This is a genomic window from Collimonas sp. OK412 (genome assembly GCF_900112135.1).
GTDB classification, from domain to species: Bacteria; Pseudomonadota; Gammaproteobacteria; order Burkholderiales; family Burkholderiaceae_D; genus Collimonas; species Collimonas rhizosphaerae.
In genome coordinates, this window is the sequence record NZ_FOLC01000001.1 from 171,633 (window position 1) to 557,355 (window position 385,723).

The following is a 385,723-nucleotide window of genomic DNA, read 5'->3' on the forward strand; positions in this document are numbered from 1 at the left end:
CGCGCTACCCTGGTGCAGCAGCAATATGCGATCGCCAATCCGGGCGGATTTGCCGGTTATGGCGAATTTTGCTGGGGCATCACCGCCAGCGACGGCCCCGGACCAGCGATACTCGAGGTCAACGGCGCCAAGCGCGAGTTCTATGACTATGTGGCGCGCGGCGTGCCGCACGGTCCGGACGACGGCACGATTGCCCCGTGGGTGGTGGTGGCTTCGCTGCCGTTTGCGCCGGAAATCGTGTTGCCGACCATCGATTATTTCGTGCACCAGGTCGGCCTGAAAACCGGTAATCCCTATGGCTTCAAGGCTACCTTCAATCCCAGCTATCCGTGTAATTGCGCCAATCCCTACGGCTGGATATCGCCCTGGCATTTCGGCATCGACCAAGGGCCGATCATCCTGATGATAGAGAACTACCGCAGCGACATGCTGTGGCGCCTGATGCGCAATAACCCCTATATCGTGAACGGTTTGCGGCGCGCCGGATTCAGCGGCGGCTGGTTAGCTGCGCAGTAAGGCCAGCGCCCGCTGGCAGACGCTGGCTACGGTAAAGCCGTATTCGTGCATCACCAGTTCACCCGCCGCCGAGGCGCCGAAGCGGTCCACGGCGAGCACGTCGCCGCGCGCGCCGACATAACGATGCCAGCCCTGCGCCACGCCGGCTTCCACCGCCAGCCTGGCGCCGATCGCGGGCGGCAGCACCGTGTCGCGGTATGCCTGGGGCTGTTCATCGAACAGCTCCCAGCTCGGCATCGAAACGATCCGCACCTGGATGTCCTGCGCCGCCATATGCTGGGCCGCTGCCACGATCAGCGCTACTTCCGAGCCGCTGGCGATCAGGATCAGGTCGGGCTTGCCGCCGGCAGCGTCGGCCAGGATGTAGGCGCCGCGCTGCAGTTCTTCCGCCCCGGCAAATCGTGTGCGATCCAGGGTAGGGAGATTCTGCCGTGTCAGCACCAGCGCCACCGGCCGTTGATGCGACTGCACCGCTACCCGCCAGGCCGCTGCCGTTTCGTTGGCGTCGGCGGGACGCAGCACCACCAGGTTGGGCAGCGCGCGCAAGCTGGCCAGCTGTTCCACCGGCTGGTGGGTGGCGCCGTCTTCGCCCAGGGCGATGCTGTCATGGGTAAAAACATACACCACCTGCAGGCCCATCAGGGCGGCAAGGCGGATCGAGGGCCGCATGTAGTCGGAAAACACCAGGAAGGTGGCGCCGAACGGCAGCGTGCCGCCATGCGCCGCCATGCCGTTGATGATCGCGCCCATGGCATGTTCGCGCACGCCGAAGTGCAGGTTGCGGCCGCTGTAACTCCAGCCGCCGCCGTCGGAGCCCTGGCGGTCGCCGGCAATGATGTCGCCGGGCTCGAAATCTCCCAGTCCTTTCAAGGCGGTGTAAGTCGACGGATCAAGGTCTGCCGAGCCGCCGATCAGCGCCGGCAGATGCGCGGCGATGGCATTCATGACCTTGCCTGACGCGGCCCGCGTCGCCATGCCTTTGGCGTCTGCCGGAAACGTTGGGATGCCGGCGTCCCAGCCTGGCGGCAGGCCAGCCTGGCCGCCCTGCATGAGCTGCTGCAGTTCCAGCGCAAGCTGCGGGAACTGTTGCCGGTAGGCGGACAATTTCTGGTCCCAGGCTGCTTCGGTTTCCTGCCCTGAGCGGCCGCCTTCAAGAAAGTGCGCGGCGGCCGCTTCGGGAATATAGAAAGAAGGCTGTTCAGGCCAGCCCAGCTTCTGTTTGGTCAGGCGCAGTTCTTCAACGCCGAGCGGCGAGCCGTGGGCTTCGAAGCTGTCTTGCTTGTTGGGCGAGCCGTAGCCGAGATGGGTGCGCACCAGTATCAGCGAGGGCCTGCCGGTCTCTCCGCGGGCGGCGTCCAGCGCCCGCGCTATGGCCGCCAGGTTATTGCCGTCCTCCACCGTTTGCGTATGCCAGCCATAGGCATCGAAGCGCTGTGCGCGATCTTCGCTGAAGGTAATGTCGGTGCCGGCGGACAGCGTCACCCGGTTGTCGTCGTACAGGTAAATCAGTTTGCCCAGCTGCAGGTGGCCGGCCAGCGAAGCGGCTTCCGAGGCAATCCCTTCCATCAGGTCGCCGTCGCTCACGATGCCGTAGGTGAAATGATTGACGATGTCGAGGTCGCCGCGGTTATAGCGTGCGGCCAGGTTGGCTTCCGCCATTGCTATGCCGACGCCGTTGGCAAAACCCTGTCCCAGCGGGCCGGTGGTAACCTCGACGCCCGGCGTCAGGCCGCGCTCAGGATGGCCTGGCGTACGGCTTCCCCATTGGCGGAACTGCTTGATTTGCTCTAGCGGCAGGTCGTAGCCGCTGAGATGCAGCAAGCTGTACAGCAAGGCCGAGCCATGGCCTGCCGACAGGATGAAACGGTCGCGGTCGAACCAGTGCGGGTGGGCGGGGTGGTGCTTGAGGAACTGCGTCCACAAGACATAGGCCATCGGCGCTGCGCCCAGCGGCAATCCTGGATGGCCGCTGTTGGCTTGCTGTACGGCGTCTACCGACAGGAAGCGCAAGGTGTTGATGCATAAATCGTCGAGTGCGGAAGCGGGAAGCGTTGAGCTCATTCGGCAACTCCTTCAGGGGGAATGTTGCAAGGGAATGGTGCAAAGGAATACTGCGCGCGCATAAAGAAAGGTAACACCCTTTGCGGCGTTCTTCACCGGTTTAATGTAACTGACAATAGCAGAGGAATTGGGCAGGGTGGTGCTGGTATGTTTCCCGACCGCCAGCCCCGGTAGTCCGATATTTACACCCACGTCCTCCAGTGAAACTGTTTGTCAGGCAGTCCCCTCTTCAAAGCGCGCAGCGTACTTATCGCTAAGCTTAAACCGCCAGGCTTCGGAGGCCGGGCAGGGAAGATGGAACTACTGTAACCAGGAGTTGGGCATTTATCTGTTCGCTGACTAACATAGGGAAATTATATTTCTTGCATCATCGCGGAACACGCTCACTGAATGCAATGCGGCAAACGAATTTCAAGGTTTCTTCGGCAGTTTGCGCGGTGTTTTTTTTATCTCCCCGGTTTTCCCGGTTGTCTCGTCCAGATGCTCGGTATCCTTGTCCGCGTGCTCGATGACGGCGATGAATCCGGTTCCCTGCGCGTAAAGGACCTGCCTGAGCTCGAAGACGAATTCATCCTCGACCATGCGGTTCAGGTCTTGCTCCAGGGCCGCCAGGCTCACGCCGACGACGAACCGGTATTTTTTCACGATGGCCTCGGTCGGGCCTGGGGTCTTAGCACGCATGGGATTCTTCCTTTGCCTGAGGCATGGTTGCGCAGCATTCGCAAGCGGCCTCATAGCGGCACAGCATGAAGGCGCGTGTCATTTTCCTGGCGTGGCGGTTGACGCTCAGCGTCAGGGAACGGTGCTTGTGGCAGCTGTCTATGGGACCGATGTCGACCTCGGCGACACCGTGATACAGCTTGGGCCAGTCGGCGCTGGTCACGCAGGTGATTTCAAGTTCGTCTTCATCGTCGCAGCCGCAGTCGTCGTCCGCATGGTCGACCGTCACTTCCAGCAGGTGGCTGTCGCGCAGGTCGGCATGCGTGCAAGGGCATCCTTCGATTTCCGGGCATTCCACCGCACAAGGCTCTTCCGTCTCGAACAGGATTCCCAGCTTGGTGATCTTCAGCACCGGATCGGCCGGCAGGAAAGGGAACAGCTTGCGCGTCAGCTGCACTTGCATGCTGCGTTCTCCTTCGCGGTTTTCGCGCGCGTTGCGGAATTGTTCCCAGGCGTCAGGGTAGTCCTTGCGCAGGTCGATCAGGATCCAGCCGTTGCCCGGCAGTTTCCGGCTGGCGCTGGCGCGCGCCGCCGCTCTCAAGGCATCGCCGCCTTCGCGCGTGGTGTAGTTCATGTGCATCACGACGTCGGTCAGGCTATCCATGTCGAAGTAATTATTCTCCGGCGGCATCTCGATGCGCCAGCAGCTGACTGCGCCGAGGTACTCGAAGGGGAGATGGCGTTCATCGCGAAAATTCAGCTCGAACAGGCCGGAATCGTTGCGTCCGCTGGATGTCGCGATGGCCTCGCGCGCGCCGTAGTGCCTGGTCACGCGCGGGTCGTTGTGGCACGGTTCGTAGTGCTCGTGCGGCTGATGCTGGCAACCGCAGGCGTTGCGCGGCTGGCCGTGGCAGCAGGCGGTGGCCGGGCACGGCAGGCAGGGGTCGGTCCTGGTGTGGCTGCTGAGCAAGGTCAGCCGGCAATGCACTCCCGTATAGGGGCCGGTGACGCAAGGAATGGTCAGGCTGACGTTCTTGATGCGGCGCAGGTACTGGCCTGGATAATCCATGTCGAACATCCACTCGGGAATGTCGATCTCGCAGCTTCCGGTGAGTTTCAGGCGCAGGAACTGCAGCGGAAAATGCAGGGACAGGGAGATGTGCTTGGTGAGCTCGTATTCGCGCCGGTTGCAATCGACATATTCGGCTTCCATGCGTTGCAGCCCAAGCTGCAGCCGGTCGCCTGCGAGCAAGCCTTCATGCAGGTTGTCCCAATGCTCGTTGCCGAGGAAGTTGCGCTGCGTGCAGCCTAGTTCGAAATTGAACGCTCGCTGCGCTTCGACGGCGAGGTGGCGCGCCAGTTCATAGGTTTTCCAATAGATGGCGGCGGTCTCCTTCTGCAGGTAGAGATAAAGTTCGTGGCTGGTGAACTTGTCGCGCAGCGCATCCAGCATTTCACGCGACTGCTCAAGCTGGTTCTGCTGGATATTCAGTTCTTCCAGCGCCATGCTGCGGCGCCGTTCGGCGCCCAGGATCTGGATTTCCATCTGTTCGATCTCGATGTCGAATATCTCGACCTGGTGCACCCAGTCGTCGAGACGGCGCTGCCAGCTGGCCTGGGTCAGGTCCAGGCTACCGTTGACGCTGGCGATCTCCGCGAATTCATTGGTAATGCGGGCGATGGCCTGGAACATTTCGCCGAGCTTGGTGCCCAGCGGCAGCCAGGTTTCTTCACAGGGGAACCCGACAAACAGGTCCGGTATCAGGCGCATGGCCTCGCCGGTAGCTTCGATCGGGATCGCCGAAGAACGCAGGTCGATGGAGGTATTGGTGTTGCTCTGGTAATTCAGTTCGCCGTTGTTGAGGCCGGTGTCGATCAGGTGTTTGTAATACAGCCGGTTGGACTGGTTGACTTCCTTGGTTTTTCCCAGCGCCTTGATTTGCCAGTCGGCGTCGCGCCACTGGTCTTGCCGCACCTTGATCGTCATGTCCGCCAGCTGCTGCTCATGCCTGGCCCGCATCGAAGCCAGGTATTCGGCGTCGCCGCGGTCGAAGGCTGACAGCAGGGCGCCGCCCAGTTCACGCACCTTGGCAGCTGCTTCCTGGGCCTTCTGCGCCAGGAAGACAAAACGATAGGGACTGTGCGGACGGCACCAGTCGCCATCGTCGCAGCAGGGTTCTGCTCCCGCATCGCAGACGTCGCGCTGCGCGGCCGGACCGCAGTCGCAGGAATCTTGGCCCCAGTACGGCGGCCGGCAGTCGGCCGTGGCGTTGCGCAGGCGGGCGCCGCTCAGGCAGCGGTGCACCAGCGACAGCTGGTCGCCGACATGGCAATAAAGTTCCAGCAGGCGCGGATTGAGCGGCGGAATCTGGGGTTTGAAGGTGGCGACGCTTTGCGGCGCCGGCAGTTCGTGGCTGACGGCGCTGCGCGGACATGGTCCGAGGATGCCGGCGGCGGTATCCAGGATCAGCCTTGCCTGTTGCGCGGCTTCCCTGGAATTTTGCCGCAGCAAGGCGCGCGACCACTCCACCAGTGTTTCGACGTAGTGCAGCAGGACGGCGCGGTTGCGCGCGGTTGCCGCGGAAATCGACGTGCTGTCGCAGCACATTGCAGATGGCAAGCGAGGGACAGCCGGCGTCGTCGTGCGGTCGGCAGGCGGCAGTTCCGATAAGGTTCCCGGAAAAATCGTTCCCGGGATGTTGCTGTCCGGCGGCTGGTTGGGGCGGGTATCCGTTGCACAATGGACCCAGCTGTTGTCGCTGCGCAGAGGATCTGCGACCAGCTGGTACCATTTCAGCGCCGGCTCGAAACGGCAATGGCAGCGCAGCACGCCGGCTACCGATACCGCCGGGCTGAACAGCGACTCAGGGAACAGGCGACCGCCCGGTTCCGCATACGCAAAATAGGGATAGGCCGGCAAGCCTGCCGGATAAGGGCTTGCGCTGGCCGGCGGATCGCTGACCAGCGGCAGGGCTACGCAGGCGTCTGCCGCCAGGTCGTAGCGGAAGCCGGGAGCATCCGTGCCGTCGTGGCCGGTTGGCGCAATGCCGCCGTTCACCGCCAGCGTCAAGGAATCGCCGATCCTGCCGACCAGCGCCAGGTCGGGACTGGCGCCTGGGTTCAGTTCAAGCACCTGATCCGAACGGCGCGGCTGCATGAATTGGCCGTTATGCACCCGGCACCACGCCAGGCGAGCTGCCGCCGCCGATTTCCAGTCCAGCAGCTTCGGCAGCTGGCTGGCGTCATGCCAGTAAATCGATGCCTGCTGGGTGGCGTCATAAAATTCATCCTGGTCGGGCGCATCGAACATCTGCGAGCCGACCAGCCAGAAATAGTACTCGTCGACCAGCGGCGGATGCTCGCAGCCGCATTCCTGGCAGCAGCCGGGTTCTTGCCTGAAATCGCTGGGCCGGAATGCGCTGCCGGCAGGCGCGACATTGCCGGCCGCGATGCGGATGAAACGCGCGCCAAGGCGGATTGCCGCCTGGATCCAGAATGGCAGCTTGCCGTTGTCCTGCACCGTGTTGTCCTGCGCCGGAAGACCTGCCGCGGCATTGGCGCCGGCGGCGGACAGCTGCGGTTTGCCGCCGGGTACCGTGGCGGCGCCGCCCGGCTGGCCGGAATCCGGCGCCAGCCACGCCGGCCGCGCATCCGTCTCCGGCCTGCCGAGCAGGCCCAGGCCTTCGCGCGGCGGGTTGAGCAGACGCAGGGTCGAAGCGTCCCGTTTCTGCAGCAGCGTTACCGCCGGATGCACCGGCGGCAGCGTTTCCGGCCAATACTCCAGTCCTCCCGGCGCCGCGATTGTCAGGGTGGAACGGCGCAGCTCGTCCTCAAGGAAGGTGAAGGCTTCGATCTTCCTGGCCTTTTGCAATTCGTCCCAGTCGATCCAGTTTTCCTTGTAGAGCGTGCGGCATTTGCATTTTTCCCAGACCTGGAACGAACTGAATTCGTGTTTCCACAGCTGGACAAAAGCAGCATTGACGCTCCACCCCGGTTCCAGCCCCAGCCTTGCTCGCTGGATGAAATTCTGGACTGCAGAGACGGCTTCTTCGATGCGGCTGGCGCGCTGGCACAATCCGGCTTCCACATCCAGCAACAGCAATGCGTTGAGATCCTTGGCCGATGCAGCGGCGCCGCCCCATGGCAGCGGCACCCGGTTCATGCCGCACAGATAGGCCAGCAGGGCGGCACGCGCGGATTCGCGCAGGCAGTCGTCAAGCTGCTTGACGTCAGCGTAGCGGCGCGGTTCGCCGTTTTCCAGGCAGCCGTCGCACAGGAAGGCGGACAGGTTGGCGTCGCCAGTCTCGGTTTCGGCGGCGACCAGGCTGCCGGGATCGTCGGCGGCCCACAAGTCGGGTCTGGCGCTGCGGATATCCTGCGGCGTGAAATGTCGCACCAGGCGCTGCACCCAGCGGTCGCCGTGCCAGGCGCGCACGGTCCAGCGGTCGTCTTCCAGGTCGGCAGTGGTGACGGCATAGACTGGCGTCGCCTGCGCCTGGAAATAGCTGAGCACGAGTCCGGCGTGGCGCAGATCTATCGCCAGGTGCCGCAGCAGTTGCGCCGGATTGTCCGGCTGTTTCTCCAGCGCTTCTTCAAACACCAGCCACACCGGCCGCTCCTTGGTCCGTTCGCAGTCGTGACGCATGCGGGTGTAATCGAACATTCTTTCCCACCAGTCGAACAATGCCTGCTCGCGCTTGGCTGACGGCGCCACGCGCAGGTCCTGGGCCGGCGACGGCGCATGGAAGGGATCGTTCAGCGGCAGGAAGTTGAAATCGAAATTGACTGCGTGGCGGGCGAACGGCGCCGGATTGCGATAGTAGCTGACGCCGGCGAACAGGTCGGCATGGTCCAGGATATAACCCAGCTCGGATTGGCGGTAAGGCGCTGCCGGATGGCCCGACAAGCCAAAACGATGCGCCAGCAGCAGGGCCTTGAAAGCGCGCTGGTAGGTGCGGCGGATGTCGCGCAGGGTGCTGGTGTACTGCAGTTTCAGCAATTGTGCGGCGGCGCCGTTTTCGGCCAGCGGCAAATCCTGGCCGAGGCTGTCGTCCTTGGCGTCGCGGAACAGGCGCCGCAGCGGCAGGGCCTGCGGCTGGCCGCCGGTGTCGGGTCCGGCGTATTTGACCTGGAAGCCGGTATGCTGCCGATGCAAGTCGTCGACGCCGGGGAAATCCGGCGCCGGCTGCATGAATTCCACCGAGATGCCATAGGCGCCGCGCTTCAGCTGCAGCGAAGATTCGGCCAGGCCGTGCTCGTCCGGCCAGCAATGGCACAGCACGATCCAGGTTTTCTGGCCGCGGCTGAGCGTTACCCGCCAGTGGCAGCGTTCTGCGCGTTCCTGATCCGGCTCTTCCCCATCGGGAGTCGGGGCGCCTGCCGTGAAGCGGTAGCGGCCGTCGTCGTCGACCAGCAGTACGCCGGACCACTTGACCTGGAATTCTTCCGCGCCGCCCAGGTCCTTGCCGTGCCGGTCCTGGATGGCGAAGCCGTTGCGCACTTCGATCAGCCTGAGCTGCTGCGGCGTCAGCGCCAGGTCCATCGCCGGCAGCATGGTCGGCAACGGCGCGTTGTGGTGGTCTCGTTCATGGCCGAAGGCTTGCATCGGCCCGCGCACTTCGCGCCAGGCCAGGGCGCCGCCGCCGCGCCGGAACTCGCCAAGCAGGCCGGTGCCGGCCAGGCCGAGCAGGGCCGCAAAGCCGCCGCCGCTGGGCAAAGGCTTCATGCTCAGTTCAGGCATGGCGCCGGAATCGTCTTCCCAGGTGGTCTTTGCTCGGTTTTCATCGGCAAACAGGTTTCTCAGCACCAGCCAGGCGGCCGGGCTGCCGTTTTCCCATTCATCGTCGGCGGCGGCTGCGACATGCTGCACAAGATGGGCGGCGATCATATGAGAGCGCTTGTAGGCCAGGGCGAAGTGCCGGCGGAACCAGGTCCAGCGCTGTTCTTCGTCGGGTTCTTCGACCAGGTGCGCCTCGGCGGCGGCGAAGTCCGGGAAAAAGCAGGCAAAAGGCGCCAGGTCGACGCGCGGCATGTGATACAGGTCTTGCACTGCCGACTGCTCTGCCGGGACCAGGTCACGCAGGTGTTCGAACTTCTCTATCACCGCCTGGTCGCGCAGCGGCAGCTCGGTCCACAGTTCGCTGGCCGCGGCGTCATAGCGGAACGGGCCGTCGGGCGGGATGTTCCACATCGCAGGCGACGCCGCGGCAAGGCTGACCCGGTATTGCCGGTCCGCCGGAGCGATTGCGATGCCGGCGTGCTCCAGCGTCGCCGGGAAGAAATGTTGTCCAAGCGAAGCCAGGTAATCGGTGTCGCCCGGGGCTACCGCATAGCCGAATTCATCCCTGATCGCGGCCTCGATCCGGCGCCAGCTCCATTTGTGGATTTCGTCGTCGCTGACTTCCGCCGCCAGCAGTTCGCGCCGCAATACCCATAGCGCATGGGCATGGTCGTCTTCCGGCATGTCGAGCGGAGTATCGAGCGCTTCATTCTGGTCTTGCAGGGGAAACGGATCGTCGCCGTCCAGGTGGTTGTCGGCGCTGAACAGATACATGATCTCGCCGACGCCAAAACGGGAGGCATAGATTTTCGCCAGGATCTCGGCGAAGCGCAGGGTGTTGCACGGCCTGGCGTGCCAGGTGTCGGTCGCCAGCGCCGGGTCGAAGCCGGCCAGGGCCGACAGCTGGTCCAGGTTGCGAGCCAGCAGCTTGATGAAATGCGGCGCGCGTTCATGGCACGCGTGGTGGGATTTTGCGAATTGCTGGACGCTGGCCAGCAGCAGCCCGATCGCCCAATCCCACTTGCTGGCGGCAGGGCCGACCCACAGGGCCAGCAGATGGCTGCGCTCGGCGCCGTGGGTGCCGGCGATATGGCTGCCGTCGTCCAGCTTCAGGCGGAACTGGTCCCTGAGCATCTGGAATGCGACCAGCTGGCGTATGAATCCGGGGTTGACCGAAGGACCGGTAAACAGCTGCAAGACTTCGCAGATATCGCACAGCTGCGCAAAAGTGTAGCGCGCGCCGCACACCTCTTGCAGCTTGCGCCACAGGCGCAGGAACACCGCCAGCTTGCGCAGGGCTTCGGTCTGGTCCGCCGGATGGGCAAAGCGGATCCGGTAGTGTTCCAGGCAACACGGTTCGCAGTCGGGCAGCAGGCCCTTGTCGCCGGTGTCGGCGCTGCCGCCGGCATTGGTCCTGCCGGGGACTGTGCGCTGTTGCTGCAGCGCCTGGAAGTCAAAGCACCTGGCCTTTTGCAAGTCGACCAGTTCGCAATAGCTCAGGCCGGTGCGCTTGAGGAACTCGGGTAGCAACAGCACGCTGTAGCGCCAGTCGACGCCGCCCGGGCTGGGGCTGTCGAAACCGTACAGTTCGTAGAGCACCAGCTGTCCCGGGGTCGGGACGTCGGCGATGTCCTTGGTGAACAGCAGCTCGTATTCTTCGGGGTTGAGCTGCAGGTACTCGATGGCGATGTCTATGCGTACCGGATAGCGCCAGAGATGGCTCTGGAAAAGCGGCGCCGGCAGGCTGGCGTCCAGCGCGAACTCGGTGATTTCGCGGCGAAACGTCCGCATCGTTTCAAAGCGGCAGCTGCCGAAGTGGTCCAGGTAGCTGCGGCAGATGGCCAGCGGTTCGGAATAGGGCAGCGACGGCGCCGAAAAATCCAGCTTGAGCTTGTCGTAGGCTCCCGGCTGTTCGACCGGGACTGCCGGCGCTGAATGCTGCGGCAGCGCTTCCAGCAATTTGCCGGGAGGGTGGCAGTCATCGGCCACATCCGGCGTGCAGAGCTTGTGGCCGCTCAGCTGAAGTTCGGCGGTATCGTAGACTACGCCGGCGGGAGCGGCCGGCAAGGTGGCGGCAAGATATTCCAGGTTCTCGTTAACGATATCGACCAGCGGGATCTGGGTTTCCGCATTGGCTGCGGTAACCGCAAGGTCGCCCAACGGACCGCGCCTGGCGCCGACTGCATCGGCCAGCGTCTGCTTGGGATTTTCCGGTACCGGCTGCCTGCAGGTCGAGCTTTCCGCCAGCGCCAGCAGCTCATGCAGGTATTGCCCCGGCCCCAGCGGCGACAGATGGCAGGGCGGGACGCAATTGACGAGCGAGCCGGGATTGACCGGCTTGAACGGTCCCGGGGACGGCGTCGGCGACGGTCCGCTGGCGCCGGCCTTGGCGTAGATGGCAGGCGCTTGCGCGAACGCCACCGTGCCGCGCAGGGCGTCGCTGAAATCGGCCAGGCTGAGCGGCTGTATGTCTTGCGCGCTGGTGAAGCCGCGCGCGTACAAGGCTTCCGCTACCGAAAAAGCCAGGCTTGGCGCCGGCGGCGTGACGTTCGACGCCACGCTCGCCAGCTGGCACAGATCGTTGATCGCGTTCACCCGCTGACTGAGCCAGGACTGGGCGGCAGGATCGCCGGGGCAGACCGACTGCACGGCAGCCTCGACCTGGCTTGCGTTCAGCGGGCCGGCGCCGAAGGTGAACAAGGGTACGCCGTAAGCCGCCACGAACTGCGCGACCAGGTCGTCGGTCGGCAAGTCCAGCAGCGGCGGCGCACCCGGCGCCGGAACCGGCATCGGCCCCACGCCGGACGACATGTCGAAGAATTTCTGCACGTAACGGATAAATGCCGCCACCCGCGCCTCGGGCGTGCCGGGCGCGGTGAATGGCGGCAGCAGGGCCAGGTTGGGCGGCGTTCCGAACAGGTTCTTCCATTGCGTTTCATCCAGCGCCGCGAGCGCGGCCACCGAAGCGACCGGGAGCGCCAGGATGGCGTTGACGAGCGCAGTGAAATCGCGCGTCAGCGCGCATAGCACCAAGTGCAGGTAGGGCAGCGGTTTGGCGATCAGTTCCGGGGCCCAGAACTTGACCGCATCGTCGCTCGCCTGGTAGTCGCGCCAGCTGGCCGCGTTCGGAAACGCCAGCCAGTCGTTGACCAGCGGCAGCACGGCTGCATCCAGCTTGCATTGCGGCGCCACGCTGTCGGAAGCCGGAGTCAATGCGCTCAGGCGGCGCACGGCTTGCGCCGGATTGACGGCCGGCAGCGGCGCCAGGGCGCCGTCGTCGACCGCGGCGGTCAGGATCGGCAGCAGGCGTTCCTGGTTATCGCGCACCGCCATCAGGAACCGCTGGCTGGCAGTCATCTGCACCGGCAGCTGGGCGCCGAGGACATAAAAATACTCGGCCGGCACCAGGAACGGCGGCGCCAGCGGGCCACCGCCGCCACCGCTGTCGACCAGCACCACCGACGCGGAACTGATGGTGGTCTGCAGCCCGACGGTGCCCGGATTGACCGGGAATTGCAGCAGCGCCGTTGCCGCGTTCTTGCTCAGGTTTTCACAAGCCAGCGCCATGCTCAGCGCATAGATGAAGCGCGCCAGCCGGTCGACCTTGGCATTGTGTATCGCGTAGTAGCTGTTGAGGTTGCCCTCGAATTGCTGGCGGTTCTGTTCCAGCTGGTTGCCCAGGCTGGCGTCGTTGACCTCCGAGGAATACAAGGCGCCGATGTCGTCCCAGTATGCCGGGACGTTGTTGGACGGCGGCGCCGGCAGCGGATCTTGCGGCCCCCATACGATTTCATAGGCAATATGGCGGGCTTGCGCCGGGCTGAGCGCGGCCAGCGCCGGCACCGGGCCCTGGTCCAGCGCCAGCACTGCGCTGACAGCAGCCTTCAAGGCCGCGTAGTTCGGCAGGCTGCCATCGTCGTTGAGGTCGAGCGACGCCAGGCCGGGCGCAACCGGGCGCGGCAGCTTGAGGTAGAGCGCCACGATGTTTGCCGGCGCCAGCGGGAAATCGACGCTGGGCGGGACCGGTCCGGGCACGGTGACGACGTCGTAATAGAAATTTTTGTCGGACACCGTGGCGCCGCCGCGGCTGATCTCGAGGCGCAGGTCCGGCGACACGTATTCCTTGTAGCCGGGCGGCAGCGAGGTCACTTCGATGACCGCTGTCGCCACCGCTTCCTGAGTGGGCAGGAACGGCAGGGGCGGCATGGTGAAATGCTGGACGATGCGCGCGGCAGGATCGGGCAGCCATGGCGTGGCGGGCGTCGGCGGCGCCAGGTAGCTGGCGCTGCCGACCTTGGTGCCGACCTTGGGATCGCCGGTGGAGAGATCGTAGGCGGTGACGGTCAGTCCGCTGAGGTAAGCAGTGAAGTCGGTTCCGGCAACAGGCTTGTCGGGATGCAGGCGGATGATGATCAAGGTCGACATGAAAGACTCCTTTGGAAATGCCTGGCATCAAGCTGTGTCTCGAAAAAAATACTTGCGGTCCCGTACGTCGGATCAGCGTTTGCGGTAATACATCCGGTTCATGCGCTCATGGCTTCGGATTGACGTGGACGATGCCGCGGCTATCGAGCCAGGGCACGCAGTAGTCGCATCCCGGATTCGGGAAACTGGAAGCGCTGCCCGGGCCGTGCAGATCGAAGATCTCCCCAAGTTCAAGTTCGCCCTGGGTTTCCGCATGCATGTAAGCCGAGCGCCAATCAGGGTGCGGCACCAGGCCAGACCTGAAGGGCGGACTGCCGACGATCTCGCCAGGCCGCAGCACTACCGATCCTTCTTCCGTCGCTTGCAGGAATGCTTCATATACGCGCGGATTGTTGACGTTGACAATAGTCACGCCTTCCCGCGTCACGGTTGAAAACGTGACGGGCAAGCGCGGCGCGCTCAGCGTGGCTTGGATCTTGGGTGAGGCGACCTCATAAAATTCGAGTCCTATTTCGCGTGCACGATTGGCGTCTTGCAGCACCACGGCGCCCTCCAGCACTGTCCCTTCCAGCGCTGCGCCTTCCAGGGGCGCTACCGGTCCGCAGATGCCGAAAGAGGCTATCGTGGCGACTTGGCCCATGCCTTCGGCGTCATCGCTGCTCTTGACCAGGAATGGCGTGGAAGCGACGGCGGCCACGCGAGCATATGGCGCAGCCCGAGCCAGCACTGTTGTCACCACGGTTCCAGCGCCGCTCAGAACCACCCCCGCTGCACCCACGGTGACCAGGCCTGGCACGCCCAGCCGGTCGCCGGAAGCGAATGGGTCTGGCCGGTTGACCCAGTCCTTGAAATTTTGCCAGGCGCCCGGATCATGGGCAGCACGATCGGTCTCGGCAAAGGCGCTGGCTTCTTCGTAAGTGTCGAAACCATGGGTAGTGCCGTCTGCAGCGACGAAAGAAAACCGTTTTTCAGCCGCAGGCGGAGCGACGGGTGCAGCGTCGGCGACAGACCCCGCGCTGTCGCCGGCCGGATGTTCTTCCGGAAGGCATGCCTGCACGTTTTCTTCGCGTGCGGTAGAGGCTTCGGGATCGACGCAGGATTGTGTTTCCGGGTCGCATTCGAGGCCGGTCGGATCCGTGTAGGCAATTGGATTGTTGCGGGCATACGCATACAAATTGGTGCCGTCAGTTATTCCTTGCGGATCGGGACTCAGCCAGCGCGCCAGCCAGGAGGCGCAGTAACGTGCACCGTGGTAATACAGGCCGTTTTCCTCGTCGCGCTCCTTGCCGGTGTAGCGATAACGCTTAGGCGTCTCGCTGCGGCTGCGCAGCGCCTGGTAAGTGGTGCTGCCGTAGGGGCTGTATTCTTCGTACGAAATGATTCTGGCGTGCGGGTCCAGCTCGATGCTCGACGAGCCGAGATGGTTGTTGAACTGGTAGCGAATCAGTTGCAGAGGAGAATCGTCGTCGCCTTTGCTGCGCGTTTCCACCATGGCTATCCGCTGCTTGTCGTCCATGATGTGCAGCGTCTCGCGTTCCAGGCTGACGGCAGCCGCCTCGCCATGCCCGGCGTATTCGCGGTATATTTCACAGCCGTCCAGGTACAGGCGTTCTTTCCATGGCGCCGGCGCTGCGCCTGCTTCGGCCGTGCCGCAGAGTTCGGTCACCTTGCGTATGCGCTGGCCGCTGGCGTCATACACATACCAGGTGCGGCCGGCCGCGCCGTCGCGGACTACCTGTTGCGCCGACATTTGCAGCTGGTCGCGATAGTCCCATTGCATCAGTGGCAGATGCGGCATCGCCGTGATGTTGCCGTGGCGGCCGGCTATGTCGCCATAGCTGTAGCGCTGCGTGCTGTCGCCAAGTTGCGTGCTGCTCAGACGATTATTCAGTTTTCCAGGCTCCAGCGGGCTGGATTCCTGGTATGCATAGCTGCGATGCCATCCGGCCTGCGCCGGCTCGGCGCCGCGGTGCCGCATGTCCAGCAGGTTGCCGGCGGCATCGTAGTCGTATTGTTCTACATACCTGGCCATGGCGTTGCCGTCGCCGGGCTGCAGCAGGGCTGCTTGCGGCGAAGCGTCGCTGGAGTATGGCGTTGCAGGGCCGCCGATCTGACCGAGGTGTTCGCGGCCACGGCCTTCGATCAGCCGGTACAGCGCATCGTAGGTATAGTCGTTGCTCGGATCGACGCGCCGGTTACGGAAATAGACAGTCTGTTGGGCATCGTCCTGGATGTGCGTGATATTGCCTGCGGCATCGTAGCTGTAGTGCAAGCTTTGAATCCGGCAACCGGGCCAGCCGATTGGCGGCGTTGCCGGACAGTCGCCGGGAAAGGCGGCTGCCTGCCGCCGGCTGTGCAGATGGACCAGGCGGAAGGTCTGTGCATCGTATTCATAGCGCGTGCTGACGCCGTTGCCATAGGTGATGCTGCTGCGCTGGCCCTTGGCGTCATAATCGATATGCGTGATAAACGGTGTCGTTGCGGCAGATCCGCGCAGCCGTGCCGCTACCTCTTGCAGCTGACTCCTGCGGTTGTAGCGGGGATAGATGATGCTGCGGTCTGCCTTGCCAATTTCTATCGGGCGGTTGAGCGCATCGTAGCGATTGTAACTGTCGTAGGCGGCAGGTTCCAGCCCGGCCTGGGCGGACCAGTCCAGGATCGTTTTATAGTCGCAGGCGATCTGGCGCCTGCTACGCAGCAAATTGCCTTTGAAATCGTATTCTTCACTTGATACCAGTCCGGCCTGGTCGAACACCTGTATCGCTTTACCGCGCAGATTGGCGGTCACTGCATCTGCACGTGTCTCGCCGTAGATAGTGCGCCCGACCATCAATTCCTTCCCCTGGTCCTGGCGCAGGAACGCTGCGTCGGGGCGCCGTAAAGCGTCGTAGCTGGCGCGGAATTGTTGTCCGCGGCTATCCCAGGCACGAATCGATTTCCCGCTCACGTCATTGAGCATCCAGCGCTCGCCGGCATCCATGCTGGCCTGGTGCAGGCGCTTGCCGAGCTGGTCATAATCGCAGCGCATGACAAGGCGCTGCCTGGCGTCAAACACCTCGCGCTGATTGCCTTCGATGTCAAAGCGCACTCGGCTCAGGTAGAACTCTTCTTTTATCGGGGGCGCGCCGGGATTGCCCTCGCGCGCAAAGCGATTGTGGGCGATGTTCAGGAACATGCGGCCCAGCGAGTCGAAACAGGCAATGCCTGGCGTGCCGGCGTGCAATGCCGACTTGCGCGCTGCCTGCTGGCGCCACTCGCCTTGCTTGCCGTCGCAGCTAGATTGATACCAGCTAGGCAGGTAGCTGGCATCAGGCAAGCGGCGGAAAAAGTCGCCGACATCCGGATCGGCCTTCGGGTCCGCCACCAGCACGGTGTCGCTGGCATCCCAGTTTTCCTGTCGCCACGGGTCGTAGACTATTTTTTGCCAGCTATGGTCGGGATTGACAGTCGCCAGCGCGCGGCCGACCGCATCGTAGATCAAGATGGGGCTGACGCCTGCTTGATTGCCGAACCTGAACACATGGCTGTCGTCGAAAAAGGCTTCATATTGCCGGACTGCTTTGCCCTTGTTGTTGAATATGGTCCAGCCGCTGGCAAGCCAGCGCGTATCGAGCGGCGTTTCGATACCGGCTACGGGGCCTGGGTCTGCCTGTGTTTTTTTCTGGATCTCGCGGCCGAAACCGTCGGAATAGCTGAAACCGACCTGGATCCGGGTGGCCTGGCCCGCGGTCAGGTCGCTTACGTGGGTTTCGCGCGCCAGCGTTGCGGAAAAGGCTGGCTGCTCTTGCCGATGCCTGTCGGAAGCGTTGTTTTCGCTTTGATAAAAACGATCGGCGTCGTAGACGATACGCACCGATGCCTGGCCGAGCAGGGCGTACGCCGGGGCGCCGCCTGGGTCAGCATAGAACTGGGCAATTTCCGATCGGGTCAGGTCGCTGCGGAACTGATGCAGAGAATCGCCCAGGTTCTGCGTAACCTTGCCCATCAGCGCCGAACCGGCCACCAGTCCGAGCGCATCGAATGCAACCGCCGAGCGATTGCCGTTCGGGTCGGTCAACAGGCGGGGCTGCAGCGTCCGGTAGTCGTTTTCGGCGTGAACGGTATTGCCGAGTGCGTCTATCGTCCGTATGGATAGCATGTCGTAAATGTCGAAATCGACGACACCGCTTTGCCCGAAGGGATCTTCATAGCGGCGCGGCAGCAGGAAGTGTCTGAGCGCCTGCGCCAGTTCAAGCGCGGCATCGGCCTCAAGGCCGGGATGAAAATAGACGCGATTCCCGCATACCCACCAGCGGCCGTCGCCATCCAGGTCTACGTAACCGCCACCATCCTCTTGCCGGCTGCTTAATACCTGTGCCGGTTCAGGCAGCAACACTGTCGCTGCCTGAGGAGTGTCGTGGCGCACATAGGTTTTTTGCAGCAAAGTCGAACTGAATGCTAGCGCATAGCTGTTTCCCGGCAAAGCCAGCGATTCAAGCTTGCCTAGAGGAAGCAATCGGTCGAGGCGGTTGCTGCGGTAAAAATTGCGGTTTTGCTTTAGCAGGCGTCGATACGGATGGCGTTCAATCGCGCCTTCCGCCCACGTATCCTCGAACGGCAAATCATGCTTGCCATCGCCGGCGCGCCGCACCTGCAGCGCCAGTTCATCGAAGCTTAACAGATTGGTTATCGCGGTGATGCGGCGTTCCGGATGGAAACCAAGCAGCTGATAGTGCCGCGTTTCAGCAATCAGCGGAGTGCGATAGGCGGTTTTTTCCTGCAATGCATTGGTGTAGCTGTTCTCGCTCAGGGTCAGCAGGATCTGCGTTTGCTGCTCGTGATCGGCACTGCTCAGCATGGGGGACGGATCCGCGAACCTGCGGCCATAGGTGATCGCCACGGATTGCAGTACATTGCCGAAATCGTCCACCGCCAGCGTGACGCCATGCGACACGCGCGGATCGGCGCGCTTGCAGCCATCGACATGATATAGCTTGCGCTCGTAGTTAAAGCTGAGCGCCTCACGCGCATGCGTGAAAAACACGGCGTGCCGGTTGCCGTGCCGTCGCTGTATGGTGCGGATAGTGTAGTTGTTTTCAATCACGGTATAAGGACGGTCCGACTCATCCTTGCCGTCCAGGGCATATATTTCCTGGCGCAAGGTAGCTCCCTTGAGCGAGCGGCAGGCTTCGCGCGCTTCGCCAGGCGTTAGATTTTCGGGGAGGATAGTATCGGTCAGCTGCATTGCATGGATTTGCGCGGCGGACAGCCTCGCTTCGCCTTTTTTTCCTGTACCTTCGCAGTAGTATTCATGCGCCAGGTGCCGGGCAACGGCAGCCCCGTTCGCATAGACGCCGGTATGGGTCCAGGTCTTGGTCAGGACCGGCGGCACATGCGAGCTTTGGTCCAGGTTGAGCGCTTGCGGGAAATGTCCGCTGGCCGATAGCGTTGCGAATTCCTCGGTGTCAAGCCGGTCGACCCGGCCGAAGCCGCGAAACTCTCTCTCGACGCCGTCGTAAAAACCGTGGTGATAGCTGTAACGGCTCACGAAGCGATTGCGGCTCACATAGTCGTAGGTTTCCACCCGGCTCACTACGTGGACCGGGAATGGAAGCTTGCTGATCCAGGGATGGCAGTGAGCTTTGTCGTCCAGGTAGAACTCCGTCGAAGAGGCGTATTCGATGCGGGTTTCGGCGCCTAGATGGTTGGTAGCGCTTGCCAGCAGATGCGGCTTCTGGCCGCACATCAGGTCTATATAGCGCAACTGGCGCCGGTTCTCGCGTAGCAACGGCGAGGACCAGAGCAGGCAGGCCGTGCCGCGCCCAAGGAAGTCTGTGACCGCGACCGACGCCAGGTTGTCGATGGCGGGAAAGCACGGCAGATGGCGTGCATCGCTCCAGCTGTTGCCGGCCTGGTTCAGGAAAATCCGCACGCCGTCCTTGGCCAGATAGATGATATCCGAGGTGCCGGAACCGTCGGTGTCGGCCAGGCGGATGCGGCTTTGCTCGAACAGATCCGGCATGTCGAAGCGTGGTGCGTTGTCCATGGTGATCTTGGCGCCGAAGCGGCCGTAGCCGAGATTGGGCCAGTAACAGACCTGGCTATTGCGGATGCGCAGGATGTCGGACAAGCCGTCGCCGGACATGTCGGCCAGGTAGATGGTTTGCGCAGGATCGGAAAATACGACGCGCGGCCCCAATTCTTCATCTAGCGGCAAACGCACCCGTATTCCCGGACCAAAACCATCCTTGAGCAGGGATGGGTGCCAGGTCATGGCGTCGTTTTCGGTGACCAGTACGTCGGCGACGCCATCGCCGGTCAGGTCGACGAAACGCAGGTTAGGATCGCTCCAATCCCTGAGCGGGAGCGAGAGAAAGGCCCGAAAGCCAATCCAGCCGGAATCGGCTGAGCGTTCATGAAAGCCAGCAGTCGGCGATCCCAGGTCGACCAGGTCGAGATTGCCGTCACCGGCAACATCCATCAGCATTTGCGCGCCGCCACCGAGCGCGCCGAGCGACGGTTGCGACTTGAGCATTTCGACGGCGCCGAAGCGGCCCTTGCCGTTGTTCGGTTGGTAGAACCAGGCGTCATCCTGTTCGCTTAGAACGCCTGGGATTCCCTCCGCATCGAGATCCAGCCAGTGATAGTCGTTGCCGTCGACGCCCTGCGGCAAGTTGGCCAGGCTGTCCGCAGTCACTGTTTCAAGCTGGAAGCCGTCAAAACCGCCATCTTCAAGCGGACTTACCGTATATGAAAACTCCAAGGGCGGCCATGAGCGTGTCAGGTATCGCAGGTCTTCCTCAAGCTTGTGCCCCGCTTGCCTGATGCTGGCTATGAAAGTGCCGCTGCCGGCTTCGCGGTATGCGAATGTGGTCGAGCGCACCAGGCAAGCGTCGACGCCCAGTTCGTCGCGGAAATGATGAAACATCAGCACTCGCCGGCAGAGGCGGCAGGTGCGTATCTCGAAACCTGAGCGATAACTGGAGAACGGGTCCTTGCGTACCGGCCAGGTGCAGACGGCGCCCGGGCTTGCGTGCGCCAGGATGCGCTGCTCCTGGTCGGCGGCATCCTCGCGGTAATGGCCTTGGTCGTAATCGAATACAACCTCAAACAGCCATGGCATCGAATCGAGCTCATGCCAGGCGGGCAGGCAAGCACTACGGAAGCCGGGATTTTCGGGGGCCAGCAGCAGAGGCAGCCGGTTGCCGTAGCGGATCCGCTTGGGATAGCGGTTCGCCGACCTTATGCGGTTGCGTTCATTGGACAGGTTGCAGGCTATGCCGTCGTCGTTTTCGGCAGCATAGTCGTAGATGATGGCGTTGCCTTTATCGTCATAGCTCTGACAGGCGAGCCAGCTGAATACATGTTTCGGGTCGGCCGGATCGGAGATGCGCGAGGCGCTATCGATGCCGTAGACAGTGAACGTGTTGTTCCTGGAGATGCTGCGCCAGTGCGTATCGCCATCGGTCAGCCTAGTCCAGCGTTCGATGCGGGCAAAGCCGCCTTCGATGCGCGGGCGATAGCGTTTGATGCGGTAACCGTCGTACTGGTGTTCATCGTGGATCCAGCGGCCCGCAGCGTCAGGTACCAGTATCGGCACCAGGTCTTCTGCCGAAGACAGAACGAAAATATCGCTTTCCTCGCAGTCCAGGTAACGTGGAATGCCTTTGTCGGTACGGCGCGTGATCGCCATCAGGGATAAGCCCCAGCCGATGCCGAAAACGCCATTGCCGCCGCCCGAATCGTACGTCAGGGTGAGTTGCGGAGTAAAACCGGAACGGCCGGGACTGACGGCAATTGCCACCGCCAGGGAGCCGGTCCCGGTAACCGGATTGGCGGCGAATTTCTCGTCGATGCCGCGGATCGCGCCACCGCCCTTGGGCAGGTTCAGCTGCGGCGCCGTTGGACCGAGCTGGGCCTGTGCCGGATCCGTAGCGTCCACGTCAGATGCAGTGCCAGCTGCCATTGGCTCTCCATTGAATCATGTCCAATCACAGTCCTGACACGTCGCCGACGTTGGTCAAGATGTTTTGTTCGATCCGGTCACGATGCGGTTGTGGTGACCTCCGTAAAAATATAGGTCGAGTATTGCCCTTTTGCAAGATAAGAAAAAAAGATAATTTGTACTTGGAAATCCGGGGAAGGCTGATGTCGGCGCGGTACATGCCGGCCGCTATTTCTACCGTTTTTTTTTGCACTGGCGCGGCCCGAAACCAGTCAAGCGCACTCGCCGGAAGGGGGTGAGATTTTCCGGCATTCCCGACGCGCGGCCGCCGGTCCAAGCCGGTGGCATGGTATGTTCACGATCTGTGCCCGGACTGCCGTTTTTATCGACAAGAGAGAATCCATGTTCGCCTTCGATCCCAATCATTATCCTTACGCTTCCCGCCGCAGCGCGGTCTACGCCAGGCGCGGCATGGTCGCCACCTCGCAGCCGCTGGCGGCGCAGGCCGGGCTGGCGGTGCTGCAGGCCGGCGGCAACGCGATCGATGCGGCAGTCGCTGCCGCCGCAGCGCTGACCGTGGTCGAGCCGACCGCCAACGGCATCGGCGGCGACGCCTTTGCGCTGATCTGGCACCAGGGCCAGCTGCACGGCCTGAACGCTAGCGGCGCGGCGCCGCAGGCGGCTACGCTAGCCAAGCTGCACGCCGCCGGCCACCGGAGCATGCCGAAATACGGCGGCTTGCCGGTCACCGTGCCCGGCGCGCCGGGCGCATGGGCCAGCATGGCCGAGCGCTTCGGCAAGCTGCCGCTGCAGCATTCCATGGCGGGCGCCATCGCGCTGGCGCAAGACGGTTATCCGGTATCGCCGATGGTGGCGTTCGCCTGGCAGCAGGCTTACAAATTATTCCGGGAAGAGCTGAAGGATGGCCATTTCCAATCCTGGTTCGATACCTTCAGCATCGATGGCCGCGCGCCGCATGCCGGCGAAACATGGCGTGCGCCGGACCATGCCGGTACGCTGCGCGCGATTGCCGCCGACAACTGCGCCAGTTTCTATCGCGGCGCCCTGGCGGAACGGACCGCCGCCTGCGTGCAAGCCGCCGGCGGCTACCTCGACAGCGCCGACCTGGCGGCGTACCGGCCGCAATGGGTGACGCCGATCAGCAGCAGCTACCGCGGCTACCAGGTCTGGGAAATCCCGCCCAACGGCCACGGCCTGGTGGCTTTGCTGGCCTTGAATATCCTGAAAGGTTTTGATTTCAGCGAACGCGATACCTTGCTGACCTATCACCGCCAGATCGAAGCCATCAAGCTGGCCTATGCCGACGGCCTGGCGCACATCGCCGACAGCGGCTACATGCGGGTGGCGGTCGAGGATTTGCTGTCGGATGCTTATGCCGACGAGCGGCGCAAGCTGATAGGGGCGCGCGCGGTGCTGCCGCAGGCGGGCCAGCCGGCGCGCGGCGGCACGGTGTACCTGAGCACCGCCGACGATGAAGGCAACATGGTGTCCTTCATCCAGAGCAATTACATGGGTTTCGGTTCCGGGCTGGTGGTGCCGGGGACCGGCATCGCCCTGCATAACCGCGGCAACAATTTCACGCTCGACGCCGCCCATCCGAATTGCCTGGCGCCGGGCAAGCGGCCTTACCACACCATCATTCCCGGATTCCTGAGCAAAGACGGCCGGGCGGTCGGCCCGTTCGGCGTTATGGGCGCGTTCATGCAGCCGCAGGGACATGTGCAGATGGTCATGAATACGGTGGATTTCGCGCTCAATCCACAATCCTCGCTGGACGCTCCGCGCTGGGAATGGGAGAGCGGCAACAACGTCAGCATCGAGCATACCAATCCCGAACACCTGTTCCGCGGCTTGCGCGGCCTCGGGCACGAAGCATCGTGGTCGGCCAACCAGCTCGGTTTCGGCCGCGGCCAGATCATCTGGCGCGACCGCCACGGCGTCCTGTGCGGCGGCACCGAGCCGCGCACCGATGGTTGCGTGGCGGCCTGGTGAACCTCGGGGTTACAGCTGGACGTTGGTGGTGGCGTTGAACTTGGTGTTCAGGCTGGTTTCCAGGTTGCCGATGGCCCCTTCCAGGACGGTGAAGATTTGCGCGCGGTTGGCGGCGTTGCTCAAGTCCAGCGTCGCGCCGGCAGCGACTCCGGCCGTGGCCAGCGCGCTGTTGAACGCAGCCTGCGCCTGCGCCGCCGAAATATAGGCCGACTGGCCGGCGCTGTTCACATACGCCAGGGTCTGGAACACATTGGAGAACACGGTTCCCAGCGCCGGGATGGCGAAGGCGACGTGGTTGGCCGGCGTCGCGAAGGCGGTGGCGCTGGTGGTCGGGATCGGGTTGTCATACAGCTGGTCCAGGTAATAGCGCACCTGATACGGATACTGCTTGTAGGTGTCGGTCGCGCCCCATACCGAACTGTAGGCGTTGACGCTGGCCACCGTCGCCGCCGTGGCGGTTGCCGCCAGCTTGCTGTAGCTGGTCATCAGCGTGCCGTAGAAACCTTGGTTGTAGGCGACGTTCAGCAGCACGTCCAGGAAATTGTCCGGCAGCTTGGTGAAATTGACCAGCGCATTGTCGTAATCCGGCTGCCATGGCGTGGTCCAGCCGCCGGTGCCTTTGCCGGTAACGATCAGGGCGACAAAATCGTTGTAGTGGAAATACGCGGTCAGCATCGGCCCGTAGTACTTGTTGTTGAACGACGGCGGCGTCGGCTTGCTGTACTGCTGGGCCGCGTTGGCCATGGTGTAACCGATGTTTTTCTGGAGCGCGACGTAGTTGATCAGCGAATGGCCGGCGGGCGCGTAGGAACCGGACACCATGTCGGCAGCGTAATTGTTGATCTGGTACGGACCGCCCTGGCCGGTGCCCATCACGGCCTGCTGGTCGGGGGACGGATCGATCAGGTTGCCGCTGCTGACGTACAGGCCGGTCGCTATGTTTTCCTGCAGCAGCTGGCCCAGGATCGAGCCGTACAGGTAGTCTTTCTGGAACTGCATGCCGGGATAATATTGCTTCAGCAGATGGCCATACATGACGCCGGCGATGATGTTCGACATGATCAGGTCATTGTAGTTGCCGCCGTCCAGCAGCAGCTGGTCCTGCGCCGAGCCGGCGCCCAGCAGCAGGTGGAAATTGATGGTTCCGGTGGTGGCGCCTGGAGGAGGCGGCGTGACAGGCGGCGGCGTCACCGGCGGCACCGAGTCGCCGCAGGCGCCGGCCGAAGTCCAGGGTTTTCCGCTGCCGGCCGGGCCGCTGTCGGTGGACGGGTTATTCCCCTGTGTCCACCAGTTGGCGGTGTAATTGACGTTGCCGTAGCTGGCGCTGTTGCCGCCGGTGTAGATGGCGCTGGCGACCCACGCGGCGGCGCAGGCCGGGGCGCTGGCCTTGGCTGAAACCTGCTGCAGGCTTGCGCTGGCAACGCCGGGCGAACCGCCGTCGCTGCAGGCGGCCAGCATGGCGCCGGCCAGGCTCAGCAGCAAGGTGTTGGATAGCGTTGTTCTCATGTCTCTCTCCTCGATCAATGGATGATGCAAGAGGAGCGAGCCAAAGTTCAGCGTCCGCGCACTCCCTAAGCTGTGGCTGAGGATGCGGCTGCGAAAAATGAGCGTCAAGTGGTTTAAAAATTCTCGTTGCGGCACCATACCACTTCAAGATCTGTGCGATTCCAGCCGGGCAAGCGCTTTGGTTTCACATCGCTGGCAAAATCTCCTTGCATCCATATATTTCCATGAGGAAACAATATTCGGGAAAAATGGGCCGGAGCCAAACGGCGGCATTCGCGGCCTGTCCGGCCCGGGCGCAGTACAGACGGGGACATACCACTTGCGCTGACGGCATCATGTGGTCTTAGCCGGCATGACGGTTCTTTCATCTTTTTTGCCGGCCCGGCCGCGGGCAGGCAAAGCAATGATCGACGCCGGAATGTGGCAATATCGCGGATATTTATCCGTGACGTGATCAATTACTGAAAGCCACAGCCATGCGACCATTACCTTTCCTGCGCAAGGTGTCTTGCGCGGTGTTCATGCTTGTGTGCGGGACCGTTAGCGGGACCGCAAGCGGGAGCACTTCCGCACAAAGCACTTACCAGGCCTCGGGCGACTGCGCCGGTCTCCCGCGCCTCGACCTCAAGGTCGCCAAGGGCATGTGCATGGGGCTGGTTGCCGAACACCTTGGTTTCGTGCGCGGCGTGGCTGCCATCGGCCAGGATATCTATGTGCTGGACATGGGCGGCTGGGCCAGCAACCGCGGCCGCCTGCTGCGCCTGAACCTGAAGCAGGGCGGCAAGCCGGAAGTGTTGCTGAGCAAGCTCAACATGCCCAACGCGATCATCGCGACGCCGGACAAACGGCTGCTGGTCAGCATGCTCGGCCGCATCGTGCGCATCGATCCCGCGGCCAAGGATATTGCCGCCAGCATGCAAGATGTCGTGACCAACCTGCCTGGCACCGGCCGCCATCCGCTGACAGCGATGGTGCTGGGCGCCGACGGTTCGCTGTATATCAATGTCGGCTCGGCTACCGACAATTGCGAGATCAAGCCAGACCAGCCCGGCAAGGCGGCTTTCCCTTGTCCCGAGATAGGCGAGACGCCGCCGCGCGCCAGCGTGCTGCACGCCAGGCTGCCTGCGACCGGGGCGGCGCTCGACGCCCGCACCATACCGGTCCATGCGCGCGGCTTGCGCAACAGCGTGGCGCTGGCGCTCAGCCCGGACGGCACGCTGATCGCCGCCACCAATTCGCGCGACAACATCACCGTCGCCGATGCCAGCTTGCCTGACGCCGAACTGCCGCACGACACCTTGAGCTGGCTGGCCGCAGGCGCCGATTACGGTTGGCCGTATTGCTTCGACCAGCTCAGGGCCAGCCCCGAATATCCGAAGTTCGACTGCAGCAAGAAGACCGCCCCCAGCCGCCTGTTGCCGCCGCATGCGGCGCCGCTCGGCATGCTGGTCTACAGCGGCAAGACCATGCCGGCGCTGGCCGGCCGCCTGGTCATCGGCTATCACGGCTATCGCGCCGCCGGCCACAGGCTGGTCAGCCTGGCTCTGGATTCATCATATAAGCCGGTGGGTGAGCCGAAGGAGCTGGTGTCGGGCTGGAATTTCCTGGCCGGTAAACATCCGATGGGCGCGCCGGTGGGACTGGCGACGCTGGATGACGGCAGCGTGGTGATTACGGAAGACAGGAACGGCACGCTGGTGCGGCTGGCTGCCGATACACGCTAGCCTGTGCAGGCGGCGGCGTGGTTCTGATCCGGCTGAGGCCGCCGGCTTAATTTGTCGTGCTGGGTTTACCGATATGTGAGGAGATTCTAGCCATCCCATGCTATCTGCATGGTGACAAAGCTATTGACGAATCTACTCACATATCGATACAGCCGCATGTGAGGCTGGAACAGAGCTTAACGGAACAATATGACAGGCGTTTGACATTGGATGCGGTTCCTCGCATGCCGGGCGCCGAGACCCGGGAACTGCCCTGAGAATGATGTTGCCACAGTGCAAAGTCATGATAATATTTCAATGAGCGAGCCGGCCGTTTTTCAATAACGTATCCGATTCTCGTGAATCTTATCGACAGGGTGGACTGACAGGCGCCGCTATCAGAGCGCTACGTCCGCAAAACAAGGGGAGCGGATGGAAAACATATATCCGGCAGGTCCGGCGAGCGTGCCGGGCGATCTTGCCAAACCAACCAAGGCATACAAGAATCGGGCATGGCTAGCGGTCGGCTGCCTTGCGTTGTTCATTGCGCTGTATTTTTTCCTCGCCGGCTGGTTCGGGCTTACCGCCTACCGGCTTATCGGAAATGCGGTGACGAATGGCAGGAATGCGTTCTGGAGTTTCGTCGCCGGGGCATGCGCTGCGTTCCTCGCCATCTTCATGCTCAAGGCGCTTTTCTTTACCAGGCAGATCGTCAAGACTGACGATCCCGAAGTCACGCCTGAACAGCAGCCTCGCCTGTTCGAGTTCCTCTACCGGCTTGCCGACGAAGCAGGCGCGCCGCGTCCGCACCGGGTGTTCTTGTCGGCGCGGGTGAACGCCGCTGTCTTCTACGACTTGTCCATCCTCAACCTGATCTTTCCCTCGAAGAAAAACCTCGAAATCGGGCTGGCGCTGGTGAATGTGCTGTCGCTGGGCGAACTCAAGGCGGTATGCGCCCACGAATTCGGCCACTTTGCCCAGCGCTCGATGGCGGTGGGGCGATGGGTATACACGGCACAGCAGATCGCCGCGCACATCGTTGCCAGGCGCGACGCCCTCGACAGTTTCCTGGCAGGTTTGTCGCGCGTCGATTTCCGCATTGCGTGGATCGGCTGGGTGCTGGGAGTGATCGTGTGGTCGATCCGCTCGGTGATCGACGTCGGATTTCGCGGCGTGGTCCTGGCGCAGCGCGCGCTCGCGCGTGAAATGGAAATGCAAGCCGACCTGGTGGCGGTTTCACTGACCGGCAGCGACACCCTGATACATGCCCTGCATCGCCTGGGAGCGGCCGACGACGCCTGGGACCGGGCCGTCCGGTTCGCGCATTCCGAGGCGGCCGGCAAGCGCGTCGTCAAGGATGTGTTTGCGATCCAGTCGAACATCATCGAACAGTTCGCCCGAGTGCTGGACGATCCGTTTTATGGAAAATATCCACCGCTGCCGGCCGATAACGCGCCGGCGCATCGCGTGTTCAAGGCCGACTTCGCGCTGCCTCCAAGCATGTGGGCGACCCATCCGCTGAACTACGAGCGGGAAGAAAATGCCAAGCGCAATTATGTGCCGGCCGCGTCCGATGACCGCAGTGCGTGGACCATCTTCGAGGATGCGCAATCCTTGCGCGAACAAGCCTCGGCGCGTATGGCAGGTGCGCAAGAGGATGAGCCCGCGCCGATCGAGGCATCCCTGGCCAGGTTGGGCGAGCAGTATTCCCGCGAATATTTCAACCGCGCTTACCGCGGCGTCTACCTAGGCCGCTCGGTGACGCGCGAGGCCAGGCACGCGAGCGATCTGTTCGATTTGCAGCGTGAGGCCGATGCGAGCGAGCTGCAATCGCTCTATCCTGAATCGCTGGGGCAAGACCTGGAGCAGTTGCGCAACCTTGAAAAGGAAGTGCTGCTGCTGGAATCTTTGCAAAGCAAGGCGTTCGTGCCGGCCGACGGCGTGATTCGTTACCGCGGACGGCAACTGCGCCGCAGCGAGCTGCCGCAAGCCATAGAAGAATCGCGGCGGGAAGCGACCCAGGCGCGGGACAAGATCTGCGCCCATGACCGCCTGTGCCGCACCCTGCACCTTGCCGCAGCCCGCAAACTCGGGCACGGCTGGGAGGAGTACCTCACAGGATTGATCACCTTGCTGCACTACGCAGACCACACCGATGCCTGCCTGCGCGACGCCCAGGCGGCATTGCGGCAAGTCATCTCGGTCGAGACCTCAGGCGGCGTCCGCCAGGTGGGCAACGATGGCGCCGACCGCATCGTGCGGGTGGCGAGCGAACTGTACCAGCTCGTCGCGCGAGTATATGAAGATGCGGCTGCCGTCGTGTTCGACGCCTCGTTCGCGCCGCGCCTTGGCGCAGAATCGTTTGCAGGCGCGCTTGGCGAACTCGGGCTGAGGCCGCCGCATCGGGAGAATATCAATGACTGGCTGCGGGTCGTAGACGGCTGGCTGAACCAGACGCTGGGGGCGTTGGTTGCCTTGTCCTCGTGCACGCTGGAGAGGCTGCTGCAGAGCGAAGCGGCGGTTGCCGGATGGGCGCGGACAAATGCCGAGCCTGAGGAAGCGCCGGCGCCTGCCCAGGCGCCCAAGGATTGCGCCACGCTGATTCCCGGCAATGAACGGGCGCGGACAATCAAGGCCGGATGGTGGCAGCGTTTTCAATCGGCGCAGGGGTGGGGGCATGGGCTGGCGCGCTTTGCCGTTGCCGGAGGGATCATCGGCGCCGTGCTGCTGACGGGCTCATCGCTGACCTTGCCCGACATTGCGATCTACAACGGGCTCGGGCGTTCCGTGCGAGTCAGCATCGGCGGCCACTCTGTCAGCGTTCCTGCTTTTGCATCGAGCAAGATAGAGGCTTCCCATGCCCGCAGCTACCATGTTGAAGCACACGATGAGCAGGGCCGCCTGGTCGAGAGTTTCGAGGGCGATATTAACGATGGCCAGGCTGGCACGTTCTACAATATTGCGGCGGCCAGCCCGCTGATCCAGTGGACTGCGGCGTACGGCGCCTTTCAAGCGCCGCCGCCAGAGAGCATAGGGGTCACGCGCTGGGGACATTCGACGGCAGACGTATTGTTCGAAGAGCCGCCGAGTTCGATCAAGAGCACGGGCGGCGGCATGCGCACCGTGCTGAGCGGCGCCGGCGACATGGCGCCGGCGCAAACCCTGAGCTGGGTGCCGCGCGCAGATATTCCAAAAACAATCGCAACCCGCGCGCGCTGGAGCAGTCCTCACGATCCCTATCTCATGCATTGGCTGAGCCTTGCAGCAGAGCAGCCTGGTTTTGACGGCATCTTGCGGCAGCGCATGGCGGATGATCCTCACGATATCGTTGCCTTGCGCACGCTGCAGGACAGTATCGCACCGGCCGCGCGTGCAAGCTTCTGCGCGCAGCAGGCCTCGCTCTCCGCCGCTGCGCCTGACAACCCGGACCTGCGTTACATCGCCCTGCGGTGCATGCCGGATTCCGACGCCAAGAACGCTGGATTCGACGAAGGCCATCGGCGCTGGCCCGGCCATGGCTGGTTCGCCTACGCAGTGGGCTATACCGCCGAGGAGAAAGGCAACTGGGCGGACGCCAGCAAGGCAAAGATGCTGGCGGCAAAAAACGAGCCGGCGCTGAGAGACGTCATCAGCGTTGATATTGCACGCCTGAGGCGCATGCAATCGGGCAATCCGCGGGCCGATATAGCCGACCTGGCGCGCAGTTCGACGAGCGTGCGCACCATGCTGGCGCTGGAAACCGGCGAGGGCATCAGCGGCAATGTGATGGCTGCGTATCACGAACTGGCGCTTGGGCACATGGAAAGCGCGGTATCGAAAGCCAAGGGCAGCGAACATGAAGCACGCGTGCTGCGTCTTGCTGCCGCCAGCAGCGGCGCGCCTCGAGCGTTGGTGGCGCAGGCGCTTGCCTTGCCTCTGCTCGATTCGGATACCGATGAGGCCAGCATATTCACGGCGATGGCGCTGGCAATCCGTGCAGGGAAAGATGTCAGCCAATATCACGGAGCGCTCAGCCGCCTGGAGCAGAGCCGCAAGAATGCCGGCCTTGAGGAGCGCATGCTGCGTTTTGCGGATGCGCTGCGCGACGCCAATGTCGCACAAGCCCAAGGGCAGCTGGACGGCTTGCCGATGGAACTGCGCGCGACGGCTTATGCCATGGGCGTCACGGTCCTCGGAGAGCGCGCCCCCGCTGACTGGAAGCTGGGAGCGCGCTGCATGCTGTTTGCCTCCGAGCGTCCTTATTTCGGATGAAGGCAATACGCTAGCCGAAGATTTGCCGGAGCCGGCAAAATGAACTTGCCGGCTCCGGCTCCCGCTCCCGCTCCCGCTCCCGCTCCCGCTACGGCTGCCTGGCTTTTAACCCTGCCTGGCGCGGATTTCCTCTATATACGCCTCGCCGTTGTTTAGCGCGGCTGGCGTCGTATGCACCGAGTAGTAGCCGAGGACAAGATCGTGCCGGTGCGGCGCCGCCGAGCCGACGACGAATTCGGTATCGGTCAGGGCCTCGAACTCCACCGCTTGATCCGACGTTTCGAATGCTGCGAAATCGCCATGCCGCAGTTCGTCGGGAACCGCTACGGCGCCCGCTGCGACAGCGCTCCACAGGACCGTGTGGCCGGCCGGCGGCTGGTAGCGCCAGCGTTCGCCGGCTTTCAGGCGCACCGCCAGGTAGTTGATCGGCGACGGCGCGGGAATCGCGCTCGATGCGGCGCCATGGCTGCCGAGCAGCACGCGCGCAGGGCCATGCGCCGGCACGTCTTCGGCTGCCTGGTAGATGCTTATGGTGGGCCCCAGTTCAAGCTCCGGCGGCAACGCTATCCACAGCTGGAAGCCGCGCGTCCGGCCCGGCTTGTCGAGCCCGCCGCCGTGCCACATGCCGCGCCCGGCCTGCATCCATTCGACGCCGCCGGCGGCCAGCACGCCGCTGGAGCCGTTCGGGTCTATATAACTGACGGCGCCTTCCGCGATGTAAGTCAGGGTGGCGATGCCGGAATGGGGATGCAAGCCGAGCTTGAAAGGCTGGCCTTCGTAGTCGAACAAGTCGAGGAACACGAATGGCTTGATGAGCTGGCCCAGGTCGGATGGGCTGACCAGGCGCGTGATGGGGCCGTGCGCCCGTCCCCGGGTACGTTTTGCAATCTGGCGCACGGCGACAGGTGCGATTTCGGGGTAAGTAGCAGAGAGAGACATTTTCTATCCTCGCAATTGTGGGTTATGTGCTTGCGCGCGCAGTCTTCAGGGCGGCAGTCCACCACAGCAGGTCGTCGATCATTTTGCCGGCGGGTTCCGCCAGTCCGGCCAGTCCGGCGTTGACATCGCCGCCCTGGAAATGCGCCCACAGGGTGGCGGCAGGGATGTGCACCGAAGTGCGGACCGGAGCCAGCTGCAGTTCAACCGCGGTCTCGCGCAGCTGCTGGACGCTGCGTATGCCGGCAGTGCCGCCGTAGCTCACGAAAGCCGCGGCCTTGCGGTTCCACTCCGGATAAACCCAGTCGATGGCGTTCTTGAGCACGGCTGAAGTGCCGTAGTTGTATTCAGGCGTGACGAACACGAAACCGTCCGAATGCGCAATGGCGGCGGTCCATTTCTGGACCACTGCGTCAGGGTACGGCGCGCGGCCCGGCATGGCCGGCGGCACCGGCTGGTCGAAGAAAGGCATCGGGAAGTCGCGCAGGTCCAGCAGCCGCGCTTCGACGCCGTCGCGCTGCCTGAGCTGATCTGCGATCCAGTGTGCAGGCTTTTCGGAAAAGCGGCCTTCGCGGGTGCTGCCGATGATGACGGAAATGATGGTCATGTGATGCTCCTTGCTGATAGTTGGGAAAAACGGCCTGCTTGCGCCACCAGGCGCTGGAGCGGGGCTGTTCCTAGTCCATTGCCTCATGCTTGGTAAAGAAGCTAGACTTGGTATAAAACTGTTACCTGGACTATTGTAGGTACTGGTGATACGCTTCACAAGAAGGCACATGACTGATACCGGAGCACATGCAAGTGACTGTCAAACTACCCGATCACAAGAGCGAAGATTGCCGCGCCATCAGTTCCGTACTGGCGCGCGTAGGCGATAAATGGAGCGTGCTGATCATCGTCCTGCTCGGCGACGGGCCAAAACGTTTCAATGAAATCAAGCGTGCCGTGGGCGGCATTTCGCAAAGAATGCTCACGCTTACGCTACGCGGACTGGAGCGGGACGGACTGGTGACGCGGACGCAGTTCCCGACAATCCCGCCGCGCGTCGACTATGAACTGACCGACCTCGGGCGTTCCTTATGGAGCGCTGTCGAACCGCTTGGCGTGTGGGCGCGAGGACATGTGGGGCACATCACCAAGGCGCGTGCCGGGTTTGATGAAAAGGCCGATTTGCAAGAATAGCGTGAGGCAGGCCGGGCCGCCTGCCGCAGGCCCATGCTCGCAAATATATGCCCGTACAAACGCAAAAGCGCAAACAAGGACTGCGGCCGCCAGCGCCGCAGTGAACCAGCCCAGCCAGTCTATGCCAGGAGATCAGCCGGTTTGCCGGAGGAACTGCAGGATAAGTGCGGCAATCTCGTCCGGCGCATCCTCCAGGCAATAATGGCCGACGCCGGCCAGTAGATGGATTGGCGCCGTCGGGAACAGCTCGCTGAATAACGGCAGGAAATGCTCCGCATGGAGCGTGCGGTCCGACGTTCCCCAGATGGCGAGCGCCGGCTTGGCGCGGATGGCAAGTTCGGCAGCTGCGCCTGGCGTCTCGAAGCGGTGCATGCCGGTGGCGAAACCCTTGGCCCAGCCGATTACGCCGAGGCAGTCGGCCGAATTGGCGAAGCGCGATCCGTAGGCGGAGAGCCAGGTGTCGGTGATCAGGGCGTGGTCCTCGAAGCCGTTCAGCTTCAGCGTGCTCAAGATGTTGAAGCCGAGCTGCCCCAACACCGGTTCCAGGCTGCCATCCTGCTCGGCTTTTGCGATCCACTGGAACCACGGCGAGGCGCCGGCATTCGCGGTCAGCCGCTCGAAAAGATCCGCCTGGCCGAACGGGACCGGGCCATTGGCCGAGACCACGCGCAGGATGCGTCCCGGATGCCTGGCAGCCAGGCCCATGCCGACCGGGCCGCCGAAATCATGCATTACGAGGGTGATATTGCGCAGGTCGAGCGCGAGGACCAAGCGTTCCAGGTTGTCGATGTGATCCTGCAGCCAGTAGCTGCGGTGCTGCGGCGTCGCGCTCTTGCCGAAACCCATGTGGTCGGGGACGATCACCCGGTGGGCGCTGCTCAGCACTGGAACCAGGTGGCGGAACAGGTAACCCCAGGTCGGTTCGCCGTGAAGGCAAAGCACCACGTCAGCCTCGCGCGGGCCCTCGTCGACATAGTGCATCTGGAAACCGGGGGCATCGGTGAAGTGTGGTGCGAACGGGAAGCTGCCGTTGAAAGTGTCGTCGGGATGGGTCATGGGGAATTTCTTTCAAAGTCGTTGGCGAGAGGAGTTCAACAGGCTGTCTCAAATGAGGCGTGCTGCGGCATCGGAATCTCCGCACACATTGGTTTCATATTGAAACCAGTTGATTTATATCAGACATGGTTTTATTATGCAACCATAAAATTCGCACATGTTTATGCGTCACTGTCTAGGAAGAGAGAGATACACAATGGTCAAGCGAACCAGCCACAAAGAGGCTAGCTGCCCGGTCGCAAGGCCGCTGGACGCGATCGGCGACTGGTGGTCGCTGCTCATCGTCCGCGATGCTTTCGACGGCTTGCGGCGCTTTGGCGAATTCCAGAAAAACCTGGGCCTGGCAAAGAACATCTTGTCTGCCCGGCTGCGTAACCTGGTGGAGCACGGCATCCTGGAAACCGTGCCGGCGTCAGACGGCAGCGCTTACCAGGAGTACGTGCTGACCGAGAAGGGGCGAGGACTTTTTCCGCTGCTGGTGGCCTTGCGGCAATGGGGCGAAGATTATTTCTTCGATCCTGACGAAGCCCATGTGAGCCTGGTCGATGTCAAGCGCGGGCAGCCGGTCCGCAGGCTGGAACTGCGGTCTCACGATGGACGCCTGCTGGGGCCGGAAGATACGGTGGTGAAGTTTTCATGATCGGGGACATGGGCAGGCAGGTCATGGACTGTCCGCCGAAATAAAAATGCCGTGTACATCAGGATGTACACGGCATTCTAAGCGGCTCGCGGATACTCACGCTAACTCATTGATTTTATTGGTCGGGGCGAGAGGATTCGAACCTCCGACCCCATGCACCCCATGCATGTACGCTACCAGGCTGCGCTACGCCCCGACAAGCCTGATATTATATCAGGGCTAGTTGCTTTGTTACTCACCGAGAACAGAGAAATTTTATAAAATTTTCCCACCGATTGTCAGGCGGATTGCGCAGCTCCTTGCCGAAACTTGCGTTTCCGGCGGGCGCTGTGCTGGTCCGGGCGGCGATCCTCACCAAAAAATCCTATGCCGATAAAAATCAGCCAGCAGTTTGACGCCGCCGCCATTGAAGTGGTGCGCGCGGATAGTCCTCAGCAAATCGAATTGAAAATCCGCAAGGATTCGCACGCGGATTTCACCCAATGGTTCTATTTCCGCCTGCAGGGCGCGCGCGATGAAGACTGCACCATCCGCTTCCTCAACGCCGGCGCCACGACCTATCCCAAGGGCTGGGAAAATTACCAGGCGGTGGCCAGCTACGACCGTGAAAACTGGTTCCGCGTGCCGACCAGCTTCGACGGCCAGGTCATGACCATCAGCCATACGCCGGACTACGACAGCGTCTATTACGCCTACTTTGAACCGTACTCCTGGGAGCGCCACCTGGCGCTGCTGGGGCAGGCCGAGCAGTCGCCGCTGGCGCGCGTGCTGGATATCGGCAGCACGGTCGACGGCCGCGACATGAATGTGCTGGTGATCGGCAATCCTGACGCTGCCAAGAAAGTCTGGGTCATCGCTCGCCAGCATCCGGGCGAGACCATGGCGGAATGGTTTGTCGAAGGCATGGTCGACGCCTTGCTGGACAGCGCCAATCCGCTGGCGACCAAGGTATTGCAGCATGCGGTGTTCTACATCGTGCCGAACATGAACCCGGACGGCTCGGTGCGCGGCAACCTGCGCACCAACGCTGCCGGCGCCAACCTGAACCGCGAGTGGATGACGCCGTCGCTGGAGCGCAGCCCTGAGGTCTATGCGGTCAAGAACAAGATCCATGAAACCGGCTGCGACCTGTTCCTCGACGTGCACGGCGACGAGGCGTTGCCGTACGTGTTTGTGGCGGGATCGGAAATGCTGGAAGACTTCAGTCCGCAGCAGGGCGCGGAGCAGCAGAAATTCATCGATGATTTCCTGCGCGCCAGCCCGGATTTCCAGGCTGAATACGGTTATGCGGCGAGCAAGTACAGCAGCGACGTGCTGACCCTGGCGTCCAAATATATCGGCCACACCTTCAAGTGCGTGTCGCTGACCCTGGAGCTGCCGTTCAAGGACAACGTCAACCTGCCGGATGCGCAGGTCGGCTGGGATGGCGCGCGCAGCGCCCGCCTGGGCGAGGTGGTGCTGCAGCCGATCTTGCGGGCGTTTGAATAACTCGCAATCTTGTTTTCCGTTGTAAAGAAGCCGGGCATGTCAGACATGCCCGGCTTTTTTCATGCAACGGCCGGCTGTCAGGCCGGTTCAGCTATCCGCGCAAAGCGCCCGCTATTGAAGTCGGCGATCGCCTGGGCGATTTCTTCCTGGCTGTTCATGACGAACGGGCCATGGCCGACGATCGCTTCATCGATCGGCTCGCCGCTCAGCACCAGCACCACGGCGTCGTTGTTGGCTTCGATATCGACGCTGTTGCCATCGTTGTCGAGCAACACCATTTGCGCTTCACGCGCCACGGTTTCGCCGTTGACCAGCACGGTTCCGCGCAGCACCACCAGGGCCGAATGCCAGCCGGCGGGCAGCGACAGCCTGGTGCTGCCGCCCTGGTTCAGGCGCATGTCCCACACGTTCATCGGCGTGAAGGTATGGGCCGGACCTGCCTGGCCGTCGAACTCGCCGGCGATCACGCGCACGCTGCCGGCGCCGCCGGGCAGGGCCACGGCCGGGATGTCGCGGTCGGCGATGGCTTGGTAGCCGGGCGCCGTCATCTTGTCCTTGGCCGGCAGGTTCACCCACAGCTGCACCATTTCCAGCGTGCCGCCGGAGCGGGTGAAGGCTTCCGAGTGGAACTCCTGGTGCAGGATGCCGCTGCCGGCGGTCATCCATTGCACGTCGCCGGGACCGATCACGCCGCCGCGGCCGGTCGAGTCGCGGTGCTCCACTTCGCCCTTGTAGACGATCGTCACGGTTTCGAAGCCGCGATGCGGATGCGAACCGACGCCGCGTGGGCGAGTGGCCGGGCGGAACTCGGCAGGGCCGGCGTAATCGAGCAGCAGGAACGGGCTCAGCTGCTTGCCGTGGCTGGTGTAAGAGAACATCGAGCGAGCAGGAAAACCGTCGCCGACCCAATGTTGGCGAGGTGCGCTGTAGACGCCGAGGACTTTTTTCATGAACGACTCCTTGTGTAGGCAACAAAATTTGTTGCTGGTAGTAGATTAATACAGGGACAATGCGAGCGGTAGTATGTAAAATCGGTCATCAGCGTCCTATTTGGTGAACGATGAGGTATTTATGCAAGGCTTGCCATGCAGGATTTGAACGATCTCTATTATTACGTCCAGGTGGTCGACCACGGCGGTTTTGCACCGGCAGGGCGGGCCCTGGGCATGCCGAAATCCAAGCTGAGCCGGCGCCTGCTGCTGCTCGAGGAGCGGCTGGGCGTGCGGCTGGTCCAGCGCACCACCCGGCAGTTTTCCGTGACTGAAGTCGGGCAGTCTTATTACGAACATTGCAAGGCGATGCTGGTGGAAGCCGACGCCGCGCAGGACGCCATCGAGCTGACCCGCGGCGAGCCGCGCGGCGTCGTTCGGCTGACTTGCCCGGTGGCGTTGCTGCATGCGCATGTGGATGTGATGCTGGCCGATTTCATGACAGCCAATCCGCGCGTGACGGTATTGCTGGAAGCGACCAACCGCCGGGTCGATGTCGTTGCTGAAGCGGTGGATATCGCGATCCGGGTGCGGCCGCCGCCGATTCCCGACAGCGACCTGGTGCTGCGGGTGCTGGCTGACCGCAGCCAGTGCCTGGTCGCCAGCCCGCTATTGCTGAAGAGCCGGCAGCTGCCGATGTCGCCTGCCGACCTGAGCAGCTGGCCGAGCCTGGGCCTGGGGACGGCGCAGCAAAACCATGTCTGGACCCTGTACGGGCCGGACGGCGCCCAGGCCGCGATCCATCACACGCCGCGTTTTGTCACCGGCGACATGGTGGCCTTGCTGCGGGCGGCGGTGGCCGGCGTCGGCATCGTGCAGCTGCCGACCATGATGATCCGCGAACAGGTGGCGCAAGGCACGCTGCTGCATGTGCTGGACGACTGGCGGCCGCGGCCTGAGATCATCCATGTGGTGTTCCCGTCGCGGCGCGGCCTGCTGCCGCTGGTGCGGACTTTGATCGATTACCTGGTGCAGCGTTTCCAGGCTTTGAAAGAAGACTAAGCCGGCCTGGACGAGCGTTGCGGATTGCTTCCGGTTTAGTGGAAGTGCGCCGAGCCGCCGGGCGGCGTGTCGTCAGGCATTTCCGGATGCACCAGGTCGCCTTCGCGGTCCGGGTAGAGCGGAGTGCCGCAATCATCGCAAAATTCCATCGCAAACAGTTCTGCATGGCGCTGGATGTCATCGATGCCGCATTCGCGCAGCAGGCTCAGGATCTGTTCCAGCGGCGTTTCCGGCTCGGCGCTGGCGGCGTCGCTGTCGCTGGCGCGGCTGACGATTTCTTCGTTGGCTTCTTCCGGGCCGTACAGCGGCCACACTACACCGTAGATCACTTCGTTGGTCTGGCCCAGCGAGAAGCCGATGCGGTACTCGTCAACCCGGCCGCTTTCCGGCTGTTCGCTGAAACGGCCGATGCTGGCGTGCAGGTCTTTGGAGGCGATGTCGAGCGTATGCGACAGGTAGTAGCTGGCGGCGCGCAGGGAAGCGGGGCGGATCTGCAGGTCGGCTTCGCGGCAGGCGGCGAAATACGCTTCCGGCAGCAACAGCTGGATGCCGCAGCCCGGCAGCAGGCGCGTCATGTTGGGCGTGACCTGGTTGCGCCATTGTTCCAGCGCCTGCTCCTTGTCGGCGGCGATGTGGCCGACCTGGCCATGCATCATTTGCCAGCGGAACAGCGGCATGCCGCTGGGCGCCACCAGTGCTGCCAGCAGGTAGCGGGTGTCTGCCAGGAACGGCGCGGTCTGCGGCTGGTCGGCGGGACTGCGCACCGGCGCCGCGGTCAGCGCCGCGTGCGACAGCTGCTGCAGCAGGGCGAAGGTTTCGCTGTGGCTGCGCGGCAGCTGGTCGATCGCATACAGCGTCGGCACGATGGCGGTCATGACTTCCGGCGCCAGGATATGGGCGTGCAGATGGGCGCCGAGGGTCAGCATGACGTCGCTTGGAATCGGTCCTGAACCGATCGAAAAGCGGGTCCATGCCAGCAGCGGGATGCCGACCAGCAGGCAGTCGTACTGCTGGCCCTGGTAGTCGATGGTGCTCGATTCGCTGCAGGCTTCGACCACGTCCATCAAGGCATCGTAGGCGTCGGGCTGGGCCGGGAACAGCTGTTCCAGCGCACCGTCGATGGGTTCCTGGTGGCGCGCCTTGAAATGCTTGTTGAGCAAGGCTTCAATCTCGCGTTCCCATGCGCGCTCCTCAAGACGGCTGGAGGCTTGTATCAATGCTTGCGCCAGCTCGGCCAGGCGATGGCTGTCGGCGGAAGATTTACGGGAAGGTTTTTTTGACGGACGGCGCATAGTGGATAGAGTAAGGGCTGACAACACAAAGTCAATGTCTTACTGCGCGACCGTAGCGGATGCTCGCATCCAATGCCCGGCAACCGAGATGCTCACATATCCTCGCTGGATATGCTCCGCTGTTCTGCGCTGCCTTCTGGCCTACGACCGCTTGCTGTGAGTTTTTCTGGGACTCAAAGGCAGGAAGACTGCTAGCTTCTATTGTAGTGGATTTAACGCCATGTGGAATAACTACCTTGGATAACCGTGCATCCGTCCAGAAATGAAAAAACGCCGGTCTGGCCGGCGTTTTGAGGTACTTCCGACTGCCTGTCCGCCGCCGGTACAGATGGCGGCGGGCAGGGCGGTTGTTATGCTGCCAGCAACTGGCGCAGCACGAACGGCAGGATGCCGCCGTGTTTGTAGTAGTCGACTTCGATCGGCGTATCGATACGCAGCAGGACCTTGACTTCCTTGGTTTCGCCATCGGCGCGATGGATCACCAGGGTAGCGTCTTGCTGCGGCTTGATTTCGCCGTCGATGCCCTTCAGGTCGAACGTCTCGTTGCCGGTGATGCCGAGGGTCTGGACGCTGTCCGTGCCGAGGAACTGCAAAGGCAAGACGCCCATGCCGACCAGGTTGGAGCGGTGGATACGCTCGAACGAACGCGCAAACACGGCCTTCACGCCCAGCAGCTGGGTACCCTTGGCTGCCCAGTCGCGCGAGGAGCCTGTGCCGTACTCTTCGCCGGCAAACACCATGGTCGGCACGCCGTCGCTGACGTACTGCATGGCGGCGTCATAGATCGAGGTCTGTTCGCCGCTTGGCTGTTGCAGCGTGATGCCGCCTTCAACCCGGGAACCGTCCGGTGTCGCAGGAATCATCAGGTTCTTGATGCGGACGTTGGCGAAGGTGCCGCGCATCATGATTTCGTGGTTGCCGCGGCGCGAGCCGTAGGAGTTGAAGTCAGCCTTCAGCACGCCGTTGGCGATCAGCCACTTGCCGGCCGGGCTCGATTCCTTGATGGAACCGGCTGGCGAGATGTGGTCGGTGGTGATTGAATCGCCGAACACGCCCAGTGCGCGGGCGCCGGTGATGCCGGTCGCTGCTGCCTTCGGCACCATGGTGAAATCCTGGAAGAACGGTGGTTCAGCGATGTAGGTCGATTTCGGCCAGTTGTAGACTTCGCCGCCGGCGACGCCCTTGATGGCTTCCCACAGCTTGCCTGGTGCGCCCTTGACGTCAGCGTAGTTGGCCTTGAAGGTCTTGGCGTTCATCGCGAACTTCATCAGCTTGGCGACTTCTTGCGAGGTCGGCCAGATGTCGCCCAGGTAAATGTCCCGAACTTTTCCATCCTTGCCCTTGCCCTTGCCGACAGGCTCGGTCATCAGGTCGCGCGTCATGTTGCCGGCGATCGCGTAAGCGACGACCAGCGGTGGCGAGGCCAGGAAATTGGAACGGATGTTCGGATGGATCCGTGCTTCGAAGTTGCGGTTGCCCGACAACACGGCCGATGCCACCACGTCGTTCTTGACGATGGCTTCGTTCATGGCCGGCGTCAGGTCGCCGGCGTTGCCGATACAGGTGGTGCAGCCGTAGGCAGTAACGCCGAAGCCGAGTTTTTCCAGGTACGGCAGCAGGCCGGCTGCTTCCAGGTATTCGGTGACGACGCGCGAGCCAGGGGCCAGCGAAGTCTTGATGTGGGCAGGAACCTTGAGGCCGGCCTCGACTGCTTTCTTGGCCAGCAAACCAGCCGCCAGCATGACGCTAGGGTTGGACGTGTTGGTGCAGGAAGTGATGGCGGCAATCAGCACATCGCCGTTTTGCAGCTTGACGCCGTCGGCGTTGGTGTAGGTCGCATCCAGGTCTTCCACTTTCTTGTTGAAGCCGTTTTCTGCGATAGGCTTGCTGAACAGTTCTGCGAAGTTGGCTTTGACGTTGCCGATTTCGATACGGTCTTGCGGACGCTTAGGGCCTGCCAGCGAAGGCGCGACGGTAGCCAGGTCGAGTTCGACCACGGTGGTGTAGTCGATATCGCCGGCCTTTGGAATGCCGTACAGGTTTTGGGCCTTGAAATAGCCAGCAAACGCGTCGATTTCGGCTTTGCTGCGGCCGGTGCCTTCGAAGTATTCGATGGTCGCGTCGTCGACCGGGAAGAAGCCCATGGTGGCGCCGTATTCAGGCGCCATGTTGGCGATCGTGGCGCGGTCGGTCAGGCTCAGCGAGGCAGTGCCTTCGCCGAAGAATTCGACAAACTTGCCGACAACCTTGGCTTTGCGCAGCAGTTCGGTGATGGTCAGCACCAGGTCGGTGGCGGTGACGCCTTCGCGCAGCTGGCCGGTGAGGTTGACGCCGACGACGTCAGGTGTCAGGAAGTAGACCGGCTGGCCCAGCATGCCGGCTTCCGCCTCGATGCCGCCGACGCCCCAGCCGACTACGCCGATGCCGTTGATCATGGTGGTGTGCGAGTCAGTGCCGACCAGGGTGTCCGGGTAATACACCGAATCCTTCTGGTGGACGCCGCGCGCCAGGTATTCCAGGTTGACCTGGTGGACGATGCCGAAGCCGGGAGGCACGACGCCGAAGGTGTCGAATGCCTGCATGCCCCATTTCATGAACTGGTAGCGCTCGTTGTTGCGCTGGAATTCCAGTTTCATGTTGAGGTCGAGCGCTTTCTTTTCACGGAAATGGTCGATCTGCACCGAGTGGTCAACCACCAGGTCGACCGGCACCAGCGGCTCGATGTTCTTGGCGTTCTTGCCGAGCGAGGCGGCAACGTTGCGCATCGCGGCCAGGTCGGCCAGCAGCGGCACGCCGGTAAAGTCTTGCAGCACCACGCGCGCCACCACGAACGGGATTTCGTCGGTGCGGGCAGCAGTCGCGCCCCAGCTAGCCAGCTGCTTGACGTGTTCTTCGGTAACCTTCTTGCCGTCGCAGTTGCGCAGTACGGATTCCAGCACGATACGGATCGACACCGGCAGGCGCGAGATGTTGACGCCGAGTTTTTTCTCCAGCGCAGGCAAGGAATAGAACTTGCCTTTCTTGGAGGCGGAAATCTTGAATTCCTTGAGTGTGTTCAACGTGTTGCGGGACATGATTTCTCCTGGGTTTTCAGTTTAATTACAAGCTATGTGCCGGATCAACAGGTGCGGCAGCCGGCATGGATTCTTGCGCTGCCGATTTGCATTCGTTCGCCAGTTGATGTCCTGTTTTTGAATCAAGCAAAATGCCCTTGGCCGGGATGCCGATCCAGAGCAGGCCGTATTTGCGGTTTTCAAAGCGGTTGGCGCCGGTGGTGGTCGGCACGCGCGACAGGCGGTGCAGGGTTTTGCCCCAGCGTAGTGCGATGTGCTTGTCGTCTTCAGCGTTGGTGAAAATTGTCAGGCTGTTGCCGAGCTCGCATTTGTAATCGACCGAAACTGCAGTCTTGACGTCCGGCGTGCCTTCATCTTCGCCGTCGTCGGCTTCTGCCGGCGCTGCTTTTGCCGCCGGCTTCTTGGCGGATTTCTTGACGGTTTTCTTGGCGCTGGTCTGGGCTTGCACCTGCGGTGCTGCAACTGCCAGGCTGGCGCACAGCAAAACTAAAATAGACAGACTCTTTTTCATTTCCATTGCTCCATGATGCATCCCGCTGTCTTGGCAACGCGGGGCGCGGTTATAACAAAGTTATTGCATTTTCAGGTAGTGCGACGCCGTTGTTTTTTGCCCGCTGCAGAACACCCCAGTAATAACGGTAACTGGCGCGGTCGTGCAGCGTGCCCTCGTGTTGTATCGGTCCCCAGTCCGCCTGCCGGGCGGCAAGCAGGATCTGTGCCGCGGCGGCTATTTCCGACTGCGGCGGGGTGAATGCGTTCAAGATCGGCCTGATCTGCTGCGGATGGATGCTCCACATGCGGGTATAGCCGAATTCGCCGGCGGCGCGGCCGGCATCGGCAGCGGCGCTGGCGCTGTCCTTGATGTCTGTGGTGACGTTATGTGAAGGCACCTTGCCGTGCGCATGGCAGGCCGCGGCGATTTCCAGCTTGGCGCGGGTGACCAGCGGATGGCTGAACTGCGCCGGCGAGCGCATCGCTGCGCTGGGAATGGCGCCGTAATGCGCCGAAACGAAATCCATGATGCCGAACGACAGCGACTGCACCTGGGGCAGGGCGGCGATGGCGAACACGTCGGCCAGGGCGCCGTGGGTTTCAATCAAGACATGGACCGGCAACGCCTGCCGTCCGGCCTGGCTGCTGTGGTGCTCTATCAGGGCGATGGCGGCGCTGACTTCGGCCAGGCTCTCGGCCTTGGGCAGCATCAGGTAAGCCAGCCGGCGCGCTGCGCCCTTGCAGATGATCTCTACGTCTTGTTCGAAAAAAGCGCTGCCGCTGTCGTGCACGCGCGCGCCGATGCGCTCAAAGCGGTTGTCGGCGCCGGCGATGACGGCAGCGACCAGTTGTGCGTGTGCTGCTTCGTTGCCGGCGCTGGCGCCGTCTTCGCAGTCGAGTGTGATGTCGAATACCGGACCCAGCTCCTGCTGCAGGGCGACCGACTTACGCATGAGCTTTTCAGCGCCGGCGTAATGATCGCAGACCGGTAGCGAGACCGGCTGCTGCTTGCCTAGGAATAAGACCTGGGTAGGATGCATTGCGACTTTTTGTTGGGTGTGGCGGTAAAGAATTCTAAATTCTGTATTCAAGCGCTGCATGGCAATGGCAGTGTTGCCATGCAGGTGCTGCGGGTGTGCGTGCCTGAGGGGATTAGCCGACCAGGTGTTTCACGCCGTCACGCTCTTCTTGCAGTTCTTTCAGCGTGATGTTGATGCGCTCTTGCGAGAAGGCGTCGATTTCCAGGCCCTGGACGATTTTGTATTCGCCGTTTTCGGTGGTGACTGGGAAACCGAACATGGTGCCTTCAGGAATTCCGTAGGAACCGTCCGACGGCACGCCCATGGTAGTCCACTTGCCGTTGGTGCCGAGCACCCAGTCGCGGACGTGGTCGATCGCAGCGTTGGCGGCCGATGCTGCCGACGACAGGCCGCGCGCTTCGATGATCGCCGCGCCGCGCTTGCCGACGGTCGGCAGGAACACGTCCTTGTTCCAGACCTGGTCGTTGATCAGGTCCTTGACCGATGCGCCGTCGGCTGTCGCGTAGCGGTAGTCGGCGTACATGGTTGGCGAGTGGTTGCCCCAGACGAACAGCTTTTCGATGCTGGCGACCGGCTTGCCGATCTTGGCCGCAACTTGCGACAGGGCGCGGTTGTGGTCCAGGCGCAGCATCGCGGTGAAGTTCTTGGCCGGCAGGTTAGGCGCCGATTTCATGGCGATGTAGGCATTGGTGTTGGCCGGATTGCCGACCACCAGCACCTTGACGTTGCGCGAAGCAACGGCGTCCAGCGCCTTGCCTTGCACCGTGAAGATCTGGGCGTTGGCTTCCAGCAGGTCCTTGCGTTCCATGCCTGGGCCGCGCGGGCGGGCGCCGACCAGCAGGGCGACGTCGACATCCTTGAATGCGGTCAGCGGATCGCTGTGGGCAGTGATGCCGGCAAGCAGCGGGAAAGCGCAATCGTCGACTTCCATGATCACGCCCTTCAGCGCTTTTTGTGCTTTTTCGTCAGGGATTTCCAGCAGTTGCAGGATGACCGGCTGGTCTTTGCCAAGCAGGTCGCCGTTGGCGATGCGGAACAGCAGGGAATAACCGATTTGACCAGCGGCGCCGGTAACGGCAACGCGCAGAGGGGACTTAGCCATGTTGAATCTCCAGAGAGAGTTAAAAATATTTGCGGGACAGAGCCGCCCGGGTAGGGTTTAGGAGCCACCGCAGCGTGGCGAATCACACTACTCGTGCAGCTCTGTCCTCAACCGTTCAAATAGAAGGGTTAAATAACAAAAATCCTTGCAAACGGAAAGCGGAGACTTAGCAACGCAGCCTCTAATGATACCGGCGAAAGCCGCGTGCGTCAGTTTGTTTCGCTTTGAGCAGGGAGCCGGAATTTGCGGCTTGCATCTCTTGCATGAAACGCGATTTGAGCGCGGCGATAGCCGTCAGTCAGTGCTTATGCCCGCGAGTTTAGGCCTGGCAACATGGTATGTCAATCAATATCTTATGTCTTATATAAGACATATCATTGCGTATTTTTTGCTGGACGACAATGGGTGTTTTATGGTGAAATCTGAGCTTATGAGTTCCATCCCGCCCAATGTGAGCAGTGACCCCGCCAGCCAGAGCGCTGCTGTTCCCGCATCTCCCTCAGCATCGTCCCCGACCTTCAGTCCCCTCTACCAGCAGATCAAGGCGCTGATCATGCAGCGCCTGCAATCCGGCGAGTGGAAGCCGGGCGAACTGATCCCTAGCGAAGTAGAGCTCGGCAACCGTTTCAAGGTCAGCCAGGGCACGGTGCGCAAGGCGATCGACGAGCTGGCCGCGGAAAACCTGCTGGTGCGGCGCCAGGGCAAGGGCACGTTTGTCGCCACGCATCACGAAGCGCGCTCGCAGTTCCGTTTCCTGCGCCTGATGCCGGACAGCGACCAGCCGCAAGTTACCGATAAAAAAGTCATCGAGCTGAAGCGCCTGCGCGCACCGGCGGAAATCGCGCGCCTGCTCGGCATGAAGTCGGGCGACTCGGTGGTGTATGTCAAGCGCGTCATGGCGTTCGACGGCGTGCCGACCATACTCGAAGAGCTGTGGCTGCCGGGCGCGCTGTTCAAGGCCCTGACGCTGGAGCGCCTGGTGGAATACAAGGGGCCGATGTACGGCCTGTTTGAAACCGAATTCGGCACGCGCATGATCCGCGCCACCGAGCAGATCCGCGCCGCCAGCGCCGACGCCGACGCGGCGCAGTTGCTGGCGGTGGAAAAGTCATCGCCTTTGTTGTGCGTGGAGCGTGTGTCTTTCACTTATGGCGACAAGCCGGTGGAAGTGCGGCGCGGCTTGTATGTAACCAATCGTCATCACTACCAGAACGAGCTGAGCTGAGCAGCGGTGGCGCGCCGGCTCCCTGTCGATACCGACGACTGGTGGCAAAATGGCAAAGCATCAGGATGAGCGCCGGTGATTATTCGCAATATTGAATAATAACTATTGGTGTGCTGCACAAAAATCGGCGAAAATTGCGGGATTGCGCTTTTGTCGCAAATTTTTAAACTGAGGAGAACCCTGTCATGTCTGAAGCCGCGAAACCCAATCGGCCACAGTTTCGTAATATAAACATTACTCAAATTGTCGGTTACCGCTTGCCGCTGGCAGGCATTATTTCGATTTTGCATCGCATTAGTGGCTTGTTGATGTTTTTGCTCTTGCCTTTTATCTTGTTCATGCTGGATAAAAGCCTGGTATCTGAAAGTTCTTTCGAATACTTCAAAGGCTTTACGTCGAACTGGTTCGTAAAGCTTGTCATCCTGGCCCTGTCCTGGGCTTACCTGCATCACTTCTGCGCTGGCATCCGCCATCTCGTCATGGATAACCACATCGGCCTGGACAAGGACAGCGCACGCAAGTCGGCTGCCGGTGTCCTGATCGTCAGCGTGCCGCTGGCGCTGATCGTTGCATTGAAACTGTTTGGAGCATTCTGATGGCTGATAACAATATTGGCGGCAAGCGCCTGGTAGTAGGCGCGCATTACGGTTTGCGCGACTGGCTGGCTCAGCGCGTCACCGCCATCGTCATGGCGGTTTATACCGTCATCCTGCTGATTTCTTTCCTGACCGCCAGCAACTTCAGCTATGAAGGCTGGGCGGGCCTGTTTTCGCACCAGTGGTTCAAGCTCGCTACCTTCGTGACGCTGATGGCGCTGTTTTTCCATGCATGGATCGGCGTGCGTGATGTCTGGATGGATTACGTCAAGCCGGTCGCCGTGCGCCTGGTCTTGCAAGTTGCCACAATCCTGTGGTTGGTCGGTTGTGCCGGATGGGCGGCGCAGATTTTGTGGAGAGTGTAATCGTGGCAGCTATTAAATCCACAATTCCTACACGCCGCTTTGATGCGGTAATCGTTGGGGCCGGTGGTTCCGGTATGCGTGCTTCGCTGCAGTTGGCGGAAGCTGGTTTGAATGTTGCAGTCTTGTCGAAAGTATTTCCTACCCGTTCGCACACGGTTGCGGCGCAGGGCGGCATCGGCGCCTCGCTCGGCAACATGTCCGAGGACAGCTGGTACTGGCACATGTTTGACACCGTCAAGGGCTCCGATTACCTGGGCGACCAGGATGCGATCGAGTTCATGTGCCGTGAAGCGCCAAAGGCCGTGTATGAGCTGGAGCATTTCGGCATGCCGTTCGATCGCAACGCCGACGGCACCATTTACCAGCGTCCGTTCGGCGGCCACTCGGCCAACTTCGGCGAAAAACCGGTAGCGCGCGCCTGCGCCGCTGCCGACCGCACCGGCCATGCGTTGCTGCACACGCTGTACCAGCGCAATGTGCGCGCCAAGACCCACTTCTTCGTTGAGTGGATGGCGATCGACCTGGTGCGCGATGCGGAAGGCGACGTCATCGGCGTCGTGGCGCTTGAAATGGAAACCGGCGATGTCATGATCCTGGAAGCCAAGACCACTGTCATGGCTACCGGCGGTGCAGGGCGCATCTGGGCCGCTTCCACCAATGCCTTCATCAATACCGGCGACGGCATGGGCATGGCTGCACGGGCCGGCCTGCCACTGGAAGACATGGAGTTCTGGCAGTTCCACCCGACCGGCGTGGCCGGCGCGGGTGTGCTGATCACTGAAGGCGTGCGCGGCGAAGGCGGTATCCTGATCAACGCCAACGGCGAGCGTTTCATGGAGCGTTATGCGCCAACCCTGAAAGACCTGGCGCCGCGCGACTTCGTGTCGCGTTCGATGGACCAGGAAATCAAGGAAGGCCGCGGCTGCGGTCCGCACAAGGATCACGTGATGCTGGACCTGCGCCACATCGGCGCCGAAACCATCATGAAGCGCCTGCCGTCGATCCTGGAGATCGGCCACAAGTTCGCCAACGTCGATGCCTTGAAAGAACCGATCCCGGTCGTGCCTACCATCCACTATCAAATGGGCGGTATCCCGACCAATGTGTATGGCCAGGTAGTGGTGCCGAAGAACGGCATCCCGAACGCGGTAGTCAACGGCTTGTACGCCATCGGCGAGTGCGCCTGCGTCTCGGTGCACGGCGCCAACCGCCTGGGCACCAACTCGCTGCTGGACCTGGTGGTGTTCGGCCGCGCGGCGGGCAATCACATTGTCGACAGCAAGCTCAAGGAACGCAGCAACAAGCCGTTGCCGGCGGATGCAGCCGACGTCGCCCTGGCGCGCCTGGCCAAGCTGGAAACCAGCACCGGTTCCGAGCGCGTGCAAGACGTGGCCGGCGATATCCGCAAGACCATGCAGCACTATTGCGGCGTGTTCCGTACGGATGAACTGCTGCAGCAGGGCTACAAGGAAATCATGGTGCTCGACGAGCGGCGCAAGCATGTTTCGTTCAAGGACAAGTCCAAGGTCTTCAACACCGCGCGTGTCGAAGCGCTGGAACTGGACAACCTGATCGAAACCGCCAAGGCCACCATTACTTCCGCTGCAGCCCGCAAGGAATCGCGCGGCGCTCACGCGCATCGCGATTATGAAAAGCGTGATGACGAAAACTGGATGAAGCATACCTTGTGGTATTCCGAAGGTAATCGTCTCGACTACAAGCCAGTGATCACCAAACCGCTGACAGTTGATACGTTCAAGCCAAAGCCACGCACATTCTGATTTGTCGCGGCAGGGCGGTGCGCCACCTCGCGGTGGCCCGCAACTCTGCCGCACAATTAATAAAAAGGTATAGCCATGTCATCACGTACTTTGAAATTTAAAATCTACCGTTACGATCCTGATAAGGACGCCAAGCCTTACATGCAGGACCTGACGGTAGAGCTGCTGCCAACCGACAAGATGCTGCTGGATGCTTTGCAGCGCATCAAGGCCGACGTCGACGATTCGCTGGCGCTGCGCCGCTCCTGCCGCGAAGGCGTGTGCGGTTCCGACGCCATGAACATCAACGGCAAGAACGGCCTGGCCTGCACCACCAACCTGAACGAACTGACCGAGCCCATCATCCTCAAGCCGCTGCCGGGCCTGCCGGTGATCCGCGACCTGATCGTCGACATGACGCAGTTCTTCAAGCAATACGAATCGATCAAGCCGTTCCTGATCAACGACAACATCCCGCCGGAAAAAGAGCGCCTGCAATCACCGGAACAGCGCGAAGAGCTGGATGGCCTGTACGAGTGCATCCTGTGCGCATGCTGTTCGACTTCCTGCCCGTCGTTCTGGTGGAACCCGGACAAGTTCGTCGGCCCGGCCGGCTTGCTGCAAGCTTACCGCTTCATCGCCGACAGCCGCGACGAAGCCACCGGCGCGCGCCTGGACAACCTGGAAGATCCGTATCGCCTGTTCCGCTGCCGTTCGATCATGAACTGCGTGGATGTCTGTCCGAAGGGCTTGAACCCTAACGCAGCGATCGGCAAGATCAAGGAACTGATGGTCCGCCGAGCAGTGTAGAAGAGAGTAAGCAGGGCGGCGAGACTTCCGAGTCTTCCCGCCCTTGTCGTTGCGGCAGTTTTAGAACTGTCCGTCGAAAGCGCCGAATGGCGATATCAAATAGAATAAGTGGGTTCCATGTCTATCATCCATCAAGCCGATCCTGCCAACCGAGCCCGCCTGCGCTGGCGTGCGCGACGCGGCCTGCTTGAAAACGACCTGATACTCACGCGTTTCCTGGATGCAAACGAAGCCAGCATGACGGACGACGATGTCGACGCTTTTTCGCGTTTGATGGAGCTGTCCGACAATGAACTAATGGATTTGCTGCTGGTCCGTAAAGAACCGGACGGCTTGCTGGATTTGCCGCAAGTGCATGCCCTGTTAGCCAGAATACGCACTGCTTAAGCCTGTATCTTCGCTGGCGGCGACGGCCGCGGAAGAGGTTGTCCAGCTTGCAGGCGCGTCTTTTGTTTTTTTGATTTAGAGTCACCTTTTGATTGAGGGAAGAGCCATGACCACCGCTGATACAAAAGCCACGCTATCGTTTTCCGATGGCAGTCCATCCGTAGAATTTCCTATTTACAAGGGCACCGTCGGCCCCGAAGTCATCGATATCCGCAAGCTGTACGGCGCTACCGGCAAATTCACCTACGACCCGGGTTTCATGTCGACCGCGGCGTGCAATTCATCGATCACCTACATCGACGGCGACAAGGGCGAGCTGCTGTACCGCGGTTACCCGATCGAGCAGCTGGCGGTCAATTGCGACTTCCTGGAAACCTGCTACCTGCTGCTGAACGGCGAATTGCCGACTGCAGCTGAAAAGGCGAAATTCGACGCCACCGTGACCCAGCACACCATGGTGCACGAGCAGATGCAATTCTTCTTCCGCGGTTTCCGCCGCGATGCGCATCCGATGGCCGTGCTGGTCGGCACCGTCGGCGCCTTGTCGTCGTTCTACCATGACTCGCTGGACATCACCGATCCGCGCCACCGCGAAGTGTCGGCCATCCGCCTGATCGCCAAGCTGCCGACCCTGGTCGCCATGGCCTACAAGTACAACGTCGGCCAGCCTTTCGTCTACCCGCGCAACGAACTGTCGTACAGTGCCAACTTCATGCACATGATGTTCTCGACTCCGTGCGAAGAATACAAGGTCAACGACGTGCTGGTGCGCGCGCTGGACCGTATCCTGACCTTGCACGCCGACCACGAGCAGAATGCATCGACCTCGACCGTGCGCCTGGCCGGTTCCAGCGGCGCCAATCCGTTCGCCTGTATCGCTGCCGGCATCGCTTGCCTGTGGGGTCCTGCCCACGGCGGCGCCAATGAAGCAGCGCTCAACATGCTGAAGGAAATCGGGTCGGTCGACAAGATTCCTGAATTCATCGCCAAGGTGAAAGACAAGAATTCCGGCGTCAAGCTGATGGGTTTCGGTCACCGCGTCTACAAGAATTTCGACCCGCGCGCCAAGCTGATGCGTGAAACCTGCTACGAAGTGCTGAACGAACTTGGCCTGCATGACGACCCGCTGTTCAAGCTGGCGATGGCTTTGGAAAAAGTCGCGCTGGAAGACGAATACTTCGTTTCCCGCAAGCTGTATCCGAACGTCGACTTCTACTCCGGCATCGTGCAGTCGGCGCTGGGCATCCCGACCTCGCTGTTCACCGGTATCTTCGCCATGGCGCGCACCGTAGGCTGGATCGCGCAATGGAATGAAATGATTTCCGATCCGGAACAGAAAATCGGCCGTCCGCGCCAGCTGTTCGTCGGTTCGCAGACCCGTGACGTGCCGCCAATCGAAAAACGCGGCTAAGCCGGGCGTGAACGGGCAATAGCAACACAAAAACAGCGAATCCCCGGATTCGCTGTTTGCGTTTGTGCAGGTTATGCTATGCTCTTGTTCTGTGCCGTGTCATGCGGCCGGAAGCAGTGAGAAATGGTGGTAGAAACGGTGGTAGAAACGGGTAGTAAAAGGTAGCAAAAAACACGTGGTAAACGTGTTTTGAAGGGCAGGCAGCACCCGAATTTAGAAAAAAGCAGTTGGCAGCAAAGAACACAGCAATAGAGCCCTTCCCCACAACTTGATGTGCAATCCGCTAACCGGTCAGGCCGTGTCGCGGAAGGTTATGTTAACCCGCTAATCTCGCGAAACGCGAAGAAAGGTGAGCAAGATGATGCAACAATACCGCTCTAATTCTTATCTCTTCGGAGGTAATGCACCGTACATTGAAGAGCTGTACGAGTCATACCTCGACAATCCCGGTTCAGTTGCCGACAACTGGCGTGCTTATTTCGACGCCATGCAGCACGTGCCAGCCGTCGACGGCACCGACAAACCTGACGTAGGCCACGCTTCCGTCATCGCCTCGTTTGCCGAGCGCGCCAAACACGGTCCTATCCGCACCATCTCCGCTTCAGCCGACGCTGAAATGGGCCGCAAGCGTGTTGCTGCAACCCAATTGATCGCCGCCTACCGCTACCTCGGTTCACGCTGGGCCAACCTGGATCCGCTGCAACGCCAGGAACGCTCCGTGCTGCCTGAACTGGAGCCAAGTTTCTACGGTTTCACCGATGCTGACATGGACATCGTGTTCAACATCAGCAACACCTACTTCGGCACTGAAACCGCTACGCTGCGCGACCTGCTCAATTCGCTGCGCGACACGTACTGCCGTTCGATCGGTACCGAATACATGTACATCAGCGATCCGACTGAAAAGCGCTGGATGCAAGAGCGCCTGGAGTCGACCCGTTCGGCGCCGGTATTCACCGCCGAGAAGAAAAAGCACATCCTCGATCGCCTGACCGCGGCCGAAGGCCTGGAGCGCTACCTGCACACCCGTTATGTCGGCCAGAAGCGTTTCTCGCTGGAGGGCGGCGAAAGCTTCATCGTGTCGCTGGATGAAACCATCCAGCGCGCCGGCGAAAAGGGTATCCAGGAAATCGTGATCGGCATGGCCCACCGCGGCCGCCTGAACGTGCTGGTCAACACCCTGGGCAAGATGCCGCAGGAACTGTTCGCCGAATTCGAAGGCAAGCACGCCGACGACCTGCCGGCCGGCGACGTCAAGTATCACCAAGGTTTCTCGTCCGACATCACCAGCCCAGGCGGCCCGGTGCATCTGTCGCTGGCGTTCAACCCGTCGCATCTGGAAATCGTCAACCCGGTGGTTGAAGGTTCGGTCAAGGCCCGCATGGAACGCCGCGGCGATGCCGACGGTTCGCAAGTGCTGCCGATCCTGGTGCACGGCGACGCCGCATTTGCCGGCCAGGGCGTCGTGATGGAAACCCTGAACCTGGCGCAGACACGCGGCTACGGCACGGGCGGCACGGTGCATATCGTGATCAACAACCAGATCGGCTTCACGACTTCCGATCCGCGCGATTCGCGTTCTACGCTGTACTGCTCGGACGTGGTCAAGATGATCGAAGCGCCGGTGCTGCACGTCAACGGCGACGATCCTGAAGCGGTGGTGTACGCGACCCAGATCGCGCTCGACTACCGTATCGAGTTCAAGAAAGATATCGTGGTCGATATCATCTGCTTCCGCAAACTGGGCCACAACGAGCAAGATACGCCGGCGCTGACCCAGCCGCTGATGTACAAGAAGATCGGCCAGCATCCAGGCACCCGCAAGCTGTATGCGGACAAGCTGGTGGCGCAAGGCACGATTGGCGCCGACGACGGCGACGCCATGGTCAAGGCATTCCGCGATGCAATGGACGCCGGCAAGCACACCATCGATCCGGTCATCACCAACTTCAAGAGCAAATACGCGGTCGACTGGCTGCCGTTCCTGAACCGCAAGTGGACCGACGCCGCCGACACTTCGGTGCCGGTGACCGAACTGAAGCGCCTGGCTGCGCGCATCACTACCGTGCCGGAAAACTTCAAGGTCCACGCGCTGGTCGAAAAAGTACTGAACGACCGCGCCGCCATGGGCCGCGGCGAACTCAACCTCGACTGGGGCATGGGCGAGCACCTGGCCTACGCATCGCTGGTGTCGTCGGGTTATGCGATCCGCCTGACCGGCCAGGACGCCGGCCGCGGCACGTTTGTCCACCGCCACGCCGTGCTGCATGACCAGAACCGCGAACGCTGGGATGCCGGCAGCTATATTCCGCTGCAAAACATCTCCGACCAGCAGGCGCCGTTCAAGGTGATCGACTCGGTCCTGTCGGAAGAAGCGGTGCTCGGTTTCGAATACGGTTATTCCACCGCGGAGCCAAACACGCTGACGATCTGGGAAGCGCAGTTCGGCGACTTCGCCAACGGCGCGCAAGTCGTGATCGACCAGTTCATCAGCTCCGGCGAAGTGAAGTGGGGCCGTGCTTCGGGCCTGGTCATGATGCTGCCGCACGGTTACGAAGGCCAGGGTCCGGAACACTCGTCGGCACGCCTGGAACGTTACCTGCAGCTGTGCGCTGACAACAACATGCAAGTGGTGCAGCCGACTACCGCCGCGCAGATTTTCCACCTGCTGCGCCGCCAGATGATCCGCCTGTTCCGCAAGCCGCTGGTGATCATGACGCCGAAGTCGCTGTTGCGTAACAAGGATGCCGGTTCGCCGTTGTCCGACTTCACCAAGGGCAGTTTCCAGACCGTGATCGGCGAAGTCGACGACAAGATCGATCCTAAAAAGGTCAAGCGCGTCATCGCCTGTTCCGGCAAGGTGTATTACGACCTGGTCAACGCACGCAAGGAACGCGGCCAGACCGACGTCGCAATCATCCGCCTGGAACAGCTGTATCCATTCCCGCACAAGGCGTTTGCCGCCGAGTTGAAGCAGTTCCCGAACTTCAACGAGCTGGTATGGACCCAGGACGAGCCGCAGAACCAAGGCGCATGGCTGCAGATCCAACACAATATTTTTGAAAACCTGGACGAAGGCCAGAAACTTGCCTATGCAGGCCGTCCAGCCAGCGCATCGCCAGCGGTCGGTTACTACGACAAGCACTATGCGCAGCAAAAAGCGTTGCTGGACACAGCATTTTCCAAGCTCAAAGGCTTTGTTCTTACAAAATAATCGATGACTGGGCACGCCATGCATGGCGTGCCCGACGCACACCCCAATATCGGAGAATTAAATGGCTCTTCTAGAAGTAAAAGTTCCGCAGCTGTCGGAATCGGTCGCTGAAGCGACTTTGTTGACATGGCATAAAAAAATCGGCGACGCTGTCAAGCGCGACGAAAACCTGATCGATATCGAGACCGACAAGGTTGTACTGGAACTGCCGGCTCCAGCCGACGGCGTGATCGTCCAGCTGATCAAGGGCGACGGCAGCACCGTGGTTGCGGATGAAATCATCGCCGTGATCGACACCGACGCTTCGGCCAAGGTCAGCCCGATGGAAGTGGCAGCCGTGCCTGTGCCGCAAAGCGGCAACGCGCCGACGCCAGTCGCAGCGCCTGAACTGCAATCGAAATCGGCAGCCGGCATCGCCATGCCTGCGGCAGCCAAGCTGCTGGCTGAAAACAACCTGTCGGCGGCGCAAGTCGACGGCAGCGGCAAGGACGGCCGTGTCACCAAGGGCGACGCCCTGGGCGCCATCGCCAACAAGCCGGCAGCACCAGCACCGCTGGCAGCCGCTCCAGCCAAGCCGGCCCTGCAGCAAGTCGCCGCGCCAACCAAGGCCAACCTGGACGATCGTCCAGAAGAGCGCGTGCCGATGAGCCGCCTGCGCGCACGTATCGCCGAGCGCCTGGTGCAATCGCAATCGACCAACGCCATCCTGACGACATTCAATGAAGTCAACATGCAGCCGGTCATGGACCTGCGCACCAAGTACAAGGACAAGTTCGAAAAGGAACACGGCGTCAAGCTGGGTTTCATGTCGTTCTTCGTCAAGGCTGCGGTTGCGGCGCTGAAGAAATACCCGATCGTCAATGCATCGGTGGACGGCAACGACATCGTCTACCACGGCTATTTCGATATCGGCATCGCAGTCGGTTCGCCGCGCGGCCTGGTGGTGCCGGTGTTGCGTGACGCCGACCAGATGTCGATCGCCGACATCGAAAAGAAAATCGGCGAATTCGGCGCCAAGGCCAAGGACGGCAAGCTGACGCTGGACGACCTGACCGGCGGCACTTTCTCGATCTCGAACGGCGGCACTTTCGGTTCGATGCTGTCGACGCCGATCATCAACCCGCCGCAATCGGCAATCCTGGGCGTGCATGCGACCAAGGACCGCGCGGTGGTTGAAAACGGCCAGATCGTGATCCGTCCGATGAACTACCTGGCAATGTCTTATGATCACCGTATCATCGATGGTCGTGAAGCTGTGCTGGCCCTGGTCGCGATGAAGGAAGCGCTGGAAGATCCAGCCCGCCTGTTGCTGGACCTGTAAGCGTCAAGTCTCGCCAGGCGAGAGCGCCCTGACTCTTGTTTCCCGAGGGGAAAATGGAGCAGGGCGCATCGTTTAGGCGGCTTAGTAAATGATGAGCGCCTTGCCACTGTGATTTTTACCCGAGCCGCAAACCGGCTGCCTGAGTTGACGGCATATGGGGCATGAGTTGGCAAGGCAATAATTCGAAGGATGGAAATGAGCAAACAATTTGATGTCGTTGTGATCGGTGGCGGTCCCGGCGGCTATATCGCAGCAATCCGCGCCGCGCAGCTGGGCTTCAATACTGCCTGTATCGATGAATGGAAAAACGCCAAGAACGGCCCTGCGCCGGGCGGCACCTGCACCAACGTAGGCTGCATTCCATCCAAGGCATTGCTGCAATCGTCCGAACACTACGAACACGCCGGCCATGCGTTCGCCGACCATGGTATTGAAGTCAAGGGCCTGGGACTGAACCTGGGGCAGATGCTGGCGCGCAAGGATAGCGTCGTCAAGCAGAACAACGAAGGCATCTTGTACCTGTTCAAGAAGAACAAGGTCACCTTTTTCCATGGCCGCGGCTCTTTCGTCAAGGGCGATGCCAGCGCTTACGAAATCAAGGTCGCCGGCGCTGCCGAAGAAACCATTACCGCCAAGCACATCATCCTGGCTACCGGCTCCAATCCGCGCGCCTTGCCAGGCACGCCGTTTGACGAAAAACTGATCCTGTCCAATACCGGTGCACTGGCAATTGACGCGGTTCCGGCTAAACTGGGTGTTATCGGCGCCGGTGTGATCGGCCTCGAAATGGGTAGCGTCTGGCGTCGTCTCGGCTCGGATGTCAGCGTGCTGGAAGCATTGCCGACTTTCCTCGGCGCGGTCGACGAGCAGATCGCCAAGGAAGCCGGCAAGCTGTTCACCAAGCAAGGCTTGAAGGTCAGCCTGGGCGTCAAGATCGGCGCCATCACGGCCGGCAAGAATGATGTCACAGTGGAATATGTCGACGCCACCGGCGCAGCGCAAAAAGCGGTGTACGACAAGCTGATCGTATCGATCGGCCGTATCCCTAACACCATCGGCCTGAACGCCGAAGGCGTTGGCCTGCAGCTAGACGAACGCGGTTTCATCGCCGTCGACGGCGATTGCAAGACCAACCTGCCGAACGTCTGGGCGGTGGGCGATGTGGTGCGCGGCCCGATGCTGGCGCACAAGGCCGAGGAAGAAGGCGTGGCGGTTGCCGAGCGTATTGCCGGACAGCACGGTCATGTGAACTTCAATACAATTCCTTGGGTGATCTACACTTCGCCGGAAATTGCATGGGTCGGCAAGACAGAACAACAACTGAAGGCAGATGGAGTAGCATACAAGGCGGGTACTTTCCCGTTCCTGGCCAATGGCCGGGCACGCGCCTTGGGTGATACCTCGGGCATGGTCAAGTTCCTGGCGGACGCCAAGACTGACGAAATCCTGGGCGTCCACATTGTTGGTCCAATGGCATCGGAATTGATTTCAGAAGCCGTGGTGGCGATGGAATTCCGCGCATCTGCGGAAGACATCGCCCGTATCTGCCACGCGCACCCGTCCTTGTCGGAAGCGACCAAGGAAGCGGCGCTGGCGGTCGACAAACGGTCCCTGAATTTCTAAGGGAGAAGTGCATGCGTTATCTGATACTGTCGTTAGGCGTTGCATTGTCCGGCTGCGCGACTACAGCGTCGGATAACGGCCGCGTGCAGATTGAGGCCACATCCGACAGCCAGCAGCTGGCTGGCGCGCGCTGCGTGGTGAAAACCGACAGCAGCCGCTGGAATGTGGTCACACCTGGCAATGTCCTGATTGTCGAAGCCGACGGCGACCTGCATGTGGTCTGCAACAAGCCCGGCTACCGTACTTCTGAAGTGGTGTATCGCGCTCCGCCCGGGCTGAATTCGCCGAGCATCGGCATCGGCGCCACCGGCGGCAGCGGCGGCATAGGTGCGGTCGGCCTTGGCTTGGGGGCAAACCTGCCGCTCAGTTTCGGCGGCAAGGAAAAAGCCTACCCTAGCCGGGTACTGGTAGAGATGGGGCGGTCATAGTTGCTGGATGTACTGCCTGGTTTGATGTGGGTGAGCGAAAGCTCGCCCATTTTTATTTTTAGCGGCTTGAAAAAACATGGTTGGTTTTTTGCCAATCCGTGAAGCCGGCAAACCGGTTTTGGTTTTTCGTCAAGAATTGAAAACACAATGAACGTCTTAGAGTTTTACGAACAGGCACTGACGCAACGAGGTTTCCAGGCGGACGATGCGCAACGGCGCGCGGTCGATCGCCTGCAGCAGGCTTACGATGAATGGGTCGAGTACAAGGCGCAGCGTTCCAATTCCTTCAAGCGCCTGATCCTGCGGCCGGATGTGCCGCGCGGCGTGTACATGTGGGGCGGGGTGGGGCGCGGCAAGTCGTTCCTGATGGACAGCTTTTATTCGGTGGTGCCGGTGGTGCGCAAGACGCGCCTGCATTTCCATGAATTCATGCGCGCCGTGCACCGCCAGCTGGACGAGCTCAAGGGCGTCGCCGATCCGCTCGATGAAGTGGCGAAACGGGTCGCCAGGAAATACCGGTTGATCTGTTTTGACGAATTCCACGTGTCCGACATCGCCGACGCAATGATTCTCTACAACCTGCTGAAAGCCTTGTTCGACAACGGCGTGTCATTCGTGATGACCTCGAACTACGAGCCGAGCACGCTGTATCCCGACGGCTTGCACCGCGATCGCATGCTGCCCACCATCAAGCTGTTGCAAGACAACCTGGACGTGATGAATATCGATGCAGGCATCGATTACCGCAAGCGCGCCCTGGAACAGGTCGAGAGCTACCATGCGCCGCTCAACGCCGATACCGACCGCGCCTTGCGCCATGCGTTTGCCGGCGTTGCCGATACTGCCGACGAAGATCCGATAGTCGATATCGAAGCGCGTAAAATCAAGGCCCTGCGTCGGGCCGGCGGCGTCATCTGGTTCGATTTCAGCACCTTGTGCGGCGGCCCGCGTTCGCAAAACGATTACCTCGAAATTGCCAGCCGCTTCCATACGGTGATATTGTCCGGTATTCCGCAGATGTCGGCGGCGATGTCGTCCGAGGCGCGCCGGTTTACCTGGCTGATCGATGTGTTCTATGATCACAAGATCAAGTTGATCATGTCGGCCGCGGTAGAGCCGGACCAGCTGTACACGCAAGGCATGCTGGCCAACGAGTTCCACCGCACCGTGTCGCGTATCATGGAGATGCAATCGCGCGAGTACATGGATAGCGAGCGGCGTTCCGAGGCCGACTCTATTGTATAAGTCGTGTAAGTAAGGCTGTAAATAAGGCTGTAAATAAGGCTGTAAATACGGCTGTAAAGAAAATAACGTATAGAAATGGATAGGTTTACGTGGAATTTGCCTCTTTGATCCTGGCCCCTTTGTCATCGCCGCTGACGCCCGCGCGTCGCCGGCGCCCGCTCTTGCCGGGCATGGCTGCGCTGCTGCTGGCGCTGTGCGCCGGCCCTGCTGCCCTGGCCGCCGACATCGAACTCAAGCCGGTAGACCAGCCGGCCGCCGAGCTGAGTGCGCGCTACCCGCTGGAAACGCTGACTTCGGTGGAGACCGCGAACCGGGCGCTGGCCGATGTCGCCGACGCCAAGGCTGAAGTCGAGGCGCGCGACCTGGAACAGCGCCGGGCCTGCTATCAGAAATTCTTCGTCAACCACTGCCTCGACATCGCCAAGGAACAGCGGCGCCTGGCGATGAAGACCATCCGTCCGATCGACATTACCGCCAACGCTTTCTTGCGCAAGGACCGGGCCGACGAGCGCGACAAGGCGCTGGAAGTGCACGATGCCGGGCAACCGGCCGAAGCAGCGCAGAAAGCCCAGGATCAGCAGGCGAAAGAGGTGAGCAACGCGGAAAAGGTCAAGCAAGGCGCGGCAAAGGATAAGGAAGTCGCCGCCAATACCCGCAAGCACATGGGTGAGGCCGACAAGCGGGTGGCCGAGCATAACGCCAAACTGCAAAAAGCGCGGCAGGATGAGGCCGCGAAGGCATCGGAGCGGGCAGCGAATGCCGCCGCTTTCGAGAAAAAGGCAAAGGACTCGGCAGCACGCCAGAAGGAAGTTGCCGACAACAAGGCCGCCAAGGCCAAGGACCTGGCCGCGAAGAAGGCTGCCGCCGCACCAGCGGCGCCGGCAGCAGCAACGCCGCCGCCGGCTTCCGCTCCGTAGCCCGGGCCAGCCGTGCGGCTTACACCGCGCGGCGCATTTTCTTGACGGTGTAGTTCTGCGCTTCCTTGGGCAGCGCCACCAGCTTGACGATCGCAAAAGTGCAATTGTCGGCAGCGTGGCCTTCGGCGCGCTTGCGGGTCTTGGTGATCAGCATTTCAGCCGCATCGCGCGGCTTGTTCATGGCGATGGCCGCACCCAGTTCATCTTCCGTAAAGTAATGCCATAGCCCGTCCGAGCACAGCAGGAAAGCATCGCCAGCCTTGAGGCCGGTGTAGCGGCTGATGCTGACCGTGGGCGTATCGGTGCTCGACCCCAGCGCGTTGAGCAGGATGTTGGAGAGGTTGTGCGATTTCGCCTCGCTGCGCGACAGCTTGCCTTCGCTCACCAGTTTCTCGACGTAGGAATGATCGATGGTGTGCTCGGCGAAATTGGGGCCCTCGAAGCGGTACAGGCGTGAATCGCCGACATGGCCCCAGGTAGCCGTGCCGTCCGGCGACAGCACCAGGATCACCATGGTGGTGTGCGGATCCTTGTCGTTGGAGAAGCCGCTCAGCTTGATGACGGTGTGCGTCTCCAGCGCGATGTTCTGCAGCATGGTTTCGACATTGTCGATCAGCGGCGAGAAACCTTCGAAGATCTGCTTGGCGGTGCAGATCACCTGCTCGGCAGCCAGCGCGCCGCCGCTGCGGCCGCCCATGCCGTCGGCGAGTACTGCCATCATGTAACCCGGTGCTTTTGGGGCAGTGAATAATGCGGTCCGGTCCTGTTGTTCCTGGCGGTCACCGATGTGTTGGCCGGTGCCGGCTTCGATCTTGTATTGGCTCATTCGTCTGGGTAGATTAAACTGCATCCTGTTCTAGGTAATTCTGGATCCGGCGTCAAATCGCCATTCATTCACAGTAATACAGTATGAAGTTGATGGGAAATATTATACGCAGGAATGATTTTCAACGTGTTTCCATATGTTAACATTTTCCAACGCTAGAATATGACCATGATCGATCGAGAAGAAATCCTGCGCCGCATTATAGAACTTGAAGTCGAACATCGCGACCTGGATGCGGCCATTCATACCATGACAAATCAGGTCTTGCACGAAGAATTGCAATTGCGCCGCCTGAAAAAGCGCAAATTGCAACTGAAAGACCAGATCACGCTGTTAAGAATGCAATTAATTCCCGACATCCCTGCCTGATAGCCCACCCCGTGGCTGGTAGGATAACCATCCAGCCTCAGCTTTAAGTAAGTTACCTTGACCGAAGATACATCCCCCCTTGCCGCCGAAAGCGTCGCCGCTGTAGCCGCCGCCGCGCCAGCCGGCACGCACGACGCCGACATCGATCGCCTGTTCGCCAGCACCGGCCCGCTTGGACAGGCGGTCGGCGGCTTCCGGCCGCGCCAGGCGCAGACCGAAATGGCGAAAGCCATCGCCGACGCCATCGCCCAGCAGCGCACGCTGATCGCCGAGGCCGGCACCGGCACCGGCAAGACCTTCGCCTACCTGGTGCCGGCCTTGCTGTGGGGCGGCAAGGTGATTGTCTCGACCGGCACCAAGAACTTGCAGGACCAGCTGTTCTTGCGCGACATCCCGACCGTGCGCAGGGCGCTCAGCGCGCCTGTCTCGGTGGCGCTGCTGAAAGGGCGCGCCAACTACGTCTGCCATTTCCACCTGGAGCGCACGCTGCAGAACGGCCGCATGACGTCGCGCGAGGATGTCGGCTACCTGCGCGAAATTTCCCGTTTCATGAAAACCACTTCGTCCGGCGACAAGGCGGAGTTGTCCAATGTGCCGGAAACCGCGCCGATCTGGAACCTGGTGACCTCGACCCGCGATACCTGCATGGGCGCCGAGTGCCAGTATTACCAGGATTGCTTCGTGATGAAGGCGCGCAAGGAAGCGCAGCAGGCTGACGTGGTGGTGGTCAACCACCACCTGTTCTTTGCCGACGTCGCCCTGAAGGATACCGGCGTCGCCGAGCTGCTGCCGTCGGCCAACACCATCATCTTCGATGAAGCGCACCAGCTGCCCGAGGTCGCCACTTTATTTTTCGGCAATACCGTCTCCACTTCGCAGATCCTGGAACTGTGCCGCGACGTGCTGGCGGAAGGCTTGTCGCATGCGCGCGACGGCGCCGACTGGGGGCAAGTGGTGCTGCCGGTGGAAAAGGCCGCGCGCGACCTGCGCCTGGCTTTTCCGCAGGACGTGGTGCGGCTGGCGGTCAACCAGATTGCTGCCTCGAGCATATTTTTCCCGGCGCTGGAAACCATGCGGGCACAGCTGCACGGCATGATCGCCGTCCTGGAAAAACAGGCGGAGCGGGCCGAAACCATCGAGCAGTGCCGCACCCGCGCGGTCGAGCTGGGCTACAAGCTGGACGGCTGGAACAGCGCGCCTGCCGCGGCTGGCGGCAAGCCGCAGAAGAAAGCCAAGGCCGCCGACGCAGAGGACGACGAAGGCAGCGTGCTGTGGGTGGAAGCCTTTTCTTCTTCCCTGCAGCTGCACCAGACGCCCTTGTCGATAGCGCCGATTTTCAACAAGCAGCGCGAAGGCGTGGCGCGTTCCTGGATCTTCACTTCGGCCACGCTGGCGGTGAAGAACGATTTCCAGCACTACGCCTCGCAAATGGGCCTGTGGGACGAGCCGGCGCAGTCCTGGCCCAGTCCCTTCGACTATGGCGAACAAGGCTTGCTATACGTGCCGCAGAACCTGCCGCAGCCCAATTCGCCGGACTATACCGACGCCGTCATCGACGCTGCGCTGCCGGTGATCGAAGCCTCCGGCGGCCGCGCATTCCTGCTGTGCACCACAATACGCGCAGTGAACCGTGCGGCCGAGCGGCTGCGGGCCGAATTCGAAGCGCGCCACCTGGATTTTCCCTTGATGGTGCAGGGCGAGGCCGGGCGCACCGAGCTGCTGGACCGCTTCCGCGCCGCCGGCAACGCCGTGCTGGTCGGCAGCCAGAGCTTCTGGGAGGGCGTCGACGTGCGCGGCGAGGCGCTGTCGCTGGTGATCATCGACAAGCTGCCGTTCTCGCCGCCGGACGATCCGGTGCTGGCGGCGCGCATAGACGCGCTGGAATCGAAGGGCATGAACGGTTTCATGCATCACCAGTTGCCGGCGGCCATCATTAACCTGAAGCAGGGCGCCGGCCGCCTGATCCGCGACGAAACCGACCGCGGCGTCCTGATGATCTGCGATCCGCGCCTGATTTCCAAGGGCTACGGCCGCCGCATCTGGCAGAGCCTGCCGCCGTTCAGGCGGACCCGGGAACTGAGCGCGGTGCAGGCATTCTGGAGCGGCGAGAAGGTCGGCAGCTAACTGTCCGCGCTTGTGAGAGGATGTGGTCTGCCGCATCGCCGCCGCGCTGTCGTTTTGGCCTGGTGCGATCGGTTGCGATCGGCTAAGCTGCGCTGACGGTTTGTCATCAGCATGTAATAATCCGGCTCTATTGTCGCAGTTCGTCACAGTGTCTAATCCCGGCCGGCCAGGCCGGTTTTTCTCGAACGCTCGTTTGGATAAAGGTAAGCAATGTTTGCAGCAGTGGATTTGGGGTCGAACAGTTTCCGTTTGCATATAGGCAAATACAATGGTGATGCGATCCGCGTCATCAAGAGTGCGCGCGACCCGATCCGACTGGCTGCCGGCCTTGACGCCAAAGGTTACCTGACCGAACAGGCGATGCAGGTTGCGCTGGATTCGCTGTCGCGCTTCCGTAGCATCCTGGCCGACTACCAGCTGGAAGCGGTGCGGGTGGTGGCCACCAACACCTTGCGCGTGGCCAAGAATGCGGCGGAATTCCTGCCAATCGCCGAACAGGTCATCGGCTATCCGATTGAAATCATTTCGGGCGAAGAGGAAGGCCGGCTGATCTATATGGGCGTCGCCAGCATGCTGCGCCTGCCGAATGAAAAAAGGCTGGTGCTGGATATCGGCGGCGGCTCCACCGAGCTGATCCTGGGACGCGGCCAGCAGATCGAACGGGTCGAATCGTTCGGCATCGGCACGGTCAACCAGAGCCTGGCGTTTTTCGCCGACGGCCAGATCACGGCCGAGGCTTACGACGCGGCGGTGCTGTCCGCCCGCAGCCATTTCGAAGACGCGGCGCCGCCGTACCGGCCGCAAAACTGGAGCCATGCGTATGGCTCTTCCGGCACGATCCGGGCGATTGCCGAGACTATCGAGAAAAACGGCCTGGGCGACCATCGCCTGTCGTACACCAGCCTGGAGGCCCTGCGCGGGTGTTTCGTCGAGTTCGGCCACGTCAGCCGGATCGACCTGCTGGGCATGAAGCCGGAGCGCGCCGCGGTCATGGTCGGCGGCCTGGCGGTGCTGATCGGCCTGATGCAGGAACTTGGCATCGAAGCGATCCAGCCGATCGAGGCAGGCCTGCGCATGGGTGTGATGTGGGACCTGCAGTTGCGCGGCACGCGGCTGGACCGACGCGACCAGTCGGTGCACGATTTTTCCCAGCGTTTCCATGTAGACCAGCTGCGCGCCAGCCGGGTCGCCGAAACCGCAACCTCGCTGTTTGAAATGCTCAAGCCCAGCAGCGACGGCCTCAGCCAGTACCTGCACTGGAGCGCCTTGCTGCATGAAGTCGGGCTGGTGGTGTCGCAGAGCGGTTATCACAAGCATGCTGCCTACCTGATCGAGAACGCTGACCTGTCCGGTTTCACTACCCGCGAACAGCGCGCCATGAGCATGCTGATCCTTGGCCAGAAGGGCAACCTGCGCAAGATCAGCGATGCGCTGCTGGATCCGGATTTTTCCAAGGCGGTGCTGGCTTTGCGCCTGGCGGTGATGTTCCTGCATTCGCGGATCGAGATCGACCTCGACGAATTGCGCCTGAAGATGAAGAGCAAGATCGAACTCGACATCAAGCGCGACTGGATTGAAGACCATCCCACCGCGACTTACTGGATGACCAAGGAACAGGACTGGTGGCGCGAGATCGGCGTCGATTTTGCCATCCGCCGGACCTGATTGCCTGCAGCAGCCGGCGCGGCATCAAGCCGGCCGGTTTTTTGATTTGCTCCCTGATTTGCCATGTTTGCCGCTGAAGTGCGGCTGGGCTGCTTCAGTAAGTCAGTCCGCTGGATTTGTTGAACAGCGCCATGTCGACATAGCTGGAGAGGTGGTTGCTGTCGGCGACGTCGCCCACCATGTAACCGCCAATGTCGAAACCGCCGCCGGGAATGGCGTATTCGGCCTGGCCGGCGGCGCGTTTGCCGGCCGGCAGCAGGCGCAGCCATGATTTTGCCGCGGTAAACCCTTCCAGCGTCAATGCCGATACCGGCTCGTCGCGATACTTCCGCATCATGTTCAAATGTTCCAGCTGTATCGACGAGCTGCCGATGTTGGGGTTCGGGACGACTTGCGAGAACACCGTCCACTCCACGGCCTTGCCGCCCGCCAGCTGGCGCAGCGTGGTCAGGTTGGTGAGGGACGAACCGGCGACGAAGGTTTGCGGCGCCAGCTTGCGGAATTCTTTCAGGAATACCCCGGCATTCACGGTATCGGCGATCATGATCACGAACCCCGGTTTGGCGCTGGCCAGCTGCGCCGTTTCGCTGCGCATCCTGGCGAGATCGTTGCCGAGGTGGACCGTACCGCTGAGCCTGATGCCGCTTTCCTTCATCTGTTCGGCCAGGCGCCGGTAAGCGTCGGCGGTGGCGGCCGATTCCTGGTACACCACGCCGACGTCCTTGATGCCGAGCTTGTCGAAATGGGAAAATATATGGCGGATTTCCTGCTGGTAGCTGGGCCGCCAGAACAGGATTTTGGCATCTTTCCGGTAATCGGCGCCGGCCAGCGGCGCGTACAGCGTCAGGCCGCTGCGCTTGAATTCGGCGGAATCCAGCACGGCCCGGGTGACATCGTCGCCGACGCCGCCGAACAGGTAAGAGACGTGGGCCTGGGTGATCAGTTCGGCGACCGCTTTCACCGCCTGGTCGGCCTGGCCGCGGTCGTCGCGCACCAGGTACTGGATGCGGCGGCCGTTGATCCCGCCTTTGGCGTTGAGCACGTCGAAATAGGTCTTGATGCCCGCTACATAATCGCGTCCGAGGTCGGCGTTGGGGCCGGACAGGTCGATGGCCTGGCCGACCACGATGGCGTCGGCCGCCGCATTCGCCAGCAGCGGCAGGCACAGCGCAAGGCCGGCCAGATACTTGCACAAAAAGCGTTTCAAGTTTAAGTTCATCGGAAAGTCGAAATATGGCGGAGGAGGAGTCGCGATTCTGGTTGTAAATTGTGACGGCTTGATGAATTTGTTGTGTTTGTTGAAGCTGTTCTTGCCGACGATGGAATAATTGTATATATTATTTATACGATTTAATTTTGGAGAGTTGAATGGTTACCAGTAAAATTGTGAAACGTGTCGTCAAAAAGCCGGTTGCAGCGCCAAAAACCGTTGCCAAGGCCAAGCCTGTTGCGCGTCCAGCTGCCAAGCCGGCGGCAAAACCTGCTGCCAAGCCAGTAGTGAAGGCCGCCGCAAAGCCTTTGCCTAAGGCCTTGCTGGCTACCAAGCCGGTTGCAGCCAAGCCTGCGCCAAGCATCAAGTCGCTGCCGGATTTGAAGGGCAAGGTAAAGAAAGCCAAGCTGGTGCGCGACAGCTTCACCATGCCGGCCGATGAATACCAGGTGCTGGGCGACGTCAAGAAAACATTCTTGAAAGCCGGCCTCGAAGTGAAGAAGAGCGAGCTGCTGCGGGTCGGCGTTGCCTTGATCCGCGAACTGGGCCTGGCCAACCTGAAACTGGCCGTGGCCAGCCTGCCGCCGGTGAAGGCGGGCCGTCCGAAGAAGGAAAAATAAGACAGCCCGGCCGTACCGCGCGGTGCGCTGAACGGGGTCCGGATTTGTGCGATGGCGAAAGCCGGCGTGCAAATCCGGATCCCGTTTGCCTATGGGCGGCATGTGCGCGGCCTATCGAAAAACGGCGGCATCCAGATCGTTTCGATTGCATTTTCGACACTGTTGCTATGTCATAAAACCGAAATAAACCTGTCATTTTCTTGAAGTAATCCGTGGTTAGGCTTGTCATCGTCACAATCAGAAAGGACGATGAATGCAACTACTAACGAATCCTGGCGAAGCAAGTACGAGTGTTTCCAAGTTGACGGTTAGTCTTGCCAGTACGCCGGAAGAAGTACGCGAAGTGCAGCGTCTGCGCTATAAGGTTTTTATCGAGACGATGGGCTTGTCCGCGCTGGCCAATGCGGATGGCCTGGACAGCGATGAATTCGACTCTTATTGCGATCACCTGATCGTGCGCGACACCAACACCTTGCGCGTGGTTGGCACCTATCGCGTCATGAGCCCGCATGCGGCAAGAAGCATGGGGCGTTATTACTCGGAACAGGAATTCGACCTCGGCCGCCTCGACAACCTGCGCAGCAGCATTGCCGAAGCCGGGCGCGCCTGCATCGATCCCGAATACCGCAGCGGCAGCGTCATCATGCTGCTGTGGGCCGGCCTGGCGGCCTTCATGCGGCGCGAACGCTGCGACTACCTGATGGGCTGCGCCAGCGTCAGCCTGGCCGACGGCGGGCACAACGCCGCGGCCTTGTACCACAGCCTGGAGCCGGGCAATTTCGCTCCGGCCGAATACCGGGTCACGCCGCATGTGCCGTTTCCGGTCCATGAGCGTGAAGCCGGCCATGTGGCGCAGATGCCGCCGCTGCTGAAAGGCTATCTGCGCAGCGGCGCCTGGGTCTGCGGCGACCCGGCCTGGGATCCCGATTTCCACTCCGCCGATTTTTTCCTGCTGCTGCCCTTGTCCAAGCTGGACCAGCGCTATGCGCGCCACTATCTTAAAGAAACGAGGGCGACATGAAACCAGGCGAACAGTTTCTGGAAGCTGCGTTGTTTGGCGCAAATTCCGGCGCCGGCGTTAGCGCCGGCGCCGGCGCCAAGCGAGATCCGATCCGCTTTCGCACCATCTGGATTTCCGATGTCCACCTGGGAACCACCGGCTGCCAGGCTGCTCGCCTGCTGGAGTTTTTACGCGCGACCGAGTCGGACACCCTGTACCTGGTCGGCGACATCATCGACGGCTGGCAGCTGAAGCGCCGCTGGTACTGGGACCAGGTCCACAACAACGTAGTGCAAACGGTGCTGAAAAAAGCGCGCAAGGGAACCGAGGTGATTTTTGTGCCCGGCAACCATGACGAGGCTGTGCGCCAATTCATCGATCTGGACTTCGGCGGTATCCGGATTCGCGATGAATTGGTGCATACCACCGCGCAGGGGAAACGCATGCTGGTGCTGCACGGCGACCGTTTCGACGGCGTGATCGCCTGCGCCAAATGGCTGGCGTACGTGGGCGACAGCCTGTACACCGTGATCCTGAAATTCAACCAATGGTTCAACGGCTGGCGCGCACGCGCCGGCCTGCCTTACTGGTCGCTCTCGCAATACCTGAAGCTGAAGGTGAAAAACGCCGTGAACTACATTTCTTCATTTGAAGATGCCTTGGCGGCGGAAGCGCAGAAGAAGGGCCTGGACGGCGTCATTTGCGGCCATATCCACAAGCCGGAAATCCGCGACATCAACGGCATCACCTATTGCAACGACGGCGACTGGGTGGAAAGCCTGTCGGCGCTGGTGGAAGAAGCCAGCGGCGAATTGCGCCTGGTGACCTGGCAGGAAATCATGCAGCAAAAGAATCCAGTGTCCGGCAAGAAGGTTAAAGAATTATGCGAATTGCCATCGTAACGGACGCCGGGCAATCGCAGATCAACGGGGTAGTCAATACTTTGCGCGCCACCAGCGCATGCTTGCGCCATAACGGCCACGAAGTGCTGCTGCTGAGTCCCGACGATTTCCCGACTTTCGCCTGTCCCACCTATCCGGAAATCCGCCTGGCGCACAAGCCTTATGCCAGGATCGCGGCCAGCCTGAAGGCGTTTGGGCCCGACTGCATCCATATCTCGACCGAAGGGCCGATGGGCCTGGCCGCCAGGCGTTTCTGCCTGCGCCAGGGAATAGGCTTTACGACCGCCTACCATACCCGTTTCCCCGAGTACCTGAGCGCGCGTTCGATCCTGCCCAAGGCGCTGACCTACCGCTGGCTGCGCTGGTTCCACGGTCCTTCGAAAGCGGTGATGGTGCCGACGCCGCATGTGCTCAAGGAGCTGGAGCAGCGCGGCTTCCGCCATCTGGTGTTGTGGGGCCGAGGGGTGGATACCGAGCGTTTCAAGCCGGTCGACGAGGACCACGCTTGCATCGTCCGCCCTTTGTACCTGTACGTCGGCAGGGTGGCGGTGGAAAAGAACATCGAGTCGTTCCTGCAGGTTGACCTGCCGGGCAGCAAATGGGTGATCGGCGACGGCCCGCTGCGCGAAGAGCTGCAGCAGCGCTATCCGGATGTGCAGTTCCTGGGCGCCAAGCCGCACCACGAACTCACCTCGTATTACAACTGCGCCGACGTGATGGTGTTTCCCAGCCATACCGATACCTTCGGGCTGGTCATGGTCGAAGCCATGGCATGCGGGGTGCCGGTCGCCGCTTATCCGGTCGCCGGTCCGCTCGATGTGGTGGCGCACGGGCGCTCCGGGATACTGGACGAGGACTTGACCTCGGCTTGCCAGCGGGCTCTGGCGCTGGACCGGCGCGAGGTGCGGGAACATGCGCTGGAATATTCCTGGGAGTACGCCACGCAGCAGTTCCAGCAGCATCTGTTTCAGATCCATGGGGTGAAAGCGCGCCCCAATAATCTGCTGGCCGGCAGGTCACGGCCCGCTTCCGGCCTTTGACAAGCCAAGCCGTTCAGGCAAGCAAGACTACTGGCTGGCGCGTGGCGACAAGCATCGCCTCAAAATAAAATGCCCCGTTTGGAAGAACGGGGCATTTTTATTTAGTGCGAGCCTGCCTGTTACCAGAATTTCCACCAAGGCGCTTTTACTACCTTGGTGCTGTCGGTGCCGGTACCGCCGACATACTTGCTGTTCGGGTAGGTTTTCTTCAGCACGCGCTCAGCGTCGTCATGCAATTGCGTCAGGCCCAGGGCTTCGTAAGACTGCACCATGATATGCAGCGCTTCTTCCACCGCCGGCGCATCGCGATATTGCTGGATGGCGCTTTGCGCGCGGTCGGCAGCCGCCACATACGCGCCGCGGCGGTAGTAGTAGCTGGCGACGTGGACGTCATACTGCGCCAGCGCATTCACCAGGTATTTCATGCGCGCCAGCGAATCGGGGGCGTAGGTGCTCTCGGGGAAGCGGACCACCACCTGCTTGAAGGCGTCGAATGCATCGCGCGCCGCTTTCGGATCGCGCTCGGTGGCGTCCTCGCTCGACAGGAAGTCAAAAATGCTGATCTTGTCGTTGAAGTTGACCAGGCCGCGCAGGTAGTACATGTAGTCTACGTTAGGGTGGTTCGGATGCAGCTTGATGAAGCGGTCAATTGCCGCCAGCGCCTCAGGCTGTTCGCCTTGCCGGTAGTGGGCATAGGCGATATCCATCTGCGCCTGTTGCGCGTAGGTGCCGAACGGATAACGCGATTCCAGCTTTTCAAAGTACTTAATTGCCTTATCGTAGCCGCCGCTGTTCATTTCATCCTTGGCCTCCGAGTATAATCGGGGGGCGGACCAGTTTGCGGTTTCATCGACTTTGTCTGGCAATAAGCCACACGCAGATAAGGATAGAGCGAATGCGACAGCAGCTAGTTTTAAGAGTCTTTTTTGCATAGTGGTTTGCAAGATTGCGCGTATTTACGTGTATTAACAACGATTGATTATAGCTGATGGGACTTCAAGTGATGTCATTTACCAAGCCAAATTTGGCTGAAAGTCTGCCTGACGCTGATTTAGAGGCCGATATCGACTATGTCGACGACGGCGACGCGGCTACTGCCAGCGCGCCGATAGTACTGCAATTGACACCGGATGTGTGCGGCACGCGCCTGGATAAAGTAGTTTCAACCCTGGTGCCGCAATATTCGCGCAGCCGCATCCAGCAATGGATCGAAGCCGGGCACGTTACCGTCGACGGCAAGCCGGGCACCACCAAGATGACCACCTACGGCGATGAAACCGTGGTGGTGCTGCCGCAGCCGGCGCCCGACGAAAAGGCGTTCACGCCGGAAGACATGGCGCTGGATGTGGTTTACGAAGATGCGGCAATCATTGTCATCAACAAGCCGGCCGGCCTGGTGGTGCATCCCGCCGCCGGCAACTGGTCAGGAACCTTGCTCAACGGCCTGCTGTTCCGCTGGCCGGCATTGGCAGGAGTGCCGCGCGCCGGCATCGTGCATCGCCTGGACAAGGACACCAGCGGCCTGATGGTGGTCGCCAAGACGCTGGAAGCGCAGACCGACCTGGTGCGCCAGCTGCAGGCCCGTACCGTCAAGCGCCAGTACCTGGCGCTGGTGTGGGGCACGCCGCAGCTGAACGGAACCGTGGACAGTCCCATGGCGCGCCATCCGCGCGACCGCATCAAGATGGCGGTATCCGACAGCCTGATCGCCAAGCCCGCCATCACCCACTACCAGCGGCTGGCGACCGGCCTGCTGGAGCGGCGTCCGGTCAGTCTCATGGGTTGTCGCCTGGAAACTGGGCGTACCCACCAGATCCGCGTCCACATGCAGTCGCTCGGGTTTTCGCTGGTGGGCGACGCCTTGTACGGCAAACAACACCTGATGCCGGCTTTCCCGCGCCAGGCCCTGCAGGCGTCGCGCCTGGGCCTGATCCATCCGAGCACGGGCAAGGCTTGCGAGTGGCATGCGCCGCTGCCGGAGGATTTCGCTGCGCTGCTGGTGCGCGCCGGCATGAGCGTGCCGGAATGACGATCGCGGTTTTGTGGACTAGACGGAAAGAAGGAGCCTTCGGCGCATGCAATTGATCATTCCGGACTGGCCTGGATTGCCGCCGAATATTGGCGCTTTTGCCACCTTGCGCGGCGGCGGCGCCAGCCAGGGGCCGTATGACGACGGCAACGGCGGCGGCGGCCTGAACCTTGGAAGCCATGTCGGCGACCTGCTGCCCGCGGTCGAATCCAACCGTGCGCAACTGGATGTCTTGCTGCCGGCGTCGCCGCTGTGGCTGGCGCAAGTCCACGGCCATCATGTGGTCGACGCCGGCGCTGCCGTCGCCGGCGTCGAAGCGGATGCCGCCATTGCCACCCGGGCCGGCGTAGTGTGCGCAATACAGACCGCCGATTGCCTGCCGGTCTTGTTTGCCGATATGAACGGCGCCGTGGTCGGCGCCGCGCATGCCGGCTGGCGCGGACTGCAGGGCGGAGTGCTGCAAAATACCGTGGCGCGCATGCGCGCCGCCGGCGCCGGGCCGATTGCCGCCTGGCTGGGCGCGGCCATCGGCCCCGAACGGTTCGAGGTCGGCGCCGATGTGCTGGCGGCATTCGCCGACGCGGCGCAGGCTGGCCAGGCAAGGCAGCAGGCCGAAGCCTGTTTTGCGCCGATCGCACAGCGGCCGGGCAAATACCTGGCCGACATTTATCAGCTGGCGCGGCTTGCGCTGCGCGAGGCAGATGTGCAGAATGTTTACGGTGGCGGATTGTGCACGGTCAGCGACAGGAATTTTTATTCCTATCGCCGCGACCATGTGACCGGCCGCATGGCTTCGCTGATCTGGCTGAAATGACCGGCGCCGCTTATGGTTTGGCTGATTCAGGTTTTTCTTGCGAAGCAGGTGTCTCGGCGGTTGCGGCGGCGGCAGCTTTTTGCTGTGCCGCCAGCCTGTTAGAATTTTCAGTGCGCTGACGATTTCTCTTGCGTTTCGGCGTGCCCATCAGGTATAAAACAATTGTCAAAGGAAAAACACCGTACAGTAAAAAAGTCATCACGCCGGCAACTGGAGTAGCCTCTGTAATTGCCATCATGAAGACAACGTAAATCCATGCGATGGCGACGATATGCATTTTGGTTCCTGCTCTAGAGTCAATCCGATAAAAGATACACGAAAATAAGCCAAAACAACGGTCACCGCATGAATACGCCTAATTTTTCCGTCTTCGATCCTGCCGCATTGTCGCAACTCTCGCAGCAATTCAGTCAAGCCTTCAATCCCCAGTTTCTCCAGCAGCTCGGTCATATAGCCGACCCCGGCATGTTCCTCGGCTTCAATCCAGCCGCGCAAAACCAGAACGGCGCGGCGGGTTTTGGCGAGCTCGGCATTTCGCTCGATCCGGCGGTGCTGGAAAAGCTGCAGGCGGAATACACGGAGCAGCTGTCCGCGCTGTGGAAGGACATGCTGGCAGCGCGCATACCGGCCATCGCCGACCGCCGTTTCAGCGCCGCGGCCTGGCATGACAATCCGCTGCATGCGTTCAATGCGGCGGCCTACCTGCTCAATGCCCACTTCCTGAACGCGATGGTCGAAGCGCTGGATGCGCCGCCCAAGCTCAAGCGCAAGATCGGCTTTACCGTGCAGCAGATGATCGACGCCATGGCGCCTTCCAATTTCCTGGCGACCAATCCGGCGGCGCAGCAGAAAATTGTCGAAACCCATGGTGAAAGCCTGACCAAGGGCATCGCCCAGATGATCGCGGACATGCACAAGGGCCGGGTGTCGCAGACCGACGAATCGGCATTCGAGGTCGGCAAGGACGTGGCCACCACCGAAGGCGCCGTGGTATTTGAAAACGACCTGTTCCAGCTGATCCAGTACACGCCGCTGACCGCCAAGGTGTACCAGCGGCCGCTGCTGATTGTGCCGCCTTGCATCAACAAATTCTATATCCTCGACCTGCAGCCGCAGAACTCGCTGGTGCGCTATGCGGTGGAGCAGGGGCACAGCGTGTTCCTGGTTTCCTGGCGCAACGCCGATGAATCGCTGGCGCATGCGACCTGGGACCAGTACATCGTCGATGGTGCAATCCGGGCGATCCAGGCAGTGCAGGAGATCAGCGGCCAGGACAAGATCAACACGCTCGGTTTCTGCGTCGGCGGCACGATCCTGTCGACGGCCCTGGCAAAGCTGGCAGCGGAAAAAAACAATCCGGTCGCCAGCCTGACCTTGCTCACCGCTTTCCTGGATTTCAGCGACACCGGCATCCTCGACGTATACATCGACGACCTGCAGATCCGCATGCGGGAACAGGCCATCGGCCAGGGCGGCCTGATGCCGGGGCGTGAATTCGGTTCTGCGTTTTCCAGCTTGCGTCCCAACGACCTGCTGTGGAATTATGTCGAATCGAACTATCTGAAAGGCGAGCAGCCGACGCCTTTCGATCTGCTGTACTGGAACGCCGACAGCACCAATTTGCCGGGGCCGATGTTTTGCTACTACCTGCGCCACATGTACCTGGACAATTCGCTGAAGGAGGCCGGCACGCTGACGGTAGGCGGACAAAAGATCGACCTCGGCAAGATCGATGCGCCGGCTTTCATCTATGCCTCGCGCGACGATCATATCGTGCCCTGGACCTCAGCCTATGCCTCGGTTTCCCTGCTCAATCCCGGGAAACCGAAACAGAACCGCTTCGTGCTCGGCGCTTCCGGCCACATCGCCGGCGTGATCAATCCGCCGGCAAAGAAGAAGCGAAGTTATTGGACCGGCAACGCCGCCGGCAAGGCAGGCGCCGTGGATGCCGAAACCTGGATGGCGGCGGCGGTTGAACATCCTGGCAGCTGGTGGACCGAATGGACCGGATTTTTATCCGAACATGCAGGAAAACAAGTGGCCGCGCCGCGCAAATTGGGAAATACTCAGTACAGCGTCATCGAACCTGCGCCGGGCCGGTATGTCAAAGTCAGGGCAGAATAAAACACAGCGGGAAGACTGTCGGGGAAGTTGTAGTCACGAAGCAGATGGATTTTTTGAATCGTTTTTTTGAAGGAGACAAGAGATGGCAAAGCGAATCGTTTATGTGACAGGGGGAATGGGCGGCATCGGTACCCCAATTTGTACTCGTCTTTGCACAGATGGTTTTACCGTGGTAGCCGGCTGCGGGCCGAATTCCACGCGCAAGGATAAATGGCTGGCCGACATGCGCGCCAAGGGTTTCGATATCCATGCTTCGGAAGGCAACGTCTCCAACTGGGAATCGACCAAGGCAGCGTTCGACAAGGTCAAGGCGGAAGTCGGCGAAGTCGATATCCTGATCAACAACGCCGGCATTACCCGCGACGGCCAGTTCCGCAAGATGTCCAAGGCAGACTGGGATGCGGTCATCGACACCAACCTGAATTCGCTGTTCAACGTCACCAAGCAGGTCATCGACGGCATGGCGGACCGCGGCTGGGGACGGATTGTCAATATTTCGTCGGTCAACGGCCAGAAGGGCCAGTTCGGCCAGACCAACTACTCGACCGCAAAAGCCGGCATCCACGGCTTTACCATGGCGCTGGCGCAGGAAGTGGCGACCAAGGGCGTTACCGTCAATACCGTGTCGCCGGGTTATGTCGGCACCGACATGGTGCGGTCGATCCGCCCGGACGTGCTGGAAAAAATCGTTGCCGGGATCCCGGTAAAACGCCTGGGCGAACCGGAAGAAATCGCTTCCATCATCTCCTGGATCGTGTCGGAAGAGGGCGGCTACGCCACCGGTTCCGACTTCTCGCTGAACGGCGGCCTGCATATGGGCTGATGCGGTTTCCCGCATGGATTGCGAATCCATGCGGGATATTGCACATGCTTGTTTGTACTGCAATGCAATAAAACTCCCTGCACTGTCTTTGCACATGCATATAATGGAGATGTACTGTAGCAAAACGTCGATTGCTAAAGTAACAAATATAAAATGCGTTATGGGCGCAGCAACCTGGGACTGAAATGACTACACCAAAAAAAATGTCTGAACGTTTGATCAAGAAGTATCCGAATCGTCGCCTCTACGATACGCAAACCAGTTCATACATTACCCTGACGGACGTCAAGCAGCTGGTGCTGGACAACGAAGAGTTCGTTGTGCTGGACGCCAAGACCGAGGACGACCTGACGCGCAGCATCCTGCTGCAGATCATCCTGGAAGAAGAGTCGAACGGCACGCCCATGTTTTCCAGCGCGGCGCTGTCGCAGATCATCCGCTACTACGGCCACGCCATGCAAGGCATGATGGGTTCTTACCTGGAAAAGAACATCCAGGCGTTCATCGATATCCAGAACAAGCTCACCGAGAATTCCAAGGGTTTTTACGAAGGCAAGCCTTTCAGCCCGGAAATGTGGGCGCAGTTCATGAATGTCCAGGGGCCGATGATGCAGGGCATGATGAGCAACTACATCGAACAGAGCAAAGGCCTGTTCATCCAGATGCAGGAGCAGATGCAAAACCAGACCAAGAACATGTTCGGCACTTTCCCGTTTGCGCCGCCGCCGCCGGACAAGACAAAAAAATAATCATTGAGCAAGCCTCGCGGCAGGTTTTTACGAACCTTGCAGGGTAACCATGGCGGTGGAAGGGGTACAATAGCGACTTTGCTTTGAGCCCATCTCCCGCCATGTCCAACGTCATCTCCGCCGCGCCAGCAGCATCGGCCGCCGCACTCCCAGCACTAGCCGCCGCCCCTAAAGTCGGTTTTGTATCCCTTGGTTGTCCCAAGGCGCTGGTCGATTCCGAACAGATCCTGACCCAGCTGCGCGCGGAAGGTTATGAAACTGCCAAGTCGTACCAAGGCGCCGACCTCGTAATCGTCAATACCTGCGGTTTTATTGATGCCGCAGTGCAAGAGTCGCTGGACGCCATCGGCGAAGCGCTGAGCGAAAACGGCAAGGTCATCGTGACCGGCTGCCTGGGCGCCAAGAAGGATGCCGACGGCGACGACATCATCCAGAAGATCCACCCGAAGGTGCTGGAAGTGACCGGCCCGCATGCGGTCGGCGAAGTCATGTTTGCCGTGCACAAGCACCTGCCCAAGCCGCACGCGCCGTTCTTCGACCTGTTGCCGCCGCAGGGCGTCAAGCTGACGCCCAAGCATTTCGCTTACCTGAAAATATCGGAAGGCTGTAACCATCGTTGCAGTTTTTGCATCATCCCGTCGATGCGCGGCGACCTGGTGTCGCGCCCGATCGCCGACGTCATGCTGGAAGCCGAGAACCTGTTCAAGGCCGGCGTCAAGGAACTGCTGGTGATTTCGCAAGATACCAGCGCCTACGGCGTCGACGTCAAGTTCCGCATGGGTTTCTGGAACGGCAAGCCGGTCAAGACCCACATGACGCAGCTGGTCACGGCGCTGGGCGAACTGGCGGCCCAGTACGGCGCCTGGGTGCGCCTGCACTACGTTTATCCTTACCCGCACGTCGACCAGATCATCCCGCTGATGGCCGAAGGCAAGGTGCTGCCGTACCTGGACGTGCCGCTGCAGCATGCCCATCCCGATGTGCTGAAGCGCATGAAACGCCCGGCCAGCGGCGAAAAGAATATCGAGCGGATCCAGGCCTGGCGCGCGATGTGCCCGGACCTGACCATCCGCTCCACGTTTATCGCCGGTTTTCCCGGCGAAACCGACGCCGAGTTCGAATACCTGCTGGATTTCCTGAAAGAGGCGGAAATCGACCGCCTCGGCTGCTTCGCCTATTCGCCGGTGGAAGGCGCCACCGCCAACGCCCTGGACAATCCGGTGCAGGAAGAACTGCGCGAAGAGCGCCGCGGCCGCGTGATGCAGCTGCAGGAGGAAATTTCCAAGAAACGCCTGCAAGCCAAGGTCGGCAAGACCATGCGCGTGCTGATCGATTCGGTCGACCGCAACGGCGGCGTCGGCCGCTCCAGCGCCGATGCGCCGGAAATCGACGGCGTGGTGTACGTCAAGCCGCCGTATGAACCGCACAAGAAGCTGGTGGTCGGCGAGTTTGTCGACGTCACCATCACCGCCTCCGATGCGCACGATTTGTGGGCCGCTGCATGACGGCAGGGAAGGTTGCTGTTGCGCTGACCTTGCTGGCTGGTTTTGCCGCCGCCCCGGTGCTGGCGGATAATCGAAATACTGCTGGCGCGCCGGCAACCGCGGTTGCGGCGCAAGACCGGTTCGCCACGCCGCTGACCTTGCGCGGCACGCTGGGCGATGCGCAGATCGAAATGCATTTGCAGCAGAAGCCGGATCCGAGCGAAGGCATCCAGGGCAGTTATGTGATTGCCGGCCAATCCGCTAAAATCCTGCTGGCAGGCGAATCGGACAATGCCGATATCCTCATGGAAGAATCCGTCAACGGCAAGGATGTTTCCGGCGAGTGGGCTGGCAAACTTGTCGGCAATACTTTCAGCGGCACCTGGTCCACTACCGACGATGCAGTGACCAAGCCTTTCGCCTTGACTGTCCAGTCTCCCAGAGCCGTCAAATAAAACCATCATTGAACATGGCAAAGAAGAATCCTCAAACCGCATTGATGCACAGCGACTACACCGCGCCGGCAGGTTTTGACGCTTTTCCGGTAGCGATCCACCACGCCTCCACCGTGCTGTTCAAGAATGTCGCGGCAATGCGCGCGCGCGAGTGGCAGGAAAAGAACAGTTATACCTACGGCCTGCACGGCACGCCGACTTCCTTCACGCTGGAAGCGCGCCTGGCGGAAATCGAGGGCGGCCAGCATTGCCTGCTGGCGCCTAGCGGGCTGGCGGCGATCACCATGGTCGACCTGGCCTTGCTGAAGAGCGGCGACGACGTGCTGTTGCCGGACAATGTGTACAACCCGAATCGCGAGCTGGGCAACTGGCTGTCCAAGGATTTCGGCATTACCGCTCGCTATTACGATCCGATGGCCGGCGCCGGCATCGCCGGCCTGATCCAGCCGAACACCCGCCTGGTCTGGACCGAGGCGCCGGGTTCGGTATCGATGGAAGTGCCGGACCTGCCCGCCATCTGCGCCGCGGCGCACGCCAAGGGCGTGCTGGTGGCGATAGACAATACCTGGTCGGCCGGCCTGGCGTTGCGCGCTTTCGACCTGGGCGTTGACATCGTGATGCAGGCGCTGACCAAATACCAGTCGGGCGGATCGGATGTGCTGATGGGCGCCGTGGTCACCCGGGATCCGGCCTTGAACCAGAAGCTGCAGCTCGCGCACATGCGGCTCGGTTTCGGCGTCGGCATGGATGACGCTTACCTCGTCTTGCGCAGCCTGCCGACCATGAAACTGCGCTTCGACGCGCACGACGCCGGCGCGCGCACGGTTGCCGCCTGGCTGCAGCAGCAGGCGCAGATCAGCCGGGTATTGCATCCGGCTTTTGCGGACTGCCCGGGACATGAAAACTGGAAGCGCGATTTCACCGGCGCGGGCGGCCTGTTTTCAGTGCTGTTCGATGCCCGCTATAGCGAAGAGCAGACCGACCGTTTCGTCGACAGCCTGAAACTGTTCAAGATCGGCTACAGCTGGGGCGGCGCCAACAGCCTGTGCGTTCCTTACCGGATCCAGGGCATGCGCAAGAACTGGCAGGACCAGGGCACGCTGGTGCGCTTCAATATCGGCCTGGAAGATCCGCAGGACCTGATTGCCGATATCGAGCAAGCTTTCAACCTGATGTAATGCAATGCGTGGCCAGGCCACGACGGCTTCAGCGAGCAAAAAAATGCCGATCCAGACAGATCGGCTTTTTTTTTCGCCTGCAGCTTGGGCCTGTAGTTCAGGTCAGCTGCTGACGCATATAAACGGCAGCGCCCTGATTTCCTTGCACTTGATAGCTGGCCAGGTTTTCCCTGGCGGGAGATGGCGGGGATTCTACAGCGGCATAACCTAGCGTTTCCCAGAATACCTGCGACCGTTGCACCGACACCAGCGCGCTCCAGCGCAAACCGTCTGCGCGCGCGTGTTCCAGTGCAGCCGTTGCCAAGGCATTGGCAGCCCGCCGGCCGCGCGCATCCGGTGCAACGGCCAGGTCATGCAGGTACAGGCAGTCGGGCGCCGCAGGAATCGTGAAGGGATGATCCAGCGCGGTGACGGCGTCCTTGCTTGAAGGGTAGCTGAACAGATAGGCGCCGGCGCCTTGCCCTGGTCCTGACCATATCCAGCAAGTCGCCGGGGCCAGGGCGAGGCGGGCGCGGAATACGGCTTCCGACTCGAGCATCGGTTCCGGATAGCATTCTGCCTGGATCCGCATGACGGCAGGAATGTCGCGGTCAGACATCGCCCGCACCGCGCCATGGCTTGCCGCCGGCCGTTTTTTGCTAGATGGAATCAAGCAGGCATTGCCTTGTTGTCATTCAAATCCACCAGGCCCTTGATCAGGCGATAACCCTTCCACAGCCAGGCAATGCCCCACACGGCGAAAGCCAGCGGGATGCCAAGCACGGTCAGGAACAGGGCGCCGCCGACCACCATCCACAGCAGGTACCACCAGAACGAGCGGATTTGCCAGTTATGGTGGCTGTACACAAAGGTGTCGGCCGCATCCGAGCGTTTGACGTAGTTGATGATCAGGGGGATCCAGGACAGCGCTCCCAGGGAAAACAGCAGGCTGGCGGCATGAAACAGGTAGAGCCACCAGGCGAGATTTTTCTCGGAATGCAGCTTGCTATCGAAGACTAGTTCTTGGGCCATGACTGTCCTTTACGTTAAGAGAGGCGCTGGATTCTTCAGGAATTACGCCAATATAGGCAAGATGCCATCCAAACCGACAAAATTCAAGGCCACGCTCGCTTGCGCGCGCACCACAGGCTTGGCGCGGAAGGCTACCGACAGGCCGGCGATCTTCATCATGGCCAGGTCGTTGGCGCCGTCGCCCATGACAATCGCCTGGCTTGGCGCGATGCCCAGTTCGGCGCAAACGCGTTCGACCGTCGATTTTTTCTCCTCGGCGTTGACGATGCCGCCCAGCACTTTCCCGGTCAGCTTGCCGTCGACGATTTCCAGCACGTTGGAATGGCTGTAATCGAGTCCGAGAGCGGCTTTCATGTGATCGGTGAAGAACGTGAAGCCGCCCGACACCAGCAAGGTCTTGAGGCCGGCCGCCTTGACTGCCGCCAGCATGGTTTCCGCGCCTGGCGACAACTGCAGCCGTTCGTCCAGCACCCGTTGCAGCGCCGACGCATCCAGGCCTTTGAGCAAGGCCACGCGCCGGGTCAGGCTTTCATTGAATTCCAGCTCGCCGCGCATCGCCGCTTCGGTAATCGCCGAGACTTGCGGCTTCAAGCCTTGCATGTCGGCGATTTCATCGATGCATTCGATCGTGATCAGGGTCGAATCCATGTCCATCGCCAGCAACTTGAAATCATCCAGTTTCGGCGCCGCCGGCAGCCAGGCGCAGTCGATCCGGGCGCCGTAGCAGGCGGCGTCGATCAGCGTCTTCAGGCTGTCGGAATAGTCGACGCCATCGCAACGCCAGGCATGGCGGCCGGCGCTGCTGATATCGGCCGCGGCAACGCCGGCCAGGTTGGCGATACGGTCGATGGCGCTGCTGGTGCTACGTTCTGCGCTCAGGCTTTGCAAGATGAGATTCATGTGTCTGGTTTGGTTTCTGGAAATTCAAATAATCGGATAACGGCGCAAGATCATCCCGCCAGGGCTTTGATGGTGGCCTTGACCTGGGTCAGGCGCGCCGCCAGGTCCGGCATGCTGACGGTGATGCGCAATTTGTCCTGGCCGTTGAGCTTGATATGGCGGTTCTTCTGGATCAGGTCGATGATGCGCATGGCGTCGATCGGCGGATTCGGCACGAACTGCAGCAGCGCGGAGTCGGTATGCGCATCGATCTTGACGATGCCTATCGATTTCGCGGCGATCCGCAAGCGATGGGTTTCGACCAAGGCTTTGGCCGGATCCGGCAGCTTGCCGAAGCGGTCGATCAATTCTTCCTGCAGGTCGTCGATCTTGTCCTGGCCGTCGCAATTGGCCAGCCGCTTGTAGATCGACAGCCGCTCGTGGACGTCGCCGCAATAATCGTTGGGCAGCAGGGCCGGCACGTGCAGGTTGATTTCGGTGGTGCTCGAAAGCGGCGCCGCCAAATCCGGCTCCTTGCCGTTCTTCAATGAGCGTACGGCTTCGTTGAGCATGTCGGAATACAGCTGGAAACCGATCTCGTGCATTTCGCCTGACTGGTTATCGCCCAGCACCTCGCCGGCGCCGCGGATTTCCAGGTCGTGCATGGCCAGGTAGAAACCGCTGCCGAGTTCTTCCATCTGCTGGATCGCATCCAGCCGGCGCTGCGCCAGCTTGGTCAAGCCCTGGACGTCGTGCACCAGCAGGTAGGCGTATGCCTGGTGGTGCGACCGGCCGACGCGGCCGCGCAACTGGTGCAATTGCGCCAGGCCGAACTTGTCGGCGCGGTGCATGATGATGGTGTTGGCGGTGGGGACGTCGATGCCGGTTTCGATAATGGTGGTGCACAGCAGGATGTTGAAACGCTGGGCCACGAAATCGCGCATGACTTTTTCCAGGTCGCGCTCATGCATCTGGCCGTGGGCGATGGCGATGCGCGCTTCCGGCAGCAGCGCTTCCAGCATCGCCTTGCGGTTCTGGATGGTTTCGACTTCATTGTGCAGGAAGTAGACCTGGCCGCCGCGCTTCAATTCGCGCAGGCAGGCTTCGCGGATCGTCGATTCGCCCTCGCTGCGGACGAAGGTCTTGATCGCCAGGCGCTTTTGCGGCGCGGTGGCGATGATCGAGAATTCGCGCAAGCCTTCCAGCGCCATGCCCAAGGTACGGGGGATCGGCGTTGCGGTCAGCGTCAAGACGTCGACTTCGGCGCGCAGCGCCTTGAGCGTTTCTTTCTGGCGAACGCCGAAGCGGTGTTCCTCGTCGATGATGACCAGCCCCAGGCGCGAAAACTTGATATCGTCGGACAGCAGTTTATGGGTGCCGATCACGATATCCAGGGTGCCGTCGGCCATGCCCTTGATCGCCTGCGTGACTTCCTTGCCGCTGCGGAAACGCGACAGCTCCGCAATCTTTACCGGCCAGTCGGCGAAACGGTCGGCGAAGGTTTGCGCGTGCTGTTCCGCCAGCAAGGTGGTCGGCGCCAGGATCGCGACCTGCTTGCCGCCGAGCACGGCGACAAAGGCGGCGCGCAGCGCGACCTCGGTCTTGCCGAAGCCGACGTCGCCGCAGATCAGGCGATCCATCGGCTTGCCGCTGGTCATGTCCTTGATCACGGCATTGATGGCGGCAGCCTGGTCGGCGGTTTCTTCAAAGCCGAAACTTTCAGAAAAAGCCTCGTAGTCGTGCGCTGAATATTCGAACGCATGGCCTTGGCGCAAGGCGCGCCGCGCATACAGGTTCAACAGTTCGGCGGCGGTGTCGCGTACTTGCTGCGCAGCCTTGCGCTTGGCTTTTTCCCACTGGCCGGAGCCGAGCGCATGCAGCGGCGCATCTTCCGGCGAGGCGCCGGAGTAGCGCGAAATCACATGCAGCTGGGATACCGGCACGTAAAGCTTGGTGTCCTTGGCGTATTCCAGGTGCAGGAATTCGGTTTCGCCTTCGCCCAGGTCCATGCTGAGCAAGCCCATGTAGCGGCCGATGCCATGGTTGATGTGCACCACCGGATCGCCGATCTTGAGTTCGGACAGGTCGCGCACCATGGATTCGACCTGGGTGACGCCTTCCTGTTTTTTCTTGCCGATGCGGCGGCCGGAGCCAGCATACAGTTCGGTTTCGGTGATGAATGTGAATTGCGGCAGTTCAAAGCCGGCATGCAAGGGCGCCACGCCCAGCATCAGTTTTTTTTCCGACGTGGTGAAGTCGGCGTAACCGTCGCACAGCGCCAGCGGCAGGTCGTATTCGTTGAAATACTGTTGCAAGGTTTCGCGGCGGCCATTCGATTCGGCGCAGATCATCACGCGCCGCTCGCTTTGCAGCAGGTAGGCGCGCAGGTTGGTCAGCGGGTCGTCGATGCGGCGGTTGACGGCGATATTCGGGATGGGCGCCGACAGTTCGGAAGCGGCGTCGCTGTGCTGGATCACCCAGCGGCCGTAAGGCTTGGCCTGGCTGAAGAAATTTTCGTCGGTCAGGAACAGCGCTTCCGGCGCCAGCAAAGGGCGCTCGCGGTCCGACTTCAGGAATCTGTAGCGTGACTGGGTGTCGCTCCAGAAACGCTGGATGGCGCCGTCGATATCGCCGACCAGGGCAAACATGGCGGTGTCAGGCAGGTACTCGAACAACGTCGCGGTGTCTTCGAAAAACAGCGGCAGGTAATACTCGATGCCGGCCGAGGCGATGCCGTTGCCGATATCCTTGTAGATCGCGGAGCGCGACGGGTCGCCTTCGAACACTTCGCGCCAGCGGCTGCGGAAAGCCGAGCGCGCCGCTTCGTCCATCGGGAATTCGCGGCCCGGCAGCAGCCTGACTTCTCTCACCGGATACATCGAACGCTGGGTGTCGGCGTCGAATGTGCGTATGGTTTCGATGGCGTCGCCGAACAGGTCGAGCCGGTACGGCAGCACGGATCCCATCGGGAAAATGTCGATCAGGCCGCCGCGCACCGAATATTCGCCGGGCGACATGACCTGGTTGACATTGCTGTAGCCGGCCAGGGTCAGCTGCGATTTCAGGCGCGCTTCATCCAGCGTCTCGCCTTGCTTGAAAAAGAAGGTGTAGCCTGCCAGGAAGGACGGTGGCGCCATCTTGACCAGGGCGGTGGTAGCGGGAACCAGCAGCACGTCGCATTGGCCGCTCTGCACCTCGTACAAGGTCGCCAGCCGCTCCGACACCAGGTCCTGGTGCGGCGAGAAGGCGTCGTAGGGCAGGGTTTCCCAGTCCGGCAGCAAGTGGCAGCGCAAGCCGTTGGGTTCGTCGCCGCCGGCCTGGAACCAGGGGATTTCGGTGCGCAGCCGCTGGCCGTCGGTGGCGTCGGCCACGATCACCACCAGCATCCTTTGCTGCGCCTTGAGCGCCAGCGCGGCTTGCGCCAATGCATAGGCATCAGCCGAGCCGTGCAGGGCCGGCAAGACAAAACGGGATGCCGGCCTGGGCAGCAATTTTTCTAGATCAAAGGACATTGGGGCCTATTGTGCAAGCCTGCAAGCGTGTCGATAGTGGTCAAAAAAAGCCACAATACGCCTGATTTGACAGTTAAAATTCAGAGCCGCATTATAAACCACTGCCCTTAAACCGGATTCCCCCGAGATTGTGCATGAATTCATCCCGCTATTTTGCCCTGATTCCTGCCGCCGGCATCGGTGCCCGCATAGGCACGGATATCCCTAAGCAATATATGCCGCTGGCCGGCCAGCCGATGCTGATGCATGTGCTGGACACGTTTGCCGCTGCCGGCGCAATCAGCCATGTGTTTGTCGTAGTCAGCGCCGATGACGGTTATATCGCCGGCCTGATGGCGGCGGCGCCGCATCTGCAAGGACGGGTAACGCTGTTGTTCCACGGCGGCGCCACGCGCCGGGACTCGGTGTTGAACGGCCTGCAAGCGATCCGCGAAGAGGTTGGCGACGACGACTGGGTGCTGGTGCATGACGCCGCCCGGCCGGGCCTGACCTGCGCCCTGATCGAGCGCCTGGTTGAAACCCTGCGCGACGACCTGGTTGGCGGTTTGCTGGCGTTGCCGGTGGTCGATACCCTGAAACGCGGCGACCTGAACGCACGCGTGGCCCAAACCGTGGAGCGCGCCGAACTGTGGGCGGCGCAGACGCCGCAAATGTTCCGCTACGGCATGCTGCTGCGCGCCTTGACCCTGGCCGAAGCGGTTACCGACGAAGCCAGCGCGGTCGAGCAACTGGGCCTGCAGCCGCGCCTGGTCGAGGGCAGCCCGCGCAATTTCAAGGTGACCTTGCCGCACGACGTGGCGTTGGCAGAGATGTTTCTAAAGGAAGAATTTTGAAGTTACTGAATTTGAAGGGGTACGCATGAGCCAGCAGTTCCGCATCGGCCAGGGCTACGATTGCCACGCCTTGCAGGCTGGCCGGCCATTGATTATCGGCGGCGTGACGATTCCGCATAAAACCGGCCTGCTGGGACATTCGGATGCCGACGTGCTGCTGCATGCGATCATCGATGCCTTGTTTGGCGCCGCGGCCCTGGGCGATATCGGCCGCCATTTTTCGGATACGGATGCGCAGTTTGCCGGCGCCGACTCCCGCAAGCTGCTGCGCGAAGCGGTGCGGCTGATTGGCGAAGCCGGCTATGTCGTCGGCAATATCGACTCGACCATCATCGCCCAGGCGCCGAAAATGGCGCCGCATATTCCGCAGATGGTGGCGCATATCGCCGCCGATTGCGGGATTGCGCCCAACCAGGTCAATGTAAAGGCCAAGACCAATGAAAAGCTGGGTTACCTGGGCCGGGAAGAGGGGATTGCAGCGGAAGCGGTAGCGTTGCTGCTTGCGCGCTAGCCTGGGGGAACAAAACCTAGGTTTTCAACTAAACCCTAGGTTTTCAGCTGCAGCTCGATCTGGGTAGCCAGGCCGCCGCCTTCGCGGTTGCTCACGCGCAGCTTGCCGCCGTGCTGCTTGACGATGCGGCTGACGATCGCCAGCCCGAGGCCGGAACCGTTGGCTTGCCCGCGCGCCACGTCGAGCCGGGTGAACGGCCGCAGCAGGCGGTCTATCTCGCTATCCGGCACGCCGGCGCCGTGGTCGGAAATGTTCAGGAGGACCTTGTCGCCGCGGATCTGGCAGCTGATGTCGACCTCTGCGCAATCGTCGCCTTCTTTCTTGCCGTAGCGGCGCGAGTTTTCTATCAGGTTGTTGAATACGCGCCGGAGTTCGGTTTCGTTGCCGGAAACGTGGACATTTGGCGAGACGATGGTCTGGATCCGGATGTCGGCATGGCGCGTGGCGGTTTGCACCACATTGTCGATCAGCGCGCTGAGGTCGATTTTTTCGAAGCTGCTGGTATCGGTCGGTTTTGCGTAGTGCAGGAACTGGCCGATGATGCCATCCATCTGCGCCAGGTCGGATTGCATGCCGGTGCGTGCATCGTCGGACAGGTTCGCCATTTCCACTTCCAGCAGCATGCGCGCCAGCGGCGTGCGCAAATCGTGGGAAATGCCGGCCAGGATGATCGCCCGGTCCGATTCGATGCGCTGCAGGTCGCTCACCATCTGGTTGAAGCTGCGGTTGGCTTCTTCGATTTCAGTCGGGCCGGTTTCGGGCAGCGGCTCAGGCTGCAGCCCTTTGGCCACCGCGCGGGTGGCGGCGGTGAGGCGCGACAGCGGCTGGTTGATCAGGGTCGAAATGAACATCGCGCCCAGCAGCGACAGCACCAGTGCGACGCTGCCCCACTGCAGCCACTGCACGCCCGAGCTGCGCTCGACCCGCTCGCTGTCGAGCATCAGCCAGTATTCGTCGCCGTCGATCTTGAAACTGATCCAGAAGCCGTCGATGTCATTGACCTTGGAAGAAAACCTGGTCTGGTTGCCGAGCCTGGCGCGGACTTCCCGTTCCAGGTCGGGCATCAGGGCGTTGTCGGGCGGCGGCTCGATTCGGTCGGTGTCTTCCAGCGGATAAATCCGGATGCCTTCATTGCTGGCCAGGTCGAACAGCAGTTCGCTGCGCAGGTCCGGCGCCGAATGGGTGAGGGCGGCGCGGGTAATGGTGACGATGGAGATGATCTGCGCGGCGATCTGCTGCGCGCGCGGGCCGCGCTCGACGATCTTGAAGCTGGCGACCCAGGTCACCATGCTGACCGTGATCAGGAAGGCGATCATGAAAAAGGTCCGCCACATCAGACCGCTTTTCAGCCAGGCCAGCCGGTGCGGAGTTACCATGTGGCCGGACGTTGGCGAGGGAAGGACGATGCCGCGCAGGCAGGCATCAGCGCGGTTGGCCTTCTGGGATGAAGACATAGCCGAGCCCCCATACGGTCTGGATGTAGAGCGGGCTGGCGGGATCCGGTTCGATCAGCTTGCGCAGGCGCGAAATCTGGACATCCAGGCTGCGGTCGAACACTTCGTATTCGCGGCCGCGCGCCAGTTCCATCAGCTTTTCGCGCGACAGCGGCTGCCGCGCGTGCCGCGCAAACACCTTGAGCACCGAGAATTCGCCGGTGGTGAGCGGGATCGATTCGCCGTTCTTTTTCAGCGTACGTGTGCCGAGGTCAAGGATGAATTCGCCAAACTCGAAAGACTGCGGCGTTTCCGACGGCGCGCCCGGCAGCTCGTCGGGCCCTTTGCGGCGCAGCACCGCGCCGATGCGCGCTACCAGTTCGCGCGGGTTGAATGGTTTGGGCAGGTAATCGTCGGCGCCCATTTCCAGTCCGACGATGCGATCGACGTCTTCGCCTTTCGCGGTCAGCATGATGATCGGCGTCTGGTCGCCGGCGCCGCGCAGGCGGCGGCAGATCGCCAGGCCGTCTTCGCCCGGCAGCATCAGGTCCAGCACCAGCAGGTCGTAACGCTCGCGTATCCACAGCTTGTTCATGGCCTGCGCGTTCTCCGCGGTGACTACCTGGAAGCCTTGTTCCGTCAGGTATCGTCGCAGCAGGTCGCGCAACCGGATGTCGTCGTCGACCACCAGGATTTTATGTTGATGGGCGCTGCTTGTTTGGTTTGAGGTGTTGATCGTATTCATGGTCATATGGTAACGTCAGAGTGCGCATCAAAAATACAGTTAAGACCCATGGATTACAAAGTGTTACACACTTTACTAAAAACGTCTTATGCCGATTAATAGGGAAGCTTACACTTAATTCGTGATGATTAAGTCTTAACCGTAGTCCTGAATTCACAGAAGAAGTCCATATGACGACGATGTTCCGGAAAATCAGTGTTTGTTTATTGTTGCTGTCGGCAATGATGAGCGCCTCTGCACGTTCCGACCGTATGCCTGACGACCGCGGCGGCGACCGTCGCGCGCCGCCTCCTTCACAGTATGAACCGCGGCGCGGCCAGGCGCCAGATGAACAATGGCAGAATCGCGGACGCGGCTCGGATCCCAATGAGGGACGAGGTAGGATGTCGCCGGACGAGCGGCGCGCTTTGCGCCAGCAGATCGACAGGGCCGGCCGGGATATTTATCCGCAGCGGCGCTGATATCGACAGACAGGAAATGCCAGCTTGGTGGCGCAGAGAACCGGTGATGAAGATCGCCGGTTTTTTTATTGGGCGCTGCTTTTATAAAATGGAAGGCAGGGGATGGGAATGTCCGGCGCTGTTTTGCGGGCAAATGAAAAACGGGGACGTAAACCAGAAAGGGGTTGCAAGATTTCTCTTGCAACCCCTCGTAATACTGGTGCGGCTGGCAGGAATCGAACCCACGACCCCTTGGTTCGTAGCCAAGTACTCTATCCAGCTGAGCTACAGCCGCGAAAAACAAAATTATATATTAGCTTTGTTAATTTTGGAAGAGGGAAATATCGTAAAACCTGATATTTCTTCTCGCTTACAGAGGTAAAACACTTTTTCTGCTTGCTCTCAACCAAGTCCGTTACTATGCCACAGACATTGTGCAATGGGAAGCTTTATTTGTGTTTTAGCTCAGGCTTTTTTGATCCTCTTTACTCCTTGTGCCAGAGGGCGCAGCCGATTTCATCGAATGATATAATCAAACAATAATCATTATCATTTATATTGCGAAAGGTTGATTACATGAGTGTGAAATTGCTTACGGCGGCCGCGCTTGTTTCTGTTGGGTTTGCCGGCGCCGCAATGGCAGCCGAGTATCCGATCGGCAAGCAGCAGATCATGAATGGCCTGGAGATCGCTGCTGTTTACCTGCAGCCGATCAAGATGGAGCCGGAAGGCATGATGCGCAAGGCGGAACTGTCCGACATCCACGTCGAAGCCGATATCCGCGCCGTCAAAGATAATCCGAACGGTTTTGCCGAAGGCGACTGGATGCCGAACCTGGTGATCTCCTACGAATTCACCAAGGCCGGTTCGAACCAGGTGATCAAGGGCGACATGATGCCGATGGTGGCTAGCGACGGTCCGCACTACGGCGATAACGTCAAGCTGGCAGGGCCTGGAAAATACACATTGAAAATGATCATTTCGCCGCCGTCGGCTAATGCCAGCGCGCATTTCGGCCGCCATGTGGACAAGGAAACCGGCGTCGGCGCCTGGTTCAAGCCGTTCACCGTGGTCAACGAATTCACCTTCGCCGGCGTCGGTAAAAAGGGCGGATATTAATGCAGGAGAAATGCGCACCCATGAAATTCTTGTCGCAGGCCGCGGCCAACATGGCGGGCAAAACGCGCGGCTTATTGGGCGTCGGCCTGCTGCTGGCGGCAACGGTTTCGATGGCTGCCGATCTGCCGACCTTCAAGCTGGAAATGAAGGACGGCGTCCTGAATCCGGCGCGGATCGCGGTTCCTGCCGGCCAGAAGATAAAAATCGAGATCCACAACACCGGGCAGTCGGCGGTGGAGTTTGAAAGCGTCCAGCTGCGCAAGGAAAAAGTGCTGGCGCCGGGCGCGCAGTCGTTCGTGGTGATTGCCCCGCTGCAGCCGGGCGAATACAAGTTCTTCGACGACTTCCATGTGCAAGCGCAGGGTGCGATTGTCGCTAAATAAGAGGCCGCCGGCGGCGGTTGCAATAAATAGTTTGATGGAGTAACAAGCGATGGGTCAGGTTTTGTTCATAGTCTGGCGCGAGAGCGTCGAGGCTTTGCTGGTAGTCGGTATCTTGCACGCGTGGCTGAAGAACGGCGGGGATGCTGCGCGCCGCGGCTTGCCGTATCTATGGAGCGGCGTCGGCGTCGGCGTCCTCGGCGCGATCGGCCTGGGCGCGGCGCTGCTGGGTTTCAGCGAACTGCTGTCGGGCGACGCCCAGGATTACTTCCAGATCGTGATGGTGATCCTGGCCGCGATACTGATCGTGCAGATGGTGTTCTGGATGCGCAAGCACGGCCGCACGCTCAAGCGCGAAATGGAAACCTCGCTCAGCGCCAACCTGCAAAGCGCCAACTGGTGGGGCGTATTCGCGCTGGCGGCATTGGCGATCGCGCGCGAGGGCAGCGAAACCGTGATATTTCTTTACGGGCTGGGCCTGGCGGACAAGGGCGATTCGGCCGGCGCGATGGTGCTGGCGGCGGCGCTCGGTTTTGCGCTGGCGTTCCTGACTTTCTATCTGCTGCAGCTGGGCGGCAAGATTTTCTCCTGGCGCCGTTTCTTCCAGGTCACTGAAATCATCTTGCTGTTCCTCGCCGCAGGTCTGCTGCTGACGGGCATCGAACGCCTGATGTCGCTGGATATCATCCCGACGCTGGTCGACCCGGTCTGGGACAGTTCGCGCCTGCTCGACGACACCACTGCATTCGGCAACCTGGTCTCCACGCTGACCGGCTATCGCGCGCAGCCCGCGCTGATGAGCTTGCTGGTGTATGTGGCATATTGGGTGTGCGTATTGTTATTCCTTAAACGAGCCAGGCCGCAGCCGATCCCAGCTAAATAAACCAATGAATACTTGTGCCATTCCTCAAACGCAAACACGCCTCTCCCGCACCGCTGACTGGATGCGGGACCATGCGAAACTGATTCGCTGGGTGCAGTGGGGGATTGTGCTGGTGTACGGTTTCCTGATCCTGGTGCCGATCTTCCTGCCGCTGCCGGACGAGACAGCGCACATCTGGTCGAACCTGACCCTGATCGCGCAATTCGCTTTCTGGGGCATCTGGTGGCCGTTCGTGCTGATCAGCATGGTGCTGATGGGACGGGTCTGGTGCGGGGTGCTGTGCCCGGAAGGTGCGCTGACCGAGTTCGCCAGCCGCCATGGGCTCGGCAAAGCCATCCCGCACTGGATGCGCTGGGGCGGCTGGCCGTTCGTGGCGTTTGCGCTGACCACCATCTACGGCCAGATGGTGAGCGTGTATCAATATCCTAAAGCGGTGCTGCTGGTGCTGGGCGGTTCCACCGCCGGCGCCATCGTGGTGGGCTACCTGTATGGCCGCGACAAGCGCGTCTGGTGCAAATACCTGTGTCCGGTGAACGGCGTGTTCGGCCTGCTGGCCAAGCTGGCGCCGTTTCACTACAAAGTCAATGAAACCGCCTGGCGCGCTTCCTACGGTACCCACAGCCACACGCAAGGGCGTACCGTGATTCCGGTCAATTGCGCGCCGCTGGTGCCGTTGCGGGCCATGAAGGGCGCTTCCGACTGCCATATGTGCGGCCGTTGCAGCGGCCATCGCGACGCCATCGAACTGAGCTGGCGCGCGCCGACCGAGGAAATCGTCGCGCATGGCGAACAGCATAACAACCTGTGGGAAAGCGCCCTGGCCTTGTACGGCCTGATGGGGATCGCCATCGGCGCCTTCCACTGGTCAGCCAGCCCCTGGTTTGTGCAGGTCAAGCAAGCCATCGCGACCTGGCTGATCGACCGCGACATCATGTGGCCTTTCGATACCCATGCGCCGTGGTGGGTGTTCACCAATTATCCGGCGCAGAACGATGTCTTCAGCTGGCTCGACGGCAGCCTGGTGATTGCCTATATCCTCACCACCGGCCTGGTGCTTGGCACTGCGCTCACATTGTTGTTCGCGCTGAGCAGCCGTGCGCTCGGCAACTGGGACCGCAAGCGTTTCAACCACCTGGTGCAGTCCACCATCCCGCTGGCCGGCTGCGGCGTATTCGTCGGCTTGTCGGCCACCACCGTCAGCCTGCTGCGCGGCGAACACTTGCCGGTATTCTGGGCCAACGACTTGCGCGCCATCCTCCTGATCGCGACCACCTTGTGGAGCGTCTGGCTGGCCTGGCGCGTCACCGGCCGTTATACGGCTTCGCCGGTGCGCCGCCTGGCGAGCATGGCGCCGGTGATCGCCGGCCTGGGGCTGGTCAACTTTGCCTGGCTGCTGATGTTCTGGTTGTGGTGAATTCCCATCATTTGCCGGAATTTTGTCACGTACTGGTCGATGGGCAGGTGGTTAGTGCGTAAAATGCGGGTTGTTGTCCCGTCTATATTTGTCTTGCCGTTCCCCTCCACAGAGGAACGGCGACGGCGGCGGGGAAGCTTTCTTCAACTCTACGCGACTCTGCGTTTCTTATCATGGTCCGCCCACGCTTTTTACCCGACAACTTCACGTTGTTGCTGGTTACCACGGTTCTTGTCGCCAGTCTTTTCCCGGCCAAGGGCCAGGTCGCGGTCTCTTTCAACCTGATTACCACGCTGGCCATCGGCCTGCTGTTTTTCCTGCACGGCGCCAAGCTGTCGCGCGAAGCGGTGGTGCAAGGGGCGCTGCACTGGCGCTTGCACCTGACGGTGCTGCTGGCCACCTTTGCCCTGTTTCCGCTGCTCGGGCTGGTGTTCAAGCCGCTGCTGCTACCGCTGGTGACGCCCGACCTGTATCTCGGGATCCTGTTCCTGTGCACCTTGCCGTCCACCGTGCAATCCTCGATCGCCTTTACTTCGGTGGCGCGCGGCAATGTGCCGGCCGCCGTGTGCAGCGCATCCGCGTCCAACCTGCTTGGCATTTTCCTGACCCCGGTGCTGGTCGGCCTGCTGGTGGTGACGCACAGCCAGGGCAAGGGTTCTTTCGACTCCATCCTGAATATCGTGATGCAGCTGCTGTTGCCATTTGTCGCCGGCCAGATTGCCCGCCACTGGATCTGCAAGTGGCTGGACAAGCACAAGATCATCCTGAAGATGGTGGATCAGGGGTCGATCCTGCTGGTGGTCTACACCGCGTTCAGCGAGGCCGTGGTGCAGGGCCTGTGGCATGAACTGCCGCCGCTGTCGCTGGTCGGCCTGATGCTGGTGGTGATGCTGCTGCTGTTCGTGATGCTGACCATCGCCACGCTGGCCAGCCGGCGCCTCGGCTTCAACAAGGAAGATGAAATCACGATCGTGTTCTGCGGCTCGAAGAAAAGCCTGGCGAGCGGCGTGCCGATGGCGAAAGTCTTGTTTGCCGGGCACACCGTCGGCATGATCGTCTTGCCCTTGATGCTGTTCCACCAGGTCCAGCTGATGGTGTGCGCCGTGCTGGCGAAACGCTATGCCGCGCGTCCGATCGAAATCGTCGCCGGCGGCCCGGCGCCGGTCTGGTCTGACGTCAGCCCCGAGGACTGAGGCTGCTTTTATTCAGGGAGCCGGATTAGGCTGGCGCACGTGGATTGCTTCAATCTCGCGCAAGATATCGTCATCCAGCGTGAGGTTGACGCTGTCGAGATTGCTTTGTAATTGTCCTAGCGTGGTGGCGCCGACGATATTGCTGGTCAGGAAACCGCGGCTGTTGACGAAAGCCAGCGCCATCTGCGCCGGATCCAGTCCGTGTTTTTTGGCCAGCGCAACGTAGTCGCCGACCACCCGGTTGACTTGCGGATTGGTATAGCGGCTGAAACGTTCAAACAAAGTCAAGCGGCCGCCGGCGGGCCGCGCGCCGTCCAGGTATTTTCCCGAAAGTACGCCAAAAGCCAGCGGCGAATACGCCAGCAGCCCGACCTGTTCACGGAATGCAAACTCCGAATGGCCGATTTCAAACGTGCGGTTGAGCAGGCTGTACGGATTCTGGATGCTGGCCACGCGCGGCAAATCGAATTTCTCCGAAGCCCGCAGAAACTCCGAAATACCCCATGGCGTTTCGTTCGAAATCCCGATTTGGCGCACCTTGCCGGCCTTGATGAAGTCCGCCAGGATGGCCAGCGTTTCTTCGATCGGCACTGTATCTTCGTCTGGAATATGGCTGTAGTTCAGGGTGCCGAAACAATTCACGCTGCGATCCGGCCAATGCAGCTGATACAGGTCGACGTAGTCCGTCTGCAAGCGTTCCAGGCTGCCGTGCAAGGCTTCCGTCAATCCCTTGCGGTCGAAATTGTTGACGCCGCCGCGCACATGGCGCGGGTTGTGCGGCTTGCGCGCCGGGCCGGTAGCCTTGGTGGCGATCATGACTTCGCTGCGCTTGCCGGATTTTTTCAGCCAGCTGCCAATATAACGTTCGGTCGAACCCTGGGTCTCGGCACGCGGCGGCACCGGATACATTTCAGCAGTGTCGATCAGGTTGACCCCATGCGCCAGCGCCAGGTCGATCTGCGCATGCGCTTCTGCTTCCGTATTTTGTTCGCCCCAGGTCATGGTGCCGAGCGTAATCAGGCTGACCTTGAGCTTGCTGTGTCCGAGTTCACGATATTGCATTGTCGCTTCCTTTGCGGCGGGCGCTAAAAATTGGTGATGACGATTTGACGACCTGGACCGCCGGTGTGCGGCAGCCGCCGATCCCCGCCTGGGTGCAGGGGGGAATTGCCGCTTGCTGCCGAGGGCTAAGAGTATAGCCGGATCGCCGTTTCGCTGCAGGCCGCGGCCGCCCGCAGTCAAGTAGCTGTTGGGGTTGCCGGCGACGGCGGCTGGTTTGACGGATGCGGGGCCGCGGCCGGACTGGCAAGTTTGTCGAGGCCGAACAGGGTCGGGAACAGGCGTATCCACAGCAGCACCACGACCATCGTGCCGATGCCGCCCAGCAGCACCGCCGGCACCGGTCCCAGCCACGCTGCGGTGACGCCGGATTCGAATTCGCCCAGCTGGTTGGACGTGCCGATGAATACCGAGTTGACGGCGCTGACGCGGCCGCGCATATGGTCCGGCGTTTCCAGCTGGACGAAAGAAGAACGCACCACCACGCTGATCATGTCGGAAGCGCCGAGCACAACCAGCGTCGCCAGCGACAAGACAAATGAACGGGACAGGGCAAACACGATAGTCGCCAGGCCAAACACGGCAACCGCAATGAACATGCTGCGGCCGACGCGCCGGCTCAGCGGCCGCCGCGCCAGGAAGATCGCCGTCGACAACGCTCCCACCGCCGGCGCCGAGCGCAGCAGGCCAAGGCCGAGCGGGCCGGTGGCGAGGATGTCATGCGCATAGATCGGCAGCAAGGCGGTGGCGCCGCCCAGCAGCACGGCGAACAGGTCGAGCGATATGGCGCCGAGAATCGCTGGCCGGCTCTTGATGAATGCAATCCCCGCCAGCAATGAGCTGAGGGTGGCCGGTTCGCGCCGCGGCAACACGCTTTCGATGCGGATCAGCGACACCAGCAGGCTGGCGCCGATGAACAGCACGCTGCTGGTGGTATACACCGCGCTTGGCCCCAGCACATAAATGAAGCCGCCCAATGCCGGGCCGATGATCACCGCCGTTTGCGTGGCCGATGCCGCCCAGGCGACGGCGCGCGGCAGCAGGCGCGCAGGCACCAGGCCGGGCACCAGCGCTTGCAGTGTCGGCGATTCAAAGGCATGGGTCGCGCCGATCACAAACACGATGGCGAAGATGGCCTCCTTGTCGAGCCAGCCGTAGATGCTGCCGATGGCCAGCGCCGCCGCGGCCACGCCCTTGATGAACAGGCAGATGCGGGCGATCTTGCGGCGGTCGTAACGGTCGGCGACATGGCCGACCAGCAACGCCAGGAACAAGGCGGGCAGGAATTGCACCAGGCCCACCATGCCGAGGTCAAAAGCGCTATGCGTGAGTTGATACACTTGCCAGCCGACGGCGACGATCTGCATCTGGTTGGCGATGGTGGAGGCAACGCGCGCGCCCCAGAACAGCGTAAACGGGCGATGGCTCAGGACGGATTCGGATGCTGGACTGGCAGGGACGGGGGCGGTCATGTGGCGTAGGAAAATCGGGGCAAGGCCATAGAATATGCTTTTCCCATAAAAAAAGCCGCTATCTGCAGCGGCTTTTTTCATGCGTGTGGCTTATTCGGGATGGAACTGGTGGGCGAAAGTAAATTCGTCGGTACGCGGCGTGTATTTGAGGCCCTTGCGCAGCGCCCATGTCGCGTACTGGTGATATAGCGGGATCAGTGCGTAATCGTTGAGCGCCACCACGGCGCCCTGGCGCGCGAAATCCTCACGCTGTTTCTGGTCGACCGAACCCAATGACGATTGCACCAGCTGGTCCAGTTTCGGATTGGTGTATTTGCCCCAGTTCCATGAACCCCAGCCGGTATCGGGATTGGTGGTGCCGAGCAGGGTGCGCAAACCGAAATCGCCGGCCAGCGTGCCCCAGCCCAGCAAGGCGGCGCTGTACTCGCCCGCACGCGCCTTGCCGAAGTAGACTGCCAGCGGCAGCGTCTCGACCTTGGCCTGGATCCCGACCCGGTTCAGGAATTGGGCAACGGTCTGCACCACGCGCTCATCGTTGATGTAGCGGTTGTTCGGGCCATGCAGCGTAATCCCGAAGCCGTTGGGATAGCCGGCCGCCGCCAGCAGTTTCTTGGCGCCTTCAGGATCGTATTTTTCCACTTTCAACGTATCGGCATAACCCAGGATGCCGGGTGCGATGATGTTCGATGCCGGCACAGCCAGTCCTTCCAGGGTGCGGTCAACCAAAGCCTGGCGGTTGATGGCCTTGGAAATCGCCTGGCGCACGCGCACGTCTTTCAGCGGATTTTTGTCCAGCGCTTTGCCGGCCTTGTCGGTAACGTCCGGCGATTTGTCGCGCGACTGGTCCAGGGTCCAGAAGATGGTGCGCCAGGAAATCTTTTGCGCCAGCTTGAACTGCGGGTTGGTTTTCAGTTTGGCGAGGTCGGCCGGCGGTACGTTTTCGATGGCGTCGACTTCACCTGCCAGCAAGGCGGCCAGGCGGGCGCCGTCAGAGGTCAGGATGCGGAAGGTGACCTTGTCCCAGGCCGCTTTCTCGCCCCAGTAAGCATCGTTGCGCACCAGCTCGATACGGTCGCCGCGCTTGAAGCTGGCGAACTTGAAGGGGCCGGTGCCGACCAGCGCCTTGCCGCTGTTGAAATCATCGGTGGTGGCGTTTTGCGCGGCTTTCTTGGAAACGATGAAGATGGTGCTGACGTCCAGCGCCAGCGGCCCGTAAGGCGTGGCGGTTTTGAGGCGGACGGTATAGGGATCGACGGCCTGTTTGCTGACGATCTGTTTGGTGTAGCTGGTGAACGGGCCAGGGCTGTTGGCCAGCGTCGCGGGGCGGTCCAGCGAAAATACAACATCTTCCGCGGTCAGTTCGGAGCCGTCGCTGAATTTGACGCCGTGGCGCAGCTTGAATTCCCAGGTGAGCGGATCAATTGCCGTCCAGGAAGTAGCCAGGCCCGGAATCAGGCGGCCGTTCGGGTCGACATTGACCAGCGCATCGAACAGGTGCGACGACAGCGAGATGTTCGGCGCAATATTGTTGAAGTGGGGGTCAAGGGTCGAGACATCGGCAAACAGGCCGATTTTCAGGTCCGCAGCGTGGCTTGGCGCGGCGCTGAGCGCTACCGAAGCCAACGCGCCAAGGCCGGCAAAAGCCAGGCTCAGTATTTTCTTTCTTGAAAGCTGGAACATGCGATCTCCCAATCGTGATGAATAAGGCAAAAGCTGATTCTATGGGCGCTCGCATAATTATCAAAACACAATAATTGCTTCCTGTTATGTGTTTTGGTTATATAGGGTAATATGGGCCTCCCGAATCGCTGGCCGGGAACGGCAGATTGCGCAATCAAAAACGCAACTCTTTCCCTCGACGCAACTTTTATTTACGCCCCCGGTGTTTTAAATAAAATTATCGGTTATAATGCGACATCGTTTAAGATTCGAGCTAGTAGTGCAGTATTAGTCTGTCATTTCTTTCTTGCTTCAAACGATCTAACGGGCGACAGCCCAACTTAACTGAAATAGGAAATGTAATGGCAACTGGTATCGTAAAGTGGTTCAATGATTCGAAGGGTTTTGGTTTTATTACTCCTGACGAAGGTGGTGAAGATCTGTTCGCGCACTTCTCCGCAATCAATTCTTCCGGCTTCAAGTCGCTGCAAGAGAACCAACGTGTTTCTTTCGAAGTTACTGCCGGCCCAAAGGGCAAGCAAGCTTCGAACATCCAAGCTATCTAATATTAGATACGGCTTACTCAGTTGAAATAAACTGAGCATCGCAAAAATCCCTGGCTTGCCGGGGATTTTTTTCGTCTGTAGCAAACGCAGCGGCGACTATATAAAAGCGGAAAGAGGCGCCTTGTCAGGAAGCTGTAAGGGTGGCCTGAAATGCTGGGGTCGTCTGTATACCAGATGGCGGATATTGCAGTATGCTGGATCACCTTTTACTTAAGACAGCGCATTGGCATCCATGCCGATGCCCATCAATATAAAAACACGGAGGAGACGACATGAATACAATAATCAAAACATGTGTGGCAGCGGCATTGGTCAGCTGGTCGCTGGCGGCAGGAGCGGCAGAGCCGATCAAGATCGGCGTCACGGGACCATTTACCGGCGGCTCCGCGCCGATGGGCGTATCGATGCGCGACGGCGTCAAGCTGGCGGTGGCGGACATCAACGCCAAGGGCGGCGTGCTGGGACGCCAGCTGCAGCTGGTCGAGCGCGACGATGAAGCCAAGAATGAACGCGGAGTCCAGGTCGCGCAGGAACTGATCAACAAGGAAAAAGTGGTCGGCACGGTCGGCTTCATCAACACCGGCGTCGCCCTGGCGTCGCAGCGCTTCTACCAGGAAGCCAAGATCCCGGTCATGAATAACGTCGCCACCGGCAGCATCATCACCAAGCAGTTCGTGGCGCCGGACCAGAAGGATAACTACATATTCCGCACCTCGGCCAACGACACCATCCAGTCGGCGATGATCGTCGACGAAGCCGTAGTGCGTCAAAAACACACCAAGGTGGCAATCCTGGCGGACTCCACCAATTACGGCCAGCTCGGCCGTGAAGACCTGGAACGCGCTTTGGCCGCCAAGGGCATCAAACCGGTCGCCGTTGAAAAATACAACCTGAAAGATGTGGACATGACGGCGCAGCTGCTGAAGGCCAAGCAGGGCGGCGCCGAGGTGGTGCTGACTTACGGCATCGGCCCGGAGCTGGCGCAGATCGCCAACGGCATGGAAAAGCTCAACTGGAAAGTGCCCCTCATCGGCAGCTGGACCTTGTCGATGGGGAATTTCATCGACAACGCCGGCAAGAACGGCGACGGCGCGCGCATGCCGCAAACCTTCATCCAGGATGGCAGCACAGCCAAGCGCAAGGCCTTCATCGAAGCCTATCAGAAAGCCTACAAGATCGACCGCATGCCGTCCCCTGTGTCAGCTGCGCAAGGCTATGACTCGCTCTACCTGCTGGCGGCAGCAATCAAGCAGGCTGGCAGCACCGACGGCGTCAAGGTGCGTGAAGCATTGGAAAACCTGAACGGCACGGTGGAAGGCGTGGTCACCAGCTACACCAAGCCGTATAGCCACGACGACCATGAAGCGATCAAGCCAAATATGGTGGTGATCGGCGAAGTCAAGAACGGCCGGGTGGTATTGGCCAAGTGATAGGAAGCCGGAGCGCAGCACTGCCGCGTTCCGGCGATACATCCGTTTAAGCGACATCGGTCCAGCCTGAGCAGGTATACAGGCTGGATTTGTTTCGTCAAACGGCAGCGTTACTTTGCCATTTGTCTCTTGGGTCCATATCATGGAAATTCTGCTGCAACTCGTCTTCAGCGGCATCGCGCTAGGCATGATCTACGCGGTGATCGCTTTCGGTTATCAACTTACGTTCGCCACCTCCGGCACCCTCAACTTCGGCCAGGGTGAAGCGCTCATGCTGGGCGCGCTGGTGGGCCTCAGCCTGGTCGGCAATATCCATGGCGGCCCTTACCTGAACTATTGGTTGATGATCCCGGTGGTGATCGTGTTCGGCGCGCTGCAAGGCGTGGTGGTCGAATGGATAGGGGTGCGCCCGGCGCTCAAGATCAAATCGGAATTCGGCTGGATCATGTCGACCATCGCGCTGGCGATCATCTTCAAGAACGTCGCTGAAAACATATGGGGCAAGGACGACCTGACTTTTCCTTCGCCCTTGTCGTCGACGCCGTTCCAGGTATTCGGCGCCAACGTCCAGCCGATGCAGGTGGTGGTGGTGCTGGGCGCGCTGGCGATGATGCTGGCGGTCGAGTTCTTCAACCGCAAATCGATTTACGGCAAGGCAGTGGTGGCGACTTCCAACGACCGCGATGCGGCCGGCCTGATGGGCATCAACACCAGCATGGTGATCACATTTTCCTACGCGTTGTCGTCGGCCACGGCAGCGTTTGCCGGTGTGCTGGTGGCGCCGCTGACCTTGACCGGCGCCACGATGGGCGCGGCGCTCGGCCTGAAAGCTTTTGCGGTGGCGATCATCGGCGGCCTGACTTCGGGCATGGGAGCGGTCGTCGGCGGCCTGATCCTGGGCATCGCCGAGACGCTGACCGGGTTCTATATCTCCACCGGCTACAAGGAGGTGCCGGGGCTGCTGTTGCTGCTGCTGGTGCTGGCTGTCAAGCCGGCCGGCCTGTTCGGCAAGACCGCCATCAAGAAGGTGTGAATATGAATAAAAAAATATTTGCACTGGCTATCGCCGGCATCCTGGTGCTGCTGGCGTTTCCCCAGGTTTTTCCGAATCCGTATTACATCCACCTGGCTGAAACCATCCTGATCTACGCCATCCTGCTGTTCGGGCTGGATATCGTGGTCGGCTACACCGGCCAGGTTTCGCTGGGACATGCCGGCCTGTTCGGCATCGGTTCCTACACGACCGGCGTGCTGGTGTTCAAGCTCGGCTGGCCGTTCCTGGTTGCGGCCCCGGCCAGCCTGGCGGTGACCGCCATCTTCGGCGCCGTCCTGGCGCTGCCCGCGCTGCGGGTGACCGGGCCTTACCTGGCCATGGTCACGCTGGCGTTCGGCACCATCATCCAGATCCTGATCAATGAGATGAGCTTCCTGACGGAAGGGCCGATGGGGATCAAGCTGAACAAGCCGAGCTTCTTCGGCCATCGCCTCGACGAGGTGGAGTATTTTTACCTGGTGGCGGCGCTGATGGTGTTGTCGCTGATCGTCGTGCACCGGATCCTCAAGTCGCACCTGGGGCGCGCCTTCCAGGCGCTGCGCGATAGCCCGATCGCTTCCGATTGCATGGGGGTTTCGGTGTATCGCTACAAGGTGTACGCGTTTGTGATCAGCGCCGCGCTGGCTGGCCTGGCGGGCAGCCTGTATGCGTATTCGGAGGAATACATTTCGCCGAATACCTATAACTTCGAACTGACTATCCTGTTCCTGCTGGCGGTCATCATGGGCGGGCGCAAGAGCCGCACCGGCTCGTTGATCGGGGCCTTGATCGTGGTCATGCTGCCGAGCCTGCTGGCGGATATTGAACTGTTCCGCCAGATCGCCACGGCTGCTGCCGTGATCGCAGTGCTGGCGACCGCTTTCCTGCTCTGGAAAAAACGCATGACCTTGCGCGAAGTGGCGGTGCCGGTGGTGGCGACGGTCGGCATGGCGGTGTTTTCCTATAAGCTGGAAAGCATCACCGACTGGCGTTTGACGGTGTTTGGACTGATGACGCTGTTTGTCGTGTATTACCTGCAGGACGGCATCGTCGGTTTTGCCCGCAGCCTGCTGGGCCAGAGGATACCTGCCCGCAGCGAACCGGCCAGCGTGGCCGCCAGTCCTGAGCAGGCGTGGGCTTCGGCCGGCGGTAGCGTTGCCGCCGGCGCCACCTTGCTGAGCGGCCAGAAGATATTGATGCAGTTCGGCGGCCTCAAGGCGCTCAACGACGTCAACCTGGATATCGTCAAAGGCAGCGTGCATGGCTTGATCGGGCCGAACGGTTCGGGCAAGAGCACCATGATGAATGTGCTGACCGGCATCTACAAGCCGACTGCCGGCAAGGTTGAATTCAACGGCAAGACCATTTCCGGTTCGACGCCGGCGGCCATAGCGCTGGGCGGCGTCGCCCGCACTTTCCAGAACGTGCAGCTGTTCGGTGAAATGACCGCCACTGAAAACGTGCTGGTCGGCCTGCACCACACCTTCCGCAGCAATGTGCTGGACGTGATCTTCCATACCCCGCGGTACCGGCGCGAGGAACTGGCGGCGCGCCAGCGTGCCGCCGGCATCTTGCAGTTCGTCGGGCTGAGCGGGCTGGCGGCCGAAGAGGCGCGCAACCTGCCTTACGGCAAGCAGCGCCTGCTGGAGATCGGCCGCGCGCTCGGGCTGAATCCGGAACTGCTGCTGCTGGACGAACCGGCGGCGGGATTGACCGCGCCCGACATCAAGGAACTGATCGCGATCATCCACAAGATCCGGCAGCACGGCATCACGATCATCCTGATCGAACATCACATGGATGTCGTCATGTCGATTTCCGATACCGTGACGGTGCTGGACTTCGGCCAGAAAATCGCCGAAGGCAAGCCGGCCTCGGTGCAAAGCGATCCCAAGGTGATTGAAGCCTATCTCGGCGGCACCGCCGGCGAAGCCGCTGACGATGCCGGCAGCGCGCCGTCCACTTCCAACGCAGCGGGGTCATAAGATGCTCACGATTTCCAATTTGCATGCAGCGTATGGCAAGGTTGAAGTACTGCACGGCATTTCACTGGAGGTGCCGAAAGGCAAGGTGGTAACGCTGATCGGCTCCAACGGCGCCGGCAAGACCACCACCATGCGCGCCATCTCAGGCATGATCAAGGCCAAGTCCGGCAACGTCACCCTGGCCGGGGTCGACGTTACCGGCCTGCCGTCGCACAAGATAGCGCGTGCCGGCCTGGCGCATTCGCCGGAAGGGCGCCGCGTGTTCGCCACCATGAGCGTGGTCGACAACCTGCTGCTGGGCGCATTCCCGCGGTTCACCCGCTTGCGTCCACGCGGCGACATCAAGCACGACCTGGAACAGGCGCTGGAACTGTTTCCACGCCTGAAAGAACGCCAGGGCCAGCTGGCCGGCACCTTGTCCGGCGGCGAGCAGCAGATGCTGGCGATGGCGCGCGCGGTCATGCTCAATCCGGAAGTGATCCTGCTGGACGAGCCCTCGATGGGCCTGGCGCCGATCCTGGTGGAAGAAGTGTTCCGCATCATTTCCCGACTCAAGGAGCAGGGCGTGACGATGCTGCTGGTCGAGCAGTTTGCCGCCGCGGCGCTGAATGTCGCCGATTACGGTTATGTGCTGGAGAATGGGCGGATTTCAGTGCACGGGCCGGCGCAGAAGCTGAAAAACGATCCTGCGGTCAAGGCGGCGTACCTGGGTGGCGGGCAGCACTGATCTATCCTTATTTGTTGGTTTTTGGAAAGTATTTGTTGCAATAAACTGCTTAACAACGATTAATTTTCATCAAATAGGCACAAAAGACGGACCTGTGACCAGGGTTTAGTTTTCTACAGTGTTCCGAACGTGAGAATCTGGCAATACCGTGATGCAGCTCATGCATAAAGCGGTCAACCATGTTTTCCACTTCGGAGCACTCAAATGAAACAAGACCACACAATCAGTACCTCCAGCCGTCTCGCAGGAGGGAAATTCATCCCGTCGTCCGTGCCGACAGCCGCACTGCCTGAGGAGCGCCTTCCATTCACCGTCAGGATCGTCAGCGACGAGCAGGCTTTGCAGAAGGCCGTGGGGATTCGCCATGCAGCATACAGCCGGCACCTGCCTGAGCTGGCGCAAAACCTGCTCCGGTTCGAGCAGGCCGATCTTGCGCAGGATACCATCGTGCTGCTGGCTGAGTCGAAGCTTGACGGCTCGTCTTTGGGCACCATGCGTATTCAGACCAATCGTTTCCGGCCCCTGGGGCTGGAGCAGTCGGTGACTTTGCCGGACTGGCTGCAAGGCCGCAGCCTGGCTGAGGCGACACGGCTAGGTGTAACCTCCAGCCAGATCGGCAAGATCGTCAAGACCTTGCTGTTCAAGGCTTATTTTTTATATTGCGTCGAGAATGCTATCGACTGGATGGTGATTACTGCACGCTCCCCATTGGACCGTCAATATGACGCCTTGTTGTTCCGGGATGTCTTCGCGGGGGCTGAATTCATCCCGATGCTCCATGTCGGCAATTTGCCGCACCGAGTCATGGCGTTCGAGGTCGCCACTGCCCGCGAACGTTGGGCTGCCGCCTGCCATCCTCTGTTTGGGCTGGTGTTCGAGATGCAGCATCCTGACCTGATTCTCGAGCCGCCTCCCAATGTGCTGGCGAATCAATTCACTTCCCGCGACAGCTTGGCGAAAGAGCGGACGGCCTTGCCGAAATAGGCGTTTAATCTGGTGTTGATGCAACTTGATATTGAGAGGGTATTATTGTTTGTTTAAAAGGAATATTGTGTCTTTTTTACAGTACAGTAGAACCCTCTCACTCTACGGATACGATGTCTATGTGGCTATTCCATGCCGATACGTCGAAAAGCTTTAATCAAAACCTGAAGCCTCAAGACTGGGCGGTGTTTTATTTTTCGGTCGTATTGGTGCCTGTGCTGGTTATCGTGTTTACGATCATCGCCTTCGCTACGCTCAACAGCCGCTTCGGTCATAGCGATCCGAGCCCGTCGCCATTCCATGTATTGAGCGATCCCGGACAGCGCTTGCAGCCGGCGCAGGCGTTCCAGGCGCTGGCGGCAACGCCGTTGCTGACCTACAGCAATACACAATTGCAAGAGACGCCGTTCTGGTTTTCATTTTTGGTGCCGGCAGCTGCGGATCCGGGGCTGACCGAGGTTGAGCTGCCTTCGCGCCATGCCCAGCAGGTGAGCTGCTGGGCGGGAGCCGGCGAACGTTTGCTGGGGACTGCCAGCCGCGACCGGGTAGACGGCCAGATGAAAGCCGAAAAAACCGGTTTCGTCTTGTCGCTGGCGCCCGCCGCGCTGCCGCTCAACGTGCTGTGCAAGGGCGTGTTTTCCGGTCCGGCGCGCATCACGGTGCGGCAATGGACGCATCCCGATTTCGTGCAGTCGCAGAAGGAATTTTATCGCGGCATAGGCCTGATGGAAGGCGGGCTGCTGACGTTGACCCTGTTCGTGCTGGTGGCGGCGCTGATCAACCGCGAGTGGATGTATGTATTGTTCGCGGTCTGGCTGCTGGGCAATTTGCGCCTTGGCGCCAATGCCATGGGCTGGGATGTGCACTGGCTGATATGGACTATCCCGAACCAATGGCTGCCCTGGGTCCGCAAGCTCACGTTCGCTACCTACTACATCATCACATTCACCTTGTTCGGCCGCCTGTTCCAGAATGAACTGAAGCAGATCGGCTATGTTTTCCTGCAAAACGTGTTGCGCTGGATGGGACTGGCCCTGCTGGTCGCCGCCATGCTGCTGTCGTACCAGCGCTTTCTTCCGGTCTTGTGGTTATGGACCGTGGTCGGCATCGTTATCCTGGTGTTCCTGCTGGCGCGCATCGTCTGGAAGGCGCGTACCCGGGCGGTGCTCTGGTATTGCGCGTCGATGTTCGTGGTGCTGTTTACGCGGGTCGATGAAGTCGTGGCCGCCGCGTTCGGCATCAAGACGCTGGATGAAGTACCGAATAATGTGATCGTAGCTTTGCTGTCGAGCCTGATGGCGTCGTTTGCCTTCGCCGAACAGATGCGCGCCGGCAAGCGCGAACTGGCGATGGTCCAGGCCGAATTGCGGACCACTTATGAAGTTACGCCGGTCGGTTTGTTTACCCTGGCCGCCGACGGCAGTTTTGTGCGCACCAATCCCGCCCTCGAAAAAATCCTGGGCCACGATCCCGCCGCCGAATCGGTAAAAAAATTCGACGATTATTTTGAAGCCGGCGCGCGCGAAAAATTGCTGCGTATCGGTTCCGGCAGCGGCGGCAACGAGGCGGAGTTGCGCGGCGTCGCTGACGCCAGCGGCCGCAGCAGTTTCTACCTGGTGACAGCCACTTTCGCCAACGGCCGCATCGAAGGATCGCTGCAGGACATTACCGACCGCTCCCAGGCGGTCGAGCGTCTGCGGTTTTTTGCCGAGCACGATCCGCTGACCGGCGTCCTCAACCGGCGCGGCATCGAAATCATGCTGGAGCAGGCGATCGAGCGCCAGGCCGGCGACAGGCCGCTGGCCTTGGCTTATCTTGACCTTGACCGCTTCAAGCTGATCAACGACCTGTTCGGCCACCAGTCCGGCGACGAGGTTCTGAAACAGCTATGTTTCCGGGTGCAGCAGCTGCTGGACGGCGACTGCCATATCGGCCGCATCGGCGGCGACGAATTCATCATCCTGTTCCGGGACGTCGAGATCGGCGCGGCAACCGCCATCTGCAGCAAGATCATCCAGAAAATCAGCTACCAGTCGTATAACATCGGCGCTCGCGCATTCCAGGTAAAGGGGTCGATAGGACTGATTGAAGTCGATGCCGGCATGCGCGTGCAAGACGCCATCTCTGCCGCCGACCGCGCCTGCCGCGAAGCCAAGCGGGCCCACAACGAACATATCGTGGTGTACCAGAAAAATGCGCCGGTGTTCCGCGAGCGGCTGGAAGAACTGAGCCTGATCGAAAGGCTGGGCGGCGAATTCCTGCCGGTCGGCCTGTTTGTCGAGATGCAGCCGATCATGTCGCTGCGCGAACCGGAAGCCTCGCTCAATTTTGAGGTGTTGCTGCGGCTGCGCGACGCCGACAACAAGGTAGTGCCGGCCACCAAGGTGATCGCGGCGGCGGAAGAAAACGGCAACATCGCCGTGATCGACCGCTGGGTCATGAGCACGGTGCTGGAGTGGCTGGCGCAGCACCAGGCGCAACTGCCGCTGACAAAATTCGTTTGCGTGAATTTGAGCGGAGCCTCGCTCAACGACGAAAAATTCATCCAGGATATTTTTGTGATACTCGGCAGGCATCCGCAAGTGGTGCCGATGTTATGCATCGAAATCACGGAAAGCGTGGCGCTGCATGACCTGGAGCATACCAGCCGTATCATCCAGCGCTTGCAGGCGTTGGGCGCCAAGATCGCGCTGGACGATTTCGGCGCCGGCTATACCTCGTTTACCTATCTGAAGAGCTTGTCGGCCGATGCCTTGAAAATAGACGGCGCCTTCATCCAAAGCATGAACCAGCATCCGGCCAACGAAGCGATCGTTGAAGCCATCGTTGAGCTGGCGCGCAACCTGGGCATGAAGAGCATCGCCGAATGGGTGGAGGACTGCGCCATGATCGAAGCGCTGGCGAAGCTGGGCGTCGACTATGTGCAAGGTTACGTAGTGGCCAAGCCGCAGTCGCCGCAAGCGATACTGGAAGCCAGTTCCGCCGCCAGCTTCATCACCGATCCGGCCCTGGCGCGTTTCGTGGCGAGCCGGCGGGTCGATGGCCGGCCGTGGGTTGAAGCAGGAGATGGCTTTCCGCCCTCGGGTTTGCATTAAGCGGCAAGACGCCGATGTTATGATTACAATTTTCATGAAGTATCTATGAACGCTGCAATCTCCGGTTTTTCCCTCGGCCTTTCGCTTATCCTCGCCATCGGCGCACAAAATGCCTTTGTCCTCAAACAGGGACTCAAGCGCGAACATGTTTTCCTGGTCTGCCTGACTTGCGCGGCGTCCGACGCCGTCCTGATACTGCTGGGCGTGATGGGCCTGGGCATCATCATCGAGCAGGCGCCATGGCTGATGCCCATCATGCGCTACGGCGGCGCGGCTTTCCTTTTGGTGTATGGCGCCAGGAGCTTCATCGCCGCCTGGCGCTCGTCGGACGTGCTGCTGCAGGCCGCGCATGTGAAAGGAGCGCTGCTGCCGACTTTGCTGACCTGCGCTGCGCTGACCTGGCTCAATCCGCACGTTTACCTGGATACGGTGCTGCTGATCGGTTCGATCTCGACCCAGTTTCCCGAGCAAAAAGGCTTGTTCGCCGCAGGCGCGATGCTGTCGTCGTTTGTCTTCTTTTTCTCACTGGGGTATGCCGCCGCCTGGCTCCGGCCGATCTTCGCCAGGCCGATGTCGTGGCGCGTGCTGGAAGTCATCGTCGGCATCACGATGTGGGCCATCGCCTACAAGCTGCTGAGCGAATAGGCTTGCCGGCCGGCCGCGCAGGTAAAATAGCGGCTGGCGCCGGGATTGCGCCATTTATTCATTACCGGACAAAGAACATCATGAGCGCGACACTGAAACACATCGTATTCTGGAAATTGAAAGAGCATGCCGAAGGCGCCGACAAGGCCAGCAACGCCTTGCAGCTGAAAGCCTTGCTGGACAGCTGCGCCGGCATCGTGCCAGGCATGCTCAGGTTCGAAGCTGCAATCGCCCAGCCCGGGCTGGAGGCGACTTACGACGTGGTGCTCAATTCCGAGTTCGCCTCGGCGGCGGCGCTGGAGGCTTACCAGAACCATCCGACCCATGTGGCGATCAAGCCTTTTGTCGGCGCAGTGCGGGAATCGCGCCAATGCATGGATTACCTGAGCTGACCGGCGGCCATGTTTCCTTCCCATGTTTTTCCTATCGATAATCCCTTCCTGACCTACCTCGGCGTCGAGTTCGTGGCGATGGGCGAGGGCGCGGCCGAATTGGCCTTGACCTTGCAGCCGCATCACATGAACAGCTGGCAAGTGACCCACGGCGGCGTGTCGATGACCATGCTGGACGTGGTCATGGCCCTGGCCGGCCGTTCGCTCTATCCGCAGGCGGAAGCGGCGGTCACGGTGGAAATGAAAACCAGCTTCCTGCAACCTGCCGGGCAAACCGGCGCGCGTATTGTCGCCAAGGGCCGCGCTTTCCATCGTTCCACCACCATGTGTTTTTGCGACGCCGAGCTGTGGCACGGCGAGCAGCTGGTGGCGAAGGCGATGGGTACATTCAAATATCTCAGGCACCATCGCGCTGCACTGAAAATCAAGGCGGGCTGAGGCAGGCATGAACAATAAAGACATGAAAATTCATCTGACGGTGGACGTCTGGGCGGCGCAGAAAACCGACGCCCGCGCAGTGCGTTTCGACGTCTTCGTGATTGAACAGAAGATCCCGGTCGAACTGGAGTGGGACGACATGGACGAGCACTGCCTGCATGCCGTCGCCTATGACGCGGCCGGCCATGCCATCGGCACCGGCCGCCTGCTGCCGGACGGCCACATCGGCCGCATGGCGGTGCGTGCAGCCGGGCGCGGCAAGGGGGTAGGCGCCGCCATCCTGAAAGCTTTGATGGCCCAGGCGCGGCAGCGCGGCGACGCCGAGGTGGTGTTGAATGCCCAGACCCAGGCCGAAGCGTTTTACGGACGCTACGGGTTCAGCCGCGACGGCGAGGAATATGACGAAGCCGGGATTGCGCACATCTGCATGCGCCACGTATTTAGCTGAACAGTCACCAGCTCGGCGCGTCGCTGCCTAACGGCACGGACGGCCGGCTCCAGTGCGCCGGCGTCAGCGACAGCTTTCCTGCATGGCTCACGGCGGTCAGGCGGCCAAAGCCGGAAGCGCTGTGCTCCAGCAGATCCTGGATCTGCTCGAATTCGATATCAGCCGTCGCCAGCCCATTCTCGATCCGTCCAAGCTGGCGCAGCCAATGGCCGGTCTGCGCCAGCGATATCCGCACATGCCAGCTGCCGCCCTCGGTGACGCGGCGCGCCAGCGCCGTGATGGCGCCGGCTGCCATCAGATAACCGGCGGCATGGTCCAGCACCTGCATCGGCAGCGGTTTCGGTTTGTCGCTGTGCGCGGCCTGCGCTTCGGCGTGGTTGAAGCCGCTGGCGGTCTGCACCAGCGAATCGAAACCGCGGCGTTCGGCCCACGGTCCGGCATGGCCATACGCCGACAGCGATACATAGACGATGCCCGGATGTTTTTTTGCCGCCGCTTCGGGGCCAAACCCCAAGGCGTCGAGGCCGCCCGGACGGTAGCCTTGCACGAAAATATCGGTGTCGTGCAGCAGGCGGCTCAGGATGCGATGATCGTCGGCCTGGCGCAAGTCGAGCTGGCATGAGCGTTTGCCGCGTCCGGTGTCGATCACCAGCGGCCCGATCGCCGGCAGTTGCGGCGCCGTCACCAGCATGACGTCGGCGCCATGCGCGGCCAGCGTGCGGCCGCAGACCGGTCCGGCGATGATGCGGGTCAGGTCGAGCACGCGCACGCCGTCCAGCGGCCGCTGCGCGACCGGCGCCGGCAGCGCGCGCGGCGGCGCATCGCCGATCTTTTCTATGGTCAGCAGCGGCAGTGCCTGCACCGCCTGTCCTTGCGGATGGCGGTCCCATTCCTCGAACGAACGCATGGCGGTGACTACCAGGCCGGTAGCGGCCGCGGCTTCCTCGAAATCCTCCGCGCTCCAGCTTTGCAGTGCCTGCTGCACGCTCTCGACCGTATGCTGGCATTGCAGCAGCCTGAGCACGCCGTCGCGGTGATGCGGGAAATTGGTGTGCAGGCGCAGCCATTTGCCGTCGCCGCAGCGATAGGTGCCGGCGATCTTGTCCCAGATTTCGTCGCTGCGGACATCGTTGACCCGGAAATAGCGTTCGCTCCGGAACTCGGCCGCGGCGTGGCGCATGTCGACACTGACCTGTTGCTGCTGCTGGCTGCGCAAGTACCACAGCTGCGCAGCCGACAAGGCCGCCGCCGCAATGCTGGCCTGGGCCGCGGTGCCGACTGCGAACGACGATGGCAGCACCGGGTCGCTGCCGCTCAGCGACAGCTGCGACAGCGCACCCTGCGGCTGGCCGAGGGTGCGCCACAGCTGCTGTACGACATCAGATGGGGCCAGCGCCGCTGGCGATGAGTTCGGACTGGATGGCGACAACATGTTCTGCTCCTGTATTAGCGACGCGCGGCCCCGCCGGACATGTCAGCGCGAACAGCGGGATTCAGACGGCGATGAAGTATGCGTGTGTATTTGCGAAGAAGGGCAAAACGGCGGCGCCACTCTTTCATGCAGCATGGCGCTGCCGTTGGCCTTGATCCTGACCAGGGTCGAAGCGCGCGTGCCGTAGTCCGGAGACTGGATAAATACCGCCGACAACACGCGCTCCAGTTCGATGCCGACGCCGGTGGACGGCAAGCGGCAGTCGCCGGCGCGGGTGGTGTCGCTCAGCATGTCGAAGAAACAGGCGTCGGGCGCTCCCTGGCACAGCAGGCTGGCGAACTGCGCCTTGGTGCGGACCACCTTGGGCCAGCAGCCGTCCAGCGAAGCGTTCGACAGGCCGTAGATGCCGGCCGACAGAGGCTGGCCGTTGCGGACGTCTTCTTGGTGCTTGTTCGAAAACCAGATCAGTTCCTTGCCATCGCCGACCAGCAGGTTGAAGCCGTTGTATTTTTCCGCATCGCCGGAAATTCCGGCAATGTACTCAGCCGCCGTCTTTTGGCCGCCGAGGAAATCCGACACCAGCGTGCCGCGGGTGGGCGCATCGGTGCGCCGTTCCGCCGGCGCGCGTACATTGGTGATGGCGGCAAAACGGCCGCTGCGGGTGATGCCGATCCAGGTGCCGCCGTCCTGCAGGTCGCGGCCGGCGTAGATGCCGGGCCGGTCTTCCCACCAGCCGGCGGGCGCGGTCGGGCGCGCATAGAATTCATCGCGGTTGGCGGCGGCTATCAGAGGGGAGCCAGGAATCACTTGCCACGCAAAAACGATCAAGCACATGATGAAATATTCACAAAAAATTCAGTATGACGGGGACCATCGATCAAGGCGGCGAGGCCATGCTCGGCAACCGCCTGATCGATAATTTTCGTAAAATCCGGCGGCACCGAAGAATACACCTCCATCCAGGTGTGATGTTCATCCTTGATTTCGGGACTACGTTTGAGGGCGGTGGCGATCTGGTATTGCAGCGACAGCCCGGCTTGCATTTTCGCTGCCGCCTGGTCGAACTGCTGAGCGTTGCCGGCGGCCACGCGGTAATAGATGTAGAGATCGGAGCTCATCTTGCGCTTACGCCGGCAGTTCAGCGTCAGTGACGTCGACGATGGAGTAGGGCAGCGCCTGGAACTGCAGTTGCGCGCCGCTGGCCGAGCCCAGGTGGACCGTGCCGTTTTCCAAGGCTGCCAGCTTGATCTCCAGCAGGCAGCGGCTGCTGCCGGCGCTGTCGGCTTCGGCGTTGACGACCATGCCGCAGGGCTGGTCCGGATCGGCGCTGGAAAAGACTTCGGCGCCGGCGGCGATGCCGGTCGCGGCGACGCTGGCCAGCACCGCGCGGCGCTTGAGCTTGCCCAGGTACTGGCTGCGCGCGACAATTTCCTGTCCCGGATAGCAGCCTTTCTTGAAATTGACGCCGCCGATCACTTCAAAATTGATCATTTGCGGCACAAACTGTTCTTGCGTCGGCAACGTGATTTGCGCCACGCCGGCCAGGATATCGCCCAGGCGCCAGGCTGACGCGGCAACCGGCTGCAAGCTCTTGCTCAGCTGCGGCCAGGCGGCGATTGCGTGCGCGGGACTGGCGATCCATTGATAACGTGGGGCGGAACCTGCATCGGCGACCCGGATCAACGTGCCGTGCTGGTTGTCGATCTTGGCATAGGGTTCAGCCGGCAGAGCAGGGAACCAGGGCGCCAGCGCGGCGCCGGCGGCATTGCCGGCCAGGCCGAGGATGACTTGCGCATCGGACACGTCGGCCAGCTTGGCCTTGGCGCGCATGACAAACATCTGCAGGCGCTTCTGGATCGCCGCCTGCAAGCTGCGCGGCAACTGCAGCAGGATGCTGTCGCCGTTCTTCCACATCAGGAAGGTTGCCAGCAAGCGTCCTTTCGGCGAGCAATAGCCGGCCAGCCGGGCTTGTCCGGCAGCAAGGTTCTGGACATCGTTGGTCAGCTGTGTGTGCAGGAAACCGGCGGCGTCTTCGCCGGTGAGCGCGATCAGGCCCAGGTCGGCCAGCGGCGCCACGAAGGATGCGCCGGCAGTTGCCGTCGCAGGAAGCGCATCGAATGCTTGCTGCTGTGAAAAATCCAGCCAGGTACTTGTTATTTCATTCATAAATTGTAGGCATTCCCTAAACAGCGATTATCATATTGGGTTGATTATAGAGTTGTCGCAAAAAAAGCGTTGGAGTCGGCCAATTTTGCGAGATGCATGAAAACCATTCGGAGCGGACCGGTCTTGTTTAAAAAACTATTGTTGAGCGTGATCTTGCTGGGCGGAGCGGTCGCCGGCGGCGTGGCTTACTGGGCGCAGCAAGCGATTTTCGAAGCCGGTCCGGTGCGGCCGTTCACCATCAAGCCGGGCAGCACCCTGGCAAGTTCGGCGCAGCAGATTGACGAAGCCGGGGTGGGCGTCAATCCCCAACTGCTGGAATTGCTGGCAAGGGCGACCGGCAAGGGCGGCAAGCTGAAAGCCGGCAGTTACGAGCTGAAGCCTGGCACTACGCCGCTGCGCCTGATAACGCAGCTGGTGCGCGGCGAGTTTGCGCAGGAATCGCTGACCGTGATCGAAGGCTGGACATTTCGCCAGATGCGCCAGGCGGTAGCAGCGCAGCCAGCGCTGAAACACGACACAGCGGCGCTGTCCGATGCCGAACTGCTGGCAAAAATCACGCCCGACTTCAGCACGCCGGAAGGATTGTTCTTTCCTGACACTTATCTGTTTGCCAAAGGATCGAGCGACCTGCAGGTATACAAGCAGGCGCACGGCCTGCTGATCAAGCGCCTTAACCAGAGCTGGGAGGGGCGCGACGCTGCGCTGCCTTACAAGACGCCGTATGAAGCCCTGATCATGGCTTCGATCGTGGAAAAGGAGACCGGCAGGCGCGCAGACCGCAGCACGATTGCCGGCGTATTCATCAACCGCCTCAAGATCGGCATGCTGCTGCAGACCGATCCGACCGTGATCTACGGCATGGGCGAGCTATACCAGGGCGCCATCCGCAAGCGCGACCTGACCACCGATACGCCTTACAACACATACACTCGCGCCGGCTTGCCGCCGACGCCGATCGCCTTGCCCGGCGCGGAGTCGATCAGCGCGGCGATGCATCCGGCGCAGACCGACGCCCTGTATTTTGTCGCCAGGGGCGACGGCAGCAGCCATTTCTCGAACAACCTGGGCGAACATAACCAGGCGGTCAATCAATATCAGCGATAATCGGGATATTCGGCAATCCAACAGACAAGGCAATGGCAAAATTCATCACATTTGAAGGCATAGACGGCGCCGGCAAGTCGACCCACATCGGTTTTGTCGCCGACCTGCTGCGCGCGCAGGGCTTGCAGGTGGTTACCACCCGCGAGCCGGGCGGCACGGCGCTGGGCGAGGCGTTGCGCGAAGTATTGCTGCATCAGAAAATGCACCTGGAAACCGAAGCGATGCTGATGTTCGCCGCCCGCCGCGAGCACCTGGCGCAAGTGATAGAGCCGGCGCTGGCGCGCGGCGACTGGGTGATTTCAGACCGGTTTACCGACGCCTCTTTCGCCTACCAGGGCGGCGGCCGGCAATTGCCGCTGGCCAAGCTGGAAGCCCTGGAGCAATGGGTGCACCCGCATTTGCAGCCGGACCTGACCTTGCTGTTCGATGTGCCGCTGGAAGTGGCGCGGGCGCGCCTGGATGCGAGCCGCACGCTGGACAAGTTCGAGCAGGAAAAGGCCGCTTTCTTCGCCGCCACGCGCGCCGAATACCTGCGCCGCGCTGCGCAGTTTCCCGAGCGTTTCCGCATCATCGATGCGACCCGGACGATTGCTGAAGTCCAGCAGGAACTGACGCAAATCATTTCAAGCCTGTCAGGCAAGCAAAGCGGAAAGCAATGAGCAATTCCTTGTTCCCGTGGCAGGACGGCGTCTGGCAGCAGCTGCAGCAAATGCGTGCACGCCTGCCGCACGCGATCCTGTTCCATGGCGCCGAAGGCATAGGCAAGACCGCGTTCGCCGAGCAGTTCGCGCAGTCGCTGCTGTGCGAGCAGCCGCAGGCCGACGGCCATGCATGCGGCGTTTGCGGCTCCTGCGGCTGGTTCATGCAGTACAACCACCCCGATTACCGGCGCGTGCGGCCGGAAATCCTGGACGGCGAGGATGCGGCCGAGGGCGATGGCGCAGATGGCGAGGCCGGCGACGGCAAAAAGACCGCCAAGTCAGCCAAGGCGCCATCCAAGGAAATCAAGATCGACCAGATCCGCGCCTTGTCCGGCTTCATGAATATCTCCACCCACAGGCAGGGACAGCGGGTGGTCCTGCTGTATCCGGCGGAAGCGCTGAATACCGCTGCCGCCAACGCCTTGTTGAAGACGCTGGAAGAGCCGCCGCCGAATACGGTGTTCCTGCTCAGTTCGAACAGCCTGGACCGGCTGCTGCCGACCATCTTGTCGCGCTGTCGCAAATTCGCCATGCCGCTGCCGTCGCGCGAACAGGCCATGGCCTGGCTGCGGCAGCAGGAGGTCAAGGATGCCGATGTCTGGCTGGCCGAGCAGGGCGGCGCGCCGCTGACGGCTTATGCGCAGTCGCAAAGCGAAGGACGCGAGCTGATCGACGAGTTTTTGCAGCATTTGACCAGGCCCGGCATAGACGGCGCCCTGAAATGCGCCGAGCATTTGCAGAAAACCCCGGTCGCCGAGCTGGTGGCCTGGCAGCAGCGCTGGCTGTACGATCTGTTTTCCTTTAAATTAAGCGGCACAATCCGGTATTATCCTCGTTATGAAAAGGCGCTTGCAGGATTGGCCGCCAAAGTCGAAACCGGCGCCTTGCTGCGGGCGCTGAAAAGCAGCAACGAGCGCCGCGCAATCGCAGAACACCCGTTGTCGGCGCGTCTCTTCATTGAAGACATGCTGCTGGACTACGCCGCAATGTTTGCTTGAATTTTGCTTATAGGACGAAGATGGCTGAAAACACCACAATCCCGGCTGAACCGGTCAAACTAACCCGGCCATCGGTCTTGTCGCTGGTGATCAAGGAAAAATCGGCCTTGTATGCGGCATACATGCCGTTCCTGACCAACGGCGGCATCTTTGTGCCGACCAACAAGAGCTATCACCTGGGCGACGAGATCTACCTGATCCTGAGCCTGATGGACGACGGCACCAAATATCCGATCGCCGCCAAGGTGGCCTGGATCACGCCCAAGAACGCCAATAACAACAAGGCGCAAGGGGTAGGCGTGCATTTCCCGGACGACGACAGCGGCCAGCGCCTGCGCAAGCGGATCGAAGAAGTGCTCGGTTCGGCGCTCGGTTCTGCGCGTCCCACTCATACCTATTAAGGCTGGTCAAGCCAGCAGCATCTCGATGAACCAAACGAACTACAGTTTCAGGATCGCCGGCCAGCAGGATTTGCCGGCGATCGTTGCCATCTACAACAGCACCGTCGCCTCGCGCGAAGTCACCGCCGATACCGAACCGGTCACGGTCGCCTCGCGCCAAGCCTGGTTCGACCATCACAACGCCGAACGCCGGCCGCTGTGGGTGGTGGAACAGCAGGGCGCGGACGGCCAGCCGGCCATCCTGGGCTGGCTGTCGTATTCCGATTTCTATGGCCGCCCGGCTTATGCCGGCACCGCCGAGCTGTCGATCTATATCCATGAAGACGCGCGCGGCAAGGGCATGGGCCGCTATCTGCTGGGGCTGGCGATCGAGCGTGCCCCGAGCCTGGGCGTGCACACCTTGCTTGGTTTCGTTTTTGGCCACAACCAGCCTAGCCTGAAACTGTTCGATGCCTTCGGTTTCGAGCGCTGGGCCAATATGCCGCGCGTCGCCACGCTGGACGGCATCGAGCGCGACCTGGTGATCCTGGGCAAGCGCGTCGCCTGATCCGTTTTAGCTGCGGGTCCGACGTCAATTCCTGCCGGTGCTAAAGTACCGGCTTTCTCCTATCTTGTTTCGAGTTGCTCATGTCACGCACCCTGGTCCTGGCCTCCAATAACGCCGGTAAATTGAAAGAATTCAGCGCTTTGCTGGTGCAGATCGATTTCGAGGTCCGTCCGCAAGGCGAATTCGATGTTCCGGAAGCGGAAGAGCCGTACCTGACCTTTATCGAAAACGCCCTTGCCAAGGCACGCCACGCCTCCCGCCTGACCGGCTTGCCGGCGCTGGCCGACGACTCCGGCGTCTGCGTCAACGCCTTGGGCGGCGCGCCCGGTGTATTGTCGGCGCGTTACGCCGGCGAGCCGAAATCGGACGCGGAAAACAATCGCAAGCTGGTTGCCGACCTGGCGCCGCATGCCGACAAATCGGCCTATTATTATTGCGTGCTGGTGTTCGTGCGCCATGCCGACGATCCGCAGCCGGTGATCGCCGACGGCCGCTGGAACGGTGTCATCATCGATCAGCCGCGCGGCGCCGGCGGTTTCGGCTACGACCCGTATTTCCTGCTGCCGGAGCAGGGCAAGACCGCGGCTGAATTCAGCGCCGCCGAAAAAAACGCCGTCTCGCACCGCGGCCAGGCATTACGCGCGCTGGTAGAAAAATTACGATGATCCCGATCAAACCCATAGGCATGCCTGGACAGGCCAAGAGCCAGGCCGGCGACAAGCCGTCGGCAGCGGCCCAGGCGGCGCTGGCGTATCTGCAGCCGGGCGCGCTCAGCCTGAGCGCCTTGCCGCCGCTGTCCCTGTACATTCACTTCCCGTGGTGCGTGAAAAAATGCCCGTATTGCGATTTCAATTCGCATGAAGCCAAAGGCGGGTTTCCTGAAGAGGAATACCTGGCAGCCTTGCGCGCCGACCTGGAAGCGGCGCTGCCGCTGATCTGGGGCCGCAAGATCTACACGATCTTTATCGGCGGCGGTACGCCCAGCCTGATGTCGGCAGCCGGGTTGGACCGCCTGATGTCGGATGTGCGCTCCCTGCTGCCGCTGGACGGCGCAGCGGAAATCACGATGGAAGCCAATCCTGGCACCTTCGAGGTGGAAAAATTCAAGTCCTACCGCAACAGCGGCATCAACCGCCTGTCTATCGGGATCCAGAGCTTCAACGGCCGCCATTTGCAGGCCCTGGGCCGGATCCACGACGACGGCGAAGCGCGCCGCGCAGTCGAGATTGCCCATGCGACTTTCGATAATTTCAATCTCGACCTGATGTATGCCTTGCCGTCGCAAACGCTGGCAGAGGCACAGCAGGATGTGGCTACCGCCATCGGCTTTGCGCCGCCGCACCTGTCGCTCTACCACCTGACGCTGGAACCGAACACCTATTTCGCCAAGTATCCGCCGGCAGTGCCCGACGACGACGCCAGCGCCGAAATGCAAGACATGATCAGCGCCCACACCAGCGCCGCCGGTTATGGACATTACGAAGTGTCGGCCTACGCCCAGGCTGGCCGCCAAGCACGCCACAACCTGAACTACTGGCAGTTCGGCGACTATCTCGGCATCGGCGCCGGCGCCCACTCCAAATTGTCGTTCCCGCACCGCGTGATCCGCCAGATGCGCTACAAGCAGCCCAAGGCTTACCTGGAACACAGCCGGCTCGGCAATGTGGTGCAGGAAGAAACCGAAATCGGCCGCGACGACCTGGGTTTTGAGTTCATGCTCAATGCACTGCGCCTGAACAACGGTTTCGAGGTGAACCTGTTCAGCGAGCGCACCGGGCTGGCGCTCAACTCGATAGAGAAAACCCTGAACCAGGCCGAGGCCAAGGGCTTGCTGTACCGCGATCACAAGATCATCCGGCCGACCGAACTGGGGCGGCGCTTCCTGAATGATTTGCAGCAGGTGTTCCTGCTGGATTGAGCGGTTTTCCTCGTAAAGTCAGGCGAATTCCAGGAAAAAGCGTGTCCGGTATCGTTAATTTTCTGCAAAATGGGTATAATTACGACCTTCCCAGGAAGTGTGGCCGAGTGGTTGAAGGCACTAGTCTTGAAAACTAGCGACGGTTTATCCCGTTCGTGAGTTCGAATCTCACCGCTTCCGCCAGATCCAAGCAAAACGGCCCTTTGAGGGCCGTTTTGCTTTTCCGGCAAGTCCTTTGTCAAGTAATCGTTTCCGCATATTGAAGCACGCCAGGATATTTTTATTGTATTTATATTGCAACTGTTGTCTACTAATTTGGGTCCGACCTGATAAGTTATTTCAGTGAGAATCAAACATTGCCCGGTATGCTTCTGACCGAAATCGGCTGTGGATTCAACAGGTGGATGCAACGGGATGATGTACCGCGGTCATCACGCCACATACAAATTTTTTTTGTGCGCGAGCTAATTGCCATCGCGTTGGTTTTACTTTCTCACCTATTTGACGGTAGACCAGTCTGGTAATCTCTTCCTCGGTGTGACCAAGCAATTTACTTGCATCTGTGAGGCTCTCAATTTCGCTTGCTGCTTTCGGGCGGATATCCCGAATGAAATTCTCTGATGCGACCGGCTAGGTAGTCGTTGCCATCACTTATAGCCCGTTCCGCTGCCACCACCCTGGCATTGTCGAAGCGTGTGCGAAGCATCCATTTTTTGAGCGGTTCCTCCTCAGGCGTGCATATCAAATGCTGGGTGCGACATTGCACCTCACGGGCGACGATCCGGTCAAGCAGATCACCCAATTCAATCCGCTTGTCAGTTCCCTCAAGAATGATGTGCAACTTTTTCTTGATCTTCCCCTGTTTGACTTCGAGAAAGCCGCTTTGGATGTGCGGCATCAACATCCTGAGCGTATCCTTTTCTCGCGCGTAAGTACTGCGCGTTTTGACAGGTGCTCTAAAGAAATATTGAGAGTAGCCTCAAATCGCTGACTCAAATACGCAACAGCGTTTGCCGTATTAAAAAATCACATTCCGATTGATGTCAGCACAACAGTTTCCACCCTCAATCCTATTAAGAATGAAGGAGAAATAGCAATGACTCAACTTACTCTGTGGGGCAGCATCGAAAAAGACGGAACGATAGTCAGTGGATCCGGCGGCTTCAGCGTGAAGCGCGAGAGCACCGGCAATTATTCGATTTTGTTCAAAAACCAATTCACTGACAATCCGGCCATGACAGGCGCCCAGTGGGGATACGGAAGTGGGGAAAACACTTTGGATAATGTGATATTTCCTTCTTTGTCTGGTGGCGGTGCTACCGTTCAAACAGGTGATAGCGGGGGGCATTATACCGATAGAAATTTTAGTTTCATTGCCATCGGCGACATCACTTAGCCACAATATTTTATGAATGCGTAACGATCGGAAAGACTCAAGACCTTTCGACTGTGTTCTCCGCATCGTGCTTGACGTGATCGTCGAAAGTCTGTTTCGGCGATCACATCGCCAGGGGGTTAACTCATGGAGGCGGTTACTATCAGTGACCGCGGCAGTGGTCATATCTATTCTGTCAAAATGAAGAGGTAAATATGCAGTCGATTGATATGGTTTCTGGCGTTAAATTCGATGACATGCTCCCAAACGGTCTTCCTCCCACGAATTGGATGAACGCTCCCCGCCCAAATTATGAGGTCAACGAAGATCTGAAATACGCATATGCAGAAACTCCTGATCTTCATTACAACTCTTCGTACGAATTTGAGGTTCAAGCGCTGCAGGGATCCATTCCGATAGTAGATTATTACGGGGAGGGATACATCAAGACGGATGGAAATCAGATAACTGGCTTCAAGGGAGCCTACAACGTCAATTGGCAATATCAATGCGTATCGAATGGTCCGGATCGTGGCAAGAAAATTCCAAATCGAATCCCTGTCAACGCCTATAACGAAGAAAAGACGGCTGCATATATCCGCAATAATTCATGCGATGCCGTGACAATCATGAATGCGCCGATAACTGATAATGCGGCAATCGATATGACGCGCATCGTAAATAACATTGGTAAGATAATTGCGTACGACTATTCAAAAAATGATCCGCAGGCCGAACTACTTGCCAAGCATGCGACGAAAAGAAAATTCATTTTCGACCCGACATATGCGTTGACAAGCCCATTCAACAAAATTGTTATTTCGAGCCATGGATCGACCTCATATTTTGCGTTCAGGCCGGTGCAGGTTGTACGTTCTGAATTCGTCAGAAATGTTGTTAGCTTAAAATTCCGGGCCGCAGCCGCAGTGCTGCAATCGATGTATGCCGATTTCGGAGGAGTTGCGAGGCCCTTCATCAAAAGCTTTTTGGATGAACTCGGTCCAGCGGAAATTTTTCCGGTTGTTCATTCTGTGGGGGTGAATTGGGCGAGTAACCGGGCGCAATTCGTAGCTGACCACGTCTCGAATTCTGACTTACGCAAACTTCTAATGGCCTGCTGGAATGGTAATACTGTTAGGCTTTCTTGCTGGAACAGCGACCTCAAATCTACAGTCTACCTAAATGGCACAGGTAAGCTGTGGTCTGGCGGTCCCAGCTATCACGTCACGACAGACGAGGGTGACCGACAAGGCGCCCACTTCGATTTGTCTCCTACGGCGGAAGGGGCAGGAATCCGATTTTCTCTCTTAGTGGGTAAAGATAAGTTGTACCTGAACGGTAAGGGCGAACTCTGGTCTGGTGGTCCGAGCTACTGGGCGAGTACTGATCTCGCCTCCCGCTCAGGAGCAAGTTTTACGTTTAATGTGGTTTCGGAGACGGGCGCGGGTCTTGCCTTCACTTTGGCTACCGAGTTTGGGCTCAACTATCTGAATGGGATGGGCCAAGCATGGTCTGGAGGCCCCTCATATTACGTCTCTACAGACTTGAAGAGCCGCCGAGGTATTACCCAGCTCGTTTGGAATGTCGCGTGACGGTGGGCAACCCTGGTTTAATTTCTTCTCAACTCACATTTGCTTGGATAATTCAATACGAGTTGCCGACAATTCGGACATCTGTCGGACTCGGAACGTAGGAAAGACAAAAGGGTTACAAGTCGAAAACTTGTAACCCTTTGATTTTATTGGCCGGGGCGAGAGGATTCGAACGTCCTAACCCTTGCATCTCATTAAATGTGTCATTGCAAGACCTGTCATTGCAAGACCTGATAATCATCTAGCCACTTATGAACCCCTCCGGCAGGACCAAGGCCACGGGAGGAAGTGCTTCGATCGCATTCTAGTCCTGCGTATTTCTCGTTGAACATCTCGGTCCTTAATCCACTACGCAGCTGCGCACCGCGCACCATCGACATTCGCACTGCATCAAGGCGACAGCGATATGTTCGTTCGTCGCTGTCGCCAAGCGTAATGCCACTCCGTAAATCCGCCGGCTATCCGAGCGCAAGGACTTGCGTTGCCTTGTTCCAATAGTCCAATCGCGATTGCAAACCTATATCGCCGCCGTTGATGCGTCGGCAGATCTTGATGAAATCATCCCTGGCATTGCCGTTCGGCTTGAGATCGGCAAGCTCATTCAGTCCTGCCGTGGCCCAATACCAGGCTGCTGAACGCGCTGCGCCTGCCGGTTCTTGCAATAATTCCGGTTGCGCCAGCAGGTCCAGTTTTAATGCCTTGCCACAGCGTTCATAGTTGTCGCGTCCGGTCAGTTGAATCAAGCCGCGGCCGCGATATTTCCAGCCGTCGCCGCTGGCTTCGTCGCCATTTCCAAGTCGATTGGCGTAAACGTTGCTAGCCAGTTTTTCCGGATTGCTGGCATATTGGAGCGCGACGCTGTCGGTCGGAAAGCGGTGCGGCCATACCTGGCGCAGCCGTATAGACGAGTAGTTGAGATTCTCCGACAGGACTTTCAACTGTGCCGATTCGTGCAGGATTTGCGCAAGGAATGCCGCCTGGCGATATGTGTTGCCGATTGACCATTCTGTGAGTGCGGCGTTGATGGGATCGAGCCAAAGAGTGACTCGGGAATTGTCAGCTGCGGTGTCCAGCAAGCTGGCAAGCTGTTCTTGGGAGATGGCAGGCATAGTGTCCTCTGAAAGAAAAACAAGCAAATCCGTGCACAGATTCACTTGCTTGAAGTCGCATTAAAATTTACGGACCGACAGCGACAGCTGGCTTGGTGCCATTGGATCTAGGCTGGATGGACGATTGCAGAATGTCCAGTACCCGTGCCAGGCCTTCCGGCATGCCGTTATCTTCAGCCAAGACTTCCACGTGGTATTTGGCGGAATTGTCGGATGAGCGGGTGTTTTCCTTGTGGGTTGCAACCGAACCTTCGACGTGCACCGTGGCGCTGAACATGCCCCAGCCGAACTTCATGTCGGCCGACATTTTGGCCGATGCATCGGTGGATTCCTTGGAGGCGAAAGAAGACTTCACTTCCATGTCAAAGGTGATATCCACCTTGGTGATTGACAGCGCCGGCACCTTGACGATTGCCAGCAAAGGCACATCCAGAGAAACGCTTTCTTCAATCGTTTTGGTGGCGTCATTGGGATCGGCGATCGGCCGGGTGAACGCAAAGTGCGCCGTGCGCGTCGCGCCTACGCCATTTGGATCATTCGCAGCCGGCGGCAGAAAGCCGATGTACTTAATAAAATTGGCAGTAGCGTTCGCCAACTTGATTTGGGCATCGCAAGCGGCAGTCAATGGGCTGCCAATCAGGTCGCCCATCGGCAAGCCCTTGAACTGAGACGCCATATCGATAAGATCAGACATTGTTTACTCCTTTAGAAATGACCCAGACGGGTCTGAAAAAAGCCATGCTGAAAAACCGCAGCCTGGCGCCGAGTCGCGCATGACGCGCTCAGGACAATCTTAGGATTGGCAAACAATGAGTTCGTGACATTTCCTGTCGTATCGGCTGGGTGGCGCGCGAAGTGAGCAGGGGAATGGAGAAGGGGATTGGAGTTGTAGAAAAGTTGAGCCGGATTTTTTAAGCAAAAAAAATGACGAAATCTACCGTCATTAAATTGACATCCTACCGACTCCAGGATCGTTGTAATGCAACAGGCGGTCGCTACATTTATTCAATCTTGCGGATCCAGAATTTGCGCCACATTTTCTGCGACGAACGCCACCAGGAAGTGTCCGGAATCAGGCTGGAAAATTTTGACTGCTGATCCTCCGTTAGCAGAAAGATCCAATTTCGACGACTGCGTTTCGGCCGCATCGCGTTACCCGGACCTAGCGCCAGATTGGTCCCATCTTTGGCGACCTGAATTTCCAGATGCTTCAGTACGTGGGGATGGCGTATTTTCTGCCACCAGTTCGGCGTCTGGAGCATGAGCACCACTTGAGATTCCTTGTCGAATTTCCTGGTCGTCAGGTAACAGGGCAGGCTGAAAATAAAATCCTGCAAGCTATAGCCGTGATTCCTGTGGAATTTATCGTAGGGGATGGTTAGCAGTTCGTATGTCGCCTGATGCGGCAGGCGATACGAAAATACTTGCGTTGCATCTGCGCCTTTCTGTTCAGAGATAGCAGGCAAGTCGCGGTTGACTTGTTCAAATACGCGGGACAGCTCAGCACAAAACACATCCAGCGTTAAGGTGATGGCCGTCATGCTCAGTCCAGATGCAGCGGCTTGCGCGCAAAGCCAAGGTGGTACACGGCGTATTGCAGCACCACCTGATGCTCGCCGATGTTATACAAGCCGAAGCATTTTTCCACATTGAGGATAAAGCCGCGCGGCGTGCCGCTTAAACAGCGGTTAACCAGGTCCATGGCTTCCTGGACTTCGGCCTCGGTGCGGATGTTTTGCGGGTTGTCGTTGCCAACCACGATGCGTTTGATAAAACGCATTTCAGTTAAACGAAAGCGATCCATACTCACGTTGTACTCCTTTTTTGATTACTCCTGCACCAGTCCGGTTGGACCCTGTTCTTTCACCACATCGTTGAGCAGGCGCGCCAGCCCATCCGATTTTTCCGTGGCCTGCAGTTTCAATTTGATGTGCGCTATATTCCTGTCCCGGGAGCCGTTATTTGCGCTGGCAGGGCTGACCATGAGCCCGGCCTTTCTGCCCGCCGGCGCCGCCATGCCGGTCTGACTCATGATGGATTCGTTGTGGCCGCTGCGATCCTGCTCTTCAAACGCGCCCAGTTCCATGTCCAGATCAATCTCTGCCTCGCCGATGATGAGCGAACTGTGCGGCACCAGCGACAGCAAAGGCAGGCGGTAATGCAACATGTCACCGGGCTTGGCGGTGCTGTGTACCGCCGGTAACTTGAGCTCGATGGTGGTGGGTTGCTTATCATCAGTAAAGAAAGACGCAATGTTTGCTACCTGTGCTTTTTCCACCATGTGCTGTGCATTCATGATGGATCCGGCAATCGCAAGCACCATATCTTCCAGGCTGGTTAAATTGGCCATGACTACTCCAGTTTGTTGTAGGGTTTGTGAATCGGCCGCGACTCTGTTCTGCCGGGTTCAGACGCAAGCATACGAATCTGTGCAATCCCTCTTCTAACCATTTCTGACCATTTTCCTGAGGCCGCAGAAGCAGCAGATTTGGTCAGGAATGGCGTTGTTTTCCCCCTTTAATCTGTGATTCATGACGTTTTCTCTGCCGTGCAAACGAGCGGCGTCATTGATTTTTCCATCAACTTAAAAGGGGTATCTCCATGAAGTCAACGTCAGGAAATCGCACCGTCAGGGTGCTGCAGCAATGCATGTTTGCGATGTTTTTTTTGCTTGCAAGCCAGTCTTCATTTGCGGCGGGAAAAACTTCCGGCCTCATCCACCTTCCGATTGAGGGGCGTCCTCCGATTCCAACGGCAATCAACTGGTCGGCGGAGCTGCTCAATGCCGCCAATGCCGCACTGGCCGCAAAAAATCCGCCGGCTGCAGCAATGCCCAGCGCGACAGCCTGGGTTGGAACCAACTTTTCCAGGCACCACATCATTCCGCAACAGTATTTGCAGGCGCTGGTTGGCCTCAGCCAGGCAGCGGATAGCGACATAGCGGATACAGACGCAAACAAGCTGGCCCTGCAAGGCGCACTTAGAAAAATCCGCTACCCGAGTGCGGCCCCTTTACTGACGGGCATGGTATGGGCGCCGGTCAATCTGTTTGAAGGTCCCGTCGGATTTCTGCGCAGCGATGAGCCGGGCAATGATTTTGAACTCAACAAGCCGCGCAGTTTCGACGAAAAGCGCTGGAATGCGTTGCGGAACGTGGTGGATGTCATGACAGTCCTGGAATTCAGCAACCAAGGCACCGAATTCACTGTGTCAGCGCAGACTCTGAATGCAAGGGGAGGACTGGCTAAACTGACGGCTGCGGTGGTGGATCTGGCTAAATATACACAGGCAAACCCAGTCCCTATTCATCGCTTTGCCAATGCCGACTGGGTCGATGGCCGCAGCCTGTCTGCCATCAACCTGCAAGATCTGGTGGGATTTTCCAGCAGTCTGATAGTCACCGATTCGCTGGTGGCCAGCAAGAAGAACGCCTATCGCCTGAAGCTCAAGAACGAGCGTTGATTTCTGCGAACGGCGGCACACAAAAGCGACGCCCCGCTTTTGTGTGCATTCCGATCTTCTTTTACTTTCTGTATTCCTGCGCGGATTCTATTTATGCAAAAAGATATGTTGCGGCTTGCGCGGCTGCTGCTTTGCCTCGGCCTGATTTTCATTATGCTCTACGCCACGTTCAGCGCCGTTCCTTCGCGTCGGATCAGGATCGCCGCTGGTCCGGAGGACGGCAGTTTTTATGCGATGGCGCTTCAGTATAAAAAAATACTGGAGAAAAAATCCTATCGGGTTGACATTGTCTCTTTTCAAAACACAGATGAAATTTCCGCCGAGGTGGCGGACAGCACAAAACATATTGATATCGGTTTCGTAGCAAACGATCTGCAGGGTAAAAGCCAGGCCAGCCTGATATCTCTTGGAGAGATTCAACTGCAACCCATTTTCATTTTCGTAAACCGGAAAGTGGAAACGGAAAGAAGCATTCTGTCGCTCGCCGACCTGCGCGGTTTAAGCCTGGTTCTTCCTCCCGAAAAGAGCGTCACCAGCCAGACTTTGCTGAGCATGTTCGCGGCATACGGCATAGACCAACGCAATACGCTTATCCGCTTTCTTCCTTTGAATATCGGGGTCGCCCGGCTTGCCCGCGAAGAATTTGACGGCGGCCTGTTTATCCTGGGCGCCGAGAGCGAGTTGATGGCAGAACTGGGAAAGAACAAGAAATTTGTTCTGGTGGAGCTGACGCAGCAATCGGCCATCGTAAAGAAATTTCCCTTTTTGCAGAAAGTAACTCTGCCGAACGGCATCTTTGATCTGAAAGAGAAAATTCCAAGTGGCGATGTCAAGCTGTTGGCGGCGAATATCTCAGTAGTTGCTCAAAAAAAATTACCGCCGGCCACAACTTATGCATTGCTGGAGGCGATGCGAGAAGTGCATCGCAACAGTAACTACGTCAGCAATGCAGACGAATTCCCTAAATATCGCGGCACTGCGATCCAGACCAATGATCTGGTCAGCGACTTCTACCGCAACGGCACACCCTGGATTTTTTCCACCTTCCCGATAGCAATTGCCAGCATCCTCGATGCCTACCTGGCGCCGCTTCTGGGGCTTTGGTTCGTGCTCAGCATATACAGGGTTTTTATTCAGTTTGAAAAAATTCGCAGTCTGACTTTGTTTTTTCTAGCCCATCTGCTGATTTTCTGGACGCGATGGCATATCAGGAATGGCCGGCCTTTATCCGCACGCGTTCGATTTTTTCTGGAAAAAATCGAATCCGCAATAAAGAGGGAGGAGCGGGGCCTGCCTGTGTTGCTGGCGGAAATAAGACATATCAAACAGCTTTAGCACGCAGCGAATCATTGTCGCTTTCCACGTCAATCCACACAGGAGACCATGCCATGTCCATAGATGCGAACGATATCAGCAGAACGATGCAAGAAACTTATGATCATTATTTCCTAAGCGATGGATATCGTCGACGCTATCCCGAACCTAATGTCGCAACCATGACGTATTTGCTGGAAAAAGGATTGGCCGAAGTCGACCAGATCCTTGATTTCGGTTGTGGAAATGGCCGATATTCGTTGGCCTTGCTGGAAAAGTCGCAGGCCCATTTAACCGCCTACGATATTTCTGCTGCTTCTTTGACTGAGTTCGAATCCCGGCTGCGAACCACGTCTCACCGCGAGCGCGTTACTTTTGTGTATGGCGATCTGGATGGCTTGAACAGATACGCCTGCTACGATGCAATTCTCATGTTGTTTGGCGTCTTGTCGCACGTGGTCGAACGCAATTTGCGGCTTGAGACTTTGCATAAAATGCGCAGTCTGATTCGGGCCGATGGAAAATTGATTTTATCTGTTCCTTCAATCTTCCGGCGCAGACCTTGGGAATTGTTCAAATACGGGCTGGCTCGAACTCTGGGCCATGCCCGGCCGCCGCATGATGAAGCGGGCAATATCTGCTTCACGAGGCGCATCCAGGGGCGCAACCTGACGTTCTTCTATCATCTCTACTCATTGCGTACCTTATGCGAAGAGTTGGCTGAGGCTGGATTTGCGATCAGCGAGTGGCAGCCGGAAAGTGTGTTTCCTGAGTGGCTGGTAACGCAATCCAGTTTGATGCGTTGTATCGACCGGCGCCTGTGCTCCTGGATTCCGGCTGAACTTGGCTATGGCATGCGAGTGCTGGCCAATCCTGTATGAAACCGGGCAGGAGAATCCGGCGCTCGGGATGGCAAATAGGCTGCGCTTGTTTACTTGTACTCGTTCTCATGTTCGTTGCCGCTGCGCATGCCGAAAGTCGCATGGATTTAATCAAAAAACGCGGTGTGCTGATCGTGGGAGTCAAGACGGATTACCCGCCTTTTGGGATGTTATCGCCGGATGCAACGCTCCAGGGTTTTGAGCATGACTTGGCAGAAGATCTGGCGCGGGGCCTAGGCGTCGCCCTGCGCAAAGTGGCGGTGACTGGGGCTAACCGCTTGCAGGTACTGGATGAAGGCGGAATAGATCTGACGATCGCGACTTTAGGCGATACCTACGCACGGAGGCAGATTGCCGATTTGATAGAGCCCAACTACTACTCTTCCGGCGTAACGTTAATGACGCGGCCGGACAGCAAGCTAGACACCTGGGCCGACGTGCGGGGGCAAAAGGTATGCGCCACCCAAGGCAGTTACTTCAACCGCGCAATGGCTACCCGCTATCTGCTGGATTTGCAGATATTTGCAAATGGCCGCGACGCCAAACTGGCAGTGCGCGACGGCCGTTGCGCCGGCTGGCTGTTTGATAACACAGCGATCGCGGGCGATTTATTGTCAGATGAGTGGAAATACTATAAAACCAAACTGCGCCCGCAGCTTCTGACGCCATGGGCCATAGCTATTGCGCGCTCTGAAAAAGGCGGTGCATTGGAGCGCTTCATCGGCGATACCGTCGCGCAATGGCATCGGCGCGGCTTTTTGCTTGAACTGGAAAAGAAATGGCGCCTGCCGCCTTCCATTTTTTTGACCGAGATGCATACCTTGTGGAATGAGAAAGATGAAAAGGGCGCATTCGTTTGCGGGCGTTTGCCGGACGGCCAATGGCCGGTAGTTTGCCGTAACCCTATCTTCATCACATCAACTGAAACCACAGGCTTGCGTCAATTCGGATTGCTGGTCAAAGAAAAAACCGGCGTCAATCTCACCTTCATTTACGACGACTATGAGCGTGATCAATTTATCCGTGCTTTATTCACCACGTTGGCGCTCACGGCTTCTTGCGTATTCGGCAGCCTGGTTAGCGGCATGATCTTCGCGCTGGCCATAGAGCAGAGGATTCCGCTGCTCAGTCAATTTTTAAAAGGTTTTACTTTAATTGGCAGAATGACCCCGCCTCTGTTGCAGATTTACGTGCTGGCATTTGGAATAGGCAGCGTACTGGCAGCCAACTGGGGGATACAGCTGAACTCCTTCCTGATTGTCGTGCTGTGCCTGTGCTGGTACACCGGATCAGGTATTTTGCACATTCTGGAAAATGCCAGCGACAAAGAACGTTTGCGAGATCCCGGCTTTCGGCTGAACTTAGGTACTTTACGAGCAATCGCGAGTCGCTGTTCGACATCGATATTGGCGTCCCTGGTGAATGTGAGCAAAGCCACCATGATGGCCAGTGCTGTTGCAGTGCCTGAACTGTTGTCGGTGTCCACTTCAATTATCGCTGAGCACGGAACGGTGGCAACGATGATGAATACATTGATGCTGTTATTCCTGGTTCTGGTGTTCGTGGTGCTGCGTCTGTTGCAACGGGTAGAGCGGAGGTGGTGCCATGGGATGGATTGAAATCACGAGAAATCTGCTTGAGTGGACTCCCTTTTTGGCAATTGGCTTTATGTGGAATATCCTGATTTCCGTGCTCGCATTGGGTATTGGCGCGGCCTGCGGCGGCCTGCTGGTTCTGTTACGGCTGTCCCGCCATCGGAAGCTGGCTCTTGCAGGAGCCAGCTTGACCGAATTCATGCGTAATGTGCCGACATTTGTATTCCAGATTTATCTGATGTTCATGCTGCCGGAATCATTGATGTTGCCATTTTCTACTATCAACCTGTCTTTTCCTTCCTGGCTGAAAGCGGCGTTGGCGCTGGCATTGGCCGTGGCGGGTTTTGTTTCAGATAATTTGCTCAGTGCGATACAGGCATGGCGCAACGAAAGATTTCAGAACGCACTGCTTTTTATCCCTAATTTGTGTAATTTCTTTGTGATTATTATCATGGCATCCTCCACCGCCTCGGTGATAGGCGTGTCGGAATTGGTCAGCCGCTGCAACACAGTCATCAACGCCAGCGGAACGACACAGATCATGTTATGGGTTTACCTGTATGCGATGATCTGGTTCTTTTTGTTTTGTTATATGGTGACGGCGGCCATCAATAAATTCAGTTCCGGCATGTTGCGCCGTATAAGTACTTAACTGGAATTTTCGCTAAAAGTAGAAAAGGCGGGCATCGGATCGGACGATCCGATTGCCCGCCTGCGATGGATCTCATGCGATGCGTCAGGAGGATGAAGCAGCGGGATTCAGGGCGCCCCGAAAAGGCGCCGGCATTAACTGAGTCCTGGCAGATAGTGCGTCAGCTTATCGTAGCCGTTGTCTTTCAGTGCCCTGACGGCATCAGCCCCTTTCTTTCCCCATGTCAGGACATCTCCATTGGCGTCAACATATACCCAGTGCAACAGGCCGTATCGATAGTTGCCTTGGTTGTCTCTTTTCCCCAGGCCGTAAATCGCGTTTTTATACGGTAGCGGCTTATCGAGATTCAAGGCGTTGGTGGTTGCTGTCGTCGCATGAAAATCATAGTTCAAGAAGCCCAGGTCTTTGCACAGCAGGCTGACGGCCGCTGCGGTCATCGCAATTCCCACCTGTTCATCCATTGCATGGTTGCCACGCATCTTATCCGTGACTTCTTTGAGGCTTTTATAGGCAAACACTGCCCCGAAAACCTTTGAAAAGTCCAGTAGTTCTGCTGACCGGTCTGCATGATTTCTGCAGAAATTCTCGATCAGAGGGAACAACGTGCCATAGGTGTCAGCCGCGAGATTGCCTCCCGGCTTGTGGTTCAGGTTGGCGGCCTGAACGGCTGCGACAAAACCGCACACTCCCCAGTTATTCTGATTCAGTTCTTCGCTTTTCATAATCATTCCTTTTCATGTGGGCGTATATGGCGTTGAGCCATATACTTAAACGGACCACCGCTTAATCAATAGAAGGCGGCCACACGGAATCTTTTTCGCTTTCGTGCCCAGCGTGTCGGCATGAAAACCTCAAAGATCATGAAAAGAGTAATCTCGGCATTTGCCTGGAAAATGATGATTCCTGACATGGGCAAAGCGCTGACTGGAATGCGCAAAGGAGAGAGTGACAGTAGTGGGGCAGCTCGCTGGCAGGGCGAATGATTCACAGAATTGGATGCAAATATGCCCGTTGATCGGGCAAACGAGATACGGGATTTTCAGGCCATCATGGCGATGAATTTACATTCAGGGCGGACCTGCCTGTGTTACGGATGCATTAGCAACAGCGTTTCCCATCCGTGGATCATCATGTTTCTAAAAAAATATGGAAAATGTCATGAATTGTCATGATAACAGTATTTCCATGAACCAACATATGGCTATGAATCTACTTTGTTGGGGCAAAAAATGATGACGTTGCTTCTCCTGAACGATGACACTCGGGATAAAAATGAGATCTGCGATTTTTTCAGCAGCGCCGGTTATCAGATCAATTGGAGCGAAACATCGGCTACCTTTCTGGCCGGACAAAGCCTGAGGGAACAAAATAAATCCATCACCATCCTTCAAATAGATCACACGCATCCATTTCCCCCCGACATAGCCAACCTGACCCAGGGCCTCATGGTGCCTTGGCGCCTGTCCTTGCATCAGCGGACCTTGACTGCGCCAAACAACAACAAGATCAAACTTACCAGCCTTGAATTTACATTGATCAAAACCTTCGCCCTGCTGGAAAAAGGCGAGGTGGCGTCCAGGAAGAAGATTATTGACGAATTTGGCGAGCACTATTTGAGCTACGATCAAAACCGGCTAGACACCATGATCATGCGCTTACGCAAGAAAATCAGACATGGACTGGGACTGACACTGCCCTTAAATACGGTGAGGGTGCGCGGATTCAGCTTTGACGATCTACTCATCCTCGATCACTAAGATGCCGCAATCCGTGACATCTTCATAGCTTGCCTTTTATTTTCCGAACACAACACACTAAATCATCCGGCGCAATGGAACGCTCATTCTAAACAAGCGGTCTGTTGCTTTTTTCAGCTTCGGAAATTCCTGACATCAGGCAGTCACATTTCCTCGTGAGAATGCGGGTTTATCCAGATGCAGCCGCCTGTGGCGCCCATGCACTCTGGCCTGAATCTGACAATCATCCAATCACGGGATAACCATGAAACTTCGTTCCTTGGCGCTGGCATGCGCAACGCTAGCCTATCTGAGCGGCTGCAGCGGTGGCGGCGGAAATGCGCTCGGCGCTGGTGGCGCCACGGTAAACGGCGTTGCGGCGAGCGGTAAAGCGCTGGCTGGCGTCAATGTAACCATCACCGACAGCAGCGGCCAGAACGTACAGACGGCGCTAACCGACGCCAGCGGCAAGTTCACGCTGACGCTGAAAGGCAGCGCGCCTTTTATCCTGACCGCGCCGTTTAACGACGCCGATGGCAGCGCCGCCACATTGTCTGCTGTCATCAATCCGAGCTCGACCCAGGTGGGGACCGTGCAAGCCAACCTGAATCCTCTGACCTCGCTGGTGACCCAGCGTGTGCTCGGCCTGATCCCGAACGGCAGCCCGAGCGCAGCGCAAATCAGCGCTGCTAAAATCAGCTCAGCCAGCGTAGCGCAGGCAGTCAGTGACGTCTCCTTGCCGCTGCAGCCTTTGTTTACTGCGCTTGGTGTGCCTGCCAGCGAGACCGGCGATCCGATAGGCAGCACCGCCTACCAGGCGATTGCAAGCGATCCGCTCGATAATCTGTTCGAGCTGGCGCACTTTACCGTACATACCGGCCAGGTCGCGGTCGGCGCCGACGCCAATCGCGCAGTCCTGACGATCCCGGCCAGCGGCAGCGTCAGCGGCGCATTGCCGGCGAGCGCGATCCAGTCGCTGGTGGCGCTGAACAACGGCCCGACCACCACCCCGATCCAGAACGTCATCGTGATCGTCGGCGAAAACCAGACCTTCGATGCGGTATTCGGCGCTTATCAGCCGCCGCAAGGGCAGACCGTAAAGAATTTGCTGTCGCAAGGGATCATCAACGCCGACGGCACTCCCGGTCCGAACTTCAGCCTGGCGCTGCAAAACCAGGGGGCTAGCCAGACTGCCTATACGCTTAACCCGGCCCGCGTCGGCGCTTACGCTACCCTGCCGCAACCGACCGCAATCGGCGAACTCAGCCCGCCGACCTTCCAGAATCCGGGCGGCGTGCCGGATACCCGTTTCCCGGCAAACCTGCCGAACGGCCCGTTCCAGCTGACCAAATATGTGGCTTACGGCACCGCCAACAGCGCGCTGACCGGCGATCCGGTGCATCGCTTCTTCCAGATGTGGCAGCAAACCGGCGGCGACAATGCCAAGCTGGATATGTTTACCTGGGTCGCCGCCACCGTCGGCCAGGGCGGCGACACCACCGGCATCACACCGAGCAATCCGGGGCAGGGCGGCGAGCTGATGAGCTTCCTTAACATGAACACCGGCGATGCGCCTTTCTTCAAATCGCTGGCGCAGCAATATGCGTTGAGCGACAACTATCACCAGAGCATCATGGGCGGCACCGGCGCCAACTTCTTCAGCATCGCTACCGGCGACCTGCCGTATTTCAACAGCGGCGGCGCGGTTGGCGTGCCGCCGGCGAACCAGATCGAGAATCCGAATCCGCTGGCGCAAACTCCCAATTTCTATTCACAGGACGGCTACCAGGGCGGCTCCTACGTCAACTGTTCCGATGCGGGCCAGCCTGGCGTCGGCGCCATCCTGAATTTCCTTGTTGGCAAGAAGGTCAAGAGCAATTGCGAGGCCGGCAAATATTACCTGGTCAATAATTACAATCCGGGCTACGACATGAACGGCAATGTGCAGCCTATCGGTCCCAACAATTACAACTACCCGCCGCAAACCGTGCCGACCATCGCTGAAGGCCTGTCCAAGAAAAACGTCGGCTGGAAGTGGTATACGGGCGCTCGCGAAACAGCCGACGTCACCGCCGACGCCGCGGCCCTTGGTTTCCCGGTGTCGGTGACGCAAGGCGCCCAATACAACGCCATCGGCGATCCGCTGGTCGCGTCCAGCAACATCATGAACAGCAGCCTGAAATCGAACCTGGCAGGCCTCACCACCTTCTACAGCGACATCGCCAAGGGCAGCTTGCCGGCGGTTTCGTTCGTGGTGCCAAAGAACCTCGACAGCGGCCACCCCGGCTATTCAGCACCGGCGCGCTACGAGGCATTCCTGCAAGACCTGATCGCCAAGGTCAAGGCGAACCCGACGCTGTGGGCGCATACCGCGATCCTGGTCACTACCGATGAAGGCGGCGGCCACTTCGACACCGGCTACATCCAGAACGTCGACTTCTTCGGCGACGGCCCGCGCATCCCGTTCCTGGTAGTGTCGCCTTACGCCCGCACCGGCTTCATCGACCACACCTACTACGATCACTCATCGGTGCTGAAATTCATCGAGCGCAACTGGCGCCTGGCGCCGCTGTCGCCCCGCAGCCGCGACAACCTGCCCAACCCGGTCAGCCTCGCCGCCGACCAGTACCGCCCGGTCAACACCACCGCCATCGGTGACCTGATGGCAATGTTCAACTTCTGACCTGAAAAAATTAGGGTCAGGAAAAAATTAGGGTCAGAGTTGAATTAAAGAAAAATTAGGGTCAGAGTTGAATATTTCCTCAAATAAAAATTCGACTCTGACCCTAATTTAAATGCGGTTTTATGGAAATGGGTTGAGAATCTTGGGCAACAATCGCGGCTGGCTTGTTTGCATGCGTTGGCATGGCGCTGCTGTGCTGTTTGCGGCTGCGTTGCTGGCTGGCTGTCACGATGCGGAAACGCCGGCCCGGGCGGCGCATGCGGCTGGTGCGGCGCCGGCTGCGCCTAAACCGGCGCTGAAAATGTGGGTGCGTTATCCTGAGCCGCCGGCTGCGCTGAGTATTGCGGCGAGTTTGGGGAAGCAGATATTCTTCGATTCCTCGCTGTCGGCTTCCGGCGCCATGTCTTGCGCCACCTGCCACAGTCCGGACCATGCTTACGGGCCGCCCAACGGACTGGCCGTACAGCTGGGCGGCGCCGACATGCAACGGCACGGGACGCGCGCCGTGCCGTCCTTGCGTTACCTAGGTTTCACTCCCAAGTTTACACGCCACTACTACGTCCCCGGTCCGGACGATACCGAGGATGAAGGTCCTACCGGCGGCTTCACCCATGATGGCGCGGTCGACTCCTTGCATGAGCAAGCGCTGATTCCGCTACTTAACCCAAACGAGATGGCCAATCCGGATCCGCAGGCGGTGGTCGCCAAGCTGCAAAAGACCGCTTATGCCGAACAGTTCCGGCAAGCCTATGGCGCCGACATCTTCCAGCGGCCGGCGGCAGCACTGGAACAGGCGACGCTGGCGCTGGAAGCATTCCAGACTGAAGACGTGAGCTTCCATCCCTATACCAGCAAATTCGATGCGGCGATGGCAGGCAACGCCGAGTTTGCGCCGGCCGAATTGCGCGGCTACGGTCTGTTCAACAATCCAAGCAAGGGCAATTGCGCCAAGTGCCACATCGACACGCCCGGGCCGGGAGGACGGCCGGCGCAATTCACCGACTTTGGTTTCCAGGCGCTGGGCGTGCCGCGTAACCTTGAGATCGCGGCGAACCGCAATCCGAAATATGTCGACCTTGGCATCTGCGGCCCCGAGCGTAAGGATATGGCGCGGGAGGCGGAATTCTGCGGCATGTTCAAATCGCCCACCTTGCGTAACGTGGCGACGCGGGCAGTCTTCTTCCACAACGGCCGTTTTCATACGCTGGAAGACATGATGCATTTTTATGTCACGCGCGACACCGATCCCGCCAGGTGGTATCCGAAGATAAAAGGCAAACTCGCCAAGTTCGACGACCTGCCGCCGCGTTACCGCGCCAACATCGATAACCTGGACGCTCCGCTGAACCGCAAGATGGGCGAAGCACCAGCCCTGGACGAGGAAGAAATCGGCGACCTGATCGCCTTCCTGAAAACCCTCAACGACGGCTACTCGGCCAAATCCGGCGCCGCCCGCACCGAATGAAGCAATTCAGGGATGTGCCGCCGGCGCCATCCAGCCCGCCATGTTTCAGCAGCCGTACGCCTTGCGTCCGCCAATCCATTGATAGCGGCCGCCGCGCGGTCCGACATGGCAAGCCGCGCCGCGGGAGGCGCCGTGCCGGAAACGCCAGGGCGGCACCGGATTCGGGGCTGACCACAATCCGGTCCTTTTATTGCGCGCGATTGCCTCAAGAGCCTTGAGTTCGCGGTTGCTTCGTGCGGAGGTCCAAGCCATGCCGCGTTCCACCTGGGCCCGGCCGGCATCAATACCATTGCAGCGCACGGCCGCAACGCTGCGGCCGAAACGATCGGTGGCTCGCGTGTTGTACTGGACATCCGTGCCGGCGCAGAGCTGATGCAGCGATTGCCGGGCCTGCGGGCCGAACGCCTGCCTGATTTCCGGCGCGTCGATATCGGCCAGGCGCAGCTTGATCCGGTTGCGGCCAACCTGCAGCGTCATGCTGTCGCCGTCGGCCACGCTGACAACCTGGTGCGCGTACGCGGCCAGCGGCGCGAGCAGCAGAAAAGTGGCGAGCAGTATTCTCATTTACACTGAGGCATGGGGAAGAGGAAACGACTGATCCGCCAGCTTACAGAGGAAGAACAATGAAGAATATAAGAGGTATCGTATTCGATCTCTACGGCACGCTATACGACGTGCATTCGGTCGCTGCGGCCTGCGATGCCTATCATCCGGGCCGGGGGCGCGAAATCAGCACGGCCTGGCGGCAGAAGCAGCTTGAGTACACCTGGCTGCGCAGCCTGATGGGCGACTATGCCGATTTCGAGCAGGTTACTCGCGACGCCCTGGAGTTCACATCCGGGCAGCTGCGGCTGCCGCTCGGCGAGGCCGCGCTCTCAGCGCTCTGCGCGGAATATCTCAGTATCGCGCCGTACCCGGAAGTGCCCGCAGCGCTGGCAAGGCTGCAGGCAATAGGATTGCCGCTGGCGATCCTGTCCAACGGTTCTGCCAATTCAATACGCAGCGTGGTAGAGGCGTCCGGGCTGGAGCAGCGCTTCGCGCATCTGATCAGCGCCGACAGCGTGCGTGTCTTCAAGCCGCACGACAAGGTCTACCAGCTGGCGGAGCAGCAGATGCATTGCGATCGTTCGGAACTGCTGTTCGTGTCATCAAATGCGTGGGATGCGTCGGGCGCGCGGCATTTCGGCTATCCGGTCTGCTGGATCAACCGGGCCGGCAACGCGTTTGACGAGTTGGGGCAGTCACCCGATCATATTCTGCAGGGGTTGGACCAGCTGGCGGACCGGTTTGAAACACGACGGCCAGCGGCCTGACTGGATTCAGCTCAACAATCTTTCGCGTTTTTGCTCTTCATCGAAAAACAGCCGCGACGGCTTGATCAGGTCGCTGCGGCTGATGATGCCGACCAGGCGCCGGCTTTGCAGGTCGCTGACCACCGGCAGCCGTTCCAGGTGGTGGGTCGCCATGCGCGCGGCGACGACCCGGCAGGTTTCGGACGGCAGCGCGACCAAGGCGGCAGATTGCTCCAGGCAGGCCGGATTGAACAAGGTCGTCAGGGGATTGCTGCCGTCGGCTTGCGGGCTGAAGCTGCTGCGTTCGACCATGCCCATCAAGCCTTGGTTCATGTCGACCACCGGATAGCAGCGGTGCACCTGTTGCGTACCAAAATAGCGCTCCAGCGTTTCCGCGATGGTGAGGCTGGCGGGAATCGCCGCCACTGCATGGGTCATCACTTCATCCACATGCTGGCGCTCGAGCGGATCGACGCCGTATTCGCGATAGATGTGATAACCGCGCCGGGCAATCTTTTCCGTCATGATCGAGCGCCGCATGGTCAGCACCGTAAAGCCGTAGGCGACGCCGGTGGTGAGCAGCAGCGGCAGCAAGGCATTGGTGTCGTGGGTCAGGCCGAAGGCAAACACGGCAGCGGTCAGCGGTGCGCCCAGGACTCCGGCCAGCACCGCAGCCATGCACACCAGCGGCCACAAATGGGCGTCGCCGCCCGGCAGCCATGGCGCCAGCACCGTGCCCAGGCCGGCGCCGATGATCAGCAGCGGCGCCAGCACGCCGCCGGAGGTGCCGGAGCCGAGCGCAATCACCCAGATCACGGCTTTCACCAGCAGCAGGCTCAGCGCCAGCTGCAAGGCCAGGTTGCCGTTGAGCAGATCGCCGATCACGTCGTAGCCGACGCCCAGCGCCCGCGGCTCGAAATAGCCCCCTATGCCGACCGCGACGCCGCCCAGCGCCGGCCACCACATCCAGTGGATCGGCAATTTGCCGAACAGGTCCTCGACCCGGTACAAGGCAGTCGACATCAGCGCCGACAATGCGCCGCCCAGGATGCCGGCAACGACGCAGGAGAACAGGGCGCTGAGGCCGATTTCCGGTGTCTGCAAGGGAAACAGCGGACCGGCGTCCAGCAGCAGCGGCCGGGTGAATCCGGCTACGGCGCAGGCAACGATGACCGGCAGCAGGCTGCGCGGGCGCAGTTCGAACAGCAGCAGCTCCACCGCCAGCAGCACCGCGGCCACCGGCGTGCCGAACACCGCCGTCATGCCGGCTGTCGCGCCGGCCACCAGCAGGGTCTTGCGTTCGGCTGCGGTCAGGCGGAAATGCTGTGCGATCAACGAGCCGATGGCGCCGCCGGTCATGATGATCGGACCTTCGGCGCCAAACGGGCCGCCGCTGCCGATCACGATGCCGGACGACAGCGGCTTGAGGACGGCGACCTTGGCCGACATCTTGCTTTTGCCGAACAGGATCGCTTCAATCGCTTCCGGAATGCCGTGGCCGCGGATCTTGTCGGAACCGAAGCGCGCGATCAGGCCGACGATCAAGCCGCCCAGCACAGGCAGCACGATCACCCAGGCTCCGAGATGGTGGCCGGCGGGTGAACGGGTAGCGAAAGACAGTGTTTGATAGAAGAACAGGTTGGTGAACAGCCTGATCAGGTTCAGCAAGGCGTATGCCGCCAGCGTGCCGAAGCCGCCGATGACCACCGCGATCAGGGAAATCCTGAGCAGCCGCGTGTCCGCTGCGAAATCGCGCTTGTGTGAGTGCTGTGTCGACGACATGGTGGGTTTCTCAGCTATTGATGGTCGGGATGCGGAAGATGTCGGCCAGGGTATTCAATTCGGCATGGTGCAGTTCGGCCAGCTTGGCGAGGCAGCGTTCGCCGGCCGGCAGCAGGTGGATGTTCACCTGGCGGCGGTCGACTTCGCTGTTGCGGCGCTGCACCAGCTTGAGTTTTTCGCAGCGCGATATCAGCGCCACCACACTGTGGTGCTGCGACTGCAAGCGCTCGGCCAGCTCGCCGACGCTGGCCCAGTCGCGGCCGGGGGTGCCTTTTACGTGCAACAGCAGCAGGTATTGCTGCGGAGTGACGCCTTCGCTCTGCGCCGCTTCTTCGCTGAAGCGCAGGAATTTACGGAGCTGGTAACGGAATGTCGACAGCGCTTCAAAGTCTTGCTTGGAGAGGGAGGATGGCGGCATCTGGCAATTGCCGCTTTGGACGGCAGGTTTCTTGAGAGCGGCTAATATATCACAATACGATATATATTTGCTCAAGGCCGGCCCCGGTCCGGAGAACAAGGAAATAGTAATAGAATGCAACTTCCATCAACCCAGGAAAAAGCGGATGAATCCAGGTCACGGCAAGGCAGCGGAGTTGTCGGTAGAGCTTTTCGAGCAGCAAAAGGACTGGACCGCATGGCTGAAAAAGAACCACGGCAAGTCGGCCGGGGTCTGGCTGCGGCTGGCGAAGAAAGGTGCGGAGCAGAGTTCGGTTTCCTACCAGGAGGCGCTGGAGTCGGCGCTGTGCTACGGCTGGATAGATGGCCAGAAAAAGGCCGACGATGAACACTATTGGCTGCAGAAATTCACGCCGCGCTCAGCCAGGAGCATCTGGTCCAAGATCAACCGCGACAAGGCTCTGCTGCTGGTCGAGAGCGGCCGGATGGCGCCGGCCGGGCTGAAGGAAATCGAGCGCGCCCGAGCCGACGGCCGCTGGGAAGCGGCTTATGACTCGGCCAGCAAGTCCACCGTGCCGGCCGATTTCCAGGCAGCGCTGGATGCCAGTCCGCGCGCGCTGGCGTTTTTTTCCACGCTCGACAGCGGCAATCGCTATGCGCTGCTGTTCCGGATACAGACGGCAAAGAAACCAGAGACGCGTACCAAGCGGATCCAGGATTTCACCCTGATGCTCGAAAGGCACGAGAAATTCCATCCTTGACGCCGGGCATGAAATGGACATCCTTGACCTTCAGGTCGCGATCACTTGATCGACAAAATCCTATACCGGTGTACCCTGTGGTTTGTTTCCGGATAAATGCCTTTTTCGGGAATAAATTTTTCGCATCTGCAGTCTTGTGTTTCATGAACCCTGGAAACGCGTGAATGACAGTCCCGACAAAAAAACAGCGATTCCAAGCGAACGTGCTGCCGCACTTGAATTCCGCATTCAACCTGGCATGCTGGCTCACGCGCAGCCGCCAGGATGCGGAGGATGTGGTGCAGGAAGCCTATCTGCGCGCCTTCAAGTTCTACGACGGTTTCCATGGCGACGACAGCCGCGCCTGGCTGCTGACGATCGTGCGCAATACTTTCTACACCTGGTACCAGGATCAGCAGAAGCAGCGGCAGGAGACGGTATTTGACGAGGATGTGCATGATTTCAGCGCGGCCGGCATGGCCGACGGCAACCCGGAGCTGCTGCTGATGCAGAAAGACAGCGAGCGGCAGCTGCAGCAGGCGCTGCACGCCTTGCCCGTGGAGTTTCGCGAGGTGATGGTGATGCGCGAGCTGGAGGAACTGTCCTATAAGCAGATCGCCGCGATTGTCGGCATCCCCATCGGTACCGTAATGTCGCGCCTTGGGCGCGGCCGTAAATTGCTGGCGGCAATCCTTGCGCCAGCCAGGCAGGAGGCATGATGGATCATCAGGAAACACTGGAGCTGTTGCCGGCTTTTGCAGACCAGGAGCTCGGCATAGTGGAGATGCAGGAAGTACAGCGCCATCTTGAAAACTGCCCCGATTGCCAGCGCGAATATGCGGCGCAGCGCATCGTCAGTGCACGCTTCAAGAAGGACGCGGTTTATTTCGAGGCGCCGCTGCATCTGGCGCACCGCATCAACAGCGCTTTGCCGGCAGAAGCCGTGCGCGCAAGATCCTGGGGTTTCAACTGGATGAACCTGGGCGCGGCCATGGCAGCCGGGCTGGCGTTGGCCTGGAGCGCCGGTTTGTATCTCAACCTGCCGTCAGACCAGGACCGGCTGACTGGCGAAGTGGTGGCCAGCCATGTGCGTTCGCTGCAGGTCGACCACCTGTCGGACGTGGTTTCAAGCGACCAGCACACGGTAAAACCCTGGTTCAACGGCAAGCTCGATTTCTCCCCGCCGGTGGTGGACCTGGCGCAGCAGGGTTTTCCGCTGGTCGGCGGCCGCCTCGATTATCTCGACGGCCGGCCGGTGGCAGCGCTGGTCTATCGCCGCGCGCGGCATCCGATCAATTTGTATATCTGGCCGAGCAACGACCGCGACCAGCCGCCGCAGTTGCAAAATCATCAAGGCTACCACCTGGTGCGCTGGACCTGGGACGGCATGAATTACTGGACGGTATCCGACCTGGCCGCCAATGACCTGCAAAACTTCGTAGGGCTGGTGCGTTCCACGGTACGGCAATAAGCTGCCATTCAGGCCAGGAAAAAAATATCGATTTCGCAACATGTTTTCCTGTCAGGGCTTTTCTTTTACGTTGGTCGACAAAGTCATAACATTTTCTTGTTTGACAGATGCCTGTCCGTGGACAACAGTGAATAGGTCCGGAATCGCAATCGCGCCTGCTTGATCAGGGCGTCGCCGCGAACTTGCAGTAATATGCAAATAACTGCCACTATTGACAGTTCAAGACGGATCACCAAAAGCGTAGTATCAAAGGAATGAAACGGGCCGCATGCCCGGTGCGCCGCAGTCGCGGCGGAACCGGGCATCCGCTATTTTTCCTGCACGATCGGCACTGCTTTTCCCGCGCGGCGGGAAGTCGATGTTTTTGCCAGGCAGGGGAATCTTTATCTTTCGACATTGGGCTAAGGAGATTGCAATGGTCAGGCTGACTGAAGCTACCGTCATTTTTAAAGGACTTGCCTACGAATTCGACAGCACCGGCGAGGCTGAGGAATTCAAGAAGCGCCTGGAAGCCGGCGGCGATCCGAAACGCTATGCGGACGCATTCAAATGTATTGATATCTACGCAAGCCCGGCCAAGCGCGAGGTGGAAGAGGCCTGATGTAACCGCCTTTGCTGCTGCCGGCAACCGGTGACCGCAGCAATCTGTGCTAGGATTTCCCTCCGATAAATTCAACGCGCCGGCTGCGTGCCGCGTCGCTGAACCATCAACAGGAGAACCTATGCAGCTCATCGGCATGCTTGACTCACCCTTCGTCCGCCGCGTCTCGATTTCCTTGCAACTGCTTGGCATCCCATTCGAACACCATTCCGTCTCGGTGTTCAGCACCTTCGAACAATTCCGCCAGATCAATCCGGTCGTCAAAGCGCCGTCGCTGGTATGCGACGACGGCGAGGTGTTGATGGATTCCAGCCTTATCCTGGATTACGCGGAAGCATTGGCGGCGCCGCGCAAGAGCCTGATGCCGGCCGCCATCGGCGAGCGCCAGCATGCGCTGCGGGTGATCGGGCTGGCGTTGGCGGCATGCGAAAAAACCGTGCAGATTGTGTACGAGCGCAATTTGCGGCCGGTGGAAAAGCAGCACGAGCCATGGGTCGTCCGCGTCCAGGGCCAGTTGTTCGCGGCTTACCAGGCACTGGAGCAGGAACTGCGCAACAAGCCGCTGGAAGCCGGCAGCAAGACGATCAACCAGGCCGGGGTGAGCACTGCGGTGGCTTGGCAGTTTACGCAAATGATGCTGCCAGAAATCGTCATCGCGGCCGATTATCCGACGCTGCAGGCATACTCTGAACAGGCCGAACACCTGGCCGAGTTCATCGCCGCGCCACCGTTATAAAATCCAGGAAGCTGCTACCCGCCCGAGCCGGGCGGTTCTTATTGCGCGCGTTTGGCGCCATGGCTGGCGCCCGTATCGTCGCACCAGGACGGGCGGACATCGGGATCGTCGCATTTCAGGTTTGGATAGGCGCAGCCGGACAGCAGCGAAATCAAGACCAGTATTCCTAGTGCTGTTTTCATGGGACCCGCCTGTGGCCTGGATTTAATTCATCATGCGGCACTGCCGCTGTTCACATTTGTAAAGCTGCTGCTGTCCATCCTGGCAGCTGACCTGGTAGGTCTCGACGGCGCCGGTCTTTGCGATCAGCGTTGCACCGGGCTGAGCCGGCAGGCAAGCCGTCTTGCGCGCCATGCGCTCCACGGTGTCAGACAGTTCGCCGCCTTTGCGGGCCGATGGCTGCTGCGGCACATCGATCACTTGCTCCGACGGGCTCAGCGATTCCGACAGCGATACCGGCGCCGGACTGCGTTGCGGCGGCGTGTAGCTGCGCACGTTGGGCTGCAATGCGCTGCAGCCGGCAAGAAGGATAGCGGCGAGAAATAGAAATGAATTTTTCATGCGTCTCCCATTTAGGAATGCAGCAGGGTGCTGCTGGAATCAAGTGTGTCAAATGTATCATCTTTCGGTTGTGCATAGCTTGCTTAAGTGTTGCCCGGGATAGCAAAAAAGAAACCGCAAGCCACGAAAGCGCTTGTGGTTTCGGCCAGGCCTGCCAGCCGGTAGTCAGGCTTTGCCTGGACTCGTGATATAGCGCCCGACCAGCAAGGCGGCGACGCCGTAAGCCAGGCCGATCGCGCCGAAGGCCAGCGGAATCCGTATTTCCCAGCTCGGCGCTGCGTGCAGGATGCTGCCGATGATGGCGACCCCGACCAGCGCGCCGATCTGGCGGTTGGCGTTCAAGGCCGCGGCGGCGCTGTTGGCGTGGCTGCGTCCGGCAATCTGCATGACGGTGGTGGTCATGGCGGGTACGGCAATGCCGACGCCCCAGTTGGCGATGGCGACCGCCGGCGCGAACAGCAGGTAAGAGGTGTGCGGCCGCATGCCGGTCAGCAGCGCGGCCAGCAAAGCCGCCAGCAGCAAGCCGCCCAGCATGGGCAGGCGTGCGCCCCAACGCACGGTAATGCGTCCCGACAGCAGGTTCCCGATAGAAAATACGGCCATCACCGGCAACAGCTGCAAACCGGTGTGCAAGGCGTCGGCGCCACGCGCCTGCTGCAAGAACAGGCTCAGCAGGAACAACTGGCCGAATGCGCCGAAGTTGACCAGGAAGCCGATTGCATTGGCGGCGGCAAAGCGCGGCGTGGCGAATAATGCGCGCGGCAGCAGCGGCTCTGCACCACGCCGTTCACGCCGCACCAGCAAGGCAAGGGCGATCACCACGAGCGCCGCGGTGGCCAGGATAGGCGCCGAGGTCCAGCCGAACACCGGCCCTTCGATCAAGGTAAAACACAGGCTGGCCAGTCCCGCGATGCCAAGCGCGTGGCTGGCGGCAGGCAGCGGCCGCCAGTGCCTGGGAGCGGCAGGAATCACCTTCTGCGCCAGCACCAGGCCCAGCAAGCCGACCGGGACATTGATCAGGAACACGCTGCGCCAGCCGAAACTGTCGACCAGCACGCCGCCCACCAGCGGACCCATGGCCGCCGCCACCGCGACAATCGCCGACCAGGTGCCCAGCATGTGTGCGCGGACGCGGTCGTCTTCGTAAGTGTGGGTCAGCAGGCTCAGGGAGCTGGGCATGAACAAGGCCGAGCCGACGCCCTGCAGCATGCGGGCGGCGATCAGGGTATTGCCGTCGGGCGCCGCGCCGCACAGCAGCGAACCGAGCATGAACACCACCAGCCCGCTCAGGTAGATAGTCTTGGCGCCGTAGCGGTCCGCCAGCGCGCCGCCGACCAGCAGCAGGGCGGCAAAGGTCAGCGTATAGCCGTCCACCACCCACACCAGGCCGCTCAGCGGCACCGAAAGGTTGTGCGCGATATCGGACAAGGCGACATTGACGGCGGTAACGTCCAGCATCGCCATCACGAAACCGATCGCCAGCGTCAGCAGCGGCAGCAAACCGCTGGGTGCCGTGTGGGCAGCGCCGGCGGCGGGGATGGGACATTGAGCTGACATGGTCTGTTTCTCCTGTGATGTGGCGGCATTGGTCGGCAAGGCTCTATGGTAGTCCGCCCAGTTGATGTAATAAATCCGTATAATTTCATTGGTCTGATGCAAAAATGCATCATCAGGGAGAGCTTTATGGATTGGGACAACGCCCGGATTTTCCTCGGCATATACCGCGCCGGCACGCTGCGCGGCGCCGCGGCGCTGCTGCAGGTGGACCAGGCCACCGCCGGCCGCCGCCTGAACACCATGGAGCAGGTCTTGGGCGCGCGCCTGTTCTTGCGCACCCCGACCGGCTACGTGCCGACCCCGGCCGGCGAGCTGGCGTTTGCCGCGGCGGAGCGGATGGAGCATGCCGCCGACCAGTTGCAGCGGCAGATGCAGGGCATTGACGATCGTCTATCCGGCGTGGTGCGGCTGGCAGCGACCGATACCATGGGCAAGCATTTCCTGATGGTCGCCATGCAGCGGCTGCATGCGGTGCATCCGGATATCCGGGTGGTGCTGAGCACCTCCACCCAGGTGTCGAACCTGACCCGGCGCGAAGCGGACCTGGCGGTGCGCACCATACGTCCCAGCAGCCCGGACCTGATCTCGCGCCACCTGACGCGCCGCGAGGTCGGCCTGTATGCAGCAAAAAGCTACCTGAAACTGCGTGGCGAGCCGCAACCCGATACGGCGCTGGCCGGCCATGACCTGGTGATCTACCAGCGCAGCATTTCACCCTCCCAGGGGGTGGCCTTGTGCGGCGAAGCTATCGGCAACGCCAAGGTGGCGATGGAAGTCAATTCCGGCCTGATGATGATCGAAGCGGTGCGCGCCGGACTCGGCATCGGCGAACTGCCGACCCACATGGCCGACGGCGATCCGCTGCTGGCGCGGATCTGGCCGCAGCGCGCCGAAGCCTACGACATCTGGCTGGTGCTGCACGGCGACCTGAACCGTACGGCGCGGGTGCGGGCGGTGGCGGATGCGATTGTCGAAGTCTGCGGCGAAATGTGACGCCGCCGCAAAAATCGAATGACTAGAATTTCAATGCCTTGAGATAACCGGTCAATTCCAGGTAGCCGCGTCCGACGCGCCGGCCGTTGCGGTTGACGGTCACCGCGCCTTCCCAATACACCGATCCGGTCGACAGCCGCGAATCGAGTTCCTGGTCATCCTGCAAAGGCGCCAGCGACCATTCCGCGGTGCCGGCATGCAGCACCTGCTGCACCGGATAACTGGCGTCGGTGCGCGGCGAACGCCAGCTGCGCTGCGGCTGGAAGCTGACCTGCCCGGGCGCGAACTGGGTAACCTTGCCATCGGCGTCGCGCAGTGCGGCGTGCGCCCACAGCTTGCTGCCGTCGCGGCTGCGGATCTGGAACGCCATCAAGGCTGAACCGTCATCCAGGTTGGCGCCCAGCCAGTCCCAGCCGACAGCGTCGGCGTCCAGCACGCTGGTCGACCATTCGTGATCGAGCCAGGCGCTGCCGCTGACCTCTTGCGCACGGCCGGCGCGCACCAGTTTGCCGCTGACCTGCAGCTGCGGCTCGCTATAGTAATAGCTGGCTTGCGCGGCTTGCGGTCCCTTGCGTGAATAGCCGTGGTCGCCTTGCAGCATGGGCGGCTGGCTTGGCTTGAGGCTGAGCTGCAGGGTGAATTCATCGGCGGCGATGCTGGCCTGGTAGCTGCCGTCGGCGTTGCGCAGCAAGCGCCAGTCATCCACGGCGACATCGGTGTTGCCTTCCTTGGCGTAGGCCAGGCCGAAACCGGCGCGCGCGCTTTTTTGCGCATGCAGGAGCTTGCCCAGGTTGGGATCCGACAGCGCCGCATGAGCGATGATCAGCTGGCTAGGCGCAAAGGCGCTCGGATTGGCGCGGTCGTGCTCGGTGGCGGAACGGAAGAAGGTCACCTGGAAGCCGATCGGCTTGCCGTCCGGCGTGGCCAGCCAGCCGGTGGCGTACCACCATTCGGTGCGGAAATCGGGGTGGGCGCCGCTGTCCTGCGGCAGCGCCAGCTGCCGTTCCGGCGTCACTTGCGCGAAGCGCGGCGGCGCAGCGAATTGCGGCGGCGCCGCCAGCAACAGGACGCTCAATATCCAAAACCGGCAACAGCGAAAAAACATCACCAATCCTCCCGTACCGAATGCAGCACATCGGCAGACACGGCGCGCAAGCCCGCCAGCAACGCCGTGGCGCCGGCCGACAGCAGCAGCAACAGCGCCACCGCCGCCAGTTCTTGCCATGGCATGTGCAGCTCCATGGTCCAGTGAAACGATTGCGGATTGACGATGAATACCAGGATCAGGCTGATGGCCCAGCCCAGCAGGAAACCGACCAGCATCCCCAGCGCGGTCAGCAAACCGCCTTCCAGCGCCAGCATGGACAGGACCTGGCGCCGCGTGACGCCGACATGGCGCAGCATGCCGAACTCGCGCGCCCGCGCCAGGGTCTGGGCGGAAAAGGTGGCCGCCACGCCAAACAGGCCGATCACGATGGCGACGATTTCCAGCAGATAAGTGACGGCAAAGCTGCGGTCGAAAATCTTCAGCGTCTGCGCGCGGATTTCGCCCGGCTGGGAAATCTCCAGCGCGGCGCCGAACGGCAATTTGCGCAGCGCGCTGATCACCGTACCGGGATCGGCATCGCGCTGCAGCCTGAGCGCGGCGTCGGTGACTTCGGTGTCGCCGCTCAATCGCTGGTAATCCGCCAGGCGCAGCTGGATTGCTCCCGATTGCCGCGCATAGTCGCGCCAGACGCCGGCCACCGTAAAGCGGTAAGGATGGTTCGCCAGCGGCAGCGTGACCTGCTGTCCCAAGCGATAGCCATACAGGTCGACCATGGCTTCCGAGACCCAGATCGGCAAGCTGCCGGCGGCAATCGCGCCGGCCGGCAGCAGCGGGCCGACGATGGGCAGCGCGCGGGCCGGATCGGCGGCGTCGATGCGGCGTGCGATCAGTATCACCGGCGGCCGCGCCGGATCCAGCGTGAGCGTCGAGGTGCGCAGGAAATCGGCGCGCGCCACGCCTGGAACGGCCGCCAGCAAGCGCTGTTCGGCAGGCTGCATGGCGCCGGTTTCGCCGCTGACGGCGGAACGCGCATACAGGTCCGCCGACAGTAATTGCTGCATCCAGTCGTCAACCGATATGCGGAAACTGGCGACCATGATCGCCATCGCCACGATCAGGCTGAAGCTGGACAGCACGCCGCCGAGCGCAATCGAGGCTTGCCCCGGCACGTTGGCCAGGCGCGCCAGCACCAGGGTCGTGAGCACGCCATGGCGGCGCCCCAGGCTGAATCTTTGCAACGCAGAGAATGCCAGCGCCGCCACCCGCGGCATCAGCGTGATGCCGCCGACCAGCAGCAGCGCCACCGCGATGTAACCAAACACAGGCAAGCCGAACAGCGGCGGCAGCTGCGTCAGCAGCGCTCCCAGCAGCAGGCAGGCCAGCGCCGGCCAGGGTGTCGCCAGCGGCGCCAGCGCGGTTTCTTCGCTGCCGGACTTGAGCGCCGCCGCCGGATGCGCCCGCGACGCCTCCAGCGCCGGCGCCAGGCTGCCGAGCAAAGCGATGCCGCTGCCGAGCGCAAAAAAAACCAACGCCGCCGGCAGGTCGAACTGCACGCTAGCCTGCACGCCGCGGAAATAGCCGCCGCCGAGGTCGCCGCCAAAAAAATGCAAGGCGGCGGCCGCCAGCGCGTATCCCAGCGCCAATCCAAGCAGCGCCCCGAGACAGCCCAGCAAAGCGCCTTCCAGCAATACCTGGCGCAGCAACTGGGCGCGCCGCCATCCGAGCACACGCAGCAAGGCAAACTGCGAACGGCGCCGGATCACCGACAGCGCCTGGGTCGAGAACACCAGGAACGCGCCGGTGAACAACGCCACCAGGGCCAGTACATTCAGGTTGATACGGTAGGCGCGCGACATGTTGTTGTTGCTGCTCTCTTGGTCCTGGCCTGCCGATACCTGCAGATGCAACGGCAATTCGGCCTGCAGCGCGCGCCTGAACGCTTCGCGGTTGACGTCCGGCTGCAGCTTGAGGTCTATGCGCGAGAGCTGGCCGATGCGTCCGAAGCGCCATTGGGCGGCGCCGATATCCATCACCGCGATCCGCTGCCCGGCGCGGGCGCCCGCCAGGCCGCCGGCCACCCGCAGGCTGACGCTGGCGGTGCCGTTGCGCAGCGCCAGCATCTGGCCCGGCCGCACCTGCAGCCATTGCTGGGCTGCCGGCGACAGGAAGATGGCGTCGTCGGCCAGGGTGTCGAACGGACTGCCGGAGTCGGCCATGCCGATCAGGTCGGGCGTGATGCGGGCGGCGCGGAAGGTGTCGATGCCAAGCACTTTCAGTGCGCCGGTCTTGCCCGGCAGCGTGACGTTGAGCTCCAGCACCGGGCTGGCTATCGCCACGCCTTGCCGTTTTGCCAGTTGGGGATAGACGGCTTCGTCGAAGGTCCCCTGCACACCGCGCAGCTGCAGGTCGGACTGGCCGGACAAGCTCCTGGCGGCGGCCGAGAATTCGTTGAAGGCGGCGCCGTTGATCAGGTCTACCGCATAGCCGAGCGCGACGCCGAGCGCGATGGCGGCAATCGCCACCAGCGCGCGCACCGGGTGGGCGCGCAATTCGCCCAGCAGCAGCCAGCGCGCCAAGGTGCGCAGCGGATTGCCGGCGCCGGCGGCAGCTGTAGCGGCGGCAGGCGTCATTGCTTCAGCGGCTGCAAACCGTCTGCGCTCATGACCAGGATCCGGTCGGCGCTGGCGGCTGCGGCGGCGGAATGGGTCACCATGATGGCGGAGGCGCCGTTGGCCTTGATTTCCTGGCGCAGCAGGGCCAGCACTTCATGCGCGGTATCCGGGTCGAGGTTGCCGGTCGGTTCGTCGGCCAGGATCAGCTTGGGGCGATGCACCAAGGCGCGCGCAATCGCCACCCTTTGCATTTCGCCGCCCGACAGCTGGCGCGGGAAGTCATTGCCGCGGCCCGCCAGGCCGACCGCCGCCAGCAGTTCCAGCGCGCGTTCCTGCGGCGCGCCGTTGAGCAGCAAGGGCAGGGCGACGTTCTGCTGCAAGGTCAGGTGCGGCAATACATGGAAGGCCTGGAAAATGAAACCGAGTTTCTGCCGGCGCAGCAAGGTGGCGGCGTCGTCGTCCAGGCTCGACATGCTGACACCGTCGATCAGTATCATGCCGCTGTTGGCGCTGTCGAGGCCGGCAATCAGGTTGAGCAAGGTCGATTTGCCGACGCCGGAGTCGCCCATGATGGCGACGTATTCGCCGGCCGCCAGCGCAAAGTCGAGATGCGCCAGCACCACCCGGCCATGGCCATAAGACTTGCGCAGTCCGCGGCATTCCAGCGCCGGGGGAGCATCGACGGCAGGGGGCATGGTTTCAGTGTCTGTGTGCATGCAAGATTGTTTTATCGATTAGCTTAGATGTCGGCAGTGTAGAGGATTTTGCGCAATGACTCGGATTCCCCGGGCAAACCGTGCGCAAATCCGATAAGGACCTGATCCCGCGACGACGCAGCCCGTTGCTGAAGGTAAATGGTCAGCAAAATGAAAATAATGTATCAAATGGTTGCAGAAAGTTGGAATAAACTCGTCATGCCGGACGTTTAACTGCTATCCCAGCAATCATTCGCCCGGCTGGTTCTGAGCTGTATTTTTTCCCGACGATCATCCTGAGGAGGAATCATGCGAAAACCCCTATTTCTGCTGCTGAGCTGCGCCGCTCTTGCGATACCCGCCCTGGCCGAAGCACCCAAGGCTGTCAATGGCAAGCTGGTGGATGACGAAGGCCGCACGCTGTATACCTTCGACAAAGATACGGTAGCAGGCAAGAGTGCTTGCGAGGGCGGCTGCGCCGCAAATTGGCCGGCGGCGCTGGCGGATTCCTATGACAAGGCCGCTGCCGACTGGAGTTTTGTGACAGCCGCCGACGGCAAGCGGCAATGGGCCTACAAGGGACATCCGCTGTACCGCTTTGCCATGGACAAGAAAGCCGGCGATGCCAACGGCGACGGCAAGGGCGGCGTGTGGCACGCGGCGAAACCCTGAGCAAACGCGGCGCGTATCGGCGACTGGCCTGGGTGCTAGAGAATGCAATGCCTTTATGAGTTTTGAGGCCGACATGGTGGTCTGGCTGCCGGCGCTGCGGCGTTACGCCCGCGCGCTGACAGGCGATGCCGCATGGGCTGACGATCTGGTGCAGGACACGGCGGAGCGCGCCCTGAACCGATGGCATACCTTGCAGCCGCAAAGCAATGTGCGGGCGTGGCTGTTGACCATCCTCAGGCATTTGTATATCGACCAGCTGCGCAAGCGCCGCGAAATCGCCGTCGATGAAGATAGCGCGCCCTGGCGCACGATGGCGGCGCCGGCCGATGAAGTCGACGGCCTGTTCCTGCTCGACGTGCAGCGTGCGCTGTATCGCCTGCCGCTCGATCAGCGCGAAGTACTGTTGCTGGTCGGCCTGGAAGAGCTCAGCTATCAGCAGGTTGCGGCCATCCTGGACATTCCGGTCGGCACGGTGATGTCGCGCCTGTCGCGTGCCCGGGAGCGTATGCGCTCTTTGTTGAAAGAGGACCCGGGCAGCAAACGGCCGCCTCTTAAAGTAGTCAGCAACAAATAGCGAGAGACACGCCATGAACGAAGAAACCACCTCCAAGCTGCCGGACCCGGACGAAGCACATTTGCAGATGCTGTCGGCATGGGTCGACAATGAACTTTCCGGCCCCGAGCAGGCTGCCGTCGCTGAGCGGCTGGCGAACGATCCGCAGGACAGCACTCGCGTCGCCGACTATCGGGCGCAGAATGCCGGTTTAAAAGCCTTGTTTGCGACGCCGCAAGATAACGTCCAATGTATTTTCCTGCCGCGCCGGACGCCTTGGTGGCGCAGTGCCGGGATGGCTGGAGGCTGGCTGGCGGCGGGCTTGCTGTGCGGCTTGGCGTCCGGCTGGCTGAAGCCGTATCTTTTCAACGAGCAGCCGGCGTTCGCCAAGCGTGCCGACATTGCCTACGCGGTCTATGCGCCGGAGCAGCGGCATCCGGTTGAAGTTGCCGCTGCCGAAGAAGCGCATTTGATCAGTTGGCTGTCGAAGCGCCTCAATCATCCGCTGGCGGCGCCATCGTTGCAGGAATACGGCTACACGCTGGTCGGAGGGCGCTTGCTGCCTGGCGAAGCCGGTCCGGCAGCGCAGTTCATGTACCAGGACGGCGAGGGTGAGCGATTGACCTTGTACGTCACCGCCGTAGCCAAGGACGCCACGGCGTTCCAGCTGCTGCATGAGGGTAAGCGCAGCACCTTTTACTGGATAAGCGAGGGCATGGGATATGCGCTGTCCGGACAAACCTCGGTGGCCCGCCTGCGTTCCATGGCGATTGACGTGTGCAGCGCCTTGGGCGGCCATCCCGAGGCTTGGCGCTGACCACCCCGGCGCTGGCCGGGATCGGCTTTTTCCAAAAAATATCGATGGAATAGCCGCACCGTCTCCTTCGTTTACATATCACAGGCTGGCTTGGCGCCGGACTGCGTACCGTTCCGGTGTCGGTTGGCTGGGAGCAAGCCGATATTGCGGAGCGCCGGGTTTGCACGCGCCGTTACGTCGGGCATTTATTTAGGACGACATCATGTATAACGAAATTCCTTTTGTAGTGCTATTGCTGGCCCTCTCCGCCTGCAGCTGGACGCAAGGCGGTTCGGACTATGCCGGGACCGGCAAGCCGAGTTGCCAGAAATTGACGACCCAGGCCGAAATCAACGGCAAGACAGAGCCGGTTACCGGCGTTGCTTGCCAGCAAAGCGACGGCACATGGCAATTCATGCAAAACACCGACCGGCCATACTACGGTTATCCATATGGCTATTATTACGATCCCTGGTATTGGGGGCCGTTCGGCTTCGGCGCGGACTTTGTCTTCATAGACCGGGACCATCACCATCACCACTTTAACCACGGTTCGACGATGCATCAGAGCGTTGCGGCAGGTGCCGGCTTTCATGGGCACGGCATGGGCGGCGGGATGCGCCACTGAACCGGTGCCGGGATGCGGCCTCGCCGCCATCGGATGGGGCCAGGCCGCGCCATGCTGCGGATGTTGCGCCGATAAGCCTTCACAGAAGGCTGGAAGCGCACTATATTGAGACAAATAGCACATAATTCTCTGTCCACCTCATCCTGGAGGAGGATCGTCATGTCGATTTCCGCCACATTGGAAGACTGCCTGCGCAGCAAAGGCAGTCATTACAAGATCCTGCATCATCCGCACACCCTCAGCAGCACCGGCACCGCAGAAGCGGCGCATATCCCGGGCGACCGCCTGGCCAAGACAGTGGTCCTGGAAGACGAGCATGGCTATGTGGCTGCGGTGCTGCCATCGACCTTTCACTTGCATTTGTCCGACCTGTGGGACAAGACCGGGCGGCACCTGGTGCTGGCCAGCGAAGACGAGCTGCGCGAGATGTTCAAGGATTGCGATGTAGGAGCGCTCCATCCGGTCTGCAGCGCCTACGGCATGCAAACCTATCTCGATGAAAGCCTGGCGCAACAGCCGGAAATCTATTTCGAGGCAGGCGACCACGAAGCCCTGATTCAGATGCAGACAGCCCAGTTCCTCGATCTCATGGACCAGGCGGAAAGAGGACGCTTCGCCCATCGGATGTAGGACGCCGACGCACTGCATGCACACCGCTCGCGCGGTTCGCCGCACGGCATCGGCTGTGTGCGACGCAAAATAAAATGCTGGCAGGCCATAAAGCACGCCGGCGCTAAAGTGAGCTAAACTCAACTGGACATCACCAAGCGCGAGGGAGCGGGTATGAGCCAGTGCAAGCCTCTGACGTTGCATGTTCCGGAACCTAGCGGCCGGCCCGGCCACGAAACCGATTTCTCCTACCTGCATCTGGCGGCGGCCGGCGCGGTGCGCCGGCCGCCGCTGGACGTGCAGCCGTCCGACACCAGCGATCTCGCCTATGCCCTGGTGCGGGTGCTCGATGACGAAGGCAACGCCGTCGGCCCTTGGGTTGCAGAAATAGAGCCTCAATTGTTGCGCCGCGGGATGCGGGCCATGATGAAAACGCGGATTTTCGATGCCCGTATGGTGATCGCGCAGCGCCAGAAAAAAATGTCCTTCTACATGCAGAGCCTGGGCGAGGAAGCGATAGGCACGGCGCACGCGATGGCGCTGCAGGAAGGCGACATGTGTTTCCCCACCTATCGCCAGCAAAGCCTGTTGATGGCGCGCGAGGTCCCTTTGGTGGACCTGATTTGCCAGCTGCTGTCGAACCGGCGCGATCCTATGAAGGGACGGCAGCTGCCGGTGCTGTATTCCGTGCGCGCCGCAGGTTTTTTCTCCGTTTCAGGCAATCTTGCCACGCAATTTATCCAGGCGGTCGGCTGGGCCATGGCCTCGGCGATCAAGGGCGACACCAAGATCGCTTCGGCCTGGATCGGCGACGGCTCCACCGCCGAATCCGATTTCCATACCGCGCTCACTTTCGCACATGTATACCAGGCCCCGGTGATTCTCAATGTGGTCAACAACCAGTGGGCCATCTCGACTTTCCAGACGCTTGCCGGCGGCGAGAGCACCACGTTCGCCGCGCGCGGCGTCGGCTGCGGCATCGCCTCGCTGCGCGTCGACGGCAACGATTTCCTGGCCGTGTACGCTGCTTCGCGCTGGGCCGCCGAACGGGCGCGCTGCAACCTGGGACCGACCCTGATCGAATGGATCACTTACCGCGCCGGTCCGCATTCGACTTCCGACGATCCGTCCAAGTACCGGCCGGCGGATGACTGGTCGCACTTTCCGCTGGGGGATCCGATTGCCCGCCTCAAGCAGCACCTGATCCGCATCGGCGTATGGTCGGAGCAGGAACACCAGGATACGGAACAGGAACTGGAGGCGCAGGTGATCGCGGCCCAGAAAGAGGCGGAACGCTATGGCACCCTGGCCAGCGGCCAGATTCCTGACCCGGCGACGATGTTCGAGGATGTCTATAAAGACATGCCGGAGCATCTGCGGCAGCAGCGCCGCCAACTGGGCGTGTAACCATGGCCGCCCAGAAAGACGCCAAACCGGCGATGGCGCAGACGACTACGCCGATGACGATGATCCAGGCGCTGCGTTCGGCGATGGACGTCATGCTCGAGCGCGACAGCAATGTGGTTGTTTTCGGCGAGGACGTAGGGTTCTTTGGCGGCGTGTTCCGCTGCACCGAAGGTTTGCAGGCGAAGTACGGCGCTTCGCGCGTATTCGATGCGCCGATCTCCGAGGGCGGGATTGTCGGCGCAGCCGTCGGCATGGCTGCCTACGGTTTGCGGCCGGTGATCGAGATCCAGTTCGCCGACTACTTTTATCCGGCCTCGGACCAGATCGTCTCCGAGGCGGCGCGCCTGCGCTACCGTTCGGCCGGTGAATTCACGGCATCGATGACGATCCGCATGCCCTGCGGCGGCGGCATCTATGGCGGCCAGACCCACAGCCAGAGCCCGGAAGCCTTGTTCACCCATGTCTGCGGCTTGCGCACGGTGATGCCATCCAATCCGTATGACGCCAAGGGCTTGCTGATTGCATCGATCGAAAATGACGATCCGGTGATCTTCCTGGAGCCGAAGCGTCTGTACAACGGTCCGTTCGACGGCCATCACGACCAGCCGATGGTGCCGTGGTCCAAGCATCCGCTGGGCGAGGTGCCGGACGGCTATTACACCGTGCCGCTTGAATCTGCGGCGATATTCCGTCCCGGCGCCGAGCTGACGGTGATTACCTACGGCACCATGGTATTCGTATCGGCAGCCGCCGCGCGCGAGACCGGCATCGACGCCGAGATCATCGATTTGCGCAGCCTGTGGCCGCTCGACCTGGAAACCATCGTCGCCTCGGTCAAGAAGACCGGGCGCTGCGTGGTGGTGCACGAAGCCACGCGCACCAGCGGCTTCGGCGCGGAATTGACGGCCTTGGTGCAGGAACATTGTTTCTACCATCTGGAGGCGCCGATCGAACGTGTCACCGGCTGGGACACGCCTTATCCGCACGCCCAGGAATGGGCTTATTTTCCCGGTCCGGCCCGCGTCGGGGCTGCCTTCAAACGCGCGCTGGAGGCAAGATGAGCGTCCATGTGATAAAAATGCCGGATATCGGCGAAGGGATCGCCGAGGTTGAACTGGTGGCCTGGCGCATCAAGGTCGGCGAGCGCGTGGTCGAGGACCAGGTGCTGGCCGATGTGATGACCGACAAGGCCACCGTCGAGATTCCATCGCCGGTTGTAGGCAGGATAGCGGCGCTGGGCTGCGAGCCCGGCCAGGTGCTGGCGGTAGGCGGCGAACTGATACGCATTGAGGTCGAGCCAACAGAGCATGCCGCTGCGGCGTTGCCCGTTCTGCCGCAGGCCGCGGCCGCGGCGGTCGCTGCGCCGCCAGGGGAAGTGCCGTCTTCCAAGCCGCCGGCGCAAGGCCCCGGCTCAGTGCAAGCGATACGGCAGGCCGCCGGCTCGCCGACTGCGTCGCCCGCCGTGCGCCGGCGCGCCCGCCAGCTCGGCGTCGAGTTGCAGGATGTGCCTGCCAGCGGCGCCGATGGCCACATTACGCATGAAGATCTCGACGCTTATGTCACGCTCGGCAGCAGCCTGCCGGCGGCGCGCGCCGGCGATGGCCGTTATGCCGAGCGCCATGGCGAAATAGCGATGCCGGTCATCGGCTTGCGCCGCAAGATCGCTCAAAAGATGCAGGAATCCAAGCGTCGCATCCCGCACTTTACCTACGTTGAGGAGTGCGATGTCACCGAAATCGAGGCGCTGCGCCAGCATCTGAACGCAAGATGGAGCGGCGAACGCGGGCGCCTGACCTTGTTGCCGCTGCTGATGCGCGCCATGGTGCTGGCGTTGCGCGAGCACCCGCAATGCAACGCCCGTTTCGATGATGACGCCGGCGTGGTGACGCGCTACGACGCAGTACATATCGGCGTCGCCACCCAGACCGCAGCCGGCCTGATGGTGCCGGTGGTGCATCATGCCGAGGCGCGCGATCCGTGGTCGAGCGCGGCCGAAATCGCCCGCCTGGCCGAGGCCGCGCGCGCTGGCAGGGCGGTGCGGGCGGAACTCTCCGGTTCAACCATCACCGTCACCAGCCTGGGCGCCTTGGGCGGCCTGGCATCGACTCCGGTGATCAATCACCCGGAGGTGGCGATTGTCGGCATCAACCGGATTATCGAAAGACCGGTGATACGCGGCAATGTGGTGGTCGCGCGCAAGATGATGAATCTGTCGTCCTCGTTCGACCATCGGGTGGTCGACGGCTTGGATGCTGCCGAGTTCGTGCAGTCGCTGCGCGCTTATCTCGAATTTCCAGCTACCTTGTTTGTGGAGTAGCGAAGACGCGGTTCTGATATTCCCTGGTCCGTGATAAGCGCTTCAATCGCAGCTAGACACAGGCTGAAAAGGCGATTATCTTGATATTCAGGCACTCCCGCCAAGTCGCATTCCTACTCATAAAAAAAGTGACGCTACGTAAATGGGGCAAGTGGCTGTTGCTGGCCGGTTTGTTAGGGTTATTGACGCTTGTAGCCCGGCTGGCCGGTAACGAGTTGCGCTCATCGCAATGGCAAGCGCGGCGGCTGTCCGAACTTGGCCGCGAACTGACATTCAAACTTGAGCCCGGGGCAAGCGCGGCTATCCGTTTTCCTAAATCCGGCCCTTACGACGAACGTCTCGGCTATAGCAGGATTCCCGCTTTTACCGAATATCTGATCAAGCACGATTACCGGATTACGCAACAAGCGCGGATCTCGCCCAAGCTTGCGGAGCTCGCGGACAAAGGCATTTCCCCGGCCTACCGCGAGAAGAACCGGGCGGGCCTCGATTTGTTGGACTGCAATGAACAGTCGTTGTATTCGGAACGTTTTCCCGAACGCAGCTATAGCGATTTCGAGCTGGTGCCGCGCCTGCTGGCAGACACGCTGCTTTTTATAGAAGACCGCGATTTGCTCACTACCCGCTATCCGTTGCGCAATCCGGCGATCGACTGGGGCCGTTTCGCCAGGGCCGTCTTCGACCAGGGTTTGCATGCGCTCGATAAATCGCACCAGACGCCGGGCGCCAGCACCCTGGTTACGCAGATCGAAAAATACCGTCATTCGCCTGAAGGCCGCACCGCATCGCCAAAGGAAAAATTGCGGCAGATGGCGTCGGCGTCGATCAGAGCGTATCTGGGCGGCGAGAACACGCTGCCGGCGCGGCGGCAGATCGTGGTGGATTACCTGAACACGGTGCCGCTTGCCGCCAAGCCCGGCTATGGCGAGATCGATGGTCTGGGCGACGGCCTGTGGGCCTGGTACGGCCGCGATTTCGCGGAGGTCAACCGGCTGCTGGACGGCAACCCCGGCCTGGCAGCCAATCCCGATCAGCTACAGCGCAGGGCAGAGGCATTCAAGCAAGCGCTCTCGTTGATGATCGCGCAACGCCGGCCATCGTATTACCTGCGGGAAGGCGCGGCCGACCTGGAGCAACTGACCGATAGCCATTTGCGGCTGCTGGCGGCAGCGGGAATCATTCCGGCGGCGCTGCGCGACGCGGCGTTGCCGGTCAAGCTGAGCCTGCAGCAAAAACCTGTCAGCGCGCCGCCGATCTCATTTGTCACGCGTAAGGCGGTAACTGCATTGCGCGCGAATCTTTCCGGCTTGTTGCACGTTAATCACCTGTACGACCTGGACCGTCTCGATCTCACCGCGGCGACCACCATGAACGGCGAGATGCAGCGGGAGGTGACGACCGTGCTGCGCCAGCTCAGGAAACCGGCTAACGCAAAAGCGGCGGAACTGTATGGGCATAACATGCTCATCCCCGGCGACGATCCGGACAAGCTGATTTTCAGTTTTACGCTGTTCGAACAGCGTGGCGGCGCCAATCTGTTGCGCGTGCAGACTGATAATTTCGACCAGCCTTTCGATATCAACGAAGGCGCCAGGCTCAACCTGGGATCGACCGCCAAGTTGCGTACGCTGATTACCTATCTTGAAATCATCGCCGATCTGCATCAGCGTTACGCCGGCATGACGCCGCAGCAGCGCGCCGGGCTGCAAGTGGAGAAGGAGGATGTCTTGAGCCTGTGGGCGCTGGCTTACCTGGCGCAGGCGCGGGACAGCGGTTTGCCGGCGATGCTGGAAGCAGCCATGGAGCGCCGTTACTCGGGCAGCCCGGGGGAAACATTCGTGACCGGCGGCGGCGTGCAGACATTCACGAATTTCGAATCTGAAGAAAACTACAAAGTGATGACGGTACGCGAAGGTTTCCAGCAATCCGTGAACCTGGTTTTTGTGCGGCTCATGCGCGACGTCGTGCGGCACTACAAATTCAAGATGGCTGGCGCCGGTTCGGCGTCGCTGGACGGCGAGAACGCAGCGAAACGGCAGGAGATACTGTCTCGCTTTGCGGATAAGGAAGGGCGTCAGTTCATGGTTCGCTTCTACCGCAAATACCACGGCAAGACGCCTCAGGAATCGCAAGAGCTGCTGTTGGAAAACCTCCATCCGGCGCCAGCCCGGCTGGCCACGATATTCCGCAGCATAGCGCCGGACGCGGATCTGCAGCATTTTTCTGACTTCATGCGCAAGCAGTTTCCCAAAGACGGCTTGTCGGAGGACAAGTTGGCTGCGTTGTATGCGCAGTACGGGCCGGATAAATTTTCACTGGCCGATCGCGGCTACATCGCACGCATCCATCCGCTGGAGTTGTGGCTGCTCGGATTCATGCGCCAGCATCCGGACGCGACGCTGACGCAAACGCTGGAGGCCAGCCGTGATGCGCGCCAGGATGTCTACGCCTGGCTGTTCAAGACCCACAATAAAAATAAGCAAGATAAACGTATCCGGCAAATGGTGGAGCTGGAAGCGTTTCTGGAGATCGGCCGCGCCTGGCGGCGGCTCGGTTATCCCTTTGAATCCCTTACTCCCTCTTACGCAACCGCGGTTGGCGCGTCGGGCGACCGGCCTGCGGCGCTGGCGGAATTGATGGGGATTATCGTCAATAAAGGCATGCGTCTGCCGCTCAGGAAATTGCAAACCCTGGAGCTGGCGCAAGGCACGCCTTATGAAACGCACTTTGATAATAGCGGGCCGGCGGCGGAACGGCTGTTGCCCGAAGAGATAACGGACGTGGTGCGCCGTTCTCTGATCGACGTGGTGGAGGGCGGTACCGCCAAGCGCCTCCAGGGCGGCTTGCCGTCACGCCATCCGAACGGCAAGCCGCTGGGAGTCGGCGGAAAAACCGGCACCGGCGACCAGCGCTTCGAGGTCTACGCGCCCGGCGGCAGACTGGTTTCCTCGCGCGCCGTGAACCGTTCAGCCACGTTCGTGTTTTTTATCGGCGATCGCTTCTTCGGCACCATGACCGCCTATGTTCATGAACCCTATGCGGCCAGCTACAAGTTCACCAGTGCGCTTTCGGTACAATTGCTCAAATCGCTGACGCCGACCTTGCTCCCCATGATGGAAACGGACGCAGGCAACCCGTCATTGGCCTGCCGGCATTGACTGTCCCGGTTTTGCTTTTTGCAAGTGATGCCTTGGGGCCTGTATCATGTCGCACATCATGCTGCACAATAACGATAGAATAAATCTCATGGCTACCCCACTCAATCCGTCCGAACTGAAGCAATCCGCGATCAACATCAAGACACGCTTTGTTGCAATTTCGTGGCGTGACCTGGCGATCAGCTTCGGTCCGATAGCCTTGCTGGTGGTAGTCGCCATCTGGCTGGCGATCTGGCTGATCCACCCGGCGCCGCCGAACACCATCACGATGATCACCGGCCCCGAACACAGCAATTTCTGGAACACGGCCGAGAAATACAAGAAGATCCTGGCGCGCAACGGCATCAAGCTGAAGATCGTGACTTCGGAAGGATCGCTGGATAACCTGAAGAAGCTGAACGATCCGCATTCCGGCGTCGATGTCGGTTTTGTCCAGGGCGGCGTGGCGGGCGACTTGCCGATCGGCCAGCTGGTGTCGCTGGGTAGCATTTCCTATGTTCCGGTGTCGGTGTTTTACCGCGGCCGCGAGCGCATCAACCGGCTCTCCGAGCTGGAGGGCAAGCGGGTAGCCATCGGCATGCAGGGCAGCGGCTCGCGGGTGCTGGCATTGACGCTGCTGAAAGCGAACGGCATCGAAGCCGGCGGCAAGACCGAGCTGCTCGACATGGGCGGCGACGAAGCCGCGCAGGCGCTCACCGACAGCAAGATCGACGCCGCTTTCCTGATGGGCGACTCTGCCTCGCCGCCGACCATGGGCAAGCTGTTGCACACGCCTGGCATCCGTCTTCTCGATTTTGCCCAGGCGGGCGCTTATGCACGCCGTTTCAGCTACCTGAACGAGCTCAATATCCCGAAGGGAGTGTTCGACCTCGGCCAGAACATTCCCAGCCGCGACATCCGCCTGATCGCCCCGACCGCCGAACTGATCGCCCGCGACGACCTGCATCCGGCGCTTTCCGATTTGCTGATTGACGCCGCCAAGGAAGTGCACAGCGGTCCCAACGTGCTGCAGCGGGCCGGCGAATTCCCGGCGCCGCTGGCGCATGAGTTCCGCATCAGCGACGACGCCACGCGCTACTATAAATCGGGCAAGGGTTTCTTCTACCGCACCTTGCCGTTCTGGCTGGCCAGCCTGGTGGACCGTACCCTGGTGGTGCTGTTGCCGATCATCTTGCTGCTGATCCCGGGTTTCAAGCTGGTGCCGCTGCTTTACGGCTGGCGCATCAAGTCGCGCATCTACCGCTGGTACGGTATCTTGATCGCACTCGAGCGCGCAGCGGTGGTCGATACCGACACGCCGGAACAGCAGGCGCAATTGCTGAAGCGGCTCGACCATATCGAGGAATCGGTGAACCGGATGAAAATGCCGCTGGCTTTTGCCGATCAGTTCTATGTATTGCGGGAGCATATCGGTTTTGTGCGCAACCGCCTGCTCAGCCGCAGCTGAACTTAACCTTTGCACGCGGCCGGTTTATCTAGCACATTACGAATGGCTATGGCGAGCGTGGTTGTTAAAACATCTTTACAAATTGCCGAGCAGCATCGGTTATGATTTCACAGGTATTTGTCAATCGAGCAGAGGTGAGCCATGAGATTTCCCGTTCCTGTTATGTGCGCGTTGCTGTTTGCGCAATCCACGCCGGCGTTTGCGGCGCTCGGTGCGGCTGCCGGCCCGGCCGCCGGCACCGTCCAGGCCGACAGTGTTGCGCGCGCCAAGGCCAGCGCCAGCGCCCGCGTGACCAGCTACAACGGCTATACGGTCAGCGAAGTGGTGGAGCCTTCGGGCACCACGGTACGGGAATATATCGGTGCGGACAACGTGGTGTTTGCCGTCAGCTGGCAGGGGCCGAGCATGCCTAACCTGCAGCAATTGCTGGGCAGCTATGCCGAGCAATTTACGGCTGTCGCCAGCGCGCCGCACCAGGGCCGGCGCGCCGTCGCGATCCAGTCGGACCAGCTGGTATTGCGTTCCGGCGGCCACATGCGTTCCTTTGCCGGCAGCGCTTACGTGCCTGCCTTGCTGCCGCAAGGCGTGACCCCTGACAATATTCGCTGACCGGAGATGACCATGCGCTTTCTGACGTATCTGCTGTGCCTGCTCAGCACTCTGTTTCTGTTCGCCTGCGGCGGTGGCGGCGGCTCCGACGGCGGCACCACGCCGACGCCTACGCCGCAGCCGATCCAGAATGTGCAGGCCCTGGTAATCGATAACGGTCCCGCGGGCGCCTCCGGTTCCGTCAACGCACCCTATGTCTCGCTGACCATCTGCCAGCCCGGCAGCAGCACGCAATGCCAGACCATCGACCATGTCCTGGTCGACACCGGATCGAGCGGCCTGCGCATCATGTCTTCGGTCCTGGCCGGCAGCCTGGCGCTGCCGTCGGTGGCCAGCGCCAACGGTAGTCCGCTGGCTGAATGCGCGCGTTTTGCCGACGGTTATAGCTGGGGCTCGGTGAAGCAGGCTGACTTGCGCATCGCCGGCGAGGTGGCCAGCGGCATTTCGGTGCACGTCATTGGCGACAGCGCATTCCCGACAGTGCCTAGCGGCTGCTCCGGCAGCCTGGTGGCGGAAAACACGGTAGCAGCGTTCCATGCCAACGGCGTGCTCGGCATCAGCACCTTTATCCAGGATTGCGGCGCGGCATGCGCCAGCCAGGCCTTGGAAGGCTGGTACTACTCTTGCCCGAGCAGCAACAACTGCACGGCAACCACGCTGGCGGTCAACAAGCAAGTCGGCAATCCGGTCGCTGTTTTCCCGCAGGATAACAACGGTACGGTAATTACGCTGCCGTCAGTCGGCGCCAGCGGTGCGTCCGGCGTCACCGGTTCGCTGGTTTTCGGCATCGGCACGCAAACCAATAATGCACTGGGCAGCGCCGCCATTTACACCTTGAACAGTTCCGGCAACCTGAGCGCCTTATATCAGGGACAGGTCATGCAGGCATTTTTTGACAGCGGTTCGAACGGACTGTTTTTTGCCGATTCGACGATCCCCGCCTGCACCAGGAGCCAGGGGTTTTACTGCCCGACGTCCACGCTGAGCCGGAGTGTGGTGAATACCGGCCTGAACGGCCGCAGCAGTACCGTCAACTTCAGTATCGTGAATGCCGATGCGCTGTTCCAGGCCAACCCGAACAACACGGCATTCAACAACATTGCCGGCGGCGCGGCGTTCAATTCGTTTTTCGACTGGGGACTGCCGTTCTATTTCGGACGTTCGGTCTATACTGCGCTTGAAGGCGTGTCGGCCAGCGGCACGACAGGGCCATACATAGCCTATTGAACGGGTATCCTGGATGATCAAAAGGGGCGCATCATGCGCCCCTTTTTTTTTTGCCCGGCAGCCTCGCCGTTACCGGCTGGGCAGGAAACGGGAAGGGTCTACCGGCTTTCCCTGGCGGCGGATTTCGAAATACAGCTTGACTGCGCTGCTGTCGGATTTCCCCATCTCGGCGATCTTCTGGCCCTTGCTGACCATCTGTCCTTCCTTGACGACGATGGTCTTGTTATGGGCATAGACCGACAGCAGGTTGCTGTTGTGCTTGATGATGACCAGGTTGCCGTAGCCGCGGATGCCGCTGCCGGAATACATGACCTTGCCGGCGGCGGCGGCCAGCACCGGCTGTCCCAGCTGGCCGAATATGTCTATCCCTTTTTTGCCCTGGCCGGAGCCGCTGCTGGACTGGCCGCTTGCCGGCCAGCCCCAGTCGACCGGATCTTTTTCATCGCTGGCGGCCGGCGTGGCGTCGGCGCTGTCTGTGCTGCGCGGGCTGGCTTTGCTGCCGGTGCCGCTGCTGGAGGCGGCGCTGGCGGCAGCGCCTTGCGGCAGCACCCGCAATACCTGGTCTACCTTGATGTCATTGGGGTCCGACAGCCGGTTCCAGGCGATGATGTCGCTGTTGCTGCGGCGGAATTTGCGCGCAATGCTGGATAACGTATCGCCCTTTTGCACGGTGTAGTAGCCGGGCCCGCTCGGTTGCGCCGGGCCGGAACCGGACGGGGTGCCGCAGGCGGTGAGGGTGGCCAGCAGGATCAGCGCTAGGCTGGCGCTCCTGATTCTGTTGCGTTTTCTTGGGCTGGATGTTTCGGTATTCTGGACCAACAATGACATTCCTCTGATCAATCGATCTCGCTTTGGTTAGGCAATGGCAGGCGCCGTTGGCGCCAGCGACGCATCTTCTGACCTTGTCCGGCGCAACTAGTTGCGTGTTTTGCATTCATTGCCGCTTGAATTGCGCCGATGTTGCCGTTTTTTCTAGAGGCTTGAGGATATCTCAATTGTGCTGGCGGGGTAAATGCCGGCAGTAATCCGGGTTAGGCCGGCAGTGACTTTCGGGTAGCTGAGAAGCTCTTGTGTTGATGCTAGTAAAGCAACTGTTTGTACCCGTTTCCTGTTCTCTGTTACGTTACATGTAACGTATCAATCGACGTTTGGCGACTTCAGTCCGGCATCGTCGGCATCCTGCCGAAAATCAGCTTAGTCTTTGATTTTTAAGGATTTATTGTATGTATTAATTATAAGCGCCGATGTGAATTTCCCATTTATCCAGAGGTTTCCCGGTTGGCATGTTCTTTGCGGAATAGACAAGCAGGGACAACCGGTTCGAACTTTCAATAAAAGGGGAAACACATCATGAAAACATCAAAGGGCAGTTTGATTGTCGCATCGTTGTTATTGACCAGTTTGCTGGCTGGTTGCGCTAGCGGAGGCGGCGAACTCGGTAAATCGCTGGGTTCCGGCTCTGGTGCCGGTGCCGGCACTGGTGCAGGCGGCGCAGGCGGCGGCACTGATGGCGGCGGTGGCGGTACTGGAGGCGGCGCTGACGGCGGTGGCGGCGGTGGAACAGGTGGTGGCGGAACAGGTGGTGGCGGAACAGGTGGTGGCGGAACAGGCGGTGGTGGAACAGGCGGTGGTGGAACAGGTGGCGGTGGAACAGGTGGTGGTGGAACAGGTGGCGGTGGAACAGGTGGCGGTGGAACAGGCGGTGGTGGAACAGGCGGTGGTGGAACAGGCGCTTCGGCCAATTTCCTCTCCAATGCCGGCACAGCCATATCCGGCACGGGCGCTGCGCTGGGAACGATAGGCAATACCGTAATCAACAACGTGCCGTTGCTTTCGACCGACGCAAAAAGCGGCTTGGCCGGCGTGGTTAACAACGGCACCGGCATTGTGTCTACCTTGGGCGCCGGCGTCACCAACGGCCTCGGCCAGCTCGGCACCAATCCGAACGCCCTTGGCACCACCCTCGGCAGCACCGGCGGTGTGGTTACTCAAGTGGGGAATACAGTACAAAGCGCCGGACAACTCGTGTCCGGCCTGGGCAGCGGGCCGCTGGCGCCCCTTGCCGCCGTGACCACGCCATTGGGCGGCTTGGTGACGCAGGTCGGCGCCGCGGTCTCCGGGCTGGGAGCGCCGTTGACCTCGGCCCTGACTAGCGGTCCGGTGCAGCAGGTCACCCAGACCGTCACCCAGGCGATCGTGCCGCTGACCAGCACGGTGACAACCCTGACGCAGACAGTCGGCAATGCAACCGGCCTCAACCAGCCTGTAAACAGCTTGCTGACGGCGGCGGGCGGCGGTGTTTCCAGCTTGGGCGGTGCGCTGACCGCGGCTAATGTGCCTGTGGTCAGCACCCTTGGCGGCGTAGTCAGCGGTGTCGGCGCTACTGTAGCGGGCCTTGGCACGAATGCCCTGGTCGGCACCGGCCAGCCTCTGCTGGGTAACCAGACCGGCGGTTTGCTGAGTGGTTTGACCGGCGCGGTCGGTGGCGGAACCGGCTCGGCCGGCGGCCCATTGGCGCCAGTGACTGGTTTGCTGAGCGGCTTGACTGGCGCAGTCGGCGGTGCAACGGGCGCCGGCGCCGGTCCATTGGCCCCGGTCACCAATCTGGTTAGCGGCCTGACCGGGGCCCTGAGCGGCGCTGCAGGTACTGGCGCAAGTCCCTTGGCTCCGATCACTAATCTGGTGAGCGGCTTGACAGGTGCTCTGGGCGGCGCCGCAGGCACTGGCGCAAATCCTCTGGCCCCGGTCACCAACCTGGTAGCCGGCCTGACTGGCGCGGTCAGCGGTACAACCGGTTCGACTGCCGCCAGCCCTCTGGCTCCGGTCACCAACCTAGTTAGCGGCCTGACCGGCGGCAAAGCCGCGACCGGCGCCACCAACGACCCGCTCGCTCCGGTGACAGGTTTGCTGAGCGGATTACTGGGGGGAACCGCCAAGAAATGAGCCATGTTGTCTGGTAGTCCAAGGAAGCCCTGGCAGCGCCAGGCTTCCTTGATTCAAGGCTGGATACATAGCAACCTTCTGAGGTGGAATCATGAGAGCCGAACAAATAGTCGATCTGATCGCTTGCGCCAGCCCACAAGCGCAGGTGCCGGGGAACGATCTTCTGATAGGAATGCTGGCTCGTGAAATTGCGGCGCTGTCGTACAAGCTGACCGAGCAGGAGTTATATCGTCTGATAGCCGTTGGCTCGCTGGTGTATGAACGCGGACGGCGCGGCAGGGCGTGACTTGCAGAATGCAGCTCGTCAGTATTGATGGAATGCGTCCTGTTGTTATTGTCTAATGCGGGTCGGCACTGGAGCAGACCAGGTTGCGGCCCGCCGACTTGGCTGCATACAGTGCCTTGTCCGCTGCCTGAATCAACTCAAACGGAATATTGCCGTCGCGGACCGGGACAAAGGCGTCGACACCGGCGCTGATCGTGACCACGCCGGTATTGCTGCCGGGATGCCGGATGTTCAGGTCGCTGATGGCAACCCGGATCTTTTCCGCTACCGCAACCGCGCCAGCCAGATTGGTATCGGGCAGCAGCACCACCATCTCTTCGCCGCCATAACGCGCCGCCAGGTCCCCAGGGCGGTTCTTGCTGGCTTTCACGACTTCGCTGATCTGCCGCAGGCATTCGTCTCCAGCCAGATGTCCGTAGATATCGTTATATTGTTTGAAGTAATCGACATCGATCATCACCAGCGCCAGCGGACTCTCGATGCGCATGGCGCGGCTGAATTCGTCGCGCAGCGCATTGTCGAACTGGCGGCGGTTGGCGAGTCCGGTCAGGCTGTCTTGCAGGGCCAGCTGCTCCAGGTGGTGGTTGAGGGCTCGCAGCGATTCCTGGACGCGCAGCAGGTCAGCTTCTGCCAGCAGGCGCAACTGGATCTGGTGAACCAGGCGCCAGCCGAGCAGGCCCAGCGCCAGCGTCAGCAGCATGGCGCCGAACAGGTGCAGATAGGCATCGGCGCGCCACTCGGTCAGTACTTCATCCTTGGAACGCGCGACGGTCACGAACAGCGGGTATTGCTGCAGATGGCGATATGCGATCAGCCGCTCCACGCCGTCCTGGCCGGATTTCATCATGGCGGTGCCTACCGCGCTCCTCGATGCGTAGTCGCGGTAGATGGGGTAGTTGGACAGGTTCTTGCCGATGGTGTCGTCCATCATCGGCCGCCTTACCAGCATGGTGCCGTCATTCAGGCTGAGGAAAATGGAGCCGGCGCGGCCGATGTCGAAACTGTCGTAATATTTCTTGAAGTAATCGATGTTGATGGTGCCCAGGACCAGGCCGGCAAAACTGCCGTCGGCATGGTTGAAGCGGCGCGAGACGGTGACGATCCAGGCGCCGGTGGAGCGGCTGCGTATCGGCGGCCCGATATACGGTCCGCGTCCGGTGTGGCTGCGATGGTAGCGGAAATACTGGCGGTCGGCATTGTTGACCACCGGGACCGGGCCGGTGCGCGCGTTGGCCAGCCATAACCCGGTTTCATCGTAGATCGACAGGTCGTTCAGCTGCGGCAGTTCGGCGATATGCTGGATCAGCAGTTTGTGCAGCCGTTCCAGCGAGGCGCTGCCGGCGCCTTCCACTTCCAGCCGCTCGACCAGGCCCACCAGCACGGTGTCGGTTTCCTTGATCGTGTCGTCGGCATGCTGCGACAAGGCGCGTGCAAGATTGGTTGTGGCGATTTCGGTTTCATGCAGCTCGATGTTGCGCGCATTCCAGCTGCGCCACACTTCGACCGACATCAGCGAGACGCACACCAGCAACACGAAGACGGTCGCCAGATAAGTGATCGGCAACGACTTCAGCGCAGGGTGCGCTGGCCGGAGCGCGATAGCGATGGGGATGTTCATCGTTTGTCCAGTAGCGCGCAGGCCTTTGCTTCAGCTTGGTCGTATTCCCTTGCGATATTCTGTAGGAGAAGTCCACATGTGCTTGCGGAACAGCTTGGCGACATGCTCGCCGCTGAACAAACCGCAGCGCCGCGCTATCTTGTCGATCGGCAGGTCGGTCTCGGTCAGTTGCTGGCGTACCGCTTCCAGGCGCAGGTTCCGCAAGAAGTCATGCGGAGTCTGACCGGTTTCGCGCTTGAACTGGCGCACGAAATTACGTTCGCTCATGGAGACGAAATTGGCAGCGTCGACCACGCTGACGGGCTCCGCCAGGTGCTCGACAAACCACAGCGAGGCGCGGTGGATCTTGCTGACCTTGACCGGATCGAAGGCTATCGTCGCCTGGCTGGCAGGCGGGGTGTCGCGCCGCCGCTGGCAGACCACCAGGCTTTGCGCCACGCGCTGCGCAACCGCAGGGCCGAGATCGTTTTCCAGCAGGAGCAGCGCCAGGTCGGCTGCCATGCCGACATCGCAGGACGTGAAAATTCCATCGTCTTCGCTGATCTGCGCTTCGCGGTCGATTTTGATTAGCGGGAATTCGCGCGCCAGCTTGTCCAGCAGCGCCCAATGCGTGGTGGCGCGCCGATTGTTCAGGAAGCCGGCGGCGCCGATCACGAATACGCCGGTGCAGATCGCGGCGACGCGGCGCACGCTGTTGCGCATCTGCTGCAGCCAGGCAATCAGGTCGGGATCCCGGTAAGCTTCGAAGTTTCCGGTGCCGCTGGCGATGAGCAGCGTATCGAATTGATGTTTGCAGAACGACGCCAGCGATGAGGTCATGATCTGCACCGACGCTGACGACATGATCATGCCGCCGGCGATGGAGAGAACGGAGACGGCGTAGCGTGTGGTACCTGGGAATACCGTGGATATCAGCTTGTCGCCGATCCCAAAGACATCTGCCGCGCCAACTACGTCAGCCAGCACGACCCCTTCGAACACGATGATCCCTATATGCCTGGTTGAGCTGTTGCTGCCCATCACTTCAAGTGTCTTTGCGCACTCGATATCCATGTGATTCTCCCCTGCTAGCGATCTACCTTTTTTGCATTGCCGGAACGCAATTTTTTATTGGTAAATTACTATTCCCTATTCTGCTACAAAATTGGCTTTTGTCCAGAAAATGATTGTTAAATATGGTTATTTATGTGGCGCGTTTACACTAGTTTTTTATGGCAATAAAAAATCTTCATACGAAAACCCGCTGTGTCCTTCAATGTTAATTTCTGTATGGCATTTAATTGAGGTGTGATGAGTGCCTAACGTGTTTCGTCCCGCGCTGCTTCCATTTCTTTTGCACATGATGCCGCCTTCAATTCGACGAGCTGTAGCGTTCATGCTTGCTTTTCCTTTCGTCCAGCGCGTCGTGCAAGCGCGAGTTCTCCAGCGTCAGTTCCGCCACGATCTGCTTCAGCTTGGCGTTCTCTTCCCGCAGGCACTTCAGGTCGTGCGGATAAGCCTGCAGGCCGTTATACTGTTTTTTCCAGTTGAGAAAAGTGCGTTCGGAAATCCCGGCTTGCCGGATCACATCGGCCAATGGCATGCCGAGCTCCTCTTGCTTGAGAGCGGCAGCAATCTGGCTGCTTGAGTACGGAACATGTTTCATGGCATCCCCCGTATCTCTTCTTAGCGGTCTTTTAATCCCGATAGGTCGGACAGCTTGTCCAGGCCGAGCCGTGCGCGTATTACCGGATCCTTGTACTGATCGCCTATGGTGTTGATGTTGTTCTGGCCGACGACGCCGGTTGACGCTGCGGCAGCCGGCATGGGCGCGGCAGGCACGCCGGCTCTTTCCATGCCGGGACAGGAACGTCCGGTGGATTCAACCGCTTTCCGGTTTGCTTCGCTTTGGCACAGCAGGGCAAGTGCGACATCGTTCAGGCCCATGGCGCGGAATTCCCTGGAATCGAGGCGGCGTACGCAAGCCTGGTCGACCATGGTGGTGCCGCCGGTGGCGCCGAAACCTGTGAACGACAAGCCGAACGATGCTGAACCCATGCAGGTGTCGGACAGGGTTGTCGTCAGCGATGGCGCAACGATGTTCGGCACGGTCTTGACGGAATAACTGCCGCCGTAGTCAACCGTGGTCTTGGTGTTGTTCGCGCTGCTGCCCGGGTCACCTGCAGCGCTGCTGGTGCCGGTTCCTGCTCCTGCGGATGTTCCGGCGGCGGATGCTCCCGTTCCCGATGTGGAAACGGATACGCTCACGGTTGAATTGCCGCCGGTGCCTGAGCCGCCGGTTGCACTGCCGCCATTGGTGGCAGATGCGCCATATGTTCCAGATATCGTGTTGGAAGCGGTGCCGCCTGCTGCCGTGCCGCCTGCTGCCGAGCCGCCGACGCCGCCCGCGCCGCCAACCGCAGTTGCAGTCGATGTGGATGTGGTGGTAGGTGTCGTCTGTGCTAGCGCCGGCACTGTGAAGGTCGAGGCTACCAGGATGCCTATAAGTATGCGTTTCATGGCTTCTCCATCGTGATGGTTGGTTTTATAAACGAGAGGGAAAAATTTCTCTTCCCTCTCGCAACTCATAGCTAACCGAGCCGTTGCCAGTTGTTGTTATTGATTGCCGGCTTTTGCCGAGGAGAATGCACTGCCGCCAAAACCGCCGTTGCCGGCAGTAGCATTGCCAGATCGGGCGCCGCCGGCGAACACGAAGCTTCCTGCCGCGCCGCCGGTATTGCTAACGCCGCTAATCGATGCATCTGCGTTGCCGGTCCATGAGCCGCTGGTTCCTCCGCCTGAAGTGGCATTGCCGTTATAAGCTTGCGTACCGCCAGTGGCGCTGGATGAGCCAGCGCCGCCTGTGGAACTGCCAAACCTGCCAGCGTCGCCGCTGCTGCCGCCAGTGCCGGCGCCGCTGCTGGTTCCACCGGCTGTAGTTGCGCCGCCGGACGCCGTGCTGCCGCCGGCGCCGGTCCAGTTGCCGCCGGTATTGGCCAGGCCGCCGGTAATGGTTTGGGTTGCATTGCCGCCCGTTGCCGTGCCGCCAGTGGCCGATCCGCCGGTTGCGCCGCCGGAAGATGCCGATCCGCCTGCACCGCCTGCGCCACCGACCGACACTGCGGTTGCGACGCTAGTGGTTGTGACTGTACTAGTGCTTGTATTTGAACCCGAAGATTGATGGGCGAATGCAGAGACGGCGAACAGTGAAGCTATGGATGCGGCAATAATTTGCTTTTTCATTTCTGTTTCTCCTTGGAGTGGGGACATCATTCACAAGATTGTCTTGCCCATGCGCCCCTGGGCATCGACAAGTGTTACTACAAATAAAAATCATCTCGTCAGCGTGCCGTGCATAAGAAATGTGCCGGATGAGAGCGATATTCTTATGCTGCAACAAGCGTTGCGAAGGCCTCGCCGAACTAAACGAAAATGTCTCTTTTCGACAGGACAAAGCGTGATCGAAGTATTGCTGTGGTTTGGGCGCGATCAGCGCAGGGCACGTCGAGCGAGTGCACTTACGTTGATCTGATCATAGGAGTGCAAAACCTAGTATTTGCGACAAAACCTTGTCGGCTTCGGACAGGCAAGTTGGCCGGTTTGGCTAATGTTTTTCCGTGCTGCATCATGGGGCGCCAATAAAAAAAACATAAGAATGCGATGTCACTCTTGGCGCATGGATTGGCGTAGCTGCGAATCATGCCGTGCGGGAAAACTGTCGAGAGAACGTGATGTCCGGTTTTGACAAGGCGTAAAACAAGCATGTGCAGATTCCGGATTGTTGCGTTGAAATTGCATGTGGAGCGCCACATTCCGCATGTGATGCGCGGGCAGATTTTTATGCGAAGCGGGTTGTGCATCACGGTGCTGTGCTGTTTTTTTTTGCGATCGGCATAGGTCTCGGTAGCGTGAATTTTTTACGCGGTCGCGATTATCGGATATATTGCCGCATGTCAATTTGTGTCCCGCTGCCAAATGCTGCCGGAGCACTCAATCCAAATCGAAAAGCCAGCCATGAATATTGCGGAATTGTTTTCTCTCGCGGCCATCTGGGGCGCATCGTTTCTTTTCATGCGCATTGGTACGCCGGAATTCGGCCCGGTGCCGTTGATCGCCTTGCGCGTCGGCATCGCCGCGCTGGTGCTGCTGCCGGTATTGCGTTCGGCTGCCGCGCGCGGTCAGGTGCGCAGCAAGTTGTGGCCGCTGCTGGTGGTCGGCGTCACCAATTCAGCCTTGCCGTTTTCGCTGTTTGCCTACTCGACCTTGTATGTGAATGCCGGTTTCGATGCCGTCTTGAACGCCACCGTGCCGTTATGGACCGGCCTGATCGCGTTCGTCTGGCTGAAAACGCCGATGAGCCGGCCGCAGGTGATCGGCATGCTGGTCGGCATGGCGGGCGTGGTGGTGCTGGTGTGGGACAAGATCGGCGAGGGGCAGCCCGGAGTCTGGCTGGCGACCGGCGCCGTGCTGCTGGCTACGCTGTCCTATGGTTTCGCGATCAACTATTCGAAAACCCGCCTGGCCGGCGTTCCGCCTTTTGTCGTGGCCTGCGGCAGCCAGCTGGCGGCGACCATGGTGCTGTTGCCGCTGGCAGTACTGTATTGGCCGGCGGCGCCGGTATCCAGCACCGCCTGGTATTCAGTGCTGGCGCTGGGAGTGCTGTGCACCGGCGTGGCCTACGCGATCTTCTACCGCCTGCTGGACCGCGTCGGCTCGGCTTATGCGGCTTCCGTGACCTTCCTGATCCCTATCTTCGGCGTGGTCTGGGGCGCCATTTTCCTGAAAGAGCAAGTAACGGCCGGCATGATCCTCGGCTGCCTGGTCATCTTGCTGGGAACTGCGCTGGCGACCGGAAAACTGGATCTGTCCGGCTATCTGCGCGGCAAAGCGGCTAAATAATAGCTAAACAATTTCCAGCTTTGGCTTTTCCGGCGGCCGGCAATACGTGAATATAAGCAACACGCCAGGGGCCGGAATGTCATTTTCACGACGTTCCAAGGTATTGGCGGGCTGCTTCTATGGCATAATCAAGAGCTAAATTCACTGTTTTGCGCGGTCTCGAAGCCGCCCTGGATCATGCTTAAAACGCTCTACGATAAACTTTGGGAATCCCACGTCGTCCATACCGAGCAGGACGGCACGGCGATTCTGTATATTGATCGACATCTTTTGCATGAGGTCACCAGCCCTCAGGCTTTCGAGGGGCTGAAGCTGGCCGGCCGCAAGCCATGGCGGCAGTCGGCCAACCTGATGGTGGCCGACCACAACGTGCCCACTACCGGCCGCGCCAACGGCATCGCCGACCCGGTCTCGCGCCTGCAGGTGGAAACCCTGGACGCCAACGCCAAGAGCTACGACCTGACTTATTTCGGCATGAACGACCATCGCCAGGGCATCGTCCACGTGATCGGTCCTGAGCAGGGCGCGACCCTGCCTGGCATGACCGTGGTCTGCGGCGATTCCCACACGTCGACCCACGGCGCCTTCGGCTGCCTGGCGCACGGCATCGGCACCTCCGAAGTGGAGCATGTGCTGGCTACCCAGACCTTGCTGACCAAGAAATCGAAGTCGATGCTGGTGCAGGTCGACGGCGTGATACCTGCCGGCGTGACCGCCAAGGATATCGTGCTGGCCGTGATCGGCCGCATCGGCACCGCCGGCGGCACCGGTTACGCGATCGAATTCGCCGGCTCGGCGATCCGCGCGTTGTCGATGGAAGGCCGCATGACAGTCTGCAACATGGCGATTGAAGCGGGCGCGCGCGCCGGCATGATCGCCGTCGACGACACGACGCTGAACTACGTCAAGGGCCGGCCGTTTTCGCCGGCTGGGCCGCATTGGGAACGCGCGGTGACCTACTGGCGCACCCTGCATTCCGATCCGGGCGCCAAATTCGACATGGTGGTGACGCTGGACGCAGCCGAAGTCAAGCCGCAGGTCACCTGGGGCACTTCGCCCGAGATGGTAGTGGCGGTGGACGGCCGCGTGCCCGATCCGGACAAGGAAAAAGACGCCACCAAGCGCGACGGCATGGAAAAGGCGCTGGCTTACATGGCGCTGAAACCGAACACTGCGATCGAAGATATCCGCATCGACAAGGTATTCATCGGCTCCTGCACCAATTCGCGGATTGAAGACCTGCGCGCGGCGGCGGCAGTGGTGCGCGGCAAGTTCCGCGCTTCCAACGTCAAGCTGGCGATGGTGGTGCCGGGTTCGGGACTGGTCAAGGAACAGGCCGAACGCGAAGGCCTGGACAAGATTTTCAAGGACGCCGGTTTCGAATGGCGTGAACCGGGCTGCTCGATGTGCCTGGCCATGAATGCGGACCGGCTGGAGCCGGGCGAGCGTTGCGCGTCCACCTCGAACCGCAATTTCGAAGGCCGCCAGGGCGCCGGCGGCCGCACCCACCTGGTCAGTCCGGCGATGGCTGCCGCCGCTGGCATCGCCGGCCATTTTGTTGACGTGCGTGCTTTATAACCTGTTCGCTATACCATTATTACGGAAGGACCAAGATGAAAAAAATAGTCACCCTGTGTGTTTTGCTGGCCAGCGCCTATGCATTGAGCGCTTGCAATACTTTCCACGGCTTCGGCAAGGATGTGGAACACGTCGGCGAAAAAATTCAAGGCAAGTGATCGCCTCGCGCTAGCGGGCAAATTGGAATAAAAGAGATGAATAAATTTACTGTACTGGATGGCTTGGTAGCGCCGCTGGACCGCGCGAACGTGGATACCGACGCGATTATCCCGAAGCAGTTCCTGAAATCTATCCAGCGGACCGGTTTCGGCCCGAACCTGTTTGACGAGTGGCGTTACCTGGACCATGGCGAGCCGGGCATGGATAATTCACGCCGTCCGCTGAATCCGGATTTTGTCCTGAACCAGCAACGCTACCAGGGCGCTTCGATCCTGCTGACCCGGAAGAACTTCGGCTGCGGTTCGTCGCGCGAGCATGCGCCTTGGGCGCTGGACCAGTACGGTTTCCGTGCCGTCATCGCGCCTAGCTTTGCCGACATTTTCTTCAACAACTGTTTCAAGAACGGCTTGCTGCCATTGGTGCTGCCCGAAGCGCAGATCGACCGCCTGTTCGACGAAGTCAAGGCATTCCCCGGTTATCGGCTGCAGATCGATCTCGAAAAGCAGCTGGTGAGCACCGCCAACGGCAACATTGCGTTTCCGTTTGAAGTGGGCGAGTTCCGCAAGTATTGCCTGCTGAACGGTCTCGACGATATCGGCTTGACCCTGCGCCAGTCCGACAAGATCCGCGATTTCGAGGAGCGCCATCTGTTTGCGCAGCCTTGGCTGGGAAACACCATTTAAGCAGCTGGTCTGCACCCGTTTTTTTGAATTATTCAATCCAGGAAAAAATGAAGATAGCAATTTTGCCAGGTGATGGCATCGGTCCGGAAATCGTCGAGCAAGCGGTCAATGTGTTGAATGCGCTGGGCGAAAAATTTGAACTGGAAAGCGCGCCGGTCGGCGGCGCCGGCTATGCTGCGCACGGCCATCCGCTGCCGGAAGGCACACTGAAGCTGGCAAAAGAAGCTGACGCCATCCTGTTTGGTGCGGTCGGCGACTGGCAATACGACACCCTGGAGCGTTCGCTGCGCCCCGAGCAGGCGATTCTTGGCCTGCGCAAGCACCTGGGCCTGTTCGCCAACCTGCGCCCGGCGATCCTGTATCCGGAGCTGGCCAACGCCTCGACGCTGAAGCCTGAAGTGGTGTCCGGGCTGGATATCCTGATCATCCGCGAACTCACCGGCGATATCTATTTCGGCCAGCCGCGCGGTGTGCGCACTGCGCCGGACGGCGCTTTCAAAGGCGAACGCGAAGGTTTCGACACCATGCGCTACGCCGAGTCGGAAATCCGCCGCATCGCGCACGTCGCCTTCCAGGCGGCGCAAAAGCGCGGCAAGCGCCTGACCAGCGTCGACAAGGCCAATGTGCTGGAAACCTTCCAGTTCTGGAAAGACATCGTCACTGATGTGCATAAGGAATATCCTGACGTTGCGCTGGACCACATGTATGTCGATAACGCTGCGATGCAACTGGTGCGCGCGCCGAAGAAATTCGACGTCATCGTCACCGGCAACATGTTCGGCGATATCCTGTCGGACCAGGCCGCCATGCTGACCGGTTCGATCGGCATGCTGCCGTCGGCTTCGCTGGACGCCAGCAACAAGGGCTTGTACGAGCCGTCGCATGGTTCGGCGCCGGACATCGCCGGCAAGGGCATTGCCAATCCGCTGGCGACCATCCTGTCGGCCGCCATGATGCTGCGCTTTTCGCTCAACAAGGCGGAGCAGGCTGATCGCATCGATAACGCCGTCAAGAAGGTCTTGGCGCAAGGCTTGCGCACCGCCGACATTTATGAGGCGGGCACCACCAAGGTCAGCACCGGGGAAATGGGTGCGGCGGTGGTCAAGGCGCTGGGATAAAAAAATTTGGCAGGTGGGTCTGTCGTGGAGTGCGGGGCTTTTCCCCGATTTTGTTAGGGAATCATGATGAAACTGGTTGGTTTGGTCGGTTGGCGTGGCATGGTGGGTTCGGTCTTGTTGCAGCGTATGCAGGAAGAGGGCGATTTCGCCCATATCGAACCGGTATTCTTTTCAACTTCAAATGCCGGCGGTAAAGCCCCGGCGCTGGCGAAAAACGAAACAACGTTAAAAGACGCCACCGACATTGAAGCCCTGAAAAAATGCGACATCATCATTACCTGCCAGGGCGGCGACTACACCAGCGAGATTTTCCCGCAGCTACGCGCCGCCGGCTGGAACGGCTACTGGATTGACGCCGCCTCCACCCTGCGCATGAAAGACGACGCCATCATCGTGCTGGATCCGGTCAACCTCGATGTCATCAAGGACGGCTTGCAGCGCGGCGTGAAGAACTACATCGGCGGCAACTGCACCGTCTCCTGCATGATGATGGGCCTGGGCGGCCTGTTCCAGCAAGACCTGATCGAGTGGATGACCTCCATGACCTACCAGGCGGCTTCCGGCGGCGGCGCGCAGCACATGCGCGAACTGCTGACCCAGTTCGGTTCCATCAACGCCGAAGTCAGGGCGCTGCTGGACGATCCGAAATCGGCGATCCTGGAAATCGACCGCAAGGTGCTGGGCAAGCAGCACTCCCTGTCGGCCGACGAAACCAGGCAGTTCGGCGTGCCGCTGGGCGGCAACCTGATTCCCTGGATCGACAAGGACCTGGGCGAGGGCTTGTCAAAAGAAGAATGGAAAGCCGGCGCCGAAACCAACAAGATCCTTGGCCGCGGCGAGGGTTTCAGCAATGGCGGCAAGGTAATCCCGGTGGATGGCTTGTGCATCCGCATCGGCGCCATGCGCTGCCATTCGCAGGCATTGACCATCAAACTGAAAAAAGATGTGCCGCTGGACGAAATCAATGACATCATCGCCAGTAACAACCAGTGGGTGAAGGTGGTGCCTAATGACAAAGAGTCATCAATGCGCGACCTGACCCCGGCGGCAGTGACCGGCAGCCTGACAATTCCTGTCGGTCGTCTGCGCAAACTGCAGATGGGTGGCGATTATTTGTCAGCCTTTACCGTAGGCGACCAGTTATTGTGGGGTGCGGCAGAACCGTTGCGTCGCATGCTGCGGATTGTGCTGGATACCTGACTTGTTGCAGTAGTTGTGATATTGTTGCCGACTTGCAATATGGCCCGCTAAGTATTTTCTTGAAGAAAGTCTTGGCGGGCTTAGCGTATCTGTCTGTATTGGCAGAATGTTGTTACGCTAATGTGCAAGTGCTTCATAAATGGGATCGCATTTGCGAAGCGCCAGACTAATGTCAATCTGGATATTGATTTTTAAAAAAACTGGGTACAGTATTTGCTTTCAGCAAGATTTGTTTCCTTATACGTCAACGGACAGTCCTTCATGCCACACAACATGCACCTGAATTCTTCGAATAAATTTATTTCCACCGGTTTAAAGACCCTCACCGCAGCCGTGGTTTCCACCCTGCTGATGGTGTCCAGCGTCGAGGCTGCCGGACTGGGTAAATTAACCGTGCTGTCCTCGCTGGGACAACCGTTACGTGCAGAAATTGAGCTTACCTCGGTAAGCGCGGACGAAGTCGGCACGCTGGTCGCGAAACTGGCCAGTCCGGAAACTTATCAACAAGCCAACATCGATTTCAATCCGGCCCTGATGTCTTTGCAGTTCGCCATCGATCAGCGCAATGGCCGCCGTTTTGTGCGGGTCACTTCGACCCAGCCCATCAATGAGCCGTTTGTCGACATGCTGATGGAACTGGGCGGCACCAAGGCGCGCCTGGTGCGCGAATACACCCTGTTGCTCGACCCGGCCGGCCAGCGCCAGGCCCAGCCGGCACAGATCGCCGCCGCGCCCGCAGCGCCGCGTGCTACGACCGGGGCTCTCAATGCGGCTCCTCGTTCGGCCCCGGCCCAGACCCAGACCAGCCAGGTACAGTCGCAAGGCGGCGTCGCTTCGACCATTACCGATGCTACCCGTGCAGCAGCCGCCAGGGCAGTCGCCGGCGGCGCGACTGCTCCTGCCGGCAGCGCAAGCAAGCCGGTTGCCTCGGCCTCGACTGCCGGCAGCCCTGCCAAGTCCTCCAGCGCAGCAGCGGCGCCTGCGAGTGGCGATTACCAAGTCAAGAAGGGTGATTCGCTGGCCCGCATCGCCAGCGAAAACCTGCCGGCCGGCATCTCGCTGGACCAGATGCTGGTAGCGTTGTACCGCAGCAACGAAGGCGCGTTTGTCGGCAAGAACATGAATCGCCTGCGCTCGGGCCAGATCCTGTCGATCCCGGATGCCGACAGCGCACGCAGCGTCAGCAAATCGGAAGCCCGCAACATAGTGCTGGCGCAATCGAACGATTTCAAGAGCTATCGCAACAAGCTGGCCGGGATGGTTGAATCGGCTGCGCCGAATGCGGCTGCCGAATCCAGGCAAAGCAGCGGCGGCAAGATTACCGCCAAGGTGGAAGAACAAGCCACGCCGGCCAGCGAGTCCAAGGACAAGCTGAAATTGTCGCGCGGTGCAGCCGCCGACGCCAAGGCAGCGGCTGCCGCTACTGCGGCGACAGAAGAGAAGATCGCACGGGAAAAAGCTGCCGCCGAAGCGCAAGCGCGCGTCAAGGAACTGGAAAAGAATGTCAGCGATCTGCAAAAGACGCTGGAATTGAAGAACAAGAACCTGGCCGACCTGCAAAACCAGGCTGCCAATGTGAAGCCTGCAACTCCTGCAGCGGCGGCGCCAGCCGCTGCCGCCGTCCCGGTCACCCCGCCGCCGGCAGCAACTGCGCCTGCGGCAGCGGTTCCTGCAGTGGCAGCCGTGCCGGTACCCGCGCCTGCCGCGGCTGAGCCAGCCGCTGTCAGCTCGGCTCCTGCCGCTATTGTCGATACAGGCGTCGCCAGCGCTGCGCCAGCCGCTGCGCCAACCCCGGCGCCGGCACCTGCGCCAGCCAAGCCAAAGGTAGCCGCACCGCCGCCACCTGAGCCGAGTTTCATCGAAAGCATTACCGAAAATCCATTGCTGCTGCCGGTTGGCGGCGTTCTGGTGGCTTTGCTGGCCGGGCTCGGACTGTTTCGTTACCGTCGCAACCGCGCGCGCCAGCAGGCTTTCCTGGACAGCAGCGGAGCACCGATGACAAATACCGGCCTGAAGGGCAACTCCCTGTTCGGTTCGACCGGCGGTCAGAGCGTCGACACCAAGAACAGCATCTTCAATTCGAATTTCGTGCCGTCGGTCAGCCACCTGGATACCAATGTCGACCCGGTCGCCGAAGCTGACGTCTATATCGCTTACGGACGCGACGCGCAAGCCGAGGAAATCCTGAAAGAAGCCCTGCGCAACCAGCCAAACCGCAATGCGATCCGCGTCAAGCTGCTGGAAATCTACGCCAACCGCAAAGATCCGCGCTCCTTTGAAATCCTGGCCAGCGAGCTCTACAGCCTGACCCGCGGCGAAGGCGAAGACTGGCAGCAGGCTGCCGCACTGGGCCTGAATGTCGATCCGGCCAACCCTTTGTATGGCGGCGGCAAGCTGCAGGACCAGGTGATTGCGAAGGCTGATGCGATTACCGCGCCGACCCAGCCGATGGATGGCCTCGACTTCAATTCATTGACAGCGCCAACCGAGCCGCACGCTGTTGCGCCGATTCCTGAGCTGGTGCAACCGGCTGCGCCAGCCCAGCTGCTGGCGCCGCTGACAGCCACCGAACTGGGCAAGCAAGGCAGCGCTGCAGCTGCGCCGCAAGCGGCTGACATGGATTTTGACCTGGAAGAACTCGGTAGCGAAACATCCGCCAACCAGAACACCGTGTTGCTGTCGGCTTCTCACGACGCCGGCAAATCCATGCTCGACGCGCTCGACTTCGAACTGGACCATAAGCCTGCGGCGGCTCCTGCCGCGGCGCCGAAAGCCGTGGAAAAGAGCGCTGCGCCGGCAGTGGCGTTCAGCTCGCTGGAACTGCCGGCAGGCGGCCAGCCTTCGAACTACGAACCGGCCCATGCCCACATTGATATTCCATCGGAAACCAAGCCGGCCAAGGCGCCGCCGGCACCTTCGTATGCCCAGCATGCGGAACCTATGGTCGCGCCGCTGGAGTTCAATCTGGCCGGCATGAACCTGGACCTGGACAGTGCGATCCATGCGCCAGCCGCCAGCGCTGCTCCTGCAGTGGCTGCAGTAGCTGACACTGCATCGTCGGCGACAGCCAATCCTGAAATGGCGACCAAGCTCGACCTGGCCGTTGCGTACAAGGAAATCGGCGACAAGGAAGGTGCTCGCGAACTGCTGGAAGAAGTCTTGAAGGGCGGTAGTGCAGAGCAGGTCGATGCAGCCAAGTCGTTACTGGCCAAGCTGTAACCAGTACAATACCCTTAGCATTTTGCTTTTGACGGGCGCGGCGTTATGCTGGCGCCCGTTTGCTTTTTTGAGATTGGAACCGGATTGAATCGTATCGTTCTTGGCGTGCAGTATGACGGCGCGCCTTGGCAAGGATGGCAGACCCAGCCTAGCGGCAAGACCGTGCAGGACCGGCTGGAGGCCGCCTTGGAAAAATTCACGCAGGGCGCAATCGGCACGACTTGCGCCGGCCGTACCGACTCCGGCGTGCATGCGCTGGAGCAGGTCGTGCATTTTGATACGGCATTGTCGCGTGAAACATTTTCCTGGGTGCGCGGCTTGAACGCATTCCTGCCGCCGTCGATCGCGGTGCGCTGGGCGCATGAACTGCCTGCAGGATCTTCCAGTGCCGGCGAAGATCAATTCCACGCGCGCTTCAGCGCCACCGCCAGGACCTATCATTACCTGCTGTACAACAACCCAGTCCGTTCCCCGCTGCTGGAAGGCAAGGCCGGCTGGGTGTTCCGGCCGCTGGAACTGGAGCTGATGCGCCAGGCCGCGGCGCACCTGGTCGGCACCCACGATTTTTCCGCGTTCCGCGCGGTGGAATGCCAGGCCAAGTCGCCGGTGCGCACCATGGAAGAGATCCGTATCGAGCGGCGCGGCGACCTGATCGTGTTCAGCTTGCGCGCCAACGCTTTCCTGCATCATATGGTGCGCAATATCGTCGGCTCCCTGATCTACGCCGGCAGCGCCAGCAAGCCGCCGGAATGGCTTGCCGAGTTGCTGGTCCAGCGTGACCGCGGCCGCGCGGCGCCGACTTTCATGCCCGACGGCTTGTATCTGGCGCAAGTGGCTTATGATCCGAAGTGGCAGCTGCCGCAGCAGACGGCTGCGCTGTTGCCCTGGTTATAGGCAACGGAAATTTTGCTGTCGATTTGTCATGTTTGAAGATGATATATTGCGCTTTCCGATGTGTTTCCGATTAGACTGAATCCCATGAACCACCGTACCAGAATCAAGATCTGCGGCTTGACCCGCGAGCAGGATGTACAAGCCGCCGTTGCGGCGGGCGCCGATGCCCTGGGTTTTGTGTTCTATCCGAAAAGCCCGCGCTACGTCACGCCGCAGCAGGCTGCCGGCCTGCTGGCCAAGGTGCCGCCGTTCATTACTACGGTCGGCCTGTTTGTCAACGTCGAGCCAGGGCAGCTGCAGGAGATCGTGGCGCAGGCGCCGGTATCTCTGCTGCAATTCCACGGCGACGAAACGGTAGAACAATGCGCGGCGCTGGCACAGGCGGTAAACCGGCCGTTTATCCGCGCCATGCGCATCGGCAGTGCTACAACGGCTGCCGATTTGCTAGAATACGCACAGGCATATCGTGACAGCAGCAGCGGCAGCCATTTGTTTGCAGGATTGCTGCTCGATACCCTGGTTGAAGCTTATGGCGGCAGTGGAAAGGTATTTGATTGGTCTCTCATCCCAAAAGAACTCGCGCCTCAGGTCGTTTTAAGTGGTGGCTTGAGCGTGCACAATGCGACTGACGCGGTAAAGCGCGTACGTCCCTTTGCGGTCGACATCAGCAGTGGCGTCGAGCAAGACAAGGGCATCAAGGACGCCGCCAAGATTCGCGCATTCATTGCCGCGGTACGGCAGGCGGACGCCGATCCAGCCGGACTCTAGCAGTTTTCCAAGGTCCGGCGGGCAGGCTCAGCAACCAATACAGAGAGATATGCCATGAAAGAATTCACTCCCCTCGAGCAATACGCCGAGCGCCAGCCGCTCGCCAATACCACCTTGCGCCAGAGCGCGCAGTACAACCTGCCGGACGCCAAGGGCCATTTCGGCATGTACGGCGGCAGCTTCGTCTCCGAAACCCTGACGCTTGCATTGAGCGAGCTGCAGCAGGCTTACGCCAAATACCAGAACGAACCGCAATTCCTGGCCGAATTCCACAGCGAGCTGAAGCATTATGTCGGCCGTCCCAGCCCGATTTACCACGCCAAGCGCTGGTCCGAGCAGATGGGCGGCGCGCAGATCTATTTCAAGCGCGAGGACCTGAACCACACCGGCGCCCACAAGATCAACAACGTGATCGGCCAGGCCTTGCTGGCCAAGCGCATGGGCAAGCCGCGCGTGATCGCCGAAACCGGCGCCGGCCAGCATGGCGTGGCGACTGCCACCATTTGCGCGCGCTTCGGCCTTGAATGCGTGGTGTACATGGGCAGCGAAGACGTCAAGCGCCAGATGCAGAACGTGTATCGCATGAACCTGCTGGGGGCGAAGGTAGTGCCGGTCGAATCCGGCTCCAAGACCTTGAAGGATGCGCTCAACGAAGCCATGCGCGACTGGGTCACCAACGTCGAAGACACTTTCTACATCATCGGCACGGTGGCGGGCCCGCATCCCTATCCGATGATGGTGCGCGACTTCCAGTCGGTGATCGGCAATGAGTGCCTGGTGCAGATGCCGGAGATGACAGGGCGCCAGCCTGACCATGTGATCGCCTGTGTCGGCGGCGGCTCGAATGCGATGGGGATTTTTTATCCCTATATCGATCATCGCGACGTCGCCCTGGTCGGGGTGGAAGCCGCCGGCGAGGGGCTTGCCAGCGGCAAGCATTCGGCTTCGCTGACGCTGGGTTCGCCGGGCGTGCTGCATGGCAACCGTACTTACCTGCTGCAGGACGCCAACGGCCAGATCATCGAGACCCATTCGATTTCGGCCGGCCTGGATTATCCTGGCGTCGGCCCTGAACACGCCTGGCTCAAGGATTCCGGCCGCGCCACCTACGAAACCGTGACCGACGACGAGGCGCTGGCGGCGTTCCATACCTGCTGCCGCATCGAAGGCATCATCCCGGCGCTGGAATCGAGCCATGCCCTGGCATATGCGGCCAAGCTGGCGGCGACCTTGCCCAAGGACAGGATTGTCCTGGCCAATTTGTCAGGCCGCGGCGACAAGGACATGCATACGGTTGCCGAACGCCTGAAGCTGTAGCCGCCAAGAGCAGGGCGGCAATCCCGCCCTGCAGTCCTGACCACCTCATCCAATAGATACCATGTCCCGAATCCAGACTACCTTGGCAGCGCTCGCTGCAAACAATAAAAAAGGCTTGATCCCTTTCATCACCGCCGGCGACCCGGCGCCGGAACTGACGGTGCCGCTGATGCATGCGCTGGTCAGGGGCGGCGCCGACATCCTGGAACTGGGCGTGCCGTTTTCCGATCCGATGGCAGAAGGCCCGGTAATCCAGCGTGCTTGCGAACGGGCGCTCAAGTTCGGCGTCAGCCTGCATGACGTCCTGGGCTATGTGCGCCAGTTCCGGCAGACCGACAGCAGCACGCCGGTGGTGCTGATGGGTTACGCCAATCCGCTGGAGCGGATGGGTGTCGACGCCTTCATCGCTGCCGCAAAAGAGGCTGGGGTCGATGGCAGCATCGTGGTCGACTATCCGCCTGAAGAATGCGAAGAGTTTGCCGAAAAGATGCAGGCCAACGGCATGGATCCGATTTTCCTGCTGGCGCCGACCTCGACCGAAGAGCGGATAATGCAGGTGGCCAAGGTCAGCAGCGGATTCACGTATTATGTTTCATTGAAAGGCGTGACCGGCGCCGCCAATATCGATACCGGCGAAGTGGCGGCCCGGGTGGCGGCGATCCGCAAGCATGTCAAATTGCCAATCGGCGTCGGTTTCGGCATCCGCGATGCGGCCACCGCCAAGGCTGTGGCGCAGGTGTCGGATGCGGTGGTGATCGGCAGCCGGATCATCCAGGAACTGGAGAATACGCCGCCGGAACAGGCTGTAGCTGCGGTAGAAAGCTTCCTGTCAGGGATCAGGAAAGCGCTGGACGAGTAATCGGCATGTCAAAATGGCAAATATTTCCCGGGTTGGCTGGATTGATTAGCTATTTCGCCGATTTGGGGATGAAGGTACAATTCGGCAGGAAAAAAATCTGAAGGAGGTCGCTCTATGAGTTGGCTAGAAAAATTACTACCCCCACGTATTCAGCGCAGCGACTCGGCAACCCGTAAATCGATCCCCGAGGGATTGTGGGTCAAATGCCCGTCATGCGAAGCGGTTTTGTATCGCACCGACCTGGAGTCGAACATCCATGTTTGCCCGAAGTGCAACCATCACATGCGGATACGTGCACGCGAACGCCTGGACGCCTTGCTGGACGCCGGCGGCCGCTATGAGATCGGCCAGGAAACCCTGCCGATCGACACTCTCAAATTCAAAGACAGTAAAAAATACCCTGACCGCCTGAAGGCCGCCATGGACGCTACCGGTGAAACCGATGCGCTGGTGGTGCTGGGTGGTTCCATCATGACGTTGCCGGTGGTGGTGGCGGCGTTCGAGTTTGAATTCATGGGCGGTTCCATGGGTTCGGTGGTGGGCGAGCGTTTTGTGCGCGGGGCCCAGGTTGCGCTGGAGCAGAAGGTGCCGTTCATCTGCATCACGGCTACCGGCGGCGCGCGCATGCAGGAGGGCTTGCTGTCCCTGATGCAAATGGCCAAGACCACCTCGATGCTGACCAAGCTGTCCGAGAAGAAGCTGCCGTTCATCAGCGTCCTGACCGATCCGACCATGGGTGGCGTGTCGGCTTCGTTCGCCTTCATGGGCGACGTCGTGATCGCCGAACCGAAGGCGCTGATCGGCTTTGCCGGCCCGCGCGTGATCGAGAACACCGTGCGCGAAAAGCTGCCTGAAGGCTTCCAGCGCGCTGAATTCCTGGTTACCAAGGGCGCCGTCGACATGATCGTCGACCGCCGCAAGATGCGTGAAGAAATCGCGCGCCTGTTGGCGTTGCTGCAGGACCAGCCAGTCGAATCCATCGCTTGATGTGAATTTCGCCCCAGGGCCTGAACTGTTGCGGTTCAGGCCTTTTGTTTTTAGTTGGATGTCAAAATGTCAAATATCCCCGCCAAGCCCGTGACGCTGGCCGACTGGCTCGCCCTGCTGGAGTCGCGCCATTTCAAAACCATCGACATGGGCCTGGACCGGGTAGTGCAGGTGAAAGACCGGTTGCAGCTGCAATTCGACTGCCCTGTGATCATGGTGGCCGGCACCAACGGCAAAGGTTCGACCTGCGCCATGCTGGAATCGATACTGCTGCGCGCCGGCTACAAGGTTGGGCTGTATATCAAGCCGCATTTCCTCGATTTCAACGAGCGCGCCCGCATCGGCGGCGAATCGGCCTCGGATGCGGCCCTGATCGCCAGCTTTGAGGCAGTCGAAGCGCAGCGCGGCGACATTTCCCTGACGTATTTTGAATTCACCACGCTAGCCATCATGCATTTGCTGGCAGAGGCAAAACTCGACGTGGTGATCCTGGAAGTCGGCCTGGGCGGGCGCCTGGATGCGGTCAATATCGTCGATGCCGACGTCTCCATCGTCACCAGCGTCGACATCGACCACATCGAATACCTGGGCGACACCCGCGAGAAAATCGGCTTTGAAAAGGCCGGCATCTTCCGCGCCGGCAAAACCGCGGTGTGCAGCGATCCGGTGCCGCCGCAATCCCTGATCGACCATGCCAACGCGATCGGCGCCGACCTTTGGCTGCTGGGCCGCGATTTCAACTACACCGGCGACAAGCAGCAGTGGAATTACGGCGGCCGCGGCCAGCGCCGCAATGCGCTCGGCTACCCCAGCCTGCGCGGCGCCAACCAGCTGCTCAATGCCTCGGCGGCGCTGGCCGCGCTGGAAGCCTTGCGCGACCGCCTGCCGGTCAGTGCGCAGGAAGTGCGCAGCGGTTTCGTCATGATGGATCTGCCGGGCCGTTTCCAGGTCTTGCCAGGACAGCCGCTGGTGATCCTGGACGTCGCCCACAATCCGCACGCCGCGGCGACCCTGGCCCAGAACCTCGACAACATGGGGTTTCATCCGTACACCTATGCGGTGTTCGGCGCCATGCTGGACAAGGATATCGAAGGCATCGTGGCGCAGCTGAAGACGCGCATCGACCACTGGTGCCTGACCGCCTTGCCGCTGCCGCGCGCCGCCAGCGGCGAGCAGTTGAAAGAACGTTTGCTGGAAGCGGGTGTCCATGCAGAGCAGGGAGCGGATGCGCAAAGCAGCATCCTTTCCTTCGATTCTCCCGAGCTGGCCTATGCAAATGCATTAAGCAGGGCAGGCGAGAATGATAGAATTGTGGTTTTCGGATCGTTCCTGACCGTGGCTGGCGTAATGGCAGCCAGGAAGTCTGGATTTCACTGACGATTGACCGGCAGGCGCCTATGGCGCCGGCTCACTAGCTAGCTAAAAATATCGCATGGGTTTGTTCTCTTTTCTTCGCAAAAACAAGCAGCAAACCGACCCTGACCAGGGTATTTATCGTTCCAAGGCCGATACCGGCATCGGTCCCGGCGCCGAGCAGGCCGAACTGCCGCTGCGCAACCGCAAAACCAAGGCAAGCAAGGCTGGCAACCAGGCGAACGAAGCGGTAGATCCGGTACTGCCGGAAAAGAAGCGCGCCCGGCGCCGCCTGGTGGGAGCGGTGGCCCTGGTGCTGGCGGTGGTCATCATCTTGCCGATGATCCTCGATTCAGAGCCGAAGCCGCTGGCTGACGATATTGCGATCCAGATTCCATCGCGCGATAAACCCGGCGCCAGCGCCAGCGCGTCGGCCAGCGCTGCAGCCCCGCTCAGCAACAGCAGCGGCCTCGACCGCCAGGAAGAAATAGTCGATCCGGCCAGCGCCCCGGTGACGCCAGCGCCGCCGGCAGCCGCCGGCAAGCCTGCCGCTGCCGACAATGCCGCCGTGACCACTCCTGCGCCACCCAAGATGGCTCCAGTGGTGCCGCCTGAAGCCGCCCCAAAACCGGAACCAAAGCCGGAATCCAAGCCAAAGCCAGAGGTCAAGCCGGAAGCCAAGCCAAAACCTGAGCCGAAACCGGCCCCGGTAGCGGAAAAGCATGACGATGCGGCGCGTGCCCAGGCGATCCTGGAAGGACGAGCCGATGCAGCGCCGGCAGCCGACAAGAAACCGGCGAAATTCGTGCTGCAGGTAGCCGCGCTGGCGTCGCAGGACAAGGTCGATGAGCTGCAAGGCAAGCTGAAGGAAGCCGGCATCCGCTCCTATACGCAAAAAGTCCCGACCCAGGCGGGTGAACGCATCCGTATCCGCGTCGGCCCGTTCAGCAGCAAGGAAGAAGCTGAAAAAACCCGCGCCAAGCTGGGCAAGCTGGGGCTGAACGGCAGTTTGATTCCAGGCTGACCAGCGGGCGGCTTGATTTAAGCCGCATGCGGCGCCATATGGATCACTGATCAGGGATATGCAGGCAGCGTGACAATTTTCGACTATCTGGTGTTTTTCGTACTGATCTGCTCGGTCGTGATCAGCACCCTGCGCGGCCTGGTCAAGGAAATCCTGTCGTTGGCGAGCTGGGTAGTCGCCTTGGTGGTGGCCAACGCCTATGGTGAAAATCTGGCAAAATTGCTCCCCGATGCGATTCCGGGAAATGTAACGCGCTTAATCGTGGCTTTCCTAGCCTTGTTTATTGGCGTAAGGTTATTAATGATGTTGTTGAGCATGACCGTCGATGCCATGGTCAAGGCCAGCGGCCTGGGGCTGGTGGACCACGGGCTGGGCGTGCTGTTCGGACTGGCGCGCGGCCTGGTGCTGGTGCTGGCAGCGGTGCTGGTGTGTGGCGCTACGGCAATTCCGCAACAGCCTTTCTGGCGCGATGCGATGCTGAGCCCGCTGGCGGAGGCTGCCGCGCGGAATGCGATACCCTATTTGCCGGGGCAGTTCGCCAGCCACTTGAAGTTTTGAATTTGTTTGACCGGACTTGCGTCACCTCCGCAAGTCCCTCTAGTACCGGATTGTTTATTGTTTAGGAGTCCACCATGTGTGGCATAGTCGGCATCGCTTCCCAGAACCCCGCCAATCAGCTCATCTATGACGCCTTGCTGCTTTTGCAGCATCGCGGCCAGGATGCAGCGGGGATCGCAACCAACCACGGCAACGGATTTTTCATGCACAAGGCCAACGGCCTGGTGCGCGACGTCTTCCGTACCCGCAACATGCGTTCCTTGCCAGGCAACTACGGCATCGGCCAGGTGCGCTACCCGACCGCCGGCACCGCCAGCGCGGAAGAGGCGCAACCGTTCTACGTCAATGCGCCGTTCGGCATCATCCTGGCGCACAACGGCAACCTGACCAACGCCGAGCAGCTGAAGATCGAGATGTTCAAGAACGATCGCCGCCATATCAACACCGATTCCGATACGGAAGTATTGCTCAACGTGCTGGCGCACGAGATCCAGCAAGAGACCAGGGGCTATTCGCTCGATCCTGGCGTCTTGTTCAAGGCCGTGGCCAACGTCCACAAGCGGGTGCGCGGTTCTTACGCCGTGGTGGCGCAGATTGCCGGCCACGGTTTGCTGGCGTTCCGCGATCCGTACGGCATCCGGCCGCTGTGCATCGGCCTTAACGAAACCGACAAGGGCACCGAATACGTCATCGCCAGCGAATCGGTTGCGCTGGAAGGTTTGGGTTTCCGTTTCCTGCGCGACGTCACGCCGGGCGAAGCGATTTTCATCGATATCGACGGCCAGATGTACAACCAGCAGTGCGCCGACAATCCGACCCTGAATCCGTGCGCCTTTGAATTCGTGTACCTGGCCCGTCCCGATTCGATCATCGACGGCGCCTCGGTGTACGCCACCCGCCTGAAGATGGGCGAATACCTGGCCGACAAGATCAAGCGCGAATTCCACAGCGGCGATATCGACGTGGTCATGCCGATCCCGGATTCGTCGCGTCCGGCCGCAATCCAGCTGGCGCTCAAGCTCAATATCGAGTACCGCGAAGGTTTCATCAAGAACCGTTACATCGGCCGCACCTTCCTGATGCCAGGACAGGCGATCCGCAAGAAATCGGTACGCCAGAAACTCAATGCGATCGGCTCCGAGTTCAAGGGCAAGACTGTGCTGCTGGTCGACGATTCGATCGTGCGCGGCACCACCAGCCGCGAGATCGTGCAGATGGCGCGCGATTCCGGCGCCAAGCGCGTGATCTTCGCCTCGGCCGCGCCGCCGGTGAAGTTCCCCAATGTCTACGGCATCGACATGCCGACCCGCGGCGAACTGATTGCCTATGGCCGCAGCGATGAAGAAGTGTGCCGCGAAATTACCGCCGATGCGCTGGTGTACCAGGATATCGACGCCCTCAAGCGTTCGATTTCCGACGTCAACCCGTTGCTGAGGAATTTCGAAGCGTCCTGCTTCGACGGCAACTACATCACCGGCGATATTTCGCGCGACTACCTCGACCGCATCGAGTTTGCACGCAACAATCCCAAGCCTGAAAGCGAAGACGCGGTACGTTCGCAGCTGAACCTGAGCCTGGCGCAAGTCGACTAGTGGACTGTAACAGCCGAATCAGGAGTGAAGGGCGCGTATCCGGCGTGCAGGGCAAGGCGCACAGCGCAGCAATAGCGGGACTATTGCGAGCATGTGCAACGCCGCCATGCGTGTCGGATACGTGACAAGCACTTCTGATTTGGTTGTTACAGTCCACTAACCTTGTCATTGCGGGACTGCAAGGCAGGGTGGCCAGGTAATGGCCCACCCTGCGCTTGCCGAAGTTCCCAAATAAGTAGCGATCAAACATGACTCAAAAATACGGTTTCACCACCACCATCCTGCACAGCGACCGCCAGAAAACCATCGAGCACGGCGCGCCGCACAAGCCGATCCACACGTCGGTGACCTGGGGCTACAGCGATGCGCGCCAGCTGGCTGAGGTATTCCAGGGTAAGCAGTCCGGCTACCGCTATGGCCGCCAGGGCAACCCGACCGTGGCGGCGCTCGAGGACAAGGTCACCAAGATGGAAGGCGGCCTGGCGACCATCTGCTTCGCTTCCGGCATGGCAGCGATCGGCGCCGTGATACAAGGCTTGCTGCGTGAAGGCGACCACGTGGTGTCGTCGGCATTTTTGTTCGGCAATACCGCGAGCATGTGGCAGACCTACAGCGGCCAGGGCGGCAAGGTGACCATGGTCGACGCTACCGATGTGGCGCAGGTAGAGATGGCGCTGACGCCGGCTACCCGCGTCGTGTTCGTGGAAACCATCGCCAATCCGCGCACCCAGGTTGCTGATCTCAAGCGCATCGGCGAGCTGTGCCAGGCGCGCGGCATTTTGTTCGTGGTCGACAACACCATGACTTCGCCATACCTGTTCCAGCCCCGGCACGTGGGCGCGGGCCTGGTGATCAACTCGCTGACCAAGTCCATCGGCGGCCATGGCAACGCCCTGGGCGGCGCAGTCACCGACACCGGCCTGTTTGACTGGAGCCGTTTCCCCAATATCCTCGATGTCTACAAGCGCAATCCGCAACCGCAATGGGGGCTGGCGCAGATGCGCGCCAAGAGCCTGCGCGACTTCGGCGCTTCGCTCGGGCCTGAGGCGGCGCATCATATTGCCGTGGGCGCTGAAACCATCGCGTTGCGCATGGAGCGCAGCAGCGCCAGCGCCCTGGCCGTAGCGCAGATGCTGGAGGCCGATCCACGGGTGGCCGCCGTGTATTACCCGGGCTTGGCATCGCATCCGCAACACGCGTTGGCGGCGGACCTGTTTCGCTCAAACGGCTATCTGTTCAGTTTCGAGTTGAAGCAGGATATCGACTGTTTCGATTACCTGAACCGGCTCAAGCTGGGGATTTCCGGCACGCACCTGGGCGACAACCGGACCCTGGTGATCGCCGTCGCGCATACGATTTTCTATGAGATGGGCGCTGAGCGCCGCGCCGCCATGGGCATCAGCGAATCGCTGATCCGGGTGTCGGTCGGCATCGAAGATACCGCCGACCTGGTGGAAGACTTCCGGCAGGCGCTGCAAGCGTAGCCCGGCATGGTGATAAAGCGGGGCGGGCACGTTGCGTGTCCGCCCCGTTTGCATTTCAGATGGTGTCGCGATCCAGCCATTTCGGCACGAGATGCGGCACAAACGACTGGAACCGTTGCAGCAGCTCTTCGCCTTGTGCCGCCGCTATCAGGATTTCCGCCTGTTCGCCTTTCAGGAAGCGTTGCGACACCATGTGCTGGATGAACTGCAGCAAGCCATCATAAAAGCCGTCGACATTCAGCAGCCCGATCGGTTTCTGATGAAAGCCCAGCTGGGCCCAGGTAAACACTTCAAACAATTCTTCCAGCGTGCCGACGCCGCCAGGCATGGCGATAAAGCCGTCCGACAAATCCGCCATCATCGCCTTGCGTTCATGCATGTCCTTGACGATATGCAGTTGCGTCAAGCCTTTGTGGCCCAGCTCCTTTTGCAGCAAGGCTTGGGGAATCACGCCGGTGGCCTGGCCGCCCAGGCGCAGCACTTCATCGGCAATGATGCCCATCAGGCCGACGTTGCCGCCGCCGTATACCAGGGCGATGCCTTGCTTGACCATGGCTTGCGCCAAGCCGCGCGCCGCGTCCGCATAAACCGGCGTGGCGCCGGGGGAAGAGCCGCAATAAACGCAGAGGGATTTGATTTCTTGCATGGTTAAAGGATATGGAAGGTGATGTGACTGCAGCGGCAGGGCGCCGCTGCTTCGGTCAGGTGTTGGTTTGCAGGTATTTTGTCTTCAGCTGCTCGAAGTGCAGCAGGGTTTCGCCGCGCAGGTACGGATGCATGAGCGAGAGAACCTGGTAACAGCCGCTTGCCAGCGCATGCTCGACCACTGCCTGTTCGGTGTACTGGCGCGGATTCAGGACATACTGGTAAGACAGCCAGTAGCTGGCTACCACCACCATGTTCGACGACAGGGCGTCGATCTCGGCCGGGCTGGCCTGCAGCGTCTGGTCCTCATGCAGGCCCTGGCACAGTTCCTTGACCACGGCAATCTTGTGGCCGAAGATTTCCTTGAAATGAAGTTCCAGGGTGCGGTTGCGCGACAGCAGGTCGTTGAGGTCGCGATAGAAAAAACGATAACGCCAGATCAGCTGGAACATGTGGTGCAGGTAATGCCAGACGTCGTGCATGGTAGGCCGCTGCCCTTGCGTCATGGCCAGCATGCGGCTGATTTCTTCTTCGAAGGTGACGAAGATCGAATTGACGATATCGTCCTTGTTCCGGAAATGGTAATACAGGTTGCCCGGCGAGATCTTCATCTCGTCGGCGATGATGGTGGTGGTGATGTTGGGTTCGCCGAACTCGTTGAAGAGCCGTAACGACAGATCCATGATTTTTTCGCGGGTACGACGCGGCGCTTTTTGCTCCATGACTTTATTTTCTTTCTGATATCCATTGCGCAATACTGTTTTACCAATCGGCAAACATGTTCAGTAAAGATTGTATATTGCTTCGCGCCTATCGTCGCAAATGTATTGCTGAAATGATAGTAACCACCGGGGCAAGATCGTCGCCATGGAGAGGCGTCCATCCTGCTGCTGTTATAAAATGGAGGCTCCGGCTATGCCCGGCGTCAACCGCAGCAACGCTTCACATCTTAAAAGGTCAGCATGTCAGAGTCTCCTCCTCAACGCCCCGATACTCCTTGCGTGGCGGTTTGTTCCACCACTTTCGACGATGTCTGCCGCGGTTGCGGCCGTACCGTCAACGAAGTGGCGCACTGGGTCTTCATGACCGAGGAAGAGAAAACCAGGGTCTGGGAGCGGATCACCGCCGAAGGTTATCCGCGCCGGCAAGGATGACGGCAATCGGCGGCCGATGACGAGAACCCGGTACCTTGCGGGTAGCAGTGCTGCACAGATACGGAAGCCTGCATAGCCCGCAACCGAGTCGCTTGGATTGTGTTGTTTTTGATCGTCAAAGCGACTGCAATTTATTGGAATTGGCCAGTTTTGGGCCGTATCCCGTGTATTTTAATGCTAAAACATACTGTAACTTACTGTATATTCCGGCGTAAAAAACACCATGGCATGAGACATTGGAGGCAACGGTTAAAGATCATGTTAGTGCGTGATTGAGCAAGTTTCCTTGTTTTAAATACTTTATAATGCCGCCCAAAATACAGGAATTGCCGTCGGTTCAACTCCCTAGACTGGCCGAAAATAGAATCGATTTGATGGGTGTTGGAGAATGGTGAGATGAGACTCGGGGGAGTTAGGTTTTCAATTGTGTCTGAAGCGGCGTGGGCGCCCGGCCTGGATACGGCTGCTGCATGGCAGGCGTGGGCCGAAAAGCCGTATGTCATCAAAGGCAATGGCGACGCGGCGGTGTCCGCCATGCCCGCGATGTTGCGCCGGCGTGCCGGCGCCATGGGCAAAATGGCGCTGGAAGCAGCCTATCGCTGCCTCGACGGCAGGAGCGGCGTGCCGACCGTGTTTTGCTCCCGCCACGGCGAGTGCACGCGCTCGGTCGAGCTGCTGGAGGACCTGGTCCAAGGCCAGCCCCTGTCTCCCACCTCTTTCAGTTTGTCGGTCCACAACGCCGTCGCCGGCCTGTTTTCGATCGCGCGCCAGGACCAGGCCAGCCATGCCGCCTTGGCGGGCGGGCATAGCGGCGTCGAACATGCGGTGATTGAAGCCTGCGGCTTGCTTGCGGATGGCGCGGCGGAGGTGCTGCTGGTGGTGTATGACGGCGTGTTGCCGGAAGTGTTTCACGAGTTCGAGGATTGCCAGGAGCAGCCGTTTGCCTGGGCCTGGCTGATGCAGGCGGAAAGTGCTGAATCCGGCAACGGCATTTCACTGTCGTGGGGCGGCGCCGGCAGCGATGAAATACATGCCATGCAGCTGGAACCAGGCAGTCGGCGGCAGCCGGCCGGCCTGGATGTGCTGGCTTTTTATTTACGCAAGGACCGCGAGCTGGTCCGGATTGCCGACACACGCCGCTGGCGCTGGGGGCGCCTTGCTTAAGCGCGTCAACCGCTGCTGGCGCGTGCTGGCGACCGGTTTCAGCTTCCTGCTGTTCGCTATCGGCGGTTTGCTGTTGCGCGTCCTGGTGTTTCCTGTATTGAATCTGTTGATATGGGAAAGGCAACAACGGGTGCTGATGGCGCGTCGCGTGATCCGCCTGGCGTTTCGCGGTTTTGTCGGGTGCATGCGCTGGCTGGGCGTGCTGAAATACGATATCCGCGGGCTGGAGCGGCTGGACCGGCAAGGTTTGCTGATCCTGGCAAATCACCCGACCCTGATCGATACGGTGTTTCTGATGGCTTTCGTCAAGCGCGCCGACTGCATTGTCAAAGGGCGTCTCTGGGACAACCCGTTTACGCGCGGGCCGGTGAGCGCCGCCGGCTACATCAGCAACGAATACGGCGACGGACTGGTCGAGGATTGCATCAGTTCCTTGCGGCGCGGCAGCAACCTGATTATTTTTCCAGAGGGCACGCGCACCGCCGGCGACGGTCAGATCAATTTAAAGCGCGGCGCAGCCAACATTGCGGTGCGCAGCCTGTCGAACGTGACGCCGGTGGTGATCCGCTGCCTGCCGCCGACCTTGGGCAAGGGCGTCAAATGGTGGCAAGTGCCGCCGAGTGCCGCCCACTTCAGCATTGAAGTAAAAGAAGATATAGATGTCCATGGGTTTCTCGCAAAAGCCGGTAGCGAAGGGTTGGCAGCCAGGCATCTGACTGCTTACCTGCAAGATTATTTTAGGAAAGAAAGCCAGGGTTATGCAGCAGCTTGAAGAAGAAGTGAAGCAGGTCATCATCGATGTCCTGCAGTTGGAAGACATAATGCCGGCCGACATCGTCAGCGATGCGCCGTTGTTTGTCGACGGCCTCGGCCTGGATTCGATCGATGCGCTGGAACTGGGTGTAGCGATCCAGAAGCGCTACGGCATTTCATTGTCGGCGGATTCGGCCGAGACGCGCAATCATTTTGCTTCGGTACGCACGTTGGCTGCAATGATTGCCAGCAATAGAAAGAAGTGACGGTGTGACATGATATTGACCAATTCAATGAGCAAGGAAGAAATCTACCTGTGGCTGGTGAACGTGTTGCATGAAATGTTCGAGATCGACAAGGACCAGGTGACGCCGCAGGCCAACCTGTATACCGACCTGGATATCGACAGCATCGACGCAGTGGACCTGGTGGTCAAGCTCAAGCAGCTGACCGGCAAGCGCTTGCAGCCGGATGTGTTCAAGGCGGTGCGCACGGTGCAGGACGTGGTCGACGCGCTGGCTGCCTTGCTGGCCGAGGAAGAAAAGTAAGGCGCCCAGGGATACCGTGCAGAATATCAAGCGCCATTTGCCTACCGTAGCGAGCTTGCTGGTCACGTTGCTCTATCCGCTCGCGATCTGGCTCGGACACGGGCGCGTCGAACCGCGCCTGCTGGCTTTGCTGCTGGTGCTGGCCGCGGCCAGCCGCCTGCCGGCCCTGAAGCTGAACCGCAGCAGCCGCTGGTGGCTGGCGGGCGCCTTGCTGCTGGCGGCGCTGGCGATATGGAACAACGCCTTGCTGCCGTTGAAGCTGTATCCGGTGCTGGTCAACCTCGGCATGCTGGCAGTGTTTGGCTACAGCCTGTATGCGCCGCCATCGGTGATCGAGCGCATGGCGCGCCTGAGCGATCCGGCGTTGCCTGCCTACGCGGTTGCCTACACGCGCCGGGTGACCCAGGTATGGTGCGGTTTTTTTGTCATCAACGGCACGCTGGCCATGGTGACAGCGATCTGGGCTTCCGCCGCGGTCTGGTCGCTGTATAACGGCGTGCTGGCTTACGTATTGATGGGCTGCCTGTTTGGCGGCGAATACCTGGTGCGGATCGTCGTCAGGCGCCGCCACCGCCGCCTGGAACAGCAGCCGGATGGACCACATGCCTGATTCCCCCAATCTGCTGACATTGTTAAGCGAGCCGCCCGGACACTGGCAGCAGCGGCCGTTTGCATGGCGCGACAGCAAGCCGCTGAGCCATGCCTGGCTGGCCGCCCAGGTTGCCGCCTGGCGGCGTTTGCTGTCGATGCACGCGGGATCGCGTTTCGCCTTGTACGCCAGCGATGCCGCCGCCTTCGCCGGTATCCTGCTGGGCGCCTGGCAGGCCGGCAAGACAGTCTACCTGCCAGGCGATGTGCTGCCGGCTACCTGCGCCAACCTGGGCGCGCTGGTCGACGGTTACCTGGGCGACTTCCCGCCGCAATATGCGCCGTTGACCGATGCAGCGTTGACCGCTGCCGAAGCAGGCGGCGCCTGGCCGGCATTCCAGGCCCTGCAGCCGGATTTCCCCGGACTGGTGATTTATACCTCCGGCAGCACCGGCGAGCCGCAGGCAGTCCCGAAATTCCTTTCGCAGCTGGCTGCCGAGGTGGCGACCCTGGAGCTTTTGTTCGGCGGCCGGATGGGCAACGCCGATATCGTTGCGACGGTTTCGCACCAGCATATCTACGGCTTGCTGTTCAAGGTGCTGTGGCCTTTGGCTGCCGGCCGCGCGATGCATGCGCGGCAGCTTGACTACCTGGAAGAATTCCAGCCGCAGCCTGGCGCCAAGCCGGTTGTCCTGGTCTCCAGTCCCGCCCACCTGAAGCGTCTGCCGGCCGCATTTTCTGCAGGGCAGGCCGCGGTAATATGCACCATATTTTCATCCGGCGGCCCGTTGCCGCCCGCAGTGGCGGCCGCCGCCGGGCAAGCGCTGGGATCGATCCCGGTCGAGGTCTATGGCAGTTCCGAAACCGGCGGCGTGGCCTGGCGCCAGCGTGGCGCCGGCGCGGACGATAGCTGGCAAGTGATGCCGACGGTTGCCTGGCGCGTCGCCGCCGCCGACGATGTGCTTGAAATTCGTTCGCCCCATTTGCCGGATGCCGGCTGGCATGCGCTGGCCGACCAGGTGCAGGCGGTCGACCGGCAGCATTTTCGTTTGAAGGGGCGCGTCGATCGTATCGTCAAGGTCGAGGAAAAGCGCATTTCCCTGGATGCGCTGGAGCGGCAACTGACGGCGATGGCGCAGGTGGCGGATGCGCGCGTACTGCTGGTGGAACAGCCGGAATCGCAGCAGCGGCAGCGGATTGCCGCCTTCGTGGTGCTGTCGGCAGCCGGTTCGGATATCCTGGCGACGCACGGCAAGCTGGCCTTGAACCGCCTGCTGCGCGAGGGCATGGCGCATGCGGTGGAAGCGATTGCGCTGCCGCGCAGCTGGCGTTACCTGGATGCGCTGCCGGTTAACGCGCAAGGCAAGACCACCCGCGCCGATCTGCTGGCGCTGCTGGAACCGCAAGCCGGCACCGGCCTGGCCGAAGCGCCGCGCAAGCCTGTCGAGCGCTTGCTGGAGCAAGAATCCCATCGCGTGCTGATGGAGCTGACAGTGCCGGCGGATCTCCTGTATTTCAACGGCCACTTCGAGGGCGCGCCGATCTTGCCTGGCGTGGTGCAGCTCGACTGGGCAATCAGCTATGGCCGCCGCTACTTCGCTTTGGCGCCGCAATTCCTCGGCATGCTCGGCTTGAAATTCCAGCGCGTGATTACGCCGGGCATGGTGGTGCAGCTGGAGTTGCTGCACGATCCGCAAAAGAGCAGCCTGGCTTTCCGCATGTTCTCGGCGGCGGGACAGCACGCCAGCGGCCGCGTCACTTTTGGAGCAGGCCATGCCGCAAGCTGAACAGTTCAAGCCGTGCGCGGTGATCCCGGTCTATGACCACGAGCATGCCATCGGTACGGTGCTGGCGGCGGTGCTGGCGCACCAGCTGCCTTGCGTGCTGGTCGACGATGCCAGCTCGGCCCCGTGCGCGGCAGTGCTGGATGAACTGGCAAGGGCTCATCCTGGAATGGTCACCTTGCTGCGCCACGCCGTCAACCGCGGCAAGGGCGGCGCCGTGCTGACCGGCGTCCGGCACGCTGCCGCGGCTGGCTATACCCACGCATTGCAGATCGACGCCGACGGCCAGCATTGCACCGGCGATATTCCTCGTTTCCTGCAGCAAGCCGCGGCCCAGCCGCGCAGCGTGATTGCCGGCTGCCCGCAATATGACGAAAGCGTGCCGCCGGTGCGCCTGTATGCGCGTTACCTGACGCATGTCTGGGTCTGGATCAACACCTTGTCGCTGGATATCAAGGATTCGATGTGCGGATTCCGGGTCTATCCCTTGCCGTCCCTGATGCGCCTGGTACAACGCAGGAAACTGGGCGAGCGCATGGATTTCGATACCGAAGTGCTGGTGCGCCTTTATTGGGACGGCGTATCCGTCGTCAACCTGCCGACCCGGGTCACTTATCCGCTGGATGGCGTTTCGCATTTCCGGATGGGCCTCGATAACCTGCTGATCTCGCGTCTCCATGCCACCTTGTTTTTCGGCATGCTGTTGCGTGCGCCGCGCTTGCTGGGCCGGCGCCTGCGGCTGACACGGGGGCAAGCTTGAGCGCCGGCCAGCGCCATTGGGCGCAGATCAACGAAGCCGGCTTTGTGGGCGGCATGCGGCTGCTGTTCGGGATATACCGGTTTGCCGGCCGCTGGCCGTTCCGCTTCGCCCTGTATCCGGTGCTGGGCTGGTACCTGCTGAGCAAGCCGGCCGCGCGGCGCGCGTCCATGGCGTATCTGCAGCGGCTGTGCGCTTTCGATCCGGCGCTGGCCAGGCTTAACCGGATCAGGCCGGACTGGCGTGGCGTGTTCCGGCATTTTGCCGCCTTTGCCGAAAACATCCTCGACAAGATGCTGCTGTGGGGCGGCTTGTTCAAGACCGCGAACGTGGTGTCGTTCGGGCGCGAACAGATGCTGGAAAACGTCCAGGCGCAGCGCGGTGGCCTGCTGATTTGCGCGCACCTGGGCAATCTTGAACTGTGCCGGGTGCTGTCGCGCCGGCGCCAAGAGCTGCGGATTACCGTGCTGGTGCATACCAAGCACGCCCAGGCGTTTAACCGGCTGCTGGCGAAACTCGATCCTGACAGCCAGCTGAACCTGATGCAGGTCACCGAGATAACGCCCGCTACCGCGATGCTGCTGGCTGAAAAGGTAGGGCGCGGCGAATTTGTCGCGATCGCCGGCGACCGCATTCCGGTATCGCTCGCGCCGCGCGTAGCGCAAGCCCCGTTCCTGGGTGAAACTGCCGCGTTCCCGATCGGTCCCTATGTGCTGGCAAGCTTGTTGCAGTGTCCGGTCTACCTGCTGTTTTCAATGACCAAGAACGGCCATTCCGAATGTCACTTTGAACTGTTTCGAGAGTCGATCCAATTGCCGCGCAAGAGCCGCGATCAAGTCCTGCATGAATTGGCCGCAGCCTATGCGGCAAGGCTGGAGTTTTTTTGCCTGAAGGCTCCGCTGCAGTGGTTCAATTTTTACGATTTCTGGCATTTAACCGGGTACAAAGATGCTTCTCGCTGAACTGAAAAACCTGTCCGCGGCAACGCCGGGCGCGCCGCCGCAACGCACGGTCTGCTTTGACCAGGGCCGGCTGACGATCGAAGACATCGTCGACATCGCGTCGGGAGCGGCGCAGGCTACCTTGTCCGAAGCGCCGGCTTTCCGCGCGGCGATCACGCGCGGCGCCGATTTCCTGGACCGCCTGCTGCGCGAAGACGGCACCATTTATGGCGTGACGACCGGCTACGGCGATTCGTGCACCGTCAACGTCCCGGCTGAACTGATCGCTGAATTGCCGCATCATTTGTATACCTACCACGGCTGCGGCCTGGGCGAACTGTTCAACCCAGCGCAGACGCGGGCCATCATGGCGGCGCGCCTGGCGTCGCTCAGCAAAGGCTATTCCGGCGTCAGCGTCGGCCTGCTGGAACAGATTGCCCGCCTGCTCAAAGAAGACCTGCTGCCCCTGATCCCGTCCGAAGGATCGGTCGGCGCCAGCGGCGACCTGACGCCGCTGTCCTACCTGGCCGCCGTGCTGTGCGGTGAACGGGAAGTCTGGCGCGACGGCGTCACGGTCGGCGCCGCCGAGGCCCTGGCAAGCGCCGGCATCGCGCCGCTGCGCCTGCGGCCGAAAGAAGGCCTGGCGATCATGAACGGCACTGCGGTGATGACAGCCCTGGCGTGCCTGGCTTACGACCGGGCGCAGTACCTGGTGCGCATCGCCACCCGCATCACGGCCATGGCCAGTTTTGCCCTGGACGGCAATGCCCATCATTTCGATGCTGAGTTGTTTGCGGTCAAGCCGCATGCCGGCCAGCAGCAGGTGGCGGCATGGCTGCGCCAGGACTTGCCGGTGACCGACGCGCCGCGCAACCAGCAGCGTTTGCAGGATCGCTATTCGATCCGTTGTGCGCCGCATGTCATCGGCGTGCTGGCCGATGCTTTGCCATGGATGCGCGAGTCGATTGAAAACGAACTGAACAGCGCCAACGACAATCCGATCATCGATGCTGAAAACGAGCGGGTGCTGCACGGCGGCCATTTCTACGGCGGCCATATCGCATTCGCCATGGACAGCATGAAAAACGCGGTCGCCAATGTCGCCGACCTGCTCGACCGGCAGATGGCGTTGCTGGTCGACAGCCGCTACAACCACGGCCTGCCTGCCAACCTGTCCGGCGCCGAGGGCCCGCGCGCCAGCATCAACCACGGCCTGAAGGCGTTGCAGATCAGCGCCTCGGCCTGGACTGCCGAAGCGCTCAAGCAAACCATGCCGGCCTCGGTGTTTTCACGCTCCACCGAGTGCCACAACCAGGATAAGGTCAGCATGGGCACGATCGCCGCCCGCGACTGCCTGCGCGTGCTGCAATTGACCGAGCAGGTGGTGGCGGCGTTGCTGGTCAGCGTGCGGCAAGGCGTCTGGCTGCGCTGCCGGCTCGATGGCGGTGCGCAGCCGCAGCACAACCTGCAGCAGATGATGGAATTGCTTGGGGCCGATATCGCCGTGATACAGGAAGACCGCATGCTGGAACCCGATTTGCGCCGCCTGCTGGAGCGCATACGCCTCCAGCACTGGGCTTTGTACGAGTAAGGCCATGGCAAACCTGGATAAACACCGCTGGTCGGCGGAGCTGGAACTGCAAGTGCAATTCTATGATCTCGATCCGATGCAGATCGTCTGGCACGGCAACTACGTCCGATACCTGGAAGTGGCGCGCTGCGCGCTGCTGGACCAACTGGACTACAACTATCCGCAGATGCAGGCGTCCGGGTATGCCTGGCCGATCATCGACCTGCACCTGCGCTACGCCCATCCTGCGACTTTCGGGCAGCGCATCAAGGTGCGCGCCAGCATCATCGAATGGGAAAACCGGCTCCGGATCGCCTACGTGATTACCGACAGCGCCAGCGGCCAGCGGCTTTCCCGCGGCACCACCACCCAGGTGGCGGTGGAGATTGCGAGCGGTGAAATGTGCTTTGCATCGCCTCCCGTGCTATTTCAAAAATTAGGAATCGAACAGATATGAAACGAAGCCTCACTGTTGTTCTTGGCGCCGTCCTTTTGACTTGTACCGCATGGCCGGCGTTTGCCGCCGCGCCGGTGGAGAAAATCCAGGCAATGCTGGCGCGGCCGCCGGTCTTGTGCGGCCGCTTCGACCAGAGCAAGCAGCTGGTCGGCATCAAGAAACCGCTGTTGTCCAACGGCCGTTTTTGCGTGGTCAACGGCAAGGGCGTCCTGTGGCGTACCTTGCAGCCGTTCCCGAATACGCTGCGCCTGAAGCGTGACGAGATCGTGCAGATGCAGGGCGGCCGGGTTGCGATGCGCATGGACGCCAAGCAGGAGCCGGTGGTGAGGATGATCAACAGTGTGCTGTTTTCATTGCTGGCGGGCGATCTCAGCCAGCTGGAAACCCTGTTTGAGCTGGATGGCAGCGTCCAGGGCAATAGCTGGAAGGTCGCGCTGAAGGCGCGCGAGCCGGCGCTGGCCAAGGCGATCGGTACGCTGGCCTTGACTGGCGGCGCATACGTCAAGACCGTGAGCATCGACGAAGCCAGCGGCGATCATACCGAAATCAGTTTTTCCGCGCTGCAGAGCGGCAGCGGCGCCATGAGCGCTGAAGAAGGGGCGGCATTTGAGTAATCCCAGCCATGGCGGCAGCGCCGGCTGGGCCAGGCGCGCGGCGCTGGCATGGGCGCTGGCGGTGGCCTTGCTGCTGGCGCATGGCGGCTACCTGTGGCTGGTCAAGGGCGTGGTGCCGGATACCGACATCATGGCCTTGCTGCCGGTGGAGCAGCGCGACCCGGTGCTGCAGCAGGCGTTCACCCACATGGTCGACGCTGCCCAGCAACGGCTGATCGTGCTGGTCGGCGCAGACGACTGGGAACATGCCCGCGCAGCCGCCGATGCCTATGGCGCGGTGCTGGCCAGGCAGCCGGCGTTGCTGCAGAGCGGGGTCCAGCTGTCGGCGCAGAACCAGCAAGACTGGCTGGCGCCGTCGCAGCAGATGCGGCTCAGCCTGCTGACGCCGGCGCAGCAGGAAGCGCTGCACCGGCAGCCGTCCAAGTATTGGATCGACACCGCCTTGCAGCAACTGTACAGCCCATTCTCCGGCCCCAAGCTGGGCGCATGGCAAGACGATCCCTTCGGCTTGTTTGCCGGCTGGGTGCAGGCGCGCGCGCAAGAAACGCCGGTGCGTCCGCGCGACGGCTACCTGTTCGTGGAAGGCAAGGGGCGTCCTTACATCGTGCTGCTGATGAACTTGCGGCAGCCGGCATTCTCGATGGCGACCCAGCAGGCGTTATTGCCGCTGCTGGAGCAGGCCGCCGCCGCCGCCCGCGAGGCCGTGCCGGCGGTCGAGCTGGTCAGTGCCGGGGTGGTGTTGCACGCCGGCGCCGGCAGCGCCCAGGCCAGCCGGGAAATGTCGACCATCGGCATCGGTTCGCTGCTCGGCGTCATCCTGCTGATGTGGCTGACCTTCCGTTCCTTGCGGCCGATTGCGCTGATCGTGCTGTCGATAGGCATCGGCTGCCTGGCGTCGTTTTCCCTGTGCTGGATGATTTTCGGACAAGTGCATTTGCTGACCCTGGTGTTCGGCGCCAGCCTGATCGGCGTGGCCCAGGATTACGGGATTTATTTCCTGTGCAGCCGCGTCGCCGCCGGCCAGTCGCTAGGGTCGTGGCAGCTGCTGCGGCGCCTGATGCCAGGCTTGATGCTGACCTTGGCCGCAGCAGTGATCGGTTATGTCGGCCTGGCGCTGACGCCGTTTCCAGGCTTGCGGCAGATGGCCGTATTCTCGGTGCTGGGCCTGCTGTTTGCCTGGCTGACGGTGGTTTTCTGGTTTCCGTCCCTGGTAACCGCGCATACCTTGCAGAGTTCCGCCTTTGCCGGCTGGTTCGGCCAGACCCGGCGCCATTGGCCGTTGCTGCGCTTGAATCGCGGGTCTGCGCTGGCGGTGCTGCTGTTCGGCATTTTTGCCGTGGCCGGCATGATGCGCCTGACGGTGAACGACGATATCCGCTCCCTGCAGACGCCGCCAAAAGCGCTGCTGGCGGACCAGATCAAGCTGGGCAAACTGCTCGATGCGCCAACGCCGGTGCAGTTCTACCTGGTGCGCGGCGCCAGCGCGGAACAGGTATTGCAGCGCGAGGAAAGATTGAAACAGCGCCTGGAACCCTTGATTGCCAAGCATGCCATCAGCGGCTACCAGGCGATGTCCAACTGGATACCTTCGATGCAGGAACAAGCGGCGAACCGGGCCCTGGTTGCGCAAGCCCTGCTTGCTGCCGACGGTCCCTTGAAGGCGTTGGCCGCGCAGCTGGGCGAAGACGGCAGCTGGGTTGCGCAAATGCGCGATCGGGCGCTGAGCGCAGCGGCAAGCGCCAACGGCGGCCGCGATCTGACGCCGGCTGAGTTCCTGAAGAGCGCTGCCAGCGAGCCTTCGCGCCATCTTTGGCTGGGAGAAGTAGAGGGCGCGCAAGGCCGCGTCTATGCCAGCATCGTGGCGTTGCGCGGGCTGGACAATTACGGCAACCTGCCGCTCCTGAAACAGGCCGCCGAGCAGCTGGAGGGCGTGTCGTGGGTCGACAAGGTGAGTGAAATATCGTCGGTCCTGGGCTACTACCGGCAATATATGGGATGGGTGCTGCTAGGCGCGTATGCGGCGATCTTCCTGCTGCTGTTTACCCGTTATCGCAGCGCTGCCTGGCGCGTGCTGACGCCGCCGGCGGTCGCCAGCATCGCAACCCTGGCCGCGCTTGGCTTGCTGGGACAGCCCTTGCAATTGTTCCATGTACTGGCGCTGATGCTGATTCTCGGCCTGGGCGTCGACTATGGCATTTTCTTGCAGGAACAAAGCATGCAGCGCGAACGCTTCGCCTGGCTCACGGTCGGCCTGTCGGCCGCCAGCGCCTTGCTGTCGTTCGGCTTGCTGGCCTTGTCGGCGACGCCGCCGCTGCATGCGTTCGGATTCACGATGCTGATCGGCATTGCGGTCGTTTGGCTGATCGCCCCTTGTTTTAGCCACGATTCACAACAGGAAATAGAAAATGCAGACAAGAATTGAACAATGCGATGTCCTGGTGATCGGCGCCGGCCCGGCAGGTTCAGTGGCGGCAGCCTTGCTGCTCAAGCAAGGGCGGCAGGTGCTGGTGCTGGAGCGGGAACAGTTCCCGCGTTTCAGCATAGGCGAGAGCCTGCTGCCGCAAAGCATGGAATACCTGCAACAGGCGGGCATGCTGCAAGCCGTGGTGGAAGCGGGATTCCAGTACAAGAACGGCGCCGCGTTCGTGCGCGGAGAGCGCTATACCGATTTCGACTTCCGCGACAAGCACTCCGCGGGCTGGGGCACCACCTATCAGGTGCAGCGCGCCCAGTTTGACCAGGTGCTGGCCGACGAAGCAGAGCGCCAGGGCGTCCAGGTGCGTTACCGGCACACTGTCACGGCGTTTGACGGCGCTGCCGAAAAGCCGCGCGTCACCGTACGCGATGCGGAGGGTTCGGAATATACTGTGGAAGCAGGTTTTGTACTGGACGCCAGCGGTTTCGGCCGGGTGCTGTCGCGCCTGCTGCAGCTGGAGTCGCCATCGAATTTCCCGGTGCGCGGCGCCATTTTCACCCACATCGAAGATGGCATCGCCGTGCCTGGTTTCGACCGCAACAAGATCCGCATCACGGTGCATCCTGAACATTGCGATGTCTGGTACTGGCTGATTCCTTTTGCCGGCGGCCGTTGTTCGATCGGCGTGGTGGCGGAAACCGCGTTCCTGGAACAATTCAAAGGCAGCGAGACCGAACGCCTGCAGGCGCTGGTGATGCAGGATCCGGCATCGCGCGCCTTGCTGGGGAGCGCCGCCTGGGATACGCCGGCACGCCAGATCGTCGGTTATTCTTCCAACGTCAGGTCCTTGTGGGGCAAGGGTTACGCCTTGCTCGGCAACGCCGGGGAATTCCTGGATCCGGTGTTTTCGTCCGGCGTCACGATCGCGCTGAAGTCGGCCAGCCTGGCTGCCGCCGCCTTGCAGCGCCAGTTCGCAGGTGAAACGGTCGACTGGGAAAGCGAATATGCGATACCGTTGAAAAAAGGCGTCGATACTTTCCGTACCTTTGTCGATTCCTGGTATTCGGGCGGTTTCCAAAAAGTCATTTTTTATGAAAAACAACAGCCGGAAGTGCGCCGCATGATTGCCGCCATCCTGGCCGGCTATGCCTGGGACGACAGCAATCCGTATGCAAAGGAAAGCAAGCGGCGCCTGAAGGCTCTGGAGGAAATATGCAGTTGAATCTGGCTTGCCGCAGCGGCTGGCTGCGTTTGGGTTTGTCGGCCTGCCTGCTGGCGCTTGCCGCCTGCACGACTGCACCGGCCACGCAAGCGCCGGCGCGGCTGGGGCTGAAGCTGGCGCCGGCGTCCCTGGGCGCCGATATCAGCTTGCAGCAGCATTTGACGGTAGAGCGCCATGGCCGCGTCGACCAGCTTGACGCCGCGCTGGAAGTCGACCGGCAGCAGTTCAGCATGGTTGGACTGGTGCTTGGCCAGCGCGTGCTGAGCATGAATTATGATGGCAAGACGTTGCAGTCCTGGCGCCATCCCATGCTGCCATCCCAGGTGCGGGTGGAGGATGTGATGGAAGATACGCAATTGACGTTGTGGCCGCTGGCGGCGATCCGCGAGGCGTTGCCGCCGGGCTGGCAGATCGAACAGCAAGGATTGCGGCGCACGCTGTCGCTGCAGGGAGAGCCGGTCATGGTGATCGACTACAGCGCGCCGACGCCATGGGACGGTAAAGTGGAATTGAATAACCTGCGCTATCACTACCACCTGACGATCGAGTCGGTCAGCGATGCTGCCGCTCCTGCTGCTTCTTTGCCAACTGCAACGCCATAAACATGTTTTATCTTAATCAACTCGGCATGGTGTGTCCGCTTGGCGAAAGCCACGCGGAGATCAGCCGCCGCCTGTTCGCCGGCGACAGCGGCGTCGCCATGACCAGCAACTATTCGCCGGGTCGGGAGCTGGCGCTGGGCTGCGTCGAGAGCGCGCTGCCCGATATCAGCGCGCTGCCGCCGGGCCAGCGCAGCCGCAACAACCAGCTGGCCCTGGCGGCGCTGGCGCAGATCCGGCCGCAAGTGGATGCCGCCATCCGGCAATTTGGCGCGGATCGGATAGCGATTGTGCTTGGCACCAGTACATCCGGGATCGCGCAGAGCGAAGCGGCGTTTCGCTATCGTTTGCAAAATGCAGGATTCCCCGCCGATTTTGCTTACGAGCAGCAAGAAATGGCATCGCCGGCCGCTACCCTGGCATCGGTGCTGGGCGTGACCGGGCCCGCTTATGTGCATTCCAGCGCCTGCGCATCGAGCAGCAAGGCGATGGCTAGCGCCGCCCGCCTGATCGGGATGGGGCTGTGCGACGCGGTGCTGACCGGCGGCGTCGATTCGCTGTGCGCATTTACCGTGGCCGGCTTCGGCGCCCTGGAATCGGTCAGCGCAACGCGCTGCAACCCGTTCAGCGCCAATCGCAACGGCATCAATATCGGCGAGGGCGCAGCCCTGTTTTTAATGAGCAAGGTAGAGGCCGCCGTGAGCCTGCGCGGCTGGGGTGAATCTTCCGACGGTTATCATATTTCAGCGCCGGATCCGTCCGGTGCCGGCGCCCGCGGCGCGATCGAACAAGCCTTGGCGCGCGCCGGCGTGAGCCCGCGGCAAATCGATTACATCAACCTGCATGGCACGGCCACCATGCAGAACGATGCCATGGAAGGCCGCGTGATCGCCGCAATGTTTGCCGACCATGTGGCGCTCAGTTCGACCAAGCCGTTTACCGGGCATGCGCTGGGGGCCGCCGGCGCGGTGGAGGCGGGTTTATGCTGGCTGGCGATGCAGGACAACAACCCGCAGGGCGAGCTGCCGCCGCATTTGTGGGACGGCGCCGGCGATCCCCGCCTGCCGCAGCTGAACCTGCAGCCGGTCGGCGCGCGCCTCGGACATCCGTTGCGTTGGGCGTTGAGTAACTCTTTCGCATTTGGCGGCGCCAATGCAAGTTTGCTGCTGGGGCGTGAATGATGGATCAGCCGAGCGTGATGGAGTCCCTGGATATCCGCCGTTTTTTACCGCATTCCGGCGCCATGGTGCTGCTGGACCGGTTGCTGGAAGCCGGGACGGAAGAGTTGCTGGCGGAGGTGACGATCCGTCAGGACAGCCTGTTTTGCGACGGGCAGGGCGTGCCGGCCTGGGTCGGCGTCGAATATATGGCGCAGGCGATTGCCGCCTATGCCGGGTATGCCGCACAGCTGCGCGGCGAAGCGGTCAAAATCGGCTTCTTGCTGGGTACGCGGCGCTATGAAGCCGGCTGCCCCGGTTTTGCCGTCGGCAGCGTGCTGCAAGTCCATGTGCAAAGGCTGCTGCAGGCCGACAATGGGATAGGATCGTTCGAATGCCGCATCCATGCCGCCGGGCAGCAGCTGGCCAGCGCTACCATTACCGTGTTCCAGCCGGCTGACGCGGCTGTTTTTCTTGAGGGAAGTACTGAATGATGTTGGAAACAAGCTTGGCATCGAACCCGGCAGCGCCGGCTGCCCGCCCGAACCAGAGCGTGCTGGTCACAGGCTCCAGCCGTGGCATCGGCAAGGCGATTGCATTGCGGCTGGCGCGCGAGGGCTACGATATCGTCTTGCATTGCCACCAGCAGCGCGCGGCAGCCGACGCCGTTGCGCAAGCGGTGCGGGAGCTGGGCGTGCAAGCGCGCGTCCTGCAATTCGACATAGGCGACCGCCAGGCGAGCGCCGCTACCTTGCTGGCGGATGTCGAGCAGCACGGCTGTTATTACGGCGTGGTATGCAACGCCGGGGTGGCGCGCGACAATGCGTTTCCTGCCATGCCGGGCGAGGATTGGGACCTGGTGCTGAAGACCAACCTGGACGGTTTCTACAATGTGCTCAATCCGCTGGTGATGCCGATGGTGCAACGGCGCGCGCCTGGCCGCATCGTCACCCTGGCGTCGGTGTCGGGATTGATCGGCAACCGCGGCCAGGTCAACTACAGCGCCGCCAAGGCGGGCATCATCGGCGCCACCAAGGCGCTGGCGATCGAACTGGCCAAGCGCAACATCACGGTCAATTGCGTCGCTCCCGGCCTGATCGATACCGACATGCTCAGCGAGGTGCCGCTGGACGAGGCGCTCAAGCTGATTCCGGCGCGCCGGGTCGGCAAGCCGGAAGAGGTAGCGGCGACGGTGGCCTTCCTGATGCATGCCGATGCTGCGTACATTACGCGCCAGGTGATTTCGGTCAACGGAGGCATGGCATGACGCGCACGCTGACAGAGCGGCGGGTAGTGGTGACCGGCATGGCCGGCATCAGCCCGATCGGCAACGACTGGGACGCCATCCGCAGCCACCTCGGCAGCTATCGCAACGCCATCGTGCGGATGGACGAGTGGGCCGGTTACGATGGCTTGAACACCCAGCTGGCGGCGCCGGCCGCTGAATTCAGCTTGTCCGAGCGCTATACCCGCAAGACCATGCGCAGCATGGGACGGGTCGCCTTGATGGCGACCCGCGCCAGCGAACTGGCGCTGGCCGATGCCGGCCTGCTTGACGATCCGGTGCTGAAAAGCGGCGCCTGCGGCGTGGCCTACGGTTCGTCCGCCGGCACGCCGAAGGCGATCGGCGATTTCGGCAGGATGATGGACGAACGCAGCACGCGCGGCATCAACGCCACCACCTACATCAAGATGATGGCGCACACGGCGCCGGTCAACATCGGTGTGTTCTTCGGCATCACCGGGCGCGTGATCACGACGTCCAGCGCCTGCACTTCCGGCAGCCAGGGCATCGGCTACGCCTATGAAGCGATCCGCAGCGGCCGCCAGGCCATCATGGTCGCCGGCGGCGCCGAGGAACTGTGCGCCACCGAAGCGGCGGTATTTGACACCCTGTTCGCCACCAGCGTGCGCAACGACACGCCGGCCTTGACGCCGAGCCCGTTCGACAGCAGCCGCGACGGCCTGGTGATCGGCGAGGGCGCCGGCAGCCTGATCCTGGAAGATTTCGAGCATGCACGCGCCAGGGGCGCCAAGATGTACGCCGAAGTCGTCGGCTTCGGCACCAACAGCGACGGTTGCCACGTCACCCATCCGAACGCCGACACCATGCAGGTGGCGATGACGCTGGCGCTGGCCGACGCCGGTTTGCCTGCAAGCGCGATCGGCTATATCAATGCCCACGGCACCGGCACCGAGCAGGGCGATATCGCCGAGTCGCATGCCACCGCCGCCGTATTCGGCCGGCAGGTGGCGATCAGTTCGCTGAAGAGTTATACCGGCCACACCCTGGGGGCATGCGGCGCGCTGGAGGCTTGGATGGCTATCGAAATGATGCGCTCCGGCTGGTTTGCGCCGACCATCAACTTGAAGCAGCTCGATCCGCTGTGCGCAGAGCTGGACTACATCGTCGACCAGGGCCGCAGCTTGCAGTGCGACTATGTGATGTCGAACAATTTTGCGTTTGGCGGCATCAATACATCATTGATATTCAAGCGCCTGGACTAGCATCGCCGATGCCGTCCGCCGTCATCCTGCTGCACGACGCGAATCACCTGGCGGACGATCAGCGCGATCGCTTTCTTGCCTGCCTGAGCGAGGCGGAGCTGTTGCGTTACCGGCGTTTTGTGCGGCCTGTACGCCAGCGCGAATTTTTGCTGGGACGGATATTGTTGCGCTTCGCCGCCGCGCACCTGGCTGGAGCCGCATTTGATGCCGTGCAGGTTACCGAGCGTAAAAGCCAGGCGCCCTTGATACGGCTGCCGGCGGCTGTGGCTCCCCATTTCAGCTTGTCGCACAGTCGCGGCTGGGTCGCCTGCGCGGCCAGCATCGATACGGCGCTCGGCCTCGACATAGAGATGCTGGATCCCGGCCGCAACGTCGACGCCATTGGCCGCGCCGCTTTTTCCGCCGCGGAGAGCAACTGGTTATCCAGCCGTGCCGCGCAAGATAAAGTGGCGGATTTCTACGCCTTGTGGAGCAGCAAAGAGGCTCTCTTCAAACTCATGTCGAGCCAGGGCAGCGAGGCGCCATTGCCTGAGCAGGTGGCCGCCGGCATGCGCTTGCGGTCGGGGCCGGCATGGCACGCGCGCACCTGGGTGCAGCATGGCCTGGCGATTGCCCTGTGCAGCCGCGATCGTTTGTATCCGGTGCGGCGGATTTGCCTGAGCGGGGCAAGCCCGGCAGCCTGGCTGCAGCAACTGAACGGCAGTTAATTCCCTGGGCGGTTTCCTGCCCGACGGCGCGGCTCCTTGCCCACGCATGGCCATATTTGGCTACTCAAAAAAACAACACAGTGTTGATCATTGCAAAATCACATTCTTTTTATGGACGAAGTTTTATAAGAGTGTTAAGTTTTGCGCCTTGACAACTTTCCGAATTGAAATGTCAATTCGAAGATGGTCAGCAGGCGAGGTGGATTGCCGTTGAAAACATCAATCAGGCATTCAGCTATTTCATATTATCGATTGCCCCTAGGGGGAAGTTTGGAGAAGCAATTGAAACAAATCAGAGTGATTCCGGTATTGGCCGCTGCTGCATTGCTGTCAGCGCTGGCCGGCTGTGCAACCGAAACGTCCAATGCGCTGCCGGTGCAGAAGGTAGAGACAGCCAACAAGCCCTACAATGGCGCGCGCACCCAGATTGCGGTGGGCAAGTTTGACAACCGCTCCAGCTACATGCGCGGCATATTTTCCGATGGCGTCGACCGCCTTGGAGGACAGGCCAAGACCATTCTGATCACGCATCTCCAGCAGACCAATCGTTTTAGTGTCCTGGACCGGGACAACATGGAAGAGATCAAGCAAGAGGCCGCGCTGAAGAAGCAGGCCCAGGCCTTGAAGGGCGCCGATTTTGTCGTCACCGGCGACGTCACCGAATTCGGCCGCAAGGAAGTCGGCGACCAGCAGCTGTTCGGCATCCTCGGCCGCGGCAAGACGCAGACTGCCTATGCCAAGGTGAACCTGAACATCGTCAACATCAAGACTTCCGAGGTGGTGTTCTCCACCCAGGGAGCGGGCGAATACAATCTGGCCGCGCGCGAGATCATCGGGTTTGGCGGCACCGCGAGCTACGATTCCACGCTGAACGGCAAAGTGCTCGACCTGGCGATGCGTGAAGCCATCAATAACCTGGTCGCCGCAATCGATTCCGGCGCTTGGCAGCCGACTAAATAACAATAACCCGGAACACGTCAACTATCATGAAGAACAAATTTGCAAAACGGCATGTCCTGCCATTTGCGCTGACGGCCTGCGCCCTGCTGGCGGGCTGCCAGACCGCACCTAAACCGCTTTATCAGTGGGAAAGTTATCAGCCGCAAGTCTACGAATACTTCAAGGGGGAGGCTTCGGTAGAACAGGTGACGGCTCTGGAGCGCGACCTGCAGAAAATCCGTGCGGCAGGAAACATGCCGCCGCCGGGCTACCACGCCCAGCTGGGCATGCTGTATGCCAGCCTGGGGAAAGAGGAGCAAGTGGTCCAGGAGTTCCAGACAGAGAAAGAACTGTTTCCGGAATCATCGGCTTACATGGATTTCCTGATGCGAAAATTCAAAAAATAAGAGGATAGACATGTTAGAGAAGATTCTGAAATCATTTGTTTGCCTGTCGCTGGCAGTCCTGGCCGCAGGGTGTGCCGCGCCGGTCAAGCAGCTTGACTACACGGCGTTCAAGCAAAGCCGCCCTAAGAGCATCCTGATCTTGCCGCCGTTGAATGAGTCGCCGGATGTCAAGGCGACCTACAGCATGCTGTCGCAAATGAGCTATCCCTTGGCTGAAGCCGGTTATTACGTGCTGCCGGTGGCATTGGTCGATGAGACGCTCAAGCAAAACGGCATGACTGCCGCTGACGACATCCATGCCATAGCACCGGCCAAGCTGCAGGAAATCTTCGGCGCCGATGCGGCGCTGTACGTCACCGTCAGCAAGTATGGTTCGGTCTATACGGTGATCAACAGCGCTGTCGTGGTAACCGCCAACGCCAAGCTGATTGATTTGAAAAGCGGCGAATTGCTGTGGTCCGGCAGCGCTAGCGCTTCCAGCGCCGAAGCAAACAATAACAGCGGGGGTGGGCTGATCGGAGCGTTGGTTGCGGCGGCCGTCAACCAGATCGTCAATAGCGTTTCTGACAGGGGCCACGACATTGCAGCCCTGACCAGCCAGCGCCTGCTGTCGACGCGCCAGCCTAACGGCATCCTGTACGGTCCGCATTCACCGAAATACGGCACCGACTGATGCAGCTTGTGCCCATGCCGCGGTTTGGCATGGGTGTTGGTTGCCCAATATCCCGATTATCCAGCCAGCGGTTTTTTAGTTACTCAGAGTTTCTTCAGGCGCTTCGCATTGGCGGTTGCGCGCGCATGGATCGGCTGCAGGCCGGTTTGCGCAATGTGCGCCAGCGAGGTATTCAACTGCGACACGGCTTCCGCCGAGTTGCGCATGGTGTCGTGCGCCAGCTTGCTCTGGCGATGTCCAGACTGATGCAGCGTGCTGCTGCTAGCCACCGACAACAGGTTGGCGGTGCCGTCCAGCATGTGCTGGATCGCCAGCCGGGCCACTTCCTGGTGCAAGCTCATCATGCGGATCGCCATGGCATGTGCGGACTCGGCTGCGGCTTCCATTTTTTCCTGGCTCATCAGGCTGAATTCATGACGGTCGCTCTGGCTTGGCGCCGGTCCGGCCAGGGCCATGCGGGCGGTGCGATGCCCAATTACCTCAGCCGAGGCATTCATCATTTCCCCGGTTTTGAACAGCAGGTCGGTCCAGGCGCTCAAAGGACTGGCGACGACGGTGTTGCGGACTCGGTACGATTTCATTGTGACTCCTTAGGCCTAAATAGCCTTGATAGCGCTAACAATACCTCTTTTTAAGCATTCACTGTGGCTTTTATGTGGCGGCGCAACATAATGTTGCAATTGCCTTGTTTGCATAGGGGAATGGCAACTAAAACACCGGTCAAAGTGTCTTTAAACGGCACTTCGGTAAAATTCCAAAATCTTCATAAATGAGTAACATTGCTTCGGGTAAAATCCAGTTATGAAAATTTTGATCAGCAACGACGATGGTTACCTGGCGCCGGGTATCATCGCCTTGGCGGATGTGCTGGCGCCGATAGCCGAAATCGTGGTGGTGGCCCCGGACAGCAACCGTTCCGGCTCTTCCAATTCGCTGACCCTGGACCGGCCCTTATCCGTGCAGCGCGCCGAAAACGGATTCTATTTTGTCAATGGGACGCCATCCGACTGTGTGCACATTGCCTTGACCGGCTTGCTCAATTTTCGGCCGGACCTGATCGTATCCGGCATTAACCAGGGCCAGAACATGGGCGACGACACCCTGTATTCCGGCACGGTGGCGGCTGCCACCGAAGGCTTCCTGTTCGGCATTCCCGCCATCGCTTTTTCGCAACTGCACAAAGGCTGGGACGAGCTGGAGACGGCGGCCATGGTGGCGCGGGAGATCGTCGAGCGCCGCTTCGCCAACCTGCCGCAGCCTTACCTGCTGAACGTGAATATTCCCAACCTGCCTTACGACCAGCTGAAACCGATCATGGCGACCCGCCTGGGCAAGCGGCATGAATCGGAGGCGGTCATCAAGGACAAGGATCCGCACGGCCGCGACATCTACTGGATCGGGCCGCCCGGCGCGGCGCGCGATGCCGGCGAGGGCACCGATTTCCATGCGACGGCCAACGGCCACGTCTCGATTACTCCCTTGCAGATAGACCTGACCCATGCGGCGCAACTGGCTGCGCTGAGGAAAGATTTGTCATGACCGACAAGGCCAAGCGTTTTCCGCTGACGCTGTCGTCGCTTGCGGACAAGAAGAAGCCCGGCACCGACCAGAATAAACGCAGCGTCGCGACGCCGCAGACGGCAACAAAAAATGCCGCCTGGGAAAACTCCCGGCCGACGCCGCGGACTGCCGCCGGCACGCCGCCCGCAGCACCGGCAAGCAAGGCGATGGCACGGCCGGCGCAGACCGCAAGCCATGTCGACCGCTCGGGTTCGATGGTTTCCGACGGGGTGCGCAAAGCCATGGTGGAGCGGGTCGCCAGGCAAGGCGTCAGCGACGCCAAGGTGCTGGCCGCGATGGCGGCCGTGCCGCGCCACATGTTCATGGAGCCGGGCATGTCGAGCCAGGCATACATCGACGCCTCGCTGCCGATCGGCCACCACCAGACCATTTCGCAGCCTTACATCGTGGCGCGCATGATCGAAATCATGCGCGACAACCAGCAAGGCGGGGTCTTGAACCGCGTGCTGGAAATCGGCACCGGCTGCGGTTACCAGGCAGCGGTGCTGTCCCTGGTTGCGAAGGAAGTCTATTCGATAGAACGGATCAAGCCCTTGCACGAACTGGCAAGAAGCAACTTGCGTCCGCTGCGGATTGCCAACATCCGTTTGCATTACGGAGATGGTATGCTTGGGCTGCCGCAGGTGGCGCCGTTCGACGGTATCATCCTGGCAGCAGCCGGCCTCGAAGTACCGCAAGCCTTACTGGACCAGATGACGATCGGCGGCCGCCTGGTGGCCCCGGTCGGCGCCCGTCACCAGGTACTGCAGCTCATCCAGCGTACAAGTAAATTTGATTGGACCAGCACCACTCTGGAAGACTGTCATTTTGTGCCTTTGCGTGCCGGAACGGTTTGAGCGGCGACGGTCAAAATGCATTGACGAATGAATTGACGAATAATCAGCGACCATGTCGCATATACATAATTAATGTAATGAGAATGAAGAAAACACGCTTTATAGCTTTGGGATTAATGGTAGGTACACTGGCCGCCTGTACCACTCCGCGCACTCCGGCGCCGGTAGTCGAACGTCGGCCAGGCGGCAGCGGTGCGGTAGCTACCGCGGCTGCGCCGGAAACACCGCGGGCCGCTGAAGGAGGCGGTACTTATACAGTGAAGCAGGGCGACACCTTGTACCGGATCGCGCTTGAATTCGGCCAGAGCTATCGCGATATCGTGGCCTGGAACAAGCTGGACAACGCCAACGACATCAAGGTTGGCCAGGTGCTGCGGGTGCAGCCTCCGGGTAGCGGTTCCGGTTCGGCCGGGGGCGCCCAGACCGGCAGCGTAGCTTCCGGTTCGGGGGTGGAGGTGCGTTCTCTGGGATCCGCGCCGTCGGCAGCGGCTGCCGCCAGCGGCGGCAACAAGAGCGGACCGCGCGGCGACAAGCGCCCGTATTCCGACAGCGCATTGGCTGAGCTGCAAAAGCCCGATGCCGGGCCGTCCAGCGAGACGCCGAAACCGGCGCCGACGCCGGCCGTGGCGGCGCCTGCCACTGCCGCAGCTGCCGGTGGCGCAGCCTCGACAGCCGCGCCGGCATCCGGCGACGAAGACAAGGTGGACTGGATGTGGCCGGCGGAAGGCAAGCAGGTAGGCGCTTTCGACCAGGGCAAGAAAGGCATCGATATCGCGGGCAAAGCCGGACAGGCCGTGGTCGCCGCGGCCGGCGGCAAGATAATGTATGCCGGCAGCGGCATCCGCGGCTACGGTAATTTGGTTATCATCAAACATACCAGCAACTTGTTGTCCGCTTACGCGCATAATAAGAGCATCCTGGTAAAAGAGGGGCAGACGGTGAGCAAGGGCCAGAAAATTGCCGAAATGGGTAATTCGGACAGCGATGCGGTCAAGCTGCATTTCGAAATCCGCCAGCAAGGCAAACCTGTGGATCCATCGAAATTCTTACCTAGTCGATAAATGAGCAAACGGCCGACAGATCATCAGGATGACGAGCTTGACGATGCATCGGAGCAGATTGCCGATGACGGGCAAGATGATGTTGATGCTGTCGCCGCCGAACCGGACGTCGACGACGAAGTCGTGGTCGACGGCGTGGTGGTGGTGGTCGATGGCGTCGAGGAGCTCAAGAAAGTCCTTGCCGCCGAGCTGTCGACCGACACCACGCAGCACTACCTGAACCAGATCGGCACCCGGCCGCTGCTGTCGGTGACCGAAGAAGTGCATTTCGCCACCCTGGCGAAACAAGGCAATTTTGAAGCCCGGCAGAAAATGATCGAGCACAACCTGCGGCTGGTGGTCTCGATTGCGAAGCACTATATCAACCGCGGCGTCGCCTTGCTCGATTTGATCGAGGAAGGCAACCTGGGCCTGATGCGGGCGATCGACAAGTTCGAGCCGGAACGCGGTTTCCGTTTCTCTACCTACGCTACCTGGTGGATACGCCAAAGCATCGAGCGCGCCATCATGAACCAGGCGCGCACCGTGCGTTTGCCGGTGCACATGGTGCGCGAGCTGAACCAGATCCTGCGCGCCAAATACCATCTGGAAGCACAGCACCACGATGGCAAGGACGCCAGCGCCGAAGACATCGCCCACCTGGTGGACCGGCCGGTGGAGGATGTGCAGGATGTGCTGGCCCTGTCCGAACACGCGGCATCGCTGGATGCGCCGCTGGACCAGGATCCGCTGGCCAGCTTGATGGACCTGCTGCCGAGCGCGACCGAGGAAAATCCCGATTCGCGCGCCGAACAGCAGGAAATGTCGATCCTGGTCCGGGTCTGGCTGGAAAAGCTGACCGATAAGCAGCGCAACGTCATCATGCGCCGCTTCGGCCTGGACAACGACGATCCGTCGACGCTGGAAGAGCTGGCGGCCGAAATCGGCGTCACCCGCGAGCGGGTGCGGCAGATCCAGCAGGAAGCGTTGCTCAAGCTGAAACGCTTGCTGGGCGCCAAAGGCGTCGGCAAAGACTCCTTTCTTTAAACCTGCCCGGCCTAGCAGCCTGTCGGACTTAGGATGATCGGCTGCAAAAATACCTGGGCGGACCATATTTCACCGGCTTCTTGGTCAATAGCTAGGCTATTGACACTGCGAATCCGGCAAAATCTGTCCTCGCCCAGCTATTTTTTCGCTTCGACCCCCTAAGTCCGACAGGCTGCTAGCGCTATAATCTCGCACCATTTTCTTTCTGCTGTCGCCCCTGGCGACGAATAACTGCTTCCTATGCAACAAGATACTATCGACATCAAATCCCTCGACATGGATGCGCGCGGCATCGGCCACCTGCAAAATGAAGACGGCACCCAGGGCAAGGTCATTTTTGTAGAGGGCGCCTTGCCGGGCGAGCGCGTGAGTTTTGTGTCGTATCGCAAGAAGCCGAAATGGGAAGCGGCCACCATGACCGCCTTGCACAAGGAATCGGTGTTGCGGGTGAAGCCGCAATGCCCGGTATTCGGCATGTGCGGCGGCTGCGCCATGCAGCACCTTGAGCCGACGGCGCAGGTGGCGATCAAGCAGCGTGTGCTGGAAGACAACCTGTGGCATATCGGCAAGGTTAAGGCGGAATCCATGCTGCGGCCGATTTACGGGCCGACCTGGGGCTATCGCTACCGCGCCCGCATTTCGGTGCGCAACGTACCTAAAAAGGGCGGGGTGCTGGTCGGTTTCCATGAACGGAAATCGTCTTTCATCACCGACATGAAAACCTGCGAAATATTGCCGCCGAATGTATCAGCGATGCTGGTGCCGCTGCGCCACCTGATTGCGTCGCTGAGCCTGATTGACCAGATCCCGCAAATTGAACTGGCGATAGGCGAGGGGCCGCAGGGCAAAGTGACGGCGCTGGTGCTGCGCATCATGGCGACGCCGACGGCGGACGACGAAATCAAATTGAAGGCATTCGCCGACCAATACAGTGTGAACTGGTGGCTGCAAACCGCGGGCCCGGACAGCGCCTATCCGTTTTATCCGGAGCAGGGCGAGCTGTACTATACCTTGCCCGAATTCGGTGTGCGCATGCCGTTCAAGCCCACCGATTTCACCCAGGTGAACCATCAGATCAACCGGGTGCTGGTGGCGCGCGCCTTGCGTTTGCTGGATGTGCAGCCGGGCGAACGGGTCGCCGACCTGTTCTGCGGCCTGGGAAATTTCACGCTGCCGTTGGCGACGCAGGCGCAGCAGGTGGTCGGGATCGAAGGCAGCCAGGCGCTGATCAACCGTGCCGGCGAGAATGCCGCGGTCAACCAGCTGTCGGCCAAAACTACTTTTTATTGCCGCAATCTGTTTGAAGCGAGTCCGGAGGATTTTGTTGCGCTGGGCAAATTCGACCGCATGCTGATCGATCCGCCGCGCGACGGTGCAGCGGCAGTGTGCGAAGCGATCGTTGGCCTGGCGGCAATCGATCCGGCGTTGATGCCGAAGCGGATCGTGTACGTTTCGTGCAATCCGTCGACTCTGGCGCGCGACGCCGGTTTGCTGATCGCCGGCGGCTATCGCCTGAGCCAGGCCGGGGTGGTGAACATGTTCCCGCATACCGCGCATGTGGAATCGATCGCGGTGTTCGATTTGCCTTGATGCGACTCGCTCGGCAATAAAAAACCGGCCTTTTGGCCGGTTTTTTATTGCATGCAGCATTACTTAGTTTCGATTGCCGCCGAAGATTCCCAGCAGGGACAGCAGGTTGACAAAAATGTTATAGACATCCAGGTACAGGCTCAGCGTTGCCGAGATGTAATTGGTTTCGCCGCCATTGATGATGCGTTGCACGTCGTACAGGATGTAGGCCGAGAAAATCGCGATGGCGATCACCGATACCGCCAGGTAGAGCGCCGGGATCTGCAGGAAGACATTGGCCAGCGAGGCCAGCAGCAGCACCACGACACCGGCAAACAGCCATTTCCCCATGTTCGAGAAATCGCGCTTGCTGACCGTAGCGATGCTTGCCATGACGACAAATACGCTGGCGGTGCCGCCGAAAGCCATCATGATCAGCGAGGCGCCGTTCGAGAAGCCGACCAGCGTATGGCCGATCAGGCGCGACAGCATCAGGCCCATGAAGAAAGTAAAGCCGAGCAGGAGCAGCACGCCCCAGCCGGAGTTCTTGGTCTTTTCAATTGCATAGAAGAAACCAAACGCTACGGCCATGAAGGCCATGAAGCCGATCAGCGGACTTTTTCCGAAGAAGCTGAAGTCCATCTGTACCCCCAGCCAGGCGCCGGCAATCGTCGGCAGCATGGACAGGGCCAGCAGCCAGTACGTGTTGCGCAGCACGCGGTGCTGTACGCTCAGCGCGGTGCTGCCGGGAGAGTAGGTCGGTTGCAGGTTCGGGTTCATCAGGGACTCCTTTGGAAATTGCAAAAGTATTAAACTGTTGCGATCATAGCATCTACTTCAGCATCATTACATGAGACAACAACGCCGCAAAGTGGTTCTCAAGCCTTTTTTAAGGGATTTCTATGGCATGCGGCTTGCGTTTTGGCTGGTTTTGACGATTCTACATGGGTGTTTCGTGTTAAAATCAAAGGTTGATTGAACTATTAACCAGTCATTTAAATAAGCAGCTTAACCCTTTCATTTTATTGGAGTTTTTCAGATGGCAATTGAACGCACCCTGTCGATTATCAAACCGGACGCAGTGGCAAAGAACGTAATCGGTCAGATTTACACCCGTTTTGAAAACGCTGGCCTGAAAATCGTTGCTGCCCGCATGACGCACCTGTCGCGCGCAGAAGCAGAAGGTTTCTACGCGGTTCACCGCGAGCGTCCTTTCTTCAAGGACCTGGTCGACTTCATGATCTCCGGCCCAGTGATGATCCAAGCGCTGGAAGGCGAAAACGCAGTACTGAAGCACCGCGACCTGATGGGCGCAACCGATCCCAAGAAGGCAGAAAAAGGCACCATCCGTGCTGACTTCGCTGACTCGATCGATGCCAACGCAGTGCACGGTTCGGACGCAGTGGAAGCGGCGAAAGTTGAAATCGCTTATTTCTTCCCAGCGTAATTGTTTTAAATGCTTTGCATAGTTGTGGGCAGGGAAGCGCGCCGCACGGCGCCCCTGTCCTGCAATTATTTTGAATTGGAAATGCCATGACTGCTCTCACCAACCTGCTGGATCTGGATCCCGCACAACTGACCGCTTATTGCGGCGAGTTGGGTGAGAAGCCGTTTCGCGCAAAACAACTGCTGCGCTGGATCCATCAATTCGGCGCACACGATTTCGATGCAATGACAGATCTGGCCAAGTCATTGCGTGACAAGCTGGCGACGCGGGCGATGATTGCCGCTCCCGCCGTGATCAGCGATCACACTTCAACCGACGGCACCCGCAAATGGCTGCTCGACGTCGGCCAGGGCAATGCGGTGGAGACGGTGTTCATTCCCGAAGAAAACCGCGGCACCCTGTGCATTTCGACCCAGGCCGGCTGCGCCGTGAACTGCCGCTTCTGCTCCACGGGCAAGCAAGGCTTCAGCCGCAACCTGACGGTCGGTGAAATCATCGGCCAGTTATGGATGGCCGAGTTTGAACTGCGCAAATCCAAGGGCATCGAGCCCGGCCATAAAGGCGAGCGCCAGATCACCAACGTGGTGATGATGGGCATGGGCGAACCTTTGCTGAACTATGAGCCGACGGTGACCGCGCTCAAGCTGATGCTGGACGATAACGCCTACGGCCTGTCGCGCCGCCGCGTGACCTTGTCCACCAGCGGCGTAGTGCCGATGATCGACAAGCTGTCGCAAGACTGCGCGGTAGCGATGGCGGTATCGCTGCATGCTTCCAACGACACCTTGCGCGACGGCCTGGTGCCGCTCAACAAGAAATATCCGCTGCGCGACCTGATGGCGGCCTGCAAGCGCTACCTGGAATTCGCGCCGCGCGATTTCATCACTTTTGAATATTGCATGCTGGATGGCGTCAACGATACCGACGCCCACGCGCGCGAACTGGTCGCCCTGGTGCAGGGCCACGCAGGCGGGCCAGCCGTACCTTGCAAATTCAACCTGATTCCGTTCAATCCTTTTCCCGAGTCGGGATTGAAGCGTTCGAACAATCCGCGCATCAAGGCTTTCGCCCAGGTCCTGATGGACGCCGGCATCGTCACCACCGTGCGCAAGACGCGCGGCGACGACATCGACGCTGCCTGCGGCCAGCTCGCCGGCGAAGTGCAAGACCGGACTAGGGTGCAGGAACGCATGCAGAAAATGACCGAATATCAACAGAAATTCGGGAAGAATTTTGGCCGTATCATCGAGGTGTCTCAGTGATAGAAAAAGTAAGCAGCAAGCTAGGGAGCTGGCAAAGCCGGCTGGTGTTCGCCACGGCTACCTTGTCGTTATTGACCGGCTTGAGTGCTTGCACCACGCCACCGTCGAGCAGCGACAGCGAGGGTGGTTCGCGCCGCGAACTGGCGACCAGCTCGGACCAGACCGAAGCGCAGCGCCGCGCCGGCATTCGTTTGCAGCTGGCGATCGGTTATTACGAACAGCACCAGCTGGAAGTCGCGCTGGACGAAATCAAGCAGGCTTTGGTGGCAGATCCTGAATTGGGCGATGCCTATAGCGTGCGTGGACTGATCTACATGGAGATGTCTGAAAATCGCCTGGCCGACGATAATTTCCAGCACGCCCTGCGGCTGTCGCCGAGCAATCCGGATTACGCCAACAACTATGGCTGGTTCCTGTGCCAGAACGGCCGTGCCAAGGAATCGATCGCGCAATTCGAGACGGCGCTGAAGAGCCGCAACTACCAGTCGCCGGCAAAAGCCCTGACCAACGCCGGTGTCTGCAGCCTCAAATTCAACGATACCGTGGCGGCGCAGCGCTACCTGTCACAGGCGTTCCAGTTCGATGCCAGCAATCCCCTGACGAACGCCAAGCTGGCGCAGCTGGCGTATGACCGCAACGATTATGAACGGGCCCGGTTTTATATCGGCCTCGTATTGAAAACCGATGTGCAGAATGCGGAAGCATTATGGACAGCCATCAAAGTGGAGCGCAAGTTGGGTGACACAGCTGCAGAGGCAAGTTTGGCGACGCAATTGCGCCGTCGTTTTGGTGGTTCCCCTGAATTCGCCGCATATCAGCGCGGGGCGTTTGATGAGTGAGCCTGAACAGCTGAAAATCGCGGATGCCGACCTCGCAGGCGAGGCAAGCGCAGTGCCTGAAACCGCCGGCGCCAATTCCGGGCAGCTCTCGCTCGGCGAGCAGCTGGCCGGCAGGCGGCAAGAACTGGGCTGGTCGGTGCAGGATGTGGCCAGCCACCTGAAGCTGGCGCCGCGCCAGATCGACGCCATGGAAAACGATAATTACGCTGCGTTGCCTACCATGGTGATGACACGCGGCTTTATCCGTTCCTACGCAAAGCTGCTGGGCCTGGATGCGACCGCCTTGCTGGCGACCATTTCACCGGCCGTGACTGCGCAGCCGACAGCCAGCACGGTGCATGGCAGTCCCTTGTCGACGCCTTTCTCCGAATCCCGTTTTAGTTTGATGGGCCGCAATAAATTTGCTTATAAATGGCTGGTGGTGCTGGCGGTACTGCTGTTGCTGCTGGCGGTGGCGATACGGCTGGATGTGATTCCCGTGGTGCAGAACACGCTGCAGTCGCTGGCTGAAAAATCGGCTGCCGCGGGCAGCGCGGCAAGCACGGAAGACAAGGCAGTTGCACCAGCTGTCGAAACGCAGGCTGTCGAAACACAAGCTGTCGATACGGCGGCCAATGCGGCCTTGACTGCCACTCCTGCTCCCGCTGCGAGTGCGGCGGCGGTGTCCGAAACCGGTGTCAATGCAGTGCCGGCGAACACCCAGGTCGTGAATCCGGCGACAGCCGGCGGCGGTGAGCTGAGCCTGAACTTCCGCCAGGATTCATGGGTCGAAATCAAGCGCGCCGACAATACCGTGCTGATCTCGCGCCTGGCCAAGGCGGGCAGTGCCGAAACGGTGGATATGTCGCAGCCGGTCAATATCATCATCGGCAATCTTGCGGGCGTCGACGCGACGCTGCGCGGCGTGCCGGTTGACCTCAAGGCCGGTTCCAAAACCAATGTGGCCAGATTGAACCTGAAATAAGCGTGATGGAAAGAGAGCAGCCCATGCCGCAGACGAATTTGCCAATAAGTTCAGGCCCCAGCGTGCGCCGTCTTAGCCGCGGCGCAACGATCAGCTATGGCGATCGCAAGATCGTGGTTGGCGGCGGCGCGCCGGTGGTGGTGCAGTCGATGACCAATACCGATACCGCCGATGCGATCGGCACCGCGATCCAGATCAAGGACCTGGCGCGCGCCGGTTCCGAGCTGGTGCGCATCACCGTGAACAATCCGGAAGCGGCGGCGGCCGTGCCGGCGATCCGCGAGCAACTGGACAAGATGGGGATAGACGTGCCGCTGGTGGGGGATTTCCACTACAACGGCCATACCTTGCTGAACGACTTTCCCGAGTGCGCCCAGGCATTGTCGAAATACCGTATCAATCCGGGCAATGTCGGCAAGGGCGCCAAGCGCGACACGCAGTACGCACAGATGATCGAAGCCGCCTGCAGGTACGACAAGCCGGTTCGCATCGGCGTCAACTGGGGCAGCCTGGACCAGGCGCTGCTGGCGCGCATCATGGACGAAAACGCCCTGCGCAGCCAGCCATGGCCGGCGCAAGCAGTCATGTATGAAGCACTGGTGACTTCGGCGATAGAAAACGCGCAGCGCGCCGAAGAGCTCGGATTGGCGGCCGACCGCATCATCCTGTCGTGCAAGGTGTCGGGCGTGCAGGACCTGATCGCCGTCTACCGCGAATTGGCGCGGCGCTGCGATTATCCTTTGCATCTCGGCCTGACCGAAGCCGGCATGGGCAGCAAAGGCATTGTCGCTTCGACCGCAGCGTTGTCGGTGCTGCTGCAAGAAGGCATAGGCGACACCATCCGGATTTCGCTGACGCCGGAACCGGGCGGCGACCGCACGCGGGAAGTGATCGTCGGCCAGGAAATCCTGCAAACCATGGGCTTGCGCAAGTTCGCGCCGATGGTGATTGCATGTCCGGGTTGCGGCCGCACCACCTCGACCGTGTTCCAGGACCTGGCGGACAAGATCCAGACCTATCTGCGTGATCAGATGCCGGTCTGGAAAAAAGCCTACCCCGGCGTCGAAGGCATGAATGTGGCGGTGATGGGCTGCATCGTGAACGGCCCGGGCGAATCCAAGCATGCGAACATCGGCATCAGCCTGCCTGGCACCGGCGAATCGCCGGCGGCGCCGGTGTTCATCGACGGCGAGAAAAAACTGACGCTGCGCGGCGAACGGATTGCCGAAGAGTTCCAGGCAGTGGTGCTGGATTACGTGAAGAGCCACTACGGCCAGGCAGCAGCCTGATCCGAATAAATATTAATCATTACCTGCGTATCGAAAAAGAATGTCTGAAAATAAGAAAGCCGAAAAAATCGTCGGCGTAAAAGGTATGAACGATATCCTGCCGGCCGATGCTGCCTTGTGGGAATTGTTTGAAAACACGGTGGAATCGGTGCTGAAGAGCTACGGTTTCCAGAAAATCCGCACGCCTATCGTCGAACCTACCGCCTTGTTTGCACGCGGCCTTGGCGCCGTGACCGATATCGTCGAAAAGGAAATGTATTCGTTTACCGATTCGATGAACGGCGACAACCTGACCTTGCGTCCGGAAAGCACTGCCGGCGTGGTGCGCGCCGCGATCGAACATAACCTGACTTACGACGGCCCCAAGCGGCTCTGGTACAACGGCCCGATGTTCCGCCATGAGCGCCCGCAGCGCGGCCGCTACCGCCAGTTCCACCAGGTCGGCGCCGAAGCCCTCGGCTTTACCGGTCCGGATATCGACGCCGAACTGATCATGATGTGCCAGCGGCTGTGGGACGACCTCGGCTTGCAGGACGTGAAGCTGCAACTGAATTCGATCGGCGACGCGGAGGAACGCAACCGCCACCGTGCCGACCTGATCGCCTACTTTGAACAGCACAAGGACTTGCTGGACACCGATGCGCAACGTCGCCTGCATTCCAATCCGTTGCGCATCCTGGACACCAAGAATCCGGTCATGCAGGAAATGGTTAACGGCGCGCCGCAACTGCTGTCCTACCTGGGCGCGGAATCGCTGGCGCACTTTGAAGGCGTGCAAAAGATCCTGAACCACAACAATATTCCTTTCACCATCAACCCACGGCTGGTGCGCGGCATGGATTACTACAACCGCACCGTGTTCGAGTGGGTCACCGACCAGCTCGGTTCGCAAGGCACGGTATGCGGCGGCGGCCGTTACGATCCGCTGGTGGAAATGTTCGGCGGCAAGCCGACCCCCGCCTGTGGTTTTGCGATGGGCGTCGAGCGCTTGCTGGAACTGATGCGCGCCAACGGCGAGCAAGCCGTGCGCAACGAATGCGATGTATATCTGGTGCACCAGGGCGAAGCAGCACAGCTGCAATCGTTCGTGCTGGCCGAGCGTTTGCGCAATGCCGGACTGGATGTTGTGCTACATTGCGCCTCGTCCAATGCCGGCGGCAGCTTCAAGTCGCAGATGAAACGCGCTGACGCCAGCGGCGCTGCCTACGCCATCATTATCGGCGAGGACGAAGTGGCGAACCAGACCGCGACCGTCAAGACCCTGCGCGCCGAAGGCGATGGCGATGCCGAAAAAACTAGTGCCGGCAATCAAAGTGTCGTACCTTTCGATGCGGTCAGCGATTATCTGGTCGACCAGATCGTCGGCGCCGGCGACGATCACGACCATGGCGACGACCATGGGCACGTCCACTATCATCATTAATTCATCACTAAAAACTAAAATCATATGGCATTCGATCTCGACGAACAGGAACAACTGGCAACGCTTAAGGATTGGTGGAACAAATACGGCAATCTGACCACCTGGGTGCTGATTATTGCCTTGGCTGCTTATGCCGGCTGGTCCGGCTGGAATTATTACCAGCGCAGCCAGTCCTTGCAGGCTTCGCAGCTATACGACGAGCAGCAAAAGGCCGTTGCCGGCAAGGACAACGCCAAGGTGCAGCGCGCCGCTGCCGACATACAGCAGAAATTCGGCCGTACCGCTTACGCCGGCATGGCCGCCTTGTCGGCGGCCAAGGTGGCTTTTGACGCCAACGACCTGAATGCCGCGAAAGAGCAGCTGCAATGGGTGGTTGACCACGGCCGCGACGAAGACTACAAGGCGCTGGCCCGGATCCGCCTGGCCGGCATCCTGCTCGACCAGAAAGCTTATGACGACGGCTTGAAAGTGCTGGCGGCAGACCTGCCGGCGCCTTTCGCCAGCGCAGCGGCTGACCGCAAGGGCGACATCCTGGTAGCGCAGAACAAGCTGGACGAGGCGCGTGCTGCTTACCAGCTGGCGCTGGACAAGATGGACAGCAAGAATCCTGGCAAGGAATTGATTCAATTGAAACTTGATGCGATTGGCGGAGCTCCAGCCAAAGCCGCGGCCTGATAATTCGGAAAAAGGAAGAATATGCGTGTGAAGACTTTGCGAGCTGTTGCCTGTGCCGGTGCTTTGTTGATATTGGGCGGCTGTTCCTTGTTCAGTAGCAAGAAGACAAGCAACCTGCCAGCGCCTTTGGTTGAATTTACACAAAGCCTCAAGGTGCAGCCGGTCTGGAAACAGTCGATCGGCAGCGCTTCGATCTTCGCTTTCTCGCCTGTGGTTGCCGGCGACAGCGTGTTTGCCGCAGCGGCAGACGGCACCGTGGCGCGCATCAACGCCGCCAACGGCACGGTTGCCTGGCGCATCAGCGCGGGTACCCGCCTGACCGCCGGCGCCGGCAGCGACGGCAACACCGTTGCGGTGGCGGGTGAAAAGGGCATTGTGCTGGCGTTTGACGGCCAGGGCAAAAAGATCTGGCAGGCGCAAGCCTCCAGCGAGATCTTGTCGGCTCCGGCTGTAGGCCAGGGGCTGGTGGTCGTGCGCAGCCAGGATAACCGGATCGCCGCTTATGATGCGGCAACCGGCGAGCGCCGCTGGGCCGTGCTGCGCACCTTGCCGCCGCTGACCCTGCGTTCGGCGCCGGGCATCCTGGTTGTTCCACAGGCAACTTTCCTGTCCCTGCCGGGTGGCCGCTTGTCGGCGTTGAACCTGACTAACGGCGGTCCCTGGTGGGAAATGGCGATCGGCGATCCGCGCGGCACCACCGAGCTGGAGCGGGTAGCCGACGCTTCCGGCATGCCGGTGATTGTCGGCCGTGATGTCTGCGCCGTGGCCTACCAGGGCCGGGTCGGCTGCTTTGATGCCGGCAGCGGCACCGCGCACTGGGCCAAGCCGTTTTCCAGTGATGTCGGCGTCGGCAGCGACGGCAAGAACCTCTATGCGGCAGACGAGCATGGCGCGGTGTCTGCGTTCACCTTGGACAGCGGTGCTGTAGTATGGCAAAACAAGAAGCTTGCCAACCGTGTGCTGACTACGCCTGCCGTCTTGCCTAAAGCGGTGGTCGTGGGCGACTATGAAGGATATATCCACTTCCTGTCGCGCGACGACGGCGCCCTGATCGCACGGATTCGCGCGGACAGCAGCGCGGTCCTGCCGAACCCGGTGGTGGCAGGCTCCAACGTGATTTTTCAAACAAAATCCGGAACACTGATCGCGATTGCGACAGAGTAACAACTTAGTGAAAACAACTTAATGAAGCCAGTAATTGCACTTGTAGGACGTCCCAATGTCGGCAAATCGACCTTGTTCAATCGCCTGACGCGTTCACGCGATGCCTTGGTCGCCGATTTGCCCGGCTTGACTCGCGATCGCCATTACGGCGAAGGGCGGGTCGGTGAACGGCCATTCCTGGTGATCGATACTGGCGGTTTCGAGCCGGTTGCCAAAGACGGCATCATGCACGAAATGGCGAAGCAGACCAAGCAGGCGGTGGCGGAAGCCGATATCGTGATTTTCATCGTCGACGGCCGCCAGGGCCTGACGCCGCACGACAAGACCATCACCGACTTCCTGCGCAAATCGGGCCGTTCCGTGATGCTGGTGGTGAACAAATCCGAAGGCATGAAATACACTTCGGTCACCGCTGAATTCTACGAACTCGGCATGGGCGATCCGTATGTCATTTCGGCCGCCCATGGCGACGGCGTAACCGACCTGGTGGAAGAGTCGCTGGACCTGGCTTTCTCGCAGCGGCCGTCGGAAGAGGCGGAGCCGGAAGACAAGGACCGCGGCATCAAGATCGCCATCGTCGGCCGTCCTAACGTCGGCAAGTCGACCCTGGTCAATACCTTGCTGGGCGAAGAACGCGTGATTGCGTTCGACATGCCGGGCACCACGCGCGACTCGATCGAAATCCCGTTCGAACGCGACGGCAAGAAATACACCTTGATCGACACCGCCGGCATCCGCCGCCGCGGCAAGGTATTCGAGGCCATCGAAAAATTTTCCGTGGTCAAGACTTTGCAGTCGATCTCGGAAGCCAATGTGGTCTTGCTGCTGCTCGATGCGCAGCAGGATATCTCCGAGCAGGACGCGCACATCGCCGGCTTCGTGCTGGAAACCGGGCGTGCGCTGGTGGTTGGCGTCAACAAGTGGGACGGCCTGACCAGCGACCGCCGCGATGAAATCAAGATGGATATGGATCGCAAGCTGAACTTCCTTTCATTTGCGAAATTCCATTTTATTTCCGCACTGAAATCCACTGGCATCACGCCTTTGATGAAATCGATAGATTCAGCGTACGCAGCGGCCATGTCCAACCTGACTACGCCGAAGCTGACGCGCGCCTTGATCGAAGCGGTAGAGCACCAGCAGCCGCGGCGCAAGGGTTCGATCCGTCCGAAGCTGCGTTATGCCCACCAGGGCGGCATGAATCCGCCTATCGTCGTCATCCACGGCAACGCCCTGGAATCCATCGAAGACAACTATAAGCGTTATCTGGAAAAACATTTCAGAGAAACTTTTTCGCTGGTTGGGACTCCATTACGCATCGAGTTCAGATCCAGTCGGAATCCATACGCTCGCCAGGAAAAATAATTTTTTAAAAACACTTTTTTCTGAGCAGTAAATCCGAAAATCGTTTACATTCGTAAAACACCCACCGAGTCATTCGCAGAGTTCATTCTCGATTTTAGTTTGCATCTGACTTCTAATCACAACAACACAGTGGAGTAGCCATGAGTAATAAAGGGCAATTGTTACAAGACCCGTTTTTGAACGCCTTGCGTAAAGAGCATGTTCCGGTTTCCATCTACCTGGTCAACGGCATCAAGCTCCAGGGCCATATCGAATCCTTCGATCAATACGTCGTTTTACTGCGTAATACCGTTACCCAAATGGTATACAAACACGCCATCTCAACCGTAGTTCCTGCACGCGCTGTCAATCTGAATCTTGAATCTGAAGCAGAATAACTATTTGCCATCGGCGAGGGCCGTAGCAGCAACTCAAAAAATCCTATGCGCGCAGCGCTAGTCGGAGTGGACTTCGGCAAAGGCGACTTTGCCGCAAGTCTCGAAGAACTGTCTTTGCTGGCCAAGTCTGCCGGCGCGGTGCCGCTCGTCACCATCACCGGCAAGCGCAGCAGTCCTGACGCCGCCTTGTTTGTCGGTTCAGGCAAGGCACAGGAAATAGCCGACGCCGTGTTTGACGATGAACTAGAAATAGTCATTTTCAATCATGCGCTGTCGCCAGCCCAGCAACGCAATCTCGAACGTGTACTGAAAGTAAGAGTGCTGGATCGCACCAGCCTGATACTTGACATCTTTGCCCAAAGAGCCAAAAGCCATGAAGGTAAAGTGCAGGTCGAGCTTGCGCAGCTGCAACATCTGGCGACGCGGCTGATCCGCGGCTGGACTCACTTGGAACGGCAAAAGGGTGGTATCGGCTTGCGCGGTCCGGGTGAAACCCAGCTGGAAACCGACCGCCGCTTGCTGGGCGACCGGGTCAAGGCCCTGCGCGCCAGGCTCGACAAGCTGCACCGGCAGCATGCAACGCAACGGCGCGCGCGCGGGCGCAGCGCCACTATTTCGATTTCGCTGGTGGGTTACACCAATGCCGGCAAATCAACCTTGTTCAACGCGCTGGCGAAGGCCGGCGTGTATGCGGCGGATCAGCTGTTCGCGACGCTGGATACGACTTCCAGGCGGGTTTACCTGGGCGAGGCGGGCAGTGTGGTGATTTCCGACACGGTCGGATTCATCCGCGAATTGCCGCATCAGCTGGTGGCGGCGTTCCGGGCGACGCTGGAAGAGACCATCCATGCCGATTTGCTATTGCATGTGGTGGATGCGGCCAGTCCGGCGCGCATGGAGCAGATCGAACAGGTAAACCTGGTGCTGAAAGAAATCGGCGCCGACCATATTCCACAGATTCTGGTGTGGAACAAGATTGACGCGGCGGAACTGGAGCCGGCGGTCGAACGTGATGAGTATGATAAAATTCAGCGAGTTTTTGTTAGCGCGCAAAAGGGCCAAGGCCTGGATTTATTGCGGCAGGCTATCGCCGAATTCGTGACCGGCAACCGGACGTCCGGCGATCAGGCGGAAGACGATCAGGTGGCAGCGGCATATTCGATACCGGCCGTCGGAAATACGCAGCAGCTGTAACACCGTTCTAAAGTTTTGAAAGCAAGCGCCTCTAACGAGCATTCCAACCTATTTGTTTTATTTACTTAAAGATAACGATCGAATGCTTGGTACCTTATTCAAAAAACTTGGTGTTAAATTTTCGTTGAACGACCCGCAGTGGGGCCGGAATTCGCAAAATGACAACAAGCAAAATAACGATGGCAAAAAGCCAAACAACGGCCCTCCGGACCTGGACAAGCTGTGGCAGGATTTCAACCAGCGCCTGACGCGCCTGCTGGGCAATAAAAACGGCGGCGGCGATTCCGGTGGCGGCGGCTTCAATCCGGGCATGAAAGGCGCCGGCGTTGGAGTCGGCGCGATTGCAGCCGTGGTGGCCTTGCTGTGGCTGGCCAGCGGTTTCTTTACCGTGCAGGAAGGCCAGACCGGCGTTGTGATGACTTTCGGCAAGTACAGCCATTCGACCACTCCTGGTTTTAACTGGCGCTGGCCTTATCCGATCCAGAGCCATGAAATCGTCAACGTGTCCCAGGTGCGTACGGTCGAGGTCGGCTATCGCGCCAACGCCAAGAACAAGCAACCCAAAGAAGCCCTGATGCTGACCGATGACGAAAACATCATCGATATCCAGTTTGCCGTCCAATACACGCTGAAAAGCGCATCTGACTGGGTTTTCAACGTCCGCGATCCGGAAGAAACCGTGCGTCAGGTGGCGGAAACCTCGATTCGTGAAATCGTCGGCAAGAACAAGATGGATTTCGTTCTGTACGAAGGCCGGGAAAAAGTGGCGCTCGACACCAGCCAGCTGATGCAGCAGATCCTCGATCGCTACAAGGCCGGCGTGCAGATCACCAATGTCACGATGCAAGGCGTGCAGCCGCCGGAACAGGTGCAGGCCGCGTTTGACGATGCGGTGAAAGCAGGCCAGGACCGCGAGCGCCAGAAGAACGAAGGCCAGGCTTACGCCAACGACGTGATTCCGAAGGCGCGCGGCGCGGCATCGCGCTTGCTGCAGGAAGCGGAAGCGTACAGCGCCCGCGTCACGGCCAATGCCGAGGGTGATGCCTCGCGTTTCAAGCAGGTCCTGACCGAGTACCAGAAAGCGCCTGCCGTGACGCGGGACCGGATGTACCTGGATACCATGCAGCAGATTTTTGCGAATACGACCAAAGTCATGGTCGATGCCAAGAGTGGGAGCAATTTATTGTATTTGCCATTGGACAAGCTGATTTCACAATCGGTGGCTAACGCCGTGCCGGGCTCGGGCAGTACAGCGAGCAGCGCCGGCGCAGCGTCGCCGGGAATGAAGGACGGCGCCAGCACCGTGGAAACGCGGCCGCAGCCTGATGACCGTTCGCGTGACAGCCGCGACTCCCGCGATCGGGAGGGCCGATAATGAATCGCCTCATCTCCCTGCTGATATTCGTGTTCGCCGCGCTGTGGCTGGTATTTTCGACCATCTTCGTGGTCGATCAGCGCCAGTACGCGATCCTGTTCGCTTTTGGCGAAGTAAAACAGGTGATCAACCAGCCCGGCCTGCATTTCAAGTTGCCGCCGCCGTTCCAGAACGTGCTGTTCCTCGATAAACGGGTCCTGACCATCGATCCGCCGGATACAGACCGTTTTATTACCGCGGAAAAAATGAATATCCTGATCGACGCCTTTGTGAAATGGCGGATTACCGATCCGAAACTGTATTTCGTCAGTTTCGGCGGCGATGAAAAACGCGCCCAGGACCGCATGTCGCAAATCGTCAAAGCCGCTTTGAATGATGAAATCACCAAGCGCACCGTGCGTGAAGTGATTTCGGGCCAGCGCGGCAAGGTGATGGATTCGATTCGTCAAAAGGTGCAGGACGAATCCAAGCAGATCGGTGTCGAAATCATTGATGTACGCCTGAAGCGGGTCGATTACGTCGACCAGATCAATGCCTCGGTTTACGACCGCATGAAGTCCGAGCGCTTGCGGGTTGCCAATGAATTGCGTTCGACCGGTTCGGCCGATTCGGAAAAGATCCGTGCCGACGCCGACAAGCAGCGGACCGTGATCCTGGCGGAAGCCTATCGCGATGCGGAAAAGATGCGCGGTGAAGGCGACGCCAAGGCTTCGCAGATTTATGCCCAGGCATTCGGCCAGAATCCCGAGTTCTACAAGTTCTATCGCAGCCTTGAAGCGTATCGTGCGAGCTTCAAGACCCGCCAGGACTTGATGGTGATTGATCCGAACTCGGAATTCTTTAAATATTTCCGTAGTCCGGCCGGCGGCGGAGCGGTAGCGCCTGCAAAGAAATAGATTTTTGCTGCAGGGCTAAAGTTGTCCGGGAATGGCGCCCTCGCTTGAGGCGCCATTCCTTATTTTCGACGGCCATATAACTGTGTTTGTTTTATTGGTAACCGAATCCCCAGCCTTTAGCCAGATTGATCCACAAAAGTAATTTTCCCTAGATTCATTTTTCCTATGCCAAATTGGCTTCTCCCTGAAAACATCGCCGACGTCTTGCCGTCCGAAGCGCGCAAGATCGAAGACCTGCGGCGCCTGATACTGGATAATTTCCGCCTGTACGGCTACGAGCTGGTCATGCCGCCCATGCTGGAATACCTGGAATCGCTGCTGGCCGGCGCCGGCCAGGATACCGACCTGCGCACCTTCAAGCTGGTCGACCAGCTGTCCGGCCGCACCCTCGGCATCCGCGCCGACATGACCACCCAGGTGGCGCGCATCGACGCCCATCTGCTGAACCGCGAATCGGTCACCCGGCTGTGTTACGTCGGCAGCGTCTTGCATACCCGCCAGATCGGCTTGCACGCCACCCGCGAGCCGTTGCAGATCGGCGCCGAAATCTACGGCCACCTGGGGCTGGAAGCCGATGCCGAGATCCAGGAACTGGCGCTGGCCACCCTGGCGCTGGCCGGGATCACCCAGGTGCGCCTGGATTTGTGCCATGTTGGCATCTTGCGCACGATTATCGGCGGCGACGATGCCGCCAAGCTGGACGAATCCGAGCTGGTTGCATTGCTGGAAGCCAAGGATCTGCCTGGTCTGCGCACTATCAGCGTCAGCTACAAGCCGGACACCCGGGCCGCCTTGCTGGCCTTGCCAGGTTTATATGGCGACGCCGGCGTTTTGCAGCAGGCGCGGCAGGCGCTGCCGGCACTGCCAGCCATCGCCAAGGCACTGGACGAACTGGAAACTTTGGCGGAAGCAGCCGGGAAAGATTGCGTTACCGTCGATTTAGCCGATTTACGCGGGTATCATTACGAAAGCGGGCTGATTTTCGCCGCCTACGTGCCGGGCCTGCCGAATGCGATACTGCGCGGCGGCCGCTACGACGTCGGCGCGGCGTTCGGCCGTTCGCGTCCCGCCACCGGCTTCTCGATGGATTTGCGAGAGCTGGCAAGACTGATTCCGGTAGCAACCCGCAAGCGCGCGATCCATGCGCCTTGGGGAATTGAAGCAGGTTTGAAGGAAAAGATCGTTGAATTGCGCAAGGCTGGGGAAGTTGTGATCCAGAGTCTGCCCGGCCATGAAAACGATCAAGACGAGTTCGATTGCGACCGCGCGGTTGTACTCGAAAATGGAAACTGGATTATCAAAAATTTGGACTAAGTGATGTTACAGAAAAGCACCGCAAAAAACGTCGTTGTGATTGGCACCCAATGGGGCGACGAAGGAAAAGGCAAGATCGTTGACTGGCTTACCGATCACGCACAGGCAGTCGTGCGTTTTCAGGGCGGCCATAACGCTGGCCATACATTGGTCATCGGCGGCCACAAGACGGCATTGCAGCTGATCCCGTCGGGCATCATGCGCCCCGGCGTCGCTTGCTACATCGGCAACGGCGTCGTGCTGTCGGTGCCCGACCTGCTGCGCGAGATCGACAAGCTGCAGGTGGCCGGGGTGGAAGTTGCATCGCGCCTGAAGATTTCGGAAGCATGCCCGATCATCCTGCCTTACCACACCGCACTCGATGCAGCGCGTGAAGCAGCGCGCGGCGACGCCAAGATCGGCACCACCGGCAAGGGCATCGGCCCAGCCTATGAAGACAAGGTCGCCCGCCGCGCGATCCGCGTGGCCGACCTGCTCAACGAGAAGCGTTTTGCGGAAAAGCTGGCGGCCAACCTGGAATACCACAACTTTGTCCTGACCAATTACCTCAAGGCGCCGGCTGTCGATTACCAGAAGACGCTGGACGACGCCCTGGCGACCGTGCCGCGCCTGCGGCCGATGGTGGCCGACGTCTCGAGCGACCTGTACGCTGCCTACAACAACGGCGCCAGCCTGTTGTTCGAAGGCGCGCAGGGCAGCCTGCTGGATGTCGACCACGGCACTTACCCATTCGTCACCTCGAGCAACTGCGTGGCCGGCAATGCCGCCGCCGGCAGCGGTGTCGGCCCTAACATGCTGCATTACATCCTGGGCATCACCAAGGCTTACACCACGCGCGTCGGCTCCGGCCCGTTCCCGTCGGAACTGCCGACCGACCAGGGCGTCGGCAAGCACCTGGCCAGCGTCGGCCACGAGTTCGGCACCGTCACCGGCCGCGCCCGCCGCTGCGGCTGGTTCGATGCCGCGCTGCTCAAGCGTTCAGTGCAGATCAACGGCGTGTCCGGCATGTGCCTGACCAAGCTGGACGTGCTGGACGGCCTGGAAACGCTGAAGCTGTGCACCGGCTACACGCTCAACGGCAAGACCGTCGACATCTTCCCGGTCGGCGCCGAAGACGCTGCGCTGTGCCAGCCGATCTACGAAGAAATGCCGGGCTGGAGCGAATCCACGGTCGGCGCCAAGTCGATGGACGCCTTGCCGGCCACGGCGCGTGCTTACATCAAGCGCATCGAAGAATTGGTAGGCGTGCCTATCGATATGGTTTCGACCGGTCCGGACCGTGAAGAAACCATCGTTTTACGCCATCCATTTAAATAAAAGCAATATGAACAAATCAGATGATAAAGACCTGTGGGTCTCGTGGGATGAATATCACCGCATAATTGAAAAACTGGTATTGAACGTGCACGCATCCGGCTGGCAGTTCGACCAGGTCTTGTGCCTGGCGCGCGGCGGCCTGCGTCCCGGCGACGTGTTTTCGCGCATTTTCGACGTGCCGCTGGCGATCCTGTCGACCAGTTCCTACCGCGAAGATGCCGGCACGGTGCGCAGCGAACTCGACATCGGCAAGCACATCACCATGAGCCGCGGCGCCTTGTCCGGCCGGGTGCTGGTGGTGGACGACCTGGTCGATTCCGGCGTGACGCTGGACAAGGTCCTGCATCACCTGAAGGAAAACTATGCGCCGGTGACCGAGGTCAAATCGGCAGTGATCTGGTGGAAGGCATGTTCGTCGCTGAAACCGGATTTCTACGTCGATTACCTGCCGACCAATCCGTGGATCCACCAGCCTTTCGAGGAATACGACAGCCTGCGTCCGCACCAGCTGGAAGCCTGGAGCAAAAAAGGCGTATCGCGATAATCGAACGCGCTGAACAAAAAGCCCCGTTGCTTATACAACGGGGCTTTTTTACGCCTATACCGCCTATGCTTGTTGTCCCAGGCTGACCCAGCTGGCATCCTGCGCATGGCTGCGCAGCACCGCTTCGATGAATTCCATGCCTTGCACGCCATCCTCGACCGTGGTGAGGAAACGGCTATGGCTCGGAATGGGGCGGCCATCGTTGCGCGCGGCGATCTGCTGGGCGGCATCGACATAGAGCTGGGCAAACGCTTCCAGGTAGCCTTCCGGATGGCCGGCCGGGACCCGGGTGGCATGTTCCGCCGCCTGGCCCTGCACACGGCCGCGCGTGAGGCATTGCGCCTGGCCGCCTTGCGGCGTGAACCACAGCTGGTTCGGGTTCTCCTGGTCGAACGCCAGGCTGGCCTTGCTGCCGTACAGGCGCAGCCGCAGCGCATTCTCGCAGCCGGTGGCGACCTGGCTTGCCCACAGCGTGCCGCGGGCGCCGTTGGCGTAGCGCAGCATCACTTGCACATGGTCGTCGACCAGCCGGCCCGGCACAAAGGTATGCAGCTCGGCCAGCAGTTGCGCCGGGGTCGCGCCGCTGACGTATTGCGCCAGCTGATAAGCATGGCTGCCGACGTCGCCGAGGGTGCCCGCCGGGCCGTTGCGCGCCGGATCGGAGCGCCAGCCGAGCGCCGCCGGATCTTGCGTGCCGTCGTTGGCGGCGGCCGTCGCGGCGGGTATTTCGTCGGCCAGCCAATCCTGCGAATACTCCACTTGCAGCAGGCGCAATTCGCCGAGCGCGCCGGATGCGACCAGTTCCTTGGCATGGCGCACCATCGGGTAGCCGGTATACGTATGGGTCAGGGCGAACACCAGGTTCTTGCTTTGCGCCAGGGCTGCCAGCGCTTGCGCCTCTTGCAGGGAAACGGCGAGCGGCTTGTCGCAGATGACATGGATGCCGGCTTCCAGGAACGCGGTGGCGACCGGCGCGTGCAAGTAGTTTGGCGTGACAATCGCTACCACGTCGATGCCATCCGGGCGGGCGGCTTCGCGCCGCGCCATCTCGCGATAATCGGAATAGCTGCGGCTGCGGTCCAGGCGTATCGCGGCGGCGCTCGATGCCGCCCGCAGCGGGTTGCCGGACAGCGCTCCCGCCACCAGTTCGTAGTGATCGTCGAGCCGTGCAGCCATGCGGTGCACCGCGCCGATGAAAGCGCCGTCGCCGCCGCCCACCATGCCCAGCCGCAAGCGCCGTGGCAGCCTGGTTTCCTGTTTGCCGTGATTGATTCCCATGTCTAGTCCAATCCTAATATTTGTGCAATCTGCGAGGCTGGCACCTGGGCGCCGGCAAAATCGTCGAAAGCGCGTTCGCTGACGCGGATGATATGGCTGCGGATGAATTCCGCGCCCTCGGCTGCGCCGTCTTCGGGATGCTTGAGCGCGCATTCCCATTCCAGCACTGCCCAGCCGGGAAAATCGTACTGCGCCATCTTGGAAAAGATGGCCTTGAAATCGACCTGGCCGTCGCCCAGCGAGCGGAAGCGTCCGGCCCGTTCCTGCCAGTCGGAAAATCCGCCGTAGACGCCTTGCCGGCCGCTGGGACGGAATTCCGCATCCTTGACGTGGAACGCCTTGATGCGCCGGTGGTAGATGTCGATGAAGGCCAGGTAGTCCAGCTGCTGCAGCAGGAAATGGCTGGGATCGTACAGGATGCTGGCGCGCGGATGGTGGTCGACCGCTTCCAGGAAACGTTCGAAAGTCACGCCGTCATGCAGGTCTTCGCCGGGATGCAGTTCATAACAAAGATCGACGCCGGCATCGTCGAAGGCGTCCAGCACCGGGCGCCAGCGCCGCGCCAGTTCGGCGAATGCGGTTTCCACCAGTCCTGCCGGACGTTGCGGCCAGGGATACAGGTAGGGCCAGGCCAGGGCGCCGGAAAAAGTGACATGCGCGCGCAAGCCGAGCCGGCGCGAAGCGATGGCCGCGCAGTGCAGCTGGTCTTCGGCCCAGGCAGTGCGCGCCGCCGCGTCGCCGCGCAGCGCCGGCGGCGCGAAGCCGTCGAACAGCACGTCGTAGGCCGGATGGACCGCCAGCAGCTGGCCTTGCAGGTGGGTCGACAGTTCGCTGACCTGCAAACCGTGCTGCGCCAGCATGCCGGCGATATCGTCGCAATACGCCTGGCTTTGCGCCGCCAATTCAAGGTTGAACAGGCGCACGTCGGTAGGCAGCTGCAGGGCCTTGTAGCCCAGAGCGGACGCCCACCTGGCCATGTTTTCCAGGGTGTCGAACGGCGCCTTGCCGCCCATGTACTGGGCCAGAAACAGGGCCGGACCTAGTATCGTTTTCACGGTGCATTCCTTTCGTGCAAATCATGCAGGGCTGCGCCGCCGAAGCAGCGCGGCCCTGCTTTAAAACGGCGAATCGGGGAAATAAAACTGCTTGGCGTTCTGGTTGGTGATCAGGACCGAAGGGATGATGGTGGTCGCTGGCAGCTTCTCACCCTTGAGACGGGCTTCGGCGGTCATCTTGATGGCGTCGTAGATGAATTTCGGCGAATACGATACGTCTGCCTTGATCATCTTGTCGCCATCGATGATTTTCTTGACAGCACCCTTGGCGCCGGCGCCGCCGAAGATTTCCTTGATGTCGCTGCGCTTGGCCTGGTCGATGGCTTTCTGCACGCCGACCGCCATATCGTCATCGGCCGCCCAGACCGCGTCGATCTGGCGGAAGCGGGTCAGGTAGTCCTGCATGACCTTGAAGGCGTCGTCACGGTTCCAGTTGCCGTATTTGGCGTCGAGGATCTTGATGTCAGGATGTGCTTTCATGACGGCGCTGAAGGCATCGAAACGTTCGTTATCCAGCGTGGTCGAGATGCCGCGCAGCACCACGATGTTGCCCTTGCCGTTCAGCTGCTTGGCCAGGTACTCGGCCGGCAGCTTGCCGAACGCCGTGTTGTCGCCGGCGACATAAGCGTCCTGGGCGGCGGTATTGGTCAGGCCGCGGTCAACCACCGTGACATACACACCCTTGCCCTTGACCTGCGCCACCGGTTGGGTGAGAGCCGCCGATTCCAGCGGGAAGATCACCAGGGCGTTGATCTTGTTGACGGTCAGCATGTCTTGCAGCTGGTTAGCCTGTTCCGATGCCGCAGCCGAGGTCTTGACGATGATCTTCAGGTCGGGATGGGCTTTTTCCAGTTCTTTCTTGGCTTCATTGGCCCACCACACGATGCCGGAAGTGAAACTGTGGGTGGCGGTCGGAATGGCGACGCCGAGCGTGACCTTTTCGGCGGCGCAGGCGGGCAGGGCGGCGCCATACGACAATGCGGCCAGTGCAGCGCCCGCCAGCAAGCCGCGGCTAAAAATACGATGGATCGAATGCATGGTATCTCCTCCAGGTGGTGGTGCCGCTATCGGCATCCGGTTTTGAAACTACAAACGACAAACAACAAGGCGCCGCCGGCGGGAACCCTCAATGCCGGCCGCGCTGGAAATAAGCTACTGCGATGATGACCGCGCCTTGCACTGCCGCGTTCAGGTACACGCTGATGATGCTGGTCAGGTTAAGGATGTTGCTGATCACGGACAGCAGGATCGCTCCTACCACGGTGCCGACGATGCGGCCGGAACCGCCTTTGAGCGCGGTGCCGCCCACCACCACGGCGGCAATCGCTTCCAGCTCCCACAGCAGGCCGGTGGTGGGCGACGCCGAGCCCAGGCGCGGCACGTACAGCACGGTGGCGATGCCGACGCACACGCCCAGCAGCATATAAGTGCAGGTCTTGACGAAATCGACCCGGATGGCGGCGTAACGGGCTACCTGTTCGTTCGAGCCGATCGCTTGCACGTGGCGGCCGAACGCGGTGCGATTCAAGATCAGCGCACCGCCCAGCGCTACCGCCAGGAACACCCAGATCGGGATCGGCATGCCCAGCAGGTTGGTGTAGTAGACCGGGCTGTACAAATCCGACAGCTGGTTGTCCAGCGTCAGCGCGCCGCCGTCGGCCAGGTAGGTCAGCACCGAGCGGAAGATGCCCAGCGTTCCGAGCGTGACGATGAATGCTTCGATCTTGCCCTTGGTGATCAGCAAGCCGTGCAGGAAGCCGAAGGCCAGGCCGAGCAGCAGCGCCATCGCGATGCCGGTCACGACGATGGACAGCGGTCCGAGGGCGCCTGCGCTCATCAGCATGTTCATGAAATAAATCATGCTGCCGGCGATCAGCGCCGCCATCGAACCGACCGAGAGGTCGATGCCGCCGGAGATGATGACAAACGTCATGCCAACCGCGATGATGCCGATGAAGGCGGTCCGGGTCAGCACGTTCATCAGGTTGTCGACGGTGGCGAAATCGCCGTTGAGCAAGGTGCCGGCGATGCACAGGCCGACCAGCCCGAGCACCGGGCCCAGCCCCTTCAGATGATTGAGGTACTGGAAGAACCGGGCGGATGCGCGGGAATCAACGGGTGCCGGTAGCATGGGAAATCAACTCCTCTTCGGTCAGCTGGTCGCTGGCCAGCGTGGTTTTTACAACGCCCGCGCGCATGACGGCGACGCGATGGCACAGGCCGATCAGTTCGATCAGTTCGGATGAAATGACGATCACCGCCCGGCCTTCGGCCGCCAGGCGCTGGATCAGGAAATAGATGTCGCGCTTGGCGCCGACGTCGACGCCGCGGGTCGGCTCATCCAGGATCACCACGCGCGGATCGGCGTGCAGGTATTTGGCCAGCGCCAGTTTTTGCTGGTTGCCGCCGGACAGCATGCGCGCCTTCACCTGCGGATTGCCGGTGCGGATATTGAAATCCTGGATGGCGCGGGCGAGCGCCTGTTTTTCAGCCTGCAGGTCGAGCAGGGGATGGCTGTAACGCTCCAGCGTCATCAGGGTCAGGTTTTCGCGCAGGCCGAGATCGACATGCAAGCCCTTGCCTTTGCGGTCTTCGCTCAGGTAAGTCAGGCCGTGCTGCATGGCTTGCCGCGGGCTGCGCAGGTCCAGCTGCTTGCCGCCGATGGCGATGCGGCCGCCGCTGCGCGGGCGCAGGCCGATCAGCGCTTCCATGGCTTCGGTGCGGCCGGCGCCGACCAGTCCGGCAAACCCCAGGATTTCGCCGGCGCGCACTTCAAAACCGAGGTCCGGGATCCAGCCCGGCACCGCCAGGTTTTCCACCTTGAGCAGGACCGGGGCATCCGCCGCCGGCGGCGTCTTGGGCGGGAACATGTCCGATACGTCGCGTCCCACCATCAGGTTCGCCATCTGGTGGCGGTCCAGGCTGGCGGTCGGTTCGCGGGTGATGAAACGGCCGTCGCGCATGATGATGACTTCATCCGTGTGGTGCTCGATTTCATCCAGCTTGTGCGAGATGTAGATGATGGTGACGCCTTGCTGCTTGAGCTGCGCCATCAGGGCAAACAACCTTTGCGTCTCGCTCGATGTCAGCGTTGCGCTGGGCTCGTCCATGATCAGCAGGCGCGCCTTGCGCGACAACGCCTTGGCAATTTCCACCAGCTGTTTCTCGGCGACGATCAGGGCGCTGACCTTGGTGTCAGGGCTCAAGTCCAGCCCCACCTGGGCCAGGCAGGCTGCGGCTTCGCTGCGCATGGCGGCGTCATCCAGCAGCCAGCCCTTGCGTTTTTCATGGCCGAGGAAAATGTTCTGGGCGATGGTCAGGTGCTCGGCCAGGTTGAATTCCTGGTGGATCAGGACGATACCGCATGCCTCGGCCTGGCGCGAACCGGTGAAATGGCGGCACTGGCCGTCGATGAGCAGTTCGCCTTCGGTGATGTTTTCATAACCGGCCAGTATCTTCATCAAGGTCGATTTGCCGGCGCCGTTTTCGCCCAGCAAACCGTAGACCCGGCCCAGTTCCAGGTCGAAACTGACGCCATGCAGCACCCGCACCGCGCCAAAATCCTTGCGGATATTCTCGAAGCGGACGGCGACGCTCATGGTCAGCTGCTTTCTCTCTGGACCAGCTGGTGGGGCAGCAGCACGCCTTGCACGGTCGCCTCCGGGTCAGCCAGCCGCCGCAGCAACAGCTGCGCCGCGGTTTCGCCGAGGGCGCGCATGGGCTGGGCGATGGTGGTCAGCGCCGGCCAGGTCTGGGCGGCGATGGCGATATCGTCGAAACCCACCACGGCGACTTCCTCCGGCACCCGTTTGTTCAACTGGCGCAGGGCGCTCAGGGCGCCGATGGCCAGCGTGTCCGATACGGCGAATACGGCGGTGGGCGCGTCCGGCTGCGCCATCATCTGCAAGGTGGCGTGTTTGCCGGCTTCATAGTCCAGGCTGTCAACCTGGCGCCGCCATTGCGGGCGCGCCTGCAGTCCGGCGGACTGCAGGGCGTCAAGGTAGCCGCGCTGGCGCTCGCGCGCGTAGCGATAGCGCTGGTCCGAGTTGACCAGGCCGATCCGGGTATGGCCGCGGGTTATCAGGTGGCGCACGGCGTCGCCGGCGGCGCGGTAGTTGTCGACGCCCACATACGGCACGGCGATGCCGGGATCGAATTCGCAGCAGGCGACCCATGGCAGGACATTCGATTCGTTGGCCAGGGCGTGCTGTACGGTGTCGGGATCGAGGCAGATTGCGCCGTCGGCGCGGTGCGTGCGCAACAGGTCGAAGTAGGCGCTCTCGCGTCCGGCTTCGGCGCCGGTATCGCACAGCATGACGAAATAACCGTGCTCGCGCGCCACGCTGTCGATGCCGCGCACGATCTCCGAATAAAACGGATTGCCGACGTCCGGCACCATGGTCAGCAGCAGGCGGCTGGCGGCGGTGCGCAGGTTGCGCGCCAGGTGGTTCAGGCGGTAGCCCAGCGCCGTCACGGAGGCCATGACCTTGTCGCGGGTCCCTGGCCGTACGCCATCCATGTCGTTCATGACGCGTGATACGGTAGCCACCGATACGCCGGCATGCAGCGCGACAGCGGAGATCGAGGCGGACGTGGATTTAGGCGGCATGCGAGGAATTTGTTTGCTGTGGCCAATTTAAATGTAATCGATTACATTTGATTTATACGTGCTCGCTGCATGGCTGGCAAGGTGAATCCATGCTGTGATGCAACATCAAAACTGGATAGGGAAAGGGCAAGGAGAGGGAGAATTCAAGCGCAAGAAAGGGTTCAGAAAATAACCGAAACCGGGGTATCACCGCGGTCAAACAAAAAAGGATATGTCTATGAGCAGCATTGCAAGCAACAGCAGCAGCACCGTCGCAACGCCTTTCGAACAGCACCCGCAGACCTGGCGCGCAGTCATTTCGTCGTCCATCGGCAATGCCCTGGAATGGTTCGATGTCTTGCTGTACAGCGCCATGGCGGTCACCATCGCCAAGCTGTTTTTCCCGACCTCGAACCAGACCGTCTCGCTGCTGATTACCTTTGCCACCTTCGGCGTCTCGTTTTTCATGCGGCCGCTGGGAGCGGTCGTCATCGGCGCCTATTCCGACCGGGTCGGCCGCAAGGCGGCCTTGACGCTGTCGATCCTGCTGATGATGATCGGCACCTTGCTGATCGCCATCATGCCGACCTACGCGCAGATCGGCCTGTGGGCGCCGGCCGGCATCGTGCTGGCGCGCTTGCTGCAAGGCTTTTCCGCCGGCGGCGAATTCGGCAGCTCGACCGCTTTCCTGGTGGAGCATGCGCCGCACCGGCGCGGATTCTTTTCCAGCTGGCAGGTCGCCAGCCAGGGCCTGAGCATCGTGCTGGCGGCGCTGGCGGGTGCGCTGCTGTCGTCGCAGCTCTCCACCGAGCAGCTGGAATCGTGGGGCTGGCGCTTGCCGTTTTTCTTTGGCTTGCTGATCGGGCCGGCCGGCTATTACATCCGCAAGAACCTGGAAGAGTCGCCTGAGTTCGCCCAAGCCGACGCAACCCGTACGCCGCTGCGCGACATCATGGCGAGCCAGAAGATGCGCCTGCTGATCGGTTCCGGCAGCGTCATCATGGCTACCGTGTCGGTCTACCTGGTGGTGTACATGCCGACCTATGCGGTCAAGCAGCTGGGCATGACTTCGACCGCCTCGTTCAGCGCCACCATCCTGGCCGGCCTGATCATGCTGCTGTTTTCGCCGGTGGTCGGCCAGTTGTCCGATAAATATGGCCGCACCCCGTTCATGCTGGGCAGCAGCGTGCTGTTCGTGCTGCTGACTTACCCCCTGTTTTCCTGGCTGTCGCTCAACCCGAGCTTTTTCAACCTGCTGCTGGTGCAAGGCGTCATCGGCTTGCTGATGACTATGTATTTCGCTTCGATGCCGGCGCTGCTGTCTGACATTTTTCCTGTTCAGACCCGTGGCACCGGCATGTCCCTGAGCTACAACATCGCGGTGATGATTTTCGGCGGTTTTGCAGGCATGACGATTACCTGGCTGATTGCGGTTACAGAGAACAAGCTGGCGGTGACCTTTTACGTGATCGGCGGGGCATTGCTGAGCGTGCTCGCCACGCTTGCCGCGCGTTACAAGCTGCGCTTGCGTTAAACGCTGGAAATGCATGGCAGTCAAGGTGGCTTGCCTGTCATGCAAAAAATATTCGATTAAAAAATTAAACGAAAAATTGTTTCTATTTTTAAGAATCGTGCCTACAATGGCAGAAAGCGGCAACCAGACCAAAATACAAACATAGACTCGGAGATGAACCATGATGAACGTTGCGGTGTTCGGCGCCGGCCGTATCGGCAAGATCCATGCGGGCAACCTGGTGCTGCAGCCGGGCGCCAGGCTGAAATATGTGAGCGACGTCAACCTCCAGGCGGCGCAGGAACTGGCGGCGCAGCATGGCGCGCAAGTGGCGGATATCGATAGCGTCCTGGCCGATCCCGGCATCGGCGCGGTGCTGATCGCTTCCAGCACCGACACCCACGCAGAGCTGATCATGCGGGCGGCGGCGGCAGGCAAGGCGATCTTTTGCGAAAAGCCGGTCGACCTGACGCTGGAGCGCGCCAAGGCATGCGCGCGCGCGGTGGCGGACGCCGGCGTGACTTGCATGATCGGTTTCCAGCGCCGCTTCGATCCGACATTCCATGCGCTGAAGACGCGCCTGGCGGCAGGGGAAATCGGCGATCCGGAAATGCTGATCGTCACCAGCCGCGATCCTGGCGCGCCGCCGGTGTCGTATATCAAGAGCTCGGGCGGCATATTCAAGGACATGCTGATCCACGATTTCGACATTTTCCGCTGGATACTGGATGACGAGGCTGTCAGCATCTCGGCCACCGGTAGTTGCCTGACCGACCCGGCGATCGCCGAAGCCGGCGACATCGATTGCACCGCGGTTACCATCCGCAGCCGCCGCGGCCGCCTGTGCCAGATCAATACCAGCCGCCGCGCCGCGTATGGCTACGACCAGCGTTTCGAAGTGCTGGGCAGCAAAGGCATGCTGCAGGCCGGCAATCACAAGCCGACCGAAGTGATCGCCGCCACCGGGTACAGCATCAGCCAGGACAAGCCGGAACATTTTTTCCTGGAGCGCTATCGCGCTGCTTATGCCAGCGAGATCGCCCATTTCTTTGATGCGGTGGTCAACCAGGTTGCCGTGCGCACCACGATAGAAGACGGTGTCAAGGCGCTGGAACTGGCTGAGGCGGCAACCTTGTCGTGGCGTGAAAACCGTACCATCGAGCTGGCCAAATGAGCCGGGCGCGGACACTGAAAGTTGGCATCGTCGGCCTTGGCAGGCTAGGGCGGCGCCATGCGGAAAACCTGATGTCGCGGGTGGCCGGCGCTGAGCTGGTCGCGGCTTGCAGTCCCTTGCCGGCGGAACTCGAATGGGCGCGCGCGATGTTCCAAGTACAGCTGCAGGTGCCGCACCTGTATGCCGATTACGGAGCCTTGCTGGCGCATGACGGGCTGGATGCGGTGTTCCTGGTGACGCCGACATCCTTGCACCCGCAGCAGATCATCCAAGCCTTGCAAGCCGGTAAACACGTGTTTTGCGAAAAACCCTTGTCGCTGGACCTGGAAGATTGCCGCCGGGTCAGCGCCGAGGCGGCACGCCATCCGCAGCTGAAGGTGATGATCGGCTTTGTGCGCCGGTTCGACGCCAGCTACCAGGATGCGTACAAGAAAATCCAGCAGGGCGCCATCGGTGCGCCGTTCATGGTGTATTCGCAGACTTGCGACCAGTACGATCCGGATGGGTTTTTCGTCAAATTCGCCGCCACCAGCGGCGGCATCTTCCTCGATTGCAGCGTGCACGATATCGACCTGGCGCGCTGGCTGCTCGGCAACCCGCAGGCGGTCCGGGTCTACGCCGGCGGCACCCGCGCCATCCACCAGGATCTGCAGCAGTTCCAGGACGTCGATAACGGCGTCGCCATTTGCGAGTTCGATAATGGCAAGATTGCCACCTTTTACGCCTCGCGCACGATGGCGCACGGACACGACACCATGACGGAAATCACGGGGACGGCGGGACGCCTGACAGTGGGCAGCAATCCGCGCAAGAACCGCGTGGAGATTGCCGATGTCCATGGCGTCCGCAACGAATGCCTGCCCAGTTTCTTCGAGCGTTTTGAGGATGCCTTCCTGACCGAGGTCAGCACGTTCGTCGATGCGATACGCCGGGAGCAAAAGCTGGAGCTCACCCTGGATGACGCTACCGAGGCAACCCGGATCGGTATTGCCTTGCGCGAGTCATTGCTGTCCGGGCAAGCGGTCCTGCTGTAACTGGCTTTGCGCCGGGGGCGGCTGGCTAGCCCCCGATTGCCGTAAACGCAGCATCCGAGCAGGCAGTGTCCTCGCCGATTTTCCGCCACTTTGCGGTTTCTTCATCCATGTAGGCGCGTTTTTGCTCCCACAATCCGTAAGCATCCGCTCCTAGCAGGATGCGTAACGGCGGCTCGCTGCTTTCGACCACCTTGATCATGACCTGGGCCGCCTTGCGCGGATCGCCCAGCTGCTTGCCGTTGACGCCGTCGAGATAGCTGCGGATGGGTTCAATCACAGGTTGGTAGTCAGGAATGTCTGTCTCCGGCCGCACGTTGGCCTGGCCGGCGAATTCGGTGCGGAATGCGCCAGGTTCGATGATGCTGACGCGGATCCCGAGCGGCTTGAGTTCATCGTGCAAAGCCTCTGAATAGCCTTCCAGCGCGAACTTGGCAGCACCGTAAAGCGCAAATCCGCCGACATTGACGCGCCCGCCGATGCTGGAAACGTTGAGGATGTGGCCGCTTTTCCTGGCGCGCATGCCCGGCAATACGGCGCGGATCATTTCAGCGCAGGCGATGAAGTTGATTTCCATCTGCTCGCGCAGCTGCGCCGAGGAAAATTCTTCCGCCGCACCCAAGCTGCCGCGGCCGGCATTGTTGACTAAAACATCAATTTTCCCAAAGCGCTGGATGGCCGCCTGGAGCGCCGCCTGCCGATCATTTTCACTGGTGACGTCCAGGCGCGCGGCCAGCGCCGTGTCCGGATATTGTTGCGCCAGGTCGGCGTTGGCCTCGGTTCTGCGCGCAGCCAATACGGCCTTGTCGCCGCGGCTGAGAACCGCTTCCGCAAGTGCGCGTCCCAGGCCGCTGCTGCTGCCGGTGATGAAGTAAACTTTACTCATTGCATGTTCTCCTCAGGTCAGGAAAGTACTGCGCAACATCGTGCGCAATTGGCAAGGCGGGAAGTATTACTGGAATTACTGAAGCATGGCTTGCCGCTGCATCAATCCGTGCTGCGGATCACAGCGGCAAGAGCGCTATTCTAGCGTCGCAAGGGACGCCGTGCATTACTACTCATCATAACCGTCGATGGCGCCGGTCTCTTCTACATTCAGTTCCAGGCGATATGCCAGTGCGATGAACAACGCCTGGCACAGGCACATCGCATTGGTCAGCGAACGGAAGGCGAAGGCGCTGCCTTCTTTCACCGTCAGCAAGACAGATGCGTGCCGCGCCAGCGGACTCAGCTGGCTGTCAGTGATGACCAGCGACTTGGCCTGGTGGTGGTGCGCCAGCCGCACGCAAGCCTGGGTTTCCTTGCCGTAAGGAGTAAAGCTGATCGCGATCACGACGTCGTTCTTGCCGATGCTGCGGATCTGCTCGCGGATCATGCCGCCGAGGCCGGACAGCAGGTGCACGCGCTTGTTGGTGTGCTGCAGGGCGTACACGATGTAGCTGGCGATGGGGAAGGAGCGGCGCACGCCGATCACGTAGATGTTGTCGGCCTTCTGCAGCAGCTTGACCGCGGCGTCGAACTGCACGTCGTCCATGCCGTTCAACAGCTCGTCCAGGCCGCTGCGGCTGGCTGCGATGAATTCGCGCGCCATCGAGCCGCCGGTGAGCGGGGTCGGCTTGGCGTCGATCAGCTTGCGTATCCGCTGCTGGTAGTTTTGCGACGGTATCGCCTGCGCCGTATAGGCATCGCGAAACACCGCCTGCATCTCGCTGAAGCCGCTGAAGCCGAACTGCTTGGCAAAGCGCACGATGGCGGACGGCTGCACATCGCAATGCTCGGCGATGTCGCTGATCCGTTCCAGCATCAGGCTGCTGCGATGCTGTTCCACATAGGTGGCGATAATCTTCAGCTGGCGCGAAAGCGTTGCGTATTGTTCGGCGATTTGCAGCATCAGCTGGTCGACAGTCGGCGTATCTGCCATGGTGTTCTTTCTGGTTTATGTCGTGAAGCAATTATAAAGAAAATCTGGCAAGTGAAAATAAAATTCTAATTTAAATTTAATTGAAAAAAACGTTGCATATTGCACTTGCTTGTTCTATTGTTTAATACCGATGACGCTGTCGGATCCGGGCGATCAGCCTAAAGGGTAGTGAACAAAACAACAACGGAGACAATTATGCAACGACTCAGATGCAAGGGCCTGGTCAGGGCCCTGATGGTGACGGCGCTGGCGATGAGCTTTGGCGCCATGAACCCCAGTTATGCCGCAAATGAAAAATTCGTCCTGATCAGCCATGCGCCGGACTCCGATTCCTGGTGGAACACCATCAAGAACGCCATCAAGCAGGCCGGCGAAGATTTTAACGTCACGGTCGATTACCGCAATCCGCCGAACGGCGACCTGGCCGACATGTCGCGCCTGATCGAACAGGCGGCGGCCCGCCACTACGATGGCGTGATCGCCAGCATTGCCGATTTCAGCGTGCTGAAAAAAGCCATGGAAAACGTCACGGCCAAGAAGATCCCGCTGGTCACCATCAATTCCGGCACCCAGCAGCAAAGTGAAGAATTGGGCGCGGTGATGCACGTCGGCCAGCCGGAATACGATGCAGGCAAGGGCGCCGGGGAAAAAGCCAAGGCAGCCGGCATCAAATCTTTCCTGTGCGTCAACCATTACGCCACTAATCCATCCTCGTTTGAACGCTGCCGCGGTTTTGCCGAAGCCATCGGCGCCGACTATAAAAAATCGACGCTGGACGCAGGCCAGGACCCGACCGGCATAGAGAGCAAGGTCAGCGCCTACCTGCGCAACAATCCCGGCACCCAGGCAGTGCTGGCGCTCGGCCCGGATTCAGCCTCGCCAAGCTTGCGCGCGCTGCAAAAGATGGGCTTGAAAGGCAAGATGTGGTTCGCCACCTTCGACCTCTCCGAAGAAGTCGCCAAGGGCATCAAGGACGGTTCGGTGCAGTTTGCGATTGATCAGCAGCCCTACCTGCAAGGTTATATCCCGGTCGCCGTGCTGGCCATCATGACGCAAAACAAGACCACCGACGTCGCCACCATCCAGGCCAAGCTGAAAGCCAATCCGAAATTCCAGGCACGGCTGGCCGAATATGGCCTGGCGCCGCTCTACGGACCGCGCCACATCAGTTCCGGTCCAGGCTACATCACCAAGGACAATCTCGACAAAGTGTTGAAATACGCCGGCCAGTATCGCTGATCGGGGGCTTGTCTTACACGGCTGCCCGTAACGGCGACGGCACGGGCAGCCAGGCGGAAACCCAGGGGGACGATGCACCCCGGGCCTTGTTTCGTCCGTAACATCTCGCCATACCCCAACCGGCCGGTCCGACACGCGGCTAACGCGGTTAAGTTCGCGGTTAAGTTAATACATGCAGGAGAGACAACCATGAATTCAAGCAGTGCGCACGCTGACAAGCTAGGCGCGGACGGCAGCGGCCCGGCGCAGCAGAAGAGCGCGCCGAAAGACGAACGGGTGCGCCAGGAAGGCTCCTTGAAGCGCTTCCTCGGACGGCCGGAATTCGCCTCGCTGGCAGGCGCCATCCTGGTCTTTATCGTATTCGGTTTTGCCGCCGGCGATTCCGGCATGTTCAACCTGGACGGGGTGGTCAACTGGATGCAGGTGGCAGCCTACCTGGGCCTGATTTCGATCGGCGCCTGCGTGCTGATGATCGCCGGCGAGTTCGACCTGTCGATCGGTTCGATGATCGGCTTTGCCGGCATGATGGTGGCGATTCCCACTGTCTATTTCCACTGGCCGTTCTGGCTGGCGGTCATGTTTGCCTTCGCCGGCTCGATGGCACTGGGCTGGCTCAACGGCTACCTGGTAGTCAAGACCCGGCTGCCTTCCTTCATCGTCACGCTGGCGTTCATGTTCATCCTGCGCGGCCTGACGCTGGCGCTGTCGATCATGTTCGCCAACCGCACCATTGTCAGCGGCGTCGGCGACCTGGCGGCCAACGACTGGCTGGGCAGCTGGCTGTTCACCGGCAATCTCGGCAGCGGGCTGTTCCACTGGATGGCCAGCCATGGCTGGATCGCCACCATGAGCAACGGCCAGCCATTGGTTGCGGGCATTCCCAAGGTCATCGCCTGGTGGCTGGTACTGGCGCTTGGGGCCAGCTTTGTCCTGGCGCGCACTCGTTTCGGCAACTGGATCTTCGCTGTCGGCGGCGACGCCAACGCCGCCAAGAATGTCGGCGTGCCGGTGAAGCGGGTCAAGACGTCGCTGTTTGTGTTTACCGCCTTCTGCGCCTGCCTGTTTGCCGTGCTGCAGGTGGCCGACGTCGGCTCGGCGGCGGCCGACCGCGGCCTGCAAAAGGAATTCGAAGCGATCATTGCTGCCGTGATCGGCGGCGCCTTGCTGACCGGCGGTTACGGTTCGGTGATCGGCGCCTGCTTCGGCGCCCTGATTTTCGGTGTGGTGCAGATCGGCATCACCTATACCAATCTCAATTCCGACTGGTTCCGGGTGTTCCTCGGCGTGATGCTGCTGGTGGCGGTATTGTTCAACAATTATGTCCGTCGCCGCGTGACGGAGGCGAGGTAATCATGAGCGAAACCATTTTAGCCCTGGAAAATGTCAGCAAGTATTTCGGTTCGGTGATTGCCCTGCAAAATGTCACATTGCGCCTGAAAAAAGGCGAGGTGCATTGCCTGCTGGGCGACAACGGCGCCGGCAAGTCGACCTTGATCAAGACGCTGGCGGGCGTGCACAAGCCCTCCGAAGGAGAATACCTGGTGGATGGCAAGCCGGTCTCTTTCAACTCGCCGAAAGAGGCGCTGGATGTCGGCGTGGCGACCGTGTACCAGGACCTGGCGCTGGTGCCGCTGCTGTCGGTGGCGCGCAATTTCTTCATGGGGCGCGAGCCGACCAAGAAAGTGTTCGGCATCACCGTCATGGATATCAGCTACGCGGCCGAGACGGCGCGCGAAAAGCTGGCTGAAATGGGCATCATGGTGCGCGATCCGCATCATGCGATAGGCACCATGTCGGGCGGCGAAAAGCAATGCCTGGCGATTGCCCGCGCGATTCATTTCGGCGCCCGTGTCCTGATCCTGGACGAACCGACCGCGGCGCTCGGCGTGAAGCAGTCGTTCAATGTGCTCAAGCTGATCCACAAGGCGCGCGAACGCGGCATTTCGGTGATTTTCATTACCCACAATGTGCATCACGCCTATCCGATCGGAGATTCCTTCACCTTGCTCAACCGCGGCAAATCGATGGGCACCTTCACCAAGGACAACGTCACCAAGGATGAAGTCCTGGACATGATGGCGGGCGGCGCGGAAATGCAGACGCTGATGAATCAGTTGGAAGGCATACAGGTTTAAAGGAATGCACTCATGCTAAACACTAACAATACCTTCGCATCAGGGCGCAAGCTCGATGTGGTTTGCATCGGGCGCCTGGCGGTGGACCTGTATGCGCAGCAGATCGGCGCGCCGCTGGCGGATGTCAGCAGTTTTGCCAAATACCTGGGCGGGTCTTCCGCCAACATCGCTTTCGGCTGCGCCAGGCTGGGCCTGAAATCGGCGATGCTGGCGCGGGTCGGCAACGAGCATAACGGCCAGTTCCTGACGGCGGCGCTGGCGGCCGAGGGCTGCGATGTCAGCCAGGTCAAGGTCGATCCGGAGCGGCTGACCGCGCTGGTGATGCTGGGCTTGAAAGACAAGGACACTTTTCCTCTGATTTTCTACCGGGACAATTGCGCCGACATGGCGCTGGCCGAAGAAGACATTGATGAGGCGTTCATCGCCTCCAGCAAGGCGCTGCTGATTACCGGCACCCATTTTTCAACGCAGCAGGTGCACCGCAGCAGCAGCCTGGCGCTGGAATATGCACGCCGCAACAACGTCCGCACGGTGCTCGATATCGATTACCGGCCAGTGTTGTGGGGGCTGACGCAAAAGGGCGACGGCGAGACGCGTTTCATCGCCAACGACGGCGTGACGGCGCACCTGCAAGGAATCTTGCCGAAATTCGACCTGGTGGTCGGCACCGAAGAAGAATTCATGATCGCCGGCGGCGGCCGCGACATCATCGCTTCCTTGCAAGCGGTGCGCGCAGTGAGCCAGGCAACGCTGGTGGTCAAGCGCGGCCCGCTAGGATGCGCCGTGATCCATGGCGCCATTCCCAGCTCGCTGGATGAAGGTTTCAACTACAAGGGCGTGCAAGTCGAGGTGCTCAATGTGCTGGGCGCCGGCGATGCTTTCCTGTCGGGATTCCTGAAGGGCTGGCTGAACGGCGAAGGCGATGAAAGCTGCTGCCGTTACGCCAATGCCTGCGGCGCCCTGGTGGTGTCGCGCCATGCTTGCGCGCCGGCGATGCCGACGCCGGTCGAACTGGCCTATTTCCTCGATCATGCGGAACGCATGCAACGGCCCGACCAGGACGCGCACCTGCAGCGGCTGCACCGGGTCACGGCGCCGCGCAAAACCTGGGATGAGGTCAACGTATTCGCCTTCGACCATCGCAACCAGTTCTTTGAGCTGGCGCGCGAGTCAGGCGAGTTCGGCGTCAGCGAAGCGCGCTTGCCGCAGCTCAAGCAGCTGCTGGTGCAGGCCGTGGCCGCCACCGAGCAGGCGTTGGGCCTGCAAGGGAAGATCGGCATATTGGCCGATGACCGGTATGGCCAGGATGCGCTGAATGCGGCGACCGGACGCGGCTGGTGGATCGGCCGCACAGTCGAACTGCCGCTTTCGAATCCGCTGGAATTCGACTACGGCCGTTCGATTGGTTCGCATCTGCTGAGCTGGCCCAAGGAACATGTGGTCAAGTGCCTGGTGCAGTTTCATCCGGACGATGCGGTAGAAAAGCGCCTGGAGCAGGAAGCGCAGATCCGCGGCTTGTATGACGCGGTGCAGGTCAGCGGCCATGAGCTGCTGCTGGAAATCATCCCGCCCAAGGATTTGCCGAAGGCTGAGGATACCGTGCTGCGCGGCATCAAGCGCCTGTACAACCTGGGAATTTATCCTGAATGGTGGAAACTGGAATCGATGTCGGCCCAGCAGTGGCAGGCGATCGACGGCCTGATTGCCGAGCGCGATCCCTATTGCCGCGGCGTGGTGCTGCTGGGACTGGCGGCGCCGGTAGAAGAACTGGCCGCGGGTTTCCGTGCCTCGCGGCACAGCAAGACCTGCCGCGGTTTCATGGTAGGGCGGACGATTTTCCATGAACCGTCCAAGCTGTGGCTGCAAGGGCAAATAGACGACGCCGCCTTGATCCGCCAGGTAAGGACGACTTTCGAGAAACTCATCGGCGTCTGGCAAGCCAGCCGCAGCGAAGAACCGGCAGCGGAGCGCGCAGCATGAATGCAAAAACCATACGCCTGACCATGGCGCAAGCGCTGGTGCGCTACCTGGCCGCCTTGCGGGTCGATACGGCGGACGGCCAGGCGCCGTTGTTCGGCGGCGTCTTTGCCATCTTCGGCCATGGCAACGTGGCCGGCCTCGGCGAGGCCCTGTACCAGCATCGGGAGCAGTTGCCGACCTATCGCGCGCATAACGAACAGGCCATGGCCCATGCTGCCATCGCCTATGCAAAGACCAACATGCGACGGCGCATGATGGCGGTCACCAGCTCGATCGGGCCGGGCGCCACCAACCTGTTGACAGCGGCGGCGCTAGCCCATGTGAACCGTTTGCCGGTGCTGCTGCTGCCGGGCGATATCTTCGTTTCGCGGCGGCCTGATCCGGTGCTGCAGCAGGTGGAAAATTTCCAGGACGGCGGCGTGTCTGCCAACGATGCGTTCAAGCCCCTGTCGCGTTATTTTGACCGCATCTGTTATCCGGAGCAGTTGCTGACGGCCTTGCCGCGCGCGATCCAGGTGCTGACCGACGCCGCCGAGTGCGGCCCGGTGACGCTGGCGTTGCCGCAAGACGTGCAGGCCATGGCTTACGACTATCCGGTCGAGTTTTTTTCGCCGCAGACAGTAAGGTTCCGCGCCCGCGGACCAGCGGCAGACGAGCTGCAGGAGGCGCTGGCCTTGCTGAAAAACGCCCGGCAGCCTTTGATCGTGGCCGGCGGCGGCGTGCTGTATGGCGAAGCCACCGAAGCGTTGCGTGCGTTTGCTGAAAAACATGCGGTGCCGGTGGCGGAAACCCAGGCCGGCAAAAGCGCCTTGGCCTGGCGCCATCCCCTGCAGCTGGGCGCGCTTGGCGTAACCGGTTCGCCGGCTGCCAATGCCCTGGCGCAGAAGGCCGACGTAGTGATTGCGGTCGGTACCCGGCTGCAGGATTTTACAACCGGTTCGCATTCCCTGTTCGGCCAGGCAAAACTGTTGAGCATCAACGTCAATGCGGTCGATGCCATGAAATGGCAAGGGACGCCGATGCTGTCCGACGCCCGGCTGGGGCTGGCTGCCTTGTCGCAAGGCTTGCAGGACTGGCGTTCCGGCACTGGTTGGCATGCACTGGCGCTGGAACAGGCCAACAGCTGGCGCGCCACGGTCGACAAGATCACCGGCCAACGGGAAATAGAAGCGCCGGCCTTGCCGTATGACGGCGAAGTGATCGGCGCGGTGCAGCGTTCCAGCATCGACTCGACCGTGCACGACATCGTGGTGTGCGCCGCCGGCACCTTGCCGGCCGAGCTGCACAAGCTGTGGCGCACCTCGACTCCGGGCGGCTATCACGTCGAATATGGCTATTCGTGCATGGGCTACGAGATTGCCGGCGCGCTCGGCGTCAAGCTGGCGCAGCCGGACCGCGACGTGATCGTGATGGTGGGCGACGGCAGCTACCTGATGATGAATTCGGAGATCGCCACGTCAGTCATGCTGGACAAGAAACTGATCATCGTGGTGCTGGACAACCGCGGCTACGGCTGCATCAATCGCCTGCAGCAGGCTTGCGGCGGCGCGCCGTTCAACAACATGCTGGAGGATTGCCTGCAAGGACCGCAGGGCGCGCCGGCCATCGATTTCGCCGCGCATGCCAGGTCGCTTGGCGCGCTGGCGGAAAACGTCAAGACCATCGCCCAGCTGGAAGCGGCGCTGCAACGGGCGCGCGCCGCCGACCGTACCTACCTGGTATGCATCGATACCGACCCCGCGCGTACAACCGAAGATGGCGGCTGCTGGTGGGAAGTGGCGGTGCCGGAGGTATCCGAGCGGCCGCAGGTGCAGGCCGCGCGGGCCGAATACGAACAAGCGCGCCATAGCCAAAAAGTGTGAGGCTTAATAGAGTGAGTGTTAATAATGTAATGCAGCGAGAGAAACCATGACATTTAACGTAAAGATCGGCATCAACCCGATTTCCTGGATGAACGACGACCTGCCGTCGCTGGGCGGCGAGACGGCGCTGGAGACGGCGCTGGCGGAAGGCGCCCAGATCGGTTATCGCGGCTTCGAGCTGGGCAACAAGTTTCCCAAGGAACCGGCGGCGCTGGCGGCCGTGCTCGGCAAATACCGGCTGGAATGCATTTCGGGCTGGTATTCCGGCCGCCTGGCGACCGGTTCGGTCGAGGATGAAATCGCCGCCGTCGGCCCGCACCTGCGGCTGCTGGCGGAAAACGGCTCCAAGGTGATGGTGTACGGCGAGGTCGCCAACGCCATCCAGGGCCGGCCGGATCCCCTGTACAAGCGGCCGCGTTTCCTGACCGACCTGGAGTGGCAGCAATACGCTGAACGGCTGACGGCGTTTGCGCGCTTTACCTTGTCGCACGGCGTGCGCCTGGCGTACCACCATCACATGGGCGCTTACGTCGAAACGCCGGCCGATGTCGAACGCCTGATGGCGCTGACCGGCGACGAAGTCGGCCTGCTGTTCGACAGCGGCCATATCACCTTTGCCGGCGGCGATCCCTTGCAGGTGCTGGAACAGCATATCAAGCGCGTCTGCCACGTCCACTGCAAGGATGTGCGGCCGGCAGTGGTGAAGATGGCGCGCAACGGCAACTGGAGTTTCCTGCAGGCCGTGATCAACGGCGCGTTTACGGTGCCGGGCGACGGCGCCATCGATTTCGGCGGCCTGCTGCGCCTGCTGCATCGCCATGGCTACGCCGGCTGGCTGGTGGTCGAGGCAGAGCAGGATCCGGCCGTCGCCCCGAGCTATCAATATGCCGAAATGGGCTACCGCCACCTGGCAGGGCTGGTGCAAGCCATCGGCAACGAGAAGGAGGCAGCATGAGCTTGCTTGTCAAAGGCCAGGCGCAGGGGCGCGAAATCGTCAGCGTCACGCCGCAATCGGCCAACTGGCGTTTTGTCGGCTTTGCCGCCTATCGGCTGGCGGCTGCTGAACGGATCCGCTTCGATACCGCCGAGCGCGAGGTGTGCATCGTGGTGCTGCGCGGCGTGGTCAGCGTGCAGGCCGGCGACCACGCATGGAAAGAAATCGGCGAACGGCAAAGCGTGTTTGACCAAAGTTCGCCGTATGCGGTGTATGTGCCGCATAGCCATGCGGTCACCATCAGCGCCCATGGCGATGCCGAAATTGCGGTTTGCAGCGCCCCCGGCCATGGCAGCCTGGCAGCGCGCCTGATCGAACCCGGCATGGCCAAGCGTTCGGTGCGCGGGCAGGGCAGCAATACCCGTTATGTCTGCGACATCCTGCCGCAGACTGAACCGGCCGATCATTTGCTGGTGGTGGAAGTCGTGACGCCCGGCGGCCATTCTTCAAGTTACCCGCCGCACAAGCACGATACCGATAACCTGCCGCAAGAGAGTTCGCTCGAAGAGACCTATTACCACCGCCTCAATCCGCCGCAGGGTTTTGCGTTCCAGCGCGTGTACACCGACGATCGTTCGCTGGATGAATCGATGGCGGTGGAAAACCACGACGTGGTCATGGTGCCGCGCGGATATCACCCGGTAGTGGCGCCGCACGGCTACGACAGCTATTACCTGAACGTGATGGCAGGTCCCAGGCGCGAATGGCATTTCAAGAACGATCCCGCCCATGAATGGATGTTGCAGCGTTGATCCGGTGCCGGTTTGGGGCGTCGTCTATGAAGGGTAGTAAATAATTGCATAAAAATCGCAAACTCCGATTGACCGAAGCTATCAAATGCACGTATTATTCTGTCTTCGGAATTGCAGTGAGTCTTACGGGGCTTCGCATTACGGCCCACGTGGCGGAATTGGTAGACGCGCATGGTTCAGGTCCATGTGCCGCAAGGTGTGGGGGTTCGAGTCCCTCCGTGGGCACCAGGTAACTGGTGTTGGAAGTAAAGAGAAACCGCATAAACATCAATGTTTATGCGGTTTTTTTCTTTTCTGGCCCAATTTTGCTTGGTTCCATCCAGCGTCGGCAGCAGAAAATGCGACCAGGCTGATGAGTCTCCCGGCCGCGGCTGTCAACGATGAAACCCTGCCGCCTTTCAGTTTTTTGCCGGCGCCGCCGGGCAGCCGCGCCAGTTGGTGCCTGCCGGGATCGATTCGCCTTTCATCACCAGCGTCAGCGCGCCCAGCTTGGCGTTGTCATTGACGGTCGCGCTATACAGCACAAAGCTGCGCGGCCCCATGTAGACCCGGCTGCCGATGTGGACGTGGTCGATCTTCATGACCCGGTCTTCGAACAGGTGGGTCTGCGGACAAGCCTGGGCGTTCAGTTCGCTGTAGTCGCCGATGGTGACGCAGTCGAACTCGGTGATGTCGGTGGTATTCATGTACACCCCGCGCCCGATATGGCAGCCCAGCAGGTTCAAGGCCAGCGGCAGCCACGGCGTGCCGCGCAGATAGTTCATGAAGTTGGGTATCGCGATCCCTTCATACAGGTTGGTGACGCCCTCCGACAGCCAGACGAACCGCGTCCACATGGGCACGCTGCATTTCTTGTAGCGCCCGATCAGCAGCCACTTGAGGGCGGCGATGAAGATGAAGGTGCCGATGCCGTACAGCAGGCCGGCGCTGGTGAGCAAGGAAATCACCTCGCCCCATTGGCCGGCGCCGGCCAGCGGCATCAGGTTCAGCACCACGGTATAGCCGACCGCGATCACGATCGCATGCGGCGAAACGATCCGGAAGCCTTCCACCAGCGAGCGACCCAGGCGGCGCCGGCGCGATGGACGGAACGTCAGGTGTTCCGGGAAACCGCTGGTCTGCTCGCGCGCCGGCAGGTTGATCGGCGGCGAACCGAGCCAGGTGTCGCCCGGGCGCATGCGGTCGTTGTCCGGTGTACGCGAGTGGACGCCGATCAAGACGTTTTCCGGCAGGATGCTGCCGTCCGGCACGTAAGCGCCGTTGCCGACGAAGCTGCGGCGCGAGATCACGGTCGGCTTCATGGTCATCCAGCCGCCGTCGATCTGTTCGTCGCCGAGCAATACGGCATCGGCGATAAAGGTATCGTCGCCCAGGGTCAGCATGTCAGGCACCACGCCCAGCGCCGTCGAAATCTCGGCATGGCGGCCCACCTTTGCGCCCAGCAGGCGGTACCAGTAGGGCGCGTAGACAGTGGCGTAGACGCCATGCAAGACGCTCAGGCTGGATTCCTGGATCTGGTTGACCAGCCATTTGCTGCAATAGATATTGCTGCGCACCGGCCAGCTGCCGGCCCGCATGCGCGGCAGCAGGCTCCAGCGGATGCCGGCCGAGAGCAGGGCGGTGCACACGATCAGCACCGCAGTGGCGGGGAACGCCATGACGAAATATTTGGACAGCTGGAACGGCACATTGCCGTTGCTTTGCAGCCAGGGGAAACGATCGGTATCGTCGAGCCAGTCGATCAGGATGAAGCTGGGGAACACCGGCATGAAGAACAGGGTGGTAATCAGGAAGGCGCCGAACAGGAAAAATATCGACTCACCCAGCTGGCGCCTGCGCGTAACCGGCGGCCGCGGCGGTTTGGATGCCTGGTCGAAAGCGCCGGCGTCGCGCGCCGGGGAGCCGGTCCAGATGCGGCCGGCCGGCACCGCCTGGCCTTCGCTGATGGCGCTCTGGCCTTCCACATGGCCGAAGGCGCCGACATTCGTGTTGCCTTCCATGACGACATAGGAACCGATGCAGCTTTCACGCTGTAGCGTGATCGGCCCTAGCCACAGCTCGCCATGCTCGACGCGGGCGTTTTCAAAGTTGACGGCATTGCCGATGCTCACGCCGTCCTCTATGGTAAGCAGGTCGTGCGCGCGCAAGGTCATGGAGCCGATGATGACTTCCGATCCGATGCGCGCACCCAGCGCCCGCAGCCACCAGCTGTACAAGGTCGAGCCGCTCAGCAGGTAGGCCGGCGCCGCCTCGATCAGGCGGTCCGCCAGCCACCAGCGGTAATAAGTCAGGCCCCAGAGCGGATAGCGGCCGGCTTTCAGGCGTCCCGCGATCAGCCATTTGGCGGCGATCGCAATGGCGAACTCAAACAGGGTGGCCAGCAGGAATACGCCTACCGACACCACGATTGCCAGGGCAATCGAATCGCCCGGGTCGCCGGTGAAAAAGTGATAGGTGAAAAACGGCGCCAGCCATTGCATCATGCGCATCGCCACCAGCCACGGCACGGCGGCAGCCTGGGCAGCGCCGCACAGCCAGCGCTTCAGGTCCGACGGCGCGCTCCAGCTGGTATCGACCTCGATGCCGGCCGCCGGCGCCACGGCCAGCACCTGGGCGATGCGCCCTACGGTGCGGTTCATGTAAATGTCGCGCACCGTCACGTGGGCAAAATCGGGGTTGGCGCGCAGGGCGGAGGCAAGTTTTGCCGCGAACAGCGAATGGCCGCCGAGGTCGTTGAAGAAATCGGCGCTGCGCTGGATAGGCTGGCCGGGGAACAGTTTGTTGAGCGCCGTGAACAAGGCAACTTCGGCCGGCGTTTCAGGGACGTCGGAATCAAGGCCGCCGGCGCTGATTGCCGCCAGCGGCCGGGCTTTCAGCGCCTTGCGGTCGATCTTGCCGGATGTCAGGCGCGGCATCTCCTGCATCGCTTCGAAGAAGCCTGGCACCATGTAGGGCGGCAGCCGTTCGGCCAGGGCGCCGCGCAGCGCCGCGGGGACGATTTCCGTGCCGCTTTCGGCGACGATGAAGGCGATCAGCTGGTCGATGCCGTCTTCCTGGCGCAATATGACCGCCACCGTGCCGACTCCCGGCTGGCGCGCCAATACTTCCTCGATTTCACCCAATTCGACGCGAAAGCCGCGGATCTTTACCTGGTCGTCGGTACGGCCCAGGCATTGGACCCGGCCGTCGGCCTCGATCCGGGCCAGGTCGCCGGTGCGGTACAGGCGGCAGTCATGTTCGCCGCTGGCCCAGGGATTGGCCAGGAATTTCTCGGCGGTCAGTTCCGGGCGCCCCAGATAGCCTTCGGCAACGCCGGGGCCGGTAATGCACAATTCGCCGGTTTCGCCGCGCGGCAGCAGGCGCAAACCGTTTTCCAGCGCCGGCTCAGTTACCACCTTAATCACCAGCAAACCGTAATTGGGCAAGGGCCGGCCTATGGTCACGACTTCGTTGGCGCGCAGCTCGGCCAGGCTGGCCGATACCGTCGCTTCGGTCGGGCCGTAGGTATTGAAGATATGTCGGCCCGATTCCGGCTTGGCCCAGCGGCTGACCAGCGCCTCGGGGCACATTTCGCCGCCCAGGTTGATGATGCGCAGGCTTGGCACATCCTGGTTGAACAGGGCCAGCAGGGTCGGCACCGCGTGCAATACGGTGACGCCATGCGCCGCCAGCGCGAGCGGCAAGGCTTCCGGGTCCGAGGTCAGTTCCTTGGGGGCGATCCAGAGCGTGGCGCCGGCCAGGTAGCTGATCCAGATTTCTTCAAACGACATGTCGAAGGCTACCGAAAAGCCCTGGTAGACGCGGTCGCTGGCGGCGACGCCCAACACCGCGTTTTCACTGCGCAGGAAATGGCAGATGGCGCCTTGGGTGATGGCGATGCCCTTCGGTTTGCCGGTCGAACCGGAGGTATAGATGACATAAGCCGGGTCGCTGCGCCGCACCTGCTGGCGCCGCAGCAGCGGCGCCTCGGAGGGCGCCAGCAGCTGTTCGGCGGTCCAGACCTGGCAATGGCCTTGGTCCAGGCGCGGCGCGAATTGCTGGCAGCTGACGATGCCCGGCGCTTGCGCGTCCTCCAGGCAGACGGCGATCCGGTCCGGTGGCGTATCCGCATCCAGCGGCAGCCAGGCGGCCCCGCTCTTGGCAATGCCGGCCTGCATCACCAGCAGGTCGATCCCGCGCGGCAGCCAAAGGCCGACGATCTGGCCCGGGCCGACGCCCGCCGCGATCAGGCGCGAAGCGACCAGGTCTGCGTATTGGTTGAGTTCCCGGTAAGTCAGCCGGCGTTCGCCGAACACCATGGCGACCTGGTCCGGCAGGCGCGCGGCAGTGGCTTCGAGCAGGTCTGCCAGCACCTCGTCCCGTATCAGCTCGGGCCGCAGCGGCCCCTGCAAAATGTCTGGATGGGCTGAAAAATCGCTGGCAGCCGCGGTATCGACGAGCAAAGACTGGGTCATGGATGAGGCAAGTAAAAAAGACAGGAGAAAGACAGCAAGGCGGCGATGGTAGCACGGCTGGTATCGGTAACGTTCAGACAATTTTGCACTGGGCCTGCGGTACGATTTCCCGGCCCGCGGCAAGCCCCGCCCGTGGTTATCCCAGCACCTTCAGATGGCCGGCCCGCGGCGGCTTTCCGGCTGCAAGCCGCGCATTGTTTTATCTGTTTTTTTATCTGTTGCTAATGAACTTGCTAATAGGAAACTATTGGCCGTATGATGGGCCATTCGGGCGCCGGTTTCAAGTAGTGTTGTTTTTCGCAATTTCCTGCAATTCCGCTAAAGCTTTCTGACTGTGCTGTTTTTATCAGTGAGGTTTTGTGATGCAGCGATTGAAGAAATTTTTCACCATGGACGGCGGCATGCGCTGGGTCAAGGTGGTCTTGCCTTTCCTGGCGATCGTCGCCTTGATGGTGGGGCTGCTGGCGTTCAGCATGAATATCCTGTCTTCGGTGCGCGCTTTTGTCGGCGGCGAGAGCCTATGGTCGAAGGCGCAGAAGGAGGCGGTATTCCACCTGAACCAATATACGGTGACGCATGCCGACCTCGACTACCAGAAGGTGCTGAAGGCGCTGGCGGTGCCGATCGGCGACCGGCGCGCCAGGGACGAGCTGGATAAAGCCGATCCCGACCTGCAAGTGGTGCGCCAGGGGTTCCTCGACGGCGGCAATCACCCCGACGACATTGACGGCATCGTCAGCCTGTACCGCAACTTCAAGAATTTCAGCCTGCTGCGGGAACCGGTCGCGAACTGGAAGATCGGCGACAAGCTGATCCAGGAGCTGAGCACGGAAGCCGACCGCCTGCACGCGGCGATCAATGCCGGCAACCCCGATCCACAGGCGATGATCGCCAGCGTCGCCCGCATCCGCGAGATAGACGCGGAATTGACGCCCCTCGAATTGCGCTTTTCAGCCAGCCTGGGCGAATCGTCGCGCGAGGTCCAGCGCCTGCTGCTGTTTGCGACGCTGGCCATCGCCGTCGGGCTGATGGTTTTCGGCAGCTGGATTTCCCGCTATATCCTGACCAAGAGCGACCAGTTCGAAGAAGCGCTGAAAGTCAGCCAGGAGCGGCTGCAGCTGGCGATGCTGGGCAGTAACGACGGCCTGTGGGACTGGGACATCGAGGCTGACAATATCTACTATTCCCCGCGCCTGAAGGAATTGCTAGGTTATTCCCTGGAAGACGACGAGCCGACGCCGCTGCAGTTCCTTAACTGCATCTATCCTTCCGACCTGGATGCGGTACGCGCCAAACTGACTTCGCACCTGCACGACAATTCGCCGTGCGACATCGAATTCCGGATTGTCACCAAGGGAGGAGAATTGCGCTGGGTGCGTTCGTGCGCGCAATCCACCAGCAATGCAGCGGGGGAGCCGGTGCGCATGGCCGGCTCGTTTACCGACATCACCGCCCGCAAGCGCTCCGAAGAACAGCTGTATGCCGCCAAGGAGCGCGCCCAGGTGACGCTGGAGTCGATCGGCGAGGCGGTGATTACGCTCAGCACCGACGGCCTGGTCGAGTACCTGAACCCGACGGCGGAAATCCTGACTCGCTGGACGCTGGCCTCGGCGCGCGGCTTGCCGCTGGAAAAAATCCTCAACGTGGTGGGCGAAAGCTCGGGCAACCGGATTCCCGACCTGATTCCCCAGATCCTCGACAACAGCATGCCCGTCGACAGGGCTTCCAACCTGCTGCTGGTCTGCGACGACGGCAGCGAAGTCGCGGTTAACCTGTCGGCCGAGCCGATCCGCAACCTGAGCGGCGAAACCATCGGCACGGTGCTGGTGCTGCACGATGTCAGCAAGGACCGCGAATATGCGGCCCAGCTGTCGTACCAGGCCAGCCACGACGAACTGACCGGGCTCATCAACCGGCGCGAGTTCGAACGGCGCCTGACGGTGGCGATGATTACCTCGCGCGACCAGCAGCGCCTGCATGCGGTGCTGTACCTGGACCTGGACCAGTTCAAGGTGGTCAACGACACCTGCGGCCATGCCGCCGGCGATGAGCTGATCCGGCAGGTCAGCGTCTTGCTGAAACAGCGCCTGCGCGATACCGACACCATTGCGCGCCTGGGCGGGGACGAATTCGGCGTCTTGCTGGAGAATTGCCCGGTCGAGCATTCGCTGCGGATCGCCGAAGGACTGCGGCAGACCGTCGCCGACTTCCAGTTTGTGTGGACCAACAAGCCGTTCACCATCGGCGTCAGCATCGGCCTGATCAACCTGGCGGGCGAAATGCATACGCTGGGCCAGATCATGAGCGCGGTTGACGCCGCCTGCTACCTGGCCAAGGAGAAAGGCCGCAACCGGGTGCACGAGTATCGGCTGGACGACAGCGAACTGTCGATACGGCATGGCGAGATGGAGTGGATTACCCGTATCAACGAGGCGCTCACGCATGGGCGGTTCTGCCTGTTCTCGCAGGAAATCGCCGCGTTGGGCAAGCCTCCCAGCCACGGCGCGCATTTCGAGATTCTGCTGCGGATGCTGGACAAGGACGACAACCTGGTGCTGCCGATGGTGTTCATTCCTGCCGCGGAACGCTACAACCTGATGCCGGCCATCGATCGCTGGGTGGTCTCGACGGTATTCGCCACCCTGGCCAAAATGCGCCAGCAAGGGCGCGGCCGGGAAATCCAGACCTGCGCCATCAACCTTTCCGGCACCAGCATAGGCGACAGCAATTTCCTCAATTTCGTGCAGGAACAGCACGTCAAATACGGCATCGCGCCGCAGATCATCTGTTTTGAGATTACCGAGACCAGCGCGATCGCCAATTTTGCCAAAGCCGCGCACTTTATCCAGGAACTGAGGAGCGTGGGTTATCGTTTTGCGCTGGACGATTTCGGCGCCGGCATGTCGTCCTTTGCCTACCTGAAGAACCTGCCGGTCGATTTCATCAAGATCGACGGCGGTTTTGTCAAAGACATGATGAACAGCCCGACCGATTATGCGATGGTGGAGGCAATCAACAAGATCGGCCATTTGATGGGGAAACAGACGATTGCCGAATTTGCCGTCAATGAACGGATTATCGGCACGCTGACCGAGATCGGCGTCGATTTCGCCCAGGGTTACGGCATCGGGCGGCCACGCGCTTTTGGCATAGGCGTCGACAGGAACCTGCTGAACGCCGGCTAGGGCCTATCGGCAGCAAGGCCCTAAGCCAGCGCTGCCTTGAGCATGGAGCGGAAGGCCCTAGGCGTGCATTGGTCGATGGCCACCTGCGGCGTGCCGTGCCAGGCGGCAAAACGCCGCAGTGTCGCCGCCAGTTCGGTCACGAATCTCTGGCTGGTGCGGGTGCCGGGCTCCAGGTACAGCGCCTTGACCTGGAACACGCCCTGGCTGCGGTGCGCCTTGGCGTCGAGCCGTCCCGCCAGCGCGCCGCGATGCAGGATGGGCAGCGTGAAATAACCGTAGCTGCGCTTGGCTTCCGGCGTGTAACACTCAAGCCGGTAATCGAAATCGAACAGTTCCAGCGCCCGCTTGCGGTCCCATACCAGCGGATCGAAAGGCGAGAGCAGGCTGGTGGCGCTGGGTTTCAGCAAGCCGCCGGCGGCGGCCAGCGCCAGTTCGCGATGCGCCGGATGGATATACAGCGGCTGCTGCCAGCCGTCCACCGTCGCCCGCAGCAGGCTGCCATCGTCGGCCAGGATCTCGGGGTCGGGGCTGGGGCGGCTCTTGGCGGTGCGGAAGTAGTCGCCGATCCAGCTCGCTTTCGCTATCCCCATCGCTTGCACCGCCTTGAGCAGCAGGGTGCGCTGGGTTTCCGCGGTGGAGGGCATGCGGGCATCGTCCCAATCCGGCAAGATGCGCTCGGCGAGATCGTAGATGCGATGGAAATTGTGGCGCTTGGCGATCATCAGGCGGCCGGCCGTGAACAGCACTTCGAGCGAACGCTTCTCCGGTTTCCATTCCCACCAGCCGCCGCCCTTGCCGTCGGTACGCTTGAAATCGGCCGAACGCACCGGGCCGTGCTGGCGGATATGCTGCAGCAGCAGCTCTATGGTGGCGCCATGCTCTTCCATCCATTTGGCCGAATACTTCCAGCCCATGGAGCCGGGGTCGATCATGCGGTGCCGGTACAGGCCGTAATCCTCGATCGGCAGGAAACTGGCTTCATGCGCCCAGTATTCGAACAGCCGGCGTTCCTCCAGCAACTCGTCCAGCCAGCACGGCTGGTAATTGCCTAGCCGGCTCCACAACACCAGGTAGGGGCTGCGCGCCACCACGTGGATAGTGTCTATCTGCAGCACGCCCATTTGCCGGATGGCGGCCAGCACGTCTTGCTTGACGGCTTTCTTGCGCACCGGACTGAGCAATCCCTGGGCCGCCAGTTGCAGAGCGCGCGCGGCAGGAACGGAGAGCTGGATGGCAGTCATGCTGGCCCCGGCTCAGATGCCGATGCTGGACAGGTCGAGGCGGCCGTCCTGCAGCGGCGGGCACCAGTAGTAGCCGCCGGTGACCGGGCGCGAAAAACTGAACAGGGCGTCGACGATGCCGTCTTCATGGCCCAGCATGCGGCGCAAGACGTTTTCGAAGCGGTCGCTGGATTCGCCGTAGGCGATGAATTCGGTCCCTTGCTGCAAGCCGTTGTCCCATGGCATGGAGTGGCGCACCATGTATGCCTCGGGTGTAAAACTTTCCTGCGCGGTGCGTTTGGCGTGGGCCGACTCCGGCGCATCTTCGATTTCCTCGTTGTCGGCGATCTGGCGGCCGATGGTGGCATCGCGCTGCGCGGCGGGGAAGCCGCGGAAACGCGGCAGGTCGTGGATCCAGCGCTGTACCGCGACAAAGCTCGAGCCCTGGCGTCCCGCGCCGTCCGCTACCAGCGCGGCGGCGATGGCTGCCGCCGCCTTGGGGTTTTCGGTGCCGTCTTCGTAGCCGGTCAGGTCGCGGCTGTCGCGATAGCGGAAAGTATCCAGCGCGTCTTCCAATACCAATTCGTCGCCCAGCAGCGCAACCAGTTGCGCGGTGCGTTCGAACAGGCTGCTGCGGTCGCTGCCGCGCAGCAGGATCCACATGGCCTGCTGGGTCGACGGCGCCGCGCAGCCCTGTCCTTCAAGCGCCGGAAACGGACGCAGGCCGCCGACATGCTGCTCCAGCGCCTGGACCAGGGGCGCGCCCAGTCCGACCACGCCCCAGTCCGCCGCAAAAACTTCGCGCAGCCGCGCCAGCGCGGCTTGCGGGCTGTGGCCGCCAAGGCGGAATGTAAGTGAGCGGCCGAGTGGCGCGAGTGCTTCGAGGATTCCTGGCTGGGCTTGGTCTGCGGTTGCTGGCATTGCTTGTCCTTAAACGGGGAAAGGGTGTGATATTAGCGGATTCCGGCCATTTTTTTGCATGGCGGGCGTTTTTGCATCGATGGCGCGAGGCACTAACCGGCTGCGGCTTTTGCGCTCTGCCTGGCCTGCCTTGCACGCAAGCCGGCGATGATGCCGCGGTTCATGAAGTAGTCGGTCAGCCTGGTTTTCTGGTGCGGCAGCAACTGGCTGGCGGCAATCAGGTCCGGCCACGCCGCCAGGGCTTTTTTGCAGACCTCGCCGATGACGTGGCGCAGCGGCGGCTCCAGCAGGCCGCTGCGGTTGGCGAAGGCGCGCAAGGTAAGCGGCGACAGGAATGAGCGCTTGGCCTGGCCTTCGGCAAACTTGAGGGCATGGCCGCTGCCGTTCAGGTACACGCTGTACGCCACGACGTCGTAGGCCGGCGAGAATTCGATGCTGCCGTCGGCCAGGTAGCGGACGCCGAAATTTTTCAGGTGGGCGTCGTAATTGCCGATCAGTTCGTTGACGGCGATGCGGCGCAGCAGCTCATGGCAGGCAGCTTCGCCCAGTCCCGGCACGGCTTGCATCACCAGCGCCATGTCGGCATAGCTGGCGCCCGTATATTTTTTGTCAGGATCGACCGCCAGTATCTGGCAAAAATCTTCGACATGGAGGCGGCCCGGCTGGTCGCGGTCGAAGCGCCGCACGGCCAGGAATTGCTGCTGCTCTTCCGCCGCATGCGGATGCTCGGCCATGATCGCGGCCAGCGGTTGCAGGCTGGCGCTGCATACGGTTACGCCGGCGGCTTGCGCCAGCTGCAGCGACAGGTGTTCGACTTCCGGCAGGCGGTCGTATTGCGCGGTGGGCAGCTTGCCGATGATGTGAGCGTCTTTGTGGCGGGTGCGGCTGACATACCTGCCGCCTTCCAGGATCAGGGCCAGTTTCGGCTGCATGCCGGAGATCGAGACGCCGTCCACCAGCGGCGCGGCGATCACGCTTTCTTCGATGGCTTCCTTGCCTTGCGTCACGAGGCGCGTCATCATCGCCCGCGTCAGTCTGGTCGGGATAGCCTTGACGGCGCCCGGCAAGTCGCGGCCGCAGGCTGCCAGCAGCTCGAAATGGTCGTCTTCCGCGCATTTGCGCTCGAACGCGATCTGCTTGCGCAATACGCCTTCCGGCAACAGGTTCTGGAAGAAGGCGGGCAGCCGCATCTGGCCTGGCGAGTTGAACATCGCCGCCAGAGGGTTGAGCAGCAAGGCCATGTCCTGCTGCGGCGTGGCGGCGCGCATGGAAAGCGACAAGGTTGGCCGCTGCGGGTCTTGTGCATAGGCCGGGTCGACCTGGAAACGCACCATGTCGCCGTACTGAAACAGGACGCCCGCCAGGCGCTCTGCCACGAAGATATCCAGTGCGCTCAGGTTCATCGGCGCGCTCCCTGCCGCGCCAGCGCCGCAGCCACCAGGCTTTGCACTTCTTCCTCGGCGGGCGCATTTGCGGCAATCGAAGACGCCACGGCCTTGGGCAGCAGCATCAGTTCCAGTCCCAGCTGATCGGCAATCGTCATCAAGGTGCTGAGGCGAGGGTCGTTCTTGCCGGCCAGGACACCGCGTATCGTCACCGTCGTCAGGCCGCTGTCACGGCTCATGGCAATGACCGGCAAGGCCAGCCGGTCCTTGGCTTGGCGCAGGATGGCAGAGAGTTCGTTCAAGGTTTTCATGGAGGTTAGTAAACTATCTTTTATGGATATAAGGATAGTATAGTATCTTTTTCTGGAAAAGATAGTTTAGTATCTTATTTGTTTAAAAGTTACTTAACTATCTCTTTACGCCGCCTACGCCAGGCGAAAACCATATAAGCATTGCCGAAAAGCTTCGTTCTGCTAGTTGTTCGAATCGATTAACTTTGCGCCAAAGCCTTAGCGTTGCATCAGCCAGGGCATTCAATTCCATCGATCGATTCAATCACAACGAGGGTTTGCATGATTGCCAATATTTTCAAACGTTTGCCAGCCTTGGCGGCTGCTTCAGTCATCGCGGTGCTGGCCGGCCGCGCCGGCGCCGCCGAACAGGAAGTCAATATTGCCTACCAGACGGTGGTCGAGCCGGCCAAAGTGGCCCAGGCTGACGGCGCATATGAAAAGGCCAGCGGCTGGAAAATCAACTGGAAGAAATTCGACAGCGGCGCCGACGTGATCACTGCGGTGGCGTCGGGCGACATCCAGGTGGGTTATGTCGGCAGCAGCCCGCTGGCAGCCGCGGCCAGCCGTGAACTGCCGATAGAAACCATCCTGGTCGCGGCCCAGATCGGCCAGGCTGAAGCGCTGGTGGTGCGTAACGGCAGCGGCATCAAGACGGCGCAGGACCTGGTCGGCAAGAAGATCGCGGTGCCGTTCGTTTCAACCACCCACTACAGCCTGCTGGCGGCGCTCAAGCACTGGGGCATTCCTGCTTCCAAGGTGCAGATACTGAACCTGCGGCCGCAGGAAATCACCGCGGCATGGCAACGCGGCGATATCGACGCCGCCTATGTCTGGGATCCGGCGCTGGGCAAGGTCAAGGAATCCGGCAAGATCCTGACCAATTCAGCCGAGGTCGCCAAGTGGGGCGCGCCGACATTCGACGCCTGGATCGTGCGCAAGGATTTTGCGCAAAAGCATCCCGATTTCGTGACCGCCTTCGTCAAGGTCACCGGCAAAGCCTACGCCGATTACCGCAGCCACGGCGCGGACTGGAAAGCCGGTTCGCCGCAGTTCGAGAAAATCGCCCGCCTGACCGCCGCCAAGCAGAGCGATATCGCTGAACTGCTGGCCGGCAGCGGCTTTCCTACCCTGAGCGAACAGGAGCAGCTGCTGGGCGGCTCGACCGTCAAGGCATTGGCGGCGACTTCCGGCTTCCTGCAGGAGCAAAAGAAAGTAGAACGCGTATTGCCGGACTACCAATCCTATGTCAATCCGGCGTTTGTCAAACAAGCCGCGCTTCAATAAGGAGTTGGCATGATCCGCCTGCAATCCGTGGGAGTGCGCTACCCCGGCGCCGTACGGCCTGTCTTGCACGACCTGTCGCTGGATCTGCATGACGGCCGGTTTACCGTGGTGATCGGCGAATCCGGCTGCGGCAAGACGACCTTGCTCAACCTGATCGCCGGGTTCCTGGCGCCGAGTTCGGGTTCCGTCAGCATCGACAGCGTGCCGGTCAGCGGACCGGGCGCGGAGCGCGGCGTGGTGTTCCAGAACGATACCTTGCTGCCATGGCAGACGGTGCAGGAAAATGTGGCGTTCGGGCTGCGCCTGGCCGGGCAGCCGTTGCAGCAGCGCCATGCCAAGGCGCGCGAATACCTGGCGCTGACCGGGCTGCAGGATTACGCCGACGCCGCCATCTGGGAGCTGTCCGGCGGCATGCGCCAGCGCGTCAGCCTGGCGCGCGCGCTGGCGGTGGATCCGCGTTTCCTGTTGCTGGACGAGCCGCTGGGCGCGCTCGACGCCTTGACGCGCGAACACATGCAGGAACATCTGCTGCAAGTCTGGAAAACCTCCGGCAAAGGCATCTTCATGATTACCCACAGCGTGGAAGAAGCCTTGTTCCTGGCGACCGACCTGGTGCTGCTGCGGGCGCGGCCGGGGCGGGTGGAAAGCGTGCGCCAGCTTGAATTCGGGGCGCGTTTCGCCGCCGGCGAACCGGCGCGCAGCATCAAGTCCGATCCGCGCTTCGTCGGCATGCGGGAGGAAATCCTCGAGCAGCTGCTGCATCCGCGCCAGGCTGCACGCAACGACGCCGGGCTGGAGGAGGCGCCGGCATGAGCGAATTGTCCGTGACGTTTTCACCGCTTGAACTTGAGTTGCCGCAGGAGCCTGAGGTGTCGCCAAGCGCTGCCCAGCGGCGTCAGGCGGTGCCGAAAACCAAGACCCGGCGCGCCATGTCAGAGCGCAGCATCACCCTGCTGACGGTGGCGGGTTTGCTGGGTTTGTGGTGGCTGGCCAGCGCCCTGGGGCTGGTGCCGCCGCTGTTCCTGCCGTCGCCGCTGGCGGTATTGGGCAAATTCAAGGCAGTGGCGCTCGACGGTTTTGTCGACGCCACCCTGTGGCAGCATGCCGCCACCAGCGTCGCCCGGGTATTCGCCGCGCTGCTGCTGGCCATCGCCAGCGCCATCCCGGTGGGCATCCTGATCGGCTTGAGCAGCCGTGCGCGCGCAGTGTTCGATCCGCTGATCGAGTTTTACCGGCCGATCCCGCCTTTGGCTTATTTGCCGCTGATCGTGATCTGGTTCGGCATCGGCGAACTGTCCAAGGTGCTGCTGATCTACCTGGCGATTTTCGCGCCGCTGGCGATCGCCACCTTGCATGGCGTGCGGCGCGTCGACCAGAACCGCTTGCGGGCGGCGCGGTCGCTGGGCGCATCGCGCTGGCAGCTGGTCCGTTTCGTCATCCTGCCGTCGGCGGTGCCGGACGTGCTGACCGGGATCCGCATCGGACTGGGCGTCGGCTGGTCGACCCTGGTGGCGGCGGAGCTGATTGCGGCCACGCGCGGACTGGGTTTCATGATCCAGTCGGCGGCGCAATTCCTGGTGACCGACGTCGTCATCATGGGGATCCTGGTGATCGCCCTGATTGCCTCCGGTTTTGAATATGGCCTGCGCTGGCTGCAGCGCAAGTACGTGCCTTGGGAAGGGCGCGCATAGTTTTCGATTCAGATTCAGGGAGGTGGGGGCAGGCCAGCCTTGACCGGCTGGCCTGTTTTTTTCATGACGCAACGATCTTAGGCTGCACTTGCCGTCGGGCGCACCACGATCTCGCTGAGGTCGACGTCCGCCGGCTGTTCGATGGCAAACAGGATGGTACGGGCGACTGCCTCCGCCGTAATGAAAATTTTGCGGTAAGTCTCCATTCCCAGCTTGGCGGCAGGGTCGGTGATGCTGTCCGCCAGCTCCGATTCAGTCACTCCCGGCGAAATCACCGTCACCCGGATGTTGTCGACTTCCTGGCGCAAGCCGTCGGAAATCGCACGCACCGCAAACTTGGTGGCGCAATATACCGCCGCGCTGGGCACCACCCGATGGCCGCCGACCGAAGCCACGTTGATGATCTGGCCGCTGCCCTGGGCTTGCATGACCGGCAAGGCAGCGGCAATGCCGTACAGGACGCCCTTGATGTTGACATCCACCATGCGCTCCCATTCGTCCACCTTCAGCTGGTCCAGCGTCGACAGCGGCATCACCCCGGCATTGTTGACGATGACGTCGACCCGGCCGAAGCGGCTTTTGGCGAGCGCCACGATATCCTCAAGCTGGCTGCGCTTGGTGACATCCAGGGCTTGATATTCTGCTATGCCGCCAGCCGTGCGGATCAATCCCGCCAGGACTTCCAGGCGTTCGGTGCGGCGCGCGCCCAGCACTACCCGGGCGCCATGTGCCGCCAGTATGCGGGCGGTGGCTTCGCCGATGCCGCTGCTGGCGCCGGTGACGATGACAACTTTATCCTTGATTCCAGGCATGTGTTTCTCCTTGATGTGGTCAGGTCCCGCGCCGTCGGCGCCGGACGTGCTTATCAATGTAGCGGCCGGGAACCAGCCCGGGATAGTCGCTTCGTCGCGACTTCTTGCCTGATCCTCCAGATGTGCAGCCCGGCGCCGCCGCGTCCGATCGAAAAATAGTAGACTCGGTCAAACCCTGCAAATGCTGAAAACGAGGCTGGAAATGAAAGATTCAGGATCAATCCAAGAGACCGCCGCCGACCCTTTGGTGTCGATCAAGCAAATCGAGCTGGCGCGCCTGATTGAGCAATACACCGGCACCGACGGCGTGCACCAGACGGCCATAGCGCCGCTCAACCTGATGCGGCTGTCGCAACCTTCGGCGCCGGCCCACAGCTTGCATAAGCCGGCCTTGTGCATCATCGCCCAGGGGCAGAAGCAGGCGATGCTGGCCGACGAAGTCTATGTCTACAACTCGGCCCAGTACCTGGTGGTGTCGGTCGACCTGCCGGTCATGGGCCATGTAACGCAAGCCACGCCGGCATTGCCTTACCTGTGCGTGCGCCTGGACCTTGATCCGAAGGACATCGGCGACATGATCATGGCCGGCGAGGTGCGTGCCAGAAAGCCGGATCTGCCGGCGCGCGGCATGTTCGTCAGCCGGGCCAATTCGAGCCTGCTCGATGCGGTGCTGCGCCTGATGCAGCTGCTGGCGACGCCGCAGGACATCCCGGTGCTGGCGCCGCTGGCGATGCGTGAAATCCTGTACCGGCTGCTGCAGGATGAACAGGGCGGCATGCTGCAGCAGATCGCCATGACCGACAGCCAGTCGCAGCACGTGGTCAAGGCGATCGAACTGATCAAGCGCGACTACCGGCTGCCGCTGCGGATAGAAAACCTGGCGCGCGAAGCGAACATGAGTTCCTCTTCGCTGCATCATCATTTCAAGGCGGTGACGGCGATGACGCCGTTGCAGTACCAGAAACAGCTCAGGCTGCAGGAGGCGCGCCGGCTGTTGTTTACCCAGGTCGGCGATGCCGCCACCGCAGGGCACCTGGTGGGTTATGAAAGTCCTTCGCAATTCAGCCGCGAGTACAACCGCATGTTCGGCTCGCCGCCGGCGCGCGATGTGGCGCGCCTGCGGGCTGCGGGCACTGCCAGTACCGGGGTCGCCAGCCCGGCTTAGGTCCCTTGCCTCATTCGGCGCGCCGCGTGCGGCGCCGCGAAATGCTTTCCTGGATGGCGACGACGATCAGTATCACGGTGGTCAGGCCGGAAATCATCAGCTGGTCGGTGTAATACGCGAACGGGACCAGTATCGCCAGCAGCGCCAGTCCGATCACATGCGAAAACGGAAACAGGCGGTAGACCACGGTCTTGTAGATGCCGTTGCCGAGCAGGTAAGCCATCGGCCCGCCGACCAGCACCGCCAGCGATCTGGTCTCTATGTGGCCGGCCGGATGGGCGATCGCCAGCTCGTTGCCGACCGCGGTGATGATCACGCCGGCGACGATGAGGACGTGGGTGTAGTGGAAATACGCACCGATCCGTCCCGGATCCTTGGACTCGACGATGGCTTCGGTGCCGGCCTGGCTGCTGGTGTCGAAATAGATCCACCACATCGCCAGGCTGCCAAGGAAAGCCACCAGGAAAGCGATCAGGGTCGGCGCATCCCAGTGCGCCATGTGGCCGATGGTGGCGCCGGTCACCAGGATCGACTCGCCCAGCGCGACGATCACGAACAGCTGGCAGCGCTCGGCCATATGGCCGCCTTCAATGGTCCAGTCCTGGGTCCGCGAGCGGCCCAGCACCGGCAGCCACAGGCCGATCATCGGCGACAGGTATTCGCAGGCTACCGCCAGCGTCCAGAACAGCAGCCGGTAATAACCTTGCGACAGGCCGCCGGCAATCCAGAATGCGCCCGAGATGCAGAGCCAGCCAAGCATGCGCTGGAAGTTCTTGCTCAGGGCATGGTGGCGGCCCAGGTGGAATACTACAAACAGGGTGCGGCCGATCTGCATGCCGGCGTAGCACACCGCAAAAACCAGGCCGCGTTCGCCGAATGCATCCGGCAATACCGCCGACATCACCAGGCCGACCAGCATGATGGCGAACAGCAGCAGCCGGATCGGCATGGCGTCCGGGTCGAACCAGTTGGTCACCCAGCAGGTGTATTGCCAGACCAGCCAGACCGCAAACCACAAGACCAGGGTCTGGATGGCTCCCAAGGGCGTCAGGTTTTCCAGCAGGTGGTGGGATAGCTGGGTGACTGCAAAGACATAGACCAGGTCAAAGAACAGCTCGACCGACAGCACCTTGGCCTCATGGCCGTCGCGCGCGCGCAATAGATTGGCTTTGCCCCAGATGCTCATTGTGCTGTTTCCTTATTGCGTTGATATCGTGATTCACAATAAGGGAGGTTTCCATCGCATGTCAATCGCCGCCGGCAGCGCTGCCGCGAGGCCTGATTGTGCACCATGCGCCTGGCGCCGCTGTTACCGCAAGACCGGGAAAACGCAGTTCGCCTAGACGTCGATCAGGCAGGCAAAAATGCGATGGCCGTCGACCAGCATGGGCGGTCCCGAACGGTGCGCTTTAAAACCGCCGCGCAGCAGCCAGCGCTCGATGCCTATCGGCGAAACGGTGATCAGGCGCTTGGCGCCGCGGTGGGCGGCGCAGTCGATCGAGGCCTGCAGCAGCTGGTAGGCGTTGGATGAAGAAACCTGTCCCAGCGGCGTTTCGTTTTTCTTGCTGAAATCGACTGCGGCAAAGCGCGACAGCTCCCACACTTCGGTGGTGCATGGCGGCGCGGCGCCTTTCAGCAGTTGCGGGAATACTTCGCTCAGCAGATAGGGCTGGTTGGTCGGCAGCAGGCGGGCGCAGCCGTTGACTTCACCGCGGTTGTCCTGCGCCACTACATAGATCGTGTCGGCATGGTCAAATTGATCCAGTTCTGCGCCGTCCTTGGTCTCCAGTTTCCATTGCAGTGTTTCGACAAAAACCTTGTGGCGGTAGCTGGAGATTTTCGAAAATAGTTCACTTGACAACTCGGCGGCGGCCCCGGAAATAACGTTCATCAATGGTGTCCTTAGTCAGAATTAGTGAATTAATTTTGAAATGCATGGGGCGCTTGGCGTAACTGTCAAGGTTGACAGGTGGGACGCGGCGGCATGTGGGACAGGGGCGGGCAAAAAAAATCCGGCCAGGGCCGGATTGACAGGGTTTGCGCGGGATTCCGGCGCCGGGGCAGCGCCCGGAGCGGTTACAGGATGCCGAACATCGCGGCCTTGATGGCCGCTGCGGTCTTGTTGGTGGCGTTGAGTTTTTTCAAGGTGTTCGAGATATGGAAATTCACCGTGCGGTCGGTGATATTCATGATCTCGCTGACTTCGCCCGACGTCTTGCCGTCAGCGGTCCAGCGCAGCACTTCGATTTCGCGCGAAGTCAGCTGCGTGGCGGCTTCCGGCATGTGTTTTTCGATCAGCAGCAGCGACAGGCCCTCATGCGCAACCCCCACCAGCCACGACAGCCTGAGCGAGATTTCACGCAATTCCTTGTGCGAGACGCTGTCATCCGACCGCGACAGGTTGAGCAGGCCGGAAATGCCTTTGGCGTCATGGCAGGATTGCGCCCAGCCTGCGTGCAGGCCATGCGAACGCGCATCTTCCCAGAACGAGCGGTTGCTGGCGACGTGCTTGTCGGACCAGACCATGGGCAGGTTCGAGTGCCTGCCATGCGCCACGGTGGGGTCGATTTTTTCGTAGCGCTCCTGCATGTAGCGCTGCTGCCAGGTCGTCGGGTAGTTGTTCAGGCTGACGACCTTGGGTTCGGCTACGGGCCAGGGCAAGCGCATGTCGTAAGCGCAGTAGTCAAAACCCAGCTGCTTGGCGACTCCGGACAAGGCGTTAAAAAGGACGGGCGCGGATTTCGCGCCCAACATAGACTGCATTTGCTGCTCTTGCCAACTAAACATACCTGCACTCCCGTAAAAAATGTGTGTTTTTCATGGAAGGAAATTCTTTTCTTCTGCTGCAAAACCGCGTTCAGGCCATCGACAGGGAACGGCTTGGGAAACGGTATTGCAACGTCACATCAGCTAGCACTTGGAATCACGACCTGTATGCCTTTTCTGGCTTCAGTTGCGGCGCGGGCCTCGGATTTCCGCGCTCACAAAAAAGTTTCCATTGGGAAATTTAACACACTTTTGCCGCCGTGGGGCTTGAGTGAACATACAAAAATAATTGTTGATTTATCTATGTTTCTGATGCGACCCGTCGGCGCCTGGATTTAAATGAAACGCATCTTGAAGCTCTTGCCCTTGATATTGCCGTTGCTAAGTTTGCCGAATGCTTGCTTGGCGATGCGTTTATCCAGCGCCACATAAGTCACGAATTCGAACACGCTGATCTTGCCGACCTGTTCCTTGCTCAGGCCGACATCGCCGGTCAGCGCGCCCAGCAGGTCGCCCGGGCGCAACTTGTCTTTCTTGCCGCCCATGATGCACAGCGTCAGCATCGGCGCGGTGAGCGGTTCGCCTTCGGCCGGCTCCAGCGCATCGAGGTCGAACCAGCTGACCGGTCCTTGCTGGTAGTCCTCGATCAGCTTGACCCATTTCTTTTCGTTCGGCGCGCACAAGCTCAGCGCCAGTCCCCGGTCCTGGCCGCGGCCGGTGCGGCCGACGCGGTGGATGTGGACCTCGGTATCCTTGGAAACATCGACATTGATGACCGCGCCCAAGGTCTGGATGTCGAGGCCGCGGGCGGCAACGTCGGTGGCGACCAGCACCGAGCAGCTCTGGTTGGCGAAGCGCACCAGGATTTCGTCGCGTTCGCGCTGCTCCAGTTCACCGTACAGCGCCAGCGCGCTGAAGCCCTGCGCGCGCAGTTCGTCGGCCAGTTCGCGGCAATGGATCTTGGTGTTGCAAAAGGCGATGGTCGAGACCGGCCTGTAGTGGTTCAGCAGCTGCGCCACGGCCGCATTGCGGCCCTCGTAGCTAACTTCGTAAAAACGCTGTTCGATGCGGCCGGTATCGTGCTGCGCTTCGACCTTGACTTCGACCGCATCGCGCAGGAATTCCGCGCTGGCCTTGCGGATGTCGTCCGGGTAGGTCGCGGAAAACAGCAAGGTCTGGCGGCGTGCCGGGCAGGCGCTGACGATGCCTGAGATTTCTTCGTAAAAGCCCATGTCGACCATGCGGTCGGCTTCGTCCAGCACCAGCGTCTGCACGGTGCCGAGGTTGATGCTGCCGCGGCCGATATGGTCGCGGATGCGTCCCGGCGTGCCGACGATGATATGGGCGCCATGTTCCAGCGAGCCGATCTGCGGGCCCATCGGCGTGCCGCCGCACAGGGTCAGGATCTTGACGTTGTCGGCGAAGCGCGCCAGCCGCCGCAGTTCCTTGGCGACCTGGTCCGCCAGCTCGCGCGTAGGGCACAGCACCAGCGCCTGGATCGCGAAATAGCTGGGATTGAGCTTGTGCAGGATGCCGATGCCGAAGGCCGCGGTCTTGCCGCTGCCGGTCTTGGCCTGGGCGATCAGGTCGCGCCGCTCGAGGATCACCGGCAGGCTCTGCGCCTGGATGGTGGTCATTTCGTGGTAGCCAAGGCTATCCAGGTTGCTGAGTAACGCCGGCGCCAGCGGGAGGGTGGAGAAGGAGGAGGTTTTCACGATGAGGTTGTCGCCAGCTTAAAAGGGAGGGAAGTCTAACAGGTGGGCGTGCTTAGGACCAGTGTAACCCCACCATGCTTGTCAGAACGGCTACTCGAATTGCTCAGTGCTCGTACAGCTCCAGCGGCAAACCGTCGGGATCGGCGAAAAAAGTGAAGCGCTTGCCGGTGAACTCATCGATACGGATGTCTTCCACGGCGACGCCTTGGCCGCGCAATTCCTGCGCCGCCAGGGCGACGTCGGGCACCCGGAACGCCAGGTGGCGCAAGCCGCAGGCTTCCGGCCGGCTCGGGCGCGGCGGCGGCGACGGGAAAGAAAACAGTTCTATCTGTACGCCGTCCGGGGTGCGCAGGTCGAGTTTGTAGGAGTCGCGCTGCTCGCGGTAGGTTTCGGCGACGATGGCCAGGCCCAGCAGCTCGGTATAAAAGCGCTTGGAACGCTGGTAATCGGAGGCAATGATGGCTACGTGATGGATGCCGGAAATTTGCATGGGTAGTCAGGCGGGAGCTAGGTATGAAAAGCGGCTGCAGGCTTGCCGCGGCCGTCCAGCCCCGACTATACCTGACCAATCCCGCTCAAGCCTAGCAGCGCGCCGGCGGCCAGCACCCACAGCGGATGCACCTTGCTCTTGTAGGTCGCCAAGGCGCAAGCCGCGGCGATCAGCGCCAGGCCCCAGGCATGGGTCGAGGCCTCGGTAATCAGGGCGGCGCTGGCAGCCACCAGGCCGACTGTCATCGGCACCAGCCCGGCTTGCACCGTAGCGCGCCATGGGCGGTCCTTGAAGCGCTGCCACAGGTGCAGGACGACGCCGGTCAGCAGCGACGAGGGACCGAATTTCGCCAGGCTGGTGACCAGTACCCCAGGCCAGCCGGCGACATGCCAGCCGACCAGCGTCACCACCATCATGTTCGGCCCCGGCGCGGCTTGCGCCAGGGCGAACATGGCGCTGAAATCCTGGGGCGACATCCAGTGGTGGATGTCGACCACCTGGCGCTGCATTTCCGGCAGGATGGTGTTGCCGCCGCCAAAAGCGAGCAGCGACAGCTGGCTGAAAATCGTTGCAAGGGCGAGCAGGGTATCGGTCATGACGGCAGCTTCCAGATAGCGATCACGCTGAGCGGCGCCAGCACCAGCATGGTCGGCAGCAAGGGCAGGCGCAGCAGGGCGATCGAGACAAAAAACAGGCAGGCGATAAACAGCGGCAGCGGCTTTTTCAAGATCGGCACCAGCATTTTCAGCGCCATCGAGATCAGCAGCCCGGAAGCCGCCGCGGCCAGGCCGGCGAACATGTGCTGCACCGAGGGATTGTCCTGGAAGCGCTGGTAGACCACGCCAAGCGCAATCACGATCGCCGACGGCGCGGCGATCAGTCCCAGCAGGGAAGCCAGGGCGCCGCCGACGCCGCGGAAGTGCAAGCCTATCGCGACAGACAGGTTGATGATATTGCCGCCCGGCAGGAACTGGCACAGGCCAAGCATGTCGGTGAACTGCGCCGGCGTCAGCCAGCGGCGCTGCTCGACGATCATGCGGCGCGCCAGCGGCAGCACCCCGCCGAATCCGATCAGTCCCAGCATCAGGAAGCCGGAGAACAGTTCGCGGGTGGACGGCGCGGCGCGCGCCATGTCCTGATTGGTGGTGATGGTTTCTGTAGTCATTGCATATTATATTGAGGCTCAAACATTGGCGACGATGAAAAGCCGCTTGAACGGCAGCAGCGTGACGCCGTTCTCGCGTTGCGGATAGGCGTCCCGCATCGCCTCGGCATAGGCGGTGCGGAAGGGCGCGCGCTTGTCTTCCGGCAATGCATCCAGGTAAGGCCGCAAGCTGGTGCCCGCAGCCCATTCGGCGACAGCGTCTGCGCCGCGCAAGGTATGCAGGTAAGTGGTTTCCCAGATATCCAGCTTGCCGGTGCGGGAACTCAGCAGGTCGTAGTAGTTTTCAGCGCTCAGGATCGAAGGCTGCTGCGGCACCCCGCGCAGGTAAGGCGCAAACGATGGCGACCTGGCCAGTTCCAGCTGCATTTTCCTCAGCGGCGCATCGTGCATCGCCGGCATCTGCACCGCCAGCCAGGAGCCGCCGCGCAGGAATGACAGCAAGCGCGGAAACAGGGTGGGATGGTCGGGCAGCCACTGCAGCGTCGCATTGGAGTAAATCACGTCCAGCAATCCTTCCGGCTGCCAGCGCGCCAGGTCGGCGCGCTCGAAGCGGCATTCCGGCACCGCGGCGGCAGCAGCTTCGAGCATGTTGGCCGAGCTGTCGACGCCAAGCACGTCGGCTGCCGGCCAGCGTGCCTTTAACAGGGCGGCGATGTTGCCGGTGCCGCAACCGAGGTCGACTACCCGCTGCGGTTCCTGCTCGGGGACATACGCCAGCAGATCGAGGGCGGGACGCAGGCGTTCATTGCCGAAGTGCATGTACTGCTTGGCGTCCCAGAAATCGGTGGTCGCATTCATGTCTTCTCCTAGAATTTGTCACAAGGTGGAGTGTTGGTGCAATTTCCTGGTATTTTTCGGAAAAATCATTCGTTTCACCCTAAAGAGCGATGAATATTGATTCGATAGACGCATGTTACAGAATTTTTAAAGCCTCACAAATCGACTTTTTTACTGCTTGTTTGTGATCTATAATCACAAGCATGTCTCGTCAACTACCACCTCTGCAAGCGCTGCGCGCATTTGAAGTCGCCGCCCGCTTTGAGAATTTCTCAGCTGCAGCCGAAGAGCTGCACGTGACGCACGGCGCGGTCAGCCGCCAAGTGGCGGCGCTGGAAGCCTGGCTGGGCATGCAAGTGTTCCATCGCATCGGCAAGCGGGTGCAGCTGACCGACGACGGCCGGCGCTACCTGCTGACCGTGCAGGCCGCTTTCGACAATATAGCCACCGCCACCAGGCAGCTGCGTGAATCCGGGACGGTGCGCGTATTGCACATCAACTCCTTGACGACCTTCGCCATGCGCTGGCTGCTGCCGCGCCTGAGCGGCTTCCAGCGCCTGTATCCGGGGGTCGAGCTGAAATTGTCGACCTCTGCCGCGCAGCAGCCCTTGGGGGAGTCGGGCGAGCTGTTCGACGTTGCGATACGGCGCGGCCCGGGGCACTGGCCGAACTGCGTCAGCGGCGAATTCCTGGGCGAAAGCGAGTTGCCGGTCTGCAGCCCGGCATTGCTGGCGCGTGCGCCTATCCGGGCGGCCGGCGACCTGGCCGCGCATACCTTGCTGCATTCGGATACGCGCCCCGACGCCTGGCCGGAATGGCTGGCGCAAGCCGGAGTGGCGCCGGCCCTGTGCAAGAAAAAACAGTCGTTCAATCATTTTTACCTGGCTTTGCAAGCCGCCGTCGACGGCCTCGGCGTGGCGCTCGGGCCATTGCCGCTGATTGCCGACGAGCTGGCCAGCGGCCGCCTGGTGATCCCGCTGGCCGAACCGGTGATCCGCGCCAGGAGCTACTGGTGGATAGTCGCGCGGCACCAGGCCGAGGTGCCCTTGATCAAGCATTTTTGCGACTGGCTGGAGCAGGAGTCGCTGCGCTGAGGCGGGCTCGGTGGCGCGGATCCCGCAAATAATGATGCATAATGGCAACAGCCATTTTGGACTCGGCTCAATTTACATAAAAAATATGAGGAGACAAAAGTCATGCGCCATATCCAGTTCAGCCGTTCTTTGAAATTGATAGCCGCGGTCCTGTCGAGCCTGGCGCTCGGCGCTTGCGGCGGTGGCGGCGGCAGCGATAACGTCGTCCCGCAATCGAAGGCGTTTACCGCCGACGGCGGGGTATCTTCGTTTTACCTCTGGAGCGGGACTGTTCCCGCTACCCCCGGCGTACTGCTGCAGCAGGAACCGCTGCCGGCCGGCCAGGTGCTGTCGAATGCCGCGCAGGCTGTGCGTATCCTGTACAGCTCGACCGATGGCGACGACGGCAAGACCGCGATCTACGTTTCCGGCGACTTGCAGCTGCCCAAGGGCGCGCCGCCGGTCGGCGGCTGGCCGCTGATCGCCTGGGCCCACGGTACGGTCGGCGTGGCCGACGTCTGCGCGCCGTCGTGGACAGTGCGCGATCCGCGCGACGTGGATTACCTGAATGCCTGGCTGGCGCAAGGTTATGCGGTGGTGTCCACCGATTACCAGGGATTGGGCACGCCCGGCCTGCATCCCTACCTGCATGCGCGGCCGGAAGCCTACAGCGTGCTCGACAGCATCCGCGCGGTTTCCAAGAATTTCCCGCAGCTGTCCGGTTCGGTGGTGATCGTCGGCCAATCGCAAGGGGCGCAGGGAGCGATTGCAACCGCCGCCTACGCGCCCAGCTATGCGCCCGAAATCAAGCTGCTGGGAACGGTCGCGACCGGCGTTCCTTACCAGCTGCAAAGCGTGCTGGCTTATCTGAACGCGCTGACGACACAGGTGCCCACCACCGGCTTCACCTCGGTGCTGGGGACGCTGGAAGCCTATGCCTGGCTGGGGTACGCCACCGCCGAACGGGTGGTGCCTGGCTTCCTGCTGTCGGATCACCTGACTGCCAAGGGCAAGGCGTTTTATGCGGTGGCGGCGAGCCAGTGCCTGGGGCCGATTGAAGACAACATCATGCAGAACAAGCTGGTCACTGCCGATGTGTTCAACGGCGACGTCACTGCCTGGGCTACGCAGACCTTGCAGTCGTCTAACTATCCGACGGTCAAGTTCGCGGCGCCGGTATTTGTCGGCACCGGGACCCTGGATACCGATATCCCGACCGTGGTCCAGTATCAGTTTGCGAAAGACGCTTGTACGGCCGGCAGCACCATCGAACAGCATTATTACGCCGGCCAGGATCACGACGGCACGGTGCTGGCGTCGCTGGTCGATTCAAAGCCGTTCGTGCAGAAACTGTTTGCCGGCCAGCCGATCACCTCGAATTGCGCGGCGCTGACTCCGCCGCCCTGACTGCTTCAGGGCAACGGCTTGGCCGCGAGGTCGATGCGGCGCTGGATGCGCGCCTGGGCTTCGCGGTCAGCCGCGGCCTTGGCGCGTTGCAATTGCACTCCCAGCCAGGCCAGCAATGGCCGGCGCCAGCCTTGGGCCGACGCTGTCTCGACCGCGCTGGCGATGTCGGGCGGCGTCAGCCTGCCGCTTTGCAGCAGGGCGCCGGCCGCGACCAGGCGCGCCAGCGGATCTTCGATATCGCCGATGCGGCCGCTGCTGACCACTGCCCTGTGCTGAGGCGGCAGCAAACCAGGGTCCAATCCCTGCCACTGGCCATTCAGGTAAGCCGCATAACTACGCTCGCCGGCGTCGGCGTCCGGCGCCAGCGGCTGGAACCCGGCGCAGTTGTCGAATTCCAGGCTGGCGGCGCGCGTGGCGCAGCGCGTCAGTTCGACGCGCGCTACCAGATCGGCGCGGCCGGTGCTGGCGACCGCATCGCGGGCGCGTGCGAATTCGACGTCGGCAACGCGCGTATTGCCGCTCAAATAGGTTGACGAAAAACTTTGCATGGAACCGAAGGCGTTGCCCTGCCATTCAGGTGCGGGCGGTCTGCTGCTGCAGGCGGCCAAGGTCAGCAATGCGGCGCCGAAGGCGAGGGGGGAAGCGATCTTCATGGCAGTTTGAGCTCCGTGTTGCGGGCGAAGGGCCATTTGCGGTTGATTTCGTCGACCAGCTGGGTCACCTTGCGCAAGCTGGCGTCGACTTCGGCGCGCAGTGCGCCCAGGTCGTTGCTGGCGATGCGGGCATTGCTGCCTACCGCTTGCGCCTCGGCCAGCACGGCGTCCACTTTCTTGAGGCTGGCGCGGGCATCGCTCAATACATTGTTGAGCTGGACAACCGCGGCTTGCGCATCGTCCATCACGCCGCGCTGGCCGGGCTGGCCGAATACGCGCTGGTCGGCCTTGGTGAGCAGCGCATTGACGCGATCCAGCGTAGCGATGATTTTCTTGGCATTGTCGTCGCTGCCCAAGGCGCCGCCCAGCACGCCATATTGTCCGTTCAGGCGGCCGGTGACGGCTTGCACATTGGCCAGGCTGGTGTTGAGGCTGGAATCGGCGGCGGTGATGGCCTGCAGGTTTTCCAGCAGTTCCCTGGCGGTCGCCACCAGGCGCGGGATTTCCGCCGCGGTATCGCCGCGCAGCACGGTGCGCACCGAGTCGGGCGGCAGCAGCGGATCGTCGAGCACGCCGGTAAAGGCGCGGATGCGGGTGTCGCCGACCAGCCCGCGCTCCAATGTAAATACGCTGCTGGTGCGCAGCCAGTTGGCGTCCTTGCTCGGGACGTCGATCAGGATGCGCGCCTTGCCATCCGAACCGAGATCGATGCGTTGCACGCGGCCGATGGGAAAGCCGGAGAAGGTCAGGTCCATGCCCACCAGCACGCCCTCGGAATCGTCAGCCACCAGCACCAGGCGCTGGGTGGATTCGAATACCCCGCGCGCGTACATCACGTACAGCACAAAACCGCACACCAGCGCAGCCATCAGGATCAGCAGCAGCAGCGCCTTGAGCTCGACATTGGCGGGTGGCCGGACAGAAGGAGATTCGGGGGCAAGTGCCATGGTCGCTTTCCAGATTAGATGTATTTCACTGCCAGCGCCCCGACTTCGATCAGGACCAGCACGAACAGCAGGCGCGTGGCGCCTGGCTGCAGGGTGGATGACAGCGTGGTATTGCGGCGCGCGCTTTCAAGAATCGCGGCGGTCGGGATGACCGCCACCGCCAGTCCGAACAGCAGGGTCTTCAGGGCGAAACCGAGCGTAACCGGCGGATCGAACACCCGCCCCACGGTACGGGTGTAATCGAGCAGGCCCCAGGGCGTGACGCCGTAGACATTGATATACGCCAGCAGCAGGACAATCATGCCGCTCACCGTGGCCAGGCTCATCACCGAGAAGGCGCTGGCAATCACGCGCGGCACCAGGTCCAGCTGCAATTGTGCGATGTCTGGCGCGGTTGCGGTCTGGCCGGCGGCGGTCGCCGGCAGTTGCGCGCCGTTGAATGCCAGGCCGGCGCGCAGCGCCACGAACAGGGCTGCCGACAGCGGGATCAGTTCCAGCACCAGCACCCGCACCATCATTTCCAGCGCATAGCGCGACAGGCCGTAGCTGAGCGCGGTGACCAGCACGATGCGGATCAGCACCAGGCTGAGCAAGGTCGACAGCACGGTGAACCAAGGGAGGATCTGCCAGGTGCCGCTATAGATATAGCGGTAGGTCGCGCTGCGGTTGGCCCGGTGATAGGTCGACGGCGACACGCCCATGGCCAGCGCGATGCCGACCAGGTGCAGCATATGCCACCAGCTGCTCAGGGTGCGCATGAAAGTCACGGCCCATTGCTCTGGTTTTATGTAGCGGGACGGGGTTGGATACATAGCGCAATGATAACGCAGCAACACTGGAAACAGACCTGTACGAATTTCTTTTTAATGCCGCTGGATTTGTGCTTTTCCCGCCGCGGTCGTCTACCGGCAATAAAAACCGATATGCTAGACTTTCTGGCAAGAATCGGCTGTTGGGGATTTTCTGGAACCCGTATCAATTTCACGGAAAGAGAAAAATGACTACCTTGCTATCGCTGAAGAGTATTTCTTGCGCCGCCGGATTTGCGCTGGCCGGCATGCTGGCTTCCAGTCCCGCGCATGCGCAAACGACCGCGTCGATCGACGGCGCTATCGCAACCGCCTCGCAGTGGGTGGCGCTGGCGGACAGCAACCAGGCCGAGCGGATGTGGAGCAGCAGCGGGTCTGCCATGCAAAAAAGCACCAGCAAGGAAGACTGGCTGAAATACCTGAGCGCGGTGAAGAACGAACTGGGGCCATTGGGCAGTCGTCAATGGGCGCAGATTGTGCATGTGACCAATCCACCCGATTTGCCGCCGGGAGAGTATTTGAATATCGCGTTTACCGGCCGCTTCGCCAAAGCGCCGACTGTCGAAAAAGTATCGATGGTGCAGGCCGGCGACAAATGGATACCGGTCGGTTACGTGATCACGAAATTTGAACCGGCTGCGGCGGCCGCACCGGCAACTGCAGATCCCAAAAAATAAATCGCTCGATCGCTGCTGCTGTGCGATCTCTGCGCTTCACTTCATCAATTATCAGCAGTACGCAATCAGCGGGCGCAGGCGACTGCCGCGCGCGCTCATTGCGCTGCTGTGATCGATCGGATCCTGGAGCGTCAAGCGGCTCCGCGGTACGTGCTCAAATCTGGTGTAAGCCGCTGCGGGCCTTGCGGTTGAGGTGTGTGCTTGGGCCTCTGCGAATCGGCCACGCTTTCCACGCCGTCGGCGGCAATCGCTTCGAGGAAGCCGAGAACGTTACGGTAATAATCAACCCGCATTTCCGCTTCCAGCAATTGCCTTTCTGACTGATACAACGCCAGGCGTGTATCGCGGAGTTCATTTTCTGCCAGCTTTTCAGGCGTCTGGATATATTTTATCGCCAATCTGTTAAGCCATCCCATGTCGGCACCTCTTTTGTATGGAGACGATTTGATCATAGATCGTTCTTGGCAAATAAACCTGATAATTGACATCATTTAACTATCTTGTTGCGCAATTTCCACGCCAATATTTATGTGAAACAGCTGAATATCGTCTTCGCGAAAATGCAAGGCATAACAAACAAGATGTGCGCCAGGCAGGTGTCGACAATTGGCGCGCGATTGCGCGAATCTGTCGCTTTGCGCGCGTTCATCCTGACTGGAATCATTTTCAACCAGGAACCCTGATGCCGGCGCGCATCCTGGGCGAGCCGGCAAGCCATATGCTGGCTTATGCGGTCAGCGTACTGTCGAGCCGCGGCAGCGCTGCTTAGTGAATCAAGAGCGGAGCGCGGTACGACTTGACCCGGTCGAGCTTGGCTGCATACAGGTCGTGGTCGTTGCTGGTCGTGCTGTTTTGCATGGCGATGCTCAAGTGTTTGACCGCCTGGTCGATTTCTCCCAGGCGCAGGCAGGCAATGCCTAGCCAGTACTGGAATTCATGATAGTAGGGATCGCGCGCAATTTCCCTGCTGAAGTGCAGCTTCGCGGCCTTGTAGTCGCCGGCGCGCATTGCCGCCATGCCCAGGTTGAATGCCTGGAAGGGGGCTTCCGGCTGCAATTGCGCCAGCCTGGCTGCCAGCGGTTTTGCTTCCGCCGATTTGCCGAGATCGTTCAGGACGCCGATCAGGTTGAAGATGACCACGGTGTTGTCCGGCTCGCGTTCATGTACCTGGCGGAATGTGCGTTCGGCTTCCTGCAAATTGCCGTGGCGCCGGTACACCACTCCCAGCGTATTGTAGGAAGCGAGGAAACCCGGGTCCTGCCGGATCGCTTCGCGCGCCCACCAGTAAGCGTCGTCCAGCCGATGCATGGCGAGGGCTTCGGCAGCCTGGTTATTCATGTACATCGCCACCACGGTGTTCTCTTCGATGTCCAGCCGGCGCTGGCCTTCGGTATCTTCCGGCGGCAGGAAATCAATCGTCATCAGGCGGCTATGGTCGAGCGGGGTGCGGATGGCGCTGGGCCGTTTGCCGAGGGTGAGGTTGACATGGCCGCTGGCAAAATAGAGGTCGTCGTTGCGGCTCCATGCCTGGTCCATGAGTATGGTCTGGTAGCGCACCGGCAGCCCCAGTTCCTTGGCGAAGGCAGCGGTCATGATCACCAGCGACAGGCAATTGCCGCTGCGCGCCGCAAAAGTCTCGGCGGCATCGCGGGTGTGTTCGGAACTGTATTCCAGCTGCAGCTGGTTCTTGCTGTACAGCGCATCGAACAAGCCTTGCTGTATGCCCTTTACACGCATCTGGTGGGCATTCTCGTCCCTGGCCAGGTATTGGCGCATGGCGTGGCTGACGGCAAATACATCGTCGGCGCTGATGTGCTGCGAAGGTGGGGCAAACAAGCGGTCGCTGAACAGCTTGTCAGCTTGCGGCGCCGGCGGCGGGGCCGCGCAGGCGGCGAGCACGAGACATAAAGACAGGATTAGCCAGCGTTTCATCTGGGGCCGCCGCTCGGTAGGATGTTTCAATATGCAGCTTGCAATGCGCTGCTTCCAATATATACCTGAATCGCTCAGGCCGGGTGTCCCATGATGTAGTGTTCGAGCTGCTGGATGATGAATTGCTGCTCCGAAATGATGTCTTTCACCAAGTCGCCGATAGAGATGATGCCGACCAGCTTGTCATCGTCCAGGATCGGCAGGTGGCGCAGGCGATTCTCGGTCATCAGCGCCATGCATTGTTCATTGGTATCGTCCAGGCGCACATACATGACGGAGGACGTCATGATGTCGCGCACCGAAGTGTCGGTCGACGAGCGGCCCTTGAGTATCATCTTCCTGGCATAGTCGCGTTCGGTGACGATGCCGACGATTTTCCCCTGCACCGTCACCAGCAGCGCACCGACGCTTTTGTCCGACATCATCTTGATGGCGTCGAATACCTTGGCGTCAGGAGCAATCGTGTAGACGGTTTGGTTCTGCTTGGTCTTGAGAATCTGCGCGACGGTTTTCATCAGTCATCCCTTCAGACAAACCTGCAATTCGAGTAATTATTTTGCGGCCCTGCTTAGTCTAGAAAGTAGCCTTTTCGTTTTCAAATTGCAAGCATCTTCAGTACGGGCGCGCGTTGCGGCTGACAATTCTGACAGTAGTAAAAAGATGGGCTATTATATTATTATTGCAGTGCGGCAATAATTCTTTGGCTGGCGAAATTGAACCATAGGCGGATAAGGCGCTCTGTTTGTGGGGCCCGACGCAGCGGATATTCCCGCTATGGAGGCAAGTCAATGCAAGAAACAGGAAATTTTCTTTTAATGACAACGTATTTCAATGGTCGTTTTGCCAATGACCGATTTTAGTTTTACCGCCGTGCTGAAAAAAATACAGAAGTCAGATGCAGCAATAGCTTTGCCGCGCCGATCGGATATCCGGCTCGCGATATTTTTTTTTGCAAGCGCATTAATCGCATGCATATGGGTGGTTACCTTATATGACGAAGCCAGCGAAACGCAGCGCGAACTGGAAAAAGTCGGGCGCGATGCACAGAACGTGGCCCGGGCGTTCGATGAAAATATCAGCCACGTCATCGAGCAGGCCGATGAAGCCAGCGACCTGCTGAAATTCCAGTACGAGCGTTTCGGCGCAAAAATGAACAGTCTCGAATATCGGGACGCATGGCTAATGCAAGGCAATCTCGCGAACCGTTTTTTTATCCTTGACGAACATGGAAAGCAGATCTACGCCAACGACGATATCGTGCTCAACGACGGACTCATCGCAGGCCATATGCAATTGCACCAGGGGCACGATTCCGGCCAGCTGATGTTCCTCGCCAAACCGGTGCGCGATCGTGTCTCGGGGGAATGGTCGATGCAAGCCAGCCGACGCCTTAACCGGCCCGACGGCAGCTTCAGCGGCATAGTCGGCGTCTCGATAAGCAACGAGGCGGTGACGCGTTTTTATCACCAGATCAATGTCGGCCGCGACGGCGCCATCAGCGTGGTCGGCGATGAAGGCACGATCAAGGCGCGCGAGCCGAACGGCGCCAAGGCGATCGGCATGGATTTTTCCGGCAGGCCGTCGTTTGCGGTGATGAGGCAGCACAAGCAAGGCTACCTGACCAGCAACGGCGTGGTCGACGGCAAGCAGCGGACGTATGCCTATCGCCAGCTGGAAAATTACCCGCTGATGGTGATCGTCGGCATTTCGGTCGAGGAAGCGATGCAGCCGTTCTACAACAACCGCTTTCGCGGTTATGTGCTGGCGGCGTTTTCCACCGGAGTGGTGGTGGTGTTTACCGTCTTCATCCTGTTCATGGCGAACGGCCTGGTGAGCACCGGGCGCGTGGCGACTCTTGCCAACCAGGCCAAGTCGCAGTTCCTTGCCAATATGTCGCACGAATTGCGCACGCCGCTGAACGGAATTTTGGGTTATGCGGAACTGTTGCGGGAAGATCTGGTCGGAACCGACGAGCAACATTTTGCGCAGGCAATACATGACAGCGGCACGCATCTGCTGTTGCTGGTCAATACCGTGCTTGACCTGGAGCGGATCGCGGCGGGGAAAATGGAAGTTTTCATCGCGTCCGAAAATTTGCGCGAGCTGATGCAGAAAATTGTTGCCAGCCATGCGTCCACCGCGATGCGCAAGGGGATCGCCTTGAGGCTGGTGCTGAGCCCGGCGCTGCCGATCGAGTTTGCCTGCGATCGCGGCAAGCTGATCAGGGTGCTCAACAACCTGATCCACAATGCGTTGAAATATACGGATCAGGGAGCGGTAACGGTGCGCGTGCTGCAGGGCGACGGCGTGCTGATATTCCGGGTAGTGGATACGGGCGAAGGCATCCCGATGGAACTGCAGCGCGTCATCTTTGAAAAATTTGCCCAGGTGGACGGCTCGGACATGCGGGCGCAAGCCGGCAGCGGCCTGGGCCTGGCGCTGGCCAAGGAACTGGTGAAATTCATGGGCGGAACCATCGCCGTACGGTCGCGGGTCGGCAAAGGTTCGATTTTTGCCTTCACGATACCGGTTTGAACAAGGCTTTACAGTGATTAGGTGTTAATGAAAAACATATTGGTAGTGGATGATAATCCTCTCAACAGCAACCTCGCCAGGATCATCCTGACCAGGGCGGGACATACGGTCCACGTGTTTGCCGGAGCTTCCGAGGCTCTGCGTTATCTGGAAAAAAATACAGTCGATGTGGTGTTGACCGACGTCGGTATGCGCGATATAAACGGAAAAGAATTCTGCCGCCTGGTCAAGGACGGCAGTCACGAGGTGGTTCCTCGCATGGTGGCATACACCGCATTTGCGATGGAGGAGGAGTTGTTGTCGATCCGGGCGGCAGGTTTCGATGCCGTAGTCATCAAGCCGGCGACCCGTGTCCAGATCCTGGCAGCAGTGGATCCTGCCAGTTGAAGCGCCGTCTCGCCTTGTTTGATATGGCGCTTCAGGAACATAACCAACCGCCGACCATGCAATCTTATATCTGCCATCACTTCAGCCCGGAAATGTTTTTAAAGCATTCCTATAACGACAAAGGCGTTTTTGTCGATTTGTGCAAACTGTTTCTGCAAGTCGGCAACGAACAGTTCGCGCGCCTGAAATCGGCCGTGCAGGCCGGGAATGTAGGCTCCACGACGCAGGAATGCCATGCGCTCAAAGGCACGCTGCTCATTTCTGGCGCCGATGCCGCCGTGCGCATGCTGGATCAGATAGAGATCGAGTTCAACCGGAAAAAACAGGTCTGTGCAGCGGAAAAAATCCTCGAGCTGCAAAATGAAATCACGCTTACGATGGATGAAGTGCGCGACTTCCTGCTGGAGCTGGAAAGCCTGGAGCTCCAGCACTGAAGCGTCAGGGCGCCGGCAGTTGCGCCGGCGGCTCGCAGCATTTTTCCACGGCGTGGCGGCGGCTTTCAGCAGCCAGCGCGGAATGGCCCGACAATAACAATGCAGCCTTGTCGATCAAGAGTTGGGTCGGTATCGGCCGGGCAAAAGAAGCCGCCAGCAGCAGCACAAAACTGACTGCCATCAAGGTGCGGTTCAATACCGGCTTGGGCAGGCTTTCAGCGCACCAGATGAAAGCGAGGCTGACTGCGCCGCCCAGCAGCCAGCCGCTGAGGGCTTCCGAGACCGAGTGAAAGTCCAGCACTACGCGCGACAGGCTGATCAGCGCCGCGAAGGCCATGCCAGACACTACCGCAAGCTGCCGCACGGCAGTGGTTTTCTGCTGGAACAGGAAATAGAAGAGCAGGGGGATGATCGCCGCGGAGCGCATGGCGTGGCCGCTGAAACCGGTGAAATCCAGTTCGTCTATGCCTATGCCCCAGCCGACGAACGCAATCTTCGAGGCGGCGACCAGCAGCAAAGCGGAACCGAACAGCAGGCACCAGGCCCAGAACAGACGTTGCGCGCGTGCCGCCAGCAGCCACGCTGCAATCGCAACGGCGGCGGGAAGCATGATGGTGCTGCCGCCGACTTTGGTGATACCCATCCATGAAAGCATAAAACTCATTGCCTAATTAGCGGCCAATACCGGTCTCCTGCGATACCAGCAGGTTGATCTGCGCTGATCGCGCTATTTTTACTTGAGTTGGTTCAAGCAGCGGATGCTGCACGAGCCTGGCGCGCCTTGCGTGCCGCACAGCCGCGCAAGAAACCGCGCAGCTCTTCGAACACGATAGGCTTCTGGAAAAACAGGACCTCATCGGGCAAGCCGCCGCGCGCATCGAGCTCGTCCCTGCTGAGCGTGGTGAGGACGGCGATGTCGATATGCCTGAGGTCGGGATTGGCAAGCACCGTTTTGACAATCTCATAACCGTCGATGCCTTCCATGACGATATCGAGCAGCAGGATGTCGTACTTGCGCTGGGCGATTTCTATCAGCGCCTGGTAGCCGTTGTCGCAAAAGCGCGTCTCCAGCGCGATATCCCAGGAAGCGATCTGCTTCTCATACACCATCCGCTGCAAGGCATTGTCTTCGACGATCAATGCGCTCAGTGTCGAAGACAGCGCGGTACGGCCCTTGTCCATCGGCAGGTCGCTGCGTTCGGCCTTCAGCGCTTCGATGGCTTCGCGCGGAATGCGGCGGTGTCCGCCTTGCGTCTTCCATGCCACCAGAACCCCGCGCTCCACCAGCTGCTGCACCGAGGTGACGGAAATTCCCAGCAGCTTGGCTGCTTCTTGCGTAGTGACATCGCTTTGATTGAGTTTCACTGCTGACATTGGGCGATTGATTGGGCGGTTAATTGGGCAGTTAAGGAGTTAGGCGGCGCGGGACAAGCTGCACATTCTATCAAACGTATTTATCGGAACGCATTTTATCAATTTATCAAATAGCTGCCACCAACTGATTGGAGGAGCGTCGCGCCAGGTAGTTCAGGCGTCTTTGCCGCCTGAAATGCATTTAATTGCCCGCGGATTGAATTATCTCTGGTCATCCAAATAAAAAATACTATAAAATCGTTGAAATCGGTATTTATGTGATTTTAAACGATTTTTGTTGTTTTTTTGATTTTAAATTCACATGGTTGCCTGGGTTGGTTCGAGCTGCGTATCGTTAAATTGGATCGGTGTGAATTAAATTGAAAAAAATATTGCTGCTAACTCTCGTGTTTGCGCTGGGCGGGTGTGCCTTTGCCCCAGGCATGAAATTCGATTCCTATTCGCCGCTGGACGCAAGCGATCCTGAGTCGGTCCCGGTGATCACGCCGATCACCCTCAAGCTGGTGCAGCAGGAGAACGCCGAGCGCATGCGGCTATCCGGGCAAGGCGAGCAGTACCGGGAACTGATCGGCAAGCCGCAGCCGTATCGCATGGGGCCGGCCGACATATTGTCGATCATCGTCTGGGATCATCCTGAACTGGTGGTTCCTAACCTTACCTACACCCTGGGCGCCACCGGCAACCTGTCCAACAGCGGCATGACCGCGCAGACGCTGCCGGGTTATGTGATCAGCAACGAAGGCGAAGTGCAGTTTCCCTACGTCGGGCTGTTCAAGGCGGAAGGATATACCGAAGTAGAGGCGCAAAAGAAATTGCGCGGGCTGCTGGCCAAATATATACGTGATCCGCAGATCACCTTGCGCGTCATCGGCTACCGCAGCCAGAAGATCTATGTCGACGGCGAAGTGCGTTCGGCCGGGGTCAAGCAGATGAGCGATGTGCCGATGACGCTGTCGGAAGCAATCAACCAGGCCGGCGGCATTCCGCCAAGCGGCGACGCCAGCCGGATTACGCTGGTGCGCGGCGCCAAGAGCTATGAAATCAGCGTGCCGGACCTGATTGCGCGCAACCTCAGCCCCTCCGACATCGTTTTGCAGAACGGCGACGTGCTGCGGGTCGCGCCGCTGAGCGACAACCAGGTGTCGGTTTCCGGCGAGGTGCGCAGTCCAGGCTTGCTGCCCTTGCGCAGCAACGGCCGCCTCACCCTGAGCGATGCATTGAACGGCGCCGGCGGCGTCGACGCCAACACCAGCGATCCAAGCGCGATCTATGTGGTGCGGGCCGCTCCCGACGGCACCATGCCGAAAGTGTTCCATCTTGACAGTAAATCGCCGGTGGGCATGGCGCTGGCGGAAAATTTCCCGCTGCAGGCCAAGGACGTAGTGTATGTCGATGCCCCAGGCCTGGTCCGTTTCAGCCGTGTGTTTGCACTGCTGGTCGGCACTTCTACTACCGCGGTCAATTCGCGTAACGCTGTGGATAAGAAAAATTGATCAAGTCCATTCTCATCGTCTGCATAGGAAACATTTGCCGCAGCCCCATGGCGGCGGCGCTGTTCGCAAAAAAACTGCCGGGACTGCATTGCCGTTCGGCCGGCATCGGCGCGCTGATAGGACAGCCCGCCGCGCAGGATTCGATTGAATTGATGGAGCAGCGCGATATCGACATCCGCGACCACCGGGCGCAGCAGCTGCAGTCTTGGCTGTGCGATTCCGCCGACCTGATCCTGGTGATGGATATCGAGCAGAAACAGCATATTGAAAAGCAGTACCCGACCACGCGCGGCAAATTGTTCCGGCTGGGGCAGTTCAGCCAGTTCGATGTGTTCGATCCTTACAAACGTCCGCGCGATGAGTTCGAGAGCTGCCTGCGCCTGATCGAACAAGGCGTGGACGACTGGGTAAAGCGCATCGATTCGGTCAATTAGCGACGGCCGGCGAACCTGTTGCGAATTTGCTGCCAGACGGCGCCGTGCGATGTCGGTGTGCGTCCTTCGCAAGCAATGCATGTTGCCAGTACCTCTATCAATATTTGCCAACCAGCTGAATAATCCATGACTTCACTCAATCCGCTGCAACAAAATTTCACCGACAGGCATGAGGAAATCAGCCTTGCGGCCATTCTCGATATTCTGCTGGACAACCGCTGGCTGATCGGCCTGATCACCGCCGGCTTTTTGCTGCTTGGCGCTTTATACGCTTTCCTCGGCACGCCCATCTACAAGGCCGACATCCTGGTGCAGGTGGAAGACAATTCTCCCAGCGCCGCCGCCAGCAACATGCTGGCCGACATGTCGGCGATGTTCGACGTGAAGTCCACCGCGCCGGCCGAAATAGAAATCCTCGGCTCGCGCCTGGTGGTGTCCAGGAGCGTCGACAACCTGCATCTGTTCATCGACCAGGGGCCGAAGTATTTCCCCATCATCGGCGCCTTGATCGCCCGCCATAACCTGGAGCTGTCGGAGCCCGGCCTGCTTGGCATGGGCGGTTATGCCTGGGGCAGCGAAAAGATCGATGCCGACGTCTTCAATGTGCCGCAGGTGCTGGAAACCGAAACCTTCAAGCTGACCAACCTCGGCAAGGGCCGCTACAGCCTGGCCAGCTCGGTGTTCGACCAGGTGTTCGAAGGCACGGTCGGCAAGACCGAAAAATTTACCGTAACCGCCGGCGTGATCGAGCTGCACGTGGCGCAAATGCAGGCCAAGCCCGGCATCGTGTTCAAGCTGGTGCGCAATTCGCGCCTGAAGACCATACAGGATTTGCAAGACCAGCTGAATATCGCCGAAAAGGGCAAGCAGTCCGGCGTCATCGGCGCCGAGCTGCTGGGGCCGGATCCCTACCTGGTTAGCGCCACCATGAATGAAATCGGCCGCCAGTACGTGCAGCAGAACGTCGAACGCAAATCGGCCGAGGCCACCAAGTCGCTGGATTTCCTGGACGGCCAGCTGCCGGAACTGAAGGCTGAGCTGGACAAGGCGGAAAACCTGTACAACGCCTTGCGCGAACGGGTCGGCACCATCGACATGGGCGAAGAAGCCAAGCTGGTGCTGCAGCAGTCGGTATCGACCGACACCCAGATCCTGGAGCTGAGGCAGAAGCGCAAGGACCTTTCCACCCGCTTTGCCGATTCGCATCCGTCGATCCTGGCCATCGATCGCCAGATTGGCGCGCTGCAGAGCGAGCAAGGCAAGATCTCGGGACGCATCAAGACATTGCCGAACAGCGAGCAGGATGTATTGCGCCTGATGCGCGACGTCACCGTCAACACCAGCTTGTATACCGGCTTGCTGAATAATATCCAGCAGTTGAAACTGCTCAAGGCGGGCAAGATCGGCAACGTGCGGGTGGTCGATTCCGCTGCGCTGCCGGAAATCCCGGTCATCCCGAAAAGACCGCTGGTGTTCGCGCTTGCGCTGCTGCTTGGCCTGTTCTTCGGCGTGGTGACGGCGGTGCTGCGCAATATCCTGTACGGCGGTATCAGCAACCCTGAAGACATCGAGCGCCACGCCGGCCTGAGCGTGTATTCGACCGTGCCGCTGAGCGACGCCCAGCAGCTGCTGAATTACAAGATCAAGACGAAATCCAAGGAGATGGCGCTGCTGGCGGTGTCCGAGCCGCACGATACGGCGATCGAAAGCTTGCGCAGCCTGCGCACCGCATTGCAGTTCGCCATGCTGGAAGCGCACAACAACATCGTACTGCTGACCGGCCCGGCGCCAGGGGTCGGCAAATCCTTCATCTCCGCCAACCTGGCGGCTGTGATTGCCTCTTCCGGGAAGCGCGTATTGCTGATCGACGCCGACCTGCGCAAAGGCCACCTGAACCAGTATTTCGGCATGGGCCGCGGCAAGGGCCTGTCCGAGCTGATTTCCGGCAGCAGCAAGCCGAGCGAAGCGCTGCATAAAGGCATCGTGCCAAACCTGGATTTCATTTCCACCGGCACCTTGCCGCCGAATCCTGCCGAGCTGTTCCTGGTCGGGCGCATGTCTGAACTGCTGCAAGAATTTTCCGCTTCCTACGACCTGGTGCTGATCGATACGCCGCCGGTGCTGGCGGCATCGGATACCGGCATCCTGGCGGCGCTGGCAGGCACGGCATTCCTGGTGGCTCGGGCCGAGACCACCAAGCTGGGCGAAATCGTCGAATCCATGAAGCGCCTGGCGCAGAGCGGCGTCCATGCGAAAGGCGTGATCTTCAACGGCCTCAGGCTGGATACGCGCCGTTACGGCTACGGCAATTCGGGACGTTATCGCTACACCGCCTATTCCTATAAACCGCAAGACGTCAAATCCTGATCGCACCCGCCACATGAAAAAAGCCAAGGCGCTGCTGCAAGTGATTTTTGAGCAAGCAGTTTTCACACTGTCGTTTTTTGCCACCCAGGCGCTGCTGGCGCGCTACCTGAGCGTGGAGGCGTTCGCGTCGTTTTCCGCGATCTACTCGGCGGTGATCCTGCTCAACATCGTGCACGGCTGCACGGTCATGGAACCGTTGCTGGTGTTCGCCAAATCGAATTATTCGATCGGCCGCAAGCTGTTGCTGCAGCTGCACCTGCCGGTGGCGCTGCTGAGCATGCTGGTCGTGGTCTACCTGGTCTTGCGCATCCCCGATACGCCGCCGTATTTCATTTATGCACTGATCCTGGCGCTGGCGGGTTTCGTGGCGTACTGGACCGTACGCTCGGTTGCGATCCTGGACAACAAAAGCCTGAAATCCGTGATACCGGCGCTGGCCCAGCTGGCTGGCGTGTTCGCGGCAATTGCGGTGATTCCCAAGGACAGTCCTTACCAGCTGAGCGAGCTGCTGGCAGCTATCGGCCTGCCTTTGCTGCTGGCCAGCGGACTGGTCGCCATCGGCTCGAAGAAGAAAGACGCGCATCCGAACCCCGTGCCCGGCGAAAAAATCTCCTGGCTCAGCTTCGGCCTGAACAATTCCCTGAGCCAGATCATGGTCTGGGCCATGACCCACGGCCTGGTGATCTATTACATGTCCAGGCAACAGGCGGACCTGGCGGCCAACTTCCGGGTAGTGATGACGCTGGTGCTGCCGGCGCAGTACCTGAATATCGCGATCTCGAACTTCGGCCTGCCGAGGCTGGCGCGGCTGGCCGATGAAAAGTCGTCCAGGTTTGCCGCCATGGCGCGCATGCTGATCGCGGCGACGCTGGCTTCCAGCCTGGTGTACAGCCTGGTGCTGTGGCTCTCGGGACAATTGCTGGTCGGCTTGCTGTTCGGCGCCAAATACAGCGGCCTCGACATGCGCGACTACTTCCTGCTGCCGATGATCCTGGCGGCGATCCAGGGCACGCGCACCGTATTGAAGGCGCTCAAGCTGACCCACCACGCCAGCTGGGCGGTGGCCGGCGGCTTCCTGTGCTTCGTGCTGGTGTTTGTCACGCGCCCGGCGACCTCGGTCAGCACGGTGTTCGTGCCGACCGTATTCGGCCTCGGACTCGCTGCTTTCATCATGTTTTATCAAATCCGTAAAAGTCTGAAAGTGGTGGCCATATGAAAATCGTGATTTGCGCTGTTCCCTATAGCCCCAACCTGGGCGATGGCGTCATCTATGAAAATATCAAGCAGTTGCTGCTGGAGCGGGTTCCCGGCGCGCAGGTCAGCGCGCTCGACATTGCCGGCCGCGACGATTATGTGAAGGCCGGAATCTCGAAAAAATCGCTGGTCAACAAAGTGCCGAAGCGGTTGCGTCCGTACGCAGTCTGCACCTATTTCAGCCTGCAGTATTTCCTGCGTTGGCGCCGCAAGTGGGTAAGCCAGCTGGCGGACGCCGACCTGGTCGTGGTCGGCGGCGGCCAGCTGCTGCTGGATGTGCACCTGAATTTTCCGGTCAAGCTGTTCCTGCTGTCGAAGGCGGTCAAGGCCGCTGGAAAATCCGGCAAGGTCGCCGTATTCGGCGTCGGCGTGTCGAAGAGCATGTCTAGCGCCGGCACCGGCCTGACCAGGCGCACCTGGGAAAACCTGGCGCCGATCCAGGCCAGCACCCGCGATATCGCTTCGGCGCAGAACCTGAAGCTGATCTTGGGGCAGCCGCTGGATGTCAAGGTGACGCCGGATCCAGGCATCTATTCACAGCAGACGTTTGCCGCCTTCCTGCCGCCGCGCGCAACCGGCAACGTGCTGGGAATCTGCATCTCCAGTCCGCTGGAATTGAACCAGGCCGGAATGGAAAAACAGGATTACAGCGAGCGCATCGGAAAATATTTCCAGGAACTGGCGATCCAGGCGGTGACGCTAGGATACCGGGTCCACCTGTTTACCAACGGTTCGCCGGAAGACGAGGCGTTCAAGGATGCGCTGGCGGCCGGGCTGGACCCGGAAATCGTCAACCTGCCGCGCCCCGGGGTGCCGTCGCAGCTGGTGGCCAACATCGGTCAATGCGACTGCATCATCGCGCACCGGCTGCACGCCAACATTGTCGCCTACGCGCTGGATATCCCGAGCATCGGCCTGAACTGGGACAGCAAGGTCCAGTCGTTTTTCGAGCTTACCGGCCGCGGCCGCTTTTTCATGCCGGCGCCGGTACCGGACGTCACCCGCACTTTCAAGCTGCTGTACCAGGCGCTGCAAGTCGACGGCACCGGCGAGAAGCTGCGCCTGACGCAGCAATTGACAACTGAAATTGCCGCCTTGCTGGAGCGTTCTGGCCTGGCAGGAAAGGTGCACGCGGCAGAGGCGGATTCTGCGGCGAGGGCTGTCACGGCAGCGGCATAGGCAACCATGCGCTCCTTATTCGACAAACGCATCGCACCCGATATCCGGCTCATCTGCGGGATCTTGATGCTGGTGCTGACCGCGCTCATCTATATGTACCAGCGGGCGTTCCTTCCGAGTTATTTCTTCACCGATGAAACCACGATCATCGACCTGATGAAATATACCGACCTCAGCCTGGCCGAACAGAATTCGTTCGTCAGCACGGCGGTGATTTTTTCTTTCCTCGGGTCGGCCTGGTCGCAAGTGCTGCTGCTGGTAGCCACCTGCTCGGTGATCTTCTATATCAGCAGGAAATCGCTGCGGCTGGTCGACCTGGCGTTTGCCTGCGTCCTGATGCTGTCGTTCACGCTGTTCAACCTGAAGCTGTCGAAAGAGATCATCGTCATCCTGCTGAACCTGCTGGTGTGCTATGTCTGCACCTGGCGCATATCCAACCACGGCAAGACGGCGCTGGTGATTGCAATCTACCTGCTGTATGCCTGGCAGTTCCGCATCTACTACGTGCTGATCGCCGCCATCATGGTGGTCATGCATATCGTGTTCAGCACCCGCGGCAAGCTGCGCGCCGTGATCGTGCTGGGCATCATGGCGGCTTGCCTGGTGCTGCCGGGAGATTTCTGGAACCAGCTGCAGCAGGCGCGCGACATCATCAACATGGAAAGAGAAGGGCTCTCCGATTCGAAGACCATTTTCTCGAACGTCCTGACGCCGAACGGCATCATGACGGCTTTCCCGAACGCCGGTTTTGCCGCGCTGCGTTTTTATTTCGCTCCCATCTTTTCCCTGCGCGTGCAAGAGATATTCCTGTCTTTCACGCTATGGCTGCTGACCTTCCTCATGTTCCGGCGGCATAACCACAAACATCCGCTGTTCCTGCTGCTGGTCGCCAATTTCGCCATCCAGACTTTCTTCGAGCCTGACCTTGGGTCGTTTTTCCGTCACCTGACCGCTTATGCCTTCTGCGTATTCGGCATCGATTACCTTCAGCCGGGACGCATCCTCTTGCACCACCCGGCAGCAGCGCCAGCACCGGCGCATTTCTATCGGGAGACTTAAATGCAAAAGCAGGAACCCGTGCTGCATGTGTTGAATGTGGCAGAGACGATCAAGGGCGGCGTCGCAACCTACCTGGAAACGCTGGAGCGCCTCAGCGCCGATTTCAACTGCCGTTTCGACTACCTGGTGCCAGCCGCCCAGGCCGACCAGCTGAAAGCGGAGCGCGTGCACCATCATTCGCATTCGCGCGGCGGGCTGGGGCCGTTCAAGCTGGCGCTTGCGATCGTGCGCCAGGTGCGGAAGTCGCGCCCGGACATGGTCTATGCCCACAGCACCTTCGCCGGCGTTGCGCTGTGCCTGGCCAAGCCATGGCTGGGACGCAAGGTAAAGACCATCTATTGCGCCCATGGCTGGGCCAGTTTCCGCGACCGCAGCAAATCGGTGACCCTGGTTACCCGCGCCATCGAAAAAATCATGTCTTACATTCCGAACGCGGTGATCGATATCTCGCGCTACGAACACGTCAATAATCGCAAGTTCGGGTTCTCCCGCAACTGCATCCTGATCCAGAATACCGTGCTCGACCGCATCCTGCCGCCGGCCAAGGAGGACCCGGACGACGGCCACCTGCATATATTGTTTGTCGGCAGGCTGGATCACCAGAAAGGCTACGATATCCTGGTGGACGCCATCCGCATCCTGCAAAAGAAGCGGCCGAAATATGTGTATCACATCGTCGGCGCGCCGGTGCTGGCGAACCTGCAGATCGAAATGCTGGAAGCCGCCAACGTGCATTATTACGGCTGGATCGGGCAGGCCGAGATCAACGCCTATTACGACCTGGCCGATGTGCTGGTGATGCCGTCGCGCGCCGAAGGATTCGGCCTGACGGCGCTGGAAGCTTTCCGCAGCTATGTTCCGGTGGTGGCCAGCAACCGCGGCGCCTTGCCCGATATCGTCGAGCATGCGGTCAACGGCCTGATCTTCAACTGCACCGCGGGCGACCTGGCCGAGAAGCTGGAAAACCTGAACCGCGCCAGCCTGGGCGATTACGCAGAGGCGGCGCGCGCCTCTTACCTGACGCGTTTTTCTCCAGGCCAGTTCATCGCCAGCTACCAGAAACTATTTTCTCGCCTGCGGTAAACCAATTAACGCCTTTACCGTCCAACAGGATCCTATTCGACCGGAGCGAAAGATGAAACTACCTGCAGCATGGCTTATTCCTGTGTGCGGCGTATTGGCGGCTTCTCATGCGTCTGCGTGGGAAAAATACGGCATCCACTCCGCCTATCCGGCGGCTATCAGCGTCCAGATCAATCCATCGCAAATAACCAACCAGCAGCTGGCGGCCATCAAGGACGCCGGCTTCGAGTACGTCAGGTTCGGTACCCGTCCGCCGGTCAGCGACAAGCCGCAGGATTTTTCGGAACTGCTGGAGCGCTTGCGCAAGGCCCAGCTGAAACCGATCATCACCCTGTTCGGCGGCGCCACGGTCTGGATGCAGCCGAAGCGGATGATGTCGACGACCATGACGCCGCTGGATGCGGCCGATAATTTCTCCAGATTCGCGCTGACCACCTTGAACCAGTACGCGGATCCCAACATCCTGTGGGAATTATGGAACGAACCGGACAATCCGACTTTCCTGAAGCCGGGCATGCTGCAAACCGGCCTGGTGCCGGCAATCCAGAAAATCTGCGCGGCGCTGGAACAGCAAAAGGGCGGCGCCAGGAAAAACATCTTTGGCTTCGGCTTCGCCAAGCTGCCCAACCTGCAGCCCAAAATTCCCGATGACAAGCTGCTGGCCATCTCACTGCAAAATTGCCTGAGCGGCGTTTCGGTGCACCCGTACCGGAAAATTCCGGAGACGCTGGCCGACGATGCGTCCAAGAGCCGCGAGCTGCTGCACAAGTACGGCAAGGGCGAACTGCCGATGATTGCATCCGAATGGGGTTATTCCAACTTTACCGCGGCCCGGGACCAGGGCGGCCAGGCGCAACTGGTGCTCAGGGAATACCTGTCCACGGTATTCGCCGGCATTCCGCTGGTGAATATCTACCAGTGGCAAGATACCGGGCCGGACCGGGCTGCGCGCGAACAAAACTACGGACTGACCGACAGCAGCGGCCAGGTCAAGCTGGCTTTGCCCGCGCTCAAGCATTTGCTGGGCAAGCTGAAAGATACCCAGCTGGCCGGCAGCGAGAAAGTGGGTGAGGCTTATCAGCTGGTGTTGAATAGCCAGCCAGGGGCTTCGGCAAAACGCAGTGTCCACGTCGTATGGAGTTCTGCGGCGCGTCCTGGCGGCGGTTTTTCGATTCAGCGGAACAAGGGGCAACGCTGCGTGATCAGCGAATTCTATCCGCAGCAGGGCGATAGGCCTTGTCCGCAAGGCGCCGCCAGCGTTGACCTCAACGCCGGCCCGTCGCCAATGGCGGTTACGCTATACGAATAAGGCCGGCCGGTACTAGATCTTGTCGGCGACGAAGTTGTTGAGGAATTCGCGGAATTCCTTTTTGACTTCAGGGTGCTTCAGCGCGAATTTTACCGAGGCTTGCAGGTAGCCGAGCTTGCTGCCGCAGTCATAGCGCGTGCCTTCGAACTGGTAGGCCATCACCGCCTCTTGACCCAGCAGCGACGCAATGGCGTCGGTCAGCTGCAGTTCGCCGCCCGAGCCTGGCTGGAGCGTGTGCAGGTGATCGAAAATCGATGCGTTCAGGATGTAGCGTCCGACCACGCCCAGGTTGGACGGCGCATCTTCCGGCGCCGGTTTTTCAACGATGCCGTGCAGCTTGTGCAGGCGGTCGCCGGCTGGCGTGCCGGCCACCACACCGTAGGAACGGCTCTGCACCGGGGCGATCGATTCAACGCCGATGATGCTGCTGCCATAGTCCGCATACAGGTCGGTCATCTGCCGCATGACCGGCGTAGTCCCATCCAGCAGGTCGTCTGCCAGGATCACTGCAAACGGTTCGCCGTGCACCAGCCGCTCGGCGCACATCACGGCATGGCCCAGGCCCAGCGCTTCCGCCTGCCGCACATAAAAACATTCGACATTCTTGGGCTTGATCTGGCGCAGCACTTCCAGCAGCGCCTGCTTGTTCTTGGCCAGCAGTTCGGCTTCCAGCTCGTAGGCTTTGTCGAAATGGTCTTCGATGGCGCGCTTGTTGCGGCCGGTGACAAAAATCATTTCGGTGATGCCGGCGGCGGCGGCTTCTTCCACCGCATACTGGATCAAGGGCTTGTCTACCACTGGCAGCATTTCCTTGGGGCTGGCCTTGGTGGCGGGCAGGAAGCGGGTGCCGAGGCCGGCGACAGGAAATACGGCTTTGGTGATTTTTTTATGCATGCTGATGACTCTTGAAGATAGATTTGTAAAAAAAAGCGCCGCGGGCGGCGCCAGGCAAGCTATTGATCAATAGGCAGTCTTGCCGCTCCAGCCCTTGAACGCGGTCCACAGCAGGATCCGGAAATCCATCAGGAACGACCAGTTCTGTATGTAATGCAGGTCGAACTGGACGCGTTTTTCCATTTTTTCCAAGGTGTCGGTTTCGCCGCGGTGGCCGTGGATCTGGGCCCAGCCGGTGATGCCGGGCTTGACGCGATGGCGCACCATGTACAGGTCGAGCAGTTCTTCATACATCTGGTTGTGCTGCAAGGCATGCGGGCGCGGACCGATGACCGACATGTCGCCCAGCAGCACGTTGATGAACTGCGGCAGCTCGTCCAGGCTGGTGCGGCGCAGGAACTGGCCGATCCGGGTGATGCGCGGATCGCCTTGCGTGGCCTGGGTGACCTTGTTGTGCTCCTGGTGCAGCTTCATCGAACGGAATTTGTAGATCATGAATTTCTTGCCGTTCAGGCCCAGCCGCACCTGCTTGAAAAATACCGGTCCCGGCGACGAGATCTTGATGGCGACGCCGATCGCCACGAACAGCGGGGTCAGGGCAGTTAGCGCTACCAATGCAAAAAGCTTGTCCAGCAGGTGCTTGCAGATGCCGCGCGCACCGCTGGGAGCCGGGCGGTTCAGCTCCACGGTCGGCGTGCCGAGGAAATTGGTCATGCGGCGGCTGATCATCTGGATCGCCATCGTATCCGGCACCCAGCGGATGTCGACCAGCGTATTGCGCAGGTGGATCTGCAGGGGCCGCAGCTGCGCCGCTGCGCTCATCGGCAAGGTGATCCAGATTTCATCGATCTGGTTGGCGCTGACGTAAGCATGGATGTCTTCCAGCTTGTTGATGCGCGCAATATTGGCGTCCTGCAGGTTTTCGGTCTGTTCGGCGCTGCCGACCACGGCGTTGACCTCGTAACCGATCCACGGCTGCTGCAGGGCGCGCCGGTGCATTTCCTGTCCGGTTTCGCCATAGCCGACGATGATCACGCGCTTGAAGTTGAAGCCTTGCTTGCGCATGCGCGTCAGCGCGACGAAGGAAGCGAAGCGGTACAGCAGCAGCAGGACCATGCTGGTCAGGTACCAGTACAGCAGCCAGTGATGCGAGATGCGGCCGATGCCGGGCACCATGCGGCTCATGAAAATGCCGAGGATCAGCACCAGCGCCCAGGACGCCGCCAGCCGCACGAACGTGGCCGACGCCGGTCGTTCCGGCCAGGCGGTGTAGAGATCGAGCTTGGCGAACAGCATGAATGCCAGCACGCAGCAGAAATACAGCAGCACCATGTGGACTGGCGCCGCTTCGGAGAGGTTTGTGTGGAAAACGAAATAGGCGACGGCATTGGCGGCGATCGCCAGGATCGCCGTATCGGCAATCCGCCTTGGGAGCTCCTGTCCCAAAACATACTGGAGGAAGGTCAAGTGTGTTGAGTGTGACATGAGATTTATCTTATTGGACTATCAAAAAAGCGAATGAAGGTCCGTACTCGCTTTCAAGCCTTGAACCCAGCATCATCCAAAGCGGTTTTTACGACTACTGCAATGCAGCAAGTTACCTTCAGGAATTATGGTAATCATTAAAAACGATTTAATCAACGTAAACATTTTAATTAAATAGATTTTTCATGAATTTAATGATGATTTCTTATTTTTTTGGTATTTTTAGGAGGGGGCGGCTTGTCAAAGGAATATGGAGAGATGCGTTGGAGCAGCGCCCGGCCGGAAAAACGGGGAAGGGTGGAAAACAGCGCCAGGCTGAGGGCCTGGCTTTGCCGGGGCGGCGAAAGGGGGAGATTTTCCCGGCCGGTCGCTGTTGCTAAACCGGCATGCCAGGGATTACGTTTTGAGGAGAATCAGGGACGCCGGTTTCAGGCAAAAACAAGCGTGTCGTCTTTGCCGATGAAGTTTTTCCCGCGCGCACCGTCCATGGCGCGGCGCACCATCTGCTGTGCTTCTTCCGTCGTCACACCGTAGTCGGAAAAACGGCTGCCGACCTCCAGCTGCAGCAGGAATTGGCGCAGCTGCTGTTCCGCCGCTTCGGGCCCGGCGCCAAATACCCGTTGCAGCACAGCGTCGCGCGAAGGGTCGGCGCCCCAGGCCATGCGCAGCACCATCGGCAGCGTGAATGAGCAGGCGATGCCGTGCGGCAGGCCATGGCGCAGCGTCATCTCGTAGGAAATCGAATGGGCCAGCGCGGTCTTGGTGTTGGAGAACGCCAGGCCGGCTTTCAGCGCCGCCAGCGCCATGGCCGAGCGCAGGCTGAGGTTGCCGAGATCCGCGGCCAGCGCCGGCAGGCAGGCCAGGATGTCATGGATGGCTGACACGGCGTAGGTGTCCGAGATCGGATTGGCGTTAACGTTCCAGATCGACTCCAGGGCGTGCGACAAGGCATCCAGCCCGGTGGAAACCGTGGTTTTCCCGGGCAGGGACAGCATCAGGGCGGGATCGACGATGGCCGCCTTGGGCCAGGTGCAATCCAGGTGCAGTGAATATTTCTTCTGCTGGCCGGCGTCCCAGACGGTGGCCCATGGCGTGACTTCGCTGCCGGTGCCGGCGGTGGTCGGTATGGCGACCAGTTTCTTGGCCATGGGCGGTGCAAACGGCCCGGCGTCAGCCAGCAGTGCCAGCAACTCCTGGAAACTGCCGCTGGCGGTGCCGACCAGCAATGCCTTGGCGGTATCGATCACGCTGCCGCCGCCCAGCGCCACGATGGTCTCGCATGCCTGCCCGTGCCGCCAGAACTGTTCGTACATCGCGCCCAGTTCGGCAACGTCGGGATTGGGCTGCACGTTGTCGATGACATAAGAAAGCCGGTCTCCCAGCAACTGCTCCACTTCGGCTACCAGGCCAAGCGCTCGCGCTTCCGGGAATGTCACCAGGGCTGCCTGGCCCGGTCCCATGACCTGCGGCAGGTGCTGCAGGCTGCCCGCGCCGAAGTGGATTGCGACCGGATTGTGAAATCTTTGCATCATTGCTGCTTCCTTATGCCGTGGGGTTTCTCAAGCCATGGAAACTAGCACACGCGTTTTACCGCAGAATGACAGGGTCGCCGAGACATGGTGCGCTGCCAGGGTTGTTTTTTTAAAAAGCCTGTGGTTTTGCGCCTGCGATAGGTAGAATCTAAGCAGGATATGACTCGAAGTTAACCACTGTTCGAAAGAAAACCATGCCCAGCACCGCCATAGAAAGAAAACAGCAGAAATTGGCAGAAATGGTCGAGTTCGCACGCGATCGCCTGCCGCAGGACGTGTTCGCCACCATGCAGCCGTTCCTGCTCGAGTATTACGCGCAAGTGGGGGAAGAACTGGTCTTGAGCCGCGACATCGCCGACCTGTACGGCGCCGCCGTCGCCCACTGGCAGTTTGCGCGGCATTTCGTCAGCGGCGCGCCGCGGGTGCGCATCTACAATCCGCGGGTGGACGAGCATGGCTGGCAGTCCGGCCATAGCGTGATCGAGATCGTCAACGACGACATGCCGTTCCTGGTCGATTCGGTCAGCACCGAGATCAACCGCCTGGGCCTGACCCTGCATGCGGTGATCCATCCGGTGTTCAGGGTCTGGCGCGACGCCGCCGGCCAGGTCGAGAAAATCCAGCGCGCCAGCGAGAATGGCGGCAAGGACAGCAAGGACAACGATAGGGCAAAACTGGAATCGACCATCCATATAGAAGTCGACCGCTGCACCGAGGCTGCCAGGATGGAAGAAATCCTGGCCGGCGTGCTCAAGGTGCTGGGCGACGTGCGCGCCGCGGTGGAAGACTGGCGCCAGATGATGACGGCAGCCAGCGCCGCGATCGACGACCTCAAGCAGCAGGACAACGGCGATGCCGCGCAGCAGGGTGAAATTGCCGAGGCGCGCGCTTTCCTGGAGTGGATGATAGACGACCATTTCACGTTTCTCGGTTATCACGACTACGAACTGGTGGTCAGCGACGGCGAAAACTACCTGCAAGGCATGGCCGGTTCCGGCCTCGGCATCCTGCGCGATTCCCTGCGCGCCGCCGACAGCGCCGACATGACCAGGCTGCCGGTCAGCGCGCAAGGCATCATCGATGCGCAATCGCCGATTTTCATCACCAAGGCCAATTCGCGCGCTACCGTGCACCGCGCCGGTTATCTCGACTATGTCGGCGTCAAGCGCTACGGCGCCGGCGGCAAGGTAGTCGGCGAGCGCCGCATTGTCGGCCTGTATACCTCGACTGCCTACATGGTGCCGACCAGCGAGATCCCGCTGGTGCGGCGCAAGGTGGCGAAAGTGCTGGAGCGCGCCGGTTTTGTCCCGCGCGGGCACCTGGCCAAGACCATGACCACCATCCTCGAGCAGTACCCGCGCGACGAACTGTTCCAGGTCGATGAAGACGAACTGTTCGATACCGCCAGCGGCATCCTGCGCCTGGAAGAGCGCCAGCGCACCCGCCTGTTCGTAAGGCGCGACGCTTTCGGCCGTTATGTTTCCTGCCTGGTGTTCGTGCCGCGCGACCGTTTCAACACCGAGCTGCGCGAACGGATCCAGGACTTGCTGCTGGAAGCCTTCAACGGCACCGGCGTCGAATTCACGCCCCTGCTGTCGGAATCGGTGCTGGCGCGCATCCAGTTCACGGTGCGCACCGAGCCGGGCAGCGTCGCCGACATCAATGTCGAACAGCTGGAAGCGCGCATCGTGCAAGCCACGCGGCGCTGGCAGGACGACCTCACCGAAGCCCTGCTGGAACAGCGCGGTGAAGAGCAGGGCACACGGCTGCTGCGCCGTTATGCGATGTCGTTCCCGGCCGGTTTCCGCGAAGACTACTCGGCGCGCGCCGCCGTGCACGACATCGCCTTGCTGGAAGCCGCGCAGCAGGATACCGGGCTGGCCATGAGCCTGTATCGTCCGATCGAAGCGGCGCCGGCGTCGCTGCGCCTGAAAATCTACCGCGCCGGCAAGCCGATGGCGCTGTCGCAGAGCCTGCCGATGCTGGAGCACATGGGCGTCAAGGTCAACGAGGAGCGTCCCTACCGCATCGAACTGCAGGATGGCGAACCGGCCTGGATACACGATTTCGGCATGCAGACCGCGGACGACAGCGAAGTCGAGATCGAACACATCAAGGGCGTGTTCGAAGATGCATTCGGCCGTGTCTGGAGCGGCGAAGCGGACAACGACGATCTCAACCGGCTGGTGCTGCTGGCCCAGCTCAACTGGCGCGAAGTCACCATCCTGCGCGCTTATGCGCGTTACCTGCGGCAAGTCGGCTCCACTTTCAGCAACGCCTATATCGAACAGGCCCTGACTGCCAACCCGGCGATTGCGCGCAAGCTGGTGGAACTGTTCCTGGTGCGCTTTGATCCGGCCCAGGCGGCCGGCGCTGAAGCCAAGGCCAAGTCCTTGCTGCAGCAGACCGAAGAGGCGATGGACCAGGTGCCGAATCTCGACGAGGACCGCATCCTGCGCCAGTTCCTGGGGGTGATCAGCGCCACCTTGCGCACCAATTATTTCCAGCGCGGCGCCGACGGCCAGCCCAAGCCTTACCTGTCGTTCAAGTTCGATCCAGCCAAGGTGCCGGGGCTGCCGGCGCCCAAGCCGATGTTCGAGATCTGGGTCTATTCGCCGCGCTTCGAAGGCGTCCATCTGCGCGGCGGAAAAGTAGCGCGCGGCGGCTTGCGCTGGTCTGACCGGCGCGAAGATTTCCGTACTGAAGTGCTGGGCCTGGTGAAGGCGCAGATGGTCAAGAATGCCGTGATCGTGCCGGTCGGATCCAAGGGCGGTTTTGTGCTCAAGAGCGCGCCGCCGGCCAGCGACCGCGATGCCTACCTGCGCGAGGGAGTGGCCTGCTACCAGAACTTCCTGCGCGGGCTGCTTGACCTGACCGATAACCTGGTCGACGGCAAAGTGGTGCCGCCGCAAGACGTGGTGCGCTACGATCCCGACGATCCTTACCTGGTGGTGGCGGCCGACAAGGGCACCGCCAGCTTCTCCGATTACGCCAATGCGGTGTCCGCCGAATACGGCTTCTGGCTGGGCGACGCTTTCGCCTCCGGCGGCTCGGTCGGCTACGACCACAAGAAAATGGGCATCACCGCGCGCGGCGCCTGGGAAGCGGTCAAGCGCCACTTCCGCGAAATCGGCGTCAATACCCAGGAACAGGATTTCACGGTGGTCGGCATCGGCGACATGTCCGGCGACGTGTTCGGCAACGGCATGCTGCTGTCGCGCCATATCAAGCTGCTGGCCGGCTTCGACCATCGCCACATTTTCCTCGACCCGGATCCCGACCCTGCGGCCAGCTTTGCCGAGCGCGAGCGCCTGTTCGCCTTGCCGCGCTCCAGCTGGGCCGATTACGACACCAGCCTGATCTCCAGCGGCGGCGGCGTCTATGCCCGCAGCCTGAAGACCATTCCGTTGACGCCGCAAATACAGGCGGCGCTGGGCGTGACCGCCAGCGAACTGGCGCCGACCGAACTGATACGCGCCATCCTGCTGGCGCCGGTGGACCTGCTCTACAACGGCGGCATCGGCACCTACATCAAGGCGGCCCGCGAAAGCCACGCCCAGGTCGGCGACCGCAGCAACGATGCGATCCGCGTCAACGGCGCCGAGCTCAACTGCAAGGTGGTGGCAGAGGGCGGCAACCTTGGCTGCACCCAGTTCGGACGCATCGAGTTTGCCCAGAAGGGCGGCCGCATCTGCACTGACGCCATCGATAATTCCGCCGGCGTCGACTGCTCCGACCACGAGGTGAATATCAAGATCATGCTCGGCCTGATCGTCAGCGAAGGCGAGATGACCGAGAAACAGCGTAACAAGCTGCTGGCGGAAATGACTGAAGAAGTCGGCCTGCAAGTGTTGACCGACAACTACTACCAGACCCAGTCCCTGTCGGTGGCGGGCCGCCGCGCCGCCAGCCTGCTGGAGCCGGAGTCGCGCCTGATCCGCTTCCTGGAACGCGCCGGCCGGCTCGACCGCGCAGTCGAATTCCTGCCGTCGGAAGAAGAGTGCGCGGAGCGCAAGACCGCCAAGCAGGGACTGACCACGCCGGAACGCGCGGTGCTGATGGCATACGACAAGATGTGGCTGTATGAAGAACTGCTGGCCTCGGATTTGCCGGCAGACCCGTTCATCGCCGGTTCGCTGGCTGCCTATTTCCCGCAGCCGCTGCGCGAACGCTATCCGGAGGCCATGCAGCGCCATCCGCTGGCGCGCGAGATCATCTCGACCTACCTGGTGAACACGCTGGCCAACCGGGTCGGCGCCACCTTTGTCCACCAGCTGGCCGATGAAAGCGGCGCCAGCCCGGTCGACGTGCTGCGCGCCAGCGTCATCGCGCGCGAGGTGTTCGGTTTCGAGGAAATCTGGCGCGACATCGACGCTCTCGACAACCTGGTGCCGGATGCCTTGCAGGCGCAGATGTTTGTCGACGTCGGCGGACTGATCGAACATGCCAGCTTCTGGTTCTTGCATCGCCACGCGCAGGAAGCGTCGATCGAAGCCACGGTGGCCCGTTTCCGCCAGGCCGCGGACCAGCTGGGGCCGCAACTGGTTTCGCTTCTGGCGGCCAGCGACGCCGAAGCGCTCAAGGCAAAACGCGATGCCTTGATACAGGCCGGCGTCTCTGAGCAGCTGGCGCGGCGGGTCGCCAGCGCCGAGCTGATCGGCGCGGTGCTGGACATCGCCGAAGTGGCGGCCTCTACGGGGCGCAGCCTGGAACTGGTGGCGGCGGTCTATTTCGCGCTGGACGTCAACTTGAACTTCGGCTGGATGCGCGAACGTGCCGGCGCGCTGCCGGTCGATTCGCACTGGCAGACCCTGGCGCGCACCGCCTTGCAGAGCGACTTGACAGGTTTGCAGCGCGCCTTGACGGCCAAGGTGATCCAGCTGTCGCCGTCGCTGGAACAGTCGCAGGACATGATCGAAGTGTGGCAAGCCGCCAGCCGTACGCCGCTGGAACGTTATCGCCGCCTGCTCACCGATTTCCAGATGGGCGGCAATGTCGACCTGGCGATGCTGTCGGTGGCGGCGCGCGAGATGCGGGCAATTGAAACCATGTAAGTTGGGCGCGTTGCGCCCAACCTGCCAGGCAGAAAGGCAAGGCCATGCATACCGTTTCGTTCGACGCCGACGGCGCCATCTGCACCATCACCATGGCGCGGCCGGAAAAACGCAATGCCGTCGACCGCCCGATGGCCGAGGCGTTGCGCCTGGCGCTGGAACGGTTTGAAGCCGAGCCGGCGCTGAAGGTCGCGGTGCTGGCCGGCGCCGGCGGCCATTTCTGCGCCGGCGCCGACCTCAGCGCTATCGGCGATCCTGCCTTGCGCAACGAACTGCGCGCCGATGGCGGCGGCAGCGGCCCGATGGGGCCGAGCCGCATGGCCTTGTCGAAACCCCTGATCGCCGCCATCAACGGCTGCGCCGTAGCCGGCGGGCTGGAACTGGCGCTGCTGGCCGACCTGCGGGTGGCCGACGAAGACGCCGTACTCGGCGTGTTTTGCCGGCGCTGGGGCGTACCCCTGATCGACGGCGGCACGGTGCGCCTGCCGCGCCTGGTCGGCATGGGCCGCGCGCTGGACCTGATCCTCACCGGCCGTCCGGTGACGGCGGCCGAAGCCCTGGCCATGGGCCTGGTCAATCGCGTCACGCCGCCCGGCGCGGCGCTGGCGGCGGCGCAAGAGCTGGCGCGCGAGATCGCCGGCTTTCCGCAGCAATGCATGCTGGCCGACCGCCGTTCCGCCTATGAACAATGGGACCTGCCGCTGGCCGAGGCGCTGCGCCGCGAGGGCGTGCAAGGCGTGCCGGTGGTATTCGCCGAAGGCGAAGCGGGAGCCGCCAGGTTCGCGCTCGGCGCCGGCCGCCATCGCCGCGCCAAGGACTGAAAAGTCTTATACGTCAAATCGACAAGATCCGATTGTTGTCAAATCCACCCTGTTTCACATCCACCTTCTTGCATCGCGCGGGATAGCTGCGCCTGGAGAAACAAAAGGAAGGAAACTTGACTGGGGTCAATGCCGTCCTGTCTATGAGCTGGCTAAGATGGCATCAAGCTAAAGCAATGCAAGCGGTATTGCGGAGGCAGATAACCGATAACAGGAGGAGCAATGGCTGCAGTGATAACCGAATCGAAGGTAGCGCCTGGCGGCGTGTCGAGCACGACTGCCGACGATACGCTCAAGCGCAAGAGCCGGGAAGCCGGCGTGGTGTCTGGCGGACACCTGGTGGCGCGCGCGCTGAAGAATGAAGGCGTGGACACCATCTTTACCTTGTGCGGCGGCCATATCATCGATATCTACGATGGCTGCATCGACGAAGGCATCCGCATCATCGATGTGCGCCATGAACAAGTCGCAGCGCACGCTGCCGACGGTTATGCGCGCCAGACCGGCAAGCTGGGCGTGGTGGTGACGACGGCAGGTCCGGGGTGCACCAATGCGGTGACCGGGATTGCGACGGCGTTCCGTTCGGAAAGTCCGGTGCTGCATATCGGCGGGCAGGGCGGCATCACGCAGCACATGATGGGTTCGCTGCAAGATTTGCCGCATACGGAAATGATGCGTCCGATCACCAAATTCTCCGAAGGCGTGCGTTCCACGGAACGGGTGGCCGACATGGTGTCGATGGCGATCCGCGCCTGCTTTGCCGGCGCCCCTGGTCCGGCCTACCTGGAAATCCCGCGCGACGTGCTGGACCGCGAGATCGATAACAGCAAGGCGGTGATTCCGGCGGCCGGCCAATACCGCGCTTCCGTGAAATCGCTGGGCGATGTGGCCGATATCGAGAAGCTGGCCGACATCCTGGTGCAGGCGGAACGTCCGGTGGTGCTGTACGGCGGCCAGGTCTGGTCCTCGCGCGGGCACAAGGAAGCGATCGACCTGGTGCGCGGGCTGGATATCCCGGCGTACTTCAACGGCGCCTCGCGCGGCCTGCTGCCGCCGGGCGACCCGCATCACTTCGACCGCACCCGGCGCGAAGGATTCGACAAGGCCGACGTGATCCTGATCGTGGGCACGCCGTTCGACTTCCGCATGGGTTACGGCAAACGCCTGGGCCTGAACGCGAAAGTGATCCAGATCGACCAGGATTACCGGACGGTGGGCAAGAACCGCGACATCACGCTGGGCCTGGTGGGCGATCCGGGGACGATCCTGGGTGCGGTGCTGCAGGCGGCGAGCGGGCGCATCAACAAGACGGCGCAAGAGAAGCGGCGCTCGTGGATGAAGCAGCTGCAGCAGCAGGAAGCGATTGCGACCGAGAAGCTGATGCCGCTGTTCAAGTCGAACAGTGCGCCGATCCATCCTTACCGGGTGGCGTATGAAATCAACGAGTTCCTGAACGACGACACGATCTACATCGGCGACGGCGGCGACGTGGTGACGATCTCGGCGCAGGCGGTGCGTCCGCGCAATCCGGGGCAATGGATGGATCCGGGCGCCTTGGGCAGCCTGGGGGTGGGCACCGGTTTTGCGATAGCGGCCGGCCTGGCCAATCCGGAGAAGGAAGTGATGTGCTACTACGGCGACGGCGCGTTCAGCATGACGTCGTTCGACATGGAGACGGCGAACCGTTTTGGTGTGCCGTACATCGCGGTGATCGGCAACAACTCGGCGATGAACCAGATTCGTTATGGGCAGCTGGCGAAGTACGGCGAGGAACGCGGCAACGTGGGCAACCTGCTGAGCGATATCCCTTACGGCAAGTTTGCGGAGATGCTGGGCGGGCATGGCGAAGAGGTGCGCGATCCGGCGCAGATTGCCGGGGCGCTGCAGCGGGCGCGGGAAGCGGTGCGCAAGACGCGGCGTTGCGCGGTGGTCAATATCTGGGTCGATCCTGCGGTGTACGCCCCGGGAACCATGGCCCAGACCATGTACAAATAAGCCGCTGAGCCATTATAAAAAATTCGATCAAGTTGAACAGGAGATTTGAAATGAGCAAAGAAACAAGCAAGGCAAAACCACTGGACGGCATCCGCATCATCGACTTCACGCACGTGCAGGCCGGTCCTGCATGCACGCAATTGCTGGCATGGTTCGGCGCCGACGTGATCAAGGTCGAACGTCCGGGTTCCGGCGACGTGACCCGTTCGCAGCTGCGCGATATCCCTGACGTCGATGCCCTGTACTTCACCATGTTGAACAGCAATAAACGTTCGCTCACGCTCGACACCAAAAAGCCTGAAGGCAAGCTGGTGCTGGAAAAGCTGATCAAGGAATCCGACGTGCTGGTCGAAAATTTCGGACCGGGCGCGCTGGACCGCATGGGTTTTTCCTGGGAACGCATCAACGAACTGAATCCGAAGATGATCGTGGCTTCGGTCAAAGGCTTCAGCGACGGCCACCATTACGATGACTTGAAAGTCTATGAAAACGTCGCCCAGTGCGCCGGCGGCGCGGCTTCCACCACCGGCTTCTGGGACGGCCCGCCAACCGTCAGCGCTGCCGCCCTGGGCGACAGCAACACCGGCATGCACCTGGCGATCGGCATCCTGACCGCACTGATCGGCCGCGACAAGACCGGCAAGGGACAGCGCGTTGCCGTGTCGATGCAAGACAGCGTGCTGAACCTGTGCCGCGTCAAGCTGCGCGACCAGCAGCGCCTGGACAAGCTGGGCTACCTGGAAGAGTATCCGCAATACCCGCACGGCACATTCAGCGATGTGGTGCCGCGCGGCGGCAATGCCGGCGGCGGCGGCCAGCCGGGCTGGGTGCTCAAGTGCAAGGGCTGGGAAAACGATCCGAACGCATACATTTATTTCACCATCCAGGGCCATGCCTGGGCGCCAATCTGCAAGGCGATCGGCAAGGATGAATGGATCGAAGATCCGGCTTACAACACGCCGAAGGCGCGCCAGCCGCACATCACCGAAATTTTCGACACCATAGAAGTGTGGCTGAAGGACAAGACCAAGTTCGAAGCGGTCGACATCCTGCGCAAGTTCGACATTCCTTGCGCACCGGTGCTGACCATGAAAGAGCTGGCCAACGATCCGTCGCTGCGCGCCAGCGGCACCATCACCGAAGTCGATCACAAGGAACGCGGCAAATACCTGACCGTCGGCAGTCCGATCAAGTTCTCCGACCTGACGCCGGAAATCACCGGTTCGCCGCTGCTGGGCGAGCATACCGACGAAGTGCTGGCGGACGTGCTGGGCTACAGCGCCGGACAGATTGCCGAGCTGCATAAAGCACAGGCAGTCTGAGGATGGCAGCAGGCGAGTAATTGCCCCATGAGTCGTCCCCAGGACGGTTGACGGCGTCCGCCCAGGACGCCGTTTTTACATGCGGGCCTCAACAAGGAGCAGGAATATGTCAACCGAACTTGATCTCAGGCAGCTGGTGGAAGCAGTCGGCGACGCCATCGTTATTTCTGACGCCAAGGGCGCCATCACTTTGTGGAATCCGGCGGCCGAGCGCATGTTCGGTTTCACCCAAGGCGAAGCGCTAGGGCAGTCGCTCGACCTGATTATTCCCGAACGCCAGCGCCAGCGGCACTGGGATGGTTATCAAAAGACCATGGATACCGGCATTACCCGCTACGGCAACGACGTGCTGCGGGTGCCGGCGGTGCACAAGGACGGCCATGCCCTGTCGATCGCGTTCACGGTGGCGCTGCTGCATACGGCGGATAACAAGGTGGCGGCGATCGTTGCCGTCATCCGCGATGAAAGCAGCCGCTTTGCCGAAGACCGCGCCTTGCGTAAACGGCTGGCGGAACTGGAAGCCAGGCTGACTGCCTTGACTACACAAGCAGCTGAATCCAGTTAAGATCGTGACAGAACCGGCTATAAGGTAAAAGCACGGTGAAAATATAAATATAAACAGGAGATTTTCATGAGCAAAGCACTGGATGGCGTGCGCATTCTAGATTTCACCCATGTCCAGTCAGGGCCGACCTGCACCCAGCTGCTGGCATGGTTCGGCGCCGATGTGATCAAGGTCGAACGAGCCGGCGAGGGCGACGCCACGCGCGGGCAGCTGCGCGACATTCCCGGGGTCGACAGCCTGTATTTCACGATGCTGAACCATAACAAGCGCTCGATCACGCTGGACACCAAGAATCCCAAGGGCAAGGAAGTGCTGGAAACCTTGATCAAGGATTGCGACGTGCTGGTGGAGAATTTCGCGCCGGGCGCGCTGGACCGCATGGGGTTTACCTGGGAGCGCATCCAGGAACTGAATCCGCGCATGATCGTGGCTTCGGTCAAGGGTTTCGGTCCCGGCAAATACGAGGACTGCAAGGTCTATGAAAACGTCGCCCAGTGCGCCGGCGGCGCGGCTTCCACCACCGGCTTCGACGACGGTCCGCCGATGGTCACCGGCGCCCAGATCGGCGACAGCGGCACCGGCCTGCACCTGGCGCTGGGCATCGTCAGCGCGCTGTTCCAGCGCCACACTTCGGGCCGCGGCCAGAAGGTGCTGGCGCCGATGCAGGACGCCGTATTGAACCTGTGCCGCGTCAAGCTGCGCGACCAGCAGCGGCTGGAACGCACCGGCACCATGCACGAATACCCGCAATACCCGGACAGCAAGTTCGGCGCAGCCGTGCCGCGCGCCGGCAATGCTTCCGGCGGCGGCCAGCCCGGCTCGATCCTGAAATGCAAGGGCTGGGAAACCGATCCGAACGCCTACATCTATTTCATCACCCAGGGCGCGGTCTGGCCGGCGGTCTGCAAGGTGATCGGCGAAGAGGGCTGGATCACCGACGAGGCTTACGCCACGCCGGCGGCGCGCCTGCTGCACCTGAAACCGATCTTTGCCCGCATCGAGCAATGGACCATGAGCAAGACCAAGTTCGAGGCCATGGATATCCTGAACCAGTACGACATTCCATGCGGACCTATCCTGTCGATGAAAGAAATCGCCGAAGACGAATCGCTGCGCCAGACCGGCACCATCGTCGAAATCGACCACCCGACGCGCGGCAAATACCTGACGGTGGGAAATCCGATCAAGATGTCGGACAGCCCGACCGAAGTCACGCGTTCGCCTTTGCTGGGCGAGCATACCGAAGAAGTGCTGGCGCAGCTCGGCTACGGCAAGGATTACATTGCCGCGCTGCGTGAAGAGAAGGTGATCTGAAAACCCCGGGCCGACGACATGACAGCAGGATCAGATTACCAGGCGCTGAACGCCGCCGATGCGTCGGTCGTGACCTCGGCCGCGGACTACCCGGACGGCCACGTCATCCCGCTGCATCGCCATTCCTGCGCCCAGCTGCTGTATGCGACCAAGGGCGTGATGACGGTCGATGCGGCGGCCGGGCGCTGGATGGTGCCGCCGGGCCGGGCGGTCTGGCTGCAGGCGCATGTCGATCACCAGGTGCGCATGCATGGCGAGGTCGAGCTGCGCACGCTGCTGCTGGACGTCGCCGCTTCGCCGCATTTGCCAGCGCGCAGCTGTGTGCTGGATATCTCGCCCTTGCTGCGCGAACTGATCGCCGCCGCCCACGGCAATCCGGCCGCGCATGACGCCGACACACGCAACTGGCACATGCTGCAACTGCTGCTGCATGAGCTGGCGTCGGTAACCGTGCTGCCCCTTTATTTACCGTTGCCGCTGGCAGCGCGCCTGCGCAGCCTGTGCGAACTGCTGATGGCGACTCCCGGCAAGCAGGTAACAATCGAAACCTGGGCCGGCCAGCTTGGCATCTCCACCAGCACCTTGCACCGCCTGTTCCTGCGCCAGACCGGCATGCGTTTCGGCCACTGGCGCCAGCAAGCCAGGCTGCTGCAGGCCATGGAACAGCTGGCGCGCGGCGGCAAGGTCGCTGCCGCCGCGCAAGACCAGGGCTACAGCAGCCAGAGCGCATTCAGCGCCATGTTCAAGAAACATTTCGGCAGCACGCCTACCGCGTTTTACCGCTAGCCGGCTGTTGCCTTCGGCCGGTTTCCCGCCATTTTCTCTCCTGCCGCCGATAATTCCCGCAGAATCAAGGCCTTAGCTCTTCCTGGCCGATTCCCCTCCATGCCCCGCTGTCGAATCGAACTGGTTGGCGGTATCATGCAGTGCGTTTCGGTCGTAAAATTCGAAATATCATGGTTTTTTATAAAGGAGATGGGCATGGGTCAGGAAAAATATACGGTTGAGCATGAGTGGTTGCGTGTCGGGGATGACGGCCTGGTGACGGTCGGCATTACTGCCTACGCGCAAGACCATCTGGGCGACCTGGTTTTTGTACAGCTGCCGGAAGTCGGCGCCGCTATCGCCAAAGGCGAAGAAGCCGCGGTGATCGAATCGGTCAAGGCTGCCAGTGAAATCAATATGCCGGTTGCCGGCACGGTGGTCGAAATCAACGACGCGCTGGCGAACGCACCCGAAAAGGTGAACGAAGATCCGCTGGGCGAAGGCTGGTTCTTCAAGATGAAAATAGACGATGCGGCCGAGTTGAACAGTCTGATGGACAAAGCAGCTTATGACGACATGATCAAAGGCCTGGCTTAAAGGCCTGGCTTAACTAAGCGCAACTCTACTGTTCATTAAATGAAGGAAGCACCCATGACACAATCACGGCCTGCTCTTGAAGATCTGGCACAACATGCCGATTTCATTGAACGCCATATCGGCCCGGACCAATCCCAGCAACAGGCCATGCTGGCAGCCCTCGGTTTCGACTCGATCGAGGCGCTTATCAAGAAAATCGTGCCGAGCGCCATCCTCGAGCGCCATCCGCTGAAGCTCGGCGCCCCGCGCAGCGAAGCGGAAACGCTGGCGGCCCTGCGCGAAATCGCTGGCAAGAACCAGCTGTTCAAATCGCATATCGGCATGGGCTACTACAATTGCCATACGCCGACCGTCATCCTGCGCAATCTGCTGGAAAACCCGGCCTGGTACACCGCCTACACACCGTACCAGCCAGAAATTTCCCAGGGGCGGCTGGAAGCGCTGCTGAATTTCCAGACCATGGTGACCGACCTCACCGGCATGGAAATCGCCAACGCCTCCTTGCTGGACGAAGCCACCGCCGCAGCCGAAGCGATGACGTTCTGCCAGCGCCTGTCTAAAAGCAAGAGCAACACCTTCTTCGTTTCGCAAGACTGCTTTCCGCAAACCATCGACGTGCTGCGCACCCGCGCCGCGCCGATCGGCGTCGAGGTAGTGGTCGGCGACCATCTCAAGGACCTGGAACGGCTGGACTGTTTCGGCGTGCTGCTGCAATACCCGACCCTGAACGGCGAGATCAACGACTATGCCGCCACCGCGCGCCTGGCGCACGACAAGCAGGCGCTGGTAGTGGTTGCGGCCGACCTGCTGGCGCTGACGCTGCTGACGCCGCCGGGAGAATTCGGCGCCGACGTCGTGATCGGCACCGCCCAGCGTTTTGGCGTGCCGCTCGGCTACGGCGGTCCGCACGCAGCGTATTTCGCCACCCTGGATGCGCACAAGCGCGTGATGCCCGGACGCCTGGTCGGCGTGTCGATCGACAGCCGCGGCGAACCGGCTTACCGGCTGGCGATGCAGACCCGCGAACAGCATATCCGCCGCGAAAAGGCCACCAGCAACGTCTGTACCGCGCAAGTGCTGCTGGCCAATATCGCCAGCATGTACGCGGTTTACCATGGCCCGCAAGGCTTGAAGACGATCGCGCAACGGGTGCACCGGCTGACCGCGGTCCTGGCCGAGGGCTTGCGCCAGTTGCACCATGCGGTGCCGACCGCCAGCTTCTTCGATACCATCACCGTGCATACCGGCGGCCATACCCAGGATATCCATGCCGCGGCGCGCAGCCAGTCGGTCAACCTGCGCCTGATCGACGACGGCAGCGTCGGCATCGCGCTGGATGAAACCAGCACCCGCGCCGACGTCGAAGCGCTGTGGAGCATTTTTGCCATCGGCAGGCCGCTGCCTTCGTTCAGCGCGCTGGAAGCCGGCGCCGAGGAAAAAATACCGGCAGCGCTGGCGCGCAGCAGCGCCTACCTGACGCATCCGGTATTCAACAGCCACCATTCGGAAACCCAGATGCTGCGTTACCTGCGCGCGCTGGCAGACAAGGACCTGGCGCTGGACCGCAGCATGATACCGCTCGGCTCCTGCACCATGAAGCTCAACGCCACCACCGAAATGATCCCGGTGACCTGGCCGGAATTCGGTTCCCTGCATCCGTTTGCGCCGCTCAACCAGGCCCAGGGCTACCAGCAGCTGGTGGCCGACCTGGAGCAGATGCTGTGTGTCTGCACCGGCTACGATGCGGTATCGCTGCAGCCGAACGCCGGTTCGCAGGGCGAGTACGCCGGCTTGCTGGCGATCCGCGCCTACCACCATAGCCGCGGCGAGGGCCAGCGCAACATCTGCCTGATCCCGAGTTCCGCCCACGGCACCAATCCGGCCACCGCCCACATGGCCGGCATGCAGGTGGTGGTGGTGCAATGCGACGAGCAAGGCAATGTCAACGTCGCCGACCTGCGCGCCAAGGCCGACCAGCACGCCAAGGACCTGGCGGCGCTGATGATCACCTATCCGTCGACCCACGGCGTGTTCGAAGAAGCCATCGGCGAGATCTGCGACATCGTCCACGCCCACGGCGGCCAGGTATACATCGACGGCGCCAACATGAACGCCATGGTCGGCTTGTGCGCGCCGGGCACCTTCGGCGGCGACGTCTCGCACCTGAACCTGCACAAGACCTTCTGCATCCCGCACGGCGGCGGCGGTCCCGGCGTCGGTCCGATCGGCGTCAAGGCCCACCTGGCGCCGTTCCTGCCGGGCCACCGCATGCTGGAAAACGGCATCGCGCCGGTTTCCGCGGCGCCGTGGGGCAGCGCCAGCATCCTGCCGATCACCTGGGCCTACATCACGCTGATGGGCGCGCAAGGCTTGCGCCAGGCGAGCCAGGTGGCGATCCTCAACGCCAACTACATCATGCACCGGCTGGCGCCGCACTATCCGGTGCTGTACAGCGGCAGCGACGGGCTGGTGGCGCACGAGGGCATCATCGACCTGCGTCCACTCAAGGACAAGACCGGGATCACAGTGGAAGACGTCGCCAAGCGCCTGATCGACTATGGTTTCCATGCGCCTACCATGTCGTTCCCGGTAGCCGGCACGCTGATGATTGAACCGACCGAAAGCGAATCCAAGCAAGAGCTGGACCGCTTCTGCGACGCCATGATCGCGATCCGCGAAGAGATCAGGGCGGTCGAGAACGGCGACATCAAGGCCGAGCAGACGGCATTGCGCCATGCGCCGCATACCGCCCAGGACCTGACTGACGAATGGTCGCGCGCCTATTCGCGCGAGCAGGCGGTGTTTCCGCTGAAATCGCTGCGCCAGGACAAGTACTGGCCGCCGGTCGGACGGATCGACAATGTCTACGGCGACCGCAACCTGGTCTGTTCCTGCCCGCCGATGTCGGATTACGAGTAAGGCCAAGACGGGCGCCGCATGCGGTACGTGCGGCGCCCGCCGCGACGATCCGACCAGGCTTTTGATAAAGGACATTTCACATGAGTGACACCACCAGCGCCGCAGCAGCGGCGCGCACCCCGTTATACCAGCTGCACCTGGAGCTCGGCGCCAAGATGGTGCCGTTTGCAGGCTATGACATGCCGCTGCAATATCCGACCGGCATTCTCAAGGAACACAACCACACCCGCAGCCAGGCCGGCCTGTTCGACGTTTCGCACATGGGCCAGCTGCGCCTGAGCGGCGCCGGCGCCGCCGCGGCGCTGGAATCGCTGGTGCCGGTCGATATCGTCGACCTGCCGGTGAACCGCCAGCGTTACGCGCTGTTCACCAATCCGCAAGGCGGCATCCTGGACGACCTGATGGTCGCCAATGCCGGCGACCACCTGTTCCTGGTAGTCAACGCAGCCTGCAAGCAGCAAGACACCGAGCACTTGCGCAAGCAGCTTTCCGGCCATTGCCAGATCGAAGAATTGAGCGACCGTTCCCTGCTCGCCTTGCAAGGACCGGCCGCCGCCGCGGTCATGGCGCGCCTGGCCCCGGACACGGCGCAGATGGTGTTCATGCAGACCGCCAAAGTCACGCTGGCCGGCAGCGAATGCTTCGTCAGCCGTTCCGGCTACACCGGCGAAGACGGTTTTGAAATTTCGGTGCCGAACGCCGGCGCCGAAACCCTGGCGCGGCTGCTGCTGGCGCAGCCTGAGGTAGCGCCTATCGGCCTCGGTGCGCGCGATTCGCTGCGGCTGGAAGCCGGGCTGTGCCTGTACGGCCATGACATGGACGGCAGCACCACGCCGGTCGAAGCCAGTCTGGGCTGGGCCTTGTCGAAGGCGCGCCGCGCCGGCGGCGCCCGTGCCGGCGGTTATCCGGGCGCGGAACTGATCCAGCGCCAGCTGGAGCAGGGTGTCGGCCGCAAGCGGGTCGGCCTGCTGCTCAAGGATCGCATGCCGGCGCGCGAAGGCGCCGAGCTGGTCGACGCCGACGGCAAGCCGGTCGGCAAGATCACCAGCGGCGGTTTCGGGCCGACGGTGGGCGGTCCGGTGGCGCTGGGTTATGTCGACAGCGCCCATGCACAGGTCGGCACGCAGCTGCAGGCAGTGGTGCGCGGCAAATCGGTACCTATCGAAGTGGTCAAGACGCCGTTCACCCCGGCCCGCTATTTCCGCGGCTGAAGCCCGGGTACAGGCGCCTGGGCTGGCGCCGGCAAAATAAAGGACACATGCTTCGCTCAATTGAGGCGCGGGCCTCGATTGAGCGCGTTCTCGTGCTATTTGAAGGATCGCATGGAGGGCGGGCGACGTTATTGGCTGCGCCGCTCAGCGTTGGGCGCAGTCGATCAAGTTCCAATGCGGCCGGCCGTTGCGATGCCTTGCTTGCCCAGCAAATCATCCATCATGAAGTACCAGGCGAGCCAGCAGCTTGAATGAGCGATCATAGTGGTTCCTTTTGCTGTTTGCCCCGCGCGAGGTTTCAGTCTGGCTGCATAGGCCAGAGTTGCAGCTCTCATTTTGTTAGGCGCAGGTTGCCGCATATATGAATTCCAACTATCTGGAGATGATTTTATTCGTTCGTTTTGTTTTGCTTTCTTATTAATCTCGGGCTGAGCGCTGCTTGCAGCTTGACCAGGGTAATCCGTTCCATCGGGAAGACAACATGAGCGACAACAATCAAAACCGGACAAGCCGACGCCGTCTGCTGCAGGCGGGCATAGGCATGGCTGCCGTTGCGGCCCTTACGCCATTTGCCGTACGCGCGGCGCAACGTGAGCTGCGCGTCGGTTACCAGAAAGGGCTGCTTAGCTTGCTGAAAAAGCGCGGCACGCTGGAGCAGCGTCTCGCGCCGCTCGGCGTGGCGGTCAAATGGATAGAATTCAGCGCCGGGCCGGTGCAGCTGGAGGCGTTGAATGTCGGCTCCATCGATTTCGGCGACGTCGGTGAAGCGCCGCCGATTTTTGCCCAGGCCAACGGCACGCCGATTGTCTATATCGCCGCGACCGTACCGCGGCCGGCAGTCGAGGCGGTGCTGATTCCGGCGGCATCGGCGATCAGGACGGTGGCCGACCTGAAGGGAAAAAAGATTGCCTTGAACAAGGGTTCGAACGTCCATTACTTCCTGGTCAAGCTGCTGCAGAAGAGCGGCCTGAATTATAGCGACGTCAACCCGGTGTGGCTGTCGCCGGCCGACGCCCGCGCCGCCTTCGAGAAAGGCGTGGTCGATGCCTGGGTAATCTGGGAGCCGTTCCTGGCAGCCGCCGAGAAGACCTTGTCGGCGCGCATCCTGGCCATCGCTGTCGAGGAACTTAACAGGATCGATATCTGGGGCCGGGCCAACCGCAGCGACCTGGCGGCGGAACTGGCGGCGGTGTGGGGCTTGCCCAAGCCGATCGTCGATACCCTGGTTGCCCGCTCGTCCTTCGGCACCGAGCCGATCACCAGATCGATATTGGCCGAACAGCAGCTCATCGCCGACACGTTTTTCGACCTGAAGCTGATTCCCAGGCAGATCGACGTGCGCGACGCCGCGCCCGCCACGCTGGGCTGAACAGAGGGCGGCGGGCGCAACAGTTTCTGACGGGCGCGCGATTGCTTCTCCCATGGCCGGCAAGGAAGAGTTCCTTGCCGGCTTTTTATTTGCCCCAAAGCGTTCGAGAATATTTGCGCAGAGGCCGGTTGCGGCAGCAGTCCGTTGCTAAAAACAACAATAACATCGGCGTGCCACGGTGGCGCCAAAGATAAAAACGCAGGCTGCCAATTTTTACAGATTATTGAACCTTATCGGTTGCCGCGTTTCCAATTCCTGCAAAGCGCCGGCACGGATCCGTTCCGCTCTATGTGCCGCAGTTTCTTCCCAACCGCTTCTCGCGAAATTGCATGTCCGCCGAAATCTGCGCGGCTAGCCGAATCTCTCCATTTGCAAATTTAAAAAACAAAAAAGATCAACGTACCATCAAAAAATTTGCTTAGAACCTGTCACATTTGATAGGTTGCTTTGTGGAAATAGAGTGCGTATTGTCGACAAGCAATAGAAGAAAATCCCTCACCAAAAACAGGCGCTTGCTTTGCAGGTTTGTCGTTTTTTTCCGACGAATAATCGAGGGCATGCACTTGCTCGAGGGCGGATGATGTCAACCAATTCTCTTTAGAAAGGTTTTTCAATCATGAGCGAAACTGTCTATCAACAAGTGCAACTGCAAATCACCAATGCCCAGGCTGGCCAGAACATCTGGATCGACTTGCAGAAAGTAGACCTGCCGGTGGCTTGGAGCACAGGCCCGGCCTTCGATGGTTCAGGCGGCATCAATATCATAGTGCCCGGGTCCAGCAGCGCCTTGCCGCTGAATTCCTTCATCATCACCGCCTCTTCGGTGAAAGTCTCGACCGTTTCTTCCGGTGGCGGTGGCGGCGGCGCCTTGTCCTTCAATGTCACGCTGTACCTGGTGGCGCAAGCGGGCATTCAGAATTTCAGCCTGCGCTCGCTGTCTGACCCTGGCGTGATGGTGCAAGCCCAGGTTGGCTTTGCCCAGCCGCAAATGGTCAACCAGACTTTCTCGCAATTCCCTTGGGGTAAGTAACAATCCTGGCATTCCCGATGGTCCGCAGTATCGCTGCGCGGCCGGGTTCCGCATGGATGCGGAGTCCGGCCGTCTTAGAGGAGATTGGCTATGGAATACACCATTGCATTCAGTTTCACCACGGAGAACGGTACCGACACGCTGTCGGCGCAACTGAGCATCACCGACGACAACATGATTTCGCTGGAGAACAACCAGCCAGTCCAGATCGGCCCGGTATGGAGCGCCACGCCACCCTTGACGGCTCTCAACCTCGGGCAAAAATCGCTGGCGCTGACAGCGGCGCAAAACACCAGCGACAACCCACAGTCGATCAAGGTCACGCTGCCGATCAAGGCGGTGGGCACCAGCCTGTCCGGCAAGTTCGAGTCGTCCGGCGTCCTTGTCACCGCCCAATACCAATTTCTCGGCTACGCCAATTCCGGCCGCATCGCCGTAGGCAATTTCACGATTCCGTTTCCAAACTGATTTCCGACCGATGTGCAACTGATGGCGGCCGCTATGGATGCTAAAGAGAAAAATAATGTCAAGGACACGGTTGCGGCGGGCGCCGGCCCGTCCAGCCCGAAGCCGGCGCCCGGGCCTGCGGTACCTGCGCCCGCGCCAGCCGTGAATGTGGCCCAGATGATCAGCAACGACCTCAAGACGTTGCCCGAGCAGGCGCGCCAGTACCTCGGCGCGCATCTGCTTGCCAATCCCAGCCATGCGCTGAATGAACAGTGCTTTCGCGTCTGCCATACGTTCAGGCCGATTACGCTGACCTTCACCAACCTGCGCGCCAACAGCAAGGCGTTCCTGTCGCTGCAACCCGGCCAGGACGCCATCTGGAGCGATGGCGGCGAAAGCGAAAGGCTGGTCGGCCTGAGTTTTTCCAGCCGTGTCGATCCGGTCATCTATGTCCGCAATTTCCTGATCAATGCGCGCGAAATGTATCTGCAGACGTACAAGGATTGCAGTGAGATACAGGTCAACCTGTACCTGCGCACCGACCAGCACGGCGTCAAGGGCAAGGTAGACCTGCCGCCCGGCGCCAGCGTTACCCTGCAGTCGAGCAACGACCGCAGCACCGTCATTGGCCTGAGTTCTTTTGCCATCGACCTGGAATGATACTTACCTGTGAAAGGCCGTCATGATTACTGCACTGCCAGTTGAACCGATTGAGCCTGCCGCGGCCACCGTGCCCGATGCGGCAGTATCCATTCCAGAATCGCTCCCTTTGCTGCCGGTGGTATTGCAATTCCAGAATGTCGCTGCCAACTCGAACCTCAACTTCACCTTCACTACCGCCGGGGCCTACTGGTCGCTAGGCGCGATGTCGGGCGACAGCCTGGGTTTTTCGTATAACGTCACGCCGCAAAGCGCCGAAAGCGAATCGTGCATCCAGCAGATCGAATTCAACAATGCAGTGCTGTCGATACGCACCGGGGAAATAGACCAGGCCAGCAGCGGCTTTACCTTGACGCTGTTTTTGCAGGTGCGTCCGGGCGTCGATTACCTGCAAGGATATTGCACGCTCAACAACGAAGCCGTGGTCACCGCGCGGATCGGCGCCCAAAGCCCGGTGCAATGGCGTAACGGCCGCATCAGCGCGGTGCTGGTCGGTTCGGAAAACATTTACCGTAACATCAGCTTTACCGTCCGGGGCGCCTATGTCGGCAACAAGATCGATGTGATCCTGACCACCAAGAAGGGCCTGGGCAAGGTCAGCTGGTCGCTCGGGCCGCCATTTGCCGAAGCCAGCGGGGTCCAGCTGGCCAGCATGCTGGGCACGATTCCGCTGGCGTCCATGTCGTACGGCGTCAACACGCTCTCGTTCATCACCTCGATGATGGCAGACGATACAGCGAGCAGGAGCGCCGGCAATTCGCTGGAGTTTTACCTGAACGCCTATATCGTCTACGCTGCCAGCGACCTGAACTACGTTTACCTGAGGACGACCTGCAACAGCGACATCATGGTATATGCCCAGGTCGGCAACCGCCAGCCGCAGATCGTCAGCCAGTCCGACACCGTGTTTACCCTGTAGCGATGAGCCAGCCAACCAGCGATGGCGGACAGGTCCTGCGCAGCGTCAGCGAGTCTTTGCGCCGGCTGATCCGCCACCATATTCCCGAGCTGCAGGCCGAATCGGCGGTGGTGTTCGATTCGCCGGGCGAGATCGACAGCCAGGATGAAACCAGGCTGTCGCTCTACCTGTACCAGACCGAACTCAATCCCTACCTGCGCAACCTGGCGCCCAGCTTGACGCGCCAGCCCGGGGCCGAGCGGCGGCCGAGCGCGCTGACGCTGACGCCGAGCCCGCTGGTGGTGGACCTGCTGTACCTGATGGTGCCCTACGCCAGGTCGGCCGAACTGGAGCTGGTGCTGGTGGACCAGCTGGTGCGGCTGTTCCACGACGTCGCCCAGCTGTCCGGCGAATGGCTGGATCCGGTGCTGAAACGGAGCGGCAACGACAATATCGCTATCGTGCCGGATTCCGGTTCCATCGATACCTTGCGCAATATCTGGGCCGGTTTTCCCAACAAGACTTACAAGCTGACCAAGCTGTACACGCTGTCGCCGGTGCGGATTCCATCTGGCCTGGACCTGCAAGCGGACATGGTGACCCAGGCCGATACAGCCTACCTGGAACTGCCATGAAGCTGAGCGCCGTAGTGCAGCTGATCGACGGCTTCAGCCAGGCGCCCGCGGTCGGGTTCCAGCCGCGCTTCCTGCTGAACCAGAAGCCGTTCATGCCGCTCGCCAAGCCACAGGCGTTTTATGCATTCAGCGACCTCGACGACGGCGATTACCGGCTTACCGCCCTGGCGCCGCAGTTCTTTGCGCAAGAGGTGGCGTTCCAGGTGCCGCTGCGCCTGCCGTTGGCTGCGGCTATCGTTCCTTGCTACCTGGCGCCCAGTCCGCTGTATCCCTACCCGCCGGGGACCACGCTGATCCGCGGCCAGGTGCTGCACGCCGGAACCAAGTCGCCGCTGGCCGGCGTCAGCGTCAGCGCCAGTTATCCGAACTGGCAGGGAAAACCGAAGAGCGCCGCCACGCTGAGTTCGGATTACGGCAAGTACGACGGCCGCTATGCGCTGGCCCTGGGCGGCAAGCTGGCCCCGGACACGCAGGTGGTGCTGAGCTTTAGCAAGGCTGGTTATGCAAGCGTAGAAAAGCAGTTGCTGCTGCAACCCGCAACCACGCAGTTTGTGGATATTGAAATGCGTTAATTGTTAAGAAGGAATCATCTTGGCAACCACCTATCGTCATCCCGGCATTTACATCGAAGAAGTGCCGAGCGCCCGCAACATCCAGGGTGCATCGACCTCGACCGCAGCCTTCGTCGGCGTCACCGAGTCCGGCCCGTCCGCACAGCCGACCCTGATCACCAGCTGGAACGCCTACCAGCGCCAGTTCGGCGGACTGGTCTGGTACGGCATGGTGTCGTGGGCGGTGTTCGAATTCTTCAACGAGGGCGGCACCGCCTGCTACGTGGTGCGGGCCGTGGACAGCAAAGGCAACGGCAAGGCGGCTACCGGATCGGCCAGCGGCATCAAGATGACCGCGGTCACGCCCGGCACCTGGGCCAATATCCTGAATTTTGCGGTCAGCAACGCCAGCGGCCCCGACAGCGCGGTTTCGCTGGTATTCAACCTGAGCGTGGTGGTCGATCCCAAAGCGCTCAAGGCCCTGCCTGCAGGATCGTCCGGCGCCACCTTGCAAGCCTATGTGGCGCAGAACAACCTGCAGCCAACCACGATCGGCGGCACGCCGTATTACGTGCTGGAGTCTTTCAACGGCTACACCGCGGCCAGCATGGCCCCGGGCGGCGCACTGGCGAACGCGGTCAACACTACCTCGATGTTTGTGCGGGTGGAGACCAGCGGCACCACGCGCCCGCCCAACAGCGGCAAGAGCGCGACGCCGCTGGCAGGGGGCGCAGCCGCCACCTGGGATTTCGAGAGCGCCACCAAGACGCTCAGCACTGTGCAGGGCATCAGCCTGCTGGCCATCCCGGACACGGTCAATGCCGCCGACGCCGGCGGCAATCCGAACCAGGCCTCGCAAGCTACCGCCATCAACGGCGGGCTGCTGTTCTGCGAAGGTGCGCAGAACCTTTTCTATGTCAGCGATCCGCCGTTCGGCCTGGATGTCCAGGGCATCGGCAATTTCAAGTCGGGCAGCGCCACCTCGCCGGCGCTCAATTCCAGCTACGGCGCCATCTACTATCCATGGGTATGGATCTACAACCCGATCGCCGGCGCCAATGTGCCGATGCCGCCGTCCGGTCCCTCGCTTGGCCGTTACGCCTATACCGACAACAATGTCGGTGTCTGGAAATCGCCGGCCGGGGTCAACGACGGCGCGCTGCTGAGCGTGGTGCAGCTGCAGACCCAGGTCACCGACTCCGACCAGGATATCTTGAACCAGAACGGCATCAATGCGGTCCGCAATTTCCTCAATTACGGCAACGTGATCTGGGGCGCCCGCACGCTGGCGGCGACCGGCAGCGAATGGACTTATGTCAGCGTCAGGCGCCTGTTCATCTATGTCGAGCAAAGCCTGAAGCAGAGCTTGCAATGGGTCGTGTTCGAACCCAACGACCAGCAGACCTGGGCATCGGTGACGCGCGACATCAGCGCCTTCCTGACCACCCTGTGGCAGTCGGGCGGCCTGTTCGGCGCCAGCGCGGCGGAGGCGTTCTTCGTGACTTGCGACGCGTCGAACAATCCGCCCGAGACACGCTCGCTGGGCCAGCTGTATATCGACGTCGGCCTGGCTCCGGTGTTTCCTGCCGAGTTCGTCATCATCCGCATGACGCAGAAAATCGCTGGCCCGGATTCCGGCTCATAACGGAAACAGGGAAACGGACCTGCCTCTTTCCAAACCAATTTGACTGCGGAGAATCACGATGGCCACACAACTCACCAATCCCTACCGCGGTTTCCGCTTCCAGGTGGAGATCTCGGGCATCCAGGTCGCGGCGTTTTCGGAAGCCACGATCCCGGACAGCACGGTCGAAACGGTCGAGTACCGGGAAGGCACCGATCCGGTCTACAAGCGCTCGTTTTCCGGCCTGACCACTTACGGCAAGCTGAGCCTGAAAAAGGGCCTGACCGATTCGATGGAACTGTACAACTGGCACCAGCTGGTGGCCTTGCAGGGGTCAACGGCCAAAGGCGCGCAGAAAAACATCTCGCTGATACTGCTCGACGCCGGCGGCGCGGCCAAGGCGCGCTGGAACGTCATCAATGCCTGGCCCAGCAAATACGAGAGCACCGGCCTGAACGCCTCCAGCAGCGACGTGATGGTGGAAACCTTCGAACTGACCATCGAATACATGACCAGAGTGTCTTAACCGGGAGCAGCCAGCATGAACGCAATCAGCACCGAAATCGAATTTACCCTGCCGCTCGGCTACCGCGACGGCGACGGCAACCTGCACAAGAACGGCGTGATGCGGCTGGCTACCGCCGGCGACGAAATCCTGCCGCTGAAAGACCACCGGGTGCAGAGCAACCCGGCCTACCTGACCATCATCGTCCTGTCGCGGGTGATTGTGCGGCTGGGCAACCTGGACATGATCAACACCAAGGTCATCGAAGACCTGTTCGCCGCCGATTTCTCTTACCTGCAGAACCTGTACAACCGCATCAACCTGGTCGACGGCGAAGACAAGGTGGTGCAGATCGAGAGTTTCGAAGCCGCGGGAAAGCGCGCTTCCCTGTAGCGCCCGACCAGCTGTATGCGGAAATTGCTTTTCTGGCATACCACTTTCACTGGTCGTACGGGGAAATCCTGGCAATGGAACACGCAGAGCGCCGCCGCTGGTGCGGGGAGATCAGCAAGATCAACCAGACCATGAACAGCGACGATCGGCACAAAAGCCTAAATTTGGGAGCATGACATGGCTACCGGCCGCAATCCATCCGGCGCAGCATCGCAGCGCAAATCCGGCCCGCCGGCGAACCCTTTCAAGTCGTACAATTTTTACGTGGAAGTAGGCGGCATCGTGGTCGGCGGCTTCACCACGGTCGAGGGCCTGCAGTCAAAGATCGAAGTCAAGAGCGTGCGCCAGGGCGGGGTCAACGATCTCGAATACAAGCTTGGCGGGCAGGTGACGTATGTCGACCTGGTGCTCAAGGCAGGCATCACCGCGCTGGATCCGATGTGGCTGTGGTACCAGGCCGCCTTGAACGGCAAGATCAAACGCCAGAACGGTTCGATCTACCTGCTGGATGATGAAGGCAATCCTACCGTCAGCTGGAATTTCTACAATGCCTGGCCGATCGAGTGGCAGGGGCCGAGCCTGGACGCGGGCCAGAACCTGGTGGCCAGCCAGAGTTTTACGCTGGCGCATGAGGGGATCAAGAAAAACAGCGGGAGCGGCGGCTGATGACCAGGCCGACGCCAGTTTTCCATGTAAGCCGGGGGCATGCCATGCGCCTGGCGTGCGCCGGCGCGGCCAGGGATTTCCAGGCCGGCATCGCCGGCCGCGGCCTGGCATGGCCGGAACACTATCCGGGATTGGACCTGGCGTTCCTGCAAATGCCGCGGCCGGCGCCGCCAGGCAAGATCGCGCACTATATCTCGCAGCACCATCATTGGCTGCGGCTGGTGCAGCAGCACCTCCATCCCGCCGTTTCGCAGGAAATCCGCCAACAGATATGGCAAGAAACGCAGCGGCTGGTAGAGAGCCGTTTCGAAAAACATGACATGCAACGCCTGCAGCAGATATCGCGGTTGCTGCTTGCCGTTCCTGCAATCGGGCGCATTGGCAACATCGTGCTGCAGCGGCAGGCGCTGCTCCGTTCCGTGACCGTGCCGGCTGAGGATGCAGGTGCGCAACGATCCGGAAAAAAGGGGCGCGTTCAGCAACGGCCACAGCGCCTGGCATCACCTAGCTTGGCCTATCATTTTCAACGAACTGGCGCCGAGCCCATGCCCGGCCCGGCAGGCCGTTCAGCCGCATCTCCACTGACACTGCTGATGCCGCACACGCCGGCTGCGCAGGCAAAGCATCCGGTAACCACGCTGGTGCAGCGCCTGGCCGGCATCATCAGGCAAACAGCGCTGCAAGCGCCGCAACGACTGTTCCGGTCCGTATCGCCTCAGCGCAATGCAGCACAAGCCGTAAACCGGGCAGCAGCTGCTGCCAGCCGCCGCCCGGGTTCGTCGCAACCTGTCCATGCGGCAGGCAAGCTGCGGGAGCTTGGGTCCGGTACAGGCCCAGCACAACCCACGGCGCCAGAAATGCGCTTGGCGTTGCGGTATTCCCGTTATCTGGACAGGCATGATTTCATAGCCAGGCAAGAACAGCGTTTCTACATGTGGAAAAACCAGGCCCTGCGCCGTCAGTATGTCGTTCGTCGCGGCGATGTCCTGTTGCCGCAGCTGGCCGGCAGGAACCGCATGCATGCCAGGTCCGGCAGGCAGGCGCAGCAGATTGCTGGCCGTGCCGGACGTGACGGCAGGGCGCAAGGCTTTGTCTATGAATACATCTTGCCGCGATTGCCGGCAACCGGCGCAAGGACGGTCCGCATGCAATTGCAAGCCGTGGCGGCGCCTGGTTCATCGCCGTCGTCGACGGCAGCTATTACCTTGCTTGCGCCGATGAACAGTCCGGCTGCGGGCGACCAAGTCTCCCTCCAGCCCTACCAGGCCGGATTCACCGCCGCACTGGCTTACCGGCGCCAGGCGCAAGTCAGGCAGGCGGAGGTGCAGCGGCAGATCGAACGCATCGAGCATACGGTGCATACCAAAGTGGTGCGCGAGATCATGCATGACCGCCACAACCAGCAGCATATCCGCAGCGTGGTGACGGCGGCGATGCTGTCGCCGCAAATGGTGCAGGCGCTGGCGCGGCAGGTGCACGCCAGCATAGAGCAGCGCGCCGGCATTGACCGTTACCGCAGGGGGCGCTGATGCTGGAAATGGCCAAAATCGTGGTGCAGCAGACCCAGGAAGAAATTCCCGTCATGTACAACCCGACCGAACTGTCCCTCAACAAGACGGTGGTGCTGCTGGGACAAGGTTCGAATATCCAGTTCCAGCGGGTCGACGACGACGACCTGACGGTTTCCCTGTTTTTCGATACCTACGAACAGCAGACCGACGTCCGCGCCAAGACCAACAAGATCGTGGCGCTGACCCAGCCGACGGTCGGCAACGCCGAACGGCGCGAGCCGCCGGTCGTCGTGTTCACCTGGGCCGGCCCGCTGTTCGTCGGCATGATCAGCAAGCTTGACCAGAAGTTCACGATGTTCCTCAGCTCCGGCGTGCCGGTGCGGGCGGAACTGTCGGTCACCTTCAAATCGGTGCTGACCAAGGAAGAGGACCAGCGCGCGCAAGGAAAATTCAATTGCCGCCAGCTGTGGCGCGTCAAGGAAAACGACCGCCTGTACCTGATCGCGCAGCAGGCCCTGGGCGACGCCAGCCAGTGGCGCCTGATCGCGGAAGGCAACAATATCTACGATCCGCTGAATTTCCCCGGCCGCCATGACATCGGACGCATGCTGGTGATCATCGATGTCCACGGCGAGACATACAATAGCGGAGGCAGCAATGCCTAGCGTCCAGACCGGCGGTTTCCGCATACTCAAGAACCGAAGTGCCTTGCCGGTGTCTGTCATTGCGGCAATCCAGAGCGTGCGCGTGGAAGACGAGATAAACATCCCCACCATGTTCAGCTTTACCCTGAACATCGTCTCGTCCGGCGGCGCCTGGCAGGACGTCAACCTGGATATCTTCAAGCCGGGCGACGAAATCACGGTATTCCTCGGCCTCGACAGCCTGCAGCAGATGGTCAGCGCACAAATCACGGCGATCGAGCCGCATTTCAGCGACTATTCCACCGCCACCATCCGCGGTTTCGACCGCATGTACTGGCTGAAATTCGGCACCCGCACCAGGACCTACCTGAACCTGGACGACAATGAAATCGTTTCCCAGGTGGCGCGCGCGGCCGGCCTGACGGTGAAGTTGCCGGGCAGTCCGGCCATGGTCAACGACTATGTGCTGCAAAACAATTCCTCCGACTACGATTTCCTGATGGGCCGTTGCGCGCAGCTCAACTACGAGTTGCTGATGGACGGCGCCACCCTGGTATTCCGGCCTTCGGCAGAGGGCGGCAGCCCGGTCAAGACCATGAACTATCCAACGGATATCAGCGACCTCAGGCTCAGCCTGAAATTGCCGACCATGGGCAAGCAGGTCACGGTGAAGGGATATGACGTCGCATCGAACAAGGTGCTGACGGCGGTGGCGTCCTCCGGCAGTTCGCAGGACAAGATGGGCGGCAAGGAAACCGGCTACCAGCTGGCGCAGGCCTTTCCGGATTCGGACATCCAGCTGGAGCGGCCCGACCTCAGCACTCCGGAAGCCCTGCAGGCAATCGCCAACGCGCAATACAAGCGCAACCTGAACCAGTTCATCGAAGGCAGCACCAGCGTGCTGGGCGACCCGGACATGGTGGCCGGCGTCAACGTCAAGCTGAGCGGCCTGAGCCAGCGCTTCAACGGCATCTATTACATCACTTCCAGCGTCCACAGCTACGACGTCAGCGAAGGCTACCAGACAGAATTCAAACTGAGAAGGACGGGCGTATGAGTATGAATGCGGACGAAGGATTTTCTTCGGGCAGCATGACGCTGGGCGTGACCCTGGGCACGGTCAGCAATACCAAGGACGACAAGGGGCTGGGCCGGATCAAGGTCAATTTCATCCTGAAGGGACAGGAAATCGAATCCGGCTGGCTGCAAGTCATGAGTTTTTTCGCCGGTCCGGGCTACGGCGCGTTTTTCCTGCCGCAGCCGGGCGATTCGGCGCTGCTGGCGTTTGCCGACGGCGACGCCAGCCAGCCCTATGTGCTGGGCTTCCTGTGGAACGGCGTGCAGAAGCCGCCGCTGGAAGCCGCGCAGCAGCAGGACGTCCGCGTGATCAAGACCAAGGGCGGGAAAACCATCACGCTGGACGATTCCGAAAAGGAAAACATCACCATTACCGACAGCAAGAACAACCGCATCGTGATCGATACCGCCAACAACAAGATATCGATCAGCAGCGAAGGCGATTTCGCCATCAGCGCCAAGGGCAAGCTGACCATCAGCGGGGCGCAGGTAGTGGTGCAGAACACGGCCGGCAGCGTCAAGGCGGATTTGTCGAGTTCCGCCATGCAATTGCAGGGCGGGCAGAGCATCAAGCTGTCGGCCGCCATGATCGACTTGAACTAGGAGCAAGCATGGCACAAGGCGCCGCCAAGCAGGGCGACAGCATCGTCAACGCCGCCGATATCCATATCGTGCTGGTGCCGAGCCCGGGCGGGCCGGTGCCGACGCCGCAGCCGTTTCCGTTCAACGGCAAGATCACGCTCAACACCAGCCTGAATGTGCGCATCAACAGCCGGCCGGCGGCGACCGTGGGCTCGATGGCGCAAAACATGCCGCCGCACATACCCGCCAGCGGCGCCTTCCAGATCCCGCCCACCAACCTGGGCCAGGTAGTGATGGGCAGCATGACGGTACGTATCAACGGCAAGGCGGCGGCGCGCGCCGGCGACTTTTGCGAAACCTGCCACGATGTGCCGCCGGCCGGGCCGCAGGCGCCGCCGCCGACGGTGCAGGTGCTGGGCCTGAGCACGGTGAACATAGGATGAACGGCCCGGCGGACAGCGATTTCCTCGGCCAGGGCTGGGCCTTCCCGGTGACAGCCAGCGGCGGCAAGGTGCAGCTGGCGGCCGGCGCCGAGGACATCCGGCAGGCGCTGCTGATCATCCTGCAAACCGCGCCCGGCGAGCGGGTGATGCTGCCGGCCTTCGGCTGCCGCATCAATGAACTGGTGTTCGCGGCCGGCAACGCCACCGCCGTCAGCCTGGCGCAGCTGTATGTGAAGCAGGCGCTGGACCGCTGGGAACCACGCATCCAGACCTTGCAGGTGAACGTGACGATTACGCCGCAGCAGCCGAACTGCCTGCAGATCGCGGTCGACTACCTGATCCGCGACCGCAACCAGCCGGCCAACCTGGTGTTTCCTTTTTATCTTAAATAAAACCGGAGTCAAGCATGAACCACGAAGTGATCGAAGCCAGAATCAAAGAGCTGAAAGACAATTACCAGGCCGGGCAAGCGCAACTGCGCTCCCTCGAAGCGCAGCAAAAAGACTTGCAGCAAACCCTGCTCAGGATCAGCGGTGCGATCCAGGTGCTGCAAGAGCTGATAGACCAGCCGCTGCAGGCCGCAGGGCCGGATGCCCAGCCTAACGTCATGCATTTGGCCAGGTAATCCGGTACGCCATGGCTGATCCGATCCTGGACTTTCGCACTGCCGAGCAGTTTTATCAGCAGGCGCTGAAGCTGGCCCAGACCTACGCTCCCGAATGGAGCGCCTACTGGCCGGCGGCCTTGACCGCGGCCACGCCGGATCCGGTCGGCGCGGCGCAGGCGGTCAACCAGGATCCGGGCCTGGTCTTGCTGAACCTGTTCGCCCAGCTGGCGGCCTATACGGCAGGGATCGAAAACCAGATGCCGAACCAAAGGCGGCAGGCCTTTTTCCAGTGCATGGGCATGCAGCTGCGGCCGCCGCTGGCAGCGCAGGCGCCGCTGCAATTCACGCTCAAGCCGGAGCAGCCGGCGAAGACGGTGCCGGCGCAGACGGCGGTGCTCGACGCCGATGCCCAGGCCATCCGCTTCCAGACCAACCAGGACTTGCTGGTGGTGCCGGCCAGCCTGTGCGCCGCCATGACCATCATGCCGGCGCAAGACCAGTACATCGACGCCATGCCGGCCTTGGCTTCGAGCGCCGCCGGCACTGAGGGAGTGCCGCTGTTCGTCGCCGACGAAATCGCGGATCCGGCCGAGCAGGCGCTGGGCCACTGGTTCATCATGGGCGACAGCCAGCTGTTCAAGCCCGATCCGGCCCTGCAAAGCATCACCATCACGCTGTACGGCAAGCAGCTCTACAGCGATTATTTCGGACAGTGGTTCGACGGCGCGCTGACGCCGCTGAGCGCGCAGCTGACGCAATCGGCCGACGCCGGGCAGCTGGACATCCAGCTCAGCCAGAAGCCGCAGGCGGCAGCGCGGACAATTGCCCAAGTGCAGCAGGAAATCTATCGGCAGGAAGACCCGGGCGCCGGTTTCACCGACGACGTCCTGCTGACCGAACCGGACCAGCAGCTGGAATACTGGCTGCTGGTCAAGCCCCGCCCGCAGGTCAAGGTGCTGGCGTCGCTGGCGCAGCAGCTGCCGGTCGTCACCGGCATCCAGTGCACCTTCAAGGGCGACGCGATCCAGCCGCAGCAAGCCGCATTCAACGTGGTGCTGCTCGACATCTCGAACGGCGCCTATCCTTTCGGCCAGTCGCCGCAAGCCGGCGACGCTTTTTACATCCGCAGCGACAGCGTCTTTTCGCGCAAGGGCGCGCTGGTCAACATTTCCTTCCAGCTGACCGCGGTCGCCGTCGAGTATCCGGTCACCCTGTACTGGCAATTCTGGGACGGCAAGCAATGGCAGTCGTTCAACCAGACCTTGGCCCAGGCCAGCCAGTACCAGTTTGTCGACACCACCAGCAACCTGCAGCACGACAATCCCGACGGCCCGACCCGGATCCGGTTCCAGTGCCCGGCGCTGGGTGAAACCACGGTCGCCGGCGGCACCGGCTTGTGGATACGCGCGGTGATCGCCGCCGGCGGGTATGGCGAGGCCGGCGGTTTCACCACCACCAGCGTGGCCGATACGATAGACAGCATTCCCGCCGCGATCCTGACGCCGGAGCAGAAAAACAGCGTGATCGCCTACCTGAACGATGTCGAGGGGGTCAATTTTTCCTACCAGTTCAACCAGTCGCAGTTTTATCCGCCGTATATCCAGTCGCTGCAGATCGGCTACAGCTATGCAGCGCCGCCGACCCGCTACTGGAGCTACAACGCCTTCACCATGAGCCGCTTCCTGTTCAGCCCTTTCAAGCCGGTGGAAGAGGTGCTGACCGGGTTTTATTTTGCTTTCAGCACAGTCGATTTCGGCAATTTCACCTTGGGCAACAAGCTGACCCTGTATTTCTACCTGCAGCAGGAAAGCGCCGCGCCAGGCAGCAAGCTGCAGTGGGACTATTACGACGGCCAGGCATGGCAGGCGCTGTCGGTGGACGACAGCAGCTACGGCCTGAGCCGTTCCGGCATCGTCGGTTTCACCGTGCCGGCAGGCATGCCTGCGTCCTACCTGTATTCGCAGACAGCGTACTGGTTCCGCATCAACAATCCGCATGTCAGCCGCACCATCCGGGTCTACGGCATCTATCCGAATACGGTCATGGCCAGCAACATCACCGGCGTCGACGATGAGGTGCTGGGCTCAAGCAACGAGCAGCCGTCGCAGACTTTCGCGCTGGACTACACGCCGGTGCTGCCGAACCTGGACCTGCAGGTGATCGAAGCGCGCGGGCTCGACACCGCCGCCCAGGACGACGCCGTGCAAGACAGCGCAGGAGCTGCCACTGCGGCCACTGCCGGCAGCGAAATCAGCCGGCAATGGCGGCAGGTCGACAATTTTACGTTCTGCGGCCCCACCGACCGCGTCTACACGCTGGATTGCCAGAACGGCCTGGTGACTTTCGGCGACGGCTACAACGGCATGGTCCCGCCACGCGGCTACAACAACATCGTCGCCGCCCATTACGACTATACGCAGGGACTGGCGGGCAATGCCGGCGCGCATCGCCTGACCATGCTGCGGCCCGGCATCAGCAACATCGACGGCGTCGACAATCCGGCGCCGGCCGCGGGCGGCGTCAACGGCGATACAGTGGCCGATATCGCCGCGAACAGCCCGGCGCTGGTGAAGGCAGGCGGTTATGCGGTCGAGCTGAGCGAGCTGAGCGCGCTGGCCGCGCAGTCTTGCCAGCAGGTGGCGCAGGCGCGCGCGCTGGAAACGCCGCAACAAGACATCAGCATCGTCTTGCTGGCGCTCAGCAGCGCGCCGGCGCCTTACACCAGCCCGGAAATCCTGAACCAGGTAGCGGCCGCCATCAAGCAGGCCTGCCTGGCGCCGCTGGCGCCGCGCATCAGTACCCGGGCGCCGGATTTCGTGGCGATCAATGTCAGCGCACAGCTGGCGGTCAGCTGTGCGCCAGACCAGAAAAACGCCCTGCAGCAAAACATCGGGCGCCAGCTGCAGGCTTTTTTCCAGCCGGTGTTCGGCGGCCCCGGGCAGCAAGGCTGGCGCTTCGGGGAAACCGTGCAGGCTTCCGCGGTCAGCCGTTTCCTGCGCACGCTGCCGCAGATCGAAACCGTGCTCGGCCTGAACCTGAACGGCCACCAGAACGGCAACATTGCGCTGTTGCCGGCGCAGCTGCCGGTGGCCGGCCAGATGACGCTGTTACTTTACCTGGAGTAGGGCGATGAGCTTCGAATTGCCCGACCTCGACCTGAAGACCTACCAGCAGCTGGTGGTCGAGCTGGTGCGCAAGATTCCCCAATACACCAAGCTGTGGACCGACTATAACGACAGCGATCCCGGCATCACCTTGCTGCAGCTGCTGGCCTGGCTGGACGAATCGCTGCTGTACCAGGCCAACCAGATCCCGACCCTGACCGACGAAAATTTCCTGCGCTGGGTGCTGGGGCTGGCCTTCAGCAGCAACCAGACCGAATACAGCAAGGCTGCCCAGACCTACTACGATTTCGATTTCCTGGCCCTGCAGGCGGCGCTGGCGCAAATCGAGCAAGGACAGGCGGCCAGCAAGGCGACGCTGCAAAAAGAAATATTGCTTTACCTGCAAAGCCCATACCTGGCGCTGACCTTGCCGAATATCGAGGTGGTGGCGATGCAGAGCAACCGCATGATCGAATTGCTGTATGACCAAGCCGTGGCGCAGCAAAAGAAAATCCACTCCAGCATCCCGGTGCCGGTTCCGCTGTATGTGCAGCAAGCCTACGCGCAGGCTGCAGAGCAGGCCAGCACCGCCTATCTCCTGAGCGACGCCGCCTGGAACTATGTCTATCCGCTGTATCCCAACAAGCAGCAATATGCCTATTCCAGCACGACCATGCGCCGGCTGCTGCTGTTGCAGGGAAAAGACGAGCGCGCGCGGGAACAGACTTTGCTGAACCAGGTGAACTACTATCTGCAGCCGCGCGTGATTGCGGGCAGTGCGGTGCGGGTGCAGATGGCGCAGCTGACCGCGATCGACTTGACCCTGTCGATCCGCTGCAGCGCGGCCACGGTCATGTCGGTCACGCTGGATGCGCTGGTGAACCTGCTGTTCGGCTACCTGCTGCCGGGCGGCGGTCCCGATGGCCGCGGCTGGCCTTACGGCCAGGCGCCGCAGGCCGACGACCTGCTGCACCTGATCCTGAGCGTGCCGGGCGTGGCTGCGCTGGAAAGCATGGACTACAACTTCATCCCCACCATCGTCCTCAACCAGATGGCGCAGCTCGGCGCCAACACCACGCTGGCCGACTTGCCGTCGGGACGCAGCGCCATGCTGTACCAGGGCTTGCCGCGCTTGCGTTGCCTTGACATCACCGCGAGCAGCCAGCCATGAGCAAGCAGCCATCCAGCTATCAGCGCTACCTGCCGGCGATCTACAGCGGCAAGGATTCGGCGTTTGTCGGCGACTATCTCAAGATATTCGAGAAGCTGCTGACCGGTATCGGCGACGGCACCCTGGACGGGCGCCGCGGCATCCAGGAACTGCTGAACGCGGACGTCGCCGGCAACCTGTTTTATCCGCGCCTCAGTTTCCTGTTCGACCCGGCCAGCACGGATTTCATACCGCCGATTTCGGCTGCAAAGCCGAACCAGCAGCAGGCCATCCTGGCCAACCTCGACAGTTACATCGGCGTGCCGCCAGTCACCAATCCGCTGGCAGCCTACGTCGCCGGGCAGCCAGCCGCGGGTTCGACCCAAAGCGGGATCGAAGCCTGGCTCAACAGCTTCCTGAACTGGCTGGGCGGATGGGTCGACCTGACGCTGGACAACAGCTGGAACATTGACAAGAAACGCATGGTGACGGCGCAGATCCTGGCGCTGTACCGGTTGCGCGGCACGCCGCAGGGGCTGGGCTTCATGCTCGATTTGCTGCTGGACCTGCCAATGACCATCCAAGGCGTGCAGTACCAGATGCCGGTAGACGGATTCCCGGCCAAGGCCGTGCCGGTCAAGGGGCCGGTCACGCTGACGGTCAGCAACCCGGTCCCGCCCTGCATCCGCGTCGCCGGCCAGGCGCAGGGAGCGTTTATCCTGCAAGAGCGCTACCACGCCGGCAGCCAGGTGGTGTCGGGCTATTTTCCGTGGCTGTTCAATGTGCAGATCACGCTGCCCAATGCGCTCAACAGCGGCTTCGTCCTCACCAGCCAGAACACGCAGCAGATCCTGCGCCTGCAGCAGCAACTGCAGCAGCTGCTGGCCGCCATCAAGCCGGCCGCCAGCCGTTTCACCATCACCATTTTTCCCAGCATGCAGTTGCAGGCGGTCACGCCGGAGACGCAAATATGCAATGCCGCAACGCTGGGCATCAACACTTTGCTGGGCCTTCAAGGAAAAAAATAAATGAGCGCGTTCATTCCACCCATTCCATCCGATGTCGCGGTGCGTCTTAACTATCATGACGGCATGTTCCTCACCGCGCAAAACATGACGCTGGAGCAGAATTATTTCTCCAACTGGATCAAGCTGCAGAACCAGTGCCTGTACACCCCGGGCGTGCTGAACGGCTTCGACGTCGTGCTGCAGAACAATACCCTGGTGGTGGCGCCCGGCGTCGGCTTCGATTCCAGCGGCGATTTCCTGGTGTTCCCCGGCACCAGCGGCAACATGGTGCCGGCGGCGACCAACCTGGGCGACAGCTACGGGCTGTATGCGGTATATCCGCCCACGCCCAACGTTTCCACCGACACCCTGGACCAGGCCGCGGTGCTGCAAAGCGCTTCATTGACCTATCCGCCTAGTTATTCAATCATCCTCGTCACGGTAACGATGGACAGCGCCAACCCCGGCATCATCAAAAGCATTGCCGACAGCCGGAAAGCGGTCACCAGCCGCCTGCCGGCCGTGCTGGGCCAGCCGGCGGCAATCCAGTCGAACCTGGCGCAGGGCCTGGACGGCGCGCGCCACGGCAGCGTCACGTTCGATACCCGCACGCTGCTGAAAGTCGGCGACCGGTCGTCGCAGCCGGTGTTTTACGCGGGCGGGCAGGGGCCTGCCTTCAATGTGCCGCCCAATGTCAACGCCACCGTGGTCGGCACCGTCCCCTATGCGGTCAGCGTCAGCAATGTCGGCACTTCGCAGTTCACCCTGGAGCTGGTGGCGATAGAAACCCGCGCCAGCAGCGAGCCGTCGGCGCAGGTGAACTGGCTGGCCTTGTCCAACTCTTCCACGCTTGAGAACGCCTGACAGGAATCGCACCATGAGCAGTCCATTGATTCAACGTCCAAATTATTTCGCCGGCGAAGCCTTGCTGACCGCCGATTTCGCTTGCGAGCAGCAGTACCACATGGATATCCAGAGCTTCAACAACCAAAGCCTGTACATCTGCGGCATCGCCAGCGGGCTTGAGGTGTTCTGGGACGCCGAGAGCAGCGCCAGCCAGGTGGAGGTCAGCCCAGGCATGGCGATCGACGGCCTGGGCCGCCAGATCATCCTGCTGCAGCCGCAGGTAGTCAGGCTGGCCAATGTGGTGGCGGGAGCGACCTATTTCCTCAGCATCAGCTACAACCAGGTGTATGCCGATTACAGCAACGAGACCGGCGTCGCCGGCTACAAACGGATCGTGGAGCAGCCGCTGATCCAGTATGTGCGCAACCTGCAGCAGCCGGCCATGAACATCCTGCTGGCCGTGATCAGTTTCACCACCCAAGGCGCGATCAACCAGCTGACCTATCGTTCTGGCAACATCGAGCGGCGTTATGTCGGCTCGACCCTGGGCGCCTTGAATTTTGTGACTGAAGGCGCCGGCGTCCACCGGATCAATTTGCCGGACGCGCTCGCCGGTTTCCTCGGCAACGCGGACAGCGACGGTTATCCCAGCATCCGCGCAAAAAAAGAAAGCAGCGGCGACCAGGCTTACCTGGAAGTGGATGCGCCGCGCAGCCAGTTCATGGGGCTGCTGACCACCCGCAATAACCTCGGCGTCGGCAATCCCCAGCCGCTGGCCAACCTGCAGGTCGACGCCATTACCTTCAAAGGTCCGGGGACACTGTCTTCAGACGGTCCGCTGGTGACTTTGTCGAAGACGCTGGCGCCGTATTTCGAAGTCGGCGATGTGCTGATCTCGGATCCGCCGGTAACCACCATGAGCAACGGCCAGACCAGCTTTGGCCTGGCCCAGCGGCGCACGATCGTCGGCATTAACCCGGGCAGCCTGCAAGTCACGGTAGATGCGGCATTCAATCCGGTCCTGCAAAGCATCAGCTACACTTATGTGCGTTCGACGCTGGTGCGCTTCGCCGCCAGCAGCGACAGCAACCTGCTGCGCATCAATGTCGACGGCACGGTCGGCCTGGGCATGCAGGCTGCCACCAGCTCCGGCCTGGCCGGCGCCGGCCCCAATGCACTGGTGATCACCGCCGACCGCAAGGTCGGCATCGCCTTGACCGACCGCAGCCCGGCGGCGGCGCTTGACGTCAACGGCAAGATCCAGGCCGACGACCTGAACGTGCGGGGGCAGATCCAGACCGGCTCGATGATATCCAGCGGCCCGATCCAGGCTCAGAGTTTCGAGGGCAACGGTTCCAAGCTGCAAGGGTTGCCTATCCTCAGCTACTGGACCCGGGAAACCGTCGGCACCCCGACCAGCAACCTGTACTACACCGAAGGCAACGTCGGCATCCGCGACAAGAACCCGCTGGCTTCGCTCAGCGTCGGCGGCGGCCAGTCGTTCATCGGCAAGGGGCAGGTCACCGCCATCAGCGACAATGTCTTGCAGGGTTACCAGACCGCGTTCCTGGATGAAGTCACGGTCGGCGACACGATCACCGTCGGCATGCTGGTCGAGCAGGCCGGCGTCATCGCCGAAATCCTCAGCGACACCCAGCTGCGGCTGCAGGAACAGCTGCCGCTTGCGGTGCAGGATTGGGCCTACAGCTACCAGGCGCCTGGCGCCGACAGGAAGCCCGGGCAAGGACAGATCAGCAGCAACGGCAGCATCATCACCGGCAAGGGCAGCAGTTTCAAGAGCACCGCCGCCGTCGGCGGCAAAATCATCATCGGCCGTTTCGATCCAAAAACCAGCATCAGCCAGAGCAGCGCCGTGGTTACCGTCGCCAGCGCGACCGCGCTGACCTTGGCGACGCCGTTTGCGATCGACGTCATCGGCTCGACATACAAATATCAGGCGGGCAGCGGTCCGGTCACCGACGGCGTCGGCACGATCACTACCAAGGGCGTGCAGGTGACCGGCGACAAAACCGATTTCAGCGGATACAAGGCCGGCGATCTCCTGATCATTCCGCCGTCCATCGCGCTGCCGCAGACCATGTTCGTGCAGTCGGTCATCAGCCAGACTGAATTGAAGCTGACCCTGTCGGACGGAAAGGGCAAGCTCACAGGAAACTTTCCGGCCGCGGTGTCGGCTTATGTGGTGACGCCTTCGCTGCTGGGCTATTTCGCCGCCAATAACGCCAACGGCGTGCTGCCGTCCAGCGGCCCGGGAATTCCGCCGGCGATGATCGTCGCTACCAACAACATCGCCGCCACGCCCAACACGGTGGCGATCAATTACCGGCCGGAAGAAATCCAGAACAAGTACGCCTTGCAGGTCAAGGGCGACGTCAACTTCAGCGGCAGCAGCGTGGATGTCAAGGACCTGCATGTAGAGACCCTGACTGCCAGCAAAAGCATCACGGTGAAGGGCGACGACACCAGCGACAAGCTGCTGGATGTGGGCGAAAGCGGTTCGTCGCTGCTGACGGTCAGCAGGGACAATGTCACGGTGGGCGCGAGCAGCGCGCCGTACCAGCTCGAAACGACAGGCAACGTCCACGCCAGCGGCAACATCGTCAGCGACCAGAAGGTGCAGGGCGCCAGCTTGGCGGGAGCCGCGCTGCAGGCGGCCGGGACCAAGGTCAACGCCGACGGCAGCGTACAGATCATAGGCGACCGGGTGGCCTTCAACCAGTCAAACCTGACCAATAACGGCACCACGTTCCAGCAGAAGGCGAGCACCGACGGCTACGTCATGGCTGTCGTCGGCCAGCCGACCTGGAACGCTGATTATTGCGGCAGCCTGGCCGGCGTCACTACCGACGGCAACGGCAACCAGACCAGCTTTGCCTATGCAACCGCGCTGGCTTACCAATATTCCGTACAGGATGGCAAAAAGAGCGCGCAAACCATTTCGATTCCAGTGCCTGGCTCTTTTACCCTGCCGGTCAAGAAAGGCGAGACCTGGACCCTCACCCTGACCTGGGTCACCACGGTCGGCCCGGCGCCTGACGTCGAATTCTACTGGATACCGCTGGGGCCGGTGCCTGCCGCGCTGAATGCCATGGCGCCAGCGCCGGCCGCCGCGCTGCCGGGCGGCGGCATGGCGGCAACCCTGCAAAGCCTGCGCGACGACCTGGCGGCGGGCCGCATCAGCAGCAGCATGCAAGCCAGCGCGCAGCAAGCCATCCAGAACCGGGTCGGGGACCTCACCCAGATTCTGGGCGACGCGACGCACATGAGCAGCAATCCGTCGGACCGGGAACAATTTATCCGCGACCTGCAGAAGATCGTCTGCGCCCCGGGATTGCCGGCGCAAGCGTCGACCTTGCCCGGCTTCGGGCAAAGCCTCGAGGACCTGATCGATACCTTCGGCAAGGTCACCGCCCACGACTTCAGCCCGGCGCAGCGCGGCTTGCTGGCCGCCGGCGTGCGGGCGCTGGTGCAGATCAACGACAACCAGGCCAACCGGCGCGACCTGAACCTGATCAAGAACAACATCAACCTGTTCCTCGACAACGTGCAGCAGGTGCTGCAGCTCCAGTTCGGCGCCAACGAGCAGCGGCTGCTGACGCGGGCGCTGGTGCGCCTGGTCGGCGACGGTTCGGGAGACGCCGATGGCAGTTAGGACGAGGCCGCCGTCCGCAATCCATTTTTTTTAGTCGCAACCAACCGCAATTCTTATCGATGTTCACCCATGAGGAATGATCATGAATACCATTGCAAACGGCAGTTTCGGAACCCGCACCGCGTATAACCAGTCCGACCTGGTTGACGGCGGCACCAGCTTTACCCAGGTCGCGACCAGCGACGGCTTTGTCATGGCGACAGTCGGCCAGCCCACCTTCAGCGCCAATTACCTCGGCACCCTGGAAGGCTTTACCGTCGACAGCAGCGGCAGCAACACCAGCTTTGTCTACGCTACCGGACTGGCATACAGCTACACCATGCAGAACGGGAAAAAGGGCGTGAACACGATCCTTATCCCCATGCCCGGTTCGTTTACCATGCCGGTGCGCAAAGGCGAGACCTGGAGCCTGCGGCTGACCTGGAACACAGAAATCGGCCAGGCGCCGCAAGTCGAGTTTTACTGGATTCCCGACCTGGATGGCACGCACGGACATGCAGGAGTGCCGGCCGGCCAGCAAGCCAGCATCATGAAACAGGCCATGAACACGCTGCGCGACGAACTGCAATCGGGCAAGGTGCAAGGCAGCATGCTGCTGTCGGCGCAACAGGCGATCGATGGCCGGGTGCTTGACCTGGCGCATATCCTCGGCGACAGCGTCAACCAAGGCAGCAGCGAACAGGACCGCCAGCAGTTCCTCGGACGCTTGCAAAAGATCGTCTGCTCGGCGGCGCCGCAGGGACAGAAAACGGACAACGCCGTCGATCCGCAAGCCTTGCAAGATTTGATCGCCAGCTTCGGCAAACTCAGCGGCCATACCTTCAGCGTCCAGCAAAACGGCCTGATCGAAGCCGGCGTGCGGGCGCTGGTGCAGATCAACGACAACGACGCCAACCGGCGCGACCTGTCGCTGATCAACCGCAACATCGGCCTGTTCCTCGACAACATGCAGCAGGTGCTGGACAAACAGTTCAGCAACAATGAGCGACGGCTGCTGACGCGGGCGCTGGTGCGCATCGTCGGCGACGGCAACCGCGGAGACCTGTGAACCACCGCTGGCCAGCTTCGGCGGACAAGCCATGCTAGCGGCCGCCGGCAACGCCCAGCTGGTTACCTTCGACTTGCTGGATGAAGCCGAATGCGAGGACTGGGTGCTGCGCACGCTGCTGCTGCGGCGCCATTGGCGCCCGCGGCATGCCGCGGCGCCGTTCTTTACGCTGGGCCTGGCGGCATACCTGGATTGCGGCGCGGGCAACGTCTATCATGACCTGGCGCTGCGCAGCCGCAACAACCGCATGCTGGAAAGCCATTTCAGCCCGCTGCTGCAATCGCTGGCGACGCTGCTGGGCGATCACTTCGGCGCGCCGGCCGGCATGACAGAAGCTGCGGCATGGCCCGGTTTCCATATTTACCTGCCGCATCCGGCCTTCAGCCTGCCGGTCGCCAGCGTACACCGCGACCTGCAGTACCGGGATGTGTTTCCGGGACATGCGCTCGGCGACGACGACATGTTCAGCTTCACCTTGCCGCTCAGCACGCCTGAGCGCAGCGGATTGAATCTCTGGCGCGACGGCGCCGCGGCTGCCGAACCGGATTTCCATCCTTACCGCAGCGGGCAGCTGGTGGTGCACAGCGGCCTGGCGACGCACCAGGCCGTGCTCAGGTGCGACGGCGATCTTGAACGCATCACGCTGCAAGGCCATGGCGTACAGCTCGGACAGCAAATTCTGTTGTACTGGTAAACGCATGCCGACCCCGACCATCCATCCCGAATTCCAGCTGCAGCTGTTCAGTCAGGCCGCAGCCGCCGACATCGTCCAGCGCCTGCTAGACCTTGATGCTTTCTGGCTGCCGCGCCATCCGCACCTGCCGTTCTATACATTGGGCGCGACCAACTACTATGACATCACCGGCAATCCGGCCAAGCCGTACCTGCGGCTGGCGCAGCAATACAATCCGTTCCTGCGCGAAAATTTCAGCGAAGTCTATGCTACCTTGCTGGCCAGCCTGCAGGAACGGCTAGGGCAGCCGGTCGGATTCCTGCCTGAGGCGGCGCTGCCCGGTTTCCATATTTTCGGCGGCCATGCCGATTTCGCCGCCGGCGACCAGCACGATGTCCTGCATGGCGCATGGTTCCAGCGCCGCGACGGCCATGGCTTTCCCGGCAATCCGATCCATACCGATACGGCGCACCTGGCGCTCGGGCTGCCTGCCGCGGTGGCCGGCGCGCCGCTGCCCACCTTGTCGTTTACCCTGGCGCTGTCTCTGCCGCAAGAGGGGGCTGGCATGAAGATATGGCCGCTGCGCTTGGCCGATATCGGCGACCTGGGCGGCCAGGAACAGATGCAGTTGCTGCAACGCTGCGCCAGCCGCCTGGTCGTTTACCAGGCCGGCGGCCTGTTCGTGCATTCCGGCGACTACTATCACCAGGCGCGCGGCCTGCCGGTGCAGGACGGGCAATACCGCATCACGCTGCAAGGCCACGGCGCCTGGCTCGACGGCCAGTGGCGCCTGTTCTGGTAACGCCTGCCAACGAAAGGAACCATGCCATGTTTTTCGCCCCAAGCCAATTTTCCTTTGCCCGGATGCTGACCCGGCACTGGGAAGCGATCCTGGCCGAATGCCTGGCTTTGCCCGGGCAGGAATTCGATGCCTGGCCGGAACGGAACCTCTACAGCCACGGCTGGGATGTGTACGGGCTCTACGTGGGACAGCAGCCGCTGCTGGAAAACTGCATCTTTTGCCCGCACACTGCCGGCCTGCTGCAACTGGTGCCGGGCCTGTCGGCGGCGGGTTTTTCACGGCTGGCGCCCGGCGCCGAGATCCGGCCGCACGTCGGCTACAGCGACCAGGTGCTGCGCCTGCACCTTGCGCTGCGCGCCAGCGGCGATTGCGGCATCCGCGTCGGCCGGCAGGTGCGGCGCTGGATTCCCGGCCAGTGCCTGGTGTTCGACGATACCGTGGAACACCAGGCCTGGAACCGCGGCGACGCCGAGCGCCTGGTGCTGCTGCTCGATTTTGACAAGCCGTTGCAAGGCCTGGACGCCGATGAGCAGCATTGACAGCAGCGCCTATGGCGATAACCAGGATTTGCTGCAGGCGCTGAGGCAGCTGGGCGACGGCATGATAGAGCGCGGCCTGCTGCTGCGCCAGCTGGCCGAGATTCCGGCCGCGAATCCGGCAGAGACGGACGACAGGATCGCCGCCTTATACCGCCAGGCCAGCCGCCGCCAGCTGCCTTCGCTGCAATTGCAGCAACAGCTGGCCCAGCTCGGCGCCAGCCTGCAGCGGCAGTGGGAACGGCTGGCGCAACGCAGCGCCGCCAGCGTCCAGGCCCAGGTATTCCTGCCCTGGGTGCACCTGGCGCTGTTGTTCCAGCTCGGCCGGCGCGACCAGGAGTTGCTGCTGTGCGCTTTCCTGGGCGAGCTGGACCAGCGTTATTGCAGCATCCTGCAAGCGTTCGGCGATGCGGACGCGAGCGACGCCGGCGACGGTTTTACCTCCCTGGACAGCGCCGCCACGATGCTCGGCGGCAGCCTGGCCGACCGCATCGACATGCAGAAGTGCCTGATGAGCGACGCCGCCTTGCGCCACTGGGACCTGGTCGAGCTGGCGGCCGGCAGCCGCCTCGGCGCCATGAGCGGCGGCTATCGCCTCAATCCTGCCATCGTCTCTTATCTGCTGGCGCGCGCCGCGCCGCAGCTGCGGCTGGAGCAGCCCCTGGTGGAAATCGGCAGCCGGCTGGAACTGGATGATCACCTGGTCGATGAAAAGGTGAAGCAGCAGCTGTCGCATTTCATAGACCATGCGAGCAGGGAAGACACGCACCTGTCCAGTTACCTGCTGCACCTGCAAGGACCTGACCTGCCGTTGCAGCAGAGCCTGTGCGCCGCCACCTTCGGGAAAATCGGCATGCATTGCGTCCTGCTCGACGGCAAGGCAGTCTGGCAAACCTACCTGAGCGAACGGAAGAACCGCGCCGCGCTGCTGGCGCGCCTGCGCCTGCTGTGCCGCGACGCCTTGCTGTGCAACCGGGTGCTGGTGCTGCTCCATTGCCAATGGATCTGCAGCCAGGACAGCGCCGACGACCTGCTGGAAGATATCTGCGGCACGCTGCTCGACAGCCAGCGCTACCTGGCGGTGCTGAACGGCCCAGCGCGGCGCCTGAGCGATATTGCCCACCAATACAGCGCCCACCAGGCGCTGCCGATCCTGATCAAGAGCACGGCGCCGGATACGCAGCTGCGGCGGCAAGTCTGGCTGCGCCACCTGCCGGCCTCCGGCTTCGCCCCGGACCAGGCGGCGCTGACGCAGCTGGTCAACAACTACCTGTTTACAGAACAGCAGATCCTGCTGGCGATCAAGGACGCCGCCAGCCGCAGCGTGCTCAATCCCGATGCCGAAAGCATGACCGAACTGCTGCTCGACGCCTGCCGCGAGCAAAGCAACCGCGAGCAGCTGAGCGTGGCGCAGGAAGTCAAGACTGCTTACCGTTTCAGCGACATCGTGTTGCCGGCCGACACCAGGCGCTGGTTGCAAGAGGTGCTGCAGTATGCGCAAAACCGCCACCAGGTAATAGAAAGCTGGGGATTCGACAGCAAGAACCAGAACAGCAGGAACCTGTGCGTGCTGTTTTACGGGCCATCGGGCACCGGCAAGACCATGGCAGCTTCGATCATCGCCAATGAGCTCAACCTGGGCCTGTACAAGATCGACCTCGCCAGCATCGTCAGCAAATACATAGGTGAAACCGAAAAACACCTGGCACAGCTGTTCGACCAGGCCGAAGCGATGAATATCGTCCTGTTTTTCGACGAAGCCGAAAGCCTGTTTTCCAAGCGCACCGAAACCAAGGATGCGCACGACCGCTACGCCAACCTGCAGACCGGCTATCTGCTGCAGCGCATAGAAAGTTATCCCGGCATCGTCATCCTGTCGACCAATCTGCTGAAGAACATGGACAAGGCGTTTACCCGCCGCTTCAAGTTCATGATCGAGTACCCGTTCCCGGGCCGGGAGCAGCGCCTGCAGCTGTGGCGCAATGCGTTTCCGGCGGCAACGCCGCTGGCCGCCGACCTGGACCTGCCGCTGCTGGCGGAGAAAGCGCCGCTCAGCGGCGGCAACATCAACAATATCGCGCTCAGCGCCGCCTTCCTGGCCGCGGCGCAGCAGCAGGCAGTGACGCAGCAGCATATCCTGCAAGCCACCGAGCGGGAATACCACAAGCTGGGCAAGGTGTTCAGCGCTGCCGATTTCAGCTGGAACGACGATGACTAGCCATCGCCGCAGCGCCGCCGTTGGACGGGAACCATGCAGAAACTGAGCGCGCAAACGGCCCCGCAAGCGCCGCAAGCGGATACGCAAGAAAACTTGCAGCCGCACTATGAGCCGCCAACGGAGGGCGGAGAACTGAGTGAAATGGGAGATTTTCACTACGCCGGCAGTCCATTCCGGCGCCGCGACAGAAGCATGGCGCGGCTTCCGCCTGCGCCGCTCACCCCACCCAACAAGACCGGCTTGCCGGATAAACTGAAGAACGGCATCGAAGCCTTGTCTGGCATCAGCCTGGACCGGGTCAAAGTACATTACAACTCGCCGCGACCGGCGCAATTGCAAGCGCTGGCCTATGCCCAGGGCAGCGAAATTCATCTCGCTCCCGGGCAGGAACGTCATCTGCCGCACGAAGCCTGGCACGTGGTGCAACAAGCGAGCGGGAGAGTGCGTCCGACCCTGCAGCTGAAAAGCGGAGTTGCGCTCAATGACGATGGCGGGCTGGAGCATGAGGCAGACTTGATGGGGCAAGCGGCCGTACGATACCGGGGAAACAGCTTGGCTGGCGGCGCGCACGAGCACGGCGGCAACTGGAATATGCCGGCGGTGGTGCAGCGTTTGCCTGAAGACGCCTTTACCTATGTCGAGGCATTGACCGCGGAGGAGATGGAAGAAAGCGAGGTCGCGAGAAATGTTGCCGTGCTGAAGCGGACCCTGGCGAACGCTCGCAACATAAACCGGACTTTTCCGCTGATTACGCAGAACACGGAAACATTCAAGGCGATAAAAGCTGCGCTCTATCGAAAAATTGCGACTTTGGCGATAAGCCTTGGCCGTGGACAGGGAGCCGAGTTCATTAAACGATGGAATGCGGGGCAGGGAAATAGGCTGGCCCTGGAATATTATGCCGCCACCGGCGTCTTTGGAAAAAAATACGTCCCGGTAGAATCGAAACCTTTTTTTGCCGGCGATGCGGCCACTCTCGACTATTTGAAAAACTGGCTAAAGAAAAAAAGCAAAGACAAAAGCATGAATCCGGATATCAAACTGGCCAGGATGATTCCCCTGATCTTGTCGGAGCCGGCTTTGCCCGAGGATGTCATCGTCGCTCTGAAGCTGTTCTTCGGGCACACCGCCAATTTCGTGCCGCAGGATAATCTGGGCCGAGATTTCCGTTCAGTCGAACACGGCGATTACTACCGTTCCAGCCTGGATCCTGTGCGAGAGGGAAATACCGCCTTGCTGCGCGAGCACGCCGAGGAACGCTACAAGGCACGGGGCGAGACGCTGCCGGACCAGCAGACTTTCCAGGTCATCAACCAGCCTCTGCATGCAGCGGTTAAAGAACTCGGCAGCATGTATGCCAATATCGATGGCATGGAGTTCATCGCCGACGAGACCGACAGCGACCTTAGCTATGCGAGATATTCCAGCAGCATCGGCAGCCATACCGGGGCGCTTGGACTGGTCCAGAACGTCTACAAGACTTTGCAGACCGGGACCAGGTTCAGCGGCGTTGCCGGCGATGAAAATTGGGACAGGCAGCTCGCCGCCGGACGATTTACGCCACTGATTCCTGAAGACATGCTGGCTCTCGACGGCGAGCAGAATTACCACGATCTTCTGCTTGCCGACCGCAGCCGGCTGGTGGCCGAGGTTGCGGCGGAGATCCGCAGGAAATACGATGATAAAAAAACCGGCTTGCGAGTTGTCCCGATACAGTCGGGGGAGCATGCCAGCCTGATTCTGGAAGTGATTTATCCTCCCGGCACCGAAGAAACCGCCAAGCTGACCGAGATGGAATGGCGCGAACTGTTCATCGCTACCTTCAATCAGGTTGCTGCCGGCAGCGGCCTGCAGACGCGCGTCACCCATCGCGGCAGTTTCGGGTTTTTGTATCCCAGTGCGTCTTCGGTCGGCGGCCCGGTGCGGATATGGCCCGGATTGACCCCGCCCGAGGTGTTCAAGAACCTGGTTTTTTCTACACTGGACCGGCTGGAGTCTCCCAAGGGCGCGTTTCAAACACCGGATCAGTCAGTTGTGCCGCAGCCGTCGGCCGATAGCGTGGCTCTGCATGTGGAAGCGTTGAAGACCGCCGTACGTTATGCACAAGACGCCATGCGCGATACGATCAGCGTGAAGGGTCCGGAAGCCCTGGTCAACTGGATCGAAGTGCGTCTGCAACGGAACCTGGCGAAAGCATTCGAGTTGTTGGCTGGCAGCAAGGATGGCAAGCCGCAACAGCAGGAGAACGCTTTCCTGAAATCGTCCTCGACGATTGAAAGCCTGATGGAGTACAGCTATCTGCTTGAAGCCTTGCGCGCCGATGCGCTGCCGGCACACGACCCGTATCCTGAGTACCTGCGCAAGAAACTGGCTGTGTCGTCCGACAAGGACGACCCTGGATACAGGGACACTCATACTTTTTACCTGGACAGCGGCATGCAGGCAATTGCCAGCGCACATCTTCTGGCGCGTAAGTGGGCCGCAAAGAAACATGGCGCCGATGTGCAGGGAGAACTCGATACCATCGACCTTTACAGCTATTTTGAATACGGCATGATCGACAAGGTCAACCTGCTTCTGCTGGCGCGCAATCGCTCAAGCCAAGGGTACCTGGACAAAGGCAGCTTCGATAAAATGCTGGACGAAATATTCAAGGATGGCGAGCCTGCTGTCATCGCCGCGGACCTGAATCCGGTGCTGACTACCCTGGCGGCGAAAACGGACCAGCTTCCGTACGGACCGGTATTCGAGCATTTTGCAAAGACCGGAGATGAAAAATCCAGCGTCATTCCCATCGTCGACGTCACCAACGCATCGCTGGACAAGGCGGCCGAGCTGGACCTGGGCCACGGCTACCAGCATTTCATCGTGGTCGAAAGCTTGTCCAAGCATCAGCAGCTTGGCGCCGACAAGTTCACCATGGGACGCCTGACCGCGATAGGCAGCGAGGAGTTTGTCCAGCTGGCGAAAACGCTGCTGCAGCCGATAGAAAACGCGGCCTATCACCGCCTGCCTGCGGCCTATCGTTTGCGGATGGACAAGGTGTTTTACGGCGACGCTGCGCAAACACAGCCGACTTTAGCGGCCTCGGTTCTGGATACCTCGGCGCAATACGACGATTTCATGGACCTGATCGGCATGGGTCAGAAGTGGCGGCGCGCCATGGACAAGGGTTCAGGTGACGGAGCTGACCAGGTGCAGCAACGCTACATGGCCATGAAAGTGCTGTTGAATGAGGGATTCGAGCGATACATGGCTGAACTGAAAGCGACCATCAACAGCCAGTTTGATTTGCAAAAGGCGTTCAATGCCTTGCCGCCCGCCGATCAGCGCAATCTGCAACGGCGGCTGGCGTGGCAGCTAGGCGCCGCGGAAACTGAAGAGGTGGTAACGGAAAACCCGTTCTTGCTGGGGCAACTCAGCGATACCGGCATCGTCAATGTCGGCAATACCTGTTACCTCGCGGCAGCGTTGAACACGATGGCGTTTACGCCGCAGGCGGCATTGTTCCAGCCGCGCCCGGACGATCCGAAGGCCGGCCTGCGCGCGGACATCCTGGTCATCCTGAACAAGATCCGGAACGGGCAAAAGGTGGAGTACGTGGAAATCGCAGCGCTGCTGAGCGCACTGGATCATGCGCGGCTGCTGGAAGGACCCAATGCATTTGCGATGGAAACCCCGCTCAACGCGCAGCGCGATCCGGCGGAAGTCATGGAATACGTGCTGGACTATTTCGGTATTGGAGAAGATCCGCGATACCTGCTGGGACAGACTGTTAACAAACGAATCAACCTGGAAAATGCACCTGTATTCGGTGAGATTGATCCAGGCGGATATTCGGAGGTCGACGCCGCCGGTTCTTATGCGCCGAAAGCATCTTCCGACTGGATGATCAAATTGCCGCTGGGGCAGGCCGCCAACCTGATTCAGCTATTGAACAATTACCTTGCCATGGAAAATATCCAGCAATTGACCGGGGTGCTTGATCACCAGGTACGCAGGGGACCCGGTATCAGCCAGACCTTCCTGGGGCCGGAGACACCGAACGCAATTTCGTTCCAGCTGGTCCGCTGGGAGTTCCGGCAAGGACAGGTGAGGAAAGACCGCACAGCAATCGACATGCCGACCGGCTTCACGTTTAACGGCGCCGAGTATCGGCTGAAGGCCGTCATATACCATCAGGGAAATTATGCGGACGGCGGTCATTACACCACCAGCACATTACACGACGAGCAAGGCTGGCAATATCGCAACGACAGCCGGGTATCTGCGGATCCTAAGTTTGAGGAAAGAAAAAACTTCGGATATATCTATACCTACGCCAAGACAGAGGAATTGCCGGAGCAGCAACAACAGGGCGGGCTGCCGGCCGGCATGGATAATTTCCATGATTTAGACGATTTAGATGGTTCTGGCGGTCTCGACGAGGGAGCTCAGCTAGACCAGCCCGATGCCCCGCAGCTTGGCAGGAAGCGTTCGTTTGAGATGGCTTTGGACAAGCCTCGGCAGCCGTCGGATGCATCGCAAGCTACGAGCAGCGGGCAGCCGTCGGAACAGGCGCAAAAGAAACCGAAATTCGCCGAGCTGGACGACCCAGCCGATCATCAGTTCGAGCCTTCGGAACCTATGCAGGAGCAGCAGCCCGCAGATAATGTCCAGCAACAGCTTGATGATGAATCCCCGATAATCATGGCGGACCATGACGGATTCTGACGGGATGGCGAATTCTTTCCGTTTTTTAATCCATGACTTCCCGGCGTCGGCCGGAACATTCGGCTGGACGGACCAGGCTAAAGGATAGGCGAACGTGCAAAAAATGATGCCGCAATCGTCGCCGCAACCAGCGCCGGCCAATGTTCGCGAGGGCTTGCCGGAGCGAACCGGCCGCATGGCATATGGCGTCAACCATCTCCTCCCGATGGGTGCATACCATTACGCCGGCAACCCGTTGCAGCGGGGCGAAGCCGCCGCTGTCAGCCGAAGCGGCTTACCGGATGATTTGAAGGCAGGAATCGAAGGTTTGTCGGGGTTAGCCCTTGATCAGGTCAAGGTGCACTACAACTCGGCCAGGCCGGCGCAGCTGCAGGCGCATGCCTATGCGCAAGGCAGCGACATCCACCTGGCGCCGGGACAGGAGAGGCGACTGCCGCACGAGGCCTGGCATCTCGTACAGCAGGCGCAGGGCCGGGTGGCGGCCAGCATGCAGGACAAGGGAGTCGCGCTCAACGACGACTGCCGGCTGGAACGGGAAGCCGATGTCATGGGCGCACGGGCCATGCGCTTGGCGGCGCCGGCGCAGCGGCAGCAGCATGCCGCGCCTGCGGCTGCTGCGGACGCCACGCCGGTGACCCAGTTGTACCGGATAGAGCGCGAACCCGTCACGCAGCAGGTCTATTCCGTCTCAAACGACAATTCGATGGTGACCGGCATGACCACGCCGAACCACGAATTCTATGTGGAAAGAGCGCCTCAGATCGGCGCCATGAACAATGCCATCTCCGCTTCGCCGCTGCAGTTCTATTCCGCCGGCAAGGCCAGTTTGTTCGAGCGCGACTATTACCGGGTCGGCCTGAGTTTCGACACCGGCAGGGTGCGCGGCGGTGCGCCGGACGATCGGCGTGCGCCGCGCCAGGACAACCTGCAGGCGCTGTACCGGGACCAGGTGCTGCCCGAGATACGCGCGTTTCGCCAAGGACGCCGCGCCGGAAAAACCGCCGAGATAGACGCCGCCGCGGTGGCGTCCGAAGGACAGGTCAATCCGGCTTTCATCAATCCTGCGCTGGCGTTCTCGGTGCGCAGGCTTGAGCTGTTCAAGAAACTCATCCTCAGCCAGCTGTCACAGGCTTCTTACCGCGACGATGAAACCGGGGCGATAGACGATGCCGGCCGCATCGTCGCTACGCTGGAGAGCGTGCTGTATTCCACCGACATCACCAGGGGCGCCGTCACGGCACGGCTGGAACAACTGGCTCCTTATTTCAGGGAAGAAGAAAATCCGGCGCGCTTCGCCCGCACGCCGATCCTGCGCACCACCTTGCTTGAATTGCATGGGGGCGTCGCGGCGCTGGCGGCCGCATTGCCGGTGGACCTGCCGGTAGACCTGATGTCGTTCCACAACGCCAGCTTCCAGGCCCGCCAGGTCGAGGCCGTCGACGGTCCGGACAACGTGCTCCTGTATCGCGCCTGCGACGTCACTGCCTCCACCTTGCTGGGCAACAAGATCACGGAGCAGAATGCGCAGCGGCTCAAGACTTATGTCGCAGGTACCGGCGGTGCTTTCCATTACGCCACCAAGATCCTGCAATCAGGCGGCGACTGGGTCACCCTAGAGGGCTTCGCGGCCAGCGACAGGGAACGTAACATCATCGGCATCGATGACGACGCGGCAAAAAATGTCGACGATACCTGGCAGTACATCATGTACGGCGCGCTGGCCGGCGACGGCGATCCGCTGCTGTCGGACGAAGACCGTTATTTTGCGCTGTACACAAAACTGCGCTATTACCTGAAAGGCATCGCCGCGCCAGGTGTTTTCGGGTCGGAACAGCGCGATAAACTGATGCCCAAGCCGGTTGGCGCCTGGCGGTTGCAGCCGCTGTTTCCGGTCGCCAAGGGCATTGGCGGCTATTTATCGCGGTTGGTGACATATACGCCACAGCAAAAGGCGGAGGCGCTGCTGAAGCAGTTGCAGGAAGTCGGTTTGCTGGACAAGCAGGGATGCGTAGCCAACCGCGGGACGTTGACGCTGCAACTGGTGCGCAAGCTGTTGCCGAACCTGCCGGAAGGCACCACGGTGAAGATTTTCCGCATCCTGCGAGATTCGCTCCAGTCGCAGCATATCCAGATCGGCTTGGGCAGCGATCTTTCCAATGCCATAGCCTGGCGCGCCTACCTTCGCGCAGGCGGCGACGAGCAGGTGGCGCTGCTGACGCAGCAAGCTGACGCCATCACGGAGCAGCGCATTGATCCCCGGGCGCAGTCGGCAGCCACATGGGACGACCTGGCGCAGACCGTCGCCGGCCTGCCGCCAAGATCGGTGATTGAACCGGAGCCACCGGTCTTGGGGCTGCATGCCAAAACATCGTTGACCGCTAGCGAGCCGCTCAAGGCGAGCAAACCGGTAAAGGATCAAAGCGCGCCAAAAGGCAAGCAGCCACCCGCACGCCATGAACTGGTTGCGTTAGGGTTGCGCGAACTGGATCGTCTTCGCGACCTGTGGCGCAGCCGGCAACCGCAGCCGGCCTTGGGCAGCCCGCCGAATTACCTTGACTGGCGCGCCGCGATACAGTCGATTCCGCTGGCGCCCGAAGACATGCCGATCGGCGCCATCCAGGAAGACCTGATGCAATGGCTGTCGCATGCCCGGGAGAAATGGGGAGTATAAGCAGCGGCGAAAGGTTCAGGCCGGCACGTCGCCTTCGACCGTAGTGCGGTACAGCGTGCGGCGCAGATGCTGCGGCGTGATCGGTGCATAGTGCACGGTGCTGCGGTTGTCCCAGAACACCATGTCGTGCGCGCGCCATTGGTGGCGGTAGATGTTTTCGGCACGTATGGCGTGCTCATGCAGGTAGCGCAGCAGGGCGTCGCTCTCGTCCTTGGACAGGCCGACGATGTGCGAGGTGAATCCTTCGCTGACGAACAGCGCCTTGCGGCCGCTTTCGGGATGCACGCGGATCACCGGATGTTCCACTTCTGGCACTTCGTCGATCTGCTTTTGGGTCAGGTCGGCGCGCCAGGGAGACAGTTTCTGCAAGCGCCGGTAGCGGTACACATAAGAATGTACGGCGCGCCGTCCTTCCAGCGTGCGCTTGACGTCGTCCGGCAAGGTTTCGTAGGCCAGGAACATGTTGGCGAAGGAGGTGTCGCCTTGTTCCGCCGGCAGTTCCTGCGCATGCAGCAGCGAGCCCAGGCTCGGCTTGGGCATGTAGGACAGGTCGGAATGCCAGTCGGCGCCGGCGTCCACCAGGCCGATCGGCTGGCCGTCCTGGACCACGTTGGAGACGATCAGGATTTCCGGGTAGCCCTGCAGGTGGAAGCGGTTCAGCACGTGGACTTGCAGCGGGCCGAAGCGGCGGCTGAACGCCACGTGCTGCTGCGGCGTGATGCGCTGCTCGCGGAACACCAGCAAGCCATGCTTGACCAGCGCCGCGCGGATGCGGGCCAGGTCCTGGTCGGATACCGGCAGCTGCAGGTCGAGGCCGGTGATTTCCGCGCCCAGCGGTCCCTCGATCGGACGGATTTCAAACAGCTGGGCGGCGGTAGCGGTGAATGGCGGCAAAGTGCTGGCGATAGTCATGATAAGGCTCGGAAAGCGGAACAGCCTTGCTTGCCGCGGCATCATCCGGCAGGCAAGGCGATCCTGAAAACAGCATTACACCCGCTTAAGCACAGGCGCCGCAAATAATCGCTTGTCATATCCTTATGCGGTTTGCGGCGCATCGCCGCCGCGGTCTCAGCGGTGCGCCGACACCAGGGCGAACATCGCGCCTTGCGGATCCAGGCCCTGCACGATCCAGCTGCCGCCCGGGACCTGGTGCGGGCCCATGAGGACCTTGCCGCCGCCGTGGCCGATGCGGGCAACGGCCGCGTCGACCGATTCGACATTGACGTAATACAGCCAGCAGGTGGCCGGCATGTCCTCGGTCTTGGTCATCATGCCGCCGATCGCCGCGCCGCCGGTGGCGAACGTCTGGTAGATGCCAAGCGGGCCCATGTCGAGCGCTTCGTCCTTGGTCCAGCCGAACAGGTCGGCATAAAAGGTAAACGCTTTTTCGCCGTCGCCGGCATGCAGTTCATGCCAGCCGACATGGCCCGGCGTGCCGGCCGCTACCGGCGCCGGCTGTTCGTCGCTGTTGCCTTTGAACAGGATGAACGCCGCGCCGTACGGATCGGTCGCCACGGCAAAGCGGCCGATGCCGGGGATGTCGTCGGGCGGCCGCCGGATCGCGCCGCCGGCCGCCGCGACCCGGGCTGCATAGGCATCGACGTCGCTGACACCGATGTAGCCGTTCCAGCCAGGTTTCACGCCCATGGCGCGCGCATCTTCCGGGATCGGCATCAGGCCGCCGACCATGGTCGGCCCGGCTGACAATATGATGTAGGAACGGTCGCCCATGCCGGCATCCTGCATGTTCCAGCCGACTACGCTTTGATAGAAAGACTCGGCGGCCTTGGCGTCGCTGGTCATCAGGTCGTACCACACGAATTTCGCTTGTTCGGTAGACATTTGGCGTGACTCCTTTGCTTGATTTTGGGAAGGCCGCGGCTGTGGCGGGCGGCGCTTGGAAAGCCATTATCCGCCGGATACCCGGGGAGAGGAAGGCTTGAGGTTTCGGCAACGCAGGCGAAGCGTATTGGATATTCTTCCCCGGTGCGCTACAGTAGCTGCATGATACTACCGCCTTCCGATCTCGAAAAAATTGCCGCTCTTACCCTGGAGCATTACAACCAGCACGCCGACGATTTCCGCGACGGCACCCGCGACCACGACGTCAGCCAGAATATCGCGGCGCTGCTGCGCCATATCCAGGGTGAGCCGCCGTTCACCATCCTGGACGTCGGCTGCGGTCCTGGGCGCGACCTGCGCACATTCAGCAAGCTCGGCCATGTCGCCATCGGCGTCGAAGGCGCGGCGCGCTTCGTCGAGATGGCGCGCGCCGACAGCGGCTGCGAAGTCTGGCACCAGGATTTCCTCAAGCTCGATTTTCCCGACAGCCGTTTCGACGGCATCTTCGCCAACGCCGCATTGTTCCATATCCCCAGCCAGGAACTGCCGCGCGTGCTGCGCCAGTTCCATGCCACGCTGAAACCCGGCGGCGTGCTGTTCAGTTCCAATCCTCGCGGCGGCAACGAAGAGGGCTGGAACCGCGGACGCTACGGCGCCTATCACGACCTCGCTGCGTGGCGCAGTTTCATGGCGGACGCCGGTTTTGCCGAACTCGAGCATTACTATCGCCCCGAAGGGTTGCCGCGCGACCAGCAGCCATGGCTGGCCAGCGTCTGGCGCAAACTGCCGTGATTTTTCCAGGTCAATAGAAGATGAAGTCGTCGTTGCAGGCGGGCAGGGCTTGTGCTGTCAGCCAAACCAGGCGCCATAGAGCCAAGGCGGCTGCGAGAAGGACGAATCCGGCGATAACCAGCATAATTTTTCCTTTATCGCACACTCGTGCGAAAATTGCGTGTTAAAAATCGATGAACCATGCTGCCGAAGGCGTCATCCGTGGTAGTTGAAGCTGCGGTAGGTCGAGGTCAGGCGTTCGTAGGCGTTGCGCACCCGGTCGGGCGCCTTCGGATCGCGCAGAAAACGCGCGTCGTGCATCAGGCCGACCATCAGGCTGTAGATCTCGAACGCCAGTTGCTCGGGATCGGTGTCAGGCCGCAGGTGGCCGGCGTCCAGCGCCTGGATGATGGCGCGCCGCAAGACACCGCGCCAGCGCAGCACGTTGCGCTGCAGCCGTTCGCGCATGGGCGTGTCGACATCGTCGTACTCGAAGGCGCCGGCGACATAGATGCAGCCGGTAACGTTGCAGGTGCGCGTGATCCAGTTCATCACCAGCGCATTGAGGCGCGGCAGGCCGCGCGCCTGCGCCATCGCCGGCTCGAACACGTCGGCCGAAAAACGGCGGTCGAATTCGTCCAGCACCGCTTCATGCAGCGCTTCGCGCGAACCGACCCGGGAAAACACGCCGCTCTTGCTGATGCCAAGCCGTTTCGCTACCTCGCCCAGGGACAGGCTCTCCAAGCCCTTGGTGGCGACCATGTCCAGTGCCGTATTGACAATGGCTGCCAGGGTGAACTCGCTTTTTTCGGTATGGGTATCCATGCGCTGCAGTTTAGCACTGTCGTGCGAAATGTCTATATTATTTTCTATGGCAGCACAGAATTCCTCAAACCGCCGGCATCTGGAGGAAGCCGGCGGCCAGGGCTGCTGGCTGCTTACTGAATTGCCAGTCTGGCAGCAATCATGCGCCTGCGTAAATCGAATCGCCGGCGCCGTGTGTCGCGCTGTCCCGCAATTGCGCGGTTACCCGCTTGTGCTCAGGCAGGGCCGGAACGCTGGTGGCTGGATAGCTGCTGTCACTTTCCAGCAGCATGCCCTGGGCTGCGGCAACGGTTACTTCGTGCTCAACCTGCGCCCTGGTCTGAGTGGAGACAAAGGGCTGTTCGGCAGGATAAGGGGCTTCGGCAAAAACCGAAGCCGTTGCGGTGAGGGCGAGGATTGTCACTATCGTTTGTATGGTGCGCATGGTCGTTTTCCTAAAGAATGAAGGTGGGCGATAACGTCGGCTGTTCCCGCAACCTGGCGCTGAGCGCTTGGTGCGGAGCAGATGTTCGCCATCGCTGACAAGCAGTGTAGGCTTGCGCAGTAGACGATCTCATGACACAAGAATGACAATTTTGTCACGCCAGCCAGGCAGTTCGTGGAGCATGTCGCCGGGCCCACATGGCAAAGGCAAAACCAGTAATTTTCCGTGCTGCTGCCAATTTTCCTCACATAATGGCAAACCGGCTGATCTGGAGGAGCAACAATGGACTGGGTTTTCGAGCAGGACAACATGGACTGGGCGGCGCTTTCCCATCTTTACAAGATAGCGCCGCTGGGCGACAAGCATCCGGACGACCTGAAAACGGCGTTTACCAACAGCATGTTCACGTGCTTCGTATTCGATGGCGGCATCCTGGCCGGCGCCGGCCGGGCGCTGGCGGACGGCATCGATTGTTCCTATATCTGCGACGTCGCGATACACCCGGATTTCCAAGGACAGGGCCTGGGCAAGGCCATCATCGGCAAATTGAGGGACCTGTCCGCCGGCCACAAGAAAATCATCCTCTATGCAGTCCCGGGCAAGGAAGGTTTTTACAAGAAGCTGGGCTTCAAGCGCATGAGCACGGCCATGGCGATTTTCAAGGACCAGGAGCGGGCGCTTGCCGCCGGCCTGGTTAACGACGCTTGAGCAGCGCTTATCCGTGCCGGTGTTCCGGGTTCCGGCAGTGGGCGGCATGCTGCTTGCCGTCGCTCCAGGAAGAGCCCAGGATCAGGCTGCAAAAATCGATCCGCTTGTAGCGGGGATCTTTCAGCGCCAGCACGTCGGCCTTGACGTTGCCGAAGGTGGTTTGCGGCTTGTGCATGGTTCCCTGGGCGAAGGCGTCGATGATGCCTTGCTTGAAACCGGGGCCGCGCGGATGCGCTTGTACTACCTGGTTGCGCTGTTCCTCGCTGAATTCGTCGTAAGCCATGCCCAGGACATCCATTTCGACGCCGGCCGTCACCAGCGCCACCACCGGCTTTTTGTATTGCGGGATGCCGGGCGTGGTGTGCAGCGCGATGGCGTCCCATACCTGTTCGATATCGTATTCGGCGATGCCATAGCCGCGCAGGAAATCGCGCGCGGCGTTTGCGCCGTCCACTTCGAAACGGTCGTGCTTGCTGCTGTAGCTGTCGACCAGCCCCATGTCATGGAACATGGCGCCGATGTACAGCAGTTCGGGATTGTAGTGCAGCCCTTTGCGGGCGCCGGCCAGCGCGCCGAACAGGAACACGCGGGTGGAATGGTGGAACAGCAGGTCTGATTCGGTGTCGCGCACCAGCTGGGTGGCGGCGCGCGCCATGGCGCTGTCGGGGATGGTGATGCCGGCGATAGTGTTGCTCATTATATGCTCCTGGTAGAGGGTTGGCCGTCACGGGACGATGCAGTCCACTGTAAATCCAGGCCGGCTCCGCTACAATGCCAGGCATGCGCTGAACGCGGCCAAGCGTACGGTTTTTCCTGCCAGCGCCGTTCAAGGTGGGCACGATTTTTCAGAGGCGGTCAAAGGCGTTTTGAATGCGTACTGTTGCGATTGCGATTTTCCCGGGTGTCCAGGCGCTCGATGTGGCAGGGCCGCTGGACGTGTTTGCAGAAGCCAACGGCTTTCTTGCCGCCGGCGAGGCTTATGCGCTGACCCTGGTGGGCGCCAGCCACGAACCCGTGCGGGCTTCGAACGGCATGCGCTTGCTGCCGGACCGCACATTCGCGGAATCGAGCGGCGGCTACGATATCGCCCTGGTCGCCGGCGGCCCGTCCTTGCCGGACGACGCACCGGACCAAGGCATGACCGCGTGGCTGCTGAAGGCGGCCATGTACAGCCAACGCTACGGCGCGATATGCACCGGCGCTTTTGCGCTGGGCCATGCCGGATTGCTGGACGAGCGCCACGTCACCACCCATTGGCAGAATGCCTCGCACCTGGCGCAGCGTTTTCCGCGCGCCCGGGTCGAACTCGATCGCATCTACATCCGCGACGGCAACCTGGTGACGTCGGCAGGGGTGACTGCCGGCATCGACGTTTCTTTAGCGCTGGTGGCGGAAGACCACGGGCCGCGCCTGGCGCTTGCGGTTGCCAAACGGCTGGTGGTGGTGGCGCAGCGGCGCGGCGGCCAGTCGCAGTTCAGCCCTTTCCTCAGCGCGCCGGCGGATGAAAATTCGCCGGTAGCCAAAGTCCAGGCTTATGTCATGGAACACATCGGCGAGAATTTCACGGTGGCGAAACTTGCCGCCGTGGCTGGCATGAGCGCGCGCAATTTCGCTCGCGTGTTTGTCGAGGTGAGCCAGCTTACCCCGCATGAATTTGTCGAGCGCGCGCGGGTTGACGCGGCCCGCAGCCTGCTGGAGAGCAGCGATGCAGCGCTGAAGGCGGTTGCCTACGACTGCGGCTTCGGCAACGCCGACCGCATGCGCATCGTGTTCAACCGGCGGCTGGGCGTGTCGCCCAATGAATACCGCGCCAGCTTCCGTAAAACATGAGTTCTTGCCGCAGTTTCAGATCATCAGATGACAAAAAATCCGTGGCTGCCGTCGGCCGCCAGCTGCGCCACCAGGCCGTATTCCCAATCCAGGTATGCCTGCATTGCCGCAACCGGGTTGTCGGTGCCTTCATACGGTCGCCGGTAGCGGTCGATGCGAGGGGATGCCAGCGCGGTCTCCCCTGACTCCAGCGGCAAGCCGGCGGCGATCCAGGCAGCAGTGCCGCCTTTCAGCACAAACACCGGCTTGCTGCTCAGCTGTTGCACGTCGCCGGCCGCGTAGCCTGCCAGCAGGCTGCTGCCGCAGGTCAGCACGTAACGCTCGGCGCCTGGTGTCTGCCGCAATACCTGCGCCAATTGCGAGCGCAGCGCGAAGCGCGCGCCGGGGATGTGCTGCTTGACGTAGTTGGCGCTGCCGGTGAAATCGAGCAGCACGGTGCCCGGCCCGTCTTGCAGCCATTGCGCCAGCTGCTGCGGGGTGACCGGCTCGTGCGGCGGCGCCGGCGGCAAGACCTGCGCCGGCTGGCCGCTTTCGCTGAAATGCGCCGGCTGCAAACCGTCCAGCACGTGGACTTCCCACCCCATCTGCGCCAGCCAGGAGGCGGTCATGTTAGCGCGCACGCCATCGTCGTCCGCCAGCACGATACGGGCGCCGCGCACCGGCGCTGCGTGGTCGGTTTCCTGCACCAGCTGGCCGCCCGGAGCGGAACTGAAGCCGGGCAGGTGGCCGGCGGCATATTCTTCCGGCGTACGGACGTCGAAGCGGTAGGTAGTGCGGCCGGTTTCATTGTTCCATTGCGCCAGCGCCGCCAGCCCGGCGCGGCCGACCCGGGCCTGGTCCGCCACTTGCCGGCTCGACCTGGCTGCCTGCAGGTGGTGGCTGCTGCCGGCGGGATCCGTGGGACGTTCGGCAAAACGCTGCGTCTTGCCGTGTTCCAGCTGCTGCCCGGCCAGGGTCCAGCCGATGGTGCCGTTACGCAAGGCGCTGACCGGATTCGGGATGCCGGCGTTGATCAGCGACTGGCTGCCGATGATGCTGCGCGTGCGTCCGGCGCAATTGACGATGACCCGGGTTTCCGGACGCGGCGCCAGCGCGCGCACGCGCAGCACCAGTTCGGCGCCGGGCACGCTGACGCTGCCGGGGATGCTCATGGTGTTGTATTCGTCGAAACGGCGCGCATCGAGCAGCACCACGTCGGCATCGGCATCCAGCAGGGCCTTGACTTCGGGCGCCGACAGCGATGGCGTGTGGCGTTGCGATTCCACCAGTTCGCCAAACGCCTTGCTGGGCGCATTGACGTCGCGGAAGATTTCGCCGCCGGCGTCGCGCCAGCCCTGCAAGCCGCCGTCCAGCTGATGCACGGCGCTGTAGCCGAGCTGCAGCAGGCGTTGCGCGGCTGGTCCGGCCAGCCCTTCGCCGTCGTCGTAGACCACGATGACAGTGTCGCGGCGCGGTATGCGCGCATAGGCTTCCAGTTCGATACGTCCCAGCGGCAGGTTGGCGGCGAACAGCGGGTGCGCTTCAGCGAACGGCGCTTCTTCGCGTACGTCGAGCAGCGCGATTTCCTGGCGCGCCAGCAGTGCGGCATGGACTTGCTGGAACGAAAGCGTGGCAAAAGTGGCTTGGCGGAGATGGGTCATGTTTTTTTCAATTCGCTGGAACGGTCCCAGATATTCGGCAAATGGGTGTTGGAATAGCCCGAGATGAAGGTTTTGCTGCTGCCGTCTTCGGCATATACGGAACGCTGTACCGCGCCGATGTTGGCGCCGTAGACATGGATGCTGATCGAGACGCTGTCGGCATAGGCATTGCGCACCTGGTGGATATCGCCGGCGCTCGGCGACAGCGTTTCGACCGTGCCCGGCGTCAGCTTGAGCGCCGCGCCGTCTGCCTGCAGGCCGCCGCCGGCGTTGCGCTTGTAGGCTTGCGCGTACTCGGCGCCGCGCAGCATGCCGATCAAGCCCCATACCGTATGGTCGTGGATCGGCGTTGTCTGCCCCGGCCCCCAGACAAAACTGACTATCGAAAACCGCTCGGCCGAATCGGCATGCAGCAGGTATTGCTGGTAGCGCTCCGGCTGCGGCTGGGCGTAGGCGTCCGGCAGCCAGTCGTCGACCGCGATCAGTGCATGCAGCAGGGCGCCGCCGTCGCGCAGGATCTGCGCTTCCGGCGGCCGGTTGTCGAGCAGGGCGGCAAATGCGGTGACAAAGTCGCGCAGCCGGCCGGGATTGTGTGGTTGAGGCATGCTTCTCTTTTCCTGTTTCGATACCGACAAGGATAAAGCATGCAGGATAACGCCGCTCAACCGCCAAGCGGCCGTGCCGCTGCTGTCAGCCGTTGCGGAACAGGAAGCTGTAAGCGTTCAGCGCCGGCACGCCGCCCAGGTGGGCGTACAGCACCCGGGAGCCGGCCGGGAATTCGCCCAGCCGCACTTTCTCTATCATGCCGTGCATGGATTTGCCTTCGTACACCGGGTCGGTCAGCATGCCCTCCATGCGCGCGCACAGGCGGATCGCTTCCAGCGTGCCGTCGTTCGGCAAGCCGTATTCGGGGCCGCCGAAACGCGTGTCCAGCACCACATCGCGGGCCGTGATGTCGCGCCCCAGTTCGACCAGCCCGGCGGTATTCTTTGCGATGCGCAGGATCTGCTCGAAGGTTTGCTGCGGCTTGGCCGAAGCGTCGATGCCGATCACGCGCTCGGCCCGGCCGTCGGCTGCAAAGCCGACCAGCATGCCGGCCTGGGTGCTGCCGGTTACCGAGCAGGTGACGATGTAGTCGAACTTGAAGCCCAGCTCGGCTTCCTGCTGCCGTACTTCTTCCGCAAAACCGACGAAGCCGAGGCCGCCGCGCGGATGCTCCGAGCAGCCGGCCGGAATCGGGAACGGCTTGCCGCCGGCCTTGCGCACATCGTCCATGGCTTGCTCCCAGCTCTGGCGGATGCCGATGTCGAAACCGGCGCTGTCGAGCCGCACCTCGGCGCCGAGGATGCGCGACATCTCGATGTTGCCGACCCGGTCGTATACCGCATCCGAATAGTTCACCCAGTTTTCCTGCACCAGCAGGCACTTCAGGCCCAGGTGCGCAGCTACCGCGGCGACTTGGCGCGTCTGGTTCGACTGGATGCCGCCGATCGACACCAGCGTGTCGTAGCCGCCCTCCAGCGCTTCCGGGATCAGGTACTCAAGCTTGCGGGTCTTGTTGCCGCCGAACGCCAGGCCGCTGTTGCAGTCTTCGCGTTTTGCGTAGAGCTCGACCTTGCCGCCGAGATGGGCGCTGAGGCGCGGCAGCGGCTGGATCGGCGTTGGCCCGAAGGTGAGCGGATAGCGGGGAAATTTCTGCAGGTTCATGGAAGTCGCTCCTGGGATTGAAGGGAATCCGCGCGGCGCAGCGGCGCCGCCGGGACGAAATCCATATTAAAATCAATCGCTGGAATCAGGGTTGCAAGTTTTGACGGAAATTCAGATCTAAAAAACGAATTTGTGTTGATTGAATGTTTTTTATTCTGGAAAGAAGGATATGAAAGCAACAAAATTGCGCCAGAAGGCGGCACCTGCCGATGTTCCTGCCGTCGCCATGGATCGCACCGACCGCGCCATCCTCAAGTTGCTGCAGCGCGATGCGTCGGTATCGAATGTGGCGTTGGCGGCCAAGGTGAACCTGAGCGCGCCGGCTTGCCTGCGGCGCGTCGAACGGCTCAAGGAACTGGGGCTGATCAGCGGCATCGTGGCCTTGCTCAATCCGCGCGCGCTGGATGCCGGGACGCTGGTGATGATCGGGGTGGTGCTGGATCGCTCAACGCCGGAATCGTTTGCCGATTTCGAGCGGGCGGCGCAGAAGGTTTCGGGTTGCCTTGAATGCCATGTAGTCACGGGGGAGTTCGACTACTTCATGCTGTTGCGGACCAAGGACAACGATAGTTATAACCGGCTTCATGCGGAACAGCTGCTGTACCTGCCGGGAGTGCGGCAGATCCGCACATTCATGGTGCTCAAGCAGGTTCTATCAACGACCCAGCTGCCGCTGTAGGGAAACAGGCGGCAGCTGGTTCGAGGCTGCTTAGCAGTTGCCTTTTTTTGCCTGCCCTGGAGGGCAGTGATAACGGCCGCCGTCGTCATCACGGCGGTCATCACGGCGATCGTAGCGGTCTTCACGGCGGTCGTCGCCACGGCGCCAGCCGCCGCGGTTCAATTCCCAGCCGTTGCTGCCTTGGCGCCACTCCGGACGGCTGTACTGGTAGCCGCTGCGAGCACGTTCCCAATGGCCGCCGGCCCAGACGTGGCGGCCGCCATCCCAGTTCCAGTAGCCTGGCGCCCAGACATAGCCGACCCGCGGCGGCGGCACGACCTCATAGCGCGGCGGCGGCGGCGGGGTGCCGATGGTGATGTTGACGCCGATCTGCGCCATTGCCTGGCTTGGCATAAAGGCGGTAGCGCTCAGTGCTGCCAGCGCTGCCGCGCAAAGGATGCGTTTCATGTTTTCTCCCTCAGTTGTTTGGTTGTAAAACTATATCTGTTATTTTTTCAGAACCAAGCAATGATGCAATAAATTACACTTCGACGCATCGCCTTACATGCGTTAAATTTTGTTAAGACCATCAATTTATATAACGTTTGCATCAAGGAATGCCGATGCGGCAGTCGCCAAGGTAACAAACTGGACCTTGAAATGAGAAAATACGGCGGCCGGAGTATTGCTCCGGTCGCCGCATTGATTGGATGACGTGAGTATGCAGTACGAAGAATCAATGGGCCTGTTGCGCCGGCCTTTGCCGGAAAAACAGGATACAGCCCAGGATGAAGGCGAACAGCGCCAGCGATGCGGAATAGCGGCTTAACGCCAGGCCGCCGGCATTGAGAGGCTTGTCGAGGAAATCGCCGACCACCGCGCCCAGCGGGCGGGTCAGGATGAATGCGGCCCAGAACAGCGCGGTGCGCGATATGCGGGTTCTGTAGTAAGCCAGCACCAGCAGCGCCAGCAGTCCGCCGAACAACAGCGCGGCGCCGGTGTAGCCGAGGCCGGCGGTATCCGCGGTCCAGTCGCCCAGCGCCGTGCCCAGGGTCTGGGAAAACATGATGGTCAACCAGTAAAACATCTCGGCCTTGGGGGTGTTGACGGTCGCTACCGATATCGTGCCAAGCGTGCGGTGCCAGATCGCCAGCGACGCCATCAGCAGGATAAACAGCAGGGAACTGCCGCCGGCATAGCCGATACCGAGCGAACGGTCGGCAAAGTCCGCCAGCGTGGTGCCTACCATGGTGGTGGCGATGATGGTGGCCCAGTACAGGAACGGGTGGAAACCCTTGGCCCTGACCTGGGCAAACACGGCAACCAGGAAGACTGCCGCGAAAATGGCGGTGGCCACCAGGTAGCCGAGGTTCATCGACATGGAGACGGCGTCGCCGCCGGTTTCACCTAGCGTGGTGGCGGCTATCTTGATGATCCAAAAGAGCAAGGTGACCTCCGGGACCTTGCTCAGGCTGCGTTCGAGAGACTGGTTCATGCGGATTTCCTTTCGATATCAGGTCTGTTGCCTGGTTATTGCTTCAGGCGTTGCGGGACCAGCGACAGATAAGTAACCATGCCGACGATCAGCGCCAGGAAAACGATGCTGGCTTCTATCGTGCCGAAGCCCAGGCCGCCATTGCTTGCCGGTTGCGACAGCAGGTCGCCGCAGGATGCGCCGAAAGGGCGCGTCAATACATAGGCTACCCAGAAGCAGGCCACGGCGTCGGCCTTGAACACGTAGCGGAACAAGGCGACTGCCGCAATCAGGCCGCCGAACAGCAGCGCGGAATTGGCGTAGCCGAGTTGCAAGCCTTCGGCCAGCCAGTCGCCGGCTGCAGTGCCGAGGGCGAAAGTGAATAAGATCGCGGCCCAGTAAAACAGTTCACGCCTGGGGCTGTCGATTGACTGGATGGAAAGTGTTTTTTCCTGTGCATGCCAGACGGCGAAAGTGGCGATCAGGGCTATGCTGAACAAAGCGGTCGAGGCCGCCAGCGGTACATTGAGCTGGTCAGTCAGGTTGTCGGTGACCAGGGTGCCGAATACGCTGACGAACACCACGGTGATCCAGTACAGCGCAGGCACATAGCGGCTGGCGCGCAGCTGGAACAGCAGCGCGACGATAAACAACATGCCCGTCAGCGCGGTAGTCGCGGCCAGGCCGAAATGCAGATTGGCATTCAAGAAATCCGCGGCTGTCTCGCCGACCGTGGTGGACATCATCTTGATGATCCAGAACAGCACGGTGACTTGCGGTACCTTGTTCAGCCAATATCTTGCGCCTGGCAGTGTGTTCATGACGGCCTCCGGAGTGGATGGTTGCAAATGGGTCGTTGCAGGCAGTCTGGAACCCCAGACTTAGCTCAACCATAGTGCATGCCATCCAGCCGCCGTCAGGAGCGCAAGCGTGCGGCCGCGCGATGGCGGGAGAATTGCCGTCTGTCATCAGGTGGTCATCGAAACAATCGATAATCGACGGACTTTATACTCAAGCCCACATCGCCATGCATCCCACAAACACTCGTTCCGCCTCCCGTTCTATCCTGATCCTGACCCAGCTCGCGGCCGCCGCCGCGCTGGCCGCCTGCGGTGGCGGCGACAGCGGCAACGGCAACCTTGGCGCCGCCAAGTTCCAGACCCTGGACGGCGCAATGCCGCTGGTGATCGGCCATCGCGGGTTGCCAGGGCTGTATCCGGAAGAGACGCAGCCGTCTTATGAAGCCGCAGCTGACGTCGGCGCCGATTCGCTGGAAGAAGACCTGCACCTGACCAAGGATTGCGTGCTGGTGGCCCGCCATAATCCGTGGTTGAGCGATAACACCAACATTGCCACGGTAGCCCAGACCAACGCCACGGTGGCGGCCCGCAAGCGCACGGTGCCGGGCGTGCTGGTGAACGTCAGCTATTCGCTCGCCGCCTACGGCGGCCCGGCGCAGTACCTGAGCGACCTGACCGATCCCAATGATCCGAAATCGGTGCTGAAATCGCTGGTGGTGGACGGCGAGGACCATACCGGCGACTGGTCGATTACCGACTTCACCGTGGCCGAGCTGAAACAATGGATAGGCGGCACCACCTACGACGCTCGCGACCTGCGGCCGACGGCGCTGAACGGTAAATATCCGATCCTGACGATGCAGGAAATTATCGACATCGCCAAAGCCAAGGGCGCCGCCAGCGGCCGCACGATTACGGTCTACCCGGAATCGAAGAATCCGTACTGGAACAACGCGCAAGCCATCGCCAACGGCTGCGGCAGCGGCAAGCACCCGTTCGAAGACGCGATCATCAAGCTCATCAAGGACAACAACCTGAACAGCAAAACGGCGCCGATCTATGTGCAGAGCTTTGATCCGGCCAGCCTGAAGTACATGCGTTCGGCCGGCCTGAATACGAAAATGGTGCAGCTGGTCGACGGCAACGACGTCAACTACAAGACCGGCGAGATGATTTACCAGACCAACGATGTCTACAACTTCGTGGATGGCCGTCCGTACAGCTGGACGCTGGCCGGCGACGGCCGTTATTTCGGCGCCATGCTGACCCCGGCAGGGCTGGCCGAAGTCAAGACCTATGCCGATGGCATCGGCCCATGGAAGCCGCAGGTGATGGCGCATACCATCGTGCCGTTCAAGGCGACCAATGCCGACGGCACGCCGTATACCGGCTCACTGGCCGACGTCAACACGATCACGCCGACCAGCCTCATCGCCGATGCGCACAAGGCTGGCCTGTTCGTGCATTCCTATACTTTCCGCAACGAGCAAAAGTACCTGGCCGGCATCTACAAGGGTGATCCGAGCGCGGAATTCCTGACTTACTTCCGGGCTGGCATCGACGGTGTGTTCACCGATTTCGCCAACACCGGGGTAGCCGCGCGCGCTTCCTTCATCAAGGAAAGCCAGCAGTAATCAGGCCCAGGCGGCGGACAGCAGCATCACCGCCGCCACCTCCAGCACATCGCCGACACCATGCGCGATCATCGGCGCCAGCAGGCTGCGCGAGCGTTCCATCAGCCAGACATAGGTCAGGCCGAAGAGGAAGGCGTAGAGCTGCTGGGCCACCGCCTGGTATAGCGGGTCGTTGAAAAAACTGCCGTAATGGGCGGCGCCGAACAGCAGGCCGACGATCACGCCCGACACCGGGATCTCGAACTGCGCCAGGCGCACCCGTCCAGGCACCAGCACCGTCAGCATGCCGACCAGCACGCCGCGGAAAATGATTTCTTCGTTGGGGCCGGCGGCGAACATCACTGCCAGCCAGCCGGGAATGCCGAGCGCGGTCATCTCGTAGCCGCCCTGCGGTGCGGTGCGGCTGAGCAGCTGCGGCCAATAGTCCGCCACCAGCATCAGCAGCGCCATGCCGGCGCCGATCAGCACGGCCAGGCCGGCGTAGCTGCGCCGCGGCGGCCAGCGCAGGTACGGATCGGCCTGCGGCAGGCAGCGCCGCATGATCGCGACGGCCATCAGTCCGACTGCAACCTGGAACAGCTCGGCCAGGCCGACGAAGGCCCAGACCTGATGGTGGAACCAGCCAGGCTCATGCTTGAACAGCCAGCGTGCGGCTTCGCGCGCCGGCCAAAGCATGAGCTGCATCAGGATCGCGGCAAGCACGATCGGCCACAGGCGGAACTTGAATCCGGTAATTTGAAACAGCGGGCGTCGGGGCGCCAGGGCGGTGGTATCGGTCATGGATTGACGATGTCAGGGAGCGGCACAGGCTTGCGCATGGATATGGCGGGTTCCTGGCGCAAGGATGCAACTGGGCGTTTGCTGGAAACTGGGCATGCTGAGAAAGGGGCGGGTGGTTATGCGTTGCATATTGCAGCATATCGTTACCTGAAGGCAAGGTGCCTCTGGTCCCGGCGGCAGGCGGCCGGCAATTATGTATTGCAAAGCCAAAATTTAACCATTATGATTGCCTCAAGCGAATTGGTCCAACCAATGGACCTATAGACCGATTGCCATCAATCGGCAGGCAAGTCCCGCACAATAAACAATACGGAGACAGTGTTCATGAGGCTTCAAGGAAAACGCATCCTGGTGACGGCGGCAGGCCAGGGCATAGGACGCGCCAGCGCCCTGATGTTTGCGCGCGAAGGTGCGCAGGTGCTGGCGACCGACATCAACCAGGACGCACTGGACCAGACCGCCGCGCTGGCCCGCGCCGCCGGCGCCGAGCTCGGCACCCGCCATCTCGACGTCACCGACGCCAAGGCCGTGGCTGCATTGGCGCAGGCAGGTTCACCTTTCAACGTGCTGTTCAATTGCGCCGGTTTTGTCCACCACGGCAGCATCCTCGATTGCAGCGAACAGGATTGGCAGTTTTCCTGGGACCTCAACGTTTCGTCCATGTACCGCCTGATCCGCGCGCTGCTGCCGGGCATGCTGGCGCAGGGCGGCGGCTCCATCATCAACATGGCGTCAGCCGCGTCCAGCGTCAAAGGCGTGCCCAACCGCTTCGTCTACGGCGCCACCAAGGCAGCAGTAATCGGCCTGACCAAGGCGGTGGCGGCGGATTTTGTCGCCAAGGGCATCCGTTGCAACGCGATCTGTCCCGGCACCGTGGAATCGCCTTCCCTTGAGGCCAGGATCAAGGAACAGGCGCGCCAGCAAGGCGTGCCGATTGCAGAAATCGAAGCTGCATTTGTCGCCCGCCAGCCGATGGGACGGGTGGGCAAGGCCGAAGAAATCGCCGCGCTGGCCCTGTACCTGGCTTCCGACGAATCTTCCTTCACCACCGGCGCCATCCATCTGATCGATGGCGGCTGGTCCAACTAATCAATCCCTGTTGCATGACATCACGATGAAAGCGAAACCATGAAGTTGTTGAGATACGGCCAGAAAGGCCAGGAAAAACCCGGCGTGCTCGATGCACAGGGGCGCGTGCGCGACTTGTCTGGCGTGGTGGCGGATATCGCCGGCCGCTTCCTGACACCGCCGGAGCTGGATAAATTGCGGGCGCTGGACCTGGACAGCCTGCCGCTGGTGGCCGGCGCGCCGCAGCAGGATTTGCGCCTCGGACCTTGCGTCGGCGCCGTCGGCAAGTTCATCTGCATCGGCTTGAACTATTCCGACCACGCCGCCGAATCCGGCATGGACGTGCCGGCGGAACCGGTGGTGTTCAATAAATGGACCAGCGCGATCTGCGGCCCGGACGACGACGTCGAAATCCCGCGCGGTTCCCTGAAGACCGACTGGGAAGTGGAACTGGGCGTGGTGATCGGACAGGGCGGCCGCTACATCACTGAAGCCGACGCCCTTAAGCACGTCGCCGGTTATTGCGTGATCAACGACGTCTCCGAGCGCCAATACCAGCTCGAACTGGGCGGCACCTGGGACAAGGGCAAGGGCTGCGATACCTTCGGCCCGCTCGGCCCGTGGCTGGTGACCGCCGACGAAGTGGCCGACCCGCACGCCCTCGGCCTGTGGCTGGAAGTGGACGGCCATCGCTACCAGAACGGCAATACCTCGACCATGGTGTTCCAGGTGCCGGCGCTGGTGAGCTACCTGAGCCGCTTCATGAGCCTGCAGCCAGGCGACGTGATTTCCACCGGCACGCCGCCCGGCGTCGGCCTAGGGCAAAAACCGCCGCTCTACCTGCGCGCCGGCCAAGTGATGCGGCTCGGCATTGACGGCCTGGGAGAGCAGCGCCAACGCACCATCTCACTTTGAACCAGAGAGAACCACGATGACGACAATTCGATCAATACGCGTACTGGATGTGCGGTTCCCGACCTCGCAAATGCTGGACGGTTCGGATGCGATGAACCCGGACCCGGATTATTCCGCCGCCTACGTCGTTCTGGAAACCGACCAGCCCGGGCTGGAAGGCCACGGCCTGACTTTCACCATCGGCCGCGGCAATGAAATTTGCTGTGCCGCGATCAAGGCAATGGAACACCTGGTGGTCGGCCTCGAGCTGGACTGGATCAGCGCCGACATGGGACGCTTCTGGCGCCACATCACCTCCGACAGCCAGCTGCGCTGGATCGGCCCCGACAAGGGCGCCATCCACCTGGCTACCGGCGCCGTGGTCAATGCCGTCTGGGACTTGTGGGCCAAGGCGGAAGGCAAGCCGCTGTGGCAGCTGGTGACCGACATGTCGCCGGAAGAACTGGTGCGCGCCATCGATTTCCGCTACCTGACCGACTGCATCACGCCGGAAGAAGCGCTGGCCATGCTGCGCGAGCAGGAGCCGGGCAAGGCTGAACGCATCCGTTCGCTGCAGCAGGACGGCTACCCGTGCTACACCACCTCCGCCGGCTGGTTAGGTTATGACGACGCCAAGCTGCGCCGGCTGTGCCAGGAAGCTGTCGACAACGGCTTCAACCATATCAAGCTCAAGGTTGGGCGCGACCTGGAAGACGATATTCGCCGCGTCACCATCGCCCGCGAAGTGATCGGCCCGGAGCGGCAGCTGATGATAGACGCCAACCAGGTGTGGGAAGTCGAGCATGCCATCGACTGGGTCAACGAACTGGCGTTCGCGAAACCCTGGTTCATCGAAGAACCGACCAGCCCGGACGACATCGAAGGCCACCGCAAAATCCGCGAAGGCATCGGCGCAGTCAAGGTCGCCACCGGCGAAATGTGCCAGAACCGCATCATCTTCAAGCAGTTCATCATGCGCGGCGCGATCGACGTGGTGCAGATCGATTCCTGCCGCCTGGGCGGCGTCAATGAAATACTGGCGGTGCTGCTGATGGCGGCCAAATACAAGCTGCCGGTGTGCCCGCATGCGGGCGGCGTCGGCCTGTGCGAATATGTGCAGCACCTGTCGATGATCGACTATGTCTGTATTTCAGGCAGCAAGGCAGGGCGCGTCACTGAATATGTCGATCATTTGCACGAACACTTCGTCGATCCCTGCGTGATCCGCAATGCGTCCTACATGCCGCCGACGGCGCCGGGTTTTTCGATTACGATGAAGCCTGAATCGCTGCAGCAATACCAGTTCCGCGGCTAGCAAAGCGCATACTGTAAATAAAACAAATAAGAATGGAGACGGCAAAGTGGATCTACATCTGGCTGGAAAGGTAGTGATCGTGACCGGCGGCGGCGCCGGGATAGGCGCTGCGATCTCGCTGCAGCTGGCGGCAGAAGGCGCGATTCCGGTGATCCTGGGCAAAAGCCAGCCGGCGCCTGAATTCAAGACGGCGTTGCTGGCTTTGCAAGACAAGGCGCTTATCCTCCAGCTCGACCTGATGGATGAGGACAAGTGTCGGCAAGCCGTGGAACAGGCCGTTGGCGAATTCGGCCGGCTGGACGGCCTGGTGAACAACGCCGGCATCAACGACAACATCGGCCTCGACGCCGGGCGGGCCGCCTTCGTGCTGTCGCTTGAAAAAAACCTGATCCACTACTACACGATGGCGCACTTCTGCGTACCGCACCTGAAAGCCAGCCGCGGCGCCATCGTGAACATTTCTTCAAAAACCGCCGTCACCGGCCAGGGCAACACCAGCGGCTATTGCGCCGCCAAAGGTGGCCAGCTGGCGCTGACGCGCGAATGGGCCGCCGCGCTGGCGAACGACGGGGTACGGGTCAACGCCGTGATCCCGGCCGAAGTGATGACGCCGCTGTACCGCAACTGGATCGCCAGTTTCGACAATCCGGAGCAGAAACTGGCCGCGATCACCAGCAAGATACCGCTCGGAAAACGGCTCACCACGGCCGAAGAGATTGCAGACACCGCGGTATTCCTGTTGTCGCAGCGCGCCGCGCATACGACCGGGCAATGGGTCTACGTGGACGGCGGCTATAGCCATCTCGACCGCGCCTTGACCTGAATGCATCATGAGGGCAGATATGCAGCAACCAGAAATTCCTACGCCTGACTGCCTTATTTCGCTGGAAAACGTGACCAAGCGTTTTCCCGGCGTGCTGGCGCTCGACAATTGCCGCTTCGACCTGATGCGCGGCGAAGTCCATGCGCTCATGGGGGAAAACGGCGCCGGCAAATCGACGCTGATGAAGGTGCTGGCGGGCGTGTATCCCAAGGACAGCGGCGAGATCCGCATCGAAGGGCTGGCGGTCGAGATTCCCACGCCGCGCGCCGCGCAAGCGCTGGGCATCGGCATCATTCACCAGGAACTCAACCTGATGAACCACCTGAGCGCCGCGCAAAACATTTTCATCGGCCGCGAGCCGCGCGGGCGCTACGGCCTGTTCCTTGACGAAGAAGCCCTGAACCGACAGACCAAGGCGATTTTTGAGCGCATGCGGCTGGACCTCGATCCAGGCACGCTGGTGAGCGAACTGACGGTGGCCAAGCAGCAGATGGTGGAAATCGCCAAGGCGCTGTCCTTCGATTCGCGCGTGCTGATCATGGATGAACCTACGGCGGCGCTCAACAATGCGGAAATCGAAGACCTGTTCCGCATCATCCGCCAGCTGCAGTCGCATGGCGTCGGCATCATCTACATCTCGCACAAGATGGACGAACTGCGGCAGATTTCCAACCGTGTCACCGTCATGCGCGACGGCAAATACATCGCCACCGTGCCCACCGCCACCACCTCCATGGAAACCATCATCGGCATGATGGTGGGACGCCAGCTCGACAACAGCGGCCAGGCCATTCCCGACACCTCCGGCAACGAGGTCGTGCTGGAGGTCAAGGGGCTGCAGCGCGGCGCGTTCGTCAAGGATGTGAGTTTCAGCCTGCGCAAAGGAGAGATCCTCGGTTTCGCCGGCCTGATGGGCGCCGGCCGCACCGAGGTCGCGCGCGCCATCTTCGGCGCCGACCGCCTCGACGCCGGGGAAATCCGGGTGCACGGCGCCACGGTGAGCATCAAGTCGCCCCGGGATGCGGTGGCGCACGGCATCGGCTACCTGTCGGAAGACCGCAAGCACTTCGGGCTGGCGACCGGGCTGGACGTCAAGACCAACGTCGCCATGTCCAGCATGAACCGGTTCCTGACCCAGGGCTTGTTCCTGGACCAGGCCGCGATCCGCGACACCGCCCAGGATTTCGTGCGGCAGCTCAGCATCAAGACGCCGTCGGTGGATCAGCCGGTGCGGCTGCTGTCCGGCGGCAACCAGCAAAAGATCGTGATCGCCAAATGGCTGCTGCGCGATTGCGACATCCTGTTTTTCGACGAACCGACGCGCGGCATCGACATCGGCGCCAAGAGCGAAATCTACAAGCTGCTCAATACGCTGGCGGCAGAAGGAAAGGCGATTGTCATGATCTCGTCGGAACTGCCGGAAGTGCTGCGCATGAGCCACCGCATCCTGGTCATGTGCGAGGGCCGGGTGACCGGCGAGCTGGCGGCCGCCGAAGCCTCGCAGGAAAAGATCATGCAGCTGGCTACCTTGCGCGAACCCGCGGCGGCCTGAGACCAGGATAACGCCTGCCGAATAACTTACATCGAATGAAGACCACCATGGCAAATACCCAGAATCCATTGTCGCAAACAAAGCCGCCCTTGGCCGGGCAAGGACCGCTCGCGGCGCTCAAGGCAAAGATATTCCATCCTGCGACACGGCAGAAACTGCTGGCGTTCGCCAGCCTGCTGGCGCTGCTGGTGTTTTTCAGTTTTGCATCGCCGAACTTCCTGGAGATCGATAACCTGGTGAGCATCTTGCAGTCGACTGCCGTCAACGGCGTGCTGGCGATTGCCTGCACCTTTGTCATCATCACTGCCGGCATCGACCTGTCGGTCGGCACTCTGATGACTTTTTGCGCGGTCATGGCCGGTGTTTTCCTTACCTATTGGGGCATGCCGCTGTACGTCGGCATCGTTGCCGCGATCGTGTTCGGCGCCTTGTGCGGCTGGATTTCCGGCGTGCTGGTGGCCAAGCTGAAGATCCCGCCCTTCATCGCCACGCTGGGCATGATGATGCTGCTCAAGGGCTTGTCGCTGGTGATCTCCGGCACCAAGCCGATCTACTTCAACGACACGGAGGGATTTTCGGCCATCTCCCAGGATTCCCTGATCGGCAGCCTGATTCCCGCCTTGCCGATCCCGAATGCGGTGCTGATCCTGTTCCTGGTCGCGATCGCCGCCGGCATCGTGCTCAACAAGACCATCTTCGGCCGCTACACCTTTGCACTGGGCAGCAATGAAGAAGCGCTGCGGCTGTCGGGCGTCAACGTCGATTTCTGGAAAGTCGCGGTGTATACCGTCGGCGGCGCCATCTGCGGCATCGCCGGGCTGCTGATTGCGTCGCGCCTGAACTCGGCGCAGCCGGCGCTGGGGCAGGGTTATGAGCTGGACGCGATTGCCGCTGTGGTGATCGGCGGCACATCGCTTTCGGGCGGCACCGGCACCATCCTCGGCACCATCATCGGCGCTTTCATCATGAGCGTGCTCATCAACGGCTTACGCATGATGTCGGTGGCGCAGGAATGGCAGACCGTGGTGACCGGCGTCATCATCATCCTGGCGGTCTACATGGATATCCTGCGCCGCCGGCGCCAGTGAAAGGAAGAGCAGGTTTTGCAGGCGATGTTACGGGTTGCTGCAGCGGGCCCACCGTTTTACAACCACAAGAGGAGACTTGAAATGATAAAGAGAAGAGCAGTGAACATTGCCGTCGGCCTGGCGCTTGCGCTGGGATTCAGCGCCGCGGCGGTAGCCGAGGATATCTATATTCCGCTGATCTCGAAAGGCTTCCAGCACCAGTTCTGGCAGGCGGTGAAGGCCGGTTCGGAGCAGGCGGCCAAGGACTACAATGTCAAGGTGTCGTTCGAAGGACCGGAAACCGAAGCCATGGTCGACAAGCAGATCGACATGCTGTCGGCGGCGCTGGCCAAGAAGCCCAAGGCCATCGGATTCGCCGCGCTGGACAGCAAGGCGGCCTTGCCATTGCTGAAGAAAGCCCAGGCCGCGCATATCCCTGTCGTTGCGTTTGACTCGGGCGTGGACAGCGATATCCCTGTGACCACCGCGACCACCGACAACAAGGCGGCAGCCGCGCTGGCGGCCGACAAGATGGCCGAGCTGATCGGCAAGGAAGGCGAAGTTGCGGTAGTCGCGCATGACCAGACCAGCCGTACCGGCATCGACCGCCGCGACGGTTTTGTGGAACGCATGAAGGCGTATCCCAAGATCAAGATCGTCAGCATCCAGTACGGCGCCGGCGACCAGCTGAAATCGACCGAGATCACCAAGTCCATCCTGCAAGCCTATCCACGCCTCAAGGGCGCGTTCGGCACCAATGAAGGCTCGGCGATCGGCGTGCTGAACGGCGCCAAGGAAATGAAGCGCAAGCTGGTGATCGTCGGCTACGACTCCGGCAAGCAGCAGAAGGATGCGATCAAAGACGGCAGCATGGCCGGCGCCATCACCCAGAACCCGGTCGGCATCGGCTACAAGACGGTAGAAGCCGCGGTCAAGGCGCTCAAGGGAGAAAAACTGCCCAAGGTGATCGACACCGGTTTCTACTGGTACGACAAGAGCAACATCAACGATCCCAAGATCGCTGCTGTGCTATACGACTGATATGGCGACAGAAATGCCGTAGAGCGATTGTCAGTAGAGTGCAGAAAATCCAGGCTTGAACGCCTGGATTTTCTATCGGTGTGTAAAGGTGAGGTGTACTGCAACCGCCATGGCAATGGTGATCGCGACGGCCACTCCAAACGCGGTAAGGAGTAGGGCGTAATAGATTCTATGGTTTTCGTCAAATTTTTATGGGAACGAGATGAGGGTCGAAGCTTGATCCGTTCTTCGTCAAGATGTAAGCGATGCGCAGG

341 protein-coding genes and 4 tRNA genes (1 of these 345 running past the window's edge) are annotated in these 385,723 nt (G+C 61.0%); 240 read left to right on the top strand and 105 right to left on the bottom strand.

What is annotated here, in order from left to right; translation table 11 throughout:
• Nucleotides 1–516: the final stretch of a glucoamylase family protein gene (locus tag BM062_RS00730; RefSeq protein WP_092392084.1), read on the top strand. The gene continues 795 nt to the left of window position 1, outside the view; the window shows 516 of its 1,311 coding nt (coding positions 796–1,311); its start codon lies off the left edge, out of view; its stop codon occupies nt 514–516.
• Here BM062_RS00730 and tkt read toward each other — a convergent pair.
• The 4 genes from tkt to BM062_RS00750 all read right to left on the bottom strand — a co-directional run bounded on the left by tkt (nt 502) and on the right by BM062_RS00750 (nt 21,386).
• On the bottom strand, nt 502–2,577 hold the full coding sequence (gene tkt / locus BM062_RS00735) for a transketolase (RefSeq protein ID WP_092392086.1): 2,076 nt from the start codon (nt 2,575–2,577) through the stop codon (nt 502–504). The genes BM062_RS00730 and tkt overlap by 15 nt on opposite strands.
• A gap of 411 nt (nt 2,578–2,988) precedes the next feature.
• Nucleotides 2,989–3,258, bottom strand: a complete 270-nt coding sequence (locus BM062_RS00740; protein ID WP_092392088.1) for a hypothetical protein — start codon at nt 3,256–3,258, stop codon at nt 2,989–2,991.
• Complete coding sequence (locus tag BM062_RS00745) at nt 3,248–13,441, bottom strand: Tc toxin subunit A-related protein (RefSeq protein ID WP_092392090.1); 10,194 nt, start codon at nt 13,439–13,441, stop codon at nt 3,248–3,250. The genes BM062_RS00740 and BM062_RS00745 overlap by 11 nt, the downstream gene beginning before the upstream one ends.
• Nucleotides 13,442–13,547: 106 nt before the next feature.
• Nucleotides 13,548–21,386 (bottom strand): SpvB/TcaC N-terminal domain-containing protein, encoded by a 7,839-nt coding sequence (locus BM062_RS00750; RefSeq protein ID WP_092392092.1) that lies wholly within the window; start codon nt 21,384–21,386, stop codon nt 13,548–13,550.
• 381 nt (nt 21,387–21,767) lie between these two features.
• Here BM062_RS00750 and BM062_RS00755 point away from each other — a divergent pair, with 381 nt between their 5' ends.
• Entirely contained in the window at nt 21,768–23,378 is a 1,611-nt protein-coding gene (locus tag BM062_RS00755) for a gamma-glutamyltransferase family protein (protein ID WP_092392694.1), read from the top strand.
• Between the two features lie 9 nt (nt 23,379–23,387).
• Here the strand turns inward: BM062_RS00755 and BM062_RS00760 are convergent, their stop codons facing one another.
• Both BM062_RS00760 and BM062_RS25475 read right to left on the bottom strand, forming a co-directional pair.
• On the bottom strand, nt 23,388–24,884 hold the full coding sequence (locus BM062_RS00760; protein ID WP_254784846.1) for a chitin-binding protein: 1,497 nt from the start codon (nt 24,882–24,884) through the stop codon (nt 23,388–23,390).
• A 333-nt stretch (nt 24,885–25,217) separates the two neighbouring features.
• The gene (locus BM062_RS25475; RefSeq protein WP_175500835.1) at nt 25,218–25,370 is read right to left on the bottom strand and encodes a hypothetical protein; all 153 of its coding nucleotides are present in this window, start codon (nt 25,368–25,370) and stop codon (nt 25,218–25,220) included.
• Between BM062_RS25475 and BM062_RS00765 the strand changes: the two genes are divergently transcribed.
• The gene (locus BM062_RS00765; protein WP_254784847.1) at nt 25,361–26,608 is read left to right on the top strand and encodes a PQQ-dependent sugar dehydrogenase; all 1,248 of its coding nucleotides are present in this window, start codon (nt 25,361–25,363) and stop codon (nt 26,606–26,608) included. The two genes, BM062_RS25475 and BM062_RS00765, sit on opposite strands and share 10 nt — an antisense overlap.
• Nucleotides 26,609–27,019: 411 nt before the next feature.
• On the top strand, nt 27,020–30,838 hold the full coding sequence (locus BM062_RS00770; RefSeq protein WP_092392098.1) for a M48 family metallopeptidase: 3,819 nt from the start codon (nt 27,020–27,022) through the stop codon (nt 30,836–30,838).
• A gap of 105 nt (nt 30,839–30,943) precedes the next feature.
• Here BM062_RS00770 and BM062_RS00775 read toward each other — a convergent pair whose 3' ends face one another.
• Entirely contained in the window at nt 30,944–31,777 is an 834-nt protein-coding gene (locus tag BM062_RS00775; protein WP_092392100.1) for a pirin family protein, read from the bottom strand.
• 22 nt (nt 31,778–31,799) lie between these two features.
• Nucleotides 31,800–32,381, bottom strand: coding sequence for an NADPH-dependent FMN reductase (locus tag BM062_RS00780; protein ID WP_092392102.1), 582 nt, complete (start codon nt 32,379–32,381; stop codon nt 31,800–31,802).
• Nucleotides 32,382–32,569: 188 nt separating this feature from the next.
• On the opposite strand from BM062_RS00780, the gene BM062_RS00785 reads away from it, so the two are divergent.
• A complete protein-coding gene (locus BM062_RS00785) occupies nt 32,570–32,956 on the top strand; it encodes a winged helix-turn-helix transcriptional regulator (protein WP_092392104.1) in 387 nt (128 codons plus the stop codon).
• 132 nt (nt 32,957–33,088) lie between these two features.
• On the opposite strand, the gene BM062_RS00790 is transcribed toward BM062_RS00785, so the two are convergent.
• The gene (locus tag BM062_RS00790) at nt 33,089–34,012 is read right to left on the bottom strand and encodes an alpha/beta fold hydrolase (protein ID WP_092392106.1); all 924 of its coding nucleotides are present in this window, start codon (nt 34,010–34,012) and stop codon (nt 33,089–33,091) included.
• A gap of 196 nt (nt 34,013–34,208) precedes the next feature.
• Between BM062_RS00790 and BM062_RS00795 the strand changes: the two genes are divergently transcribed.
• A complete protein-coding gene (locus BM062_RS00795) occupies nt 34,209–34,652 on the top strand; it encodes a winged helix-turn-helix transcriptional regulator (protein WP_092392108.1) in 444 nt (147 codons plus the stop codon).
• Between the two features lie 119 nt (nt 34,653–34,771).
• On the opposite strand, the gene BM062_RS00800 is transcribed toward BM062_RS00795, so the two are convergent.
• Nucleotides 34,772–34,848: transfer RNA gene (locus BM062_RS00800), tRNA-Pro, on the bottom strand.
• A gap of 170 nt (nt 34,849–35,018) precedes the next feature.
• On the opposite strand from BM062_RS00800, the gene BM062_RS00805 reads away from it, so the two are divergent.
• Entirely contained in the window at nt 35,019–36,140 is a 1,122-nt protein-coding gene (locus tag BM062_RS00805) for a M14 family metallopeptidase (protein WP_092392110.1), read from the top strand.
• A gap of 77 nt (nt 36,141–36,217) precedes the next feature.
• Here the strand turns inward: BM062_RS00805 and BM062_RS00810 are convergent, their stop codons facing one another.
• Nucleotides 36,218–37,090, bottom strand: a complete 873-nt coding sequence (locus BM062_RS00810; protein WP_092392112.1) for a pirin family protein — start codon at nt 37,088–37,090, stop codon at nt 36,218–36,220.
• Between the two features lie 135 nt (nt 37,091–37,225).
• Here BM062_RS00810 and BM062_RS00815 point away from each other — a divergent pair, with 135 nt between their 5' ends.
• Nucleotides 37,226–38,131, top strand: a complete 906-nt coding sequence (locus BM062_RS00815; RefSeq protein ID WP_092392114.1) for a LysR family transcriptional regulator — start codon at nt 37,226–37,228, stop codon at nt 38,129–38,131.
• Between the two features lie 35 nt (nt 38,132–38,166).
• Here BM062_RS00815 and BM062_RS00820 read toward each other — a convergent pair whose 3' ends face one another.
• The 5 genes from BM062_RS00820 to BM062_RS00840 form a co-directional block, all read right to left on the bottom strand.
• Nucleotides 38,167–39,423: a DUF2863 family protein gene (locus BM062_RS00820; RefSeq protein WP_092392116.1), complete on the bottom strand. Its 1,257-nt coding sequence runs from the start codon at nt 39,421–39,423 to the stop codon at nt 38,167–38,169.
• A 350-nt stretch (nt 39,424–39,773) separates the two neighbouring features.
• Complete coding sequence (gene acnA, locus BM062_RS00825) at nt 39,774–42,497, bottom strand: aconitate hydratase AcnA (protein ID WP_092392118.1); 2,724 nt, start codon at nt 42,495–42,497, stop codon at nt 39,774–39,776.
• Nucleotides 42,498–42,522: 25 nt separating this feature from the next.
• Nucleotides 42,523–43,008, bottom strand: coding sequence for a hypothetical protein (locus BM062_RS00830; RefSeq protein ID WP_092392696.1), 486 nt, complete (start codon nt 43,006–43,008; stop codon nt 42,523–42,525).
• A 49-nt stretch (nt 43,009–43,057) separates the two neighbouring features.
• Nucleotides 43,058–44,029 (bottom strand): HpcH/HpaI aldolase/citrate lyase family protein, encoded by a 972-nt coding sequence (locus BM062_RS00835; RefSeq protein WP_092392120.1) that lies wholly within the window; start codon nt 44,027–44,029, stop codon nt 43,058–43,060.
• Between the two features lie 112 nt (nt 44,030–44,141).
• Complete coding sequence (locus BM062_RS00840) at nt 44,142–45,131, bottom strand: malate dehydrogenase (protein ID WP_014005729.1); 990 nt, start codon at nt 45,129–45,131, stop codon at nt 44,142–44,144.
• A gap of 430 nt (nt 45,132–45,561) precedes the next feature.
• On the opposite strand from BM062_RS00840, the gene BM062_RS00845 reads away from it, so the two are divergent.
• The 13 genes from BM062_RS00845 (at nt 45,562) to BM062_RS00905 (ending at nt 60,433) form a co-directional block, all read left to right on the top strand.
• Nucleotides 45,562–46,356, top strand: a complete 795-nt coding sequence (locus BM062_RS00845) for a GntR family transcriptional regulator (protein WP_175500836.1) — start codon at nt 45,562–45,564, stop codon at nt 46,354–46,356.
• 185 nt (nt 46,357–46,541) lie between these two features.
• Nucleotides 46,542–46,952 carry a succinate dehydrogenase, cytochrome b556 subunit gene (gene sdhC, locus BM062_RS00850; protein ID WP_092392123.1) on the top strand — a complete coding sequence of 137 codons (411 nt, stop codon included), beginning with the start codon at nt 46,542–46,544 and terminating at the stop codon, nt 46,950–46,952.
• On the top strand, nt 46,952–47,317 hold the full coding sequence (gene sdhD / locus BM062_RS00855) for a succinate dehydrogenase, hydrophobic membrane anchor protein (RefSeq protein ID WP_092392125.1): 366 nt from the start codon (nt 46,952–46,954) through the stop codon (nt 47,315–47,317). The genes sdhC and sdhD overlap by 1 nt, the downstream gene beginning before the upstream one ends.
• Before the next feature lie 2 nt (nt 47,318–47,319).
• Complete coding sequence (sdhA, locus tag BM062_RS00860; RefSeq protein WP_061542296.1) at nt 47,320–49,098, top strand: succinate dehydrogenase flavoprotein subunit; 1,779 nt, start codon at nt 47,320–47,322, stop codon at nt 49,096–49,098.
• Between the two features lie 75 nt (nt 49,099–49,173).
• Nucleotides 49,174–49,887 carry a succinate dehydrogenase iron-sulfur subunit gene (locus tag BM062_RS00865; RefSeq protein WP_092392127.1) on the top strand — a complete coding sequence of 238 codons (714 nt, stop codon included), beginning with the start codon at nt 49,174–49,176 and terminating at the stop codon, nt 49,885–49,887.
• Nucleotides 49,888–50,004: 117 nt separating this feature from the next.
• A complete protein-coding gene (locus tag BM062_RS00870; protein WP_061539807.1) occupies nt 50,005–50,274 on the top strand; it encodes an FAD assembly factor SdhE in 270 nt (89 codons plus the stop codon).
• A 106-nt stretch (nt 50,275–50,380) separates the two neighbouring features.
• The gene (gene gltA, locus BM062_RS00875; RefSeq protein ID WP_092392129.1) at nt 50,381–51,685 is read left to right on the top strand and encodes a citrate synthase; all 1,305 of its coding nucleotides are present in this window, start codon (nt 50,381–50,383) and stop codon (nt 51,683–51,685) included.
• 358 nt (nt 51,686–52,043) lie between these two features.
• Nucleotides 52,044–54,899 carry a 2-oxoglutarate dehydrogenase E1 component gene (locus BM062_RS00880; protein ID WP_092392131.1) on the top strand — a complete coding sequence of 952 codons (2,856 nt, stop codon included), beginning with the start codon at nt 52,044–52,046 and terminating at the stop codon, nt 54,897–54,899.
• A gap of 61 nt (nt 54,900–54,960) precedes the next feature.
• Complete coding sequence (gene odhB, locus BM062_RS00885; RefSeq protein WP_014005739.1) at nt 54,961–56,220, top strand: 2-oxoglutarate dehydrogenase complex dihydrolipoyllysine-residue succinyltransferase; 1,260 nt, start codon at nt 54,961–54,963, stop codon at nt 56,218–56,220.
• Nucleotides 56,221–56,415: 195 nt separating this feature from the next.
• On the top strand, nt 56,416–57,843 hold the full coding sequence (gene lpdA / locus BM062_RS00890) for a dihydrolipoyl dehydrogenase (protein WP_092392698.1): 1,428 nt from the start codon (nt 56,416–56,418) through the stop codon (nt 57,841–57,843).
• Nucleotides 57,844–57,854: 11 nt separating this feature from the next.
• The gene (locus tag BM062_RS00895) at nt 57,855–58,271 is read left to right on the top strand and encodes a hypothetical protein (RefSeq protein ID WP_092392133.1); all 417 of its coding nucleotides are present in this window, start codon (nt 57,855–57,857) and stop codon (nt 58,269–58,271) included.
• Between the two features lie 147 nt (nt 58,272–58,418).
• A complete protein-coding gene (gene zapE, locus BM062_RS00900) occupies nt 58,419–59,516 on the top strand; it encodes a cell division protein ZapE (protein ID WP_092392135.1) in 1,098 nt (365 codons plus the stop codon).
• An 89-nt stretch (nt 59,517–59,605) separates the two neighbouring features.
• On the top strand, nt 59,606–60,433 hold the full coding sequence (locus BM062_RS00905) for a hypothetical protein (RefSeq protein ID WP_139219956.1): 828 nt from the start codon (nt 59,606–59,608) through the stop codon (nt 60,431–60,433).
• Nucleotides 60,434–60,452: 19 nt separating this feature from the next.
• Here BM062_RS00905 and BM062_RS00910 read toward each other — a convergent pair whose 3' ends face one another.
• Nucleotides 60,453–61,259, bottom strand: a complete 807-nt coding sequence (locus BM062_RS00910; protein ID WP_092392140.1) for a PP2C family protein-serine/threonine phosphatase — start codon at nt 61,257–61,259, stop codon at nt 60,453–60,455.
• A gap of 162 nt (nt 61,260–61,421) precedes the next feature.
• Here BM062_RS00910 and BM062_RS00915 point away from each other — a divergent pair, with 162 nt between their 5' ends.
• The 3 genes from BM062_RS00915 (at nt 61,422) to BM062_RS00925 (ending at nt 65,417) form a co-directional block, all read left to right on the top strand.
• A complete protein-coding gene (locus BM062_RS00915; RefSeq protein ID WP_170850937.1) occupies nt 61,422–61,628 on the top strand; it encodes a YdcH family protein in 207 nt (68 codons plus the stop codon).
• 57 nt (nt 61,629–61,685) lie between these two features.
• Nucleotides 61,686–63,752 (top strand): ATP-dependent DNA helicase, encoded by a 2,067-nt coding sequence (locus BM062_RS00920; protein WP_092392142.1) that lies wholly within the window; start codon nt 61,686–61,688, stop codon nt 63,750–63,752.
• A gap of 210 nt (nt 63,753–63,962) precedes the next feature.
• Entirely contained in the window at nt 63,963–65,417 is a 1,455-nt protein-coding gene (locus BM062_RS00925) for a Ppx/GppA phosphatase family protein (RefSeq protein ID WP_092392144.1), read from the top strand.
• A gap of 94 nt (nt 65,418–65,511) precedes the next feature.
• Here the strand turns inward: BM062_RS00925 and BM062_RS00930 are convergent, their stop codons facing one another.
• On the bottom strand, nt 65,512–66,624 hold the full coding sequence (locus BM062_RS00930) for an ABC transporter substrate-binding protein (protein WP_254784848.1): 1,113 nt from the start codon (nt 66,622–66,624) through the stop codon (nt 65,512–65,514).
• Between the two features lie 161 nt (nt 66,625–66,785).
• Between BM062_RS00930 and BM062_RS25480 the strand changes: the two genes are divergently transcribed.
• From BM062_RS25480 to BM062_RS00950, 4 genes are all read left to right on the top strand, one after another.
• A complete protein-coding gene (locus tag BM062_RS25480; protein WP_092392148.1) occupies nt 66,786–67,247 on the top strand; it encodes a hypothetical protein in 462 nt (153 codons plus the stop codon).
• A gap of 253 nt (nt 67,248–67,500) precedes the next feature.
• Nucleotides 67,501–68,268 (top strand): GNAT family N-acetyltransferase, encoded by a 768-nt coding sequence (locus tag BM062_RS00940; RefSeq protein WP_092392150.1) that lies wholly within the window; start codon nt 67,501–67,503, stop codon nt 68,266–68,268.
• Nucleotides 68,265–69,149: a UDP-2,3-diacylglucosamine diphosphatase gene (locus BM062_RS00945; RefSeq protein ID WP_092392152.1), complete on the top strand. Its 885-nt coding sequence runs from the start codon at nt 68,265–68,267 to the stop codon at nt 69,147–69,149. The genes BM062_RS00940 and BM062_RS00945 overlap by 4 nt, the downstream gene beginning before the upstream one ends.
• The gene (locus tag BM062_RS00950) at nt 69,131–70,189 is read left to right on the top strand and encodes a glycosyltransferase family 4 protein (RefSeq protein ID WP_092392154.1); all 1,059 of its coding nucleotides are present in this window, start codon (nt 69,131–69,133) and stop codon (nt 70,187–70,189) included. Before BM062_RS00945 ends, BM062_RS00950 begins: the two co-directional genes overlap by 19 nt.
• Nucleotides 70,190–70,308: 119 nt before the next feature.
• On the opposite strand, the gene BM062_RS00955 is transcribed toward BM062_RS00950, so the two are convergent.
• Complete coding sequence (locus BM062_RS00955; RefSeq protein WP_092392156.1) at nt 70,309–71,121, bottom strand: outer membrane protein assembly factor BamD; 813 nt, start codon at nt 71,119–71,121, stop codon at nt 70,309–70,311.
• Nucleotides 71,122–71,177: 56 nt separating this feature from the next.
• Between BM062_RS00955 and BM062_RS00960 the strand changes: the two genes are divergently transcribed.
• Together BM062_RS00960 and pgeF are read left to right on the top strand one after the other, a co-directional pair.
• Nucleotides 71,178–72,218: an RluA family pseudouridine synthase gene (locus BM062_RS00960; protein ID WP_092392158.1), complete on the top strand. Its 1,041-nt coding sequence runs from the start codon at nt 71,178–71,180 to the stop codon at nt 72,216–72,218.
• A 46-nt stretch (nt 72,219–72,264) separates the two neighbouring features.
• The gene (pgeF, locus tag BM062_RS00965) at nt 72,265–73,032 is read left to right on the top strand and encodes a peptidoglycan editing factor PgeF (protein WP_092392160.1); all 768 of its coding nucleotides are present in this window, start codon (nt 72,265–72,267) and stop codon (nt 73,030–73,032) included.
• A gap of 10 nt (nt 73,033–73,042) precedes the next feature.
• Here pgeF and BM062_RS00970 read toward each other — a convergent pair whose 3' ends face one another.
• Complete coding sequence (locus BM062_RS00970; protein WP_092392162.1) at nt 73,043–73,309, bottom strand: hypothetical protein; 267 nt, start codon at nt 73,307–73,309, stop codon at nt 73,043–73,045.
• Between the two features lie 68 nt (nt 73,310–73,377).
• Here BM062_RS00970 and phaC point away from each other — a divergent pair, with 68 nt between their 5' ends.
• The 6 genes from phaC to BM062_RS01000 all read left to right on the top strand — a co-directional run bounded on the left by phaC (nt 73,378) and on the right by BM062_RS01000 (nt 79,845).
• Nucleotides 73,378–75,156, top strand: coding sequence for a class I poly(R)-hydroxyalkanoic acid synthase (phaC, locus tag BM062_RS00975; RefSeq protein WP_092392164.1), 1,779 nt, complete (start codon nt 73,378–73,380; stop codon nt 75,154–75,156).
• A gap of 82 nt (nt 75,157–75,238) precedes the next feature.
• The gene (locus BM062_RS00980) at nt 75,239–75,979 is read left to right on the top strand and encodes a 3-ketoacyl-ACP reductase (RefSeq protein ID WP_092392166.1); all 741 of its coding nucleotides are present in this window, start codon (nt 75,239–75,241) and stop codon (nt 75,977–75,979) included.
• A gap of 185 nt (nt 75,980–76,164) precedes the next feature.
• The gene (gene phaR, locus BM062_RS00985) at nt 76,165–76,728 is read left to right on the top strand and encodes a polyhydroxyalkanoate synthesis repressor PhaR (RefSeq protein ID WP_014005763.1); all 564 of its coding nucleotides are present in this window, start codon (nt 76,165–76,167) and stop codon (nt 76,726–76,728) included.
• A 101-nt stretch (nt 76,729–76,829) separates the two neighbouring features.
• Nucleotides 76,830–78,233 (top strand): 30S ribosomal protein S12 methylthiotransferase RimO, encoded by a 1,404-nt coding sequence (gene rimO, locus BM062_RS00990; RefSeq protein WP_254784849.1) that lies wholly within the window; start codon nt 76,830–76,832, stop codon nt 78,231–78,233.
• Complete coding sequence (locus tag BM062_RS00995) at nt 78,230–78,667, top strand: hypothetical protein (protein WP_092392168.1); 438 nt, start codon at nt 78,230–78,232, stop codon at nt 78,665–78,667. The genes rimO and BM062_RS00995 overlap by 4 nt, the downstream gene beginning before the upstream one ends.
• A 14-nt stretch (nt 78,668–78,681) precedes the next feature.
• A complete protein-coding gene (locus BM062_RS01000; protein ID WP_092392170.1) occupies nt 78,682–79,845 on the top strand; it encodes a cystathionine beta-lyase in 1,164 nt (387 codons plus the stop codon).
• 97 nt (nt 79,846–79,942) lie between these two features.
• Here the strand turns inward: BM062_RS01000 and BM062_RS01005 are convergent, their stop codons facing one another.
• From BM062_RS01005 to mfd, 4 genes are read right to left on the bottom strand one after another with little or no spacing between them, the layout of a single operon-like run.
• Entirely contained in the window at nt 79,943–80,497 is a 555-nt protein-coding gene (locus BM062_RS01005; RefSeq protein ID WP_217647549.1) for a GNAT family N-acetyltransferase, read from the bottom strand.
• Nucleotides 80,494–80,856: a DUF4870 family protein gene (locus BM062_RS01010; RefSeq protein ID WP_092392172.1), complete on the bottom strand. Its 363-nt coding sequence runs from the start codon at nt 80,854–80,856 to the stop codon at nt 80,494–80,496. The genes BM062_RS01005 and BM062_RS01010 overlap by 4 nt, the downstream gene beginning before the upstream one ends.
• Nucleotides 80,857–80,898: 42 nt before the next feature.
• The gene (gene serB, locus BM062_RS01015) at nt 80,899–81,756 is read right to left on the bottom strand and encodes a phosphoserine phosphatase SerB (RefSeq protein WP_092392174.1); all 858 of its coding nucleotides are present in this window, start codon (nt 81,754–81,756) and stop codon (nt 80,899–80,901) included.
• Between the two features lie 50 nt (nt 81,757–81,806).
• A complete protein-coding gene (gene mfd / locus BM062_RS01020) occupies nt 81,807–85,247 on the bottom strand; it encodes a transcription-repair coupling factor (RefSeq protein WP_092392176.1) in 3,441 nt (1,146 codons plus the stop codon).
• Nucleotides 85,248–85,381: 134 nt separating this feature from the next.
• Between mfd and ispD the strand changes: the two genes are divergently transcribed.
• Entirely contained in the window at nt 85,382–86,080 is a 699-nt protein-coding gene (ispD, locus tag BM062_RS01025; protein WP_092392178.1) for a 2-C-methyl-D-erythritol 4-phosphate cytidylyltransferase, read from the top strand.
• A 25-nt stretch (nt 86,081–86,105) separates the two neighbouring features.
• A complete protein-coding gene (ispF, locus tag BM062_RS01030; protein ID WP_092392180.1) occupies nt 86,106–86,591 on the top strand; it encodes a 2-C-methyl-D-erythritol 2,4-cyclodiphosphate synthase in 486 nt (161 codons plus the stop codon).
• Between the two features lie 35 nt (nt 86,592–86,626).
• On the opposite strand, the gene BM062_RS01035 is transcribed toward ispF, so the two are convergent.
• Together BM062_RS01035 and ompR are read right to left on the bottom strand one after the other, a co-directional pair.
• Complete coding sequence (locus BM062_RS01035) at nt 86,627–87,967, bottom strand: sensor histidine kinase (RefSeq protein WP_254784871.1); 1,341 nt, start codon at nt 87,965–87,967, stop codon at nt 86,627–86,629.
• 46 nt (nt 87,968–88,013) lie between these two features.
• Complete coding sequence (ompR, locus tag BM062_RS01040; RefSeq protein WP_092392704.1) at nt 88,014–88,769, bottom strand: osmolarity response regulator transcription factor OmpR; 756 nt, start codon at nt 88,767–88,769, stop codon at nt 88,014–88,016.
• A gap of 170 nt (nt 88,770–88,939) precedes the next feature.
• Here ompR and BM062_RS01045 point away from each other — a divergent pair, with 170 nt between their 5' ends.
• Nucleotides 88,940–89,230, top strand: coding sequence for a hypothetical protein (locus BM062_RS01045; RefSeq protein WP_139219959.1), 291 nt, complete (start codon nt 88,940–88,942; stop codon nt 89,228–89,230).
• 197 nt (nt 89,231–89,427) lie between these two features.
• On the opposite strand, the gene BM062_RS01050 is transcribed toward BM062_RS01045, so the two are convergent.
• Nucleotides 89,428–89,504: transfer RNA gene (locus BM062_RS01050), tRNA-Arg, on the bottom strand.
• A gap of 281 nt (nt 89,505–89,785) precedes the next feature.
• On the opposite strand from BM062_RS01050, the gene BM062_RS01055 reads away from it, so the two are divergent.
• From BM062_RS01055 to BM062_RS01075, 5 genes are all read left to right on the top strand, one after another.
• A complete protein-coding gene (locus BM062_RS01055; protein WP_092392186.1) occupies nt 89,786–90,328 on the top strand; it encodes an iron transporter in 543 nt (180 codons plus the stop codon).
• 50 nt (nt 90,329–90,378) lie between these two features.
• Nucleotides 90,379–90,711, top strand: coding sequence for a cupredoxin domain-containing protein (locus BM062_RS01060; RefSeq protein WP_092392706.1), 333 nt, complete (start codon nt 90,379–90,381; stop codon nt 90,709–90,711).
• Nucleotides 90,712–90,760: 49 nt separating this feature from the next.
• Nucleotides 90,761–91,591 (top strand): FTR1 family iron permease, encoded by an 831-nt coding sequence (locus BM062_RS01065; RefSeq protein WP_092392188.1) that lies wholly within the window; start codon nt 90,761–90,763, stop codon nt 91,589–91,591.
• A gap of 61 nt (nt 91,592–91,652) precedes the next feature.
• Nucleotides 91,653–93,005, top strand: coding sequence for a 4Fe-4S binding protein (locus BM062_RS01070; RefSeq protein WP_092392190.1), 1,353 nt, complete (start codon nt 91,653–91,655; stop codon nt 93,003–93,005).
• 173 nt (nt 93,006–93,178) lie between these two features.
• The gene (locus BM062_RS01075) at nt 93,179–94,198 is read left to right on the top strand and encodes a bile acid:sodium symporter family protein (RefSeq protein ID WP_092392192.1); all 1,020 of its coding nucleotides are present in this window, start codon (nt 93,179–93,181) and stop codon (nt 94,196–94,198) included.
• Between the two features lie 12 nt (nt 94,199–94,210).
• On the opposite strand, the gene BM062_RS01080 is transcribed toward BM062_RS01075, so the two are convergent.
• From BM062_RS01080 to BM062_RS01090, 3 genes are all read right to left on the bottom strand, one after another.
• Nucleotides 94,211–95,260: an NADP(H)-dependent aldo-keto reductase gene (locus tag BM062_RS01080; RefSeq protein WP_092392194.1), complete on the bottom strand. Its 1,050-nt coding sequence runs from the start codon at nt 95,258–95,260 to the stop codon at nt 94,211–94,213.
• A 176-nt stretch (nt 95,261–95,436) separates the two neighbouring features.
• Nucleotides 95,437–96,729, bottom strand: coding sequence for an MFS transporter (locus BM062_RS01085; RefSeq protein ID WP_092392708.1), 1,293 nt, complete (start codon nt 96,727–96,729; stop codon nt 95,437–95,439).
• A gap of 90 nt (nt 96,730–96,819) precedes the next feature.
• The gene (locus BM062_RS01090) at nt 96,820–98,409 is read right to left on the bottom strand and encodes an ABC transporter substrate-binding protein (protein ID WP_092392196.1); all 1,590 of its coding nucleotides are present in this window, start codon (nt 98,407–98,409) and stop codon (nt 96,820–96,822) included.
• 341 nt (nt 98,410–98,750) lie between these two features.
• Between BM062_RS01090 and BM062_RS01095 the strand changes: the two genes are divergently transcribed.
• The 11 genes from BM062_RS01095 to BM062_RS01145 all read left to right on the top strand — a co-directional run bounded on the left by BM062_RS01095 (nt 98,751) and on the right by BM062_RS01145 (nt 110,131).
• A complete protein-coding gene (locus BM062_RS01095) occupies nt 98,751–98,954 on the top strand; it encodes a cold-shock protein (RefSeq protein ID WP_014005790.1) in 204 nt (67 codons plus the stop codon).
• A 272-nt stretch (nt 98,955–99,226) separates the two neighbouring features.
• Complete coding sequence (locus BM062_RS01100) at nt 99,227–100,384, top strand: ABC transporter substrate-binding protein (protein WP_092392198.1); 1,158 nt, start codon at nt 99,227–99,229, stop codon at nt 100,382–100,384.
• A gap of 142 nt (nt 100,385–100,526) precedes the next feature.
• Nucleotides 100,527–101,417 carry a branched-chain amino acid ABC transporter permease gene (locus BM062_RS01105; RefSeq protein WP_092392200.1) on the top strand — a complete coding sequence of 297 codons (891 nt, stop codon included), beginning with the start codon at nt 100,527–100,529 and terminating at the stop codon, nt 101,415–101,417.
• 2 nt (nt 101,418–101,419) lie between these two features.
• Nucleotides 101,420–103,402, top strand: a complete 1,983-nt coding sequence (locus tag BM062_RS01110; RefSeq protein ID WP_092392202.1) for a branched-chain amino acid ABC transporter ATP-binding protein/permease — start codon at nt 101,420–101,422, stop codon at nt 103,400–103,402.
• Nucleotide 103,403: 1 nt separating this feature from the next.
• Nucleotides 103,404–104,129 (top strand): ABC transporter ATP-binding protein, encoded by a 726-nt coding sequence (locus tag BM062_RS01115; protein ID WP_092392204.1) that lies wholly within the window; start codon nt 103,404–103,406, stop codon nt 104,127–104,129.
• Between the two features lie 204 nt (nt 104,130–104,333).
• Nucleotides 104,334–105,113, top strand: coding sequence for an N-acyl amino acid synthase FeeM domain-containing protein (locus tag BM062_RS01120; RefSeq protein ID WP_092392206.1), 780 nt, complete (start codon nt 104,334–104,336; stop codon nt 105,111–105,113).
• A 113-nt stretch (nt 105,114–105,226) separates the two neighbouring features.
• Nucleotides 105,227–108,208: a putative bifunctional diguanylate cyclase/phosphodiesterase gene (locus BM062_RS01125; RefSeq protein WP_254784850.1), complete on the top strand. Its 2,982-nt coding sequence runs from the start codon at nt 105,227–105,229 to the stop codon at nt 108,206–108,208.
• 45 nt (nt 108,209–108,253) lie between these two features.
• Nucleotides 108,254–108,853 (top strand): LysE/ArgO family amino acid transporter, encoded by a 600-nt coding sequence (locus BM062_RS01130; RefSeq protein WP_092392210.1) that lies wholly within the window; start codon nt 108,254–108,256, stop codon nt 108,851–108,853.
• Between the two features lie 80 nt (nt 108,854–108,933).
• The gene (locus tag BM062_RS01135; RefSeq protein ID WP_092392710.1) at nt 108,934–109,245 is read left to right on the top strand and encodes a Dabb family protein; all 312 of its coding nucleotides are present in this window, start codon (nt 108,934–108,936) and stop codon (nt 109,243–109,245) included.
• Nucleotides 109,246–109,254: 9 nt separating this feature from the next.
• Nucleotides 109,255–109,683 (top strand): PaaI family thioesterase, encoded by a 429-nt coding sequence (locus BM062_RS01140; RefSeq protein WP_092392212.1) that lies wholly within the window; start codon nt 109,255–109,257, stop codon nt 109,681–109,683.
• Between the two features lie 22 nt (nt 109,684–109,705).
• Nucleotides 109,706–110,131, top strand: a complete 426-nt coding sequence (locus BM062_RS01145) for a GNAT family N-acetyltransferase (RefSeq protein WP_175500856.1) — start codon at nt 109,706–109,708, stop codon at nt 110,129–110,131.
• Nucleotides 110,132–110,135: 4 nt separating this feature from the next.
• Here the strand turns inward: BM062_RS01145 and BM062_RS01150 are convergent, their stop codons facing one another.
• Genes BM062_RS01150 through BM062_RS01165 form a run of 4 tightly spaced genes read right to left on the bottom strand, consistent with a single transcriptional unit; the run spans nt 110,136 to nt 113,729 of the window.
• Entirely contained in the window at nt 110,136–111,563 is a 1,428-nt protein-coding gene (locus BM062_RS01150) for a CoA transferase (protein ID WP_092392214.1), read from the bottom strand.
• A 42-nt stretch (nt 111,564–111,605) separates the two neighbouring features.
• On the bottom strand, nt 111,606–112,397 hold the full coding sequence (locus BM062_RS01155) for an NRDE family protein (RefSeq protein ID WP_092392216.1): 792 nt from the start codon (nt 112,395–112,397) through the stop codon (nt 111,606–111,608).
• Nucleotides 112,388–112,681, bottom strand: a complete 294-nt coding sequence (locus BM062_RS01160) for a DUF4936 family protein (protein ID WP_092392218.1) — start codon at nt 112,679–112,681, stop codon at nt 112,388–112,390. The genes BM062_RS01155 and BM062_RS01160 overlap by 10 nt, the downstream gene beginning before the upstream one ends.
• Before the next feature lie 7 nt (nt 112,682–112,688).
• Nucleotides 112,689–113,729 (bottom strand): CAF17-like 4Fe-4S cluster assembly/insertion protein YgfZ, encoded by a 1,041-nt coding sequence (locus BM062_RS01165; protein WP_092392220.1) that lies wholly within the window; start codon nt 113,727–113,729, stop codon nt 112,689–112,691.
• Between the two features lie 96 nt (nt 113,730–113,825).
• Between BM062_RS01165 and mltG the strand changes: the two genes are divergently transcribed.
• The 8 genes from mltG to BM062_RS01205 all read left to right on the top strand — a co-directional run bounded on the left by mltG (nt 113,826) and on the right by BM062_RS01205 (nt 119,581).
• Complete coding sequence (gene mltG, locus BM062_RS01170) at nt 113,826–114,833, top strand: endolytic transglycosylase MltG (RefSeq protein ID WP_092392222.1); 1,008 nt, start codon at nt 113,826–113,828, stop codon at nt 114,831–114,833.
• Nucleotides 114,834–114,865: 32 nt separating this feature from the next.
• Nucleotides 114,866–115,492 carry a dTMP kinase gene (tmk, locus tag BM062_RS01175; RefSeq protein WP_092392224.1) on the top strand — a complete coding sequence of 209 codons (627 nt, stop codon included), beginning with the start codon at nt 114,866–114,868 and terminating at the stop codon, nt 115,490–115,492.
• Complete coding sequence (locus BM062_RS01180; RefSeq protein ID WP_092392226.1) at nt 115,489–116,532, top strand: DNA polymerase III subunit delta'; 1,044 nt, start codon at nt 115,489–115,491, stop codon at nt 116,530–116,532. Before tmk ends, BM062_RS01180 begins: the two co-directional genes overlap by 4 nt.
• A gap of 20 nt (nt 116,533–116,552) precedes the next feature.
• A complete protein-coding gene (locus tag BM062_RS01185; protein ID WP_092392228.1) occupies nt 116,553–116,933 on the top strand; it encodes a PilZ domain-containing protein in 381 nt (126 codons plus the stop codon).
• Between the two features lie 25 nt (nt 116,934–116,958).
• Nucleotides 116,959–117,480 carry a GNAT family N-acetyltransferase gene (locus tag BM062_RS01190; protein ID WP_092392230.1) on the top strand — a complete coding sequence of 174 codons (522 nt, stop codon included), beginning with the start codon at nt 116,959–116,961 and terminating at the stop codon, nt 117,478–117,480.
• Nucleotides 117,481–117,560: 80 nt separating this feature from the next.
• Nucleotides 117,561–118,145: an RdgB/HAM1 family non-canonical purine NTP pyrophosphatase gene (gene rdgB, locus BM062_RS01195; protein WP_092392232.1), complete on the top strand. Its 585-nt coding sequence runs from the start codon at nt 117,561–117,563 to the stop codon at nt 118,143–118,145.
• Entirely contained in the window at nt 118,142–119,398 is a 1,257-nt protein-coding gene (gene hemW, locus BM062_RS01200; protein ID WP_092392234.1) for a radical SAM family heme chaperone HemW, read from the top strand. Before rdgB ends, hemW begins: the two co-directional genes overlap by 4 nt.
• A gap of 93 nt (nt 119,399–119,491) precedes the next feature.
• A tRNA-Ser gene (locus tag BM062_RS01205) sits at nt 119,492–119,581 on the top strand.
• A 388-nt stretch (nt 119,582–119,969) separates the two neighbouring features.
• Here the strand turns inward: BM062_RS01205 and BM062_RS01210 are convergent.
• Nucleotides 119,970–120,296 carry a site-specific integrase gene (locus BM062_RS01210; protein WP_139219960.1) on the bottom strand — a complete coding sequence of 109 codons (327 nt, stop codon included), beginning with the start codon at nt 120,294–120,296 and terminating at the stop codon, nt 119,970–119,972.
• Nucleotides 120,297–120,494: 198 nt separating this feature from the next.
• Between BM062_RS01210 and BM062_RS01215 the strand changes: the two genes are divergently transcribed.
• Both BM062_RS01215 and BM062_RS01220 read left to right on the top strand, forming a co-directional pair.
• The gene (locus tag BM062_RS01215) at nt 120,495–120,794 is read left to right on the top strand and encodes a hypothetical protein (RefSeq protein WP_254784851.1); all 300 of its coding nucleotides are present in this window, start codon (nt 120,495–120,497) and stop codon (nt 120,792–120,794) included.
• Nucleotides 120,795–120,988: 194 nt separating this feature from the next.
• The gene (locus BM062_RS01220; protein WP_092392238.1) at nt 120,989–122,365 is read left to right on the top strand and encodes a hypothetical protein; all 1,377 of its coding nucleotides are present in this window, start codon (nt 120,989–120,991) and stop codon (nt 122,363–122,365) included.
• Nucleotides 122,366–122,823: 458 nt separating this feature from the next.
• Here BM062_RS01220 and BM062_RS01225 read toward each other — a convergent pair whose 3' ends face one another.
• The 5 genes from BM062_RS01225 to BM062_RS01245 all read right to left on the bottom strand — a co-directional run bounded on the left by BM062_RS01225 (nt 122,824) and on the right by BM062_RS01245 (nt 125,824).
• Nucleotides 122,824–123,519 (bottom strand): glycoside hydrolase family 19 protein, encoded by a 696-nt coding sequence (locus tag BM062_RS01225; RefSeq protein WP_092392240.1) that lies wholly within the window; start codon nt 123,517–123,519, stop codon nt 122,824–122,826.
• Between the two features lie 22 nt (nt 123,520–123,541).
• Nucleotides 123,542–124,123 carry a DUF2589 domain-containing protein gene (locus BM062_RS01230; protein WP_092392716.1) on the bottom strand — a complete coding sequence of 194 codons (582 nt, stop codon included), beginning with the start codon at nt 124,121–124,123 and terminating at the stop codon, nt 123,542–123,544.
• A 352-nt stretch (nt 124,124–124,475) separates the two neighbouring features.
• Complete coding sequence (locus BM062_RS01235; RefSeq protein ID WP_092392242.1) at nt 124,476–125,015, bottom strand: hypothetical protein; 540 nt, start codon at nt 125,013–125,015, stop codon at nt 124,476–124,478.
• Nucleotides 125,016–125,017: 2 nt separating this feature from the next.
• A complete protein-coding gene (locus BM062_RS01240; RefSeq protein WP_041741555.1) occupies nt 125,018–125,278 on the bottom strand; it encodes a hypothetical protein in 261 nt (86 codons plus the stop codon).
• 24 nt (nt 125,279–125,302) lie between these two features.
• A complete protein-coding gene (locus tag BM062_RS01245) occupies nt 125,303–125,824 on the bottom strand; it encodes a DUF2589 domain-containing protein (protein ID WP_092392244.1) in 522 nt (173 codons plus the stop codon).
• 251 nt (nt 125,825–126,075) lie between these two features.
• Between BM062_RS01245 and BM062_RS01250 the strand changes: the two genes are divergently transcribed.
• From BM062_RS01250 to BM062_RS01270, 5 genes are all read left to right on the top strand, one after another.
• Nucleotides 126,076–126,936, top strand: coding sequence for a hypothetical protein (locus BM062_RS01250; protein ID WP_139219961.1), 861 nt, complete (start codon nt 126,076–126,078; stop codon nt 126,934–126,936).
• Nucleotides 126,937–127,029: 93 nt separating this feature from the next.
• Nucleotides 127,030–128,271 carry a TAXI family TRAP transporter solute-binding subunit gene (locus BM062_RS01255; RefSeq protein ID WP_092392248.1) on the top strand — a complete coding sequence of 414 codons (1,242 nt, stop codon included), beginning with the start codon at nt 127,030–127,032 and terminating at the stop codon, nt 128,269–128,271.
• A 53-nt stretch (nt 128,272–128,324) separates the two neighbouring features.
• Nucleotides 128,325–129,131, top strand: coding sequence for a methyltransferase domain-containing protein (locus BM062_RS01260; protein WP_175500838.1), 807 nt, complete (start codon nt 128,325–128,327; stop codon nt 129,129–129,131).
• A 101-nt stretch (nt 129,132–129,232) separates the two neighbouring features.
• Entirely contained in the window at nt 129,233–130,750 is a 1,518-nt protein-coding gene (locus BM062_RS01265) for a transporter substrate-binding domain-containing protein (RefSeq protein WP_175500839.1), read from the top strand.
• Entirely contained in the window at nt 130,737–131,378 is a 642-nt protein-coding gene (locus BM062_RS01270; protein WP_139219962.1) for a polar amino acid ABC transporter permease, read from the top strand. The genes BM062_RS01265 and BM062_RS01270 overlap by 14 nt, the downstream gene beginning before the upstream one ends.
• A gap of 134 nt (nt 131,379–131,512) precedes the next feature.
• Here BM062_RS01270 and BM062_RS01275 read toward each other — a convergent pair whose 3' ends face one another.
• Nucleotides 131,513–132,100, bottom strand: a complete 588-nt coding sequence (locus tag BM062_RS01275; RefSeq protein WP_139219963.1) for a hypothetical protein — start codon at nt 132,098–132,100, stop codon at nt 131,513–131,515.
• A gap of 120 nt (nt 132,101–132,220) precedes the next feature.
• Here BM062_RS01275 and BM062_RS25485 point away from each other — a divergent pair, with 120 nt between their 5' ends.
• The 4 genes from BM062_RS25485 to BM062_RS01290 all read left to right on the top strand — a co-directional run bounded on the left by BM062_RS25485 (nt 132,221) and on the right by BM062_RS01290 (nt 137,262).
• Nucleotides 132,221–132,361: a hypothetical protein gene (locus tag BM062_RS25485; RefSeq protein ID WP_175500840.1), complete on the top strand. Its 141-nt coding sequence runs from the start codon at nt 132,221–132,223 to the stop codon at nt 132,359–132,361.
• A gap of 246 nt (nt 132,362–132,607) precedes the next feature.
• Nucleotides 132,608–133,135, top strand: coding sequence for a winged helix-turn-helix domain-containing protein (locus BM062_RS01280; RefSeq protein ID WP_139219964.1), 528 nt, complete (start codon nt 132,608–132,610; stop codon nt 133,133–133,135).
• 244 nt (nt 133,136–133,379) lie between these two features.
• Complete coding sequence (locus BM062_RS01285; protein WP_092392260.1) at nt 133,380–135,797, top strand: alkaline phosphatase family protein; 2,418 nt, start codon at nt 133,380–133,382, stop codon at nt 135,795–135,797.
• Between the two features lie 172 nt (nt 135,798–135,969).
• Entirely contained in the window at nt 135,970–137,262 is a 1,293-nt protein-coding gene (locus BM062_RS01290; RefSeq protein ID WP_092392718.1) for a cytochrome-c peroxidase, read from the top strand.
• Between the two features lie 45 nt (nt 137,263–137,307).
• Here the strand turns inward: BM062_RS01290 and BM062_RS01295 are convergent, their stop codons facing one another.
• Complete coding sequence (locus BM062_RS01295; protein WP_092392262.1) at nt 137,308–137,826, bottom strand: thermonuclease family protein; 519 nt, start codon at nt 137,824–137,826, stop codon at nt 137,308–137,310.
• 59 nt (nt 137,827–137,885) lie between these two features.
• On the opposite strand from BM062_RS01295, the gene BM062_RS01300 reads away from it, so the two are divergent.
• On the top strand, nt 137,886–138,575 hold the full coding sequence (locus tag BM062_RS01300; protein ID WP_092392264.1) for a haloacid dehalogenase type II: 690 nt from the start codon (nt 137,886–137,888) through the stop codon (nt 138,573–138,575).
• Nucleotides 138,576–138,581: 6 nt separating this feature from the next.
• Here the strand turns inward: BM062_RS01300 and BM062_RS01305 are convergent, their stop codons facing one another.
• Both BM062_RS01305 and BM062_RS01310 read right to left on the bottom strand, forming a co-directional pair.
• Nucleotides 138,582–140,336 (bottom strand): chloride channel protein, encoded by a 1,755-nt coding sequence (locus BM062_RS01305; RefSeq protein WP_092392266.1) that lies wholly within the window; start codon nt 140,334–140,336, stop codon nt 138,582–138,584.
• A gap of 10 nt (nt 140,337–140,346) precedes the next feature.
• Complete coding sequence (locus BM062_RS01310; RefSeq protein WP_092392268.1) at nt 140,347–140,754, bottom strand: MarR family winged helix-turn-helix transcriptional regulator; 408 nt, start codon at nt 140,752–140,754, stop codon at nt 140,347–140,349.
• 145 nt (nt 140,755–140,899) lie between these two features.
• Here BM062_RS01310 and BM062_RS01315 point away from each other — a divergent pair, with 145 nt between their 5' ends.
• From BM062_RS01315 to BM062_RS01340, 5 genes are all read left to right on the top strand, one after another.
• Nucleotides 140,900–141,493, top strand: coding sequence for a YdeI/OmpD-associated family protein (locus BM062_RS01315; protein WP_092392270.1), 594 nt, complete (start codon nt 140,900–140,902; stop codon nt 141,491–141,493).
• 164 nt (nt 141,494–141,657) lie between these two features.
• Complete coding sequence (locus BM062_RS01320; protein ID WP_092392272.1) at nt 141,658–142,191, top strand: sigma-70 family RNA polymerase sigma factor; 534 nt, start codon at nt 141,658–141,660, stop codon at nt 142,189–142,191.
• Nucleotides 142,188–142,943 carry an anti-sigma factor family protein gene (locus BM062_RS01325; protein WP_092392274.1) on the top strand — a complete coding sequence of 252 codons (756 nt, stop codon included), beginning with the start codon at nt 142,188–142,190 and terminating at the stop codon, nt 142,941–142,943. The genes BM062_RS01320 and BM062_RS01325 overlap by 4 nt, the downstream gene beginning before the upstream one ends.
• Nucleotides 142,944–143,358: 415 nt before the next feature.
• On the top strand, nt 143,359–143,544 hold the full coding sequence (locus BM062_RS01335) for a hypothetical protein (protein WP_092392277.1): 186 nt from the start codon (nt 143,359–143,361) through the stop codon (nt 143,542–143,544).
• A 121-nt stretch (nt 143,545–143,665) separates the two neighbouring features.
• A complete protein-coding gene (locus BM062_RS01340) occupies nt 143,666–144,280 on the top strand; it encodes a glutathione S-transferase (RefSeq protein ID WP_092392279.1) in 615 nt (204 codons plus the stop codon).
• 38 nt (nt 144,281–144,318) lie between these two features.
• Here BM062_RS01340 and BM062_RS25490 read toward each other — a convergent pair whose 3' ends face one another.
• The 3 genes from BM062_RS25490 to BM062_RS01350 all read right to left on the bottom strand — a co-directional run bounded on the left by BM062_RS25490 (nt 144,319) and on the right by BM062_RS01350 (nt 146,398).
• Nucleotides 144,319–144,462, bottom strand: coding sequence for a hypothetical protein (locus BM062_RS25490; RefSeq protein ID WP_175500841.1), 144 nt, complete (start codon nt 144,460–144,462; stop codon nt 144,319–144,321).
• 22 nt (nt 144,463–144,484) lie between these two features.
• Entirely contained in the window at nt 144,485–144,841 is a 357-nt protein-coding gene (locus tag BM062_RS01345) for a hypothetical protein (protein WP_139219965.1), read from the bottom strand.
• Between the two features lie 165 nt (nt 144,842–145,006).
• A complete protein-coding gene (locus BM062_RS01350; protein WP_175500842.1) occupies nt 145,007–146,398 on the bottom strand; it encodes an MFS transporter in 1,392 nt (463 codons plus the stop codon).
• 126 nt (nt 146,399–146,524) lie between these two features.
• Between BM062_RS01350 and BM062_RS01355 the strand changes: the two genes are divergently transcribed.
• The gene (locus BM062_RS01355) at nt 146,525–147,391 is read left to right on the top strand and encodes a LysR family transcriptional regulator (protein WP_092392285.1); all 867 of its coding nucleotides are present in this window, start codon (nt 146,525–146,527) and stop codon (nt 147,389–147,391) included.
• Between the two features lie 22 nt (nt 147,392–147,413).
• On the opposite strand, the gene BM062_RS01360 is transcribed toward BM062_RS01355, so the two are convergent.
• Genes BM062_RS01360 through BM062_RS01370 form a run of 3 tightly spaced genes read right to left on the bottom strand, consistent with a single transcriptional unit; the run spans nt 147,414 to nt 151,767 of the window.
• Nucleotides 147,414–148,466 carry a lipocalin-like domain-containing protein gene (locus BM062_RS01360; RefSeq protein ID WP_371326533.1) on the bottom strand — a complete coding sequence of 351 codons (1,053 nt, stop codon included), beginning with the start codon at nt 148,464–148,466 and terminating at the stop codon, nt 147,414–147,416.
• Nucleotides 148,467–148,495: 29 nt separating this feature from the next.
• Nucleotides 148,496–151,069 (bottom strand): FtsX-like permease family protein, encoded by a 2,574-nt coding sequence (locus BM062_RS01365; RefSeq protein ID WP_092392289.1) that lies wholly within the window; start codon nt 151,067–151,069, stop codon nt 148,496–148,498.
• Nucleotides 151,066–151,767 carry an ABC transporter ATP-binding protein gene (locus BM062_RS01370; protein WP_254784852.1) on the bottom strand — a complete coding sequence of 234 codons (702 nt, stop codon included), beginning with the start codon at nt 151,765–151,767 and terminating at the stop codon, nt 151,066–151,068. Before BM062_RS01370 ends, BM062_RS01365 begins: the two co-directional genes overlap by 4 nt.
• A 288-nt stretch (nt 151,768–152,055) precedes the next feature.
• Here BM062_RS01370 and BM062_RS01375 point away from each other — a divergent pair, with 288 nt between their 5' ends.
• From BM062_RS01375 to BM062_RS01430, 12 genes are all read left to right on the top strand, one after another.
• Entirely contained in the window at nt 152,056–152,418 is a 363-nt protein-coding gene (locus BM062_RS01375) for a COG4315 family predicted lipoprotein (protein ID WP_092392293.1), read from the top strand.
• A 55-nt stretch (nt 152,419–152,473) separates the two neighbouring features.
• A complete protein-coding gene (locus BM062_RS01380) occupies nt 152,474–152,992 on the top strand; it encodes a sigma-70 family RNA polymerase sigma factor (protein WP_092392295.1) in 519 nt (172 codons plus the stop codon).
• Nucleotides 152,993–153,005: 13 nt separating this feature from the next.
• Nucleotides 153,006–153,788, top strand: a complete 783-nt coding sequence (locus BM062_RS01385; protein ID WP_092392297.1) for an anti-sigma factor — start codon at nt 153,006–153,008, stop codon at nt 153,786–153,788.
• Nucleotides 153,789–153,990: 202 nt separating this feature from the next.
• Nucleotides 153,991–154,395 carry a hypothetical protein gene (locus BM062_RS01390; protein ID WP_092392300.1) on the top strand — a complete coding sequence of 135 codons (405 nt, stop codon included), beginning with the start codon at nt 153,991–153,993 and terminating at the stop codon, nt 154,393–154,395.
• A 159-nt stretch (nt 154,396–154,554) separates the two neighbouring features.
• A complete protein-coding gene (locus BM062_RS01395) occupies nt 154,555–155,025 on the top strand; it encodes an aminoacyl-tRNA deacylase (protein ID WP_092392302.1) in 471 nt (156 codons plus the stop codon).
• Between the two features lie 153 nt (nt 155,026–155,178).
• Nucleotides 155,179–156,411 (top strand): 3-methyl-2-oxobutanoate dehydrogenase (2-methylpropanoyl-transferring) subunit alpha, encoded by a 1,233-nt coding sequence (locus BM062_RS01400; RefSeq protein ID WP_092392304.1) that lies wholly within the window; start codon nt 155,179–155,181, stop codon nt 156,409–156,411.
• Nucleotides 156,412–156,413: 2 nt separating this feature from the next.
• Entirely contained in the window at nt 156,414–157,472 is a 1,059-nt protein-coding gene (locus BM062_RS01405; protein WP_092392306.1) for an alpha-ketoacid dehydrogenase subunit beta, read from the top strand.
• The gene (locus BM062_RS01410; RefSeq protein WP_092392308.1) at nt 157,469–158,728 is read left to right on the top strand and encodes a dihydrolipoamide acetyltransferase family protein; all 1,260 of its coding nucleotides are present in this window, start codon (nt 157,469–157,471) and stop codon (nt 158,726–158,728) included. Before BM062_RS01405 ends, BM062_RS01410 begins: the two co-directional genes overlap by 4 nt.
• A 128-nt stretch (nt 158,729–158,856) precedes the next feature.
• Entirely contained in the window at nt 158,857–161,886 is a 3,030-nt protein-coding gene (locus BM062_RS01415; protein ID WP_254784853.1) for a transglycosylase domain-containing protein, read from the top strand.
• Between the two features lie 88 nt (nt 161,887–161,974).
• On the top strand, nt 161,975–163,333 hold the full coding sequence (locus tag BM062_RS01420; RefSeq protein ID WP_092392722.1) for a TAXI family TRAP transporter solute-binding subunit: 1,359 nt from the start codon (nt 161,975–161,977) through the stop codon (nt 163,331–163,333).
• A 141-nt stretch (nt 163,334–163,474) separates the two neighbouring features.
• Nucleotides 163,475–163,942, top strand: coding sequence for a DUF2844 domain-containing protein (locus tag BM062_RS01425; protein ID WP_092392310.1), 468 nt, complete (start codon nt 163,475–163,477; stop codon nt 163,940–163,942).
• 12 nt (nt 163,943–163,954) lie between these two features.
• Entirely contained in the window at nt 163,955–165,169 is a 1,215-nt protein-coding gene (locus BM062_RS01430; RefSeq protein ID WP_175500843.1) for a DUF3443 domain-containing protein, read from the top strand.
• A 69-nt stretch (nt 165,170–165,238) separates the two neighbouring features.
• Here BM062_RS01430 and BM062_RS01435 read toward each other — a convergent pair whose 3' ends face one another.
• A complete protein-coding gene (locus BM062_RS01435) occupies nt 165,239–165,997 on the bottom strand; it encodes a peptidoglycan DD-metalloendopeptidase family protein (protein ID WP_092392314.1) in 759 nt (252 codons plus the stop codon).
• Between the two features lie 522 nt (nt 165,998–166,519).
• Between BM062_RS01435 and BM062_RS01440 the strand changes: the two genes are divergently transcribed.
• Complete coding sequence (locus BM062_RS01440; protein WP_092392316.1) at nt 166,520–168,112, top strand: collagen-like triple helix repeat-containing protein; 1,593 nt, start codon at nt 166,520–166,522, stop codon at nt 168,110–168,112.
• A gap of 91 nt (nt 168,113–168,203) precedes the next feature.
• Nucleotides 168,204–168,398, top strand: a complete 195-nt coding sequence (locus BM062_RS01445; RefSeq protein ID WP_092392318.1) for a hypothetical protein — start codon at nt 168,204–168,206, stop codon at nt 168,396–168,398.
• A 52-nt stretch (nt 168,399–168,450) separates the two neighbouring features.
• Here the strand turns inward: BM062_RS01445 and BM062_RS01450 are convergent, their stop codons facing one another.
• The 5 genes from BM062_RS01450 to BM062_RS01470 all read right to left on the bottom strand — a co-directional run bounded on the left by BM062_RS01450 (nt 168,451) and on the right by BM062_RS01470 (nt 173,238).
• Nucleotides 168,451–170,016 carry a sensor domain-containing diguanylate cyclase gene (locus tag BM062_RS01450; protein ID WP_092392320.1) on the bottom strand — a complete coding sequence of 522 codons (1,566 nt, stop codon included), beginning with the start codon at nt 170,014–170,016 and terminating at the stop codon, nt 168,451–168,453.
• 30 nt (nt 170,017–170,046) lie between these two features.
• The gene (locus BM062_RS01455) at nt 170,047–171,069 is read right to left on the bottom strand and encodes a GlxA family transcriptional regulator (RefSeq protein ID WP_092392322.1); all 1,023 of its coding nucleotides are present in this window, start codon (nt 171,067–171,069) and stop codon (nt 170,047–170,049) included.
• Nucleotides 171,070–171,367: 298 nt separating this feature from the next.
• Nucleotides 171,368–171,661, bottom strand: a complete 294-nt coding sequence (locus BM062_RS01460; RefSeq protein WP_092392324.1) for a transposase — start codon at nt 171,659–171,661, stop codon at nt 171,368–171,370.
• Between the two features lie 20 nt (nt 171,662–171,681).
• Nucleotides 171,682–172,515 (bottom strand): hypothetical protein, encoded by an 834-nt coding sequence (locus BM062_RS01465; protein ID WP_092392326.1) that lies wholly within the window; start codon nt 172,513–172,515, stop codon nt 171,682–171,684.
• A 96-nt stretch (nt 172,516–172,611) separates the two neighbouring features.
• A complete protein-coding gene (locus BM062_RS01470; RefSeq protein ID WP_092392328.1) occupies nt 172,612–173,238 on the bottom strand; it encodes a hypothetical protein in 627 nt (208 codons plus the stop codon).
• A gap of 771 nt (nt 173,239–174,009) precedes the next feature.
• Between BM062_RS01470 and BM062_RS01475 the strand changes: the two genes are divergently transcribed.
• The 17 genes from BM062_RS01475 (at nt 174,010) to BM062_RS01555 (ending at nt 193,687) form a co-directional block, all read left to right on the top strand.
• On the top strand, nt 174,010–174,894 hold the full coding sequence (locus BM062_RS01475) for a DMT family transporter (protein WP_092392724.1): 885 nt from the start codon (nt 174,010–174,012) through the stop codon (nt 174,892–174,894).
• Nucleotides 174,895–175,071: 177 nt separating this feature from the next.
• Nucleotides 175,072–176,472, top strand: a complete 1,401-nt coding sequence (gene leuC, locus BM062_RS01480; RefSeq protein ID WP_092392330.1) for a 3-isopropylmalate dehydratase large subunit — start codon at nt 175,072–175,074, stop codon at nt 176,470–176,472.
• A 35-nt stretch (nt 176,473–176,507) separates the two neighbouring features.
• Nucleotides 176,508–176,630: an entericidin A/B family lipoprotein gene (locus BM062_RS01485; RefSeq protein WP_050808536.1), complete on the top strand. Its 123-nt coding sequence runs from the start codon at nt 176,508–176,510 to the stop codon at nt 176,628–176,630.
• A 36-nt stretch (nt 176,631–176,666) separates the two neighbouring features.
• On the top strand, nt 176,667–177,314 hold the full coding sequence (leuD, locus tag BM062_RS01490) for a 3-isopropylmalate dehydratase small subunit (RefSeq protein ID WP_092392332.1): 648 nt from the start codon (nt 176,667–176,669) through the stop codon (nt 177,312–177,314).
• Between the two features lie 47 nt (nt 177,315–177,361).
• On the top strand, nt 177,362–178,432 hold the full coding sequence (leuB, locus tag BM062_RS01495; protein WP_092392334.1) for a 3-isopropylmalate dehydrogenase: 1,071 nt from the start codon (nt 177,362–177,364) through the stop codon (nt 178,430–178,432).
• A gap of 66 nt (nt 178,433–178,498) precedes the next feature.
• Complete coding sequence (gene asd, locus BM062_RS01500) at nt 178,499–179,632, top strand: aspartate-semialdehyde dehydrogenase (RefSeq protein WP_092392726.1); 1,134 nt, start codon at nt 178,499–178,501, stop codon at nt 179,630–179,632.
• A 261-nt stretch (nt 179,633–179,893) separates the two neighbouring features.
• Nucleotides 179,894–182,851 carry a motility hub landmark protein FimV gene (locus tag BM062_RS01505; RefSeq protein WP_092392336.1) on the top strand — a complete coding sequence of 986 codons (2,958 nt, stop codon included), beginning with the start codon at nt 179,894–179,896 and terminating at the stop codon, nt 182,849–182,851.
• Between the two features lie 45 nt (nt 182,852–182,896).
• Nucleotides 182,897–183,745 carry a tRNA pseudouridine(38-40) synthase TruA gene (truA, locus tag BM062_RS01510; RefSeq protein ID WP_092392338.1) on the top strand — a complete coding sequence of 283 codons (849 nt, stop codon included), beginning with the start codon at nt 182,897–182,899 and terminating at the stop codon, nt 183,743–183,745.
• Nucleotides 183,746–183,829: 84 nt separating this feature from the next.
• Nucleotides 183,830–184,513, top strand: coding sequence for a phosphoribosylanthranilate isomerase (locus BM062_RS01515; RefSeq protein WP_092392340.1), 684 nt, complete (start codon nt 183,830–183,832; stop codon nt 184,511–184,513).
• A 54-nt stretch (nt 184,514–184,567) separates the two neighbouring features.
• A complete protein-coding gene (gene trpB, locus BM062_RS01520) occupies nt 184,568–185,830 on the top strand; it encodes a tryptophan synthase subunit beta (protein ID WP_092392342.1) in 1,263 nt (420 codons plus the stop codon).
• A gap of 61 nt (nt 185,831–185,891) precedes the next feature.
• The gene (gene trpA / locus BM062_RS01525; protein ID WP_092392344.1) at nt 185,892–186,689 is read left to right on the top strand and encodes a tryptophan synthase subunit alpha; all 798 of its coding nucleotides are present in this window, start codon (nt 185,892–185,894) and stop codon (nt 186,687–186,689) included.
• Nucleotides 186,690–186,803: 114 nt separating this feature from the next.
• Nucleotides 186,804–187,676, top strand: coding sequence for an acetyl-CoA carboxylase, carboxyltransferase subunit beta (accD, locus tag BM062_RS01530; RefSeq protein WP_014005861.1), 873 nt, complete (start codon nt 186,804–186,806; stop codon nt 187,674–187,676).
• Nucleotides 187,677–187,742: 66 nt separating this feature from the next.
• The gene (gene folC, locus BM062_RS01535; RefSeq protein ID WP_092392727.1) at nt 187,743–189,053 is read left to right on the top strand and encodes a bifunctional tetrahydrofolate synthase/dihydrofolate synthase; all 1,311 of its coding nucleotides are present in this window, start codon (nt 187,743–187,745) and stop codon (nt 189,051–189,053) included.
• Between the two features lie 55 nt (nt 189,054–189,108).
• Entirely contained in the window at nt 189,109–190,053 is a 945-nt protein-coding gene (locus BM062_RS01540; RefSeq protein WP_092392346.1) for an SPOR domain-containing protein, read from the top strand.
• Nucleotides 190,054–190,122: 69 nt separating this feature from the next.
• Nucleotides 190,123–190,611: a CvpA family protein gene (locus BM062_RS01545; RefSeq protein ID WP_092392348.1), complete on the top strand. Its 489-nt coding sequence runs from the start codon at nt 190,123–190,125 to the stop codon at nt 190,609–190,611.
• Between the two features lie 74 nt (nt 190,612–190,685).
• Nucleotides 190,686–192,203 (top strand): amidophosphoribosyltransferase, encoded by a 1,518-nt coding sequence (gene purF, locus BM062_RS01550; protein WP_092392350.1) that lies wholly within the window; start codon nt 190,686–190,688, stop codon nt 192,201–192,203.
• Nucleotides 192,204–192,451: 248 nt separating this feature from the next.
• Nucleotides 192,452–193,687, top strand: coding sequence for a cystathionine gamma-synthase family protein (locus BM062_RS01555; protein ID WP_092392352.1), 1,236 nt, complete (start codon nt 192,452–192,454; stop codon nt 193,685–193,687).
• A gap of 55 nt (nt 193,688–193,742) precedes the next feature.
• On the opposite strand, the gene BM062_RS01560 is transcribed toward BM062_RS01555, so the two are convergent.
• Nucleotides 193,743–194,324, bottom strand: coding sequence for an LOG family protein (locus BM062_RS01560; RefSeq protein ID WP_092392729.1), 582 nt, complete (start codon nt 194,322–194,324; stop codon nt 193,743–193,745).
• Nucleotides 194,325–194,388: 64 nt separating this feature from the next.
• Nucleotides 194,389–195,054: a TetR/AcrR family transcriptional regulator gene (locus BM062_RS01565; RefSeq protein WP_092392731.1), complete on the bottom strand. Its 666-nt coding sequence runs from the start codon at nt 195,052–195,054 to the stop codon at nt 194,389–194,391.
• Nucleotides 195,055–195,294: 240 nt separating this feature from the next.
• Here BM062_RS01565 and BM062_RS01570 point away from each other — a divergent pair, with 240 nt between their 5' ends.
• The 23 genes from BM062_RS01570 to BM062_RS01680 all read left to right on the top strand — a co-directional run bounded on the left by BM062_RS01570 (nt 195,295) and on the right by BM062_RS01680 (nt 215,290).
• On the top strand, nt 195,295–195,486 hold the full coding sequence (locus tag BM062_RS01570; RefSeq protein ID WP_092392354.1) for a DUF1289 domain-containing protein: 192 nt from the start codon (nt 195,295–195,297) through the stop codon (nt 195,484–195,486).
• A gap of 426 nt (nt 195,487–195,912) precedes the next feature.
• Nucleotides 195,913–196,650 carry a beta-ketoacyl synthase chain length factor gene (locus BM062_RS01575; RefSeq protein WP_371326534.1) on the top strand — a complete coding sequence of 246 codons (738 nt, stop codon included), beginning with the start codon at nt 195,913–195,915 and terminating at the stop codon, nt 196,648–196,650.
• On the top strand, nt 196,643–197,422 hold the full coding sequence (locus BM062_RS01580) for a lysophospholipid acyltransferase family protein (RefSeq protein ID WP_092392358.1): 780 nt from the start codon (nt 196,643–196,645) through the stop codon (nt 197,420–197,422). Before BM062_RS01575 ends, BM062_RS01580 begins: the two co-directional genes overlap by 8 nt.
• On the top strand, nt 197,409–197,669 hold the full coding sequence (locus BM062_RS01585) for a phosphopantetheine-binding protein (RefSeq protein ID WP_092392360.1): 261 nt from the start codon (nt 197,409–197,411) through the stop codon (nt 197,667–197,669). The genes BM062_RS01580 and BM062_RS01585 overlap by 14 nt, the downstream gene beginning before the upstream one ends.
• Before the next feature lie 27 nt (nt 197,670–197,696).
• Nucleotides 197,697–197,951: an acyl carrier protein gene (locus BM062_RS01590; protein ID WP_175500845.1), complete on the top strand. Its 255-nt coding sequence runs from the start codon at nt 197,697–197,699 to the stop codon at nt 197,949–197,951.
• A 16-nt stretch (nt 197,952–197,967) separates the two neighbouring features.
• Nucleotides 197,968–198,561, top strand: a complete 594-nt coding sequence (locus tag BM062_RS01595; protein WP_092392364.1) for a COG4648 family protein — start codon at nt 197,968–197,970, stop codon at nt 198,559–198,561.
• Nucleotides 198,554–200,326, top strand: coding sequence for an ApeI family dehydratase (locus BM062_RS01600; RefSeq protein ID WP_254784855.1), 1,773 nt, complete (start codon nt 198,554–198,556; stop codon nt 200,324–200,326). The genes BM062_RS01595 and BM062_RS01600 overlap by 8 nt, the downstream gene beginning before the upstream one ends.
• Nucleotides 200,313–201,083, top strand: a complete 771-nt coding sequence (locus BM062_RS01605; protein ID WP_092392367.1) for a glycosyltransferase family 2 protein — start codon at nt 200,313–200,315, stop codon at nt 201,081–201,083. The genes BM062_RS01600 and BM062_RS01605 overlap by 14 nt, the downstream gene beginning before the upstream one ends.
• Nucleotides 201,080–202,042, top strand: a complete 963-nt coding sequence (locus BM062_RS01610) for an LpxL/LpxP family acyltransferase (RefSeq protein ID WP_092392369.1) — start codon at nt 201,080–201,082, stop codon at nt 202,040–202,042. Before BM062_RS01605 ends, BM062_RS01610 begins: the two co-directional genes overlap by 4 nt.
• On the top strand, nt 202,029–203,612 hold the full coding sequence (gene hutH / locus BM062_RS01615) for an HAL/PAL/TAL family ammonia-lyase (RefSeq protein WP_092392371.1): 1,584 nt from the start codon (nt 202,029–202,031) through the stop codon (nt 203,610–203,612). Before BM062_RS01610 ends, hutH begins: the two co-directional genes overlap by 14 nt.
• Before the next feature lie 4 nt (nt 203,613–203,616).
• Entirely contained in the window at nt 203,617–204,048 is a 432-nt protein-coding gene (locus BM062_RS01620) for an acyl-CoA thioesterase (RefSeq protein ID WP_092392373.1), read from the top strand.
• A complete protein-coding gene (locus tag BM062_RS01625; protein ID WP_092392375.1) occupies nt 204,045–204,662 on the top strand; it encodes an outer membrane lipoprotein carrier protein LolA in 618 nt (205 codons plus the stop codon). The genes BM062_RS01620 and BM062_RS01625 overlap by 4 nt, the downstream gene beginning before the upstream one ends.
• Nucleotides 204,655–207,084 carry an MMPL family transporter gene (locus BM062_RS01630; protein ID WP_092392377.1) on the top strand — a complete coding sequence of 810 codons (2,430 nt, stop codon included), beginning with the start codon at nt 204,655–204,657 and terminating at the stop codon, nt 207,082–207,084. The genes BM062_RS01625 and BM062_RS01630 overlap by 8 nt, the downstream gene beginning before the upstream one ends.
• Nucleotides 207,068–208,300, top strand: a complete 1,233-nt coding sequence (locus BM062_RS01635) for an NAD(P)/FAD-dependent oxidoreductase (protein WP_092392379.1) — start codon at nt 207,068–207,070, stop codon at nt 208,298–208,300. The genes BM062_RS01630 and BM062_RS01635 overlap by 17 nt, the downstream gene beginning before the upstream one ends.
• Complete coding sequence (locus BM062_RS01640; RefSeq protein ID WP_092392381.1) at nt 208,291–208,902, top strand: DUF3261 domain-containing protein; 612 nt, start codon at nt 208,291–208,293, stop codon at nt 208,900–208,902. The genes BM062_RS01635 and BM062_RS01640 overlap by 10 nt, the downstream gene beginning before the upstream one ends.
• Nucleotides 208,903–208,904: 2 nt before the next feature.
• The gene (locus BM062_RS01645) at nt 208,905–210,080 is read left to right on the top strand and encodes a beta-ketoacyl-ACP synthase (protein ID WP_092392383.1); all 1,176 of its coding nucleotides are present in this window, start codon (nt 208,905–208,907) and stop codon (nt 210,078–210,080) included.
• On the top strand, nt 210,077–210,550 hold the full coding sequence (locus tag BM062_RS01650; RefSeq protein ID WP_092392385.1) for a hotdog family protein: 474 nt from the start codon (nt 210,077–210,079) through the stop codon (nt 210,548–210,550). Before BM062_RS01645 ends, BM062_RS01650 begins: the two co-directional genes overlap by 4 nt.
• On the top strand, nt 210,547–211,323 hold the full coding sequence (locus BM062_RS01655) for a 3-ketoacyl-ACP reductase FabG2 (protein WP_092392387.1): 777 nt from the start codon (nt 210,547–210,549) through the stop codon (nt 211,321–211,323). The genes BM062_RS01650 and BM062_RS01655 overlap by 4 nt, the downstream gene beginning before the upstream one ends.
• Complete coding sequence (locus BM062_RS01660) at nt 211,320–212,564, top strand: beta-ketoacyl-ACP synthase (RefSeq protein ID WP_092392389.1); 1,245 nt, start codon at nt 211,320–211,322, stop codon at nt 212,562–212,564. Before BM062_RS01655 ends, BM062_RS01660 begins: the two co-directional genes overlap by 4 nt.
• Before the next feature lie 8 nt (nt 212,565–212,572).
• Complete coding sequence (locus BM062_RS01665) at nt 212,573–213,271, top strand: 4'-phosphopantetheinyl transferase family protein (protein WP_092392391.1); 699 nt, start codon at nt 212,573–212,575, stop codon at nt 213,269–213,271.
• Between the two features lie 282 nt (nt 213,272–213,553).
• Nucleotides 213,554–214,231 carry a CsgG/HfaB family protein gene (locus tag BM062_RS01670; protein ID WP_254784856.1) on the top strand — a complete coding sequence of 226 codons (678 nt, stop codon included), beginning with the start codon at nt 213,554–213,556 and terminating at the stop codon, nt 214,229–214,231.
• Between the two features lie 26 nt (nt 214,232–214,257).
• Entirely contained in the window at nt 214,258–214,617 is a 360-nt protein-coding gene (locus tag BM062_RS01675; RefSeq protein WP_092392395.1) for a DUF4810 domain-containing protein, read from the top strand.
• A 10-nt stretch (nt 214,618–214,627) separates the two neighbouring features.
• Nucleotides 214,628–215,290 carry a DUF799 domain-containing protein gene (locus tag BM062_RS01680; RefSeq protein ID WP_092392397.1) on the top strand — a complete coding sequence of 221 codons (663 nt, stop codon included), beginning with the start codon at nt 214,628–214,630 and terminating at the stop codon, nt 215,288–215,290.
• Nucleotides 215,291–215,373: 83 nt separating this feature from the next.
• Here the strand turns inward: BM062_RS01680 and BM062_RS01685 are convergent, their stop codons facing one another.
• The gene (locus tag BM062_RS01685) at nt 215,374–215,871 is read right to left on the bottom strand and encodes a polyhydroxyalkanoate granule-associated phasin (protein ID WP_092392399.1); all 498 of its coding nucleotides are present in this window, start codon (nt 215,869–215,871) and stop codon (nt 215,374–215,376) included.
• 220 nt (nt 215,872–216,091) lie between these two features.
• On the opposite strand from BM062_RS01685, the gene surE reads away from it, so the two are divergent.
• The 5 genes from surE to rlmD all read left to right on the top strand — a co-directional run bounded on the left by surE (nt 216,092) and on the right by rlmD (nt 221,384).
• A complete protein-coding gene (gene surE, locus BM062_RS01690; protein ID WP_092392401.1) occupies nt 216,092–216,829 on the top strand; it encodes a 5'/3'-nucleotidase SurE in 738 nt (245 codons plus the stop codon).
• Nucleotides 216,826–217,707, top strand: a complete 882-nt coding sequence (locus BM062_RS01695) for a protein-L-isoaspartate(D-aspartate) O-methyltransferase (protein ID WP_092392403.1) — start codon at nt 216,826–216,828, stop codon at nt 217,705–217,707. Before surE ends, BM062_RS01695 begins: the two co-directional genes overlap by 4 nt.
• Before the next feature lie 83 nt (nt 217,708–217,790).
• The gene (locus BM062_RS01700; RefSeq protein WP_092392405.1) at nt 217,791–218,768 is read left to right on the top strand and encodes a peptidoglycan DD-metalloendopeptidase family protein; all 978 of its coding nucleotides are present in this window, start codon (nt 217,791–217,793) and stop codon (nt 218,766–218,768) included.
• Entirely contained in the window at nt 218,769–219,794 is a 1,026-nt protein-coding gene (gene rpoS / locus BM062_RS01705) for an RNA polymerase sigma factor RpoS (RefSeq protein WP_092392407.1), read from the top strand.
• Between the two features lie 240 nt (nt 219,795–220,034).
• Nucleotides 220,035–221,384, top strand: a complete 1,350-nt coding sequence (gene rlmD, locus BM062_RS01710; RefSeq protein WP_092392409.1) for a 23S rRNA (uracil(1939)-C(5))-methyltransferase RlmD — start codon at nt 220,035–220,037, stop codon at nt 221,382–221,384.
• 63 nt (nt 221,385–221,447) lie between these two features.
• Here the strand turns inward: rlmD and BM062_RS01715 are convergent, their stop codons facing one another.
• Complete coding sequence (locus BM062_RS01715; protein WP_092392411.1) at nt 221,448–222,143, bottom strand: Bax inhibitor-1/YccA family protein; 696 nt, start codon at nt 222,141–222,143, stop codon at nt 221,448–221,450.
• A 259-nt stretch (nt 222,144–222,402) separates the two neighbouring features.
• Here BM062_RS01715 and ndk point away from each other — a divergent pair, with 259 nt between their 5' ends.
• From ndk to BM062_RS01795, 16 genes are all read left to right on the top strand, one after another.
• The gene (gene ndk, locus BM062_RS01720) at nt 222,403–222,810 is read left to right on the top strand and encodes a nucleoside-diphosphate kinase (RefSeq protein ID WP_014005898.1); all 408 of its coding nucleotides are present in this window, start codon (nt 222,403–222,405) and stop codon (nt 222,808–222,810) included.
• An 86-nt stretch (nt 222,811–222,896) separates the two neighbouring features.
• A complete protein-coding gene (gene rlmN / locus BM062_RS01725; RefSeq protein ID WP_092392413.1) occupies nt 222,897–224,072 on the top strand; it encodes a dual-specificity RNA methyltransferase RlmN in 1,176 nt (391 codons plus the stop codon).
• Complete coding sequence (gene pilW, locus BM062_RS01730) at nt 224,069–224,911, top strand: type IV pilus biogenesis/stability protein PilW (RefSeq protein WP_092392415.1); 843 nt, start codon at nt 224,069–224,071, stop codon at nt 224,909–224,911. The genes rlmN and pilW overlap by 4 nt, the downstream gene beginning before the upstream one ends.
• Nucleotides 224,904–225,875 (top strand): helix-turn-helix domain-containing protein, encoded by a 972-nt coding sequence (locus BM062_RS01735; RefSeq protein ID WP_092392417.1) that lies wholly within the window; start codon nt 224,904–224,906, stop codon nt 225,873–225,875. Before pilW ends, BM062_RS01735 begins: the two co-directional genes overlap by 8 nt.
• A 23-nt stretch (nt 225,876–225,898) precedes the next feature.
• Entirely contained in the window at nt 225,899–227,164 is a 1,266-nt protein-coding gene (ispG, locus tag BM062_RS01740; RefSeq protein ID WP_092392419.1) for a flavodoxin-dependent (E)-4-hydroxy-3-methylbut-2-enyl-diphosphate synthase, read from the top strand.
• Nucleotides 227,165–227,204: 40 nt separating this feature from the next.
• Entirely contained in the window at nt 227,205–228,587 is a 1,383-nt protein-coding gene (gene hisS, locus BM062_RS01745) for a histidine--tRNA ligase (RefSeq protein ID WP_092392421.1), read from the top strand.
• Between the two features lie 24 nt (nt 228,588–228,611).
• Nucleotides 228,612–229,262, top strand: coding sequence for a tetratricopeptide repeat protein (locus BM062_RS01750; protein WP_092392423.1), 651 nt, complete (start codon nt 228,612–228,614; stop codon nt 229,260–229,262).
• Nucleotides 229,263–229,283: 21 nt separating this feature from the next.
• Nucleotides 229,284–230,426, top strand: coding sequence for an outer membrane protein assembly factor BamB (bamB, locus tag BM062_RS01755; protein ID WP_092392425.1), 1,143 nt, complete (start codon nt 229,284–229,286; stop codon nt 230,424–230,426).
• A 21-nt stretch (nt 230,427–230,447) separates the two neighbouring features.
• A complete protein-coding gene (gene der, locus BM062_RS01760; protein ID WP_092392427.1) occupies nt 230,448–231,791 on the top strand; it encodes a ribosome biogenesis GTPase Der in 1,344 nt (447 codons plus the stop codon).
• 140 nt (nt 231,792–231,931) lie between these two features.
• On the top strand, nt 231,932–232,168 hold the full coding sequence (gene hfq, locus BM062_RS01765) for an RNA chaperone Hfq (RefSeq protein ID WP_019141241.1): 237 nt from the start codon (nt 231,932–231,934) through the stop codon (nt 232,166–232,168).
• A 45-nt stretch (nt 232,169–232,213) separates the two neighbouring features.
• Nucleotides 232,214–233,362: a GTPase HflX gene (gene hflX, locus BM062_RS01770; protein WP_092392429.1), complete on the top strand. Its 1,149-nt coding sequence runs from the start codon at nt 232,214–232,216 to the stop codon at nt 233,360–233,362.
• Nucleotides 233,363–233,444: 82 nt separating this feature from the next.
• Complete coding sequence (gene hflK / locus BM062_RS01775) at nt 233,445–234,737, top strand: FtsH protease activity modulator HflK (protein ID WP_092392431.1); 1,293 nt, start codon at nt 233,445–233,447, stop codon at nt 234,735–234,737.
• Entirely contained in the window at nt 234,737–235,633 is an 897-nt protein-coding gene (hflC, locus tag BM062_RS01780; protein WP_092392433.1) for a protease modulator HflC, read from the top strand. Before hflK ends, hflC begins: the two co-directional genes overlap by 1 nt.
• A gap of 165 nt (nt 235,634–235,798) precedes the next feature.
• Nucleotides 235,799–236,947 (top strand): ATP phosphoribosyltransferase regulatory subunit, encoded by a 1,149-nt coding sequence (locus tag BM062_RS01785; RefSeq protein WP_092392435.1) that lies wholly within the window; start codon nt 235,799–235,801, stop codon nt 236,945–236,947.
• A 3-nt stretch (nt 236,948–236,950) separates the two neighbouring features.
• The gene (locus tag BM062_RS01790) at nt 236,951–238,264 is read left to right on the top strand and encodes an adenylosuccinate synthase (protein ID WP_092392437.1); all 1,314 of its coding nucleotides are present in this window, start codon (nt 236,951–236,953) and stop codon (nt 238,262–238,264) included.
• A 7-nt stretch (nt 238,265–238,271) separates the two neighbouring features.
• The gene (locus BM062_RS01795) at nt 238,272–238,808 is read left to right on the top strand and encodes a phosphoribosyltransferase (protein ID WP_014005912.1); all 537 of its coding nucleotides are present in this window, start codon (nt 238,272–238,274) and stop codon (nt 238,806–238,808) included.
• Between the two features lie 63 nt (nt 238,809–238,871).
• On the opposite strand, the gene BM062_RS01800 is transcribed toward BM062_RS01795, so the two are convergent.
• The 6 genes from BM062_RS01800 to BM062_RS01825 all read right to left on the bottom strand — a co-directional run bounded on the left by BM062_RS01800 (nt 238,872) and on the right by BM062_RS01825 (nt 245,750).
• Nucleotides 238,872–240,086 (bottom strand): Gfo/Idh/MocA family protein, encoded by a 1,215-nt coding sequence (locus BM062_RS01800; RefSeq protein ID WP_092392439.1) that lies wholly within the window; start codon nt 240,084–240,086, stop codon nt 238,872–238,874.
• A 2-nt stretch (nt 240,087–240,088) separates the two neighbouring features.
• Entirely contained in the window at nt 240,089–241,141 is a 1,053-nt protein-coding gene (locus BM062_RS01805; RefSeq protein WP_092392441.1) for a sugar phosphate isomerase/epimerase family protein, read from the bottom strand.
• A gap of 60 nt (nt 241,142–241,201) precedes the next feature.
• A complete protein-coding gene (locus tag BM062_RS01810) occupies nt 241,202–242,179 on the bottom strand; it encodes a substrate-binding domain-containing protein (RefSeq protein WP_254784857.1) in 978 nt (325 codons plus the stop codon).
• Nucleotides 242,180–242,267: 88 nt separating this feature from the next.
• Nucleotides 242,268–243,272, bottom strand: coding sequence for an ABC transporter permease (locus tag BM062_RS01815; RefSeq protein ID WP_092392443.1), 1,005 nt, complete (start codon nt 243,270–243,272; stop codon nt 242,268–242,270).
• On the bottom strand, nt 243,253–244,740 hold the full coding sequence (locus tag BM062_RS01820) for a sugar ABC transporter ATP-binding protein (RefSeq protein WP_092392445.1): 1,488 nt from the start codon (nt 244,738–244,740) through the stop codon (nt 243,253–243,255). Before BM062_RS01820 ends, BM062_RS01815 begins: the two co-directional genes overlap by 20 nt.
• A 2-nt stretch (nt 244,741–244,742) precedes the next feature.
• Nucleotides 244,743–245,750, bottom strand: coding sequence for a LacI family DNA-binding transcriptional regulator (locus BM062_RS01825; RefSeq protein WP_092392447.1), 1,008 nt, complete (start codon nt 245,748–245,750; stop codon nt 244,743–244,745).
• A 217-nt stretch (nt 245,751–245,967) separates the two neighbouring features.
• Here BM062_RS01825 and BM062_RS01830 point away from each other — a divergent pair, with 217 nt between their 5' ends.
• From BM062_RS01830 to BM062_RS01840, 3 genes are all read left to right on the top strand, one after another.
• Nucleotides 245,968–247,263, top strand: coding sequence for an MFS transporter (locus tag BM062_RS01830; RefSeq protein WP_092392449.1), 1,296 nt, complete (start codon nt 245,968–245,970; stop codon nt 247,261–247,263).
• A gap of 160 nt (nt 247,264–247,423) precedes the next feature.
• Entirely contained in the window at nt 247,424–248,416 is a 993-nt protein-coding gene (iolG, locus tag BM062_RS01835; protein WP_092392451.1) for an inositol 2-dehydrogenase, read from the top strand.
• Entirely contained in the window at nt 248,413–249,450 is a 1,038-nt protein-coding gene (locus tag BM062_RS01840) for a Gfo/Idh/MocA family oxidoreductase (protein ID WP_092392453.1), read from the top strand. Before iolG ends, BM062_RS01840 begins: the two co-directional genes overlap by 4 nt.
• Before the next feature lie 25 nt (nt 249,451–249,475).
• On the opposite strand, the gene BM062_RS01845 is transcribed toward BM062_RS01840, so the two are convergent.
• Nucleotides 249,476–250,333: an oxidoreductase gene (locus tag BM062_RS01845; RefSeq protein ID WP_092392455.1), complete on the bottom strand. Its 858-nt coding sequence runs from the start codon at nt 250,331–250,333 to the stop codon at nt 249,476–249,478.
• A gap of 168 nt (nt 250,334–250,501) precedes the next feature.
• Nucleotides 250,502–251,368 (bottom strand): MurR/RpiR family transcriptional regulator, encoded by an 867-nt coding sequence (locus BM062_RS01850; RefSeq protein ID WP_092392457.1) that lies wholly within the window; start codon nt 251,366–251,368, stop codon nt 250,502–250,504.
• A 195-nt stretch (nt 251,369–251,563) separates the two neighbouring features.
• On the opposite strand from BM062_RS01850, the gene BM062_RS01855 reads away from it, so the two are divergent.
• The 8 genes from BM062_RS01855 (at nt 251,564) to BM062_RS01890 (ending at nt 260,558) form a co-directional block, all read left to right on the top strand.
• Nucleotides 251,564–252,607 (top strand): sugar ABC transporter substrate-binding protein, encoded by a 1,044-nt coding sequence (locus tag BM062_RS01855; RefSeq protein ID WP_092392459.1) that lies wholly within the window; start codon nt 251,564–251,566, stop codon nt 252,605–252,607.
• Nucleotides 252,608–252,796: 189 nt separating this feature from the next.
• A complete protein-coding gene (locus tag BM062_RS01860; RefSeq protein ID WP_254784858.1) occupies nt 252,797–253,957 on the top strand; it encodes an ABC transporter permease in 1,161 nt (386 codons plus the stop codon).
• A 2-nt stretch (nt 253,958–253,959) separates the two neighbouring features.
• Complete coding sequence (locus BM062_RS01865) at nt 253,960–254,742, top strand: ATP-binding cassette domain-containing protein (RefSeq protein WP_092392464.1); 783 nt, start codon at nt 253,960–253,962, stop codon at nt 254,740–254,742.
• A gap of 12 nt (nt 254,743–254,754) precedes the next feature.
• Entirely contained in the window at nt 254,755–256,722 is a 1,968-nt protein-coding gene (gene iolC, locus BM062_RS01870; RefSeq protein ID WP_092392466.1) for a bifunctional 5-dehydro-2-deoxygluconokinase/5-dehydro-2-deoxyphosphogluconate aldolase, read from the top strand.
• A complete protein-coding gene (gene iolD / locus BM062_RS01875; RefSeq protein WP_092392468.1) occupies nt 256,719–258,584 on the top strand; it encodes a 3D-(3,5/4)-trihydroxycyclohexane-1,2-dione acylhydrolase (decyclizing) in 1,866 nt (621 codons plus the stop codon). The genes iolC and iolD overlap by 4 nt, the downstream gene beginning before the upstream one ends.
• A 46-nt stretch (nt 258,585–258,630) precedes the next feature.
• A complete protein-coding gene (iolE, locus tag BM062_RS01880) occupies nt 258,631–259,539 on the top strand; it encodes a myo-inosose-2 dehydratase (protein ID WP_092392470.1) in 909 nt (302 codons plus the stop codon).
• On the top strand, nt 259,536–260,330 hold the full coding sequence (iolB, locus tag BM062_RS01885) for a 5-deoxy-glucuronate isomerase (protein WP_092392472.1): 795 nt from the start codon (nt 259,536–259,538) through the stop codon (nt 260,328–260,330). Before iolE ends, iolB begins: the two co-directional genes overlap by 4 nt.
• Before the next feature lie 143 nt (nt 260,331–260,473).
• A tRNA-Leu gene (locus BM062_RS01890) sits at nt 260,474–260,558 on the top strand.
• 170 nt (nt 260,559–260,728) lie between these two features.
• Here BM062_RS01890 and BM062_RS01895 read toward each other — a convergent pair.
• Nucleotides 260,729–264,784 (bottom strand): Pls/PosA family non-ribosomal peptide synthetase, encoded by a 4,056-nt coding sequence (locus tag BM062_RS01895; RefSeq protein WP_092392474.1) that lies wholly within the window; start codon nt 264,782–264,784, stop codon nt 260,729–260,731.
• Nucleotides 264,785–265,146: 362 nt separating this feature from the next.
• On the opposite strand from BM062_RS01895, the gene BM062_RS01900 reads away from it, so the two are divergent.
• Nucleotides 265,147–267,969 (top strand): EAL domain-containing protein, encoded by a 2,823-nt coding sequence (locus BM062_RS01900; RefSeq protein ID WP_092392475.1) that lies wholly within the window; start codon nt 265,147–265,149, stop codon nt 267,967–267,969.
• 20 nt (nt 267,970–267,989) lie between these two features.
• Here BM062_RS01900 and BM062_RS01905 read toward each other — a convergent pair whose 3' ends face one another.
• The 4 genes from BM062_RS01905 to BM062_RS01920 form a co-directional block, all read right to left on the bottom strand.
• Nucleotides 267,990–269,210 (bottom strand): winged helix-turn-helix domain-containing protein, encoded by a 1,221-nt coding sequence (locus tag BM062_RS01905; RefSeq protein ID WP_092392477.1) that lies wholly within the window; start codon nt 269,208–269,210, stop codon nt 267,990–267,992.
• 12 nt (nt 269,211–269,222) lie between these two features.
• Nucleotides 269,223–270,110, bottom strand: coding sequence for a Dyp-type peroxidase (locus BM062_RS01910; RefSeq protein ID WP_092392479.1), 888 nt, complete (start codon nt 270,108–270,110; stop codon nt 269,223–269,225).
• A gap of 92 nt (nt 270,111–270,202) precedes the next feature.
• Nucleotides 270,203–271,513: a type II toxin-antitoxin system HipA family toxin gene (locus tag BM062_RS01915; RefSeq protein ID WP_092392481.1), complete on the bottom strand. Its 1,311-nt coding sequence runs from the start codon at nt 271,511–271,513 to the stop codon at nt 270,203–270,205.
• The gene (locus BM062_RS01920; RefSeq protein WP_139219966.1) at nt 271,510–271,797 is read right to left on the bottom strand and encodes a helix-turn-helix domain-containing protein; all 288 of its coding nucleotides are present in this window, start codon (nt 271,795–271,797) and stop codon (nt 271,510–271,512) included. The genes BM062_RS01915 and BM062_RS01920 overlap by 4 nt, the downstream gene beginning before the upstream one ends.
• 270 nt (nt 271,798–272,067) lie before the next feature.
• On the opposite strand from BM062_RS01920, the gene tauA reads away from it, so the two are divergent.
• From tauA to tauC, 3 genes are read left to right on the top strand one after another with little or no spacing between them, the layout of a single operon-like run.
• A complete protein-coding gene (gene tauA, locus BM062_RS01925; protein WP_092392485.1) occupies nt 272,068–273,072 on the top strand; it encodes a taurine ABC transporter substrate-binding protein in 1,005 nt (334 codons plus the stop codon).
• Between the two features lie 9 nt (nt 273,073–273,081).
• Nucleotides 273,082–273,885 (top strand): taurine ABC transporter ATP-binding protein, encoded by an 804-nt coding sequence (locus BM062_RS01930; RefSeq protein ID WP_092392487.1) that lies wholly within the window; start codon nt 273,082–273,084, stop codon nt 273,883–273,885.
• Complete coding sequence (gene tauC / locus BM062_RS01935; RefSeq protein ID WP_092392489.1) at nt 273,882–274,763, top strand: taurine ABC transporter permease TauC; 882 nt, start codon at nt 273,882–273,884, stop codon at nt 274,761–274,763. The genes BM062_RS01930 and tauC overlap by 4 nt, the downstream gene beginning before the upstream one ends.
• Before the next feature lie 77 nt (nt 274,764–274,840).
• Here tauC and BM062_RS01940 read toward each other — a convergent pair whose 3' ends face one another.
• The gene (locus BM062_RS01940) at nt 274,841–275,575 is read right to left on the bottom strand and encodes an SDR family oxidoreductase (RefSeq protein WP_092392491.1); all 735 of its coding nucleotides are present in this window, start codon (nt 275,573–275,575) and stop codon (nt 274,841–274,843) included.
• Between the two features lie 202 nt (nt 275,576–275,777).
• On the opposite strand from BM062_RS01940, the gene BM062_RS01945 reads away from it, so the two are divergent.
• Nucleotides 275,778–276,740 (top strand): AraC family transcriptional regulator, encoded by a 963-nt coding sequence (locus BM062_RS01945; protein WP_092392493.1) that lies wholly within the window; start codon nt 275,778–275,780, stop codon nt 276,738–276,740.
• Between the two features lie 10 nt (nt 276,741–276,750).
• Here the strand turns inward: BM062_RS01945 and BM062_RS01950 are convergent, their stop codons facing one another.
• The 8 genes from BM062_RS01950 to BM062_RS01985 form a co-directional block, all read right to left on the bottom strand.
• The gene (locus tag BM062_RS01950; protein ID WP_092392495.1) at nt 276,751–277,926 is read right to left on the bottom strand and encodes a low temperature requirement protein A; all 1,176 of its coding nucleotides are present in this window, start codon (nt 277,924–277,926) and stop codon (nt 276,751–276,753) included.
• Nucleotides 277,927–278,079: 153 nt separating this feature from the next.
• Entirely contained in the window at nt 278,080–278,631 is a 552-nt protein-coding gene (locus BM062_RS01955; RefSeq protein ID WP_092392497.1) for an acyl-homoserine-lactone synthase, read from the bottom strand.
• A gap of 185 nt (nt 278,632–278,816) precedes the next feature.
• A complete protein-coding gene (locus BM062_RS01960) occupies nt 278,817–279,503 on the bottom strand; it encodes an autoinducer binding domain-containing protein (RefSeq protein ID WP_254784859.1) in 687 nt (228 codons plus the stop codon).
• Nucleotides 279,504–279,841: 338 nt separating this feature from the next.
• On the bottom strand, nt 279,842–281,221 hold the full coding sequence (gene dbpA / locus BM062_RS01965; RefSeq protein WP_092392501.1) for an ATP-dependent RNA helicase DbpA: 1,380 nt from the start codon (nt 281,219–281,221) through the stop codon (nt 279,842–279,844).
• Nucleotides 281,222–281,324: 103 nt separating this feature from the next.
• Nucleotides 281,325–281,711 (bottom strand): SMU1112c/YaeR family gloxylase I-like metalloprotein, encoded by a 387-nt coding sequence (locus BM062_RS01970; protein ID WP_092392503.1) that lies wholly within the window; start codon nt 281,709–281,711, stop codon nt 281,325–281,327.
• A gap of 65 nt (nt 281,712–281,776) precedes the next feature.
• Nucleotides 281,777–282,307, bottom strand: coding sequence for a chromate transporter (locus tag BM062_RS01975; protein ID WP_092392505.1), 531 nt, complete (start codon nt 282,305–282,307; stop codon nt 281,777–281,779).
• On the bottom strand, nt 282,304–282,876 hold the full coding sequence (locus BM062_RS01980; protein ID WP_092392507.1) for a chromate transporter: 573 nt from the start codon (nt 282,874–282,876) through the stop codon (nt 282,304–282,306). Before BM062_RS01980 ends, BM062_RS01975 begins: the two co-directional genes overlap by 4 nt.
• 18 nt (nt 282,877–282,894) lie before the next feature.
• Complete coding sequence (locus BM062_RS01985; protein WP_092392509.1) at nt 282,895–283,674, bottom strand: methyltransferase domain-containing protein; 780 nt, start codon at nt 283,672–283,674, stop codon at nt 282,895–282,897.
• 182 nt (nt 283,675–283,856) lie between these two features.
• On the opposite strand from BM062_RS01985, the gene BM062_RS01990 reads away from it, so the two are divergent.
• Nucleotides 283,857–284,747 (top strand): transcriptional regulator GcvA, encoded by an 891-nt coding sequence (locus BM062_RS01990; RefSeq protein WP_092392511.1) that lies wholly within the window; start codon nt 283,857–283,859, stop codon nt 284,745–284,747.
• A 102-nt stretch (nt 284,748–284,849) separates the two neighbouring features.
• Nucleotides 284,850–286,133: a lipase family protein gene (locus tag BM062_RS01995; RefSeq protein ID WP_092392513.1), complete on the top strand. Its 1,284-nt coding sequence runs from the start codon at nt 284,850–284,852 to the stop codon at nt 286,131–286,133.
• Nucleotides 286,134–286,138: 5 nt separating this feature from the next.
• Here BM062_RS01995 and BM062_RS02000 read toward each other — a convergent pair whose 3' ends face one another.
• From BM062_RS02000 to BM062_RS02010, 3 genes are read right to left on the bottom strand one after another with little or no spacing between them, the layout of a single operon-like run.
• Nucleotides 286,139–286,786 carry a hypothetical protein gene (locus BM062_RS02000; RefSeq protein WP_254784860.1) on the bottom strand — a complete coding sequence of 216 codons (648 nt, stop codon included), beginning with the start codon at nt 286,784–286,786 and terminating at the stop codon, nt 286,139–286,141.
• On the bottom strand, nt 286,783–287,733 hold the full coding sequence (locus tag BM062_RS02005) for an MlaD family protein (protein WP_092392517.1): 951 nt from the start codon (nt 287,731–287,733) through the stop codon (nt 286,783–286,785). Before BM062_RS02005 ends, BM062_RS02000 begins: the two co-directional genes overlap by 4 nt.
• A 14-nt stretch (nt 287,734–287,747) precedes the next feature.
• Entirely contained in the window at nt 287,748–288,491 is a 744-nt protein-coding gene (locus BM062_RS02010; RefSeq protein ID WP_254784872.1) for an ABC transporter permease, read from the bottom strand.
• 239 nt (nt 288,492–288,730) lie between these two features.
• Here BM062_RS02010 and BM062_RS02015 point away from each other — a divergent pair, with 239 nt between their 5' ends.
• On the top strand, nt 288,731–289,219 hold the full coding sequence (locus BM062_RS02015) for a DUF4019 domain-containing protein (protein ID WP_092392521.1): 489 nt from the start codon (nt 288,731–288,733) through the stop codon (nt 289,217–289,219).
• Nucleotides 289,220–289,350: 131 nt separating this feature from the next.
• On the opposite strand, the gene BM062_RS25495 is transcribed toward BM062_RS02015, so the two are convergent.
• The gene (locus BM062_RS25495; RefSeq protein WP_175500846.1) at nt 289,351–289,710 is read right to left on the bottom strand and encodes a hypothetical protein; all 360 of its coding nucleotides are present in this window, start codon (nt 289,708–289,710) and stop codon (nt 289,351–289,353) included.
• On the opposite strand from BM062_RS25495, the gene BM062_RS24900 reads away from it, so the two are divergent.
• Nucleotides 289,701–289,988 carry a hypothetical protein gene (locus tag BM062_RS24900; RefSeq protein ID WP_139219967.1) on the top strand — a complete coding sequence of 96 codons (288 nt, stop codon included), beginning with the start codon at nt 289,701–289,703 and terminating at the stop codon, nt 289,986–289,988. The genes BM062_RS25495 and BM062_RS24900 overlap by 10 nt on opposite strands.
• Here the strand turns inward: BM062_RS24900 and BM062_RS02030 are convergent.
• Both BM062_RS02030 and BM062_RS02035 read right to left on the bottom strand, forming a co-directional pair.
• Nucleotides 289,985–291,151 (bottom strand): tetratricopeptide repeat protein, encoded by a 1,167-nt coding sequence (locus BM062_RS02030; protein ID WP_139219968.1) that lies wholly within the window; start codon nt 291,149–291,151, stop codon nt 289,985–289,987. The genes BM062_RS24900 and BM062_RS02030 overlap by 4 nt on opposite strands.
• Before the next feature lie 74 nt (nt 291,152–291,225).
• Entirely contained in the window at nt 291,226–291,666 is a 441-nt protein-coding gene (locus BM062_RS02035; RefSeq protein ID WP_092392527.1) for a CBS domain-containing protein, read from the bottom strand.
• Nucleotides 291,667–292,129: 463 nt separating this feature from the next.
• On the opposite strand from BM062_RS02035, the gene BM062_RS02040 reads away from it, so the two are divergent.
• The 3 genes from BM062_RS02040 to BM062_RS02050 are packed head-to-tail and all read left to right on the top strand — an operon-like array spanning nt 292,130 to nt 294,507.
• Nucleotides 292,130–293,686, top strand: coding sequence for a cache domain-containing sensor histidine kinase (locus tag BM062_RS02040; protein WP_175500847.1), 1,557 nt, complete (start codon nt 292,130–292,132; stop codon nt 293,684–293,686).
• Nucleotides 293,687–293,713: 27 nt separating this feature from the next.
• Nucleotides 293,714–294,073, top strand: coding sequence for a response regulator (locus BM062_RS02045; protein WP_092392531.1), 360 nt, complete (start codon nt 293,714–293,716; stop codon nt 294,071–294,073).
• Between the two features lie 56 nt (nt 294,074–294,129).
• Nucleotides 294,130–294,507, top strand: coding sequence for an Hpt domain-containing protein (locus BM062_RS02050; protein WP_175500848.1), 378 nt, complete (start codon nt 294,130–294,132; stop codon nt 294,505–294,507).
• 4 nt (nt 294,508–294,511) lie between these two features.
• Here the strand turns inward: BM062_RS02050 and BM062_RS02055 are convergent, their stop codons facing one another.
• A complete protein-coding gene (locus BM062_RS02055) occupies nt 294,512–295,150 on the bottom strand; it encodes a phosphatase PAP2 family protein (RefSeq protein ID WP_175500849.1) in 639 nt (212 codons plus the stop codon).
• 104 nt (nt 295,151–295,254) lie between these two features.
• Nucleotides 295,255–295,881 carry a helix-turn-helix domain-containing protein gene (locus BM062_RS02060; protein WP_092392536.1) on the bottom strand — a complete coding sequence of 209 codons (627 nt, stop codon included), beginning with the start codon at nt 295,879–295,881 and terminating at the stop codon, nt 295,255–295,257.
• A gap of 371 nt (nt 295,882–296,252) precedes the next feature.
• Between BM062_RS02060 and BM062_RS02065 the strand changes: the two genes are divergently transcribed.
• From BM062_RS02065 to BM062_RS02100, 8 genes are all read left to right on the top strand, one after another.
• A complete protein-coding gene (locus BM062_RS02065; RefSeq protein ID WP_254784861.1) occupies nt 296,253–297,374 on the top strand; it encodes a polysaccharide biosynthesis/export family protein in 1,122 nt (373 codons plus the stop codon).
• On the top strand, nt 297,371–297,808 hold the full coding sequence (locus BM062_RS02070) for a low molecular weight protein-tyrosine-phosphatase (RefSeq protein WP_092392540.1): 438 nt from the start codon (nt 297,371–297,373) through the stop codon (nt 297,806–297,808). Before BM062_RS02065 ends, BM062_RS02070 begins: the two co-directional genes overlap by 4 nt.
• A 126-nt stretch (nt 297,809–297,934) precedes the next feature.
• Nucleotides 297,935–300,175, top strand: a complete 2,241-nt coding sequence (locus BM062_RS02075; RefSeq protein WP_092392542.1) for a polysaccharide biosynthesis tyrosine autokinase — start codon at nt 297,935–297,937, stop codon at nt 300,173–300,175.
• Between the two features lie 13 nt (nt 300,176–300,188).
• On the top strand, nt 300,189–301,391 hold the full coding sequence (locus BM062_RS02080; RefSeq protein WP_092392544.1) for a polysaccharide biosynthesis protein: 1,203 nt from the start codon (nt 300,189–300,191) through the stop codon (nt 301,389–301,391).
• Nucleotides 301,388–302,608 (top strand): polysaccharide pyruvyl transferase family protein, encoded by a 1,221-nt coding sequence (locus BM062_RS02085; protein WP_092392546.1) that lies wholly within the window; start codon nt 301,388–301,390, stop codon nt 302,606–302,608. Before BM062_RS02080 ends, BM062_RS02085 begins: the two co-directional genes overlap by 4 nt.
• 6 nt (nt 302,609–302,614) lie before the next feature.
• Nucleotides 302,615–303,667: a hypothetical protein gene (locus BM062_RS02090; RefSeq protein ID WP_092392548.1), complete on the top strand. Its 1,053-nt coding sequence runs from the start codon at nt 302,615–302,617 to the stop codon at nt 303,665–303,667.
• Nucleotides 303,668–304,750 (top strand): glycosyltransferase family 4 protein, encoded by a 1,083-nt coding sequence (locus BM062_RS02095; RefSeq protein WP_092392550.1) that lies wholly within the window; start codon nt 303,668–303,670, stop codon nt 304,748–304,750.
• 52 nt (nt 304,751–304,802) lie between these two features.
• Nucleotides 304,803–306,059: a hypothetical protein gene (locus BM062_RS02100; RefSeq protein WP_139219970.1), complete on the top strand. Its 1,257-nt coding sequence runs from the start codon at nt 304,803–304,805 to the stop codon at nt 306,057–306,059.
• Nucleotides 306,060–306,071: 12 nt separating this feature from the next.
• On the opposite strand, the gene galU is transcribed toward BM062_RS02100, so the two are convergent.
• The 3 genes from galU to psrA form a co-directional block, all read right to left on the bottom strand.
• Nucleotides 306,072–306,953: a UTP--glucose-1-phosphate uridylyltransferase GalU gene (gene galU / locus BM062_RS02105; RefSeq protein WP_092392553.1), complete on the bottom strand. Its 882-nt coding sequence runs from the start codon at nt 306,951–306,953 to the stop codon at nt 306,072–306,074.
• Between the two features lie 66 nt (nt 306,954–307,019).
• The gene (locus BM062_RS02110; protein WP_092392555.1) at nt 307,020–308,438 is read right to left on the bottom strand and encodes an undecaprenyl-phosphate glucose phosphotransferase; all 1,419 of its coding nucleotides are present in this window, start codon (nt 308,436–308,438) and stop codon (nt 307,020–307,022) included.
• A 428-nt stretch (nt 308,439–308,866) separates the two neighbouring features.
• Nucleotides 308,867–309,970: an iron-containing alcohol dehydrogenase PsrA gene (psrA, locus tag BM062_RS02115; RefSeq protein WP_092392557.1), complete on the bottom strand. Its 1,104-nt coding sequence runs from the start codon at nt 309,968–309,970 to the stop codon at nt 308,867–308,869.
• A gap of 194 nt (nt 309,971–310,164) precedes the next feature.
• Here psrA and BM062_RS02120 point away from each other — a divergent pair, with 194 nt between their 5' ends.
• The 41 genes from BM062_RS02120 (at nt 310,165) to BM062_RS02315 (ending at nt 362,616) form a co-directional block, all read left to right on the top strand.
• Nucleotides 310,165–315,024 (top strand): NAD-glutamate dehydrogenase, encoded by a 4,860-nt coding sequence (locus BM062_RS02120; protein ID WP_092392559.1) that lies wholly within the window; start codon nt 310,165–310,167, stop codon nt 315,022–315,024.
• Between the two features lie 44 nt (nt 315,025–315,068).
• Entirely contained in the window at nt 315,069–315,845 is a 777-nt protein-coding gene (locus tag BM062_RS02125) for a crotonase/enoyl-CoA hydratase family protein (RefSeq protein ID WP_092392561.1), read from the top strand.
• A gap of 222 nt (nt 315,846–316,067) precedes the next feature.
• On the top strand, nt 316,068–317,840 hold the full coding sequence (locus BM062_RS02130; protein WP_092392563.1) for a thiamine pyrophosphate-binding protein: 1,773 nt from the start codon (nt 316,068–316,070) through the stop codon (nt 317,838–317,840).
• Between the two features lie 50 nt (nt 317,841–317,890).
• On the top strand, nt 317,891–319,162 hold the full coding sequence (frc, locus tag BM062_RS02135; protein ID WP_092392565.1) for a formyl-CoA transferase: 1,272 nt from the start codon (nt 317,891–317,893) through the stop codon (nt 319,160–319,162).
• 106 nt (nt 319,163–319,268) lie between these two features.
• Complete coding sequence (locus tag BM062_RS02140) at nt 319,269–319,727, top strand: PAS domain-containing protein (RefSeq protein WP_092392567.1); 459 nt, start codon at nt 319,269–319,271, stop codon at nt 319,725–319,727.
• 66 nt (nt 319,728–319,793) lie between these two features.
• On the top strand, nt 319,794–321,041 hold the full coding sequence (gene frc, locus BM062_RS02145) for a formyl-CoA transferase (RefSeq protein ID WP_092392569.1): 1,248 nt from the start codon (nt 319,794–319,796) through the stop codon (nt 321,039–321,041).
• Nucleotides 321,042–321,059: 18 nt separating this feature from the next.
• Nucleotides 321,060–321,827: an AraC family transcriptional regulator gene (locus BM062_RS02150; protein WP_092392571.1), complete on the top strand. Its 768-nt coding sequence runs from the start codon at nt 321,060–321,062 to the stop codon at nt 321,825–321,827.
• A 195-nt stretch (nt 321,828–322,022) separates the two neighbouring features.
• A complete protein-coding gene (gene gcvH, locus BM062_RS02155; protein ID WP_175500850.1) occupies nt 322,023–322,403 on the top strand; it encodes a glycine cleavage system protein GcvH in 381 nt (126 codons plus the stop codon).
• Nucleotides 322,404–322,457: 54 nt separating this feature from the next.
• Nucleotides 322,458–325,322: an aminomethyl-transferring glycine dehydrogenase gene (gcvP, locus tag BM062_RS02160; protein WP_092392573.1), complete on the top strand. Its 2,865-nt coding sequence runs from the start codon at nt 322,458–322,460 to the stop codon at nt 325,320–325,322.
• Between the two features lie 80 nt (nt 325,323–325,402).
• Nucleotides 325,403–326,533: a glycine cleavage system aminomethyltransferase GcvT gene (gcvT, locus tag BM062_RS02165; protein ID WP_092392575.1), complete on the top strand. Its 1,131-nt coding sequence runs from the start codon at nt 325,403–325,405 to the stop codon at nt 326,531–326,533.
• Nucleotides 326,534–327,014: 481 nt separating this feature from the next.
• On the top strand, nt 327,015–327,902 hold the full coding sequence (locus tag BM062_RS02170) for an aliphatic sulfonate ABC transporter substrate-binding protein (RefSeq protein ID WP_092392737.1): 888 nt from the start codon (nt 327,015–327,017) through the stop codon (nt 327,900–327,902).
• 616 nt (nt 327,903–328,518) lie between these two features.
• On the top strand, nt 328,519–328,932 hold the full coding sequence (locus tag BM062_RS02175) for a hypothetical protein (RefSeq protein ID WP_092392577.1): 414 nt from the start codon (nt 328,519–328,521) through the stop codon (nt 328,930–328,932).
• Between the two features lie 90 nt (nt 328,933–329,022).
• Nucleotides 329,023–329,400, top strand: a complete 378-nt coding sequence (locus BM062_RS02180; protein ID WP_092392579.1) for a hypothetical protein — start codon at nt 329,023–329,025, stop codon at nt 329,398–329,400.
• A gap of 33 nt (nt 329,401–329,433) precedes the next feature.
• Nucleotides 329,434–330,039, top strand: a complete 606-nt coding sequence (locus tag BM062_RS02185) for a hypothetical protein (RefSeq protein WP_254784863.1) — start codon at nt 329,434–329,436, stop codon at nt 330,037–330,039.
• A 22-nt stretch (nt 330,040–330,061) separates the two neighbouring features.
• Entirely contained in the window at nt 330,062–330,958 is an 897-nt protein-coding gene (locus BM062_RS02190) for a hypothetical protein (protein ID WP_092392583.1), read from the top strand.
• Between the two features lie 2 nt (nt 330,959–330,960).
• Nucleotides 330,961–331,572: a Pvc16 family protein gene (locus BM062_RS02195; protein ID WP_092392585.1), complete on the top strand. Its 612-nt coding sequence runs from the start codon at nt 330,961–330,963 to the stop codon at nt 331,570–331,572.
• Nucleotides 331,569–332,144: a peptidase associated/transthyretin-like domain-containing protein gene (locus BM062_RS02200; RefSeq protein ID WP_092392587.1), complete on the top strand. Its 576-nt coding sequence runs from the start codon at nt 331,569–331,571 to the stop codon at nt 332,142–332,144. Before BM062_RS02195 ends, BM062_RS02200 begins: the two co-directional genes overlap by 4 nt.
• Nucleotides 332,145–332,163: 19 nt before the next feature.
• Nucleotides 332,164–333,768, top strand: a complete 1,605-nt coding sequence (locus tag BM062_RS02205) for a phage tail sheath family protein (RefSeq protein ID WP_092392589.1) — start codon at nt 332,164–332,166, stop codon at nt 333,766–333,768.
• A 58-nt stretch (nt 333,769–333,826) separates the two neighbouring features.
• Nucleotides 333,827–334,273 (top strand): phage tail protein, encoded by a 447-nt coding sequence (locus tag BM062_RS02210; RefSeq protein WP_092392591.1) that lies wholly within the window; start codon nt 333,827–333,829, stop codon nt 334,271–334,273.
• 15 nt (nt 334,274–334,288) lie between these two features.
• The gene (locus tag BM062_RS02215; protein WP_092392593.1) at nt 334,289–334,645 is read left to right on the top strand and encodes a hypothetical protein; all 357 of its coding nucleotides are present in this window, start codon (nt 334,289–334,291) and stop codon (nt 334,643–334,645) included.
• Nucleotides 334,646–334,656: 11 nt separating this feature from the next.
• Nucleotides 334,657–334,821, top strand: a complete 165-nt coding sequence (locus tag BM062_RS26210) for a DUF6760 family protein (protein ID WP_335340328.1) — start codon at nt 334,657–334,659, stop codon at nt 334,819–334,821.
• Between the two features lies 1 nt (nt 334,822).
• Nucleotides 334,823–335,311, top strand: coding sequence for a phage tail protein (locus tag BM062_RS02220; RefSeq protein WP_092392595.1), 489 nt, complete (start codon nt 334,823–334,825; stop codon nt 335,309–335,311).
• A gap of 44 nt (nt 335,312–335,355) precedes the next feature.
• Nucleotides 335,356–336,840, top strand: coding sequence for a hypothetical protein (locus BM062_RS02225; RefSeq protein WP_092392597.1), 1,485 nt, complete (start codon nt 335,356–335,358; stop codon nt 336,838–336,840).
• Entirely contained in the window at nt 336,840–337,487 is a 648-nt protein-coding gene (locus tag BM062_RS02230; RefSeq protein WP_092392599.1) for a CIS tube protein, read from the top strand. The genes BM062_RS02225 and BM062_RS02230 overlap by 1 nt, the downstream gene beginning before the upstream one ends.
• Nucleotides 337,480–338,523, top strand: a complete 1,044-nt coding sequence (locus BM062_RS02235; RefSeq protein ID WP_254784864.1) for a phage late control D family protein — start codon at nt 337,480–337,482, stop codon at nt 338,521–338,523. The genes BM062_RS02230 and BM062_RS02235 overlap by 8 nt, the downstream gene beginning before the upstream one ends.
• Entirely contained in the window at nt 338,520–339,146 is a 627-nt protein-coding gene (locus tag BM062_RS02240) for a phage baseplate assembly protein V (protein WP_254784865.1), read from the top strand. The genes BM062_RS02235 and BM062_RS02240 overlap by 4 nt, the downstream gene beginning before the upstream one ends.
• Nucleotides 339,147–339,154: 8 nt before the next feature.
• A complete protein-coding gene (locus BM062_RS02245; RefSeq protein WP_092392605.1) occupies nt 339,155–339,568 on the top strand; it encodes a PAAR domain-containing protein in 414 nt (137 codons plus the stop codon).
• A complete protein-coding gene (locus BM062_RS02250) occupies nt 339,565–339,960 on the top strand; it encodes a GPW/gp25 family protein (protein ID WP_092392607.1) in 396 nt (131 codons plus the stop codon). Before BM062_RS02245 ends, BM062_RS02250 begins: the two co-directional genes overlap by 4 nt.
• A 14-nt stretch (nt 339,961–339,974) precedes the next feature.
• Nucleotides 339,975–340,193 carry a hypothetical protein gene (locus BM062_RS02255; RefSeq protein WP_092392609.1) on the top strand — a complete coding sequence of 73 codons (219 nt, stop codon included), beginning with the start codon at nt 339,975–339,977 and terminating at the stop codon, nt 340,191–340,193.
• A gap of 11 nt (nt 340,194–340,204) precedes the next feature.
• Nucleotides 340,205–343,300, top strand: coding sequence for a baseplate J/gp47 family protein (locus tag BM062_RS02260; RefSeq protein WP_092392611.1), 3,096 nt, complete (start codon nt 340,205–340,207; stop codon nt 343,298–343,300).
• Nucleotides 343,301–343,304: 4 nt separating this feature from the next.
• Nucleotides 343,305–344,450 (top strand): hypothetical protein, encoded by a 1,146-nt coding sequence (locus BM062_RS02265; protein WP_092392613.1) that lies wholly within the window; start codon nt 343,305–343,307, stop codon nt 344,448–344,450.
• Nucleotides 344,447–345,457: a phage tail protein gene (locus BM062_RS02270; protein WP_092392615.1), complete on the top strand. Its 1,011-nt coding sequence runs from the start codon at nt 344,447–344,449 to the stop codon at nt 345,455–345,457. Before BM062_RS02265 ends, BM062_RS02270 begins: the two co-directional genes overlap by 4 nt.
• Entirely contained in the window at nt 345,458–346,300 is an 843-nt protein-coding gene (locus BM062_RS02275; protein ID WP_092392617.1) for a hypothetical protein, read from the top strand. It abuts the gene before it with no gap.
• Between the two features lie 13 nt (nt 346,301–346,313).
• Complete coding sequence (locus tag BM062_RS25850; protein ID WP_254784866.1) at nt 346,314–349,955, top strand: hypothetical protein; 3,642 nt, start codon at nt 346,314–346,316, stop codon at nt 349,953–349,955.
• Nucleotides 349,956–350,037: 82 nt separating this feature from the next.
• Nucleotides 350,038–351,003 carry a hypothetical protein gene (locus BM062_RS02285; protein ID WP_254784867.1) on the top strand — a complete coding sequence of 322 codons (966 nt, stop codon included), beginning with the start codon at nt 350,038–350,040 and terminating at the stop codon, nt 351,001–351,003.
• Between the two features lie 31 nt (nt 351,004–351,034).
• Complete coding sequence (locus BM062_RS02290) at nt 351,035–351,697, top strand: hypothetical protein (RefSeq protein ID WP_092392621.1); 663 nt, start codon at nt 351,035–351,037, stop codon at nt 351,695–351,697.
• A gap of 4 nt (nt 351,698–351,701) precedes the next feature.
• On the top strand, nt 351,702–352,478 hold the full coding sequence (locus BM062_RS02295) for a hypothetical protein (protein WP_175500851.1): 777 nt from the start codon (nt 351,702–351,704) through the stop codon (nt 352,476–352,478).
• A gap of 26 nt (nt 352,479–352,504) precedes the next feature.
• Complete coding sequence (locus tag BM062_RS02300; RefSeq protein WP_254784868.1) at nt 352,505–353,017, top strand: aspartyl/asparaginyl beta-hydroxylase domain-containing protein; 513 nt, start codon at nt 352,505–352,507, stop codon at nt 353,015–353,017.
• Complete coding sequence (locus tag BM062_RS02305; protein ID WP_092392627.1) at nt 353,004–355,232, top strand: ATP-binding protein; 2,229 nt, start codon at nt 353,004–353,006, stop codon at nt 355,230–355,232. The genes BM062_RS02300 and BM062_RS02305 overlap by 14 nt, the downstream gene beginning before the upstream one ends.
• Nucleotides 355,233–355,265: 33 nt before the next feature.
• A complete protein-coding gene (locus BM062_RS25500) occupies nt 355,266–359,945 on the top strand; it encodes an eCIS core domain-containing protein (protein ID WP_175500852.1) in 4,680 nt (1,559 codons plus the stop codon).
• 103 nt (nt 359,946–360,048) lie between these two features.
• Entirely contained in the window at nt 360,049–362,616 is a 2,568-nt protein-coding gene (locus tag BM062_RS02315; protein ID WP_092392629.1) for an eCIS core domain-containing protein, read from the top strand.
• Between the two features lie 15 nt (nt 362,617–362,631).
• Here the strand turns inward: BM062_RS02315 and BM062_RS02320 are convergent, their stop codons facing one another.
• On the bottom strand, nt 362,632–363,528 hold the full coding sequence (locus BM062_RS02320) for a TauD/TfdA dioxygenase family protein (protein ID WP_092392741.1): 897 nt from the start codon (nt 363,526–363,528) through the stop codon (nt 362,632–362,634).
• Nucleotides 363,529–363,684: 156 nt separating this feature from the next.
• A complete protein-coding gene (locus BM062_RS02325) occupies nt 363,685–364,458 on the bottom strand; it encodes a VOC family protein (RefSeq protein ID WP_092392631.1) in 774 nt (257 codons plus the stop codon).
• A 162-nt stretch (nt 364,459–364,620) separates the two neighbouring features.
• Here BM062_RS02325 and BM062_RS02330 point away from each other — a divergent pair, with 162 nt between their 5' ends.
• Nucleotides 364,621–365,250: a class I SAM-dependent methyltransferase gene (locus tag BM062_RS02330; protein ID WP_092392633.1), complete on the top strand. Its 630-nt coding sequence runs from the start codon at nt 364,621–364,623 to the stop codon at nt 365,248–365,250.
• A 195-nt stretch (nt 365,251–365,445) separates the two neighbouring features.
• Here BM062_RS02330 and BM062_RS02335 read toward each other — a convergent pair whose 3' ends face one another.
• Both BM062_RS02335 and BM062_RS02340 read right to left on the bottom strand, forming a co-directional pair.
• Entirely contained in the window at nt 365,446–366,054 is a 609-nt protein-coding gene (locus tag BM062_RS02335) for a TetR/AcrR family transcriptional regulator (protein WP_092392635.1), read from the bottom strand.
• Between the two features lie 139 nt (nt 366,055–366,193).
• Nucleotides 366,194–366,478: a DUF4148 domain-containing protein gene (locus BM062_RS02340; protein ID WP_092392637.1), complete on the bottom strand. Its 285-nt coding sequence runs from the start codon at nt 366,476–366,478 to the stop codon at nt 366,194–366,196.
• A 282-nt stretch (nt 366,479–366,760) separates the two neighbouring features.
• Between BM062_RS02340 and BM062_RS02345 the strand changes: the two genes are divergently transcribed.
• Nucleotides 366,761–367,186: a GNAT family N-acetyltransferase gene (locus BM062_RS02345; RefSeq protein ID WP_092392639.1), complete on the top strand. Its 426-nt coding sequence runs from the start codon at nt 366,761–366,763 to the stop codon at nt 367,184–367,186.
• 7 nt (nt 367,187–367,193) lie between these two features.
• Here BM062_RS02345 and BM062_RS02350 read toward each other — a convergent pair whose 3' ends face one another.
• A complete protein-coding gene (locus tag BM062_RS02350; protein ID WP_092392641.1) occupies nt 367,194–367,883 on the bottom strand; it encodes an HD domain-containing protein in 690 nt (229 codons plus the stop codon).
• A 173-nt stretch (nt 367,884–368,056) separates the two neighbouring features.
• Between BM062_RS02350 and BM062_RS02355 the strand changes: the two genes are divergently transcribed.
• Complete coding sequence (locus tag BM062_RS02355; protein ID WP_092392643.1) at nt 368,057–369,016, top strand: GlxA family transcriptional regulator; 960 nt, start codon at nt 368,057–368,059, stop codon at nt 369,014–369,016.
• Nucleotides 369,017–369,039: 23 nt separating this feature from the next.
• On the opposite strand, the gene BM062_RS02360 is transcribed toward BM062_RS02355, so the two are convergent.
• The 3 genes from BM062_RS02360 to BM062_RS02370 form a co-directional block, all read right to left on the bottom strand.
• The gene (locus tag BM062_RS02360; protein ID WP_092392645.1) at nt 369,040–370,656 is read right to left on the bottom strand and encodes a rhodanese homology domain-containing protein; all 1,617 of its coding nucleotides are present in this window, start codon (nt 370,654–370,656) and stop codon (nt 369,040–369,042) included.
• Nucleotides 370,653–371,261: a cysteine dioxygenase family protein gene (locus BM062_RS02365; RefSeq protein ID WP_092392647.1), complete on the bottom strand. Its 609-nt coding sequence runs from the start codon at nt 371,259–371,261 to the stop codon at nt 370,653–370,655. Before BM062_RS02365 ends, BM062_RS02360 begins: the two co-directional genes overlap by 4 nt.
• Nucleotides 371,262–371,346: 85 nt before the next feature.
• Entirely contained in the window at nt 371,347–372,363 is a 1,017-nt protein-coding gene (locus BM062_RS02370; protein ID WP_092392649.1) for a 1-aminocyclopropane-1-carboxylate deaminase, read from the bottom strand.
• A 169-nt stretch (nt 372,364–372,532) separates the two neighbouring features.
• Between BM062_RS02370 and BM062_RS02375 the strand changes: the two genes are divergently transcribed.
• Nucleotides 372,533–373,042, top strand: coding sequence for an Lrp/AsnC family transcriptional regulator (locus BM062_RS02375; RefSeq protein ID WP_092392651.1), 510 nt, complete (start codon nt 372,533–372,535; stop codon nt 373,040–373,042).
• A gap of 30 nt (nt 373,043–373,072) precedes the next feature.
• Here BM062_RS02375 and BM062_RS02380 read toward each other — a convergent pair whose 3' ends face one another.
• The 3 genes from BM062_RS02380 to BM062_RS02390 form a co-directional block, all read right to left on the bottom strand.
• Entirely contained in the window at nt 373,073–373,489 is a 417-nt protein-coding gene (locus BM062_RS02380) for a YXWGXW repeat-containing protein (protein WP_092392653.1), read from the bottom strand.
• 268 nt (nt 373,490–373,757) lie between these two features.
• Entirely contained in the window at nt 373,758–374,516 is a 759-nt protein-coding gene (locus BM062_RS02385) for a COG4705 family protein (RefSeq protein ID WP_092392655.1), read from the bottom strand.
• 35 nt (nt 374,517–374,551) lie between these two features.
• Entirely contained in the window at nt 374,552–375,316 is a 765-nt protein-coding gene (locus tag BM062_RS02390) for a COG4705 family protein (RefSeq protein WP_092392657.1), read from the bottom strand.
• A 206-nt stretch (nt 375,317–375,522) separates the two neighbouring features.
• Between BM062_RS02390 and BM062_RS02395 the strand changes: the two genes are divergently transcribed.
• Nucleotides 375,523–376,929 carry a glycerophosphodiester phosphodiesterase family protein gene (locus tag BM062_RS02395; protein WP_217647552.1) on the top strand — a complete coding sequence of 469 codons (1,407 nt, stop codon included), beginning with the start codon at nt 375,523–375,525 and terminating at the stop codon, nt 376,927–376,929.
• Here the strand turns inward: BM062_RS02395 and BM062_RS02400 are convergent, their stop codons facing one another.
• Nucleotides 376,930–377,709, bottom strand: a complete 780-nt coding sequence (locus tag BM062_RS02400; RefSeq protein ID WP_092392659.1) for a CPBP family intramembrane glutamic endopeptidase — start codon at nt 377,707–377,709, stop codon at nt 376,930–376,932. It lies immediately after the preceding gene.
• A 324-nt stretch (nt 377,710–378,033) separates the two neighbouring features.
• Here BM062_RS02400 and BM062_RS02405 point away from each other — a divergent pair, with 324 nt between their 5' ends.
• From BM062_RS02405 to BM062_RS02435, 7 genes are all read left to right on the top strand, one after another.
• Nucleotides 378,034–378,798, top strand: a complete 765-nt coding sequence (locus BM062_RS02405) for an SDR family oxidoreductase (protein ID WP_092392661.1) — start codon at nt 378,034–378,036, stop codon at nt 378,796–378,798.
• Between the two features lie 39 nt (nt 378,799–378,837).
• The gene (locus tag BM062_RS02410) at nt 378,838–379,692 is read left to right on the top strand and encodes a fumarylacetoacetate hydrolase family protein (protein WP_092392663.1); all 855 of its coding nucleotides are present in this window, start codon (nt 378,838–378,840) and stop codon (nt 379,690–379,692) included.
• 16 nt (nt 379,693–379,708) lie between these two features.
• Complete coding sequence (locus tag BM062_RS02415) at nt 379,709–380,986, top strand: L-fuconate dehydratase (protein ID WP_092392665.1); 1,278 nt, start codon at nt 379,709–379,711, stop codon at nt 380,984–380,986.
• A 46-nt stretch (nt 380,987–381,032) separates the two neighbouring features.
• Nucleotides 381,033–381,809, top strand: coding sequence for an SDR family oxidoreductase (locus BM062_RS02420; RefSeq protein ID WP_092392667.1), 777 nt, complete (start codon nt 381,033–381,035; stop codon nt 381,807–381,809).
• Between the two features lie 19 nt (nt 381,810–381,828).
• A complete protein-coding gene (locus BM062_RS02425) occupies nt 381,829–383,361 on the top strand; it encodes a sugar ABC transporter ATP-binding protein (RefSeq protein ID WP_092392669.1) in 1,533 nt (510 codons plus the stop codon).
• Between the two features lie 47 nt (nt 383,362–383,408).
• Complete coding sequence (locus BM062_RS02430; protein WP_175500853.1) at nt 383,409–384,449, top strand: ABC transporter permease; 1,041 nt, start codon at nt 383,409–383,411, stop codon at nt 384,447–384,449.
• A gap of 81 nt (nt 384,450–384,530) precedes the next feature.
• On the top strand, nt 384,531–385,469 hold the full coding sequence (locus BM062_RS02435) for an ABC transporter substrate-binding protein (protein ID WP_092392671.1): 939 nt from the start codon (nt 384,531–384,533) through the stop codon (nt 385,467–385,469).
• The last annotated feature ends 254 nt before the right edge of the window (nt 385,470–385,723 follow it).

Bases quoted from the DNA above. Each gene is read 5' to 3' on its own strand.
- tkt (WP_092392086.1), bottom strand. From the start codon at position 2,577: ATGAGCTCAACGCTTCCCGCTTCCGCACTCGACGATTTATGCATCAAC.
- BM062_RS00740 (WP_092392088.1), bottom strand. From the start codon at position 3,258: ATGCGTGCTAAGACCCCAGGCCCGACCGAGGCCATCGTGAAAAAATAC.
- BM062_RS00745 (WP_092392090.1), bottom strand. From the start codon at position 13,441: ATGTCGACCTTGATCATCATCCGCCTGCATCCCGACAAGCCTGTTGCC.
- BM062_RS00750 (WP_092392092.1), bottom strand. From the start codon at position 21,386: ATGGCAGCTGGCACTGCATCTGACGTGGACGCTACGGATCCGGCACAG.
- BM062_RS00755 (WP_092392694.1), top strand. From the start codon at position 21,768: ATGTTCGCCTTCGATCCCAATCATTATCCTTACGCTTCCCGCCGCAGC.
- BM062_RS00760 (WP_254784846.1), bottom strand. From the start codon at position 24,884: ATGAGAACAACGCTATCCAACACCTTGCTGCTGAGCCTGGCCGGCGCC.
- BM062_RS00765 (WP_254784847.1), top strand. From the start codon at position 25,361: ATGCGACCATTACCTTTCCTGCGCAAGGTGTCTTGCGCGGTGTTCATG.
- BM062_RS25475 (WP_175500835.1), bottom strand. From the start codon at position 25,370: ATGGTCGCATGGCTGTGGCTTTCAGTAATTGATCACGTCACGGATAAA.
- BM062_RS00770 (WP_092392098.1), top strand. From the start codon at position 27,020: ATGGAAAACATATATCCGGCAGGTCCGGCGAGCGTGCCGGGCGATCTT.
- BM062_RS00775 (WP_092392100.1), bottom strand. From the start codon at position 31,777: ATGTCTCTCTCTGCTACTTACCCCGAAATCGCACCTGTCGCCGTGCGC.
- BM062_RS00780 (WP_092392102.1), bottom strand. From the start codon at position 32,381: ATGACCATCATTTCCGTCATCATCGGCAGCACCCGCGAAGGCCGCTTT.
- BM062_RS00785 (WP_092392104.1), top strand. From the start codon at position 32,570: ATGCAAGTGACTGTCAAACTACCCGATCACAAGAGCGAAGATTGCCGC.
- BM062_RS00790 (WP_092392106.1), bottom strand. From the start codon at position 34,012: ATGACCCATCCCGACGACACTTTCAACGGCAGCTTCCCGTTCGCACCA.
- BM062_RS00795 (WP_092392108.1), top strand. From the start codon at position 34,209: ATGGTCAAGCGAACCAGCCACAAAGAGGCTAGCTGCCCGGTCGCAAGG.
- BM062_RS00805 (WP_092392110.1), top strand. From the start codon at position 35,019: ATGCCGATAAAAATCAGCCAGCAGTTTGACGCCGCCGCCATTGAAGTG.
- BM062_RS00810 (WP_092392112.1), bottom strand. From the start codon at position 37,090: ATGAAAAAAGTCCTCGGCGTCTACAGCGCACCTCGCCAACATTGGGTC.
- BM062_RS00815 (WP_092392114.1), top strand. From the start codon at position 37,226: ATGCAGGATTTGAACGATCTCTATTATTACGTCCAGGTGGTCGACCAC.
- BM062_RS00820 (WP_092392116.1), bottom strand. From the start codon at position 39,423: ATGCGCCGTCCGTCAAAAAAACCTTCCCGTAAATCTTCCGCCGACAGC.
- acnA (WP_092392118.1), bottom strand. From the start codon at position 42,497: ATGTCCCGCAACACGTTGAACACACTCAAGGAATTCAAGATTTCCGCC.
- BM062_RS00830 (WP_092392696.1), bottom strand. From the start codon at position 43,008: ATGAAAAAGAGTCTGTCTATTTTAGTTTTGCTGTGCGCCAGCCTGGCA.
- BM062_RS00835 (WP_092392120.1), bottom strand. From the start codon at position 44,029: ATGCATCCTACCCAGGTCTTATTCCTAGGCAAGCAGCAGCCGGTCTCG.
- BM062_RS00840 (WP_014005729.1), bottom strand. From the start codon at position 45,131: ATGGCTAAGTCCCCTCTGCGCGTTGCCGTTACCGGCGCCGCTGGTCAA.
- BM062_RS00845 (WP_175500836.1), top strand. From the start codon at position 45,562: ATGAGTTCCATCCCGCCCAATGTGAGCAGTGACCCCGCCAGCCAGAGC.
- sdhC (WP_092392123.1), top strand. From the start codon at position 46,542: ATGTCTGAAGCCGCGAAACCCAATCGGCCACAGTTTCGTAATATAAAC.
- sdhD (WP_092392125.1), top strand. From the start codon at position 46,952: ATGGCTGATAACAATATTGGCGGCAAGCGCCTGGTAGTAGGCGCGCAT.
- BM062_RS00865 (WP_092392127.1), top strand. From the start codon at position 49,174: ATGTCATCACGTACTTTGAAATTTAAAATCTACCGTTACGATCCTGAT.
- BM062_RS00870 (WP_061539807.1), top strand. From the start codon at position 50,005: ATGTCTATCATCCATCAAGCCGATCCTGCCAACCGAGCCCGCCTGCGC.
- gltA (WP_092392129.1), top strand. From the start codon at position 50,381: ATGACCACCGCTGATACAAAAGCCACGCTATCGTTTTCCGATGGCAGT.
- BM062_RS00880 (WP_092392131.1), top strand. From the start codon at position 52,044: ATGATGCAACAATACCGCTCTAATTCTTATCTCTTCGGAGGTAATGCA.
- odhB (WP_014005739.1), top strand. From the start codon at position 54,961: ATGGCTCTTCTAGAAGTAAAAGTTCCGCAGCTGTCGGAATCGGTCGCT.
- lpdA (WP_092392698.1), top strand. From the start codon at position 56,416: ATGAGCAAACAATTTGATGTCGTTGTGATCGGTGGCGGTCCCGGCGGC.
- BM062_RS00895 (WP_092392133.1), top strand. From the start codon at position 57,855: ATGCGTTATCTGATACTGTCGTTAGGCGTTGCATTGTCCGGCTGCGCG.
- zapE (WP_092392135.1), top strand. From the start codon at position 58,419: ATGAACGTCTTAGAGTTTTACGAACAGGCACTGACGCAACGAGGTTTC.
- BM062_RS00910 (WP_092392140.1), bottom strand. From the start codon at position 61,259: ATGAGCCAATACAAGATCGAAGCCGGCACCGGCCAACACATCGGTGAC.
- BM062_RS00915 (WP_170850937.1), top strand. From the start codon at position 61,422: ATGACCATGATCGATCGAGAAGAAATCCTGCGCCGCATTATAGAACTT.
- BM062_RS00925 (WP_092392144.1), top strand. From the start codon at position 63,963: ATGTTTGCAGCAGTGGATTTGGGGTCGAACAGTTTCCGTTTGCATATA.
- BM062_RS25480 (WP_092392148.1), top strand. From the start codon at position 66,786: ATGGTTACCAGTAAAATTGTGAAACGTGTCGTCAAAAAGCCGGTTGCA.
- BM062_RS00940 (WP_092392150.1), top strand. From the start codon at position 67,501: ATGCAACTACTAACGAATCCTGGCGAAGCAAGTACGAGTGTTTCCAAG.
- BM062_RS00945 (WP_092392152.1), top strand. From the start codon at position 68,265: ATGAAACCAGGCGAACAGTTTCTGGAAGCTGCGTTGTTTGGCGCAAAT.
- BM062_RS00950 (WP_092392154.1), top strand. From the start codon at position 69,131: ATGCGAATTGCCATCGTAACGGACGCCGGGCAATCGCAGATCAACGGG.
- BM062_RS00955 (WP_092392156.1), bottom strand. From the start codon at position 71,121: ATGCAAAAAAGACTCTTAAAACTAGCTGCTGTCGCATTCGCTCTATCC.
- BM062_RS00960 (WP_092392158.1), top strand. From the start codon at position 71,178: ATGGGACTTCAAGTGATGTCATTTACCAAGCCAAATTTGGCTGAAAGT.
- pgeF (WP_092392160.1), top strand. From the start codon at position 72,265: ATGCAATTGATCATTCCGGACTGGCCTGGATTGCCGCCGAATATTGGC.
- BM062_RS00970 (WP_092392162.1), bottom strand. From the start codon at position 73,309: ATGCATATCGTCGCCATCGCATGGATTTACGTTGTCTTCATGATGGCA.
- phaC (WP_092392164.1), top strand. From the start codon at position 73,378: ATGAATACGCCTAATTTTTCCGTCTTCGATCCTGCCGCATTGTCGCAA.
- BM062_RS00980 (WP_092392166.1), top strand. From the start codon at position 75,239: ATGGCAAAGCGAATCGTTTATGTGACAGGGGGAATGGGCGGCATCGGT.
- phaR (WP_014005763.1), top strand. From the start codon at position 76,165: ATGACTACACCAAAAAAAATGTCTGAACGTTTGATCAAGAAGTATCCG.
- rimO (WP_254784849.1), top strand. From the start codon at position 76,830: ATGTCCAACGTCATCTCCGCCGCGCCAGCAGCATCGGCCGCCGCACTC.
- BM062_RS00995 (WP_092392168.1), top strand. From the start codon at position 78,230: ATGACGGCAGGGAAGGTTGCTGTTGCGCTGACCTTGCTGGCTGGTTTT.
- BM062_RS01000 (WP_092392170.1), top strand. From the start codon at position 78,682: ATGGCAAAGAAGAATCCTCAAACCGCATTGATGCACAGCGACTACACC.
- BM062_RS01010 (WP_092392172.1), bottom strand. From the start codon at position 80,856: ATGGCCCAAGAACTAGTCTTCGATAGCAAGCTGCATTCCGAGAAAAAT.
- serB (WP_092392174.1), bottom strand. From the start codon at position 81,756: ATGAATCTCATCTTGCAAAGCCTGAGCGCAGAACGTAGCACCAGCAGC.
- mfd (WP_092392176.1), bottom strand. From the start codon at position 85,247: ATGTCCTTTGATCTAGAAAAATTGCTGCCCAGGCCGGCATCCCGTTTT.
- ispD (WP_092392178.1), top strand. From the start codon at position 85,382: ATGAATTCATCCCGCTATTTTGCCCTGATTCCTGCCGCCGGCATCGGT.
- ispF (WP_092392180.1), top strand. From the start codon at position 86,106: ATGAGCCAGCAGTTCCGCATCGGCCAGGGCTACGATTGCCACGCCTTG.
- BM062_RS01035 (WP_254784871.1), bottom strand. From the start codon at position 87,967: ATGGTAACTCCGCACCGGCTGGCCTGGCTGAAAAGCGGTCTGATGTGG.
- ompR (WP_092392704.1), bottom strand. From the start codon at position 88,769: ATGAATACGATCAACACCTCAAACCAAACAAGCAGCGCCCATCAACAT.
- BM062_RS01045 (WP_139219959.1), top strand. From the start codon at position 88,940: ATGACGACGATGTTCCGGAAAATCAGTGTTTGTTTATTGTTGCTGTCG.
- BM062_RS01055 (WP_092392186.1), top strand. From the start codon at position 89,786: ATGAGTGTGAAATTGCTTACGGCGGCCGCGCTTGTTTCTGTTGGGTTT.
- BM062_RS01060 (WP_092392706.1), top strand. From the start codon at position 90,379: ATGGCGGGCAAAACGCGCGGCTTATTGGGCGTCGGCCTGCTGCTGGCG.
- BM062_RS01065 (WP_092392188.1), top strand. From the start codon at position 90,761: ATGGGTCAGGTTTTGTTCATAGTCTGGCGCGAGAGCGTCGAGGCTTTG.
- BM062_RS01070 (WP_092392190.1), top strand. From the start codon at position 91,653: ATGCGGGACCATGCGAAACTGATTCGCTGGGTGCAGTGGGGGATTGTG.
- BM062_RS01075 (WP_092392192.1), top strand. From the start codon at position 93,179: ATGGTCCGCCCACGCTTTTTACCCGACAACTTCACGTTGTTGCTGGTT.
- BM062_RS01080 (WP_092392194.1), bottom strand. From the start codon at position 95,260: ATGCAATATCGTGAACTCGGACACAGCAAGCTCAAGGTCAGCCTGATT.
- BM062_RS01085 (WP_092392708.1), bottom strand. From the start codon at position 96,729: ATGACCGCCCCCGTCCCTGCCAGTCCAGCATCCGAATCCGTCCTGAGC.
- BM062_RS01090 (WP_092392196.1), bottom strand. From the start codon at position 98,409: ATGTTCCAGCTTTCAAGAAAGAAAATACTGAGCCTGGCTTTTGCCGGC.
- BM062_RS01095 (WP_014005790.1), top strand. From the start codon at position 98,751: ATGGCAACTGGTATCGTAAAGTGGTTCAATGATTCGAAGGGTTTTGGT.
- BM062_RS01100 (WP_092392198.1), top strand. From the start codon at position 99,227: ATGAATACAATAATCAAAACATGTGTGGCAGCGGCATTGGTCAGCTGG.
- BM062_RS01105 (WP_092392200.1), top strand. From the start codon at position 100,527: ATGGAAATTCTGCTGCAACTCGTCTTCAGCGGCATCGCGCTAGGCATG.
- BM062_RS01110 (WP_092392202.1), top strand. From the start codon at position 101,420: ATGAATAAAAAAATATTTGCACTGGCTATCGCCGGCATCCTGGTGCTG.
- BM062_RS01115 (WP_092392204.1), top strand. From the start codon at position 103,404: ATGCTCACGATTTCCAATTTGCATGCAGCGTATGGCAAGGTTGAAGTA.
- BM062_RS01120 (WP_092392206.1), top strand. From the start codon at position 104,334: ATGAAACAAGACCACACAATCAGTACCTCCAGCCGTCTCGCAGGAGGG.
- BM062_RS01125 (WP_254784850.1), top strand. From the start codon at position 105,227: ATGTCTATGTGGCTATTCCATGCCGATACGTCGAAAAGCTTTAATCAA.
- BM062_RS01130 (WP_092392210.1), top strand. From the start codon at position 108,254: ATGAACGCTGCAATCTCCGGTTTTTCCCTCGGCCTTTCGCTTATCCTC.
- BM062_RS01135 (WP_092392710.1), top strand. From the start codon at position 108,934: ATGAGCGCGACACTGAAACACATCGTATTCTGGAAATTGAAAGAGCAT.
- BM062_RS01140 (WP_092392212.1), top strand. From the start codon at position 109,255: ATGTTTCCTTCCCATGTTTTTCCTATCGATAATCCCTTCCTGACCTAC.
- BM062_RS01145 (WP_175500856.1), top strand. From the start codon at position 109,706: ATGAAAATTCATCTGACGGTGGACGTCTGGGCGGCGCAGAAAACCGAC.
- BM062_RS01150 (WP_092392214.1), bottom strand. From the start codon at position 111,563: ATGTTGTCGCCATCCAGTCCGAACTCATCGCCAGCGGCGCTGGCCCCA.
- BM062_RS01155 (WP_092392216.1), bottom strand. From the start codon at position 112,397: ATGTGCTTGATCGTTTTTGCGTGGCAAGTGATTCCTGGCTCCCCTCTG.
- BM062_RS01160 (WP_092392218.1), bottom strand. From the start codon at position 112,681: ATGAGCTCCGATCTCTACATCTATTACCGCGTGGCCGCCGGCAACGCT.
- BM062_RS01165 (WP_092392220.1), bottom strand. From the start codon at position 113,729: ATGAATGAAATAACAAGTACCTGGCTGGATTTTTCACAGCAGCAAGCA.
- mltG (WP_092392222.1), top strand. From the start codon at position 113,826: ATGAAAACCATTCGGAGCGGACCGGTCTTGTTTAAAAAACTATTGTTG.
- tmk (WP_092392224.1), top strand. From the start codon at position 114,866: ATGGCAAAATTCATCACATTTGAAGGCATAGACGGCGCCGGCAAGTCG.
- BM062_RS01180 (WP_092392226.1), top strand. From the start codon at position 115,489: ATGAGCAATTCCTTGTTCCCGTGGCAGGACGGCGTCTGGCAGCAGCTG.
- BM062_RS01185 (WP_092392228.1), top strand. From the start codon at position 116,553: ATGGCTGAAAACACCACAATCCCGGCTGAACCGGTCAAACTAACCCGG.
- BM062_RS01190 (WP_092392230.1), top strand. From the start codon at position 116,959: ATGAACCAAACGAACTACAGTTTCAGGATCGCCGGCCAGCAGGATTTG.
- rdgB (WP_092392232.1), top strand. From the start codon at position 117,561: ATGTCACGCACCCTGGTCCTGGCCTCCAATAACGCCGGTAAATTGAAA.
- hemW (WP_092392234.1), top strand. From the start codon at position 118,142: ATGATCCCGATCAAACCCATAGGCATGCCTGGACAGGCCAAGAGCCAG.
- BM062_RS01210 (WP_139219960.1), bottom strand. From the start codon at position 120,296: ATGCCGCACATCCAAAGCGGCTTTCTCGAAGTCAAACAGGGGAAGATC.
- BM062_RS01215 (WP_254784851.1), top strand. From the start codon at position 120,495: ATGACTCAACTTACTCTGTGGGGCAGCATCGAAAAAGACGGAACGATA.
- BM062_RS01220 (WP_092392238.1), top strand. From the start codon at position 120,989: ATGCAGTCGATTGATATGGTTTCTGGCGTTAAATTCGATGACATGCTC.
- BM062_RS01230 (WP_092392716.1), bottom strand. From the start codon at position 124,123: ATGGGCGACCTGATTGGCAGCCCATTGACTGCCGCTTGCGATGCCCAA.
- BM062_RS01235 (WP_092392242.1), bottom strand. From the start codon at position 125,015: ATGACGGCCATCACCTTAACGCTGGATGTGTTTTGTGCTGAGCTGTCC.
- BM062_RS01240 (WP_041741555.1), bottom strand. From the start codon at position 125,278: ATGGATCGCTTTCGTTTAACTGAAATGCGTTTTATCAAACGCATCGTG.
- BM062_RS01245 (WP_092392244.1), bottom strand. From the start codon at position 125,824: ATGGCCAATTTAACCAGCCTGGAAGATATGGTGCTTGCGATTGCCGGA.
- BM062_RS01250 (WP_139219961.1), top strand. From the start codon at position 126,076: ATGAAGTCAACGTCAGGAAATCGCACCGTCAGGGTGCTGCAGCAATGC.
- BM062_RS01255 (WP_092392248.1), top strand. From the start codon at position 127,030: ATGCAAAAAGATATGTTGCGGCTTGCGCGGCTGCTGCTTTGCCTCGGC.
- BM062_RS01260 (WP_175500838.1), top strand. From the start codon at position 128,325: ATGTCCATAGATGCGAACGATATCAGCAGAACGATGCAAGAAACTTAT.
- BM062_RS01265 (WP_175500839.1), top strand. From the start codon at position 129,233: ATGGATTTAATCAAAAAACGCGGTGTGCTGATCGTGGGAGTCAAGACG.
- BM062_RS01270 (WP_139219962.1), top strand. From the start codon at position 130,737: ATGGGATGGATTGAAATCACGAGAAATCTGCTTGAGTGGACTCCCTTT.
- BM062_RS01275 (WP_139219963.1), bottom strand. From the start codon at position 132,100: ATGAAAAGCGAAGAACTGAATCAGAATAACTGGGGAGTGTGCGGTTTT.
- BM062_RS25485 (WP_175500840.1), top strand. From the start codon at position 132,221: ATGAAAACCTCAAAGATCATGAAAAGAGTAATCTCGGCATTTGCCTGG.
- BM062_RS01280 (WP_139219964.1), top strand. From the start codon at position 132,608: ATGATGACGTTGCTTCTCCTGAACGATGACACTCGGGATAAAAATGAG.
- BM062_RS01285 (WP_092392260.1), top strand. From the start codon at position 133,380: ATGAAACTTCGTTCCTTGGCGCTGGCATGCGCAACGCTAGCCTATCTG.
- BM062_RS01290 (WP_092392718.1), top strand. From the start codon at position 135,970: ATGCGTTGGCATGGCGCTGCTGTGCTGTTTGCGGCTGCGTTGCTGGCT.
- BM062_RS01295 (WP_092392262.1), bottom strand. From the start codon at position 137,826: ATGAGAATACTGCTCGCCACTTTTCTGCTGCTCGCGCCGCTGGCCGCG.
- BM062_RS01300 (WP_092392264.1), top strand. From the start codon at position 137,886: ATGAAGAATATAAGAGGTATCGTATTCGATCTCTACGGCACGCTATAC.
- BM062_RS01305 (WP_092392266.1), bottom strand. From the start codon at position 140,336: ATGTCGTCGACACAGCACTCACACAAGCGCGATTTCGCAGCGGACACG.
- BM062_RS01310 (WP_092392268.1), bottom strand. From the start codon at position 140,754: ATGCCGCCATCCTCCCTCTCCAAGCAAGACTTTGAAGCGCTGTCGACA.
- BM062_RS01315 (WP_092392270.1), top strand. From the start codon at position 140,900: ATGAATCCAGGTCACGGCAAGGCAGCGGAGTTGTCGGTAGAGCTTTTC.
- BM062_RS01320 (WP_092392272.1), top strand. From the start codon at position 141,658: ATGACAGTCCCGACAAAAAAACAGCGATTCCAAGCGAACGTGCTGCCG.
- BM062_RS01325 (WP_092392274.1), top strand. From the start codon at position 142,188: ATGATGGATCATCAGGAAACACTGGAGCTGTTGCCGGCTTTTGCAGAC.
- BM062_RS01335 (WP_092392277.1), top strand. From the start codon at position 143,359: ATGGTCAGGCTGACTGAAGCTACCGTCATTTTTAAAGGACTTGCCTAC.
- BM062_RS01340 (WP_092392279.1), top strand. From the start codon at position 143,666: ATGCAGCTCATCGGCATGCTTGACTCACCCTTCGTCCGCCGCGTCTCG.
- BM062_RS25490 (WP_175500841.1), bottom strand. From the start codon at position 144,462: ATGAAAACAGCACTAGGAATACTGGTCTTGATTTCGCTGCTGTCCGGC.
- BM062_RS01345 (WP_139219965.1), bottom strand. From the start codon at position 144,841: ATGAAAAATTCATTTCTATTTCTCGCCGCTATCCTTCTTGCCGGCTGC.
- BM062_RS01350 (WP_175500842.1), bottom strand. From the start codon at position 146,398: ATGTCAGCTCAATGTCCCATCCCCGCCGCCGGCGCTGCCCACACGGCA.
- BM062_RS01355 (WP_092392285.1), top strand. From the start codon at position 146,525: ATGGATTGGGACAACGCCCGGATTTTCCTCGGCATATACCGCGCCGGC.
- BM062_RS01365 (WP_092392289.1), bottom strand. From the start codon at position 151,069: ATGACGCCTGCCGCCGCTACAGCTGCCGCCGGCGCCGGCAATCCGCTG.
- BM062_RS01370 (WP_254784852.1), bottom strand. From the start codon at position 151,767: ATGCACACAGACACTGAAACCATGCCCCCTGCCGTCGATGCTCCCCCG.
- BM062_RS01375 (WP_092392293.1), top strand. From the start codon at position 152,056: ATGCGAAAACCCCTATTTCTGCTGCTGAGCTGCGCCGCTCTTGCGATA.
- BM062_RS01380 (WP_092392295.1), top strand. From the start codon at position 152,474: ATGAGTTTTGAGGCCGACATGGTGGTCTGGCTGCCGGCGCTGCGGCGT.
- BM062_RS01385 (WP_092392297.1), top strand. From the start codon at position 153,006: ATGAACGAAGAAACCACCTCCAAGCTGCCGGACCCGGACGAAGCACAT.
- BM062_RS01390 (WP_092392300.1), top strand. From the start codon at position 153,991: ATGTATAACGAAATTCCTTTTGTAGTGCTATTGCTGGCCCTCTCCGCC.
- BM062_RS01395 (WP_092392302.1), top strand. From the start codon at position 154,555: ATGTCGATTTCCGCCACATTGGAAGACTGCCTGCGCAGCAAAGGCAGT.
- BM062_RS01400 (WP_092392304.1), top strand. From the start codon at position 155,179: ATGAGCCAGTGCAAGCCTCTGACGTTGCATGTTCCGGAACCTAGCGGC.
- BM062_RS01405 (WP_092392306.1), top strand. From the start codon at position 156,414: ATGGCCGCCCAGAAAGACGCCAAACCGGCGATGGCGCAGACGACTACG.
- BM062_RS01410 (WP_092392308.1), top strand. From the start codon at position 157,469: ATGAGCGTCCATGTGATAAAAATGCCGGATATCGGCGAAGGGATCGCC.
- BM062_RS01420 (WP_092392722.1), top strand. From the start codon at position 161,975: ATGGCTACCCCACTCAATCCGTCCGAACTGAAGCAATCCGCGATCAAC.
- BM062_RS01425 (WP_092392310.1), top strand. From the start codon at position 163,475: ATGAGATTTCCCGTTCCTGTTATGTGCGCGTTGCTGTTTGCGCAATCC.
- BM062_RS01430 (WP_175500843.1), top strand. From the start codon at position 163,955: ATGCGCTTTCTGACGTATCTGCTGTGCCTGCTCAGCACTCTGTTTCTG.
- BM062_RS01435 (WP_092392314.1), bottom strand. From the start codon at position 165,997: ATGTCATTGTTGGTCCAGAATACCGAAACATCCAGCCCAAGAAAACGC.
- BM062_RS01440 (WP_092392316.1), top strand. From the start codon at position 166,520: ATGAAAACATCAAAGGGCAGTTTGATTGTCGCATCGTTGTTATTGACC.
- BM062_RS01445 (WP_092392318.1), top strand. From the start codon at position 168,204: ATGAGAGCCGAACAAATAGTCGATCTGATCGCTTGCGCCAGCCCACAA.
- BM062_RS01450 (WP_092392320.1), bottom strand. From the start codon at position 170,016: ATGAACATCCCCATCGCTATCGCGCTCCGGCCAGCGCACCCTGCGCTG.
- BM062_RS01455 (WP_092392322.1), bottom strand. From the start codon at position 171,069: ATGGATATCGAGTGCGCAAAGACACTTGAAGTGATGGGCAGCAACAGC.
- BM062_RS01460 (WP_092392324.1), bottom strand. From the start codon at position 171,661: ATGAAACATGTTCCGTACTCAAGCAGCCAGATTGCTGCCGCTCTCAAG.
- BM062_RS01465 (WP_092392326.1), bottom strand. From the start codon at position 172,515: ATGAAACGCATACTTATAGGCATCCTGGTAGCCTCGACCTTCACAGTG.
- BM062_RS01470 (WP_092392328.1), bottom strand. From the start codon at position 173,238: ATGAAAAAGCAAATTATTGCCGCATCCATAGCTTCACTGTTCGCCGTC.
- BM062_RS01475 (WP_092392724.1), top strand. From the start codon at position 174,010: ATGAATATTGCGGAATTGTTTTCTCTCGCGGCCATCTGGGGCGCATCG.
- leuC (WP_092392330.1), top strand. From the start codon at position 175,072: ATGCTTAAAACGCTCTACGATAAACTTTGGGAATCCCACGTCGTCCAT.
- BM062_RS01485 (WP_050808536.1), top strand. From the start codon at position 176,508: ATGAAAAAAATAGTCACCCTGTGTGTTTTGCTGGCCAGCGCCTATGCA.
- leuD (WP_092392332.1), top strand. From the start codon at position 176,667: ATGAATAAATTTACTGTACTGGATGGCTTGGTAGCGCCGCTGGACCGC.
- leuB (WP_092392334.1), top strand. From the start codon at position 177,362: ATGAAGATAGCAATTTTGCCAGGTGATGGCATCGGTCCGGAAATCGTC.
- asd (WP_092392726.1), top strand. From the start codon at position 178,499: ATGAAACTGGTTGGTTTGGTCGGTTGGCGTGGCATGGTGGGTTCGGTC.
- BM062_RS01505 (WP_092392336.1), top strand. From the start codon at position 179,894: ATGCCACACAACATGCACCTGAATTCTTCGAATAAATTTATTTCCACC.
- truA (WP_092392338.1), top strand. From the start codon at position 182,897: ATGCTGGCGCCCGTTTGCTTTTTTGAGATTGGAACCGGATTGAATCGT.
- BM062_RS01515 (WP_092392340.1), top strand. From the start codon at position 183,830: ATGAACCACCGTACCAGAATCAAGATCTGCGGCTTGACCCGCGAGCAG.
- trpB (WP_092392342.1), top strand. From the start codon at position 184,568: ATGAAAGAATTCACTCCCCTCGAGCAATACGCCGAGCGCCAGCCGCTC.
- trpA (WP_092392344.1), top strand. From the start codon at position 185,892: ATGTCCCGAATCCAGACTACCTTGGCAGCGCTCGCTGCAAACAATAAA.
- accD (WP_014005861.1), top strand. From the start codon at position 186,804: ATGAGTTGGCTAGAAAAATTACTACCCCCACGTATTCAGCGCAGCGAC.
- folC (WP_092392727.1), top strand. From the start codon at position 187,743: ATGTCAAATATCCCCGCCAAGCCCGTGACGCTGGCCGACTGGCTCGCC.
- BM062_RS01540 (WP_092392346.1), top strand. From the start codon at position 189,109: ATGGGTTTGTTCTCTTTTCTTCGCAAAAACAAGCAGCAAACCGACCCT.
- purF (WP_092392350.1), top strand. From the start codon at position 190,686: ATGTGTGGCATAGTCGGCATCGCTTCCCAGAACCCCGCCAATCAGCTC.
- BM062_RS01555 (WP_092392352.1), top strand. From the start codon at position 192,452: ATGACTCAAAAATACGGTTTCACCACCACCATCCTGCACAGCGACCGC.
- BM062_RS01565 (WP_092392731.1), bottom strand. From the start codon at position 195,054: ATGGAGCAAAAAGCGCCGCGTCGTACCCGCGAAAAAATCATGGATCTG.
- BM062_RS01570 (WP_092392354.1), top strand. From the start codon at position 195,295: ATGTCAGAGTCTCCTCCTCAACGCCCCGATACTCCTTGCGTGGCGGTT.
- BM062_RS01585 (WP_092392360.1), top strand. From the start codon at position 197,409: ATGCAGCAGCTTGAAGAAGAAGTGAAGCAGGTCATCATCGATGTCCTG.
- BM062_RS01590 (WP_175500845.1), top strand. From the start codon at position 197,697: ATGAGCAAGGAAGAAATCTACCTGTGGCTGGTGAACGTGTTGCATGAA.
- BM062_RS01600 (WP_254784855.1), top strand. From the start codon at position 198,554: ATGCCTGATTCCCCCAATCTGCTGACATTGTTAAGCGAGCCGCCCGGA.
- BM062_RS01605 (WP_092392367.1), top strand. From the start codon at position 200,313: ATGCCGCAAGCTGAACAGTTCAAGCCGTGCGCGGTGATCCCGGTCTAT.
- hutH (WP_092392371.1), top strand. From the start codon at position 202,029: ATGCTTCTCGCTGAACTGAAAAACCTGTCCGCGGCAACGCCGGGCGCG.
- BM062_RS01620 (WP_092392373.1), top strand. From the start codon at position 203,617: ATGGCAAACCTGGATAAACACCGCTGGTCGGCGGAGCTGGAACTGCAA.
- BM062_RS01625 (WP_092392375.1), top strand. From the start codon at position 204,045: ATGAAACGAAGCCTCACTGTTGTTCTTGGCGCCGTCCTTTTGACTTGT.
- BM062_RS01635 (WP_092392379.1), top strand. From the start codon at position 207,068: ATGCAGACAAGAATTGAACAATGCGATGTCCTGGTGATCGGCGCCGGC.
- BM062_RS01640 (WP_092392381.1), top strand. From the start codon at position 208,291: ATGCAGTTGAATCTGGCTTGCCGCAGCGGCTGGCTGCGTTTGGGTTTG.
- BM062_RS01645 (WP_092392383.1), top strand. From the start codon at position 208,905: ATGTTTTATCTTAATCAACTCGGCATGGTGTGTCCGCTTGGCGAAAGC.
- BM062_RS01650 (WP_092392385.1), top strand. From the start codon at position 210,077: ATGATGGATCAGCCGAGCGTGATGGAGTCCCTGGATATCCGCCGTTTT.
- BM062_RS01655 (WP_092392387.1), top strand. From the start codon at position 210,547: ATGATGTTGGAAACAAGCTTGGCATCGAACCCGGCAGCGCCGGCTGCC.
- BM062_RS01660 (WP_092392389.1), top strand. From the start codon at position 211,320: ATGACGCGCACGCTGACAGAGCGGCGGGTAGTGGTGACCGGCATGGCC.
- BM062_RS01665 (WP_092392391.1), top strand. From the start codon at position 212,573: ATGCCGTCCGCCGTCATCCTGCTGCACGACGCGAATCACCTGGCGGAC.
- BM062_RS01675 (WP_092392395.1), top strand. From the start codon at position 214,258: ATGAAGAACAAATTTGCAAAACGGCATGTCCTGCCATTTGCGCTGACG.
- BM062_RS01680 (WP_092392397.1), top strand. From the start codon at position 214,628: ATGTTAGAGAAGATTCTGAAATCATTTGTTTGCCTGTCGCTGGCAGTC.
- BM062_RS01685 (WP_092392399.1), bottom strand. From the start codon at position 215,871: ATGAAATCGTACCGAGTCCGCAACACCGTCGTCGCCAGTCCTTTGAGC.
- surE (WP_092392401.1), top strand. From the start codon at position 216,092: ATGAAAATTTTGATCAGCAACGACGATGGTTACCTGGCGCCGGGTATC.
- BM062_RS01695 (WP_092392403.1), top strand. From the start codon at position 216,826: ATGACCGACAAGGCCAAGCGTTTTCCGCTGACGCTGTCGTCGCTTGCG.
- BM062_RS01700 (WP_092392405.1), top strand. From the start codon at position 217,791: ATGAAGAAAACACGCTTTATAGCTTTGGGATTAATGGTAGGTACACTG.
- rpoS (WP_092392407.1), top strand. From the start codon at position 218,769: ATGAGCAAACGGCCGACAGATCATCAGGATGACGAGCTTGACGATGCA.
- rlmD (WP_092392409.1), top strand. From the start codon at position 220,035: ATGCAACAAGATACTATCGACATCAAATCCCTCGACATGGATGCGCGC.
- BM062_RS01715 (WP_092392411.1), bottom strand. From the start codon at position 222,143: ATGAACCCGAACCTGCAACCGACCTACTCTCCCGGCAGCACCGCGCTG.
- ndk (WP_014005898.1), top strand. From the start codon at position 222,403: ATGGCAATTGAACGCACCCTGTCGATTATCAAACCGGACGCAGTGGCA.
- rlmN (WP_092392413.1), top strand. From the start codon at position 222,897: ATGACTGCTCTCACCAACCTGCTGGATCTGGATCCCGCACAACTGACC.
- BM062_RS01735 (WP_092392417.1), top strand. From the start codon at position 224,904: ATGAGTGAGCCTGAACAGCTGAAAATCGCGGATGCCGACCTCGCAGGC.
- ispG (WP_092392419.1), top strand. From the start codon at position 225,899: ATGCCGCAGACGAATTTGCCAATAAGTTCAGGCCCCAGCGTGCGCCGT.
- hisS (WP_092392421.1), top strand. From the start codon at position 227,205: ATGTCTGAAAATAAGAAAGCCGAAAAAATCGTCGGCGTAAAAGGTATG.
- BM062_RS01750 (WP_092392423.1), top strand. From the start codon at position 228,612: ATGGCATTCGATCTCGACGAACAGGAACAACTGGCAACGCTTAAGGAT.
- bamB (WP_092392425.1), top strand. From the start codon at position 229,284: ATGCGTGTGAAGACTTTGCGAGCTGTTGCCTGTGCCGGTGCTTTGTTG.
- der (WP_092392427.1), top strand. From the start codon at position 230,448: ATGAAGCCAGTAATTGCACTTGTAGGACGTCCCAATGTCGGCAAATCG.
- hfq (WP_019141241.1), top strand. From the start codon at position 231,932: ATGAGTAATAAAGGGCAATTGTTACAAGACCCGTTTTTGAACGCCTTG.
- hflX (WP_092392429.1), top strand. From the start codon at position 232,214: ATGCGCGCAGCGCTAGTCGGAGTGGACTTCGGCAAAGGCGACTTTGCC.
- hflK (WP_092392431.1), top strand. From the start codon at position 233,445: ATGCTTGGTACCTTATTCAAAAAACTTGGTGTTAAATTTTCGTTGAAC.
- hflC (WP_092392433.1), top strand. From the start codon at position 234,737: ATGAATCGCCTCATCTCCCTGCTGATATTCGTGTTCGCCGCGCTGTGG.
- BM062_RS01785 (WP_092392435.1), top strand. From the start codon at position 235,799: ATGCCAAATTGGCTTCTCCCTGAAAACATCGCCGACGTCTTGCCGTCC.
- BM062_RS01790 (WP_092392437.1), top strand. From the start codon at position 236,951: ATGTTACAGAAAAGCACCGCAAAAAACGTCGTTGTGATTGGCACCCAA.
- BM062_RS01795 (WP_014005912.1), top strand. From the start codon at position 238,272: ATGAACAAATCAGATGATAAAGACCTGTGGGTCTCGTGGGATGAATAT.
- BM062_RS01800 (WP_092392439.1), bottom strand. From the start codon at position 240,086: ATGGGAATCAATCACGGCAAACAGGAAACCAGGCTGCCACGGCGCTTG.
- BM062_RS01810 (WP_254784857.1), bottom strand. From the start codon at position 242,179: ATGCATTCGATCCATCGTATTTTTAGCCGCGGCTTGCTGGCGGGCGCT.
- BM062_RS01815 (WP_092392443.1), bottom strand. From the start codon at position 243,272: ATGCTACCGGCACCCGTTGATTCCCGCGCATCCGCCCGGTTCTTCCAG.
- BM062_RS01820 (WP_092392445.1), bottom strand. From the start codon at position 244,740: ATGAGCGTCGCCGTCCGCTTCGAGAATATCCGCAAGGATTTTGGCGCG.
- BM062_RS01825 (WP_092392447.1), bottom strand. From the start codon at position 245,750: ATGCCGCCTAAATCCACGTCCGCCTCGATCTCCGCTGTCGCGCTGCAT.
- BM062_RS01830 (WP_092392449.1), top strand. From the start codon at position 245,968: ATGAGCAGCATTGCAAGCAACAGCAGCAGCACCGTCGCAACGCCTTTC.
- iolG (WP_092392451.1), top strand. From the start codon at position 247,424: ATGATGAACGTTGCGGTGTTCGGCGCCGGCCGTATCGGCAAGATCCAT.
- BM062_RS01840 (WP_092392453.1), top strand. From the start codon at position 248,413: ATGAGCCGGGCGCGGACACTGAAAGTTGGCATCGTCGGCCTTGGCAGG.
- BM062_RS01845 (WP_092392455.1), bottom strand. From the start codon at position 250,333: ATGAGTAAAGTTTACTTCATCACCGGCAGCAGCAGCGGCCTGGGACGC.
- BM062_RS01850 (WP_092392457.1), bottom strand. From the start codon at position 251,368: ATGGCAGATACGCCGACTGTCGACCAGCTGATGCTGCAAATCGCCGAA.
- BM062_RS01855 (WP_092392459.1), top strand. From the start codon at position 251,564: ATGCAACGACTCAGATGCAAGGGCCTGGTCAGGGCCCTGATGGTGACG.
- BM062_RS01860 (WP_254784858.1), top strand. From the start codon at position 252,797: ATGAATTCAAGCAGTGCGCACGCTGACAAGCTAGGCGCGGACGGCAGC.
- BM062_RS01865 (WP_092392464.1), top strand. From the start codon at position 253,960: ATGAGCGAAACCATTTTAGCCCTGGAAAATGTCAGCAAGTATTTCGGT.
- iolC (WP_092392466.1), top strand. From the start codon at position 254,755: ATGCTAAACACTAACAATACCTTCGCATCAGGGCGCAAGCTCGATGTG.
- iolD (WP_092392468.1), top strand. From the start codon at position 256,719: ATGAATGCAAAAACCATACGCCTGACCATGGCGCAAGCGCTGGTGCGC.
- iolE (WP_092392470.1), top strand. From the start codon at position 258,631: ATGACATTTAACGTAAAGATCGGCATCAACCCGATTTCCTGGATGAAC.
- iolB (WP_092392472.1), top strand. From the start codon at position 259,536: ATGAGCTTGCTTGTCAAAGGCCAGGCGCAGGGGCGCGAAATCGTCAGC.
- BM062_RS01895 (WP_092392474.1), bottom strand. From the start codon at position 264,784: ATGACCCAGTCTTTGCTCGTCGATACCGCGGCTGCCAGCGATTTTTCA.
- BM062_RS01900 (WP_092392475.1), top strand. From the start codon at position 265,147: ATGCAGCGATTGAAGAAATTTTTCACCATGGACGGCGGCATGCGCTGG.
- BM062_RS01905 (WP_092392477.1), bottom strand. From the start codon at position 269,210: ATGACTGCCATCCAGCTCTCCGTTCCTGCCGCGCGCGCTCTGCAACTG.
- BM062_RS01910 (WP_092392479.1), bottom strand. From the start codon at position 270,110: ATGCCAGCAACCGCAGACCAAGCCCAGCCAGGAATCCTCGAAGCACTC.
- BM062_RS01915 (WP_092392481.1), bottom strand. From the start codon at position 271,513: ATGAACCTGAGCGCACTGGATATCTTCGTGGCAGAGCGCCTGGCGGGC.
- tauA (WP_092392485.1), top strand. From the start codon at position 272,068: ATGATTGCCAATATTTTCAAACGTTTGCCAGCCTTGGCGGCTGCTTCA.
- BM062_RS01930 (WP_092392487.1), top strand. From the start codon at position 273,082: ATGATCCGCCTGCAATCCGTGGGAGTGCGCTACCCCGGCGCCGTACGG.
- tauC (WP_092392489.1), top strand. From the start codon at position 273,882: ATGAGCGAATTGTCCGTGACGTTTTCACCGCTTGAACTTGAGTTGCCG.
- BM062_RS01940 (WP_092392491.1), bottom strand. From the start codon at position 275,575: ATGCCTGGAATCAAGGATAAAGTTGTCATCGTCACCGGCGCCAGCAGC.
- BM062_RS01945 (WP_092392493.1), top strand. From the start codon at position 275,778: ATGAAAGATTCAGGATCAATCCAAGAGACCGCCGCCGACCCTTTGGTG.
- BM062_RS01950 (WP_092392495.1), bottom strand. From the start codon at position 277,926: ATGAGCATCTGGGGCAAAGCCAATCTATTGCGCGCGCGCGACGGCCAT.
- BM062_RS01955 (WP_092392497.1), bottom strand. From the start codon at position 278,631: ATGAACGTTATTTCCGGGGCCGCCGCCGAGTTGTCAAGTGAACTATTT.
- BM062_RS01960 (WP_254784859.1), bottom strand. From the start codon at position 279,503: ATGCAGTCTATGTTGGGCGCGAAATCCGCGCCCGTCCTTTTTAACGCC.
- BM062_RS01970 (WP_092392503.1), bottom strand. From the start codon at position 281,711: ATGCAAATTTCCGGCATCCATCACGTAGCCATCATTGCCTCCGATTAC.
- BM062_RS01975 (WP_092392505.1), bottom strand. From the start codon at position 282,307: ATGACCGATACCCTGCTCGCCCTTGCAACGATTTTCAGCCAGCTGTCG.
- BM062_RS01980 (WP_092392507.1), bottom strand. From the start codon at position 282,876: ATGACTACAGAAACCATCACCACCAATCAGGACATGGCGCGCGCCGCG.
- BM062_RS01985 (WP_092392509.1), bottom strand. From the start codon at position 283,674: ATGAATGCGACCACCGATTTCTGGGACGCCAAGCAGTACATGCACTTC.
- BM062_RS01990 (WP_092392511.1), top strand. From the start codon at position 283,857: ATGTCTCGTCAACTACCACCTCTGCAAGCGCTGCGCGCATTTGAAGTC.
- BM062_RS01995 (WP_092392513.1), top strand. From the start codon at position 284,850: ATGCGCCATATCCAGTTCAGCCGTTCTTTGAAATTGATAGCCGCGGTC.
- BM062_RS02000 (WP_254784860.1), bottom strand. From the start codon at position 286,786: ATGAAGATCGCTTCCCCCCTCGCCTTCGGCGCCGCATTGCTGACCTTG.
- BM062_RS02005 (WP_092392517.1), bottom strand. From the start codon at position 287,733: ATGGCACTTGCCCCCGAATCTCCTTCTGTCCGGCCACCCGCCAATGTC.
- BM062_RS02010 (WP_254784872.1), bottom strand. From the start codon at position 288,491: ATGCGCACCCTGAGCAGCTGGTGGCATATGCTGCACCTGGTCGGCATC.
- BM062_RS02015 (WP_092392521.1), top strand. From the start codon at position 288,731: ATGACTACCTTGCTATCGCTGAAGAGTATTTCTTGCGCCGCCGGATTT.
- BM062_RS25495 (WP_175500846.1), bottom strand. From the start codon at position 289,710: ATGATGTCAATTATCAGGTTTATTTGCCAAGAACGATCTATGATCAAA.
- BM062_RS02030 (WP_139219968.1), bottom strand. From the start codon at position 291,151: ATGAAACGCTGGCTAATCCTGTCTTTATGTCTCGTGCTCGCCGCCTGC.
- BM062_RS02035 (WP_092392527.1), bottom strand. From the start codon at position 291,666: ATGAAAACCGTCGCGCAGATTCTCAAGACCAAGCAGAACCAAACCGTC.
- BM062_RS02045 (WP_092392531.1), top strand. From the start codon at position 293,714: ATGAAAAACATATTGGTAGTGGATGATAATCCTCTCAACAGCAACCTC.
- BM062_RS02050 (WP_175500848.1), top strand. From the start codon at position 294,130: ATGCAATCTTATATCTGCCATCACTTCAGCCCGGAAATGTTTTTAAAG.
- BM062_RS02055 (WP_175500849.1), bottom strand. From the start codon at position 295,150: ATGGGTATCACCAAAGTCGGCGGCAGCACCATCATGCTTCCCGCCGCC.
- BM062_RS02060 (WP_092392536.1), bottom strand. From the start codon at position 295,881: ATGTCAGCAGTGAAACTCAATCAAAGCGATGTCACTACGCAAGAAGCA.
- BM062_RS02075 (WP_092392542.1), top strand. From the start codon at position 297,935: ATGACTTCACTCAATCCGCTGCAACAAAATTTCACCGACAGGCATGAG.
- BM062_RS02080 (WP_092392544.1), top strand. From the start codon at position 300,189: ATGAAAAAAGCCAAGGCGCTGCTGCAAGTGATTTTTGAGCAAGCAGTT.
- BM062_RS02085 (WP_092392546.1), top strand. From the start codon at position 301,388: ATGAAAATCGTGATTTGCGCTGTTCCCTATAGCCCCAACCTGGGCGAT.
- BM062_RS02090 (WP_092392548.1), top strand. From the start codon at position 302,615: ATGCGCTCCTTATTCGACAAACGCATCGCACCCGATATCCGGCTCATC.
- BM062_RS02095 (WP_092392550.1), top strand. From the start codon at position 303,668: ATGCAAAAGCAGGAACCCGTGCTGCATGTGTTGAATGTGGCAGAGACG.
- BM062_RS02100 (WP_139219970.1), top strand. From the start codon at position 304,803: ATGAAACTACCTGCAGCATGGCTTATTCCTGTGTGCGGCGTATTGGCG.
- galU (WP_092392553.1), bottom strand. From the start codon at position 306,953: ATGCATAAAAAAATCACCAAAGCCGTATTTCCTGTCGCCGGCCTCGGC.
- BM062_RS02110 (WP_092392555.1), bottom strand. From the start codon at position 308,438: ATGTCACACTCAACACACTTGACCTTCCTCCAGTATGTTTTGGGACAG.
- psrA (WP_092392557.1), bottom strand. From the start codon at position 309,970: ATGATGCAAAGATTTCACAATCCGGTCGCAATCCACTTCGGCGCGGGC.
- BM062_RS02120 (WP_092392559.1), top strand. From the start codon at position 310,165: ATGCCCAGCACCGCCATAGAAAGAAAACAGCAGAAATTGGCAGAAATG.
- BM062_RS02125 (WP_092392561.1), top strand. From the start codon at position 315,069: ATGCATACCGTTTCGTTCGACGCCGACGGCGCCATCTGCACCATCACC.
- BM062_RS02130 (WP_092392563.1), top strand. From the start codon at position 316,068: ATGGCTGCAGTGATAACCGAATCGAAGGTAGCGCCTGGCGGCGTGTCG.
- frc (WP_092392565.1), top strand. From the start codon at position 317,891: ATGAGCAAAGAAACAAGCAAGGCAAAACCACTGGACGGCATCCGCATC.
- BM062_RS02140 (WP_092392567.1), top strand. From the start codon at position 319,269: ATGTCAACCGAACTTGATCTCAGGCAGCTGGTGGAAGCAGTCGGCGAC.
- frc (WP_092392569.1), top strand. From the start codon at position 319,794: ATGAGCAAAGCACTGGATGGCGTGCGCATTCTAGATTTCACCCATGTC.
- BM062_RS02150 (WP_092392571.1), top strand. From the start codon at position 321,060: ATGACAGCAGGATCAGATTACCAGGCGCTGAACGCCGCCGATGCGTCG.
- gcvH (WP_175500850.1), top strand. From the start codon at position 322,023: ATGGGTCAGGAAAAATATACGGTTGAGCATGAGTGGTTGCGTGTCGGG.
- gcvP (WP_092392573.1), top strand. From the start codon at position 322,458: ATGACACAATCACGGCCTGCTCTTGAAGATCTGGCACAACATGCCGAT.
- gcvT (WP_092392575.1), top strand. From the start codon at position 325,403: ATGAGTGACACCACCAGCGCCGCAGCAGCGGCGCGCACCCCGTTATAC.
- BM062_RS02170 (WP_092392737.1), top strand. From the start codon at position 327,015: ATGAGCGACAACAATCAAAACCGGACAAGCCGACGCCGTCTGCTGCAG.
- BM062_RS02175 (WP_092392577.1), top strand. From the start codon at position 328,519: ATGAGCGAAACTGTCTATCAACAAGTGCAACTGCAAATCACCAATGCC.
- BM062_RS02180 (WP_092392579.1), top strand. From the start codon at position 329,023: ATGGAATACACCATTGCATTCAGTTTCACCACGGAGAACGGTACCGAC.
- BM062_RS02185 (WP_254784863.1), top strand. From the start codon at position 329,434: ATGGATGCTAAAGAGAAAAATAATGTCAAGGACACGGTTGCGGCGGGC.
- BM062_RS02190 (WP_092392583.1), top strand. From the start codon at position 330,062: ATGATTACTGCACTGCCAGTTGAACCGATTGAGCCTGCCGCGGCCACC.
- BM062_RS02195 (WP_092392585.1), top strand. From the start codon at position 330,961: ATGAGCCAGCCAACCAGCGATGGCGGACAGGTCCTGCGCAGCGTCAGC.
- BM062_RS02200 (WP_092392587.1), top strand. From the start codon at position 331,569: ATGAAGCTGAGCGCCGTAGTGCAGCTGATCGACGGCTTCAGCCAGGCG.
- BM062_RS02210 (WP_092392591.1), top strand. From the start codon at position 333,827: ATGGCCACACAACTCACCAATCCCTACCGCGGTTTCCGCTTCCAGGTG.
- BM062_RS02215 (WP_092392593.1), top strand. From the start codon at position 334,289: ATGAACGCAATCAGCACCGAAATCGAATTTACCCTGCCGCTCGGCTAC.
- BM062_RS02220 (WP_092392595.1), top strand. From the start codon at position 334,823: ATGGCTACCGGCCGCAATCCATCCGGCGCAGCATCGCAGCGCAAATCC.
- BM062_RS02225 (WP_092392597.1), top strand. From the start codon at position 335,356: ATGCGCCTGGCGTGCGCCGGCGCGGCCAGGGATTTCCAGGCCGGCATC.
- BM062_RS02230 (WP_092392599.1), top strand. From the start codon at position 336,840: ATGCTGGAAATGGCCAAAATCGTGGTGCAGCAGACCCAGGAAGAAATT.
- BM062_RS02235 (WP_254784864.1), top strand. From the start codon at position 337,480: ATGCCTAGCGTCCAGACCGGCGGTTTCCGCATACTCAAGAACCGAAGT.
- BM062_RS02240 (WP_254784865.1), top strand. From the start codon at position 338,520: ATGAGTATGAATGCGGACGAAGGATTTTCTTCGGGCAGCATGACGCTG.
- BM062_RS02245 (WP_092392605.1), top strand. From the start codon at position 339,155: ATGGCACAAGGCGCCGCCAAGCAGGGCGACAGCATCGTCAACGCCGCC.
- BM062_RS02250 (WP_092392607.1), top strand. From the start codon at position 339,565: ATGAACGGCCCGGCGGACAGCGATTTCCTCGGCCAGGGCTGGGCCTTC.
- BM062_RS02255 (WP_092392609.1), top strand. From the start codon at position 339,975: ATGAACCACGAAGTGATCGAAGCCAGAATCAAAGAGCTGAAAGACAAT.
- BM062_RS02260 (WP_092392611.1), top strand. From the start codon at position 340,205: ATGGCTGATCCGATCCTGGACTTTCGCACTGCCGAGCAGTTTTATCAG.
- BM062_RS02265 (WP_092392613.1), top strand. From the start codon at position 343,305: ATGAGCTTCGAATTGCCCGACCTCGACCTGAAGACCTACCAGCAGCTG.
- BM062_RS02270 (WP_092392615.1), top strand. From the start codon at position 344,447: ATGAGCAAGCAGCCATCCAGCTATCAGCGCTACCTGCCGGCGATCTAC.
- BM062_RS02275 (WP_092392617.1), top strand. From the start codon at position 345,458: ATGAGCGCGTTCATTCCACCCATTCCATCCGATGTCGCGGTGCGTCTT.
- BM062_RS25850 (WP_254784866.1), top strand. From the start codon at position 346,314: ATGAGCAGTCCATTGATTCAACGTCCAAATTATTTCGCCGGCGAAGCC.
- BM062_RS02285 (WP_254784867.1), top strand. From the start codon at position 350,038: ATGAATACCATTGCAAACGGCAGTTTCGGAACCCGCACCGCGTATAAC.
- BM062_RS02290 (WP_092392621.1), top strand. From the start codon at position 351,035: ATGCTAGCGGCCGCCGGCAACGCCCAGCTGGTTACCTTCGACTTGCTG.
- BM062_RS02295 (WP_175500851.1), top strand. From the start codon at position 351,702: ATGCCGACCCCGACCATCCATCCCGAATTCCAGCTGCAGCTGTTCAGT.
- BM062_RS02300 (WP_254784868.1), top strand. From the start codon at position 352,505: ATGTTTTTCGCCCCAAGCCAATTTTCCTTTGCCCGGATGCTGACCCGG.
- BM062_RS02305 (WP_092392627.1), top strand. From the start codon at position 353,004: ATGAGCAGCATTGACAGCAGCGCCTATGGCGATAACCAGGATTTGCTG.
- BM062_RS25500 (WP_175500852.1), top strand. From the start codon at position 355,266: ATGCAGAAACTGAGCGCGCAAACGGCCCCGCAAGCGCCGCAAGCGGAT.
- BM062_RS02315 (WP_092392629.1), top strand. From the start codon at position 360,049: ATGATGCCGCAATCGTCGCCGCAACCAGCGCCGGCCAATGTTCGCGAG.
- BM062_RS02320 (WP_092392741.1), bottom strand. From the start codon at position 363,528: ATGACTATCGCCAGCACTTTGCCGCCATTCACCGCTACCGCCGCCCAG.
- BM062_RS02325 (WP_092392631.1), bottom strand. From the start codon at position 364,458: ATGTCTACCGAACAAGCGAAATTCGTGTGGTACGACCTGATGACCAGC.
- BM062_RS02330 (WP_092392633.1), top strand. From the start codon at position 364,621: ATGATACTACCGCCTTCCGATCTCGAAAAAATTGCCGCTCTTACCCTG.
- BM062_RS02335 (WP_092392635.1), bottom strand. From the start codon at position 366,054: ATGGATACCCATACCGAAAAAAGCGAGTTCACCCTGGCAGCCATTGTC.
- BM062_RS02340 (WP_092392637.1), bottom strand. From the start codon at position 366,478: ATGCGCACCATACAAACGATAGTGACAATCCTCGCCCTCACCGCAACG.
- BM062_RS02345 (WP_092392639.1), top strand. From the start codon at position 366,761: ATGGACTGGGTTTTCGAGCAGGACAACATGGACTGGGCGGCGCTTTCC.
- BM062_RS02350 (WP_092392641.1), bottom strand. From the start codon at position 367,883: ATGAGCAACACTATCGCCGGCATCACCATCCCCGACAGCGCCATGGCG.
- BM062_RS02355 (WP_092392643.1), top strand. From the start codon at position 368,057: ATGCGTACTGTTGCGATTGCGATTTTCCCGGGTGTCCAGGCGCTCGAT.
- BM062_RS02360 (WP_092392645.1), bottom strand. From the start codon at position 370,656: ATGACCCATCTCCGCCAAGCCACTTTTGCCACGCTTTCGTTCCAGCAA.
- BM062_RS02365 (WP_092392647.1), bottom strand. From the start codon at position 371,261: ATGCCTCAACCACACAATCCCGGCCGGCTGCGCGACTTTGTCACCGCA.
- BM062_RS02370 (WP_092392649.1), bottom strand. From the start codon at position 372,363: ATGAACCTGCAGAAATTTCCCCGCTATCCGCTCACCTTCGGGCCAACG.
- BM062_RS02375 (WP_092392651.1), top strand. From the start codon at position 372,533: ATGAAAGCAACAAAATTGCGCCAGAAGGCGGCACCTGCCGATGTTCCT.
- BM062_RS02380 (WP_092392653.1), bottom strand. From the start codon at position 373,489: ATGAAACGCATCCTTTGCGCGGCAGCGCTGGCAGCACTGAGCGCTACC.
- BM062_RS02385 (WP_092392655.1), bottom strand. From the start codon at position 374,516: ATGAACCAGTCTCTCGAACGCAGCCTGAGCAAGGTCCCGGAGGTCACC.
- BM062_RS02390 (WP_092392657.1), bottom strand. From the start codon at position 375,316: ATGAACACACTGCCAGGCGCAAGATATTGGCTGAACAAGGTACCGCAA.
- BM062_RS02395 (WP_217647552.1), top strand. From the start codon at position 375,523: ATGCATCCCACAAACACTCGTTCCGCCTCCCGTTCTATCCTGATCCTG.
- BM062_RS02400 (WP_092392659.1), bottom strand. From the start codon at position 377,709: ATGACCGATACCACCGCCCTGGCGCCCCGACGCCCGCTGTTTCAAATT.
- BM062_RS02405 (WP_092392661.1), top strand. From the start codon at position 378,034: ATGAGGCTTCAAGGAAAACGCATCCTGGTGACGGCGGCAGGCCAGGGC.
- BM062_RS02410 (WP_092392663.1), top strand. From the start codon at position 378,838: ATGAAGTTGTTGAGATACGGCCAGAAAGGCCAGGAAAAACCCGGCGTG.
- BM062_RS02415 (WP_092392665.1), top strand. From the start codon at position 379,709: ATGACGACAATTCGATCAATACGCGTACTGGATGTGCGGTTCCCGACC.
- BM062_RS02425 (WP_092392669.1), top strand. From the start codon at position 381,829: ATGCAGCAACCAGAAATTCCTACGCCTGACTGCCTTATTTCGCTGGAA.
- BM062_RS02430 (WP_175500853.1), top strand. From the start codon at position 383,409: ATGGCAAATACCCAGAATCCATTGTCGCAAACAAAGCCGCCCTTGGCC.
- BM062_RS02435 (WP_092392671.1), top strand. From the start codon at position 384,531: ATGATAAAGAGAAGAGCAGTGAACATTGCCGTCGGCCTGGCGCTTGCG.